This window comes from Streptomyces sp. NRRL S-350 (genome assembly GCF_000719705.1).
Taxonomy (GTDB): Bacteria; Actinomycetota; Actinomycetes; order Streptomycetales; family Streptomycetaceae; genus Kitasatospora.
In genome coordinates, this window is record NZ_JOHO01000002.1 from 1 (window position 1) to 461373 (window position 461373).

382 protein-coding genes and 6 pseudogenes (1 of these 388 only partly in view) are annotated in these 461373 nt (G+C 73.8%); 189 read left to right on the plus strand and 199 right to left on the minus strand.

Translation table 11 applies throughout. From position 1 onward, the window contains the following. Window positions 1-97: pseudogene (locus IF30_RS50720) on the plus strand (epimerase); the annotation flags it as partial. A gap of 109 nt (window positions 98-206) precedes the next feature. After that, window positions 207-503, plus strand: coding sequence for an MTH1187 family thiamine-binding protein (locus IF30_RS0101470; protein ID WP_030230762.1), 297 nt, complete (start codon window positions 207-209; stop codon window positions 501-503). 73 nt (window positions 504-576) lie between these two features. On the opposite strand, the gene IF30_RS0101475 is transcribed toward IF30_RS0101470, so the two are convergent. Further along, window positions 577-1056 carry a DoxX family protein gene (locus IF30_RS0101475; RefSeq protein ID WP_051709008.1) on the minus strand — a complete coding sequence of 160 codons (480 nt, stop codon included), beginning with the start codon at window positions 1054-1056 and terminating at the stop codon, window positions 577-579. A gap of 148 nt (window positions 1057-1204) precedes the next feature. Here IF30_RS0101475 and IF30_RS0101480 point away from each other — a divergent pair, with 148 nt between their 5' ends. From IF30_RS0101480 to IF30_RS0101500, 5 genes are all read left to right on the plus strand, one after another. Then, entirely contained in the window at window positions 1205-1792 is a 588-nt protein-coding gene (locus IF30_RS0101480) for a TetR/AcrR family transcriptional regulator (protein WP_030230769.1), read from the plus strand. Between the two features lie 307 nt (window positions 1793-2099). Next, window positions 2100-2861 (plus strand): SDR family NAD(P)-dependent oxidoreductase, encoded by a 762-nt coding sequence (locus IF30_RS0101485; RefSeq protein ID WP_030230772.1) that lies wholly within the window; start codon window positions 2100-2102, stop codon window positions 2859-2861. Between the two features lie 607 nt (window positions 2862-3468). After that, entirely contained in the window at window positions 3469-4389 is a 921-nt protein-coding gene (locus tag IF30_RS0101490) for a carbohydrate ABC transporter permease (RefSeq protein WP_030230775.1), read from the plus strand. Beyond that, on the plus strand, window positions 4386-5270 hold the full coding sequence (locus IF30_RS0101495) for a carbohydrate ABC transporter permease (RefSeq protein WP_078891053.1): 885 nt from the start codon (window positions 4386-4388) through the stop codon (window positions 5268-5270). Before IF30_RS0101490 ends, IF30_RS0101495 begins: the two co-directional genes overlap by 4 nt. Before the next feature lie 65 nt (window positions 5271-5335). Then, on the plus strand, window positions 5336-6727 hold the full coding sequence (locus IF30_RS0101500; RefSeq protein WP_030230780.1) for an ABC transporter substrate-binding protein: 1392 nt from the start codon (window positions 5336-5338) through the stop codon (window positions 6725-6727). Between the two features lie 133 nt (window positions 6728-6860). Here the strand turns inward: IF30_RS0101500 and IF30_RS0101505 are convergent, their stop codons facing one another. Next, window positions 6861-7139, minus strand: a complete 279-nt coding sequence (locus IF30_RS0101505; RefSeq protein WP_030230783.1) for a helix-turn-helix domain-containing protein — start codon at window positions 7137-7139, stop codon at window positions 6861-6863. A 190-nt stretch (window positions 7140-7329) separates the two neighbouring features. On the opposite strand from IF30_RS0101505, the gene map reads away from it, so the two are divergent. From map to IF30_RS0101530, 5 genes are all read left to right on the plus strand, one after another. Beyond that, window positions 7330-8097, plus strand: a complete 768-nt coding sequence (gene map, locus IF30_RS0101510; protein ID WP_030230784.1) for a type I methionyl aminopeptidase — start codon at window positions 7330-7332, stop codon at window positions 8095-8097. Window positions 8098-8205: 108 nt separating this feature from the next. Beyond that, window positions 8206-8952, plus strand: coding sequence for an HAD-IA family hydrolase (locus IF30_RS0101515; RefSeq protein ID WP_051709009.1), 747 nt, complete (start codon window positions 8206-8208; stop codon window positions 8950-8952). Between the two features lie 10 nt (window positions 8953-8962). Beyond that, the gene (locus IF30_RS0101520; protein ID WP_030230788.1) at window positions 8963-9388 is read left to right on the plus strand and encodes an acyl-CoA thioesterase; all 426 of its coding nucleotides are present in this window, start codon (window positions 8963-8965) and stop codon (window positions 9386-9388) included. 158 nt (window positions 9389-9546) lie between these two features. Further along, window positions 9547-11043 (plus strand): alpha/beta hydrolase, encoded by a 1497-nt coding sequence (locus IF30_RS0101525; RefSeq protein ID WP_030230789.1) that lies wholly within the window; start codon window positions 9547-9549, stop codon window positions 11041-11043. A 244-nt stretch (window positions 11044-11287) separates the two neighbouring features. Continuing rightward, window positions 11288-13600: a transglycosylase domain-containing protein gene (locus tag IF30_RS0101530; RefSeq protein ID WP_051709010.1), complete on the plus strand. Its 2313-nt coding sequence runs from the start codon at window positions 11288-11290 to the stop codon at window positions 13598-13600. A 31-nt stretch (window positions 13601-13631) separates the two neighbouring features. On the opposite strand, the gene IF30_RS0101535 is transcribed toward IF30_RS0101530, so the two are convergent. Both IF30_RS0101535 and IF30_RS0101540 read right to left on the minus strand, forming a co-directional pair. Then, a complete protein-coding gene (locus IF30_RS0101535) occupies window positions 13632-14231 on the minus strand; it encodes a hypothetical protein (protein WP_030230791.1) in 600 nt (199 codons plus the stop codon). A 19-nt stretch (window positions 14232-14250) separates the two neighbouring features. Next, the gene (locus IF30_RS0101540; RefSeq protein ID WP_030230794.1) at window positions 14251-14799 is read right to left on the minus strand and encodes an RBBP9/YdeN family alpha/beta hydrolase; all 549 of its coding nucleotides are present in this window, start codon (window positions 14797-14799) and stop codon (window positions 14251-14253) included. A gap of 466 nt (window positions 14800-15265) precedes the next feature. On the opposite strand from IF30_RS0101540, the gene IF30_RS0101545 reads away from it, so the two are divergent. Then, window positions 15266-16609 carry a serine hydrolase domain-containing protein gene (locus IF30_RS0101545; RefSeq protein ID WP_051709011.1) on the plus strand — a complete coding sequence of 448 codons (1344 nt, stop codon included), beginning with the start codon at window positions 15266-15268 and terminating at the stop codon, window positions 16607-16609. A gap of 58 nt (window positions 16610-16667) precedes the next feature. Beyond that, on the plus strand, window positions 16668-17249 hold the full coding sequence (locus IF30_RS0101550; RefSeq protein WP_051709012.1) for a gamma carbonic anhydrase family protein: 582 nt from the start codon (window positions 16668-16670) through the stop codon (window positions 17247-17249). Here the strand turns inward: IF30_RS0101550 and IF30_RS0101555 are convergent. Beyond that, complete coding sequence (locus IF30_RS0101555) at window positions 17246-18442, minus strand: MFS transporter (RefSeq protein WP_030230801.1); 1197 nt, start codon at window positions 18440-18442, stop codon at window positions 17246-17248. The two genes, IF30_RS0101550 and IF30_RS0101555, sit on opposite strands and share 4 nt — an antisense overlap. A 152-nt stretch (window positions 18443-18594) precedes the next feature. Between IF30_RS0101555 and IF30_RS0101560 the strand changes: the two genes are divergently transcribed. From IF30_RS0101560 to IF30_RS0101575, 4 genes are all read left to right on the plus strand, one after another. Continuing rightward, complete coding sequence (locus IF30_RS0101560; protein ID WP_030230803.1) at window positions 18595-18840, plus strand: DUF2277 domain-containing protein; 246 nt, start codon at window positions 18595-18597, stop codon at window positions 18838-18840. A gap of 13 nt (window positions 18841-18853) precedes the next feature. Beyond that, window positions 18854-19090, plus strand: a complete 237-nt coding sequence (locus IF30_RS0101565; protein ID WP_030230806.1) for a DUF6296 family protein — start codon at window positions 18854-18856, stop codon at window positions 19088-19090. Between the two features lie 78 nt (window positions 19091-19168). Beyond that, complete coding sequence (locus tag IF30_RS0101570) at window positions 19169-19525, plus strand: DUF427 domain-containing protein (protein WP_078891054.1); 357 nt, start codon at window positions 19169-19171, stop codon at window positions 19523-19525. Window positions 19526-19553: 28 nt separating this feature from the next. Beyond that, window positions 19554-20417 carry a hypothetical protein gene (locus IF30_RS0101575; protein WP_063752450.1) on the plus strand — a complete coding sequence of 288 codons (864 nt, stop codon included), beginning with the start codon at window positions 19554-19556 and terminating at the stop codon, window positions 20415-20417. On the opposite strand, the gene IF30_RS0101580 is transcribed toward IF30_RS0101575, so the two are convergent. The 5 genes from IF30_RS0101580 to IF30_RS0101600 all read right to left on the minus strand — a co-directional run bounded on the left by IF30_RS0101580 (window position 20414) and on the right by IF30_RS0101600 (window position 24567). Continuing rightward, a complete protein-coding gene (locus IF30_RS0101580) occupies window positions 20414-20752 on the minus strand; it encodes a hypothetical protein (protein WP_051709013.1) in 339 nt (112 codons plus the stop codon). The genes IF30_RS0101575 and IF30_RS0101580 overlap by 4 nt on opposite strands. Before the next feature lie 104 nt (window positions 20753-20856). Next, entirely contained in the window at window positions 20857-21021 is a 165-nt protein-coding gene (locus tag IF30_RS47465; RefSeq protein ID WP_158834685.1) for a hypothetical protein, read from the minus strand. A gap of 156 nt (window positions 21022-21177) precedes the next feature. Further along, entirely contained in the window at window positions 21178-22392 is a 1215-nt protein-coding gene (locus tag IF30_RS0101590) for a cytochrome P450 (RefSeq protein WP_030230815.1), read from the minus strand. Between the two features lie 83 nt (window positions 22393-22475). Beyond that, the gene (locus IF30_RS0101595; protein ID WP_030230818.1) at window positions 22476-22694 is read right to left on the minus strand and encodes a ferredoxin; all 219 of its coding nucleotides are present in this window, start codon (window positions 22692-22694) and stop codon (window positions 22476-22478) included. A 304-nt stretch (window positions 22695-22998) separates the two neighbouring features. Next, window positions 22999-24567 carry an ATP-dependent DNA ligase gene (locus IF30_RS0101600; RefSeq protein ID WP_051709014.1) on the minus strand — a complete coding sequence of 523 codons (1569 nt, stop codon included), beginning with the start codon at window positions 24565-24567 and terminating at the stop codon, window positions 22999-23001. Window positions 24568-24890: 323 nt separating this feature from the next. Between IF30_RS0101600 and IF30_RS0101605 the strand changes: the two genes are divergently transcribed. The 3 genes from IF30_RS0101605 (at window position 24891) to IF30_RS0101615 (ending at window position 28268) form a co-directional block, all read left to right on the plus strand. Next, the gene (locus tag IF30_RS0101605; protein WP_030230825.1) at window positions 24891-25370 is read left to right on the plus strand and encodes a GNAT family N-acetyltransferase; all 480 of its coding nucleotides are present in this window, start codon (window positions 24891-24893) and stop codon (window positions 25368-25370) included. Window positions 25371-25486: 116 nt separating this feature from the next. Next, window positions 25487-26506, plus strand: coding sequence for a CAP domain-containing protein (locus IF30_RS0101610; protein ID WP_051709015.1), 1020 nt, complete (start codon window positions 25487-25489; stop codon window positions 26504-26506). A 199-nt stretch (window positions 26507-26705) separates the two neighbouring features. Beyond that, window positions 26706-28268: a sigma-70 family RNA polymerase sigma factor gene (locus tag IF30_RS0101615; RefSeq protein WP_030230830.1), complete on the plus strand. Its 1563-nt coding sequence runs from the start codon at window positions 26706-26708 to the stop codon at window positions 28266-28268. 22 nt (window positions 28269-28290) lie between these two features. Here IF30_RS0101615 and IF30_RS0101620 read toward each other — a convergent pair whose 3' ends face one another. After that, window positions 28291-28527: a hypothetical protein gene (locus IF30_RS0101620; protein ID WP_030230832.1), complete on the minus strand. Its 237-nt coding sequence runs from the start codon at window positions 28525-28527 to the stop codon at window positions 28291-28293. 257 nt (window positions 28528-28784) lie between these two features. After that, a complete protein-coding gene (locus IF30_RS0101625) occupies window positions 28785-30374 on the minus strand; it encodes a M1 family metallopeptidase (protein ID WP_051709016.1) in 1590 nt (529 codons plus the stop codon). 333 nt (window positions 30375-30707) lie between these two features. Here IF30_RS0101625 and IF30_RS0101630 point away from each other — a divergent pair, with 333 nt between their 5' ends. Further along, window positions 30708-31625, plus strand: coding sequence for a carbohydrate kinase family protein (locus IF30_RS0101630; RefSeq protein WP_234322546.1), 918 nt, complete (start codon window positions 30708-30710; stop codon window positions 31623-31625). 46 nt (window positions 31626-31671) lie between these two features. Here the strand turns inward: IF30_RS0101630 and IF30_RS0101635 are convergent, their stop codons facing one another. After that, window positions 31672-32211: a GNAT family N-acetyltransferase gene (locus tag IF30_RS0101635; protein ID WP_030230840.1), complete on the minus strand. Its 540-nt coding sequence runs from the start codon at window positions 32209-32211 to the stop codon at window positions 31672-31674. Window positions 32212-32479: 268 nt separating this feature from the next. Between IF30_RS0101635 and IF30_RS0101640 the strand changes: the two genes are divergently transcribed. Next, entirely contained in the window at window positions 32480-33505 is a 1026-nt protein-coding gene (locus IF30_RS0101640) for a polysaccharide deacetylase family protein (RefSeq protein WP_030230842.1), read from the plus strand. A gap of 60 nt (window positions 33506-33565) precedes the next feature. Here the strand turns inward: IF30_RS0101640 and IF30_RS0101645 are convergent, their stop codons facing one another. Continuing rightward, window positions 33566-33997 (minus strand): YchJ family protein, encoded by a 432-nt coding sequence (locus IF30_RS0101645; RefSeq protein ID WP_030230845.1) that lies wholly within the window; start codon window positions 33995-33997, stop codon window positions 33566-33568. 77 nt (window positions 33998-34074) lie between these two features. Then, window positions 34075-34731, minus strand: coding sequence for an NADPH-dependent F420 reductase (locus IF30_RS0101650; protein ID WP_030230847.1), 657 nt, complete (start codon window positions 34729-34731; stop codon window positions 34075-34077). Window positions 34732-35372: 641 nt separating this feature from the next. Between IF30_RS0101650 and IF30_RS0101655 the strand changes: the two genes are divergently transcribed. Beyond that, window positions 35373-35690, plus strand: coding sequence for a cytochrome C oxidase subunit I (locus tag IF30_RS0101655; protein ID WP_158834687.1), 318 nt, complete (start codon window positions 35373-35375; stop codon window positions 35688-35690). 118 nt (window positions 35691-35808) lie between these two features. Here IF30_RS0101655 and IF30_RS0101660 read toward each other — a convergent pair whose 3' ends face one another. Further along, window positions 35809-37431 (minus strand): cytochrome b, encoded by a 1623-nt coding sequence (locus tag IF30_RS0101660; protein ID WP_030230853.1) that lies wholly within the window; start codon window positions 37429-37431, stop codon window positions 35809-35811. A gap of 408 nt (window positions 37432-37839) precedes the next feature. Between IF30_RS0101660 and IF30_RS0101665 the strand changes: the two genes are divergently transcribed. The 3 genes from IF30_RS0101665 (at window position 37840) to efeB (ending at window position 41972) form a co-directional block, all read left to right on the plus strand. Further along, window positions 37840-38160 (plus strand): hypothetical protein, encoded by a 321-nt coding sequence (locus IF30_RS0101665; RefSeq protein WP_030230855.1) that lies wholly within the window; start codon window positions 37840-37842, stop codon window positions 38158-38160. 318 nt (window positions 38161-38478) lie between these two features. After that, a complete protein-coding gene (gene efeU / locus IF30_RS0101670; protein WP_030230858.1) occupies window positions 38479-40539 on the plus strand; it encodes an iron uptake transporter permease EfeU in 2061 nt (686 codons plus the stop codon). Continuing rightward, entirely contained in the window at window positions 40539-41972 is a 1434-nt protein-coding gene (gene efeB, locus IF30_RS0101675; protein ID WP_078891055.1) for an iron uptake transporter deferrochelatase/peroxidase subunit, read from the plus strand. Before efeU ends, efeB begins: the two co-directional genes overlap by 1 nt. A 179-nt stretch (window positions 41973-42151) precedes the next feature. Here the strand turns inward: efeB and IF30_RS0101680 are convergent, their stop codons facing one another. Continuing rightward, window positions 42152-43540 (minus strand): HAMP domain-containing sensor histidine kinase, encoded by a 1389-nt coding sequence (locus IF30_RS0101680; RefSeq protein WP_078891056.1) that lies wholly within the window; start codon window positions 43538-43540, stop codon window positions 42152-42154. Next, window positions 43537-44217, minus strand: coding sequence for a response regulator transcription factor (locus IF30_RS0101685; RefSeq protein ID WP_030230863.1), 681 nt, complete (start codon window positions 44215-44217; stop codon window positions 43537-43539). Before IF30_RS0101685 ends, IF30_RS0101680 begins: the two co-directional genes overlap by 4 nt. A 176-nt stretch (window positions 44218-44393) precedes the next feature. Here IF30_RS0101685 and IF30_RS0101690 point away from each other — a divergent pair, with 176 nt between their 5' ends. From IF30_RS0101690 to IF30_RS0101705, 3 genes are all read left to right on the plus strand, one after another. After that, on the plus strand, window positions 44394-45962 hold the full coding sequence (locus IF30_RS0101690) for a glutamate synthase subunit beta (RefSeq protein ID WP_030230866.1): 1569 nt from the start codon (window positions 44394-44396) through the stop codon (window positions 45960-45962). A gap of 441 nt (window positions 45963-46403) precedes the next feature. Further along, on the plus strand, window positions 46404-46916 hold the full coding sequence (locus tag IF30_RS0101700) for an isochorismatase family protein (protein ID WP_030230871.1): 513 nt from the start codon (window positions 46404-46406) through the stop codon (window positions 46914-46916). Window positions 46917-47221: 305 nt separating this feature from the next. Continuing rightward, window positions 47222-47839, plus strand: a complete 618-nt coding sequence (locus tag IF30_RS0101705) for a hypothetical protein (RefSeq protein WP_030230872.1) — start codon at window positions 47222-47224, stop codon at window positions 47837-47839. 217 nt (window positions 47840-48056) lie between these two features. Here IF30_RS0101705 and IF30_RS0101710 read toward each other — a convergent pair whose 3' ends face one another. Continuing rightward, window positions 48057-48737 carry a DUF6445 family protein gene (locus tag IF30_RS0101710; RefSeq protein ID WP_030230874.1) on the minus strand — a complete coding sequence of 227 codons (681 nt, stop codon included), beginning with the start codon at window positions 48735-48737 and terminating at the stop codon, window positions 48057-48059. Between the two features lie 83 nt (window positions 48738-48820). Next, entirely contained in the window at window positions 48821-49468 is a 648-nt protein-coding gene (locus tag IF30_RS0101715) for a TetR/AcrR family transcriptional regulator (protein ID WP_030230876.1), read from the minus strand. A gap of 151 nt (window positions 49469-49619) precedes the next feature. Here IF30_RS0101715 and IF30_RS0101720 point away from each other — a divergent pair, with 151 nt between their 5' ends. Together IF30_RS0101720 and mca are read left to right on the plus strand one after the other, a co-directional pair. Continuing rightward, window positions 49620-51062: an MDR family MFS transporter gene (locus tag IF30_RS0101720; protein WP_107054291.1), complete on the plus strand. Its 1443-nt coding sequence runs from the start codon at window positions 49620-49622 to the stop codon at window positions 51060-51062. Between the two features lie 218 nt (window positions 51063-51280). After that, window positions 51281-52186, plus strand: coding sequence for a mycothiol conjugate amidase Mca (gene mca, locus IF30_RS0101725; protein WP_037898754.1), 906 nt, complete (start codon window positions 51281-51283; stop codon window positions 52184-52186). A 143-nt stretch (window positions 52187-52329) separates the two neighbouring features. Here the strand turns inward: mca and IF30_RS0101730 are convergent, their stop codons facing one another. From IF30_RS0101730 to IF30_RS0101780, 11 genes are all read right to left on the minus strand, one after another. Further along, window positions 52330-53328 carry a YdcF family protein gene (locus tag IF30_RS0101730; RefSeq protein WP_030230884.1) on the minus strand — a complete coding sequence of 333 codons (999 nt, stop codon included), beginning with the start codon at window positions 53326-53328 and terminating at the stop codon, window positions 52330-52332. 75 nt (window positions 53329-53403) lie between these two features. Continuing rightward, window positions 53404-54357 carry a prolyl aminopeptidase gene (gene pip / locus IF30_RS0101735; RefSeq protein WP_030230887.1) on the minus strand — a complete coding sequence of 318 codons (954 nt, stop codon included), beginning with the start codon at window positions 54355-54357 and terminating at the stop codon, window positions 53404-53406. Between the two features lie 236 nt (window positions 54358-54593). Next, the gene (locus IF30_RS0101740; protein WP_037898678.1) at window positions 54594-55409 is read right to left on the minus strand and encodes a lysophospholipid acyltransferase family protein; all 816 of its coding nucleotides are present in this window, start codon (window positions 55407-55409) and stop codon (window positions 54594-54596) included. Continuing rightward, window positions 55406-56314 (minus strand): GNAT family N-acetyltransferase, encoded by a 909-nt coding sequence (locus IF30_RS0101745; RefSeq protein ID WP_078891058.1) that lies wholly within the window; start codon window positions 56312-56314, stop codon window positions 55406-55408. The genes IF30_RS0101740 and IF30_RS0101745 overlap by 4 nt, the downstream gene beginning before the upstream one ends. 378 nt (window positions 56315-56692) lie before the next feature. After that, the gene (locus IF30_RS0101750; RefSeq protein ID WP_030230894.1) at window positions 56693-58072 is read right to left on the minus strand and encodes a serine hydrolase domain-containing protein; all 1380 of its coding nucleotides are present in this window, start codon (window positions 58070-58072) and stop codon (window positions 56693-56695) included. A 160-nt stretch (window positions 58073-58232) separates the two neighbouring features. Then, window positions 58233-59609, minus strand: a complete 1377-nt coding sequence (locus IF30_RS0101755; RefSeq protein WP_030230895.1) for a M1 family metallopeptidase — start codon at window positions 59607-59609, stop codon at window positions 58233-58235. Continuing rightward, entirely contained in the window at window positions 59606-63520 is a 3915-nt protein-coding gene (locus IF30_RS0101760; protein WP_078891059.1) for a Pls/PosA family non-ribosomal peptide synthetase, read from the minus strand. The genes IF30_RS0101755 and IF30_RS0101760 overlap by 4 nt, the downstream gene beginning before the upstream one ends. A gap of 449 nt (window positions 63521-63969) precedes the next feature. Next, window positions 63970-64836 (minus strand): NmrA family NAD(P)-binding protein, encoded by an 867-nt coding sequence (locus IF30_RS0101765; RefSeq protein WP_030230898.1) that lies wholly within the window; start codon window positions 64834-64836, stop codon window positions 63970-63972. Further along, on the minus strand, window positions 64833-65321 hold the full coding sequence (locus IF30_RS0101770) for a hypothetical protein (protein WP_051709018.1): 489 nt from the start codon (window positions 65319-65321) through the stop codon (window positions 64833-64835). Before IF30_RS0101770 ends, IF30_RS0101765 begins: the two co-directional genes overlap by 4 nt. A gap of 144 nt (window positions 65322-65465) precedes the next feature. After that, complete coding sequence (locus IF30_RS0101775; protein WP_030230901.1) at window positions 65466-66005, minus strand: MarR family winged helix-turn-helix transcriptional regulator; 540 nt, start codon at window positions 66003-66005, stop codon at window positions 65466-65468. A gap of 191 nt (window positions 66006-66196) precedes the next feature. Beyond that, complete coding sequence (locus IF30_RS0101780; protein ID WP_030230902.1) at window positions 66197-66871, minus strand: TetR/AcrR family transcriptional regulator C-terminal domain-containing protein; 675 nt, start codon at window positions 66869-66871, stop codon at window positions 66197-66199. 127 nt (window positions 66872-66998) lie between these two features. Here IF30_RS0101780 and IF30_RS47470 point away from each other — a divergent pair, with 127 nt between their 5' ends. Further along, entirely contained in the window at window positions 66999-67367 is a 369-nt protein-coding gene (locus tag IF30_RS47470; protein ID WP_030230903.1) for a hypothetical protein, read from the plus strand. Window positions 67368-67584: 217 nt separating this feature from the next. Next, window positions 67585-69201 (plus strand): alpha/beta hydrolase, encoded by a 1617-nt coding sequence (locus tag IF30_RS0101790; protein ID WP_063752452.1) that lies wholly within the window; start codon window positions 67585-67587, stop codon window positions 69199-69201. Between the two features lie 358 nt (window positions 69202-69559). On the opposite strand, the gene IF30_RS0101795 is transcribed toward IF30_RS0101790, so the two are convergent. Then, entirely contained in the window at window positions 69560-70297 is a 738-nt protein-coding gene (locus tag IF30_RS0101795; RefSeq protein ID WP_030230907.1) for an ABC transporter ATP-binding protein, read from the minus strand. A gap of 418 nt (window positions 70298-70715) precedes the next feature. Between IF30_RS0101795 and IF30_RS0101800 the strand changes: the two genes are divergently transcribed. The 3 genes from IF30_RS0101800 to IF30_RS0101810 all read left to right on the plus strand — a co-directional run bounded on the left by IF30_RS0101800 (window position 70716) and on the right by IF30_RS0101810 (window position 78059). After that, window positions 70716-74090: an FtsX-like permease family protein gene (locus IF30_RS0101800; RefSeq protein ID WP_030230909.1), complete on the plus strand. Its 3375-nt coding sequence runs from the start codon at window positions 70716-70718 to the stop codon at window positions 74088-74090. Continuing rightward, window positions 74087-76915 carry an FtsX-like permease family protein gene (locus IF30_RS0101805; protein WP_030230910.1) on the plus strand — a complete coding sequence of 943 codons (2829 nt, stop codon included), beginning with the start codon at window positions 74087-74089 and terminating at the stop codon, window positions 76913-76915. The genes IF30_RS0101800 and IF30_RS0101805 overlap by 4 nt, the downstream gene beginning before the upstream one ends. Window positions 76916-77069: 154 nt before the next feature. Then, window positions 77070-78059 (plus strand): ABC transporter ATP-binding protein, encoded by a 990-nt coding sequence (locus IF30_RS0101810; RefSeq protein WP_051709020.1) that lies wholly within the window; start codon window positions 77070-77072, stop codon window positions 78057-78059. Between the two features lie 21 nt (window positions 78060-78080). Here the strand turns inward: IF30_RS0101810 and IF30_RS0101815 are convergent, their stop codons facing one another. Next, entirely contained in the window at window positions 78081-78266 is a 186-nt protein-coding gene (locus IF30_RS0101815) for a hypothetical protein (protein WP_030230913.1), read from the minus strand. Window positions 78267-78639: 373 nt separating this feature from the next. On the opposite strand from IF30_RS0101815, the gene IF30_RS40840 reads away from it, so the two are divergent. The 8 genes from IF30_RS40840 (at window position 78640) to IF30_RS0101855 (ending at window position 86589) form a co-directional block, all read left to right on the plus strand. Beyond that, a complete protein-coding gene (locus IF30_RS40840; RefSeq protein ID WP_051709021.1) occupies window positions 78640-79251 on the plus strand; it encodes an AAA family ATPase in 612 nt (203 codons plus the stop codon). A gap of 150 nt (window positions 79252-79401) precedes the next feature. Continuing rightward, a complete protein-coding gene (locus IF30_RS0101825; protein ID WP_030230916.1) occupies window positions 79402-80154 on the plus strand; it encodes a thioesterase II family protein in 753 nt (250 codons plus the stop codon). Between the two features lie 221 nt (window positions 80155-80375). Continuing rightward, on the plus strand, window positions 80376-81623 hold the full coding sequence (locus IF30_RS0101830; RefSeq protein ID WP_037898680.1) for a styrene monooxygenase/indole monooxygenase family protein: 1248 nt from the start codon (window positions 80376-80378) through the stop codon (window positions 81621-81623). A gap of 208 nt (window positions 81624-81831) precedes the next feature. Beyond that, entirely contained in the window at window positions 81832-82287 is a 456-nt protein-coding gene (locus tag IF30_RS0101835) for an archease (protein WP_037898682.1), read from the plus strand. A 114-nt stretch (window positions 82288-82401) separates the two neighbouring features. Beyond that, window positions 82402-83829: an RtcB family protein gene (locus IF30_RS0101840; RefSeq protein ID WP_030230927.1), complete on the plus strand. Its 1428-nt coding sequence runs from the start codon at window positions 82402-82404 to the stop codon at window positions 83827-83829. Between the two features lie 169 nt (window positions 83830-83998). Continuing rightward, entirely contained in the window at window positions 83999-85042 is a 1044-nt protein-coding gene (locus IF30_RS40845; protein ID WP_051709022.1) for an ABC transporter ATP-binding protein, read from the plus strand. Then, complete coding sequence (locus tag IF30_RS0101850; RefSeq protein WP_030230931.1) at window positions 85039-85875, plus strand: ABC transporter permease subunit; 837 nt, start codon at window positions 85039-85041, stop codon at window positions 85873-85875. The genes IF30_RS40845 and IF30_RS0101850 overlap by 4 nt, the downstream gene beginning before the upstream one ends. 432 nt (window positions 85876-86307) lie before the next feature. After that, complete coding sequence (locus tag IF30_RS0101855; protein WP_051709023.1) at window positions 86308-86589, plus strand: hypothetical protein; 282 nt, start codon at window positions 86308-86310, stop codon at window positions 86587-86589. Between the two features lie 78 nt (window positions 86590-86667). Here the strand turns inward: IF30_RS0101855 and IF30_RS0101860 are convergent, their stop codons facing one another. Then, window positions 86668-87579 carry a LysR family transcriptional regulator gene (locus IF30_RS0101860; RefSeq protein ID WP_030230935.1) on the minus strand — a complete coding sequence of 304 codons (912 nt, stop codon included), beginning with the start codon at window positions 87577-87579 and terminating at the stop codon, window positions 86668-86670. Window positions 87580-87753: 174 nt separating this feature from the next. Here IF30_RS0101860 and IF30_RS0101865 point away from each other — a divergent pair, with 174 nt between their 5' ends. Continuing rightward, a complete protein-coding gene (locus IF30_RS0101865; RefSeq protein WP_030230936.1) occupies window positions 87754-88425 on the plus strand; it encodes a type 1 glutamine amidotransferase domain-containing protein in 672 nt (223 codons plus the stop codon). Window positions 88426-88588: 163 nt separating this feature from the next. Here IF30_RS0101865 and IF30_RS0101870 read toward each other — a convergent pair whose 3' ends face one another. Beyond that, the gene (locus IF30_RS0101870) at window positions 88589-90079 is read right to left on the minus strand and encodes a carboxylesterase/lipase family protein (protein WP_030230937.1); all 1491 of its coding nucleotides are present in this window, start codon (window positions 90077-90079) and stop codon (window positions 88589-88591) included. Window positions 90080-90284: 205 nt separating this feature from the next. Between IF30_RS0101870 and IF30_RS0101875 the strand changes: the two genes are divergently transcribed. Then, the gene (locus tag IF30_RS0101875; protein ID WP_030230938.1) at window positions 90285-90902 is read left to right on the plus strand and encodes a TetR/AcrR family transcriptional regulator; all 618 of its coding nucleotides are present in this window, start codon (window positions 90285-90287) and stop codon (window positions 90900-90902) included. A gap of 155 nt (window positions 90903-91057) precedes the next feature. Then, a complete protein-coding gene (locus tag IF30_RS0101880; protein WP_030230939.1) occupies window positions 91058-92101 on the plus strand; it encodes a TIGR03617 family F420-dependent LLM class oxidoreductase in 1044 nt (347 codons plus the stop codon). A gap of 176 nt (window positions 92102-92277) precedes the next feature. Here IF30_RS0101880 and IF30_RS0101885 read toward each other — a convergent pair whose 3' ends face one another. The 5 genes from IF30_RS0101885 to IF30_RS0101905 all read right to left on the minus strand — a co-directional run bounded on the left by IF30_RS0101885 (window position 92278) and on the right by IF30_RS0101905 (window position 96761). Continuing rightward, window positions 92278-93294 (minus strand): bile acid:sodium symporter family protein, encoded by a 1017-nt coding sequence (locus IF30_RS0101885; protein ID WP_051709024.1) that lies wholly within the window; start codon window positions 93292-93294, stop codon window positions 92278-92280. Between the two features lie 101 nt (window positions 93295-93395). After that, window positions 93396-93710, minus strand: a complete 315-nt coding sequence (locus IF30_RS0101890; RefSeq protein ID WP_107054293.1) for a hypothetical protein — start codon at window positions 93708-93710, stop codon at window positions 93396-93398. Next, window positions 93707-94576 (minus strand): isocitrate lyase/PEP mutase family protein, encoded by an 870-nt coding sequence (locus IF30_RS0101895; RefSeq protein ID WP_030230944.1) that lies wholly within the window; start codon window positions 94574-94576, stop codon window positions 93707-93709. The genes IF30_RS0101890 and IF30_RS0101895 overlap by 4 nt, the downstream gene beginning before the upstream one ends. 484 nt (window positions 94577-95060) lie before the next feature. Beyond that, on the minus strand, window positions 95061-95930 hold the full coding sequence (locus tag IF30_RS0101900) for a class I SAM-dependent methyltransferase (RefSeq protein WP_051709025.1): 870 nt from the start codon (window positions 95928-95930) through the stop codon (window positions 95061-95063). A gap of 195 nt (window positions 95931-96125) precedes the next feature. Then, window positions 96126-96761, minus strand: coding sequence for a PadR family transcriptional regulator (locus IF30_RS0101905; protein ID WP_063752454.1), 636 nt, complete (start codon window positions 96759-96761; stop codon window positions 96126-96128). Window positions 96762-97002: 241 nt separating this feature from the next. Here IF30_RS0101905 and IF30_RS0101910 point away from each other — a divergent pair, with 241 nt between their 5' ends. Beyond that, entirely contained in the window at window positions 97003-98457 is a 1455-nt protein-coding gene (locus tag IF30_RS0101910; protein WP_051709026.1) for an MATE family efflux transporter, read from the plus strand. 192 nt (window positions 98458-98649) lie between these two features. Further along, a complete protein-coding gene (locus IF30_RS0101915; protein ID WP_030230956.1) occupies window positions 98650-99177 on the plus strand; it encodes a DinB family protein in 528 nt (175 codons plus the stop codon). Here the strand turns inward: IF30_RS0101915 and IF30_RS0101920 are convergent. Then, window positions 99164-100579 carry an MFS transporter gene (locus IF30_RS0101920; protein WP_030230958.1) on the minus strand — a complete coding sequence of 472 codons (1416 nt, stop codon included), beginning with the start codon at window positions 100577-100579 and terminating at the stop codon, window positions 99164-99166. The two genes, IF30_RS0101915 and IF30_RS0101920, sit on opposite strands and share 14 nt — an antisense overlap. Continuing rightward, entirely contained in the window at window positions 100576-101166 is a 591-nt protein-coding gene (locus IF30_RS0101925) for a TetR/AcrR family transcriptional regulator (protein ID WP_030230960.1), read from the minus strand. The genes IF30_RS0101920 and IF30_RS0101925 overlap by 4 nt, the downstream gene beginning before the upstream one ends. Window positions 101167-101239: 73 nt before the next feature. Here IF30_RS0101925 and IF30_RS0101930 point away from each other — a divergent pair, with 73 nt between their 5' ends. Further along, window positions 101240-101455 (plus strand): hypothetical protein, encoded by a 216-nt coding sequence (locus tag IF30_RS0101930; protein WP_030230964.1) that lies wholly within the window; start codon window positions 101240-101242, stop codon window positions 101453-101455. A 76-nt stretch (window positions 101456-101531) separates the two neighbouring features. Here the strand turns inward: IF30_RS0101930 and IF30_RS0101935 are convergent, their stop codons facing one another. Next, the gene (locus IF30_RS0101935) at window positions 101532-101714 is read right to left on the minus strand and encodes an antitoxin (RefSeq protein WP_030230966.1); all 183 of its coding nucleotides are present in this window, start codon (window positions 101712-101714) and stop codon (window positions 101532-101534) included. Window positions 101715-102065: 351 nt separating this feature from the next. Here IF30_RS0101935 and IF30_RS0101940 point away from each other — a divergent pair, with 351 nt between their 5' ends. After that, a complete protein-coding gene (locus IF30_RS0101940; protein WP_107054309.1) occupies window positions 102066-103601 on the plus strand; it encodes a M28 family metallopeptidase in 1536 nt (511 codons plus the stop codon). Window positions 103602-103999: 398 nt separating this feature from the next. Then, complete coding sequence (lpdA, locus tag IF30_RS0101945; RefSeq protein WP_030230972.1) at window positions 104000-105406, plus strand: dihydrolipoyl dehydrogenase; 1407 nt, start codon at window positions 104000-104002, stop codon at window positions 105404-105406. 146 nt (window positions 105407-105552) lie between these two features. On the opposite strand, the gene IF30_RS0101950 is transcribed toward lpdA, so the two are convergent. Both IF30_RS0101950 and IF30_RS40850 read right to left on the minus strand, forming a co-directional pair. Continuing rightward, a complete protein-coding gene (locus IF30_RS0101950) occupies window positions 105553-105828 on the minus strand; it encodes a GNAT family N-acetyltransferase (RefSeq protein WP_107054310.1) in 276 nt (91 codons plus the stop codon). A gap of 275 nt (window positions 105829-106103) precedes the next feature. Beyond that, window positions 106104-107327 carry an AI-2E family transporter gene (locus tag IF30_RS40850; RefSeq protein ID WP_063752456.1) on the minus strand — a complete coding sequence of 408 codons (1224 nt, stop codon included), beginning with the start codon at window positions 107325-107327 and terminating at the stop codon, window positions 106104-106106. A gap of 561 nt (window positions 107328-107888) precedes the next feature. Here IF30_RS40850 and IF30_RS0101965 point away from each other — a divergent pair. Beyond that, window positions 107889-108125, plus strand: a complete 237-nt coding sequence (locus IF30_RS0101965; protein WP_030230981.1) for a DUF6296 family protein — start codon at window positions 107889-107891, stop codon at window positions 108123-108125. Between the two features lie 165 nt (window positions 108126-108290). Here the strand turns inward: IF30_RS0101965 and IF30_RS46275 are convergent, their stop codons facing one another. Together IF30_RS46275 and IF30_RS0101975 are read right to left on the minus strand one after the other, a co-directional pair. Continuing rightward, entirely contained in the window at window positions 108291-108515 is a 225-nt protein-coding gene (locus tag IF30_RS46275; RefSeq protein ID WP_030230984.1) for a hypothetical protein, read from the minus strand. A 149-nt stretch (window positions 108516-108664) separates the two neighbouring features. After that, window positions 108665-109162 carry a hypothetical protein gene (locus IF30_RS0101975; protein ID WP_030230987.1) on the minus strand — a complete coding sequence of 166 codons (498 nt, stop codon included), beginning with the start codon at window positions 109160-109162 and terminating at the stop codon, window positions 108665-108667. Between the two features lie 240 nt (window positions 109163-109402). Here IF30_RS0101975 and IF30_RS0101980 point away from each other — a divergent pair, with 240 nt between their 5' ends. Then, the gene (locus IF30_RS0101980) at window positions 109403-111394 is read left to right on the plus strand and encodes a LamG-like jellyroll fold domain-containing protein (protein ID WP_030230989.1); all 1992 of its coding nucleotides are present in this window, start codon (window positions 109403-109405) and stop codon (window positions 111392-111394) included. Between the two features lie 144 nt (window positions 111395-111538). Here IF30_RS0101980 and IF30_RS0101985 read toward each other — a convergent pair whose 3' ends face one another. The 5 genes from IF30_RS0101985 to IF30_RS0102005 all read right to left on the minus strand — a co-directional run bounded on the left by IF30_RS0101985 (window position 111539) and on the right by IF30_RS0102005 (window position 115835). Continuing rightward, window positions 111539-113407 carry a phospholipase C gene (locus IF30_RS0101985; protein ID WP_037898685.1) on the minus strand — a complete coding sequence of 623 codons (1869 nt, stop codon included), beginning with the start codon at window positions 113405-113407 and terminating at the stop codon, window positions 111539-111541. Between the two features lie 290 nt (window positions 113408-113697). Then, window positions 113698-113883, minus strand: coding sequence for a hypothetical protein (locus IF30_RS0101990; RefSeq protein WP_030230991.1), 186 nt, complete (start codon window positions 113881-113883; stop codon window positions 113698-113700). 79 nt (window positions 113884-113962) lie between these two features. Continuing rightward, window positions 113963-114136, minus strand: coding sequence for a CsbD family protein (locus IF30_RS40855; RefSeq protein ID WP_037898688.1), 174 nt, complete (start codon window positions 114134-114136; stop codon window positions 113963-113965). A gap of 88 nt (window positions 114137-114224) precedes the next feature. After that, window positions 114225-114884, minus strand: coding sequence for an SRPBCC family protein (locus IF30_RS0102000; protein ID WP_030230992.1), 660 nt, complete (start codon window positions 114882-114884; stop codon window positions 114225-114227). A 540-nt stretch (window positions 114885-115424) separates the two neighbouring features. Continuing rightward, on the minus strand, window positions 115425-115835 hold the full coding sequence (locus IF30_RS0102005) for a nuclear transport factor 2 family protein (RefSeq protein WP_030230993.1): 411 nt from the start codon (window positions 115833-115835) through the stop codon (window positions 115425-115427). 251 nt (window positions 115836-116086) lie between these two features. Between IF30_RS0102005 and IF30_RS0102010 the strand changes: the two genes are divergently transcribed. Both IF30_RS0102010 and IF30_RS48525 read left to right on the plus strand, forming a co-directional pair. Further along, window positions 116087-117610 carry a threonine/serine ThrE exporter family protein gene (locus tag IF30_RS0102010; RefSeq protein WP_051709028.1) on the plus strand — a complete coding sequence of 508 codons (1524 nt, stop codon included), beginning with the start codon at window positions 116087-116089 and terminating at the stop codon, window positions 117608-117610. 193 nt (window positions 117611-117803) lie between these two features. Continuing rightward, window positions 117804-117959, plus strand: a complete 156-nt coding sequence (locus IF30_RS48525; RefSeq protein ID WP_199807798.1) for a DUF6131 family protein — start codon at window positions 117804-117806, stop codon at window positions 117957-117959. Window positions 117960-118199: 240 nt separating this feature from the next. Here the strand turns inward: IF30_RS48525 and IF30_RS0102020 are convergent, their stop codons facing one another. Both IF30_RS0102020 and IF30_RS0102025 read right to left on the minus strand, forming a co-directional pair. Next, a complete protein-coding gene (locus IF30_RS0102020) occupies window positions 118200-118493 on the minus strand; it encodes a helix-turn-helix transcriptional regulator (protein ID WP_030230999.1) in 294 nt (97 codons plus the stop codon). 83 nt (window positions 118494-118576) lie between these two features. After that, window positions 118577-118918, minus strand: coding sequence for a hypothetical protein (locus IF30_RS0102025; protein ID WP_030231001.1), 342 nt, complete (start codon window positions 118916-118918; stop codon window positions 118577-118579). A 217-nt stretch (window positions 118919-119135) separates the two neighbouring features. Between IF30_RS0102025 and IF30_RS0102030 the strand changes: the two genes are divergently transcribed. From IF30_RS0102030 to IF30_RS0102040, 3 genes are all read left to right on the plus strand, one after another. Then, a complete protein-coding gene (locus IF30_RS0102030; RefSeq protein WP_030231004.1) occupies window positions 119136-119777 on the plus strand; it encodes an L-threonylcarbamoyladenylate synthase in 642 nt (213 codons plus the stop codon). 211 nt (window positions 119778-119988) lie between these two features. Then, the gene (gene ctaD / locus IF30_RS0102035) at window positions 119989-121692 is read left to right on the plus strand and encodes a cytochrome c oxidase subunit I (protein ID WP_078891065.1); all 1704 of its coding nucleotides are present in this window, start codon (window positions 119989-119991) and stop codon (window positions 121690-121692) included. Next, window positions 121689-122084: a cytochrome c oxidase subunit 4 gene (locus IF30_RS0102040; RefSeq protein WP_030231010.1), complete on the plus strand. Its 396-nt coding sequence runs from the start codon at window positions 121689-121691 to the stop codon at window positions 122082-122084. Before ctaD ends, IF30_RS0102040 begins: the two co-directional genes overlap by 4 nt. Here the strand turns inward: IF30_RS0102040 and IF30_RS0102045 are convergent. From IF30_RS0102045 to IF30_RS0102055, 3 genes are all read right to left on the minus strand, one after another. Further along, on the minus strand, window positions 122050-123768 hold the full coding sequence (locus IF30_RS0102045; RefSeq protein ID WP_420791113.1) for a cytochrome b: 1719 nt from the start codon (window positions 123766-123768) through the stop codon (window positions 122050-122052). The two genes, IF30_RS0102040 and IF30_RS0102045, sit on opposite strands and share 35 nt — an antisense overlap. Window positions 123769-123881: 113 nt before the next feature. Further along, the gene (locus IF30_RS0102050) at window positions 123882-124301 is read right to left on the minus strand and encodes an SsgA family sporulation/cell division regulator (RefSeq protein WP_051709029.1); all 420 of its coding nucleotides are present in this window, start codon (window positions 124299-124301) and stop codon (window positions 123882-123884) included. A gap of 207 nt (window positions 124302-124508) precedes the next feature. Further along, the gene (locus tag IF30_RS0102055; protein WP_030231019.1) at window positions 124509-125012 is read right to left on the minus strand and encodes a GNAT family N-acetyltransferase; all 504 of its coding nucleotides are present in this window, start codon (window positions 125010-125012) and stop codon (window positions 124509-124511) included. Between the two features lie 112 nt (window positions 125013-125124). On the opposite strand from IF30_RS0102055, the gene IF30_RS0102060 reads away from it, so the two are divergent. Further along, window positions 125125-125700 carry a hypothetical protein gene (locus IF30_RS0102060; protein WP_234322548.1) on the plus strand — a complete coding sequence of 192 codons (576 nt, stop codon included), beginning with the start codon at window positions 125125-125127 and terminating at the stop codon, window positions 125698-125700. A 66-nt stretch (window positions 125701-125766) separates the two neighbouring features. Here the strand turns inward: IF30_RS0102060 and IF30_RS0102065 are convergent, their stop codons facing one another. After that, window positions 125767-126636: a hypothetical protein gene (locus tag IF30_RS0102065; RefSeq protein ID WP_030231024.1), complete on the minus strand. Its 870-nt coding sequence runs from the start codon at window positions 126634-126636 to the stop codon at window positions 125767-125769. Window positions 126637-126865: 229 nt separating this feature from the next. Here IF30_RS0102065 and IF30_RS0102070 point away from each other — a divergent pair, with 229 nt between their 5' ends. Together IF30_RS0102070 and IF30_RS0102080 are read left to right on the plus strand one after the other, a co-directional pair. Continuing rightward, window positions 126866-127999, plus strand: coding sequence for an FAD-dependent oxidoreductase (locus tag IF30_RS0102070; RefSeq protein WP_030231027.1), 1134 nt, complete (start codon window positions 126866-126868; stop codon window positions 127997-127999). A 339-nt stretch (window positions 128000-128338) separates the two neighbouring features. After that, complete coding sequence (locus IF30_RS0102080; RefSeq protein ID WP_051709030.1) at window positions 128339-129745, plus strand: hypothetical protein; 1407 nt, start codon at window positions 128339-128341, stop codon at window positions 129743-129745. Window positions 129746-129976: 231 nt separating this feature from the next. Here the strand turns inward: IF30_RS0102080 and IF30_RS48530 are convergent, their stop codons facing one another. Then, window positions 129977-130141, minus strand: coding sequence for a hypothetical protein (locus IF30_RS48530; RefSeq protein ID WP_199807799.1), 165 nt, complete (start codon window positions 130139-130141; stop codon window positions 129977-129979). 280 nt (window positions 130142-130421) lie between these two features. Here IF30_RS48530 and IF30_RS0102090 point away from each other — a divergent pair, with 280 nt between their 5' ends. Beyond that, window positions 130422-131144: a hypothetical protein gene (locus IF30_RS0102090; RefSeq protein WP_234322549.1), complete on the plus strand. Its 723-nt coding sequence runs from the start codon at window positions 130422-130424 to the stop codon at window positions 131142-131144. 223 nt (window positions 131145-131367) lie between these two features. Beyond that, window positions 131368-131859: a hypothetical protein gene (locus IF30_RS40860; RefSeq protein ID WP_030231035.1), complete on the plus strand. Its 492-nt coding sequence runs from the start codon at window positions 131368-131370 to the stop codon at window positions 131857-131859. Window positions 131860-131985: 126 nt separating this feature from the next. Here the strand turns inward: IF30_RS40860 and IF30_RS0102100 are convergent, their stop codons facing one another. The 5 genes from IF30_RS0102100 to IF30_RS0102120 form a co-directional block, all read right to left on the minus strand. Further along, the gene (locus IF30_RS0102100) at window positions 131986-135018 is read right to left on the minus strand and encodes a glycoside hydrolase family 2 TIM barrel-domain containing protein (protein WP_030231038.1); all 3033 of its coding nucleotides are present in this window, start codon (window positions 135016-135018) and stop codon (window positions 131986-131988) included. A gap of 165 nt (window positions 135019-135183) precedes the next feature. Then, the gene (locus IF30_RS0102105) at window positions 135184-136206 is read right to left on the minus strand and encodes a LacI family DNA-binding transcriptional regulator (RefSeq protein WP_030231040.1); all 1023 of its coding nucleotides are present in this window, start codon (window positions 136204-136206) and stop codon (window positions 135184-135186) included. 149 nt (window positions 136207-136355) lie between these two features. Next, window positions 136356-137183: an ATP-binding cassette domain-containing protein gene (locus IF30_RS0102110; RefSeq protein WP_030231043.1), complete on the minus strand. Its 828-nt coding sequence runs from the start codon at window positions 137181-137183 to the stop codon at window positions 136356-136358. After that, window positions 137180-138178, minus strand: coding sequence for an ABC transporter permease (locus tag IF30_RS0102115; protein WP_030231046.1), 999 nt, complete (start codon window positions 138176-138178; stop codon window positions 137180-137182). The genes IF30_RS0102110 and IF30_RS0102115 overlap by 4 nt, the downstream gene beginning before the upstream one ends. Window positions 138179-138282: 104 nt before the next feature. After that, complete coding sequence (locus IF30_RS0102120; RefSeq protein WP_030231048.1) at window positions 138283-139302, minus strand: sugar ABC transporter substrate-binding protein; 1020 nt, start codon at window positions 139300-139302, stop codon at window positions 138283-138285. Window positions 139303-139564: 262 nt separating this feature from the next. Here IF30_RS0102120 and IF30_RS0102125 point away from each other — a divergent pair, with 262 nt between their 5' ends. The 3 genes from IF30_RS0102125 to IF30_RS0102135 all read left to right on the plus strand — a co-directional run bounded on the left by IF30_RS0102125 (window position 139565) and on the right by IF30_RS0102135 (window position 141951). Further along, complete coding sequence (locus tag IF30_RS0102125; protein WP_030231051.1) at window positions 139565-140530, plus strand: carbohydrate kinase family protein; 966 nt, start codon at window positions 139565-139567, stop codon at window positions 140528-140530. Window positions 140531-140801: 271 nt separating this feature from the next. Beyond that, window positions 140802-141275 carry a hemerythrin domain-containing protein gene (locus IF30_RS0102130; protein WP_030231054.1) on the plus strand — a complete coding sequence of 158 codons (474 nt, stop codon included), beginning with the start codon at window positions 140802-140804 and terminating at the stop codon, window positions 141273-141275. Between the two features lie 43 nt (window positions 141276-141318). Beyond that, complete coding sequence (locus IF30_RS0102135; protein ID WP_030231057.1) at window positions 141319-141951, plus strand: hypothetical protein; 633 nt, start codon at window positions 141319-141321, stop codon at window positions 141949-141951. A gap of 140 nt (window positions 141952-142091) precedes the next feature. Here the strand turns inward: IF30_RS0102135 and IF30_RS0102140 are convergent, their stop codons facing one another. After that, a complete protein-coding gene (locus tag IF30_RS0102140; RefSeq protein ID WP_030231060.1) occupies window positions 142092-142325 on the minus strand; it encodes a hypothetical protein in 234 nt (77 codons plus the stop codon). Between the two features lie 59 nt (window positions 142326-142384). Beyond that, the gene (locus IF30_RS0102145; protein WP_051709031.1) at window positions 142385-143644 is read right to left on the minus strand and encodes an MFS transporter; all 1260 of its coding nucleotides are present in this window, start codon (window positions 143642-143644) and stop codon (window positions 142385-142387) included. 73 nt (window positions 143645-143717) lie between these two features. On the opposite strand from IF30_RS0102145, the gene IF30_RS0102150 reads away from it, so the two are divergent. Beyond that, window positions 143718-144263, plus strand: coding sequence for a MarR family winged helix-turn-helix transcriptional regulator (locus IF30_RS0102150; protein WP_037898691.1), 546 nt, complete (start codon window positions 143718-143720; stop codon window positions 144261-144263). 119 nt (window positions 144264-144382) lie between these two features. Continuing rightward, window positions 144383-145093, plus strand: coding sequence for a hypothetical protein (locus IF30_RS0102155; protein WP_030231069.1), 711 nt, complete (start codon window positions 144383-144385; stop codon window positions 145091-145093). An 86-nt stretch (window positions 145094-145179) separates the two neighbouring features. Here the strand turns inward: IF30_RS0102155 and IF30_RS0102160 are convergent, their stop codons facing one another. From IF30_RS0102160 to IF30_RS0102200, 8 genes are all read right to left on the minus strand, one after another. Then, window positions 145180-145974, minus strand: coding sequence for an NAD-dependent epimerase/dehydratase family protein (locus tag IF30_RS0102160; protein ID WP_107054311.1), 795 nt, complete (start codon window positions 145972-145974; stop codon window positions 145180-145182). A 270-nt stretch (window positions 145975-146244) separates the two neighbouring features. Beyond that, the gene (locus tag IF30_RS0102165) at window positions 146245-148353 is read right to left on the minus strand and encodes a xanthine dehydrogenase family protein molybdopterin-binding subunit (protein WP_030231073.1); all 2109 of its coding nucleotides are present in this window, start codon (window positions 148351-148353) and stop codon (window positions 146245-146247) included. Then, window positions 148353-149369 (minus strand): FAD binding domain-containing protein, encoded by a 1017-nt coding sequence (locus IF30_RS0102170; protein WP_030231075.1) that lies wholly within the window; start codon window positions 149367-149369, stop codon window positions 148353-148355. The genes IF30_RS0102165 and IF30_RS0102170 overlap by 1 nt, the downstream gene beginning before the upstream one ends. Then, a complete protein-coding gene (locus IF30_RS0102175; RefSeq protein WP_030231078.1) occupies window positions 149366-149923 on the minus strand; it encodes a (2Fe-2S)-binding protein in 558 nt (185 codons plus the stop codon). The genes IF30_RS0102170 and IF30_RS0102175 overlap by 4 nt, the downstream gene beginning before the upstream one ends. A gap of 97 nt (window positions 149924-150020) precedes the next feature. Further along, window positions 150021-152399: an Orn/Lys/Arg decarboxylase N-terminal domain-containing protein gene (locus IF30_RS0102180; RefSeq protein ID WP_030231081.1), complete on the minus strand. Its 2379-nt coding sequence runs from the start codon at window positions 152397-152399 to the stop codon at window positions 150021-150023. 547 nt (window positions 152400-152946) lie between these two features. Beyond that, window positions 152947-153480 (minus strand): EF-hand domain-containing protein, encoded by a 534-nt coding sequence (locus tag IF30_RS0102190; protein ID WP_234322550.1) that lies wholly within the window; start codon window positions 153478-153480, stop codon window positions 152947-152949. 57 nt (window positions 153481-153537) lie between these two features. Further along, complete coding sequence (locus tag IF30_RS0102195) at window positions 153538-154098, minus strand: hypothetical protein (RefSeq protein WP_158834689.1); 561 nt, start codon at window positions 154096-154098, stop codon at window positions 153538-153540. A gap of 226 nt (window positions 154099-154324) precedes the next feature. Further along, window positions 154325-154855 (minus strand): MarR family winged helix-turn-helix transcriptional regulator, encoded by a 531-nt coding sequence (locus IF30_RS0102200; RefSeq protein ID WP_030231094.1) that lies wholly within the window; start codon window positions 154853-154855, stop codon window positions 154325-154327. 97 nt (window positions 154856-154952) lie between these two features. On the opposite strand from IF30_RS0102200, the gene IF30_RS0102205 reads away from it, so the two are divergent. Further along, window positions 154953-156263 carry an SgcJ/EcaC family oxidoreductase gene (locus tag IF30_RS0102205; protein ID WP_030231096.1) on the plus strand — a complete coding sequence of 437 codons (1311 nt, stop codon included), beginning with the start codon at window positions 154953-154955 and terminating at the stop codon, window positions 156261-156263. 69 nt (window positions 156264-156332) lie between these two features. On the opposite strand, the gene IF30_RS0102210 is transcribed toward IF30_RS0102205, so the two are convergent. Then, window positions 156333-157031 carry a hypothetical protein gene (locus tag IF30_RS0102210; RefSeq protein ID WP_030231099.1) on the minus strand — a complete coding sequence of 233 codons (699 nt, stop codon included), beginning with the start codon at window positions 157029-157031 and terminating at the stop codon, window positions 156333-156335. Between the two features lie 193 nt (window positions 157032-157224). Here IF30_RS0102210 and IF30_RS0102215 point away from each other — a divergent pair, with 193 nt between their 5' ends. Next, entirely contained in the window at window positions 157225-159354 is a 2130-nt protein-coding gene (locus tag IF30_RS0102215) for a WD40 repeat domain-containing protein (protein ID WP_158834692.1), read from the plus strand. A gap of 48 nt (window positions 159355-159402) precedes the next feature. On the opposite strand, the gene IF30_RS0102220 is transcribed toward IF30_RS0102215, so the two are convergent. Continuing rightward, complete coding sequence (locus IF30_RS0102220; RefSeq protein WP_030231104.1) at window positions 159403-160323, minus strand: NADP-dependent oxidoreductase; 921 nt, start codon at window positions 160321-160323, stop codon at window positions 159403-159405. Window positions 160324-160531: 208 nt separating this feature from the next. Here IF30_RS0102220 and IF30_RS0102225 point away from each other — a divergent pair, with 208 nt between their 5' ends. From IF30_RS0102225 to aspA, 4 genes are all read left to right on the plus strand, one after another. Then, window positions 160532-161263, plus strand: coding sequence for a FadR/GntR family transcriptional regulator (locus IF30_RS0102225; RefSeq protein ID WP_030231108.1), 732 nt, complete (start codon window positions 160532-160534; stop codon window positions 161261-161263). Continuing rightward, window positions 161260-162708, plus strand: a complete 1449-nt coding sequence (locus IF30_RS0102230; protein WP_030231111.1) for an amino acid permease — start codon at window positions 161260-161262, stop codon at window positions 162706-162708. The genes IF30_RS0102225 and IF30_RS0102230 overlap by 4 nt, the downstream gene beginning before the upstream one ends. Before the next feature lie 97 nt (window positions 162709-162805). Next, window positions 162806-163822 (plus strand): asparaginase, encoded by a 1017-nt coding sequence (locus IF30_RS0102235; RefSeq protein WP_030231115.1) that lies wholly within the window; start codon window positions 162806-162808, stop codon window positions 163820-163822. A 119-nt stretch (window positions 163823-163941) separates the two neighbouring features. Further along, window positions 163942-165351, plus strand: coding sequence for an aspartate ammonia-lyase (aspA, locus tag IF30_RS0102240; protein WP_030231116.1), 1410 nt, complete (start codon window positions 163942-163944; stop codon window positions 165349-165351). Between the two features lie 156 nt (window positions 165352-165507). Here aspA and IF30_RS0102245 read toward each other — a convergent pair whose 3' ends face one another. The 11 genes from IF30_RS0102245 to IF30_RS0102295 all read right to left on the minus strand — a co-directional run bounded on the left by IF30_RS0102245 (window position 165508) and on the right by IF30_RS0102295 (window position 178248). After that, entirely contained in the window at window positions 165508-166989 is a 1482-nt protein-coding gene (locus IF30_RS0102245) for a SulP family inorganic anion transporter (RefSeq protein ID WP_037898692.1), read from the minus strand. A gap of 77 nt (window positions 166990-167066) precedes the next feature. Continuing rightward, entirely contained in the window at window positions 167067-167657 is a 591-nt protein-coding gene (locus tag IF30_RS0102250) for a carbonic anhydrase (protein WP_030231119.1), read from the minus strand. Between the two features lie 284 nt (window positions 167658-167941). After that, window positions 167942-168295, minus strand: a complete 354-nt coding sequence (locus IF30_RS0102255) for a hypothetical protein (protein ID WP_030231121.1) — start codon at window positions 168293-168295, stop codon at window positions 167942-167944. A gap of 425 nt (window positions 168296-168720) precedes the next feature. After that, the gene (locus tag IF30_RS0102260) at window positions 168721-169515 is read right to left on the minus strand and encodes a hypothetical protein (RefSeq protein WP_030231123.1); all 795 of its coding nucleotides are present in this window, start codon (window positions 169513-169515) and stop codon (window positions 168721-168723) included. Continuing rightward, window positions 169512-170042: a SigE family RNA polymerase sigma factor gene (locus IF30_RS0102265; RefSeq protein WP_030231125.1), complete on the minus strand. Its 531-nt coding sequence runs from the start codon at window positions 170040-170042 to the stop codon at window positions 169512-169514. Before IF30_RS0102265 ends, IF30_RS0102260 begins: the two co-directional genes overlap by 4 nt. A 131-nt stretch (window positions 170043-170173) precedes the next feature. Then, window positions 170174-171220, minus strand: a complete 1047-nt coding sequence (locus IF30_RS0102270; RefSeq protein ID WP_030231128.1) for an expansin EXLX1 family cellulose-binding protein — start codon at window positions 171218-171220, stop codon at window positions 170174-170176. Between the two features lie 401 nt (window positions 171221-171621). Then, window positions 171622-173073, minus strand: coding sequence for an RICIN domain-containing protein (locus IF30_RS0102275; RefSeq protein WP_030231131.1), 1452 nt, complete (start codon window positions 173071-173073; stop codon window positions 171622-171624). An 86-nt stretch (window positions 173074-173159) separates the two neighbouring features. Further along, window positions 173160-174911, minus strand: a complete 1752-nt coding sequence (locus IF30_RS0102280; protein ID WP_030231133.1) for a glycoside hydrolase family 35 protein — start codon at window positions 174909-174911, stop codon at window positions 173160-173162. A 125-nt stretch (window positions 174912-175036) separates the two neighbouring features. Continuing rightward, window positions 175037-176386, minus strand: coding sequence for an ABC transporter substrate-binding protein (locus tag IF30_RS0102285; protein ID WP_030231136.1), 1350 nt, complete (start codon window positions 176384-176386; stop codon window positions 175037-175039). Between the two features lie 5 nt (window positions 176387-176391). Then, window positions 176392-177324 carry a carbohydrate ABC transporter permease gene (locus tag IF30_RS0102290; RefSeq protein WP_030231138.1) on the minus strand — a complete coding sequence of 311 codons (933 nt, stop codon included), beginning with the start codon at window positions 177322-177324 and terminating at the stop codon, window positions 176392-176394. Window positions 177325-177327: 3 nt separating this feature from the next. Then, complete coding sequence (locus IF30_RS0102295) at window positions 177328-178248, minus strand: carbohydrate ABC transporter permease (RefSeq protein WP_030231140.1); 921 nt, start codon at window positions 178246-178248, stop codon at window positions 177328-177330. Window positions 178249-178545: 297 nt separating this feature from the next. On the opposite strand from IF30_RS0102295, the gene IF30_RS0102300 reads away from it, so the two are divergent. Then, a complete protein-coding gene (locus IF30_RS0102300) occupies window positions 178546-179550 on the plus strand; it encodes a LacI family DNA-binding transcriptional regulator (RefSeq protein WP_037898794.1) in 1005 nt (334 codons plus the stop codon). 135 nt (window positions 179551-179685) lie between these two features. Here the strand turns inward: IF30_RS0102300 and mmsB are convergent, their stop codons facing one another. The 4 genes from mmsB to IF30_RS0102320 form a co-directional block, all read right to left on the minus strand. After that, window positions 179686-180921 carry a multiple monosaccharide ABC transporter permease gene (mmsB, locus tag IF30_RS0102305; protein ID WP_030231144.1) on the minus strand — a complete coding sequence of 412 codons (1236 nt, stop codon included), beginning with the start codon at window positions 180919-180921 and terminating at the stop codon, window positions 179686-179688. Window positions 180922-180924: 3 nt separating this feature from the next. After that, window positions 180925-182472, minus strand: coding sequence for a multiple monosaccharide ABC transporter ATP-binding protein (mmsA, locus tag IF30_RS0102310; RefSeq protein WP_030231146.1), 1548 nt, complete (start codon window positions 182470-182472; stop codon window positions 180925-180927). Between the two features lie 168 nt (window positions 182473-182640). Beyond that, complete coding sequence (gene chvE / locus IF30_RS0102315; RefSeq protein WP_030231148.1) at window positions 182641-183735, minus strand: multiple monosaccharide ABC transporter substrate-binding protein; 1095 nt, start codon at window positions 183733-183735, stop codon at window positions 182641-182643. Window positions 183736-184008: 273 nt separating this feature from the next. Then, window positions 184009-184272: a hypothetical protein gene (locus tag IF30_RS0102320; protein WP_030231150.1), complete on the minus strand. Its 264-nt coding sequence runs from the start codon at window positions 184270-184272 to the stop codon at window positions 184009-184011. Between the two features lie 160 nt (window positions 184273-184432). On the opposite strand from IF30_RS0102320, the gene IF30_RS47475 reads away from it, so the two are divergent. Further along, window positions 184433-184597 carry a hypothetical protein gene (locus tag IF30_RS47475; RefSeq protein WP_158834695.1) on the plus strand — a complete coding sequence of 55 codons (165 nt, stop codon included), beginning with the start codon at window positions 184433-184435 and terminating at the stop codon, window positions 184595-184597. Between the two features lie 73 nt (window positions 184598-184670). On the opposite strand, the gene IF30_RS0102325 is transcribed toward IF30_RS47475, so the two are convergent. Continuing rightward, window positions 184671-185111: a nuclear transport factor 2 family protein gene (locus IF30_RS0102325; protein ID WP_030231152.1), complete on the minus strand. Its 441-nt coding sequence runs from the start codon at window positions 185109-185111 to the stop codon at window positions 184671-184673. 122 nt (window positions 185112-185233) lie between these two features. On the opposite strand from IF30_RS0102325, the gene IF30_RS0102330 reads away from it, so the two are divergent. The 7 genes from IF30_RS0102330 (at window position 185234) to IF30_RS0102360 (ending at window position 195215) form a co-directional block, all read left to right on the plus strand. Then, a complete protein-coding gene (locus IF30_RS0102330) occupies window positions 185234-185806 on the plus strand; it encodes a TetR/AcrR family transcriptional regulator (RefSeq protein ID WP_030231154.1) in 573 nt (190 codons plus the stop codon). Window positions 185807-186834: 1028 nt separating this feature from the next. Beyond that, window positions 186835-188319 (plus strand): arabinofuranosidase catalytic domain-containing protein, encoded by a 1485-nt coding sequence (locus IF30_RS0102335; protein ID WP_078891067.1) that lies wholly within the window; start codon window positions 186835-186837, stop codon window positions 188317-188319. Window positions 188320-188729: 410 nt separating this feature from the next. After that, window positions 188730-189761 carry a LacI family DNA-binding transcriptional regulator gene (locus IF30_RS0102340; protein WP_030231159.1) on the plus strand — a complete coding sequence of 344 codons (1032 nt, stop codon included), beginning with the start codon at window positions 188730-188732 and terminating at the stop codon, window positions 189759-189761. Between the two features lie 395 nt (window positions 189762-190156). After that, window positions 190157-191854: a ribulokinase gene (locus tag IF30_RS0102345; protein WP_051709036.1), complete on the plus strand. Its 1698-nt coding sequence runs from the start codon at window positions 190157-190159 to the stop codon at window positions 191852-191854. Then, the gene (locus IF30_RS0102350) at window positions 191851-192519 is read left to right on the plus strand and encodes an L-ribulose-5-phosphate 4-epimerase (RefSeq protein ID WP_030231168.1); all 669 of its coding nucleotides are present in this window, start codon (window positions 191851-191853) and stop codon (window positions 192517-192519) included. The genes IF30_RS0102345 and IF30_RS0102350 overlap by 4 nt, the downstream gene beginning before the upstream one ends. An 11-nt stretch (window positions 192520-192530) precedes the next feature. Continuing rightward, entirely contained in the window at window positions 192531-194039 is a 1509-nt protein-coding gene (gene araA / locus IF30_RS0102355) for an L-arabinose isomerase (RefSeq protein ID WP_030231169.1), read from the plus strand. 120 nt (window positions 194040-194159) lie between these two features. Further along, the gene (locus IF30_RS0102360; protein ID WP_051709158.1) at window positions 194160-195215 is read left to right on the plus strand and encodes an aldose epimerase family protein; all 1056 of its coding nucleotides are present in this window, start codon (window positions 194160-194162) and stop codon (window positions 195213-195215) included. A gap of 65 nt (window positions 195216-195280) precedes the next feature. Here IF30_RS0102360 and IF30_RS0102365 read toward each other — a convergent pair whose 3' ends face one another. The 10 genes from IF30_RS0102365 to IF30_RS0102410 form a co-directional block, all read right to left on the minus strand. After that, window positions 195281-197404: a beta-galactosidase gene (locus tag IF30_RS0102365; protein ID WP_107054296.1), complete on the minus strand. Its 2124-nt coding sequence runs from the start codon at window positions 197402-197404 to the stop codon at window positions 195281-195283. Window positions 197405-197474: 70 nt separating this feature from the next. Next, a complete protein-coding gene (locus tag IF30_RS0102370) occupies window positions 197475-199226 on the minus strand; it encodes a cellulase family glycosylhydrolase (RefSeq protein ID WP_030231177.1) in 1752 nt (583 codons plus the stop codon). Window positions 199227-199275: 49 nt separating this feature from the next. Next, a complete protein-coding gene (locus tag IF30_RS0102375; RefSeq protein ID WP_030231178.1) occupies window positions 199276-200787 on the minus strand; it encodes a glycoside hydrolase family 43 protein in 1512 nt (503 codons plus the stop codon). An 81-nt stretch (window positions 200788-200868) separates the two neighbouring features. Beyond that, on the minus strand, window positions 200869-202647 hold the full coding sequence (locus tag IF30_RS0102380; protein ID WP_030231193.1) for a cellulose binding domain-containing protein: 1779 nt from the start codon (window positions 202645-202647) through the stop codon (window positions 200869-200871). A 173-nt stretch (window positions 202648-202820) separates the two neighbouring features. Then, window positions 202821-204962, minus strand: coding sequence for a glycoside hydrolase family 36 protein (locus IF30_RS0102385; protein ID WP_030231194.1), 2142 nt, complete (start codon window positions 204960-204962; stop codon window positions 202821-202823). 35 nt (window positions 204963-204997) lie between these two features. After that, the gene (locus IF30_RS0102390) at window positions 204998-206983 is read right to left on the minus strand and encodes a beta-galactosidase (RefSeq protein WP_030231195.1); all 1986 of its coding nucleotides are present in this window, start codon (window positions 206981-206983) and stop codon (window positions 204998-205000) included. Between the two features lie 22 nt (window positions 206984-207005). Continuing rightward, a complete protein-coding gene (locus IF30_RS0102395) occupies window positions 207006-208043 on the minus strand; it encodes a LacI family DNA-binding transcriptional regulator (RefSeq protein WP_030231196.1) in 1038 nt (345 codons plus the stop codon). Window positions 208044-208158: 115 nt separating this feature from the next. After that, a complete protein-coding gene (locus IF30_RS0102400; protein WP_030231199.1) occupies window positions 208159-209136 on the minus strand; it encodes a carbohydrate ABC transporter permease in 978 nt (325 codons plus the stop codon). Then, the gene (locus IF30_RS0102405; protein WP_051709038.1) at window positions 209133-210080 is read right to left on the minus strand and encodes an ABC transporter permease; all 948 of its coding nucleotides are present in this window, start codon (window positions 210078-210080) and stop codon (window positions 209133-209135) included. Before IF30_RS0102405 ends, IF30_RS0102400 begins: the two co-directional genes overlap by 4 nt. Next, window positions 210077-211759, minus strand: a complete 1683-nt coding sequence (locus IF30_RS0102410) for an ABC transporter substrate-binding protein (protein ID WP_030231204.1) — start codon at window positions 211757-211759, stop codon at window positions 210077-210079. Before IF30_RS0102410 ends, IF30_RS0102405 begins: the two co-directional genes overlap by 4 nt. Window positions 211760-211990: 231 nt before the next feature. On the opposite strand from IF30_RS0102410, the gene IF30_RS0102415 reads away from it, so the two are divergent. From IF30_RS0102415 to IF30_RS0102435, 5 genes are all read left to right on the plus strand, one after another. Beyond that, window positions 211991-214849: a glycoside hydrolase family 3 protein gene (locus IF30_RS0102415; RefSeq protein ID WP_030231207.1), complete on the plus strand. Its 2859-nt coding sequence runs from the start codon at window positions 211991-211993 to the stop codon at window positions 214847-214849. 200 nt (window positions 214850-215049) lie between these two features. After that, entirely contained in the window at window positions 215050-216033 is a 984-nt protein-coding gene (locus tag IF30_RS0102420; protein WP_030231210.1) for an acetylxylan esterase, read from the plus strand. Beyond that, window positions 216030-217427, plus strand: coding sequence for a GH1 family beta-glucosidase (locus IF30_RS0102425; RefSeq protein ID WP_030231213.1), 1398 nt, complete (start codon window positions 216030-216032; stop codon window positions 217425-217427). The genes IF30_RS0102420 and IF30_RS0102425 overlap by 4 nt, the downstream gene beginning before the upstream one ends. After that, window positions 217424-219706, plus strand: coding sequence for an alpha-xylosidase (yicI, locus tag IF30_RS0102430; protein WP_030231214.1), 2283 nt, complete (start codon window positions 217424-217426; stop codon window positions 219704-219706). Before IF30_RS0102425 ends, yicI begins: the two co-directional genes overlap by 4 nt. Window positions 219707-219989: 283 nt before the next feature. Then, window positions 219990-221972: a TIM-barrel domain-containing protein gene (locus tag IF30_RS0102435; RefSeq protein ID WP_030231215.1), complete on the plus strand. Its 1983-nt coding sequence runs from the start codon at window positions 219990-219992 to the stop codon at window positions 221970-221972. A gap of 122 nt (window positions 221973-222094) precedes the next feature. Here the strand turns inward: IF30_RS0102435 and xylA are convergent, their stop codons facing one another. Further along, window positions 222095-223267, minus strand: coding sequence for a xylose isomerase (gene xylA / locus IF30_RS0102440; RefSeq protein ID WP_030231216.1), 1173 nt, complete (start codon window positions 223265-223267; stop codon window positions 222095-222097). 95 nt (window positions 223268-223362) lie between these two features. Here xylA and xylB point away from each other — a divergent pair, with 95 nt between their 5' ends. Together xylB and IF30_RS0102450 are read left to right on the plus strand one after the other, a co-directional pair. After that, window positions 223363-224793, plus strand: coding sequence for a xylulokinase (gene xylB / locus IF30_RS0102445; RefSeq protein ID WP_030231217.1), 1431 nt, complete (start codon window positions 223363-223365; stop codon window positions 224791-224793). A 33-nt stretch (window positions 224794-224826) separates the two neighbouring features. Continuing rightward, window positions 224827-226158, plus strand: coding sequence for an ROK family protein (locus tag IF30_RS0102450; protein WP_030231220.1), 1332 nt, complete (start codon window positions 224827-224829; stop codon window positions 226156-226158). 36 nt (window positions 226159-226194) lie between these two features. Here IF30_RS0102450 and IF30_RS50115 read toward each other — a convergent pair whose 3' ends face one another. Beyond that, complete coding sequence (locus tag IF30_RS50115; protein ID WP_078891069.1) at window positions 226195-228198, minus strand: alpha-amylase family protein; 2004 nt, start codon at window positions 228196-228198, stop codon at window positions 226195-226197. A 166-nt stretch (window positions 228199-228364) separates the two neighbouring features. Between IF30_RS50115 and IF30_RS0102460 the strand changes: the two genes are divergently transcribed. Beyond that, entirely contained in the window at window positions 228365-229516 is a 1152-nt protein-coding gene (locus IF30_RS0102460; RefSeq protein ID WP_037898698.1) for a glycerate kinase, read from the plus strand. Window positions 229517-229661: 145 nt separating this feature from the next. Here IF30_RS0102460 and IF30_RS0102465 read toward each other — a convergent pair whose 3' ends face one another. The 11 genes and pseudogenes from IF30_RS0102465 to IF30_RS0102510 all read right to left on the minus strand — a co-directional run bounded on the left by IF30_RS0102465 (window position 229662) and on the right by IF30_RS0102510 (window position 240165). Continuing rightward, complete coding sequence (locus IF30_RS0102465) at window positions 229662-231722, minus strand: alpha-L-fucosidase (protein WP_051709039.1); 2061 nt, start codon at window positions 231720-231722, stop codon at window positions 229662-229664. A 404-nt stretch (window positions 231723-232126) separates the two neighbouring features. Beyond that, on the minus strand, window positions 232127-232504 hold the full coding sequence (locus tag IF30_RS50725) for a FadR/GntR family transcriptional regulator (protein ID WP_420791117.1): 378 nt from the start codon (window positions 232502-232504) through the stop codon (window positions 232127-232129). Further along, window positions 232495-232822: pseudogene (locus IF30_RS50730) on the minus strand (FadR/GntR family transcriptional regulator); the annotation flags it as partial. The gene IF30_RS50725 and the pseudogene IF30_RS50730, both read right to left, overlap by 10 nt. 96 nt (window positions 232823-232918) lie before the next feature. Continuing rightward, complete coding sequence (locus IF30_RS0102475; RefSeq protein ID WP_030231236.1) at window positions 232919-233230, minus strand: L-rhamnose mutarotase; 312 nt, start codon at window positions 233228-233230, stop codon at window positions 232919-232921. Then, entirely contained in the window at window positions 233227-234018 is a 792-nt protein-coding gene (locus IF30_RS0102480; protein ID WP_063752459.1) for a LutC/YkgG family protein, read from the minus strand. Before IF30_RS0102480 ends, IF30_RS0102475 begins: the two co-directional genes overlap by 4 nt. Beyond that, complete coding sequence (locus tag IF30_RS0102485) at window positions 234015-235472, minus strand: LutB/LldF family L-lactate oxidation iron-sulfur protein (protein ID WP_030231240.1); 1458 nt, start codon at window positions 235470-235472, stop codon at window positions 234015-234017. The genes IF30_RS0102480 and IF30_RS0102485 overlap by 4 nt, the downstream gene beginning before the upstream one ends. Continuing rightward, complete coding sequence (locus tag IF30_RS0102490; protein WP_030231242.1) at window positions 235469-236209, minus strand: (Fe-S)-binding protein; 741 nt, start codon at window positions 236207-236209, stop codon at window positions 235469-235471. Before IF30_RS0102490 ends, IF30_RS0102485 begins: the two co-directional genes overlap by 4 nt. Next, the gene (locus IF30_RS0102495) at window positions 236209-237207 is read right to left on the minus strand and encodes an aldo/keto reductase (RefSeq protein WP_030231244.1); all 999 of its coding nucleotides are present in this window, start codon (window positions 237205-237207) and stop codon (window positions 236209-236211) included. The genes IF30_RS0102490 and IF30_RS0102495 overlap by 1 nt, the downstream gene beginning before the upstream one ends. Beyond that, the gene (locus tag IF30_RS0102500) at window positions 237204-237968 is read right to left on the minus strand and encodes an SDR family NAD(P)-dependent oxidoreductase (RefSeq protein ID WP_030231246.1); all 765 of its coding nucleotides are present in this window, start codon (window positions 237966-237968) and stop codon (window positions 237204-237206) included. Before IF30_RS0102500 ends, IF30_RS0102495 begins: the two co-directional genes overlap by 4 nt. Beyond that, window positions 237965-239302, minus strand: coding sequence for an L-fuconate dehydratase (locus tag IF30_RS0102505; RefSeq protein ID WP_030231248.1), 1338 nt, complete (start codon window positions 239300-239302; stop codon window positions 237965-237967). The genes IF30_RS0102500 and IF30_RS0102505 overlap by 4 nt, the downstream gene beginning before the upstream one ends. Window positions 239303-239313: 11 nt before the next feature. Next, window positions 239314-240165 carry a fumarylacetoacetate hydrolase family protein gene (locus IF30_RS0102510; RefSeq protein WP_030231250.1) on the minus strand — a complete coding sequence of 284 codons (852 nt, stop codon included), beginning with the start codon at window positions 240163-240165 and terminating at the stop codon, window positions 239314-239316. Between the two features lie 347 nt (window positions 240166-240512). On the opposite strand from IF30_RS0102510, the gene IF30_RS0102515 reads away from it, so the two are divergent. From IF30_RS0102515 to IF30_RS0102530, 4 genes are all read left to right on the plus strand, one after another. Next, window positions 240513-241562: a sugar ABC transporter substrate-binding protein gene (locus tag IF30_RS0102515; RefSeq protein WP_030231252.1), complete on the plus strand. Its 1050-nt coding sequence runs from the start codon at window positions 240513-240515 to the stop codon at window positions 241560-241562. A gap of 82 nt (window positions 241563-241644) precedes the next feature. Then, complete coding sequence (locus IF30_RS0102520; RefSeq protein ID WP_037898700.1) at window positions 241645-243246, plus strand: sugar ABC transporter ATP-binding protein; 1602 nt, start codon at window positions 241645-241647, stop codon at window positions 243244-243246. After that, the gene (locus tag IF30_RS0102525) at window positions 243230-244261 is read left to right on the plus strand and encodes an ABC transporter permease (protein ID WP_030231255.1); all 1032 of its coding nucleotides are present in this window, start codon (window positions 243230-243232) and stop codon (window positions 244259-244261) included. Before IF30_RS0102520 ends, IF30_RS0102525 begins: the two co-directional genes overlap by 17 nt. 9 nt (window positions 244262-244270) lie before the next feature. Beyond that, a complete protein-coding gene (locus IF30_RS0102530; protein WP_030231257.1) occupies window positions 244271-244633 on the plus strand; it encodes a DUF1304 domain-containing protein in 363 nt (120 codons plus the stop codon). A gap of 273 nt (window positions 244634-244906) precedes the next feature. Here the strand turns inward: IF30_RS0102530 and IF30_RS0102535 are convergent, their stop codons facing one another. Further along, window positions 244907-245911, minus strand: coding sequence for a LacI family DNA-binding transcriptional regulator (locus IF30_RS0102535; protein ID WP_234322552.1), 1005 nt, complete (start codon window positions 245909-245911; stop codon window positions 244907-244909). Window positions 245912-246097: 186 nt separating this feature from the next. On the opposite strand from IF30_RS0102535, the gene IF30_RS0102540 reads away from it, so the two are divergent. The 12 genes from IF30_RS0102540 (at window position 246098) to IF30_RS0102595 (ending at window position 262873) form a co-directional block, all read left to right on the plus strand. Next, a complete protein-coding gene (locus tag IF30_RS0102540; protein WP_030231261.1) occupies window positions 246098-247390 on the plus strand; it encodes an ABC transporter substrate-binding protein in 1293 nt (430 codons plus the stop codon). Further along, window positions 247387-248283, plus strand: a complete 897-nt coding sequence (locus IF30_RS0102545) for a carbohydrate ABC transporter permease (protein ID WP_030231263.1) — start codon at window positions 247387-247389, stop codon at window positions 248281-248283. Before IF30_RS0102540 ends, IF30_RS0102545 begins: the two co-directional genes overlap by 4 nt. 22 nt (window positions 248284-248305) lie before the next feature. Beyond that, entirely contained in the window at window positions 248306-249124 is an 819-nt protein-coding gene (locus IF30_RS0102550) for a carbohydrate ABC transporter permease (RefSeq protein WP_030231266.1), read from the plus strand. 86 nt (window positions 249125-249210) lie between these two features. Continuing rightward, window positions 249211-251574 carry a beta-glucosidase gene (locus IF30_RS0102555; RefSeq protein WP_078891104.1) on the plus strand — a complete coding sequence of 788 codons (2364 nt, stop codon included), beginning with the start codon at window positions 249211-249213 and terminating at the stop codon, window positions 251572-251574. A 122-nt stretch (window positions 251575-251696) separates the two neighbouring features. Continuing rightward, window positions 251697-254273, plus strand: coding sequence for a SpoIIE family protein phosphatase (locus IF30_RS0102560; protein WP_030231271.1), 2577 nt, complete (start codon window positions 251697-251699; stop codon window positions 254271-254273). 157 nt (window positions 254274-254430) lie between these two features. Continuing rightward, a complete protein-coding gene (locus tag IF30_RS0102565) occupies window positions 254431-255135 on the plus strand; it encodes a FadR/GntR family transcriptional regulator (protein ID WP_030231274.1) in 705 nt (234 codons plus the stop codon). Between the two features lie 127 nt (window positions 255136-255262). After that, the gene (locus IF30_RS0102570) at window positions 255263-256141 is read left to right on the plus strand and encodes an amidohydrolase family protein (RefSeq protein WP_037898702.1); all 879 of its coding nucleotides are present in this window, start codon (window positions 255263-255265) and stop codon (window positions 256139-256141) included. Beyond that, entirely contained in the window at window positions 256138-257427 is a 1290-nt protein-coding gene (gene larA / locus IF30_RS0102575; protein ID WP_030231279.1) for a nickel-dependent lactate racemase, read from the plus strand. Before IF30_RS0102570 ends, larA begins: the two co-directional genes overlap by 4 nt. 98 nt (window positions 257428-257525) lie before the next feature. Then, window positions 257526-258266 carry a nickel pincer cofactor biosynthesis protein LarB gene (gene larB / locus IF30_RS0102580; protein WP_078891072.1) on the plus strand — a complete coding sequence of 247 codons (741 nt, stop codon included), beginning with the start codon at window positions 257526-257528 and terminating at the stop codon, window positions 258264-258266. Beyond that, window positions 258263-259459 (plus strand): nickel pincer cofactor biosynthesis protein LarC, encoded by a 1197-nt coding sequence (gene larC, locus IF30_RS0102585; RefSeq protein WP_037898706.1) that lies wholly within the window; start codon window positions 258263-258265, stop codon window positions 259457-259459. Before larB ends, larC begins: the two co-directional genes overlap by 4 nt. Continuing rightward, window positions 259456-260319, plus strand: coding sequence for an ATP-dependent sacrificial sulfur transferase LarE (gene larE, locus IF30_RS0102590; RefSeq protein ID WP_199807800.1), 864 nt, complete (start codon window positions 259456-259458; stop codon window positions 260317-260319). The genes larC and larE overlap by 4 nt, the downstream gene beginning before the upstream one ends. A 136-nt stretch (window positions 260320-260455) precedes the next feature. Beyond that, window positions 260456-262873, plus strand: coding sequence for a glycosyl hydrolase family 95 catalytic domain-containing protein (locus tag IF30_RS0102595; protein ID WP_051709043.1), 2418 nt, complete (start codon window positions 260456-260458; stop codon window positions 262871-262873). A gap of 28 nt (window positions 262874-262901) precedes the next feature. Here the strand turns inward: IF30_RS0102595 and IF30_RS0102600 are convergent, their stop codons facing one another. The 8 genes from IF30_RS0102600 to IF30_RS49000 form a co-directional block, all read right to left on the minus strand. Next, window positions 262902-263396 carry a universal stress protein gene (locus IF30_RS0102600; protein WP_030231296.1) on the minus strand — a complete coding sequence of 165 codons (495 nt, stop codon included), beginning with the start codon at window positions 263394-263396 and terminating at the stop codon, window positions 262902-262904. Between the two features lie 61 nt (window positions 263397-263457). Next, window positions 263458-264714, minus strand: a complete 1257-nt coding sequence (locus IF30_RS0102605) for an SLC13 family permease (RefSeq protein WP_030231298.1) — start codon at window positions 264712-264714, stop codon at window positions 263458-263460. 163 nt (window positions 264715-264877) lie between these two features. Then, window positions 264878-265981 (minus strand): lactonase family protein, encoded by a 1104-nt coding sequence (locus IF30_RS0102610; RefSeq protein ID WP_051709045.1) that lies wholly within the window; start codon window positions 265979-265981, stop codon window positions 264878-264880. Window positions 265982-266154: 173 nt separating this feature from the next. Further along, window positions 266155-267114 carry a Gfo/Idh/MocA family protein gene (locus tag IF30_RS43160; RefSeq protein ID WP_051709047.1) on the minus strand — a complete coding sequence of 320 codons (960 nt, stop codon included), beginning with the start codon at window positions 267112-267114 and terminating at the stop codon, window positions 266155-266157. Between the two features lies 1 nt (window position 267115). Further along, complete coding sequence (locus tag IF30_RS0102620; RefSeq protein WP_030231302.1) at window positions 267116-268534, minus strand: amylo-alpha-1,6-glucosidase; 1419 nt, start codon at window positions 268532-268534, stop codon at window positions 267116-267118. Then, window positions 268521-269795 carry an MFS transporter gene (locus IF30_RS0102625; protein ID WP_030231303.1) on the minus strand — a complete coding sequence of 425 codons (1275 nt, stop codon included), beginning with the start codon at window positions 269793-269795 and terminating at the stop codon, window positions 268521-268523. Before IF30_RS0102625 ends, IF30_RS0102620 begins: the two co-directional genes overlap by 14 nt. Further along, the gene (locus tag IF30_RS0102630; RefSeq protein ID WP_199807801.1) at window positions 269792-271057 is read right to left on the minus strand and encodes a zinc-dependent alcohol dehydrogenase; all 1266 of its coding nucleotides are present in this window, start codon (window positions 271055-271057) and stop codon (window positions 269792-269794) included. Before IF30_RS0102630 ends, IF30_RS0102625 begins: the two co-directional genes overlap by 4 nt. Before the next feature lie 259 nt (window positions 271058-271316). After that, a complete protein-coding gene (locus tag IF30_RS49000) occupies window positions 271317-272030 on the minus strand; it encodes a GntR family transcriptional regulator (protein ID WP_030231305.1) in 714 nt (237 codons plus the stop codon). 272 nt (window positions 272031-272302) lie between these two features. Between IF30_RS49000 and deoC the strand changes: the two genes are divergently transcribed. Further along, window positions 272303-273073, plus strand: coding sequence for a deoxyribose-phosphate aldolase (deoC, locus tag IF30_RS0102640; protein WP_078891075.1), 771 nt, complete (start codon window positions 272303-272305; stop codon window positions 273071-273073). A 97-nt stretch (window positions 273074-273170) separates the two neighbouring features. Here deoC and IF30_RS0102645 read toward each other — a convergent pair whose 3' ends face one another. The 3 genes from IF30_RS0102645 to IF30_RS0102655 all read right to left on the minus strand — a co-directional run bounded on the left by IF30_RS0102645 (window position 273171) and on the right by IF30_RS0102655 (window position 278329). Next, a complete protein-coding gene (locus IF30_RS0102645; RefSeq protein ID WP_078891076.1) occupies window positions 273171-274673 on the minus strand; it encodes a GH1 family beta-glucosidase in 1503 nt (500 codons plus the stop codon). Between the two features lie 215 nt (window positions 274674-274888). Continuing rightward, entirely contained in the window at window positions 274889-276739 is a 1851-nt protein-coding gene (locus IF30_RS0102650) for a glycoside hydrolase family 6 protein (protein ID WP_051709050.1), read from the minus strand. Between the two features lie 48 nt (window positions 276740-276787). Beyond that, window positions 276788-278329, minus strand: a complete 1542-nt coding sequence (locus tag IF30_RS0102655) for a cellulose binding domain-containing protein (protein WP_030231316.1) — start codon at window positions 278327-278329, stop codon at window positions 276788-276790. Window positions 278330-278912: 583 nt separating this feature from the next. Here IF30_RS0102655 and IF30_RS0102665 point away from each other — a divergent pair. The 3 genes from IF30_RS0102665 to IF30_RS0102675 all read left to right on the plus strand — a co-directional run bounded on the left by IF30_RS0102665 (window position 278913) and on the right by IF30_RS0102675 (window position 280980). Further along, on the plus strand, window positions 278913-279572 hold the full coding sequence (locus IF30_RS0102665; RefSeq protein WP_037898709.1) for a lysophospholipid acyltransferase family protein: 660 nt from the start codon (window positions 278913-278915) through the stop codon (window positions 279570-279572). A 165-nt stretch (window positions 279573-279737) separates the two neighbouring features. After that, window positions 279738-280376, plus strand: a complete 639-nt coding sequence (locus IF30_RS0102670; RefSeq protein ID WP_030231320.1) for an ATP-dependent Clp protease proteolytic subunit — start codon at window positions 279738-279740, stop codon at window positions 280374-280376. Between the two features lies 1 nt (window position 280377). Beyond that, window positions 280378-280980, plus strand: a complete 603-nt coding sequence (locus IF30_RS0102675; protein ID WP_030231321.1) for a ClpP family protease — start codon at window positions 280378-280380, stop codon at window positions 280978-280980. Here IF30_RS0102675 and IF30_RS0102680 read toward each other — a convergent pair. Beyond that, window positions 280932-281429, minus strand: a complete 498-nt coding sequence (locus tag IF30_RS0102680; protein WP_078891077.1) for a helix-turn-helix domain-containing protein — start codon at window positions 281427-281429, stop codon at window positions 280932-280934. The two genes, IF30_RS0102675 and IF30_RS0102680, sit on opposite strands and share 49 nt — an antisense overlap. A 216-nt stretch (window positions 281430-281645) precedes the next feature. On the opposite strand from IF30_RS0102680, the gene IF30_RS0102685 reads away from it, so the two are divergent. Further along, window positions 281646-281906 (plus strand): GlsB/YeaQ/YmgE family stress response membrane protein, encoded by a 261-nt coding sequence (locus IF30_RS0102685; RefSeq protein WP_030231325.1) that lies wholly within the window; start codon window positions 281646-281648, stop codon window positions 281904-281906. A 325-nt stretch (window positions 281907-282231) separates the two neighbouring features. Here the strand turns inward: IF30_RS0102685 and IF30_RS0102690 are convergent, their stop codons facing one another. After that, window positions 282232-283734 (minus strand): FAD-binding oxidoreductase, encoded by a 1503-nt coding sequence (locus IF30_RS0102690; protein ID WP_030231328.1) that lies wholly within the window; start codon window positions 283732-283734, stop codon window positions 282232-282234. A 704-nt stretch (window positions 283735-284438) separates the two neighbouring features. Between IF30_RS0102690 and IF30_RS0102695 the strand changes: the two genes are divergently transcribed. Then, on the plus strand, window positions 284439-285080 hold the full coding sequence (locus IF30_RS0102695; RefSeq protein ID WP_030231330.1) for a DUF4360 domain-containing protein: 642 nt from the start codon (window positions 284439-284441) through the stop codon (window positions 285078-285080). Between the two features lie 333 nt (window positions 285081-285413). On the opposite strand, the gene IF30_RS0102700 is transcribed toward IF30_RS0102695, so the two are convergent. Beyond that, window positions 285414-286853 carry a sensor histidine kinase gene (locus IF30_RS0102700; RefSeq protein WP_234322554.1) on the minus strand — a complete coding sequence of 480 codons (1440 nt, stop codon included), beginning with the start codon at window positions 286851-286853 and terminating at the stop codon, window positions 285414-285416. Continuing rightward, window positions 286846-287523, minus strand: a complete 678-nt coding sequence (locus tag IF30_RS0102705) for a response regulator transcription factor (RefSeq protein ID WP_030231334.1) — start codon at window positions 287521-287523, stop codon at window positions 286846-286848. The genes IF30_RS0102700 and IF30_RS0102705 overlap by 8 nt, the downstream gene beginning before the upstream one ends. 140 nt (window positions 287524-287663) lie before the next feature. On the opposite strand from IF30_RS0102705, the gene IF30_RS0102710 reads away from it, so the two are divergent. From IF30_RS0102710 to IF30_RS0102735, 6 genes are all read left to right on the plus strand, one after another. Beyond that, window positions 287664-288266: a hypothetical protein gene (locus IF30_RS0102710; RefSeq protein WP_030231335.1), complete on the plus strand. Its 603-nt coding sequence runs from the start codon at window positions 287664-287666 to the stop codon at window positions 288264-288266. 71 nt (window positions 288267-288337) lie between these two features. After that, window positions 288338-289114, plus strand: coding sequence for a membrane protein (locus tag IF30_RS0102715; protein ID WP_030231337.1), 777 nt, complete (start codon window positions 288338-288340; stop codon window positions 289112-289114). Between the two features lie 153 nt (window positions 289115-289267). Further along, the gene (locus IF30_RS43165; protein ID WP_051709052.1) at window positions 289268-289975 is read left to right on the plus strand and encodes an STAS domain-containing protein; all 708 of its coding nucleotides are present in this window, start codon (window positions 289268-289270) and stop codon (window positions 289973-289975) included. 192 nt (window positions 289976-290167) lie between these two features. Then, the gene (locus IF30_RS0102725) at window positions 290168-291001 is read left to right on the plus strand and encodes a DUF4389 domain-containing protein (RefSeq protein ID WP_051709057.1); all 834 of its coding nucleotides are present in this window, start codon (window positions 290168-290170) and stop codon (window positions 290999-291001) included. 239 nt (window positions 291002-291240) lie between these two features. After that, the gene (locus tag IF30_RS0102730; protein ID WP_030231342.1) at window positions 291241-291801 is read left to right on the plus strand and encodes a papain-like cysteine protease family protein; all 561 of its coding nucleotides are present in this window, start codon (window positions 291241-291243) and stop codon (window positions 291799-291801) included. A 10-nt stretch (window positions 291802-291811) separates the two neighbouring features. Beyond that, a complete protein-coding gene (locus tag IF30_RS0102735) occupies window positions 291812-292681 on the plus strand; it encodes an LPXTG cell wall anchor domain-containing protein (RefSeq protein WP_030231344.1) in 870 nt (289 codons plus the stop codon). Window positions 292682-292875: 194 nt separating this feature from the next. Here the strand turns inward: IF30_RS0102735 and IF30_RS40875 are convergent, their stop codons facing one another. The 9 genes and pseudogenes from IF30_RS40875 to IF30_RS0102780 all read right to left on the minus strand — a co-directional run bounded on the left by IF30_RS40875 (window position 292876) and on the right by IF30_RS0102780 (window position 302490). Further along, complete coding sequence (locus IF30_RS40875) at window positions 292876-293256, minus strand: CBS domain-containing protein (RefSeq protein ID WP_030231347.1); 381 nt, start codon at window positions 293254-293256, stop codon at window positions 292876-292878. Between the two features lie 400 nt (window positions 293257-293656). Then, window positions 293657-293767: pseudogene (locus IF30_RS44835) on the minus strand (cold shock domain-containing protein); the annotation flags it as partial. 160 nt (window positions 293768-293927) lie between these two features. Then, on the minus strand, window positions 293928-294326 hold the full coding sequence (locus IF30_RS0102750) for a hypothetical protein (RefSeq protein ID WP_030231351.1): 399 nt from the start codon (window positions 294324-294326) through the stop codon (window positions 293928-293930). 239 nt (window positions 294327-294565) lie between these two features. Beyond that, complete coding sequence (locus IF30_RS0102755; protein ID WP_030231353.1) at window positions 294566-295210, minus strand: dihydrofolate reductase family protein; 645 nt, start codon at window positions 295208-295210, stop codon at window positions 294566-294568. A gap of 347 nt (window positions 295211-295557) precedes the next feature. After that, window positions 295558-297408, minus strand: a complete 1851-nt coding sequence (locus IF30_RS50120) for an RICIN domain-containing protein (RefSeq protein WP_030231354.1) — start codon at window positions 297406-297408, stop codon at window positions 295558-295560. A gap of 75 nt (window positions 297409-297483) precedes the next feature. Then, entirely contained in the window at window positions 297484-299250 is a 1767-nt protein-coding gene (locus IF30_RS0102765) for an amylo-alpha-1,6-glucosidase (RefSeq protein WP_030231356.1), read from the minus strand. 121 nt (window positions 299251-299371) lie between these two features. Further along, window positions 299372-300199, minus strand: coding sequence for a carbohydrate ABC transporter permease (locus tag IF30_RS0102770; protein ID WP_030231358.1), 828 nt, complete (start codon window positions 300197-300199; stop codon window positions 299372-299374). Continuing rightward, window positions 300196-301200: a carbohydrate ABC transporter permease gene (locus tag IF30_RS0102775; protein WP_030231359.1), complete on the minus strand. Its 1005-nt coding sequence runs from the start codon at window positions 301198-301200 to the stop codon at window positions 300196-300198. The genes IF30_RS0102770 and IF30_RS0102775 overlap by 4 nt, the downstream gene beginning before the upstream one ends. Before the next feature lie 33 nt (window positions 301201-301233). Beyond that, entirely contained in the window at window positions 301234-302490 is a 1257-nt protein-coding gene (locus IF30_RS0102780; RefSeq protein ID WP_030231362.1) for a sugar ABC transporter substrate-binding protein, read from the minus strand. Between the two features lie 328 nt (window positions 302491-302818). Here IF30_RS0102780 and IF30_RS0102785 point away from each other — a divergent pair, with 328 nt between their 5' ends. Together IF30_RS0102785 and IF30_RS0102790 are read left to right on the plus strand one after the other, a co-directional pair. Continuing rightward, entirely contained in the window at window positions 302819-303832 is a 1014-nt protein-coding gene (locus IF30_RS0102785) for a LacI family DNA-binding transcriptional regulator (RefSeq protein ID WP_030231364.1), read from the plus strand. Between the two features lie 314 nt (window positions 303833-304146). After that, window positions 304147-304866, plus strand: coding sequence for a hypothetical protein (locus tag IF30_RS0102790; RefSeq protein WP_030231366.1), 720 nt, complete (start codon window positions 304147-304149; stop codon window positions 304864-304866). 236 nt (window positions 304867-305102) lie between these two features. Here IF30_RS0102790 and IF30_RS0102795 read toward each other — a convergent pair whose 3' ends face one another. The 3 genes from IF30_RS0102795 to IF30_RS0102805 all read right to left on the minus strand — a co-directional run bounded on the left by IF30_RS0102795 (window position 305103) and on the right by IF30_RS0102805 (window position 308999). Next, a complete protein-coding gene (locus tag IF30_RS0102795) occupies window positions 305103-307283 on the minus strand; it encodes a tetratricopeptide repeat protein (protein ID WP_051709060.1) in 2181 nt (726 codons plus the stop codon). 56 nt (window positions 307284-307339) lie between these two features. Continuing rightward, window positions 307340-307810, minus strand: coding sequence for a hypothetical protein (locus tag IF30_RS43170; protein WP_051709062.1), 471 nt, complete (start codon window positions 307808-307810; stop codon window positions 307340-307342). Between the two features lie 211 nt (window positions 307811-308021). Continuing rightward, window positions 308022-308999 (minus strand): pirin family protein, encoded by a 978-nt coding sequence (locus IF30_RS0102805; protein ID WP_051709064.1) that lies wholly within the window; start codon window positions 308997-308999, stop codon window positions 308022-308024. A gap of 71 nt (window positions 309000-309070) precedes the next feature. Between IF30_RS0102805 and IF30_RS0102810 the strand changes: the two genes are divergently transcribed. Further along, window positions 309071-309559, plus strand: coding sequence for a carboxymuconolactone decarboxylase family protein (locus IF30_RS0102810; RefSeq protein WP_030231374.1), 489 nt, complete (start codon window positions 309071-309073; stop codon window positions 309557-309559). Window positions 309560-309660: 101 nt separating this feature from the next. Here the strand turns inward: IF30_RS0102810 and IF30_RS40885 are convergent. Further along, a pseudogene (locus IF30_RS40885) lies at window positions 309661-310398 on the minus strand (acetoacetate decarboxylase); the annotation flags it as partial. Window positions 310399-310592: 194 nt separating this feature from the next. Here IF30_RS40885 and IF30_RS0102820 point away from each other — a divergent pair. The 5 genes from IF30_RS0102820 (at window position 310593) to IF30_RS0102840 (ending at window position 315328) form a co-directional block, all read left to right on the plus strand. Further along, complete coding sequence (locus tag IF30_RS0102820; RefSeq protein ID WP_078891079.1) at window positions 310593-311705, plus strand: 3-hydroxyacyl-CoA dehydrogenase family protein; 1113 nt, start codon at window positions 310593-310595, stop codon at window positions 311703-311705. Next, window positions 311629-312228, plus strand: coding sequence for a TetR/AcrR family transcriptional regulator (locus IF30_RS0102825; protein ID WP_234322555.1), 600 nt, complete (start codon window positions 311629-311631; stop codon window positions 312226-312228). The genes IF30_RS0102820 and IF30_RS0102825 overlap by 77 nt, the downstream gene beginning before the upstream one ends. Then, complete coding sequence (locus IF30_RS0102830; RefSeq protein ID WP_234322556.1) at window positions 312225-313010, plus strand: leucine-rich repeat domain-containing protein; 786 nt, start codon at window positions 312225-312227, stop codon at window positions 313008-313010. The genes IF30_RS0102825 and IF30_RS0102830 overlap by 4 nt, the downstream gene beginning before the upstream one ends. Window positions 313011-313279: 269 nt before the next feature. Then, a complete protein-coding gene (gene thrS, locus IF30_RS0102835; protein WP_078891080.1) occupies window positions 313280-314569 on the plus strand; it encodes a threonine--tRNA ligase in 1290 nt (429 codons plus the stop codon). 171 nt (window positions 314570-314740) lie between these two features. Further along, window positions 314741-315328 (plus strand): hypothetical protein, encoded by a 588-nt coding sequence (locus tag IF30_RS0102840; protein WP_030231383.1) that lies wholly within the window; start codon window positions 314741-314743, stop codon window positions 315326-315328. A 74-nt stretch (window positions 315329-315402) separates the two neighbouring features. On the opposite strand, the gene IF30_RS0102845 is transcribed toward IF30_RS0102840, so the two are convergent. After that, the gene (locus IF30_RS0102845; protein WP_030231385.1) at window positions 315403-315813 is read right to left on the minus strand and encodes a VOC family protein; all 411 of its coding nucleotides are present in this window, start codon (window positions 315811-315813) and stop codon (window positions 315403-315405) included. Window positions 315814-315904: 91 nt separating this feature from the next. Between IF30_RS0102845 and IF30_RS0102850 the strand changes: the two genes are divergently transcribed. Then, the gene (locus IF30_RS0102850) at window positions 315905-316423 is read left to right on the plus strand and encodes a MarR family winged helix-turn-helix transcriptional regulator (RefSeq protein WP_107054299.1); all 519 of its coding nucleotides are present in this window, start codon (window positions 315905-315907) and stop codon (window positions 316421-316423) included. 44 nt (window positions 316424-316467) lie between these two features. Here IF30_RS0102850 and IF30_RS43175 read toward each other — a convergent pair whose 3' ends face one another. Beyond that, window positions 316468-317082, minus strand: a complete 615-nt coding sequence (locus IF30_RS43175) for a C40 family peptidase (RefSeq protein ID WP_030231389.1) — start codon at window positions 317080-317082, stop codon at window positions 316468-316470. A 200-nt stretch (window positions 317083-317282) separates the two neighbouring features. Between IF30_RS43175 and IF30_RS0102860 the strand changes: the two genes are divergently transcribed. Further along, window positions 317283-317687, plus strand: a complete 405-nt coding sequence (locus IF30_RS0102860) for a RidA family protein (protein ID WP_030231392.1) — start codon at window positions 317283-317285, stop codon at window positions 317685-317687. Window positions 317688-317767: 80 nt separating this feature from the next. Here the strand turns inward: IF30_RS0102860 and IF30_RS0102865 are convergent, their stop codons facing one another. Both IF30_RS0102865 and IF30_RS0102870 read right to left on the minus strand, forming a co-directional pair. Further along, window positions 317768-318256: an SRPBCC family protein gene (locus IF30_RS0102865; protein WP_030231396.1), complete on the minus strand. Its 489-nt coding sequence runs from the start codon at window positions 318254-318256 to the stop codon at window positions 317768-317770. After that, window positions 318253-318621: an ArsR/SmtB family transcription factor gene (locus IF30_RS0102870; RefSeq protein ID WP_030231399.1), complete on the minus strand. Its 369-nt coding sequence runs from the start codon at window positions 318619-318621 to the stop codon at window positions 318253-318255. Before IF30_RS0102870 ends, IF30_RS0102865 begins: the two co-directional genes overlap by 4 nt. Window positions 318622-318900: 279 nt before the next feature. On the opposite strand from IF30_RS0102870, the gene IF30_RS0102875 reads away from it, so the two are divergent. The 5 genes from IF30_RS0102875 to IF30_RS0102895 all read left to right on the plus strand — a co-directional run bounded on the left by IF30_RS0102875 (window position 318901) and on the right by IF30_RS0102895 (window position 323565). Next, window positions 318901-319284, plus strand: a complete 384-nt coding sequence (locus IF30_RS0102875; protein ID WP_037898714.1) for a cupin domain-containing protein — start codon at window positions 318901-318903, stop codon at window positions 319282-319284. Window positions 319285-319535: 251 nt separating this feature from the next. After that, on the plus strand, window positions 319536-320318 hold the full coding sequence (locus tag IF30_RS0102880) for a ScbR family autoregulator-binding transcription factor (protein WP_063752463.1): 783 nt from the start codon (window positions 319536-319538) through the stop codon (window positions 320316-320318). A 316-nt stretch (window positions 320319-320634) separates the two neighbouring features. Next, window positions 320635-321597: an AfsR/SARP family transcriptional regulator gene (locus IF30_RS0102885; protein WP_078891105.1), complete on the plus strand. Its 963-nt coding sequence runs from the start codon at window positions 320635-320637 to the stop codon at window positions 321595-321597. 98 nt (window positions 321598-321695) lie between these two features. After that, window positions 321696-322352 (plus strand): ScbR family autoregulator-binding transcription factor, encoded by a 657-nt coding sequence (locus IF30_RS0102890; RefSeq protein WP_030231409.1) that lies wholly within the window; start codon window positions 321696-321698, stop codon window positions 322350-322352. A gap of 421 nt (window positions 322353-322773) precedes the next feature. After that, complete coding sequence (locus IF30_RS0102895; protein ID WP_030231413.1) at window positions 322774-323565, plus strand: putative protein N(5)-glutamine methyltransferase; 792 nt, start codon at window positions 322774-322776, stop codon at window positions 323563-323565. Window positions 323566-323664: 99 nt separating this feature from the next. On the opposite strand, the gene IF30_RS0102900 is transcribed toward IF30_RS0102895, so the two are convergent. Next, window positions 323665-324093, minus strand: a complete 429-nt coding sequence (locus IF30_RS0102900; RefSeq protein ID WP_030231415.1) for a PPOX class F420-dependent oxidoreductase — start codon at window positions 324091-324093, stop codon at window positions 323665-323667. Between the two features lie 752 nt (window positions 324094-324845). On the opposite strand from IF30_RS0102900, the gene IF30_RS0102905 reads away from it, so the two are divergent. After that, the gene (locus tag IF30_RS0102905; RefSeq protein ID WP_420791114.1) at window positions 324846-327551 is read left to right on the plus strand and encodes a glycosyl hydrolase; all 2706 of its coding nucleotides are present in this window, start codon (window positions 324846-324848) and stop codon (window positions 327549-327551) included. 725 nt (window positions 327552-328276) lie between these two features. On the opposite strand, the gene rpmG is transcribed toward IF30_RS0102905, so the two are convergent. Continuing rightward, window positions 328277-328495, minus strand: a complete 219-nt coding sequence (rpmG, locus tag IF30_RS0102910) for a 50S ribosomal protein L33 (RefSeq protein ID WP_030231420.1) — start codon at window positions 328493-328495, stop codon at window positions 328277-328279. A gap of 93 nt (window positions 328496-328588) precedes the next feature. Between rpmG and rpmB the strand changes: the two genes are divergently transcribed. The 3 genes from rpmB (at window position 328589) to IF30_RS0102925 (ending at window position 331624) form a co-directional block, all read left to right on the plus strand. Next, a complete protein-coding gene (gene rpmB / locus IF30_RS0102915; RefSeq protein ID WP_030231423.1) occupies window positions 328589-328825 on the plus strand; it encodes a 50S ribosomal protein L28 in 237 nt (78 codons plus the stop codon). A 93-nt stretch (window positions 328826-328918) separates the two neighbouring features. Beyond that, window positions 328919-329083, plus strand: coding sequence for a 50S ribosomal protein L32 (rpmF, locus tag IF30_RS0102920; protein ID WP_030231425.1), 165 nt, complete (start codon window positions 328919-328921; stop codon window positions 329081-329083). Window positions 329084-329389: 306 nt separating this feature from the next. Beyond that, entirely contained in the window at window positions 329390-331624 is a 2235-nt protein-coding gene (locus tag IF30_RS0102925; protein WP_051709067.1) for a CRISPR-associated endonuclease Cas3'', read from the plus strand. 51 nt (window positions 331625-331675) lie between these two features. Here the strand turns inward: IF30_RS0102925 and IF30_RS0102930 are convergent, their stop codons facing one another. The 4 genes and pseudogenes from IF30_RS0102930 to IF30_RS40895 form a co-directional block, all read right to left on the minus strand. Continuing rightward, window positions 331676-332962 carry an MFS transporter gene (locus tag IF30_RS0102930; protein ID WP_030231429.1) on the minus strand — a complete coding sequence of 429 codons (1287 nt, stop codon included), beginning with the start codon at window positions 332960-332962 and terminating at the stop codon, window positions 331676-331678. A 65-nt stretch (window positions 332963-333027) separates the two neighbouring features. Beyond that, window positions 333028-333621, minus strand: coding sequence for a winged helix-turn-helix domain-containing protein (locus IF30_RS0102935; protein ID WP_030231431.1), 594 nt, complete (start codon window positions 333619-333621; stop codon window positions 333028-333030). 645 nt (window positions 333622-334266) lie between these two features. After that, window positions 334267-334449 (minus strand): annotated as a pseudogene (locus IF30_RS50735) (DUF504 domain-containing protein); the annotation flags it as partial. Continuing rightward, window positions 334449-336293, minus strand: a complete 1845-nt coding sequence (locus tag IF30_RS40895; RefSeq protein WP_037898717.1) for an RNA ligase family protein — start codon at window positions 336291-336293, stop codon at window positions 334449-334451. The gene IF30_RS40895 and the pseudogene IF30_RS50735, both read right to left, overlap by 1 nt. A gap of 334 nt (window positions 336294-336627) precedes the next feature. Here IF30_RS40895 and IF30_RS43180 point away from each other — a divergent pair, with 334 nt between their 5' ends. Then, window positions 336628-337413 (plus strand): class I SAM-dependent methyltransferase, encoded by a 786-nt coding sequence (locus tag IF30_RS43180; RefSeq protein WP_051709069.1) that lies wholly within the window; start codon window positions 336628-336630, stop codon window positions 337411-337413. 133 nt (window positions 337414-337546) lie between these two features. Then, on the plus strand, window positions 337547-338263 hold the full coding sequence (locus tag IF30_RS0102950; RefSeq protein WP_030231437.1) for a flavodoxin family protein: 717 nt from the start codon (window positions 337547-337549) through the stop codon (window positions 338261-338263). A gap of 387 nt (window positions 338264-338650) precedes the next feature. Here IF30_RS0102950 and IF30_RS47485 read toward each other — a convergent pair whose 3' ends face one another. The 3 genes from IF30_RS47485 to IF30_RS0102970 all read right to left on the minus strand — a co-directional run bounded on the left by IF30_RS47485 (window position 338651) and on the right by IF30_RS0102970 (window position 341345). Next, window positions 338651-338818, minus strand: coding sequence for a hypothetical protein (locus IF30_RS47485; RefSeq protein ID WP_158834701.1), 168 nt, complete (start codon window positions 338816-338818; stop codon window positions 338651-338653). A 42-nt stretch (window positions 338819-338860) separates the two neighbouring features. Further along, window positions 338861-339580 (minus strand): toxin-antitoxin system YwqK family antitoxin, encoded by a 720-nt coding sequence (locus tag IF30_RS48535; protein ID WP_199807802.1) that lies wholly within the window; start codon window positions 339578-339580, stop codon window positions 338861-338863. Between the two features lie 658 nt (window positions 339581-340238). Next, complete coding sequence (locus IF30_RS0102970) at window positions 340239-341345, minus strand: GlxA family transcriptional regulator (RefSeq protein ID WP_078891083.1); 1107 nt, start codon at window positions 341343-341345, stop codon at window positions 340239-340241. Between the two features lie 126 nt (window positions 341346-341471). Between IF30_RS0102970 and IF30_RS0102975 the strand changes: the two genes are divergently transcribed. The 7 genes from IF30_RS0102975 (at window position 341472) to IF30_RS50740 (ending at window position 355178) form a co-directional block, all read left to right on the plus strand. Beyond that, on the plus strand, window positions 341472-342440 hold the full coding sequence (locus tag IF30_RS0102975; RefSeq protein WP_030231444.1) for an NADP-dependent oxidoreductase: 969 nt from the start codon (window positions 341472-341474) through the stop codon (window positions 342438-342440). 332 nt (window positions 342441-342772) lie between these two features. After that, complete coding sequence (locus IF30_RS0102980; RefSeq protein ID WP_030231451.1) at window positions 342773-344422, plus strand: peptidoglycan-binding protein; 1650 nt, start codon at window positions 342773-342775, stop codon at window positions 344420-344422. A 42-nt stretch (window positions 344423-344464) separates the two neighbouring features. Further along, complete coding sequence (locus IF30_RS0102985; RefSeq protein ID WP_030231454.1) at window positions 344465-346669, plus strand: DUF6603 domain-containing protein; 2205 nt, start codon at window positions 344465-344467, stop codon at window positions 346667-346669. A gap of 1 nt (window position 346670) precedes the next feature. Continuing rightward, complete coding sequence (locus tag IF30_RS0102990) at window positions 346671-349232, plus strand: hypothetical protein (RefSeq protein WP_030231457.1); 2562 nt, start codon at window positions 346671-346673, stop codon at window positions 349230-349232. Continuing rightward, window positions 349232-353257 (plus strand): hypothetical protein, encoded by a 4026-nt coding sequence (locus tag IF30_RS0102995; RefSeq protein WP_030231461.1) that lies wholly within the window; start codon window positions 349232-349234, stop codon window positions 353255-353257. Before IF30_RS0102990 ends, IF30_RS0102995 begins: the two co-directional genes overlap by 1 nt. A 19-nt stretch (window positions 353258-353276) precedes the next feature. Next, window positions 353277-354803 carry a hypothetical protein gene (locus IF30_RS0103000; RefSeq protein WP_030231464.1) on the plus strand — a complete coding sequence of 509 codons (1527 nt, stop codon included), beginning with the start codon at window positions 353277-353279 and terminating at the stop codon, window positions 354801-354803. 45 nt (window positions 354804-354848) lie between these two features. Further along, entirely contained in the window at window positions 354849-355178 is a 330-nt protein-coding gene (locus IF30_RS50740; RefSeq protein WP_030231466.1) for an SsgA family sporulation/cell division regulator, read from the plus strand. A gap of 1036 nt (window positions 355179-356214) precedes the next feature. On the opposite strand, the gene IF30_RS0103015 is transcribed toward IF30_RS50740, so the two are convergent. The 3 genes and pseudogenes from IF30_RS0103015 to IF30_RS44850 all read right to left on the minus strand — a co-directional run bounded on the left by IF30_RS0103015 (window position 356215) and on the right by IF30_RS44850 (window position 358825). After that, a complete protein-coding gene (locus tag IF30_RS0103015) occupies window positions 356215-356679 on the minus strand; it encodes an SCO4402 family protein (RefSeq protein ID WP_234322558.1) in 465 nt (154 codons plus the stop codon). 98 nt (window positions 356680-356777) lie between these two features. Further along, window positions 356778-357950: pseudogene (locus IF30_RS40900) on the minus strand (IS3 family transposase). A gap of 269 nt (window positions 357951-358219) precedes the next feature. Beyond that, entirely contained in the window at window positions 358220-358825 is a 606-nt protein-coding gene (locus IF30_RS44850) for a hypothetical protein (protein ID WP_078891084.1), read from the minus strand. A gap of 262 nt (window positions 358826-359087) precedes the next feature. Here IF30_RS44850 and IF30_RS0103040 point away from each other — a divergent pair, with 262 nt between their 5' ends. Further along, complete coding sequence (locus tag IF30_RS0103040; RefSeq protein ID WP_030231480.1) at window positions 359088-360017, plus strand: phosphorothioated DNA-binding restriction endonuclease; 930 nt, start codon at window positions 359088-359090, stop codon at window positions 360015-360017. Between the two features lie 125 nt (window positions 360018-360142). Here the strand turns inward: IF30_RS0103040 and IF30_RS50125 are convergent, their stop codons facing one another. Further along, on the minus strand, window positions 360143-360757 hold the full coding sequence (locus IF30_RS50125) for a DNA/RNA helicase domain-containing protein (RefSeq protein WP_324605599.1): 615 nt from the start codon (window positions 360755-360757) through the stop codon (window positions 360143-360145). 411 nt (window positions 360758-361168) lie between these two features. Between IF30_RS50125 and IF30_RS0103050 the strand changes: the two genes are divergently transcribed. Continuing rightward, on the plus strand, window positions 361169-363898 hold the full coding sequence (locus IF30_RS0103050; protein WP_051709071.1) for a SpoIIE family protein phosphatase/ATP-binding protein: 2730 nt from the start codon (window positions 361169-361171) through the stop codon (window positions 363896-363898). 98 nt (window positions 363899-363996) lie between these two features. On the opposite strand, the gene IF30_RS0103055 is transcribed toward IF30_RS0103050, so the two are convergent. Continuing rightward, entirely contained in the window at window positions 363997-364689 is a 693-nt protein-coding gene (locus IF30_RS0103055; protein ID WP_030231489.1) for an SDR family oxidoreductase, read from the minus strand. A gap of 340 nt (window positions 364690-365029) precedes the next feature. Here IF30_RS0103055 and IF30_RS0103060 point away from each other — a divergent pair, with 340 nt between their 5' ends. The 4 genes from IF30_RS0103060 to IF30_RS0103075 are packed head-to-tail and all read left to right on the plus strand — an operon-like array spanning window position 365030 to window position 367825. After that, complete coding sequence (locus IF30_RS0103060) at window positions 365030-365344, plus strand: type VII secretion target (protein ID WP_030231491.1); 315 nt, start codon at window positions 365030-365032, stop codon at window positions 365342-365344. After that, the gene (locus IF30_RS0103065; RefSeq protein ID WP_030231494.1) at window positions 365341-366936 is read left to right on the plus strand and encodes a hypothetical protein; all 1596 of its coding nucleotides are present in this window, start codon (window positions 365341-365343) and stop codon (window positions 366934-366936) included. The genes IF30_RS0103060 and IF30_RS0103065 overlap by 4 nt, the downstream gene beginning before the upstream one ends. After that, entirely contained in the window at window positions 366933-367322 is a 390-nt protein-coding gene (locus IF30_RS40905; RefSeq protein WP_051709072.1) for a hypothetical protein, read from the plus strand. Before IF30_RS0103065 ends, IF30_RS40905 begins: the two co-directional genes overlap by 4 nt. Continuing rightward, on the plus strand, window positions 367322-367825 hold the full coding sequence (locus tag IF30_RS0103075) for a hypothetical protein (RefSeq protein WP_030231497.1): 504 nt from the start codon (window positions 367322-367324) through the stop codon (window positions 367823-367825). Before IF30_RS40905 ends, IF30_RS0103075 begins: the two co-directional genes overlap by 1 nt. Before the next feature lie 233 nt (window positions 367826-368058). Here IF30_RS0103075 and IF30_RS0103080 read toward each other — a convergent pair whose 3' ends face one another. Then, on the minus strand, window positions 368059-369213 hold the full coding sequence (locus IF30_RS0103080) for a sensor histidine kinase (protein WP_078891085.1): 1155 nt from the start codon (window positions 369211-369213) through the stop codon (window positions 368059-368061). Continuing rightward, entirely contained in the window at window positions 369206-369901 is a 696-nt protein-coding gene (locus tag IF30_RS0103085; protein WP_030231502.1) for a response regulator transcription factor, read from the minus strand. Before IF30_RS0103085 ends, IF30_RS0103080 begins: the two co-directional genes overlap by 8 nt. 87 nt (window positions 369902-369988) lie before the next feature. Between IF30_RS0103085 and IF30_RS0103090 the strand changes: the two genes are divergently transcribed. From IF30_RS0103090 to IF30_RS0103105, 4 genes are all read left to right on the plus strand, one after another. Then, a complete protein-coding gene (locus IF30_RS0103090; protein ID WP_030231504.1) occupies window positions 369989-371080 on the plus strand; it encodes an endonuclease/exonuclease/phosphatase family protein in 1092 nt (363 codons plus the stop codon). A 597-nt stretch (window positions 371081-371677) separates the two neighbouring features. Then, window positions 371678-372772, plus strand: a complete 1095-nt coding sequence (locus IF30_RS0103095; protein ID WP_030231506.1) for a sugar ABC transporter substrate-binding protein — start codon at window positions 371678-371680, stop codon at window positions 372770-372772. A 164-nt stretch (window positions 372773-372936) separates the two neighbouring features. Beyond that, a complete protein-coding gene (locus tag IF30_RS0103100) occupies window positions 372937-373725 on the plus strand; it encodes an ATP-binding cassette domain-containing protein (protein ID WP_199807803.1) in 789 nt (262 codons plus the stop codon). Next, window positions 373722-374987, plus strand: coding sequence for a sugar ABC transporter permease (locus IF30_RS0103105; RefSeq protein WP_030231510.1), 1266 nt, complete (start codon window positions 373722-373724; stop codon window positions 374985-374987). Before IF30_RS0103100 ends, IF30_RS0103105 begins: the two co-directional genes overlap by 4 nt. A gap of 189 nt (window positions 374988-375176) precedes the next feature. Here the strand turns inward: IF30_RS0103105 and IF30_RS40910 are convergent, their stop codons facing one another. The 3 genes from IF30_RS40910 to murQ form a co-directional block, all read right to left on the minus strand. Continuing rightward, complete coding sequence (locus IF30_RS40910) at window positions 375177-375464, minus strand: putative quinol monooxygenase (protein WP_037898721.1); 288 nt, start codon at window positions 375462-375464, stop codon at window positions 375177-375179. A 61-nt stretch (window positions 375465-375525) separates the two neighbouring features. After that, on the minus strand, window positions 375526-376452 hold the full coding sequence (locus IF30_RS0103115; RefSeq protein WP_030231512.1) for an NADP-dependent oxidoreductase: 927 nt from the start codon (window positions 376450-376452) through the stop codon (window positions 375526-375528). 124 nt (window positions 376453-376576) lie between these two features. Next, window positions 376577-377473, minus strand: a complete 897-nt coding sequence (gene murQ / locus IF30_RS0103120) for an N-acetylmuramic acid 6-phosphate etherase (RefSeq protein WP_030231515.1) — start codon at window positions 377471-377473, stop codon at window positions 376577-376579. A gap of 165 nt (window positions 377474-377638) precedes the next feature. Here murQ and IF30_RS0103125 point away from each other — a divergent pair, with 165 nt between their 5' ends. Next, window positions 377639-379210, plus strand: coding sequence for a sodium:solute symporter (locus IF30_RS0103125; protein WP_051709082.1), 1572 nt, complete (start codon window positions 377639-377641; stop codon window positions 379208-379210). A 163-nt stretch (window positions 379211-379373) separates the two neighbouring features. After that, window positions 379374-380441: a polyprenyl synthetase family protein gene (locus IF30_RS0103130; protein ID WP_030231520.1), complete on the plus strand. Its 1068-nt coding sequence runs from the start codon at window positions 379374-379376 to the stop codon at window positions 380439-380441. An 85-nt stretch (window positions 380442-380526) separates the two neighbouring features. Here IF30_RS0103130 and IF30_RS0103135 read toward each other — a convergent pair whose 3' ends face one another. After that, entirely contained in the window at window positions 380527-381276 is a 750-nt protein-coding gene (locus IF30_RS0103135) for a FadR/GntR family transcriptional regulator (RefSeq protein WP_234322559.1), read from the minus strand. A 214-nt stretch (window positions 381277-381490) separates the two neighbouring features. On the opposite strand from IF30_RS0103135, the gene IF30_RS0103140 reads away from it, so the two are divergent. The 5 genes from IF30_RS0103140 to IF30_RS0103160 are packed head-to-tail and all read left to right on the plus strand — an operon-like array spanning window position 381491 to window position 387279. Then, window positions 381491-383056: an amino acid permease gene (locus IF30_RS0103140; RefSeq protein WP_078891086.1), complete on the plus strand. Its 1566-nt coding sequence runs from the start codon at window positions 381491-381493 to the stop codon at window positions 383054-383056. Beyond that, window positions 383053-384411 carry a glutamine synthetase family protein gene (locus tag IF30_RS0103145; protein WP_030231528.1) on the plus strand — a complete coding sequence of 453 codons (1359 nt, stop codon included), beginning with the start codon at window positions 383053-383055 and terminating at the stop codon, window positions 384409-384411. Before IF30_RS0103140 ends, IF30_RS0103145 begins: the two co-directional genes overlap by 4 nt. Further along, window positions 384408-385136 carry a gamma-glutamyl-gamma-aminobutyrate hydrolase family protein gene (locus tag IF30_RS0103150; RefSeq protein ID WP_030231532.1) on the plus strand — a complete coding sequence of 243 codons (729 nt, stop codon included), beginning with the start codon at window positions 384408-384410 and terminating at the stop codon, window positions 385134-385136. Before IF30_RS0103145 ends, IF30_RS0103150 begins: the two co-directional genes overlap by 4 nt. After that, a complete protein-coding gene (locus IF30_RS0103155; protein ID WP_030231535.1) occupies window positions 385133-386506 on the plus strand; it encodes an aldehyde dehydrogenase family protein in 1374 nt (457 codons plus the stop codon). The genes IF30_RS0103150 and IF30_RS0103155 overlap by 4 nt, the downstream gene beginning before the upstream one ends. 5 nt (window positions 386507-386511) lie before the next feature. Further along, on the plus strand, window positions 386512-387279 hold the full coding sequence (locus IF30_RS0103160) for a 3-oxoacyl-ACP reductase (protein ID WP_030231540.1): 768 nt from the start codon (window positions 386512-386514) through the stop codon (window positions 387277-387279). A gap of 132 nt (window positions 387280-387411) precedes the next feature. On the opposite strand, the gene IF30_RS0103165 is transcribed toward IF30_RS0103160, so the two are convergent. From IF30_RS0103165 to IF30_RS0103205, 9 genes are all read right to left on the minus strand, one after another. Beyond that, a complete protein-coding gene (locus IF30_RS0103165) occupies window positions 387412-388626 on the minus strand; it encodes a saccharopine dehydrogenase family protein (protein ID WP_030231543.1) in 1215 nt (404 codons plus the stop codon). Between the two features lie 420 nt (window positions 388627-389046). After that, a complete protein-coding gene (locus tag IF30_RS44855; RefSeq protein ID WP_051709084.1) occupies window positions 389047-390342 on the minus strand; it encodes an MFS transporter in 1296 nt (431 codons plus the stop codon). Beyond that, window positions 390339-391568: a cytochrome P450 gene (locus tag IF30_RS46300; protein ID WP_051709086.1), complete on the minus strand. Its 1230-nt coding sequence runs from the start codon at window positions 391566-391568 to the stop codon at window positions 390339-390341. Before IF30_RS46300 ends, IF30_RS44855 begins: the two co-directional genes overlap by 4 nt. Next, window positions 391565-392365 carry a CatB-related O-acetyltransferase gene (locus IF30_RS0103180; RefSeq protein ID WP_063752467.1) on the minus strand — a complete coding sequence of 267 codons (801 nt, stop codon included), beginning with the start codon at window positions 392363-392365 and terminating at the stop codon, window positions 391565-391567. Before IF30_RS0103180 ends, IF30_RS46300 begins: the two co-directional genes overlap by 4 nt. Then, window positions 392358-399701, minus strand: a complete 7344-nt coding sequence (locus IF30_RS0103185) for a non-ribosomal peptide synthetase (protein WP_051709088.1) — start codon at window positions 399699-399701, stop codon at window positions 392358-392360. Before IF30_RS0103185 ends, IF30_RS0103180 begins: the two co-directional genes overlap by 8 nt. A 36-nt stretch (window positions 399702-399737) precedes the next feature. Beyond that, complete coding sequence (locus IF30_RS0103190; RefSeq protein WP_030231556.1) at window positions 399738-399932, minus strand: MbtH family protein; 195 nt, start codon at window positions 399930-399932, stop codon at window positions 399738-399740. A gap of 67 nt (window positions 399933-399999) precedes the next feature. Continuing rightward, window positions 400000-406299 (minus strand): non-ribosomal peptide synthetase, encoded by a 6300-nt coding sequence (locus tag IF30_RS0103195; RefSeq protein ID WP_158834707.1) that lies wholly within the window; start codon window positions 406297-406299, stop codon window positions 400000-400002. Window positions 406300-406304: 5 nt separating this feature from the next. Next, window positions 406305-409097, minus strand: coding sequence for a condensation domain-containing protein (locus tag IF30_RS0103200; RefSeq protein WP_030231562.1), 2793 nt, complete (start codon window positions 409095-409097; stop codon window positions 406305-406307). Further along, window positions 409087-410868 carry a carbamoyltransferase gene (locus IF30_RS0103205; RefSeq protein ID WP_037898724.1) on the minus strand — a complete coding sequence of 594 codons (1782 nt, stop codon included), beginning with the start codon at window positions 410866-410868 and terminating at the stop codon, window positions 409087-409089. Before IF30_RS0103205 ends, IF30_RS0103200 begins: the two co-directional genes overlap by 11 nt. A gap of 257 nt (window positions 410869-411125) precedes the next feature. On the opposite strand from IF30_RS0103205, the gene asnB reads away from it, so the two are divergent. The 10 genes from asnB to IF30_RS0103255 are packed head-to-tail and all read left to right on the plus strand — an operon-like array spanning window position 411126 to window position 427648. Further along, window positions 411126-413018, plus strand: coding sequence for an asparagine synthase (glutamine-hydrolyzing) (gene asnB, locus IF30_RS0103210; protein WP_030231565.1), 1893 nt, complete (start codon window positions 411126-411128; stop codon window positions 413016-413018). Then, window positions 413015-413800 carry an aspartate/glutamate racemase family protein gene (locus tag IF30_RS0103215; protein WP_051709092.1) on the plus strand — a complete coding sequence of 262 codons (786 nt, stop codon included), beginning with the start codon at window positions 413015-413017 and terminating at the stop codon, window positions 413798-413800. The genes asnB and IF30_RS0103215 overlap by 4 nt, the downstream gene beginning before the upstream one ends. Then, window positions 413797-415533, plus strand: coding sequence for a non-ribosomal peptide synthetase (locus IF30_RS0103220; RefSeq protein ID WP_078891087.1), 1737 nt, complete (start codon window positions 413797-413799; stop codon window positions 415531-415533). Before IF30_RS0103215 ends, IF30_RS0103220 begins: the two co-directional genes overlap by 4 nt. Then, window positions 415530-418145, plus strand: a complete 2616-nt coding sequence (locus IF30_RS43185; RefSeq protein WP_051709094.1) for an amino acid adenylation domain-containing protein — start codon at window positions 415530-415532, stop codon at window positions 418143-418145. Before IF30_RS0103220 ends, IF30_RS43185 begins: the two co-directional genes overlap by 4 nt. After that, a complete protein-coding gene (locus tag IF30_RS0103230; protein ID WP_078891088.1) occupies window positions 418142-420367 on the plus strand; it encodes a non-ribosomal peptide synthetase in 2226 nt (741 codons plus the stop codon). Before IF30_RS43185 ends, IF30_RS0103230 begins: the two co-directional genes overlap by 4 nt. After that, entirely contained in the window at window positions 420364-421329 is a 966-nt protein-coding gene (locus tag IF30_RS0103235) for a TauD/TfdA family dioxygenase (protein WP_030231575.1), read from the plus strand. Before IF30_RS0103230 ends, IF30_RS0103235 begins: the two co-directional genes overlap by 4 nt. Then, window positions 421326-422915, plus strand: a complete 1590-nt coding sequence (locus tag IF30_RS0103240) for a condensation domain-containing protein (RefSeq protein WP_030231578.1) — start codon at window positions 421326-421328, stop codon at window positions 422913-422915. Before IF30_RS0103235 ends, IF30_RS0103240 begins: the two co-directional genes overlap by 4 nt. Beyond that, the gene (locus tag IF30_RS0103245) at window positions 422906-424444 is read left to right on the plus strand and encodes an argininosuccinate lyase (protein ID WP_051709096.1); all 1539 of its coding nucleotides are present in this window, start codon (window positions 422906-422908) and stop codon (window positions 424442-424444) included. Before IF30_RS0103240 ends, IF30_RS0103245 begins: the two co-directional genes overlap by 10 nt. Next, a complete protein-coding gene (locus IF30_RS0103250) occupies window positions 424441-425349 on the plus strand; it encodes a hypothetical protein (RefSeq protein WP_078891089.1) in 909 nt (302 codons plus the stop codon). Before IF30_RS0103245 ends, IF30_RS0103250 begins: the two co-directional genes overlap by 4 nt. Window positions 425350-425383: 34 nt before the next feature. Next, entirely contained in the window at window positions 425384-427648 is a 2265-nt protein-coding gene (locus IF30_RS0103255; protein ID WP_030231586.1) for a pyridoxal-phosphate dependent enzyme, read from the plus strand. Window positions 427649-427664: 16 nt separating this feature from the next. Here IF30_RS0103255 and IF30_RS0103260 read toward each other — a convergent pair whose 3' ends face one another. The 4 genes from IF30_RS0103260 to IF30_RS49020 form a co-directional block, all read right to left on the minus strand. Next, a complete protein-coding gene (locus tag IF30_RS0103260) occupies window positions 427665-428501 on the minus strand; it encodes a thioesterase II family protein (protein ID WP_051709097.1) in 837 nt (278 codons plus the stop codon). Beyond that, window positions 428501-429145, minus strand: coding sequence for a LuxR C-terminal-related transcriptional regulator (locus IF30_RS0103265; protein ID WP_030231591.1), 645 nt, complete (start codon window positions 429143-429145; stop codon window positions 428501-428503). Before IF30_RS0103265 ends, IF30_RS0103260 begins: the two co-directional genes overlap by 1 nt. A 143-nt stretch (window positions 429146-429288) precedes the next feature. Then, window positions 429289-429501, minus strand: coding sequence for a response regulator transcription factor (locus IF30_RS49015; protein WP_051709102.1), 213 nt, complete (start codon window positions 429499-429501; stop codon window positions 429289-429291). A 5-nt stretch (window positions 429502-429506) separates the two neighbouring features. Further along, a complete protein-coding gene (locus IF30_RS49020; RefSeq protein ID WP_051709104.1) occupies window positions 429507-429704 on the minus strand; it encodes a hypothetical protein in 198 nt (65 codons plus the stop codon). A gap of 160 nt (window positions 429705-429864) precedes the next feature. Here IF30_RS49020 and IF30_RS0103275 point away from each other — a divergent pair, with 160 nt between their 5' ends. Next, window positions 429865-430869: a helix-turn-helix transcriptional regulator gene (locus IF30_RS0103275; protein WP_234322561.1), complete on the plus strand. Its 1005-nt coding sequence runs from the start codon at window positions 429865-429867 to the stop codon at window positions 430867-430869. Between the two features lie 88 nt (window positions 430870-430957). Further along, window positions 430958-431419 carry a hypothetical protein gene (locus tag IF30_RS0103280; RefSeq protein ID WP_030231600.1) on the plus strand — a complete coding sequence of 154 codons (462 nt, stop codon included), beginning with the start codon at window positions 430958-430960 and terminating at the stop codon, window positions 431417-431419. Between the two features lie 123 nt (window positions 431420-431542). Here the strand turns inward: IF30_RS0103280 and IF30_RS0103285 are convergent, their stop codons facing one another. The 10 genes from IF30_RS0103285 to IF30_RS0103330 all read right to left on the minus strand — a co-directional run bounded on the left by IF30_RS0103285 (window position 431543) and on the right by IF30_RS0103330 (window position 438183). Next, complete coding sequence (locus IF30_RS0103285; RefSeq protein WP_051709106.1) at window positions 431543-431809, minus strand: hypothetical protein; 267 nt, start codon at window positions 431807-431809, stop codon at window positions 431543-431545. A gap of 109 nt (window positions 431810-431918) precedes the next feature. Beyond that, window positions 431919-432314, minus strand: a complete 396-nt coding sequence (locus IF30_RS0103290; RefSeq protein ID WP_030231609.1) for a hypothetical protein — start codon at window positions 432312-432314, stop codon at window positions 431919-431921. Window positions 432315-432642: 328 nt separating this feature from the next. Next, complete coding sequence (locus tag IF30_RS0103295) at window positions 432643-434499, minus strand: complex I subunit 5 family protein (RefSeq protein ID WP_234322562.1); 1857 nt, start codon at window positions 434497-434499, stop codon at window positions 432643-432645. Next, entirely contained in the window at window positions 434496-434840 is a 345-nt protein-coding gene (locus IF30_RS0103300) for a sodium:proton antiporter (protein ID WP_030231616.1), read from the minus strand. Before IF30_RS0103300 ends, IF30_RS0103295 begins: the two co-directional genes overlap by 4 nt. Continuing rightward, entirely contained in the window at window positions 434837-435577 is a 741-nt protein-coding gene (locus IF30_RS0103305) for an MnhB domain-containing protein (RefSeq protein WP_030231619.1), read from the minus strand. Before IF30_RS0103305 ends, IF30_RS0103300 begins: the two co-directional genes overlap by 4 nt. Further along, window positions 435574-435843, minus strand: coding sequence for a Na(+)/H(+) antiporter subunit B (locus tag IF30_RS0103310; RefSeq protein WP_030231622.1), 270 nt, complete (start codon window positions 435841-435843; stop codon window positions 435574-435576). The genes IF30_RS0103305 and IF30_RS0103310 overlap by 4 nt, the downstream gene beginning before the upstream one ends. After that, entirely contained in the window at window positions 435840-436151 is a 312-nt protein-coding gene (locus IF30_RS46305) for a monovalent cation/H(+) antiporter subunit G (protein WP_051709108.1), read from the minus strand. The genes IF30_RS0103310 and IF30_RS46305 overlap by 4 nt, the downstream gene beginning before the upstream one ends. After that, on the minus strand, window positions 436151-436408 hold the full coding sequence (locus IF30_RS50505) for a monovalent cation/H+ antiporter complex subunit F (protein ID WP_051709110.1): 258 nt from the start codon (window positions 436406-436408) through the stop codon (window positions 436151-436153). The genes IF30_RS46305 and IF30_RS50505 overlap by 1 nt, the downstream gene beginning before the upstream one ends. Beyond that, window positions 436405-436854 (minus strand): Na+/H+ antiporter subunit E, encoded by a 450-nt coding sequence (locus IF30_RS50510; RefSeq protein ID WP_037898728.1) that lies wholly within the window; start codon window positions 436852-436854, stop codon window positions 436405-436407. The genes IF30_RS50505 and IF30_RS50510 overlap by 4 nt, the downstream gene beginning before the upstream one ends. Window positions 436855-437166: 312 nt before the next feature. Next, complete coding sequence (locus tag IF30_RS0103330) at window positions 437167-438183, minus strand: SDR family oxidoreductase (protein ID WP_199807804.1); 1017 nt, start codon at window positions 438181-438183, stop codon at window positions 437167-437169. Between the two features lie 333 nt (window positions 438184-438516). Between IF30_RS0103330 and IF30_RS0103335 the strand changes: the two genes are divergently transcribed. The 3 genes from IF30_RS0103335 to IF30_RS0103345 are packed head-to-tail and all read left to right on the plus strand — an operon-like array spanning window position 438517 to window position 442383. Next, the gene (locus tag IF30_RS0103335) at window positions 438517-438975 is read left to right on the plus strand and encodes a hypothetical protein (RefSeq protein ID WP_030231632.1); all 459 of its coding nucleotides are present in this window, start codon (window positions 438517-438519) and stop codon (window positions 438973-438975) included. Further along, a complete protein-coding gene (locus tag IF30_RS0103340; protein ID WP_078891092.1) occupies window positions 438968-441292 on the plus strand; it encodes a GMC family oxidoreductase in 2325 nt (774 codons plus the stop codon). Before IF30_RS0103335 ends, IF30_RS0103340 begins: the two co-directional genes overlap by 8 nt. Then, on the plus strand, window positions 441289-442383 hold the full coding sequence (locus tag IF30_RS0103345; protein WP_030231637.1) for an enolase C-terminal domain-like protein: 1095 nt from the start codon (window positions 441289-441291) through the stop codon (window positions 442381-442383). Before IF30_RS0103340 ends, IF30_RS0103345 begins: the two co-directional genes overlap by 4 nt. Window positions 442384-442476: 93 nt before the next feature. On the opposite strand, the gene IF30_RS0103350 is transcribed toward IF30_RS0103345, so the two are convergent. The 3 genes from IF30_RS0103350 to IF30_RS0103360 all read right to left on the minus strand — a co-directional run bounded on the left by IF30_RS0103350 (window position 442477) and on the right by IF30_RS0103360 (window position 446251). Then, the gene (locus IF30_RS0103350; RefSeq protein WP_234322563.1) at window positions 442477-444249 is read right to left on the minus strand and encodes a glycoside hydrolase family 15 protein; all 1773 of its coding nucleotides are present in this window, start codon (window positions 444247-444249) and stop codon (window positions 442477-442479) included. Window positions 444250-444266: 17 nt separating this feature from the next. Continuing rightward, window positions 444267-445220, minus strand: coding sequence for a TIGR03557 family F420-dependent LLM class oxidoreductase (locus tag IF30_RS0103355; RefSeq protein WP_030231642.1), 954 nt, complete (start codon window positions 445218-445220; stop codon window positions 444267-444269). Window positions 445221-445417: 197 nt separating this feature from the next. Then, complete coding sequence (locus IF30_RS0103360; RefSeq protein WP_030231644.1) at window positions 445418-446251, minus strand: PIG-L family deacetylase; 834 nt, start codon at window positions 446249-446251, stop codon at window positions 445418-445420. 314 nt (window positions 446252-446565) lie between these two features. Here IF30_RS0103360 and IF30_RS0103365 point away from each other — a divergent pair, with 314 nt between their 5' ends. The 6 genes from IF30_RS0103365 to IF30_RS0103390 all read left to right on the plus strand — a co-directional run bounded on the left by IF30_RS0103365 (window position 446566) and on the right by IF30_RS0103390 (window position 451911). After that, complete coding sequence (locus tag IF30_RS0103365; RefSeq protein WP_158834710.1) at window positions 446566-447294, plus strand: dienelactone hydrolase family protein; 729 nt, start codon at window positions 446566-446568, stop codon at window positions 447292-447294. 206 nt (window positions 447295-447500) lie between these two features. Continuing rightward, window positions 447501-448472 carry an ABC transporter ATP-binding protein gene (locus IF30_RS0103370; protein WP_030231650.1) on the plus strand — a complete coding sequence of 324 codons (972 nt, stop codon included), beginning with the start codon at window positions 447501-447503 and terminating at the stop codon, window positions 448470-448472. A 73-nt stretch (window positions 448473-448545) separates the two neighbouring features. Beyond that, complete coding sequence (locus tag IF30_RS0103375; RefSeq protein WP_030231652.1) at window positions 448546-449394, plus strand: ABC transporter permease; 849 nt, start codon at window positions 448546-448548, stop codon at window positions 449392-449394. A gap of 82 nt (window positions 449395-449476) precedes the next feature. Then, the gene (locus IF30_RS0103380; protein WP_199807805.1) at window positions 449477-450787 is read left to right on the plus strand and encodes a sensor histidine kinase; all 1311 of its coding nucleotides are present in this window, start codon (window positions 449477-449479) and stop codon (window positions 450785-450787) included. Then, a complete protein-coding gene (locus tag IF30_RS0103385) occupies window positions 450784-451461 on the plus strand; it encodes a response regulator (protein ID WP_030231656.1) in 678 nt (225 codons plus the stop codon). Before IF30_RS0103380 ends, IF30_RS0103385 begins: the two co-directional genes overlap by 4 nt. Before the next feature lie 60 nt (window positions 451462-451521). Continuing rightward, window positions 451522-451911 (plus strand): ACT domain-containing protein, encoded by a 390-nt coding sequence (locus IF30_RS0103390; RefSeq protein ID WP_030231657.1) that lies wholly within the window; start codon window positions 451522-451524, stop codon window positions 451909-451911. Between the two features lie 40 nt (window positions 451912-451951). Here the strand turns inward: IF30_RS0103390 and IF30_RS0103395 are convergent, their stop codons facing one another. Together IF30_RS0103395 and IF30_RS0103400 are read right to left on the minus strand one after the other, a co-directional pair. After that, a complete protein-coding gene (locus IF30_RS0103395; protein WP_030231659.1) occupies window positions 451952-453379 on the minus strand; it encodes a phytoene desaturase family protein in 1428 nt (475 codons plus the stop codon). Window positions 453380-453626: 247 nt separating this feature from the next. Beyond that, window positions 453627-454343, minus strand: coding sequence for a hypothetical protein (locus IF30_RS0103400; protein ID WP_030231662.1), 717 nt, complete (start codon window positions 454341-454343; stop codon window positions 453627-453629). A gap of 188 nt (window positions 454344-454531) precedes the next feature. Here IF30_RS0103400 and IF30_RS0103405 point away from each other — a divergent pair, with 188 nt between their 5' ends. Beyond that, window positions 454532-455341 carry an SAM-dependent methyltransferase gene (locus tag IF30_RS0103405; protein ID WP_030231665.1) on the plus strand — a complete coding sequence of 270 codons (810 nt, stop codon included), beginning with the start codon at window positions 454532-454534 and terminating at the stop codon, window positions 455339-455341. Window positions 455342-455625: 284 nt separating this feature from the next. On the opposite strand, the gene IF30_RS0103410 is transcribed toward IF30_RS0103405, so the two are convergent. After that, a complete protein-coding gene (locus IF30_RS0103410; protein WP_051709112.1) occupies window positions 455626-456288 on the minus strand; it encodes a LuxR C-terminal-related transcriptional regulator in 663 nt (220 codons plus the stop codon). Window positions 456289-456458: 170 nt separating this feature from the next. Between IF30_RS0103410 and IF30_RS0103415 the strand changes: the two genes are divergently transcribed. Then, window positions 456459-459722 (plus strand): bifunctional cytochrome P450/NADPH--P450 reductase, encoded by a 3264-nt coding sequence (locus tag IF30_RS0103415; protein ID WP_234322564.1) that lies wholly within the window; start codon window positions 456459-456461, stop codon window positions 459720-459722. A gap of 175 nt (window positions 459723-459897) precedes the next feature. On the opposite strand, the gene IF30_RS0103420 is transcribed toward IF30_RS0103415, so the two are convergent. Together IF30_RS0103420 and IF30_RS0103425 are read right to left on the minus strand one after the other, a co-directional pair. Beyond that, window positions 459898-460785 carry a S1 family peptidase gene (locus IF30_RS0103420; protein ID WP_030231674.1) on the minus strand — a complete coding sequence of 296 codons (888 nt, stop codon included), beginning with the start codon at window positions 460783-460785 and terminating at the stop codon, window positions 459898-459900. A 351-nt stretch (window positions 460786-461136) separates the two neighbouring features. Next, window positions 461137-461373 carry the final stretch of a GNAT family N-acetyltransferase gene (locus tag IF30_RS0103425; protein ID WP_030231677.1) on the minus strand. The gene runs 390 nt beyond the window's last position, so only the last 237 of its 627 coding nucleotides appear in the window; its start codon lies off the right edge, out of view — the gene reads right to left on this strand; its stop codon occupies window positions 461137-461139.

The window sequence follows — 461373 nt, forward strand, 5'->3', positions numbered from 1 at the left end:
CTCCTGGCTGGCCCGCCTCGGCGCCGGCGGGCCGATCGCCGGCGGCGCGCAGTACGTCTCCTGGATCCACCAACGCGACTTCGCCCGCGCCGCCGACCGTCGGCCCGCCGCTGCCCTCGTCGGCCTGACGGCCCGTCTAGCCTGGTCGTCGGTTCGGACCGGTCCGAACCAACGACCGGAGCCGTCGGGACAAGGAGCGCAGAATCGTGATCGCAGCCTTTTCGGTGACCCCCCTGGGGATCGGCGAGGACGTGGGTGAGGCGGTGGCCGCCGCCGTCCGGGTGGTCCGGGCGAGCGGGCTGCCCAACCGCACGGACGCCATGTTCACCAGCATCGAGGGGGAGTGGGACGAGGTGATGCCGGTGATCCGGGAGGCGGTCGACGCGGTGAAGGCCCACAGCAGCCGGGTGAGCACGCTCATCAAGATCGACGACCGGGCCGGGGTCACCGACGGCCTCACCGCCAAGGTCGCCTCGGTCGAGCGGCACCTCGCCGAAGGCTGAGTGCGGGCGGCGGGGCGGGAACCGGGCGGGGGGCTGAGCCGCGGCTTCCCGGGGCTCGACCCGTCGAGGGCAATTACGCGCCCGGTCCGCCCGGTCCGCCCGGTCCGGCAGGTCCGGCCGGGGCCGCCGGTCGGCGGGTGAGCAGTCGGTCCAGCGCGTACGGGCCGGAGCCGAGCACCGCGATGACGAGGAAGGCCCAGCAGAACATGACCGAGGCCTCGCCCCCGTTCTGCAGCGGGAGCACCGCGTGCTCCTGGTGGACGGTGAAGTAGGCGTAGGCCATGGAGCCGGAGCAGAGCAGGGCGGCCGTCCTGGTGCCGGCGCCGAGCAGTACCAGGGCGCCGCCGAGCAGCTGGATCAGCGCGGCCCACCAGCCGGGCCACTGGGCCGGCGGGATGCTGCCGCCGCCCTTGGCGCCGCCCAGGACGCCGAAGAGTGAGGCGGCGCCGTGGCAGGCGAAGAGCAGGCCGACGACGATCCGAAAGGCCGTCAGTACGAGAGGTCGGGCGGCGTCGGCGGCCTGGCGGGGGGTGCGGGGCAGGTGTGCGGGCATGCGGAACGCCTCCTGTGGGGGAAGGAGGGATGGGGCGGTCAGGGTAGCTTTGGTCTAGTCCACTTGGCAATGCTCCGTCAGGTGTCCGTACTGGCCCGGAAGTCTTCTTTCTTGACCGCTCGTTCCCGAAAGGGATAGCGTGTGCCACATGGCGCGAACGAAGGAATTCGACCCGGACACGGCGCTGCAGGCGGCCCTGGAGCTGTTCTGGCAGCGCGGCTACGAGGCCACCTCGATGGCCGACCTGGTCGAGCGGCTCGGCATCGCCCGGGCCAGCATCTACGCCACCTTCGGCAGCAAGCACGAGCTCTACCTGCGCGCGCTGGAGCGGTACGCCGAGCAGACCGATCCGGTGCTGCTGGCGGAACTGTCCCAGCCCGGCCCGGTGCTGCCGGCCGTGCGGGCACTGGTGCGCCGGTACGCGGCGGAGTCGACCGGGGCCGGGCGGGAGCGCGGCTGCTTCGTCGTCAACACCGCCGTCGAGCTCGCCCCCCACGACCCCTCGGCGGCCCGCCGGGTGGGCGCCAGCCTCGGCCACCTGGAGGCGGTGCTGACCGCGGCCCTGGTGCGCGCCGAGGCGCAGGGCGAACTGCCCGCCGGGCGGGAGCCCCGGGCGCTCGCCCGGATGCTGATGGTGCTGATGCAGGGCATCCGGGTGATGGGCAAGACCGCCGACGGCGCGGCCCGGGTGCGGGACGCCGCCGAGCAGGCGCTGGTGCTGCTGGAGGCGGGCTGACGTCCGCTCCGCCCGGGCGGAGCCCCCTGCGGCCCGCATTCTGTACCGAACGGTCGTTAACAAGTGAGGGGCTTCTCCTGGGTACCGCACCACCGGGCCGGTCCGTCCTCACACTGCTCGACGCCACCATCGGCACCACGGCGCCCGCCGCGGCCACCGCCTCACCTCAAGCCACCCCCGTGCCGGAACACACCCCCGTGCCGGAACACACCCCCGTGCCGGAGCACACCCCCGTGCCGGAACACACCCCCGCACCGGGCCGCACCCGCGTACCGGAACACACCACTCGGACCGAGGAGTTCACACCATGACCACGCGTTTCGCCGACCAGTCCGTCCTGGTCACCGGCGGCGGCAGCGGCATCGGTCGGGCCATCGCGCTCGCCTTCGCCCGCGAGGGCGCCAACGTCGCGGTCGCCGGCCGCACCGCCGCCCCGCTCGCCGAGACCGTCGAGCTGATCGAGCAGGCCGGCGGCAAGGCGGTCGCCCTGACCGGCGACGTGACGGACGGTCAGGACGCCGCCCGGCTGGTCCGCGAGGCCGTCGAGCGGTTCGGCGGGCTGGACGTCGCTGTCAACAACGCCGGGGTGATCGGCGCACTCGGGCCCGTCGCCGACATCGCCGAGGCCGACTGGCAGCGGCTGATCGACATCAACGTCACCGGCACGCTGCTCGCGATGAAGCACCAGATCGGCCACATGCGGGCCCACGGCGGCGGCGCGATCGTCAACGTCTCCTCCAACCTGGGTGTCCACCGCCGGGCCGAAGGCGTCGGCGCCTACGCCGTCAGCAAGGCCGCGGTCACCGCGCTCACCCGCGCCGCCGCCCGTGACCACATCGCCGACGGCGTGCGGATCAACGCGGTGAGCCCCGGCGCGGTGGACACCCCCATGTCGGGCCGGCCCGGTGAGAGCGCGGCGGAGAAGGCCGAGCGGATGAGGGCCGACGTCCCGGTCGGCCGGGCGGGCGCGGTGGAGGAGGTGGCCGCCGCGGTGCTGTACCTCGCCTCGGCGGAGGCGGGCTACACCGTCGGCGCCGACCTCGTGCTGGACGGTGGCACCACCGCCTGAGCGGGCGGGGCGGGGCTCCACCCGCCCACCCAAGTCGCCGGGCACCGCCTCGTGCCGCGCCTCCAGCGCCTGCGGGGTGCGTGCCCGGTCCGTCGTTCCGGCCCCTCGACCACCTGGACCGGCACGTCCGGCGCCTGGTACCGGCGGCAGCCCCGGCCGAGCCGCCGTTCGGCCGCGTCGAGGTCGGCGTCGGGGAGGCCGTCCGCCGGCCCCAGCAGCTCACCAGGTACGCGGCGAAGCCCTGGGCGAGTGCCCAGGCGCCCGCGCGGCTGCGCAAGGTTTCGGCCATTGCGGCTCGTGCTTCGAATTCCGTTTCGTCCGCCCGCGCACCGTACGGCACCTCTCCGACGGGGCCGCCGGTCCCGCCGCGGGCCGCTCGGGAGGCCTCCTGACAGTCCGTTCGGCGGCCGGTCCGGCGGCCCGTCCCGGCACGATCGGCTACCCGTCCGGGCACGATCGGCAGGCCGTCCGGGCACGATCGGCCGGATCTGACGCGAACGCGTAATCCCGGTGACACCCGTTGATCACCACGAGGTTCCCGCGGCGTCGTGTGGGCAGGACACGGTTTCGGCCGGAACCGACTTCACGAAAGGCGGACGCGCACCAAATGCCGACCGCACCGCACACCGCGCCCCTGCCGGGCCGTCGAAGCCGCTGGGGTGAGCACGGGCTCGCCTGGGCGTTCCTGCTGCCCTCCCTGGTGGTCTTCGTCCTCTTCATCGGCTATCCGCTGGGCCGGACCGTCTACCTGAGCGGGCACGCCAACGACCTCTTCGGCGCGCCCTCCCGCTACGTCGGGACGAAGCACTACGCGGACCTGCTGACCTCGGCGGACTTCCGCCGGACGCTCGTCACCACGGCGCTGTTCACGGTGCTCACGGTGGTGCCCGGGGTGCTCGGCGCGCTGGTGCTGGTGCTGCTCCTGGAGAACCGGATCCGGGGCGTGCGGCTGCTGCGTTCCGCCTTCGCGCTGCCCTTCGCCTTCTCGGTGGCCAGTGCGTCGGTGGTCTTCGCGGTGTTCTTCAACCCCGCCAGCGGGGTGCTCAACGGCCTGCTCTCGCACGTCGGCCTCGGCCCGGTCGGCTGGCTGACCGACTCCCGTTACGCGCTGGGCTCGGTGGCCGTCACCACGGTCTGGATGAACCTCGGCTACAACGTGCTGGTGCTCTCCGCCGGCATCGGCTCGATCCCGGGGGAGGTGGTGGAAGCCGCCCGGATCGACGGTGCCTCGGGCCTGCGGCTGGCCCGTTCGATCACCGTCCCGATGCTCGGCCCGAACCTGTTCTTCCTGACGGTGATCTCCACCGTCCACGCACTGCAGAGCTTCGGCCAGATCCACATCCTCACCAAGGGCGGGCCGGACGGCTCCACCCGGACCCTCGTCTACTCCGTCTACGAGAAGGCGTTCGCCTACGGCTCCAGCGACTTCGGCACCGCGAGTGCCCAGGCCGTGGTGCTGCTCGTCGTCGTCCTCGCCTGCACGGCCGTCCAGTTCGGCGTCCTGGAGCGGAAGGTGCACTACGCATGAGTTCGATCGCCACCGAGGTCGAGGCGCCCCGCCCGCGCGCCCGGCTGCTCGCCGGACGCTCCCCGCGCGATCTGCTCGGCCGCGCCGCCGTCTACCTGCTGCTCGCCGTCGCCGTCGTCACCGTGGCCTTCCCGGTGTACTACGCGGTCGCCGGCGCCTTCATGGGCCCGTCCGAACTCTCCACGTACCCGCCGGCGTTGCTGCCGCACTCGGTCACCGGGCGGAACTTCTCCGGGGCCGTGGAGGCGATCCCGCTGGCCCGCCAGTACGCCAATTCGGCGATCGTGGCCACCGTCATCACCCTCGCCCAGCTCTTCACCTCGATCCTGGCCGCGTACGCCTTCGTCTTCCTGCCGCTGAAGGCGCGGGCCGCGGTGTTCGGGGTGTTCCTGGCGACGCTGATGGTCCCGTGGGAGGCCATCATCATCCCCAACTACCTGACGCTGTCCGGCTGGGGGCTCGGCAACACCTACTTCGGGCTGGTGCTGCCCTTCCTCGCTTCCGGGTTCGGCACCTTCATGCTGCGCCAGGCCTTCCGCCAGCTGCCCGGCGAACTGCGCGACGCCGCCCGGATCGACGGCGCCGGCCACTGGCGCTTCCTGTGGCGGATCGTCGTCCCGCTCAACAAGCCGGCGCTCGCGGCCCTGTCGATCTACGTCTTCCTGTCCGCGTGGAACCAGTACTTCTGGCCGCTGATCATCACCCGCACGGCGAACATGCAGACCCTGCAGATCGGCCTCACCTCGCTGCGCGACTCCGAGATGGCCGACCCGGGGCTGATCCTGGCCGGCGTCGTGCTCTCCCTGCTGCCCACCCTCGCCCTGGTGGTGTTCGGCCAGCGCTTCATCGTCCGCGGCCTCACCGCGGGCGCGGTGCGCTGACCCGATCCACGTCCGTCCCGGGCGAGTCCGTCCGTGAGTCCATCGCTTTCGAGAGAGAGAACCCCGTGAAGAAGAGTGCACGCGCGCTCGCGGCCCTGCTGGTGGCCGGCCTGTCCCTGACCGCCTGCAGCTCCTCCGGTGACTCCGGCTCCGGCGGATCCACCGACGCCGCCGCACCCGGCGCCCAGGCGCTGGACCAGGCCTCCGGCGTCACCGGCGTCGAGTTCTGGCACTCGATGACCGGCAAGAACGCCGAGGTGCTCACCGGGCTGGTCAACCAGTTCAACGCCGCGCACCAGGGCAAGATCGAGGTCAGGGCGCAGTTCCAGGGCAAGTACGACGAACTGGTCACCAAGTACAAGGCCGCGGTGCAGCAGAAGGGCACCCCCGCCCTGGTGCAGGTCTACGACATCGGCACCCGGTTCATGATCGACTCCAAGCAGACCGTCCCCGCCCAGGCCTTCGCCGACAAGGACGGCTACGCGCTGGACGACCTGGACGCCAACATCCGCAACTACTACTCGGTCGGCGGCAAGCTCCAGTCGATGCCGTTCAACTCCTCGATGCCGCTGCTGTACCTGAACACCGACGCCTTCAAGGAGGCGGGCCTCGACCCGGCGCAGCCGCCCAAGGACCTCGACGAACTGGGCGAGCTGGCGAAGAAGCTGACCAGGAAGGACGCCGACGGCAAGACCGTCCGGTACGGCTTCGGCGCGGCCATCTACGGCTGGTTCGTCGAGGAGCTGCTGGCCGAGTCCGGCACCGTGTACTGCGACAACGACAACGGCCGCAGCAAGAAGGCGAGCAAGGTCGTGTTCGAATCCGCCCAGGGCGCGCAGGTCGTCCAGTGGTGGGCCGACCTGGTCAAGGGCGGCTACGCGGCCAACACCGGCCGCACCACCGACGACGCCCAGGCCGCCTTCAAGGCCGGCACGGTCGCGATGCACCTGGAGTCCACCGGTGTGCTGCGCGGCTACACCGAGGCCGCCAAGTTCGCCGTCGGCACCGCCGCCTTCCCGAAGATCACCGCCGCCGACCAGGGCGGCCCGGCGATCGGCGGTGCCTCGCTGTGGATCAGCGGGCCCGGCCACTCCGACGCGGAGAAGCGCGCCGCCTGGGAGTTCGAGAAGTTCGTGACGGCCCCCGAGCAGCAGGCCGTCTGGCACACCGGCACCGGCTACTTCCCGGTCAACAAGAAGGCGCTGGACGACCCGACGGACAAGGAGTGGGTGGCCAAGTACCCGCAGTTCCAGACCGCCATCGACCAGCTGAAGGCCACCAAGCCCACCCAGGCCACCGCCGGCTGCCTGCTCGGCGTGATGCCGCAGGCCCGCAAGGGCGTGGAGACCGCGATCGAGCAGACCGTCTCGGGCAGCAAGACGGCCCAGCAGGCGCTGACCGACGCGGCCAAGGAGCTGCAGCCGGCGATCGAGAGCTACAACAGCTCGGTCGGCTGAGCCGCCACCGCCACCGTCACTGCCACCGCCACCGCGACCACCACCGCCACTGCCACCGCCGCGACTGCCACTGCCGCGCCCGGAACGACGGCCCGCCCCGCGCACCACGCGCCGGGCGGGCCGTCGTCGTCCGTCAGGCCGAGAGCGCCTCGCCGTGTTCGCCGTCCTCCGGGTCCGCGCAGGCGGAGGCGAGCTCGTCGAGCGACAGGTCGAGGGCGAAGGCCAGCGCCGCGATGGTGAAGAAGGAGGGGGTCGGCGCCCGTCCCGTCTCGATCTTGCGCAGCGTCTCCGCCGAGACACCGGCCACCGCCGCCACCTCGACCATGCTGCGCTCGCCGCGCGCCTCGCGCAGCATCGCCCCGAAGCGCTCCCCGCGTTCGCGCTCCCACGGGGTCAGCGGAGTCCTCACCATGGCCACGAGTCTAGTGCGACCCGGGCGCGCCGGAGGCGGCGGGCCGGTCGGGCGGGTCAGAGAGGCCGGAGAGGCCGGCGGGGCCTCCCGGCCGCGCGGCTCCCTCGCGCCGGGGCCGGGTGATGCTCGTCCACCATCGACCGTGATACAAATACCGGTATAAGAATTGGATTCAGGGGAGTGATGCACCATGGTCGAGCTCAAGTCGGACGCCGCCCTCGACGCGATGCGCGAAGCCGGACGGGTCGTGGCGGACGCCCTCGCCGCCGTACGGGAGACGGCGGCGGTCGGGGTGAGCCTGTCGGAGCTGGACGAGGTGGCACGCGGCGTGCTGACCGCGGCCGGGGCGACCTCGCCGTTCCTCGGCTACCGCCCCTCCTTCGCGCCCGTCCCGTTCCCGGCCGTCATCTGCGCCTCCGTCAACGACGCCGTGGTGCACGGCATCCCGGACGGCTACCGACTGCGTGACAGTGACCTGGTGAGCATCGACTGCGGCGCCGTCCTGGACGGTTGGGCCGGTGACGCGGCCGTCAGCTTCACCGTCGGCACCGCCCGCCCCGAGGACACCGCCCTGATCGACGACACCCGGCGCGCCCTGGAGGCGGGCATCGCCGCCGCCGTGGTCGGCAACCGGATCGGCGACATCGCCCACGCCATCGGCACCGTCGCCCGCGCCAGGCGGTACGGGATGCTGGAGGGCTTCGGCGGCCACGGCATCGGCCGCCGCATGCACGAGGACCCGCACCTGCCCAACGAGGGCCGCCCCGGCCGGGGTTACCCGCTGCGCGCGGGCCTGGTGCTGGCCATCGAGCCGATGCTCATCGCCGGGGGCCGGGACGACTACAGCACCGACCCGGACGGCTGGACCCTGCGCACCAACGACGGCAGCCGCGCCGCGCACGTCGAGCACACCGTCGCCATCACCGAGGACGGCCCGCGCATCCTCACCCTCCCCTGAGTCGAGGACCGGCGCCGCGACCACGCTGTGGCCCTCCCCGCAGCCCTCTCCACAGCCCGCCCCGCAGCGTCCCCACCGGCGGTCGAACGCCCCGCTAGGCTCGGCGCCATGACCAAAGGCGTGATGTTCGACTTCTCCGGCACCCTCTTCCGCGTCGTCTCCACCGCCGAGTGGCTGGCGGCCTTCACCGCCGCCGCCGGCCTCGGCCTGTCCGCCGCCGGGCAGGCCGAACTGGTGCTCAGGCTGGAGGAGTTCGGCGCACTGCCCGGGGGCGTGCCGCCGCGCCGGATCCCGTCCGAGGTGCAGGGCGCCTGGGACACCCGGGACCTGACCCCCGAACTGCACCGTGCCGCCTACACCGCACTGGCCCGGGCCGCCGAGCCGCCCGCCGCCCTCGACGTGGACGCCCTCTACGAGAGCCACATGGCGCCCGCGAGTTGGCGCCCCTACCCGGACGCCGCCCCCGTGCTGCGCGAGCTGCGCCGCCGGGGCGTCCCGGTCGCGGTGGTGAGCAACATCGGCTGGGACCTGCGTCCGGTCTTCCGGGCCCACGGCCTGGACGAGCTGGTCGACGACTACGTCCTGTCCTTCGAGGTCGGCGCCCAAAAGCCCGATCCGCTGATCTTCGAGACCGCCTGCGGCCGGCTCGGCCTCGCCCCGGCCGACGTGCTGATGGTCGGTGACGACCGGATCTGCGACGGCGGCGCGACCGCGCTCGGCTGCGGCTTCCACGCCGTCGAGCACCTGCCCGTCGACCGGCGTCCGGAGGCCCTGGCGCCGCTGCTGGCGGCACTGCCGAACCGACCCGCCCGGGGTGACGGACGACACGAGGTGGTGCCCCGCCGCCCGGAGTAGCGTGCGGGGCATGACCGATCAGGACTTCAGCACGCACGTCACCGTCCGCGGGTACGAGACCGACACCCAGGGCCACCTCAACCAGTCGGTGTACCTCCAGTACGCCGAGCACGCCCGCTGGGAGTACCTGCGGGCGGCCGGCATCCGCCAGGCCGACCTGGTGGCCGGGGGCGTGGGCCCGGTCGTGCTGGAGACCACGGTCAAGTACCTGCGGGAGCTGCGGGCCGGCGACTCGGTGGACGTCAGCTGCTCGTTCGCCTGGCGCGACGGCAAGACCTTCCAGGTCGTGCAGCGGCTGACCCGTGAGGACGGCGTGCTGGCCGCGGAGATCACCGGCGTCGGCGGCATCCTCGACCTGGCCGAGCGCAAGCTGGTCGCCGACCCGCGCGAGCCGCTGCGCTCCCTCGCCACCGACCCGGCGCTGCTCGGACTCTGACGGTATGTCAGGTTTTTTCCCGCCCACCCCCTGAACCCCTCCCGCCGGAGGCCGCAACGGGCAGCGGCCTCCACCCGGCGATGCGGGGGTTTACCCCACCCCCGACCGGCCCGCTGCCCGGATGGGTCCAAGTCGCCTGCCACAGCAGACTCTTGGGCATGCCGAAGAACACGCTCACCATCGCCGCCGCCGCGACCGCGGCCGCCGCCCTCGCCGTCACCGCGCTGACCGCCCTGCCCGCCGCCGCCGACGCCCCGAACGTCCGGAAGGACCGCCTCGTCTGGTCCGGCTGCGGGGACCAGTCCGACCCCCGCCAGCAGTGCGCGACCGTCACCGTTCCGCTGGACTACGGCGACCCGCACGGCGAGCAGATCACGCTCGCGGTCTCCCGCATCCCCGCCGCGAAGCCGGGCCTGCGCCACGGCGTCCTGCTGACCATCCCGGGCGGCCCGGGCGGCTCCGGCCTGGGCATCCCCGGCAAGGCGGCCGGGCGCCTCCCGCAGTCCGTCCTGGACCGGTTCGACCTCATCGGCTTCGACCCGCGCGGCGTCGGCCGCTCCACCCCCGTCAGCTGCGGCCTGGAGCACTCCGACCTCTCGATGGTCAAACTGCGGCCCTGGCCGGCCGCGGACGGCTCGATCGACGACAACCTGGAGACCGAACGCCGAATCGCCGAGGCCTGCGCCCGCAACGGCGGACCAGTGCTGCGCAGCATCTCCACCGTGAACGAGGCCCGCGACATCGACAGCATCCGCCGGGCCCTCAATGAACGCCGGCTCTCCGCCTGGGGCACCTCGTACGGCACCTACGCCGGCGCCGTCTACGCCACCATGTTCCCCCAGCAGACCGACCGGATCGTGCTGGACAGCAACGACGACCCGGACCCGTCGCGGGTCGGGCGCGGCTGGCTCGCGGCCTTCGGGCAGGGCGTGGAGGACCGCTTCCCGGACTTCGCCAAGTGGGCGGCGTCGCCGGACAATCCGGACCGGGTCGCGGACACGGCGGAGGAGGTCCGCCCCCTCTTCCTGAGCCTGGCCGCCGACCTCGACCGGTCTCCGCTGCCCTGGCCCGGGGCCGACCCGGCGGAGCTGAACGGCAACGTGCTGCGCGAGACCATGATGCAGAGCATGTACGCGGACTCCCAGTTCCCGGCCCTCGCGCGGCTGATGCTGGCCGCCCTCGGCCGCCGCCCGCTGCCCACCCCGGTGACGCCGCCCGAGCAGGCCGTGCAGAACACCATCGCGGTCTCGGTCGGCACCCTGTGCAACGACGTCCAGTGGCCCACCGATCCGGCCGGGTACGTCAAGGACGTCGCCGCCGACCGCGCCGCCCGTCCGCTCACGGCCGGCATGCCGGTCAACGTGATGCCCTGCGCCTTCTGGCGGTCCGCCTCCGCCGAGCCGCCGGTGAAGGTCACCGGTCGCGGCCCGGCGAACGTCCTGCTGGCCCAGAACCTGCGCGACCCCGCCACCCCGTACACCGGCGCGCTCAAGCTGCGGGCGGCGTTCGGGCAGCGGGCCCGCATGGTGACGGTGGACTCGGGCGGCCACGACGTGTACGTGGCCAACGGGAACGCCTGCGGCGACGCTGCGGTGACGGACTTCCTGGTGACCGGCCGGCGTCCGGCCGAGGACGTCTTCTGCCCGGCGGAGTGAGCGCGGCGCCGAGGCGCGAGCCGGCGCCGGGTGCGGGCCGGCCGGGTGCCCGCCGGGGAGGTGCCGAGGAGCGCTGAGCAGGGGTGGTGGCACGCAGGGCCAACCGGCTGTGGGCGAACGGCCCTTGTTCCTGCGTGCACGTCCGTTCGGCTCTCGCGATTGAGTCGAATCCGTCGCGATTTTGTGACAATCCTTCGCCAACACCCTTCCCGCAGGGGGTGTTCACGGCCGTAGTGTTCGATCTATGTCACCGAAGAGCCGCATACCTGCCCCGGACCCGGGCGACACCTGGGTACCGCGCCCGAGGCGCCGTGAGACCCCCCTCGGAATCCTGGGCCACGCGGCCAAGTTCCTCGGCGCCAGCGTGCTCGGCGGGGTCCTGCTGGCAGGGCTGATCCTGCCGGGGGCCGGCGCGGTCGGGCTCGGGGCGAAGAGCGGCGCCGAGGGCTTCGAGAACATACCGGACGACTTCAAGGCCCCGCCGCTGACCCAGGCCACCCAGATCTTCGACGCCAAGGGCGGGTTGATCGCCAAGGTCTACGAGCGCGACCGCACCGTCCTCACCGCCGACCAGATGTCGCCGCTGATCCGCCAGGCCCAGGTGGACATCGAGGACGCCCGGTTCTACGAGCACGGCGCCGTCGACCTCAAGGGCGTCCTGCGGGCGATCACCAAGAACGCGGAGAGCGGCGCCACCGTCCAGGGCGCCTCCACCCTGACCCAGCAGTACGTGAAGAACGTCAACGTGGAGAAGGCCGGGGACGACCCGGAGGCGGTGCGCGAGGCGCAGCGCAAGACGCTCGGCCGCAAGATCCAGGAACTCCGGTACGCCATCAAGCTGGAGGAGGACCTGACCAAGGAGCAGATCCTCACCAACTACCTCAACATCACCTTCTACGGCCACCAGGCGTACGGCATCCAGGCCGCCGCGCAGCGCTACTTCAGCAAGGACGCCAAGGACCTCACCCTCCCCGAGGCGGCCATGCTCGCCGGGCTGGTGCAGAACCCGTCCCAGTACGATCCGAAGCTGCACCCGGTGGCCGCGCAGAAGCGCCGCGACACCGTCATCGACAAGATGGTGGAGAACAAGCACATCACCGCGGACCAGGCCAAGGAGGCGAAGGCCGCCCCGCTCGGCCTCAGCTACAAGGACCCGCAGAACGGCTGCATCACCGCCCGGGCCGGCACGGGCTTCTTCTGCGACTACGTGCGCCACGTCGTCAAGCAGGACCCGGCGTTCGGCAAGAGCGCGGCCGAGCGCACGAAGCTGTGGAACACCGGCGGCCTGAACATCTACACCACCCTGGACCCGGACAAGCAGGCCGCCGCCCAGAACGCCGTCTCCACCCAGGTGTACGTCACCGACCCGGTCTCCGCCGCGATGACGATGGTCGCGCCCGGCAGCGGAAACATCCTGGCGATGGCGCAGACCCGTCCGTACGGCCTGGCCAAGGAGAAGAACGAGACCGTCGTCAACTACAACGTGGACGCGGCGATGGGCGGCGGCATCGGCTTCCAGCCCGGCTCCAACTTCAAGCCGATCGTGGCCGCCGCCGCCCTGGAGGCCGGCCTGTCGCCCACCCAGCGGTACGACTCACCGAACCGGATGGACTGGCCGACGATGAAGACCTGCGACGGCACCTGGAAGAACCTCAGCAAGGGCAAGAAGGAGGGGGTCATCCCCAACGAGAGCGCCGGCGAGGTCGGCCCGTACGAGCTCAAGCAGGCCATGGCGCTCTCCGTGAACACCTACTTCGTGCAGATGGAGCAGGAGATCGGCCTCTGCGCGGTCAAGCAGATGGCCGAGAAGCTGGGCGTGGCGGGGAAGGCGGACGGCTCGCCGCTGCAGCAGGTGCCGGCGCTGGGCCTCGGCACCCAGGAGGTCAGCCCGCTGACCATGGCCAACGTGTACGCGACCTTCGCCGCCCGAGGCACGTACTGCGCACCGGTGGCGATCAGCCGGATCAGCACGGTGGACGGCAAGGACGTGCCGGTGCCGCCGGCCCGGTGCAGCCAGGCGATGTCCGAGGACACCGCCGACGTGATCAACACCGTGCTGCTCGGGGTGACCGAGAAGGGCGGCACCGCCCGGGACCTCCACCTGGACGACAACCGCCAGATCGCGGGCAAGACCGGCACCACGGACGAGAAGAAGTCGGCCTGGTTCACCGGCTACACGGGCAACCTGGCGGGCTCGGTCTGGCTCGGCAGCCCGGGTACCAAGGTGCCGATGCGCAACATCCGGATCGGCGGCCACTACCAGGCCGAGGTGTTCGGCGCGACGGGCCCCGGGCCGATCTGGCAGCAGGCGATGAGCGACGCCGTCCGGAGCCTGCCGGAGCAGGACTTCACCACCGTCTACATCCCGGACCCGCCCAAGCGCGACCCGAACTGCGGCACCCCCGGCGGCTCGCCGACTCCGACCGCCTGCACCGGCGCCCCCGCCACGGGCACCCCCGGGAGCAACGGGAACACCGGCAAGCCGCGCGGCACCGGCCCGACCGGTCGATCCGGCCCCGCCACCCCCGCCACCCCCGCGGACCCCGAGGGCCAGTGAGCGGCCCGGCCCGCCGCCGGCGGGCCGGCGCTCACCGCGCCTCGACCGGCTCGCCGCTGTCCTGGTCGAGGTTGAACACCCGCCGGTAGGAGTCGGTCACCACGGTGATCTGCTCCCGCCCGGTCCAACTCGCCTGCACCAGGCGGGTGTCGTCCGGGCCTACGCCGATGTCCGCCAGCGACCAGCGCCGCGCCGACCAGCCCTCGCCGGACTCCAGCAGCACCTGCCACTGCTCGGTCGGCGCGGGCCCGGCGGCGTACGAACGGTGCACGACGACCAGGGCCAGCTCGGCCCCGGCCGGGGCGGTCTCCCGGCTGCGGGTCTCGGCCGCCGAGACCTTGTGCGCGGCCACCACGCCGAGCAGGAACACCACCCCGGCGGTCACCGTGACCGCCCGGGTGGCCGTCCGCAGGGCGGCGGCCCGCAGATCGCTCAGCCAGGCGGCCGCGATCAGGGCGGCCAGCGCCGCCCCGAGCAGCAGCTCCGGCCGGTTGAGCAGGTCGGCGACCAGCATCCGCCCGCCCGAGCGGCTCTCCCACTGCCCTTCGGTGTACAGCAGCACGGCGGCCAGCCCGCCGGTCGCCAGCAGCCGGACCAGGGTGCGCCTGGTCCGTGACGTCCTCTTGTCCATCGTCCCCCCGTTCACGCCGTCACAGTTCGGCAAGCAGCTTGCGGCCCTCCGGCCAGTCGCCCAGCCCGGAGTCGGAGTTGAGGTGCCCGTACGCGCCCGGCTCGACGTACCGGGCGCCCCACGCCTCGGCGAACGCGCGGGCCCGCTCGGGGGAGACCCACGGGTCGTCGGTCGAGGAGACCACCACGGCCGGGAACGGGAACGGCTCCATCGCCACCGGGCGGAAGCCCACCAGCTCCGGCACCTCCGCGGTGTCGACGTCGGCCGGGGCGACCAGCAGCGCGCCCCGGACGGCGGCCGTCCGGTCGGCGTCGGCGGTGGCCGCCCAGCGGGCCGCGGTCACGCAGCCCAGGCTGTGGGCGACCAGCACCACCGGGCCCTCGGCGGCGGCCGCCGCCACCGCCGCGTCCACCCGCGCCACCCAGTCCTCCCGCACCGGGCGGTCCCAGTCCGCCTGCTCCACCCGGCGGAAGGCCGCCGGCTCGGCGGCCTCCCAGCGGCTCTGCCAGTGCCGGGGGCCCGAGTTCTGGTAGCCGGGGAGGACGAGGTAGGTGGTGCGGTCCGGCATGGGCTCCTCCAGGCGGGGCGAGGCGGTCGTGAGCAGCAGGAGTCTAGGCCGCGGACGGCCCGCCGCCGCAGCCGGGCGCCCGCCCGGCGCGCACTCCCCGCAACCGGCGCCCGCGCCTCCGGATGCGCCGCCGTACGCGCGGTGCGTCCCGTTGCCGACGGCACCGGGGTGGGGCGGTCGGACCGCCCACCGAGGCGCCACTCGCCCGACCGGTCCGTCGGCCCTCACCGGTCGCCCGACCGGTCGCCCGACCGGTCGCCCGGCCCGACCGGGCCGGTTTCGGGAGCCGCACCCGGAGTCGTACCCCCACGGTCTCGGGGTACGACTCCGGGTCGTCTCGGGGACACCTCGGGGTCGTTCCCTGCCCCCGAGGGGGAGGACGTGCCGGAATCCTTCTGTCATCCTGCCAAGGACTCTTCCACAGGCGTGAGTTGACCACTCCGACCTCCGGACCAGGGAGGACGGCATGACCGCCGACCCGACCACCCCCACCACCAGGCGAGGCCGGCCGGCCCTGCGCGCCGCGGTCGTCGTCGCCGTGGGCGCGGGCCTGCTCGCCGCCCTCGGCCCCACCGCCGTCGCCGAGCCCGCCGGACGCCCGGGCGCCGCCGGATGCGGCGACCCCCACGGCAGCATCGCCGTCGACCCGGCAGCCGCCGACGGCCCCGAGCGCCACTCCGACTGGAAGGCCGCCGACGCCGCCCTGGCCGGCCTGACCGACCCGGGCTACTCCACCTCAGCCCTCGCCGCGGTCCGCGAGGACGGCCGACTGGTCTGGCGGAACGCCACCGGCGTCGCCGAACTCACCACCGGCGAGCCCGCCGACCCCGAGGGCCGCTTCCGGATCGGCAGCACCACCAAGACCTTCGTCGCCACGGTGCTGCTGCAACTCGTCGGCGAGCACCGCCTGGACCTCGACGACCGCCTGGAGTGCCTGCTGCCCGGCATCGTCCCCAACAGCAGCGACATCACCGTCCGCCAACTGCTCGACCACACCAGCGGCGTCGCCGACTACACCCAGGGCCCGGCCTTCGACTCCCACCGGCCGGAATGGGCCGCCGACGGCCGGTTCCGGCACTTCGGCCTCAAGGACCTGGTGGACCTCGCCAACACCTACCCGCCCGCCTTCCCGCCGGGCCGGGACTGGCAGGACTCCGCCACCGACTACGTCCTGATCGGGATGGTCATCGAGAAGCTCACCGGCCACGGCTGGAACGACGAGGTGACCCGCCGGATCATCCGCCCGCTCGGCCTCACCGGCACCTGGATGCCCGGCGACTCCCCGTTCGTCCCCTGCCCGCACGCCCACGGCTACCTCCGGACCGGCACCGGCCCGGCCGACGTCACCCTGCTCGACCCCTCCGCGGCCGGCCCGGCCGGCGGCGGCATCTCCACCACCGCCGACCTGACCAGGTTCCTCGACGCCCTGCTCGGCGGCCGACTGCTGCACCCCGCCGAACTCGCCGCGATGCAGCAGACCACCGCGAACGGCGAGGGCCGGACGTACGGCCTCGGCCTCCAGCGCCTCGACACCCCGTGCGGCTCCTTCTGGGGCCACGCCGGCGACGTCCCGGGGTACCGGACGATGATGTTCGGCTCCCCCGACGGCAAGCGCCAGTTCGCCGCGAACACCACCGCCTACGCCGCGAACACCACCGTCGACAACACGAGGACCACCGGCCACGACACCCCGGGCGCGGCCTCGGCCACAGCCGCTGCCGACGCCGCCTGGCACGAGGTCGCCACGACCGCCCTCTGCGGCACCGGGACCGCGACGGCCCTGCCGGGCCGCTCCCCGCTGACGCTGTAACCGGACCCCCTACGCTGACGGGCGACACGACCGCCGACCGTCACCAGGAGGACGAGCCATGGCAGAGCCGCTGATCGCCGCAGTCGGGAGCAGGGTGCCCGCCGTCGACCCGAGCGCCTTCGTCGCGCCGAACGCCGTCGTCGTCGGGGACGTCACCGTCGGCGCCGGTGCGAGCGTCTGGTACGGCGCGGTGCTGCGCGGCGACGCCGAGTCCATCCGGGTCGGCGCGGGCAGCAACGTCCAGGACAACTGCACCCTGCACGCCGACCCCGGCTTCCCGCTGGTGGTCGGCGAGCGGATCTCGGTCGGCCACAACGCGGTGCTGCACGGCTGCACCGTCGAGGACGACGTGCTGGTGGGGATGAACGCCACCGTGCTGAACGGGGCCCGGATCGGTGCAGGTTCGCTGGTCGCGGCCGGCGCGGTCGTGCCGCAGGGCATGGTCGTCCCGCCCGGCTCGCTGGTCTCGGGCGTCCCGGCGAAGGTCCGCCGGGAGCTCAGCGAGGAGGAGCGGACGGGCATCAAGGCCAACGGCGAGGGCTACCGGCTGCTCTCCGGCGCCCACCGGGACATCCGGGAGGTCGGGGCGGGCCGGCCGGTCCAGCACGCCCAGGACGTCCGGGAGGCCCCGGCCGGCTAGGCGTTCGTCATCGCCACGGCGGCGGCGGGTTCCGCGACCACGGGCGCCGGACGCCGCCGGTCGGCCGCCCACGCGAGCACCGCGATCAGCGCGCCCGAGACCGCGAGGCCCGCGCCCACCAGCGTGGGCGAGGTCCAGCCGAGCCCCGCGTCCAGGGCCAGCCCGCCGAAGTAGGCGCCCTGGGCGTTGGCCAGGTTGAAGGCGCCCTGCACCGTGGCGGAGGCGAGGGTCGGCGCGCTGCGCGCCTTCTGCAGCACCAGGGTCTGCACCGCCGGCACGATCGCGAAGCCGAACAGCCCGACCAGCACCACCGTGACGGCCGCCGACCACCGGGCGTGCGCGGTCACGGCGAACAGCGCCAGTGTGGCGGAGAGCAGGACGAAGGCCGCGCAGACGGTGGGCCGCAGCGCCCGGTCGGCGGCGAATCCGCCGAGCACGTTGCCGATCGTCATTCCGACCCCGAACAGCGCCAGCACCAGGGTCACCGAGCCGTCGGCGTACCCGGAGACCTCGGTGAGCAGCGGCGCGATGTAGCTGTAGCAGGCGAAGAAGCCGCCGCAGCCGAACACCACGGTGGCCAGCGCCAGCCACAGCTGCCCGCTGCGGAAGGCCCGCAGCTCGTGCCGGAGCCCGGACCGGCCCGAGGAGGGCAGATCGGGCACCAGCTTGGCGATGGCGAGCGTTCCGGCGGCGGCGATCAGCACCACCACCAGCATGGTCGCCCGCCAGCCCAGGTGCTGGCCGAGCAGGGTGGCAGCCGGGACTCCGACGATGTTGGCGACGGTCAGGCCGGAGAACATCACGGCCACCGCCCGAGCCCGCCGGTGCGGTGCGACCAACTCGGCGGCGGCGACCGCGCCCGCCCCGAAGAAGGCCCCGTGCGGCAGCCCGGTGACCAACCGTGCGGCGGCCAGCGTCCAGAAGTCCGGTGCCAGCGCGCACAGCAGGTTGCCGACGGCGAACAGCCCGGCCAGGGCGACCAGCACCGCCTTGCGGGGCCGCCCGGCGGCCAGCGCGGTCAGCAGGGGCGCCCCCACCACCACCCCCACCGCGTACGCCGAGATCAGCCAGCCCGCCTGCGGGATGGAGACGTCGAGACTGTCGGCGACCTGGGGGAGCAGCCCCATGGCGGCGAACTCGGTGGTGCCGATGGCGAACGCGGTGACGGCCAGCGCGAGCAGCGCGAGGGGCAAGGGGTGGCTCCGGGGTGATGCCGGCGACCGGGGAAGCGCACGGCGGACGAATTCGTTCGTTCGAAATCCTAATCCGCCCGGATGACGCCCTCGTGAGGCCCGTGTGACGAGTGGGGGTCGCCAGCACGGCTCCCGCGCGCGAGACTGGTGGCATGTGCCGCAACATCAAGACGCTGCGACCCCCCGTCACGCCCGCCGCCGACGAGGACGACTTCCGCGCCGCCGCGCTGCAGTACGTCCGCAAGGTCTCCGGTTTCCGTGCCCCCGCGGCGCACAACCAGGAGGCCTTCGACCGGGCCGTGGACGCGGTCGCGGAGGCCACCGCCCGGCTGCTCGCCGAGCTGGAGGTCCGCGGCTCGCACGCCCGGGCCGCAGAGCCGGCCGCGGCCGCAGGGTAGGCAGGAGCGAGTGATGAACCCCGCGAACCGATACGCCCTCACCTTCCCCGGGACTCCGGGCACCCAGGCCCCCCAGGACGTCGTGGTGGTCACCCGCACCAGCGGGACCGGCCCGGGCGGCCACCCGGTCTACGAGGACGAGAGCGGCATCGTCCGGGCCGAGATCAGTGATGCCGGCGAGGTCCGGATGCTCGCCAGCGGCGGCCACCAGACCCCGCACCTGCCGGTCCACGCCCACCCGCTGCCCTGACTGACGGGGGCCCACGCGGACCGGGCCCCGAGCTCGGACCGCTGGCCGCCGGGCCCGCCGCTCGGGCACAATCACTGCATGACCACAGCGAGTTGGCAGGGCGTCGTCATCGCCGAGAGCGACGACACCGTCGTCGTCGAGGGCAACCACTACTTCCCGGCGGAGTCGGTCCGGGCGGAGTACCTGCGGCCGTCCGCGACCACCACGGTGTGCGGCTGGAAGGGCACCGCCAACTACTACGCCCTGGAGGTGGACGGCCGCACCAATCCCGACGCCGCCTGGTTCTACGCCGAACCGAAGCCGGAGGCAGTGCACGTGCGCGGCCGGGTGGCGTTCTGGCGCGGAGTGCAGATCACCGAGTCGGCGCCGGCCGCCGGGTCCGTTCCCGCCTCCGAGTCGGTGGAGGCCGGCGCGTCCGGGGAAGCCGCCGAATAGCACCCGCGTTCACGGGTACCCGATCCGCATGGCAGTCTTCCGCAAGCCGGGACGCTCCCGGCCGACCCCCGATCCGGACCTGGCCGATCAGCTCGCCGAACTCGTCGAGGAGGCCGAGCAGCCCGCCGACGAGGCGAGGGCCACCGCGCAGGACCAGCGCCGTCTCGGCCGGGCCGTGGTGGCGCACGTCGCCCGCGTGCTCGGCAGCGGCGGGCGGACCGCCGCCCGTGGAGCGGCCCGGGGCGCCGTGTACGGCGGCAAGGCCCTCACCGAGCAGCTGCTGCGGGCCGCGCCGCGGATCCCGGTGCGCGACCTCGCCACCCTGCGGGCGCAACACCCGGAGGCCGCGTTCCCCGAACAGCTGGCCGACCTGCTGGCCACCGGCGCCGTCCGGGTCTCCGGCACGCTCGGCGCGGGCGTCGGCGCGGCAGCGATGATGCCGGTGCCGCCCGCGATGCCGGTGGAGATCGCGGCCGAGACGCTCGCCGTCGCGGCGGTGGAGATCAAGCTGATCGCCGAGCTGCACGAGGTCTACGGCGCCCCGGCGCAGGGCAGCGTCACCCAGCGGGCCGGCGCCTACCTCGGCGCCTGGGCCAACCGTCGGGGGATCGACGCGTCGCTGCTGGTCCGGCCCGCCGGATTCGCCGCGCTGGCCCTGGGTTCGGAGGTCCGCCAGCAGGTGCGCCGCCGACTGACCCGGAGCTCGCTGCGCCATCTGCCCTCGCTGACCCCGCTGCTGGTCGGTGCGGGCATCGGCGCCACCATGAACCGGCGCGACACCCGACGGCTGGCCGACGAGGTCCGGGCGGACCTGCGCTCCCGCCCGCCGGCGGACCGCGCCTACTGGGCCGTGGCCGCGCCGGTGGTGAAGGGCGGGGAGCCGGCCGGTTAGCGGGTCGGCGGGGGCGGGGCGATCGCGCCCCGGCCCGCCTTGACGCCGTTCACCATGGCCTGGTGGACCGCCCGCGCGCTGGTCTCGTCGGAGGCCGGCACCGGACTGCCGGACACCGTGTACCAGTCCAGCGCGCCGGTGTACTGCACGGTCAGCCGAGCCTCGCCGTCCACCCAGGTGGTGTGCACGGTGAGGTCGCCGGAGATGGGGCCGACCTCGACGGTGGTGACACCGCCGGGGCCGCTGATGATCGACTGGGTGGTCCAGGTCGCCCACGACGCGCGCGGGTCCGCGGGCGGCCGGGCCTGCCTACTGCCTTGGTCGTGTTCGGTCATGCGCCTATCCTCCCCCGCGGGTGAGTCGCCGCCCGGGCAGCGACACCTGCGGTCGCGGCGACCGCCCGGTCCCACCGGGCGGTCGAGTTCGGTACGGCGGACGGTCAGTCGAGGCGCCCGGGTTGGTCCAGCATGGCGTCGCCCTCCGCCTGGGAGGTGTCCTGCGCGTGCAGGTTCTGCATCGACGTGATGCCCTCCTCGGGGTCGGCGGCGCGGACGTCCTCCTCGCGGTCGGTGCTCGGCTGGGACCGTTCGCTCATGTCGGTCATCGCGGGCTCCGTCTTCTCGGCCGGTCCGGGCGCGCCGCCCGACGGCGCGGCAGGACCGGGCATCGCTGTCGCCCTTCCAGCCTGCCCCCGCCCCGGCGGCGGGGCCAGTCGGGTGACCGGCCGCGCCGCGTTCCGGCACCCCGGCCACGGCCGGCGTCACCAGGTGACGGGCAGCGACCGCATGCCGTAGATGAACGACTCCGTCCGGAACGCCCGCTCGTCCGGGGGGCCGGCCGGCCGCAGCCCGGGCAGCCGCCGGAACAGCGTGGCGAGCGCGATCTGCAGCTCGGCGCGGGCCAGCGGCTGGCCGAGGCACTGGTGCACGCCGAAGCCGAAGGCCAGGTGCCGCCGGGCGTCCCGGCCCAGGTCCAGCTCGTCGACGGACCGGTGGCCGGCGTCGCCGAAGACCGCCTCGTCCCGGTTGGCCGTGGAGAGCATCGCGATCACGCCCTCTCCGGCGCGGACCGTCGTACCGCCCAGCTCGACGTCCTCCAGGGCCACCCGGGGCAACCCGGCGTGGACGATGGTGAGCAGGCGCAGCAGCTCCTCCACCGCACCGGGCACCGCGGCCGGGTCGGCCAGCGCGGCGATCTGCTCGGGCTGCTCCAGGAGCAGGGCGGTGGAGAGGGAGATCATGTTCGCGGTGGTCTCGTGCCCGGCGATCAGCAGCAGGATGCCGGTGCCGGCGACCTCTTCGAGGGTCAGGTCGTCGCGCGCGGCGAGTCGACTGAGGATGTCGTCCTCCGGCTGTTCCCGCTTGCGGGCCGCCAGCCGGCTCAGGTACTCGAGCAACTCGTCCTGGGCCTCGGTGAGCTTCTCCAGGGTGCTGTTGTTGGTGAGCAGCGTCTGGCTGATGCTCTGGAAGAACTCCCGGTCCTCGTAAGGGACTCCGAGCAGCAGGCAGATCACCAGGGAGGGGACGGGCAGTGCGAAGTCGGCGACCAGGTCGGCCTCCGTCCGGCCTTCGGTCATGCGGTCCAGCGCCTCGTCCACGATCCGCTGCACGGCCGGACGCAGCGCCTCGACCCGCTTGACCAGGAAGTCCCCGGTGACCATCCGGCGAAGCCGGGCGTGCTCGGGGTCGTCCAGGCGGAGGAAGCTCGGGTTGGCGGTGATCAACTCGCGGCGGCCGGGGCTCAGTAGCGGGAAGTTCGGGTGGCGCACGTCCGCGCTGAAGCGGCGGTCGGACAGGACGGTGCGGACCTCGGCGTAGCCGGTCGCGAGCCAGCAGGACTCGCCCCGGGGCAGGTCGGCGCGGGTGAGGGCGGCGGTCGCGGCGGCCTCGGTGTAGGCGGGCGGCGGGCTGAACGGGCAGCCGGCGGAGTGCGGGGCCGGCAGCGGGACGGCGTGGGCGGTGGGTGTGCTCGTCAAGGTGGGGGTCTCCTTGCTTCGCGGTGGCTCTCCGGTGGGGTTCGGGGACTGCTGTCCCGTCAAGTCTCCTGCGTGCCGGGCCGTCAGTCGTCGATCGCGGCGGTCTCCTCCTCGGCGACGGTGATCGCGCCGCCGGGGCAGAGCTGGGCGGCGAGCCGCAGTTCGGCGAACTGGTCAGGCCGGAAGGAGGTCTGACGCAGCCTCACCAGGCTGTCCCGGTCGTCCTGGTCGAAGACCTCGGGAACGTTCATGACGCACATGCCGGAGCTGCAGCAGCGGTCCCGGTCGACGCTCACCCGCATGGTCGGGCACCTCTCGCCAGTGCGCCGCCGGCTGGTCGGCGGCGGCCTCTCGTTGTCATTGCCAACCTAACCGCCGCTGCTCCGTCCACGAAGGGCGCGAGGGCGGGATCGCCGAGATTGGCTGATTCGGCGCCTGCCCCAACGCGCGTGCCGCGCGGCAGGTTTGAATTGACGTTACTCCGCCAATCGCCAGCCCGACAGTCCAGGACCGCCTGCATCCGGAGCCGCCCCGGCCCCGGTCGCCCCGCCCCGGGCCGCCATCGGTCGCCCCGGCCCGGGCCGCAACCGGTCGACCCGCCCCGGATCACAGCCCCACGGCGGCGGCGATCTCCCGTACGGTCGCGACGGTGTCGGCCTCGGCGGCGCTCTTGTCCGGCCGGTAGCGCACCACCCGGGCGAACCGCAGGGCCAGGCCGGCCGGGTAGCGGGTGCTGCGCTGCAGGCCGTCGAAGGCGATCTCGACGACCAGCTCCGGCCGGACCCGGACCGTCCAGTCGTCCCGCTCGGTCTCCCGGGCCAGCAGTTCCCCGGTCTGCCAGGCGAGTGTCGCGTCGGTGAGGCCCTTGAAGGTCTTGCCGAGCATCACCCACGGTCCCAGCCCCGGCTCGCCCGCCGCCCGGGCACCCAGATGCAGGTTGCTGAGGAACCCGCGCCGCCGCCCGCTGCCCCACTCCGCGGCCAGCACGACCAGGTCGAGGGTGAGGCGGGGCTTCACCTTGATCCAGCCGATGCCGCGCCGCCCCGCCGCGTACCCGGCCGCCGGGTCCTTGACCAGCACGCCCTCGTGGCCGCGGGCCAGCGTGTCGCGGAAGAACGCCAGCGCCTGCTCGCGGTCCCCGGTCTCGGTCCGGGCCACCCGGAGGCCCTGCGGTACGGCGTCGGCCAGCGCCGCCCAGCGCTCCCGGCCGGGACGGTCCACCAGGTCCTCGCCGTCGCGGTGCAACAGGTCGAAGAAGTAGGCGCTGAGCGGGACTTCGGCACGCAGCCGCTCCGGGGCCTGCCGGGAGGCGGTGCGCGCGGCCGTCTCCTGGAACGGGCGCGGCCGCCCGTCCGGTCCGAGCGCGATCGCCTCGCCGTCCAGCACCGCCGAACGCAGCGGCAGCGCCAGCGCCGCCTCGGCCACCTCCGGGACGCGCGCGGTGATGTCGTCCAGGCTGCGGGTGAATACCGCGACCTCGTCACCGTCCCGGTGCACCTGCACCCGGATGCCGTCCAGCTTCCACTCCAGAGCGGCCGGGCCGGTGCGCTCCAGTGCCGAGGACACGTCCGGCGCGGAAGCGGCCAGCATCGGGCGCACCGCCCGCCCCACCTCCAGCCGGAACGCCGCCAGGGCTTGCTCCCCGCCGGTCAGCGCCGCCTCCGCCACCGCCCGGGCCGAACCACGGAACATCAGCGCCCGCCGCACCGCCGCCGCCGGCACGCCGGCCGCCTGCGCCACCGCGTCCCCGACGACCGCGTCCAGCGCCCCCTGCCGGAGGTCCCCGACCAGCACCGCCCGCAGGAACCCCTGCTCCACGTCCGTCGCCCGGGCGAACAGGCCGTGCAACAGCCGCCGCCGCTCCGCCTGCGCCCCCGCTCCGCGCACCCCGGCGATCCGCTCCAGTTCCTGCTCCACCTCCCGCACTCCCAGGGACGCCGCCACCGCAGGTTCCGGCAGATCCCGCAGCGCCGCCGGACCGACCCCCGTCCGCAACCGCTGTGACTCCCCGGACAGCAGCACCACCGCGGCCGACGCCTCCGCCGGCCCCAGCTCCCGCAGGCACCCGGCCAGCATTCCCGTCTTGGCCCGCCGCCCCGGCTCCGCCGCCACTTCCTGCGACACCATCGCCAACCGCCGCAACCCGGCCACCACACCACCTCCTCCCCCCAGCATCAGCGCCCGACCCACCCGCCGCACGCCGCCGGCCCCCGCCACGGCACGCCGGCCCCCGCCACGGCACGCCGGCCCCCGCCACGGCGCGCCGGCACACGGCCGGCTGACTCCGGCCCCGGTGCGAAGGGGTGTGCCCGGCGAGGCGGGTGGCGCCCGGCGGGGTCGCCGGGGCGGTCGTCGGCGCGGTCTCCGGTGCGGTCCGGTGTCGAGGCGCCGTGGTGGAGCGTCGGGTGCGTGATCTTGGACGGGGTGGAGCTCGGGCGAATGCCGCCGGGGCGTCATGCTGGTGGCCCGCACCACGACCTGGCCTTGAGGAGACCGAGATGAGCCGCAACCCGACCACCCGCTGGAGCGTGGGCGCTCCCGAGGCCGGCGACTTCGCCGCCTGGCGTGAACTCTTCCGCGGGTACGCCGAGTTCTACCGGGTACCGTGCCCTGATGGAAAAGCCGAGCTGGTGTGGTCCTGGCTCACCGATCCGGGGCACGAGGTGGAGGGGCTGCTGGTCCGGGACGGGGACGGGCGGCCGGTCGGGCTCGCCCACTACCGGGCGTTCGCCCGGCCGCTGCACGGAGCGGTCGGGTGCTTCCTGGACGACCTCTTCGTCGCGCCGGAGGCGCGTGGCGGCGGGGCGGTCGATCTGCTGTTGGGGGGCTTGCGGGAGATTGCCGCCGAGCGCGGTTGGAACACCGTGCGGTGGATCACCGCCGAGGACAACTACCGGGCGCGCGGCAAGTACGACCAGGTCGCCACCCGGACGCCGTTCCTCACCTATGACATGGCCCCGGATACCCGGCCACACTGAGTCCGTGACCGAGCGGCCGGACATTCGTTCGGACTTTCTGTTATCGGCGCGCCGCCGGGCGGTCTCCGAGGTGTCGGCACCCGACCAGCCGGCCCGGACACAGAAAGCGTGAGTACGTGAACAGCGACGACAGGACGACCATCCTCCCGGCGATCGGCGACGGCGACGAGGGCGGCGCGGGCACGGGCTCGCGCCGATCGGGCGGCCGGGCGGCGCGGCGGGCCGCCGAGCGGCACGGCGGCCGGGGGCGTCGGGCACGGCGGCGCGGCGGGCTCGCGTCGGTCACCGCGGTGGTCGCGGCGGTGGCGGGCACCGGGCTGATCGCCGCGCTGGCCGGCGCCGGGTACGCGGCGTACGGCGGCAAGCAGACCGACCGGGACGTCGTGGGCGAGGCGATGGCCGCCGACGCGCTGATCGCTGCCGAGGTCGGCACGCACGAGGGCATCCAGGTCCCCGGTACGGGCGGAGCGGACCTGGGCGCTGCGGTGGCGCCCGGCAGCCCGGCGGCGACCGATCCGGCGGCGACCCCGGGTGCCGGGGGCGCGCCGACCGCCGACACCCCGGCGTCCCCGGCGGCCACGGGCGCGGCCACCCCGGCTGCCACCGCCCCCAGCGCCCCCAGTGCTTCCGCCACTTCCGGCGCTTCCGCCGCGAAGGCGACCGCGAGTGCGGCTCGGACCACCGCCGCCGCGCCGACCACCGCCCGGCGGACCGCCACCGCGCCGCCCACCCCGGTGGGTGGCGGCGCGGACGCCTCGGACGCGCAGCAGGTGGTGGACCTGGTCAACGCCGAGCGCGCCAAGGCCGGCTGCGGGCCGGTCGCGGCCGAGCCCCGGCTGGCCAGTGCGGCCCAGTCGCACAGTGACGACATGGCCGACCGCAACTACTTCGACCACGCGAGCCCCGAGGGTTACCACGCCGACCACCGGATCGAGGCCACCGGCTACCGCTGGAGCACCTGGGGCGAGAACATCGCCCGCGGCCAGAAGGACCCGGCCGCCGTCATGGACGCCTGGATGAACAGCCCCGGCCACCGCGCGAACATCCTGAACTGCGCGTTCAAGCAGCTCGGTGTCGGCGTGCGGACCGGATCCGGCGGCCCGTGGTGGACCCAGGTGTTCGCCGCCCCGGCCTGACCGCACCCCTCCCGGCCTGACCGCACCCCGCCCCGGGGCCTCCCGGCTCCCTGCCTCCCGGACCCGGCGCCGGCCCCGAGCCGGCCGCCGACCCGGGCCGATTTTCCGATTCCGCGCACATTGTTGTTATCTGATCACTCCCCACAGGTCTCCGAGGAGGCAGCGGCGGACGGAAACACGGCAAGACGGAGTGCGGACCATGAACGCTGATGTGCAGAACAGGGCCGGGACGACCCTGGTAGTCGCGGCGCAGTCAGGCGACCGGCAGGCCCAGGAGGCGCTGGTCGCCGCCTGGCTGCCGCTCGTCTACAACGTGGCCGGCCGCGCCCTCGGCGGCCACGCCGACGTGGACGACGTCGCGCAGGAGACCATGATCCGTGCCCTGGACGGCCTGGACGGGCTCCGCGACCCGGCGTCGTTCCGGTCGTGGCTGGTCGCCATCACCATGAACCAGGTCCGCCGCCGCCACACCGCCGGGCAGCAGCAGCCGACCGTCGGCGGTCTGGACGAGACCTGGGAGGTCCCGGACCCGCGAGCCGACTTCACCGACCTCACCATCCTGCGGCTGGGCCTGTCCGGCCAGCGCCGTGAGGTCGCCGAAGCCACCCGCTGGCTCGATCCCGACGACCGCGAACTGCTCGCCCTGTGGTGGATGGAGGCCGCCGGCGAACTCACCCGGTCCGAACTCGCCGAGGCCCTCGACCTGAACCCGCAGCACACCGCCGTCCGCGTCCAGCGGATGAAGAAGCAGCTCGAAGCGGGCCGCGTCGTCGTGCGCGCCCTCAGCGCCTACCCCCGCTGCCCCGAACTGACCGCGGTCACCGCCGGATTCGACGGCACCCCGAACTCGGTGTGGCGCAAGCGCATCGCCCGCCACATCCGGGGCTGCGCCGACTGCGACGGCCTCGGCCGTGACCTGTTCCCCGCCGAGGGACTACTGGCCGGCCTCGCACTGGTACCGATCCCGTTCGACTCGCCCGCCCTGCTGCACTTCCAGCACACCGCGGCCGCCGCCGCCCAGGCCGCCGCCACCAAGAGCGCTGCCGCCGGCGCCGGCTCCGGGGCCCACGCCGGCGCGGGAGGGCACGGCGGCTGGGCCGGCACGGCCGCCGGCAAGGCCGCCCTGGCGAGCGTGGCCGCCGCCGCGGTGGCCGTGTCCACCCTCGCCCTGGTGTGGCCGCAGCACGTGGAGCCCCCGCACGCCGCGGCACCGGAGCCCAGCGCTCCGGTCGCCGTCCGGGACACCCCGACGATCGCCGCCGCCGCCCCGGTGGCGACCGTCCCGTCGCCCGTGGTGACGCCCGTGGAGACCGTCACGCCGACTCCCACCGCCACACCGACCCCGACCCGGACGGTCACGGCCGCGCCGGTGCCCAGTCCGGAACGCCAGCTCGTGGACCTGGTCAATGCCGAGCGTGCCAAGGCGGGTTGCGGCCCGCTGCGGATCGACCCCCGGCTGCACACCGCCGCCCAGAAGCACACGGACGACATGGCCGGCCGCGGCTTCTTCGACCACGTCAACCCGGACGGCGTCCGCACCGATGCCCGGATCACCGCCGCCGGCTACCGCTGGTCCCAGTGGGGCGAGAACATCGACCGGGGACCGACCACCCCGGCCGCCGTCCTCGCCCGCTGGATGGACGGCGGCATCCACCAGTCCAACCTGCTCGACTGCGGCTTCAAGGACGTGGGCGTCGGCGTCGCGACCAGTCCGGCCGGCACCTGGTACTGGACCCAGGACCTCGGAGCGCCGATGTCCTGACCGGCAGGGGAACGCGCGGGGGCTACGCGGGCGTGACCCCGACCAGCCCGTCCGCCGAGCCGGTCACGAAGCCGGTGGCCTGACCGACGACACCGCCCGCGTCGCCGCCCCGGGCCGGCGCCAGGTCCGGCGCGCTGCTGAGCGGTCCGGGCAGTCCCTCCTGCCCGCCGACGGCACTGGCGTGCGCGCTGGGAGCGGCGAGGGAGGCCACGACACCCACGGCGAGCGAGGCAACGGCGAGCATGCTGCGCTTCTTCATGGCCCGTCCAACGAGGCTGCGCCGGAAGGGTTACGGCGGCGGCTGCCGCGAACCTCCCCACGACCGGCGGACGGGCTCGGCGGTGACCGCGGGAGGGCGTTGGACGGCCCGCGAGCCGGCCGGGACTCAGGCCGGACGGCGGGCGGGCCGTGGGAACCACCATGGCCCCACCCGCCCCTGCCGGTCAGCGGCGCGCAGGGGGCGGCCGGACGCGAACTGGCGCGCCGGGGCGTGCACCGGCAGGTCCAGCGGCGCCGTCAGAGCGTCCCGGAGCCTCTCGTCACCGCCACCCCGCCCGCCCTCGCCGCTCCGGAGCTGCCCGCCGTGCCGTGCGTGCGCGACGTGCCGTGCGGGCCCGAGGCGCCGGACGCCGCAGTGCCGAACGGCGCCGCGCCCACCGGCTCCACCGGCTCCACCGTCCAGTCCGGGTGCCCCGGCATCGGCGGCGTCCGCAGCCCGTACAGCCAGTCGTCGAGGAACCCGCCCAGGTCCTCCCCGGACACCTCGGAGGCCGTGCGCACGTAGTCCTCGGTGGTGGCGTTGCCGTACCGGTGTTCCCCCAGGAAGGTGCGCTCGATCCGGTCGAAGAGGTCCGCGCCGACCTTCTCGCGCAGCGCGAAGAGCACCAGCGCGCCGCCCGTGTACCGCTGGCTGTCGAAGAGGTTCGCGGCGGTGGGGGCGGCGACCGGCCCGGAGTCGTGCCGCCACTGGTCGCCGAGGCCGTAGAGGTGGCGCATCCGGTCGACCAGGGTGGTGTGGCCCCAGCCGTCCGGCCAGCCGCGCTCGTAGCGGTACATCAGACCGTAGAAGTCGGCGTGGCCCTCGTTGATCCACAGGTCGGACCACCGGGCCGGGGTGACGCTGTCGCCGAACCAGGAGTGGACCAGCTCGTGCATCATGTGGGAGCCGATCTCCGCCTCCGGCCGGCGGAGGAAGTCCGGCTTGTAGAGGGTCAGGGTCTGGGTCTCCAGGCCGGTGAAGCCGAACGCGTCCGGGTCGTCGGTGTCGGCGGGCATGATGCCGTAGGTCTCGAACGGGAAGGGCCCCAGGTGCTCTTCGGCCCAGGCGAGTTGGCCGGGGGTGAGGGCGAGCGCGGGCTCCAGCTCGGCGGCCCGGGCGGTCGGGACGACGTCGCGCAGCGGGAGTCCGTGCGGGCCGGTGCGCTCACGGACGGTGTAGTCGCCGACCGACACCTGGACCAGTTCGGTGGCCATCGGCTCCCGGGAGACGTACCGCCGGGTGGTGCGGCCGTCGCCGTGGTGCTCGGTGCCCGCCGAATCGCCGTTGGCGACGCCCAGGAGGCCGTCCGGCGCGGTCACCGCGATGGCGAACCGGGCCTTGTCGCTGGGGTGGTCGTTGCACGGGAACACGGTGTGCGCGCTCGCGGGTTGGCCGGCCACCGCGAAGCCGTTCGGGGTGGGCACCCAGCCGGTGTGCGGCAGCGGTGCGCGCGGGTCGGCCGTGTACTCGACCGTCAACTCGCTGGTGGTGCCGGGGCGCAAGGGCCCGTCCGGGGTCACGGTCAGCTTCTCGTCGTGCGTCGCGAACGCCGCCGGCCGCCCGTCGACCCGGACGGCGCGCACGGTCAGCCCGAGCGCGTCCAGCTCCAGGCGGGCCAGCGTGCGGTCGGGCAGCACGGTGACCACGGCCGTGCCGTCCACGGTGCGGCTCTCGGCCCGGTAGTCGAAGGCCAGGTCGTACGCGAGCGCCCGGTACCCGGTGTTGCCGAGCGCCGGGAAGACCGGATCGCCGAGCCCGTCCGCGGCACCGGCGGACGGGACGCCCGCGAACAGCAGCACCGCACTGAGCGCGAGCGGCAGGACGAGACCGGCACGGGGCCTGGGCAAGGCTGATCACCGCATTTCACGAGGCGGGCCCCGAGCGGGGCTGGAGCGAGTGCGGATGCTACGGGAGCGCCGGAGCGCAGCGGGCCCGCCTGTCCCGCCCGTCCGACGACTCACCGTGATCCCCCGGACGGCCCACGGTGATGGCGCGGCCCCCGGCCGCCGTCTAGTGTCGGGAGTGCTTCGTCCCCTGACGGACGAGCCACGGCCGTCGGAGAACCTGGCCAGGTCCGGCGGCCGTACTTCCATGCCCTGGTGCTCCCGTCCGGACGCCCGGACGCACCCTCTAGGCTGGCAGCCGAGACGACGCCCGCGTACCGGATGCCAGGAGCCGCCGTGACCAGCCCAGTTTCGCCCGTTCTGGTGATCGGCGAGTGCGTCGCCGACATCGTCCGAAAGGATGGCGCCGCGGACCGGGTGCATCCCGGCGGCAGCCCCGCGAACGTCGCGTACGGCCTGGCCCGGCTGGGCCGCCCGGCCACGCTGCTCACCGAGCTCGGGCCGGACGCCAACGGCAGGCTGATCCGGTCGCACCTGGAGTCGGCGGGCGTGCGGGTGCGGGCCGCCGAGGTCGCGCGGACACCCTCCGCGGTGGTGGAGCTGGACGGGCAGGGCAAGGCCCGGTACACCTTCGACATCGGGTGGACGCTCCCGCCGACGGAGCCCGCCGAGCCGCCCGCCGCGATCCACGTCGGGTCGATCGGCGCGGTCACCGAGCCGGGCGCGGCGGCGGTCCTGGCGCTGGTGGAACGGTGGCGTGGGCGGACGCAGGTCAGCTACGACCCCAATGTGCGCGCCGCGCTGATGGGGGAGCGGGCGGAGGCGGTCCGGCGGGTCGAGCGTTGCGTGGCGCTGAGCGACCTGGTCAAGGCGAGTGACGAGGACCTGGCCTGGCTCTACCCGGGCGAGCGGCCGGAGGCGGTCGCCGAGCGCTGGCTGACGCTCGGCCCCTCCGTGGTCGCGGTGACCCTGGGCGCCGACGGCGCGTTCGCCCGCACTGCAGAGGGCGGACGCGTGGCGGCCGCGGCCGTCCCGGTGCGGGTCGCGGACACCGTCGGCGCCGGGGACTCCTTCATGGCCGCCCTCCTGCACGCCCGCGCGAGCGGCGCCGACCTCCCGGCCTGCCTCACCGGTGCCGTGACGGCCGCCGCCCTGACCGTCTCCCGCCCGGGCGCCAACCCGCCCTCGGCGGCCGAGCTCGCGCAAGCCCTGGCGGACGGGCGGGAGCCCCGTGCGGACCCCGGCACGAGGTAGCCCCGGACCCCGTGCGCCGGGCCGGGCCGGCTTACGACCCGCCCGGTCAACGGCGCTGCTGCCCGCGGACGGTGAGCTCCTTGCCGTACCAGACCTCGGCGTACGGGCCGTTGCTGTAGGCGGGTATCTCCTGGTAGCCGTGCCGGAGGTAGAGCGTGCGGGCCTCGATCAGGTCCAGCCGGGTGTCGAGGACGATCCGGTCGGCGCCCAGGGAGCGTGCCGCCCCGTCGACGGCGGCCAGCAGGCGGGCGCCGCCGCCGGTGCCGCGAAGTCCGGGACGGACGTAGACGCGGGTCAGTTCGACGGTGGCGGCGTCGAGCCGCCGCAGGCCGGCGCACGAGTGGGCGACGCCGTCGTACCGGCCGATCAGGAACAGTCCGTCGGGGGCGGCGAGGTCGTCGCTGGGGGAGTCGGCCAGGCCGGCCTCCAACTGCTCCGGGGTGCCTTCCCGGCCGAGGTGCAGGCGGTAGTAGCGGTTGGCCACGTCGTAGTAGTACGCGCGCAGCAGCTCCAGGGCCTCGGGAGTGGTCACGTCGGCCGGGGCGACGGCCCAGAGGTCGCCGGGGCGGGGCGCGGTGTTCGTCATGCGCGCATGATCCACTCCCCGGCTGCACGGTCGCAATCGGTTTTCGGGCCGGCTCCCGGCCGTCCGGCGAGGTGAAGGCGGGGGCGAACCACCGGGCGGACCGCTGGGCGAACCGCTGGGCGAACCGCGGTCGGGCGAACGGCAAAGGAACGGCAAGGAGCGCGGCGCGTCGTTGCCCCGCGCGGGTGAGGAGGGGATTGGCGGGGGTGTGCGACGGGGGAGCAGTGCAGCCATGGACAGACCATCAGATTGTCAGATTAGCGGGGGTTTGAGGGGGGCTCAGCAGCGCCGGAGCCACGTACGGACCGGCCTGCTGGCCGCCGTCTGCCTCACCGCCGTCGTCGCCGGCTGCGCCGGACCGGCCGGCCCCGCCGCGCCGAAGGCCGCCCCGGCCAAGGCGGACTCGGCCCCCGTCGCCGAAGCACCCGCGGCCCCCGCCGTCGAGGCCGGCGCGGCGCCCGGCGCCGCCGAGGCCGTCGACCGGGGCGCGGCCCGACCGCCCGCGGCGCCGCCGCTGCTGCCCGGCCTGGCCCGGAAGGAGGAGGAGACCAGCAGCGAGGCGGTCGCCCGCAAGGAGGCGACCGTCCGGTCCGCCCTGGAGACCGCCCAGCGGTGGGGCCTGGAGCAGCCGCCGCTGAAGGCCCCACCGCGCCCGGCCACCAGGGCCCAGCTCACCCCCGTGCAGGGCGTCAAGCTCGCCGACGGCCGCCCGCCCGTGGTCTACCGGGTGCCGACCGACGACAAGGTGGTCTTCCTGACCGTCGACGACGGTGCCGAGAAGGACCCGGAGTTCTCCCGGATGGCCGAGGAACTCGGGATCCCGCTCAGCGCCTTCGTGTCCGACTACCTGGTGCGCGAGAACTACGGCTACTTCCGCGGCATGCACGCCCAGGGCGTCGAGATCAACAACCACACGATCAACCACCGCAACCTGAAGGTCCTGGACTACGAGACCCAGCGCCAGGAGATCTGCAGCCAGCAGGACCAACTGGAACAGCAGATCGGCGTCCGCCCCCGGCTGTTCCGGCCGCCGTACGGCGAGTACAACGACGACACGCTGCGCGCGGCGGCCTCCTGCGGGGTGCAGGCGGTGCCGCTGTGGAACGAGGAGGCCTTCCCGGACCACATGGAGTGGCGCTACGACGACCGGAAGCTGCACCCGGGCGACATCATCCTCACCCACTTCCGGGGCACCGACATCTGGAAGGCGTCCATGCCCGACCTCCTGCGCAAGGTCGTCAACGACGTCACCGCGGCCGGCTTCTCGCTGGGCCGCCTGGACGACTACCTGTGACGACGACCCGGAGGAACGCGGCCGGCCAGAGGGCGACGGCAGCGGCCTGAGCGGGGACGATCAGCCGAGCGAGAGGGCGTCGAGGTACACCCAGGCGCCCTCGTGCCGCACGAAGCGGCTGTGCTCGGCGAGCACTCCCTCCTCGCCACCCTCGGTCCAGTACGCCCGGAACGCGACCGTGCCCTCCGCGTGGAACGCACCGCCCTCGGTGGTGGAGACCACCTCCAGTCGGGTCCAGCGCAGCGCCGGGTCGAAGTCGACCTCGTCGGGCCTGGTGTCCGGGTGCCAGGTGCGCAGCAGGTACGCCTCGTCCTGCGCGGCGAAGGCGCTGAACCGGGAGCGCATCAGGGACTCGGCGGTGGTGGCCGCCGTCAGTCCGCGGTGCATCCGGCCGCAGCAGTCCCCGTAGGCGGCGGGCAGGCCGCACGGGCACGGGGAGGAGGGCAGCAGTCGGGGCGCGGCGGAGCGGGGCGCGGGGCGAGGTCGGGACATGGGGTCCATTCTCCCTCACCGCCGGGAGGCTCCCGCCCGCCCGGCGGCCAGGCCCGGCCCGCTCCGGCCCGTCCGCGTTACGCCGGGCGCCGGAAGGAGTAGTTGAACTCGGCGTTGCCGAAGTGCCGCATCATCCGGAGCCAGAACGGCATCATCATCTCGGTGGCCCGGGCGGCCGTGATGTCCCCGAGGTCGAGGATCCACTCGGCCGGCCAGCCGAACTCGCCGAGCAGCGCGACGGTCTCGGCCTTGGCCGCCGCGTCGTTCCCGGCGATGAAGAGGTTGTGCTCGCCGGTGAGCCTGCCCGGGTCCGCCATCAGCTCGCAGTTGATGGTGTTGAGCGCCTTGACGACCCGGGCCCCGGGGAACTCGCGCTGGATCCGCTCGCCGACGCTGTCGGTGTTCACCGGGTCAAGGCTCACCTGGCCCGCCGGATCGAACACCAGCGGGTTGGAGACGTCGATCAGCAGCTTCCCGTCGAGGTGCTCCGCCCCGGCGGCCCGCAGCGCCGCGAGGGCGACCGTCCCGCCGGTGGCGTTCAGCACCGCCTCGCCGAAGGCGGCCGCCTCGGCGAAGGTCCCGCAGTGGGCGTCGGGGCCGGCCTGTGCGGCCCAGGCCAGCGCCTTCTCGTTGTCCTTGCTCCGGGAGCCCAGCGTCACCTGGTGGCCGAGCGAGACCAGTTTGCTCCCCAGGGTCTGCCCGACCATGCCCGTGCCGATGATTCCGATCCGCACCGTTTCCCCGTCTCGTCAGGTGGAGGCCCGTCCCGATCGGACGTTCCGGCGACGACCATAGTTGACCCGGCGTCAGTTCGGCCGGAACACCCGGATCACCTCTCCGTCCCGATGGCGGACATGGCGGCGACGCACCCGCTCGGGCCGTGGCGGCGCCGGCGTACCCGGTCCGGCCGGGGGGCGCGTTCTCAGGGGTGAGCGTCGCCCACCGGGTGCGGGCGGGTACGTCGCCCGGGCCTCGCCCGTCGGCGCGGCGGAACCGGACGGCCTGACGCGGGCGCTGTGGGGTCGAGCGGCAACGGGCGCCCGCCGCGGGCGGGTTCGACGGTCCCGGGCGGTCCGGCGGCGATGGTCGGCCGTACGTCGCGTGGCGCGCGAGTGTGCGCGGCGCGCGACTTCTCCGCGCCCCGGGCCATGGCCGGGTTGCCGGGGCTCGGCGAGTCGCCCGACCCGGCTCGGGTTGTCACTGATAGTAGTTGCCTGGTTGCGGAGGGATCCGTCGCGGAGCCGGATCCCGCGCGCCGACCGGGCGGGACGACTCGACATGAGGAGCGGTCATGGATGGCAGGCAGCGTCCGCCGCGAGCGCGGAGCCCGCGCCGGGGCAGGGCCGCCGGAAGCGGCGGCCGGGTGGACTCCCGCGTGGAGTTCGCCCGTATCGAGGGCTTCCTGGCCTGGGAGGCCGAGGTGGCGGCGGCCGAGCGCGACGCCCGCGCCTTCGCCGGGCAGTTCGCCTGGCTGCCGGCCGCGGAGCGGGAGAGCATCGAGCAGGCCTACACCGCCGACCGGCTGCGCTACGCCGAGGAGGTCGTGGACCGCGCCGTCGAACGCTGCCGCCGGCTGGCCGCCCGCTACCGCAGCGAATGCCACCGGATCTGCACCCGCTGGGCGGCGCTCTGCCTCTCCGTCACCCTGGCGGTGGCGCTGTTCGCCGTCGCCCCGGCGGTCCTGCGGAACTGAGCCCGCAGGGCCGCTCGCGCCGGACGTGCGACGAGGGCCCGCTGCGCCGTTGCCGGCGCAGCGGGCCCTCGCCCGGTTCGGGAACCGACGGTGACCGTGGATCGGTGGCGACCGTGGATCAGTGGTGGCCGTGGCCGCTGGTGACCTCCGCGTGCTCCTCCGCGGTCGGCTTGGCGATCTGGCTGTTCCGGCCGTAGAAGCCGCGGGACAGCTTGACCCGGGTGCGCGTCCACAGGCCGGTCCTGCGGACCACCCCGTTCTCGTCCACCTCGGGCGGCAGGTCCGTCGGCTGCGGCTGGTCGTGCGCCGTGAGGGTGTAGAGCCGGCCCTGCGGCAGCGGGGCGTGGACCTCGACGAACTCGCCGTGCTGGAGCCGGTTGATGACGCCGGTCTCCCGGCCGTGCAGCACCTTCTCCTTGTCCCGCCGCTGCAGGCCCAGGCACCACCGCTTGGTGATCACGAAGACCACCACCGGCACGGCGAAGAAGCCGGCCCGCACCGCGTAGGTGATCGCGTTGATCGAGAGGTGGAAGTGGGTGGCCAGCAGGTCGTTGCCGCCACCGGCCAGCAGGATCAGGTAGAGGCTCATCCAGGCCGCGCCGAAGGCCGTACGGACCGGGGCGTTGCGCGGCCGGTCGGCGATGTGGTGCTCGCCGCGGTCCCCGGTGACCCAGGCCTCCAGGAACGGCCAGCACCAGATGACGAGCAGCACGGTCGGGAAGACCATCAGCGGGATGAACACCCCGAGGTTGAGGGTGTGGCCGCCCCAGACGCTGATCTCCCAGCCGGGCATCACCCGGATCAGGCCCTCGGAGAAGCCCATGTACCAGTCCGGCTGGGCGTCCGTGGACACCTGGTCGGGCCGGTAGGGGCCGTACGCCCAGATCGGGTTGATCGTGGCGATCGCCGACATCACCGCGACCACGCCGAAGACCAGGAAGAAGAAGCCGCCCGCCTTGGCCGTGTAGACCGGCAGCAGCGGCATGCCGACCACGTTCTCATTGGTGCGGCCGGCCCCGGCGAACTGCGTGTGCTTGTGGTAGAAGACCAGGATCAGGTGCGCCGCCAGCAGGCCCAGCATGATTCCCGGGATCAGCAGCACGTGGACGGTGAACAGGCGCGGGATGATGTCGTGCCCCGGGAACTCGCCGCCGAACAGGAAGAACTGCAGGTAGGTGCCGACGATCGGGACGGCCAGGATCGCGCCCTCCATGAACCGGATGCCGGTGCCGGAGAGCAGGTCGTCGGGCAGGGAGTAGCCCATGAAGCCGTCGAACATGCCGAGGATCAGCAGCAGCGCGCCGAAGACCCAGTTGATCTCGCGGGGCTTGCGGAAGGCACCGGTGAAGAACACGCGCATCATGTGCGTGAGCATCCCGGCGATGAAGACGACGGCCGCCCAGTGGTGGATCTGGCGCATCAGCAGGCCGCCGCGGACCTCGAAGCTGATGTTGATCGTCGAGGCGTAGGCCTCCGACATCGGGATGCCCTTGAGCGGCACGTACGACCCGTCGTAGACGACCTCGCCCATGCTCGGCGTGAAGAACATGGTGAGCCAGACGCCGGTCAGGATGATGATGACGAAGGTGTAGAGCGCGATCTCGCCCAGCATGAAGGACCAGTGGTCGGGAAAGATCTTGCGCAGGTTGGACTTGGCCAGGGCGTAGATGCCGAGCCGACCGTCGGTCCAGTCGGCCAGCGCCTCCACCTTGTTGGCGGGCTTGGCGCGCGTGCTGGTCACCGGTCCCGGCTGCGACTGCTGGTCGGTGCTCACGACGGGCTCCCCGGCGTTCTCGGCGCGCCCTGCTGGAGACCCGCCGGCGAGAACGCCGGCCGGCGAAGTGTTGTGATCATGGGACCTCTCGATACGGGCCCGCCGGCCGGACCGGCGCGCGGACCCGGGGGCCCGCTGGACTCGTTGCTCAGGGTGATGGACCGCTTACTCTGTCATGCTGTCGGCAGGGGGCCGACTGTGCACGTCCATCGGGCCGTCCGGCCGCTCGTGTCGGGCCGGACGGGGGTTCCTGACGCCCGATCGGCTGGCCGCCGGTCGGCTCAACGGGTGTCGATGCTGCGGTCGGGTGCCGCTGAACCGTTTCGGCGCGCGCCGCGTCCGGGGGTCGCGCGATCCACGGCCTACGCTGCGCCAATGGTGGATCACCGTGAACTGTTCGAGGACGTCACCGACGCCCTGGCCCGCGCCGGGTTCGACACCGCGCCGGGCCCCTCACCGCTTCGGATCGGCCATCACCCCGAGGGAGTGGTGGTCGGCTGGAGCCCGGGCGCGGACCCGGACGGGCCGCCGACCCGGGAGGCGCGCGCGGCCCTGAGCGCCGCCGCCGCGCTCGTCCTGCGCGAGTGCGGCCACCTGGTCGCCGAGACGGAGACGGGCGAGCTGCTCGTGCGCTCCGCCGAACCGGTGACGGTCCTGGCCGAGCCGGAGCCGGTGCCGGAGCAGTGGTGGGGGTGACCCGCGCCTGCCGTACGTGCCGCACCCGTTGTGCGTGCCGCGTCTGCCGTGCGTGCCGTGCCCGCTGTGCGTGCCGCGCCTGGCGTGGGCGCCACGCGGGCGAAACTGCGGGTCCGGCGAGCACCCCGGGCTTCCCATACCGAACCCTTACCTGAAGCTGGGGTGCAGTTGACCAGCTCGGCCCTAAGGTTTGCCTAAGCTAAGCCGAAGCGCCCTGGACCACCACGTCCGGGGCGTTCGGCTGTGCCGCTCCACCGCCACCGCGGCGGGGCGAGGACAGGTGACGGCCCGGGGCGGCCCGGGGGAGGAGCCCGCTGCATGTGGGATGAGGCGTTTCCCAGCTTCCTGATCGGGCTGCGCGAAGGCCTGGAAGCCGGACTGATCGTGTCGATCCTGGTCGCCACACTGGTCCGGGCCGGCCAGAAGAACCGTTTGCCCCAGGTGTGGACGGGCGTCGCGGCGGCCCTCGCACTCAGCCTGAGCTTCGGAGCGGTACTCACCTTCACCGCCGCCAACCTGTCCGGCCACGCCCAGGAGGCGTTCGGCGGGGTGCTCAGCCTGATCGCGGTCTGCTTCGTCACCGCGATGGTGTTCTGGATGCGCCGCTCGGCCCGTACCCTCTCCGCCGAACTGAAGGAGAAGGTCCAGGCCTCGCTGGCGATGGGCGCCGGCGCCCTGGTCCTCACCAGCTTCCTCGCGGTCGCCCGCGAAGGCCTGGAGACCTCCCTCTTCCTGTGGACCAACGTGCGCACCGCCGGGGAGTCCACCGGGCCGCTGATCGGCGCGGCCGCCGGCCTGGTGCTCTCCACCGCGCTCTGCTGGGGCCTGTACCGGCGGGCGCTGAAGATGAACCTCACCCGGTTCTTCACCGTCACCGGCGCCGGCCTCATCGTCGTCGCGGCGGGCGTGCTCGGCTACGGCCTGCGCGACCTGCAGGAGTCCGGCCTGGTCGGCGGCGGCAGCACGTACGCCTTCGACCTGAGCGGCCACCTGGACGCCTCGTCCTGGTACGCCACCCTCGTCCAGGGCACGCTCAACCTGACCGTCACCATGACCGTCCTGCAGGTCGTCGGCTACGTCGCGTACCTGGGCATCGTCATGACGACGTTCATCGACGGCGTCCGGGGCGGCGCGAGCGCTCAGGCCCCCGCGGCGGGCTCCGGGACCGCGTCGGTTCCGACGGCCGCAGCCACCGGGGACGCGGCCGCGCCGGTGCGCCCCGGCCGTCCGCGCTGGGTGCTGCCCACCGCGCTGGTCGCCGTGCCCGTCGTGGTGGCCGGCGCCGTGGTCGCGGTCAGCGACGGCAAGCAGGACGGCTCCGCCACCGTCTCCGTCTCCGAGCGGGAGTGCGGCCGGGGATTCGGCTCCCCGCAGCCCGGCCAGCAGGTGTTCCAGATGCACAACACCGGCGACAAGGTCTCCGAGGTGTACCTGGTCGACCCGGGCACCGGCGCGGTCTACGGCGAGATCGAGGGCCTGGCCCCCGGCACCACCCGGGCCCTGACCGCCACCATCGGCATTGGCGACTACGCCTGGCGCTGCGTGCCCACCGGCGGCACGTCCGTCACCTCCACCGCCGTGCACGTCACCGGCGGCAGCGAGGTGAAGGCCGTCAAGCCGGTCTCCGAGGACGACCTCAAGGCCCCGCTCGACAGCTACAAGGACTACGTCGTCCAGGGCCTCGCCGCGCTCATGACGCAGACCCAGAAGCTCCAGGCCGACGTGCACTCCGGCGACCTCGCCACCGCCGAGGCCGACTGGCTCACCGCCCACCTGCAGTACGCCGCACTCGGTGCGGCCTACGGCACCTTCGCCGACCTCGACGGCAAGATCGACGGGCGCCCGGACGGCCTTGCCGACAAGTACCAGGACCCGGGCTTCACCGGCTTCCTGCGCCTGGAGTACGGCCTCTGGCACGGCCAGTCCGCCGCCGACCTGACGCCCGTCGCCGACGAGCTGGCCCAGAACGTCGCCAAACTGGTGCACGACTTCCCCGGGCAGGACTTCGATCCCGGCGCCCTGCCGCTGCGCGCCCACGAGATCCTGGAGAACACCCTCCAGTTCGAACTGACCGGCGACACCGACATGGGCAGCGGCACCACCCTGGCCACCGCCCAGGCCAACCTGGCGGGCACCCAGGAGCTGCTGACGCTGCTGCAGCCGCTGCTCGACGAGCGCGATCCGCAGGTACTGGTGCGGGTGAACGCCGGGATGAAGCGGGTCGGCGACCTCGTGGCCGCCGCGCACCGGCCCGAGGGCTGGACCCCGGTCGACCGGCTCCCCGCCGACCGCCGCCGTCAGCTCGACGGCGCCACCGGCCAACTGCTCGAAGACCTCGCCCCCATCCCCGCCCTGCTCGAGATCCGGAAGGCCGCCTGATGACCGACCACACCGCAGCCGCCGGCTCCTGCCCGTTCCCGCACGCGGCGGCTGTCGTCAGTGACACCGCCGTGGTCGAAGCGGCTGTCGGCGAGGCCGCCGTGGTGGAAGCCGCTGTCGGGGAAGCCGCCGTGGTGGAAGCCGCTGTCGTCGAGGACGCCGTGGTCGAAGCCGCCGCGCAGGGCGGCTGCCCGGCAGGCCCGGCCCGGCGCAGCTTCGTGCGGGCCGCGCTCGGCGCCGGTGCCGGAGCGGCCGTGCTTGCCGGCGGCGCCCTCACCCTCGGTGCCGATCCGGCCGCCGCAGGGGACAGCCGACCGGCGAAGAGCGGGGCGGTGCCGTTCCACGGCGACCACCAGGCCGGCGTCACCACCCCGGCCCCGGCCCACGCGGCCTTCGTCTCCTGCCAGGTCATCGCCCAGGACCGAAAGGGCCTCGAAGACCTCCTCAGGACCCTGACCGAGCGGATCCGCTTCCTCACCGCCGGCGGCACCCCGCCCGACCTCGGCGTCGGCGCGCCGCCCTCGGACAGCGGAATCCTCGGCCCGACCGTCCCCACCGACAACCTGACCGTCACGGTCGGCGTCGGCGCCTCGCTCTTCGACGACCGCTACGGCCTGGCCAAGGCCAAGCCGGTCAAGCTGGCGCCGATGAAGACGTTCCCCAACGACAACCTCCAAGCCGCCGAACTGCACGGCGACCTCTCGCTGCAGATCTGCGCCGACCGGCAGGACACCGTGCTGCACGCCCTGCGCGACCTCACCCGGCACACCCGGGGCGCGATGCAGATCCTCTGGCGGATCGACGGCTTCCAGAACCAGTCCCGTCCGGACGGTGCGCAGCGCAACCTGCTCGGTTTCAAGGACGGCATCGTCAACCCGGACACCACCTCCTCGCGCGAGATGGACCGGCTGGTCTGGGTCACCGACGGGACGGGCGAACCCGGCTGGGCCACCGGCGGCAGCTACCAGGTGATCCGGATCATCCGGATGCTGATCGAGTTCTGGGACCGCGTCACCCTCACCGAGCAGGAGAAGATGTTCGGCCGCCGCCGCGACACCGGCGCGCCGCTGGACGGCCGCCAGGAGACCGACGCGCCGGACTACGCCAAGGACCCGGACGGCAAGGTGATCCCGCTCGACGCGCACATCCGGCTCGCCAACCCGCGCACCGCCGACACCGACGGCTCGCGGATCCTGCGCCGGGGCTTCAACTACGACCGGGGCATCGACAAGGCGGGCAACCTGGACATGGGCCTGGTGTTCTGCTGCTACCAGCAGGACGTGGTGCGGCAGTTCGAGGCCACCCAGACCCGGCTCATCGGCGAGCCGCTGGTGGACTACATCTCGCCGACCGGCGGCGGGTACTTCTTCGTCCTGCCGGGCGTGAAGGACAACGCCGACTGGCTCGGGCGGGGGCTGCTGGCCGCCGCCTGACGGGCGCGGTCCGGTACGACCCGGGTGCGGGCCGGGTGCGGGCTGGGCGCGGTCCGGTACGACCCGGGTGCGGGCCGGGCGCGGTCCGGTGCGGGCCGGGTGCGGGTCTGGCGTGGGCTGGGCGCGGTCCGGTGCGGGCCGGTACGGGTCTGGCGTGGGCGGGGCGGAGGCGTGGCCGGTCAGGACCCGAGCGTGAAGCCGATGACCGCGCCACCGCCCTCCCGGTTGGCGGCGAAGGCGGTGCCGCCGTGCGAGCGGGCCACCTCGTGCACGATGGCCAGCCCCAGCCCCGAACCCGGCAGGCTGCGGGCGGCCGTGGCCCGGTAGAAGCGGTCGAAGACCCGGTCGAGATCGGCCACCTCGATGCCGGGGCCGCGATCGCGCACCTCGACCCGCGGGCCGCGCACCACGACCTCGATCGGCCCCTCGCCGGCCGGGTCGAACTTGGCGGCGTTGTCGAGCAGATTGCCCACCGCGCGGGCCAGCGCGTCCGGCCGGGCGGTGACGACGGTGTCGTCCGCGTCCACGACGATCTCCCGGTCGCTGCGCCGCCTGGCCTGGGCGGCGGCCTCCCGGACCACCTCGGCCAGCACCACGCCGGTCGGCAGCTCGTCCGCCCTGCGGTCCGCGGCGAGCGCCACCAGCTCCTCCACCAGCAGGGTCAACTCCCGTGCCTCCTCGGTCAGATCGGCCATCAGGGCGGCACGTTCGGCGGCCGGCAGCCGGTCCATCGCGGGGAGCACCGAGAGGTTGGTGCGCAGGCTGGTCAGCGGAGTGCGCAGCTCGTGCCCGGCGTCCTGGACGAGCCGGCGCTGGTTCTCCTTGGCGGTGGCCAGACGGACCAGCATCCGGTCGAAGGCCCGGCCGAGCCGGCCCACCTCGTCCTTCCCGGCGACGGGCACCGACACGTCGAGCCGGCCGCTGGCGGCGACCAGTTCGGCCGCGTCGGTGAGCCGGACCAGCCGGTCGGTGATCCGCCGGGCCAGCAGCCAGCCCGCCCCGCCGGCGAACAGCGCGACGACCGCCACCAGGGCCACCGTACGGACCCGAAGGGCCGCCAGCAGGCGCTCGGTCGGCCCGACCTGCTGGATGATCTGGACCGCGCCGCGGCCACCGCCGAGCGAGACCACGCCCACCCGGAGGGCGTCGCCGTGCAGGCGGCGCAGCCCGGTGGAGGTGCGGCCGGGCTCCGCGGCCCGGGCGAGCTCGCGGTCGACCGGGGTGGGCGGCAGGTCGAGCCGGCCCGTGCCGGGCAGCACCCGGGCGTCGGGGTCGAGCGCCTGGGAGGTCACCCGGATCGGGCGCAGCAGGTCGTCGCTGAGACCGCTCGGGCCGGCGAAGTCCCCCGGGAAGAGGCTCTCGAGTTCGACCTGACGGTGGACGGACTCGACGGCCGCGGAGAAGTCGGCGGTCTCGTCGTCCCGGATCAGCCGGGCGGCGGCGTGGTAGCCGAGCGCGCCGATCAGCACCGCGACCAGCGCGGCGATCGCCGCGAAGGCGAGCGAGAGGGTGGTGCGCAGACCCGGGCGCGGCAGCCGCAGGCGGCGGCGGCGGGCCGGGCCGGTCACGGCTCGCGCAGCGTGTAGCCGACGCCGCGGACGGTGTGGATCAGCGGCGGCAGGCCCGAGTGGTCGAGCTTGCGGCGCAGGTAGCCGATGAACACGGCGAGGTTCTTCGAACCGGGGCCGAAGTCGTAGCCCCAGATCCGCTCGTACAGGGTGGCCTGGTCGAGGACGGCACCGGCGTGCCGGGTCAGCAGCTCCAGCAGGTCGAACTCGGTGCGGGAGAGTTCGAGCTCCTGGCCGGCCCGCCAGGCGCGCCGGGCGGCCGGCTCCATCCGCAGGTCGGCGACGGTCAGGACCTCGGCGGCGGGCGTGGGCGGGTTGCGGCGCAGCAGGGCGCGCAGGCGGGCGAACAGCTCGGCCACGTCGAAGGGCTTGACCAGGTAGTCGTCGGCCCCGGCGTCGAGGCCGGCGATCCGGTCGGGCACCTCGACCCGGGCGGTGAGCATCAGCACCGGGGTGCGGTCTCCGGCGGCACGCAGCCGGCGGCAGACCTCCAGGCCGTCCGGCTCGGGCATCATCACGTCGAGCAGCAGGACGTCCGGGCGCTGCTCGGCGAACACGGCCAGGGTCTGGGTGCCGTTCGCGGCGATCCGCACCCGGTAGCCCTCCAGCATCAGCGCCCGGGCGAGCGAATCGCGGATGGCCCGGTCGTCCTCGGCGATCAGCACCATGTGGGTCATGGCGAGGATTCTCCCTGGCGTGCCCACGACGCTTTCGGGCGGGTCCGGAACCCGGACCGCGGGCCCGCACGGCCGCCGCTTTCGCGCGCCGCTTCGCAGGCGTACGGTTGCCCCACGGTGGCGCGCCGCCGGGTGGGCCGCCTGGTCCGTGTCGGCACGCCCTGCCGGAGGCCGCGATGGCAGACCGGATGGCCTTCCTCACCACCCCGCGCGCGGAGCGGGCCCGCCGGGACGCGCGGGAGCGCCTGGGGGACCGGAACGAGGTGTACCGGCCGGGCGGCCTGCTGCCGGTGATCAGCGGACAGGCCGAGCGGTGCATGGACTGCGGGCTGCCGTTCTGCCACCACGCCTGCCCGCTCGGGAACCTCGTACCGGAGTGGAACCGGCTGGCGGCGGCCGGAGACTGGCAGGCCGCGGCGGCCCGGCTGCTGGCGACCGACAACTTCCCGGAGTTCACCGGGCGGCTCTGCCCGGCGCCCTGCGAGAGCGCCTGCGTGCTGGCCATCGACGGAGCCGCGGTGACCATCAGGAACGTCGAGCTGGCCATCGCCGACCGGGCCCGGGACGAAGGTTGGGACGGGCCGCACCCACCCGAGCGGCGCGGCGGGTACCGGGTCGCCGTGATCGGCTCGGGCCCGGCCGGGCTGGCCGCCGCCCAGCAGCTGACCCGCGCCGGGCACGCCACCACGGTGTACGAGCGGGCCGACCGGCCGGGCGGGCTGCTCCGGTACGGCATCCCCCCGTTCCGGCTGGAGAAGCACCGGCTGGAACGCCGGCTCGACCAACTCCGGGCCGAGGGCACCGCGTTCCGCACCGGCGTGTGGGTCGGCCGGGACGTCACGGGAGAGGAACTGCGGGCCGGATACGACGCCCTGGTGGTCGCGGTGGGCGCGACCGCCCACCGTGAACTGCCGGTACCCGGCCGTGAACTGCCCGGGGTGCACCCGGCCATGGACTACCTGACCTGGGCCAACCGGGTGGACGAAGGTGACTGCGCGGCCTCGCCGGTCTCTGCGGAGGGCCGTCACGTGGTCATCGTCGGCGGCGGGGACACCGCGGCCGACTGCCTGGGGACGGCGCTGCGCCAGCGCGCCGCCTCGGTCATCCAACTGGACATCAACCCGCGCCCGCCGGACGGGCGGGCAGCCGGGCAGCCCTGGCCGGTGCACGCCAAGGTGTACCGGGAGACCACCTCGCACGAGGAGTGCGGCGCCGCCGGGGCCGGATCGCGGGTGTTCGCGGCGGTCACCGTGGGGTTCGAGCCGGGCCCGGACGGCCGGCTCGTCGCCGTCCGCTTCGCCGAAGCCGGGGGCGGGGGCGGGGGTAGGGGTGACGATGGGGGTGGGGCGGGAGCTGGGACGGGAGGCGGCGTGGGCGCCGTCGTCGGATCCGGCGCCGAGGCTGCCGACCGCAGCCCGAGGGCCGGTACCGAGCGGAGCCTGCCCGCACAGCTCGCACTGCTCGCGCTGGGCTTCACCGGCCCGGAACCGGACCAGCGGCTCTTCGCCCAACTGGGCCTCGCCACCGGCCCGCAGGGCACACTGACCCGGGACGACGGCTTCGGCACCGCCACACCGGGCGTGTTCGTCGCCGGCGATGCCGGGCGCGGGCAGTCGCTGATCGTCTGGGCGATCGCCGAGGGGCGGTCGGCGGCCGCGGCGGTGGACCGCTACCTGCGCGGCCGGACCGAACTCCCGGCGCCGATCAGCGCATCGGCGCGGGCGCTCACGCTGGGAGGGGCTTGAGGGGCTTGAGGGGCTTGAGGGGCTTGAGGGGCTTGAGGGGCTTGAGGGGCCTGAGGATCCTGAGGGTCTTGATGGGTCTTGATGGGCCTGGGTGGGCTCCTCAGCGAGGGGCATGAGGGGCCTGAGCGGCCTCCTGGTCGGTGTCGGAAGCCCGGCGTGCTTCGGTGGAGCGGTGTTGAGCCGTGGGAACGGGTGGGGATCCGGCGATGCTCGCCGACGCCCTCCCACCCGACCGCCAGCTGGTCCCGGACGAAGCGCTGCGCGAGCTCCTGCCAGCGCGCGAAGCGGCGGACGTGCTGCGAATGGGCGACCACGACGCCGACTTCGACCACGGGCTCCGCGTAATGATCGAGGCTTCCGGGCGGAGACGGAGACGGAGACGGAGACGGAGCCGGAGACGGCGGGCCCGGCCCCCGCGGAGGATCGGCTAGCGTGAGGCCCATGACCGCTCTTGACCCTCGCAGCACCGCCCTGGTCGTGATCGACCTGATGGACCGGATCGTCGCCAACCCGCTCGCGCCGCGCACCGGTTCGGAGGTGGTCGCCACGTCGCTGGAACTCGCCCGGGCCTTCCGTGCCGCCGGTGCCCCGGTCGTCGCCGTACGGGTCGAGCGGCCGGGCGTGGCCGAGCAGCCGCCCGGAAGCGAACTCGTCGCGGAGGTCGCGGCGGTGGCCGACGAGATCCTGGTCAAGCGCACCATCGGCGCCTTCCACGGCACCGGACTGCACGAACTGCTGCAGTCGCGGGGCGTGCAGACCCTGGTGTTCACCGGGATCGCCACCAACCTCGGGGTGGAGTCGAGCGCCCGCGCGGCCTCCGACCACGGGTACACGCTGGTGTTCGTCGAGGACGCGATGGCCGCACTCACGGCGGACGAGCACCGGGCGTCCGTGGAACTGGACTTTCCGCGCCTCGGCGACATCGTGGCGGCGGCGGACCTGCGGCTGGTCTAGGGGCCGGGTTCAGCTGCTGCCCGCTCGGAGGCGGTACGGCTCCGGTCGCTTGGAGTCGGTGTCTCGGGCGTCGCGGGCTGCCGGTGCCGCCAGCCGGGCGGCCGTCCCCGCACCTGCTGGAGTGGCCGTCCGCCGGGGGCCGTTTGCCACCACCTTGGGGTCCGACACCTCCTCGGTGTCCGCCAAGCCCTCGGTGCCCGACACGTCCTCGGCGTTTCTCAGGCCGGAGCGGCCAGGGGACGGACCGGCGCCCCCGGGTGCGGGCGCCGTGAAACGGGGCAAGCGTGGGGGAGGAGGTGGAGGCCATGGAACTGAGCGTTTCCGAGCTGCTGGACCGGTTCGGCCGCACCTATGCGGAGGAGGCCGGGATCGTGTTGCGCGACAAGCCCTCACCGCTCTATCGCTTGCTCGTCCTGACCGTGCTGTGCTCGGTGCGGATCAGTGCCGGCACCGCGACGGCGGCGGCCCGCGAGTTGTCAGCCGCCGGGCTGCGCACGCCGCGCGCGATGGTCGAGGCCCGGCGCGGCACACTGATCGCCGCATTCGGTCGGGCACACTACGTGCGCTACGACGAGAGCACCGCCACGGCGCTCAGCCAGGGAGCCGAACTGCTGCTCGACCGCTGGCACGGCGATCTGCGGCGGTTGCGGGACGAGGCCGGGGGCGATCCGGAACGGATCGGCGAGCTGCTGCGGGAGTTCCCGCGGATCGGGCCGGTCGGGGCCGGGATCTTCCGGCGTGAGGCGCAGGCGGTCTGGCCCGAGCTGCGGCCGTACTTCGACGAGCGGGTGCTGGAGGAGGCCCGGACGCTCGGGCTGCCGGGAACCCCGGACCGCCTGGCGGGGCTGGTCGCGGCGAACGACCTGGCGCGGTTGGCGGCGGCGTTGACCCGGGCGAGCCTGGCCCACGTCGGGGCGGCCTGAACGGTGGCGGGGCCGAGCCGGGTCCGAGTCGGGTACCCGAGTCGGGTGCGTGGGTCGGGTGTCCGAGCGGCGTGTCCGAGTGGGGTGTCCGGGCGGTGGGGACGGGGTCGATGAGGTGGGTGACCGGGGTGGTGTCGGGTCGGTGAGGTGTCAGGTCGGTGAATCGCCGGGCCGGCGGGTGTGCCGGCGGGTGTGGTGTCGGGTGTGTTGGCGGGTGTCAGGCCATCCAGAAGAACACCGCCGTCATCCGGCGATCCTCCAGGTCGTCACCGTAGTAGGTGGTGGCGCTGTGGATCAGGTTGGCGTGGTAGAGCAGCAGTTGGTTGTAACGGTTGGGGACGCGGACGTCCTCGACGAAGTGGTCGCCTGGCACGCGCCGGGTGCCGAGCGCCTCGACGAGGTTGTTGTGCGGGGCGTTGACCAGATTGCCGCCGAGACGGCCGCCGGGGAACTGCTGGCGGTAGAAGCTGGTGCCGGCGTCCTTGGGTGCTCCCGGGCTGAGGTAGAGCACGGCGGCGTAGCGGCAGAGCGCGCGGGAGTCGGTGTGCGGGCGGGACTCCGACTCCCCGGCGCCGACGACCTGGACGCAGTTGTGGTTGAGCGTTCCGCCGCCCGGGGTGCTCTGCACCCAGAGCCGCGAGGCGCCGGTGGCCTTGCGGACCAGGCCCTCGACACGGGCGAGCTCGTCGGGTTCCAGCCCCGGCATGGTGCGCAGGCCAGGCCACGTCTCGGGGCGGTGCGGGTAGCCCTCGGTCCAGTCACCGCGGGCCAGGCAGCGCTCGCGAACGGCGTCCGGGTCGGGCAGGACGTCGTTGAGGACCCAGTAGTCCCGGCCCCGGGTGGGCTTGCGGTACGGCAGGACCGGCAGGGTGATGGGCCTGATGGGCTGTGAGGACATGCGCCGACCATAGAGGCGGTGATCGTCAACCTTCTGCCGTGAGCAGGTCAACTTTGCGTCAAGAGCCTTCCGGCGGGAGACCGTCAGGCCTCCCGCACGGCGAAGCCCCCCAGGGCGCCCTCCAGTCGGTCGTAGGCGTGGACTGCCGAGGGCCGCACGGCGGCGGCGATCGCGGCGGGCTCTTCGCCGGCCAGTGTCCGGCGGAACACCTCGGCGAACAGCGCCCGGTCGACGGCGGCGAGCAGCGCGGCGGCGACCCGGCTCTCGAAGCCGACGGGTCTCTCGTGCACGGCCTCGGCCAGGGCCTCGGCGAGGGCGGTCTCGCCCTGCTCGTGCAGTTCGCGCAGCCGGGCGGTCAGGGCGGGGCTGTCGACGACCGTGCGGGTGAAGGCCGGGCCGGAGAAGCCGAGCCGGGGATCGTGCCGGTCGATCCCGGCCAGGCAGTCGCGGCGCAGCGCGGCGAGGGCGGACTCGCCCGGCGCCCGCCCGGCGACGGCCCGGGCGAGGCGGTGGACGATCTCCTCGTGCAGGTCGAAGAAGAGGTCCTCCTTGCGCGGGAAGTGGTTGGTGACGGTCATCTTGGCGACGCCCGCCGCAGCCGCGACCTCGGCGATGGTCGTCCGGTCGAAGCCCTGGTCGATGAAGAGCCTGGTCGCGGCGTGCGAGATCGCCTCGCGGGTGCGGCGCTTGTTGAGCTCGCGCAGGTTCGGAGCGGTCCCGGTCTCGGTCATGGCAGGAGCGTAGCGCAGGTATCTGGGTCGAGCACAGTAATTAGGCTTGACCCAAGCAATGGGTCGGACCTAAGTTCTACTCGGGCGGTCGGAACGGCTGCCGGAGGAGCTGCGGCACGGGCGACTCCAGGGACGTCTCAGGGGAGGGCGCATGACCACATCCGTCACTGCGAAGGGTCGGCGGGCGGGAGACCGGGCGACGGCGGAGCCGATTCCGCGGAGCCTGTGGAAGATGGGCGGGGTGCTCGCGCTGGGCCCGGTGCTCGCACTGCTCGACACCACGATCGTCAACGTCGGCATCGACTCGGTCGCCCGGGACCTGCACAGCTCGATCGCGGCCGTGCAGTGGGTGGCCACGGGGTACCTGCTGGCGATCTCGCTGACCATGCCGCTCTCGGGCTGGGCCGCCGGCCGCTTCGGCGCCCGGCGCGCGTGGCTCGCCTCCGTCGTCCTGTTCGTGCTGGGCTCGGTGCTGTGCGGTCTGGCCTGGTCGACGGGCAGTCTGGTCGCCTTCCGGGTGCTGCAGGGGATCGGCGGGGGCATGATCCAGCCGCTCGGCCAGGCGATCATCGTGCAGGCGGCCGGGCCGTCCCGGGTCGGGCGGGTGATGGGCACCCTCATGCTGCCCATCAGCCTCGCGCCGGTGCTCGGGCCGATCCTCGGCGGGCTGGTGCTGGAGCACCTCGACTGGCGCTGGATGTTCCTGCTGAACGTGCCGGTCGGGCTGCTCACGTTGCTGCTGGCCGCCCGCTGGCTGCCGCCCGAGGAGGCCTCGGACGCGCCGAGGCCCCGCCTGGACGTGACCGGCCTGGTCCTGCTCTCACCCGGTCTGACCGGGCTGGTCTACGGGCTCTCGACGATCGGTGACGGCGGGCCGGTCGGCTGGGCCGCCCTCGTGGCCGGCTCGGTGCTGGTGGCGGTGTACGGCTGGTACGCGGTGCGCGTGGGCCGCGCCGGAGTCCGTACGCCGCTGATAGACCTGCGGCTGTTCGCCCGGCGCGGCTTCAGCGTGGCGACCGCCAACAGCTTCCTGCAGGGCGCCGCGCTTTACAGCTCGATGTTCCTGGTACCGCTGTACTACCAGCAGGTCAAGCACGCCGGTGCGGTGGAGGCCGGCCTGCTCCTGGCCCCCCAGGCCCTCGGCACGGCGGTCACCGCGATGCTGGCCGCCCGAATAACCGACCGCGTCGCGCCGCGCCCGCTGATCCTGATCGGCATCGCCTGCTCCCTGGTCGGCACGCTCGCGTTCACCCGGCTCGGCACGGGCTCCGACCCTGCCGACTGGCTGATCGCAAGCTCGCTGACGCTGCGTGGTGCGGGCATGGGAATCATCGCGATCCCCGGCCTGGCGGCGGTGTACGGCAGCGTCGAAAAGGCCCAGGTGCCGACGGCGGCCGGCGCGGTCAACGTGCTGAACCGGGTCGGCGGGGCGCTCGGTACGGCGGTGCTGACGCTGGTCCTCCAGCAGACGCAGCACGGGCACCCCGCCCGGCCCGGGGCGGCCTTCGGGGAGACGTTCTGGTGGGTGCTGGCCCTGTCAGCCCTCGCGATCGGGCCCGCCCTGCTCTACCCGAAGACCCGTCAGAACATCTGACAGGCACCCCTTCGGGCCCGTACCGCACCTCACTGCTCCCTGCTACTCCCCGCTGCTGCTCCGACCGCTACTCCCCGCCGCTACTCCCCGCCGCGCCGTACCGCTGCCTGACGTCTTCCCTGCCGTTCGTCCCGGAGGTAACCATGTTCACCAAGCACCCAGGCTCTGCCGAACACGTCGCCCGTGTCGATTCCGCCCACTCCGGCGGCCTTCGCCTGCTGACCGTGCACGCCCACCCCGACGACGAGTCCAGCAAGGGCGCGGCCACCCTCGCCCGGTACGCGGCCGCGGGTGTGGAGGTCCTGGTCGCCACCTGTACCGGCGGCGAACGGGGCTCGGTGCTCAATCCGGCGATGGACCGGCCGGAGGTCCGGGCCGACATCGCCCGGATCAGGCGCGAGGAGATGGCGTCCGCCCGCAGGATCCTCGGGGTGGAGCAGAGGTTCCTCGGCTTCGTCGACTCCGGGATGCCGGGCCCGGGCGAGCCGCTGCCCGAGGGCTGCTTCGCCGCCCAGCCGGTCGAGGTCGCGGCAGCGCCGCTGGTCGCACTGATCCGGGAGTTCCGCCCGCAGGTGGTGATCACCTACGACGAAACCGGCGGGTACCCGCACCCGGATCATGTGATGACCCACCAGGTCACCGTGGCGGCTTTCGAGGCCGCCGCCGATTCGGCCCGCTTCCCCGAGGCGGGCGAGCCCTGGCAGGCGTCCAAGCTCTACTACCACCTGGCGCTCTCGCGGGCCTGGTTCCAGACGCTGCACGACGCCATGACGGAGCGCGGTGTCCCGTCGGGCATGGGCGAGTTGCTCGCCGACTGGCCGGACACCCCGCCCGCCCTGGCCACGACCACCAGGATCGCGTGCGCCGAGCAGTTCGCCGTGCGGGACGCGGCGATGCTGGCGCACGCCACCCAGGTGCGGCCGGGCGTCGCGTTCATGGCCCACCCCCGGGACATCGAACGCGAGGTCTGGCCGACCGAGGACTACCACCTGGCCCGGAGCTTGGTGCCGCCGGTCGGTGGCGGGGTTGGTGGCGGGGCCGGTGGCCGGCTTGCCGGCGGGGCCGGTGACGTGGTCGAGGACGACCTGTTTGCCGGGATCAGGCCGGGGGAGGGGGTGGGGTGAGCCGCGTGCGGGGCACGGCTGCGCGGGGAGGGCGTCGCTCGGCCCTCCGGCGTGTAACTGCCCGTTGGTCGGCACTGCCGTGCGCGAGCAGCCCGCCGCTCCGGGTGGCGCGACCGGGCCAGGACCCGGTCGCTCCGGGGTGCTCAGAGCGCCGCGAGGATGCCGCAGACGGCCAGGAGGCCACAGATCCCGAAGTTGACGACCTTGTGTGCCAGGAACACCGCCGCGAACTCCCGGATGGTGGCGCTCGGCAGGTAGTACCGGGCGGTCGGCGAGCCGAGGACGTGCCCGTTGACGCCGGTCTTGCGGGCGAGGAGGGCCGCCCGGAAGGCGTGGAAGTTGTTGGTGACCACGACGCAGCGGTAGTCGGGTTCGGCCTGCTCCATGATGGCCTTGCTGAAGAGCAGGTTCTCCTCGGTGGTGCGCGAGCGGTCCTCCCGCTCGATGCGTTCGGCGGGGAAGCCGCGCTCGATCAGGTAGGCGGCCATCGCGTGCGACTCGGGCAGCTTCTCGTCGGGGCCCTGGCCGCCCGAGGTGATCAGCACCGGCGGGTTGCCGCGCGCGACCTGCTTCTCGTACGCCTCGCGCGCCCGGTCCAGTCGGCTGGCCAGCAGCGGCGGGACTCGCTCGCCGCCGATCAGTCCGGAGCCGAGCACGACCACGAAGTGCACGTTCCGGCGCGGTCGGTGGCGGCTGTACAGGAACGCGTAGCCGACGAAGCAGACGAACAGGAAGGAGATGTAGAGGACCACCAGGACAGCGGTGCCCGCCAGGACGGCCAGCAGGCGGGAGCCGGTGACGATGGCGGCGCCCAGCAGCGCGACTACCGCGATGATGCCGATTCCGGCGAGCAGTGACAGGAGGTTGGCCGGCCGCTTGCCCTCCTTCCGGATCATGGTCACGCCGTTGGAGAGGAGGAACCAGACCAGGGCGACCGTGCCGACGGCCGGCAGCAGGATGATGACCCCCGCCACGACCTCCACCACCAGGGTCGGCGCCTTGCGGAGTTCGGCGAGCAGGGCGATGGAGAGGAGCGAGACGGCTATGCCGAGGAGGACGGCGTTGCTGAACTGGCGACGGTCGCGCAGTACCCCGATTCCGAAGAGCAGGAAGAACAGCGCGGCGGGGGCATAGGCGATCATGCATCGTATCGTAGGGGTTCACCGGGATGGGCCACTTGGCCGAGCGGTCCGGCGCCCAGGGAGGCGGGCGGGTGCTCAGGCGAAGCGTTCGATCGCGGCCAGGACGGCCTCCGTCATGCGCGGGCTCCCGGTGTGACCGGCCTCGTCGATGATCGTCAGCCGGGCGTCCGGCCAGGCCTTGGCCAGCTTCCAGGGGGTGTCGAGCGGTGATCCGAGGTCCAGTCGGCCGTGGATCAGCTCGCCCGGGATCCCGGCCAGTCGTCCGGCGTCGCGCAGCAGTTGGGCGTCGGTGAGGAATGCCCGGTGCGAGAAGTAGTGCGCGGTGATCCGGGTGAACGCCATCAGGGCGTCGGACGGGCGGTCGCTGTACGCGTTCGGATTCCCCAGGACCTCGTGCGTGATGACCGCGTCCTCCCAGGTGACCCAGGCGTTGGCGGCAGCCCGGCGGACGGTCTCGTCGGGGCTGTTGAGCAGCCGGCTGTAGGCGGCGAGGAGGTCGCCGTCCCGGTCGGCGGCCGGCAGGAAGTCCCGGAAGTCCTCCCACGGCCCGGGAATCAGCCGGCCGACGCCCCGGTAGAGCCAGTCGAGTTCGTCGGCAGTGGTCATGGTGACGCCGCAGATCACGATCCCGGAGACCCGCTCCGGGTGGGCCTGGGCATAGGCGAGAATCAGTGTGGAGCCCCATGAGCCGCCGTACAGAAGCCACTTGTCGATGCCGAGGTGTTCGCGCAGCTTCTCCATGTCGGCGATCAGGTGCGCGGTGGTGTTGTGCTCCAGCCCGGTCGACGGGTCGGCGGCGTGCGGCAGGCTCCGGCCGCAGCCGCGCTGGTCGAACTGGACGACGCGGTAGCGATCCGGGTCGAAGTACCGTCGCGCGCCCGGGCCGTGACCGGATCCGGGGCCGCCGTGCACCACCGCGGCGGGCGTTCCCGACGGGTTGCCGGAGGTGTTCCAGTGCATCCGCTGCCCGTCGCCGACGTCCAACAGGCCTTGCGCGTAAGGTTCGTAGAGGGGGTAGGTGGCGGCCACCGGGGACTCCTCCGCGGTCGTACGGACGGGGGCTCGGTGAGCCTACCCCCTCTGGGGGCGGCCGGTGGTGCGGCCGGTGGTGCGGCCCGGTGGTGCGGCCCGCAGCCGCCGTGCCCGGCGGAGCCGGCGGAGGCGCGTTCGGCTCGGCAGGCCTGAACCGGCCCACCCGGCCCGACCGTGCCTCCGTCCGCCCGACCGGCCCGACCGGCTCTACCGGCTGCAGTGGTGGCGGGCCGTCAGCGGAGCCCCTCGACCGCCGCCTGCGCGGACCGGGCCAGCTCGCGCCGGGCGCCGGCCCGGGTGGGCTGCGGTCCGGGCGGCGGGATCGGCGGCAGGAAGGTCACCTCGGCGACCAGCCCGCGCGCCGCGACCACCCGGGCGAGCGAGGTGAGCAGTCCGTCGTCCCCGATGAAGGCGGGGATGCTGGTCGGCCGCCCGTCCGCCAGCCGGTAGCGGATCGTCACCGGCTGGACGAGGGCGCCCGCCTCCACCGCGGCCTGGAACAGTGCGGGCCGGAACCGGCCGCTCTCCCGCCCGCACCAGGTCGAGCCCTCCGGGAAGACGATCACCGGGTGCCCGGAGCGCAGTTCCCCGGCCACCGCCGCGACGGTGGCCGGCAGCGTCCGCAGCCGGTCGCGGTCCAGGAAGACGGTGCCGCCCCAGGCCACCAGCCGTCCGAGCACCGGCCACTGCCGGACCTCGGTCTTGGCCAGCGACCGGCCCGGCCGGCCGACCGCCAGCAGCGGGATGTCCAGCCAGGACACGTGGTTGGCCACCACGAGCATCCCGCCCCCGCCGGGCCGGGCGCCCGGCCAGGAGAGGTGGACGGTCACGCCTAGCGCGCGCAGCACGACGCGTGCCCAGAGCCGGATCAGCGCGTCCCGGAGGCCGTACGGGAGCGGTCGGAGCGGCACGCTGAGCGCGACGCCGGCCACGACGGCCGCCAGACAGGCCGTCAGTCGCAGCACCCGCCGGGGGTGGGAGACCTCGGGTGCCGGGTCGGCGAGGCAGGTCTCGGGCCGGCAGGTGGCCGTGGGCAGCCAGACGCTCATGACGCCGTGCCCAGGCCCGGCAGGCCGGAGAGGAAGTGCCGCAGGTAGCGCGGGTCGGTGCGCTCCAGGGACAGCAGCACGTACAGGTCGGCGCAGGCGAAGTCCGGGTCGTACGCGGGCTGGCCGCAGACCCAGGCGCCGAGCCGCAGGTAGCCGCGGAGCAGGGCCGGCAGCGGGCCCCGCTCGGCGCGCGGCACGCCGGTGGCGTCCCAGCGGCGGTGCGGGGTGACCCGGTACTCGGCGGGGGCCAGGTGCTTGGCGCTGATGGTGTCCCAGACCCGGGCGGCGGTGGCGCCGCCGTCCGCCAGGCCGATCGAGCAGCAGCCGCCGACCCAGGTGTTGCCGGTGTCGGCCAGGTAGCGGGCGATGCCGCCCCACATCAGGTTGATGACGGCGCCGTTGCCCCGGTGGTCCGGGCGGATGCAGGAACGCCCGAGTTCGACCAGACCGGGGCGGACCGGTGCCAGGGCGGAGAGGTCGAACTCGCCCTCGGAGTACAGTCCCCCGGCCCGGCGGGCGGCCTCGGGACGCAGCAGCCGGTAGGTGCCGACGACGGGGCCGTGCTCGCTCTCCCGGACCAGGAGGTGGTCGCAGAACTCGTCGAAGGGGTCGACGTCCAGGCCCGGGACCGTGCTGTGCAGCTGGGCGCCGAGCTCGGCTCCGAACACCTGGTGGCGCAGCCGCTGGGCGGCCCGCACGTCGTCCTCGTCCCGGGCGAGGGAGACGGTGTACGCCGCCGGGGTTCGAGAGGGGGTCGCAGCCGCAGCCGCAGCCGCAGCCGCAGTCGGGGCCGCAGCCGCAGTCGGGACCGGCGCCGCGACCGGCCGGAGGCGGGGAGCGGGGATCGCCGGGGTGTCATGGGTGGGGGTGACTGCGGACGGAGCGTACGTGGGGACGGTGGTCATGGCGGACCCTCCAGGGCAGCACGATCGGCGGTGCCGTGGATCGCCAGGGCACCGTCCCGGTCCGCAGGTGGTTGGGCGTGGACGCGAACCGGTCTCGGTATGTCTCTCCGAGTGGGTTGGCATCCACGTTGCGGCGCGGCGGAGCGCAGATGTGCACCTGCTGAATGGGACCACCCGTGGCCTGCCGGTCATCTTCCCGGCACCGGGCGCTCGTTCGCCGTGGGTGGACAACGGGGGCGTGCGGCTGCACCGCACGCCGCTGCGGTCGCGGGCCCGCCAGGGTCACCCGGGTAGCGGAATGGTCCGGCGGATTCCGGTGACCCGGGTGACCCGGGTGACCGGGACAGCCCGGATCACCCGGGTGATCCGGGCCCGGGCTCACATGCCCCGCCAGCCCTCCGGGTCGACGCCGCCCGGGACGGCCGGGGCCGGGCCGTACGGCTCGCGGGTGTAGACGAAGGAGCCGAGGTCGAGGTGGCTGACCGTGCCGTCGGCTCGGCGGACCACCCGCAGGGTCTCGCCCGCGTAGTAGTCGTCCAGGCCGGTCCAGGTGCCGTCCGGCTCGGGGCGGAAGCGGGAGCCGCGGCCGTGGCCCGCGAGCGGGGCGAGTTCCAGGATGCGGCCGGCCCTCAGGCGGAGCGTGTTCGGAGCGGCGCCCCAGTACCAGGGCCCGGTGAGATCCAGCAGGTCGTCGTCCACCTCGGCGAGCGGGCGCCAGGGCTCGGGCAGCCGGGGCTCGTGCTCGGCGGTGAGCGTGATCAACTCGGCTGCCAGTTGCGCTGTGGCGGCGCCGCTGGTGGCGTTGGCGAGGGCGTACGCGGCCAGACCGTCGGCCTCGCTGACCCACAGTCCCGCCGTGAAGCCGGGCATCGAGCCGGTGTGTCCGTACAGCAGTCGGCCCTGGTGGCGCCGCAGTTGCAGGCCGAAGCCGTACGCGGAGTTCCAGCCGGAGTCGTCCGGCGCGGCGGCCGGGCGGCGCATCTCGGCGAGGGTGTCGGCGGACAGCACCTTGTCGTCCCCGGCGGCGAGGAAGGCCGCCCAGCGGGCCAGGTCGGCGCCGGTGGACCAGAGTTGGCCGGCCGGGCCCATCAGTCCGGTGTCGGTGAGCGGTTCGGGCTGCAGAACGTCGGCCCAGGGATGGACGGCGAAGCCACCGGCGTGCGGGTGCTCGGGCAGCAGTGTGGTGCGGTCCATGCCGAGCGGTGCCAGCACCTCGCGGTGCAGCACCTCGCCCCATGGCTTGCCGCGCAGTTCCGCCACCAGGGCGCCGAGCAGCGCGTAGCCGGGGTTGGAGTAGTGGTGGAGCCGCCCGGCCGGGTGCTTGAGCGGGCGTTCGGCCTCCAGGAGGTCGTCGAGGCCGGGCCGGAGGGTGCCCTCGGTCCGCTCCCACCACGGGCCGGGGGTCTCGGCGGCGAGGCCGGAGGTGTGCGAGAGCAGTTGGGCGATGGTCGCGTCGTCGGCCGGGGTGCCGGGCAGGTGGCGCGAGAGCGGGTCGGCGAGGCCGAGCAGTCCTTCGTCGCGCAGCCGCAGGACGAGTACGGCGACGAAGGTCTTGGTGAGCGAGCCGATCCGGTACTGGACGTCCGGGGTCGGCGCGTGCCCGTCGGTCATGCTGCGGGCGCCGCTCCACACCGGTCGGCCGTCGCGCACCACGCCGGCGACCACGGACGGTGCGCGGCCCTCGGACTGGGCGACGGCGAGCCGGTGCAGGAGGGCGCGGCCGGTGGCGGGGAGCAGTTCGTGGGGCAGGTCGGTCATGTGGTCTGCAGAACTCGTCGACATGGGGACGGACAGTAGTCCAGCCCGGCGCCGGCCCCCACCCGGTTTACCCGGCCGGGTTTGCCGCCCGCCCGGTTCGCCGCCCGCCCGGTGGGCGGGTGACTGCCACGACGACCATGGGCGCGCCTCTGACGGAGGTTCAGTCCGGCAGCGGTGGCAGCTGCGGCCGCTCCAGCCAGGCCTCGAAGAGCGGGCCGAGCGGGGTGGTGGTGTACCGGGAGGCGTGGGCCCGCAGGTCGGCGGTGTCGACCACGCCGTGCCGGTTGACGCCCGTCCAGTCCCGCAGCATCGCGAAGAACGCGTCGTCGCCGAGCGCCCGCCGCAGCGCGTGCACGACGAGCCCGCCGCGCTGGTACAGCCGGTCGTCGAACATCAGCTTGCGGCCCGGGTCGGCGAGGCTGAGGTCCTGCGGCAGCCCCGTCAGCAGGCGGTGCGCGGCGGCGGCATGGGTGGCCGCGGCCGGGCCGCCGGCGTGTTCGGACCACAGCCACTCCGCGTACTTGGCGAAGCCCTCGTTGAGCCAGATGTGCTGCCAGTTCGCGATCGTGACGCTGTTGCCGAACCACTGGTGGGCCAGCTCGTGGGCGATCAGCCGCTCGCGTTCCCAGCCGCCGCCGAGGTGGTTGGTGCCGAAGGTGGCGACGCCCTGGGCCTCCACCGGGACGTCCAGTTCCTCGTCCGCGACGACCACCGCGTACTCGCCGAACGGGTACGGCCCGAAGACCTCGCCGAAGTAGGCGGCCATCTCGGGCTGCCGGGCGAAGTCCCGGGCGAAGGCGGTGGCCAGCGGCTCGGGCACGTACCCGGTCTGGGGCACGGCCGGGCGCGCGGCCAGCGGCACCGGCCGGTAGTGCCCGACCGACACCGTCACCAGGTACGTCGGGGTCGGCGCGCTCTGCTCGTACACCCAGGTGGTGCTGGACGCCCGGGTGGTGCGGGTCAGCAGCCGGCCGCTCGCCACCACGGTGAAAGGGGACGGCGTGGTGATCGCCAGCTGGTAGGTCGCCTTGTCGGCGGGCCGGTCGTTGCACGGGAACCAGGACGGCGCGCCGACCGGCTGGCTGGCGACCAGCGCGCCCTCGGTCAGCTCCTCCCAGCCCAGGCCGCCCCACGGGCTGCGCACCGGGCGCGGGTTGCCGGTGTAGTGCACCTCGACGGTGAACGCCGCGCCCGCCGCGAGCGCCTTCGCCGGGCGGATGCGGAGCTTGCCGGCGCGGTGGGTGTAGCGGGCGGCCCGGCCGTCGACCAGGACCCGGCCGATCCGGAACTCGGCCAGGTCGAGCGCGAACTCCGCGAGGGCCGCGTCCGCCACCGCGCTCAGCCGGGCGGAGCCGGCCAGCCGGTTGGGGCCCGGCCGGTAGTCCAGCGTCAGCTCGTAGCGGTGCACCCGGTAGCGGTGGTCGCCGCTGTTCGGGAAGTACGGGTCCGGGGCGCCGGCGACCGCCGGGGCGTGCTTGGGCTTCACGGGGGCGTGCGCTTCCTGCGGGCCGGGACGACTGCTCGTCGGGGTGGTCATGACGTGGTCTGCCACGCCTCGATGGGGTTGCCCAGCCACCGCGTGTCGGCGGGGACGGACTCGGCGCGCATCACCAGTGAGGCCGGGCCCAGGGTGCTGCGCGCGCCCACCGTGCTGCCGGGCAGCACGATGCCGCCCGGGCCCAGGGTGGCGCCCTCGCGGAGGACCACAGTATCCATCCGCATGATCCGGTCGTGGAAGAGGTGCGTCTGCACCACGCAGCCGCGGTTGATGCTGACCCCGTCGCCGAGGGTGACCAGGTCCGCCTCCGGCAGCCAGTAGCTCTCGCACCAGACCCCGCGCCCGACCCGGGCGCCGAGCGCCCGCAGCCACAGGTTCAGCACCGGGGTGCCCGGCACCGCACCGACCAGCCAGGGCACCGCCAGCATTTCCACGAAGGTGTCCGCCAGCTCGTTGCGCCACACGAAGCCGCTCCACAGCGGGTGCTCCACCGCCCGGAAACGGCCGACCAGCAGCCACTTCGCCGCGATCGCGACCACACAGGCCACCGTGCCGGCGCCGATCAGGACGAGGCCCGACAGCAGGGCGGCCGTCAGCGGCGAGCCGGCGGCCAGGCAGGACAGCGCCGCCCCCGTCAACACGCCCAGCGCCCCGGAGGCCAGCACCGGCACCAGCCGGCCCAGCTCGACCAGCCCGCGCGCCCACAGCAGCCGGGCCGGCGGCTCGTACGTCAGGCTCTGGTCGCCCCGGTCCGCCGAGCGCGGCAGCCGCATCGGCGGCATGCCGAGGTACGAGCTGCCCTTCTTCGCCTTCGCCGGCGCCGCCGACAGCACGCCCACCAGGCCGCGCTTGGGCACCGACCGGCCCGGCGCGGTCATCCCCGAGTTGCCCAGGAACGCCCGCTCGCCGACCTTCGCCTCGCCGAGCCGCACCCAGCCGCCGCCCAGCTCGTACGGCGCCACCAGGGTGTCGTCGGCCAGGAACGCGTGGTCCCCGACCGTGGTGAGGCTCGGCAGGGCCAGCACCGTCGACACCTCGGCGCCCCGGCCGACCCGCATCCCGAGCGCCCGCAGCCACAGCGGTGTGACCAGCCCGGAGTAGAGCGGGAACAGCACCTCCCGGGCCCGGTCCATCAGCTGGGTGACCGTCCACGCCTGCCAACCGACCCGGCCGTGCAGCGGGTGCACCCCCGGCTCCAGGCCGAAGCTCAGCAGCCGCACCAGGGCCAGCAGCTGCGCCGCGTACACCGCGCCGAACGCCAGGGTCGCGGGCAGCAGGCCCAGCAGGGCGCCGCCGAGGGCCGCGCCGAGCCCGTCGCCCTGGTGGACGAAGCGGGAGAGTACGGCGAGGGAGGCGAGGGCGGGCAGCACCGGGAGCAGACCGAGCACGCCACCGCTGGCTCCGTACAGCGTCGCCCAGCGGGCCCGGCGCGGCGGGCGCTCCTTGGGCCAGGTGCGCTCGGTGCGGCCCAGCTTGACGGCGGGTGCGCCGCCCCAGCGCTGGCCGGTCGGGACCTGGCCGGTGACGCTGGAGCCGGCCACCACCTGTGCGCGCTTGCCGATCCGGGCGCCGGGCAGCAGCGTCGAGCGGGTGCCGACCACCGCGCCGGAGCCCACCTTGACCTGGCCGATCAGCAGCCGGTCGCCGTCCAGCCAGTAGCCGCACAGGTCCACCTCGGCCTCGACCGCGCAGCCGCGGCCCAGTTTCAGCATTCCGGTGACCGGCGGGAGGGAGTGCAGGTCGACCTCGGGCGCGACCTTGGCGCCCAGCGCGCGGGCGTAGCGCACCAGCCAGGCGCCGGACAGCGAGGCGGCGCCGCTGATCTCGGCGAGCCGCTCGGCGGTCCAGAGCCGCAGGTGGACGGCGCCGCCTCGCGGGTGGCTGCCGGGGCGCACGCCGCGCAGCAGCAGCCGGGCGCCGCCCGCAGCGACCGCCAGCCGGCCCGCCGGGGTGTCCAGCGCGAGCGCGCCCGCGCCGACCCACCACCAGGAGGCGGTGGGCGCCCACGGGTAGTCGCCGAGGTGGGTGAGCAGGTTGCCGGCGGCCAGCAGGGCGACCGTCCAGCGCAGCCCGACCACGGTGAACAGCGGGATCAGCAGGAGCAGTTGCAGGAGCTTGGCCCGGGTGGGCACCAGGGCGACGGTCCGCGCCTCGGAGCGGTCCGCGGCCGTGCCCTCCAGGTGCCGGGCGAGCTTGCGCAGCGTCGGGTGCTGGTAGATGTCGAGCACGGCCGCGCTCGGGTAGCGGGTGCGCAGGAGGGTGGTCAGCCGGGCGGCGGCCAGGCTGCCGCCGCCGATCGCGAAGAAGTCGTCGCGCGGGCCGCTCACCCTGATGCCGAGGATCTCGGCCCACTGCTCGGCCAGCCAGGCCTCGGTGCCGTACAGCTGCTCGCTCGGCCCGGCGGCCTCCAGCTCGGGCAGCGGCCAGGGCAGGGCGTTGCGGTCGACCTTGCCGGACGTCCGGGTGGGCAGCGTCTGGACGGTCGCCAGCAGCGGGACGAGGGCGGCGGGCAGTTCTGCGCGCAGCCGCTCGACGGCCTGCTCGCGGTCGAAGCCCTCCTGGACCGCCAGGTACCCGACCAACAGCTGGTTGCCGCCGCGCGCGGTCCGGACGGCGGCGGCCGCGCCCGACACGCCGGGCAGGGCCTGCAGGGCCGCGTCGACCTCGCCGAGCTCGATCCGGCGGCCGCCCAGCTTGACCTGCTCGTCGGTGCGGCCGAGGAACAGCAGGCCGGCCGGGTCGGCCTGGACCAGGTCGCCGCTGCGGTAGGCACGCTCCCAACCCAGCGAGGGCAGCGGCGCGTACTTCTCGGCGTCCTTCTCCGGGTCGAGGTAGCGGGCCAGGCCGACCCCGCCGATCACCAGCTGGCCGGTGCCGCCCGGGGCTACCGGCTCGCCGGCCTCGTCCACCACGGCGAGGTCCCAGCCGTCCAGCGGCAGGCCGATCCGCACGGGGCCCTCTCCGGTCAGCAGCGCGGCGCAGGCGACCACGGTGGCCTCGGTCGGGCCGTAGGTGTTCCACACCTCCCGGCCCTCGGTGACCAGGCGCTGCACCAGCTCGGGCGGGCAGGCCTCACCGCCGAAGATCAGCAGCCGCACCTCGTTGAGCGCCTCGGCCGGCCACAGCGCGGCCAGGGTCGGGACCGTGGAGACCACGGTGATCTCCTGCTCGGCCAGCCAGGGGCCGAGATCGGCGCCGCTGCGGACCTGGGAACGGGGAACGGGCACCAGGCAGGCGCCGTGCCGCCAGGCCAGCCACATCTCCTCGCAGGAGGCGTCGAACGCCACCGACAGGCCGGCCATCACGCGGTCCCCGGGGGCGATCGGCTCCTCCCGGAGGAACAGCGCGGCCTCGGCGTCCACGAAGGCGGCGGCGTTGCGGTGGGTGACGGCGACGCCCTTGGGCTTGCCGGTGGATCCGGAGGTGAAGATGATCCAGGCGTCGTCGGCCGGGGTGGGACGGCGCCCACCGGCGGGCGCCTGCTCGGCCGTGGCGGCGAGGGCCGCCCCGACCGGGGTGGTGAGGGCGCGCCCGGCGCCGAGCACGGCGGCGACCCCGGCCTCGCCGAAGACCAGTTCGGCGCGTTCGTCCGGGTCCTCCGCGTCCACCGGAACGTAGGCGGCGCCGGCGGCGAGCACCGCCAGGATCGAGACGTACAGGTCGTTGGTGCCCGAGGGCACGCGTACGCCCACCCGGTCGCCCGGCCCGATCCCGGCGGCGGCCAGTCGGCGGCGCAGCTGCTCGACCTCGGCGGCCAGCGCGCGGTAGCTGAGCACGGTGCGGCCGTCGTCCAGGGCCGGCTCGTCGGGGTGGGCGCGCACGGTGGCGTCCAGCAGGTCGACCAGGGTGCGCGGCGCGGCGGCCGGACGGCCCGGGAAGAGGGCGCGCGGCGGCGCGGCGTCCTGGCTCGGCCGGACCGGTTCGTTCAGCTGGCTCGGTTCAGCTGTCATGGCAGCGCCTGCGCTCCTCGTCCTCGCCCCGTCCTGATCGATGCCCGGCCCTTGGGGGCGGTGGGAGCACTCGCCGGAACCGGGTGACCCCACTCCGGGGCCGGAGCGGACAACCTGACCGATGGTAGCCCGGCCTTCCGGCCGGTGCCCGGTGCGTGTTCCGATCCAACTTGGCTCATCCTGAACGGATCTGACGCGCCATCAGTCAACAACTGTGGTGTTCTGTCCTTGATGTGACGGAGAGTCAATCGGATTGACGGTACGTCAGGTCGACTTCCTGATCGTGATCCATGCCACAGCGAATACTGCTCCCTCCGGGTGGTGGGCCCGGCGTTTCGGCCATTTCGCGGAGGCCCGCGACCGGGCGGTCGCGGGCCTCCGCCCGGGTGGGAGCGATCGGTGGACGGCCCGGGGGTGGCGAGGGGGATGCTCCGGGGTGGTGAGGGGAGTCAGCGGAAGCGGTGCAGGTGCTCGCGGAGAAAGGCCTCCAGGGTGCGGGGGCTGCGCCCGGTGGCGTGGGTGAAGGCGTCGTCGGGCTCCTCCCGGCGGACCACCGCCAGCTGCTGGATCTCCACCACATGGGCGGCCAGCCAGCCGGGCATCCCGGCTCGTCCGACCAGGTGGGCGTGCAACTCGGCCGGGGAGAGGTCGAGGTAGCGGACCGGGCGGCCGAGCAGGCGGCCCAGCAGTGCGACGAGCTCCGGGTGGCTGTAGGCCCGGCCGCCGGTGAGCGGGTAGGTGCCGCCCGCCAGCTCCGGGCGGGTGAGGACGTCGGCGCCGAAGTCCCCGATGTCCCGGACGTCCACGTAGTTGCACCGGGCCTGCCCCATTGCCCCGTGCACCACCCCGGCGGCGGCGATGCTCGGCGCCAGGAGCAGCAGTTTCTGCATGAACGCGAATGGGCGCAGGACGGTGGTGGCGACGCCGGAGGAGCGCAGACGCTCCTCGATCAGGTGGTGGCCGCGGGATATCGCGACGGGGGAGTCCGGTTCGGCGGCGGGCGCGGAGACCTTGACGACGTGCTCCACGCCGCAGTCGAGGGCGGCCTCGATGGCGTTCAGCTCGTACTGCACCTGATGGGGAGCGTTGGCCATGGTGAGGAAGAGTTGGGTCGCGCCGCAGAAGGCCGCGCGGAGCGAGTCCGGATCGGCGGCGTCGGCCTGGAAGGGCTCGGTCCGCGCGAGGGTCCGTTCGTCCAGGCCTGCGGCGAGGAGGGCGGGGTCGCGGCTGAGCGCGCGGCTGGGGGTACCGCGGGCGGCGAGGCTGCGCAGGGTGGCGCCTCCGGTGGCGCCGGTGGCGCCCATGATGACGATCACGGCATCTGCCTTTCGGGTCGAGGGGTGGTGGAGTACCGGTGCTGCGATTCGTGGGCCCGTGGGCTGCCGAGCCGGCGCCACGTGGTGATGGTGGCGGCGATCGCCGAGGAGACCGGCAGGTCGATCGGCAATCGGCCCGGCCAGGGACTGTCGGAGAGGGCCGGGACGTGGGGGAGCCAGCGTGCGGCGGCGAGGCCCACGGCGAGCGCGAGGGCCGCGGCCGCCAGGCCGACGGCGGCGGCCGCGAGCGCGCGGGGCGTCCGGGCGGGCTTCGCTCGGGCGGGGCGGCGGTGCAGGGCGGAGCCGAGGGCGGCGGCCACGACGGCGGAGGTGCCGCCGATGGTGGTGGCGGCGGCGACCACGAGCTGCGGCTGGTGGGTGAGGGCTCCGCCGATGCCGGCGGACACGGCTGGCATGGCGTAGGCGACCAGCACCTCACGCCACAGGGCGAGCGGCGGCGGTGCGCCGGGGGCTTTCGTGTCCATCGATGTCTCCTTGGGAAGCGGCTTGGGTTGTTGCAGGGTTACTTAGCTACCTAACTATTGATGCTTAGGCACCTAACTATGGTGGCCGAAGAGAGGCGGGCCGCTTGGTGGGCGGCCCGCCCGTTCGGGCAGGGGTCGGTCCGGTCAGTCCGTCGGTTCGAGGTCGGCCCGGGTGAAGGCGTCGATGCCCGCGACCACCCGGGCCAGCAGGTCGAGGAAGGTCGTGCGCTCGTCGACGGAGAGGCCGCCCACCAGCGCCTGCATTCGGGCGAAGTGTTCGGGCGCGAGGTCACGGAGCTTGTCGGCGCCGCGTGCGGTGAGGATCACCACGTTGCCGCGACCGTCCTCGGTGGAGGGGCGGCGGGCCACCAGGCCCTCCCGTTCCAGGCCGTCGACCAGACCGGTCACGGTCGCTCGGGAGACGCCGAGACTCGCCGCGAGCTGGGACGGCGACTTCTCCCCGCCGTGGTCCTCCAGATCGGCCAGTAGGCGGTAGCGGCCGGTGGAGAGACCGAACCGGCCGAAGTGCACCTCGCCGGCCTGGCCGATCCGGGCGCCCGCCGCCATCAGCCGGGCCGCGACCAGGATCGCCTGCGGATCGGCGGTGAGGCCGTAGCGGGTGATCTGGCGGCGGGCCTGGTCGAGGGTGGGGGCACCGTGGTCGGGCTCGGAGTGCTGCGTCACGAAAGGTAATATGGCGCCTAATCGGATGTCCGGTCAAGTGCGTCCTGCGAGTCCTTGTCCGAGCGCGATCGCCCGAGCGCGATCGGCTGGGTGGCTGATCGGCTGGGCGGCCTCGGGTGGGTGGCACCGGCCGGGCGGCCTCGGCTGGGCGCCATCGGCAGCCGGGCGGGACCGCGCGGGGGGGCGATCGCTCAGGACCGCCGTCCCCGTGGGCGCTCCAACTCGGCGGCGTAGCCGGCGAGCAGGATGCGGAGGGTGCGGTGGAAGCACTTCTCGGAGTCGAGGCCCTCGCCGGTGGCGAAGGCGCGCGCCAGGTGGGGGTAGGTGTCCCGGTCCAGGGCGGTGAACTGTTCGGGCTGCGGCTCGGTGCCCTCGTGGTGGGGCGTCTCGCCGACCTCGCCGAGAGTGTGGCCGATGGTCCACCGGACGACGGAGTTGAGTACGTCGAGCGCGTCGCCGAGTGGGACACCGTCCTCGTGGAGCACGGTGACGCCGCGTTCCAGCAGGCCGAGGGCGCTGGGGGTGGCGGCCGGGCGGGTGGCCAGGACGGTGAGCATGGCGGGGTGGTCGAGCAGTAGCCGGCGCAGTTCGACGGCGAATTCCCGGACGACCTCGGTCCAGGGGCCGCTGGGCTCGGCGAACAGGTCTCCGGCGGACAGTTCCAGTAGGCGCTCCACCATGCCGTCGAGCAGGGCGGCCTTGCTGGGGACGTAGTAGTAGAGCGTCATGCCCTCGACGCCGAGCGCCGCGCCCAGCTTGCGGTTGGAGAGCGCGGCGAGGCCGTGTTCGTCCACGTAGGCGAGGGCGGCGTCGATGACCTTCTCGCGGGTCAGGCCGGTCCTCGGGCGGGGGCGTCGGTTCGGCATCTGCTCCTCCTGGGTTCCGGGTGTCGTCCGGACGGTCTCGCTGGGGCCTTGACAACTCTTGCACTGCAAGAAAACAATACTCGACATCGTCTTCTTGCACTGCAAGAAAACTTCTGAGGAGGATGTCGTGCAGCTCGTCGCGGTCATGGTGCGCAAGCTCAACGAGGGTGTGGAGTACGGCGAGTTCCGCAAGGCGTGGATCCCGGACGAGGTGTTCCCGGACGACCCGCGCACCCGGGTGATCAGCGCCACCGCACTGGAGGACTCGCGGGAGATCCTCACCATCGCGCTGATCGAAGGCGATCACGGGCCGGAGTCCATACAGGCCTGGATGGAGCGACTCGCGCCGATCGAGGAGCGCCGCTTCGAGCGGATCAAGGACCTGGTCGGCCCGCCGACCCTGAACGCGGTGTACCAGGTCGTCGCCGAGGACGACCTGTCGAAGCCGATCGCGGAACAGCGGCGGCCCGCTGCGGGTCGCGAGGGTGACTCCTGACGCGGTCGCGGCACGCCGAGCACGGAGGTGGAACGACAACGAAGACCGGGTTCCGTTGACCCATCGTCAAGTCAACTGGACGTCAAGACTGGTTATTCACAGAATATTCCGCCGTTTCAGGCAAGGCGCGCGGGCGATTTCCGCTGTGCCCGGGTCTTCCCACGGAGATCTCCGGCTGACAGGCTGGGGCAGCCCTTTTCCGTACCGAGGAGGTTCCTTGTCCCGCATATCGACGTTGGCCGGAGCAGTCGCCTGTGCGCTCGCCCTTGTCACCGGCTCCGCCGTCGCCGCCTCGGCGGCGCCGGTCGACCAGGCCCCGGGCCTGGCCGAGGCGAAGGTCGACCCCGTCGCCTGGACCCCGTGCAACCCCGACCCCAGCAAGCCGGACCCGGGCATCTACGACTGCGCCGTCTACCCGGTGCCGATGGACTACGACAACCCGTCGGGTGAGAAGGTCGGCATCGCCATGATGCGGCGGCGGGCGAGCGACCCGTCGAAGCGGATCGGCTCGCTGTTCCTCAACCCGGGCGGCCCGGGCGGCAGCGGCTACCTGTGGGCGACGACCTCCCGCTTCGGCCCCGAGGTGCAGGCCAAGTTCGACCTGATCGGCTTCGACCCGCGCGGTGTGGCGCGGAGCAACCCGCTCAAGTGCTTCAAGACCCAGGAGCAGGCCGACGCGGTCAACAACCGCATGGTCGGCGTGCCGGTCACCAAGGCCGAGGTCGACGGGACGCTGGACGCCGACCAGGACTACACCGACGCCTGCAGCAAGAACGCCGGACCGCTGATCGAGCACATGTCGACCATCAACGTGGTGCGCGACCTGGACCGCATGCGCCGTGCCGTCGGTGACTCCCAGCTCACCTTCGCCGGGTTCTCCTACGGCACCCTGATCGGTTCGACGTACGCGAACATGTACCCGAACAAGGTCCGGGCGATCATCATCGACGGAAACGTCGACCCGAACCTGCGGCTGCACAACGGCCTGGAGTACGACCGCCAGCGGGCGGGCGGCTTCGAGCTGGCCCTGGACGAGTACCTGAAGCGCTGCCAGAGCGCCGGTGCACCGCGCTGCGCCTTCGGCGAGGGGGACACCCGGGCGAAGTTCGACCAGCTCCGCGACCACCTGCGCACCAGCCCGATCACGCTGCCGAACGGCTCGCAGGTCACGTTGAGCAGCTTCACCAGCGAGGTCGCCAGCGCGCTGTACTCGCAGGCCAAGCTGGCTCCGCTGGCCAAGTCGCTGCAGGCGACGTACCAGGTGCTGCAGAAGCCGAACGCCGCGACGCTGCTGGCCCCGAACGCGAACGTCTCGGACGAGGACGCCAACCTGCTCTCGGTGGACGTCCCGCGGGCGCTGCGGGAGGCTCCGGCGGACTCCGAGTACACCGCCGACGACTCCTACATGGGCGTCAACTGCCAGGACAAGCCGTACCCGTCGAACGACCGGGTGTTCGCGAACGCGGCCAGGAGCTGGGAGCAGGAGTCGCCGACCTTCGGCCGCTACCAGGCCTTCGACGCGCCCGCGTGCGCGAGCTGGCCCGCCCCGGCGCGGGACGCCGAGCGCTTCTCCGGCCCGTGGAACAAGAAGACCTCCAACACCGTGATGGTGATCGGCAACCTCTACGACCCGGCGACCCAGTACAAGTTCGCCCAGCGGATGCAGCAGCAGCTGGCCAACGCCGTGCTGGTCAGCGTCGACGCGATCGAGCACTGCGCCGTCGGCCGCAGCACGGCGCTCAACGACCTGGTCACCCGCTACCTCGTCGACGGCACCGCGCCGAAGCCCGGCCAGCTGCTGAAGCCGGACGCGGAGATCTTCCCGGCGGTCTGACGGCGGCCGCACCTCCGGGAGTCGGGCGGACGAACCCCGGGCAGTGGTGGTCGGTGACGTGGCCGGCCACCACGACCGGGTTCTCCGGCCGACTCCCGGATTCCCCGGACAATGCGGAAGAAGATCGCCATCGAACCTCCCGGGTGGTGGATTCCCCTGAGATGTCGGTGACCATAGTCGATGCCACTGACAATGGAGGTCGAAGGGCGAGGAAGTCGGGAATCGGACGGCGCATCGTGAATGGCGCGCCGTCACGGTTCCCGGAATCGTTTCCCCGTGCATCGAATGCCCGTGTCGGCGTGCGGCCCGCCGGCTTCTCGGGCCGCACGACGCCGAACCGACGCCCCCGCCCCGCCCGCTACACGGCCGACTCCGCCTCCTCCGCCACGACCCGCCCGTCGCGGAGTTCGATCACGCGGTCGGCGAGCCCCATCAGCGTCGGGTCGTGGGTGGCGACCAGCACCGTGACGCCCTCGCTGCGCACGACGGCGCGCAGCAGCTCCATGATCGAGCGGCCGGTCTCCGAGTCCAGCTGGCCGGTGGGCTCGTCGGCGATGATCAGACCGGGCTCGTTGGCCAGCGCGCGGGCGATGGCGACGCGCTGCTGCTGGCCGCCGGAGAGTTCGCCGGGCCGCTGGTTGGCGTGGCCGGCGAGGCCGACCAGCGCCAACAGGGTGTGTGCGCGCTCCTCGCGTTCGGCGGCCCGGACCTTGCGCAGCCGCATCGGCACGCCGACGTTCTCGGCGGCGGTGAGCATCGGGATCAGCCCGAAGGACTGGAAGACGAAGCCGATCCGCTCCCGGCGCAGGGCGAGCCGGCCGTCCTCGTCCAGTCCGCCGAGGTCGATGCCGTCGAGGGTGATGCCGCCACCGGTCGGGGCGTCCAGCCCGCCGACGAGGTTGAGCAGGGTGGTCTTGCCGGAGCCGGAGCGGCCTTTGAGCGCGGTGAGTTCGCCGCGGCCGACGGTGAAGGAGACGCCGCGCAGGGCGTGCACGGTCCGTTCGCCGGCGCCGAAGCTGCGTCGGAGGTCGGTCACGGTCACCATCGGTTCGGTGGTCGTGGCCGTGGTGGCGGTTGCGGCCTGATCCTGCGTCATGCGGCGGCCCCCCTTTGGGCGTGGTTCCCCGGCTCCCATGGGTCTCTACGGATGGGACGGCTCCGCCGGTTCACGTTCCCGGAGAGTTCCCGGGCGGGCAATCCGAGAGGGCGGAGTCCGTCGGCCAAAGGAGCGCGCTGGAGCCGGAGTTGTGAAGTGTGCATGGCATTTTGATGGGGCGTCCCCGGTGGGGATGCCGTCAATGGAAAGAATTTGCTCATTGCTTACTTGATTCGCGCAAGTCCCTTCCGTTCCTGGATCGTTTCTGACAGCATCGTCCGCTATCCGGTGACCGAATGCCGGTGGTCAATGCGCCGGTGTGCTCTCGAATGTCCGACTGTGGCCGATTTGTGCTCGGATCGGGTCGATGAGCGGGGTCGGTGCGCTACCGGGGACGTGAATCCGGGGGAGGAATTCGATGCTCGGCTTCGTCGTGCGCCGACTGCGCGGGCGACTGCCGCTGGCTGCCGCCGTCCTGCTGACGGTCCTGATCACCACGGCGGTACTGACCGCCCTGGTGACCTTCAACAGCGGCGTCGGTCAGGCCGGTCTGCGGCAGGCGCTGCAGGGCCCCGACCACACCCGAACCACGGTGGTGGTGACCGCCGAACACGGGGCGGACCAGCGGACCAAGGACGAGGAGGCGCTCGCCTCCTTCCGGCAGAAGCTCTTCGGAGACCTGCCGGTCCGCACCGACAGCCTGCTGCGCAGCCGTTCCTACGGCCTGCAACCCGCCGGCACGCCCGGCACGCCCGGCACGCCCGGCACCCCCGGCCAGGCCGGCCCCCTCGGCGCGCCCGCCGGAGCAGCCCAGGCCGCCGGGGCTCAGACCAGTGGGGCCCAGGCCACCGGGGACCAGGCAGATCTGACGCTCCTCGCCGACGTCGACCGCGGCCGGGCGCACCTGGTCGCCGGTGCCTGGCCTGCCGCCGTCGGCGGTCCGGTCCGGTCCACCGGCCTTCAGGTCGCCGTCCCGCGGAGCATGATGGCCCGGCTCGGCCTGACCGAGCAGTCCCTGCCCGCCGACGTGCCGCTCGTCGACCGTCTCGACGGCAAGCCGCTGACCGTCCGGGTCGTCGGTGCCTACCAGGCCGTCGACCCGTTCGACCCGTACTGGCGGATCGATCCGGTCGGCGGTCACGAGGTCGAGGTGGGCGGCTTCACCACGTTCGGGCCGATGATGGTCGACCAGAGCGCCTTCATGGCCGGTGGCGTGCCCCAGAGCAGCCGCGGCTGGTTGCTCGACGCCGACTTCACCGGCGTCGACCGGGCCACCGCCCAGGCCGTCGGTGACCGCGCCCGGCACCTGCCGGACGACGTGCAGAAGTCCGCTTCGCTCACCGTGAAGACCGAACTCCCCGAGGTGGTCACCGAGCTGGCGGCCAGCCTGATGGTGGCCCGGTCCACACTGCTGATCGGAGCCCTGCAGCTCGCGGTGCTCGCCGCGGCCGCCCTGCTGCTGGTCGTCCGCCTGATCTCGGCCCGCCAGGAGCGGGAGAACGAACTGCTCGCCGCCCGCGGCGCCTCCGGCATCAGGCTCGGTGCCTTCACCGCACTGGAACTGCTGCTGCTGGCGGCCCCCGCCGCGGTGTTCGCGCCGCTGCTCACGCCGTTCCTGGTCCGCGTCCTGGCCGGATTCGGCAGGTCCCACCAGGTGGCCCTGGAGACGGGCACGAGCTGGACGCTGTGGCCCGTCGCGGTGGGCTGCACGCTGGCCTGCACCGTGCTCGCGACCGTGCCCAGCCTGGTCCGCGGCGCCGGAGCGGCCCTGCGCCGCCGGACCGGACGCCGCCAGGCCCTGGTCTCCGGCATCGCGCGCAACGGCGGCGACCTGGCGGTGCTCGCGCTGGCAGCGCTCGCCTACCAGCAGCTCGACCAGTACGGCGGCGGGCTGTCCGTCGATTCCTCCGGTCGGCTCGGCGTCGACCTGCTGCTGGTCGCCACCCCCACCCTGGCGCTGTGCGCCGGCACCCTGGTCGTACTGCGCCTGCTGCCGTTCGCCGCGGTGCTGGGCTCGCGGATGGCGGCCCGGGGCCGCGGTCTCGGCCCGGCCGTGGTCGGCTGGCAGCTGGCCCGTCAGCCCGCCCGCGCCAACGGTCCGGTGCTGCTGCTCGTCCTGGCGGTGGCCACCGGTGTGCTCGCCCTCGGCCAGCACGCCACCTGGACGGCCTCCCAGCGCGACCAGGCCGCCTTCGACACGGCGGGCGGCCTGCGCATCTCCGCAGCGCACGGCTCGCTGATGGGCCAGGGCGGCCGCTACGGCGCCCTGCCCGGCGGTGACCGGCTGGTGCAGGTGGTGCGGGAGCAGCAGTCGCTGCCCCCCGGCTCCGGAGAGTTGCTGGCCGTGGACACCGCCGCGTTCGCCGACCGGGTCCCGGTCCGTGCCGACCTGCTGGACGGGCACACCCGCCAGGAGCTGTTCGCCCCGCTCGCGGAGCCCGCTCCGGCCGGGGCGGCGGTCGGTGTGCCGCTGCCCGGTCACCCGCTGCGGATCGACGCCGACCTCTCCATCCGCCAGGAGTTCGACGGGACGCAGGTCTTCTCCGGCGGCAGGTCGGTGGCCGCGTTCCCCCCGGAAGTGACGCTCCTGCTGCGGGACCGCTTCGGCTACGTCCACAAGGTCCCGTTCTCCGGCCTCCCGCTCAGCGGCGACCTGCGCGCCTCCGCCTCGCTGGGCGCGCTGGTCGACGCCCCGATGGGCTCCGCCGCCGCCCCGCTGACCGTGGTCGGCGCGACCGTGTCCTTCAGCGACCGGGCCGGCGGCGAGGTCACCATCCACCGGCTCGCGGTCTCCGACACCGCCGAGGGGCCGGCCACCGCCGTCCCGCCGCCGACCGGCCTGTCCTGGACGGGCACCTCGCTGCCCGGATCGTCGAAAGGCCGGCCGCTGGCCACCGTCGGGACCGAACCGGCCGACGCGGACCGACTGTTGAGCCTCCGGTACGTCTTCGCCGACGGCCGCGGGGAAGCACTCCGGGCCGTTGTCGGGCCGGCCGGCGCGAGCGCGCCCGCCGGCGTGTCCGGTGTGGCCACCCACGACTACCTCAAGTCCGTCGGCGCCTCGGTCGGCAGTGCCATCCAGGTGCCGTTCGCCGGCACCTCCGTCCCGGTCAGGATCACCGGAGCGGTCGAGGCCCTGCCGGTGGCCGGCCGCAGCGCGCTCGTCATCGACCTGCCCACCACCGCACGGCTGCTGGCCGCGAAGGGCCGGTCGCTGTCCGGCCGGACCGAATGGTGGCTGCCCGCCACGGGCCGCGGCGACCGCGTCCCGGCGGAGGCCGCCGCCGCCCTGCGCGCCGCACCCGGTGCCCAGGACGTCCAGCTGTACGACGCGGTCTCCGAGGACGCCCTCGGCGATCCGGTCGGCGCCGCTCCGCAGAACGCGCTGATGGCGATCGCGGTCGCCACCGCCGTCCTCGCGGCGATCGGTTTCGGGGCCGCCGTGGCCGGCTCCGCGCGCCAACGCGCCCAGGACTCCGCCCTGCTGCTCGCCCTGGGCGCGCCACGGCGAGTGGTCACGCGTGCCACCACCGCCGAGTACGGCCTGCTGATCACGCTCGGGGGCGGCGTCGGTCTGCTCCTCGGAGCCCTACTGGTCCACCTGATCGTGCCGTTCATGGTGCTCACCCCGGCCGCGCGGCGCCCGCTGCCGGAGGCGTTGATCCAGCTGCCGGTGGGTCAGGCGCTCCTGTTCACGGTGGCGATCGCCGTTGTCCCGCTGCTGTCGGCGTTCCTCATCGGACGCCGCGGTCGAAACGTGGCCACCCGGCTGCGCCTCGTGGAGGAGATGTGACCACCAAGGGGCGCACCGCCCTGCCCGATTCCCGCACCGATTCCCGCACCGGTCCCCGCACCGACCACCGTCCCGCGCCCTGGGTGCGCACCCGGTTGCGTGCGAGCCCGCTCGCGGCCGTGCTCATGGCGGCCCTCGCATTCGTCACGGTCTTCCTCGCGGCGTCCTTCCCGCGGTTCGCCGACCGGGGCGCGGACGCGGCGCTGCGGGACTTCGTGAGCCAGCGGGGCCTCGTCGCGACCAGCATGCAGACCAGCTCCAGGACCAGGGACGGCGACACCGCGGCCGACCTCGACACCGTGCAGCGGAAGCTCGTGGAGAGCATCGGCCGGAAGCTGCCGCTGACCGGGGCCGGCCAGGCCCACGGCGCCCGCACCACCGGCTTCGGGCGCATGCTCAACGAGGGGTACGCCCGGCTGTCCGAGACGGCCGCTCCGGGCCTCGCGCTGACGTACCTGGCCGGCCTCGCCGACCACGTGACCCTCGTCGAGGGAACCTGGCCGGGCCCCGCCACCCGCGGCGCGCCACTGCCGGTCGTGGTGAGCCGGCAGGCCGCCGGGACCATCGGCATCAAGCTGGGCGACGTCGTCGACAACGGCACCGACGGGACGGGCAGGCCGCTGAGCAGCGTGGTGACGGGCTTCTACCGCGTCAACGACCCGCTCGACCCGTTCTGGGGCGACCTCGGCTGCCCGGCCCGCGCCTGCCTCGACATGGGAATCCGCGGCGACAGCTTCTGGAAGACCACCGGCTTCATCGACGGCGGAAGCCTGAGCACGCTGGCCGGCTGGGGTTGGAGCGTCGAGAACTTCTGGCGGCTGCCGGTCGACACCTCGACGCTCCGCGCCGACCAGCTCGACCGCACCCGCGGCACCCTCAACTCCTTCGTGACCGGGCCCGACTCCGCGGCCCTGGCGACCGCGACCCGCGCGGACCTGCACACCAGCTCGCTGCTGACCGACCTGCTGACCCGGGCGGACGCCCGCTACCGGGCCGCCGTGCCGCTGAGCGTGATCGGTCCGGCCGGTGTCGCGGGCGTCGCCACGGTGGTGCTCTGCCTGGCCGCCGCGCTGAACACCGACCGGCGCACCGCCGAGATCAGGCTGCTCCAGGCCCGCGGCGGTTCGCGCGGCGGGGTGCTGCGGCGCCTGCTCGGGGAAGGCCTGGTGACCGTCCTTCCCGGCGCGGTGCTCGGGACGCTGCTCGCCCTGGTGCTGCTGCCCACCCCGCGGTGGGGAGCCGCCGTGGCGGCCGGCCTCGCGGCCGCACTGCTCGCTCTGCTGGCCTTCCCGGCCCGGGCCGCCCTGCTGTGGTCGCGCCGGCCGACGGCGGGCGGCCGGCGCCGCCTGGTCGGCGAGCTCGCCGTCCTGGTCGTCACCGTCGCGGCGGTGGCCGAGGTCCGACGCCGCGGCGTCGGGCACGGCAGTGGTGTGGACCCGCTGCTGGTGGCCGCGCCGCTGCTGCTGGCCGTCGCCGGCGGGCTGCTGCTGGCCCGGATCGAGCCGCTGCTCGTCGGCCGGCTGGCGTCGCTCGCCGGCCGCGGCCGGGGCCTGATCGGTTTCCTGGGCCTGGCCCGGGCCGCCCGGGACTCCTCGGGCCGCCGTCGGCCGTCCGCGCTGCCCCTGCTCGCCCTGCTGATCGCCGTCACCACGACCGGCTTCGGTGCCACCGTGCTCGACGCCGTGGACCACAGCCGGTCCCGCGCCGGGCGGATCACCACGGGGGGCGACGTCTCCGTCGTCGTCCCGGAGTACGGCACGCTGCCGGAGGCGTTCACCAAGGCGGCCGGCGGGCTGCCGGGCGTCCGGGCCGCGACCAAGGCCTGGGTGGAGCCGAAGGCCATGTTCATCGGCGGCGACCAGGACTACACCAAGGCCGTCCTGGTGGTGGTCGAGCCGACGGCGTACGCCGAGATCGCCCGTACCCTCGGCGTCGGCGAGTTCGACCCGGCGAAGCTCGCCAACGCCCCCGGCGGAGCGGACACCCCGGTGCCCGCGCTGTTCAGCCGGGACCTGGCCAAGCGCCTGAGCACCGGCGCGCCCAAGGTGCGCACACCCAACGGGAACGAGCTGCGCACCACCGTCGCCGGGATCGTCGGCGCCACCCCCGCACTGCCGGACCCGGGCCTGCCGTTCGTCGTGATGGCCGCCGCCCCCGCGGCGGAACGTCTGCCGGAGCCCGTTCGGGTGAACAGCTGGTTCGCCGTCGGCGACGTCGACCCCGGACAGGTCAGGACGGTCCTGCGGGAGCAGGGCCTGACCCAGCCGACCGGCATCGCCAAGCTGATCTCGGAGGAGGCCGCGGCCGCGGGCCGGACCACCTACGGGCTGCCGCCCGGCTACACGGTGCACAGCAGCCGGGAGACCATCGCCGCCCTCGCCGCCGACCCGCTCCAGCACGCCTCCGGACGGCTGTTCTGGTACGCGGCCGCGGGCGGGGCCGGATTCGCCCTGCTGGCCGTCCTGCTGACGCTGTTCCGGGCCGCGCCCGAGCGCACGGCCGTGCTCGCCCGGCTGCGCACCATGAGCCTGCGACCCCGGCAGGGGCTGGCGCTGATCATCGCCGAAGCCGTGCCGCAGACCCTCGCGGCAGCCGTCGGCGGCGCCCTGGCCGCCACGGCGGCCGTCGCACTGCTCGGGTCAGCCTTCGACATCTCGACCCTGGTCGGTGCCAGGGTCGGGGACGTCCTGGCCCCGGCGCTGATGCCGGTGCTGCTGCCCACGGCGGGCCTGGCCCTGCTCGTCGGCCTCGCCGTGGTCCTGGAGACGCTGATCGCGGGCCGGCGCCAGATCGCCACCGAACTGCGCGCGGGGGAGCGGCCATGACGCCGGAACCGGACCTACCGGCCCTGACCGCGGTGAGGACCGCCGGACCAGCGGCCAGGCCCGCACCGGCAGCGGAGGGCGCCGGACCAGCGGTGGACGGCGGCCCAGTGGTGAGCGCCGGGATGAAGCACACAGTCGAGACAGGAGACGAGCGGTGAACAGCACCCCCCAGGGGCAGACGGTCGCCGAGGCCCCCAGCCTGCAGGAACTCCGGCAGCGGGCGCTCGCCGCCGCCTCGCCCAAGGCCTACGGCGAGGGCGCGGCCATCGTCTGCGACCGGCTGGTCCGGATCTTCAGTGCCGAGGGCGTCGAGGTCCAGGCGCTGCAGGGTCTGGAACTGACCATCCGGCAGGGCGACCTGGTGGCCCTCGTCGGCGCCTCCGGCAGCGGCAAGTCGACCCTGCTCACCATCCTCGCCGGCCTGGACGTGCCGACGGCCGGCACCGCCACCGTGGCCGGCTGCGACCTGCTGGAGATGCCCGTCAAGGAGCGGCTGCGCTATCGGCGCGAGGTGGTCGGTTTCATCTGGCAGCAGACCGCCCGGAACCTGCTGCCGTTCCTCACCGCCGGCGAGAACATCGCCCTGCCCATGCAGCTGCGCGGCCGCCGCTCGGGTGCCGGCGGGTCGAAGCGGCAGGCCGCCCGGGTGGCCGAGTTGATGGAGGCGCTGGAGATCGGCGAGCTCGCGCACCGGCGCCCCGACGAGCTCTCCGGCGGTCAGCAGCAGCGGGTGGCGATCGCGGTGGCGATGGCCAACAACCCTCCGGTGCTGCTCGCCGACGAGCCCACCGGCGAGCTGGACTCCGAGACCGCCGGGGTGATCTTCGAGTCCTTCCGCACCGTCAACCGCGAACTCGGCGCCACCGTCGTCATCGTGACCCACGACCCGATGGTCGCGGGCGAGGTGCGCCGCACGGTCGCCATCCGGGACGGGCGGACCAGCAGCGAGGTGCTGCGCCGCACCGTGACGGACGAGCACGGCGAGGAGTCCGTCAACGAGCGCGAGTACGTGATGCTGGACCGCACCGGGCGCGTGCAGTTGCCGGTCAAGTTCCTGGAGGCGCTGGGCATGGAGCACCGGGTGGCGGTCGACCTCGCGGCCGACCACATCGAGGTCCGGCCGGACGACATCGCCGGGCACTGACCCGGCCCGGTCGGCGGGGTGTCAGCTGTCGCCGCCCATCCGCTGGAAGAGGCCGCTGCCTTCGGCGTCCGTACGGAGGCCGGGTGGCGGCGCCTCCTCCGCGGCGCGCTCGCCGCGGGCGGTGGCGGTGCAGAGGGCGAAGACGAGCAGGGCACTGGCCGCCACGGCGAGAATGCCCAGTGCGGTCAGGACGCGTAGCCAGGTCAAGGTAGTGCCTCCTGGGGACGGTGCGGGGAACGTCGCCCGGGGGATGTATCGGCAGGTTGGCCCGCACGGTCGAGTGCCCACGGACGGTTCTTCCCGCCGGGGGCCGCGCGAGAGGTCGCCCGCGTGGGCGCTCGAAGCACTGGCGGGGCGCGCCGCATACCCTTGCGCGCCCCTGGGGTGGCGGGCGTCCGGCAGGGACGGCCTCGTCCTCGGGGTGATGCTGTGATGCCGGAGGAGGTCGCCTGAGCCCGGCGTGGCGTCCCGGCGTGGCGTCCCGGCCGGCGGTCGGCCTCCGTGGGGTGGGCCGTGGGCGGGTTGTTAGGGTTCCCGGTCGGACGTGAACGGGGGACCGGTGGGCGGCGGAGCGGATGCGGTGGTGGCGCCGCACGGGGTGGTGGACCTGCGGGGAGTCGCCGGGGCGGGGTTCGTCGTGGCGTACCCCGGCGACGCGGTGGTGGTCGTGTCCGGACTACCGGGGGCGGGCAAGAGCACGCTGCTGCGGCGCTGGGGCGGGCACGCGGTCCGGACGGTGGACCCGCGCACGGTGCACGAGGCCTGCGAGGCGGTGATGCCGGCGCGCCTGCCGTACGCGGTGTACCGGCCGTGGGCGCGACTGGAGCACTTCCGGCTGCTCCGCTCCTCGGTGCGACGCGGCGGGCCGCTGCTGGTGCACGACTGCGGGAGCCGCGCCTGGATGCGGCGCTGGCTCGCCCGCGAGGCGGGCCGCCGGGGCCGCGAACTGCACCTGGTGCTGCTGGACGTCGGCGCCGCCACCGCGCTGGACGGCCAGCGGGCGCGCGGTCGGCACGCGTCCGCCCGGGTGTTCGCCCGCCACCACCGGGGCCTGGAAAGGCTGTTGGCCGCCTTCTCCCGGCACGGGCGGTCGGTCGGGCCGATGCCGACGCCCGAGGCCTCGTCCGTCCTGCTGCTGGACGCGGTCTCCCGCTCCCGCGCGGACGCCGTCTGCTTCGGGGCGGCCGACTGAACCCGCCGAACCCGGCTGGACCCGGCGGGCCTCGGCCGGCGGCGGTGGTCCGGCCCGCCGAAAGGTGATCACCACAACACTCCGTGGCGACTCCCGGCACTGCCAGACTGGGAACAGCAGAGTCCGTCACGGAGAGAGGTCACACCCCGCATGCCCAGCAGCGCTGCCGTCGACAACCCGTGGTTCCGCCGGTTCAACCCGTCCGACTCCGCGCCCGCCCGGGTCGTGATCTTCCCGCACGCCGGCGGCTCGGCCAGCTACTACCTGGAGTACGCCAACGCGCTGGCGCCGCACGCGGATGTGCTCGCGGTCCAGTACCCGGGCCGCCAGAACCGGTTCATGGAACCGACCATCGATTCGGTGCCGGAGCTCGCCGAGAAGCTGTACCGGGAGCTGCGGGACTGGACGGACCGTCCGCTGACCTTCTTCGGCCACAGCATGGGCGCGGCCGTCGCCTTCGAGACCGCCCGGTGCTTCGAGCGCGACGGCGTGCCCGGGCCCGAGCGGCTGGTCGTCTCGGCCGGCCGCGCGCCCTCGCTGCCCCGGGACAGCGAGGTGCACAAGCTGCCGGACGACGAACTGCTCGCCACCGTCGTCGCCCTCGGCGGCACCGACGAGCGCATCCTCTCCATCCCCGCGCTGCGCGAGCTGGTCCTGCCGGCCCTGCGCGCCGACTACACCGCCATCGAGACGTACCGCAGCGCCCCGGACGCGACCGTGTCGCTGCCCATCACCGGCCTGGTGGGGGAGACCGACCCGAACGCCACGGTCGAGCAGGTCGGCCGGTGGGACCGGCACACCACCGGCGCCTTCGACCTGCGAGTCTTCCCGGGTGGGCACTTCTACCTGGCGGACCGGACCGAGGACGTCGTCCAGGTGCTCACCGCGCACCTGCGCGACTGAGCCGGCCCGGGCGCGGCTGATCCCGCCCGGCCCGCCACCCGGCCCGCCGTCCGTACTGCCGGCGGCACAACCGTCCACCGACGTCCGGACCGACGTCCGGACCGACGTCCGGACCGACGTCCGGACCGACGTCCGGACCGACGTCCGGACCGGTGACCGCGCCCCGCCCGCTGGGCTACTGTGCGGCGTGACGAACCGTCAACAGATCACCGGGAGGCCGTGTGCGCCGGATCGCCGTCGTCGGAGCAGGCCAGGCCGGCCTGCAGCTCGCGCTCGGGCTGCAGGCGGACGGGTGCGAGGTGACGATGGTCGCCGAGCGCACCCCGGAGCAGGTGCGCGGCGGCCGGGTGCTGTCCACGCAGGCGCTGTTCGGCCCGGCGCTGCGGATCGAGGCGGCCGCCGGGCTGGACCTCTGGGCGGGACGCGCGCCGGCGGTCCCCGCGGTCGAGGCGGTGCTGGTGGCGCCCCCGGCCGTGCGGGCACTGGAGTTCACCATGACGCTCGACGAGCCCGCCCAGTCGGTGGACCAGCGGCTCAAGCTGGCCGGCTGGCTGGAGCTGCTGGTCGAGCGGGGCGGCCGCGTCGAGTACCGGTCGCTGGACCGGGCCGGGCTGTACGAGCTGGCCCGCCGGCACGAACTGACGGTGGTGGCGGCCGGACGCGGCGAGCTGGCCGGGATCTTCGCCCGCGATCCGGCCCGCTCGCCCTTCGACCGGCCCCAGCGGGCGCTGTCCTGCCTGTACACGCACGGCGTCGGCTCGCCCGACCCGAGCGCCGGGCCCCGCGCGCGGATGCACGCCCTGCCCGGTCTCGGCGAGCTGTACCTGCAGCCGGCGCTCACGCTCTCCGGGCCCTGCGAGATCCTGCTGTGGGAGGCGCTGCCCGGCGGCCCGCTGGACGCGTTCGGCGACGCTCCGGCGCCGGACGTCCAACTGGCGCGGATCCGTGCGCTGTTGGGCGAGTACCTGCCGTGGGAGGCGGAGTTCTGGGCGGAGGCGGAACCGACCGATGCCGGGGCGGGGCTGTTCGGAGCGGTCACCCCGACGGTCCGGCGTGCGGTGGCCGAACTGGGTTCCGGGGTGGACGCCGTCCATGTCCTGGGCCTCGGTGACGCGGTGGTGGTGAACGACCCGATCACCGGGCAGGGTGCGAACAGCGCCGCCCGGGCGGCGGAGGCCTGCCGGCGGGCGGTCGTCGAGCACGGCGACGCCCCGTTCACGGCCGACTGGATGTGCCGGACCGCCGAACGCTTCTGGCAGCAACACGCCCGCCACACCGTGGAGTTCACCACGGCGATGCTGACCGTGCCGGACCACCTCCAGGGCGTGTTCGCGGCCGCCGCCGAGCACGAGGAGGTCGCCCGCCGCCTCGCCAACACCTACGCCGAGCCGAGCGACCACGCCGCCTGGCTGGCCACCCCGGAACTGACCGCCGCGTACCTCGCCTCGCTGGGAGCCTCACCACAGTAGTTCCGTGGCGGGGGTTCCGCGGCAGTGGTTCCGTAGGGGCCGTTTCGTGGGAACGGCCCCGGCCACTCGCCCGGCGGGAGCCCGTCCGCAGGGCCCGAAGCAGCGCCCGGTCGGGGCCGCCAGGAGCGGCGGACGGCCGCACTTGCCCCGGGCCCGTCCGCGGGACGACGCTGGGAGGAAGACGGTTAACGGGGCGGGAGGCATCCCCGTGGACGGACACCAGCCCGCGGACCGGTCCGCCAGCGGTCACCGGAGCGTGCCGCACACGGCGGACCTGCGGGTGGAGGCCTGGGCGCCGACGGCCGAAGGCTGCATCGGCGAACTGGTGCACGCCGTCGTCGCCGGCTTCGCCGACCTGGCCGGCGCCCGGATCGTCGGCGAGCGCGACTGCACCGTGCTGGCGGTGAGCGACGCGGACCTGCTCGCGGGCGTCCTCGAGGAGGTCATCTACCGGATGGACGCCGACGGCGAACTGCCCGTCGCCCTCGCCGTCAGCCGGATCGAGGGGCTGGACGGAGCCCGGACGGTGGCGGTTCGCTTCCGGATGGCCGACACCGCCACCGCCGCCCTCGTCGGCGCCGTGCCGAAGGCCGTCTCGCTGTCCGACCTGGACCTGCGCGCCGGGCCGGGCGGCTGGACCTGCCAGGTCACCGTGGACGTCTGAACCCGGGCCGACCCGGGGCTGACCCGGGCAGATCCGGGGCCGACCCGGGCTGACTCGGAGCCGACCCGGGCTTGCGGCGGACACCGCCGAAACCTCGAAAGCGGGGCGAACGACGTGGAGATCGTCCTGGCGGCGGCCGGCCGCCACCGCTGGCGGATCGAGCCGCGCCCGCCGATGCGGGTGCCCGGCGTGGTGTTCGCGTCCGGCGCGCTGCTGCCGCAGGCCGCCGGCGACAAGGCGCTGGAGCAGGTGGCGAACGTGGCGACCCTGCCCGGGATCGTCCGCGCCTCCTACGCGATGCCCGACGTGCACTGGGGCTACGGCTTCCCGATCGGCGGGGTCGCCGCCACCGACACCGAGGAGGGCGGGGTGGTCTCGCCCGGCGGAGTCGGCTTCGACATCTCGTGCGGGGTCAGGCTGCTGGCCGCCGGCGTCCAGCGCGACGAGCTCGACCCCGAGCGGATCCGCCGCCTGATGGACCTGCTGGACCGCACCGTCCCGCGCGGCCTCGGCCGCGGCGGCCTGTGGCAGCTGTCCGGACCGGAGGAACTGGACGAACTCCTGCTCGGCGGCGCCCGCTACGCCGTCGAGCACGGCCACGGCGTGCCGCGCGACCTGGAACGCTGCGAGGACGGCGGGGTACTGGACGGCGCGGCCCCCGGCCAGGTGAGCACCCGGGCCGTCGAACGCGGGCTGGGGCAGGTCGGCAGCCTCGGCTCGGCCAACCACTTCCTGGAGGTGCAGGCCGTCGACCGGGTGCACGACGACCGGACCGCGGCCGCCTTCGGGCTGCGGCCCGGCCAGGTGTGCGTCATGATCCACTGCGGTTCGCGCGGCCTCGGCCACCAGATCTGCACCGACCACGTCCGCGCCATGGACCGCGAACTGCACCGCTACCGGATCGACCTCCCCGACCGCCAACTCGCCTGCACCCCGGTCGACTCGCCCCGCGGCCGCGCCTACCTGGGAGCGATGACCGCCGCCGCCAACTACGGCCGGGCCAACCGCCAACTGCTCTCCGAGGCGGCCCGCCGAGCCTTCGCCACCGCGCTCGGCGTCGGACTCGACCTGGTCTACGACGTCTCGCACAACCTCGCCAAGCTGGAGACCCACGAAGTCGACGGCGTACCCCGGAAGCTGTGCGTCCACCGCAAGGGCGCCACCCGCGCCCTGCCGCCCGGCGACCCGGGCCTGCCCGCCGACCTGGTTGCGGCCGGGCAACCGGTGCTGGTGCCGGGCACCATGGGCACCGCCTCGTACGTCATGGTCGGCCGGCCCGGCAACGAGGCCTTCCACTCCGCCTGCCACGGCGCCGGCCGGGTGCTGAGCCGACACCAGGCGCTGCGCACCGTGCGCGGGGAGCGGCTCCGGAGCGACCTTGAGGCGCGCGGCATCGCGGTGCGGCCGACCTCGTGGCGGGCACTGGCCGAGGAGACACCCGAGGCGTACAAGGACGTCGACGCGGTGGCCGCCGTCACCGAGGCTGCCGGGCTGGCCCGGCCGGTCGCCCGCCTGGTGCCGCTGGGCGTGTGCAAGGGGTGAGCCGCCCGGCCCGCCCCGTTCCGGCCGCGTCCCTCGACATGCCCGGCCGGGCGCGCTTTGATGTCGAGCGCATCCTTCACAGGAGCAGGAGGTGGTCATGCCCGGAAGCGGGAACGCAAGCGGAAGCGGCAGAACCCGCGGCCCGGGGCCGGGGCCGGGCACGGACCCGGTGATCGAACTGCGGTCGCTCACCAAGCGCTACGGCAGCACCGTCGGCGTCGAGCACCTGGACGTGTCGGTCGCGGCCGGCGAGGTGTTCGGCCTGCTCGGCCCCAACGGCGCCGGCAAGACCACGACCCTGCGCTGCCTGGTCGGCCTGCTCAGCCCCAGCGACGGGCAGGTCCGGGTGCTCGGCCTGGACCCGGTCGCCGACCACCGCCGGCTCGCCCCCTCGATCGGCTACCTGCCCGGCGAACTGCGGCTCTACCCCGAGCTCACCGGGCAGCAGACCCTCGACCTGCTCGCCGCCCTGCAGGGCGCCCCGGTGCCGCGCCGACGCGAACTGTGCGAGCGGCTGGCGCTCTCCCGGGCCGACCTGGCACGCCCGGTCGGCGAGTACTCGCGCGGCATGAAGCAGAAGCTCGGGCTCGTCCAGTCTCTCCAACACCGGCCACCCGTGGTCGTGCTGGACGAGCCCAGCGAGGGCCTGGACCCGCTGCTCCAGGAGACCTTCTACGAACTCCTCGCCGAAGAGGCCGCGGCCGGACGGACCGTACTGCTCTCCAGCCACGTGCTGCCCGAGGTGCAGCGGACCTGCCGCCGGGTGGCGATCGTGCGGCACGGCCGGCTGGTGACCGTCCGCTCGGTGGCCGAACTGCGCCAGGCCCGGGCCCGCAGGGTCCGGCTGCACTTCGCCGACGGGCAGGGCGCCCGCCCGCTCGGTGCCGCCGAGCAGTGGTCCCCACGCTGGGAGGGCCCGCGGGTCGAGCTGCTGGTGCCGCCGGACGAGGTCGTCCCGGCCGTCCGCGCCCTGCTGGCAGAGCTGCCGGTGGCCGACCTGACCGTGGAGGAGGCCGGCCTGGACGAGGCCTTCCTCGACCTCTACCGCTCGAACGACGACGCCGGGCAGGAGCACGACCGCGGCCCGGAAGACGGACCACCGGAGCGCGGCCGTCGGTCCGAGCCTGTCGGTCGGCCCGAGCGCGACGGTCGGCCCGAGCACGACCGTCGGCCAGAGCACGACCGCAGCCCCGACACCGAGGAGGGGTCGTGACCCCGGCCACCGTCAGCCGCCGCCTTCCGCTGGTCTGGCTCGCCCTGCACCGGCGGCGTCGGATGCTGCTCTCGCTGCTGCTCGGCATGGTCGTCTTCGAGACCCTGATCGTGGTGATCGCCGGGACCGTCCCGGCCGGCGACCTGTTCGGTGCCGCCCGCCGCAACCCGCCCGGCGCGTTCCGGGCCTTCAGCGGCTCCAACAGCGACATCTCCATCGCCAGCTACCCCGGCCTGCTCGGGGCCGGGCTCACCCATCCCTTCTGGATCGCCCTCCAGCTCACCGTGATCGGTTCGCTCGGCGCCGCCGCCGTCGCGGCCGACGTCGAGTCCGGCACGATCGAGCTGCTGATGACCCGCCCGGTCTCCCGGCGCCGACTGCTCGCCGAACGGACCGGAGCGCTCGTCGCCGCCTCGGTGGCGCTCAACGCAGCCGCCACGCTCACCGTCGCGCTCGGCGTCGCGTTCTCCCCGAAGCTGCGCGCCGCCGTCCCGGAGGGCGCGGTGTTCACCGCCGGACTGCTCGGCTGCGCCCTCACGTTCTGCCTGACCGGCCCGGTCCTGGCGGTCTCCGCGCTCAGCCGGCGCCGGGCGCACGTGATCGGCGCGGCCGTCGTCTTCGGGGCGGTCGGCTTCGCGCTCAACTTCGTCGCGCTCGCCTGGTCCCCGGCGCGGCCACTGCGCTACCTCAGCCCGTTCCACTACTACGCTCCGGGCGACGTGCTCGGCCACGGTGGTGTGCCGTGGGCGGCGCTGGGCCTGCTCACCGGCGTCGGTCTGCTCGGCCTGCTGGCGGCGTTCCGGTTGCTGGAGCGGCGAGACCTCGCGATCTAGCGTCTGCTGCCGACGTGGAGCAAGGTCGGGGATGACCACGGCCCGTGGACGTGGTGACCTGACGAACGGCCGGTGGAGCGGCTGGAGCCGCTAACGCCGGTAGGCAAGAAGTCGGGCAGCCCGCTTACCTGGGGCCGTCGGCAACTGATCGACGGCGTACGGTGGCGGACCCGGACCGGCTCGCCGTGCCGTGGGTCTCCTTCGAGCAGCTTCAGGCCGAGGCCGACGCAAGGGCCTGACCACGGGGGGCGTAAGCGTGGACTCCATCATCGTCCCGGCTCATCAGTACGCCGCCGGGCGCGAAAGAGGGGGCCGGCGCCACCGCGCTGTCGCCACGAGCTGCGGCAGGTCCGCTGTCCGCCATCACGCAACCGTGCCGGTCGCGGCGACAAAGGAGTGGCCGTGTGACACATCCGCTGCAACCATGCGGCCGTGAACCCGAATCTTCCCGACGGATGGACGATCGAGCGGGTCCGCCGCGCATCGGGCGATGCCGAAGCGGATCGGCTCTCGCTCGAACGACTCGTCGTGGTCGCGCGATACGACTCCGCTGACTACGACGTCCTCGAGCCTGACCTCATCCTCTCCGTCGGCGGCCTGTGCCTTGCAAGAGTCGGTGACGAGTGGTTCATGGGAGAGATCGACGTCGACGGGTCCGTGATCTGCTGGGCTTCGTACGGCCCTGACCTGGCCGAAGCCATCCGCGGACTGTGAGCTGAAGGCAGCGGGATCGACCACCTGCACCACACGCCCTGGCGCCGCGAGCCCCACCCGACGGGGTTTCGGGCCTCCCTAGACGCACCCGCGGGCCACGGCGAGCAGGTGTTCGCGGACCAGGGCGACGTGCGGGTCGGCCGAAGCGGCCGGGCGGCGAACCAGGTAGGCGGTGTTGATCGGCGGGTCGGCCGGCTCGTGCAGCAACCGAATCGCCCCGGAGGCGAGTTCGGCCCGGCACAGGTAGGCCGGCAGTACGCTCCAGCCCGCGCCCGCCGTGACCGCCGCCAGGACCGCCCGCAGGTCCGGCACGGTGACCGCGGCCCGGGCGTGCAGTCGCCGGTCGAAGACGTGCCGCCAGTACCGGCGGACGATCGGCAGGTCTTCGGCGTAGCTGAGCAGCGGGACCTCCGCGAGCGCGTCGGGGAGCTCCCGGCCGGCCAGCCGCTCGGCCCACACCGAGGCGGCGACCAGGACGAACTCCTCGTCGGCCAGCGGTTCGGCGAGCAGGGCCCGGCCGCGGGGGCGCCGGGTGGCGACCACCAGGTCGTGCCGTCCGGCCCGCAGTTCCTCCAGCAGCGGGTCGGTCAGCCCGGTGGTCACCCGTAGCTGAACGCCCTCGGCGACCAGCGGTGCGAGCGCCGCCAGCAGGACGGTGCCCAGGAACTCCGCCGGCCCGGCGAGGTGCACGGGCTCCGGCACGCCGCCGCCCCGCCCGTCGGCGAGGCCCGCCAGCCGGTCCAGCGGGACGGCCAGACGGGCGGCGAGGTCGTCGGCGTACGGCAGCGGGCTGACCCCGCGTGCCTGGCGCTCGAACAGCTCCCGGCCGAACCGCTGCTCCAGGGCGCGGATCTGCGCGGTGACCGTGGACTGGGACAGGCCCAGCAGGTGTGCGGCCGCCGTGAAGGAGCCGGCGCGGTGCACGGCCAGGAAGGTCCGCAGGTGGTTGAGGTCCAGCGGGCCGGAGCCCGGCGGCAGCCGATCGCTCATGCCGCGAGCCTACGGGATCCCGATGGCTCGGCCGCCCGTGGAAGGCATCGGGATTCCGATGCCTCGTATCGCGTGGCCCATTGGTTCCCGCGGGCTCGACCGGGCTAGCTTCGACGATGTGAGCGCCGCGGCGGGGCCGTCGCGGCGGGGACCGCACCCTTGGAGGCACCCACCATGGCCGACATCCTGTTCGTCCTTACCGGCGCGGACGTCTGGACTCTGAACGACGGCACCAAGCACCCGACCGGCTTCTGGGCGGAGGAGGCCGTCGTCCCGTACCAGGCCTTCACCGCCGCCGGCCACCGGGTCACCGTCGCCACCCCGGGCGGCGTCGTCCCGGTCGCCGACCGGGCCAGCCTGACCGACCCGGCGACGGTCGAGGCACTGGAGGCGATCGCCGAGTTCCGGCAGCCGCTCGTCCTGGCCGACGTCGACCCGGCCGACTACGACGCCGTGTTCTACCCCGGCGGCCACGGCCCGATGGAGGACCTGGCGGTCGACGCGGACTCGGGCCGGCTGCTCACCGAGGCGCTGGCCTCCGGCCGTCCGCTCGGCGTGGTCTGCCACGGTCCGGCCGCCCTGCTCGCCGCCCGCACCGAGGACGGCGGCTCGCCGTTCGCCGGGTACCGGCTGACCGGCTTCACCAACGCCGAGGAGACCCAGGCCGGCCTGGCGGACCGGGCGCCCTGGCTGCTCCAGGACCGGCTGGTCGGCCTCGGGGCGGACTTCGAGGAGGGCGAGCCCTGGGCGCCGCACGCGGTGGTCGACCGCAACCTCGTGACCGGCCAGAACCCGGCCTCCTCGGCCCTGACGGCCGCCGAACTGCTGAAGCTGCTGGCGGCGTAGCGGCGGGGCCCGCGGTTGCCGCGGGGCTGAGGCCGCCGAGCACTCCGAAGCGCTCGATCGGCCCGACCGGTTCACGCGGACCGGTCGGGCTCTCGGGCTGTCGCGCGCAGGGGCGCGCGACGTTCCGTGGGTGCCGCGCCTCCGTGCAGTGGGGGGCGGGGGGTCAGCGGAGGTCGAAGGCGGTGATGGGGTGCCCCGCCCAGATCCGGCGGGACGCCTGTTCGGGGTAGCGGACGGTCCGTGAGCGGGCGCCCAGGACCCGGGTGAGCTGCTCGTCAGGGTCGAGGGCCAGCCAGCCGGGGTCGCCGGTGGTGGCGAACCGGACCCAGGCCTGCTGGAGCTCCTGCGAGACCCGGACGGCTTCCGGGGCGGGCGGGTCGCCGAGGAAGTGCCGGCCCGTCGGGCTGTCCAGGGTGCCGAACGCCAGCGGGACGTCGAGGCCGTGGCAGGCGCCGAACACGCCGCCGAGCGCGGAGGCGGGAAGGGCCAGTTCGAACAGGTGGGTGGTGCCGCCGGCCGCGGCGTTGGCCTCGGCGAGCCGGAGGGTGGGCATCCGGAACAGGGCGTCGGAGCTGACGGCTTCGAGCAGGTCCGAGGCGGTAGCTCCCGGATGGGCGGCGCGGTAGTCGTGCGGTCCGGACGGCGACGGGGAGAAGAGGTCCAGCGCGAGGCGGGCCTCCCCGTCGGTGAAGGTGCCGTGCCGACCGCTGAGGACGCCGAAGAGCCGGAACTCGTCGCGGGTGTGACCGATGAGCAGGTCGACGCCGTCGGTTCCGCCGGACGCCAATGCGGACCAGGGCGGGCAGGGCAGGACCTCGCCGTCGACCACCGGGATGGTGGCGAGGCCGCTCTGCGCGAGCCGGCCCCAGCGCGCGAGGTGCTGCGGGAGCGCGGCACCGAGGTCCGTGACCGCAGCGGCCAGGCGCCAGGGATCGACCTCGGCCAGCGCGGCGGGCGTGGCAGCCGTGCCGAGCAGCTTCGCGAGCTCGGCGGTGACCTCGGCCGCCAGCGACGGAGTGCACAGGGTGCCCGGGACGGAGTGCGCGATGGCGCGCCGGAACAGTCCTCGCGCCGTGCCCATCGTGAGCAGGGCGGCGACCGACCCGGCGCCCGCGGACTGCCCCGCGACGGTCACCTGGTCCGGGTCTCCGCCGAACCGGCGGATGTTGCGCCTCACCCACTGCAGCGCCGCGACCTGGTCCAGGAAGGCCCGGTTGGCCGGGACACCCTCCAACAGGGCGAAACCTTCCGCGCCCACGCGGTAGTTGACGGTGACCACGACCAGCCCGGCGCGGGCGAGTCCGGTCGGGTCGTAGAGGGCGTCGCCGGAGGCCCCCGAGATGTATCCGCCGCCGTGGATCCAGACCAGCACGGGTAGCCGCGCCCTGCCCGGATCCGGGGTGCAGACGTTGAGCGTGAGCCAGTCGGTGCCCGCGGACGGCTCGGCGGCCATCGGACCGGACTGCGGGGCTACGGGGCCGAACACGAGGGCGTCGCGGACGCCGTCCCAGGGTTCGGGCGGGGCGGGGGCGGCGAACCGGAGCGCTCCGACCGGGGGTTGGGCGTAGGGGACGCCGCGGAAGACTGCGAGCCCCCGGTCCAGGAAGCCTCGGACGGCTCCCTCGCTGGTGTGGGCGACGGGCTGCGTGAGCACGGGACCGCTCCTTCCCTGGGGGAGCTTCCAGCGTTATCGGTCAGATGTATTATGTCAAGCGTATGGGAAAGACGCCCGGAAGGCAGTGGAAAGCCCCCGGTGCCTGCGCCAGGCACCAGGCACCAGGCGCCCGATGGCCGACACCGGAGGCCTTTCGGCTGACGACCGGGCCCGCCTGGGACGGACCTCGGAGGAGCGGCAGACCATGCCCAAGCAGGTGGACCACCAGGAGCGCCGGGAGACGATCGCCCGGGCGCTGTGGCGCGTCGTGGAGCGGCGCGGTGCCAAGCACCTGACCATGCGGGAGGTCGCCCAGGAAGCGGGCATCTCGCTCGGGCAGCTCCAGCACTACTTCGATTCGCGTGCGGCGATGCTCTCCTTCGCCATGGACTTCGCCGGCGAGCAGTCCGCCCAGCGGGTCGCCCGGGCCCTGGGCGGACTCGGTGAACCGCCGCACCCGCGCGACGTGCTGCGCGTGATGCTGGTCGAACTGCTGCCCCTGCACGCCGACGCGCGCGCGACCAGCCGGATGAGCGCCGCCTACGTACTGGAGGCGCTGCACGACGAGGAGATCCGTGCGCGGGCACGCGGCGGGCTGCTGCAGGGCCGGGCGATGGTGGAGCGGGTGGTCCGCCAGGCGATCGCCGACAGGTACATCGCACCGGACCGCGACCCGGCGGTGGAGGCGGACCTGCTGCTCGCACTCACGGGGTTCACCACGCTGCTGGAACTGCGCGTGGTCGAACCCGATGCCGCGCTCGCCGCCGTCGACCGGTACCTGGACCGGCTGTTCGAGACCGCAGGTGGATCGGGCCCGCGCTGACGGCGTGGGAGGCTACCCGGACAGCACCGAAGCACGCGACCAGGAGCACCGCCATGGACCGACCAGCCGCACCCGCCGCCGCGGCCCCCGCAACGGCGCCGGGCTCTCCGGGCTCCCCGGGCTCCCCGGGCTCCCCGGCGTTTCCGGTGTCCCCGATGTCCCCGCCCGCTCTCCGTCTCGATGCCACCGCCTCCGGGCACCCGGCCGGGATCCTGGAGGCCGCCGAGCGGGCCGAACACCGGGGGATGGACCGGCTGGTGGTCGCCGAGACCGCGTACGACCCGTTCCTCCAGCTCGCCCGCGCCGCCGACCGGACCTCGTCGATCGAACTGTCCACCGGTATCGCGGTGGCCTTCGCCCGCACCCCGATGACGCTCGCCTACCAGGCCTGGGGGCTGCACGCGGCCTCCGGCGGACGGGCCGTCATCGGGCTCGGCTCGCAGGTCAAGCCGCACATCGAGAAGCGCTTCGGAATGCCCTGGGACCGCCCGGCCGCCCGGATGCGCGAGTACGTGCACGCGGTGCGGGCGATCTGGGACTGCTGGCAGACCGGTGAACGGCTGCGCTTCCGGGGCGAGTTCTACACCCACACCGTCATGACTCCGGTGTTCTCGCCGGACCCCGTCCCGTCCGGGGTGCCCCGGATCCTGCTCGCGGGCGTCGGGCCGCTGATGACCCGCGCCGCCGGAGCGGTGGCCGACGGCTTCCTGAGCCACCCGTTCACCTCCACCGGGTACCTCACCGAGCAGGTGCTGCCCGGCCTGGCCGAGGAACGGGCACGGGCCGAGGCGGAGGGCGCGGCGTGGACGGCGCGGCCCTTCGAGATCGTCGGCAACGTCCTCACCGCGACCGGCCGCACCGAGCAGGAACTGGCGGCCAACCGTGCCGCGACGCGCGAGCGGCTCGCCTTCTACGCCTCCACGCCCGCCTACCGCCCGGTGCTGGCGCAGCACGGCTGGGAAGGACTGCAGGAGGAGTTGCACACCCACTCGGTGCGCGGGCGCTGGGCGGAGATGGCCGCGTTGATCGACGACGAGGTGTTCGACACCTTCGCCGTGTCCGGCCCGGTGGAGGACGTCGCCCGGGAGATCCACCGCCGTTACACGGGCCTGGTCACCCGGCTGTCCGTCAGCCTGCCCGAGGATGCCGACCCGGAGCTGGGCCTGGACGTGCTGGGCGCGGTGCGCGCCCTGGGCTGACGGGCCGCCCCATTCACCGCCCGTACGCAGTGGTGCCGGAGCTGACCCGGCGCTCGGAGCTACCGGCCGGAGCTACCGGCCGGAGCTGCAGTCCGAAGCCGTCGGCCGAAGTCGTCGGCCGAGCTGCTGGGTGAGCTTGGGCGGCTGCCCGGCGCCTCGACCCGGCTGCGGCGGGATCACCCGGGTGCCGGCGGTGTGCCCGGCCCGGTGAGCGCGGTCAGCGCCGGCCCAGGCGGCGCCTGCCCGCCGGGCCGGGCCGAGGGGCAACCCGGGGCAGGGGCTCGCGCCCAGCGACCGGCGAGAACCGTGCCGACGACCAACTGGAGCTGGTGGTAGAGCATCAGCGGCAGCACCATCACGCCGGCCTCCGGCCCGAACAGGACGGTGGCCATCGGCAGCCCGTTGGCCAGGCTCTTCTGCGAACCGCACAACACCGCCGCGATCCTCGCCGACCGGTCGAGCCCCAGCAGCCGGGCGCCGAGCCCGGTGGCTGCCAGGGTGGCGGCGAGCAGGATGAGCAGCACCCCGAGGAGCCCGAGCAGGGCGACCGGAGTCGCCTGACGCCAGATGCCCCGGGCCACGGCGGCGCTGAACGCCGTGTAGACGACGAGCAGGATCGAACCGCGGTCCATCGGGGTCAGTACCCGTCTGTGCCTGGTCAGGAGCCCGCCGATCCACGGCCGCAACAGTTGCCCGAGCAGGAACGGCGCGAGCAACTGGAGCCCGATTCGCGCCAGTCCGGCGGCGGACAGTTCGGTGTGCGAGCCCAACAGCCAGGCCGCGAGCAGCGGGGTGAGGGCCAGCCCCGCCAGGCTGGAGTACGTACCCGCGCAGATCGCCGCCGGCACGTCGCCCCCGGCGGCGCCGGTGAGCGCCACCGAGGACTGCACGGTCGAAGGCACCAGGCAGAGGAACAGCACCCCGGTCTGCAGCGGCCCGGTCAGGGGGACGGGTGTGAGCAGCCCGGTGGCCAGCCCGAGCAACGGGAAGAGGACGAAGGTGGCGGCCAGCACCAGCCCGTGCACCCGCAAGTGCCGCAGACCGGCCAACGTCTCGCGGGTGGAGAGCCGGGCGCCGTACAGGAAGAACAGCAGCGCCACCGCGAGGTCGCAGGCCGCCTCGGCGACCCGCGCGGACCCGCCCGAGACCGGGAACAGCGCGGCCAGGGCGACCGTCCCGGCCAACGCCGCCATGTACGGATCGAGCCAACGGGGCGGCAACCGGCGCGGGTGCCGCCCGGTCGAGCTTCCCCCGGGCGGTCGTGCAGGCCGCTTCCAGGCCGCCGGAGGGCCGATCACGGGCCGCCTCCCACCACCGGGCGGAGCGCGGGCCCGGCCGCCGGAGCCGGCCCGAGGAGGCCGCCGATCAGCGAGCCCGCGCCGTCGTGGTCGCTGCCCGCCGAGCCGCTGCCGTTCTGGAGATCGGCCGTGCGGTCGATCTCCACCCAGGAATCGGCGTTGGAGTTGTCCACGACCGTGATCAGGCCGCCGCCCGCCGCGACGGCCGACGCACCGCCCGCGAGCAGCGCGCACGCCCCGACCAGCCCCAGCACGGTCGCCCGCAGGGCGGCGGCCGACGGCGGGGCGGGCCCGCGCAGCCCGGGCCTCACGCCGTCACCGCCATCAGCCCGCGGGAGCGGGAGATGTTCCGCTCCAGCAACTCGGTCGACTCCCGGACACCGACCTGCGGGCGCTCCCCGGCCGTGGCGGGCAGCCGGCCGTCGGCCGTCTTCAGCCCGGCCAGCGCCTCCTCGATCGCGCGGTGCGCCGCGAACAGGCACGGCGTGCTGTAGATCGCCACGTCCACGCCCAGGTCCGTCAGCTCCGAGAGGGACAGCCGGGGGGACTTGCCGCCCGCGATCTGGTTGAACAGCAGCGGCTTGTCGCCGACCACCGCGCGGATCCGGCGGATCCACTCCTCGCTGCGCACGCCGTCGACCAGCACCACGTCGGCGTCCGTGGCCGCGAGCGCTCGGGCGCGGCGCAGGATGTCGTCCTCGTCGGTGGCGTCGGTGCGGGCGACCACCACCAGGTCCGTCCGGTTGGCGAGGACGAGCTCCAGCTTCTCCAGGTACTCCTCCAGCGGAAGGACCAGCTTGCCGTCGGCGTGGCCGCAGCGGCGCGGCCGCTTCTGGTCCTCCAGGATGACGCCGGAGGCACCGATGCGTTCGAGTCGGCGCACGACGTGACAGGCCACTTCGGGATCGACGTAACCGTCGTCGATGTCGACCAGCAGGTGGTGCCGGGGGAAGGCGCCGCGCAGCCGTTCGACGAATCCGACCATGTCCGGCCAGGCGATGAAACCGATGTCGGGCAGGCCGTAGTAGGAGGCCGCGAAGCCGAAGCCGGAGACGAACATGCCGTCGTAGTGCTCGGCGGCGATGGAGGCCGAGTACATGTCGTGGACGCCGATCAGGGGCGTGGTGCCGGGGCCCGAGATTTCCGCGCGGAGCCGCTGCCCGGGGCCGTCCGCCATCGTGCTGTCGTGGAACAAGGCCTTCTCCTCACCTGGATGACTTTGCCTGGATTTGGTGCTCGCTAGACCAAACTGAGGCCTCATCACTATGCGCCCTTTAACGTTCCGTGGGCAAATCTTTAAAGGAGAATCCCCCGTTGGAGTGACTGAATTATGACAATATGTCAGACGGGCGGAATCTCATCCGACTATGTGAAATGGCTTGTCCGTCGCCGGAGGAGAGGTGTCGGTGGCAGCAGGTCATGCCGGAGGGCTGCACGGTGCGAGCGCCGGATGCCGTCCGGGCGTCGTCCCGGTACCTGCTCGATGCCGTCTCGATGCCGTCTCGATGGTTCGGACAACCCGGATGCCTGGACGCGGGAAGGCGGGCCCCGGCTCCGGACCCGAGGCGCGGACCTTCAAGGCATGGCCCACCGGGCCCTGAACCCGCGAAGGCCCGGACCCATCGGCGGTTTCCAGGGGTCCGGGCCTCAGCGGCGGTGGATCAGACGCTCGGCACCGGTGGCGCGGCACGGCGCTCGCGCAGGGTCCGGAGCATCCGGCGGGTCGCCCTGGTGGCGACCGGCGGCAGCAGCTCCAGCGCCAGCCGACGCGAGGCCGAACGCTGGACCGGCGGCTTGACCTGGTAGTTGAGGCGCAGCACGGCCGCCCCCGCGATGGTGTCCTCGTCCACGGTGTACCCGCCGGCCCGCCAGTCCCGCTCCAGCAGGACCTCGCGGGCGGCCGCGGCGTCGCCCCAGGTCCCGTAGAACTTCATCGGGGTGAGCAGGACCGGCCGCAGGCCGCCGGTGAAGACGGCCTCCCAGACCGCGGCCGACACTCCCGGGGTGTGCTCGGAGCGGTAGTCGTCCAGGGCGACGAGGCCGTCCTCGGCGAGTGCGGCCCGCGCGACGGCGATGTCCCCGGCGACGTGCTCGTACAGGTGGGAGGCGTCGACGTGGACGAAGCGGCAGCTGCCCGCCGGGATCCGGCCGTCGGCCAGCACCGAGGTGGGCGCCTGCACGATCTCGGGCAGCTCGCGGTGGAAGGCGAGGTAGTTGGCCTCGAAGGCGCTGCGGGTGAGCGTTTTCCGGTAGGACATGGCCATCTCGGCGGCGTTGTCCTCGTCGCCCGCCTCGGAGTCGAACAGGTCGCAGACCGTCAGCCGCTCACCGGGCCGCAGGTGGTCGCCGAGCAGGACGGCGCTGCGGCCCAGGTAGCTGCCGAGCTCCAGGATGTCGCCGGTGAGGCCGGCGGCGCTCTGGGCGGACAGCAGGTGGCCGAAGGCGGCACGGTCGAGACTGAAGAACCAACCGGGGATGTCGTCCCGCCTCAGCCGTGCGGGACGGGCAGCTGCGGTCTCGGCAGTGGGCACGGCGGCCTCCAGGGGGACGGCGGGGCGCGGTGGCGGATCACGCCGCGGAGGGGGCGCCGAGGACGTGAGGCGGATCATCATAGCCACGCCGGAGCCCGGTGGAACCAGGTGTGGAAGGGCCTGATTCCGGACGATCGCTCTGCCGTTCGACAGGGGTTCGGGCCCTCGCATCCGCTTCCGGTGTCCCGGCTCGGCCTAATGCCCGGTGGTGGCCGGTTCGGCGGGCCCGTCCGGCCGGTGCGGCCACCCCGACGGTTCGAACGGTTCGGCCGTTCCGGGCCGTTCCGGCCGTTCCGCCCGGTCCACCTGCTCCAGTTCCTCGATGGTCGCGGTCAGCCAGGCCCGCTCGGCCGACGAAGAGGCCCTGGCGACGAGCAGCATCCCGCGCCGGAAGGGGTTCGGCTCGCGCTCGGCGGTGACCGGACTGCCGTCGCCGTCGTAGAAGAAGCTGCTGGGTGCGGCCAGGAAGGCGAGGCGGCGACGGAGGACGGCGGCCTGCCGGGGCGGGTCGGCGAGGTGGTGCAGGAACGCGGCCAGGGTGAAGAAGCGGATCTGGTCGGTGATCTCCGCCTGCTCCGGGTCGGCCAGCCGCCGGAGCAGTTCGGCCCGTCCGTCGTCGGTGAGTTCCAGGGTCTGGCGCGGCGCGGCGCCGGTCCCCGGCTCGGTGTGGCGGGACAGCAGACCGGCCTTCTCCAGTCTGGCGATGGCCGGGTAGAGCGCGCCGTCGCTGACCGGGCGGACGTGGCCGGTCAGGCCGGTGATCCGGGACTTCAGCTCGTAGCCGTGCAGCGGCTGGTCGTAGAGGAAGCCGAGGATCGCGAGGGTCAGCACGGTCGGAGCCCTTCGGTCGGAGTGCGCCCGGTCGGAAGCTCATGTTACCTCTTGTCGATGTGCCTCTAAACGATGTATCTCTATTCGAGGCTCCATTCGGGGCCGGACCGGGGGACAGGGCCGCGGCCGTGCTCGGAGTCGGGTCCGGGGCCCGGCTCGGGCCCGGCCGAGCCGCCGACGACGACGGCGGCACTACGGGAACCACGGGAACCACCGGAATCACCGGAACAGGGGAGGAACCATGCGCGGGCAGTTGTCCCGGCTCACGGCCTTGGCCGTGCCCGTCTACGCGGAACTGTTGTCGGGGGTGATCGCCTCGGTGATCGGCACGCTCTGGGTGGCCGGCCTGGGCGGGGCGGCGGTCGCGGCCGTCACGCTGGCCGGCACCGTCGAGAACCTGCTGCTCGGGTTGGTCCTCGTAGTCGCCTCCGGCACCAGCGTGAGACTCGCCCGCGCGCTCGGCGCGGGCGACCACGCCGAGGCGGCCCGCACCGCCCGCGCGGCCTGGCGGCTCTGCGCCGTGGGAAGCCTCGCGCTCACGGTGCCCGGCTTCCTGCTGCGCGACCGGCTGGCCGGCGCCTTCCTGGACGGCGAGGCGGCCGCCCGCGCCGCCGAGTACTTCTCCGTCGCCTTCCCTGCCTTCGCGCTGTTCTTCGGGCAGCGCGTCGCCGACGAACTGTTCAAGGGCGCGGGGGACACCCGCACGCCGATGCGGATCGCCCTGCTGTCCAACGGGCTGCTGCTCCTCCTCGACCCCCTGTTCATCCTCGGCCCCGGGCCGCTGCCCGCCCTCGGCGTCCCGGGCGCCGCACTGGCCCTCACGGCCTCGCGGGCGATCGCCTTCGCCGTCACGCTGCGGCTACAGCAACAGCAACAGCAGCAGCAGCACCAGCACCAGCACCAGCAACTGCGACAGCGACAACTGCGGCTACGGCCCTGGCCGCCGCTACGGTGGCGAGGTCCCGGGCGGCCACACCGGTCGACGGGCGATGGGCCCGGGTGCGCGGGCGGTGCCGCGATGCGGATCCTGCGGGCCGGAGGGCCGTTCGGCCTGGACTTCACCGCCCGGATGGCCGTGGGCACGGCCCAACTCGGGCTCGTCGCCGGCTTCGGCGTGGCGGCGGTGGCCGGGTACGGCGTCGGCTACCGGGTCCTGCTCGTCGTCACCATGTCCTTCTACGCGCTGCGCCAGGCCGCCGCGATCGAGGCGGCCCGCCTCACCGGCGCGGGGGAGGCCATCGGGTTGCGCACCCTGCGCCGCGCCACCGGACGCCTCGCCGCCGGCCTCGGCACGGTGGCTGCGCTGCTGTCCGTGGCGCTCGCCGTCCCGCTGACCGCGCTCTTCACCGACGACCGGGCGGTGGCCGCGCAGTCCGTCGGCTTCCTGCGGATGGCGGCGCTCTACCTGCTCCCGTACGGCCTGGTGGTGGCCCTCGGCGGGGTCCACCAGGCTGCCGGTGCGGCCCGCCCAGTGGTGGTATCGGTCGTGTTCGGTCTCGGTGCCCAACTCGCCGTGTCGGCAGCCCTGTCGGGGCCGCTGGGGGTCTCGGGGGTCTGGCTCGGACCGGCTGCGGGAGCGGTGGTCCAACTCGTCCTGCTGTCCGTCCTGGTGCGGCGTCCGAGAGGGTCGGCGCCGGAGCGGGTGGCGGCCGTCGGGCCGGCCGACGGGGCGCGAGCGCTTCGGCCGGTCGAGTAGGGAGCGCGGCGCCGCAACCCAAACGCCTCGACTCGCCGCCCCGACCTGCCACCGCAACCCGCCGCCCCAACCCGCTGCCCCGACCTGCCACCGCAGCCCGCCGCTCCGACCCACCGCCCCAACCCACCCCCGCTGCAGAGGCGGAGGCGCTGCGCGCGGCGCGCCCCCGTCGGCTGTGCCAGAGTGGCGGGCATGGCACTCACTCCGGACGGGCGGCCCATCCCGCCGCCGCACGCCGACGAACGCGCCATGCTGGAAAGCTGGTTGGAGTTCCAGCGGGCCACCTTGGCCAGGAAGGTCGCCGGGCTGGACGACCGGCAGGTGAGACGGGCCGCCGTGCCACCGTCGACGATGACGCTGCTCGGCCTGGTGCAGCACCTGGCCGAGGTCGAACGCAATTGGTGCCAGCGGGTGTTCGCCGGCCGCGACGTTCCGCCGGTGTACGGCGCGGACAACGAGGACGGCTACCGGCTGGACCCGGCGCACGGCCTGGCCGAGGCGCTGGCCCGTTGGCGGGCGGAGGTCGAGCTCGGGAGGGAGTTGACCGCCGGGGCGTCACTGGACGCGGCCGGTCCGCTCTCGGGGCAGGCCTCGGCGCTGGTCGGTTCGGAGACGGTGTCGCTGCGCTGGATCCTGGTGCACCTGATCGAGGAGTACGCCCGGCACAACGGCCACGCCGATCTGCTCCGAGAGTGCACCGACGGCGTCACGGGCGTGTGACGGACTCCCGTCCCGACGCGACGGCACGGCCCGGAAGCCGCACGGCGAGCAGCGTCCCCGTGGCGGCCACGCCGGCCATGGCCAGGGCGGCGGGTGTCAGCGCCGCGCCCGGATCCGTCCGTCCGGCGGCGGTGGTGGCCAGGGCGATGCCCAGGGCGGGGCCGATGTTCATCACCGTCTGCTGCAGTCCGCCGGCGACGCCCGCGTCGGCGGCGGCCGCGCCCCGGACGACCACCGAGGTGGCCGTGGCCATCACCGCGCCGAAGCCGCCGCCGAGCAGGAGGAAGCAGGTCGCGATCGCGGCCGTGCCGGTCTCCGGCCCGAGCCGGGCGGTGAACAGTGCGCCCGAGGTGAGCAGGACCATGCCCGACAGCACCACCGTCCGCTCGCCGTGACGCTTCGTCAGTCGCGCCGAGGACGCCGCCGCGAGGATCATCGCCACCGGGAGCGGGGCCGCTCGCAGGGCGCTCTGCAGGGGGTCGAGCCCCAGCCCGTCCTGGAGGAAGTAGGTGGCCGGGAAGAGCGCGCCCTGGAGTGCCGCCGAAGCCGCGAGCAGGACCCCGAGCGGCGGTGCGACCACCGGTGAGCGCAGCAGTGCGGGTGGCAGCAGTGGACGCGCGGTGCGTCGCTCCTGCCGGGCCAGTGCGAGGAAGAGGAGCCCGGCGGCCGCGAAGCCGGGCACCGTCGTGGTCGACCAACCTGCCTCCGGTAGACCGACGAGGCTGTGCACGACGCAGGCCAGGGCCAGCGCGAGCAGGGCCGCGCCGGGCAGGTCCAGCCCGTCGGCGCGGGCGTTCCCGGCGTGGGCGGGGCTTCCGGCGCGGGCGGGCCGCTCGGGCCGGGCCGCCGCGGGCACGGCGAGGACCGACAGCAGGGCGGCCGCAGCGGGCAGGAGGCCGAGCAGGAACACCGACCGCCAGCCGAGGTGTGCGGTGAGCGCGCCGCCGACCAGCGGGCCGGCGGCCCCGGCGAGTCCGATCCCGGCAGTGCGCACGGCGATGGCGCCGGGCAGCCGGTCGGCGGGCCAGACGGCGCGCAGCATGCCGAGGGTGGCGGGCTGCAACAGGGCGCCCGCCACTCCCTGGACCACGCGCAGGGCGATCACCCACCCGATGCCGGGGGCGAACGCGATCCCGGCTGAGCTCGCGGCGAAGCCCGTCACGCCGAGGGCGAAGACCCGCCGGTGGCCGTACCGGTCGCCGAGGCGGCCGGCGAAGACCAGCAGGGCGGCGACGGTGACGAGGTATCCGGTGCTGGCCCACTGCACGGCCGCGACGGAGGCGCGCAGGTCGTGCTGCAGCACGGGCCGGGCGACGGTCAGGACGGTGCCGTCGAGGGCGACCAGCGCGGCGCCGGTGATGCTCGCGACGAGGGTGAGTCGCTGGTGGCGCTGTGGCGTCACGGGGCGGCCGGGCCGAGGTGGGCGTCCAGCGCGGCGCGCAGCAAGGGTTCGATGTCCTCGCTGCCGGTGACGAGCCCCAGGCTGCCCCAGGCGCGCAGCTGGGCGAGGCCGTGCAGGTTGGACCAGAGGGCGGCGGTCGCGGTGGCCGGATCGTCCGACTGCGGGTGCACCTCGGCGACCAGTCCGGCGAGGGTCAGGAAGAGCGGCAGGGTGGTGCGGCGCAGCTCCGCACCGCTGCCCTCCAGGAGGTCGTGACGGAACATCAGCTCGAACATGCCGGGGTTGGCGGCCGCGAAGCCGAGGTAGGCGCGGGCGAGCGCGTCGAGGCGGGTGCGGGCTTCGGCTCCGGTGGCGGCGGCGAGGGCGTCGGCGCCGGCCAGTGTGTCGGTGAGGCGGCCGAAGCCCTGCTGCGCGATGGCGCCGAGCAGCTCGCGGTGGGTGGGGAAGTAGCGGCGGGGCGCTCCGTGCGAGACCCCGGCGTGGCGGGCGATCTCGCGCAGCCCGAGAGCCTGGACGCCGCCCGTGGCCACCAGTTCCACGCCGGCGGCCACCAGGCGGGCCCGGAGGTCTCTGTCGTGATCGGTCATGGACACTGTCTACCAGCGCTTGGTAGACAGTGTCTACTCGCCTTCCGCGCGGTGCCCGGGCAGAATCGGCGGCATGGACGAAGGCGGCGAGTCGGCCTGCTGGCTGGACCGGGTCTGCCCGGAGTGCGGGCGGTTGCGCGAGCGTCCGGGGCCGCAACCGTGCGAGAACTGCGGTGCCGAGAGCGGCGATGCCCCCGCCGACCCGGCGCCGCCGACCGAGGCTTCGCCGGACACGCCCCCGCACCGCACCGCTCCCGAGGCCTCACACCACGAGCGGCGGGACAGCTGAACCCCGGTCCGGCCGAACGGCCGGACCGGGGCGGGGGACACGGAGCGGGTCGCAGCCCGCCCGCCGGAAGGACCGGCTACTGCGGCGGCGGCTGCTGGTCGCGGAACTGGTTCTTCAGCTGCTCCTGGGCGGTGTCCACCTGACCGCTGTACTTGCTCTGGGTGCGTTCGTCGACGGTGTCGCCCGCTTTGTCGACGGCCTTGTCGGCCTGCTCCTCATGGCCCTTCAGCAGGTTCTTGAGCTTATCCATCATGGACATTCGGTCACACTCCTGGATGAGACGGCCCCACTCCTCCAATATCACCGCGCATCCCCCGACGCGCATCCCGCGGGGCGCGCGGCGGGCTTGGCAACGCCATTCCGGTCCTGTCAAATCGGGGGTCACGGCCCGTCGGAAGGAGTCGCCTTGAAGCTGCGCACCCGTCGATCGACCTCCCCGCTCGACCGTTCCTCCCCGTTAGACCGTTCCGCCCCGCCCGACCGCGCCGCTCCGCCCGACCACGCCGATCCGTCCGATCGCACCGCCCCGCACGACCGCGCCGCTCCGATACCGCTACCGACACGGCGCCCGCGCACCACCGCCACCCGACGCCGCGCGGCAGGCGCCGCGTTGACCGCGGCCGCCCTGGCGGCCCCGCTGCTGCTGGCCGGCGCCGGGAGCGCCGCCGCGGACCCGGACCCGGCGCGCAGGGGCGCCCGGCTGGCCGCCCGGCTGGTCGCGGCCGGCGACGCCGAGGAAGCGCACGACACGCTCGCCGCACTGCAGCGCATCGCCGACCGCAACGGCGGTACCCGGGTGGCCGGTTCGAAGGGGCACGACCAGTCCGCGCAGTACGTCTACGAGCAGGCGCGGCGGGCCGGGCTCAAGGTGTCCAAGCAGGAGTTCGAGTACACCTTCTTCGACGCCCTGTCGCAGCGCCTCGACGTGGTGTCCCCGAAGGCCGAACCGGTGCCGGTGGTCGCCATGACGTACTCGGTGAGCGGCCCGGAGGCGGGCCTGACGGCCGAGTTGGCGGCCGCCCCGGTCGGCGCCGCCACCGGCTGCGCGGCCACCGACTACCCGGCGGGCGCGTTCACCGGCCGGATCGCGCTGATCCGGCGCGGCGGGTGCAGCTTCGCCCAGAAGCAGGCCGCCGCGGGGGCCGCGGGCGCGGCCGGGGCGATCATCTACAACAACACCGACGGCGACCTCAACGGAACCCTGGGGGATCCGACGGCCGGGAAGGTGCCGACCGGTGGGATCACCAAGGCGGCCGGTGAGGCCCTGGCCGCCGAAGCCGCCGCCGGGCCCGTCCGGGTGACCCTCGACATCCGCACCCGCATGGAGCCGCGCAAGACCTGGAACGTCCTCGCCGAGACGCGGGGCGGCGACCCGGCCGACACCGTGATGGTCGGTGCGCACCTCGACTCCGTCCCGGCGGGTCCGGGCATCAACGACAACGGCTCCGGCAGCGCCGGAATCCTCGAGGTCGCGCGGCACCTCGGCACCCATCCGGTGAAGAACAAGGTCCGGTTCGCCTGGTGGTCCGCAGAGGAGTTCGGCCTCAAGGGCTCCGAAGCGTACGTGAACTCACTGTCCGAGACGGACCGGAAGAACATCCGGCTCTACCTCAACTTCGACATGATCGCATCCCCCAACTATGCGCAGTTCGTCTACGACGGCTCCGGCAGCACCGGCGGCGGCGCCGGTCCGGAGGGCTCGGCGCAGATCGAACGGGACATCACCGGCTACCTGGACGGCCGCGGCCTGCCGCACGACCTGTCCGCCTTCAACGGCCGTTCCGACTACGGGCCGTTCATCGACGCGGGCATCCCGGCCGGCGGTACCGACACCGGCGCCGAGGTGATCAAGTCACCGGAGCAGGCCGCCCGTTACGGCGGCACGGCGGGCACCGCCTTCGACGCCTGCTACCACAAGGCCTGTGACGACCTGGGCAACATCGACATGGCGGCCTTCGACGTGAACATCGACGTGATCGCCCACGCCGTCGGCACCTACGCGTGGGACCTGTCCTCGCTGCAGCGGCCCGTACCGGCACAGCCCCCGGCCCGGAAGGCGCCGGCCGCGGCCGGCGCGAGCGGCTCCGGTACCGGCGGTGCGAGCAGCACCGGGGCGGACGGCCACGCCCACGGAGTGACGGCCTGACGCCCGGGTGGGCCCGCTGCCGTCCTCGGGCGGCGGGCCCACCCGACCGCCGCGTCCGGCCTACCCGCCGTGTCCGGCCTACCCGCCGTGTCCGGTCTACTCGCCCTGCCCGCCCTGCGCACCGTTCCCCGCCGTACCTGCCCCGAGCACGCCAGCCGCCGTACCCAAGGTCGCCATGCGCTCCCTCCCCCCGTCATCGCCCCTGGTGGGCGGCGGTGCGGTGACCGTAACGCAGACCACTGACACCGGCACCGACCCTGACCGTGCCAATCGGCCCCGGTGCCTGTACGGTGCCGCGCGGAGCGCATCCGCCGAGACCCGGTGGGTGCGCCGGGCGCGGTCCTGCCACCATGGGACCGAGATCACGAGACCGTGACACCCTCGGAGGAGTCAGCAAGATGAGCACGCACTACGACGTCGTCGTCCTCGGCGCGGGCCCCGGCGGCTACACCGCCGCCGTCCGTTCGACACAGCTGGGCCTGAAGACCGCCGTCATCGAGGCCAAGTACTGGGGCGGCGTCTGCCTCAACGTCGGCTGCATCCCCTCCAAGGCCCTGCTGCGCAACGCCGAGCTGGCCCACATCTTCACCAAGGAGGCCAAGACCTTCGGCATCAAGGTCGAGGGCCAGGTGACCTTCGACTTCGGCGAGGCGTTCCGCCGCAGCCGCGCGGTGGCCGACGGCCGGGTCAAGGGCGTCCACTACCTGATGAAGAAGAACGGCATCACCGAGTACGACGGCTGGGGCACCTTCGTCGACGACCACACCCTGCAGGTCGCGCTCAGTGGCGGAGGCTTCGAGGTCGTCACCTTCGACCACTGCATCATCGCCACCGGCGCCACCACCCGCCTGCTGCCCGGCACCAGCCTGAGCGACCGCGTGGTCACCTACGAGGAGCAGATCCTCACCGAGCAGCTGCCGGAGAGCATCATCATCGCGGGCGCCGGCGCGATCGGCGTCGAGTTCGCGTACGTGCTGCACAACTACGGCGTGAAGGTCACCATCGTCGAGTTCCTGGACCGGATGGTGCCGCTGGAGGACGTCGAGGTCTCCACCGAACTCGCCAAGCAGTACCGCAAGTTGGGCATCGAGGTGCTGACCTCCACCCGGGTGGAGTCGATCGACGACAGCGACCCGAACGCCAAGGTCCGGGTCACCGTCAGCAAGAACGGCGAGCAGAAGGTGCTGGAGGCCGACAAGGTGCTCCAGGCGATCGGCTTCGCACCGCGCGTCAACGGCTACGGCCTGGAGAACGCCGGGGTCAAGCTGACCGACCGCAACGCCATCGCGGTGGACGGCCGCGGCCGCACCAGCGTCGAGCACATCTTCGCGATCGGCGACGTGACCGCCAAGCTGATGCTCGCGCACGCCGCGGAGGCGATGGCCGTGATCGCCGCCGAGACCATCGGGGGGGCGGAGACCATGGAGGTCGACTTCGCCATGATCCCGCGCGCCACCTACTGCCAGCCGCAGATCGCCTCCTTCGGCTACACCGAGGCGCAGGCCCGCGAGCTGGGCTACGACGTCAAGGTCGCCAAGTTCCCGTTCACGGCCAACGGCAAGGCGCACGGTCTCGGCCACCCGATCGGCTTCGTCAAGGTCATCAGCGACGGCAAGCACGGCGAGCTGCTCGGCGCCCACCTGATCGGCCCCGAGGTCACCGAACTGCTTCCGGAGCTCACCCTGGCCCAGCAGTGGGACCTGACCGTCCACGAGGTCGCCCGCAACGTGCACGCCCACCCGACCCTGGGCGAGGCGGTCAAGGAGGCCATCCACGGCCTCGCCGGGCACATGATCAACATGTGACGCACCGGCCCGACACCGGATGGCGGCCCCGCCGAGCAACCCGCTCGGCGGGGCGCCACAGGTCCGGGAGCAGCCCCGGAGCGGCCCCGAGCGGTCGACCGGGGGAGCGATGTAGCCGGGATAGCCGGGGGAGCCGGCGCGGCCGGTCAGGACAGCTGGGTGCGCAGCCAGGCCTTGACCTCGGGAGTCACCGGGTCGGTGAGGTCGCCGAACTCCTCGTGCTTCAGGAGGAACCCGGCCACGTACGAGCAGATCGGCACGATCCGCTTCCCGGTCGCGCGCACGTCGGTCAGCGCCTCCTGGACGAGGTCGGCGGCGAGGCCCTGCCCGGCGAAGGCGTCGTCGATCTCGGTGTGGAAGAAGACGCGCTGCTCGGTGTGGTCCCGGTACTCGGCGAAGCCGGCGAGCTTGCCGTCCACCATGATCTCGTACCGGTTCCGGTCGTCCGCCCGCTCGACGGCGATGCTGTTGGGAGTGGTCACGGTGGGCCCTTCGGTCGTCCGGACGTGTCGCTGAAGTCGATCATCGGCATCCTGCCAGGCCGGCCCCGGCCCGGGCCGTTCCGCCTCCCGGGTGACGGACCGGGGGAGCGGAGGCGGTGCCGACGGACGAGAAGGGGCTCGGGCGACGGAGCGGTCCCTGCGGGCCGACGGGAGCGGTCCCTGCGGGCCGCCGGCCGCTCGGAGCCGACGCGCACTCATCCGCGGCCCCTCCCGTCCTTGCCGTCCTTCCCGTCCTCGGTGCCCCTGGTGCCCCTGGTGCCCCCGGTGCCCCTGGTGCCCCTGCCGTCCTTGCCGCCTTCGGCCTTCTCCGGGCGCCGACGCCGGTCGATCCGGCTGCGCGGCTGATCACCCGGCGCGGGGGTGTGGCCCAGTGGGAGTGCATGCGGTCGGCGGTCCCGCAGGCCGCGGAGCTCGCCGAGCACGGCCCAGGCGACCGACACCACCGGCACCGCCACCACCGCGCCGAGGATGCCCGCCAGGACGGCGCCGCCTGCCACGGACAGGGCGATGACCACCGGGTGGATCCGTACGGACCAGCCCAGGACCAGCGGGTGCAGCAGGTGGCCCTCGATCTGCCCGATGATCACGATCAGCGCGAGCACCAGCAGGGCGATCACCGGGCCGCGGGCGGCCAGCGCGACCACGGAGGCGATGGCCAGCGCGATCGGGGAGCCGACCAGCGGGACCAGGGCGGCCACGAACTCCAGCACCATCAGCGGCAGGACCAGTGGCACCCGGAGGATGGCCAGTGCGATCCCGACCAGCACGGCATTGGTCGCCGCGACGATCAGCACCCCGCGGGTGTAGCCCGCGAAGGTCCGCCAGGCGGCGCGCCCGGCGTGGTCCCAGACCGTCCGGCTGCGGGCCGGGAGCTGCTGTTCCGCCCAGGACCACATCCGGTCGCCGGAGTGCAGGAAGAACACCGAGCAGAACACCGCGAGCGCCAGCCCGGTGATCAGTTCGACGGCCCGGCCGGCGCTGCTGAGCGCGGTGCTGACCAGCGCCGCGCGGTGGGCCGAGACGAACGCGCCGATCTTGGACCGCAGGTCGGTGACGGTGCCCGGCCGCAGGTGGAAGGGGGCGCCGGTCGCCCAGCGGTCGATCCGGCCGAGGCCCCCTCGCAGTTCGTCGCTCAGCCGGCTCCAGTCGGACGCGACGTTGGTGCCGACCAGGGTCAGCACCCCGCCGACGACCGCGACGGTGCAGAGCAGCGCCAGCAGGACGCCGAGCGGGCGGGGCATCACCCGGGCCAGCAGGTCGACCAGCGGGCGCAGGACCGAGGTGATCACCAGCGCCACGAACAGGGCGGTGACCAGCAGCTCGACCCGGGCCAGGACGTCGACCACCAGGTAGGCGCCGATACCGAGCAGCCCCAGCCGCCAGGTGTAGCCGGCGGCTGTGCGCAGCCCGGTGGGCACCCGCTCGACGGACGACGTCCGGCCCGCCGGCCCTGGCCCCTGCGCCGGTCCCGGCCCCTGTCCCGGCCCCGCGCCGGTCCGGCGCGGCACCACCCGGGGGCGACGGCTGCCGAGCGGAACGGCCCGCCGGTCCGGCCTCCCGCCGTTCATGCGGCCGGGTCGGCCGACGCGCCGGCGTGGCCGGCCACGGACCGGCCCGCGTACCCGGCCTCGGGGCCGGCGACGAGCACCGGGCGGTCCGCGACGGTGGCGTTGCTGTCCATGGAAGCCTCCCGGGCGGAAGTCCTGCTCTCAGCGTCTCTCCGGGCCGCGCCCGCGTGAACCTTCATCCTCGGGGCCGGTTCGGAATCCCGCGCCCCGGCGGGTGTGGGCGCGTCCGGCCTGGGCAGACGCAGCCTGGATCCACCTGCCGCACGGTCGCCTGCGGGAGCGTGCGCCGCGCCGGCCGACCCGTCCGGCGGAACCGCCTGGCCGACCGCCGGGGGGTGAGGCCGTCCGTGTACAAGCGAACGGGCGGGGAGGAGAATCGGTCCCCCAGGGTGGGGGGAGAAGGAGGCAGTCATGAAAAGCCTCGTTCACCGCTACGCGGTGACGCTCCCCGGCCCGGTCGGCGGCCACGCGCCCCCGTCCGTCGTGGTCGTGCGCGAGACGCAGGCCGTGGGACCGGGCGGGGGTGTCGTCTGGGAGAGCGCGGACGGCGGACTCCGGGTCGAGATCACCGGCAACGTGGCCACGGTCATCTCGGCCCCCGGCCTCGGCACCATGCACCCGTGCCTGCTCGCCGTGCCACTGCCGTGACGGAACCCCGGCCGCCACGACGGACAAGGCGGTGACGGACAAGGCGGTGTCGGACAAGGCGGTGACGGACACCGTGCGGTCGTGACGACACCTGCTGCCGTGCCGGACACCGCTGCGGCCGTCGACGGGTTCCGCCGACGGCCGCAGCGGATGCCGTGACGGCCGCTACCCGGTGCTGGCCGCCAGGGCGTCGCGGACCGTGACCAGGCAGGGATCGCAGTACCGGTCCGGCCCCGCCGAGCCGGTACTGTCCCCCGCCGGGACGACCCGCTGGGACGGCTCCAGGAACCGCCCGCACAGCGAGGACGTCGCGTCGTCCTTCGCCACCACGTGCCACACCACCGCGGGCGGGGACACCGCCGGATCGTGCTCGGCCCACATCTCGTACACGGCGCTACCTCCGGATCGCTGGGGCTCGGTCAGTCCATGCAACCCCGCGGTCTCCCGAACGGCCACCGGGCCAGACCCGGTGGGATGGTCGTGGCCTCCGGTGCCGTCCGGAGAATCCGTGGCGGCGTCGCGAGCCTCGTCCAGTGCGCCTATCCGTGAGGCCCGAGCCGCAGCCGTACGGCCAGCTGAGGGCCGTGCTCCTCGCGGTGCACCTGGTGAGCGCGGCAGCGGCCGGAGAGCGCGCGCAGTACCCGTTCGACGTCCTCGGGCCTGCCCAGTACCTCCGCGCCGACGTCCGCGGCCAGTGCGACGGGCCGCCCCGGCGCGGCCTCGGAGTGGGCGTCGAAGGTCTGCGAGAGGCTCGCCGACGGGCCGGCACCGGCAGGCGGGCGCGCCGACGGCCCTCGCGACGGCCCTGGGGCGGTGGTGGGCGCGCCGCCGCTCCCGGGCCGTGGTTCGGCCACCACTCGGGTGCCTTCCGAGGTCAGCGTCGGCGGGTCCTCCCACACGTTGCCGATCCGGGTCCGGCCGCGCCCGGTGTGCGTCGGAAAGGCTGCTTCCAACGCGTCGAGCACCGCCTCCGCCGCCTCCTGCGGGTCGGCAGCGACCCGGACGAGCACATGGCCGGCCGCCAGGGGCATGCCCATCGGTCCCACCTCCTGTCGCCGACCGCCGACGGCGGCTCCCTTCCTCCGTTCTACGGCCGCGCCCTCCGGCCGCGCACCCCGGGCGGCGGAGGGGAGGACCCGGCCGTCGAGGGGCCCGCGCCCGGTCGGTGCGGCCGCCCGTCGGGTTCGGCCGTTGTTCAGCGGGGTGTGGCTCCGCCGACGATCTCTGCCAAGAGCCGGTTCGTACCGTCGGGGCCCACACCACTTCCGGGAGCGAACATGCACGACAACGAGGAATCCGGGCCCGACTGCGGTTGCCCGCGGACCGTCGGCCTCGACGGGGAGGGGCCGGCCGCGGCCGGTCGGCGCCGGTTCCTGCGCGGGGCCGGCCTGTTGGGCGTCGGAGTCGGGTCGGCGGGGCTCGGCCTGCTCGGTGCGGCGCCCGCGCAGGCGGCCGGCCCCGAGGCGGCCGGCGGGCCCGGCGCGGCCTCGCCGAAGGAGCGGAAGGACAAGGGGCGGGGGCGCTGGCAGCCCGACCCGGACGCCCGGCGGTTCACCGTCGTCGTCATGCCGGACACGCAGTACCTGTTCGACCAGGACCGGCTGCACCCGGCACCGCTGGAGGCGTCGGTCCGCTACGTGCTCGACGGCGGGGTCAACCGGGAGGACGGGACGGACGACAACATCGTCTTCCTGGCCCACCTCGGCGACGTCACCGAGAACGGGCTGCCCGTCGAGTACGCCGCCGCCACCAAGGTGTTCGGCCTCCTGGACGACGCGGGCGCCGCGTACGGCGTGCTCGCGGGCAACCACGACGTCCGCTCCTCGACCGACGACCGGCGCGGCAGCACCCCGTACCTGGAGACGTTCGGCCCGGCGCGCGCCGCCCGGACCGCCGGGTACCACAGCTCCAGCCCGGACGGCTACAACACCTGCCACGTCATCAGGGCCGGCGGGCGCGACTGGATGCTGCTCTCCCTGGACTGGCGGCTCTCCGACGCGGGCTTCGCCTGGGCCGACGCGGTGATCGCCGCCAATCCGAAGCTCCCGGTGATCCTCACCACCCACGAGCTGGCCTACGCCGACGCCGACGGCCGGGCCGAGCTGTCCGACTACGGCCGGCAGCTCTGGGACCGGCTGATCAGTGGAAACGACCAGATCTTCCTCACCGTCAACGGGCACTACTGGCCGCCCGGCCGGACGGTGCTGAAGAACAAGGCGGGCCACGACGTCCACGTCCACGTCGCCAACTACCAGGACCGCTACTACGGCGGTGCGGCGATGATCCGGGCGTACCGCTTCGACCTCGACCGCAACACGGTCGACGTGTCGACCTTCTCGCCGTGGATCCAGGAGATCGCGGCCGAGGAGCGCAACGCATTGGCGGCCCAGGAGGTCGAGCTGACCTCGGACGTGGACCGCTTCTCGCTCGCCGTCGACTTCGACCGGCGCTTCGCCGGCTTCGCGCCCGTGCCGCAGCGCCCGGCGCGCCGGGCGGACGACCTGCTGGTCCGCGACACGGTGGCGTACTGGCGTTTCGACGACGGCGGCGGCGACGGTTCGGCGGTCTCCCCGCAGCAGGTCGTCAAGGACCTGGCGGGCCGGGGCAACGACCTCCTCTGGCAGAGCGCCCCGGGCACGCCCGACAGCGCGCTCACCTGGTCGTCCGAGCACCACCCGGACCAACCGGGCCGCGGCAGCCTGCTGTTCAGGGGCACCCGGGGGCCGGTCCGCGGCGCGTTCCTGCAGACCGGGCCCACCGCGCCGCTGAACCGGGAGACCTTCGAGCGCGGGTTCACCGTCGAGGCCTTCTTCAAGCTGCCCGCCGACTGGGACTCCGCGCAGAGCCGCTGGTCCGCCCTGCTCAGCCGGTGGGGGACGAGCGGCGAGGCGGGCAAGGCCGGCCCGGGCGCGGACGCGGATGAGCCCGTCGTGACGCTCAGCGTCTCCGAGGCGCCCGCGCTCCAGTGGTGCGTCTACCCGCTCGGCCAGGGCGGCCCGTCGACCTGTTGGGGCCACCAGCTGCCCCTGGACCGGTGGTGGCACGTCGCGGTCGTCAACGACGGGAAGCTCAGCCGGATGTACGTGGAGGGCTGCGAGGTGGCGCGCAACCCGGCGACACCGGCCGTCGGGCTGACCACCCTGGGACGGCCGTGGATGCTGGGCGGCTACTCCTACGCGGGGGTGCTGGACAAGGTCTTCCACGGCTACATCGGCGACGTGCGGATCGTGAAGCGGCCGCTGCCGGTGGGCGAGTTCATGACCGCCTGAAGCACGGCGGCCTCAAGCACGGTCGTCTGAGGCGCGGCCGCCTCAAGCACGGTCGTCTGAGGCGCGGCCGTCCGAAGCCGTGGACACCGCCGGACCCGACCAGGGCCCGGCGGTGTCCACCCGCCCGAGGCGTCCGCCGGAGCGTCAGGCGCGGCGGCCGCGCCTGCGACGGGCGAGGAACACCGCGCCGGCGCCGACGGCGAGCAGGGCCGCGGCCGTGACCGCGATCGGCAGCGTGTCGGAGTTCGCGCCGGTCGCGGCCAGGGCCGGGCCGGTCGCGTTGCTGGTGGGCGCCGCAACGGCGGTGCCGGAGCTGCTGCCGGAACCAGAACCGGAACCGGAACCGGAGCCTGTGCCGGAGCCGGCGGTCGAGCCGCCCGGCGCCGGAGCGGAGGACCCGCCGGTGGGCTGACCGGTCGGGGTGGCTCCGTCTGCGGGCCGGCCGGTGGCCGGGTCGAGCAGGAGCGTGGCCGACTGCGGGTTCTTGAAGTCGAACATGCCCTCGATGGAGCCGGCGTGCTCGTCGAAGGAGGCGTCGCCGATCCGGCCGGTCTTCCAGTTGTCCTCGACGAAGCGCAGGATCGAGGTCTGGTCCGTCCGGGTGTGGTCGACGAAGTTGGTCCTGGCGTAGGGCGAGAGCACCATCAGCGGCAGGCGCGGGCCGTAGCCGCAGCGGTCGGCGTACCCGCCCGAGCCGCCGTCCTTGCCGCACTGCCCGGCTCCGCCGAGGCTGTCGTTGGCGGCGTCCCGGGAGCCGTTGACGGGTTCGGCGAACTTGTGGTCGTACCAGCCGTCCGAATCGTCGTAGGCGAGGACGACGGCGGTGGAGGCCCAGTCCTTGGACTTCTGCAGCTTGTTCAGGGTGTCCGCGACGAAGTGCTGCTCGTCCAGCGGGTCGGAGTAACCAGCGTGGCCGTCCTGGTAGTTGGCGGCCTTGAGGTAGCTGACCGCGGGCAGGTCGCCGTGCTGGAGCGCGGCGTCGAAGTCGGTCAGGTCGTACTGGTGGTTGGCTTGGCCGTCGTGGCCGATCTCGGCCACGTCCTTGGGCGCCAGGTGCTTGGGATTCGCCGTGGACTTGTAGTACTGGAACGGCTCGTGGTGCGGGTTGTAGTCGGTCTGCGACGCGCCGACGATGTTGTCGTGGGCCGACCCGCAGACGGCCTTGCCGTCCTTGCTGTCGGTCGGCTTGAAGCCGCCCTGGAACCAGCCCCAGCTGACGCCCTTGTCGTTCAGCAGGTCGCCGATGTTCCTGCCGGTCATCACCAGCTGGTTGTGCTGGGGGTTGGAGCACTCGTCGTAGCCCGGGTCCGGGTCGTTGATGACGGTGCCGACGCCGTCCGCGCCCGGGGAGGCCACCACGTAGGCGTCGGTGGTCTTCTGGCCGGTCTTCGGGTCGACCGGGTAGCCGCCGTGGGTCTGGCCGGAGACCAGGTTGAGCGCGCCCGGGGTGGAGGGGCCGAAGGTGGTGCCGAAGGAGTTGTCGCTCATCGCGAAGCGCTGGGCGTAGTTCCACAGGGCGGTGACGGTGTTGCCGTCGTAGTAGTCCATCACCAGGCCGGGCTGGGTGAACATCGGGGCCTTGCAGCTCTCGACGTCCGTGTGCTCGACGAACTTGTCCATCTTCCCGCCGTCGAAGGCGAGTTGCTCGTCCTTGTAGGTGTGGTCCTGGTCGCAGGTGACGGCCTGGGCCGGGCTCAGCCGCTTGGGGTTGGTCCCGTTCGGGTTGCGGTGGAGCAGGTCGTCGGAGAGGCCGTCCACCTTGGGCGTGTCGGGCTTGGCGGTGAACTTGACCTTGTCGTCGGCGGTGTTGGCCGCGTTCGGGTAGGTGCCGAAGTAGTGGTCGAAGGAGACGTTCTCCTGGAATATCACCACCAGGTGCTTGATCGGGGTGGCGGTCTGCGGGCCGTCGGCCGCGGAGGCCGGGGGCGCACCGCCGAGGGCGGCCAGCGAGGCCGCGCCGACCAGGCCGGCCCCGTAGCGGAGCCACCGGGAACGGAGGGGTGCTGCGTGCATGGGTGTACCTCGAACGTCGGGTTCTTCATTGTCATGATCTGAGGCCCCGCCGCGTGGATCCGGGGCGGCGGGGCGGCATGAAGCTAGACGTGCGAGGTGAACGTGATTTACATGAACATGTGAACCCAGGGTGAACCGGAGCGGTCCGGGGCGGAGCGTTCGGGCCTCGAACAAGTTCGGGTGCGTCGGGGCGGAGGTCCGGCGCACCGCCCGGCCTGCTCCGGCAGCGGCCCCGGCCCCGCCCGCGAGTCCGGCGGGCCGCGCGTGGGCGCGGCCCGCCGGGCGCCGGGTCAGTCGGGCGGCTCGGCCGGTGACGGCTCGGAGGCCGGTTCGGTGGCCTCGTACTCCGGGCCGTCCTGCGGGCCCTTGTCCTCTTCGGGTTCGGGTGGCGGCGCGCCCTCGCCGGTCATCCGGGACTCGGGGGTCTCGACGGGGGCCGGCGGGTCCTTGGGCACGGGCTCGTGTCGGTCGGTCATGGGGTTTCGCCTCCTCGGCCGGGCGGGGCGGGAGCACGGACGCCCGGTGGCCGCCGGGGTGCGGCCACCGGGCGTCCGGTCAGTCCTTGCCGACGTCCTTGATCTTCTCGCCGGCCTGCTTCAGGTCGCTCTTCGCCTGGTCGGCCTTGCCCTTGGCCTCGATCGTCCGGTCGCCGGTGGCCTTTCCGGCGGCTTCCTTGACCTTGCCGCCGGCCTTCTCGGCCATGTTGCGCATCTTGTCGTCGGTTCCCATGGCAGCCACTCCTCTCGCCGTCGGGGCGCGGGTTCGCCCCGGGCGGCGTCTGCCCGGGGCGCCCGGTTCCATGCCTCGCGGGCCGGGATCAGTTCGGCCGGTGCGGCGTGCGGGCCTCGGCGGCGGTCTTGAGGTCGTGCAGCCAGCCTTCGAGCCCCTGGCGCAGGATCGCGGTCGCGGCGGGCACGTTCGCGTCCACCTGGGGGCCGGTGTGGGTCTCCTCGGTGCGGACCAGCACGCCGCCGTCGACCTCGGTGAAGTTCCACACGTGGACGCCGTCGATGTGCAGCCCTTCGGCGACGGCCGGGCCGGTCCAGCGGATGCAGGAGCCGGGGCGCAGCTGGCGGACGGTCGAGGTGATGTCCAGGCTGGGGGCGGCGGTCGCGGGGTTGGGGGGCAGTGGCGTGGTCCAGTGGAACGCCGAGCCCTTGCGGAGCGGGCCGGGGTCGAGGCGCTCCGCGGTGGCCACGGGTGCCTGCCAGGACGGCCAGTGCGTCACGTCGGTCTGCAGCTTCCAGACGGTCCGCAGTGGCGCGTGGATGACGGCCTCCGTCCGGTAACGGACGCGGGCGTCGGGGTCGACGCCCGCCCCGCGGCAGGTGAGCGAGGTGCCGCGGTGAGCGGGTGCGGCCCCGGCGGCTCCGGCGGCCCCGGCAGGTGCGGCGGCGGCGCCCAGCAGGGCGAGGGCGAGCGGCGTGCTGAGCAGGGCGGCGCGGGCGCGGGCGCGGGTGCTGCGGCTGCGGGACATGGGGCTCCTCGTCGCGGGTCGGCCGTCGGTGACGGCTCGTTCGCCGTGAGATACATGCTCACGTGTTCGTTAGAAGTTCTAACGCCCCAACCTGCCGCGGTCAAGGGTTTTGGTGATAGCTTCTAACGAAAACGTGGGCACGTAACGGAACCCTGGGGGAGTCGTTCACCGCCCACCTGGAGGGCCATCGAGCTGTCCGGCTCGGCCTCGAGGAGCAGGGCGGGCCGGAAGCCGTGGCCCGACCACTGTCCGCCGGTTCGACCGCTGTCCGTCGGCGCTCAGCCCTGCCCGGGGTGCGGCCTCGGGGGCGGTGCCGGATCGGGGTCCGGGAACGGCTCGGGAGACGGGAAGGGCGGGATCGGCGGCGGAGCCGGGTCGGGCCCGCCGGGCCCTGGTGAGGGGTAGGGGTGGGGGATCGGCTGGGTGTCCGGATCCGGGGGCGTCGGGATGGTCATCGCGCACACTCCTCGTCGAGGTCGTCGCGCCGCGCGTGTACCCGGCGGCGGGGCCGCGAATCCCGGGCGAGCCGGGCGGCGCCCGCTACGAAGCCTCGCCCGGGTCGGGGAACGAGTGGTGCTCGTGCGTGACCAGCCAGCGCCCCTGCACCTTGCGCAGCCCGACGGTCAGCCGCAGCCGCTGTGCCGGACGGTCGGCGAAGTCCTGCGGGGTGCCGCAGCGCAGCAGGGCGTGCGCGAAGGCGACGTCACCGCCGGCCGTCACCGCCAGCTCCTCGATCTCGAACGCGGCGCCCTGGGCCTGCCATTCGAAGAACGGCGGCCAGGTCTGCCGGTACGCGTCGAGGCCGCGAACGCCCTCGTACGGCGGCGGCACGTCGAACATCACGATGTCCGCGGCGTGGTCGGCGACGACCCGGTCGAGGTCGCCCGCGTGGACCGCCGCCGCCCAGCTCCGGATCAGGTCGGCGACCTGATCCTCGTCGGTCTTGGCCATGGTCAGGATGGTAGGCGCGATCCCTCGCCCCGGCCGGTCGCGGAGTGACGCCCCGGCCGGTCGCCGAGCGGCGCCCCGGCCGGGTTGCCGCCGTCCGCCCGAGGTCGGCACGCGCGGAGATTTGGGGCGTGTACGGCCTGTCGCACTCCGTTTCGGACAAATGGGCACGGCCGCGGGGTGTTCATTGGTCCATCACTCCGGGTAGTTGATCGACTGCAAAGAGTGGATGGGGGTGGGATCAGGGAGTAGCGATGTCGGAACACGATCAGCTCGGCGTGCCCGCCGGCCCGGAAGGGCGTCCGGCGCGGCCCGAGCGGGTGCCGCCCCAGGCCCCGGCACCCGGACACCGTGCGGACGGCGACCGGCCGCGTCCCGGGGCCACCGACGTCGACGCTCCCTGGCCCGACCGCATGCTGCCGCTGCTGCGCACACCGGCGACCGACCGCCGGCTGGCGCCGGCCCCGGCCGGCGTGGAGCCGCCCGGAGCCGCCGAGCCGACCCGGGTCCTGGAGCTGGCGCTGCTGGTGGGCGAGCTGCTGCTGGCCAGCGGGGAGGCGGCGGAGGACGTGGAGGCCGCCATGCTCGCCGTCGCCAGGGCCTACCGCGTCCACCCGTGCGACCCGCAGGTGACCTTCACCCGGGTGGCGATCTCGTACCAGCCGGGCTCCTCCGAGCCGCCGCTGACGGCCGAGTGCTCGGTTCGCCGCCCGGCCGGCGACTACGCGCGGCTGGCCGCCGTGTTCCGGCTGGTCACCGAGATCACGACGGGCGGGATCGCCGTCCGCGACGCCCACGACCGCCTGATGGCCGTGCACCGGCGCGGCCGCCGCTACCCCGCCCGGGTGGTCCTGCTCTCCTGCGGCCTGCTGTCCGGGGCCGCGACGCTGCTGGTCGGCGGCCGCACCGACGCCCGGGCCTGGCTGGTGTTCGCCAGCGCCGTCGTCGCGGCCCTGGCGGGCGACCGGCTCTCGGCGCTGGTGGGGCGCCACGACTTCCCGGCCTTCTACCAGTTCGTGGTGGCCGCGGCCCCGGCCGCCGTGATCGGCATCCTGCTGTCGTTCAACGGACTGCACCTGCGCGGATCGGTGGTGATCACCGGCGGGCTGTTCGCGCTGTTTCCGGGCTGGCCCATGGTGGCGGCGGCCCAGGACGGCCTGGCGGGCTTCTACCTCACCGCCGCCGCGCGCCTGCTCGAAGCGCTGTACCTGATGACCGGCGTGGTGATCGGGGTGATGGCGGTGCTGTACGTCGGCGTCAACAACGGCGCGGACCTGGCGGCCCAGGTCGCCCCGGCGGGGGCCGTCAACCCGCCGTTGCAGCTCACCGCGGCGGTGCTGCTCACCCTGGGGTTCGCGGTGCTGCTGAACACCGAGCCGAGGACGCTGCCCGCCGTCATGGTGAACAGCGCGGCCGGGTGGGCGACGTACGGGGTGCTGACCAACGCCGGTGCCGAGTCGATCCTGGCCACCGGTCTCGCCGCCGGACTGGTCGGCCTGTCCGGCCAGCTCATGGCGCGCTGCTGGGGGAGTTCCGCGCTGCCGCACGTCACGGCGGCGCTGGGACCGCTGCTGCCCGGCTCGATGCTGTACTTCGGGATGCTCGCCTTCGTCCGGGGCCAACCCGAGATCGGGCTGAGCGGCATCGGACGGGCCGGCGCGATGGCGATGGCCCTGGCCATCGGTGTGAACCTGGGCCGGGAGCTGTCCCGGCTCTTCCTCCCGGCGCCGCGTACCGTCCCGGCGGCCCGTCGACCGGGCGGCCGCCACCGTCGGTGACGGACGGGAGTTCGAACCGATGGCGGCCGAGCGGTTTGCGCGGCCGCCATCGCGGTAGACGCGGAGGCAGGACGGGGCCGCGAAGGACGGCCCCTCCGCCCCCGGGAGCGACCTCCTCGGTCCACCGCAGGTGAACCGCCGGGGCCGCCCGTCGGCATCCGCCCCCATCGGCTCTCAAACCAGGGAGACTCCCGTGATCGTCCTCGGTGTCATCCTGCTCATCATCGGTTTCGTCACCGGCCTCTCGATCCTCTGGACCATCGGGATCGTGCTGCTCGTCATCGGCCTGGTCCTGTGGGTCGCCGGAGCCCTCGGACACGCCATCGGCGGACGCCGCCACTACTACTGAACCGCCTGACCGCTCCGCATCCGCGCAGCTCGCGCACCCGCCGCCGGCCCTCCCGGCGGCCCGGGCACGGCAGGTTCCCGTACCGACGGGGGCGGAGGACGAGGACGCGACCTCGGACGCCTGAACCCGACCCGGACACCCGAGCCCGGGCCCGCACCCCGGGCCCGGGCTCGCCGGCGCGCAACGCTCGGTGGGCTCGACTCGGGAGCAGCAACGCTCGGCGGCCCCGACTCGACGGGCTCAACGCAGGAGCGCGGCGAGCAGCTCGGCGATGGTCGGCCCGGCGTCGGCCGGGTGCCGGAGCTGCTTGCCGGCGATCACGCTGTAGTGGTTGGCGCGGCCCTGCCGCTCGTGCGTCAGGTAACCCTCGGCTTCGAGGTCGGCGATGATGCGCTGGACGGCCCGTTCGGTGAGCAGGCAGCGCGCCGCGATGTCGCGGACCCGGATGCCGGGATCCCGAGCGATCTGGACGAGCACGCGGGCGTGGTTCGTCAGGAAGGTCCACTGCCGCGTCGTCGCCGGGGGGTTCTCCACGCGCCAAGGATAGGCGTGCCGGACCGTGGCTCGGAACCGCGGGACGGCCCGTCCCGGAGGTCCGGGCGGTCGGCACGCCGAGGTCAGGGGCACTCCTCGTGGAGCCCGCACAGCCAGGCGAGTGCCTGGTGCGCGCCGAGGGCGTAGCTGTGGTCGGCGCCCTGGTCCAGTGCCCGGCGCAGGCCCACGGCGGCGGCCTGGCACTCGGCCAGCAGCTGCGCACGGCAGGGCCCGTTCGCGCCGACCGCGGCGACGGCGGTGACGGGCGCGGCGATCTGGGCGCCGGCGGCCCAGCGGTAGGCCCCGAGCACACCGTGCTCGAAGCCGGTCCAGGGGCGGGGCCGCCGGTTGGCCGTGTCGATCGCGGCGAACACCTCGTCCAGCGGGCGCACTCCCACGGCCGGGATCGTCTCGTCACTGGTCATGTCGGAAACCTACGTCCGCCCGATGCGGCCCGCCCGCGGGCGGAGGTCGACCGGGTGGCGCCGCCCCGGTCCACCCGGCCGCGGCCGGGGGCCCCGGTGAGGGCCCGTCGGGGGAGCGGGCCCCGGCCCGGTAGTCTGAGTGGATCGTGCCCGGTCGGTGAGGTGGCCGGGCCGGATGAACGGTGCGGGCCGCTCGCCCGCTTGGTGGAGATCCTTGATGACTCGTCGTTTTGACTGCTCGGACGCGTCCGAGCGTGCAGCGGGCCTGCGTGAGGCCGTGGCGGCGGTGCGCCGCGGTGAACTCGTCGTACTGCCCACGGACACGGTGTACGGGGTGGGCGCGGACGCCTTCTCGTCGGAGGCGGTCGCCCGCCTGCTGGCGGCCAAGGGCCGGGGGCGGAACATGCCCTCGCCGGTGCTGGTCGGCTCCCCGGCGGCACTGGACGGCCTGGTCGAGGTGACGGACCGGGCGCGCGAGCTGGTCGCCGCGTTCTGGCCGGGCGGGCTGACCGTGGTCGCCCGGCACCTGGCGTCGGTCGAGCTGGACCTCGGCGAGACCAACGGGACGGTCGCGGTCCGGATGCCCGCCCACCCGGTCGCCATCGAACTGCTGGACGCCACCGGGCCCTTGGCGGTGTCCAGTGCCAACCTGACCGGACACGACTCCCCGCAGGACTGCGACGCCGCCCAGGGCATGCTGGGCGATTCGGTGGCCGTCTACCTGGACGGGGGTGCGACCGCTGCCGCCGTGCCGTCCTCGATCGTGGACATCACCGGCGAGGTGCCCGTCCTGCTGCGGGCGGGCGCGATCGGCGTCGATCGTCTGCGCGAGGTCGTCCCCGACCTGCGGGAGCGCTGAGCCGCCAGGCCGACGCCACCCGGACCGGCGCCCCTGCGACCGGCGCCGCCCGGACCGGGAGCGCCGGTCGGAGGGCCCGCACCGCGTGGCACCCCGGCGCGCCGGAGCCGCGCGGCTAGGGTCGGCGATGGCGCGCGGGGGCGGGCCCTCCGCGGGCAGGGGGCGGGGCCGCCACCGAGGGGGGCATCGTCGGCTCCGCTGCGGAGGTTCCATGAGCGCTACGTCCACCACGTCGCGTCGCACCCAGGCCCGCGTCCATCAGGGCAGCACGCTGCTTCGCTGGCTGTTCACCACGGACCACAAGGTCATCGGGAACCTCTACCTGGCGACCGCGTTCGGCTTCTTCCTGGCCGGCGGCGTCATGGCGCTGCTGATGCGCGCCCAGCTGATGGGGCCCGACACCGGGATCCTGTCGAACGAGCGCTACAACCAGATGTTCACCATGCACGGCACGATCATGCTGCTGCTGTTCGCGACCCCGACCTTCGCCGGGTTCGCCAACGCGATCATGCCGCTGCAGATCGGCTCCCCCGACGTGGCCTTCCCCCGGCTGAACGCCTTCACCTACTGGGCCTTCCTGCTCGGCGGCCTGATGGTCCTGAGCGGCTTCCTCACCTCCCAGGGGGCGCCCGCCTTCGGCTGGTTCGCGTACGCGCCGCTGAACGGGCCGGTGTTCTCGCCGGGGTCGGGCGGGGACCTGTGGGCCCTCGGCCTGGTCGTGGCCGGCCTCGGCACCATCCTGGGGTCGGTCAACTTCATCACCACCATCACCTGCCTGCGGGCCCCCGGCATGACCCTCTTCCGGATGCCGATCTTCACCTGGAACGTGCTGTTCACCTCGATCATGGTGCTGCTGGCCTTCCCGGTGCTGACGGCCGCGCTGCTCTGCCTGGAGGCGGACCGGAAGTTCGGCGCGCACGCCTTCGACGCGGCGAACGGCGGGGCGCTCCTGTGGCAGCACCTCTTCTGGTTCTTCGGCCACCCGGAGGTCTACATCGTGGCGCTGCCGTTCTTCGGCATCGTCAGCGAGATCATCCCGGTGTTCAGCCGCAAACCGCTGTTCGGCTACTACGGCATGATCGGCGCGACCATCACGATCACCGCCCTGTCCATGTCGGTGTGGGCGCACCACATGTTCGTCACCGGCCAGGTGCTGCTGCCGTTCTTCTCGATGATGTCGTTCCTCATCGCCGTGCCCACCGGGGTGAAGTTCTTCAACTGGATCGGGACGATGTGGAACGGGTCGCTGTCCTTCGAGACCCCGATGCTCTGGTCGATCGGCTTCCTGGTGACCTTCCTGTTCGGCGGCCTGAGCGGGGTGCTGCTGGCCGCACCGCCGATCGACTTCCACGTGACCGACAGCTACTTCGTGGTGGCCCACCTCCACTACGTCCTGTTCGGGACGGTCGTGTTCGCCACCTTCGCGGGCTTCTACTTCTGGTGGCCGAAGCTGACCGGGAAGCTTCTCGACGAGCGGCTGGGGAAGGTGCACTTCTGGATCCTGTTCGTGGGGTTCCAGGCCACCTTCCTGGTGATGCACTGGCTGGGCGCCCAGGGGATGCCGCGCCGCTACGCGACGTACCTGGCGGTGGACGACTTCACGGCGCTGAACGTGTGCGCCTCGGTCGGCGCGTTCCTGCTGGGCGTCTCCAACCTGCCGTTCTTCTACAACGTCTGGGCCACCACCCGGTACGGCACCCGGGTCGAGGAGGACGACCCGTGGGGCTGGGGCCGGTCGCTGGAGTGGGCGACCTCCAGCCCGCCGCCGCACCACAACTTCCACGCCCTGCCCAGGATCCGCTCCGAGTCGCCGGCGTTCGACCTGCACCATCCGGAGGTGCCGGCGGAGGCGTCGTCGAGCGGCGCCTCCGCCGCCCCCTCCGGCCGTTCCGGCGAGCGGGGGAGCGGGCGATGAAGGCGGAGGGCTGGCTGTTCGGCGTCATGGCGGTGTTCTTCGCGGTGACCGGGCTGGTCTACGGGCTCTGGGCGCAGGAGCCCGCCGGCAAGGCGATCCTGACGGTGGCGTTCCTGATGTCGGGCCTGATCGCGCTGTTCTGGTTCGTCCAGCACCAGCGGCGGGGCGGCGGACGGCCGCAGGACCGCAAGGACGCGGAGATCGCCGAGGGCCTGGGCCCGGTGGGGTTCTTCCCGGCCCGCAGCGGCTACCCGGTGCTGACGGCGGCCGGTCTGACGGTCTTCGCGCTCGGCCTGGTCTTCGCCCGGTGGCTGATCGTCACGGGTGCCCTGGTGCTCGCGTTCGCGGTGAGCGGTTTCATCTTCCAGTACCGCGACCACGGCGACGGGTGAGGCCGAGCAGTGCCCGGCGGAGCCGGCGGACCGGGCCGGCCGTCGCGGGCCCGGCCTGCCGGTCCGCCGCGCTGCCGGGGTGCGCCGGGCTGGTCAGGACGCCCGCGAGGTACTCCGACTCCGCTTCGGTGGAGGGGAGTTCGACTCCGTCGCGGTGGAACCAGGCGCTGGCCGCGGCGCGGGCGCGCTCGCGCCGCGGCGCCCCGTCGGCGGCCGGGAGCGGTTCGGGCGCGGTCCGCGCCAGCAGGACGAACCGCTCGTCCTCGGACACGGGCCGGCGGTGGCCGGTGAAGCCGCCGTCGTGGCCCTGGTCGATCCGCCCGGTCTCGTCGCCCTTCAGCAGCCGCTCGCGGTCCCTCGCCTGCAGGGCCAGGCAGAGCCGCCGGGTGAGCAGGAACGACAGGGGCGGCAGCACGATCAGCGCCGCCCGCAGCACGACGGTGAGCGCGTCGACGGAGACGCCGAAGACGTATGCGATCACGTCGTTGCCGCCGGCGACCAGCAGCACCGCGTAGGCGGTGATCCCGGCGACGCCCAGCCCGGTGCGGGTCGGCTTGTTGCGAGGCCGGTCGCACAGGTGCTGCTCGCCGGTGTCGGGGTCGAGCCACCGTTCGACGAAGGGGTAGGCGTACAGCGCGGCGAACAGCAGGCCGGGCACCACCAGGGCGGGGAGGAGGACGTTCCAGGACACCGTGTGCCCGAACAGGTCGGTCTCCGCGGCGGGCATCAGCCGCAGGGCGCCCTCGATGAAGCCGATGTACCAGTCCGGCTGGGCCCCGGCCGCCGCCACGTCGGGCCGGTAGGAGGAGTAGCGCCAGATCGGGTTGATCTCCGCGAGGAACGCCGACAGCGCCATGACGCCGGCCACCGTGAAGGTCAGCCCCACCGTGCGGGTGAGGAACTGCGGGAAGAAGGGCATCCCGACGACGTTCCGGTTGGTGCGGCCCGGGGCGGCCCACTGGGTGTGCTTCAGCACCACCACGAGCGTCAGGTGGGCTCCGACCAGGGCCAGCAGCAGGCCGGGCACGAGGAGGATGTGCAGGGTGAACAGCCGGGGGATGACGTCGTGGCCGGGGAACTCGCCGCCGAAGGCGAAGAACGTGAGGTAGGTGCCGACCAGCGGCACGGAGAGCAGCACGCCCTCGGCGATCCTCAGGCCGGTGCCGGAGAGGGTGTCGTCGGGCAGCGAGTAGCCGGAGAACCCTTCGAGCAGCGCGAGGTTGAACAGGGTCACCCCGATGACCCAGTTGAGCTCCCGGGGGCGTCGGAAGGCTCCGGTGAAGAACACCCGCAGCAGGTGCACGCAGATCGCCGAGGCGAACAACAGGGCCGACCAGTGGTGGATCTGACGGATCATCAGTCCGCCGCGCACTTCGAAGCTGATGCGCAGCGTCGAGGCGTACGCCTCGGACACCCGCACGCCGCGCAGCGGCAGGTAGGCGCCGTCGTAGACGACCTCGCTCATGCTCGGGTCGAAGAAGAACGTCAGGTACACGCCGGTCAGCAGCAGGATGACGAAGGCGTACAGGGCCAGCTCGCCCAGCAGGAACGACCAGTGGTCCGGGAACACCTTGCGCAGCAGTTCCCGGGCCGCCTCGGTCACCGGCAGCCGCCCGTCCAGGCTGGTCACGACGCGTTCGCCGGCGGGCGGCTGGTGCCCGTCCGAAGCTCTGGTTACCTCCACGCAGGCAACCTAGTGGGAGTCGCCGCGACCGGCGCGGCCGAGCACTGCGGTTCCCGTGGCGTACGGCGGCAGAACACTCCAACGGCGGAACGGGTGGGTCCGCCGGCGGCCGGTCAGCCGTCCGAGAGCAGCCAGGCGAGGGTGGTCTCGACATCGAGGTGATCGGCCTCCGATCCGGCGGGCACCAGCGAGAAGGAGTCCGACAGGAAGGCCTCGACGTCGTCCGCGGGGGCGCTGAGGACGGCCTCGCCGGTCGGCCCCCGCAGGGTGATGAGCACGGCGCCCTCCGGCCCGGGGCTCACCCGGACGTCGCCGCTGCCGGCGGGGGCGCGCCGGCCCTCGTTCAGCAACTCGCGGCTGAAGTACCAGCAGACCTGGGCGTCGGCGGTCAGGCAGTCGCACGGCGTGAGGGGGAAGGCCAGGCACGCCGCGTACGGCAGGTCCGGGTCGAACCGCAGCTCCGCGACGACCGGGACGTGGGGCAGCGGGCTCTCGGGGAAGGTGACGGGCATCGGGTGGGCGGGCATCTGCATCGGGTGACCCTCCTGCGGTCATGGCGCGCCGGCCCCGGCCGGGCCGACGCCCCTGTCCGGCGCCTACCCGGTACCCCCTCGGGCAGTCCGTGGTCGCAGAACCTCCACAATTCCCTTGCGTGCCGCGGTCGTTCACCCGGGGGTGGGGCCCGGGTGCGGCGGCTGCCACACGTGGTGCGCCGGGGCCCGTCGGCGCCGCCCCGAAGCTCAGGCGAGGGCGGCCGCCGGTCGGGCCATCCACTCCTGCCAGGAGACGTCGTGGCCGATGAGGCAGGGCCGGCGGAAGGGCCACGCGTCGGCGATCCACGCGGGGACGAGGGCGTCGAGGGCCTGCTCCAGCCCGGTGCCGACCCGGTCGTCCACCACCCACCAGGAGATCTCGGCGTCCGAACCGGCCTTCTGCGGCGGGTCGATGTAGACGCACCCGAGCAGCGCCGTCTCCGCCTCGTCGAACAACGCGTAGTTGAACGTCTCGTGGGCGGCGATCTCCCGCTCGTGCCGGACCAGGTCGTCGTGGTCCTGCTGGTAGGTCATGGTGGCGACGGGCCACCCCCAGGCCTCCCCGTAGATCGCCCACAGCCGGTCCCGGGAGCCCATCACCGCGGGGTAGTCGAGCTCGGTGTCGGCCCCGGAGATCGGGCGCAGGTGGTAGCCGCCACCGGGCAGCGGGACGTGGACGGGGTGGACGAAATCCGCAGGCAACCAAGTCATGGGCCGGAGGCTAGCCGAGAAGGGCTTCGACCTGCCCGGAATATGGCCCGGAGGCCGAGGGCTCCAGTGGCCGGAGATGACGCCGGCCCGGTCGGCGGGGCATCATCACGGGATGGCGATGATCAGGACCGGGTGGGGGCGCCTCGGGATCCCGGCGGTGGCGGCCCTGGCCGTGCTGGCGGCGGGGTGCGGTACGAAGCGGGCGGACGAAGCCGGCGGTGCCGCCGCGCCGTCGCCCTCCGTGACGGTGCGGGGCGCGCCGACGGACTTCCCGTGCCCCGGCGAGACCCCGACCAGGGCGCCGACCCCGAGCGCGAGCGCCGGGGCCCCGTCCGGTCCGCCCCCCGACCACTACGCCGAGAACCACGGCTTCAAGGTGCCCCTCCCGTTGCACGGGCAGCCGCGCTGCGACGGCCTGGACGCCGCCGGGCGGATCAAGGGCGCACTCGAACCCCTCCGCACCCGGGGCGACTTCACCCCGGAGAGCACCCGCGGCCTGCTCACCGGCCTCGGCTACCCGGCCGACAAGGTCAAGGCCTCGGAGAACGGCCCGGCCGGCGTCAGCTTCCTGGTCGACGCCTCCGGGCTGTGCCTGGAAGGCCGGATGAGCAGCGCCGGCACCACGGTGGAGGCCTTCGCGGGGTACCCGGACGGCACCGGCTGCGAAGCGCCTCGCGGCGGCCACTGACGCAGGACCGCCCGGGCCGCCGCGCGGCTCGGGCGAAGGCGCGGCGGCGCTGCTCGCCGGCCGCACTCAACCGCCTTGGTGCTCCTGCCCGTTGTGGAAGCCGGTCTCGGCCGGCAACGGCGGCTGCGGGGCTCCCGCCTCCACCTCCGCCGGATCGGTGCCGCTCTGCTCGATGCGGTGCAGCAGCCGGGCGACGGTGTCGGTGCGTTCGCGCAGCGTCGCGACCCGGGCGGCCCGGTCCGGTTCGGCGCCGGGCTCGGCCGGCCGGACGGGGATGCCTCGTTTGCGGGCGGTCGCGACCAGGCTCTCGCCGGCCTCGGCGGTGACGACGAGCGTCGCGGCGGCGAACGCGCCCGCTTCCAGGACCCGCGGCCGGCCGAGCAGCCCTCGGTGGACGATCCGCGCAGGGACGGTCAGTTCGTCCAGGCGCTGGTCGACCGAGCCGCGTTCGAGTGCCGCGAGCACGACGGTGGCCAGCACCTCACCGGCCTTGGTGACGACCCACTTGCGGCCGGGCACCGGCGGCAGCAGCTCGCGGACCCGGTCCACCTCCTGCTCCAGGGCAGTGGTCGTCAGCACCTCGAAGGCGTTGCGGGTGCGGATCTCGACGACCTTGTCCCACGCGACCACCTCCCCGTCGAAGCCGACCTCCGCCGGCCCCAGGTGGACGGCGCCGAGGCCGTCGAGGAGCCCGAGGAGCTTGTGCACTACGGCCGGGGTCCGCGGATGACGGCCGATCAGGGTGCCCACCGACAGCTTCCACGGCTCGGTCGCGGGCACGGGCGGTGGCGCCACGGAGCCGAGCGCCGTCAGCGCCCACCGCCCGCCCGCCGCGGCCCGCCCGCCCCGCAGCACGGCCTGCCGCCCGGCCTCGCCCAACCCGGCCGCGGCCCCGATCAGCCGCCCCAGACCACCCGCCCGTTCGCCCCCGCGCACCCACCCGCTCCTCTCGCCGCACCCCGGAACTGCCGAGGTCCGCCATGGTACGGGCAGTTCCCGACCGCCTTCGCCGGCCGGTCGGATCCGGGCTCCCCGGGACCGCCGGGAGCGACGGGTGACAGGTGTCATACAGTTCCGGACACAAAGATCACTGACGCCGAGTCGGGTCCGTACGACAGGCTCGACGCACCGGATGGTCAGACACGAAGGACTGGGGGGACGGGACATGAAGGTCTTGGTGGCGGGGGCGGGACTCGGCGGGCTCTGCCTGGCGCACGGACTGCTGCAGGCGGGGGTGGACGTGCGGGTCCACGAGCGGGAGGACGGCCCGCACAGCCGCTACCAGGGCTTCCGGATCGCCCTGAACGCGCACGGCCTCGCCGCGCTGCACGCCTGCCTGCCGGAGCGGCTGCACGCGCTGCTGGCCGCCGTCTCCGGGCCGATGGCGGGCGAGCGGCGGGCCGTGGACGAGCAGCTGCGGGAGATCCGCAGCCTGGGCACCGCGGACGAGGGCACCGCCGCCGACCGGTACGTGCTGCGCCAACTGCTGCTGGCCGGGCTCGACGACCGCGTCGAGTTCGGCAAGCCCGTCGTCGGGTACACCGAGCGGGCGGACGGCACGGTCGAGGCGCACTTCGGCGACGGCGGCAGCGCGGTCGGCGACCTGCTCGTGGGCGCGGACGGCGTCGGCTCGGCCGTGCGCCGCCGGCTGCTGCCCGACGCCGAAGTGGTCACCCTCCCCGGCAACGCAGTCCTCGGCCGCACCCCGCTCACCGAGCGGTTCGCCGCCCTCGTCCCGGGCTTCGGCACCGTCGTGCACGGCCCCGGCGCCAGCCTGCTGCTCGGCCGGATGGACTTCCGCCGGCCGCCGCGGCTCGCAGCGGCCGAGCTGGCACCCGACGTCCGACTGCCCGACACCGACAGCTACCTGCGCTGGGTGGTCATGCCGTCCGACTCGCTGCCCGCCGGCCCGAGGCCCTGGGAGGCCGTCCGCGCCGACCTGCTCACCCTGCTCGACGGCTGGCACCCGGACCTGGTCGACCTGGTCCGCGGGGCCGACGTCGTCAACAGCTCGCCGCTGACCGTCCGCTACGCCAAGCCCGTCCCGCACTGGGGCGGCACCCGCCGGGTCACCCTGCTCGGCGACGCCATCCACACGATGCCGCCGAGCGGCGGCCAGGGCGCCAACACGGCCCTGCGCGACGCCGCGCTGCTCACCCGCTCGCTCGCCGCCGTCCAGCGGGGCGAGACCGAACTCCCGGCCGCCGTCGAGTCCTACGAACAGCGGATGCTGGCGTACGGCTTCGCCGCCGTCGCCGAGAGCCTGGACCGCCTGCCGGAGTTCACGCCGACGCGCTGAGCCGCGCTGCGGGCGGCGTGCGCCGGGCTGCTCGGACGGACCCGAGCGCGGACCTGAGCGGCGGAGGTGAGCGGCGGAGTGAGCGGCGGACGTGACCCGAACGGCCCGGCGGGCTTGCGTCCCGCAGCCGACTCCTCCGGGCCTGCGGACCGGCGGTCGATCCGGAGTGTTGCTATGACTGTTCCGAGCCATTCCGTCCGGTTCCCATCCCCGAGGAGGCATCCTCATGGGTGCTGCAACAACCGACACCGACGTGGGGCGCGCGCGCCGGACCAGCGCCGGCCTCGGCGCGACGACGCGTGAGCTGCTCGTGGCGGCGGCCGTCCGGGAGGCGGCCCGGTGAGCGCCTTCCCGACCGGAATCGAGCGCGGTTTCGAGGCTGCCCGGCGGATCGCCGACGCGGTGCTGCTGGAGGGCTACGTGCTCTACCCGTATCGCGCCTCGGCGCCCAGGAACCGGCTGCGCTGGCAGTTCGGCGTCCTGGTGCCGCCCGAGTACACCGCCCAGGGCGGCGAGCACTCGCACCAGCGCACCGACTGCGTCATGGAGGCGCGCGACGGGGACCGGCTGGCCGTCGAGCTGCGCTTCCTGCGCGTCCAGCGGCGCACCGTCGAACGGGTCACGGAAACCGGCGGGTTCGAGCCGGTGGAGCAGCTGGAACTCGCCGACCAGGTGCTCGTCGAATGGGACGAGGGCGTCGTCGAACACATCGAACTCCTGGTGCCGGTCGAAGAGTTGATCGGCGAGGGAGTGCAGCGGGGATTCCGGCTGCCGGGCGTCGGCGAGACCGAGCTGCTCCGCGAGGACGGCGCCGCCGTCGGACGGGTCGTACGGCGCCGCGAACAGGTCGACGGCCTGGTGCGGCTGACCGTCGAGGAACTGCCGGGCCCGTACCGGGCGCAGCGGCTGACGGCGGTGGTGGAGAACGCCTCCGACTGGGAGCCGCCCCGGCGGGCGAGCCGGGAGGAGGCGCTGCCGCGCTCCCTCGTCTGCGCCCACCTGCTGCTGGGGCTGGAGCACGGCCGGTTCGTGTCGGCCACCGATCCGCCCGGGTGGGCCCGGCCGGCCGTCGACCGCTGCCGCAACCGGCACACCTGGCCCGTACTGGCCGGGCCGGACGGCGACTGCCGGGTGGTGCTGTCCTCGCCGATCATCCTGGAGGACCACCCGAAGGCGCCCCCGGCGAGCCTCGGTACCCCGTACGGCGCCACCGAGATCGACGAGATCCTGGCACCGCGGACAGCCGCCCTCACCGAGCAGGAGAAACCGGAGGAGGCCCGCGGCGCCGACGAGCGCGCCGCGGCCGTGGCCGACCTGGCGGAGTCCGTGCCGCCCGAGCTGCCGGAACGCCTGCACGGCGCCGTCCGCGGGCTGCGCGACGCCACCGGCGGCACGGCCGGCGGGGAGCGGCCCCGGTGGGATCCGGACGGCGACCCGGAGGCCGACCCGGAGGCCGACCCCGAGCGGGACCGGGTGCTGGTCGACGGCCGGTCCGTCGGCGCGGGCAGCCGGGTCCGGCTGCGGCCCGGACACCGGCACACCGGCGCCCATGACCTCTTCCTGGACGGGCGGGCCGCCGTCGTGGAGGCCGTTCTGCACGACGTCGACGGCTCGGTGCGGCTGGCCGTCACGGTGGAGGACGACCCCGGCACCGACCTGTGGCGGGCCCAGGGGCGCTTCCGCTACTTCCAGCCCGACGAGGTCACCCCGCTGGACGGCGCGGAGCCGGGGGAAGGGCCGCGGTGAGCGAGCGGAGCGAGGTGGGCGGATGAGTGCGACGGTTCCGGGCGCACCGGCGTTCTGCGGACCGGCCCTCGCCGGGCTCGGCGACTCCGCCGTCCTGGAGCAACGGTTGCCGCGGATCCGCTGAGGCGCGTGACCACGGCCGCCCCGGGGGCTGCTCCCCGGGCGGTGTCATGCGGGGCGTGATGCGGGGTGTCGTGCGCGGCGCGGCTGGGACGGGTGGGACGCCCGGCCTCAGCGGCGGCCGAACAGCCTGCCGAGCCAGCCGCCGCCCGCCTGCGGCCGGGGGCAGGCACACCGGTCGGCCTTGCGCACCCCCGCCAGGACCTGCTCCACGTGCATCCCGCATCCGGCGTAGCCCGGCTTTCCGCAGCTCCGGCAGTCGACTCGTCGGCACATGGCGCTCTCCTTCTCTCGGTCCTCCTGGGGAGGGATCGCCTCGTACTATACCCCCCGGGGTAATTTCCCGACCCGGCCGCCCCCGCCGAATCCGGATACGCTGAGCGAGGAGGCTCCGGGCCCGTCGGGCGCCGGGGAGGCGAACCGGCGCGGCATGGTGCGGAGGTGCGTGGTGCCGGAGGGAAACAGGCCACAGCGGCGGCGCGATGTCCGGCGAGCCGGAACGCGCGCACCGCTCGGCGCACCGCCATCGCACGGCGGCTGACGGGACACCGCGACCGTGCGCACCGCCGAGGTCGACGTGGTCGTGACCGTGCCCAACCACGGCATCGGCCTGTGGATGCTCGGCGCGTTCGTGCTCACCTTCGTGGGCACCCGCGTGATCACCCGGCTGATCCGGGCCGGCCGCGGGCCCTTCCGCGATGTCGCGGTCGGTGGCACCCACGTGCACCACCAGGTGTACGGCATCCTCGCGATGCTGGTCGCCGGCGCGATGGAGTTCGCCTACCGCCCGGACGCACCGGGGGCGCAGATCCTGGCCGCCCTGTTCGGTGCCGGCGCCGCGCTCACCCTCGACGAGTACGCACTGTGGCTGCACCTGGAGGACGTCTACTGGACGCGCGAGGGCCGCAAGTCCGTCGACGCGGCCTTCCTCGCGGTGGCCGTCGGCCTGCTGCTGGTCGCCGGGTTCAACCCGTTCTCCGACGCCGGGCAGGGCACGGCCGCCCACCTGGCCTTCGCCGCGGTGCTGCTGGTCGACCTGGTGTTCTCGGTCGGGGCGATCCTCAAGGGCAAGACCGCGCTCGGGGTGATCGGGCTGCTGGTGCCGCTGGTCGCCCTGATCGCCTCCCTGCGCCTGGCCAGACCCGACTCGCCGTGGGCCCGCTGGCGCTACCGGCCGGGCTCGCACAGGGCCGAGCGCGCGCTGCGCCGGTACCCGCCCGGCCGGCGGACCCGGATGGACGCCCTGAAGGACTTCGTGGGGGGCGTCCCCCGGCAGTGAGGTCTCCGAATCCGGTCCCCCCGGTGGGGGCGGTGGCGGTGGCCGCTGGGCAGTGCGGGCGGCGCGGCGCCAAGGCTCCCGCCGCCGGGAGCCGCCGGGAGCCGCCGGGGGCCGTCGGCCCGGCGCGGATGCGCGTTGCGCCGTCGGAGTGCAGGGTGGACGGGTAGCGCCCGGCCGCCGGTGGACACCCCGGGGGAGCCGACGACGATCGAAGGAGGCCGCCATGCCGACCACGAAGTTCCTCGGCCGGGCCCTGGCCCTGACCGCCCTCGCCGCACTGCCGGCTGCCGCGTTCACGCTGCCGTCCCCGGCGTCCGCCACCGTGGCCTCCGCCCCGCAGACGGCGGCCGTCGCCGCGCCCGTCTCCTTCGTGGACCTGCCCAGCAGCCCGCTGCCGTCCGACCACCAGGCCCACCGCATCACCGTCACCTACCGCAACGGCACGGGCGCGGACGAGACCGTCGCGCCGCAGATCCTCGTGGAGTCACCGGACAACGGGCCCTTCCTCGCCCCGGGGGACGTGAAGCTCGAGGCGCTGACCGGCGGCCACTGGAAGACGGTGCCGCTGGCCAGCCAGACCGGCACGCTGTACACCGGCCTCGCCTCGGCGAAACTGGTCCTCCACAGTCACCACACCCTCACCCAGCAGTACCGGCTCACCGTGGTGAAGGCGGCCCCGGGGACGGTCCAGCCCCGAGTGGCCCTGTACGGCTGACCCCCGCCCGGCCCCGGCCCCGGCTTCCGCGGTGGCTCCCGCCTCCGCTCCGGCACCGGCTCCGGCCTGACGCTCGTGGTTCCGCCCGCCGCACCCGCTTGCCGGGGCGGCGGGCGGCTCCCGTCGTCACGCCCGGCGGAGCGGGGTGAGGACGAGGGTGAAGTCGGCGGCGCCGAGTTCCAGTCGGTACTGCGGCAGGATGCCGGGGCCGCAGGAGGCGCTGCCCAGGCCCTGGACGGCGTGGTCGGTGTGCAGGTGGACCACCGGGCCGGGGACCAGGTCGGTCGGGTGGCGGGCCGCGGCGAGTTGCCGGTCGGTCCAGCGGCGGGCGGCGAGGTGGAAGTGTCGCTCGCCCTCGACGCGGACGCCCCGGGCCGTGCCGTCGCTGATCTCGGCCCAGCGGACGTCCGCCCGGTTGCCGTTCTCCTGCGGGTGCACGTAGGGGGTCTGCAGCTGGTCGACCGTGGAGCGGAAGCGGCCGACCCGGACCGCGTGCCGCGAATCCGGGTAGGCCTCTCCCGGGCCGGCGCCGAACCACTCGACCAGCGAGCAGTCGGCGGGGAGTTCCCAGTCGAGGCCGATCCGGGCCAGCGAGCGCGAGGTGTGCCGACGGAGCAACTCGCGGCGCTCCTCCGGCGGCAGCTCGGCGTCCACCATGGCGTCGCTGTCGGCGTCCTGCTCCCGCTCGGGCCAGTGGCCGACCGGTTCGGTGTGCACGGCGAGCCGCAGGGCGGCGCCGTCGCTGGTCCAGTGGTAGGTGGTCAGGTAGCCGCAGCCGACCGCGGCGGCGGCGCTCCGGACCACGACGGTCAGGCTCTCGGGCCCGGGGGCGACGGACACCGTGCGCTGCCGCAGGCGGTCCAGGCCGCGGGCCCGCCAGTAGGCGGCCTCGCGCGCGGACCAGCCGTTGTCGTTGTCGATCGGTGCCCGCCACAGGTTCAACCGCGGCCCCTGGAGGGGGAGTTCGCCGATGCCGAGGAGCGCACCGGTGGTGGGGTCGAAGCGGCCCGGGCCGAGCACGAGGTGCCCGTCGATGGTGCGGGGCGCCACCGGCCTGCCGTTCGGGAGGCTGCGATCCGGGGCGTGGAGCGGGAGTTGGCCCCACGCGACCACGTGGCCCTCGGGGGCCCAGTCGGTGGGCTTGGCCAGCGCCGCCTCGACGGTGAGCCACAGTTCGCCGTCGCTGTCCTGCCCGCTGTGCCGGTCCGGTTCGGGGAACGGGAGCGAGCCGCGCTCCCCGGCGGCCAGCTGGGGGGTCGGCAGCACGCCCCGGGTCAGCTCGACGCCCTCGCGCGCGAGGGACCAGGTGAACCGCAGGTGGGAGAGGTCCAGCATTTCGTAGTGGTTCTCGACGGTCAGCGTCCCGGGCTGCGGTCCGGGGCCGATGCGGACGGGCGCGATGACCTTGGCGTACTCCAGCAGGCCCGGAGAAGGGGTCCGGTCGGGGAAGACCAGGCCGTCGCAGATGAAGGTGCCGTCGTGCAGGTCCTCGCCGAAGTCGCCGCCGTAGGCGAAGAATTCGCGCCCTTGGGCGTCCCGCGTGCGCAGTCCCTGGTCCATCCACTCCCACACCCAGCCGCCCTGCACCCGCGGGTACTCGTCGCAGAGCCGCAGGTAGTCGGCCAGGCCGCCCGGCCCGTTGCCCATCGCGTGGGCGAACTCGGTGAGCACGTACGGCATGCGGTTGCGCGGGTCGTCCGCCGGGTCTCCGGAGCCCGCGCGGGCCGGGTAGGAGGTCTCGCCGGGGAGCAGCTGTCCGCGGCCGACGCGGGCGACGGCCGCGGGTGGACGGTACATCTCGCCGTGGACGTCGGTGTACTCGCAGAGTCGGTCGGCCTCGTAGTGGATCGGGCGCGAGGGGTCGCGCCGGCGCACCCAGTCGGCCATGGCGCGCAGGTTCCGGCCGTCGCCGGCCTCGTTGCCCAGCGACCAGAGGATGACGCTCGGGTGGTTCTTGTCCCGCTCCACCGTGCGCTCGATGCGGTCCAGGTAGGCGTCGTGCCAACGGGCGTCGTCGGAGGGGTTGCGCTGCCAGCGCTCCGGGTCCGCGTGTTCGAAGCCGTGGGTCTCCAGGTCGCATTCGAGCATGACCCACAGGCCGAGTTCGTCGCACAGGTCGAGGAAGGCGGGGTGCGGCGGGTAGTGGGCGGTGCGGACGGCGTTGACGTTGTGACGCTTCATCAGTTCCACGTCGCGGCGCATGTCCTCCGGGGAGACGGCCCGGCCGTGGTCGGGATCGAACTCGTGCCGGTTCACCCCGCGCAGCACGATGCGGCGGCCGTTGACCCGGAGCACGCCGTCCTCGCCGACGGCGACGCTGCGGAAGCCGAACCTGACCCGGACGCGCTCGCCGGCGGTCGTCAGGTGGGCCTCGTACAGGTGCGGGTCCTCCGCGCTCCAGGGCCGCACGTCGGCGAACCGGAACTCGTCCCCGACGGGCCGGCCGTCGACCCCGAGGGCGGGGACGCTGATCCGCACCGGCGCGGCGGAGTCCGCCGTCACGCGGAGGCGGCCCTCGCCGGTGGCGGAGTCGTAGTCGGCGTGGACGAACACGTCCCGGATGCCGTCCGCCGGGCGGGCCAGCAGGCTCACGTCGCGGAAGATGCCGGACAGGCGCCAGGTGTCCTGGTCCTCCAGGTAGGTGCCGGCGGAGAACTGGTGCACCCGGACGGCCAGCACGTTGCGGCCGGGCCGCAGCGCCTCGGTCACGTCGAACTCGGTCGGCAGCCGGCTGCCGTAGGTCACGCCCAGCTCCGTGCCGTTGAGCCAGACCCGGGCGCAGGAGTCCACGCCGTCGAAGCGCAGCACGGCCGGCACGCCGTCCCAGGACTCGGGCAGGTCGAAGGCGCGGCGGTAGTCCCCGGTCTCGTTCTCGTCGGGGACGAAGGGCGGGTCGAGGGGGATCGGGTAGGCGATGTTGACGTACACGGGCCGGCCGTGGCCGCGCAGCTGCCAGTGCGAGGGGACGGGCAGGGCGTCCCAGGAGCCGTCGTCGAACTCCGGGTCCTGGAAGCCGTCCGGCTCGGCGCGCAGCACCGGCGAGAACCTGAACGCCCACGACCCGTTGAGATCGATGCGAGGGGCGTCGGAGTCCAGGGCCGCGCGCGGCGCGAGCCTGCCACGGCCGACGGCGAAGTCCTCGAAGTAGCGTGCCGACATGCGGAATCCTCCGTGTGCGGTCTTGGGTGTTGCGCGCGACCGTACTATCGAAGGCTTGTTGCGGGAAGCGCTTCCGCGGCCCGGTGATCGGCCCCGGCGGGGTGGGCGCGCCCTCCGTGGGCGCGCCCTTCGTGCGGGGCCCGTCCGACCGGGCGCAGGACCGCTCTACCGGCGGGGCGGGCGCAGTTCGCCCGAGCCGCGGGCGATGAGGCGGGTCTCCACGACGGTGGTGCGGGCGCGGCCGCGGTCGCCGTCGAGGCGGGCGAGCGCGGTGCGGGCGGCGGCGGCGCCGAGTTCGGCCGGGTCCTGGGCGATGACGGTGAGGGCCGGCTCCAGGATGTCCGCCAGCGGGATGTCGTCGAAGGCGACCAGCGCGATCTCGCGCCGCTCGGCGTGCGCGAGGGCGGAGACCGTCCCCATGGCGGCGAAGTTGTTGGCGGCGAACAGCGCGGTGGGCGGTTCGGGGAGGGCGAGCAGCCGGTCGGTGGCGTCGGCCGCGTCCGGCTGGCCGTGCGCGCCGACGACCAGCGCGCGGTCGTACGGGAGGCCGGCGGCGGCGAGCGCGTCCTTGTAGCCGGCCAGGCGTTCGCGGCGGGTGTACAGGGTGGTCGGCAGGTCGCCGATGAAGCCGATCCGCTGGTGGCCGTGGGCGATGAGGTGGGCGACGCCGACGCGGGCGCCGTCGCGGTTGGAGGAGACCACGCAGTCGGCGGCGAGGCCGGCGCCGGGGCGGTCCAGGAAGACGACCGGCAGGCCGGCGGAGCGGGCGGCCTTGAGGTGGGCGTGGTCCGACCCGTCGGCCGGGACGACCATGAGCGCGCTGACCCGGCGGGCCAGGAAGGTGGCGATCAGGTCGCGTTCGCGGGCCGGGGCGTCGCCGGAGGAGCCGAGGAGCAGGGTGAGCCCGCGCTCCCGGACGGCGGACTCGATTCCGCCGGCGACCGTGCCGAAGAAGGGGTTGCCCATGTCGGGAACGACCAGGCCGATGCTGGTGTCGGGGCCGCCGGTGCGGATGTTGCGGGCCATCAGGTTGGGCTGGAAGCCGATCCGGGCGACGGCGGCGAGGACCTTCTCCCGGGTCGCGGCGGAGGTCGGTCCGTCGTTGTTGAGGACGCGGGAGACGGTCTTGGCGCTCACGCCGACTTCCTGGGCTACGTCGTGCAGCGTCGGACGACGGGTCGCGGCCATGGGTCACCGTTTCTGCCGGGTGGCGTTCGTTGTCGGGGCGTTCGTTGTCGGGATGTGCGGGTCGGGGCGTTCGGGTCGGGGCGTCGCCGAGGGGAGGGGGGTCTCCGGCGGGTGGCGGCCCGGCCCCGGCCCGGGCCGCCCTGGATCGTTCAGCCGGCGCGGACCCCGGCGGCCTGGGCGGCGTCGGCGTCCGCGACGACAGTACCGCTGCCGTCCTCGGCGACGGTGAGCGCACCGGTCATGATGGCGACCACCTCGGACATCGAGTGGTCGCCGGGCCGGATCAGCGCGGCCCGCCGCCCGAGCCGGTGGACGTGGATCCGGTCGGCGATCTCGAAGACGTGCGGCATGTTGTGGCTGATCAGCACGACCGGCAGGCCGCGGTCGCGCACCCGCCGGATCAGGTCGAGCACCTGCCCGGACTCCTTGACCCCGAGTGCCGCGGTCGGCTCGTCCATCACCACCACGCTGCGGGCCCAGGCCACGGCGCGGGCCACCGCGACCGCCTGCCGCTGGCCGCCGGAGAGGGTTTCCACCGGCTGGGTGAGCGAGCGCAGACCGATCTTCAGATCGGCCATGTGGGCGGCCGCCTCCTCGCGCATCCGCGCGCGGTCCAGGCTGCGGAACACCGTGCCGAGGATGCCGGGGCGGCGCAGTTCGCGGCCGAGGAACATGTTGGCGGCGATGTCCATCGAGGGTGCGACGGCGAGGTCCTGGTAGACCGTCTCGATGCCGGCCGCCCGGGCGTCCTGCGGGCCCGAGAACCGCACCGGCTCGCCGTTCAGCCGGATCTCGCCCTCGTCCGGGGCGATCGCGCCGGTGAGCGCCTTGATCAGACTGGACTTGCCCGCGCCGTTGTCGCCGATGACGGCCAGCACCTCGCCGGGCATGAGGTCGAAGTCGGCGCCGTCGATCGCGGTCACGTGGCCGTAGCGCTTGACCAGGCCGCGGGCCTGGAGGACGGGGGTCGTGGTCATCGGCTGGCTCGCTTCCGGGAGATCTGGTCGACGGTCACGGCGAGGATCACCAGCACGCCGGTGATCAGGGTCTGGTAGATCGAGGCGACGCCCATCAGCTGCAGCCCGTTGCGGAAGACGCCCACGATCAGCGCGCCGATCAGCGAGCCGAGCACGCTGCCGCGGCCGCCGAACAGGCTGGTGCCGCCGAGCACCACCGCGGTGATGGAGTCCAGGTTGTCGGTCTGTCCGGCCTGCGGGTCGCCGACACCGGTGCGGGACACCAGGAGCAGGGCGCCGACGCCGTAGACCAGGCCGGCCAGGGCGTAGAGGCCGATGGTGAGGCGGCCGGTGCGGATGCCGTTGAGGCGGGCGGCGTCCCGGCCGTTGCCGAGGGCGTAGACGTGCCGGCCCCAGGCGGTGCGGGAGAGCAGGTAGGCGAAGAGTGCGAATAGCGCCAGCGCGAGCACCGAGCCGTACGTGACGTCGGTGTCACCGAGCGGGAAGGTGCCGCCGAGGAAGGTCAGCGGGCCGGGCAGGTCGGTGACGGTCTGCTCGTTCGAGTAGACGTGGGTGAGCGCGAAGGCGACGTTCAGCATGCCGAGGGTGACGATGAACGGCGGCAGCGGGATCAGCTGCACCAGCAGGCCGTTGGCCAGGCCGAACGCCGCGCAGACCGCCAGGCCGAGGGCGATCGCGACCAGCGGCGGCACGGTGCCCTCGGCGGCCAGTTTGGCCATGGTGATCGAGCCGAAGGCCATCACCGCGCCGCAGGAGAGGTCGATGCCGGCGGTCAGGATGATCAGCGTCTGCCCGATCGCCAGCGCCCCGACCACCATCACCTGCTGGATGATCAGCGAGAAGTTCCCGCCGGAGAGGAAGTTGTCGGTGGTGAGGGTGAAGAAGGCGCAGGCCAGCACCAGCGCGGCCAGCGGGCCGGCGGTGGGCGCGGCGAGCAGGCGGCGGGCGAGGGGTGGTGGCTTGAGTTCCGCGTACGGGGCGGTCGTTGTGGTCATCTGGCGATCCTCGGGGAGGGGGAGCGGGAGTCGGGTGGGGGCGTGGACGGGGCCTGGCCAGGGTGCTCCGGGGCAGGGCGCGGCAGGGCGGCGGGCGGGCCCGGTCAGCCCCAGCAGTTCTCCTGGCCGTAGGCGGTGTCCTTGGCGTCCACGCCGGCCTGCGGCTGGTCGGTGACGAGGGTGACGCCGGTGTCGGTGTAGCCGGTGGGCTTGGCGCCGCCCTTGGCGTAGTCGGTCACCGCCTTGACGCCCCGGGCGGCCATGACCAGCGGGTACTGCTGCGAAGTGGCCGCGATCTTCCCGTCCTTGACGGCCTGGATGCCGGTGCAGCCGCCGTCGACCGAGACGACGAGGACGTCCTTCTCCCGGCCCTTGGCCTTGAGCGCCGTGTACGCGCCGAGGGCGGCGGGCTCGTTGATGGTGTAGACGACGTTGAGGTCGGGCGCCTTCTGCAGGCAGTTCTCCATCGCGGTCTGGGCCTTGGCCTGGTCGCCGCCGGTGTCCTGGGAGCAGGCGACGGCGGGGTCGTCGGCGGCGAGGCCGAAGCCCTGGAGGAAGCCGTCGTGGCGCAGCCGTCCGACGGCGACGCCGGGGGCGAGGTCCAGGGTGGCGATCTTCGGCGTCCGGCCCGCCATGGCGGCCTTGGCGTACTGGCCGATGAGCACGCCGGCCTGCTTGTTGTCGGTGGCGAACAGGGCGTCGGTGCCGTCCTGCGGGTCGGTCGGGCTGTCCAGGGCGATCACCAGGACGCCCTTGTCCCGGGCCTTCTTGATCGCGGGCAGGATCGCCTTGGAGTCGCTGGGGGTGATCAGGACGCCCTTGACGCCGGTGGCGACCATGTTCTCCAGGGCGGCGATCTGGCCGGCGTTGTCGCCGTCGAACTTGCCCGCGGCGGTGACGAGGGTGGCGCCGTTCTCCTTGGCGGACTTCTCGGCGCCCTGCTTCATCTTGACGAAGAACGGGTTGGTGTCGGTCTTGGTGATCAGTCCGACCTTGACGGCGCCGCCCGCGGAGCCGGCGCCGGACCCGGATGAGCCCTTGGAGCCGGAGCCGCAGGCGGTGAGGGCGAGTGCCGCGACGGTGGCGCAGGCGGCGACGCGGGCGAGGGCGGTGGTACGGGGCATGCGTGGGCTCCCTGGGCGGTGTGCGGAGGTCCGAGGCGGTGTCAGGTCTCGCGGGGCGCGCGAGGTGAGGTCGGCGGGTCGGCCGTCCTGACTGTCAACGTTGACATTGCCTTGCCGAGGATGATGAAGTCGGCCCGGCGCGGCGGGCAAGCCCCCACGGTGTAACAAGTGGGTAACGCGGTCGAAACCCCCGGCTCCGGCCCGGGGTTGACGGCCCGCGCCGCGCGCCAGTCCTTCACCGACCCGCGAGAGGCGGTCCTTCGTGTCCCAGCGATTTGTCGCGGTCCTCGGCGAGTGCGTCGCCGACACCTTCGTCGACCCGGCCGCCGGCCGCCCGGGAGAGCTGGCCCTGCGCGTGCTGCCCGGCGGCGGGCCGGCCAACACCGCCGTCGCCCTGGGCCGGCTCGGCACGCCCACGCGCTTCCTCGGCCGGATCTCCGTCGACGCCTTCGGCGGGTTGTTCCGCTCCCACCTGCGCGGCGCCGGCGTCGACCTGGACGCGGTGGTCGCGGCGCCCGAGCCCAGCACGCTGGCCATCGCCACCGTGGACGGCCTCGGCCAGGCGCGCTACGCCTTCCACGCCGACCGCGCCGCCGACTGGCAGTGGAGCGAGAGCGAGCTCTCCGCCCTGCCGCTCGCCGACGCGAGCTGCCTGCACACCGGCTCCCTCGCGCTGGTCCGCGAACCCGGGGGAGCCCTGGTCGAGCGACTCGTCGAGCGGGCCCGGGCCGGCCTCACCGTCTCGATCGACCCCAACGTCCGCCCGCAGCTGGTGGATCCGGCCGTCTACCGGGCCCGGCTCGGCCGGTGGTGCGAGCTGGCGGACATCCTGCGGCTCAGCTCGGACGACCTGGAGCTGTTGCTGCCCGGTGTTCCGCCCGAGCGGGCCTGCGACGACTGGCACGCGGCCGGTGCCCGGCTGGTGGTGATCACCCTCGGCGGCGCGGGGGCACTCGTCTCCCTGGACGGCGAGCGGATCCGGGTGCCGGCACCCGAGGTGGCGGTGGTGGACACCGTCGGTGCGGGCGACTCGTTCACCGCCGGCCTGCTGCACCGCCTCGCGGAGCTCGACCGGCTCGGCGGTCGGCTCGTCGGTCTGAGCCTCGCCGAAGCCGCCGCGGCCTGCCGCTTCGCTGCCGAGGTCGCGGCCCTGACCTGCTCCGTCCCCGGCCCCAATCCGCCGTGGGCGGACCAGCTCGGCATGCCCCACCGGAGCCAGGTCTCCTGACGGGACGTCGGCGGCGGCCCGTCACTCCGGCAGGGCGCGGTGTCATCGATGACACCTGCCGACGACGGTGCTCGGCTCCCGCGCCCGACACTCCTCGCTCCCCGAGCCCGAGCCCTGACCCCCGAGCCCCGACGCACCCTGAGCCCCCGTGGCATCGCGACCCGCCGCTTGGGGCATACGGGTGATCCGGTCGGGGTGCCCGTATGCGATCGGGCTCCACGGGTACCCGTGCGACCGACCACCGGACTGCTCGATGACCGAAGGAGTGCGCATGGACGCGATCGTGTTGCTGAGGGAAGACCACAAGACGGTGGAGAAGCTCTTCAAGGCCTTCGAGAAGGCGGACGACGACGCGTTCGCCGAGAAGCGCCGGATCGCCGACCAGGTGATCGAAGAGCTCACCGTGCACGCGGTCATCGAAGAGGAGATCTTCTACCCGGCCGCGCGCGAGGCCGCACCCGATACCAAGGACCACGTGCTGGAGAGCATCGAGGAGCACCACGCCGTCGTGTGGATGCTCTCCGAACTGGCGGACCTGGACCCGCAGGACGAGCGGTTCGACGCCAAGATGACCGTGCTGATGGAGAACGTGCGCCACCACGTCGAGGAGGAGGAGAAGGACTGGTTCCCGGAGGTCCGCAAGGCCTTGGGCCGCAACCGGCTGCTGGAACTCGGCGACCGCCTGGAGGAGGCGAAGAAGACCGCCACCCGGGCTCCCCTCAAGGTGCCCAGTGCCGCCGAGTGACCAGCCCGGACACCGCCGGGGCCCGAGAAGGAAGGACGAACCCATGCCCGGACGCACACGCCCGTGGCGGCGGTGGCGCGCCGCACCCGAGTTGACCACCGGCCCGGCCGACGACGTCGAGAACGCCAGCCGCCGCTTCCTCCTCTACGGGGTGCTGCCCCTCTGGTTCGCACCCGCCGTCGGCGACTGGGTCATGCACCGCCGCTCCCGCATCGAGGACACCAGCGGACTGCGGGAATCGCTCGTGCACGCGCTGATGATGGCCGAAGCAGGCACACCGGTCGTCCTCGGCCTGGTCGCCGAGGTCAACCCCCTGGTCCTCGCCACGATGGGCGCCGCCGCCCTCGCCCACGGCGCCACCGCCCTGTGGGACGTCACGATCGCCACCGGCCAACGGGAGGTCACCCCGGTCGAGCAGCACATCCACAGCTTCCTGGAGGTGCTCCCGCTCACCGCCGTCGCCTTCACCGCCTGCCTGCACTGGGACCAGGTCCGCTCCCTGACGCGCGGCGGCGACACCCGCCGTGCCTGGCGCCTCAACCCCAAGCCCCACCCCCTGCCCGCCCACTACCTCGGCGGGTTCGCGGCCGCGACCGCCGCCTTCGTCGCGCTGCCGTACGCCGAGGAACTCCTGCGCTGCGCCCGTGCGGCCCGTCGCCGCGCGGTCACGGCCTGAGGGCCCGACGGGCACCCGTTCTCCGCCACCGCCCCCGGCCCCCCCGCCCGGCGGGGGAGACGACGAGGCGCCGACCACCCGATGGTGGTCGGCGCCTCGTCAGGTCCCGGCGACGGCACGCGCGGTGGCGAGCGCCGGGCTCACGGCGCGGCCGGCGGGGGCGGCCGGGTGCCGGGCGGTCCTGCTACGGCTCCGCGTCCCGCGGCGATCCGACGGCCTGCGGCCTCGACGACGGGGCAGGTGTCGGGCGCCGCGATGCGGTCGGAGGCGCCGTGGGCGGTCAGGGCCGGTGTGGCGGGCAGGGCCGTGAGCAGCGGGGCGAGCAGCGGGGTCGGCTGTGTGGTCGGCTGGAGGGCGGGCAGCGGGGTGGGCATGACGCTCCTTGGGTCGGGCGGGGTGCGGGTCTCGGGATGCGGGTGCGGGCCGGCGGTGCTCAGGCCGCGGTGGCCAGGGCGGCCTGCTGCGGTTCGGGGTGGACGGCTCCGGCCGGCAGGCGGCGCTCCAGGCGGAGCAGGAGGCCCGCGCCGGCCAGGACGGCGGCGGCCAGCACCAGCCAGGGGAGTCGGCTGTCGAGGGCGAGCAGACCGGTGAGCAGGGAGGGGGCGACGGCTGCCGACAGCGACCAGGAGAGCTGGTAGGCGGCCATGTACCGGCCGCGGACGGCGGCCGGGGCGGTGGCGGTGACCAGGGCCGAGGCGGCGGGGTTGTGGATGATCTCGCCGAGGGTGATCACGACCACCACGGCCAGCAGTCCGGCGGTGGTGAAGCGTCCGGCGGCGGGCACCAGCAGGGCCTGGGCGAGGAATCCGGCGGCGAACAGCGCGGCGCCGGTCGCGGCGGCCCGGTTGCGGGTGGTGAACCGGCGGACGGCGAGTCCGGCGGGGACGCCGAGGGCGGCGCAGAGCACGGTGTTGACGGCGAAGGCGACGCCGGGCAGCGAGGCGGAGGCGTGCAGGACACCCGTCACGTACACCGGGAGCAGCACCGCGAGCGCGGCGTAGCCGAGGGAGATCAGCAGGTTGGCGGTGGCCAGCCCGAGGAACGGACGGTCGGCGAGGACCGCGCGGTAGCCGACCCGGCCGGTGTCGGGCCGGGCGGGTCCGTCGACGGCCTCGGGGCGGGCGTCCGGGACGCGGCGGACCAGGGCGGCGGCGGCCACGAAGCTGACGGCGTTGAGCAGGGCGGCGACGGTGTAGCCGCCGTCGCCGGCCACGCCGACAAGCAGGGCGGCGAGCATGCTGCCGGCGCCGAGGCCGGCGTTGGCGAGGCTGCGGCTGAGGGCGTTGACGCGCTCCAGGGCGGTGCCGGAGGCGAGTTCGCCGATCCTGGCCTGCTGGACGGCCGGGTAGCCGCGGGTCGCGACGGCGGTGACCAGGGTGACGGCCACGAAGGCGGGGAGCGCCGAGGCGAAGGGGTAGACGGCGAACCCGGCGGCCCGGACCAGGTGGAGGGCGATCTGCATGCGGCGGGCGCCGAACCGGTCCACGGCGGTGCCGACCAGCGGCAGCGAGACCATCGCGAGCAGGCCGGTGGCGGTGAGCACCAGGCCGATGACGGCCAGCGGCAGGCCGGTGACGTGCCGGAAGAAGACGAGGCTGAAGGGCACGTACATGCCGTTGCCGAGGGCGTCGATGGCCAGGGCCGCCATCAGGCTGCGTTCGCCGGGGAAGCCCGGGCTCCTTTTTGAAAGCATGTAAGTAGCTTAACGTTCAGCTACTTACTGTCAAGCGTCTTTTTGGTAAGCGACCTTGTGCGACACTGAACCCATGACGAGCAGCACCGACCCCGCCCCGACCCCGCGCCCCGCCACCGCCGACCAGGTGGACGAGATCCTTGCCCAGTGGCGCCGGGAGCGGCCCGACCTGGTGGACGGCCTGCACGCCATGGAGGCGTTCGGCCGGATCTACCGGCTCGCCCGCGGCATGGGCGAGCGGATGGAGCGCGTGTACGCCCCGTTCGGCATCGGGCGCGGCGAGTTCGACGTGCTGGCCACGCTGCGACGGGCCGGTGAGCCGTTCTCGCTCTCACCGCGCGAGCTGACCGCCACGCTGATGCTGACCAGCGGCGGCATGACCGGCCGCCTGGACAAGCTGGAGCGGGCGGGCCTGGTCACCCGTTCGCCGGATCCGAACGACCGCCGCGGCCTGCGGATCAGCCTCACCTCCGAAGGCCGGTCGACCATCGACGCGGCGGTGACCTCCGGACTCGCCGTCCAGCGCCCCGTCGTGGACGCCCTCGGCCCCGAACGGGCCGCCCAGCTCAACGAGCTGCTGCGGGACCTGCTGGCCTCGGTGGCCGAGGCGGGTGGGTGAGGCTCGGGCACCCGACTGCGGGCGGTCCCACCGCCGGTCACGGCACACGCCGGTCGCGGCAAACCGGTCGCGGCAAAAGCGTTCGACGGCTCAGCGCGGTCAGGGCATGATCCGCGTTCGTGACGACGACGAAGCAGTCCCTGGTCCAGGCCGCCGCCCGCAACAACGCCGAGTGGTGCGCCGTGATGAGCCGGTCGCACGGCGTGGGCGGCGAGTTCGGGCGGCAGGCGTGGACGGCTCCGGCCCGGACGCCGCTGTACTACCCCGACGCGGTGACGCTGCTGTCGGGCGCCGACGCCGCCGGTCTGCTGGCCCGGGTCGACACCGGGGCGCCCGGCGCCGCCGTCAAGGACAGCTTCGCCGACCTCGACCTCACGCGGGCGGGCTTCCGGGTGCTGTTCGACGCGCAGTGGATCCACCGCCCGGCGGGCGCGCCGGCCGAGGCGCCTGACCTCGCCTGGGAGGTGGTCGGCAGCGCCGGGGCGCTGCGGGCCTGGGCGCTCGCCTGGGACGACGGCGACGGCGACGCGGACCTGTTCCGGCCCGAGTTGCTCGACGACCCGGCGACCTTCGTGCTCGCCGGACGGAGCGGTGACGGCCACGTGGTTCGCGGCGCGGTGGCGAGCCGCAGCGACGACGTGGTCGGGATCTCCAACGTCTTCGCCCTGGACGCCGGCTGCGACGCGGCCTGGCCGGGGGTGCTGGACGCGGTGCACCGGCTGTTCCCGGCCCTGCCGGTGGTCGGCTACGAGGACGGCGAGGAGCTGGACGCCGCCGTCCGCCACGGTTTCGAGCCGATCGGCCCACTGCGGGTCTGGCACCACCGCTGACGGGTCGGCGGTCTGCCCGGCCCGCCGGCCCGCCGCAGGCCCGTGCCCGGCCCTGCGGCGGGTGGGTCCGGCGAGAGCGTCGGCCGTCAGCGTCCGGTCTGGGTGAATCGGCCACCGAGGTAGCGGAACTCCGGGTCGTCGGCGGGGAGTTCGCCGAGCTTCGCGATCAGCTCGGCGGCGAAGTCCTCGGCGTCGTCCAGCGGGTGGTAGCCGAGCGCCCGGGCCGACGCGAGGTCCCACCAGGCCCGGGTGTTGGCGGAGATGCCGTAGACCACGGCGTGGCCGGCCACCGGTCCGGTGAGCGCGGCGTGCACCAGCCGGGCGCAGTCGCCCGGGCTGAGCCAGGTGGCGAGCATCCGGATGCTGCGGGGCTCGGTGGCGAAGGAGCCGATCCGCAGCGAGACCGTCTCGATCCCGTGCCGGTCCGCGTACAGCGAGGCGAGGTCCTCGCCGAAGCACTTGGAGAGCCCGTAGTACGTGTCGGGCCGCGGCGGGGTGTCCACCGGCACGGCGCTGCCGTCGGCGGGCCGCTCGGTGAAACCCACCGCGTGGTTGCTGCTGGCGTTGACGATCCGCCGAACGCCCGCCGCCCGGGCGGCGTCGTAGAGGCGGTAGCTGCCTTCGATGTTGGCGGCCAGGATGTCGGCGAACGGCGCCTCCCCGGGGATCCCCGCCAGGTGGATCACGGCGTCGACGCCGTCCAGCGCCGCCGCGAGGGCTTCGGCGTCCCGCAGGTCGGCGGTGATGGCGTCGGGTGCGCCGGGCACCGGGAGCCGGTCGAAGCAGCGCAGTCGGTAGCCGTAGTCGGGCAGTAGCTCCCGCAGGCAGGTGCCGATGCGGCCGGCGGCACCGGTGAGCAGGACGTGGCGGGGCTGGTTCACCATCTGTTGCGTCTCCATGCTTCCTCGATCCCCTGCGGGCCCGTCGAGCCGTCGGGCCGGATCCGGGCGACGTGTGACGGTACCTGACGGGACGGCAGGGGTCGGCATGGTTTTCGGAACAACCCGCTCTTCGTCGCCCGCGTGAGCCCGCTCCGCCCCCCCGCCGGGCACCCGCCCTCCCGCCGGGCCCGGCGCCGTTCCCCCTGTGCCATCGACGAAGCGGAACGCCGTGCGGGCCCGGGGCCTCCACGGCGAGCGGCCGACCGCGGGTCAGCCTCCGGGCCGCTCCGCCAGCGCGGGCAGGACCTTGTCCAGCGTGATGGGCAGGTCCCGCACGCGCACGCCGCAGGCGTGCCACACCGCGTTCGACACCGCGGCCGCCGTGCCGACGATGCCGATCTCCCCGATGCCCTTGGACCCCACGGCGTTGACATGGGGGTCGTGCTCGGGGAGCCAGTGCGCCTCGATCTCGTCGACGTCCGCGTTGGCCGTGATGTGGTAGTCGGCGAAGTCGTGGTTGACGACATGGCCGGTGCGGGGGTCGAGCACGCTGCTCTCGTGCAGCGCCATGGACAGCCCCATGGTCATCCCGCCGACGAGCTGCGACCGTGCCGTGCGCGGATTGATGATCCGGCCCACGGCGAACACGCCCAGCAGGCGCGCCACCCGTACCTCGCCCGTGTCCGCGTGGACGCGCGCCTCGGCGAACTGCGCCCCGAAGGCGTGCATCGCGTAGCGGTCGTCGGCCGGGCCGACGCTGCCGGACGCCTCGGCCCCGTCCGGCGGTTCGGCCCCGTACTTGTCACGGAAGGCGCGCGCGGCCTCGACCACGGCCGAGCCCCACGTCGTCATGCCCGAGGACCCCCCGGCCACCGACGCCACCGGGTAGTCGGTGTCACCGATCCGCACGTCCACGTGGGCCACCGGTACGCCGAGTGCGTCCGCGGCGATCTGCGGCAGCGTGGTCCACGTGCCGGTGCCGAGGTCGGCCGCGCCGATCTCGGCGACGTAGCGGTCACCTTCCCGCCGGATCGTCGCCGTCGACTTCGTCATCCGGCTGACCGGGTAGGTGGAGGCCGCGACGCCCGTGCCGACCAGCCAGTCGCCCTGACGGCGCGTGCCCGGCCGAGGGTCGCGAGCGGACCAGCCGAAACGCTCCGCGCCCTCCCTCAGGCAGCCGACGAGGTTGCGGCTGGAGAAGGGCTTGCCCGAGCCGGGCTCGACGTCGGGCTCGTTGCGGATCCGCAGTTCGATCGGGTCGATGCCCAGGCGCTCGGCCAGCTCGTCCAAGGCCACCTCGGGGCCGAACATCCCGGGGCACTCGCCCGGCGCGCGCATCCAGGACGGCACCGGGACGTCGAGCGCGGCGAGCCGGTGGGTGGTCCGCCGGTTCGCCGAGGCGTACATCATGCGCGCGGGGACACCGGTCTGCTCGGCGAACTCCTTGATGCGCGAGGTCTGTTCGACGACGTCGATCGCGAGTGCGGTGAGCGTGCCACCCCTGTCCGCGCCGAGCCGGCACCGCTGGATCGTCGGAGTGCGGTACCCGGCGAGGGAGAACATCTGCTGTCGGGTCAGGGCCAACCGCACGGGCCGGCCGGGGAGCGCGCGAGCGGCCAACGCGGCGAGCACCACGTTGACGTGCGGTTGCCCCTTGGACCCGAACCCGCCGCCGACGTACGGGCAGACGACCCGCACCCGCGACTCGTCGAGACCGAACACCGAGGCCAGGACGGCACGCGTCGGATGCACGCCCTGCGTCGAGTCCCACAGGGTGAGGAAGCCGTCACCCGCCGGATCCCACCGGGCCGCCGTGGCGTGCGGCTCCATCGGGTTGTTGTGGTACATCGCGGTGGTGTACGTCTCCTCGACGGTCACCTCCGCGGCCGCCATCGCGGCGTCGACGTCGCCCTCGGCGGTGTCGGTGGGGAGGTCCGGGTTCACCGCACCGGGTGCGTACAGGTCGTCGCGGTCGGCCCGCAGCTCGGCGTCGTGCGGCGCCTGCGCGTAGCCGACCCGGACCAGGGCGGCCGCGTGCCGAGCCACCTCGGAGCTGTCGGCGACGACCAGGGCGACGACCTGGCCGCGGAAGGCGACCTCCTCGTCCTGGAGGACCGCCAACTCCCTGTCCTCGGTGGAAGCCAGGCGCTCCGCGGTGCGGGGGGTGAGCACCGCGACCACGCCGTCGAGTGCTTCGGCGGCGGTGGTGTCCAGCTCCGTGACGCGCCCCCGGGCGATCGGGGCCTGGACGGCGTGCAGGTAGGCGGCGTCCGCCAACGGAGTCTCGTAGGCGTAGGTGGCGGCGCCCACGACCTTGACCGCCCCGTCCCGGCGGGGCAGGTCGCGGCCGACGGCGTCCGGTTCGTTCGGGAGCGTCATCAGGCGTCCTCTCCGGCCAGGCCTCGCGGGGCCAGGCCGCGCAGGGTGGCGGCAAGGGTGCGGCGCAGCAGGGGGATCTTGAACGCGTTGCCGCCGTCCAGCCCCTCGGCCGGCCTGGCACCGGCGAGTTCCGCGTCCGCGGCCGCCCGAAAGCGGGCCTCCGATGCCGGGGCGCCGCGCAACGCCTCCTCGGCCCGGTAGGCGCGCCACGGAACGTGCGCGACGCCGCCGAACGCGACACGCGCGTCCACGATCACGCCGTCCTCGACGTCGAGTGCCGCGGCCACGCTGACCAGGGCGAACGCGTACGAGGCGCGGTCGCGCACCTTGCGGTACGCCGATCGGCGGGCGATGGGCTGCGCCGGCAGGTCGATCGCGGTGATCAGCTCGCCGTGCCCGAGCACCGTGTCCCGCTCGGGAGCGTCGCCGGGCAGCCGGTGCAGGTCGACGAAGGGGACGGTGCGCTCGCCGTCCGGACCGAGCACCCGCACCTGCGCCTCCAGCGCGGCCATCGCCACGGCCATGTCGGACGGGTGCACCGCGATGCAGTGCTCGGACGCGCCGAGGATCGCGTGGTGGCGGGTCCAGCCGCCGATCGCGGAACAGCCCGACCCGGGCTCCCGCTTGTTGCACGGGGTCGTGACGTCCTGGAAGTAGACGCAGCGCGTCCGCTGCAGCGGGTTCCCGCCCACGGTGGCCATGTTGCGCAACTGCCCCGACGCGCCCGACAACAGGGCCTGCGACAGCACCGGAAAGCGCTCGCGCACCCGCGGGTCCGCGGCGAGTTCGCTGTTGCTGACGCCCGCGCCGATCCTCAGGGCCCCGCCGCCGAGCTCCTCGACCTCGGTGGGCAGGACACCCGCGAGGCCGACGACGAGCGCGGGTTCGACGACGCCCAGCTTGAGGTGGTCGACCAGATTGGTACCGCCGCCGAGGAACACCGCGCCCGGTTCCCCGGCGACGCTGCGCACGGCCGTGGCGGCGTCCGCGGGGCTGAGGTAGTCGAACGGCTTCACCCCGCCACCCCCGGGCCGGCCGCCCGCTGGGCCGAAGCCGCCCCGGCCGCCCGTGGAGCCGACGCCGCCTGTCGCACGGCGGCCACGATGTTGACGTAGGCCCCGCAGCGGCACAGGTTGCCGCTCATCCGCTCGGCGATCTCGGCGCGGTCCGGCCGCGGCGCTCCCGGTCCCTCGGTGACGGCGCTCGGCCAGCCCTTCGCGAACTCGTCGAGCGCCCCGACCGCGGAGACCACCTGCCCGGGGGTGCAGTAGCCGCACTGGAGCGCGTCGCAGTCGACGAAGGCCTGCTGCACGGGATGCAGCCCACCGTCGGCGAGCCCTTCGGCGGTGACGACCTCGGCACCGTCCTGGGTGACCGCGAGCGTGAGGCAGCTCAGCACGCGCCGCCCGCCGGACAGCACCGTGCACGCGCCGCACTGTCCGTGATCGCAACCCTTCTTGGGGCTCGTCACTCCGAGCCGTTCCCGCAGGGCGTCGAGCAGCGTCGTCCGCGTGTCGACGGTCAGCCGACGCGGGGCCCCGTCGACCTGCACGGTGATTTCCGTTTTCATCGCACCAGAGTCCCCTGCCCCGGCCGCGCTCACACGGCGCACAGCGCCGAGTCACACCCGTGGCGGCAGTCGGCGGGGCACCGGCTTCGGCGGCCGGTCACGGCTCGCGGACGCACTCGATCAGGTAGTCCCCGGTGGCCGCGTCGATCGTGACGCCGTGGGTCTCGCTGCGGAACCCCGGGAACTGCCGGTCGAACTCCTCCAGCGCCCCCAGGTAGCGCAGCAGCGGGCCCTCGGGGCCGCCGACCGCCTCGCCCGGCATCAGCACCGGGATCCCGGGCGGCGTGACGGTGACCATCGCGGCCGCCACCCGGCCGGCGGCCCGCGCCAGCGGCAGCCGCTCGGTGCCGCCCCGGATCAACTGCTGGTAGCAGTGCTGGGGCGGCGCCACCGGCTCGGGCAGCTCGCGGAACGCCGTGTCGAGGGCGTCGATCAGCTCGGCCCCGGTGAGGTGTTCGTGCATCTCCCGGCAGAGCTGTCGGAGCGTCAGGCCGGCGTAGCGGTGCGGGTACTGCTCGACGAGGTCGCGCAGGACGCGGTCGAGCGGGGCGTCACCGTCGTGCAGCGCCTTGAAGTCCATCAGCGCGTCCATCAGGGTGCCCCACTTGCCCTTGGTGATGCCCATGGAGAAGAGGAGGAGAGTGCTGTAGCTGTCGGTCTTCTCCACGACGATGCCGCGGCCGGCCAGGTAGGCGGTCAGGATCCGGGCCGGAACGCCCCAGTCGGCCGTTCGGCCGGTGGCCGTGACACCGGGACAGGTGAGCGTGACCTTGACCGGGTCGAGCAGGCAGTACCCCTCGGTGAGGTCGGGGAAGCCGTGCCAGTCCGCCCCCGGATCCAGGTGCCAGCAGCTCGGCTCCCGGCTCAGCAGCGCGGCCGGGGCGTCGGCGAAGTCGAAGCGCTCACCGGTGGCCGGGTCGGTGACGGCGTCCGGCTGCCAGACGCCGAAGAACCACGCGGGCCGGTCGCCGGCGGCGGCGATCCGCCGGGCCGTCCGTACGACGGCCTGGCGGAACCTGATGGCCTCGGTGACGGCCTCGTCGACCAGCCACTGCCCCTGCGGGCCGTCCATCATGGCGGTGGCGACGTCCAGCGAGGCGATCCCCGGGTAGAACGGCGAGGTGGTGCCGTGCATCATGAAGGCCTCGTTGAACCGGTCGTGTTCGACCGGTGCCCGGGGGGCCGACCGCACGTGGACCATCGCGCTCTGGGACAGGGCGGCGAGCAGCTTGTGCGTCGACTGGGTGGAGAAGACCGTGGGCCGCAGCGGGTCGTCGAAGGTCTCCGGGCCGACCGCCATGCCGTAGCGGCCCTCGTACAGGGGGTGGAAGCGCGCGTAGGCGAACCACGCCTCGTCGAAGTGCAGCCGGGGCGTGCTGGGCGCGAGCGCGCGGGCCGTTCGGACGGTGTCGTAACAGAGGCCGTCGTAGGTCGAGTTGGTGATCACGGCGTACTGCGCCTGCGGGTCGACGGCGCCGGCGGCCAGCGGGTTGGCCGCGATCCGGGCGCGCACCGCCGCGGGATCCGTGCCGGTCGGCGGCAGGGGCCCGGCGAGCCCGTACCCGTTCCGGGTGGGCACCAGGTAGACCGGGCGGGCGCCGGAGATCACCAGCCCGTGCAGCACCGACTTGTGGCAGTTGCGGTCCACCAGCGCGATCTCGTCCCGGGTGACGCTGTAGTGGCCCACCATCCGGTCGGCCGTGGAGTCGCCGTGCAGCACGAAGTAGGTGCGGTCGGCCCCGAAGACCCGGGCCGCGTTGCGCTCGGCCTCGCCGATCGGGCCGTTGTGCTCGAAGAGGGAACCGAGGTCACCCACCGAGATCGACAGGTCGGTGCGGAACAGGCGCTCGCCGTAGTAGTCGAAGAACGCCCGCCCGGCCGGGGATTTGAGGAAGGCGACGCCGCCCGAGTGGGCGGGGGTGTGCCAGGAGTACTCGTGCGCGTCGTCGAAGCCGCGCAGCGCCTTGAAGAACGGCGGCAGGATGTCGCTGTGGTAGGCCCGCGCGGCGGCCTCGACCCGGCCGGCGACGAAGGCCGGGGTGTCCTCCAGGGGCCAGATGTACCCCGTGACGACCTCCGAGACCCAGAGCGGCAGTGCCTCGAACTCCTGCTCCGAGTCGTCCGACATGACCAGGAAGGAGGGGAGGTCCTTGAAGCGCCGCCCGATCATCCGCAGCACGGCGGCGCCACCGTCCCGTGCCAGGCCCGGCGCGGCGTCCGGCCCCGGGTCGGGGTGGGAGTCGGGGCCGGGGTGGGAGTCGGGCCCGGCCCCGGGCGGGAGCCGCCAGGCGACGACGGCCGCGGCGATCCCCGCCTCCGTCTGCAGCACCGCCCGGGCGTCGCGGGCGCTGGCGGCCCAGCGCAGCTCGAAGCCGCGGTTCTCCAACTCCTTCCCCACCCGGCGGAGTTGTTCGCCGGCGGCGCCCGACCGGACCGGCCCCTCGGGCAAAGCCAGCAGGATTTCGCTCTTCCCCATCGGTCAGCACACCTTCCCAGACCACGGACCCGTCGATGCCGGGCCCAGTGTCCGTGCGAGGCGGCGTGTGCCACTGGCCTTTGCCACCGGATTCCCCCGATCGGGGGGCGCACCGCCCGCCCGCACGAGCGCGCGGGCGGGCACGCGACACCCCTGGCCGGGGTCGGGGGCTCCTCGCCCTTCCGGTGCTCGGTGCCGGCGCAGTAGCCTGGACGGTTCATCCGCACACGAAGAGGTGACGTGGTGGTTCATGCGAACTGGGATCCGGCGTCCGTGGGCGAGGTTCTCGAACCGGCGGGCGGGGATGTGCCCGAATCGGTGCGACGCCGGGCGCGCAGGGTGATAGCCGCTCGCGCGCTCGGCCCGGAGGACTGCCGGCTCCTCCTGGAGGCGCTGGGCCTGGTGCAGGAGGAGCCGTCGGGGTCGTCGGCGCACCGGTGAGAGCCGGCCCCGCCCCCGGCTCCTGTCCGGTGCCGGGCGGCGGCGGAGCCGTGCGGAAGGGGAGGCGGGGCGGAGCCGTGCAGAAGGGGAGGCGGGGCGGAGCGGGTCAGTACAGGGCGTCGCCCATGGGGGAGGTGTCGCCGGTGACGTACGCGCGGATCGAGGCCAGGTACTCCTGGCGGCTGACCCGTCCGTCGCCGTCGCCGTCCAGTGCCGCGAAAGCGGCGTCGGCGTTGTCGGCCCGGTTGCCGAGGGCTCGGCGCAGGGTGGTGAACTCCGTCCGGTCCAGGGTGCCGTCCTGGTCGGCGTCGGCGAGGTCGAACAGGGCGCCCAGGGCGTACTGGCAGACGGTGTCGAACTTGTCGGCGTCCACCCAGGCCTCGTACTCCGGGTAGGTCATCACGCCGTCGCCGTTGGCGTCCATCGCGGCCCAGGCGCGTTCGCCCGTGGTGCGTGCGGCGGTGACGAGGGGGTCGTCGTCGTCGCGTCCGGTGGCCTGCCGGGTCCGTTCGATGCGGACGAAGTAGTCGTGGCGGGAGGCGACTCCGTCGCCGTCGGTGTCCAGCATGGCGTAGATGCGGGCCTTCGGGGCGGTGGGGTCGGCCGGGGCCGGGTGCGGCTTGGTGGAGGGGAGCGGCATGCCGGGTCTTCCTTCGTGCGGGCGGGGCGGGTGGCGGTCGCTGGTCGCCGGGCTCGGTCAGTGGGTGAGGCGGAGCACCAGGGTGGAGTCGGCGGCGGTCTCGCCGGCGGGGGTGCCGCAGCCGGTGCCGGTGCTGGTGCCCACGGCGTTGACGGTGTCGCCGGCGAAGCGCGCGCTGTCGGGGGTGACGGCGCCGGTGACGGTCAGTGAGGCGGTGCCGTTCACCTTCACGACGTCGATCCTGTCGAACCGGAAGGTGGAGACGGTCCGGTCGAGCCAGTGGACGGTCGTGGTCGAGGTGTCGCCGTGTTCGTCGCCCGTGCACTCGGCGGCGGGCATGGTGACCGTCCGCTCGAAGGTGCCGGTCGCCGAGGGCGCGCCCGCCGCGTCCACGCACGACACGGTGCCGGTCATGGCCAGCGTGTCCACCACCGGCAGGTCGGTGCCTCCCGGGCCGAGCGCGGTGGCGAAGACACCGTGCGCGTTCAGCACGCAGGTGGCGTCGGTCGTGGGCCCGGCCGCCCCGGCGCGGGCCGGGACCGCGGCGAGCAGCGGCACCACGGCGAACAGGGACACGACAGCCGGCACAGCGGCACGGCCGCGGACAGCGATCCTCATGGGTTGTTCTCCCGTCGTCTTCGGCTGCCGGACGGACCTGCGCGCCCCGCCTGCCGGTCTCTGCGGCTCTGTCTGGCCGCCACGAGCATGATCGGCGGCAGGGCCCCCGGTGTCCGGACGACCCGCCAGGCGCCTGGGCACGTTGGTCACATCGACTGAGGACGGGTGGCCTACCGCCGGCCGGTCACTCGCCGGGAGGCCGGCGGGTGGGCGGTCCGTGCGGCGGTCACCGGCCGGCGGAGCCGTCGGTGCGGTCGCCGAGGGTGAGGAGGACGCGGCGCAGCAGGTGGGTGAGCTGGTCGCGTTCGGCGGTGGTGAGTCCGGCGAGCTGGCGTTCCTCGCCGGCGAGGTGGTGCTCGACGAGGCGGTTGGTCAGTTCCCGGCCGGTGTGGGTCAGGGAGATCAGCACCCGGCGACGGTGCGCGGGGTCGACGGCCCGTTCGACCAGGCCCTTCTCTTCGAGGTGGTCGATGCGGTTGGTGAGCGCCGCGGAGCTGACCATCGCGGCCGAGCTGAGCTCGCCGGCGGTGAGGACGTGCGGCGGGCCGGAGCGCAGCAGGGTGGCCAGGACGTCGAACTCCCAGGGTTCGATGCCGTGGAGGGCCAGGTTGTCCTTGATCCCGCGCTCCAGCAGGCGCGAGGCGCGGGAGAGGCGGCCGATCACGGCCATGGGGGAGGTGTCCAGGTCGGGGCGGACCGCGTGCCACTGTGCGGTGATCCGGTCGACGCCGTCCTGCTGCGATTGCTGAGCCGTCATGGCGCAGAGTCTAACATTTCGACATGGAAATGTTTGACATTGCTGACCGTGGATGCCTATATTTTCGACATCGAAGTTTTCGACGTAGGGGGATGTCATGAAGGTTCTGCTCACCGGTGCCACCGGCTACATCGGCTCGGCCGTCACCGAGCACCTCGCCGCTGCCGGCCACCAGGTCGTCGCGCTCACCCGAAGCGCCGAGCCGCAGCCCGGCCGGGGCTGGCACGCCCAGGTGGTCGGCGACACCGCCGACCCGGCCTCGCTGGCCGGTGCGGTGACCCCGGAGATCGACGCCGTGATCCACCTGGCCCCTCCGAGCGGCGACGCCGACGTCGACATCGCCGTCATCGAGGCGCTCACCACTCCGCTGCGCGGCACCGGTCGCCCCTTCGTCTACACCAGCGGCGTGTGGGTGCTCGGGGCCACCGGTGAGGCCCAGGAGGTCGGCGAGGACGCCCCGACCGACCCGATCGACATCGTCGGCTACCGCCCGCGGATCGAGCGGCGGGTGCTGGCCGAGACGGCCGAGGGCGTGCGCGCGGTCGTCGTCCGGCCCGGCATCGTGTACGGCCGCGGGGGCGGCATCCCCGCGATCCTGGTCGACCGGGCCCGCCTGCAGGGGGCGCCCGAGTACTACGGCGAGGAGGGCGTGCGCTGGCCGACCGTCCACGTGGACGACCTGGCCGAGCTGTTCGTGGCCGCTGTCGAGCGGGCCGAGGCCGGCACCGTCTGGCACGGCGTCGGCGAGTCGGCCGTCCCCGTCCGTGACCTCGCCCGGGCCGCCGGCCGCGCGGCCGGCGTGCTCGCCGCCCCGCGCGCGGTGCCGGTGGAGCAGGCCGCCGAGGCCTTCGGCGCGCTCTTCGCGGACGCGCTCGCCCTCGACCAGAGCGTCAGCGGTGCCGCCGCCGTTACCGCCCTCGGCTGGCGGCCGGTCCGGCCGGGCGCGGTGGCTGAGTTGATGTCGGGCTCGTACCGGCCGGTCGAGGTGTTCGGCGCTCCCGACGGGCCGGAGACCGACGCCGAGGTGGCCGCGATCCGCCGCCTGGTCGCCGAGGTCGAGCACGCCCAGCAGAACGAGCTGGCCGACCGGTTCCTGGGCGTCTTCCGCCAGGAGGACCCGGTGTGGACCACCGGCCACGGCAGGCGGCTCTCGGGCTTCGAGGAGATCGCGACCTTCACCCGGAAGGTGCTGCCCGGTGCGGCAGCCGAGGCCACCGCCGTCTACGACGTCGAACGGGTGCTGTTCCTGCGGCCCGACGTCGCCGCGGTGAACGTCCGCCAGCAGCCGGTCCGCCCCGACGGCACCCGGATCACCGACCGGCCCGAGGGACGCCCGTTCTACGTCCTGGTCAAGGAGGACGGCGCCTGGCGCATCGGCGCCGCCCAGAACACCATCGCGGTCGACTGACCGTCCGGATCCCCCGCACGGGGATCCGGGGGCCTGGGCGGCGCTCCGGCAGGGGCCGGCGGACGAGGGTCAGGCCGTGGGGAGGCCGTCGGCCATCTCCCGGAAGCGGGCGGAGGGCCGCATCATGCCGTTGTCGCCGACGTTCAGGTTCTCCAGCCAGCCGTTCCGGTACCAGAAGATCGAGGACGTCAGCGGGGCCGGATCGTTGGCCTGGAGCTGCTTCGACAGGTCGATCATGAAGCGGATCGCGTTCAGCGACGAGCCGGTGCGGATCGGTGCCGCACAGAACGCGTTGTTCGTCGGCAGGGTGACCAGGGCGCCGTGGGGCAGCTCGGCCACGCCCAGGGCGGTCTCCAGGCGCAGGGCCTGGGCGGCGCCGGGCCACGGCCCCGTCCCGTTGACGGCGTAGAGGACGTCGCCGTTCGTCGCGTTGAAGGACTGCCGGTTGAGCTGCTCGGTGGCGAGGTTGGCGAAGGCCCGTTCCCAGAGCTCGGCCCGGCTGATGCTCCACTGGTCGGCGGCGTGCTCGGCTATCGACAGGGCCTCGGTCGTCCCGCCCCGCTTCCCGCCGTTCACGCACAGGACGACCGACAGCTCGTCGTCGATCTGCCGGGCCATCGGGTCCGGGCCGAGGGCCCGGCTCGGGGTGACGAGGAGTCGCAGCCGGTCCCGGACCTCGAAGAAGGGGATCTTGGCCAGCGCCTTGCACGGGCCGTGCTCGTCGCAGAGCGGCTCCGGAAGTTTCTTGCGGCTGCCGAACAGTGGCACGGGTGGCTCCCTTGGTCGGTGTGGTGGTCGGACCGTCCGACCAAGGGCACAGCATCCCACTGGAGTTCGCCGCCGCTCCATCGGATCACGCCGATTCCCGGACCGTGGTCGGACGGGTGCCGGCGGGCCGCACGCGTCCCCGGTGTGCCCGCCCCGCCCGCCGGCCGGGGCGGGGGTGGCTAGGGTGCCGGTCATGACTGGTGATTTCCCGAGTGACGGTCCGGGGCGTGAAGTCGTGTCGAAGGGCGGGCGGTTGACCGATCCGGAGTGGCTGGTGAACGGCGACCCGGAGCAGGTCGTGGCGGCGCTGGACGGCGCTGTCGGGCAGCAGGAGGCGGTGGCGGCCGCCGTGTACCGGGCGTCGGGGCACGTGCACCGTGCGGCCGGTGCGCAGGTGCGACGGCAGGTGCTGGCGCTGGACGCGGCCCGTCACGGGCAGCGGGAGTTGGCGGAAGGACTCGCCGCGGTGGCGGTCCGTCAGGACGGCGATGACCCGTGGGTCGTGCAGTGGGCGACCGGCACCGGCCTGGATTCCAGGCTGCGGTACGCCCTGCCCGCGTCGGCCGAGGTGCGCGCGGTGGCGACGGTGGTCACGGCGGACCAGGGGCTCGCCGTCGCCGGCTGCGAGGACGGCACCCTGCACTGGTGGGACCTGACCACGGGCCGCGAACTCGGCACGGTCGCGACCGACCGCGACGGCGCGGTGAGGGCCCTGGCGACGGCGGTGCTGGACGGCCGCCCCGTCGCCGCCACCGGTCATTCCGGAGGGACGGTCCGGGTGTGGGACCTCGTGGACGGGGAACTGGTCGTCGCGTACCCGGGCGCCGAGGACTCCTGGGTCGTCGTGCTCGCCACCGCACTGGTCGAGGGCCGGCCGGTCGTGGTCGCCGGCAGCACCGACGGCAGGACGCGGGTGTGGGACCTGGCCGCCCGTACCCCGCGCGGTGCGCTCCTGACCATGCGCACCGGCACGGTCGGTGCCCTGGCGACGGCGGTGCTGGACGGCCGTCCCGTCGCCGTCACCGGCCACGCGGAAGGGGCCGTCCGGCGGTGGGACCTGCTCACCGGACGGGAGTTCGGCGCCGGCAGCGACCGCGCCGAGGAGTCCCGCTCCGCCGCGGATCCGGCGTCCGGCGGCCACGGCGACGGCGGGGGACGGCACTGCGTCACCATGGAACTCAACGCCAGGACGCACGTCCTGGCGACGGACCCGGCGTCCGACTGCCGGCTGGCCGTCAGTGCCAACGCCTACGAGACCCGCATCTGGGACCTGGCGACGGGCGAGCAGGTGGGTGGGCCCGGCCCGGGATTCGTGGAGGGGGCGGCGTTGGGGATGATCCGGGGCCGTCCCGCCGCGATCCTCGGTTACAACGGCCGCGGGCCGGTCGAGGTCGAGGTGTGGGACCTGTCCGCCGGCAGGCCGCTGTGCCCGCCGCTGATCGGCCACGAGGGGACGGTGCGGGCGGCGGCGACGGCGGTGGTGAAGGGGCGCCACCTCGCCGTCACCGGCGGTGAGGACGGGGCGGTTCGGGTCTGGGACCTCGACGGCGAGAAGGAGACGGGTGACCGGCAGGCCGGTCACACGGGGGCCGTGCACAAGCTCACCACGGCCGTCGTGGACGGCCGCTCCGTCGTCGTCAGCGGCGGCGCGGACGCGCGGGTGCGCTTCTGGGACCTCGACGGCGGGGGGCAGCTCGGGGAGCCCCTGGCCGGCCATGCCGCCGCCGTGGAGCTGGTGACGGTGGGGACCGTGGACGGCCGGCCGGCCCTCCTCACGCGCGACCGGCAGGAGGCGGTGCGGATCTGGGACCTCACCACCCGGGAGCAACTGCACGGACGGTCGACGAGTGAGTACACCAGCCCGTCGATCGACTTCTTCGGGGCCGTGGAGGGCCACTTCGTCGCCGTGACCTGGCACGGGCGCGTGTGGGACCTGGCCACGAGCAGATGGATCGGGGTGCAGCCGGAACACGGCGGCGCCCTGGCCCTGGAACCACTCGAAGGCCGCGACGTCGTCCTGACCGGGCGCGGGCTGGAGCCGGGCCCGGTCCAGCTGTGGGACCTGGCCACGGGGGAGCGGATCGGCCGCCCCCTGACGGGGCACAGCGGTGCCGTGCGGGTGGGGGCGGTGGGGACGTCGGACGGGCGCCCCGTCGTCGCAGCCGGAGGACAGGACGGGACGGTGTGGGTCTGGGAGGTCTCCACGGGGCAGCGGATCGGCACGTACGCGTTCCCCGCGGGCATCCGGGGGCTGGCGGTGGCCCCGGACGGGCGGCTGGTGGTGGGCTTCGGCGCGGACCTCGCGGTGCTGGCCCGCCGTTGACGCCCGCGGGGATCCGCCCGTCCGCCGGGCCGGGGCGGGGGTGCCGCGTCAGGGCGTGATGATCAGCTTGCCGCGGGTGTGGCCGGTGCGGCTGGCGTCGAAGGCGTCGCCCACGCGCTCCAGCGGGAAGGTCTCGGCGACCTCGACGGTCAGTGCGCCCCGGTCGACCGCCGCGGCCAGGTCGGCCAGCTCGGCGCCGTCCGGGCGGACCCAGATCCAGTGGCCGCCGTGCTGTTCCACGACCGGGTCGGCGACGGAGACGTGCCGCCCGCCGTCGGCGAGCACGGCCAGCGTCGTCTCCAGCTGGCCGCCGACGAAGTCCGCCACGGCGGACACGCCGTCGGGCGCGAGCGCGCGCACCCGCTCGGTCAGGCCGTCGCCGTAGCTCACCGGCTCGGCGCCCAGTCCGCGGACGAAGTCGTGGTTGGGCTCCGAGGCGGTGCCGATCACCCGGGCCCCGCGGTCGCGGCCGAGTTGGACCGCGAGGCTGCCGACGCCGCCCGCGGCTCCGTGCAACAGCAGGACATCGGCGGGGCCGACCGCGAGCCGGTCCAGGCTGCGCAGCGCGGTGAGGCCGGCCAGCGGCAGCCCGGCCGCCTGCGCCCAGTCGAGCGTGGCGGGTTTGCGTGCCACCGCGGGGGCGGCGACCGCGACGTACTCGGCGAAGGTGCCGGCCTGCACCACGTCCTTGCGGGCGTAGGCGATCACCTCGTCCCCGGGCGCGAACTCGGGGGTGTCGGGTCCGGTCCCGGTGACCACGCCGGCCACGTCCCAGCCGGGGACGACGGGGAAGACGGCGTCCATCATGCCGTCCAGGCCGCCCGCCATGACCTTCCAGTCGACGGGGTTGACGGCCGCCGCGCGGACCCGGATCAGCACCTGGCCGGGGCCCACCTTGGGGTCGGGCACCTCGCCGTACCGCAGTCGGGAGTTGTCCTCGGCGTACGAGTCGTAGGTCACGGCGCGCATGAACGTCCTCCAGGGGCTGCTGGTCTCGTCCCGCGCCCGCCGCCGGGTGGCGGGCGGGCGCCTCCGGTCACGCTATGCCGGGCCCGGGGGCCCGGCACCCACGCGGGACCGTCAGGGCGACGACGGCCCACCCCGGGCGGCGCCCCGCGCGGAAGCCCCGGCGGCGGGCCTCTTGACACGGCGGTCCGCAAGCCCGCAGGATCACCCCGTGAACCTGTCAGACAGCCAGACAGGCGGCCCGATCCCGCGTCGCGTCAGCGCGACGGAAGCGGTCTTCGGCCACCTGCGCAGCGCCATCGAGCGCGGCGACTACGCCGTGGGCGACAAGCTCCCCTCCGAAGCGGAACTCTGCCGGACCATGGAGGTCAGCCGCCCCGTCCTGCGGGAAGCGCTCCGGGCCCTGCAGGCCATGGGCCTGACCGTCGCGAAGACCGGGAAGGGCACCTTCGTCGTCTCGAACGCCGTGGACGACCCGACCTTCGGCGACTACGCGGCCAGCGACCTGCTGGAGGTGCGTCGGCACGTCGAGATCCCGGTCGCGGGGTACGCCGCGCTGCGCCGCACCCCGGAGGACCTGGACCACCTGGCGCACCTGCTCGACCGGATGGAACGGGAGACCGACACCACCGCGTGGGTCGCGTTGGACACCGTGTTCCACCTGGCCGTGGCCGAATCCGCCCGCAACCCGGTGTTCCGCCGGGTCATCGAGGAGATCCGTGACGCACTGGCGCGTCAGTCGGCGTTCCTCAACGAGCTGGGCGGGCGGCGCGACCAGTCCAACTGCGAGCACCGCGCGATCGTCGAGGCGCTGATCGACGGTTCCGAGCACGACGCGGTGGCGGCCATGTCCCACCACCTCCACCGGGTCGAGACGACCCTCATCGACATCGTGCGCCCCGGGCGCGCGGAGTCCCCAACGGAAGGCAGACCCGAGGCGTGAGCGAGCAGTTCCTCAAGGACGAGAAACGCCCCACGACCCGTCACGTCGACGCCGGAGACACCGGCTACAGCAAGTCCCTGAAACCCCGGCACGTCAACATGATCGCCATCGGCGGTGCCATCGGCACCGGCCTGTTCCTCGGCGCCGGAGGGCGCCTGGCGGACGCCGGCCCCTCCCTGTTCGTCGCGTACGCCGTCTGCGGCCTCTTCGCGTTCCTCGTCGTCCGAGCCCTCGGCGAACTCGTGCTGTACCGCCCGTCCTCCGGCGCCTTCGTCTCGTACGCCCGGGAGTTCCTGGGGGAGAAGGGCGCGTACACGGCGGGGTGGATGTACTTCCTCAACTGGGCGACCACCGGCATCGCCGACATCACCGCGGTGGCGACGTACACCCACTACTGGCACCTGTTCTCCAGCGTCCCGCAGTGGGTGATCGCCCTCGTCGCCCTGGCCGTGGTGCTCACCGTGAACCTCATCTCGGTGCGGATCTTCGGCGAACTGGAGTTCTGGTTCGCGATCGTGAAGGTCAGCGCGCTGGTGGTGTTCATGGGCATCGGGATCTTCCTGCTGGTCACCCGGCACCCGGTCGACGGCGTGGTGCCCGGCCCGTCGCTGATCGCCGACAACGGCGGCATCTTCCCCAACGGTCTGCTGCCCATGCTGCTGATCGTCCAGGGCGTCGTCTTCGCCTACGCCTCCGTCGAACTGGTCGGTGTCGCGGCCGGTGAGACGGAGCACCCCGAGAAGGTCATGCCGAAGGCGATCAACTCGATCATGTGGCGGGTCGGCCTGTTCTACGTCGGCTCGGTGCTCCTCCTGTCGATGCTGCTGCCGTGGAACCGGTACACCGCCGGGCAGAGCCCGTTCGTCACCGTGCTGTCCCACGTCGGCGTGCCCGCGGCCGGCAGCGTGATGAACCTGGTCGTGCTCACCGCGGCCCTGTCCTCGCTCAACTCCGGCCTCTACTCCACCGGGCGCATCCTGCGCTCGATGGCGGTCAACGGGTCCGCCCCCCAGTTCACCGCCCGGATGAGCCGCAGCCAGGTGCCGTACGGCGGCATCCTGCTCACCAGCGGCATGTGCGTCCTCGGCGTCGGCCTCAACTTCGTCGTCCCGGCGGAGGCGTTCGAGATCGTGCTCAACTTCGCGGCGATCGGCATCCTCGCCACCTGGGGCATGATCATGGTCTGCCACCTCCTCTTCTGGCGGAAGACCAAGGCCGGCGAACTGGACCGCCCCGACTACCGGCTGCCCGGCTCGCCCTGGACCGAACTCGTGACACTGGCCTTCCTCGCCTCCGTCCTGGTCCTCATGTACGCCGACGGCGGCCCCGGCCGCACCACCGTGCTCTGCCTGCCGCTGATCGGCGGCGTGCTGGTCGCCGGCTGGTACGCCGTCCGCCGCCGCCTCGCCCGCGCCGGGAAGACCACCGGCTCCACCGAGAGATGACGGTCGGTCGGATCGCTTGTCCTGCACGGTGCTTCACCGCGGGACGGCGCAGGCCGCAGCACCGATCAGCAGCAACCCACCACCGAACGAGGCAGTGATGCGCAGCAGTTTCCTCGCGGACGCGCCCGCGATCCGTGAGCCCCTGCACTCACCCGTCGCCCACGTCACCCGTGGCGGCGTGGTCGAGGGGATCCACTACGGCTCCGTCGCCGTCCTCGGCGGCGACGGCGACGTCCGGTTCGCCATCGGCGACATCGAGGCCGCCTGCTACCCGCGGTCCGCCCTCAAGCCCGTCCAGGCCGTCGCCATGGTGCGGGCCGGGCTGCCGCTCGACGGCGAACTGCTCGCCCTCGCGATGGGCAGCCACTCCGGCGAGGAACGCCACCTCGCCGGAGCCCGGCGGATCCTCGCACTGGCCGGCGTCACCGAGGACGACCTGCGCAACGTCCCCGACCTGCCGTACGGCCAGGACACCCGGGACGCCTGGGTGCGGGAGGGCCGCGCGCCCTCCCGGCTCGCCCAGAACTGCTCCGGCAAGCACGCCGCGATGCTGTACCTCTGCACGCTCAACGGCTGGCCGCCGGACACCTACCTCGACCCGGCCCACCCCCTCCAGACTGCGATCGCCGACGTCGTCGAGGAGCTCACCGGCCAGCGCATCGCCAACGTCACCGTCGACGGCTGCGGCTCCCCGCTGTTCGCCGTCTCCCTGCACGGCCTCGCCCGCGCCGCCGCCCGGATCGCCACGGCGGCGCCGGGCACGGCCGAGCACCGGGTGGCGGACGCCCTGCGCGGCCACCCCGAGATGGCCTCCGGCACCGGACGGGACGTGGCCGAACTGATGCGCGTGGTGCCAGGACTCCTCGCCAAGGACGGCTTCGAGGGCGTCCAGATCGCGGCCCTGCCGGACGGCCGCGCCGTCGCCGTGAAGATCGCCGACGGGGCGAACCGGGCGCGCGTCCCGGTGGCGGCCGCCGCCCTGGCACGGGCGGGAGTCGACCCGCGGCTGCTCGCCCGGTTCGCCGGCGAGCCGACGACCGGCGGCGGCCGGCCCGTCGGCGGCATCCGGCCGGTGGCGGCGCTGGACCCGGCCGGCGCGCTCCTCCCCGCCTGAACCCCGTCACGCGACCTCCCCGTCGCACCACGACCCCGGCACACCGCGTGCTCGTCGCACCACGACCCCGCCACGCCACGACCTCGCCCACCCACCTCAGGAAGAGGACCCGTCCACCCATGACCGCCGCCACCCGCAGCGAGCACGACCTGCTCGGAGACCGCGACGTCCCCGCCGACGCCTACTGGGGCGTCCACACCCTGCGCGCCACCGAGAACTTCCCCATCACGGGCACGCCCATCTCCGCCTACCCGCACCTGATCGAGGCCCTGGCCGCCGTGAAGGAGGCCGCCGCCCTCGCCAACGAGGAACTCGGCCTGCTGGCGCCCGGGAAGGCCGCCGCGATCGTCGCCGCCTGCCGTGAGATCCGCGCCGGAAAGCTGCACGACCAGTTCGTCGTCGACGTCATCCAGGGCGGCGCCGGCACCTCGACCAACATGAACGCCAACGAGGTCGTCGCCAACCGGGCGCTGGAACTGCTGGGCCACGCCAAGGGCGAGTACCGGCACCTGCACCCCAACGAGGACGTCAACCTCGGCCAGTCCACCAACGACGTCTACCCGACCGCCGTGCGGATCGCGACCGTCTACGCGGTGCGCGGCCTGCTCGACGCCATGGCCGTCCTCCAGGAGGCCTTCGCGCGCAAGTCCGTCGAGTTCCGCGACGTGCTGAAGATGGGCCGCACCCAGCTCCAGGACGCCGTGCCGATGACGCTCGGCCAGGAGTTCTCCGCCTTCGCCGTCATGCTCGACGAGGACCGCAGCCGGCTCGCCGAGGCCGTCGAGCTGATCCACGAGATCAACCTGGGTGCCACGGCCATCGGCACGGGCCTCAACGCCCCCGCCGGCTACGCCGAATCCGCCCGCCGCCACCTCGCCGGCATCAGCGGACTCCCGCTGGTCACCGCGGCCAACCTGGTCGAGGCCACCCAGGACTGCGGCGCGTTCGTCCAGATGTCGGGCGTGCTCAAGCGCATCGCCGTCAAGCTGTCCAAGACCTGCAACGACCTGCGGCTGCTGTCCTCCGGCCCGCGCGCCGGCCTCGGCGAGATCAACCTGCCGCCGGTGCAGGCCGGTTCGAGCATCATGCCCGGCAAGGTCAACCCGGTGATCCCCGAGGTCGTCAACCAGGTCGCCTTCGAGGTGATCGGCAACGACGTCGCCATCACGATGGCCGCCGAGGCGGGCCAGCTGCAGCTCAACGCCTTCGAGCCGATCATCCTGCACTCGCTGTCGGAGTCCGTCACCCACCTGCGGGCGGCCTGCCTCACCCTCGCCGAGCGCTGCGTGGTGGGCATCACCGCCAACACCGAGATGCTGCGCGCGACCGTCGAGAACTCGATCGGCCTGGTGACCGCCCTGAACCCGCACATCGGGTACACGGCCGCCACCGACATCGCCAAGGAGGCCCTCGCCAGCGGCCGGGGCGTGGCCGAACTCGTCCTGGAGCGGGGCCTGCTCCCGGCCGAGACGCTCACCGCGCTGCTGCGGCCCGAGGTCATCGCCGGCACCGGTGCGGCCCTGGCCTGACGGCGCGCCGCCCGCGACAGCACGACCCTGGACCCGCCGGCGCACCGGAGCCCCCCGCCGCAGCGGGACCCCCGGTGCGGCGGCGGGTTTCGCCGGATCGGCTCAAGCCTCGGGATCGGCTCAGAACTCAGGACCAGCTCAGGCCTCAGGACCGGCTCAGGCCTCAGGACCGGCCAGGGCCGGTATCAGCCGTACGGCCTCCGGGGCGTGCGCGTTGTGCCGCTCGGCCCAGGTGTTCAGCGCCGTCTGGCAGGCATGGTCGAGATGCCGGAGCCCGGTGAGGTCCAGTTCCACGACCCGGTCGGCCGGCTGCGCCTCGAGGGCGTCCAGGATCGTGGGCAGCCGGAGGAAGGTGGCGTTGCCCGTCAGCCGGACCCGGACGGCGCCGCCCGGCTGCTCCTCCGTCTCCACGTGCAGCCGGGACGTCTCCCAGGCGGTCTTGACGACCGACAGGCCCAGGCCGATCAGCACGCCCTCGAACATGTTGACCGTGACGATGGCCACGGCGGTCGCCGCGAGGACCACCGCCTCCGAACGGTGCTCGCGCCACAGCGGGCCGATGTGCTTGAACGGCAGGAGCTTGAACCCGGCGTGCACCAGGACCCCCGCGAGCGCCGCCACGGGGATGACGCCGAGGGCGGCCGGGAGCAGCGCGGCGAAGAGCAGCAGCCACACGCCGTGCAGCACCCGGGACGCCTTGGTCCTGGCACCGGCCTGGACGTTGGTGGCGCTGCGGACGATGACCGCGGTCATCGGCAGGGCGCCGAGGGCGCCGCAGAGCGTGTTGCCCGCCCCCTGGGCCATGAGCTCCTTGTCGTAGTCGGTGCGCGGTCCGTCGTGGAGGCGGTCGACGGCCGCCGCGCTGAAGAGGCTCTCGGCCGACGCGACGAGGGTGAAGGCCACGATCGTGACGATCAGGGCGGGGGTGAACTGGTCGAGCACGCCGGTACCGGGCGGCTGGATGGCGTCCAGGAGGCCCTTGACCTCGACCTTCTTCACCGGCTGGGGGAGCAGCCAGGCGGCGACCGTCGCGAGGAGGACGGCCACCAGTGCGCCCGGCACGACCCGCACCCTGGCCGGCAGCCGCTGCCACAGCACGATCACCGCGATGGTGCCGGCGCCGATCGCGAAGGAGTAGCCGGCGGAGGGCGTGGCGACGAGCCGGGACAGCAGGCCGGGCAGGCCGAGGATCTTGTCGACTCCGCTCGCGGGGGCGGGCCGGTCGGCCAGCGCATAGAGCTGGCCGGCGATGATGACCAGGCCGATGCCGGCCAGCATGCCCTCGACCACGGCGACGGAGATCGCGCGGAACCACCGGCCCCAGCGCAGCGCGCCGAGCAGCAGCTGGAGCAGACCGGTGGCGAGGACGACGACGCCGAGGACGGGCAGGCCGAACCGCTGTACGGTCTCGGCGACCAGGACGGTCAGCCCGGCCGCGGGGCCGCTGACCTGGAGGCTGCTGCCGGGCAGCGCGCCCGTCACCAGGCCGCCGACGATGCCGGTGATCAGGCCGAGTTCGGCCGGTACCCCCGAGGCGACGGCGACGCCGACGCAGAGCGGGAGGGCGACCAGGAACACGACGAGCGAGGCGGTGAGGTCGTACTTGAACAGGCCGAGCCTGAACGTGGGAAGACGCATGGAAGCCCTCATCGTTGGAGGTTCGGGAGTGGTGGTTCGGGAGTGGCGGGCCGCGGGGTCACCGGCGGCCGAGGGGGTCACAGTGGCAGGAAGGCGTCGGTTCCGGGGCGGTGGCTGAGGACGGCGCCGGTGTGCACTTCGTAGAACCAGCCGTGCAGGCCCAGCAGGCCCTGGTCGACCCGGCGGGCGACGCTCGGATGGGTGCGCAGCCGGTCCAGCTGGTCCAGGACGTGGCGTTGCACGGGAACGGCCAGGTCGTGGCCGGGCTCCCCGTCGGGTGTCAGCGAGGTGCCGTCGGAGAGCCAGTCCCGCACCGCGGGCACGGCGGTGAGGTCCTCGCCCCGCACGACGGCGCCCACGGCGCCGCAGTGGGAGTGCCCGCACACCACGATGTGGGCGACCCGCAGGACCTCGACCGCGTACTCGATGGTCGCGGCCTCGGCCGAGGGGACCGGCGGACGGTACGGCGGGACGATGTTGCCGGCCGTGCGCATCTCGAAGAGGTCCCCGGGCCGGGCGCCGGTGACGACGGAGGGGATGATGCGTGAGTCCGAGCAGGTGATGAACAGCGCCTGCGGGCTCTGGCCCGCCGCCAGCCGCCCGAAGGCGTCGGCGTCCCGCGCGGCACGGTGGCGGAAGGTACGGGCGTGGTCGATGAATGCTTGCATGTCGGTGCCTCGGGCCTTTCGGAAGTCGTGTGGGAACGGAGACTTCGGGACCGTGCCCGCTCGGTACGGGGGCAGCATGGAGCGCGGCGGCACGGGCGGTACTGCCGTGGGCCGTCGTGGACTGCCGGGTGCGGGGCGGCGGGCGTCACCGTTCAGGGCGTCGTGCGGGGCGCCGTCGGGCAGGCGTCATCGTGCGGGATGCGGCCGTGCGGGATGACGCTGTTCGGACGTCGCCGGTCGGGTGTCGCCGCCGTCGGTGAGCGTGCGGGCGCGGTCGGCGCCGATCAGCAGCGGAACACCTGGAGGACCGCCGCTCTGCTCCGTCTGCTCGTCCCGTAAGGCGGGTCGGTGACACCGACCGGCGACGGAGCGGCGGTGGCGGGGGCGTCGTCGGCGATGGCCGCGGTCGACTCGGGGCGCCGGTCGGGCACTTCGACGTCCCGCGGCCGTACCCAGCAGAGGCCGGGTGCGGACTTGGGGGCCACCGCCTCCTCGGCGAGCTTCGCCTCCGCGACCACCGCCCGGGGGCAGCGCTCCTGCCGGAGGAACGCGGACGCGGACTGGCACAGGACCAGCAGGCCGAACACGGCCACGAGGGCCACGGCGGCGGGGCCGATCACCCTCCTGACCGTGGACATTGACCACTCCTTTTACTGTGCCTGACCCTTTGTTGGCTTCTCCTTGAGTTTGACGGCTCGGAAAGCGCCCGGGTTCCGGATTTCGGTGAACAGTCCGTGAATCACTTCTGGTGGAAAGTGATGACGCGTCGGTCGCCGCTCCGAATGTGGGCGACCGGTGAATTGATTGCGATGCGACCTTTCGACGACCGGTTCGATTCGGTGTCGGTTCGTATGCGTGCAATATGCGAGGCGATCAGCCCGTACCGGAACTCCGGGACGAGGATTTCACGGGCCTCCGGCCACTGCTGTGAGAATACGGCTCGGCGGCCGGTGCCGGCCCACCCGGGAATGCCCTGGGGTGAGCCGACACCGGCCGCCGGCCTGTCGTCGATCGTTCGCGGGATTCCACCGTCGCCGGTTTGCGACCGGAGCCCCGCCGCCCGTTACCGGGCCGGTACGAATCCTCCCGAGACGCCGGCGGGGCCGCCCGCCGACTGCGCGTCGATGCGGTAGCTGTCACCGGCGGCATTGCGCGCACCGGCCGCGTGGTTGAACTGGCCGGCGAATTCGTGCTGGCCGACCGGTACCGTGCGGCCGGGCTTGAGGACCCAGCGGTAGACCAGCGCGCCGCCGGACTCCTGCACGGTGACGGTGAAGTCGTCGTTCGGCAGGGTCCGCCAGTTGCCGGTGTCCCGTACCTCACCGGTCTGGGCGATCCGCATTTCCACGGTGAGCGCGGTGAGCGGCTGGGTGGTTCTGATGGTGAGGTCGTTCTGGCCCCAGTAGATCGTGCTGTGCTGGTCCACCGAGCCGTCCGACCACAGCGGACCGTTCTGGGCCCGGCTGCTCGCCGAGGGCGTCGGGCGCGGGCTCGTGGGAGCCGGGGCGGGTGGCGCCGCGGTGGGGACGGCCGGCGCCGGAGCGGTGGTGGTCGGGGGGGCGGATCGGGCCGTGGGGGAGTCGGCCGCCGGGGAAGGGGCGGCCGGCGCGGTGGTGACGGTGTCCGACGGCGGCGGCGTCCCGACGATGGCGGCGACCGCGAGCCCGCCGGTCGCCAGGATGCCGGCGGTGGCGAGGCCGGCGAGGACGGCCCTGGGCCACGACCTCGCGAACGGCGGCGTGCGGTGGCGGCCGGGAGGGCCGGCCGCACCGCGTTCGACGCGGGCCAGGATCCGTGCACGGTCGGGCTGGTGGGCGTCGGCGGCCTCGCGCAGCCGCCGGGTGATGTCCTCGTTCACCGGTTCCTCCTTCCTGTCGTCAGTTCGCCGACCGCTCGTGCGCCGAGTGCGCGTTCCAGCTCGGCCATCCCCTTCGAGGTCTGGCTCTTCACCGTACCGACCGATATGCCCAGGGCCGCGGCGGTGTCCTTCTCCGAAAGGTCGAATGCGTGGCGCAGCACCACGCACGCGCGCTTGCGGAACGGCAGCCGGTCGAGTGCGGCACGGACGTCCAGCACGGCGGCCACGTCGGGGCCTTCCGTCTTCTCCGGGTTGCGGGACCAGAACAGCAGCACCCGGCGGCGCTCGCGGACCGCGCTGCGGATGCGGGCCCGGGCCATGTTGGCGACCACCCCGCGGGCGTAGGCGAGGGGGTGGTCGGCCGCGCGGAGCCGGTCCCAGCGCTGCCACAGGGCGATGAGGGCGTCCGCCGCGAGGTCGTCGGCGGCGTCCGCCTCGCCGGTCAGGAGATGGGCGAGGCGGGCGAGTTCGGCGTAGTGGCGTTCGAAGAAGTCGTGGAACTCCGCGGACGCGTCATCGAGGAGCATCTCCCTCGGTCGCCCTCTCCCTGCAATGTGAGCGTTAACAAGCGGCTTGAGCCTAGCAGTGCCCGTCATCGCCCTCGGAAGGTGGTCGCCCCGGGGGCGGAGCCCGGACGGCGGACGGGCCAGCGGCGCGGTCAATGCCGGGCGAACTGGGCGCGGGCCGACTGCGCGACCGCCGGTCGCAACGCGATCCCGTCGACGGTCAGTTGCTCCCCGTAGATGTCGGTGACCCTGATCTGGCCGCCGCATCCGGTGCCGTCGGCGGAGAGGAAGTAGTTGTAGTCGCTGCGGGGGAGCTGCCGCCAGCCGCCGGCCGCCCGGACCTCCAGCGTCGCGACCGGGTTCCGGTGGCCGATCGCCTGGATGCCGCACCACCACTGGCTGGACCCGGTCTGGTACCGGATCGACATGGTGTCCGGCGCCGTGGCGGGGCTCAGCAGCGTCCAGGTGACCGGGAGGCGGCCCACCGAGAGCTCGGCGAGCTTGGCGAAGGCCTCGTGGCTGAGGTCGAGCTGCCCGGGAGCACAGGGCAGGGGGCACTCGTTGACGATCCGCACGGTGATGCTCGCCCCGTTGGCGGCGCGGACGAGTACGGAGGCCCCGCACGCCTTGGACGACTCGTAGTCGGTGTGGTTCATCGCCGCGACCATGAGGTCGCCGGACGGGCCGAACGAGCAGGCGCCGTTGCCGTCGGCCGCGTCGTAGGAGGTGGCGACGCCCTGGTAGGCCGTCCCGGGCTTGATCCGCCCGGCCAGGGAGGCCGTGGAAGCGGCGGCGCCCGCGTTCCCGCCGGTGGGGGGTGCGGAAGCGGCGGGGGCCGACGGCGTGGCGGCGGTCGACGACTGCCGGGTGGGGGTGGCCGGGCGCGAGGGGGTGCCGGGAGCCGACGGCGGGGCGCTGTCGGCCGACGGGGCCGCCGTGGTGGGCGTGGCCCCCGCCGGGGCACCGGTGTCCGGGGGCGTGGCCGGTTCGGTGGCCGGCTGGGTGGCCGGCGCGGTCGTCGCGACGGACGCGGCGGCCGGTTGCCCGGCGGCCGCGTCCCCGGAACCCGCACCGCCGCCGCTGCCCGGGAGGAGCGCGAACGCCAGGCACGCCAGTACGGCGGCCGCCACCAGCGCCAACGGAATGCCCATGACCAGCCCGCGCTTCGGCTGCGGGGCGGCGTGCTTCGTTGCCCTCATTCCCATCCATTCGGTAGATCGACTCGACGTTGCACTGCCCAGTGGGCGCCGGGGCCGGAAAGGTTGCCGCTCCGCGCGGATTTTTTTCCGCGTGGCCGCGTGGCCGCGTGGCCGCGGGGGCGACCCGACGAGGACCGGAGGCGGGCAGGACGGGCAGGGCGGGCAGGACGGGCAGGACGGGTCGCCGGGGACGACGTGGGCGACGGTGCCGGCGTACCGGTGCCGGTCGCCGTTGGTCCGCATCCTCCGGTCATCTGTCGGTTGCCGCCGTCGCCGAGGAGGTTGCCGCCGGTGCGAGGAAATCTCCGAGGAGGTGGGCGACGGTTGAAGGGCGGGGCCGGCCGCCTCCCGGCTGCCGGCCCCGCCCCGGTCGTGGTCGCCGCGTGGGCGACCTCAGTGCGTCAGGAGAGCGTCCACTGCTGGGCGGTGGTGCCGGTGCCGGTCTCCTGGTCGACGGCGGCGCCGGCCGTGGTGGAGGCGCCGGTCACGCCGATGACGAGGCCGCTGTGGACGTTGACCAGGACGAAGGTGGTGCCGGTGAGGCTGCCCACCAGGTCGGCGGCCCACTGCTGGTTGGCGCCGCCGTTGCAGGTCCACTGCTGGAGCTGCAGCCCGCCGGCGGTGGACCAATCCGGCACGTCCAGGCACAGGCCGCTGCGGACGCTGGTGAGCGTGAAGAGGTTGTCCGCCACGCGGTGCAGCGTCCACTGCTGGTTGCCACCGCCGTTGGACTGCCACTGCACGATCTTCGCGCCGGTGTCGGTGGACGCTCCGGTGACGTCCGCGAGCAGGCCGCTGCCGGCGTTCCTCAGGGTGTGGACGGCGTCGGTGGGGACGCCGGACCCGGGGGTCCAGGTACCGGCGGCGGTGTCGAGCGACCAGGAGGGGTACTGGCCGAGGTTGACCGTGGTGCCGCGGATGGTGAGGGGGAGCCAGATCAGCGGGGAGTTGCCGAGGTCGCCGGTGTTCCAACGGTCTCCGGCGTACAGGTACGTGGTGCCGGCGCTGCCCTGGACGGGGATGATGTTCGCGGTCTGGCTGTTGTACGTGTGGGTGCCGGGGGCGGCCAGGTCCCGGAACGGGGACCAGGGGCCGCTCAGGGAGGCGGCGGTGGCGTAGACGTTGTCGTTGCTGCTCCAGCCGCTCAGGTGGGAGCCGAGGAGGTAGTACGTGCCGTCGATCTTCGCCATCGCGGGTGCCTCGTAGTCCGGCAGGACGGTGACCTCGCCGGCCACCGACAGGTAGTCGGCGGAGAGCCGGTCGATCCGCAGGCCGTTCTGACGGTCCTCGCTGAGCAGGTAGGCGGAGCCGTCGGACTCCTGGAACAGGCCGATGTCGCGACTCTGGTGGCCGAGTGGCCGGAAGCTGCCCCGGTAGGTGTAGGGACCGCACGGGGTGGCGCTGGTGGCGACGCCGACCTTGGCCTCGGCGTAGTTCGTGTCGTCGATGTGCACGTACATCACGTACGTGCCGGTCGAGGCGTTGCGGAGGACCTTGGGGCGTTCGACGATCCGGTGGGGGCCGAGGTCGCCGTCGGCCTGCCCGGCGAGGGCGACGCCCTGGTAGGTCCAGGTGCCGAGGTCGGTGGAGGTGTAGCAGGGGATGTCCTGGAACGACGTGTCGGCGCCGGTCCTCCCGGTCTTGTCCTCGCCGAAGCCGTACCAGGTGCTGCCGACCTTGACGATGCCCAGGCCGTGCAGTTGGAGGGTGTGGCCGTTCTGGTCGGTCCGGGTGGCGCCGAGGGTGAACGAGACGGTGGCGGCGTGCGCGGGCGCGGCCGCCACGGACGGGCCGGCCAACCCGAGGACGGTCGCCAGGGTGATCGAGGCCACCCTGCGCAGGTTCGCGGTCACACGGTGAAGAAGGGTCCTGACCATGGTGTCCCTTGTCTGTCGTGGTGGACGGGTGTCGGCCCGGCGGCGGCGCGGCGCGGACGCGATCAGTCCTCGGTGGGGCCGAGGTCGGGTGCCGCGCGCAGGTCGACGGTGCGGGCCGTAGGGGCTGCGTGCAGTTCCAGCACGGTGATCTCGTTGCGGCCCGGCCGCAGCACCGGGCCGGGCAGGTACAGCGAGCGCTGCGGGCCGCGGGACCAGTAACGGCCGAGGTGGAACGCGTTGACCCAGACGTTGCCCTTGGTCCAGCCGGGCAGGTGGACGAAGGTGTCGGCCGGGGTGTCGACCTCGAAGGTGCCGCGGTGGAAGGCCGGGCCCACGACGGGCCCGGCGCCGCCGGTGAAGGCGAGCCCGCTGAGCGAGGCGAGGGGGAGCGGCTGGTTGGTCCAGCCGGTGAGTTCGGCGCCGTTGAGGCGGACCCCGCCGAGCAGCCCCTTGCGGTCGTGGATGCCGGGCCCGTAGTTGACCCGGCCCTGGTTCTCCACCAGCAGGCGCAGGACGCTGCCCGCGCGGGGGACGGCGAGCGCGAGGGCGTGCTCGTGCCGCTCACGCTCCAGGACGCCCACGGGCTGGCCGTCGACGAAGACCTGGGCCCGGTCGCGCACGTCCTCGACCTCCAACAGGGCCGGGCCCGCGGCGGGCAGGACGGTCTCGTAGCGGACGAACCCGAAGTCCTGGCCGAGCTGTTCCATCGTGAGCGGCCGCTCCGAGGGCACCGGTGCGTCCGGAAGGGGCAGGCTCCCGAAGAGCGGAGCCGTCTCGGTCAGGGCGATCCCGGGTGCGGTGAGCTTCGGGCCGCGGGCGGGTGTCGGCTCGGGCGGGACGGGGGCGTACTTGGCCAGGACCGTGCGGAAGGCCTCGTACTTCTCGGTGGGGTCGCCGCTCTCGTCGAGCGGGGCGTCGTAGTCGTAGGAGGTGACGGTGGGACGGTAGGTGTGCTTGTCGTTGGCGCCGTTGGTGAAGCCGAAACTGGTGCCGCCGTGGAACATGTACAGGTTGACCGACGCGCCCGTCGACAGCAGCTCGTCCAACTCCTGGGCGGCCTGGGCGGGATCGCGGACCACGTGGTGGGCGCCCCAGCGGTCGAACCAGCCGTTCCAGAACTCGCTGCACATCAGGGGGCCGGTGGGCCGGTGGGCGCGCAGGGCGGCGAGCCCCCGCCCGGACTGGCTGCCGAAGTTGGCCGTGGCGAGCGTGCCGGGGAGTGATCCCCGGCCCAGGTCGGCGGGCTGGTCGCAGGTGAAGAGGGGCACGTCGACGCCGAGCCGGCGCAGGAGGGCGGCGAGGTGGGCGAGGTGGGCGGTGTCGTCGGCGTAGGCGCCGTACTCGTTCTCCACCTGTACCGCGAGGACGGGGCCGCCGCGGGTGGCCAGGCGGTCCAGCACCGGGGGGAGCAGGTGGCCGAAGTAGCCGTCCACGGCGGCCAGGTACGTCGGGTCCTGGCTGCGCAGCCGGACGTCGGGGTCGGCGAGGAGCCAGGACGGCAGGCCGCCGCCTTCCCACTCGGCGCAGATGTACGGCCCGGGGCGCAGCAGGACGTGGAGCCCTTCGGCGGCGGCGAGGTCGAGGAACGCCGGGAGGTCGAGCCCGGCGTCGAGGCGGAAGGTGTCGGGCCGGGGCTGGTGGAGGTTCCAGGGGACGTACGTCTCCACGGTGTTGAGGCCCATCAGGCGGGCCTTGCGCAGCCGGTCGGCCCAGTGGTCGGGGTGGACGCGGAAGTAGTGCAGTCCGCCGGAGATGATCCGGAACGGCTCGCCGTCGAGAATGAAGTCGTCGCCTTCGATCTGCAGGACGGGCATGGGGCAGGGTGCTCCGTAGGTCGTCGGGCGGCCCCGAGGGGCGCGGGTCGCATCGGGCGTCGGGCGGGAGTCGGCGGCGCCGGGGCGGCGTCGGGCGGGAGTCGCCGGCGGGTGGCCGGGTGCGGTCACCGGCCGGTGCTGAAGCCCTGGTCGGCGCCGTACTTGACGGACGCGTCCTGCCACGCCTTCAGGCCGGAGGCCAGCGTGGTGGAGGAGACGTAGGCCTTGCCGACGGTGTCGTTGAAGACCGAGTTGGCGTAGACCTGGTAGGGCAGGTACTGCCAGCCGGTCGCCACGTTCCTGGCCGAGTCCGAGAAGACCTTGTTGGCCTGCTGGCCGCCGAAGTACGGGAAGGCGGTGTCCAGGAAGGCCTGGGAGTCGAGGTCGGCCGTGGTGGCGGGGAAGGCGCCGCCCTTGAGGCGGGTCTGCACGCCGTCCCCGGCATTCGCGAACTTCAGGAAGGCGTAGCCGAGGTCCTGGTTGGGGCTGGACTTCATGACGGCGAGGGAGCTGCCGCCGTTCTCGGCGCCGGCCGTCCGGCCCTGCTGCCACTGCGGCAGCGGGGCGACCCGCCAGTCACCGGAGGCCGAGGGGACGCCGGAGACGAGGTTGGCGGGCATCCAGGCGCCGGTGGCGAGGGTGGCGATGGTGCCGTCGCCCAGGCCCTTGTACCACTGGTCGCTCCAGGAGGTGACGGGTGCGACGAGGTGGTCGGAGAGCAGCTTCTGCCAGGTGTCGGCGAACTTCGTGCTCCCCGCGTCGGTGAAGTCGACGGAGACCTTGGTGCCGTCCACCTTGTAGGGGTGGCCCCCGGCCTGCCAGATCATGCTGGTGGTGAAGCCGGCGTCGCCCGCGTCATTGGTGATGTAGGCGTTGGGGTTCGCGGCGTGGAGCTTCCGGGCGTCGTCGACGTACTCGTCCCAGGTGGTGGGTACCGTGAGCTGGTACTGGTCGAAGACCTTCTTGTTGTAGAAGAGCGCCATCGGCCCGGAGTCCATCGGGAGCGCGTAGATGCCTCCGTTGACGCTGACGGAGTTCCACGGCCCGGGCGAGTACTGCTTCGAGAGGTCGGACGCCCCGTACTTGTCGAGGTTCAGCAGCGACTTGCCGAGCGCGAACTGGCCGAGCGCGTAGTACTCGACCTGGGCGACGTCGGGGCCGCCGCTGCCGGCCTGGACCGCGTTCTGCAGGGCCGTGTACTGCTTGTCGCCCGTGCCGACGTTGACCAGGTTGACGTGCACCTTGGGGTACTTGGCCTCGAACTCGGTGACGACCTGCTTGAGGGTGGGCTCCCACGCCCACACCGTGATCGTGCCGCCCTTGTCGAGGGCCGCGTCGAGGCTCGCCGCGGACACCGGGCCGGAGCCGGAGCCGGAGCCGGAGGTGGAGCCGCTGCTGCAGGCGGTGAGGGCGAGCGTGGCGGCGCACAGCAGGCCGAGGCCACGCAGCGGCCGGCGAACTGCCTTGGTTCTCATGTCGGTCACTCCTTGACGCTTCCCGCGGCCAGGCCGGACTGCCAGTACCGCTGGAGCAGCAGGAACGCCGCGATCAGGGGGAGGATGGTGAGCAGGGATCCGGTGATCACCAGGTTGAACACGGGCTGTCCGCCGGCGGTGGCCGCCTGGTCGTTCCAGGCGCTGAGGCCGAGCGTGAGCGGGTACCAGTTCGGGTCCTTGATCATGATCAGCGGGAGGAAGTAGTTGTTCCACGTCGTGACCACGGTGAACAGCAGCACGGTGACGATGCCGGGGGCCAGCAGCGGGAGGCTGATCCGGAAGAAGGTGCGCAGCTCGCCCGAGCCGTCGACGCGCGCGGCCTCCAGCAGTTCGGTGGGGACGGCCTCGGTGGCGAACACCCACATCAGGTAGAGCCCGAACGGGGAGACCAGCGAGGGGATGATGACGGCCCAGGGCGTGTTGGTCAGCCCCATCCTGCTGAACATCAGGAAGGTGGGGACGGCCAGGGCGGTCGTGGGCACCGCCACCGCGCCGATGACGAGGGCGAACACGGTCCGCTTGCCGCGGAAGTCGAACTTCGCCAGGCCGTAACCGCCGAGGACGGCGAGGAGGGTGGCGCCGCCGGCGCCGAGCGCCACGTAGAGCAGGGTGTTGAGCAGCCACCGGCCGAAGATGCCGTCGCCGTAGGTGAGCGTCTGGCGGATGTTGTCCCACAGGGCGAAGCGGCCGCTGAACCAGGCGCCGGGGGATCCGAGCAGGTCCTCCTGGGACTTCGTCGCGCTGATGACCAGCCAGGCGAGCGGTACCAGGGTGTAGAGCACGACCAGGCCGGCGAGGACGGTGACCGCGGTGCTCCGGCGGGGCCGGTCGACGGAGTGGACCCGCCGGCGCCTCCGGGTGACGGTGCCGGCGGAGGGCGTGCGGAGCCGGGCCGGGGCGTCCGTTGCGGTGGGCATCGGTCAGCTCTCCTTTCGCATGCCGCGCAGCTGGAAGGCGTACGCGATGACCACGGTGATGAGGCCCATGACGATCGCGACGGTGGCGGCGTAGTTCTGCTGCCGGCCCGAGAAGGACAGCGTGTAGGTGTAGTAGTTGGGCGTGTAGTACGACGTGATGGCGTTGGGCGCCGGGGTCTTGAGGATGGCGGGCTCGTTGAAGAGCTGGAAGCTGCCGATGATCGAGAAGACGGTCGCGATGACCAGGGCCCCGCGGATGGCGGGGAGTTTGATCGCCGTGACGACCCGCCACTGCCCGGCGCCGTCGATCTCGGCCGCCTCGTAGAGGGAGTGCGGGACGACGCGCAGGGCCGAGTAGAAGATCAGCATGTTGTAGCCGACGAACTCCCAGGTCACGATGTTGCCGATGCCCGCGAGCACGAGGTCGGGGGAGAGCGGGTCGGGCAGCGTGACGCCGAACGTCCGGTTGACGTCCCCGACCAGGCCGAAGCGCGATCCGTAGAGGAACCCCCACATGAGCGTGGCGACGACCGCCGGCACGGCGTAGGGGAGGAAGACGGTGATGCGGAAGAAGTTCCTGCCGTACAGCCGTCCGCTGTCCAGCGCCAGGGCGGCCAGCAGGGCGATCCCGAGCATGACGGGCACCTGGACGGCCAGGAAGAGCGCCACCCGCCAGAAGCCGGACCAGAACTTCGGGTCCTGGAAGACCTGTTGGTAGTGGTCGAGGCCGACGAAGGAGTTGCCGCCGATCAGGCGGTCCTGGAACAGGCTGAGGTAGGCCGAGTAGCCGATGGGTGCCAGGAAGACCAGGCCGAACACCGCCAGGAACGGCCCGGTGAAGCCCCAGCCGACCAGTCCGCGCCGACTGCGCCGGCGCGGTGGGGCTCCGCGACCCGCCGCGGCGGGTGGTGAGGTGATCGTCATGACCGTCCCGAGGTGGAGGTGGGATGGGCCTCGGCTTCCGGCGTCCCGTCCTGGCCGAGACCGCATGTTTACGTAAACACCCCGCTGACGCATCGCTGGACGTTTACGTAAACATTGGATTAGCGTGATGTTGACACCACCGCCGACGAGCGTCAAGAGGGAACGTTCCCGCGTCGAGGCCCCGGCGGACGGGCCCGACCAGGAAGGCAACACGTGGGCAGTGCAAGGACCTTGGCGGAGTCCGCAGGAGCCGAGGACGCCCCGGCAGGCGGGCGCGGGCGCCGCCGCGGCCCGTCGATGGCGGACGTCGCCCGGCTGGCGGGGGTCTCCTCGCAGACCGTCTCCCGGGTGTCGAACGGCAGCAAGGGCGTGGTCGAGGAGACCCGCCGGCGCGTGCTCGACGCCATGAAGGAACTCGGCTACCGGCCCAACAGCGCGGCCCGCGCCCTGAAGGCCGGAGAGTTCCGCACCCTCGGCGTCATCCTGTTCACGCTCTCGACCACCGGCAACGTTCGCACCCTCGAGGCGATCACCGAGTCCGCCGCCAGGGAGGGCTACGCGATCACGCTCATGCCGGTGGCCGTCCCGACGCAGACGGGCGTGCACGGCGCGTTCACCCGGCTCAGCGAACTCGCCGTGGACGGCATCATCGCGATCATGGAGGTCCACCTCCTCGACACCGCCACCATCTCGCTGCCCCCGCACATCCAGGTCGTCGTCGCCGACTCGGACGCGGGCGAGCGCTACAGCGTGGTCGACACCGACCAGAGCGAGGGCGCCCGCGCCGCCGTCCGGCACCTCGTCGACCTCGGCCACGACACCGTCTGGCACCTCGCCGGACCGGAGGAATCGTTCGCGGCCCAACGCCGCGCGGACGCCTGGCGGGCCGTCCTGGAGGGCGCCGGCCGCGCCGTGCCCCCCGTCGTCCGGGGCGACTGGTCGGCCGAGTCCGGCTACCGCGCCGGCCTCCTCCTGGCAGAGCGGCCGGACTGCACCGCGGTCTTCGCGGCCAACGACCAGATGGCCCTCGGCCTGCTGCGCGCGCTCCACGAGCGCGGCAGACGCGTTCCGCAGGACGTCAGCGTCGTGGGCTTCGACGACATCGCGGAGGCGTCCTCCTTCATCCCGCCGCTGACCACCGTCCACCAGGACTTCGGCGAGGTCGGCCGGCTGTGCGTCGAAGGCGTGCTGGACCAGATCCGCAACCGGACGGCTGAACAGGGCACCACCCTCGTCCCCACCCGGCTCGTCGTGCGGGCCAGCACCGCTGCCCCGCCGGCCCCGGGGCGGCGCGCCACCTGAGCGCGCCACCTGAGCGCGGCGCCCGGCGGCCGGTGGGAGGGACGGACGAAACGGTGGGGGAGGGACGGGAAAACGGGAGGGCGGGCTGCGGTGCCTCGGCACCGCAGCCCGCCCTCCCGTGGTCGGGTGGTCCGGTCAGGACCCTGCCCGGCGCTTGTTGTAGACGTCGAAGCCGACGGCCGCGAGCAGGACCAGGCCCTTGATGACCTGCTGGTAGTCGGTGCCGACGCCGACCAGTGACATGCCGTTGTTGAGGACGCCCAGCACCAGGCCGCCGATGATGGCGCCGAGGACGGTGCCCACACCGCCGCTCGCGGAGGCGCCGCCGATGAACGCGGCGGCGATGGCCTCCAGTTCGAAGTTGATGCCGGCCTGCGGCGTGCCGGCGTTGAGGCGGGCCGCGAAGACCAGTCCGGCGAGCGCCGCGAGGACGCCCATGTTGGTGAAGGCGAGGAAGACGACCCGCTTGCTCTTCACCCCGGACAGCTTGGCCGCCGCCTCGTTGCCGCCGATGGCGTAGGTGTGCCGGCCGATGATCGAGTTGCGCATCAGGTAGCCGAAGCCGACCAGCAGCGCGCCGAGGATCAGCAGCACGATCGGCACGCCGTGGTAGCTGGCGAGCAGGAGGGTGAAGGTCGCCACGGCGGCGGTGATCACGGCGAGCTTGACCAGGAACAGCCCGAACGGGAGCAGTTCGAGCCCGTACGAGGCGGTCTGGCGCCGGCCGCGCACCTCCTGCAGGATCGCGACGGCCAGCACCGCGAGGCCCAGCAGCAGGGTGAGGTTGTGGTAGTTGGTGTGCGGGCCGACCTCGGGGAGGAAGCCGCTGCTGATGCTCTGGAAGCCCTTGGGGAACGGCGCCACCGACTGGCCCTGCAGGAGGATCTGGGTGCCGCCGCGGAACAGCAGCATGCCCGCCAGGGTGACGATGAACGACGGGATGCCCAGGTAGGCGATCCAGAAGCCCTGCCAGGCGCCGGCCAGGGCGCCGACCAGCAGCGCGGCCACCATCGCGACGGGCCACGGCACGTGGTGCTTGACCATCATCACCGCGGCGGCGGCCCCGACGAAGGCCGCCAGGGAGCCGACCGAGAGGTCGATGTGCCCGGCGATGATGACGATCATCATCCCGATCGCCAGGATGAGGATGTAACCGTTCTGCTGGATCAGGTTGGTGATGTTGAGCGGCTGGAGGAGGATGCCGTCCGTCCAGATCTGGAAGAGCAGCACGATCAGCGCCAGCGCGACCAGCATGCCGTACTGGCGCACGTTGCCCCGCAGTGCGCGGGTCAGCACGGCACCGACGGAGGGGCTGGGGTCGCCCTGCGGTGCCTTGGGGGACGAATCCGTGATGATCTCGGTCGGGGCCATGCCTCACACCTGCTCGTTGCTGAATGCGGCGCTCATGGTCATGAGCCGCATGAGGGATTCCTGGGTGGCGTCGGCGCGGGCCACTTCACCGGTGATCCGGCCTTCGGCCATGGTGTAGATCCGGTCGCACAGGCCCAGGAGTTCGGGGAGTTCGGACGATATGACGAGCACGGCCTTGCCCTGGGCCGCGAGTTCGGCGATGACGGTGTAGATCTCCGCCTTCGCTCCGATGTCGATGCCGCGGGTGGGCTCGTCGAGGATCAGCACCTCGGGCTCGGCGAAGATCCACTTGCTGAGGACGACCTTCTGCTGGTTGCCGCCGCTGAGCGTGCCGGTCCGGGTGAACACCGTCGGGGCCTTGATGTTCATGGTCCGCCGGAAGGACTCGGCGACCCGGGTCTCCTCGTGCCGGTTGACCCGGCCGTACTTCGCGACCTTGCCGAGGGCGCTCAGGGAGATGTTCCGGCTGATGTCGTCGATGAGGTTGAGGCCGAACTGCTTGCGGTCCTCGGTGACGTACGCGATGCCGTGCCCGATCGCCTCGGGCACCGTGCGGGTGTGGATCTCCCGGCCGTGCAGCCGCACCCGGCCGTCGGCCCACCGCCCGTACGAGCGGCCGAAGACGCTCATGGCCAGCTCGGTGCGGCCGGCGCCCATCAGGCCGGCGATGCCGACGATCTCGCCGCACCGCACGTTCAGCGAGGCGCCGTCGACCACCATGCGCTGCTGGTCGATCGGGTGCCGGACGCTCCAGTCCTCGACCTCGAAGGCGACCTCGCCGATGTCCGGCGTGCGCTCGGGGTAGCGGTGCTCCAGGTCGCGGCCGACCATGCCGCGGATGATCCGCTCCTCGGAGATTCCCTCGGAGCCGATCGCGATGGTCTCGATGGTCTGCCCGTCGCGCAGGATGGTCACGGAGTCGGCGACCCGGGCGATCTCGTTCAGCTTGTGCGAGATGATGATGCAGGAGATGCCCTGCGCCTTGAGCTCCAGGATCAGGTCGAGCAGCTTGCGGCTGTCCTCGTCGTTCAGCGCGGCGGTCGGCTCGTCCAGGATGAGCAGCTTGACCTTCTTGGCGAGCGCCTTGGCGATCTCGACCAACTGCTGCTTGCCCACGCCGAGGTCGGCGATCCGGGTGTGCGGGCTCTCGTCGAGGCCGACCTGGCGGAGCAGCTCGGCGGCGTGGGTGAGTGTCCGGTGCCAGCTGATGATGCCCCGGGAGGCGTGCTCGTTGCCGAGGAAGACGTTCTCGGCGATGGACAGGTACGGCACCAGCGCCAGTTCCTGGTGGATGATGACGATGCCGCGCTGCTCGCTGGCCCGGATGTCCTTGAAGCGGCAGGGCTCGCCCTCGAAGAGGATCTCGCCCTCGTAGCTGCCGTGCGGGTAGACGCCGCTGAGCACCTTCATCAGGGTGGACTTGCCGGCGCCGTTCTCGCCGCAGATGGCGTGCACCTCACCGGCGCCGACGCTCAGGTTGACCTCGGAGAGCGCCTTGACGCCCGGGAACGACTTGCTGATCGACCGCATTTCGAGAACGGGTCCAGCCATGGTTGTGCGTCCGTATCGTTCGGGGGCGGTGCGGTGGGGGAAGCATCCGGGATCTCGGGGAAGCGTCGCGGGCTCCGGGCCGCTCGTCGGAGCGACCCGGACTCCCGCGGATGCTCTCGGACTCCGCACCGCCGGTTCGGAAGGGGCCCGCCGAACGGGCCCCGCAGGCTACTTGAGCTGGTCCGCGGTGTACTGGCCGCTGTCGACCAGGACCTTCTGGTAGTTGTCCTTGTCGACGCTGACCGGCTGCAGCAGCTGCGCCGGGACGGTCTTGACGCCGTTGTTGTACTGGCTGGTGTCGTTGACCTCGGGCTTGCCGCCGGTCAGCAGCGCGTCGCCCATCTGGACGGCGACCTTGGCCAGCTCGCGGGTGTCCTTGTAGACGGTCTGGGTCTGCTCGCCCGCGATGATCGACTTCACCGAGGCCAGCTCGCCGTCCTGACCCGTGACGATGGGCAGCGACTTGGCGCTGCCGTAACCGACGCCCTTCAGGGAGGAGATGATGCCGATCGAGATGCCGTCGTACGGCGAGAGCACGGCGTCGACGTGGGCGTTGGTGTACGACTTGCTCAGCAGGTTGTCCATCCGGGACTGGGCGACGCCGCCGTCCCAGCGCAGCGTGGCGACCTGGTTGAAGTCGGTCTGGCCGCTCTGCACGACCAGCTTCTTCTGGTCGAGGTACGGCTTGAGGACGCTCATCGCGCCGTTGAAGAAGAAGGTCGCGTTGTTGTCGTCCGGCGAGCCGGCGAACAGCTCGATGTTGAACGGGCCCTTGCCGTCCGCGAGGCCGAGCTTGTCGACGATGTAGCTGCCCTGGAGGACGCCGACCTTGTAGTTGTCGAAGGTCGCGTAGTAGTCGACGTTGGCCGTGCCGCGGATCAGCCGGTCGTAGGAGATCACCGGGATGTGCGCGTCGGCGGCCTTCTGCAGCACGTTGGTGAGGGAGGAGCCGTCGATGGCGGCGATCACCAGCAGCTTGGCGCCCTTGGTGATCATGTTCTCGACCTGGGAGACCTGGTTCTCCACCACGTTGTCGCCGTACTGCAGGTCGGTCTTGTAGCCCTTGGCCTGGAACTGCTTGACCATGTTGCTGCCGTCGTTGATCCAGCGTTCCGACGACTTCGTCGGCATGGCGATGCCGACCAGGCCGCCCTTGGCGTCCCCCTTGGCCGGGCCGTCGCCGGCGCCGTTGCTGCTTTGGCCGCAGGCCGCCAACGAGAGCGCCAGGCCCGCGGCGACGAGGCTCGCCGAAATCTTCCGCACAGTTCCTCCAGTGGTGTTCCGCGACCGACACAGAGCGTCCGTTACTGGGCGACTGGGAGCGGTCGGGCGGGGCCGGCCGGCGGGCGGTCCCTCGTGCTGTGGAACGTCGGGGTTTCGACTGCCCTGGCCTGGCGTGACATGAGTGTTAACGCTCACATCGGTGGAGTCAAGAGCTGTCGGAGCATCGTTGGAACCCTGAAATCAAGCGACCGCCCCGCAGGGCGGCCGTTACCGTGGGTGAGACGTTGCCGACATCGGCCGGTTGGTCTATGTTCAACTCTCGTTCACCGAAAGGGCGAGCGACCGCGCGTTCGGCGGTGGTCGGTCGGCGCCCTGCCGGACCACCGCCGCGGACACCGGATTCCGGGCCCCCGCGTCCGCGTGGACGGCCCGGCCGTAGCCGACCACTTCGTCCGCGGGCCCCCGGGCCACCGCGTGCGGTCGCCGGCCGACCAGTTGCTGCCAGTGCCGTCGCGTCGGCGCCAGGGGCATCGCCACGACACCGGCGCCGACCGGCTCGACCACGTCCGTGTCCACGCCACCGGCACCGCCCAGGGCGACTCGGCCGAACCGGCCTCCAGCACCGCGGTCGCCGCCGAACTCGGCACCTCCCGGTGCCCGCCGCCTCCTACAAGGGTGCGCTCGGCCACCTGCTGCACGTCTCCGCCGTGCCCGCCCTGGCCGCCGCCCTGGCCCTGTGCGCCGGCCTCGTTTCCCCGACGCCAGGCCTCGCCACCCCGAACCCGCCGAACGCGTCCACCACCCGCGGGAGGCGGCACCGCTGCCCGACCCGGGGGTGGCGGCGGTCCACGGCTTCGGCTTCGGCGGCAGCAACGCCACGGTGGTGCCGCGCCGTGACTGACGGGGTGCCCGGCGGCCGTCGGTGGCACCCGGGGTGGCCGACGTCGCCGCGCCGGGTGCCGCCGTGGCGGCCGCTACTCGCCGTCCAGGGCTGCCACGAGCTGGGGCAGGCCGCCGCCGACCACGGCGAGGGCCAGGTGGTCGTGGTAGTCCCGGCTGTGCACGATCAGGCCGTCGCGGACCCGCAGCACCTGGACGTTCGAGGCCTCGATGGTCCGCCCGGTGCCCCGGTGGCGCACGTGGTAGTCGAACTCGGCGACGACGACTTCGGGGTCGTCGGTCTCCCGGACCACCACGTTCCGCGGCTGCAGCTCCAGCGGCGAGTGCGCGCCGACCTCCTCGAACCGCTCGGCGAGGACGGCCCGTCCCTCGAAGCGGCGCGGGCCGACGGGCTGGAGCACCGTCTCCACCACGGCGTCCTCGGCGTAGAGCCGGGCCAGTTCCGAGAACCGCCCCTCGCTGACGCCCGTCAGCAGCTCGTGGAAGACCTCGCGCGGTGACAGCGTTTCGGACATGATCAACCCCCAGGATCGTGTCGCCGGAACCGGACCAGCGACTCCGTTTCAACGATACGGACTGACCACTCCGGTTGTCCACGGATTCGTCCGCCCTGGCCGCGGACGGGAGGGAGAAGGGGATGGACGAGGCTTCGGAACGGCCGCTGCGGGCGGACGCCGCCCGCAACCGGGCCCGGCTGCTCGACGTCGCCACCGAGGTGTTCACCGTGCGGGGCGTGGGCGTGCCGACGGAGGAGATCGCCCGCGCCGCCGGCGTCGGCGTCGGCACCCTGTTCCGGCACTTCCCCACCAAGGAGGCGCTGCTGGAGGCGGTCATGGTCCGCAGACTGGAGACGATCGCCGCCCGGACGGCAGAGCTGGCCGCCGGGACCGAACCCGGACAGGCGTTCTTCGACTGCTTCCGGATGGTCGTCGAACAGTCCGCGGGCAAGCAGGAGTTCACCCGCGCCCTCGCGGAGGCGGGCGTGGACGTGCACGCCTCGCTGCACCGCTCCGGCGAACTGATGCGGAGCCGGCTCTCGACACTCCTCGCCGCCGCGCAACGGGTCGGAGCGGTCCGCCCCGAACTGGGCCTGCCCGAGCTGATCGCCCTGCTCGTCGGTGTCGGCACGGCGACCGAGCAGCTCACCGCCGACCCGCAGGCCAGGGAGCGGATCTTCGACGTCGTCTTCGCGGGGCTGAGGCCGCACTGAGCCCCGGGACTCAGCACAGGGCCGGGGCGGGCGGCGCCCGATCAGGGTGCGCAGCGCGTGCGGGTCGACCTTGTCGTTGGGGGTGAGGGGGAAGCGGTCGACCACGTGGACGGCGGTTGGCTGTTCGTACTCGGCGAGGTGGCCGGTCAGGCGCCGACGCCAGGCGGCGGGGGTGATGCGGGGAAGTCCACGAGAGCAGAGGTCGTGAATCGTCGAGACTGGTCACGGCCGGAAAGGGCGCCGGAGCCCGTCCGACTGCGCTCGGCTGGTGTGAGCGCTGACAGGTCACCGTCGGTCCGGGTGCGCGGTACTTCCTGAAGGCTCAGGGCCACCGTCGTGTCCCGCGCCGGCGCCGCCGTGAGCCGGCCGCCGTCGAAGCGGACCGCCAACCCCGGCGACCAGCCGTCCGGTCGCGGCCGGCCAGTAGGTCCCGGCCCAACGGCACGTCCTCGTCCGGCAATCCGAGCATCCGGCCCACCGTCCTGCGCACTGCCTGCAGAGCCTCGGGTGAACGGTGATCCACCGTCATCCGCCCGGCCCACGCCACCTGCAGCCACCGGTGGGCCGGTGTTCCCATGTGTGCGGCTCCTGCCATTCGTCGGAGGCAAGGGCGCCTGTGGATCGTTGTCAACCGGCTCCGATCTCGAGGTACACCCGCCAGCCGGAGGGGGTGCACCCCCATCGACCAGGGCCACAAGGGCGTGCGATGGGGGTGGTGCGGGCGAGGTGAACCACCGTTCTGCCGCGTGGAGATGACGGGGCGACAGGCCTCCGGTGCCCGCCTTCGGACCGCCTCCCGGGTGGCGGCCCTCCGGGTGGACGGCGGGAGTCGGAGGGCGGGCCCTCGGGTCGATCGGCGGCGTCCTTGGCGCAGATGTGTCAAAAGTCTTGACGGGGCGCGGTGGGTGCGGGCACTGTCACCGGTCCAGGAAACCCTCCACCCCCGCGAAGGCGAAGTCCGCCGTCGCGGGCCGGATTGTTAGCGCTCACATCCCCTAGCCGCGCTCACCGATGAGCAGGGAGACACCATGAGTGACACCGGAAGGACGAACCACCGGGGCGGCGTGGTGCGCCGCCTCACCCGAGCCGGGGCGGCCCTCGCCGTCCTGGTCGGCGCCCTGGCCGGCGCCACCGCGACGAGCGGCGTGGCGCAGGCGGCCACGCAGGGCCCGTGCGACATCTACGCCGCCGGCGGCACGCCCTGCGTGGCCGCCCACAGCACCACCCGCGCGCTCTACGCGGGGTACGGCGGCCCGCTGTACCAGGTCACGCGGTCGTCGGACAAGGCGGTCCGGGACATCGGCGCCCTAACCGCGGGCGGCTACGCCGACGCCGCCGCGCAGGACGCGTTCTGCGCCGGCACCACGTGCGTCATCAGCGTGATCTACGACCAGAGCGGTCGGCACAACGACCTCACCCAGGCCCCCGGGGGCGGGGCCGCGCCCGGCCCGGACAACCTCGCCGACGCCACCCTCGCGCCCACCACGCTCAACGGCCACAAGGCGTACGGCGTGTACGTGGCCCCCGGCACCGGCTACCGCAACAACCACACCTCGGGCGTGGCGACCGGCGACCAGCCCGAGGGGATGTACGCGATCCTCGACGGCACGCACTACAACGGCGGCTGCTGCTTCGACTACGGCAACGCCGAGACCAGCAGCAACGACACCGGCAACGGCCACATGGAGGCGATCTACTTCGGCAACATCAAGGTCTGGGGCTACGGCAGCGGCCCCGGCCCCTGGGTGATGGCCGACCTGGAGAACGGCCTGTTCTCCGGGGCCGACCCGCACTACAACGCCAACGACCCGACGGTCGACCACCGCTTCCTGACCGCCATGGTCAAGGGCGCGCCGAACCAGTGGGCGATCCGCGCCGGCGACGCCACCGCCGGCGGCCTGTCGACGTTCTACTCCGGGCCGCGCCCGAACGCCTCCGGCTACAACCCGATGCACAAGGAGGGCGCGATCATCCTCGGCATCGGCGGCGACAACAGCAAGGGCGCCCGCGGCACCTTCTACGAGGGCGTGATGACCAGCGGCTACCCGTCGGACGCCACCGAGAACGCCGTCCAGGCCAACGTGGTGGCCGCCGGGTACACCCAGTCCGCCGCCCCCGCCGCGGGGGCGCTGCGCGGCACCGGTTCGGGCAAGTGCCTGGACGTCCCGAACGCCTCCACCACCCCCGGGGTGCAGTCGCAGATCTACAGCTGCTCCGGAGCGGCCAACCAGGCCTGGACCCGCACCGCTGACGGCCGGCTCACCGTGAACGTCTCCGGCACCACGATGTGCCTGGACGCGGCCGGGGGCGGGACGGCGGACGGCACCAAGGTGGTGACCTGGCCCTGCAACGGCGGCGCCAACCAGCAGTGGCGGTTCAACGGCGACGGCAGCGTCGTCGGCGTCCAGTCCGGCCGCTGCCTGGACGTGACCGGCGCCGCGGTGGCGAACGGCACGCCCGTCGAGCTGTGGACATGCTGGGGCGGCACCAACCAGAAGTGGACCCTCGGCTGACCTCCCGGCCGGGCCCCGGCTCCGCACCCGAGCGGAGCCGGGGCCCGGCCACCACCGTGCACGGTCCGCCGGCTGCCCGCCGTCCGGGCCCTTCTTCGTCCGGGCCCCTCTTCGTCCGGGGCGGCGCTCTCCGGCTGCGGCCCGGGACGAGTCGGTCCCCCGGGTTCCGGGGGTGTGGCCCGACGCGGAGCGGAAAGGCGCGGGGGTGCAGCGGTCATGCGGGTGCTCGCGCCGCCCGCCGGGCCCCTGTTTCGTCACCCGGGTGAAACCCGTGGGCGTGAACCGGCCGCAACGGCCACATCCGACCGAGCCCGACGCTGGTAAGAAGGGAACGCCCGTTGAACCGAGAGTGACGGATTCGGCCCGGACCCGGTCGCGTACTGTGGTCCCAGCCTAGGAGGGGACGACGCGTGGGAACAGAGAGCGCCGGGACGGAACAGCGCCAGCCGGTGATGGCGGACGTGGCCAAACTGGCCGGAGTGTCCCATCAGACGGTGTCCCGGGTGCTCAACGGTGCCCCGCACGTCCGGCCGGACACCCGTGACCGGGTGCTGGCCGCCATACGGGAGCTGGACTACCGGCCCAACTCCGCCGCCCGCGCGCTGGTGACCCGCCGTTCGCAGACCCTCGGCGTGGTGAGCTTCGACTCCACCCTCTACGGGCCCGCCTCGATGCTGGACGGCATAGAGCGGGCGGCGCGCAGTGCCGGGTACTTCGTCAGCGTGACCAGTCTCCGCTCCCTGGACGGCCGCTCGGTCCAGGAGGCCGTCGACCGGCTGCGCGACCAGGGGGTGGAGGGCGTCGTGGTGATCGCGCCGCAGACCTCCACCGTCAGCGCGGTCGCCCGGCTCTCCAGCTCGGTGCCGCTCGTCGCGGTCGGATCGGGGAACCAGACCCGGGTGCCCATGGTGTCGGTCGGCAACCGCTTCGGCGCCGGCGAGGCGACCGGGCACCTGCTCGACCTGGGCCACCGCACCGTGCACCACCTGGCGGGGCCCGCCAACTGGCTGGAGAGCCAGGACCGCGAGGAGGGGTGGCGCCTCACCCTGGAGGCGGCCGGAGCTCCGGTGCCGGAGGTGGAGCGTGGCGACTGGAGCGCCCGCTCGGGCTACCAGGCCGGGCTGCGGATCGCCCGACTGCCGGACGTCACGGCCGTCTTCTGCGCCAACGACCACATGGCGCTCGGGCTGCTGCGCGCCCTGCACGAGGCCGGTCGCTCGGTCCCCGAGGAGATCAGCGTGGTCGGGTTCGACGACATCCCCGAGGCCGCCTACTTCACCCCGCCGCTGACCACCGTGCGGCAGGACTTCGGTGAACTCGGCAGGCGGGCGCTGGAACTGCTCGTGGCGGAGCTGGAGGGCGCCTCGCTCTCCCGGACCCACGTGCGGATCTCCCCGGAGCTGGTGCTGCGCCGCAGCGTGGGCCCGGCCGCCCGGCGCTGAGCCGCTGCTCGGGCGGGTCGAACCGTCGGCGGGGCCCGCCCGTCGAGCCGCAGGCCGGAGCGGTCGAACCGCAGGCAGGGCCCGATCGGACCGCCGACGGGGCCCGCTCCGCCCGGCCACCAGGATCTCGTCGGCGTCGGCCTGGCAGAATCCCTTGACACGGCGAATGTTAGCGCTAACAATTCCCGTGAGCGTTAACAAGAACGCCCTTCCCGCTCCACCGGCCAGGCGCCGTCATCCCGCTTCTGTGCGCCCGGCCGGTGGCCAATCGTTCCGCCCTTCTGAGGGAGAGGTCGCGGAACGGAGCCTGTCGCCGGTGCGCTCCCCCCTGCCCCGGTCGTGGACCGCACCGGCGACAGGTGAGAACGCCGGGATCCCGTACGAAGGATGAGGACGTGACCGTGATTCCTGCCGCCCCTGACCTGGAGAGATACGCCGTCGGGATCGACTTCGGCACCCTCTCCGGCCGCGCCGTGGTGGTCCGCGTACGGGACGGCGAGGAGGTCGGCACCGCCGTCCACCACTACCCGCACGCCGTCATCGAACGCGAGCTGCCCGGCACCGGCCGGCCGCTCCCGCCCGACTGGGCGCTCCAGCACCCCGCCGACTGGCGCGAGGTCCTGCGCACCGCAGTCCCCGCCGCGCTCGCCGCCGCCGGCATCGACCCGGCCCAAGTGATCGGCATCGCCACCGACTTCACCGCCTGCACCGTCCTGCCGGTGCTCGCCGACGGCACCCCGCTCGCCGAGACCGAGCGCTGGTCCGACCGCCCGCACGCCTGGCCCAAGCTCTGGAAGCACCACGCCGCCCAGGGGCAGGCCGACCGGATCAACGCCCTGGCCCACGCCCGCGGCGAGAAGTGGATCCACCGCTACGGCGGGAAGATCTCCGCCGAGTGGCAGTACGCCAAGGCCCTCCAGGTCCTGGAGGAGGACCCGGCCGTCTACGCCGCCTGCGAACGCTGGATCGAGGCCGCCGACTGGATCGTCTGGCAGCTCACCGGCACCGAGAGCCGCAACACCTGCACCGCCGGCTACAAGGGCATCCACCAGGACGGCAGCTACCCGAGCGAGGACTACCTCGCCGCCCTCCACCCGGACTTCGCGGACTTCGCCCGCACCCGGCTGGAGCACCCGCTCTCCGCGCTCGGCTCCCGGGTCGGCTCGCTGACCGCGCAGGCCGCCGGGTGGACCGGCCTGCCCGAGGGCATCGCGGTCGCCGCCGGCAACGTCGACGCGCACGTCGCCGCACCCGCCGCCCGGGCCGTCGACAACGGCCGGCTCCTCGCCATCATGGGCACCTCCACGTGCCACGTCGTCAACGGCGCCACACTCGCCGACGTCCCCGGCATCTGCGGCGTGGTCGAGGACGGCATCGTCACCGGCTCCTACGGCTACGAGGCCGGCCAGAGCGCCGTCGGCGACATCTTCGCCTGGTGGCTGCGCCAGGGCGTGCCCGCCGACTACCTCGCCGAGGCCGAGGCGACCGGCGAGGACCTGCACCAGCTGCTCAGCCGGAAGATCGCCGACCAGCCGGTCGGCGGCCACGGCCTGGTCGCGCTCGACTGGATGAACGGCAACCGCTCCACCCTGGTCGACCACCACCTGTCCGGCGTGATCGTCGGCCTCACCCTCGCCACCCGCCCCGAGGAGGTCTACCGGGCCCTCCTGGAGGCCACCGCCTTCGGCACCCGCGTCATCGTCGAAGCCCTGGAACAGGGCGGTGTGCCCGTCACCGAGTTCATCGTCACCGGCGGCCTCAAGAAGAACGAACTGCTGATGCGGATCTACGCCGACGTGCTGCGCCGCCCGGTCTCCGTCGCCGAGTCCGAGCAGGGCCCGGCGCTCGGCTCGGCGATCCACGCGGCCGTCGCCGCCGGCGCGTACCCGGACGTGCGCACCGCGGCCGCCGCCATGGGCCGGGTGCACCAGGGCGCGTACCAGCCGGACCCGGCCGCCGCCGACGCCTACGACCTGCTCTTCGCCGAATACCGCGCCCTGCACGACCACTTCGGCCTCGGCGCCGACAAGCTCCTGCACCGCCTGCGCGACCTCCGGAACGCCGCCCTCACCACCCCGAGCGAGGCAATGTGAACGCGACCCTCGACGCCGTCCGCCGCCAGGTCAGCGACCTCCACCAGGAACTGGTCCGCTACAACCTGGTCGTCTGGACCGCCGGCAACGTCTCCGCCCGCGTGCCCGGCGAGGACCTGCTCGTCATCAAGCCCAGCGGCGTCTCCTACGACGAACTGACGCCCCACAACATGATCGTCTGCGACCTGGACGGCAACGTCGTCGAAGGCGACCACTCGCCGTCCTCCGACACCGCCGCGCACGCCTACGTCTACCGGCACATGCCCGAGGTCGGCGGGGTGGTCCACACCCACTCCACCTTCGCCTGCGCCTGGGCGGCCCGCGGCGAGGCCGTCCCCTGCGTCCTCACCGCGATGGCCGACGAGTTCGGCGCCGAGATCCCGATCGGCCCGTTCGCCCTGATCGGCGACGACTCGATCGGCCGCGGCATCGTGGACACCCTCAAGGGCCACCGCTCGCCCGCCGTCCTGATGCAGAACCACGGCGTGTTCACCATCGGCAAGGACGCCAAGGCCGCCGTGAAGGCCGCCGTGATGTGCGAGGACGTGGCCCGCACCGTCCACCTCTCCCGCCAGCTCGGCGAGCCCCTGCCCATCGCGCAGGCCGACATCGACAGTCTCAACTTCCGCTACCAGAACGTCTACGGCCAGCCCCAGGCCCGTTGAGGAGACACCCCATGAAGAAGCCGTTGGAGGGCCGCCAGGTCTGGTTCCTGACGGGCAGCCAGGGACTGTACGGCGAGGACACGCTGCGTCAGGTGGCCGAGCAGTCCCAGCGCATCGCCGAAGCCCTGGACGGCGACGCCGCCGTGCCGGTCGAGATCGTCTGGAAGCCGGTCCTCACGGACGCCGCCGCGATCCGCCGGATCTGCCTGGAGGCCAACTCCGCCGACGACTGCATCGGTCTGATCGCGTGGATGCACACCTTCTCCCCGGCGAAGATGTGGATCGCCGGACTGGACGCCCTGCAGAAGCCGCTGCTCCACCTGCACACCCAGGCCAACGTCGAACTGCCCTGGCACTCCATCGACATGGACTTCATGAACCTGAACCAGGCCGCCCACGGCGACCGCGAGTTCGGCTACATCCAGTCCCGCCTCGGCGTGCCGCGCAAGACCGTCGCCGGACACGTCACCGACCCGGCCGTCTCCGCCCGGATCGCCACCTGGGCCCGCGCCGCCTCCGGCCGGGCCGAACTGCGCAGCCTCAAGCTCGCCCGCTTCGGCGACAACATGCGCGACGTCGCCGTCACCGAGGGCGACAAGGTCGAGGCCCAGCGCCGCTTCGGGGTCTCCGTCAACACCTACGGCGTCAACGACCTCGTCGCCGCCGTGGACGCCGCGACCGACGCCGACGTCACCGAGCTGGTCAAGGAGTACGACGACGGCTACCGCCTCGCCCCCGAGCTGCGGGCCGGCGGGGAGCGCCACGAATCGCTGCGGTACGCGGCGCGGATCGAGCTCGGCCTGCGCGGCTTCCTGGAGCAGGGCGGCTTCAAGGCCTTCACCACCAACTTCGAGGACCTCGGCGGGCTGCGCCAGCTGCCCGGCCTCGCGGTGCAGCGGCTGATGGCCGACGGCTACGGCTTCGGCGGCGAGGGCGACTGGAAGACCTCCACCCTGCTGCGCACCCTCAAGGTGGCCGCCACCGGACTGTCCGGCGGCACCTCCTTCATGGAGGACTACACCTACCACCTGGAGTTCGGCCACGAGCTGATCCTCGGCGCGCACATGCTGGAGGTCTGCCCGAGCATCGCGGCGGCCACCCCCTCCTGCGAGATCCACCCGCTCTCCATCGGCGGCCGCGAGGACCCGGTCCGCCTGGTCTTCGACGCCGAGCCCGGCCCGGCGGTGGTGGTCGGCCTCGCCGACCTGGGCGACCGCTTCCGGCTGGTCGCCAACGAGGTCGACGTGGTCGAGGCGCCGGCCCCGCTGCCCCACCTGCCCGTCGCCCGCGCCGTCTGGAAGCCGCGACCGGACCTGCACACCTCCACCGAGGCCTGGCTGACGGCCGGCGGACCGCACCACACCGTGCTGTCCGGGGCGCTCGGCGCCGAGGAGCTGGAGGACCTCGCCGAGATGATCGGCGTGGAACTCCTGGTGATCGACGACGACACCAACATCCGCCGGTTCACCAAGGAGCTGCGCTGGAACCAGGCCTACCACCGCCTGGCCCAGGGGTTCTGACCCCGCCCGGTCCCGCACCGGCGACGCCCGCCCGCCCGGGCGGGCGTCGCCGTTCCCCCGCAGTCCCGCAAGGAACGGAGTGACCCCGTGCCGAGAGACGCACTCGTGTCGAAGGGCGAACTGACGGTGTCCCAGGAGGTCGCCGCGACGCTGCCGGACGGACAGCCCGTCACCCGCTGGACCATCGGCGTCCCGGGGGGCGTCACGGCGGAGGTGCTCAGCCTCGGCGCCCGCCTCCAGGCCCTGTACGCCCCGGACCGGGACGGCCGGCGGGAGAACGTGGTGCTCGGCTGCGACCGCGTCGAGGACCTGCTCGGCGAAGCGGCCTACCTCGGCGCGACGGTCGGCCGCTACGCCAACCGGATCGCCGGCGGCACCCTGCCCCTCGACGGCACCACGCACCGGCTGCGGACCCAGACCACCGGCCACACCCTGCACGGCGGCCCGGACGGCTTCGCCACCCGGCTCTGGGACGGCGTGCCTGTCCGCGAGGGCCGGCGGGCCGGGGTGCGGCTGCGGCTGCACAGCCCCGACGGCGACCAGGGGTTCCCGGGAGCGCTCACCGCCGAGGTGACGTACCTGCTCGACCCCGCCGGCCGACTCTGGATCGGCTACCGGGCGACCGCGGACGCCCCGACGGTCGTCAACCTCACCAACCACGCGTACGTCAACCTGGCGGGCGAGGGCAGCGGAACGGTCCTCGACCACCTGCTCCGGGTGGATGCCGCCGGGTACCTGCCGGTGGACGGCGGACTGATCCCGCTCGGCCCGGTCGAGCCCGTCGCCGGCACGCCCTTCGACCTGCGCGAGGCGACGCCGATCGGCGAGCGCGTCACCGCCGACGACCCGCAGGTCCGCCTGGCCGGCGCGGGCTTCGACCACAACTGGGTGCTCGACGGGACCGGGTTCCGCCGGGCCGCCGTGCTGAGCCACCCCGCCAGCGGCCGGCGCCTCGAATGCCTGACGACGGAACCGGGGATCCAGGTCTACACCGGGAACCACTTCGACGGCTCGCTGACCGGCCGCTCCGGCCGCCCGTACCGGGCGTACGCCGGCATCGCGTTGGAGACGCAGCACTTCCCGGACTCGCCCAACCGCCCCGAGTACCCCTCCACCGTCCTGCGCCCGGAGGAGGAGTTCCGCTCGACGACGGTGTACCGCTTCTCGGTCGAGTAGCGACCGCCGCCGGGTGGTGAGCGGGGGGCGGCGGGCCGGACGGGGCCCGCCGCCCCCTTCGGTGTTCAGTCGGCGACGAAGACCCGTACGTCCCAGGCACCGAGGGCGACCGGCCCGCCGGCGGGCACCGCGGCGCCGTCCAGCACGTCGGTCAGGTCCACCGGGGCCTGTGCCTCGGCCGGCTGCCAGCTCCAGTTGTGGATCACGTGGACGCGCCGCCCGTCCGGGGCCGTCCCGGTGGTCGCGGTGACGGACGCCGGCAGGCCCCGCCAGCCGGCGGCCGGGGCGGGCGCGAGCCAGGCGGCGAGCACCCGGGCCAGGTCGCGGCCGGGCACCGTGCCGACGCAGGTCACCCGGCCGGCGCCGTGGGCCCGGGTGGTGACGGCGGCCCAGCGGCCGAAGTGCGGGTGGTCGTACCCGGCGAGGACGGTGGCGTCGGTGGCGGTGAGGCCCTCCACCCAGCGGGTGGCGGTCGCGCCGGCCGGCAGCTCCAGCGGGCTGTCGGGCGCGGCCCGGAGCGGGAGGCTCCCGGAGAGGTTGCTGAACTCGTCGTACCAGGCGCCGGCGGCGGCCGTGAGGCGACCGGGGGCGGTCTCGTGGCGCGCCCGGGCCTCCTGGTCGGCGTAGCCGGTGCGGGGGCCGAGGACGAGGTGGCCGCCCGCCTCGGCGTACGCCGTGAGCCAGTCGAGCAGCGAGTCCTCGGCGAGGTAGAGCGCGGGGACCACCAGCACGGGGTGGCGCCGCGCGGCCACGTCCGGGGCCAGGCCGTCCCGCTCGCCCCGGCCGTCGTGCAGCTGCCGGGCGTGGAGGATCCGCACCTGGCGGCCGGCCTCGACCGCGCCGCGGTAGAACGAGTCGAAGATGCGGTGGTAGGAACCCGAGTCCGGGGTGCCGTCCGGATTCGCCAGCGGCGGGTACTTCTGCATCAGCCACTTGCTGGGCACCGAGTAGACCACCGCGAGGTCGGCGTCGGGGTCGATCCCGGCGACCAGCGGCCCCGCCGTCTCGAACTCCGCACCCAGGCGCGCCAGTTCGGCGTACACCCGGCCGGGCTTGCCGCTGTGCGGCAGGATGCCGCCCCAGTACGTCTCGGCGCCGAAGTGCAGGGTGTGCCAGTGCCAGTACTCGATCATCCGTGCGCCGCGCGAGACGAGTGCCCAGGCGGCCTGGCGCCACTGGCCGTCGAAGGCCGGCCGGTTCTCCGAGGTGCCGCCGATCGCCTGGGCGTTGGTCTCGGTGACCAGGAACGGCTCCTGCCGCGAGGAGAAGATCCGGTCGGCGCTCTGGTACAGGGCCCAGACGCCGCAGGCGCTCCAGTGCTGGTCCTGCTCCTGGTCCTCGGGCGCGGGGCCGGGCAGCGCGAGGGCGTCCTGCATCTCGTAGTACGGGTTGCCGGCGGTGACGTCCACGCCGTCGGTCAGCTCGTCGTCCTCCAGCGCGGGGTGGCCGTAGGCGAGGCAGGTGGTGACGAACTGGTCGGGGCGGGCGTACTCGCGCGCGATGTCGCTCTGCCAGGCGACGAACTCGGTGGTCTGGCGCGCCTGGAACGCCCGCCAGGCGACGTCGTACTGGGGCTGCTGGTTGCCGTCCGGGCGCCACAGGTCGGCCCAGGTGGAGAGGCGGTGCGACCAGTAGACCAGGCCCCACTCGCGGTTGAGGGTCTCCACGTCGCCGTAGGTGTGCCGCAGGTGGTCGGTGAACCGCTGGAAGACGCCGTGGTTGTGCGGCAGGCGCAGGCCGGGTTCGTTGTCCACCTGGAAGCCGATGACGGCGGGGTGGGTGGCGTGGCGGGCGAGGATCGCGCGGGTGACGCGTTCGGCGTGGTGGCGGAACGCGGGGTGGGTGAAGTCGGCCTCCTGGCGGGCGCCCCAGCCCATCCGGCGGCCCGTCGCGTGGTCGGTGACGATCTCCGGGTACTGGCGGGCCAGCCACGGCGGCACCGCGTAGGTGGGGGTGCCGAGGACGACCGCGATGCCGCGCTCGTGGGCGCCGTCGAGGACGGGGGTCAGCCAGTCGAGGTCGAACCGGCCGTTCTCGGGCTCCCAGGTGGACCAGACGGACTCGCCGACCCTGATGACGGTGAACTTCGCCTGCGCCATCAGGTCGAGGTCTTCCTTCAGCCGCTCGTACGGCTGGTACTCGTGGTAGTAGGCGGCGCCGAACAGGACGCGCGGGGGCAGCGGGAACACGGGTGCACCTCGGGACGTGTGGGAGCCCCGGCTGCCGGGGGGAGGCAGCCGGGGCGGGGATGGGTGTGGGTCAGGAGGCGGTGCCGGTCACGGTGTTGCCGGACCTGGTGACGGTGTAGGTGACGGTGTCGCCGGTCCAGAAGCGGAAGGTGAACGTCGCCGGCACGCCGTCCTTGAGGGACTTGACGTAGTCGGGCTTGAGGGTGGTGGTGTCGGCGCCGTAGTCGGCGCGGAGGTTGTCGAACGACTGGTAGGTGGTCCAGGAGGCCGGGCCGGCGGCGGTGCCGTCGGCGTAGGTGGACTGGACGTTGGCCATCAGGGCGCCGTTGAACCGGGTGGGGATGGTGAGCCCGTCGAGCGTCCCGGTGGCGTCGGCCATGGTCGGCTTGTCGTAGGAGCGCACGAAGAGCTTCCACGGGACGCCGTCGGAGTACCGGACCTCAAGGGTGGCGTTGACGCCGGCGGCGCGGTCGCCGGCGAGCCGGGTGAGGGCGCCGGCGGTCAGGGTGAGCCGGTCGCCGTCGAGGGTGTAGTCGAGGTAGGGGATCAGCGGGCGGTCGCCCTGCCACAGGCCGGTGAACCACTGGCCGTTGCGGTTGAGGGTGATGGTCTGCGCGGCGATCGGACCGGACTTCGGCACGAACACGTTGTCGGTGGAGGCGGTGCCCGAGCGGGTCCGCCAGGAGCTCTGGATCAGGTCCTTCATCTCGGGGACCATCCACTGCATGGTGGAACGGTTCAGGAAGTCGTTGGCGGCGTCCCAGACGGCGGAGGTCATGCCGTTGCGCCGCGCCTCGTAGTTGACGTGCTCGAAGTACTTGAGCATCTCGCCGCGCTCGACCACGCCGGAGTACGGGGAGGTGAGCAGGCCGTATTCGCCGAGGTAGACGGGGATGCCCTTCTTGACGAAGGTGTCGTGCACCCGGGCGAAGCCCTCGGTCAGGTCCGACTGGGCCTTGGCGTCGTAGGTGGGCCCGTTGGCGATGTTCACGCTGAACGGGTACCAGCTGTAGTAGTGCACGGTGGCGACCAGGTTGCGGTCGTTCAGCGAGCTCATGGTGGTGGACAGGTCGTCCAGCCAGTGCTGGGCGTTGTTGGTCTCCTCCGATGGCAGGACGAGCAGGCGGTCCTTGTTCCTGCCGCCGGTGTTGCGGACGATGCTGTGGAATGAGTTGTTGAGTTCCCGCAGGTACTGGGTCTTCTGGGCGTCGGTGGCGTCGTCGAACTGCGGTTCGTTGATGCTCTCCATGAGCAGCGTGCGCGGCTCGTCCTTGAAGGTGGCGGCGATCTGCTGCCAGGTGGAGTCGAACCGGGCCATGATGTTGTCGTGGTCGGTGGACATGTACTTGATCCACTGCCACGAGTCGTGGTGGACGTTGATCTCGACGTAGAGGCCGTCCTCCAGCGCGAAGTCGACCACCTGCTTCACTCGCTTCATCCACACCGGGTCGATGGTGTAGGGCGCGGTGGCGGACTGGTGCGGGTACCAGGTGACGGGGATCCGGACGCTGCGGAAGCCCTGCGCCTTGAGGCCGTCGAAGGTGGCCTTGGTGGTGAGCGGGTTGCCCCAGGACGTCTCGTCGGGGATGGCGTCGAGGGTGTTGCCGAGGTTCCAGCTGGGCTGCATCTGGGCCACGGCGGCCATCGGGTCCTGCGGGACCCGGGCCGCTGCCGCCTCGGCGGCCGACCGGGGCTGGTCGGCCGGTGCGGCGATGGCGGTGCCGCAGCTGAGGCTGCCGGTGGTGACCAGGGCCACCAGGAGCCCGGCCGTGCGGTGGAGGCGGCGGTTGCGGGTGGGGGCGGTGCGCGGTGCGTCGTTCACGGGTTGTCGTCCTTTCGCGTGAACAGGTGGGGGAGCCCCTGACGGAGGGTCAGGGAAACGGGAGGGGCTCGTAGTCGAACCGGTCGAAGTGGACGGTGCCTTCGGCGGCGTACATGCCGATGACCCGGCCGGTGAAGCCGCCGGCCGCCTCGGTGGAGAGGTAGCGGCCGTCGAGGCTCGCGAGCACGGTGAAGGTGCCGTCGGGCTCCTCGACGCCGAGGACGACGTCGTCGGGGCCGGTGCGCGGGCCGCGCGTCGGCCGCGGGACGATGTCGACACCGAGCACCACGGCTCCGGCGGCCACCGGGCGGGAGGCGACCTCGGTGCGGATCGAGCCGATCCGGGCGAAGACCTTCACCTCGCCGTCGGCCGCCTCGATCTCGTAGTGGTGGTCCTCGTCCATGCGGACGGCGAGGCCGCCGCAGCCCTCGGCGGGGTCGATCAGGGTGCGGGCCCGGCAGGCGAGGTGCTCCTGGCGCCGGCCGACGAAGACGGCGTCGTTCTCGTCCAGGGAGGAGCCGACGGCGCGCAGGGTCAGCCAGCCGGAACGTTCCTTCGTGGTGCACAGGTGCTCCGGGCGCTCGCGCAGCGAGATCCACTGGGGGTGCAGCTCGGCCTGGTCGAAGTCGTCCCGGGCCGGTACGGCGGGGGCGGGGTGCAGCGGCCAGGCCGGGGTGGGCAGTTCGGGGGTGACCGGGCCGACCACCGGCCAGCCGTCCACCCACTCGACCGGGGCGAGGAAGGTCTCCCGGCCGAGGACGTACCAGGCGGGGGTGCCGCCGCGCGGCCGGACGGCGAGCAGCACCATCCACCAGGAGCCGTCGGGCGCCTGCACGAGGTCGGCGTGTCCGGTGTTCTGGATGGGGCTGTCGGTGCCGCGGTGGGTCAGCACCGGGTTGGCCGGGCACGGCTCGAACGGTCCGGAGGGCGACGGCCCGCGGGCGATGGAGACGGCGTGGCCGCGCTCGGTGCCGCCCTCGGCGATCATCAGGTACCAGTACTCGCCGATCCGGTACAGGTGCGGGGCCTCGGGGGCCATGGCGCCCGGCGCGCCGGACCAGATCCGCTGCGGCTCGCCGAGGGTCTCGCCGGTCGTCGGGTCGAGGCGGACCTGGGAGACGCCGGCGACGGTGCACCAGCAGGTGCCGTCCTCGTCCCAGGCGAGGTCCGGGTCGATGCCGTGGACGCCGGGCAGCCGGACCGGGTCCGACCAGGGGCCGGCCGGGTCGGTGGCGGTGAAGAGCAGGTTGCCGTCGCCGCTGACGTTGGTGACGATCAGCCAGAAGCGGCCGTCGTGGTGGCGCAGCGTCGGTGCGTAGATCCCGCCGGAGGACGGCGACTCGCGCGGCAGGCGCAGCTGGCTCGGCCGGTCGAGGGCGTTGCCGATCTGTGTCCAGTTGAACAGGTCGCGGCTGTGGAAGACGGGGATGCCGGGGAAGTACTCGAAGCTGGAGCAGACGAGGTAGTAGTCGTCGCCCACGCGGCAGACGCTGGGGTCGGGGTGGAAGCCGGGGATCACCGGGTTGGGGAGGAGGCCGGCGGGCTGGGGCTGGTCTGACACGTGGTCGGTTCCTTTCGGGTGCTGGTGTGCGGGGTGGTGCCCCGGACCCCGGGGAGTCCGGGGCACCACCGGCTCAGGGGTTCAGCCGATCGCGCAGGAGGCGCCGTTGAACCAGAAGGCGGACGGGTTGGCGTCGCTGGTGGACCAGGTGGCCTTGAAGCCCCACTGGACGCTGCCGCCCTGCGGGACGGAGGCGTCGTAGGACACGTTCCCGGCGTTGACGTTCGGGCCGCTCTGCGACACCGAGGCGTTCCAGCTGTTGGTGATGGTGGTGTCGCCGGGGAAGGTGAAGCCGAGGTTCCAGCCGTTGACCTGGCCGAGGCCGTTGTTGACGACGGTGAGGTTGCCGACCATGACGCCGGACCACTCGTTCTTGTTGTAGACGACCCGGCAGGCCGCGCCGGTCGGGTGCATCTGCACGACGGTGATGCCGTAGGCGGGCACGGTCTGGCCGGTCGGGCTGCCGGACTGGGCCGTGCCGATCCCGTGGGCGTTCTTGAGGTAGGAGTGGACGGTCGGGGTGGCGGAGGAGGGGGTGAACCCGGTGTAGGAGAGGTTCACCGTGGCGTCGTTGTTCGGGTCCTTGTTGATCAGCATGACGTCCACGTCGCCGTCGGCGCGGCGGACGGCGTGCGCGGAGAGCAGCGCGGACGAGCTGGCGGCCTTGACCAGGGTGTCCCCGGGCGTGCCCAGCCTGCTGATCATCTGGATGCCGTAGTAGGCGGGGAAGGGTGTGTTGACGGCCGGCTCGCAGGGGGAGCCGCTGGAGACCATGCCGCCGTCGTTGTAGTCGGTGGCGCCCTCGACGGTGGTCACCTTGGTGCAGTCGGTGCCGTTGCGCAGGTCCCACCAGTCGACGTTGAACGCGCCGTTCTCCAGCCAGGTGAGGTAGTTGTCCGGCGCGAACAGCCCGTTGGGGGAGGTGTCCAGGTAGGCCTGGGCGTTCGCCTCGGTCACCGCGATGCCGACGTTGGGGGCGTTGGTCCCGGCGTACTGGTTGATCAGCGAGCGCACGGCGCCGGTGATGCCGGCGTTCTGGGCCTGCGGCTTGGTGAGCAGGTCGGCCGGGCTGGTGCTGGTGGGGTAGGCGTGCACGATGGCGAAGTCGATCTTCGAGCCGGCGATCGACATCACGGTGTGGTTCCAGTCCGTGGTGTCTCCCGGGCCGACCATGCCGTCCGGCCAGTAGCCGGGGGTGACCAGCACGGCGCCGATCTTGACGCTCGGATCGGCCGCCTTCATCGCCGCGATGTACTGGAGCAGGTTGTTCGCGTAGGTCGTGGCGCTCTTGCTGCTGTGGGTGTCGTGCTCCCACTTGGCGCCGTACTCGCCGTTGCCGTAGACCTCGTTGCCGATCTCCCAGTACCTGATGCCGTAGCCCTTGGTGACGTTGGCGTACCGGACCCAGTCGGCGGCCTCCTGGGGGGTGCCCGAGCCGTAGTTGGCGGTGATGATCGGCTGCGCTCCGGCGGCGCGCACGGTGCCCATGAAGGCGTCGAAGCCGGTGTTCGGAGCGACGTACGAACCGTCGTCGGTGGTGCCGGACTGCCAGTGGTAGGCGTCGGAGTGGCTGCCGCCGGGGTAGCGGACGGTGTTGATGCCGGCCGTGCCGAGCAGGCCGGGGGTGGCGGCGGCGTTCATGTTGGCGTCGTAGACCGGGATGTTCACGCCGACGCCGGTGGCGGGAACGGTGGCGAGCTGCAGGGCGGCGTCGACCGACACCGACACGGTGCTCGTGGTGGCGGACGGCGTGGCGGTGGCGGGCGGTGCGACGGCGGCGATCGCGCCGGTGACGGCGAGCGACAGTGCCGCAACAACTGCTATGACGTGTTCACGACAGGTCTGGGCTGACGTTCTCACTGCGTCCCTCCAGGGGGTGGGGGTGCGTGGGGTCCGGTGTGGGGGTCGAACTCCCGCGTTTCTGGACGGTAGGGCCCGGCGCGGCTGCTTTGGGGTCGGGCCCGGACGCGAAGCGTGTTCCGTACGGGATGCGGGCCGGCGCGGTGGAGCGCGCGCGGTCGCAGGTCGCATCGTCAACTCCTTTCGGCAGACCTCCTGGTGAGGCGCAACACGACGGCGGAGGGGGCGGTCGGCAGGGTGAGGGCGAGTCGGGCGGTCTTCGGGTGCCAGGCGGCGGAGGCCTCGCTGGAGGCCGGGTAGAGCACCTCGGTGCGGACCTCGGCGCCGGCCAGGTGGGGCAGGTCGAGGTCCCGGACGGCCTCCTCGCCGGAGCGCCGCCAGGCGGTGACGTAGGTGGTGGCCGGGGTGTGCAGGGCCAGCGCGATCCACGGGTCCTCCCAGCCGGGCAGCCCGAGTGGCCAGGCGGGCAGCGCCTGCGGCAGGTCGGCCCGGACCGCCTTGTGCGCGGCCACCGCCTCGTGGACCAACCCCCTTGCCTCTGCGGAGAGTTCGGTGAGACGGCCGGACAGGTGGATGCGGCCCAGCAGCGCGTTGGCCATGGTGAGGGCGACCTCGTCGAGGGAGTCCTCGGGCAGCGGGTACGCCCAGACGGCGCCCTGCTCGGGTGTGACGGCGGTGGGGGCCGCCGCCGCGATGGGCGGGTAGCGCAGCAGGTCCTGCTGGTCGCTGGTGGACTGCAGCTGCAGCCGGGAGAGCAGGGCGTGGTCCATCCGCATGCCGCCGGAGGCGCAGTTCTCGATCACCAGCTCCGGGTACCGGTCCAGGAGGCCGTCGAGCCAGTCGAGTTGGGCCCGGTTGTGGCCGAGCAGGCCGGCCGCCGGGGCCTCGCCCGGGTGGCCGCTGGTACCGGAGCCCGGGTCGGTGTTGTGGTCGAGCTTGAGGTAGCCGACGCCCCACTCGCGGACCAGGCGGTCCACCACGGCGTCCAGGTGGGCCCGGGCGGCCGGGTGGCGCAGGTCCAGGTGGTGGCGGCCGCCGCCCTCCTCCACGCGCCGGCCGTCGCGGCGGAAGAACGCCTCCTCCGGCAGGGCCTCGGCGACCGGGCTGGACACCCCGACCGACTCCGGCTCCAGCCACAGGCCGGGGACCATGCCCCGCTCCCGGATCCGGTCCAGGACCTCGTGGATGCCCTTCGGCCCGGGGAAGCGGGAGGCCGACGGCTCCCAGGCCCCGACGGAGCTCCACCAGTTGTCGCCGTCGTCGTACCAGCCGGCGTCGATGACGAAGTACTCCGCGCCGGCCTCGGCGGCGGCGTCGACCAGCGGCAGCAGCTTGGCCGTGGTCGGGTCGCCCATCAGGCAGTTCATGTAGTCGTTGAAGACGACCGGCAGCCGGCGGTGGTCGGGGTGCGGCCGTCGGGTGGCGCGGCGGTAGCGGGTGAGCGCGGCGAAGGCGCCGTCGAGGCCGCCGTCCGCGGCGAGCGCGAGGGACACCGGTACGGTGCGGAACTCGGCGCCGGGCTCCAGCGGGTGGCGCCAGCCGTGGTCGGCGTCGTCGGGGCCGTACAGCGCCGCGTACGCGGTGTCGTCGCGCACGCCGCACTCCCAGCGCCAGCCGCCGCCGTTGTGCTCGATCTGCCACAGCCAGGTGCGGCCGGACTCCCGGTCGGTCAGACCGCCCATCGGCAGCCGCCCGCAGCTGGACCACACGCCCTGGCCGGCAACGACGCGGGTGCTGCGGCCGGAGGTGGTGTGGAAGCGGCCGCTGCGTTCGGGCGAGGACACCCGCAGCGGCTGGCGCTGCCAGCGGCATTCGGCGAACCACTCGTTCTCCGCCCACAGCAGGTCGGCGGCGTCCAGGGCCGCCGGGTCGCCACCGGTGAGGCAGCCCGCCACGAGCGAGGAGACCGACTCCAGGTGCAGCGTCCGCGTCCCTTCGTTGCGCAGCACCACCTCGCTGCGCAGCACCGGCAGGCCGTCCATCGACCGGTAGACCGCCTCGGCGGTCAGGCCGGTCTCCGGCTCGTGCAGACCGACGGTGAGGACGTGCCAGTCGCCGTCCCGGGCGGTGCGGTGCGAGCGGTGGCGCAGCCGCGCGCCGAGGACGCTGTTGACGAGGTGCCGCCCCGACCAGTGGCGGCCGAGGCCGGCGGTCGTCACCTCCACCAGCGGCAGCGGGGCGGCGGGGCGCGCGGTGGTGGGCTTCTCGCCGGGCGCGCCGATGCGGACCAGTCGGGGAGGGCCGTCCACGCCCAGGGTGATCTCCAGCTCCAGGGCGTCGTGGCCCCAGCGGATCGTCTCGTGCGGGTCGGTCATGGTGCCTTCCTCGGTGGGGGAGACGCGGCGGGAGGTCAGTGGGTGCGCAGGACCGCGCAGCCCCCGGGCGGCAGTTCGCCCAGCGGCCCGCCGGTGAGCAGGTCGTGGCCCGGTTGCGGCAGCGGGACGGCGTCGGCGAGGTGGTTGATCAGCACGTGCCAGCTCCGGCCGTCCGGGGCGTGGCGGGTCACGGCCTCGACCCCCGGTGGCAGGCCCGGCAGCTCCGGGGCGGCGCCGGCCTCCGCGAGCAGCCGGCCGACCAGGGCGGCGTAGCCGGGGTCGTCCAGGCGGGTGGAGAGGTACCAGCCGTGGCCGGTCCCGAAGCCGTGGCGGGTGAGCGCCGGGCGGCCGGCGAGCATGCCGTGGGTGTACGCCGCGAGCGTTTCGGCGCCCTCGGTGCGCAGGCACTCGCTCCAGGCGGTGGCCGTGGAGCCGTCGGAGAGCATGACCTCCTCGTCGCGTCCCAGCGGGCGGTGCTCCTCGACCCGGATGCCCAGCGCCTCGCGCAGCGGAGCGGCGGGGAAGCCGCCGAGGCGGGCGTGCAGGCGCTCGTCGACGGCGCCGCCGGCGTGCTGGACGAGCAGCGTTCCGCCGTCGGCGACGTAGCGGCGCAGGTTCTCGGCGCCCGCGTCGGAGAGCAGGAACAGGGCCGGGGCGACGACGAGCCGGTAGCGGTCCAGGTCGTGCTCGGGGTGGGCGAAGTCGACCGTCAGGCCGGCGTCCCACAGTGCCCGGTGGGCGCGGCGCAGCGCGGCGTGGTAGTCGAGTTCGGGCGAGGGCAGGCCGTCGACCTGCATCGCCCACCAGGCGTCGGAGTCGTGCAGGACGGCGACCTCGGCCCGAACGGTGGAGCCGGCGAGTTCACCGAGCCGGGCGACGGCCTCTCCGGTCGCGGTGACCTCCCGGAAGACGCGGCTGTCGGGCCCGGCGTGCGGGACCATCGCCGAGTGCCACTGCTCGGCCCCGGCCCGGGACTGGCGCCACTGGAAGAAGAGCGCGCCCTCCGAGCCGCGGGCGATGTGGCCGAGCGAGTGGCGCAGGATGTCTCCCGGCTCCTTGCCGAGGATGCGGCCGGCTTCGTAGACGGTGTTGGCGCCCTGCTCCATCAGCAGCCAGGGGGCGCCGCCGCCGAAGGAGCGGGCGCGGTCGGCGCCGAAGGCGGTGTCGGCGGCGGCGCCGATGCCGGGCGCGGAGGGGTAGTGGTCGACGGCGACCAGGTCGACCTCGCGGCCGAAGGCCCACAGGTCCAGGTTCTGGTACGAGGGCAGCATCAGGTTGGTGGTCACCGGGCGGTCGCTGTGGGCGCGGATGGCGTCGCGCTGCTCGCGGTAGGCGGTGAGCGCCTCGTCGGACCAGAACCGGCTGAAGTCCAGGCACTGGCCGGGGTTGCGGTGCCACTGGCTGGCGCGCGGCGGCAGGATCTGCTCCCACGAGGTGTACCGCTGGCTCCAGAACGCCGTCCCCCAGGCCTCGTTGAGGGCGTCGAGGGAGCCGTGGCGGGCGCGCAGCCAGACCCGGAACGCGGCCGCGGTGTGGTCGCACCAGCAGAGGGTCACGTACTCGTTGTGCACGTGCCACAGGGCGAGCGCCGGGTGGTCGCCGTAGCGTTCGGCGAGGGCGGCGGCGATGCGGCGGGCGGCCCGGCGGTAGGCGGGGGCGGTGAGGCAGTAGGTGTCCCGGCTGCCGTGGGTGAGGCGGCTGCCGTCGGGGCCGACCGGCATGGCGTCGGGGTGGGCCAGGGTGAACCAGGGCGGCGGGGAGGCGGTGGGGGTGGCCAGGTCGACGGCGACGCCGTCGGCGTGCAGCCGGTCGAGGTGGTCGTCGAGCCAGCCGAAGTCGTAGCGGCCCTCCTCGGGCTCCATCAGGGCCCAGGAGAAGACGCCGACGGTGGCCAGGTTGACGCGCGCCCGGCGCATCAGCTCGTCGTCCTCCTTCCACACCTGCGCGTCCCACTGTTCGGGGTTGTAGTCCCCGCCGAACGCGAGGCCGCCGAGGCGGTCGGTGAGCCGGCGTACGTCCATCTGAAGTCCGTCCCTCTGGGAGTCAGTGCTGGGAGCTGCGGCCGGGCGCCGGGGCGGTGCTCTCGCGGATCACCAGTTCCGGTTGCATCAGGACCAGTTCGTCCTGGGGCTCGCGGTCCGCGGCCGCGGCGGCGATCCTCGCCATGACCTGCTCGACGGCGGCCTGCCCGAGTTCCTTCTTCGGGCCGCTCACCGAGGTGAGCTGGGGCGCGTGCTGTTCCGCCATGGCGGCGGGGCAGATCGCGACCACGGAGGCGTCCTCGGGGACGGTCCGCCCGCTGGCGCGCAGCAGGTTGAGCAGTGGGCCGATCGCGCCCTCGTTCTGCACGACGAATCCGGTGGTGTCCGGTCGGTCCGCGAGGACGCGGGCGAGGGTGCCGGCCGTGCTCTCGTACGTCCCCTCGCACGGCCGGTGGAGGAAGCGCAGGCCGCGTCGTTCGGCGCGGGCGCGGAAGCCGTTCAGGGTGCGCTCCGCGTAGCCGGCGTGCCGGCGGTAGACGGCGCTGCTGTAGCCGATGAAGGCGATGTCGCGGTGGCCGAGGTCGGCCAGGTGGTCGGCGCAGAGGGCTCCCGCGGTGGCGAAGTCGTGGTCGACGCAGGAGAGTCCGTCGGGGTCGTCGGGCAGGCCGATGAGCGCGGCCGGGATGCCCTGGGCCCGCAGGACGGGGACGCGGTCGTCGTCCAGCCGGACGTCCATGAGGATGACCCCGTCGGCGAGCCCGGTGGCGGCGACCCGCCGTACCCCTTCGGGGCCTTCGTCGTTGGTGAGCAGCAGGACGTCGTAGCCGAACTCGCGGGCCGCCACGGTGACGGCGATGGCGATCTCCATCATCGTCGGCACGTACACCTCCGGGTGGAGCGGGACGACCAGGGCGATGATGTGCGAGCGCTTGCCGGCCAGGGCCCGGGCGCCCGCGTTGGGGTGGTAGCCGAGGTCCGTGATGGCCCGTTCGACGCGGACCCTGGTCTCGTCGGAGATCGGACGCTTGCCGCTGAGGGCGTAGCTGACCGTGCTGGACGAGACGCCGGCGTGCCTGGCCACATCGGCGAGTGTCACCATCGCTGTCGCTTCCTTCGTGTCGTTCCGGTGGGGAGCGGTCCCGTTCGTGCGACGGGGAGGTCCGCGGGGACCGCTCCCGGTCCATGGGGGGCCCGTCGGGCCTCGCGCGGACGGCTCAGCCCTTGATCGCTCCGGTGAGGACGCCGGTGCGCAGGTGCTTCTGCACGAACGGGTACACGATCACCAGTGGTACCAGGGTGAGGACCACGACCGCCATCTGCAGGGACAGCGGCGCGGTCTGGGCCTGGCCGTTGCCGAAGCCGGAGTTGACGACGCCCGGCATGCCGTTGGCCCGGTTGACATAGGTGAGCAACACGTACTGCAACGGCCATTTCTGACCGTCCGTCGGCATGTAGAGCATGACGTTGAAGAAGGAGTTCCAGTACCCGACGGCGTAGAACAGCGCGGTGACGGCGGTGACGGCGCGTGAGGTGGGCAGGACGACGGACCACAGGATCCGCCAGTCCCCGGCGCCGTCCATCCGGGCCGCGTCGATCAGTTCGGAGGAGGTGTCCTGGTAGAAGGCGCGCAGCACCAGGATGTTGAAGACGGAGACCGCGCTCGGCAGGATCAGCGACCACCACTGGCCGTAGCCGCCGAGGCCCGTGACGACCAGGAAGCTCGGGATCAGGCCGCCGCTGATGAACATCGTGATGATCAGCAGGAGCAGGACGAAGCGGTGTCCGAGGGAGCGCGGCCGGGAGAGGCCGTAGGCGCACAGGACGGAGACGATCATGGAGATCGCGGTGCCGACCACGGTGATGCCCAGGCTCACCCCCAGTGCGGTGACGATCGTCTCGTCGCTGAGCATCTGGCGGTACGTCTCGGTGGTCAGGCCGTCCGGCCAGATCACCAGTCCGCCGGCCCGGTTGATGGCGCCGGGGGTGGAGAAGCTGGTCAGGACGATGATGTAGAGCGGTACCAGGATGACGGCGAGCGTTCCGCCGAGCGTGAGCCCCTTGGCGGCCTGGCCGACGGCGGTGGGCGGTTCCTCCCAGGGCGGGCGGGCGGAGTGGGCCCGGCGGCGGGTGGCCGCCGCCGTCGTGCGGTGTTTGCGGCCCCGCGAGCTCAGGGCGGTGAGTGCGTTGGTCATTTGCGATACAGCCCGTCCTCGCCGAAGGCGTGCGCCAGCTTGTTGGCGCCCCAGATCAGCAGCAGGGAGACCACGCTCTTGAAGAGCCCGGCCGCCGCGCCGTAGCTGTAGCCGCCGGTGGCGATGCCGTAGTAGAAGGAGAAGGTGTCCAGGACGTCCGCCGCCTCGTGGCCGACCGCGTCGCGCTGCACCAGGAACTGCTCGAAGCCGACGGACAGCGCGTTGCCGAGCCGCAGGACGAGCATCAGCACGATCACCCCGCGCAGGCCCGGCAGCGTGATGTGCCACATCCGCCGGAACCGGCCGGCGCCGTCCGCGGCCGCCGCCTCGTACAGCTCGCTGTTGATCGCGCTCAGCGCCGCGAGGAAGACGATGATCCCCCAGCCCGCCTCCTTCCAGATCACCTGGGAGCTGACCAGCAGCGCGAAGGTGTGCGGGTTGGTCATGATGTCCCAGGTGCCGATGTCGTGCTGGCGCAGGAACTGGTTGAGCACGCCGGCGCCGCCCAGCATCTGCTGGAAGATCGTGACCGCCAGCACCCATGAGAAGAAGTGCGGCAGGTAGACCACGGACTGGAAGAAGTTGCGGATCCGCTCGCTCACCACCGAGTTGAGCAGCAAGGCCAGGGCTATGGGGACCGGGAAGAAGAGGACCAGCTGGACGAAGCTCAGGTACAGCGTGTTCTTCATCGCGGCCCAGAAGCCCGGGTCGCCGAACAGCTGCTGGAACTGGTCGAAGCCGACCCATTCGCTGTGCCAGACCCCGACCAGCGGGTCGTACTCCTGGAAGGCGGTCACGACGCCGAACAGCGGCACGTAGTTGAACACCAGGAGCAGGACGACCGCGGGGATCGTCATCAGCAGGAGCGACTTGTCGCGCTTCAGCCTGATCCGCCAGCCGAGGCGCGCCGGTGCGGTGGGGCGCTTCGGTGTCGCCGTGCTCACTGGCCGGAGCCGTACTTGTTGAGGACGTTGTCGGTCATCCACTGCTTGAGCCGCTCCCCGGGGCCGGAGCGCCAGCTGGCGATGGCGTCCTGCAACTCGGAGACCTTCTTCTTGCCGTGGTAGCAGTCCTTGAGGGTGTCGTTGACGCCGGTCGCGGCCGAGGCCGTGGCGATGGCCGGCGGCATGCTGAGGTTCATGCCCCAGAAGGGCGGCTTGCGCAGGTACTGGACGTTGGCGGCCGACCAGCTCGCGTAGTCCTTGGTGATCTGTTCGCCGCCCGGGTTGCTGAGGACGGAGGGGGCGGCGGCCAGGAACGGGTACGTCGTCGCCTGGACGTTCTTCTGGCCCTCCTCCGTGAGGGTCGGTACGCCGTTCATCCGGGTGTGGTGGACGCCCTCGACTCCGAAGTTGACCAGGGTGTACTCGGCCGTGCCGTAGGGGGCGGCGAGGTAGTTCGCGACGGCGAGCAGCTCCTCGACCTGCGCCGGCTTCAGATCGGCGTTGAGGTAGCTGATCATGCTCGCGGCGGCACCCGTGTAGATCACCGGAGTGCCCGTGCCGTCGGCGGTGATGGCGTTGAACGCGCCGCGCCGGTAGTTGGGGTCCGCGGCGGTGCCGGACTGGTGGTCGGCCAGGTTCCAGGCGCCGAGTCCACCGCCTCCGATGAGCGTCTTGCCGCTGTAGAAGCGGGTGGACCCGTTGGAGACGTCACCGGCGAGCGCGTCCGGGTGCATGTAGCCGGAGGTGGCCAGGCGGTAGTGCCAGTCGACGGCCTCCAGGAACTCCTGGGTCTCGAACGGGTGGACCAGCTTGCCGTTGTCGATCCTCCACCTCATGGGGACGTTCCAGGTGAACTGGAGGTAGGTCCACACGTCGTCGAAGGCCCACACGCCCCGTTTGGCGTCGGTCAGCTCCTTGCCGAGGTTCATCAGGTCGGCGGCGGACTTGACCTGGTCGGCGGTGATGCCCCGGGCTTCGAGGATGTCCCGGCGGTAGAAGGTGGCGCCGGGGATGCCGAAACCGGTGGAGAAGCAGGGGATGCCGTAGAGCTTGTCGGCCCAGACGCCGTGCTGCCAGGCGCCGGTGGGGATGGAGGCGAGGTTGGGGTACTTCTTGATGTTGTCGCCGGACAGGTAGGGGGTCAGGTCCGCGAGCTGGGTGCCGGTCAGGCCACCGGTGTTGAACTGGTCGTTCATCCAGGACGGCAGGTTGATCCAGTCCGGCAGCTTCCTGGCGGCCGTCATCGTCGGGATGATGGTGCCGTAGTTGATCCCGTCCGCCGGCTTCATGGCCAGCTCGACCCCGAGCGCCTTGTTCATCGCCTGGTAGAAGGAGTTGCCGGCCTGCGGGGCGGTGCCCCACATCGGGGTGACCGCCGTGTAGCTGCCGCCCTTGCCCGGCACACCGGAGACGCTGGTGGGCGGGGCGGCCGGGTAGGAGAGGTAGGCGGGGTCTGTCACGGCGCCGTCGCCGCCCTGCACGGGGGCGATGTCCGGCTTGACCGCGTTGGGGTTCGGGACGAAGGCGGGCAGGGCCGCCTTGAGGCCCTCCTTGGTGTTGGCCCCGGCCTTCTTGGTCGAGCCGCCGCCGCAGGCGGACAGCAGGGGCGCCATCGCGGCGGCTCCGGCGACCGTGGCAGCAGTGGTCAGAAAGCTCCTGCGGTTCAACCCGGTTCTCATGGTGGGGAGCCCTTCTCCGTCGAAGCGCGGATCTCCGCCGAAGCGTCGAAGCGCTTGGATGTTTCGGCGAGACTAACGACGCGTTTCCGGTTGAGCAAGAGGGTGAACAAATCCAAAATCCTTTGCGTCCTGGGGAGTTGACAGGCCCTTCGGAGCGTGTCAGCGTCGAAGCGCTTCGATGCCAATCCATCGGAGAACCACCGAGCCGAACCCGCCCGAGGGGTATTCCACGTGAGTTCCGTGCCCGAGTCCGCAGCCGACCTCCCCGCATTCCGTGACCCCGCGCTGCCCTTGCGCAAGCGTGTCGACGACCTGGTCGAACGGCTCACGCTCGACGAACGCCTCGCGATGCTGCACCAGTACTCGCCCGCCGTCCCGAGGCTCGGCATCGCCCCCTTCCGCACCGGCACCGAGGGCCTGCACGGCGTCTCCTGGCTCGGCGTGGCCACCGTCTTCCCGCAGGCCGTCGGACTCGGCGCCACCTGGGACGAGGACCTGGTGCGCCGGGTCGCCGCCGCCGTCTCGACCGAACTGCGCGCCTTCCACTACCACCGCCCGCCGGCCGTCGGCACGGCGGCCGAGCGGGGAGCGAACTCCCTGCAGGCCTGGGCCCCCGTGCTCAACCTGCTGCGCGACCCGCGCTGGGGGCGCAACGAAGAGGGCTACTCCGAGGACCCGGTGCACACCGCCCGGCTCGGCGAGGCGTTCTGCCGGGGCCTCACCGGCGACCACCCGACCTACCTGCGGACCGCCCCGGTGCTCAAGCACTTCCTCGCCTACAACAACGAGGACGACCGCTGCACCACCTCCTCCGGGCTGCGCCCGCGCGTGCTGCAGGAGTACGACCTGGCCGCGTTCCGGCCCGTCGTCGCCGCCGGCGTCGCGAGCGGCGCGATGGCCGCCTACAACCTGGTCAACGGCCGCCCGTGCCACGTCAGTCCGCTGATCGAGGCGGAACTGCGCCGCTGGGCCGGGCCGACCGGCCACGAGCTGTTCGTGGTCAGCGACGCCGAGGCGCCGTCCAACCTGGTCGACCCGGAGCACTACTTCGACGACCACGCCGAATCCCACGCGGCGGCGCTCAAGGCCGGCATCGACAGCTTCACCGACCACAACGACGACAGCGCGGTCCCGGTCGGCCGACTGCGCGAGGCCCTGGAGCGCGGCCTCATCGACGAGGAGGACGTCAACCGCGCGGTCCGCCGGCAGTTCGAGGTGCGCTTCCGGGTCGGCGAGTTCGACCCCGAGCTCGACCCGTACGCCGGCACCGGCCCCGAGGTGATCGACAGCCCCGAGCACCGCGCCCTGGCCCGGCAGGCCGCGACCGAGTCGGCGGTCCTGCTCAAGAACGACGGCCTGCTGCCGTTCGACCCGGCCCGCACCCCGCGGATCGCCGTCATCGGCCCGCTCGCCGACTCCCTCTTCGAGGACTGGTACAGCGGCACCATGCCGTACCAGGTCAGCGTCGCCGCGGGCCTCGCCGCGGCGCTCGGCGCCCACGGCGGCGAGGTGGTCCGCGTGGAGGGCTCCGACCGGATCACCCTGCGCTCGGCCACCACCGGCGAACTGCTCGGCAAGTCCGCGTTCGACGTGGTCGACTGGGGCGGCGGCGCCCTCACCCTGAGCGACGCCGACACCGGCCGCTACCTGAGTCTCAAGGACGACGCCACCCTGGTCGCCGACCAGGAACTGCTCAAGAGCTGGTTCGTCCAGGAGACCTTCCACCTCGAACCGGCCGGTGCGGACACCGTGCTGCTGCGCTCCGTGTTCACCGGACGCTACGCCGCCGTGGACCCGGCCGACGGCCGGGTCACCGTCACCGCCGAGACCCCGGACGACGCCGAACGCTGGCAGCGCGAACTGGTGCGCGACGGCGCGGCCGAGGCCCGGGCGGCCGCCGAGAACGCGGACGTCGCGGTCGTCGTCCTCGGCAACCACCCGATGATCAACGGCCGGGAGACCGAGGACCGCGCGGACATCGACCTGCCCGAGGGGCAGGAGGACCTGCTGCGCGCCGTCGCGGCCGTCCGCCCCGAGACGGCGCTGGTCGTGATGAGCAGCTACCCCTACGCCCTCGACTGGGCCGACGAGCACCTGCCCGCCGTGGTGTGGACCTCCCACGGCGGGCAGGAGACAGGCCACGCGCTGGCCGACGTGCTGCTCGGCGAGGCCGAGCCGGCCGGCCGCCTGCAGCAGACCTGGTACCGGGGCGACGACCCGCTGCCCGCCCCGCTCGACTACGACATCATCAAGGCGGGCTGGACCTACCAGTACCACCGGGCCACCCCGCTCTACCCGTTCGGGCACGGCCTGTCGTACACCGAGTTCGCCTACCGCGACCTGCGGCTTTCCCAGCCGGAGATCGGCCAGGACGGCTCGGTCGACGCCACGGTGACGCTGGCCAACACCGGCCCGCGGTCCGGCAGCGAGGTCGTCCAGGTCTACGTCCGGGCCGTGGCGGCGCGCTACGAGGCACCCCGGCAGCGGCTCGCCGACTTCCGCAAGGTACGGCTGGAGCCGGGGGAGAGCCGCGAGTTGACGTTCCGGCTGCCAGCCGAGCGGTTCGCCCACTGGGACGTCGCCACCGGGGCCTTCGCCGTCGACCCCGGCGGCTACGAGGTGATCGTCGCCCGGTCCGCCGGCCACCCGGAACTCACCGCGCCCCTCACCGTGACCGGCCCGGCCGCCGCACCCCGCGCGGTCGTCCGCCGCCGCACCCAGGCCGTCGACTTCGACGACCACACGGACGTCACCATCGTCGACGCCACCCGCACCGACGGCGACGCCGTCACGCCCACCGATCCCGCGCAGCCCGCGACGCTCCTCTTCCGCGACGCCGACCTCTCCGGCGCCGCCCGGATCGCGGTCGAGACCGCCCGCGAGGACGCCGGCACCGGCGGGGCGCGGCTCGAAGTCCGGGCGGACGAGCGGCTGCTGGCCGAGGTCGAGGTGCCCGTCACCGGCGACCGCCACACCTGGACGACCGTCACCGCCGACCTCGCCGAAGCGCTCGAAGGCGTCCACGACCTGAGCGTGACCCTGCACGGCGACTTCCGGCTCGCGGCCTTCCGCTTCGACCCGGCCGACTGAGGCCTGCCGCCCCACGGACCGGCGGCCCGCCCATGGGGTGGGCGGGCCGCCACCCCTCCTGCCCGGCCCGCGAGCGGGGAGACGTCGCCCACTGCCGCACCCGCTCACACCCCGACGTGACGCGCCGCCCGGAGGCGGCCCGCACCCCCGCCCACGCCCCACCACCCCACCTCGGCACCGCCCCACCCGGAGGAACCCGCATGCCGCTCACCGACTTCGGACTCGACGAACTCGGCAGCTACCGGCCCGACTCGACCATGCCGCAGGACTTCGACGAGTTCTGGCAGCGCACCCTCGCCGAAGCCCGCGCCCACGGCGGGGCCGTCAAGGCCGAACGCGTCACCGCGCAGTACGGACTGCGCACCGTCGAGGTCGACGACGTCCGGTTCCCCGGCTGGAACGGCGAGCCGGTGGCCGCCTGGCTGCTGCGCCCGCGCGGCGTGACGGGCCCGCTGCCGGTCGTCGTCACCTACATCGGCTACTCCGGCGGCCGAGGCCTGCCCACCGAGCACCTGTTCTGGCCCGCCGCCGGTTACGCCCAACTCGTCATGGACAGCCGGGGACAGGGCCACGACACCCCCGACCGGGGCGTGGGCGACGGCACCCAGTTCGTCGGCGGCTTCATGACCCGCGGCATCGACTCCCCGGAGAACCACTACTACCGGCGGCTGATGACCGACTGCGTGCGCGCCGTGGACGCCGTCGCGGAACTGCCCGGCCTCGATCCCGACCGGATCGTCCTGGCCGGCGGCAGCCAGGGCGGCGGCCTGGCCCTCGCCGCCGCCGGGCTCACCGGGGACCGGGTGGCCGCGGTGATGCCCGACGTCCCGTTCCTGTGCCACTACCGCGAGGCCGCGCAGATCGCCCTGGACGGTCCGTACCAGGAGATCGTCAGCTACCTGCGCTGGCACAGCCGGCACCGCGTGCAGCCGACCTTCGACACCCTCGACTACTTCGACGGCGTCAACTTCGCCCAGCGGGCCACCGCACCGGCCCTGTTCAGCGTCGGCCTGATGGACCCGGTCTGCCCGCCCCGGACGGTGTACGCCGCCTTCAACCACTACGCGGGAGAGGACCGCACCATGACCGTCTGGCCCTTCGCGGACCACTCCGGCGGCTGCGGCTCCAACCCGCCCGTCCAACTGTCCTGGCTGCTCGACCGCGGCCTGGAGCCGGAGCTGTGACCCCCGCCTTCCCGGAGCTGCCCGCCGGGTTCCGCTTCGGCGCCGCCACCGCCGCCTACCAGATCGAAGGCGCCCACGACGAGGACGGCCGGGGCCCGTCCATCTGGGACACCTACAGCCGCACCCCCGGCCGCACCCTCGACGGCGCCACCGGCGACACCGCCTGCGACCACTACCACCGCTACCCCGAGGACGTCGCCCTGCTCCGGGAGCTCGGCGTCGACGGCTACCGGTTCTCGATCGCCTGGCCCCGCGTCGTGCCGCAGGGCACCGGCCCGGTCAACCCCAAGGGCCTGGACTTCTACGACCGGCTGATCGACGAACTGCTGGCCGCCGGGATCCGGCCCGCCGCCACCCTGTACCACTGGGACCTGCCGCAGCCCCTGGAGGACCGGGGCGGCTGGCGCGTCCGCGAGACCGCCGAGGCGTTCGCCGAGTACACGGCCGTCGTCGCCGAGCGCTACGGGGACCGGGTCGAACGCTGGATCACCCTCAACGAGCCGTTCTGCTCCGCCTTCGTGGGCTACGCCGTGGGCCGGCACGCGCCCGGCGCCCAGGAGGGCCGGGGCGCGCTGGCGGCCGCGCACCACCTGCTGGTCGGCCACGGCCTCGCCGTCCGGGAACTGCGCGCCGCGGGCGCCCGGGAAGTCGGGATCACCCTCAACCTCGACCGCCTGCACGCCGCCTCCGACCGCCCCGAGGACCTGGCCGCGCTGCGCCGCGCCGAGGTCCTGCACAACGAGGTCTGGACGGAGCCGCTGTTCTCCGGACGCTACCCCGAGCACGAGGCCGAGACCTGGGCGGGCCTCGCCGACGGCCCCTGGCGCGAACCCGGGGACCTGGCGGTGATCGGCGCCCCGCTGGACTTCCTCGGCATCAACTTCTACCGGCCGATCACCATCGCCGACGCCCCGCACCACACCGCCGACCCCGAACTGCGCACCGCCGTGGACATCGGCGCCGCCGAGACCGACCCGTACGGCGCCCGGCACACCACCATGGGCTGGCCGGTCGTCCCGGGCGCCCTCACCGAGCTGCTGTGCGACCTCCACGACCGCTACCCGCGGCTCCCGCCCGTGTGGATCACCGAGAACGGCTCCGCCGAGACGGACAGCGTCACCCCCGACGGCCGCGTCCACGACGCGGAACGCATCGACTACCTGGCCGGCCACCTCGCCGCCGTCGCCGACGCCGTCGCGGCCGGGGTGGACGTGCGCGGCTACTACGTGTGGTCGCTGCTCGACAACTTCGAATGGGCCTACGGCTACGACCGGCGCTTCGGCCTGGTCCGCGTCGACTACGAGACCCAGACCCGCACGCCCAAGGACAGTTACCACTGGTACCGGGGCCTGATCACCGCGCACCGCGCGCGGACGGAGGAACCCACCCGATGAAGTTCACCGACGGCTACTGGCTGATGCGCCCGGGTGTCACCGCGCGCTACGCCGCCGAGGTCGCCGACGTCCGGGCCGACGACCAGCGGATGACCCTCTACGCGCCGGTGAAGCACGTACGGGGCCGCGGCGACACGCTGAACAGCCCCCTGCTGACCGTCGAGTGCTGGTCCCCCGCCGAGGGCGTGATCGGCGTGCGCACCACCCACCACGCCGGCTCGGTGCGGCAGCGGCCGGCGTTCGCGCTGCCCGGCGCCGAACAGGGCGTGGGGAAGGTGCGCCGGGACGGCGACGCGGTCGAGCTCTGCAGCGGCGAGCTGACCCTGCGGGTCGACACCTCCGGCCCGTGGCGGATGGAGTTCACGGCCGGCGGCCGGGTCCTGACCTCGGTGGGCGAACGCGGCACCGGCTTCGTGACCGACGCCGACGGCGGCCACCACATGCTCGGACAGCTCTCCCTGGGCGTCGGCGAACTGGTCTACGGCCTCGGCGAGCGGTTCACCCCGTTCATCCGCAACGGCCAGGTGGTCGACATCTGGCAGGCCGACGGCGGCACCAGCAGCGAACAGGCGTACAAGAACATCCCGTTCCACCTGACCAACCGGGGCTACGGCGTCTTCGTCAACCACCCGGGCAAGGTCAGCTACGAGATCGGCTCCGAGTCCGTCGGGCAGGTGCAGTTCAGCGTCGAGGACCAGTCGGTCGAGTACTTCGTCGTGTACGGCCCCACGCCCAAGCAGGTCCTGGAGCGGTACACGGCGTTGACGGGTCGTCCGGCGTTGCCGCCGGCGTGGTCGCTGGGCCTGTGGCTGACGACGTCGTTCACCACCGACTACGACGAGGCCACCGTCAACCGCTTCGTCGGCGGCATGGCCGAGCGCGGCATCCCGCTCAGCGTCTTCCACTTCGACTGCTTCTGGATGCGGGGGTACCAGTGGAGCGACTTCCGCTGGGACGCGGACACCTTCCCGGACCCGGCGGGCATGCTCGCCCGGCTCAAGGAGCAGGGGCTGCGCATCTGCCTGTGGATCAACCCGTACATCGCGCAGAAGTCGGAGCTGTTCGCCGAGGGCATGCGCGAGGGGTACCTGGTGCGGCGCGCGGACGGCAGCGTCTGGCAGTGGGACCTGTGGCAGCCGGGCATGGCCCTGGTGGACTTCACCAACCCGGCCGCCACCGCCTGGTACCTCGACAAGCTGCGCGGCCTGCTGGACGTCGGCGTGGACTGCTTCAAGACCGACTTCGGCGAGCGCATCCCCACCGACGTGGTCTGGCACGACGGCTCCGACCCCGAGCGGATGCACAACTACTACACCCAGCTGTACAACGAGGCGGTGTTCGAGCTGCTGCGCGAGGTGCGCGGCGAGGGCGAGGCGATGCTGTTCGCCCGCTCCGCCACCGTCGGCGGCCAGCAGTACCCGGTGCACTGGGGCGGCGACTGCGAGTCCCACTTCAACGCGATGGCGGAGTCCCTGCGCGGCGGGCTGTCGCTGGGCCTGTCCGGGTTCGGCTTCTGGAGCCACGACATCGGCGGCTTCGAGGGCACCCCGACCCCGGCGGTCTTCAAGCGCTGGACCCAGTTCGGACTGCTCTCCTCCCACAGCCGCCTGCACGGCAGTAAGTCCTACCGGGTGCCGTGGGACTTCGGCGAGGAGGCAGTGGCCGTCACCCGCGAGTTCACCCTGCTCAAGCACCGGCTCGCGCCCTACCTCCAGCGCGCGGCGCAGCAGGCCCACGCCACCGGCCTCCCGGTGATGCGGGCGATGGTGCTGGAGTTCCCGGACGACCCGGCCGCCGCCACGCTCGACCGGCAGTACCTGCTCGGCGACGACCTCCTGGTCGCCCCCGTCTTCACCGAGGACGGCACGGTCGAGTACTACGTGCCCGAGGGGACGTGGACCAACGTCCTGACGGGCGATGAGGTCACCGGCCCGCGCTGGGCGCGCGAGCAGCACGGCTTCCACACGCTGCCGGTGCTCGCCCGCCCGGACTCCGTCATCCCGTTCGGGGCGGACGACCAGCGTCCGGTGTCCGCCTGGGCGGAGGGCGTCGAACTGCGCGTCCACGCCTTCACCGACGGCGCCGAGCGCACCGTCGTGATCCCGCGCAGCGACGGCCCCGGCGAGGCCGCCCGCTTCCACCTGCGCCGCACCGGCGACCGCCTCCGGGTGACCACCGACAGCCCCCACTCCTGGCAGCTGCGCATCGGCGGCCCGGACGGCGCCCTGCACGTCCGCCCGGCCGGCACCGGTGAGGCGGAGCTGCCCTTCCCGGCCTGAGGCCGACCCCGGACGGCGGGGCCCCGCGCGCCACCCCAGGGCCAGCGGGGCCCCGCCCCTCGCACCCGCCCGCGCGCTACCGGCTCTACCTGGGCCTGCTGCTCGTCGTGGAGTGCGCCCCGCGCGGCTACGGCGGGGACCACCTCGCGTTCTGCCGCCGGGTGCTCGGCGAAGCCGTCGCCGGGCTCCGGGCGCTGGGGTAGGTACGCCGCCCGCGAGCACGGCGCCCGGGTGTCGGCCTGCCCGCTTCCGTCATCCGAGAGAAGAACAAGAGGAGCGACCGTTGCCCTACACCCTCCGCGCGGGCGGTCTGGAACGGCACACCGCCGGCGAGGTCCTCCGCATCGAGCCCTGGGGGCCGGACGCCGTCCGGGTGCGGGCCTCGTCCGGGACGGTCGACCCCGCGGCCCCCGGCGCACTGGGAACCCCGCCGCCCGCTCCGCACGCCGAGGTCTCCGCATCGGACGACGGCTGCGCCCGGCTGGTCAACGGCCGCATCGCGGTCGAGGCCTCGGCGGACGGCCGGCTGACGTTCCGCGACGCCGCATCGGGCCGCGAACTCCTCGCCGAGCGGAATCCGTCCGCGTACCACGCCGGCCCCCGCGTCCACGCCCCGGGCGGCCGGACCGAGCAGTTCTTCGAGGCCTACGACGGTGAACGGCTGCACGGCCTGGGTCAGCACCTGCACGGACGCCTGGACCAGAAGGGCTGCGTGATCGACCTCGTCCAGCGCAACACCGTCGTGGCCGTCCCCTTCCTGCACTCCTCGCGCGGCTACGGACTGCTGTGGAACAACCCCGCCACGGGCCGGGTCGAACTGGGCGCCGACACCACCCGGTGGACCGCCGACGCCGGCGGGCGCATCGACTACTGGATCACTGTCGGCGACACCCCGGCCCGGATCCTGGACTCCTACACCGGGGCCACCGGGCGCCCGCCCCTGCTGCCCGAGTGGGCGTCCGGCTTCTGGCAGTCGAAGCTGCGTTACCGCACCCAGGACGAACTCCTGGCGGTGGCACGGCAGTACAAGCAACGCGGACTGCCGCTGTCCGTCATCGTCTGCGACTTCTTCCACTGGCCGCGGATGGGCGACTGGCGCTTCGAGGAGAGCGAGTGGCCCGACCCCGCCGCCATGGTCAAGGAGTTGACGGACCTCGGGGTGAGGCTCGCCGTCTCGGTGTGGCCCACCGTCGAGCCCGGCAGCGACACGTACGAGGAACTGCGCACGGCCGGACACCTCGTACGGGACGCGGACGGCGGCCTGCTCACCTTCCCGTGGCCGTCCCGGTACGCCGGGGACGCGCTGATCCGCCCGATGGCGTACTACGACGCCACCCACCCCGGAGCCCGCGCCGCACTGTGGCAGCGGCTGGACGACAACTACCGTTCGCTGGGCGTGTCCTGCTTCTGGCTGGACGCCTGCGAGCCCGACGTGCCCCCGGGCGTCGCCGAGCGCGCCGTCTACGCGGCCGGGCCGGCCGCCGGGGCCGCGAACCTCTACCCGCTGGAGCACGCCCGCGCGGTGGCCGACGGCCTGCGCGCGGCGGGCGAGGACCGGCCGCTGTCGCTGGTCCGCTCCGCGTGGGCGGGCAGCCAGGCCCACGGAGCCCTGCTGTGGTCCGGGGACATCCCCACCACCTTCGACTCCCTGGGGCGCCAGATCAGGGCCGGGCTGAACGTGGCGATGAGCGGCATCCCCTGGTGGAACACCGACATCGGCGGCTTCTTCGGCGGGGACCCGGACGATCCCGCGTACCGCGAGCTGCTGATCCGGTGGTTCCAGTACGGCACCTTCAGCCCCGTCATGCGGCTGCACGGGGACCGCGAGCCCAACTTCCCCGCCTTCTCCGCGGACATGACCGGCGGGCCGAACGAGGTCTGGTCGTACGGTCAGGAGGCGTACGGCATCCTCTGCGACCACCTGGTGCTGCGCGAGCGGCTGCGCCCGTACCTGGGGAGGCTGTCCGAGGACGCCCACCGCGCCGGCGCCCCGCCGATGCGCCCGCTGTTCTTCGACTTCCCCGGGGACGAGCGCGCCTGGGACGTGGACGACCAGTTCCTGCTGGGCCCGGATGTGCTGGTGGCACCCGTGTACGAGGCGGGCGCCCGGGCCCGCCGGGTGTACCTGCCGTCCGGTGCCCGCTGGCTCGACCCGCTCACCGGGCGCGTGCTGGAGGGCGGGACGACGCTCGACGCGGACGCCCCGCTGGCACGCATCCCCGTGTTCGTGCGGGAAGGAGCCGAGGTCGCGGCCTGGCTGACCTGACGTTCCCGGGCGGTGCGGGCCGACCCGGCCGGGAACGTCAGGTCGGCCAGGCCGAATGGCGGGGGGCCCGCACCGGGCGTGCGCACGGTGCGGGCCCCCCGCCGGGAGGTGCCGTGTCCTGCTCAGCGGGCGCCGAGGAGGTGTTCGAGGGCGAGCTGGTCGAGTTGCTCGAAGGCCATGCCGCGCTCGGCGGCGGCGTCGACGGCGAACTCCTCGAAGGCGGAGCGGTCTGCCAGCAGGCCGGCCAGGCCGTCGGCCGCCGTGGGGAGGGCGAGTTCGGGCAGCCGGGAGGCGGCGAGCGCGGCCTGGACCTCCGGGTCGGCCCGGAAGGCCCGGGAGCGCTCGGCCAGCAGCAGGTAGTTGCGCATGCAGCCGGCCGCCGAGGCCCAGACGCCGTCGAAGTCCTCGGTGCGCGGCGGCTTGAAGTCGAAGTGCCGGGGGCCGTCGTAGCCCGCCGACTCCAGCAGGTCGACCAGCCAGAAGGCCTGGCGGAGGTCGCCCGCGCCGAAGCGCAGGTCCTGGTCGTACTTGATGCCGGACTGGCCGTTGAGGTCGATGTGGAACAGCTTGCCGTGCCACAGGGCCTGGGCGATGCCGTGCGGGAAGTTCAGCCCGGCCATCTGCTCGTGCCCGACCTCCGGGTTGACGCCGACCCGCTCGGGCCGCTCCAACTCGTTGATGAAGGCGAGGGCGTGGCCGACCGTGGGCAGCAGGATGTCGCCGCGCGGCTCGTTGGGCTTGGGCTCGATCGCGAACCGCAGGTCGTAGCCCTGCTGGTCGACGTACTCGCCGAGCAGGTCGAAGGCCTCCTTGAGCCGGTCGAGCGCGGTGCGCACGTCCTTGGCGGCGCCGGACTCCGCGCCCTCGCGCCCGCCCCAGGCGACGTAGACCGAGGCGCCGAGCTCGGCGGCCAGGTCGATGTTGCGGATCGTCTTGCGCAGCGCGTAGCGCCGCACGTCGCGGTCGTTGGCGGTGAACGCGCCGTCCTTGAAGACGGGGTGGGTGAAGAGGTTGGTGGTCGCCATGGGCACCTTCAGCCCGGCGGCGTCCAGCGCGGAGCGGAAGCGCTTGACGGCCTCCTCGCGGCCGCTGTCGCTGGAGCCGAAGGGGATCAGGTCGTCGTCGTGGAAGGTGACGCCGTAGGCGCCGAGCCCGGCCAGTCGCCGGACGGTCTCGACCGGGTCGAGGGCGGGGCGGGTGGCGTCGCCGAAGGGGTCGCGCCCCTGCCAGCCGACGGTCCACAGGCCGAAGGTGAACTTGTGGGCGGGAGTGGGGGCGAGCGCGTCGCTGGACATGGAGCGGCTCCGGATCAGTGCCGAGGGGTGTTTGTCAGGGCTCTCAACAAATTAGTATGCCGGGACGTCAGAAGGAACCCCCACCGGAGGAACGCATGGCTGAGCAGCGTGTCGTGATCGGCGTCGACAGTTCGACCCAGTCCACCAAGGCCCTCGCCGTCGACATCGACACGGGAACCGTCCTGGGCGAGGGCCGCGCCGCGCACACCGTCAGCGAGGGAGCCGGCCGCGAGAGCGACCCCGAGCAGTGGTGGGCAGCCCTCGAGGAGGCCGCCGCCCGGACGGGCTGGGCCGAGCGCGCGGACGCCGTCTCCGTCGCCGGCCAGCAGCACGGCCTGGTCACCCTCGACGCGGCCGGCGCGCCCGTCCGCCCGGCCCTGCTGTGGAACGACGTCCGATCGGCCCCCCAGGCCGCCGAGTTGCGGGCCGCGATCGGCCCGGCGGAGATCGTCCGCCGCACCGGCAGCCTGCCGACCGCCGCCTTCACCGCCGCCAAGTGGGCCTGGCTGCGCGCCCACGAGCCCGCCGCCGTCGACCGCGTCGTGGGCGTCCGCCTCCCGCACGACTTCCTCACCGAGCGGCTGACCGGCGAGGCGGTGACCGACCGCGGCGACGCGTCCGGCACCGGCTGGTGGGGGCCGGACGGCTACGACAAGGACCTTCTCGGCCGCATCGGCCTCGACCTGGCGCTGCTGCCGCAGGTCCTCCCGCCGGGCGCGCGGGCCGGCGTGGTCCGCGCGGGGACGGCCCTGCGCGAGGGCGCCCTGGTGGCCACCGGCACCGGCGACAACATGGCGGCGGCCCTCGGGCTCGGCCTGCGGCCCGGGCAGCCGGTGCTCAGCCTCGGCACCTCCGGAACCGTCTACGCCGTCGGCCGGCGGAGGCCCGTCGACCCGAGCGGGACCGTCGCCGGCTTCGCCGACGCGCTCGGCGGCTGGCTGCCGCTCGCCTGCACGCTCAACTGCACCCTCGCCGTCGACCGCTTCGCCGCCCTCCTCGGGCGCGGGCGCGAGGAGGTCGAGGACGGCGGCTCCGTCGTCGTGCTGCCCTACCTGGACGGCGAGCGCACACCGGACCTCCCGGGCGCCTCCGGGCTCGTCCACGGCCTCCGGCACGACACCACCCCGGGCCGGCTCCTCCAGGCCGCCTACGACGGCGCCGCCCACGCCCTGCTCACCGCGCTGGACGACGTGCTGCGCGAAGGCGGCGACGACCTCCCGGGCGACGAGCCGCTGCTGCTGATCGGCGGCGGCGCCCGGGGCCGCGCCTGGCAGCGGACCGTCCGGCGGCTCTCCGGCCGGGCCGTCCGGATCCCCGACGCGCAGGAGCTGGTCGCGCTCGGCGCCGCCGCCCAGGCCGCCGCGCTGCTCACCGGCGAGCCGGCCGACGCCGTGGCGCGCCGCTGGCGGACCGCCGAGGGCCCGCTGCTGGAGCCGGTGGCGAAGGACGAGGACGCTCTCGAACGGATCGGCGATACCCTGCGTCGGGCCGGGGCCTTGCAGGGAGCCCCGGCGCAGGACCGGTAGGAGGGGCGGCGCGTGACGGTGGTCGGCAAGGCGATGGGCGGTACGGGGAGCGGGCCCGCGTCGCAACAGGACATGCGCCGGCGGAACCTCTCGGTGGTCCTCGGCGCCGTCGCCGCGCACGGCCGGCGCTCCGACCCGCTGGCCGACCCGCTGCCCGGCCCGTCGTCCGAACCTTCGCCCGAACGTTCGCCCGGGCCGCCGTCCGACGGGTACCGCCCGCTGTCCCGGGCGGACGTCGCCGGACGCGTCGGCCTGACCCGGGCCGCCGTCTCCTCGCTGGTCGACGAGCTGATCGGGCGGGGCGCCCTGACCGAGGCGGAGACCGCGTCCGGCGGCCGGGTCGGCCGCCCCGGCCGCGCCCTGGCGGTGAGCGACGAGGGCCCGGCCGGCCTGGGCCTGGAGATCGGCGTCACGCACCTCGGCGCCTGCGTCGCGGACCTGCGCGGCGTGCCCAGGGTGTGGCGCCGGGTGGAACGGTCCAACGCGGGCCGGCCCGCCGGGCAGGTGCTGGCCGAGGTCGCCGCCCTCGCCGCCGAGGCCGAGGCGGAGGCCGCCGGACTCGGGCTGACCGTCGCGGGCCGGGTCCTGGCCGTCCCCGGGGTGGTGCCCAACGGACCGGGCGGGCGGGTCGAGCGCGCGCCCAACCTGGGCTGGCACGCCGTCCGCCTCGCCGACCACTGGCCCGACCCGGCAACGGTGCCCGAGCCGGAGAACGAGGCCAACCTCGGGGCGCTGGCCGAGTACTGGAACGCCGGCCAGCCGGCGGAGACCTTCGTCCACGTGTCCGCCGAGGCCGGGATCGGCGCCGCCCTCGTCATCGACGGGCAGCTGTTCCGCGGCGCCCGCGGCTTCGCGGGCGAACTCGGGCACGTCCCCGTCCACCCCGAGGGCCTCGCCTGCGCCTGCGGCGCGCGCGGCTGCCTGGAGCAGTACGCGGGCCAGGCGGCCGTGCTGCGCGAGGCCGGGCTCCGCCCGCGCGACCCCGCGCGGCACGGCCCCGCGCCGTCCGGGGCGGCCGCCCTGCCGGGCGACCCCGTCGCCCTGCTGGCCGAGTGGGCCGGCGCCGGACACCGGCCGACCCTGGACGCGCTGGACCGCGCGGGGCGCGCCCTGGGCCTCGCCCTCGCCTCCGCCGTGGACCTGATGGACCCGGACGGCCTCGTCCTCGGCGGCACCTACGCCGAACTCGCCGCATGGCTGCTGCCGTCGGTGCGCGCCGAGCTGGCCGACCGGGTCACCGTCCGGCCGTGGGATCCGGAGGCGCTTCGCCCGTCCGCCCTGGGGCGGCGCGGCCCCGTACTGGGCGCGGCACAGACGACCATCCGCCGGATCATGGCGGACCCCACCCTGCTGCCGGCGGGATGAACCGGCGCCGCCCCCGCCCGGACGCTCCGCCGGCTGTCAGTCGTGCTCGACCACGACCATCGCGTGCCCGTCCGCGGTGGTGACGCTCACGTGGACGTACGCGCCGTCGTGCTCCCAGGCGAGTTCCCGCCCGGCGGGCTGCAGCCGCACCGAGCGCGGCGCGGCGGCGCTCCGGACGGCGACGGGCACGTCGACCAGCGGGAACGGGTCGTGCACCAGGTCCAGCTCGGGGGTCTCCCGGGACGGGACGAAGCTGGTCAGGTGCACCACGGTGCCCGTGGCGGTCCGCACGACGGTGGTCTCCAGGTGGACCGGCCCGCCGGCGCGGACGAGCGGATCCGGCAGCAGCCGGTCCAGGGCGGCGCCGAGCAGCCGGCGGTACGCCTCCAGGCCGTGCTCGTGGAAGGCCGTCAGCAGCGGGACGGCCACCACGGCCACCCCGTCGCCGACGACGACGGCCGCCTCGTCGGTCGGGTCGGCCGGGGGAGTGTAGGAGTGGCCGCAGAAGCGGTCCCAGGAGCGCGGGAAGTAGGGCGCCACGACCCGGGCCAGGACCTCGGCTCCCGGCAGCGCCCGGGCGGTCAGCCGGGAGCCGTGGCTGATGATCGGGAAGTCCTCCGGGACACCGGGGACGCCCTGGCAGGCGAGGAACACCTCGCCGGCCGGAGCCGGGGCCAGCCCCTCGACCGGGAGGCCGGGGAGAGCGGGCTCCGTCCCGTTCCTGAGCAGGGCGGCCCCGACCAGCAGCACGGCACCGCCGGCCCGGCGGTACGCGCCCAGGCGCTCGGCCAGGTCGTCGTCGACGGGGGTGCTCTCCGGCACCACGACGGCCCGGTACCCGCCCAGGTCGGCCCTCGGCGGGACCACGTCGAACTGGACGCGGAGCTGCTGCAGCGCCCGCACGGCGCCGATGTTGCTCGCGCCGGGGTGGTCGCCGAGGCCGGGGTCGACGACCACGGCGACCTCGCTGACGATCCGTCCGCCGTCGACGAACGGCTCGCACTCCTCGATGTGCCGGTAGACCGAGCCGATCAGGTCGTACACCGCCGGAGCGGGGACGCCCCGAGGGTGCAGCACGTCGCCCACGCCGCTGGTCAGGCCGTGGCTCAGCATCTGGCTGTTCTCGTAGAGCAGTGCCGCCCGGGGCTTGAGGGCGGCGTTGTCCCCCCAGCTCTCGTGGAACCGCCCGGTGTGGCTGAGGGTCGGCAGCCCCAGCGGCCGGACGAAGCGGGCCACGTACGGGAGGAAGGCGTAGCCCCAGCCGCCGGTGGGCAGCCCCTCGATCTCGACGTGCCGCACGAACTGCCGCTCCGTCGCCAGCCCGGTCTTCGGGCGGCCGTTGAAGTGGACGCCCTGGACGGCGTCCGGCGGCAGGGCCTTCTCCACCATCGCCGAGTAGCGGGCCATGTAGCGCTGGGCCACCAGGTTCGCGTAGCGGGCCCGGTGGTCGGCGTCGGCCGGGTCCAGCCCCTCGCGGCGCATCCCGTCGACCGCCCAGCGGCTCACGCTCGGCTGGTTCCAGCACATGTCGATGAAGATCCCGTCGACCGGGGCGAAGCGGCGCAACACCTCGTCCAACTGGTCGGCGAAGTGGTCGGCGTAGGGGCTGGACATGTCGAGGATGTTCCAGGCCGCCTCGAAGGCCGAGTCGGTCCAGCGGGCGATCTTCAGGTTCTCGTCGTGCGCGACCCACTCGGGGTGCTCCCGGGCGGCGTACTCGTCGACCTGGAGGGACAGGTAGATCGGCGCGCGGATGCCCACCGAGTGGAGGGCGTCGACCTGCTCGGCGAGCAGGTCGAGGCCGGGGGCGAGGCCGGGGTGGCGTTCCGGCCGGTCGGTGCCGTAGTAGAGGCGACCGTGGTGGCACTTGGCGAAGACGGTGACGCTGTCGACGTGGGCGTCCCGGAAGGTCCGGGCGAAGGCCGCCGGGTCGAAGTCCCGGCCGACGTCGGGGATGTCGGGGCTGGTGTGGAAGTCCAGGTGGACGGTGCGCCGCGGGAAGCGGCGCAGATCGGGTGCGCTCACATTACCTTGCGTCATGGGATGGATTTATAGAAGGTGCGGGCCGGGGAGTCCAGGGGGCAACGGGCCCCGAATCACTGATTCCCAGGTCAGGAAGGTGAATTCGAGGAGCGCCGGGCTCCTCCCGGAGGCGGCCGGCACCTCTCTCCTTCCAGGACATGGGATCTCCTGCTACGTTGGCGCCGTGTCACCCATCGACGAGTCCGCGCCCCGACGGATCCTGCTCTGCCTGGACAAGTTCCGCGGCTCGGCCACCGCGGTGCAGGCCTGCCGCTGGCTCGCCGAGGGGATCCGGCGGGCCGCGCCCGAACTGCCCGTCCGCGAGGTGCCGGTAGCCGACGGCGGGGAGGGGACGGCGGAGGCGTTCCTCGCGGCCGGCTTCCGGGCCGTGCCCGTGCGGGTGAGCGGCCCCACCGGTGAACCGGTCGACGCCAGGCTGGCCGTGCGCGGCGACCGGGCCGTCGTCGAGCTGGCCCAGGCATCCGGGCTGCACCTGCTGCCGGAAGGCCGGCCCGCGCCACTGACCGCGTCCACCTACGGCACCGGTGAACTGCTGCGCGCCGCACTGGACCTGGGCTGCCGGGAGGTCGTCCTGGCCGTCGGCGGCAGCGCCACCACCGACGGCGGGGCCGGCCTGCTGCGGGCGCTCGGCGCGCGCGTGCCCGACGCCGCCGGTGCCGAACTCCCGCCCGGCGGCGCCGCCCTGGCCGACGCGGAGACGGTCGACCTGACCGGTCTGGACCGGCGCCTGCGCGACACCCGCCTGGTCCTGGCCTCCGACGTCGACAACCCCCTCCTCGGACCGGACGGCGCGGCGGCCGTCTTCGCCCCGCAGAAGGGCGCGGACGCCGACCAGGTCGCGCTGCTGGAAGCGGGGCTCGACCGGTTCGCCCGGCTGCTGGCGGTCCGCACCGGAGTGGACCTGGCCGACCGGCCCGGTGCCGGAGCGGCCGGCGGCGCCGGCTTCGCGGCGCTGGTGCTGGGAGCCCGGCGGGAGCCGGGGGTCGACGTGCTGCTCTCCGAACTCGGCCTGGACGCCGCGCTGACGGGGGCGGGCCTCGTGGTGGTCGGCGAGGGCTGCCTCGACGCCCAGAGCCTGCGCGGCAAGGCGCCGATCGGGGTGGCCGCGCGGGCCCGCCGCGCGGGCGTCCCGGTCGCCGCCGTCGCCGGCCGGGTGGAGGTCTCGCCCGCCGACCTGGCGGCCCACGGCATCACCTCGGTCCACTCGCTCGCCGGCCGGGCCGGAGGCCCCGCGACCGCGATGGCCGAGACCCGGCGACTGCTCGGGGAGGTCGGCGCCGATCTCGCCCGCCGGGCCGTTTGCCGCCTTCCCTGACCGTCTCGCCGGAGCCCGGCCCGTGCCCGCCGTGCCCGCCCGTGCCCGCCGTGCCCGCCCGTGCGGCCCGCGCCCGAACGGTCGAGGACGGGGCGCGGCGAGCCGGCACGGACCTGGACGGCCAGGGCCGGGGCACTGCCTCCCGCTAGCTGCCGAGCCCCCGCTGGCCGTCGAGCGGCCGCGCCGAGCCGGCGCCGGAGACGGACGGGTCCAGGAACGCGCGGTCGTACACCTCCAGGGAGCGGATCGACGCCCAGGCGCCGGTGTCCAGACCGGTGACGGTCACCCGGACGTAGCGGGTCCGGGCCGTGAACGTCGTGGTCTGCACCTGTGCGGCGGCGGTGTTCCCGGTCAGGTCGGCGAGCGTCGACCAGGTCGACCCGTCGGCGGATCCGTCGATCCGGCAGCGGTAGGCCTTCCCGGGCAGTTCCCAGGCGATCCGGACGCCCGTGACCGGCCGGACCCGGCCGAGGTCCGCCTGCAGCCAGTGGCCGGTGCCGCCGTCGGCCGCGCACCAGCGGGTGGAGGTGTCCCCGTCCACCGCGTTGCCCGCCAGGTTCCCGTGGGCGGTCTCCACGCTGTCGCTCCTGGCGGGGCAGCCGCGGGCGATGTCCGTCGGCACCACCGGCCGGTCGAGCACGATCGCCACGATCGTGTCGTCGGGGAAGCGGGTGCGGTCGATGCCGGTGACGGTGACTCTGTTCCCGTCGGCCGGGCGGTGGGGGAGCGGGTTCCTGGAGACCACGTCGTAGACCGAGGTGACCTGGGCGTCGCCCAGCGAGGGGGTGGTGAAGCTGCCGCCGCCGCTGTAGCCGGAGAACAGGTGCGCGTAGACGGTCCGGTCGGTGAAGGTGAAGCCGTACTGGCCGTCCACCGGGTTCCACGGGCCGCCACGGGTGCTGTAGAGGGCTTCCCGGTTGGCGCTCATGAACCCGCCGAGTTGGCGGAGCAGCGCCGCCTGCTTGCCGGGGACCGTACCGGTCGCGTCCGGGCCGACGTTGACGATCACGCACATGTCGCGGACGAAGGAGTTGACGAGCAGGGCCATCGCCGAGGAGAGGGGCATGGCGTTGTCGCCGCTGTACCCCCAGCTGCCGCCGACGCTGAACGCCTTCTGGACCAGGCGGCCGAAGCGGATCGGCCCGCTCGGCACGCCGGTGCCCTCGTCGATGTCGTAGTCGCCCACCCACCCGGAGCGCGACGTGGCGACCGCGTTCGGCTGGTGCCGGCGCACCAGGCCGGTGAGCCCCAGCGGCGTGCCGGTGCCCGGCTCGTTCTCGCCGTACGCCGGGTCCACCGGCCAGCCGTTGGCCTGGTCCCGGTACTGGCCGGGCTCCCAGAAGAACGACCCCTGGGCGTCGGTGCCCTGCTGCGCCACCCAGCCGCCGTCCCACCAGATGTCGTCGACGGCGCCGTAGTCGGTGACCAGCTCCTTGACGGACTGGTAGACCTCGTTCTTGAGGGTCCGGGCGTTCTCGTGGTAGTCGAAGCCGGCCGGGTCGGTGCCCTCGTGGTTCCACGGGTACGGGCTGCCCGGCAGCACGCAGTCGGCGGTGAGGGCGGGGTTCGGCGGCTTCGCCCCGCTCACGTCGTAGTAGCCGGGGTAGCGCCAGTCGATCGGCGAGTAGTAGAGCCCGACCCGCAGCCCGGCCGCGCGGACGGCGTCCACGTACTTCCTGACGAAGTCGGTGCCGGCCGGGAACGGTGCGGAGCCGGTGGTCCAGGCGTTGGGGTGGCGGCTCGGCCACAGCGCGAGGCCGTCGTGGTGGCGGGTCGTCAGGACGACGTGGCCGGCGCCGAGGTCCGTGGCCAGTCGGGCCCAGGCGGCCGGGTCGACGGACTGCGACCGGGCGGCGAAGGGAGCGGCGTACTGCGACCGGTAGGCGCTGGGCTTGGTCTTGGAGTAGAACATGTACCACTCGCCCTGGGCGGGTACCGCGTAGGCGCCCCAGTGGATGAACATGGCCAGCTTGTTGTCGCGCATCCATTGGATCCTGCTGTCGGGCTGCTGCCAGGCCCCCTGGTCAAGCTTCGGGATGCGTAACGGGACGAGGGGCAGCGGATCGCCTCCGGTCGCGGCGCCTCGGGCCGTGGCGCCTTCGGCCGGGGCGGCTTCGGCCAGGGTTCCGACGGGGCCGACGACGGTGGCGGCGGTCGCAACTGCCAGACCGGTGAGGACGTTTCGCCGACTGATGGGTCGTGTCACGGGAGCTCCGTTCGTCCTGGATCGCTCGCTACGGGTGGACTCCGCGAGCCAGGTACATGTATCGCGGCCGTGCCGGTGCGCTGTCAAGACGTCGGACGGCGATATGTCCGATGATTGTCGGCGGTCGACACCGCCCGTCGATCCCGGTCCAGGCCCCGTCGAAGCGCAGTGGATTCCCGTACGGCTCGGCCAACCCCCAGTTCAGAAAGGCCTTTTGCTGTCAAATCGCCGATCGTGAGGGCTGTTCCGCGTCTCGACCGGGCCGATCCCCGTGCGGCCGCCTTGGCGATGAGGGGGGATATTCATCGGATCGATCCGCGTCGGGCTCTTCGGCCTGCCCGGGTCGGCTGGGCCGGGCAGGCCGACCGGCGGCGCCCCGTCGCCGGGCGTCGCCTGCCCCGCCGTCAGCCGAGCGCCGAGCCCGCTTCGCCGAGGGTCTCGCGGAGCCACTGCTCGACCCCGGCGACGTGCACGGTCGCCCAGGCGTGGGCGACCTCCGGGCGGCGGTCGGCGATGGCGTCGAAGATCGCGCGGTGCTGCTGCCGGGTGCGGGCCACCGCGCCCTCCTCGGTCAGCCCGCGCCAGATCCGGGCCCGGGTGGTCGGACCGGACAGGCCGTCGATCAGCGAGCAGAGCACGGTGTTGCCCGACCCGGCCGCGATCCTGCGGTGGAACTCCAGGTCGTTCGCGATGATCTCCTCCAGCGGCGCGGTGCCGTCCAGGTCCTCCAGCACGTCCCGCAGGGCGGTTATGTCCTCCTCGGACATCACCCGGGCGGCCATCGCCGCGGCGGCGGGCTCCAGGATGCGGCGGACCTCCAGGAACTCCAGCACCGTGTTGTCCTGGTGGAAGTCGACGACGAACGCCAGCGCGTCCAGCAGGAGTTCGGGCTCCAGGCTGGTCACGTACGTGCCGTCGCCCTGGCGCACGTCGAGCACCCTGATGAGGGACAGGGCCTTCACCGCCTCCCGCAGCGAATTGCGGGAGAGGCCGAGCCGCTCCGCGAGGTCGGCCTCCTTCGGAAGCTTCGCGCCGGGGCGCAGCTCGCCGCTCACGATCATGGCCTTGATCTTCTCGATCGCCTCGTCGGTGACTGGCACGGCCTCGCCTTTCCTGGTCATCTGATCTTTGCAGCATAGAGGTGGCGCCCGGCCCGGCCCCCGTGCTTGCGGAAAGGCGGCCGGGCCGGGCGCCGGTCAGAGCTCCCACACGACGGGCAGACCGGCCGCGGCGCCGGCGTCCGAGTAGTCGTGGACGACGTCCAGCAGCTCCGCCATGCGGCTCTGCCAGGCGATGTTGACGGGCAGCTTCTCCAACCGGGCCAGCAGCCGGGCGTAGTCCTCGCACTCCAGCAGGTGGAACAACTCGGCACCGCTGCGCCAGATGGTCCAGGAGGTCACGCCGGCGGCGCTGATGGCGGCGGTGAGTTCGGCGGGCACCTGGCGGTGCGCGGCCTCGTACTCCTCGATCCGGTCCTCGCGGACGCGGGTGTGCAGGGCGATCCTCATGGCTGCTCCGGGGTCTTGGGGCCGGGGGCGGCATCAGTGGCGGCGGAAGGGGCGGGGGTGCTGGTGGAGGCGGTGGCGCGGTCGGCGGCGGCAGCGGGGGCGCCGACGACGATGACGTCCAGCGTCCGGGGCCCGTGCACGCCCTCGACCCGGTCGAGTTCGATGTCGCTGGTCGCCGAGGGGCCGGAGACGAAGGTCAGCGGCAGGCGCGGGTCCAGGCGCGCGAGCGCCTCGGGGACGTCGTCGACGATCTGTTCGGCGCGCACGACGCACAGGTGGTAGTCGGGGACGAGGGTGAGGGCCCGCCTGCCCTGGCCCGGGCCGGTGTCCAGGACGACGGTGCCGGTGACGGCGATGCCCACGGCGGCGAGGGTGAGGGCGCCGTCGACGGCGTCCAGGGCGGGGACGTCGAGCGGCTCCCGCTGCCATTGCCAGTCGCCGGGCGGCAGGAGCCCGGGCGGGAAGCCGTCGGGCAGCGCCAGCCGGGTGGCGCCGCGCGCGGTGAGGGCGGCGGCGATGGCTCCGGGCAGGCCGGCCGGGTCGGTCCGGGTGACCGTGGCGCGGTAGTCGGCGACCCGTTCGGCGAACAGGGCCACGAGGTCCTGACCGGGTTCGGCGTGGCCGCGGCGGTAGCCCCGGTGGGCGGTCGCGGCCCGGCTCGTCCCGCTGTCCGTTCCGGCGCTCGTCCCGTGGCTCGTCCCGTTGCTCGTCCCGTCGGGCGTCTCCTCGGCGGGGACGTCGGCGAGTGCGGCCCGGATGCGGCCGAGGACGACCTCCCGGCTGTTCATCGCTCACCTCCTCGGTTCTTGCGCCACCAGGCGCGGAAGGACTCGGCGGGCGGCGCGGGGGTGTCCCGCTCGGCGGACCAGCCGCGCAGCGGGCCGGGCAGCGGGCCGATCCGCCCGCGCCGGGCGAGGGCCCGGCCACCGAGCGAGGCCGCCTTCTGGGCGGCGGCGAGCAGAGCGGGGGAGTCGAGGACGGTGGCGGCGGCCTTCATCGCCACCGACTCGGCGGTCGGCAGGCGCCCGGCGGCCCGTTTCGCCTCGACGACCTCGGAGCGCAGGTGGACCAGCAGCTTCGGAATGTCGATCTTCACCGGGCAGGCGTCGTAGCAGGCCCCGCACAGGGTGGAGGCGAACGGCAGGGACGCGGCCTGCTCGACCCCGACCAGTTGCGGGGTCAGCACGGCGCCGATCGGGCCGGGGTAGACCGAGCCGTAGGCGTGGCCGCCGGTGCGTTCGAAGACCGGGCAGACGTTGAGGCAGGCGGAGCAGCGGATGCAGGCGAGGGCCTGCCGGCCGACGGTGTCGGCGAGGGTGCCGGTGCGGCCGTTGTCGAGGAGGACGAGGTGGAACTCCGACGGGCCGTCGGACTCGGTGGTGCCGGCCCAGGTGGAGGTGTAGGGGTTCATCCGCTCGCCGGTGGAGGAGCGGGGCAGGAGCTGCAGGAACACCTCCAGGTCGGACCAGGTGGGCACGACCTTCTCGATGCCCATCACGGTGATCAGGGTTTCGGGCAGGGTCAGGCACATCCGGCCGTTGCCCTCGGACTCCACGACGACGACGGTGCCGGTGTCGGCGACGGCGAAGTTGGCCCCGGAGACGGCGACCTTCGCGGTGAGGAACTTCTCCCGCAGGTGCCGCCGGGCGGCCTCGGCGAGTTCGGCGGGGTCGTCGCCCAGCCCTTCGGGCGCGGGCCGGCCCCAGCGGCCCATCTCGGCGGCGAACAGGTCGCGGATCTCGGTCCGGTTGCGGTGGATCGCCGGGACGAGGATGTGGGAGGGGCGGTCGTCGCCGAGCTGCACGATGAGTTCGGCGAGGTCGGTCTCGTACGCGGTGATGCCGGCCTCGGCGAGGGCTTCGTTGAGGCCGATCTCCTGGGTGGCCATGGACTTGACCTTCACCACCTCCCGCTCGCCGGTGGCCCGCACCAGTTCGGTGACGATGCGGTTGGCGTCGGCGGCGTCGGCGGCCCAGTGCACGGTGCCGCCGGCCGCGGTGACGGACTCCTCCAACCGCACCAGGTGGTGGTCGAGGTGGCGCAGCGTCCTGGTCTTGATGGCGTCGGCGGCGGTGCGCAGCGCCTCCCAGTCGTCCAGCTCGGAGGTGACGGCCAGGCGCTTGTCGCGGATCGTGGAGGTGGCGCGTCGGAGGTTGGCGCGCAGCTGGTCGTCCCGGAGTGCTTCGCGTGCCGCCTCCGGGAAGGACGGCGAGCCGAGCCAGACCACGCCTCGGGTGCTCACCTGCCGGCTCCTTCCGGACCGGCCAGGATCTCGGCCAGGTGCATGGTCCGGACGGGTGCGCCGCGCCGGGAGAGGCCGCCGCCGATGTGCAGCAGGCAGGAGTTGTCGGCCGCGCACAGGACCTCGGCGCCCGTCTCCAGGACCGCCGCGGCCTTGTCGGCGAGCATCGCGCCGGACGTCTCGGCGTTCTTGACGGCGAAGGTGCCGCCGAACCCGCAGCACGAGTCGGCGGCCGGGATGTCGACCAGGTCGAGGTCCCGGACCGCGCGCAGCAGCCGCTGCGGCCGGTCGCCGAGGCGCAGTCCGCGCAGCGAGTGGCAGGTGGGGTGGTAGGCGACGCGGTGCGGGAAGCGGGCGCCGACGTCCGTGACGCCGAGGACGTCGGTCAGGAACTCGGTGAACTCGTGGACCCGGGGCGCCAGTTCGGCGACCTGCCGGTGCAGCCCCGGCGGGCCGTACCGTTCGGCGAGGGCGGGGTGGTGTTCCCGGACGGTGCCGGCGCAGGAGGCGGACGGGGTGACGACGGCGTCGTACTCGCCGAAGGCGCGTGCGAACCGGGCCACCAGCGGGACGGCGTCCGTGCGGTAGCCGGTGTTGATGTGCATCTGCCCGCAGCAGGTCTGCTCCTGCGGGAACGCGACGGTGTGGCCGAGGCGTTCGAGGACGGTCACCACGGCCCGGCCGGTGGCGGGGAACACGGTGTCGTTGAAGCACGTGATGAAGAGGGCGATGCGCATCAGTGCGCCTCCTCCGGGGTCGGGACGCCCGGCGGGAGCAGTTCGCGGTCCTTGAGTTCGGTCCACAGGGCGGCGGGCACCGGGTGGTCGAGCATGGTGGCGGCGTCCCGGGCCTCGGCGGCGTTGCGGGTGCCGACCAGGACGCTCGCCACCGCGGGGTGGCCGAACGGGAAGCGCAGCGCCGCGGCGCGCAGCGGCACGCCGTGCCGCTCGCAGACGGCCTTCAGCTCCAGGGCGCGCGCCAGCAGGTCGGCGGGCGCGGCGGCGTAGTCGAAGGTGGCACCGGGGCGCGGGTCGGCGAGCAGGCCGGAGTTGAAGACGCCGCCGATGACGACGCCGACGCCGCGTGCGGCGGCGAGGGGCAGCAGTTCGGTGAGTCCGCGCTGGTCGAGCAGGCTGTAGCGCCCGGCCAGGAGGACGGCGTCGAGGTCGGTCTCGCGGATGAAGCGGGCGAGGAGCCCGGCCTGGTTCATCCCGACGCCGATCGCGCCGAGCAGTCCTTCGGCGCGGAGCTGGGCCAGCGCCGGGTAGGCCTCGGTGAGCGCCTGCTCGGCGTGGTCGTCGGGGTCGTGGAGGTAGGCGATGTCGATCCGGTCCAGGCCGAGCCGTTCCAGGCTGTCCTCGATCGAGCGGCGGACGCCCGCGGCGCTGAAGTCCCAGACCCGGCGGTGGGTGGCGGGGACGGCGAAGCCGTCGGCGAGGTCGTCGCCGCCCCGGCCGGGGGCCGGCCGCAGCAGTCGGCCGACTTTGGTGGAGAGCGTGTAGGCGTCGCGGGGGCGGCCGCGCAGGGCCTGCCCGAGCCGCCGCTCGGACAGGCCCAGCCCGTAGTGCGGGGCGGTGTCGAAGTACCGGACGCCGGACTCCCAGGCGGCGGCGACGGCCTCTTCGGCTTCGGCGTCGGTCACCGGGGTGAACAGGTTGCCGATGCCCGCGGCGCCGAAGGCGAGTTCGGTGACCGGCACTGTGCTCCGCCCCAGGGCGCTGCGGCGCGGGGTCACGGCCGGGCCTGTGGCCGCAGGCGCAGGCCCGCCATGCCGCCGTCGACCTGCAGTGCCGTGCCGGTGGTGCTCCCGGCGGCGGGGGAGGCGAGGTACGCGACGGCGGCGGCCACCTCCCCGGCGGTGACCAGGCGTCCGTGCGGCTGGCGGCCGTCGAGTTGGGCGCGTTCGCCGGCCGGGTCGTCGGCGGCGTCCAGCAGTCGGGCGACCCAGGGGGTGTCGACGGTGCCGGGGTTGACGCAGTTGACCCGGATGCCCTCGCGGACGTGGTCGGCGGCCATGGCCAGGGTGAGGGACAGGACGGCGCCCTTGGTGGCCGAGTACAGCGCTCGCTGCGGCAGGCCGGCGGTGGCGGCGATGGAGCAGGTGTTGACCACCGAGGCGGCGGCGGAGCGGCGCAGGTGCGGCAGGGCGGCGCGGGTGACCCGGACCACTCCGAGCAGGTTGACGTCGAGGACGCGGTGCCACTGCTCGTCCGGGTTGTCCTCCACGGTGCCGATCGCACCGATGCCCGCGTTGTTGACCAGGATGTCGATTCCGCCGAGGGCGTCGGCCGCCGCCTGCACGGAGGTGCGGACGGAGGCGTCGTCGGCGACGTCGGCGGCGAAGCCGAGCAGTGGTTCGGGCACCGTTTCGGGGTGGAGGTCGAGGACGGCCACCCGGGCGCCGCGCTCGGCGAGCAGGGACGCGGTGGCGAGGCCGATGCCGGACGCGCCTCCGGTGACGAGGGCCGTCAGTCCGTCGAGTTCCGCCGTGCTCATGCGCCCGCCTCCTGGTGCCGCGCCGACTCGTCGGCCCAGAAGGAGCCGTGGGGGTAGTGGTAGGTGTCGAGTGAGGCCGGGTGCATGGCTGCCGAGAATCCCGGTGCGGAGGGGGTGCGGTAGCGGCCGTCCGTGATGACCGCAGGGTCGAGGAAGTGCTCGTGCAGGTGGTCGACGAACTCGATGACGCGGTCCTCGGTGGTGCCGCTGAGCGCCACGTAGTCGAACATCGACAGGTGCTGGACGAGTTCGCACAGGCCCACGCCGCCGGCGTGCGGGCACACCGGGACGCCGAACCTGGCGGCGAGCAGCAGGATGGCGAGGTTCTCGTTGACGCCGCCGACCCTCGCCGAGTCCAGCTGGAGGACGTCGATGGCGCCGGCCTGGAGCAGTTGCTTGAAGACGATGCGGTTCTGCACGTGTTCGCCGGTGGCGACCTTCACGGGGCTGACCCCGCGCCGGATCGTCGCGTGGCCCAGCACGTCGTCGGGGCTGGTGGGCTCCTCGATCCAGTACGGGTCGAACTCGGCGAGCGCCTTGGTCCAGTCGACGGCCTCGGCCACGTTCCAGCGCTGGTTGGCGTCGATCGCCATCCGGATGCCGGGCCCGATGGCGGCGCGGGCGGCGCGGCAGCGGCGGATGTCGTCGGCCAGGTCGGCGCCGACCTTGAGCTTGATCTGGGTGAAACCGTCCGCGACGGCCTCCTTGGCGAGGCGGGTGAGCTTCTCGTCCGAGTATCCCAGCCAGCCGGGGGAGGTAGTGTAGGCGGGGTAGCCCCGGCGCCGGAGTTCGGCGGCGCGTTCGGCGGCCCCTTCCTTGCCGCGGCGCAGCAGTTCCAGGGCCTGCGCGGGGTCGAGGGCGTCGGCGATGTAGCGGAAGTCGATCTGGGAGACGAGCCACTCGGGTTCGGCGTCGGCGAGTAGCTGCCAGAGCGGCTTGCCCTCCTTCTTCGCCGCGAGGTCCCAGACGGCGTTGACGACGGCCCCGATGGCCATGTGCATCACGCCCTTCTCCGGTCCGAGCCACCGCAGTTGGCTGTCGCCGATCAGGTCGCGGTAGAGGGTGCCGGGGTCGGCGCAGAGCTCGGCGACGGAGCGGCCGAGGACGTGCGGGCGGAGCGCGTCGATGGCGGCCACCTGGACGTCGTTGCCGCGTCCGATGGTGAAGGTGAAGCCGTGGCCCTCGTCGCCGCCGTCGGAGGTGCGCAGGACGACGTAGGCGGCGGAGTAGTCGGGGTCGGGGTTCATCGCGTCGGACCCGTCCAGCTCCCGCGAGGTGGGGAAGCGGATGTCGTAGGTGTCGACGGCGCTGATCCGCGCTGTGGTTGCGGACAACTGGGTGCCTTTCACGCGTTGCGGAAGGTCTGGCGCTGGGTGCCGAGGCCGTCGATGGTCAGCTCGACGGTGTCGCCCTCGCGCAGGTACGGGGTGCCCGGCAGGCCGAGGGCCACGCCGGCGGGGGTGCCGGTGTTGATGACGTCGCCGGGGCGCAGCACCATGTACCGGCTCAGGTACCAGACCAGGTAGGCGACGTCGAAGACCATGTTCTTGGTGCTGCCGTCCTGGCGGGACTCGCCGTTGACGGTCAGGCGCAGCCCGAGGGACTGGGGATCGCGGACCTCGTCGGGGGTCACCAGCCAGGGGCCGAGCGGGTTGAAGGTCTCGCAGGACTTGCCGAGGTCCCACTGGGCGGAGTACTCGATCTGGAACTCCCGCTCCGAGACGTCGTTGCTGATCGCGTAGCCCGCGATGCAGGCGCGCGCGGCGCCGGGGTCTTCGAGGTAGCGGGCCTCGCGGCCGATAACGACGGCGAGTTCCACCTCCCAGTCGGTCTTGGTGGAGCCGCGCGGGATCAGGACCGGGTCGAAGGGCCCGACGACGGTGGAGGGGTCCTTGAGGAAGACGACGGGCCGTTCGGGGACGGCCGCCCCGGTCTCCTCGGCGTGGTCGCGGTAGTTGAGGCCGATGCAGACCACCTTGCCGGGGCGGGCGACGGGTGCGCCGATCCGCAGGCCGGCCGGGTCCACGGCGGGCAGCGAGCCCGCGGCCAGGGCCGCCCGGACGCGGTCGATGCCGCCCGAGGCGAGGAACGCCCCGTCGATGTCGTCGGTCAGGCCGGACAGGGCGAAGGTCGTTCCGTCCTGGTCGCGGACGATCGGTGTCTCCGCTCCCGGTTCGCCGACTCGAAGCAGCTTCATAGGTGGCTCCCATCAACACATCGGATGAATCCGTGGTGCGATGACCATACGAGCAGAGGGTGACGGCCGCAAGAAGTCCTCCGATGTTTCCTGGCCCGCGCGGCTGTACACGCTCCAATTCCCTTGTGGGGGCGATCGATGGCGACCCGTCACGGCGTGTTCCGAAGCGTGGAATCACGGATCGGAATCACCCGAGGTTTCCTCTTGTCAGCCGGATTTCCGGCTCGTAAAGTCCTCGGCACCGCCAGCCATCCGATGTCTGTACCGGATGTCCGGTCGCTCTGCGATCCGCCTCCCACCCGCCCCCCACCCGGGGCGCCGGCCTCCCAGCCAAGGAGATCAGCACCATGAAGCCTCGCACTTCCAGAATCGCGGCCGCGGCCGCCGCGGCGGTCGTCCTGGCGGGCTTCGCCACGGCCTGCAACCGCGGCAGCGACTCGAACTCGTCGGCCTCCGGCGGCAAGCCGGCGATCGGCATCGACCTGCCCCGCGCGGACTCCGACTTCTGGAACTCCTACGCGCAGTACATCAGGCAGGACGCCGCCTCCCAGGGGCTGAACACCCTGCCGGTCAGCAACTCGCAGAACGACGTGACCAAGCTGGTCGCCAACGTCCAGGTCTTCCAGAACACCGGCGCCAAGGCCGTCGTCATGGCCCCGCAGGACACCGGCGCGATCGCCTCCAGCCTCGACCAGCTCGCCGCCAGGAAGATCCCGGTGGTCAGCGTCGACACCCGCCCCGACAAGGGCAACGTCTACATGGTCGTCCGCGCCGACAACAAGGCCTACGGCACCAAGGCCTGCGAGCTCCTGGGCAAGCAGCTCGGCGGCAAGGGCAAGGTCGCCGAACTGCAGGGCGCGCTGAGCTCCATCAACGGCCGCGACCGCTCGGAGGCGTTCGCCGCCTGCATGAAGGAGAAGTTCCCCGACATCCAGGTGATCGAGCTGGCCACGGACTGGAAGGGGGACGTCGCCTCCGCGAAGCTGCAGTCCACGCTCGTCGCCAACCCGGACCTCGGCGGCGTCTACCTCCAGGCCGGCGGCGCCTTCCTGCAGCCGACCCTCGCCCTGCTCCAGCAGAAGGGCCTGCTCCAGCCCGTCGGCCGGCCCGGGCACATCGCGATCGTCTCCAACGACGGCATCCCGCAGGAGTTCGACGCGATCCGCAAGGGCGACATCGACGCGACCGTCTCCCAGCCCGCCGACCTCTACGCCAAGTACGCGCTGTTCTACGCGCAGGCCGCCGCCGAGGGCAAGACCTTCCAGGCCGGGCCGACCGACCACCAGTCCACCATCATCGCGCTGCCCAACGGCCTGGAGGACCAGCTCCCCGCGCCGCTGGTGACCAAGGAGAACGTCGACGACAAGGCCCTGTGGGGCAACAACGTCGGCAACTGACCCCCACCCCGCGAACGGACGGAGCCGGCGCCCACCGCCGGGGCCGCCCGCTCACGGGGATCCCTGGAGAGGACACCCCGCCATGGCGGACCCAAGCCCCGCCCGGGGCCCCGTCGTCGAGGCCGACGGGATCAGCAAGCGCTTCGGCGCCACCGTCGCCCTCCGCGACGCCCGCATCGCCGTCGCCCCCGGAGAATCACACGCCCTGGTCGGCCGGAACGGGGCGGGAAAGTCCACCCTCGTCTCGATCCTCACCGGGCTGCAGCAGCCCGACACCGGCACCCTGCGGTTCGACGGCGGCCCGGCTCCCGCCCCCGGCGACACCGATGCCTGGCGCTCCCGGGTCGCCTGCGTCTACCAGCGCTCCACCGTCATCCCCGCGCTGACCGTCGCCGAGAACCTCTTCCTGAACAGGCAGAGCCCGAACAGGCGGAGCGCGGACCCGCACGGCCCCGACCGGCCCGGCTGTGGCGCGCTGCGCCCGATCAGCTGGAAGCGGCTGCGCCTGCGCGCCACCGAACTGCTCGCCGAGTACGGCGTGGACGTCGACCCGACGGCACGGGCCGAGCACCTCACCGTCGAGCAGCGCCAGTTCGTGGAGATCGCCCGGGCGCTGTCGTTCGGCGCCCGGTTCATCATCCTGGACGAGCCCACCGCCAAGCTCGACGCCCGCGGCATCGAACGGCTCTTCACCAAGCTGCGGGGCCTCCAGGAGCAGGGCGTCGCCTTCCTGTTCATCTCGCACCACCTGCAGGAGGTCTACGAACTCTGCGGGACCGTCACGGTCTACCGCGACGCCCGGCACGTCGTCACCGCCCCGGTCGCCGAACTGGACCAGCGGGCCCTGGTGGAGGCGATGACCGGCGAGAGCGCCCGGGGCGCCGAGCCCGGCCGGCCGGCGAACGGCCGGGCCCGCCCGGCGGGCGCCCCGCTGCTCGACGTCGCGGGCCTGAGCCTGGCCGGCTGCTACCGGGACGTCGACCTGACCGCGCGGCCCGGCGAGGTGGTCGGCCTGGCCGGCGCCGCGACCAGCGGCAACATCCAGCTCGGCGAGACCCTGGCCGGCCTGCACCGGCCCCAGGCCGGGACGGTGACCGTCGCGGCACGCCCGGTGCGCACCGGCAGGGTGCCCGCGGCGCTCGCCGCCGGGATCGGGTTCGTCCCCGAGGACCGGCACCTCCAGGGCCTCATCCCCCAGCGCAGCGTCGCCGAGAACGCCACCCTCACCGTCACCGACCAGCTCGGCCCGTACGGCACGGTCCTGCCCTCGCGCACCCGAGCCTTCGCCGAACGCATGATCGGTGACCTCGACATCAAGACCCCCGGGCCGTCCACCCCGGTGTCGGCGCTGTCCGGCGGCAACCAGCAGAAGGTCGTCATCGCCCGCGCCCTCGCCACCCGGCCGCACGTCCTGGTCGCCATCCGGCCGACCAACGGCGTCGACATCAAGTCCAAGGAAGCCCTGCTCGGCACCATCCGGCAGGTCGCCGACGACGGGAGCACCGCCCTGATCGTCTCCGACGAACTCGACGACCTCCGGGTCTGCGACCGCGTGGTGACGATGTTCCACGGCCGCGTCGTCGCCGAGTTCGAGCCCGGCTGGAGCGACGAACAGCTGGTCGCAGCGATGGAGGGCATGGCCGGCCCGACCGACACGAAGGAACGCCATGACCCCCACCACTGAGCTCCCCCAGCGCCCCCCGACGGCGGTCGGCGCCCCCGCCGGCCGGCGCTTCGACCTCGTCCGCTACCGCGATCTGTCGCTCGTCCCGGTCCTGTTCGTGCTGGGTGTCATCGGCTTCGTGGTCTCGCCCGCCTTCCTCACCGCGGACAACCTCCTCGGCGTCGGCCAGCAGGCCACGGAGCTGAGCCTGCTGGTCCTCGCCGAGGCCCTGATCCTGATCGCCGGGCGGATGGACCTCTCCCTGGAGTCCACCATCGGCGTGGCCCCGGTCATCGCCGTCTGGCTCGTCCTGCCCGACCACGGTGCCCGGTTCAACGGCCTCGGCCTCTTCCCGACCTGGGCGGCCATCCCGCTGTGCCTGCTGGTCGGCGCGCTCGTCGGCGCGATCAACGGCTTCCTCATCCTCAAACTGCGCCTCAACGGGTTCATCGTCACCCTCGGCGGGCTCACCCTGCTGCGCGGCCTCCAAGTGGCCATCTCTCAGGGCCAGTCCATCGTCAACGTGCCCGACTCGTTCCGCTACCTCGGCCGCGCGGACTGGCTGGGCGCCCCGGCCGCGATCTGGATCTGCGCGCTGCTGTTCCTGGCCGGCGGCAGCGCCCTGGCGTGGCTGCGGCACGGCCGCGCGCTGTACGCGATCGGCGGCAACGCGGAGGCGGCCAGGGCGGCGGGCATCCGGGTCGACCGGATCGTGTGGGCGGTGCTGGTGCTGGGCAGCCTGCTCGCGGCCTTCGCGGGCGTCCTCTACACCGGCCACTACGGCTCGATCTCCGCGGACCAGGGCAACGGCTGGATCTTCCAGGTCTTCGCCGCCACCGTCATCGGCGGCGTCAGCCTCAACGGCGGCCGCGGCACGCTGTTCGGTGCCCTGACCGGTGTGCTGACGCTTCAGCTCGTGGTCAACGTCATGACCCTGGCGGGCGTCCCGCCGCTGTGGAACCAGTTCCTCAACGGCGCGATCATCATCATCGCGCTGGTCATCTCCCGCTTCGCCTCCGGCGAGAAGCAGGAGTAGCCTCCGCACATGTCGATCATCGCTACCGTCGCGGTGCTGCTCATCGCCGCCCTGCACGTCTACATCCTGGTGCTGGAGATGTTCCTGTGGACGGGGCCGAAGGCCCGGGCCTCGTTCGGGACGACCGCCGAGTTCGCGTCCGCGACGAAGGCGCTCGCCGCCAACCAGGGGCTGTACAACGGCTTCCTCGCCGCGGGCCTGGTGTGGGGCGCGGTGTCCTCCGATCCGGTGGGATTCCAGGCGAAGCTGTTCTTCCTGGCCTGCGTGGCCGTGGCGGGCGCGTACGGCGCGGCCACGGCCAGCCGGAAGATCCTCTTCGTGCAGACCGTGCCGGCGGTGATCGCACTGGCGTTGGTGCTCGCAGCCCACTGAAACGGTGCCGGCAGCCGGGGCGACGGGCTGCCGGACCGCGACCGGGCCCGCCCCGCAGTCCGGGGGCGGGCCCGGTCGGCTTCTGCGGGTCGGTGTGGTTCCCGGCCGGACGGCGGGGCGCAGGACGCGCGCCGAGCCGAACCCCGGATCCGCGGAGCAGCCCGCCCCCTCGAAACTTTCGGGCTGCTCCGCCGATTCTTCGGGGGACCATAGGGCCGGTCGGCCGCTCCGTCAACCTCCTCCGGCCCGGGGGCGACCGTTCCGGGGGTGCGGTCAACCGTTCCGCGGCGGGGCGGTACTGCTGCGTTCGACCAGACTGGTGGCCAGGTCCACCCGCAGCGTGCCGGGCCGCACCCCCCGGGCCAGGTCGATCACCAGGCGGGTCGCCGTCTCGGCCATCTCGGTCAGCGGCTGGCGCACGGTGGTCAGCGGCGGCCCGACCCAGCGGGCCAGCGGCAGGTCGTCGAAGCCGACCACGCTGAGGTCCTCCGGGATGCGCAGCCCCAGCTCGCGGGCGGCCTCGTACAGGCCGAGCGCCTGCAGGTCGTTCCCGGCGAACACGGCGGTCGGCCGGTCGGGCAGGGCCAGCAGCTCCAGGCCGACCCGGCGTCCGGACTCGTGGTGGAAGTCCCCCGCCCGGACCAGCTCGGGGTCGTACGGGATGCCCGCGATGTCGAGCGCCGCCCGGTAGCCGTCGGTCCGCGCCCGGCTGCACATCATCCGGGCCGGGCCGCCGATCAGGCCGATCCGGCGATGGCCGAGGTCGAGCAGGTGCCGGGTGGCGGCGAGGCCGCCGTCCCAGTTGGTGGTGCCGACGGCGGGCACGTCCTGGCCGGGGTCGCCGGCCGGGTCCACCACGACGAACGGGATGCCCCGGCCGGCCAGTTGCTCGCGCTGGGAGCGGTCGAGGTCGGACAGCACCAGCACCACGCCGGTCGGGCGGCGGGCGAGCACGCCGTCCACCCAGGACTGGCCGGGGCTGAGCCGCCCGGCGGACTCGGAGAGCACGATGCTCAGGCCCTCGCCGCGCACCGCGTTCTCGACGCCGCGGATCACCTCCACCGCCCACGCGCTCTCCAACTCGTGGAAGACGAGTTCCAGCAGCGGGCTGGCCTGGCGGCCGCCGCGCCGCCGGTAGCCGTGCCGGTGCAGCAGTTCCTCCACCCGCTCCCGGGTGGCGGGCGCGACGTCGGCGCGCCCGTTCAGGACTTTCGAAACTGTCGGCGCGGAGACTCCGGCCTCCTGCGCGATCTCGGCGAGCGTTGCCGCTCTGGTCACGGGTTCCTCCTGCACTGCCCCTGCTGGGCGAACTCCGTCATGGGTGACCGTACGGCAGGGATGCTAGCCCGCCGCCGGGCCGGAACAGATCCCGCCGGAACCCTTGACGGGAGGCAGGGACGGTCCTAGGTTTCCCACAACATTCGGTAATTTGCTCGAAACTTTCGCTATCGAGGGTGGCAGGGTATGCGATTGAGATTCGCCGCGATCACCGCGGCCAGCGCGCTCCTCCTGGGTACGACCGCCGCCTGCGGATCCGGCGACACGTCCTCCGACTCCGGCTCCGGGACGATCCACGTGCTGGTCTACGGTGACGCAGCCAACAAGGTCGAAAAGCAGATCGTCGAGACCTTCAACAAGACCTCCAAGGTCAAGGCGGTGCTCGACACCGTCCCCGGCGCGGACTACCAGCAGAAGCTGCAGACCGTGATCAACACCCCGCGGGCCCCCGACGTCTTCTTCAACTGGGGCGGCGGCTCCATCCAGCCGTTCGTCAAGGCGGACCTGCTGCTCCCGCTGGACGACTTCATCGCCAAGGACCCGGGCCTGAAGGACAACTTCCTGCCCTCGGTGTTCAACTCCGCGGTGGTGGACGGCAAACCGTACGGCGTGCCGATGCGCGGCACCCAGCCGGTGCTGCTGTTCCACAACAAGAAGGTGCTCGCGGACGCCGGCCTCACCCCGCCCAGGACCTGGGACGAACTCCTCGACGCCACCAAGGCGTTGAAGGCCAAGGGCATCACCCCGATCGCGCTCGGCGGCGGCGACCAGTGGCCCACCCTGATGTGGTTCGAGTACCTGTACGACCGGATCGCCGGCCCCGGCCTGTTCCAGCGGGCGCTGGGCGGCGACCGCGAGGCCTGGGCGGGCGAGGACAGCCGCAAGGCGCTGGCCGCCCTCAAGCAGCTGGTCGACGCCGGGGCCTTCGGGACCAACGCCGACTCCGTGAAGTTCACCGACGGCGGCTCCCCGGCCCTGGTCGCCAAGGGCAAGGCAGCCTTCGAGCTGATGGGCTCCTGGTACTACTCCACCCAGCAGGACGCCAACCCCGACTTCGCCGCCTCCGGCCTCGGCTACACCGGCTTCCCCGCCCTGAGCGGCGGCAAGGGCGACCCGGCCGCCGTGGTCGGCAACACCAACAACTTCTACTCGGTGCTGAAGAAGACCAAGCACCCGGAGGCCGCCGCGGCCTTCCTCAAGCTGATGTACTCCGACGACTTCGTGAAGGCCCAGCTCGCCATCGGGAACCTGCCGACCACCACCAGCACGGCCGGCTTCCTCGACCTCTCGGCCAGTCCCGCGTACTCCAAGGCCCAGTACGAACTGGTCAAGGCCGCGCCCTCGTTCCAGCTCTCCTGGGACCAGGCCTACCCGCCGAGCGCCATGACCCCGATGCACACGGCCGTCCAGCAGTTCTTCGACGGCCGGATCGACGCCGACGGCTTCGTCAAGGCCATGCAGGCCTTGCCCACCTCATGACGCGCCGCACGGGGCCCGGCACGGGGGTGACCCGCCCGGGCTTCGTCTGGGCGGCACCCGCGGCGGTGTTCTTCGCGCTGTTCGCCGTCCTGCCGCTGCTGCTGGTCGTCGTGCTCTCCTTCACCAGCTGGGACGGCATCGGCGAGCCGCGCTTCAACGGCCTGGCCAACTGGACCGCCCTGATCCACGACCCGGTGATGGTCCAGTCCGTCTGGACCACCCTGCTGCTCACCGGGCTCGGCGTGGCGGCCCAGACGCCGATCAGCATCCTGCTCGGCGTCTGGGCCGCCGGGAAGCAGCGCAACCGGGCCGTGCTCTCGGCGATCTACTTCGTGCCGCTGCTGCTCTCGGCGACCGCCGTGTCGGTGGTGTGGCGGGCCGTCCTCGACCCCAACTTCGGCGTGCCCGCCCAGCTCACCTGGCTGTTCGGCGACGGCAACCTGCTCGGCAGCAGGAGCGGCGCGATCGGGGTGCTGACCTTCGTCGGCGTGTGGCAGTTCACCCCGCTGCACGCGCTGATCTACCAGGGCGGCGCCCGGGCCATCCCGCAGGTGCTCTACCAGGCGGCGGCCGTCGACGGGGCGGGCACCGTCCGCCAGTTCTTCCACATCACCCTGCCGCAGCTGCGCAACACCATCATCACCTCGGTGATCCTGATGGTGGTCGGCGGCCTGACCACCTTCGACACGGTCCTGATCCTCACCCAGGGCGGCCCCGGCACGGACACCACCGTCACCGCCTACTACATGTACCAGAAGGCCTTCAAGGGCTTCGACTTCGGCACCGGATCGGCCATCGCGCTGGTCCTGGTGGTGGTCGCCACCCTGATCTCGCTCGCGGTCGTCCGGATCTCCGGCTACGACCGGATGCGCGGCACGGCGGAGGGCCTGTGACACGAGAGACGGAGGGCCCGTGATGCGCCGGCGCCCCAACCACCTGGCCGGGATCGGCTCCCTGGTGTGGCTGCTGCTGGTCGGCCTGCCGCTGTACGTGCTGCTGATCGCGACCTTCCGCACCCGCTCCGACTACTCCACCGAGGGCCCGCTGGCGCTGCCCGCCCAGTGGACCCTGCAGAACTACCTGACCGACCTCTCCAACGGCTTCGGCCGGGACTTCCTCAACACCCTGACCGTCACCGTCGGCGTCGTCGCCATCGTGCTGCTGGTCGTCCCACCGCTGGCCTACGCCATCGTGCGCGCCCGCGGCCGGGCCACCGGCTGGGTGTTCCGGCTGTTCCTGCTGGGCCTGGCTATCCCCGCCCAGGCGGTGATCGTGCCGATGTTCTACGTCATCAGCAAGACCGGCCTGTACGACCACCTGATCGGCGTCATCCTCCCGACCGCCGCCTTCTGCCTGCCGGTCTGCACCCTCGTCCTGACCGGCGCGATGCGCGACATCAGCCCCGAGCTGTACGAGGCCATGGCGGTGGACGGCGCCTCCCCGGCACGGGTGTTCCGCCGGCTGGTGCTGCCGCTGTCCAAGGGCGGACTGTCCTCGATCGTGGTCTTCGCCGCCCTCCAGGCCTGGAACGGCTTCCTCTTCCCGCTGATCCTCACCCAGTCCGACTCCACCAAGGTCGTGACCCTCGGCCTGTACGAGTTCCAGACCGAACACGGCGTGGACGTGCCCGGACTGCTCAGCGCCGTGGTGCTCTCCATGCTCCCCGTCTTCGTCGTCTACCTGTTCGCCCGCCGGGCCCTGGTCCAGGGCCTGATGGGAGTGGGAGGAAAGTGAACGACCGCCGCAAACCCGAGCCCGTGCCCGCCTGGCGGGACACCGCCCTGACCCCGGAGGCCAGGGCGGACGCCCTGATCGCGGAGATGACCCTGCGCGAGAAGACCGCGCAGCTGGTCGGCGTCTGGGTGGGCGCCAGCGACGAGGGCGGCGAAGTCGCCCCGCACCAGCACGAGATGGAACAGCCGCCCGACCTCGACACCCTCCTCCCGCACGGGCTCGGCCAGTTGACCCGGCCGTTCGGCACCGCCCCGGTCGACCCGGCGCTCGGCGCGCTCTCCCTGCTGCGCACCCAGCGGCGGATCGCCGCCGCCAACCGCTTCGGCATCCCCGCCCTGGCCCACGAGGAGTGCCTGGCCGGCTTCGCCGCCTGGGGTGCCACCGCCTACCCGGTGCCGCTGTCCTGGGGCGCCACCTTCAACCCGGAGCTGGTCCGGACGATGGCCGCCGCCATCGGGCGCGACCTGCGGTCCGTCGGCGTGCACCAGGGCCTCGCCCCGGTCCTCGACGTGGTCCGCGACGCCCGCTGGGGGCGGGTCGAGGAGACCATCGGCGAGGACCCGTACCTGGTCGGCACCGTCGCCACCGCCTACGTGCGGGGCCTGGAGTCGGCCGGGATCGTCGCCACCCTCAAGCACTTCGCCGGGTACTCGGCCTCCCGCGCCGGCCGCAACCTCGCCCCCGTCTCGATGGGCCCGCGCGAGCGCGCCGACGTCATCCTGCCGCCCTTCGAGATGGCCGTCCGCGAGGGCCGCCCCGGCTCGGTCATGCACGCCTACACCGACACCGACGGCCTGCCCTCCGCCGCCGACGGGGCCCTGCTCACCGGACTGCTCCGGGACACGTGGGGATTCACCGGAACGGTCGTCGCCGACTACTTCGGCATCGCCTTCCTCAAGGCCCTGCACGGTGTGGCGGAGGACTGGTCCGCCGCCGCGGCCCTGGCCCTGGACAGCGGAGTCGACGTCGAGCTGCCGACCGTGAAGACCTTCGGGCAGCCGCTGCTCGACGCCGTCGCGGCGGGCACCGTGCCGGAGGAGCTGATCGACCGGGCGCTGCGCCGCGTCCTCGCGCAGAAGGCCCGGCTGGGGCTGCTGGACCCGGACTGGAGCCCGGTGCCGGCCGCCCTCGCCGACGTTCTCACGGCCGCCGACGCCGACGCCGACGCCGGTGCCGCTGCTGCCCCCGGTGCCGATGCCGCCGACCCGGGCGACCCCGAGGCACTGCGCGGCCTGGTCGACCTCGACCGGCCCGCCAACCGCGCCATCGCCGCCGAACTCGCCGAGCAGGCCGTGGTCCTGCTGCACAACGACGGCCTGCTGCCGCTGCGCAGCCCCGCCCGGATCGCGCTGATCGGCCCGAACGCCGACGAACCCACCGCCGTGCTCGGCTGCTACTCCTTCCCCGTGCACGTCGGCTCCCAGCACCCGAAGACGCCGCTCGGCATCGAACTCCCCACCCTGCGCGAGGCGTTGGCCGCCGAGTTCCCCGGCAGCGAACTGCGGACGGCGCGCGGCGTGACGGTCGACGGCGACGACACCGACGGCATCGCGGAGGCGGTCCTGGCCGCCCGGCAGGCCGACGTCGTGGTACTCGCCCTCGGCGACCGGGCCGGACTCTTCGGGCGCGGCACCAGCGGCGAGGGCTGCGACGCCGCCTCACTCGAACTCCCGGGCAGACAGGCACAATTGCTGGACGCCCTACTGGACACCGGCACACCGGTGGCGGTCACCCTGCTGGCCGGCCGGCCGTACGCGCTCGGGCGCGCCACCACCGAGGCGGCGGGGATCGTCCAGTGCTTCTTCCCCGGCGAGGAGGGCACCCGGGCACTCGCCGGTGTGCTCAGCGGGCGGATCAACCCGTCCGGACGGCTGCCGGTCTCCATCCCCGCGCACCCCGCCGTCCAGCCGTCCACCTACCTGGCCGCGCGGCTGGCCCAGGCCGGCGACGTCTCCAGCACCGACCCGACACCCGCCTTCGGCTTCGGGCACGGGCTCGGCTACAGCGAGTTCGCCTGGTCGGGCCTCGCGGCGGACGTGACCGAGACCGGCACCGACGGCGAGTTCCACCTCGCCTTCGAGGTGCGCAACACCGGCGCGCGGCCGGGCACGGACGTCGTGCAGCTCTACCTGCACGACCCGGTGGCCAGTGTGGTGCAGCCGGTGCAGCGGCTGATCGGCTACCGGCGGATCCCGCTGGACCCCGGAGCCCGCTGCCGGGTCGAGCTGACCCTCCCCGCCGACCTGGCCTCCTTCACCGGCCGCGACGGCCGGCGGATCGTCGAACCCGGCGCGCTCGAACTGCGGATCTCCGCCTCCAGCACCGACGCCCGCCTCACCGTGCCGCTGCGCCTCACCGGCCCGGCCCGCCCGCTCGACCACACCCGCCGACTCCACCCGACCGTGCGTCTGCGGGACCTCCCACCAGAGCCCCGGCCCGTGGACCGCTGAGCGGACGGCCCCCGCCACCCCCGCTCGACCGGGGCGCGGGGGGTGGGGGCCGGATCTACGCTGGAACCAGGCGCCGGAATCCCGTTCCGGCGCGGACGGCTGCCCGGACGGAGGCGTGGCACGTGGATTCGGCCGGCAATCAGGACGCACCCACGGCCGTCGTCGTGATCGACCAGGACGGCAGGGTGAGCGGCTGGAGCGAAGGCGGGCGGCTGCTGCTGGGCTGGACGGCCGAGGAGACCGTCGGACGACCGGTGACCGACCTGCTGATCGACCCCCCGCCCGGGTTCCCCGACGGCGGCCTCCCCACGAGCAGCATCGCCCCGAGCGGCCTCCCCGCGAGCAGCATTCCCCCGAGTGGCCTCCCCGAGGGCGGCATTCCCGACGGCAGCCCCCCGCCGGGCGGCCTCCCCGAGGGCGGTCCGCCGGAGGGCACCGGCACCGACCCCCTGGGCCTGATCACCCTGCGTCACCGGGACGGCTCCACGGTGGACGCCGTGGTCACGGCACACGCCCTGCACGGCGCCGGCGGCCGGGTGCTGGGCCGCGTCGTCACCGTCCAGCGCTGGGGGCGCCGCCCGGTGATCGCCGACCGCGCCTTCGAGCAGTGCCCCTTCGCGCTCGGCGTCTACGACCCCGAGCTGCGGTTCCTCTGGGTGAACGCCGCCGCCTGCCGGGTGATGGCGCACTCGGAGGGCCAGGTGCTCGGCGAGAAGTACCGCGAGCTGTTCCCGGAGCTGGACGACAAGGCGTACACCAACCAGTTGTCCGAGGTGGCCCGGACGGGCGAACCCGCCCGCCTGATCACCATCTTCCGGCCGCTGGGCAGCGCCTACGCCAACGCCTGGGCCACCAGCATGTGGCCCGTCCGGGACGCGGAGGGCACCGTCCGCGCGGTCGCCAACTGGGGATTCGACATGAGCGCCGAGTACTGGGCCCGGCAGCGCCTGCTCATCCTCAACGAGGCCAGCAGCGGCATCGGCCGGACGCTCGACGTGGTCAGCACCGCCCAGGAACTCGCCGCGACCCCGGTGCCGGGCTTCGCCGACCTCGTCACCGTCGACCTCTTCGACGAGGTGCTGCGCGGCGAGGAGCCGCCGCTGGCCGCCGCGTTCGCCGTCGCCGGGACGATCGTGCTCGGCCGGGCCGCCCGGCACGACGCGAAGGCGCCCGCCGAGCGGCGGTCCGGGCCCCCGACACCGGTCCACTACGCCTCCGGATCCATCGCCGCCCGCTGCATGGTCACCGGCCGGTCCATGGTGCAGCTCGCCGCCGCACCCGACCAGGGCGGCGAATGGGCCTTCGGCCCCGGGCTCGCCGCCGACCCCGCCCACTGGCCGCCGGGCACCCCGCTGATCGACCAGTCCATCGCCGCCCAGGGCCTGACCGGCCGGATCACCGTGCCGCTGCTGGCCCGCGGCGCCCTGCTCGGCGTCGTCGTCTTCGCCCGCCGGGACCGCCCCGAGGCCTTCACCGCCGACGACCTGATCCTCGCCGAGGAACTGGCCGCCAAGGCCGCCGTCGCCATCGACAACGCCCGCCGCTACACGCTCGAACACACGACCGCACTGACCCTGCAGCGCAGCCTGCTCCCGCAGCGGCTCCCCAGCCACGAGGCGGTCGAGGCGGCCTCCGGCTACCTGCCCGCCGGGGCCGGCGCGGGCGTCGGCGGCGACTGGTTCGACGTCATCCCGCTGTCCGGCGCCCGCGTCGCCCTGGTCGTCGGCGACGTCGTCGGCCACGGCCTGCACGCCTCGGCCAGCATGGGCAGGCTGCGCACGGCCGTCCGCACCCTGGCCGACGTGGACCTGCCGCCGGACGAACTGCTGACCCACCTGGACGACCTGGTCCTCCACCTCCCCGGCGACCACCGGCTCGAAAACGGCTACGAGACGACCGGCGAAGCCGGAGCCACCTGCCTGTACGCCGTGTACGACCCGGTGTCCCGGCGCTGCGCACTGGCGAGCGCGGGCCACCCGCTGCCGCTGGTCATCCTGCCGGACGGCACCAGCACCCCGGTCCTCGCGCAGCCGGGGCCGCCGCTCGGCATCGGCGGACTGCCGTTCGAGGCAGCCGAGTTCGAGCTGCCCGAGGGCAGCCTGCTCGCCCTCTACACCGACGGGCTGGTGGGGAACCGGGGCCACGACGCCGAGCAGGGGACCGCCGAACTGCTCAAGATCCTGACCAGGCCGGACACTTCGGCCGGCGCCTCGCCGGCCGCCTCCCTGCAGGCGCTCTGTGACGCGGTGATGGACACCATGCTCCCCGACCACCGCACCGACGACGCCGCCCTGCTGCTCGCCCGCACCCGCGCGCTGGACCCCGACCACGTCGCCGACTGGGACATCGAGCCGGACTTCGCCCAGGTGGCGCGCGCCCGGCAGCTGGTCGCCGACCAACTGGTCGCCTGGGGCCTGGAGGCGGCGGCGTTCGTCACCGAGCTGGTCGTCAGCGAGCTGGTCACCAACGCCATCAAGTACGGGGAGCCGCCGATCAGGCTGCGGCTGATCCGCAACGCCTCGCTGATCTGCGAGGTGTCCGACGCCAGCGACACCACCCCGCACCTGCGCCGGGCCCGGGCCTTCGACGAGGGCGGCCGGGGCCTGATGCTCGTCGCCCAGCTCACCCAGGGCTGGGGCACCCGGCACGGCACCAACGGCAAGACGATCTGGTGCGCGCAGACCATCGGTCTGATGTAGCCGGCGTCCTCCGCCCGCCGTTCGACCGCATACATGGGATGGATCGGCAGGGGTGGGCGGGGTCGGTCCGGCCGAAGTGCCAGTTCACGCCGGGTTCCTGACGGGCAAAACCATCGGACGCCTTCCCGGACATGGGATCACCTGCTACCTTGGCGCCGTGTCGTTGACTGACAAGGCCATCGCCCGAATCCGCCGGATGATCCGGGACGGTGAGCTTCCCCCGGGATCGAAACTGCCCCCCGAGCAGCAGCTCGCGGCCGACCTCGGCCTGTCCCGGAACCTGATGCGCGAGGCGGTCAAGACGCTCGTCGTCGCCCGGGTCCTGGAGATCCGGCGCGGCGACGGCACCTATGTGACCAGCCTGGCGCCCGGCCTGCTGCTGGAAGGACTGGGCGGCGCCGTCGAACTGCTGCAGGGCGACACCGTCCTGGAGCTCACCGAGGTGCGCAGGCTCTTCGAGCCGGCCGCCACCGGGCTCGCCGCCGCCCGCATCACCGACGAGGACCTCGCCGAGGTGGGGCGGCAACTGTCGGCCATGCGGGACGCCCGCGACGACGTGGAACGCCTCACCCACCACGACGCGGCCTTCCACCGGGCGGTGATCCGCGCCACCGGCAACGAGACCCTGGCCACGCTGCTGGAGCACATCTCCGGCCGCACCCTGAGCGCCCGGATCCGGCGCGGACAGGTCGACGCCGAGGCCGCCGAGCGCACCATCGCCGAGCACGAGGCGATCCACGACGCCCTCGCGGCCCGCGACAGCACCCTCGCCCAGGCCGCCGCCCTGATGCACGTCCACACCACCGAGCGATGGCTCCGCGACCAGCTGGCCAGGGGAGAGCGGATCCCCGTCGGGCCGTAGGGCCGGCCCGCAGCCCGTCAGCCCCGCACCGCCCCGGCCCGCAGCCCGCCCGGGGCGGAGCCGGTCCGGGGCGGAGCCGTCTCCGTACCCGACGCACCGTCAACCCCCGAGTGAGGAGCGATCCCGCGTGAGAGTCGACGCGCACCACCACGTGTGGGAGCTGGGCCGTCGCCCGCAGACCTGGCTGGACACGCCGGAGACGGCCGCCATCCGGCGTGACTTCGGCCCGGCGGACCTCGCCCCCCACACCCGGGCGGCGGGCATCGAACGCACGGTACTGGTACAGGTCCTGCCGGACCTCGCGGAGACCCGGGAGTTCCTCGCCCTGGCCGCCGCCGAACCGTCGGTCGCCGGCGTCGTCGGCTGGGCCGACCTCACCTCGCCCGGGATCGCCGACACCCTCGCCGAGCTGCGGCAGGGGCCGGGCGGCGACCGGCTCGTCGGCATCCGCCACCTGGTCCAGGGCGAGGCCGACCCGGCCTGGCTCACCCGTGCCGACGTGCGGCGCGCCCTGCGCGCGGTCGGCGACGCCGGGCTCTGCTACGACCTGCTCGTCGTGCCCCACCAACTCCCCGCCGCCATCGAGGCCGTGCGCGGTCTGCCGGGCCTGCAGTTCGTGCTGGACCACCTCGCCAAGCCGCCGGTCGCGAGCGGCGAACTGGAACCGTGGGCCGGACGGCTGCGCGAACTGGCCCGCGAGCCCAACGTCTCCTGCAAGCTCTCCGGCCTGGTCACGGAAGCCCCCCGCGACGGCTGGACCGTCGCCGGTCTGCGCCCCTACACCGAGACCGCCCTCGACGCCTTCGGGCCCGACCGCGTCATGTTCGGCTCCGACTGGCCGGTCTGCCTGTTGGCCGCCACGTACGAACAAGTCGTCGACGCCGCCGAGGAGTTGACGAGCGGCCTGGCAGCGCACGAGCGCGCCCGGGTCTTCGGCGGGACGGCGGCCCGGGTCTACGGGCTGTCCGACCCCGCGCCGACCGGCCCGGGGGAGGAGCCGATATGAAGGTCCGCCTCGCCTACGGTGAGACCGGGCTCGACATCGACGTCGACCCGGCCGTCACCACCGTCGTGGAGCCGCTGCACCACCCCGGCGCCGCCGACGAGAGTGCCGCCCTCAGGGACGCGCTGCGCCGCCCGGTCGCCGGCCCCCCGCTGCGCGAGCGGGTCAGGCCGGGGCAGACGGTGGCCATCTCCGCCTGCGACGGCACCCGGCCGCAGCCGCGCCGACTGATGATCCCGGCCGTCCTGGCCGAACTCGACGGGATCGTCCGGCCGGAGGACGTGGTGATCCTGGTGGCCACCGGCACGCACCGGGGCAACGACCCGGACGAGCTGCGGCGGATGTTCGGCGACGAGGTGGTCGACCGGATCCGGATCGTCAACCACGACGCGCGCGACGAGTCGCAGCTGGTGTGGATGGGCCACTGGGGCGACGGCGTGCCGGTCCGGCTCAACCGGGCCTGGGTCGAGGCGGACGTCAGGATCACCACCGGCTTCGTCGAACCGCACTTCTTCGCGGGCTTCTCCGGCGGCCCCAAGCTGGTGGCGCCGGGCCTGGCGGGGCTGGAGACGGTGCTCGTCCTGCACGACGCGAAGCGCATCGGCGACCCCCGGGCGACCTGGGGCACCACCCACGGCAACCCCGTCCACGACGACGTCCGCGCGATCGCGGAGGGCACCGGCGTCGACTTCGCACTCGACGTCGTCCTCAACCGCGACCACCGCATCGTGGAGGCCTTCGGCGGCGACCTGCCGGCGATGCACGCGGCGGCCACCGCGGCCGCCCGCCGCCTCGCGATGCGGCCCGTCGACCACCGCTTCGACGTGGTGGTCACCACCAACGCCGGCCACCCCCTCGACCAGAACCTCTACCAGGCGGTCAAGGGCATGTCGGCCGCCCACACGGTGGTCCGGCCCGGCGGACTCGTGGTCTGCGCGGCCGAGTGCCGCGACGGCTTCCCCGACCACGGCTCCTACCGCGAGGTCCTGGCCTCCGCCGCCTCCCCGCAGGCCCTGCTCGCGGACATCGCGGCCAGGCCGGTGACGGTGCCCGACCAGTGGCAGGTGCAGGTCCAGGCGCGGATCCAGTCCTCCTGCCGGGTGGTGATGCACACCTCCCACCTCAGCGACGCCGAACTGGCGACCGCCCACCTGGAGCAGACCGCCGACATCTCGGCGACGGTGGCCGAGGCGGTCGCCGCCGCCGGGCCGGACGCCCGGGTGTGCGTCCTGCCCGAGGGGCCCATGACGATCCCCTACCTGCGGGCCGGCCGGGAGACCGCGACCTGACCCGCGCCCCTGACCGGCACCCGACCCGCGCCCGGCGCCCGGCCGCCCACCGCCGCCCCCGGCCCCGCCCGGCAGCCCCCCGTGAGGAGCAGAGCCGCATGGATCCCACCCGCCCGGACCCCTCGCCCAGGGATCCCGTCCCCCCGGAACCCGTCCCCGCGGACCCGACCCGCGTCCACGACCTCGGCTTCGCCCAGGTGGACATCGGCCGCGAACAGCGGCAGGGCCTGCCCGAGGCCGTGTACGGGCCCGGCAAGACGCCCGACCAGATCCGCACCATCGCCGCCGAACTGCTGCGCGCCAACTCCGGTCCCGTCCTGGTCACCCGGGTGGGCGCCGAGACCGCCGCCGACGTGCTCGGCCACCTGCCCGGAGGCTCCTACGACGCCACGGCCGGCCTGCTGGTCTGGCGCCCCGCCGAGCCGAACGGCTTCGCCCTGACCGTGGTCTCCGCCGGGACCTCCGACTGGCCGGTGGCCGCGGAGGCCGCCGCCGTGGCCGGGGCCGTCGGGCTGGAGGTCACCACCGTGCACGACGTCGGCGTGGCCGGGCTGCAGCGGGTCCTCCGCGTCCGGGACCAGCTCCGGGAGAGCGACGCGGTCGTCGTGGTGGCGGGCATGGAGGGCGCCCTGGCCAGCGTCGTCGGCGGCCTGGTCGGCTGCCCGGTGATCGCCGTGCCGGTCTCGACGGGGTACGGCGCGTCCTTCGCCGGCGTGACCGCCCTGCTGGCCATGCACGCCTCCTGCGCGGCCGGCATCACCGTGGTCAACATCGACTCGGGCTTCGGCGCGGCGATGGCCGCGTACCGCCTCTCCCGGGTGGGGAGCCGACGCCCGTGATCTGCTGGATCAACCCGTTCACCGGCATCGCGGGCGACATGCTCCTCGGCGCCCTGCTCGACGCCGGGGCACCGCTGGACGAGGTGCGCGCCTCGATCACCGCGACCGGCCTCACCGGCTGGGAACTCGACGCCGAGCGGGTGAGCGCGCACGGCCTGGCCGCGACCGCCGCCCGGGTACGGGTCACCGACACCGCCACCGAGCGCAAGGCCGCCGAACTCCTGGAACTGGCCGCCGCGGCCCGCCCCGAGCCCGTGGCCGCGCTCGGCACCGCGGCGCTCACCGCGATCGCCCGCGCCGAAGGCCGCCTGCACGGCACCGACCCCGCCGACGTGCACCTGCACGAACTCGGCGGCCACGACGCCCTGGTGGACATCGTCGGCGTCGCCGCCGCCCTGCACGCCCTCGGCGTCACGGACGTGGTCTGCGCACCCCTGCCGCTCGGCACCGGCCGGGTCCGGGCCGGGCACGGACTGCTGCCCTGCCCGGCCCCCGCGACCCTGGCACTCCTCGAAGGCGCCGCGGTGACCGGCACCGACCTGCGCGGGGAGACCGTCACACCGACCGGTGCGGCACTGCTCCGGGCCGCCGGCACCCGCTACGGCCCGCCGCCGCCCATGACCCCCGTGGCGACGGGCTACGGCGCCGGCACGCGCACGCTCGCCGACCGGCCGAACGTCGTGGCCGTCACCCTGGGCCGCCCGCTGCCCCCGCCGCCGGACGCGGACCCGGCGGTCGAGACCGTCGTCACCCTGGAGACCAACCTCGACGACGTCACGGGCGAGACCATCGCCCACACCATCGTGCGGGCCCTCGCGGAAGGCGCGCTCGACGCCTGGACGACGGCGGCCGTGATGAAGAAGGGCCGGCCCGCGCAGGTGCTGCACGTCCTGGCCCGACCGGAGGCCGTCGACCGGCTCCGCGCCGTGGTGCTCACCGAGACGGGGACGCTCGGCGTCCGCCAGACCGTCCAGACCCGCGTCGCCGTGCCCCGGCGGATCCACACCGTCGAGGTCGGGGGCCTGGCCGTCCGGGTCAAGCAGGGCCCCTTCGGCTCCAAGACCGAGCACGACGACGCCGCGGCCGTGGCCGGCCGCACCGGCCTGCCCCTGCGCGTCGTCGCCGAGCGGGCGCGGCGGCTGGCCGAGGCGGAGCACCCCGACGCTTCGACGCAGGAAGGCGGCACACCGTGAACGGCGGACCGGGGACGGACGACCGGAGCCCGGAGCAGGCCGACGCCCTGCTGGCGGCCGTACGCGCGCTCGGCCCCCTCGCCGTCGCCTACTCCGGCGGCGTGGACTCCGCCCTCGTGCTGGCGGCCGGCGTGCGCGCGCTGGGGCCCGACGGCGTGCTCGCCGTGACGGCGGTCTCGGCGAGCCTCGCCTCCGGTGAACTCGACGCGGCCCGCGCCCTCGCCGACTCCCTCGGCGTGGCGCACCTGGCGCCCCGCACCGACGAGTTGAACCGCCCCGGCTACCGGGCCAACGGCCGGGACCGCTGCTACTTCTGCAAGTCCGAGGTCCTCGACACCATCGCCGCCGTCGCCCGCGAGCACGGCTTCCACCGGCTCGCCACCGGCACCAACGCCGACGACGCGGCCGACCCCTTCCGGCCGGGCATCCGGGCCGGGCACGAGCGGGACGTCCGCACGCCGCTGCGGGACACCGGCCTCGGCAAGGCGGACGTACGGGCCGTCAGCCGGCTGTGGGCGCTGCCGACCTGGGACAAGCCGGCCACGCCCTGCCTGGCCAGCCGGATCCGTTACGGCATCCCCGTCACCGGCCACCGGCTGGCCCGCGTCGACCGGGCCGAGACGGCGGTGCGCCGGGCGCTCGACCGGGCCGGACTGCGGTCCGGGCAGCTGCGGGTGCGCGACCTCGGCGACCGCGTCCGCATCGAACTCGACGCCGAACTGGTGGCCGCGGCGGCCCGGCTCACCTCCCTGGCGGACGCCGTGGCCGAGGCCGGTTTCGCCGCGACGCCCGTCGTGATCGACGGCTTCGCCTCCGGCCGGCTCAACCACGAGCCGCGCCCCGCCACCGGGGAGGGCTGACATGCCGCCCGCCCCTCCCGGACGACGCCCGCCCGGGCACCGACCGGACGACCGCCCGTACCGCCCGCTGACCGCCTTCTTCCGGCCCCCGCCCCCCGGAGCCGGGCCCCGCGACCCCCGCGATCGGAGCGACGCCATGCCGAGGCAGACCCACCGGCCCGCCGAGGAAACGCTCTGGTACCGGCGCCCCGCCGACGGCTTCCTGGAGGCGCTGCCGCTCGGCAACGGGCGGTTCGGCGCCATGGCGTACGGCGGTGTCCGCACCGAGCGGATCGAGCTCAACGCCGACACGCTGTGGTCCGGCGGGCCCGGCCCGCACGACCGCGCGGGCGCCGCCGAGCACCTGCCCGCCCTGCGAACGGCGGTGCTGCGCGACCGCGACCACGCCCGGGCCCACGCGATCGCCGCCACCCACTTCTCCGGCCCCGACGCCGAGGCGTACCAGCCGCTTGCCACCCTGCTGCTCACCTTCCCCCCGGGCGCGGCGGACGACCCCGCCGACTACCGGCGCGCGCTGGACCTCGACGAGGCCGTGCACACCGTGGAGTTCACGGCCGGCGCAGTGCGCCACCGGCGCGAGAGCTTCGTCTCCGCCCCGGCGGGCGTGCTGGTCGTCCGCCTCCGTACGGACACCCCCGGCGCCCTCTCCTTCCGCGCGAGCCTGACGACCCCCCACCCCGCCGCACGCCCCGAACTCGACCCCGCGACCGGCACCCTGTCGGTCCGCGGCCGCGCCCCCGCCCGCCTCCCGCGCCGGGCGGGCGAGCCCGTGACGTACCGGACGGACCAGGGCACGGGCTTCGCGGCCGCGCTGCGCGTGCGCACCGCCGACGGACGCGTCGGCGGCGACGACGGCGCGATCGACGTCACCGCCGCCGACGAGGCGGTCCTGCTGATCGCCGTCGGCACCGGCTACCGGGACTGGCGACAGCGGCCCGACGGCCCCGAGGCGGCACTCGCCGAGGCGCACCGGTGGCTGGACGGAGCCGACGGGCAGGACTTCGACACCCTGCGGGCCGCCCACACGGCCGACCACCGGCGGCTCTTCGGCGCGGCCGCCCTCCGGCTCCACGGACCGGCGGAGGCGGCCCGGCGGCCGACCGGCGAACGCCTCGCCGCCGCGAACGCGGGCGCCGAGGACCCGGGCCTCGCCGCCCTGCTCTTCGCCTACGGCCGCTACCTGCTGATCGCCTCCTCGCGGCCCGGCACCCAGCCCGCGAACCTCCAGGGGATCTGGAACAACGACGTCACCCCGCCCTGGAACTCCGACTGGACGTCGAACATCAACCTCCAGATGAACTACTGGCCCGCCGAGACCACCGGCCTGGCCGAGTGCCACCAGCCCCTGCTCGACCTCGTCGCCGACCTCGCCGAGGCGGGGCGATCCACCGCACGGGCCCACTACGGCGCCCCGGGCTGGTGCTGCCACCACAACGTCGACATCTGGCGAGCCACCGGCCCCGTCTCGGGCGACCCGGTCTGGGCGCACTGGCCGATGGCGGGCCCGTGGCTGGCCGCCCACCTGTGGGACCACCACCTCTTCCACGGCGACCGCGCCCACCTCGCCGACCGCGTCTACCCGGTCATGCGCGAGGCCGCCCGGTTCCTCACCCACCTCCTGGCCGAGGCCCCCGACGGCACCCTGGTGACCTGCCCGTCCACCTCCCCCGAGCACCACTTCCGGCTCCCCGACGGCACCCTGGCCGCCGTCGACGCCGGCTGCACCCTGGACCACTGGCTCGCCGCCGAACTCCTCGACAACACCGTCGCCGCCGCCCGGGAACTCGGGGTCGACCACGAGTGGGCCGCCGAACTCACGGCCGTCCGCGCCCGGCTCCGGCGCCCGTCCCTCGCCGCCGACGGGCGCCTGCTGGAATGGCGGGACGACCTCCCCGAGGAGGACCCGGGCCACCGCCACCTCTCCCACCTCTACGGCCTCTACCCGGGCAGCGCCGTCGACCCGCTCGGCGACGACACCCTGCTGGACCCGGCCCGCCGCGCCCTGGACCGCCGGCTGGCACACGGCGGCGGAGGCACCGGCTGGAGCCTCGCCTGGGTCGCCGCGCTCGCCGCGCGCCTCGGCGACGGAGCCCTCGCCGGACAGGCCGTGCAGCGCCTGCTCGAAACCTCGATCGCGCCCAACCTGCTCGACCTGCACCCGCCGCAGCTCTTCCAGATCGACGGCAACTTCGGCATCACCGCCGCCATCGCCGAAACGCTGCTGCAGAGCCACAACGGCGTCCTGCGGCTGCTGCCCGCACTGCCGCCGTCCTGGCCGGGTGGCGACGTGCGCGGCCTGCGCGCGCGGGGCGGCCTCACCGTCGGCCTCAGCTGGCGCCGGGGCGTGCTGACCGGAGCCGAACTGCGGGCCGCCCGGGACACCCTGATCGACCTCCACCTGCCCGAGCGCGGGGGCCACCCCGTCCTCACCGACCAGGCGGGCAGGCTGGTCGCGGCCGCCCTGGCGCCCGGGGACGGGCGGCGGCTCCGCGCGCGGCTCCGGGCGGGCAGCCGGTACCGGCTCTCCTACCCGGAGCCGGACGTCGGGCACTGAACGCGACGCCGGGCCGCCAGGCGCCGCGCTACGGCCTGCCTGGCGGCGGCGGGGGAGGCAGCGTCGCGGTGTCGGGCGCCGGTTCCGGCCAGACCAGCAGCACCGGGCAGGGTGCGTGGTCGACGACGAAACGGGTCGCCGGGCCGAGGCTGTGCGGTCCGAGCCGGGTGCGGTCGCCGTCGCGGGCGAGGACGAGGAGTTCGGCGCCGTCGGCCGCCGCGACGACCTCGCGTTCGACGCGGCCGGCGCGCTCCACGTGGGTGCAGGGCCGCCCGAGGCGCTCGGCCGCGGCCCGGAGGAGGTCCCGGGCCGAGGTCGCCGCCAGGGCCTCCACCCGCGTGCCGGGATCGCGCTCGCGGTGGCCGCGTCCGAGCAGTCCGGCGAACGCGCCGTGCGCGGCGCCGGGCACGTCCTGGCCGCTGACGTGGAGCAGGACGATCTCCGCCCCCTGCGGTGCGTGCGCGCGGGCGGCGTCGACACAGGCGGGCCAGGTGCCTTCGGTGATCCAGACGACGACGGTCACGGCCTCGTCCTCCTCGCCGGCGTGCCCGTCGGCCTGCTCCGCTTCGTCCGCTTCATCCGCTTCATCCTCCGATGATCTGCAGTGATCCCCACAGCGCCACCACCGCCACGGCCAGGGCGGCCGGTACGACGAGCAGACCGAGGCGGGTGAACTCGCCCAGCCCGATGTCGGTGTCGTGCTCCCGGACGATGCGCCGCCACAGCAGCGTGGCCAGGGAGCCGGCGTAGGTGAGGTTGGGGCCGATGTTCACCCCGAGCAGCACCGCCAGCACCGCGCCCGCGCCGGACGGCACGGCCAGTGGCAGCAGGACCAGGGTGGCGGGCAGGTTGTTGATGACGTTCGCCAGGACCGCCGCCACCGCCGCCGCGCCGAGCAGCGCCGGCAGCGACGTGCCGTGCGGGACGAGGTGCCCGAGCGCGGAGGACAGGCCGTTGTCGACGACGGCCCGGACCACGATGCCCAGCGCCAGCACGAACGCCAGGAACGGCACGGCGGCCGCGCGCACGATCGCCACCGGCGTGGTGCTGCGCCGCACCAGGGCCCGGACGGCGAGCACCAGCGCGCCGGCCAGGGCCGCCCACGCCGGATCGATCCCGACGATCGACGTCAGGACGAACCCGGCGAGCGTGCAGCCCACGGTGACGAGGGCGAAGAGCGGCATCTGCGGCGCCGCGGTGTCGGCCGCGGGCGGGGCACCGGCCACCAGGTCGGCGGCGAAGAAGCGGCGCAGCACCACGTACTCGACGGCGATGGCCGCCAGCCACGGCAGCGCCATCAGCGCGGCGAACCGGGTGAAGCTCAGCCCGCTGGCGGCGAAGGCCAGCAGGTTGGTGAGGTTCGAGACCGGCAGCAGCAGCGACGCCGTGTTCGACAGGTGCGTGCAGGCGTAGACGTGCGGCTTGGGCCGGGCCCCGAGGCGGGCCGCGGTGACGAACACCACCGGGGTGAGCAGCACCACGGTCGCGTCCAGGCTGAGCACGGCCGTCACCACCGAGGCGACCACGAACACCTGCACCAGCAGCCGCCGGGGGCTGCCCGCGGACGTACGGGCCATCCACGCCCCGCAGGCGCGGAACAGGCCCTCGTCGTCGCACAGCTGCGCCAGCACCAGGACGGCGGCGAGGAACCCGATCACCGGCCCCAGCCGCTCCGCCTCGGCCAGCGCGTGCGACGGCGGGATCGCGCCGACACCCACCACCAACGCGGCCGCCGGGACCGCGACCACGGCCTCCGGCCAGCCCCACGGCCGCACCACCGCGCAGACCAGCACGAGGACGAGCAGCCCGATGGACAGTGCTTCCGCGAACGACGTACTCAGGGTCTGCTCCTTGCAGGCGACGGTTTCAGCACACCCGACCGGACCGGAACCGCCTGGTCACGGTGCATCGGTGCAGCCCAACGGTACGCGCTGCGACCGAAGACCTCCTCCCCGGCGCTGACGCCGTGCAAGTTCCCCGGGTCCGGGGCCCGCATTCCTCCGCTCAGGGGCCGACCGGCAGGACGGACGTGGGTTCGGTCGTCACGAGGGGTGCTGCGGCGGGGGTCAGGTGCCCGGTGGCCGGGTCGCGGTGAAAGGCAGTGAGCGTGCCGGAGCGCTGGTTGGCGCAGAACAGGAGGAGCCCGTCGGGGGTGAGGGCGATGTCCCGGGGCCAGACTCCGCCGCACGCGACGGTGGCGATCAGCTCGGCGGACGCGCCGTCACCGCGGACGGCGTGCACGGCGATCGCGTCGTCACCGCGGTTGGTCGTGTAGAGGAAACGGCCGTCGGCGGACAGCCGGACGGCGGCCGCGGAGTTGGCGTGGGGCGCGCTCGGGTCCTGCCGCGTCGCCAGCTCCACGGTGGGTTCGAGGCGGCCGGTCGGCGCGTCCCAGGTGCAGACGGTGAGCGTCGAGGAGAGTTCGTTGAGGACGTGGACGTACCGGCCGGAGGGGTGGAACACGAGGTGCCGGGGGCCCCTGCCGGGCGGGAGTTCGGCCGTCTGGTGCGCGCTGAGCAGGCCGGTGGCCGGAGCGAAGGCGTAGACGTGGATCCGGTCCGTGCCGAGGTCGGTGCAGAGGAGGAAGCGTCCGTCCGGCGAGGGCGCGGCCATGTGGGCGTGGGGGGAGGTCAGCAGCTTCCCGGCGGGCTGCCGGCCGGGGTGGCGGATGGTCTGGACCGGCGGGGAGGTGACCAGGCCGTCGGCGCCGGTGGGGATGACCGACAGGACGCCGTCGCCGTAGTGGGCCGCGAAGACGTGGGAACCGCTGGGGTGGACCGCGAGGTGGCAGGGGCCCGCGCCGCCGCTGGCCGTGGCGGCGGCGGTGGCGCTGGTGGCGGTGCCGGGAAGGCCGAGGACCCCGGTGGCGGGGTCGACCCGGAGGGAGAGGATCCGCCCGGGGGCCTCCTCCAGGACGGCGTGCAGGACGGGGCGCGTCGGGTCGAGGGCCGCGTAGGAGGGGTGGCCGACCGGCAGGGTCCGGACGAGGGTCATGGCGCCGGTGCCGTCGTAGCGGACGGTGGAGAGACCGGCTCCGGGGGTGTCGGCCGGGGCGGCGCTGCCGATGACCAGCGAGCCGCCGGAGGGCGTCGTCGGGAGGGGGTTCAAGGATGCCTGCTCTCTGCTCACCGTGCGGTGAACGGTCCGTCAGGGGCGCCACCCGGGTGGCGGTGTCCGAGATCGGCATCCTACGGACGGCGGACGCGCCGAGTCGACGCCGGACCGGGGGACGGTCGGGCGTCGGCGTCGGCGTCGGACCGACCAGCGCGTGCGGTCGACGGTCAGACGCCCCCCGGGACGAGGCGGTCCCGGACGGCGTCCAGGGTGGCGGCGATGCGGAGCGATTCCGCGAGCGGGACGAGGTGGGCGGAGGTGTCGCCCTCGGCCGCGGAGTCCACCGCCTCCACCATGAGGCGGTACGGGTTCTGGGGCGGGTAGTGGCGACGGCCCTCGCCGGTGGCGGTGAGCGTGCTGGGCGCCACGCCGGCGCAGAAGGCCGGCGGGGCGAGCGTGATGGAGCCGCCGGTGCCGGTGGTGGTGAAGGTCTCGGCCGTGTCGCCCACGAGCGAGCAGCCGACCTCGGCCGTCCCCTGGCCGGGGAACTCCAACCGGAAGCGGGTGGCCGCGTCGGCGGAGCCGGGCCGCCAGAGGTCCTGCTCGGCGCTGACGACCCTCGGCGTCCGCCAGCCGAAGGCGGCGAGCGCGGCGGAGACGGCGTAGTAGCCGACGTCGTAGAGGGCGCCGCCGCCGAGGGCGGCGTCGAGGCGGTAGTTGCCGGGGGCGGGGGCCAGGCCGTCGAACCTGGCGGTGACGGTGCGGACGGTGCCGATGGCGCCGCGGGTGATCATGGACTCCAGGTCCCGGGTGCGCGGGTGCCAGCGGTTCCAGGCCGCCTCGACGAGCAGCCGCCCGGTGGCGCGGGCGGTGGCCGCCATGGCGGCGACCTCGGCGGCGGTCAGGCCGAGCGGTTTCTCGCACAGGACGTGCTTGCCCGCGCGCAGGGCGCGCTCCACCCACGGGCGGTGGGCGCTGTTGTGGAGCGAGATGTAGACGATGTCCACGGCGGGGTCGTCCAGCAGGTCCTCGTAGCGGGTGTACACCCGCGCCGGGTCGAGGGCACGGGCCCGCCGGGCGTCGGTCGCGGCGACGGCGTGCAGGCGCGGCCGGTCGGCCGCGTGGACGGCGGGTGCCAGGCTGGACGCGGCTATCGAACCGGCGCCCAGGAAACCCCAGTCGGCCATGTCAGTCCTCCTCCGCCGGGGCGGTCGCGCCGGTCGGGCCGGCTGTGCCGGTCGCGTCCGTCGGGTCCGTCGGGTGCGTCGTGTCGGTCGTGGTGGCGGCCAGGTCCAGGACGAGGGAGCTCCAGCCGAAGGACCGCGCGCCGTGCCCCTCGGCGTCCTCCGGGCCGTAGCACTCCCGGGTGCCCGAGGCCGCGACGAGCGCGCAGGTGCGCGCGGCGAGCGTGTCGGCTTCCGCGTGGTAGCCGCGGTGGCGCAGGCCCCCGTACAGGTACCAGTTGAGGTTGACCCAGCTGGAGCCGCGGAAGATCGCCCCGGTGCGGAACGAGGCGTCGTAGGACGGTTCGGTGGCGGCGACGCTGGGGACGGGATGGGGCCGCCAGAACTCCCTCTCGTTCAACAGGTGTTCTTCGATGACCCGGCGCGCCGCGGCGTCCGGCACCGAGTCGAGGAGGACGGGCACGAGCGAACTCGCGGTGAGGACCCCGCTGCGCTTCCCGGCGACGAGGTCGAGGTCCTGGAAGGCTCCGGCGGTCTCGTCCCAGCAGTGCCGCATCAGTGCGGCGCCGATCGCCCGGGACTCCTCGGCCAGCCGGTCCGCCGTCCGCCCGTTCGGTTCGACCCTCCGGACGAGGCGCGCCAGGCAGGCCAGACCGTCGGCGTAGACGGTGTTGAGGAGCACGTCGTTCCAGACGAACAGCCGCCGGTCGCGGAGCGGGGTCTCCGGCGTGCGGGACGGAGAGGCGTAGGCCGTGATCAGCGACCGCATCGCACTGTGCCAGGCGGTGCCCACGGCGTCCTCCGCGGCCGACTCGATGCCGAGCGCGGCATCGTACTTGGGGCTGCTGTCCAGCCCGGACTCGTCCGGCTGGTAGATCTCCAGCAGGCCGGTGCCGGGGCTCGTGCGGTGGTCCCTGAGCCAGCCGAAGAAGGCGAGCGCGGGCGGCAGGACGCGGCGCAGCCAGAGGTCGTCCCCGGTGGCCCGGTACACCCGCTCGACGGCTCGGGCGACCACGGGCGGCGCGATGGTGACGGACCGCCAGCCCTCCCAGAGGTCGATCCGGAAGTCCGCCGTGGCGCGCGGCCTCAGGTCGTCCTGCCAGAGGACCATGTGCGGCAGGAACCCGGTGGGTGTGATCGCGCCGAGCAGGGAGCGCAGCTCGTCCCGGGCCCGGCGGGTGTCGACGTGGGTGAGGGCGATGGCGTGGAAGCTGCTGTCCCAGGCCCACTGGAAGGGGTAGCTGTCGGGGGAGGGGCAGGTGAAGTCGAAGTGACGCTGGGCCGCCCGGGAGAACCCGGTGCGGTGGTTGCGGGCCAGGGTGTCGCGGGCCCGGGCGGCGCTCTCGGCGCCGATCGCCGTGCGCTCCGCGCGCTTCGTACCCTCCGTGCGCTCCGGGCTCGCTGTGCTTTCAGTGACGGACATGTGGGGTGACTCCCGAGGAGGACGAGTCGGCGGGCGCCGGCCGCTGACGCCCGGCGGCGAGCAGCAGCGCGGCGAAGGGCAGCAGGCAGCCGGCGAGGCCGAAGGCCGAGCGGACGCCGAGGTGGTCGGACAGCGTGCCGAGGAGCAGGGGCGCGAGCATGATGCAGGCGCTGACGGTGAGTTGGACCCGGGCCGTGGCCTGGTCGGTGCGGCCGGGTGCCGCGCTCACCGCCAGCGACAGGGTCAACGGGAAAAGGTTGGCGATGCCCAGCCCGCCGAGGGCCAGGCCCACCAGGGCGAGCCAGGTGGCGGAGGCGAGCCAGAGGGCGAGGAAGCCTGCGGCGGCGACCGTCAGGGATCCGGCCACCAGCGCGGCCGAGCGGGCGGAGCGGGCACCGCTCGCCAGCCGGCTCCCTGCCAGCCGGCCCGCCAGCTCGCTTCCGTAGAACAGGGCCAGTGCCGCCGACGCCTGACTGGCCGTCAGATGGAGGTGGCTGGTGAGCAGCGGGGCGGCGTAGTAGGCGAGGCAGAACTCGAAGCCGACGACGAGACCGCACAGGGCGGCGCGGAGCGGGAACACGCCCGCCGACCGGTCGGCCCGCGCCGCCGGGGCGGCGGCCTGCGCGGCGACGGGTGCGGTGCGCGGGCGCAACTGCTCGGCCCGCAGGGCCGGGTACATGAGGGCGAGCGCGAGGGCGGGAAGCACCAGGCACCAGTTCCACGATGCCCCGGCGCTCTGCAGACCACTGATGACCACGGGCGCGGCGAGTGCGCTGACGCTCGCGGCCGCGTTGGCCTCGACCAGCGCGCGTGCCCGTAGGGACTCGTCCGCGCCGTGGTGCTCGGCGAGCACCGCCAGCGCCGTGGTCTGCAGCAGCGCCCCGCCGATGCCGCCCAGGAGCGCCGCGCCGAGGGTGACGGCGGCCGACAGCTCGGTCGCCAGGAGCAGCGACCCCAGGGCCAGGAGGGCGAGTGCCGTCCAGAAGAGCGCCCGGTGGCCCACCCGCGTCCGCAGACGGCGGAACAGCAGGTTGGTGAGGATCGCACCGGCCGCGAAGGCCGCGGAGTGCAGGCTCATCAGCAGGTAGCTCAGCTGCAGGTCCTGACGCAGGAGCGGCAGCAGCGGGCCGAGCGCGTACAGGAGGTAGGCGTACACGGCCAGTCCGCCGTAGGCCGTGACGGTCAGGCGGTCGCGGGCGAAGGCCGGCGTCCGGTGGTCGGGGGAGAGGGGTGGTGCGGTGCCGGTGTCGGTGCCGCTCACCCCGGTATTCCGGCCTGCTCGACGAACGCTCCGCCGGCGGGGGCGATGCCGACGGGGGAGGCGTTGGCGGGGGAGGTCCTGAGGGGGGAGACGCCGATGGGGGCGGTGCCGTTGGGCGTCGTGCCGCCGGGGGCGGTGGTGGCCGCGGCGGCCGTGCGCCGCACGTGGTCGAGGAGGACGGAGGGGGCGAGCAGCGAGGTCTTCATCGACGCACCCCGCCCGTACCCGGTGAACGCCTCGCGGACGGCCTCCTCGTCGTCGAGACAGGCCCGGGTGGTGATCAGCGGGGCCGGGTCGACCAGGCCCGACTCGACGAGCCGCAGGGCCACGGCGGTGACGTGCGCGGAGCGGGCCATCGGGAACGACCGGACGTCGAAGGGAGTGGAGAGCAGCCGCAGGCCCTTGGCGAGGATCATCCAGGTGTTGAGCCGCTGCGGGACGGCGGTCGCGCCGTAGATGACGTACGAGCCGCCGGGGCGCAGCAGGCCCATCGCGAGTTCGCGGATGTCCTTGCCCGGGGCGTCCTCGCGTCCGGCCGGGCGGCCCGGCGCCGAGATGTGGGGCAGCGCGTCGAACACGTAGTCCGCGTACTGGTCGTGGTGGTCGCGCACGAACGCTTCCAGCTCCGCCGCCTGGGTGTCCGGGTTGAAGGCGTGGGAGGCCCCGTGCCGCAGCGCGACGTCCATCCGCTCGCCGTTGCGGTCGAGCACGGTGATCGGGCCGGCGCCGAGGTGGCGGTGGAGCACCTGGACGGCCAGCTGGGCGCTTGGGCCGCAGCCGAGGACGACACAGGTGTCACCCGGCTTCGGGGGGTTGAGCAGTAACGACCGCAGGACCGAGGTCAGCGGTTCGATCACGGAGGCCAGGTCCGAGGGCACGTGCGGGGGCAGGACGACGGCCGCGGCCTGGTCGGCGTCGTAGAAGTTGCGCCCGGTGTACCAGGCCGTCTCCACCCCGAGCCGGCCGGGGAAGAGCGGCCGGAGGGCCCGGTACTCGGCCATGCCGCCGAAGTCGGTCTGCCCCCAGTAGGTCACCCGGTCGCCCGGCCGCACGTCGTCCCGGAGCCGTTTGCCGACCTCGACGACCCTTCCCACGTATTCGTGGCCGGGAATGATCGGCCAGTCCTCCGCGAAGAGGTGACCGCGGAAGTAGGAGACGTCGGTCGAGCAGATGGAAACCGCCTCGGTCTGCAGCAGGATTTCGTCCTCGTGGCATTCCGGATCGGGCACCAGGGTTCGGGTGATTTCCCCGGGAGAGGTCATCAGGTATGCGTACACGGCTTTCCCTCCATGCTGCATGTCATTCCACTACCGGATTCGGATCGGGCCGCACCGCCCGCCGATCGTGCAGTTCCCCGTCGGAAGTGCTGACCGCGTGGTGCCGTCGGCGTCATTGCGCGACTCGCGGGTCGTACGGATGAGCGGATGGCCGGATTGCCTGATGAGCGGTTGACCGGTTGACCGGTTTACCGAATGGCCTGATGACCTGGCGCCCTGGCGCCCTGGTGACCTCGGGACCGCCTCAGGAATCGACCTCGAAGGCGACGTCGAGGGCGTACCGGTCGCCCACGTAGCGGGATTCGGTGAGCTCCAGGGGCTGCTCGTCCTGGTCCACGATGAGTCGCTCCTCGACCAGCAGGGCGGTGCCCGGGGCCACGGCCAGCAGCTCCGCCTCCTGTTCGCCGGCCACGGCAGCCCTGATGGACGAATGCCCCCGGGTCGGGGTCCGGCCCAGCCGGGCCAGCGCCTCGTGCATCGACGCCGTCCGGAAGTCGACCTCCAGCAGGGCGGCGAGGGCCTCGGGGAACACCGCCCGCTCCAGCGCGGTCGGGATCCCGTCGGCCAGCCGTACCCGATCGACCTCCACGACCCGGGCCGGCTTCCGCAGCCGGAGCCGGTGGACCTCTTCCGGCAGAGCGGCCCGGAGTCTCGCCGAAACCAGCCGCGACGAAGGCCTCCGGCCCTGTCTGCGCATTTCCTCGCTGAACCTGACCAGGTTTTCCGCGCGGCGTCGGGTCGGAGGTTCCGCGACGAACGTCCCGCGTCCGGAGATCCGGTACACCAGGCCTTCTGCGACGAGCCGTTGAACGGCCGCCCGAGCGGTCATGCGGCTCACCCCGAATTCCTCGCACAATTCCGCCTCGGAGGGGAGGGGATCGTGCGGCCGATGCTTGGCGATCCGATTTCGGAGGGCCAGTTCGATCTGGTGGTACCTGGGCGCGAAATCCGTTTCCAAAAGAGGTCCTCCGAAATTGAGGCTACGCCGTCCAGCTGTCTAGTCAACCAGCGTAGACCAGTGCAGATCGGGGCATCTCGCAGCGAATTGCATCAAGAGCAAGAGGCGTGCAGCGTGATATGCCTCACATTGGCGGGGAGGTGCCCCGCTCTCGGCCGTCCATGGCGTGCCTGTATAGACAGCTAGACAGCGCGGGGCTATCGTCGGAGCCGTCCGCGCTGTCGCACCGGCCCCCGGTGGGACGCGAAACGCCTCACTCCCGGGAGTGGCTCATGGACTCCGCCCACCTCGACACCGACACCGCCCTCCACACCGACACCGGCACCGGCCTCGACACCGACATCGGCACCGGCCTCGACACCGACATCGGCGTCCGGCAGCTCGCCAAGATGATCGACCACTCGCTCCTGCGGCCCGAACTGACCACCACCGAGGTCCTGCTGGGCTGCGAACTCGCCGGGGCGTACGACGTCGCCTCGGTCTGCGTGCGCCCCGCCGACGTCGCCCTGGCGGTCAAGGCGCTCGCCGGCACCGCGGTCGCCGTCGGCACCGTCATCGGCTTCCCGCACGGCGGGTCCACCGCGACGGCCAAGGCGGGCGAAGCCGTCGACGCCCTGGCGGAGGGCGCGACCGAACTCGACATGGTGCTCAACATCGGTCTGCTGCGCAGCGGCGAGGACGACGCGGTCCGGGAGGACATCGCGGCGGTCGTCGATGCCGCGGCGGGTGCCGGCCTGATCAAGGTGATCTTCGAGAACGCCTACCTCGACGACGAGGAGAAGGTCCGCGCCTGCCGCCTCAGTACGCTGGCGGGCGCGGACTTCGTCAAGACCTCGACCGGTTTCGCACCCGGCGGCGCGACCCTGGAGGACGTCCGGCTGATGCGTGCGAACGTCCCGGCGCACATGAGGGTGAAGGCGGCGGGCGGGGTCCGCACGCTCGACCGCATGCTGGAGTTCGTCGCCGCCGGCGCGGAACGGTTCGGGGCGACCGCCACCGCCACCATCCTGGACGACCTGGCCGCCCGTCGCGCCGCCGCCTGATCCCGCGCCCGGCCCGCACCCGCGGCTCCTGGCCCGCACCCGCGGCGCCCGCCCCGCCCGCACCCGCCGCGCCTCACCCGTACCTCAGCCGGACGCCCTACGGGCCGACCGGCGGGCGGAGTTCGCCGGTCCGGGCCACCCGGGCGTACCAGCGGGCGCTGGACTTCGGAGTGCGGGCCTGGGTGGCGAAGTCGACGTGGACCAGGCCGAACCGCTTCGCGTAGCCGTACGCCCACTCGAAGTTGTCCAGCAGGGACCAGGCGAAGTAGCCGCGCAGGTCCGCACCGTCGGCCGCGGCCCGGCGGACGGCCGCGAGGTGGGCGTGGAGGTAGGCGGTGCGTTCCGGGTCGTCGACCGTGCCGTCCTCGCCGACCTCGTCCTCGTAGGACGCGCCGTTCTCGGTGACCATCAGCGGCAGGTCCGGGTGGCGCCGGGCCAGTCCGGTCAGCAGCTGGTGCAGGCCGGTGGGGTCGACGGCCCAGCCCATCGCGGTCCGCTCGCCCGGCGCCGGGTGGAAGCCGACCCGGTCCGCGCCCGGCCAGGGCGAGTCCGTCCCGCCGCCGTGCCCGTCCTCGCGCGCGGGGACGGCGCCCTCGGCGGTCGCGGAGACGACGGTGGGCGTGTAGTAGTTGACGCCCAGCCAGTCCAACGGCTGCTGGATCTCCTTCGGGTCGCCGGCGCGGACGAACGCCCAGTCGGTGAGGTGGGCCGTGTCGGCCAGCAGGTCCTCCGGGTAGGCGCCCTCCAGCATCGGGCCGAGGAACACCCGGTTGCCGACGGCGTCGATGCGGCGCACCGCGTCCCGGTCGGCGGCGGACGGGCTCAGCGGGCGCAGGGCGTGCAGGTTGAGCGAGACCGACAGCTGGGCGGCGGGCACCAGGCCCCGCAGCGCGGTGACGGCCAGGCCGTGGCCGAGGTTGAGGTGGTGGGCGGCGCGCAGGGCCGCCACCGGGTCGGTCCGGCCGGGGGCGTGGACTCCGGAGCCGTAGCCGAGGAAGGCGCTGCACCAGGGTTCGTTGAGGGTGGTCCAGTGGTGGAGCCGGTCGCCGAGTGCCTCGCCCACCAGCGCGGCGTAGTCGGCGAACCGCTCGGCGGTCGTGCGCTCGGGCCAGCCGCCGGCGGACTCCAGCTCCTGCGGCAGGTCCCAGTGGTAGAGCGTGGCGACGGGGGTGATCCCGGCCGTGAGGAGTTCGTCGGTGAGCCGGCGGTAGAAGTCGAGGCCCTGCCGGGCGGCGGGGCCGCGGCCGGTGGGCTGGACGCGCGGCCAGGAGACGGAGAAGCGGTAGGCGGTGAGCCCGAGTTCGGCCATCAACCGGACGTCCTCGCGGAAGCGGTGGTAGTGGTCGACCGCGACCGTGCCGGTGTGGCCCCCGAAGACCTTGCCCGGGGTGTCGCAGAAGGTGTCCCAGATCGAGGCGGTGCGGCCGCCCTCGGCGGCGGCGCCTTCCACCTGGTAGGCGGAGGTGGCCGCGCCCCAGAGGAAGCCGGCCGGGAACCGGGGCGGGGGAGTGGCGCCGGGGAGTGCGGTGGAAGGGGTGGCTGGGCCGGAAGGGCTGGCTGGGGTGGAAGGGCTGGAAGGGGTGACAGGGGGGAGGGGCATGGGCTGCTCCGAGGGGCGAGGGATTCGGTACGTGGCGCTGTGCGGATCCTGACGGCGGTTCGGATCTGGCGGCACCGGGGGTGACACCGCCCACGATGTGCTTGCCCAGCCACGCGAAGGCCCATAGCTGCGAGGGCCGACAGCGGCGGCGCCGTGGTGCCCGCTGACCGTCCGGAAGCCCGCCGGCTTCCGGACGGTCAGCGGAGTCCGCTGCGCTACAGCGCCGGGTAGGCGTTCTTCAGCAGCTCCTGGAACTGGGCGGAGAACCACTCCCCGGCCAGCGGTGCGTCCGGCAGCGCACCGGACATGTTGTTGTTGTTCCGCGGGTTGCCGGTGTACGTCGGGTCGCACATCCGGTCGAAGCCCTTGCCGTCGTTGTTCGGGATCACCTTGCTGGCCCCGTCCGACTCACCCGGCGGCTTCATCCAGACGTACGCGTCGATGCCCGGCGCCGGGGCGGCCTGCGGCCGTTCGCCGAGGCCCGCGCCGGCCTGGTTGCACCAGTTGCCGGTCTGGAACCGCCGGTCGTAGCGCCCGCCGTCCACGTACGCGTCGACGCTGGTCTTCGGCCCGGGCCCGGCGGGTCGGGCGGCGCCGCCCCAGCCGTTGCGGGAGGTGTCGATCAGCATGCCGAGGTTGGGGTCGAAGCCCAGGGCGACGAGCTTGGCCCGCATCGCCTGCGCGTAGGAGAGCTCGTCGACGTAGCGGTTCCAGTCCACCCACTTCGACTGGCGGACGGAGGTGCCGTTGACGCTGTCGTCGATGGTGAAGTTGTTCTCCTTGAGCGCGCTGTAGTTGGCGGTGTTGACGATGAAGCCGTGCACGTTGGAGAGGGTGGAGCCCTCGGCGGTCGCCGCCTGCTTGAACAGGTCGGCGGAGGCGCCCATGTTGTCGTCCCAGCCGAGCCAGCCGTGGTGGCCGGCGTCGACGTAGTTGTACACGTTGGGGACGGCGCCCAGCTTCTTCAGCGCGTAGCCGACGCCCTTGATGTAGTTGCCGTTGGCCTTCATCACGTCGCAGGCGGGGGTCGCCGTGACGCGCGGCGTGGTGTTGGTGGCCAGGTTCGGCAGCGAGTCGATCTCGACGGCCGTGACGATCCGCAGCCCCGCGTACTTCGGGTCCGCCAGGATCGCCGCGATCGGGTCGATGAACTCCGTCTTGTACCGGTCGATCTCCGTCGGGCCGAGTTCGCCGTTGGAGGCGAGCGCGGAGCAGTCCCGGCCGGGCAGGTCGTAGATCACCAGCTGGACGACGAGCTCGCCGCCGCCCTTCTGCCGCAGCGCCTCGTCGAGGTGGGCGCGCAGGCCCATCTTGCCGTTGGCGCCGGCGATGGCGGCGATCCGGTCCACCCAGATGCCGGTCGGCTGGCTGGAGACCTTGGAGCCGCCGGGCTCGGCGGCGGCGTGCGCCGACCACTCGGGGTTCACGTAGACCTTCGCGCCGGCGTACGGGTTGTCGACGCGGGTGCCGGGCGGGGTGCCGGTCGGGGTGCCCGTGGGCGTGCTCGTGGGCGTGCCGGTCGGGGTGCTCGTCGGCGTGCCCGTGGGTGTGGGAGTCGGGGTGGGGGTGGCCGTGGGGCTGGGCGTCGTGGTGCCTCCGTTGCACAGCACGCCGTTGAGCTTGAAGGTGGTGGGCACGGGGTTGGCGCCGCTGTAGGAGGCGTTGAAGCCGAAGGAGGTGGAACCGCCGGTCGCCAGAGTGCCGTTGTAGGAGACGTTCTGGGCGGTGACGGCGGCCCCGGACTGGGTGATGGTCGCGTTCCAGCCCTGGGTCACCTGCTGGTTGCCGCCGTAGCTCCACTCCAGGGTCCAGGCGCTCAGCGGGTCACCGGTGTTGGTGACGGTGACGTTGGCGCCGAAGCCGGTGTCCCACTGGTTGGAGACCTGGTAGGAGACCTGGCAGCCGGCCGTGGCGGCGCCTGCCGAGGTGGACAGCACGGTGGCGCTGGCGCCGGTCGCGGCGAGCAGGCCGAGGGCGGTGAACAGGGCGGTCCGGTTGTTGCGCAGCCGGTTGACGCCGGGGCGGGCGGGGCGCTCGGGGCGCTCGGGGTGGGCGGTGCGGCTCATGGTGTGGGGGTCCCTTTCGGTGTGCGTCGGGGTGCGTTCGGCGGTCGTTCAGCGGGTGGTCAGGGCACGCAGGTGGTCTCGGAGCCCGATGCCGAACGCGGTGGGGGTGCCGTCGTAACTGCTGATCAGGGCAGGACCGGAGGAGCAGTCCCAGGTGTTCCAGGTCCAGCCCAGGTAGGAGAGCCCGCGGTCGTCGGACCACTTCATGACGCGGTCGACGAACGCGTGCCCGCAGGTGTTCTCGCCGATCTCGCCCGCCACGAGCGGGACGCGGGCGGCGACCGGGTCCAGGGTGGAGGTCCAGCAGGCTTCGCTGGCACATGAGTTGAAGTTGTAGACGTGCCAGGCGGCGGCCAGATCGCCGGTCGGGTCCGAAGGGGCGTGGGCGAGCCAGCCGCTCAGGTCGTTCGAGTAGGCGATCCCGGCGACGAGGGCGACGTTGCGCGAACCGGTGGCCCGGACGGCGTCCAGGAGGTCCTGCATGCCGGCCACCTGGTAGCCGATGCCCGGGCAGGTGCCGCCGTCGCGCCAGCACGCCCAGGCCTGCTCGGTGGTGGCGGTTGCCCGGTCCGGGTAGGGCTCGTTGAACAGGTCGAAGACCACCCGGCGGTCGTCCTTGAAGGTGTTCGCCACCGAGGTCCAGAAGGCCGGGGCGTAGCGGGCGTCCGGCATCGGCTTCTGGCAGGTGGCGTGCTCGTCCGGGCAGCCCGCCGAGTTGCCGGTGTACTGGCCGTACGTCCAGTGGAGCTCGACCACGGGGGTCATCCCGTGCGCGAGGACGCGGGCCACCAGCTCCTTGACGGCGCTGATGTACGCGGGGCCCCGGTACTCGGGCCGGATGTTGTCCAGGCCGAGCCAGCACTCCTCGTTGAGCGTGATCCGGACGGTGTTGGCCTTCCAGTCCGCGATGGCCTGGACGGCGGCGTCGTCGACCGGGCCGTCGAAGATGCCGTGGCCCTGGACGCACAGGTACTCGCCGCCGGAGCGGTTGACGCCGAGCAGGCGGCGGGTGGCGCCGCTCGGGTCGGTGAGCCGGTTGCCGCTGACGCTCAGTTCGGGCGCGCCCGGGGTCGGGGTGGCGGTGGGCGTGGCCGTGGGTGTGGGTGTTGGTGTGGCTGTGGGCGTGGGTGTGGCCGTCGGGGTGGGGGCCGAACCGTCCGAGCAGGGAAGCCCGTTGAGGGTGAAGCCGGTCGGCGGGGGGTTGCCGCCGGACCAGGAGGCGAGGAGCCCGAGGGTGACGCTCGCGCCCGTCCCGAGTGAACCGTTCCAACTCTCGTTCGCGGCAGTGACCTTGCTGCCGGACTGGGTCCAGGTGGCGCCCCAGCCCTGAGCGAGGTGCTGATCGCCGGTGAAGTCGAAGCCGAGGCTCCAACCATTGGCAGGCGCACCGTTGTTGGTGACGACGAGGGAGGCCTGGAAGCCGTCGGCCCACTGGTTGACCGTGGAGTAGGCCACGGAACAGCCGAGCGGGGCCGCGGCACCGGAGCCCGTACCTGCCGCGGCGGACACGGCGGACACGGCGGACACCGCGCTCACCAGGGTGAGGGCCGTTCCGCACAGCAGTACTGCCGCACGAGGAGGGTGACGCATGAGCGACTCCTTGCAGCGAGGACGCGCCGCTTCGGCGCGTCGACTGACGGAATCGCTCCCACTGGTGGCCACTGACCGTAGCGCCAACTACCGCCAAGGAAAAGAGGAGTTGCCGGGTTTTGTCGGCGGATGCGTTCGAGTGTTCACGCCTCTTGACCGGCACGCGGCAATCCCTCACAGTGGGAGCGCTCCCACTGGTTCGGGCGCTGTTCTTGCACGCCCCGCAGGGCTCGGGCCCGGCGGTGGTTCACCCCCTGGGCTGTCAGGTGCTCAGGGCCGCACCGACGATCCTTCCTTCCAGGCCCCCAGCGGCTTGCTCGACATCGCTGGTGGTGAAGTGCGCACGGTGGAGCACGACCGGTTCGCCGACCTCGATGCCCCGCCGACCTCGGTGCCCCGCCGAGTACGGCGACGTCGTCGTGGCGGACGACGCCGTACCCGACGACGCCCTACCCGACCCGGTCTGAGTACGGCTACTCAGGCGGTCGGCGGTGGTGCTCCGCGAGGATGGCCGTACCACTTCGCCGAAGGCCGCCAAGGCCCCCACGGCCGTCACGGCCGCCAAGGCCACGAAGGAACAGCCATGCTCAGCCGGATCGCCAGTGCTCTGGTCCCCGTCCTCGGTCGTCTCTCCGTCAGCTGCGAGGTGGCCGGCCCGGTCGCCCCGGGCAGCATCGTCGCGGCCAACCACAGCTCGCTCGCCGACCCCGGCGTGGTGCTGGCCGCGCTGCGCCGACTCGGCACCGAACCGGTGGTGATGGCGACCGCCGGACTGTGGCGGGTGCCCGTGCTCGGCGGCGTGCTGCGGGCCGGCGGCCACATCCCGGTGCACCGCGGGACGGACCGGGCCGCCGCGGCTCTCGACTCGGCCGCGAAGGCGCTCGCCGCGGGCCGGGTCGTGCTGATCTACGGCGAGGGCGGCCTGCCGAAGCGCCGGGACTCCCGGGACGCGGAACCCGGCGCCTTCCGCACCGGCGTGGCGCGGCTCGCGGCGGCGAGCGGCGCACCGGTGGTGCCGCTCGGCCAGTGCGGTGCCCGCCGCCTCAGCTCGGGCGGCACCGTCAAACAGCTCGCCGGCTTCGCGACGGCCCCGCTGCGACGCCCCGCCCTGTACGTCCACCTCGGCGCCCCGCTCCACCTGGTGGACGACATCACCGAGGCAACGGCCACCGCTCAGCGCGCCGTCACCGCGGCGTGGCGCACCGCGGAGCAGCGACGGTGCCAGGGAGAGCGACGGGAGTGAGGCGAGGTCGAGCCGGTCGAGCGGGCCGGCCCGCTCGACGCGGACCGGCGTGCTTCCGCCCGCTCTGCCCGTGGCGAATCTGCGGCGGGCAGAGGGACCACGGTCGAGGACTCCCCGGGGGCAAGAGTGGAGTCGACGGCTTCCCCACCTCGACAAGGAGTCCCGATGGCCCCGCTCACCGCCCTGCCGCCCCGTGCGGGCGAGGGCGACACCCCGCCCAGCCCCTTCGACGACCACCTCGCCGCACAGCTGCTCGCCCAGCGCATCGTCCTCCTCGGCACCCAGGTCGACGACGTTTCGGCCAACCGGGTGTGCGCGCAACTGCTGCTGCTGTCGGCGGAGGACCCGCGCACCGACATCTGCCTGTACATCAACAGCCCGGGCGGGTCCGTCACCGCGGGCCTCGCCGTCTACGACACCATGCGGCTCATCCCGAACGACGTCTCGACGCTGGCGATGGGGTTCGCCGCCAGCATGGGGCAGTTCCTGCTCACCGTGGGGGCACCCGGCAAGCGGTTCGCGCTGCCGAACGCGCGGATCATGATGCACCAGCCCTCGGCGGGCATCGGCGGCACGGCCGCGGACATCGAGATCCAGGCGGAGAACCTCCAGTTCACCAAGAAGGCCATCGAGCGGATCACCGCCGAGCACACCGGGCAGAGCGAGGAGGCGATCGCGCGGGACGGCGACCGGGACCGCTGGTTCACGGCCGAACAGGCCCGGGAGTACGGAATCGTGGACCGGGTGGTGGAGTCGGTCGCCGACATCCGCCCGGCCGCGTCGCGTCGACGGATGGGGCTGTGACATGGGCTCGTACACGGTTCCGTACGTCATCGAGCGGACGGCGAAGGGCGAGCGCTCCTACGACGTCTTCAGCCGGCTGCTGAACGAGCGGATCATCTTCCTCGGCACCGAGATCGACGACGGGGTCGCCAACGTCGTCATCGCGCAACTCCTGCACCTGGAGTCGGAGAACCCGGACCGCGAGATCTCGATCTACCTCAACTCGCCCGGCGGATCGTTCACTTCGCTGATGGCGATCTACGACACGATGACCTTCGTCCAGGCACCGGTATCCACGTTCTGCGTCGGACAGGCGGCGTCGACGGCGGCGGTGCTGCTGGCCGGCGGAGATCCCGGACGGCGGTTCGTGCTCCAGCACGCGCGGGTGCTGCTCGGCCAGCCCGCCAGCGGCGGCCGGCAGGGGACGGTCTCCGACCTCAGCCTCGCGGCCAAGGAGATGGTCCGCATCCGCTCGCAGGTGGAGGACGTCCTGTCCCGGCACACCGGGCACGACGTGGCGACGCTGCGCGCCGACATGGACCGGGACAAGGTGCTCAGCGCCGAGGAGGCCGTCTCCTACGGGATCGCCGACCAGGTGCTGAGCCGACGGCACGCGTTCGCCTGACCGGCCCGCCCGGGGCCCGGGGCCGGGGCCGAAAGCCGGAGAGCCGGTCGGTACGGCGGGCGGCCCCGCCGTACCGACCGGCTTCGGGCGTACTCGGCAAGTTCGTCCTGGGCGAGCGAGAGCACGTCGGAGAGCCCGAGCCCGAGGGCCCGGGCGGCGGCCGCGAGCACCTCGGAGGAGGCCTCCTTGCGTCCGCGCTCCAGCTCCGACAGGTACGGCATCGAGATCCGGGCCTCCTCCGCGACGTCCTTCAACGTGCGCTCCTGGGCGAGGCGTTCGCGCCGCAGCACATCGCCGACGAGGTCGCGCCACAGGGGCTCCCTCGGCGCGGGCGCCGGCGGGGCTGCCGCCGGCCGCTGCCGGGTGCGGTCCGCCCCACCGGAGGCGGTAGGCGAGGCCTGGGGGCGCAGGGGGATGACGCGGGCTTCGTTCGGCGCATGAGTGCTCACCCCTTCAGCCTAGGCATCGGGGGCGCCGGCGGAAGGGAGCGGCGTTCTGCCCTGGGTGAAGCGGCGGCCCGTGAATCCGAGCGTGGAGCCGGGCCGTGGAGCCGGGCCGTGAAGCCGGCCGTGAAGTCCGGCCGTGGAGCCCGGGCATGAAAGCCGTGGGCGGGGGCACACGGTGGGCGTCCCAGTCAGACCGGAACCGAATGAGGGGAGAAGGCTGTGACGATTCTCTGGGCCCTGGTCGCAGGGTTGGTGGTAGGCCTGTTGGCGAAGCTCGTGCTGCCGGGCCGTCAGCCCGTTCCGCTGTGGCTGACCGTCATCGTCGGCATTGTCGGTGCGGTGCTCGGCAATGCCGCGGCGTCCTACTTCGGAGTGCGGCACACCGGTGGCATCGACTGGATCCGGCATGTGCTGCAGGTCGGCGTGGCAGCGGTGCTGATCGCACTGGTGTCGCCCGTCTACGCCAGTCGGCGGCACTGACCACCGACTCGAAGCCCAAGCCTCGACGGGCAGCTACCGCCGGGTGTGTCACCGTGGTCCGGGCCACTGCCCGGACCGCGGTGACACACCCGGCGGACTGGTTCGGCGGGCGGCTTCAGGTCCTCAAGTCCTCGGTCACCAAGCCCGGCGGGGCGCCTGCGGTGAGGAAGGCAGGACGCCTGGTGGCGCTTCGTCAGGCGGTGCCATGGGCCTGCCCGCTGTCCTTCGCCCCCTGTCCTCCGCCCGCTGCCCGGGGGCGGATCTCCCGGCGCTGTGACCAGAGCAGCGATCCGATGGTCAGTCACAGGAGCCGTCGGGCCGGACCCTAGGCGGCCGTCACGGACTGGGGGAAGGCGAAGACGCCGTCCGGGTCGTAGTGGCGGGCGGCGTCCTTCAGCCGGGGCAGGTTCCCGCCGTAGTAGGCGGTGCCCCAGTCCGGCAGCGTGCCGTCGATGTAGTTGACGTACGCGCCGTGGGCGCCGAGCCCGGCCAGGCCGTCACGGATCGTGTCGACGGTGGTGCGCACCCGGTCCTCGCTCAGCGCCGTGGCGGCGGCGTACACCTGGGCGCTGGCGAGCGAGTCGCGGTGCGGGAAGGCGGTGGCGCCGGGGGCGAGGTCGCCGACGGCGCCGCCGAGGGAGTCGAGCAGCAGGTCGACGCCGGAGCGGCCGGCCATCAGCTCCGTGACCTTCGCCGGGTCCAGGGGCGCCGGGCCCAGCATCCGGGAGACCGCGACGAAGCCGGCCCGCGGCAGGACGCCGCCCTCCCAGGTGGGGTGGCACTGGGCGATGGTGTCGTTGGAGCAGCCCGCCATGAACTTCATGGCGCCCAGGTAGTCCTCGGGGGCGACGGTGCGCGAGCTCGGTGTGGTGCCGGCCGCCCTGACCAGATCGTCCAGAAGGACGCCAACGCCGTTGGGATCGCCCACGTAGCAGCCGACGATCCGACAGCTGGGCGGGGCTCCACCCGAGATCTGGCAGCTGGCCCAGAGTTCGAACGGGGCTCCGGCCACCCAGTGCTGCCAGGCCCCGAGCACCTCGGTGACCGAGCCGGCGGGGAATCCGAGCACGAAGACGGTCAGGCCGGGTGCGGGGGCGGTGGTGAACCCGAACCGGGTGACCACGCCGAAGTTGCCGCCACCGCCGCCGCGCAGCGCCCAGTACAGCTCGGGCTCGTCGGCGGGCGAGGCGGTGAGCAGGCGTGAGTCGGCGGTGACGACCTCGGCGGTGGCCAGCCGGTCGCAGGTGAGCCCGTACTTGCGGGTCAGCACGCCGATGCCGCCGCCGAGGGCCAGGCCGCTGACGCCGACGGTCGGGCAGCTGCCGCCGGGGAGCAGCCGGCCCGCCTGCGCGAGCGCCGCGTACACCTCGATCAGGCGGGCACCGGCGCCGACCTCGGCGGTGCCGTCGGCCCGCACCCGGACGTCGGCCATCCCGCGCAGGTCGATCACCAGGCCCTGGGCGGGGATGCCGTAGCCCAGATAGCCGTGGCCGCCGCTGCGGGCGGCGATCGGGATGCCGTGTCCGCGCGCCACGTCCAGGCAGGCCCGCACGTCGTCGGCCGACACGCACTGCGCCACGGCGGCCGGGAGCCGGCTGTCGTTCAGCTTGTTGTAGCCGAGGCGGGCAGTCCCGTAGCCGGGGTCGGAGGGGCGCACCAGCCGGGTTCCCAGGCGGGCCCGCAGCGTTCGCCAGTCCGGCGGCGCGGCCGCCCAGCCACGGGCGCGTGCCGGGAAGGCGGTCAGCGCGTGGGCCGGGTTGCCGCGGGCGGCGACGAGGGTGGCGGCGGCGCCGAGCGTGGTGAGGAAGCGACGTCGGTCGACGGTCATGGAGTGCCCTTCTCCGGGGCGGCGGGCGCACGGGGGTGCTGTCCAGCCGATCGTCACGCGGGCGCGCCGCGGGCGCCACGCGGCCGTGCGGCTTGCGGGGCTGGGGCTGCGGGGCCGTGCGGCTTGCGGGGCGGCGGGGCTGCGCGGGGAAGTGGCCCGGACGGGCAGCGGCTGGGGGCGAACCGAATCAGGGCGAGAAGATCGACCGCCCGAGGTAGCGCTCGGTAGAGATGACATGTACGCTGCGTATCGCTGGTTGAACAGGATACGGGCCCGGCCGCTGCTCCGTGGGGGGAGTCGCGCCCAGGCCCGGTGGCCGGTTGGGGCCCGGTTGAACTCGTGGGGGAGTTTCAGCCGGGCCCGTCGCCGAATGGTGAGGATATGCCCGCCCGAACGCCTCCCCAGACCTGACAATCGTCCAGTGGGCGAGCGGTTTCGGACGCGTCCGTCCAGGGAGGGCTCGATCGGGGCGGTGTGACGACACCGGCGCCGCGATCGCCGCGGATCTCCCATCCGCCCGTCGCCGGGCGGTCAACTCACCTTGCTGGGAGCAGAGTTCATTCGCGTGGCCAGGGTGGTCGGATTGCCGGGAATCCCGGCGTCGCCCGTCTGGGCATCACCTCGGGACTGTGCTGACATGTCTATGTCAAGTCGGGAGCCGGGGCTCCGGCTCCCGACTCCGCGCACCATCGAAGGGGAAGCCCATGCTGCTCCGCGCCCTGGCCGCCGCGACCGCCGTCGCCGCATCGCTGTCCGGCCCGTCGGCCTTCGGCGGCGACTCGCTCCCGACCCCGCCCGACCGGATCGTCATCGACGTCGCGACGGTGAACGGCTCCGGCTGTCCCGCCGGAACGGCAGCCGTGGCCGTCTCCCCGGACAACACCGCCTTCACCGTCACCTACAGCGACTACCTCGCCCAGGTGGGGGTGGGATCGAAACCGACCGACTTCCGGAAGAACTGCCAGCTCAACCTGCGGGTGCACGTCCCCCAGGGCTTCACCTACGCGATCGCCTCGGCCGACTACCGCGGCTTCGCCCACCTGGAGAAGGGGTCGACCGGTACCCAGCGGGCGAGCTACTACTTCCAGGGCCAGTCCGACACGGCCTCCAAGAGCCATCGGTTCGACGGCCCGAGGGACGACAACTGGCAGGCGACCGACACCGTCGACGTCGCGGCCCTGGTCTTCGCGCCCTGCGGCGAGGAACGGAACTTCAACATCAACACCGAGCTGCGGGTCGCCGCCGGCAGTTCGGACCCGAGCCGCACCACCAGCTTCATGACCATGGACTCGACGGACGGCGACATCAACACCGTCTACCACCTCGCCTGGAAGCAGTGCCCCTGACCCCCGGGCCCTGCCTCGATCCGGCGGTGGCCGCCGGCCACCGCCGCGTTCTCCCCTCCCGCCGGTGATCCCCCCGCCGGCCGGGGTGCCGGTCCGGCGCCCCGGCACCGCCGCCATCCCGGCACCGTGCGACCCCGGCACCGCCGCCGCCCTGACCGGTGGGCCACGGGCCACCCGGCCTCCGTCCGGCTGCCCCCGGAGCGCGCCGGCCGCGCAGGCCGTCACCCCCGGCACGGCGATGCGGATCCCCGGCCCGGGTGATCCCGGCCCTGGTGACCCGGCCCTGGTGGCGGCGTTCGCCGGGGACGGGCGCACGGTCGGCCGCCGGGCCGCTCACCCGCCGCCGGGCAGGCGGGTGCGGAAGGTGGTGCCGTCGGGGGTGTCCTCGACGGTGAGGGTGCCGCCGTGGATGGTGGCGATGTCGCGGGCGATGGGCAGGCCGAGGCCGGTGCCGCCGTCGTCACGGCTGCGGGCGTCGTCGAGGCGGGTGAACCGTTCGAAGATCCGCTCGCGATCGGCAGGGGGGACGGGCGGGCCGTCGTTCGCGATGTCGAGGACGGTCTCGCCGGTGGCGCGGTCGGTGGACAGCCGAACGGTGACGCGGCTTCTGGCGTGGCGCCGGGCGTTGTCGAGGAGGTTGGTCAGGAGCCGCCCGAACCACAGCGGGTTGCCGGTGGCGGTGACCCCCTCCGCCGCGTGGAGCTCCAGCGTCGGGGGCGCGGGTCGGCCGGCGTCGACGGCGGTCCGGACGAGTGCGGTGAAGTCCACTGGTTCGCCGGACTGTTGATGGCCGGTCGTGTCGAGCCGGGCGAGCAGCAGCAGGTCGGTGGTGAGTGCCTGGAGGCGTTCGGTGTCCTCCAGCGCCCCGGCCACCAGCTCGGTGCCGACTTCGGGGTCGGGGTGGGACAGGGCGACTTCGAGCTGGGTGCGCAGGACGGCGAGGGGGCTGCGCAGTTCGTGGGAGGCGTCGGCGATGAAGCGGCGCTGGCGGGCGCCGGCGGCTTCGAGGCGGTCGAGCATGGCGTTCATGGTGTGGGCGAGGCGGGCGATCTCGTCGTCGCTGCGCGGCTCGGGGACACGGCGGTCGAGTTCGCGGTCCCCGATGGCGGCGACTTCGGCGCGGATGGCTTCGACGGGCCGCAGGGCGCGGCCGGTGGCGCGCCAGGTGAGGGCGCCGACGGTGAGCAGCAGGAGGGCGCTGAGTGCGGCGAGGGCGGCGGTGGTGAGGTCCTCCGCGGTGTCGGCGGTGCGCAGGGAGGCGCCGACGTGGATGGTGACGGGCCCGCTCGGGGTGTCGGCGGTCAGGGTGGTGACGCGTTGGTGGTGTTCGTCGCCGAGGGGGCCGAGGTCGTAGGTGTGGTGGCCGTTCCGGGCGGGGGTGAGGGCGGGGTGTCCGGTGAGGTTCTGGCTGGCGGCGACGACCTTGCCGGTGGCGTCGCTGACCTGGATGTAGTCGGTGCCGTGGTCCAGGGGCAGCTGTGGGGGCAGGCGGCCGTCGGCGGCGAGTCGGGCGACGACCTGGGCCTGCTCGCGGGCGCCCGCCTCCACGGTGCGTTCCAGGTTGGCGTGCAGCAGGAGGACCACGGCAGCGGAGGCGGCGGCGAGGACGACGGCGACGCTGGCGCAGGCGGCGAGGGTGGTGCGGGCGCGGACGGAGCGCGGCGTCAGCCGGGCGGCGAGGCCGCTGCGGGCGGTGAGCCCGCGACGGCCGCCGACGGCGGTGCCGGGGCGGTGGGCGGTGGGGGCCGGGCCGGCTGCCGTCGGGTCAGCCACCGTCGGCCGCCAGCCGGTAGCCGGCGCCGCGGACGGTCTGCACCGCGGCCCGCCCGTACGGGGTGTCGATCTTGCGGCGCAGGGCGCTGATGTGGACCTCGACGGTGTTCGGGTCGCTGTCGGGGCCGCTGTCCCAGACCTGTTCGAGGATCTCGCGCTTGGAGACGGCCTCGCCGGCCCGGCGGGCGAGGTGGTCGAGGACGGCGAACTCGCGCGGGGTGAGCGCGACGGCGGTGCCCGCGCGGGTGCAGGTGCGGGCGGCGGAGTCGACGACGAGGTCGCCGAGGACGGTGCGCCGCGGCGCGCGGCTGCCGATGCGGCGGGCGAGGGCCCTGAGGCGGGCGACGAGGACGACGAAGGAGAAGGGCTTGGACAGGTAGTCGTCGGCGCCGGTGTCCAGCGCCTCGGCCTCGTCCCACTCGCCGTCCTTGGCGGTGAGCATGAGGATGCCGGCGTCGCTGCCGGCGGCGCGCAGGCGGGCGCAGACCCGGTAGCCGTTGAGGCCGGGGAGCATGATGTCCAGCACGATCACGTCGTAGGCGTGGTCCATGGCGCGGGCGAGGCCGGTGTGGCCGTCGTGGGCGAGGTCGACGGTGAACCCCTCGGCGGTGAGCCCGTGCTGCAGCGCCAGCGCCAGGCGGCGTTCGTCCTCGACAACCAGTACACGCATCCCTCCAGGGTGGCAGGTCCGCCGGCCGGGGGACGGAAGGGGTCTGGGGTCTTCAGCTGATCTTCAGCATCGTCTCGCCATGCTGGCCTCGCCGTCCGGGCGCTGGGCCCGGACCGGGCCACACGATTGGGGTGGGTTCAGTGGACGAGTCCATGGCGGGCGCGGAGCCGCAGGAGCCGCAGGCAGCGCACGGACTGCCGGTGGGCGTGGCGGAGGCGGCCGGGAGTCCCGGTCCGGGAGGCGGTGGGCGGGCGCGCGGCGGGCTGCGGTGGCTGCGCGGCCGTCCGGTGCGCTGGGTGGCCGCCGGTGCGGCGGCCGTCGTGGTGGTCGGCGGGGCGGCCGCGGTGGCGCTCCACCACGAGGGCGAGGGGCACCGCGGGCGTGCGGCGGCTGCCGAGGACGACCGGGGGAGCCACGGCGGCCGTGACGACCAGCGGTCCCATGACGGCGGCCGTTCCCACGGCGGCGGCCAGGACCGCGCGGGTCGCGAGGCCGGACCGTGGAAGGGCGGTGCGGTGCAGGCCGCGCCGGCGCCGCTGCCGTCCGTGGACGCGGCGGAGGCGGTGGTCAAGGCGTCCTCCGGCGTGCCGGGCGGCAAGGTCGAGTCGCTGCGGGCGGTCGCCGAGCAGGGCGGCGGCCGGGCCTGGCAGGCCGTGGTGGTCGGGCCCGACGGGGTCCGGCACCTGGTGACCGTCGACGGTGCGAACGACACGGTCACCGGCAACACGGTCCTGGGCCGCTGAACCATCGGAGGGGCGCGGTGCGGCCGCGTCGTAGGGAAGGGAGTGCCGCCGCTGTGGGCGCCACGACGACGATGACACGCGGGGACGGCCGGCGGGCCGGGGTCTCCGGCTCCGCCTGGAGCAAGGTCCCCGAGGTGACGGCGGTGTTCTGGGCCGTCAAGGTCCTCACCACCGGTATGGGCGAGACCACGTCGGACTACCTGGCCCGGGTCCTGGGGCCGGTGCCGGCGGTCGGCTCGGCCGGTCTGCTGCTGGCGGCCGCGCTGTTCGCGCAGGCCCGTGCCCGCCGGTACGTCCCGGTCGTCTACTGGGCGGCGGTGGTCATGGTGAGCGTGTTCGGCACCATGGCCGCCGATGTCGCGCACGTCGCCCTCGGCGTGCCGTACGCGGTCTCCGCGACCGCGTTCGCCGCCGCCCTGGCCCTGGTGTTCGGGCTCTGGCGCCGGACGGAGGGGACGCTCGCCGTCGAGGCCGTCGCGGGCGGGCGCCGCGAGGTCTTCTACTGGTGCGCGGTGATGGCCACCTTCGCGCTCGGCACGGCCCTCGGCGATCTGACCGCGGCCACCCTGGGCTGGGGCTACCTGCCCTCGGGGCTGCTGTTCGCCGCCCTGATCGCGCTGCCCGCGTCGGCCCACCGCTTCTCCCGGCTGTCGCCGGTCCTGACCTTCTGGTGGGCCTACGTCCTGACCCGCCCGCTCGGCGCCTGCTTCGCGGACTGGGCGGGCGTCAGCCACGAGCGCGGCGGGCTGGACCTCGGTACCGGGCCGGTCAGCCTGGTCCTCGCCGTGCTCATCGTGGCAGCAGTGCTGTGGCTGCAGGGCACCGAGCGGGCGGCGTCGCGCGCGTGAACCATTGTTGCACGACTGACGAAACACGACAATAAATTCGTGCAATGGTTGACATGTCTGCCGAATGGGCGAACAGTGGAGGGACATCCGCGCCACGCCACCGCGACGGCCTGGCGCGGGCGCCGTCCGACTGGAGGTGGTCTCGTGAGCCCGATGAGCCGGGAGGGGTTGGAGCAGCTCGCGTCCGCGCTGGCCGAACGGGTGGGCGCGTCCTGCGACGAGGCCGACCACGCCGTCCAGGTCGATCCGCTGCGCCGCCAGGTCCGGCGCGCCGTCACCGGCATCGACGCCTACCTGACGGCCGTCGAAACCGGCAGCTGCACGGCGAGCGGCCTCCACGAGCAGGCCCTCGGCCTCTGGCAGGGACTCGAACGCCTCGCAGCGGCGTGGTCCGGCGCCCCCGCCGCCCACGGCACCCCCCGCAGTGAGGCGCGGGTGCCCGCGCAGAAGGAACACCGATCCGGGGGTGGAGAGGGGGGAGGAGAGGTCGTCACCGTGCTCCCCTGCCTGACGTCGGAAACCCGCCGGGTCGGCGACGTCCTCGTCTGCTCCTTCGCCGGAGACCTGACCATGGACAGCGAGGCCGCCGCCAGGCACGCCCTGCAGGCGGCGCTCGACCGGCGCCCGGCCGTCCTGGCCGTCGACCTGGAGGCGGTGGAACTGTTCACCTCCAGCGGCCTCAACCTGCTCCTGGCCATGCGCGGTGCGGCCCGGGAGGAGCAGGTCCCCCTCGTGCTGATCGCCCCTTCCCCGATGACCCGCAGGGTCCTGGAGCTCACCGAGACCGCCGAGCTGTTCCCCGTCCACGCGACCGCCGAGGACGCCGCCCGGGGGCCGCTGCCGCAGGCCCCGCTCGCCTGAGCGCCGGGCGGCGCGCCCGCCGCCCGGACCTCCCGCCCCGGCGCGAGCACCGACGTGATCCGTCCGGCGGCCTCGAGCTGACCCGTCCGGCGCAGCGCGGCGCGCGGGCCGGGCGGCGTGCTGCGATCTTCGGAGGGCACCCGGCCGTGCCCGACCGTCGGGTCCCGTCGTCGCGAGACCGTGGAGGCCCGGATGTGGCAGGCACCCCCCGCCCCCGTCAGCCGTGAGTGGCTTCCCGTGCTGGACATGCCGGCCCCCGGACCGCAGAACCGCTGGACGGTGCTGCTGCGCGCGCTGCTGCTGATCCCCCAGTTCGTGGTGGTCTGGGCCTTGACGGTGGTGGCGTTCCTCGTCACCGTCATCGGCTGGTTCGGCGCGCTGGTGCTGGGCAGGCTGCCCGGTTTCGCGGCGGACTACCTCGCCGCCTTCGTCCCGTACGACACCCGGGTCACCGCCTACCTGATGCTCACCGTGGACCGCTACCCGCCGTTCCGGTTCCGGGCCCCCGACCACCCGGTGCAGGTCGGGCTGCGGCCGGGTGCGCTGAACCGGCTCGCGGTCCTGTTCCGCATCATCCTGGTGATCCCCGCGTCGATCGTGCAGGGCCTGGCGTCCGCGGGGTGGTGGGCGGTGTCGTTCGTCAGCTGGCTGGTGGTGCTGGTCCTCGGCCGGATGCCGCAGCCGCTGTACGAGGCGACGGCGGCGATCCTGCGCTACCGGATGCGCTACACCGCCTACCTGGTGATGCTCACCTCCGCCTATCCCAAGCGCCTGTTCGGCGAGGAGCCGGGCAGCGAGCCGGACGGCCCGGTGTCGGCCACCCGCCCGCTGGTGCTGAGCGGCGCCGGGCGCGGCCTGCTCGTCGTCTTCCTGCTCCTTGGCCTGGTCTCCTGGGCGACGAGTTCGGTCACCGCCTCGGTCGACTCGGACGACGACGACTCCACCAACCCGACCCGGCACGTCATCGCGCCCCTCGTGCCGGGCCCCGCCGACCGCGTGCCCGGCGGTCCGCTGGGCCGGTGGTGACCGCCCGGAGCGCTGACGCCGTGACCGGGGGCCGTCGGGCCGCCGCCCGGGAGGACGCGCAGGTGGCGCGCGGTCCGTCGCTCCCTGCGGCGCTCAAGTCCGAGAAATGATGCCTATCTGACGAATCACCCTCACGGGCATGGTTCCTGCACTTACCATGTGCGGCCCGGACATTTCGTGCTGTCCTGGGCCTGCCAGATTTCCCGGCACGCAACGCAGTTACGCGGGAAGGCAGGAAGATGGGCAGATCCACGTTCGCGACCACGGCGGCGGCCGTACTGGCGGCCACGGGGTTGCTCGCCGCCGCAGGCGGCCCGGCCCACGCCGAGGCGGGGCAGGACAACATCGGCATGTACAAGCAGGAGAAGACCCAGTGGTGCTGGGCCGCCTCCGGCCTGACGATCGCCAAGTTCCAGGGCTACGGCAGCACGCAGACGGACTTCTGCAACCGCGCCCAGCCCTACTACGGCTGCAACAACCAGCCCGCCACGCTCGACGACATGGCCAGGGGCTGGAGCAGCCTCGGCCTGACCCACCCCGGCTCGGGCCTGAACGCGGCAGCCACGTTCAACCAGGTCTACACCGACGTCAAGGCGGCCCGGCCGGTCGCCGCCCGCATCGGCTGGACCTCCGGGGGCGGCCACATGAACGTCGTCTACGGCTTCGACACGTCGAAGAACACCATCGGCGTCGCCGACCCGTGGCCGGACACCGCCACCTACACGTGGTGGAACTACGACGACTACGTCAGCAACAGCTCGTTCAAGTGGACCCATTCCCGGATCGGCATCTCCCGTTGAGGCAGGCAGCATGCACGGAAAAAGCACGTCCGGCGCGCGGGCGGACCTCCGCCGTTCCCGTCGGGCCACCGTCCTGGTACTGGGCGCGGCCGCGCTGCTGTCCCTCGCCGGCCCCGTCCACGCGGCCCCGGCGAAGGATCCCCTCCCGGCCGACATCCCGGACTACCAGGTCGCCCTGGACCTGGTGAAGTCGACCGCCGTCCGCGACGCCGTCTGCCGCTTCCTCAGCGTCCCGGTGCCCCAGGGCGACGCGAGCGGGGCGCCGCAGCCGATTCCCGACACCGCCGACCCGTGCGAAGGCATGCCGGCGTTCACCGTCAAGGACCCGTTGGCCCTGAACGAGATCACCCCCGGCTTCGTCGCGGGCACCGCCCTGCCGATCCCCACCGAGGCGGTCAAGCTGAGCCACCTGGTCGCCGCGCTGAACGCCCCCGTCAACGGACGGAACGCCACTGTCATGCTGGCCCCCACCCAGGGCGGCGGCTGGCACCTGGCGGCCGTGCGTGACGGCGACAGCGACGCCGCGTACGCCGGGAAGGCCACGACCGGCACGCTGGTCTTCACCGAGCCGCAGATCCGCGGCTGGTACCAGCTGAAGCTCACCACGGTCCAACCGCTCAACGACCAGGCCCGGGAGGGCCTGGCCGGCCGGTCGTCGGTCTCCCTGAGCGAATACCAGAAGCTGGTCAAGGCGAGGTACGCCGACAAGCTGCCCGGCTCGGAGTACGACACCGCAGGCATGTCCAGCGGCTACGGCACCGCGAAGAACACCGGCGACGCCCCGTCCGCGATGCCGATGCTCGTCGGCGGGTCGAGCGTTGCGCTGGCACTCGCGGGCGGCGCCTTCGTCGTCCGCCGCCGACGCGGGAACGCCGGCTGAACCACCCACCCGTGCCCCAACTCTCGCCTGTCGGGCAGGGGTTGGGGCGCAGGCGGAGGGGGAGGGAAGGGGCAGAAGGGGGGAGCGGGCCGCGGGATCCGTCCGGGTTCACTCGACGGCATCCAGGCCGACGCGCCCGGATCATCGCCGGGCGCGTCGCGGGTGCCGGCCCCGTCCGTGCCCGTAGCCGGGGCCTAGAGGCTCAGCAGGCCGATGACGTGGCCGTCGTGGTCCACCACCGGCCAGGCGTCCAGGCCGCGCGAGTGCATGGCGGCGGCCGCGGTGGTGGCGGACATGTCGGTGGTGGCGAACGGGGCGCGGTCGTGGACGATGTCGCGGACCGGGGTGCGTTCGGTGTACCAGGACCGGGCCTGGAACGGCGCCAGGTGCAGGCGGGTCAGCAGCCCGGCGCAGCGGCCGTCCTCGTCGCGGACCAGGAGGTGGTCGGCGCCGGAGCTGTGCAGGATGTCCATCGCCGTGTCGACCATGACGTCGTCGCTGATCTGCAGCTCCGGGTGCTGCATGAGGTCGCCGACCGTTGTGGTGGTCGCGGGGTGTTCGAGGGTGGTGGTCATGGGCGGACTCCTTCGTGTCTCTTCCGCCGGGGCCGGCGGCGATCAGGGCACTGGGGTGGAGCGGCGGGTGCCCGCCGGTGCGGGCCGCGGTGCTGCCGACGGACCGGGTGCGGCCGTCGCGGGAAGTCGGTGGGGCGTGGACGGTGAAACCGTGCGGCACGTCATCCGCGGTCGGCGCTCACAGCGAAGGGGGAGCGAAGAACCTCGAACCGCGGGGTGTGGCAGCGGGGCGCCGATCCGGACGCGGCGCTGTGCGTCTCGCGTGGGATGGCCACGGCCGGCGGAGCCAGGGGCCCGGCCGGCCCGGGGTGCGCCGTGGCGCAATGCCGAGGGGCCCGCACCGGGCATCGTGTACGCGGTGCGGGCCCCTCGCTGCCAGGCGGGTGCCGAGGCAGTAGAACTACAGCGGGCGGATGTTCTCGGCCTGCGGGCCCTTCTGGCCCTGCGTGACGTCGAACTCGACCTTCTGGCCCTCGAGCAGCTCACGGAAGCCGTTGGCGTTGATGTTCGAGGGCTTGCTGCGGGTGGACATTTCACCCCGAGATTCCGGGGAGTCTCCCCGGGGCCTCGGGCGGCGAAGCTCCGGCGCTCCCAACGTGCCCGGGGGAGCGGCTGGTTGGGAGCGCGGCCGTACCCTGTCGGCGTCGACGGGGCCCACCGGCGGAGCCCGGTCACAGGTCGGGGCGCCCCGGATAGGTGGGCACGTCGTAGCCCTGTTCACGGAGCCATTGGCAGGTCACCGCGGCCCGGTAACCGCTGTCGAAGGAGGGAAAGGACTCGTCCGACTCCTCCGGGAGCGGGGTGCTCTTCTCGTCGTTCTCCATTTTCCGGACCACGGCGTCGGCGATCCGGGCCGCCGTGTCGCCGCCGAGGTCGCCCTTCTCCTGCCAGCGGGTCAGCTTGTCCCTGGCCTGCCGGGCCAGGCGGGCGCTCTCGGCTGCGTGTTCCGAGCCGACCGCGGCGACCGCCGCCTCATTGGCCGATCGCAGCCATTGGCCCAGGCAGTCGGTGATGACCTGCTGGGCGAAGGCGGCCCGCCACTCTTCGCGTTGCTGGAAGCCATCCGTCATGCCTGCAGCCTACCGAGAAAGGGAAACCGGTCGGGGCTCCTCTCCGATATCGGTTTTCGAGCTGGTTCGGGAATCACGCGCCACCGGCAGGGCCCGGGGGGACCAGCGGCGCACCCGCACCCGCCCGGCGCCTCGCCCGGCCGGCCCGGGCCGTGCAGTGCCGCCTTCCGCAGGTGCCGGGCGCCGTACGTACGGGGCGCCGGCACCTGCGGACACGGCCCGCCGGGTGCGGGGTGGTTTCAGGCCTCGCGCCCGGTGCCGCGGTCGGGTGCGCTCATGTCGCCGGTCCCGGGTGTGCCGTCGGCGAGCCCGTAGCGCAGGTGCACGGCGCCCTTGCCGCCGGCGGCCGGGGGCTGGAGGAGGGTGAGGTTGGTGGGCACCGTGCCGGCGTCGAACACCTTCTTCCCGACGCCGAGCATGATCGGGTGCACCCACAGGTCGAGGCGGTCGAAGAGCTTCTCGCGCAGGAGGGTCTGCACGAGGTCGAGGCTTCCGACGACCTTCACGTTCTCGTGCCGGTCACGGACCTCGCGCACCGCGGCGGGCAGGTCCGGGCCGAGCTGCGTGGAGCCGGCCCAGGCGAGGTCGGGCTCGCCCCGGGAGGCCACGTACTTCGGGACGCGGTTGAACAGCGTGGCGATCCGGTTGTCCTGCCCGCCCTCCTGGTGCGGCCAGTAGGCGGCGAACAAGTCGTACGTCCGCCGGCCGAGCAGCAGGGCGTCCGTGCCCTCGTACGCGGCGAGGATCTGCGCCCCGGTGTCCTCGTCCATCAGGGGTGCCTGCCAGCCGCCGAACGGGAACCCCACCGGGTCCTCGTCGGGGCCGCCGGGCGCCTGCCCGACGAGGTCGAGGGTGGTGAACAGCTCGATGTGGATCAGTCCCATGGCCAACTCCCGTGCGTGTGTCGGATGTGTCCGTCAAGAGTCAGACCCGCCACGGCCCGAAAACTCATCGCCACGACGGAATCGGGTTCCACGACCCCGGACGGACGACCGCGGCGCGCCGGCGCGCCCGTGTCCGGACCGTCCCGGGTCGGCTCGGGCGACCTCCGCTCCACGGCTCGCACCCGGGTCACGGCCGGTACCTGCCGTGACCACCCGGAAACGCGCCCGATCCGGCGTACGTTCTCCCGGCCGCAGGTCGCGCAGACGATCCACTCTCCGGCCGCGTCGGTCCGTCCGGCCCGGGCGGGGGCTCCCTGCCGTGCCGGGAGCCCCCGCCCGGGGGCGGGTCAGCCCATGCCCTGGAGGCGCCAGATCTGGTTCTTCTTCCGGGGCAGGTCGCTCGCCGGGTCGCAGGTCCACTGGTGGACGAGGGCGCCGGGTGCGGTGGAGATCCCGCTGACGTCGACGCACTTGCCGCTGTGCACCGCGACCAGCTGGTAGTCCTTGCCGTTGCCGAGCGCGGTGACGGGGCGGAGGGTGAACATCTGGTTCGTGCCGCCGCTGCACGTCCACTGGATGACGGCCGCACCGTCGGCCGCGGCAGCGCCCGAGACGTCCAGGCACTTGCCGCTGTGCTCGTCCACGACGGTGTAGGTGTTCGCCCGGCCGGCGACCGGCCTGAAGTCCAGCATCTGCTGGTAGCCGCCCTCGCAGGGGTACTGCTGGTACTGCGTGGCGTCGGCGGTGCTGAGGCCGGTGTCGTCCAGGCACTGACCGCTGTGCTGCACCACCGCGACGGTGGAGACGGTCGTGTTCGACGGCGGCAGCAGCGTGACGGTGTAGCCGTCCGCGGCGTCCGTCCACGGCACGGTCACCGAGGCCGAGTCGCCGCTGACGGCCAGGATGCGGTCGGAGACCGTCACCGGCCCCGTCACCGCGCCGCCGCCGTCGTTCGGTATGCGCTGGACGACCGCGCGCACCCGGCCGTTCTCCGTCACCGACGTGGTGTCGAGACGGTTGAGGCTGACGGTGACGTTGCCGGTGTTGCCGTTGCTGCCCAGCAGGATCTTCGCGTTGCGCGCCGCGTTGTCCTTCGTCGCCACCCCGTCGGTGTTCGTGCCCGGCGTGAGGTTCACGGTGTTCCCGGTCTGGGAGCCGTAGTACCGGTACAGGAACCACTCTCCCAGCGGGAGGTACTGGCTGCCGCTCCTGGTGAGGAGGTTGGCCTCGAAGTCGTGCAGGTCGGATCCCCACGCCCAGTTGGCGCGAAGGCCGTCCGCTCCGGCGCGCTCCAGCCGGGAGACGTACCAGCCGCCGCGGCCGGGGTTCTGCTCCTTGCCGGCGGCGTACTCGTTGACCTGGAAGGGGCGGCCGGTCGTCATCGACCGGGCCGACAGCAGGGACCTGAGGGAACTGCTGTGGGCGACCGGGTCGCCGGGGAGGTCGTGCCAGCTGTAGGTGTCCGGCTCGACGGCGTTCGCCTTGACGTAGTCGAGGTACGCGGTCCACCAGCCGTTGTCCACCGTGGGGTGGCCGCAGGTGCTTGCGCCGACGACGACGGCACCGGGGATGGCGGCCCGGATCTTCCGGTAGGCGCGCTTCCACATCTCCAGGTACTGGGGCATGCCGGAACCCCAGAACCCGGGGCAGTCGGGCTCGTTCCAGATGTCCCACTCGATGTCGGTCATGCCGGCCGCGCGCACGTCGGAGAGCAGGCGGTCGTAGAAGGCGTCGAAGCGGGACCAGTCGCCGTTGTCACCGGGGAAGGTGGGGGTGGTGGTGCCGTCGGCGCCCCAGATGTCGTGCGGCAGGATGACGAAGGTGCCGCCCAGCGCCTTGGTGCGCCGGTACTGGGCGAGGGTGGCGTTCCACCGGCGGTCGTACTTTCCGGCGACCCAGCCTCCAGGGCTGTCCAGCTGGGCGCCGCCGGCCCGCTCCAGCTTCCACTTGATGTCCCGGTAGAAGTGGTCCTGGGGCAGCGAGCCGTCCTCCGTCATCCCGTAGAGGGTGCCCGAGGCGTGGTAGGCGGGGGCGCCCCCGGCGGCGGAGAAGTCGACGGCGACGGAGGTGTCGGCGGCCCGGGAGGGGGTGGCGGGCCCAAGGGTCGTGGCCAGCGCGGCGAGGAGGACGGCGACGGTCGAGGCCGCCCGTCGTCGGATGCGGGTCGTCGGCCTGGGACGCGGGGTGGGTGACCTCATGGTGCGGCTCCTCTGGGGGAGTGCGGTGAAGGTGCCGGGGCCTGGTCGGTCCCGGGGCTCGGGGGAGGCGGCCGGTCAGCGACCGCCGCGGTGCGTGTGTGCCTCGGCGAGGAGGAGGTAGCTGCTGGCGGTCCAGGTGTAGGCGCGGTCGCGCAGCCCTTCGCCGGTCAGGGCGTCGAAGTTCTCGGCGAATCCGGAGGTCTCGCACAGGGCCCGGAAGCGGGCGCTGATCGCGTCGGCGAGGCGGTGGTGGCCGGCGCGGCGCAGGCCGTCCTCGATGAGGACGGTGGCGGGCGCCCAGATCGGTCCGCGCCAGTAGCCGTCGGACTGGTAGTGGGGTGAGTCGGGCCGTTCGGTGGCCAGTCCGTGGGCGGTGAGGTGGGTTTCGACGTGGGCGGCCAGGCGGGCGGCGATGTCGCTGGGCAGGTGCTCGCCGAGGACGACGGGCATCAGGTCCAGCAGGCTCAGGCTGGTGGCGCCCGCGCCCGTGCGGGGCGACCGTGCCTCGAAGCGTTCGCCCGTCCACAGCTCGTCGATCACGGCGGACTGGAGGGTGTCGGCCGAGTGCGCCCAGGCGGCGGCTTCCTCGGCGCGGTCGAGTTCGGTGGCCAGGTCGGCGAGTTCGCGCAGTTGCAGGACCAGGAAGGCCGAGAGGTCGGCGGTGGTCCGCAGGCGCCCGGGGTCGAAGGTGGTGGCGTTGTCCCAGCCGCTGTCGTTGCCGTGCTGGTAGTGCGGCAGGGTCTGGCCGGGGGCGCGCCGGGAGTCGAGCCAGAACCCGGTCCACCGTGCGAGGCGGTGGTAGACGTCGGTGAGTTGGCCGCTGCTCAGGGGGTGCGGCAGGCGCCGTCGCAGGTGGCGCAGCGCCCAGCCGTGGATGGGGGGCTTGACGAAGTTGTAGAGGACTTCGGAGTGGGTGACGGAGTCGGGCAGCGCGCCGCTCTCGTCCTGGTGGTCGAACATGATCCGGAACTGGTCCCAGGCCAGCTCCGGGGTGCCGGGGGCCAGGGCGAGAGCGTTGAAGCAGTGGTCCCAGCTCCAGACCTTGTCCATCCAGTGCTTGGACATCAGTACGGCAGGGCGCTTGAGGAACCCGGCCGGAGCCACCGTCGCGGACCACACCACGTAGGCGGCCAGTTCGGCGGCCGGGGTGTCCGGGGTGCGCCAGGGGGCGACCGCGTCGGCGAACTCGGTGAACGCCCGGTCGGCCCTGGCCGCCGCCTGCTCGTGGGTGACGGACGGGGTGTACGGCGGCCGGGCGCTGTCGAGCTCCTCGACGGCTGCCTCCCAGGAGCCGTCGCCGTCGGCGCTGCCGTCGCCTTCGCCCCCGCCTGTGCCGGTCAGGGTCAACCCGCGGTCGGCGCCGCCGAGCGACTCGACCCCGAGGACGTCCACCGCCCGCCCGGTCAGCACGCTGATGCGGTAGCGCCTGCCGGTCTCGTAGGAGGTGAACACGTAGGAGCCGTCGAGCGGGTCGTGGAGGAAGTACGTGCCGCTGAACGGCGTGAGCCGTTCGGCCGAGGCGCGGATCCGCAGGCCCAGACCGCAGCCGCGCAGCCGCAGGGTGTCGGGGCTCTGGTAGGTCAGTTCGACGTGTCCGCCCTGCCCGGCCCACGTCAGCCGTCCCGGTGTGGCCTGCCACTGCGTCTCGACCCGCTCGCCGCGCGCCCCGCCGACCGGGACCAGCCGCAGCACCGGGTGCATGCCGGTCTGGTGGGAGACCAGGTGCAGGTCCCGGGCGCGGACGTGCTCGGAGGTCACCGGTGAGATGTCGAACCAGGAGCCGTGGCTGCTGAAGGGGATGTCGTGGATGTTGAAGGCCGGGCCAGGGAGGGCGTCGGTCATCGCGGGGCGCTCGTTTCTGGTTCGGGGCGTGCTCCGCCCGACCGCGCGGCAGCCGCGGTGCGCGGTCGGGCCGTCGGGCCGTCGGGCAGGGGCTTCCGGGGGCGGGAGGGGCCGGCGGGTGTCAGTCCTTGACGGCGCCGGCGGTGACGCCGGCGGCGACGTGGCGCTGGGCCAGGACCAGGATCAGCGCGGTGGGAATCGAGGCGACCACGGCGGTGGCCATGATGGCGTTCCACTGCTGGTTGTTGTTGCCGATGTAGTGGTAGATCCCCAGCGTGATCGGCTGGTGGGCGCCGCCGCCGTCCAAGGTGCCGGCGAAGACGAAGTCGGACCAGGACCAGAGGAACGCGAACAGCGAGACGGTGACGATCGCGTTGCGGCTCATCGGCAGGACGATCGACCAGAAGGTCCGCAGGTCGCCCGCGCCGTCGGTCCTGGCGGCCTGCAGCAGTTCGCTGGGGATGCCGCTCATGAACGCGGTGAAGATCAGCACGGCGAACGGGACGGCGATCGTCGAGTCGGCGATGATCAGGCCCGGTACCGACCGCAGCAGCCCGAACCTGAGGTAGATGGTGTAGAACCCCATCGCCATGATGATGCCGGGGATCATCTGCGCGACCAGCAGCACGAAGCCGAGGGCGCTGCCGCCTCGCGGGCGCAGCTTCGCCAGGGCGTAGCCGGCGGGGGCGGCGAGGGCCACGGTGAGCCCGACGGTGCCGAGGGCGATGACCAGGCTGGTGCCCAGGTAGGGGAGTTGCTGGTCCAGGACGGCCCGGTAGCCCTCGAGGGTGCCGTGGACGGGGAACCAGTCCGGTGGGGACTTGCGCATGTCCTGGTCGCGGGTGAAGGACACGTTCAGCATCCAGTAGACCGGGAAGAGCATCAGCGCGGTGAGCAGGACGCCGGTCGCGGTCTTCCGCCGGGAGGTGGAGCTGTGCCGTGCGGTCATGAGGCCTGCTGCTTTCGCTGGACGCGGATGTACACCATGCCGAAGAACAGGGCGATCAGGACCAGCAGGTTTCCGACGGCGGCACCGTGCCCGAAGGCCGGCAGCGCGTTCCCGAAGCCGAGGCGGTAGGACCAGGTCGCCAGAGTGGTGGAGGAGCCGACCGGGCCGCCCCTGGTCATGATCCAGATGATGTCGAAGACCTTGAGGGTGTAGACCAGGCCGAGCAGCAGGGTGACCGCCGACACGGGCCGCAGCAGCGGGAAGGTGACGTGGCGGAAGCGTTGCCAGGCGTTCGCGCCGTCCAGGGCGGCGGCCTCGTGGAGGGAGGCCGGAATGCTCTGCAGACCGCTGTACAGGACCACCAGGTTGAACGGGATCCCGATCCAGATGTTCGCGATCACCACCGATGCCAGGGCCCAGCTCGGGGAGGTCAGCCAGTCGACCGGGCCGATGCCCACCGCGTGCAGGACGGCGTTGACGACGCCGGAGTCGCTGTTGAGCATCCACGACCAGGTGGAGGCGGACACGATCAGCGGCAGCAGCCAGGGCACCAGGAACAGGGCGCGGAGCGTGGCAGCGAGACGGAAGTGCCGGGTGAAGAAGACCGCGAGGGCCAGGCCGATCCCGTACTGCAGGAGCAGGCTGGCGGCGGTGAACACCACGGTGTGCACCAGCGCGGGCACGAACGTCGGGTCGTCCAGGACCACGCGGTAGTTCGTCAGTCCGGTGAAGGCGGCGTTGCCGTCCACGAACGAGCGCACCGTGTAGTCGCGCAGGCTCAGGTCGAGGTTGCGGTAGAGGGGGTAGGCGTAGAACACGCCGAGGTAGACCACCACCGGTGTGAGGAATCCCCAGGCGGCCCACTGCCGGGACCGGGGGCGGGACCTGGCGGGTGCGCGGCCGGCGCGGCCGCGGGACGGGACGGCGGTGACTGCCCCGTCCGGGTCTCCGTCCCCGTCGCGCCCGGAGCGGTTCTCCGGGGTCTGCGCTGTGTCGTTCATCGGCGGGTCCTGTCGTCCTCGCGGCGGGTGGTGCTACTTGGCGGCGGCCGACTGCGCTGCGGACAGCGCGGCCTGCGGCGACTCGGAACCGGTCAGCGCGGCCTGGACCGCGGTCCACAACTGCTCGGAGATCGTGGGGTACCTGGTGCCCAGGTCGTCGCTGGTGCGGCCCTTGGCGGCCTTGACCGCGTCGATCCACGCCGTGAGGCCGGGGTCGGCGGCGGCCTGTTTGTCCTGCCCTGCGGGGGTGGGGGCGACGTAGGACAGCGTGGTGTCGGTGGCGTCGGAGTTGTCCGCGCTGGTCAGGCAGGACACCAGCCTGGTCGAGACGCCGTAGCGGGCCGTCTTCTTCTGGACCGGGACGGTGACGAACTCGCCGCCGGTCGGGGCGGGGGCGGTGCCACCGGTCATGCCGGGGACCGGGAGGACCCCGTACTCGAAGCCGGCCTTCTTCGCGTTGGCCAGCTGCCAGGTGCCGTTCTCCGCGAAGGCGAACTCCCCGGTGGCGAACTCCTGCCAGCTGGTGGTCTGCGTGTTGTTGATGACCGAGTGGGGGGCCAGGCCCTGCTTGACCCAGCCGGTCCACAGTGACAGCGCGGAAGCGGCCTGGGCGGAGTCCAGGTGCGTGAGCTGCGCACCGGATCCCCAGAACCACGGGAGGAACTGGAAGCTCCCCTCCTCGGTGCCGATGCCGGAGAAGGTGATGCCCTTCCTGCCCGCGGCCTTGACCTTCGTCAGCGCCGCGGTCAGCGACGCCCAGTCCCTGATCGAGGCGACGTCCACGCCGGCGGCCGTCAGGACGGCCTTGTTGTAGTACAGCGCCAGGGTGTTCGCGCCGATCGGGGTGCCGAACGTCTCGCCGCCGCTCTGACCGGCCGCGAGCAGGTTGGGAGACACCGCCGAGGTGTCGACCTTGTTCTCCTTGGTCGAGGTGAGCACACCGGCCTGGGCGAGCGTGGAGACCACCGGGTTGTCGACGATCAGCACGTCCGGCGAGTTGCCCTGCTGCGCGGCGAGGAGTTCCTTGTTGGTCAGGTCGCTGGTGTCGAAGGCCGTCCGCTGGATCCGCACGCCGGCCTGGCTGCCGCAGGTGTCCAGCAGCTTGGCCCAGGCCGAGGCGCCGTCGAACTGGGGGTACGGATCCCAGACGGTGTAGGTCCCGCCGGCGGAGGCGCCTGCCCCGTCGGAATCGGCCGTCCCGGCCGAGGACGAGCAGGCGGTGCCGGCGGTGGCGAGGACGGCGGCGGCGAGCGAGGCGGCGGCGAGCCGCCGACCGGTGGAGCTGTTCATGGCACCGAACCCTTCGGTCTTGCGGAAGGCACTGAGGGGGAGGCGGGGCGGTCAGGACGCCGTGCCTGCGTTACGGCCCGGTGTCGAATCGATTGCGCGAATCGGTTCGACAGGAACATAGGACTGGCACCTGAGGCCGTCAATAGCTCGGTGAAACCCCGTCACCATGCAGCCGGAGGCTGGAGTGCACGCCGGTCGCGGCAAGGCATGCGGCACGGCTTGCGACACGTGGCGAAGCGCACTACCGTCTACCGAATCGGTTCGACTGTCAGCGCGACGGAAGTGCGCCACCAGCGAAACAGGCCACCCCATCTCCATGAGGACAGCGATGAACATCGGGGAGATCGCCAGCCGCGCGGGCGTCTCGCGGAGCACCGTCTCCTACGCGCTCAGCGGCAAGCGCTCGGTCTCGGACGCCACCCGCAGGCGCATCCAGGACGTCATCGACGAACTCGGCTACCGGCCCAATGCCGCCGCCCGCGCCCTCAAGGAGGGCCGGACCCGGACCATCGGCCTGGTGATCCCGCCCGCCAGCAGGCGCCTGACCCACATGCAGCTGGGTTTCGTGGCCAGCGTCGTCGAGGCCGCAGCCCGCGCCGACCTGGACGTCCTGCTGTCCCCCTCCGGAGGCGACCACGACCGGTCGTTCGAACGCCTTCTCTCCGGAGGGCGCGTCGACGGGGTGATCCTCATGGAGATCCGCCTGGAGGACTCCCGGGTCCGCAGGCTGCAGAACGCCACCTTGCCGTTCGTCGGCATCGGGCACACGGCCCGCGCCCACGAGATGTGCTGGATCGACGTCGACTACGCCACCGTGATCAACCAGTGCGTGCACCACCTCGCGGACCTGGGCCACACCCGGATCGCGCTGGTCAACCGCTCCGTCGAACTCATGGCGGCCGGCTACGGGCCGGGGCACCGGGCCCGTGACGGGTTCACCGCGGCGATCGCCCGGCGCGGCATCCACGGCATCGAACTGGAGTGCGGGGACGATGCGGCCGCCGGCCTGGAGTGCGCCACCCGGCTCCTGCGCGACCACCCCGACGTCACCGCGGTCGCGACCATCAACGAAGCCGCGCTCCCCGGCATCCAGCGGGGCCTGGAGGAGGCCGGCCTCGCGGTGCCCGGGGACTTCTCCATCACCGGCGTCGTCGGCCGCACCTGGGCCGAGGAGTTCCGCCCCCCGCTGACCGCCGCGGACGTGCCGGCCCAGGACATCGGCACCCAGGCGATGGACCTGCTGCTCGAACGCATGGCCGACCCGACGACCCCCTTCCGCAACATCCTGCTGACCCCGCCGGTCTCCCTGCGCGGCAGCACCGGCCCGGTGCGCTCCGCATAGGGCGAGCGGCCCCGCGGCGGTGCCGATCCGCGCGGACCGGGGCCGCGTCCCCGCCCGTCGCGGGCGGTCACGAACCCCCGGAAGAGCCGTCCCCGATCGTCCCGTCGCCTGCCGGGCGACGGAGCCGTGGCGGCCCGGCAGGGACGAAGCCGCGGGGTCGGCCCTCGGCCGGGAACGCCGCCCGCGACACCCTGGCGCCGTCGGACGATCTCTGACACCATCTCAGCCGACGTGAACAAGCCGTGTGTCAACCGTTCACTCCGCCTGCACAAAAACCAGTCGTAGAGCGTCGTCGAGAAGATCTGAGGCCTGCCATGAAGACCTTACGGAACCACACCTCGCACCTGCTCACCGTCGTGCTGCTGCTCCTGGGCATGATGACCGCCGCGAGCGCGCAGGCGCAGGCGGCCCCGCAGCGGCTCACCGGCAGCACGACCATCTGCTCCAACTCGCCCATCCCGGCCGGGTGGGTCGTCACCAGCTCGTACAGCAGCTGGGGCTGCCCCGGCACCGGCGTCTCGTACACGATCACCGACACGACCGGGCAGACCAACCTCACCATCTGCTCGTTCTCCCCCAAGCCGGCCGGGTGGGTGGTCACCAGCTCGTACAGCAGCAGCAACTGCGCGGGCAGTGGCATCGCCTACGGGTTCCACAACGTCGCCAACGACACCAACGTCGGTGCGTGCTCCATGACCCCGATCCCCGCCGGATGGGTGATCACCAGCTCGTACAGCAGCAGCAACTGCGCCGGCACCGGCGTCGCCTACACGCTCCACAACGTCGCCAACGACACCAACGTCGGTGCGTGCTCCATGACCCCGATCCCCGCCGGATGGGTCGTCACCAGCTCGTACAGCAGCAGCAACTGCGCCGGCACCGGCGTCGCCTACACCCTCTTCAAGATCACCACGCAGACCTCCGCCGTCGTGTGCTCCTTCTCGCCCCTCCCGGCGGGCTGGGTGGTCAGCAGCTACTACCAGAGCAGCAACTGCTACGGCAGCGGCGTCGCCTACTCCATCCGCAAGGCCTGACCGGAACGCCTGCCGCCTCCGGGCGGCCCAGGCCCGCGAGGCGCCGGGGAGCATGAACGCAGGGCCTCTTGGCGGCCCGGGAGGGGAAGCCCTCCCGGGCCGCCGGGAGGTCCTGTTGCGAGGATCATCCGGGTCCATGTCCCCGATGACGTAGTCGGTGCAGAGCCGCTTCGCGCCGCCGAAGGGCGGCTGATCGGAGCGGAGCGAGGCTGTCGCGGGGTGGGCCGGCTACACCGTCATGGCCGCACGTCCTTCGCCCGGCCCTGCACGTATGCGAGGTTGTGCCGGGTGCTGACGGTATAGGGGTGGTCGGGGCCGAGCACCCGCACCAGGTCCGGCATCAGTTCGGTGAGCGCGGACGTGGCCCCGGCCACATCCCCCGTCTCGAGAAGCGAGAGGGCGAGGTTCTTCCGACTGATGAGGGTGTCGGGGTGGTCGGGGCCGAGCACCCGCAGCCGATCCCGCAACAGTTCGCCCATGGCGGCCACGGCCCCGGCCGCATCCCCCGCCTTCCCTTGCAGGTAGGCGAGGTTGCTCCGGGTGGTGAGGGTGTGGGGGTGGTCGGGGCCGAGCACCCGCAGCCGATCCCGCAACAGCTCGCCCATGGCGGCCGCGGCCCCCGCGGCGTCTCCCGCCGAGCTTTGCAGGTGGCCGAGCTCGTGTCGGCTGGTGAGGGTGTCGGGATGGTCCGGGCCGAACACCCGCAGACGATCCCGGTACACCTCGGCCATGGCGCTCGCAGCCCCAGCCGTATCCCCCGCCGCCCCCCGGAAGTGGGCGAGGTCGTGCCGGGCGAGGAGGGTGAGCGGGTTGGCCGCGCCACGCACCCGCACCAGGTCCGGCACCACTGCGGCGAGCCCGGTCACGGCCCCGGCCGCGTCCCCGGCATGGCCCGTCCACACGGCGAGGAGGTACCGGGCGGCGAGCGTGTCGGAGTGGTTCCGGCCCATGTGGTGGCGGATCGCTCGCGTGAGGTGGTCAAGGTAGTCGCGGGCGGCGGCGACTTGTCCGGCGTCGCCGAGGGAGCGTCCCAACCGGTAGAGCACGTGGTGGGTGGTGGGCCGGTGCAGGGCGGCCCCTGCGTGGCCGGTGAGAGCGGCCGTGTTGGCGCGCAGCGCCTGGGCGAGGGCCGTATCGGACTCGACCTCGGGCCAGCCGGCGAGCAGGGCGTCGCCAGCGGTGCGGGCGAGGCGGTAGCTCTGTCTGGGGTTGAGGGTGTCACGGACGGCGCGCTGGACGAGCTGGTGGACGCGCACTGCTTGGTGGGGGGCGTCGGGGTCGTGGGCGATGAGGCTGAGCCGGTGTAGCGCTCGCAGGGCGCCCACGGCTTGCTCGGCGGTCACGTTGGCGGAGCGGCGGCTCAACCAGCGCAGCGGGCGCGGCAGTCGCCCGCCGACGAGGTGGGTTCGGGCGGACGGGCCGGTCAGGACGGTGTCCGGGATGCCGTTCGGGTCCAGGAACGCGGCGAGCTGGAGCATGCGGCCGGCCAGGCCGGCGGGCTGCAGAGTGTCGGCGCGGTCGATGGAGAGGGTCCAGGCGGCTGCCGCGGTGTGGGTCTGGCCGTCGGGAAGGCGCTCGGGGCTCGCCGCGGCGAGGGTGCGGGTCCGGTCGGCCAACATCGTGCGGTAGGCGGCGCAGGACGTGCCGGCGTCGATCAGGTAGGCGGCGGCCTGGGACAGGGCCAGCGGCAGGTGCCCGAGGTCCCGGGCGAGGGCGGCGAGCTGCCCACCGTCCTCGCGGCGGCCGTGGACGGCCAGCGCCGCGGTGAGGTAGGCCAGCGATTCGGCCTCGGTGAACAGGCCGACCTCGATCAGCAGGCGCTCGTCGCCGGCGAGGGCGGCGTCCTTGCGGCGGGTGGTGACCAGGGTGCGGCCGTGCGGGCTGGCCGGCGGCCACCAGCCGCGCAGGTCGTCGGGGTCGGCGACGTCGTCCAGGACCACCAGCCACCGGCAGGGGCGCTCCTGCCGCTTGGGTTCCAGCCAGGCCAGGAACGCCCGTGCCGCCTCCGAGGGGTCTGCGCCCAGCACCTCGGCGCCGGCCTGCGCGTAGGCGGCGGCGACGGCGGCGGTGTCGGCTGCGGTGATCCACACCAGGACGTCCACGTCGCCGCCGAGCCAGGCGGTGCGGGCGTAGTCGGCGGCCAGTTGGGTCTTGCCGACCCCGCCCATCCCGGTCAGCACCCCGCCCGCCAGCGCCGCGCCGGCCGGCCTGACCACCGCGGTGCCGCCGTGGGCGAGCGCCTGCGCCAGGCGGGTCGCTTCGGCCCGGTCCTGGAAACTGCCCGCCTGCGGCGGGATCTGCCCGACCTGGTGCGGCCACGTTGCGGGCGTGCGCGCAGCGACGTGCTCGTGGTGGTGCTGGTGGAGTTCACGGATGGTTCCGGCGGCGACCGCGCCGTCGGTTGCGATGACGACCATCGGGCCGGGGTTCGGCGCACGGCCGGGGGGCGGCCCGGTAGGGGTGCCGGGTCCGCTCAGCTCTGGTGCGGGCCCGGCAGCGGAGGGTTTGGCGGCACCCCGATCGTCACCTCGCCCATCTGCAGCGCGGCTGCCGATCCGCCCTCGGCGCGGATCTCCACGTTCCCGCCCACGGCCACGCCCTGACCGGACGCCGAGACCCCGCTGCCCGCAGCCTGCAACTGCCCGACCAGCTCCGTCAACGCACGCGCGAAGTCTCCGTCCCGCTCGGCCGCGTCCTCCAGGGAATCCACCAGTCGGCGCCGGGTGCGCTCGGAGAGTTCTCCCCGACCGGCTTCAGCCTCTTCCCCGGCTCGTTGCAGCGCCGGGTCCTGCCCCAGCTTCGTCGCGACCAGGTCGTGCAACCGGTCCATCCCGACGTCCAGGGCCCGGTCCACCTCGCCGTCCGCCCGCCCCGCTGCCCGCTTTGCCTTGCGCACCAGCCAGGCGAACACGTACCCGACCGCGACCTCCACGCCCGGCACCATGACAACCCCTCCGAAATACCCGACCAACCCCCTGACCGTACGCGCTCACTGCCCGTCAACCGCCGCCGACGGCAGAACTGTTACCGACCAGTGCAACGCGTGGAAGGCTCGAAAGGGCGGGCGCGAGTCGTGTCGGCGACCAGGTCGGCCTCCTGGGTCGGGGAGCCGGGCGGGTGCGAACGCCGGCTCCCCGCCGGGGGAGGATCGCTGGTCAGCGCACGCGGCCGCGCGGCTTGAGGGGGGTGCCGGGGAGCTCCGGGGCGGGCAGGCGGTCGCCGGGGTAGCCCTCGACGGCGCCGAAGCGGTCGGCGGCGGCCTGCCATTCGGCGCGGGCCTGGGCGATGTCCTCGTGGGTGCGCCCGATGAAGTTCCACCACATGACGATCTGTTCCTCGAAGGGCGTGCCGCCCAGTAGGACGGCTCGTGCGTCGCTGTCGGTGGTGTTGGTGAGGGTGATCGTGGCGGGGCCGGGGGCGAGGTAGCCGAGTTCGGCGGCGTGGAGCGGGGTGTCGGCGAAGCGGATCTCGCCGTGGTCGACCAGGAGGCCGTGTTCGAAGGCGGGGTCGACGTCGAGGGTGACGGTGGCGTGCGGGCGCAGGACGAGTTCGGCGCCGAGCAGCGGGGTGAAGGTGGGGACGGGGGCGGTGTCGCCGGCGAGGGAGCCGAGGAAGACGCGGGCCTCGCCGCCGTCGAGGGCGACCGGGGCCGGTGCGTGGTGGTGGAAGTCGCGGGCGGTGTGCCGGTGTTCCTCGGGCAGGGCGACCCACAGCTGGACGCCGTGCAGGACCGTGGTGGCCGGGGTGGAGACCTCGGAGTGGGCGATGCCGTGGCCGGAGGTCATCAGGTTCACTTCGCCCGGTCGCACGTACGCGTGGACGCCGAGGCTGTCCCGGTGCTCGATTTCGCCGGTGAACAGCCAGCTGACCGTCTGGAGCCCGGTGTGCGGGTGCGGGGCGACGTCCATGCCGCCGGTACCGGCGACGTCGTCGGGCCCGTAGTGGTCGACGAAGCACCATGCGCCGATGAGGGTGCGGGAGCGCTGCGGCAGGGTCCGGCGTACCGTCATCGCGCGCGGCCCGCCGAGCGGGACGTCCCGGGCGGGCAGGACCTCCACGTGCGGATCGGCGGCGTTCGGCTCGACGAGGCTGGTCTCGGCGGTGCTCACGGTGGTGTTTCCTCCCGGACGCATAGGTAGTTCTATATTCAACTATCATCCCATGGCAGAGTGACGGGCGACAGTGATCAGCCTAAGGAGTTCAGGTGAGTGACGTGACGGTGGTCCCGGCGGACCGGCGGGTGTTCATCGACAAGCAGAGCCCCCAGGCGTACAAGGCGCTGGTCGCGGCCGCCGAGGCCGCGCGGGAAGCGGCGGCCGACGCCGGGCTGGACCGTCGACTGGTGGAACTCGTGAACCTCCGGGTGTCGCAGATCAACGGCTGCGCCTTCTGCCTGAACGTGCACACCAGGGCCGCCCTCCGCGAGGGCGAGACCACCCAGCGGCTGGGCGTGCTCCCGGCCTGGCGCGACACCGAGGTGTTCACCGCGCGGGAGCGCGCCGTCCTGGCGCTGGCCGAGGCGACGACCCACCCGGCGGACGCGGCCGTGCAGGCGGCCGCGTACGGCGCCGCGCGCGAGGTGCTGACCGACGCGGAGATCTCCGCCTCGGTGTGGGTGGCGATCACCATCAACTCCTTCAACCGGGTCTCCATCATGAGCAAGCACCCGGTCCGGCCGGCCTCTGGCCGGTGACGGGGCCGGCCTCGGGTCGGCAGTCGGTGGGATGAGGGTCTCCGCCTTTCGAGCGGAGGCCCTCTTCCGGTGCCGGGGCGGCCGGTTCCGGGCGCGAGCCGTCACGCCGGCCGTCGCCGCTCGGCGAGGTAGTCGTGGACCGGCGCGGCGGGTGCGAGGGTGAGGTCGGTGACGATGTGGCTGGCCGAGACGACCTCCAGCACCGGCAGGTCCGCGAGCGGCGCCATGACGTGCGCGGAGAGTTGGAGGCGGGCGGGGCCGGTCCAGGCCTCCTTCACCGTGAGGTCGGTGATCCGGGTGCGGACCAGGTCGCAGACCCGCAGGCCGCCGGTGTGGTCGCGGACGATCTTGACCCCGTACGTCGGCACGGTGATCTGGTCGCGGGCCTCGGCCGGGTCCAGGGGCTGCCACTTGTAGGCCATCGTCGCGGTTGCGACGCGCTGGCTGCCGTGGTCCAGCGTGCCGACGAGGGCGCCGGCCTCGGTGAAGAGCCTCGGGCTGCCCATCACCTTGGGGTAGGCGCTGAGTTCCCGGCCGGCGGCGGTGGCGGCGAAGTTGTCGAGGTACATGGCGTGCAGGTACTCGCCCTCCTCGTCGCCGTACCGGACGGGGATGACCTGCCCGGCCTCGACGTAGGGGCCGAAGCCGTCGACGTCGCCCATCTTCATGACCTCGAAGCGGACCAGTGGTTCCTCGATCCGCAGCGGCTCGGGGACGACGGCGCGCAGGGCCACGGGGTCGGTGCGGTAGACGACGTTCAGGTACTCCCGATCGGTGAAGCGGGTGGCGCGGGGCGGGTAGACGGGGGCGGTCAGCGGGGTGGTGGCGTGGCGGACGACCTAGTCGGGGCGCATCGGGGGCCTCCTCGGGGGTGCCGGTTGCTTGGTCTCCTGAAACGGATACGATGTGTATCGGATACACCATGCATCCGATAGGAACCGTGACGCAACCGCGTCGCCCGCGGCGCAACCCGCGTCGCCCGCGCGGCCCCGCAGGCCCGTCGGACCGCCGCACAGCCAAGGAAGTGATCTCGATGCCGTTCACCGTTCCCGACCCCACCGGTCGCCCCGTCGCCGTCGTCGGAGCCGGCACCCTCGGGCGCCGCATCGCCCTGATGTTCGCCACCGGCGGCGGGGAGGTGCGGATCTACGACCCCTCGGCCGAACAGCGCGCGGCCGCCCGCGCCTACGTCGAGGAGCAGCTGCCCGCCGTCGCCGCCGGGATCGACGCGGGCCGGCCGGGCACCGTCACCACCGGCGGGGACCTCGCAGAGGTGCTGCCCGGCGCCTGGCTGGTGATCGAGGCGGTGCCCGAACGCCCCGAACTCAAGCAGCGCGTGTTCGCCGACCTCGACCGGATCGCCGACGAGGACGCGATCCTGGGCAGCAACTCCTCGTCCTACCCGACCAGTCGCTTCGTCGACTCCGTTCGGGAGCCCCAGCGGCTGGTCAACATCCACTTCTACATGCCGCCGACCCAGAACGCGGTGGACGTGATGTCCTGCGGCCTCACCGACCGGGGCGTCATCGACCTGCTGCTGGCCGAACTGCCGCGCCACGGCGTCTTCCCGTTCGAGGCGCGCAAGGAGAGCACCGGCTTCATCTTCAACCGCATCTGGGCGGCCATCAAGCGCGAATCGCTCGCCGTGGTCGCCGAGGGCGTCGCCACCGCCGAGGAGGTGGACGCCATGTGGGCCGTCAACACCGGCCTGCGCGGCGGGCCGTTCCGGGCGATGGACCAGGTCGGCCTGGACGTCGTGCTCGACATCGAGGAGCACTATGCCGCCGAGCGCCCCGGCCTGCCCACCGGGCCACGGGCCCTGCTGGAGCAGTACGTGGGGGAGGGGCGGCTCGGGGTCAAGGCCGGGCGCGGCTTCTACGACTACCGCCCCGGGGCCGGAGCGGCCTCGGGAGCCGCCGACCGCATGCGGCGGCGCCGCAGCCTGACGGCGGTTCCGCGGCCCCGGCCCGCCCGTAGACTGGCCCGGGGCCGCCGGGCGGCACCGCCGAGCGAAGAACGAGAGCCGAGGACCGCAGGCCGTGCCCAAGTCACCCACGAAGCGCCGCCCGTTGACCGTCGCCGCACTGAACGACAGTGCCCTGGCCCTGTTCACCGAGCACGGCTTCCACGCCACCTCGATCCGTGACATCGTCGCCCGCGCCGGACTCACCAGGGGCGCCTTCTACTCCAACTACCAGGACAAGGAAGAGCTGTTCCTCGCCCTCTACGACCAGCAGATCGACCGGCTGCTCGCCGACCTTCGGGCCGCCCTCCTCGGCGGCGGCCCCGGCCCGGACCTGCCCTCCCGGCTGCTGCGCGAACTCGCCGGCCGACGGCAGGAGGACGAGGGCTGGTTCCTGCTCTCCATGGAGTTCACGCTCCACGCCGCCCGTCACCCCGACGTCGCCCGCAGCCTCGCCGAGCACGAGGCGCGGCTGATCGACGGGCTGGTCGAGCTGATCGAGTCCAGTCCGGCGACGGCCGGGCACGTCCCCGAAGTCGGCCCGCGCGACCTCGCCCGGCTGCTGGTCATCCTGCACGAGGGCGCCACCGCGATGCGCCTGACCGAGGAGGCGCGAGGCTCGCTCGCCGAGTTCCCCGAGGAACTCCTCCACCGCGTCGTGGACGGGCTGTTCCAGCCCGCGACCGCCCGAGGAGAGCAGCCGTGACGGACGTGACGCTGAACCTCTGGCGGCAGCCGCTCGCCGCGGTGCCCGCCGAGGTGTGGGACCGCACCGACCTGACCGTACTCATCCTCGCCGATACCGGCATCTCCGAACTCTCCGCCGACGTACGGCGCCTGACCGCGCTGCGCACCCTCGACCTCGGCCACAACCGGCTCGCCGCGCTGCCCGCCGAGCTGGGCGACCTCACCGGGCTCGACGACTTCCTCTACCTCCACGACAACGCACTGACCGCGCTGCCGGACTCACTCGGCCGACTCACCGCGCTGCGCTACCTCAACATCGGCGAGAACCGACTCACCGAACTCCCCCCTGCCATCGGCGACATGACCTCCCTGGTCGAACTGCGCGCACAGGGGAACCGGATCGGCTCGCTGCCCGAAGCGATCGGCGACCTCGGCTCGCTCCGAGAACTCTGGCTTCGCGGCAACGAGTTGACCGGCCTGCCGGACTCCGTCGCCCGGCTCACCGAGCTTCGCGAGCTGGAGCTGAGGGAGAACGCCCTCACCGGGATCCCGGCCGCGCTCGCCGGCCTGCCCCGGCTGCGCCGTCTCGACCTGCGCGGCAACCGGATCACCGAACTGCCGCACTGGCTGGCCGAACCCGCCGCGCTGCCCGGGCCGCCCGCGTATCCCGCGTATCCCGCGTATCCCGCGTATCCCGCGTTTCCCGCGTTGGAGAAGCTGGACCTGCGGTGGAACGAGGTGCGGCCGTCCGCGCGCATGCTGGACGTGCTCGGTGCGCGCGGATGCGTCGTCCTGTACTGAGGCCGTCCGTCGAGGACTTCGGAGGAAGCCCTTCGGGCGAAGGCTCCCGGAGTGAGGCCCTCGGGCGAAGGCTCCCGGAAAAGATCTTGCGCGCGTCCGTCGAGCTGCTACGGTTGACCGCATGAAGCGCGCTGCACTCGTCACCACGACGCCGGAGAGAGTCCCGGCGCGCTGACTGCTGACCTAGTCCGAAGCCCCGGGGCGAGTGCCCCGGGGCTTCGTCGTTCCCGGCTCCACTCGCCTGCGGCCCCAGAGTGGAGACCACCGCCATGAACGACCACCGCAAGCACGACCACCGCAAGCACGACCACCGCAAGCACGACCACCCGCAGCGCGACCACCGCAGGCTCGGCCGCGAGCTCGACCTCTTCGACACCGACCCGCTGATGGGCTCCGGCCTGCCGTACTGGCTGCCCGACGGCGCCGCCATCCGGCACTCGCTGGAGGAGTTCATCCGCGGCCGTGAGCGCCGGGCCGGCTACCGCCACGTCTACTCGCCGGTGCTCGGCAAACGCGAGCTGTACGAGATCTCCGGTCACTGGGCGCACTACCGCGAGGACATGTTCCCGCCCATGGAACTGGGCTCGGAGGAGATGGTGCTGCGGCCCAGCCTCTGTCCGCACCATGCGCTGATCTTCCGGTCCCGCTCCCACAGCTACCGGGAACTTCCGCTGCGCATGGCCGAGTTGGGCGGCATGTACCGTTCCGAGCGGTCCGGGGTGCTGGGCGGGCTGACCAGGGTCCGGGCGATCCAGCTGAACGACGCGCACGTGTTCTGCACCCCGGAGCAGGCCGCCGACGAAGCGGTCGCCGCACTGGAGCTGATCCGCGAGGCGCACCGGGCGCTCGGCATCGTGCCGGTTCGTCACCGGCTCTCGCTGCCCGGTGAGGGCGGCAAGTACGTGGCGGATCCGGCGCTGTGGGAGCGTGCCACCGCACTGCTCACCGACGTGCTGGAGCGGTCCGGGGTGCCGTTCGAGGCAGCGGAGGGCGAGGCCGCGTTCTACGGGCCGAAGATCGACGTGCAGATCGCCGACGGGACCGGGCGCGAGTTCACCCTCTCGACCGTGCAGATCGACTTCCACCAGCCCGAGCGTTTCGACCTGCACTACATCGGCCCGGACGGCGCCAAGCACCGCCCGGTGATGGTCCACCGGAGCGTGATCGGAAGCGTCGAGCGGGTGGTTGCCCACCTGATCGAGCTGTACGGCGGCGCGTTCCCGGCCTGGCTGGCGCCCGTCCAGGTCGTCCTGCTGCCGATCTCCGAGGCCGAACTGCCGCAGGCCGAACGGCTCCGGCAGCGCTGCCTGGACCTCGGCCTGCGCGCCGAGGTCGCCGGGCCCGAGCACGGCACCCTCGGCGCCCGGATCCGGGCGGCCCGGCTGGTGCCGTACCAGGCGGTGATCGGCGCCAAGGAGGCCGTGGACGACCGGGTGGCGCTGCGCCTGCGGGACGGCCGACGGCTGGAACCGCTGGCGGCGGAGGAGGTGTGGGCGCGGATCGGCGGGCTGGTGGCCGCGTGCAGCGCCGAGCTGTGGGAGGACAGCGCCGGGGAGTGACCCGGCCTCGTGCGCCGGACGCGCCGTCAATCCGGTGGCATGCGTACGACTAGTGCGGTGCGCGGTGTGTCGGCGGCGCCGGGGGCAGCGGCCGCCCGTCGAATGGGCGCGGCGGCCGCCGCCCCCCGGCGCCGCTGCTGTCCCCACCCGTACCTGTACCGGAGGTATCCCATGCGCATCCCGCGCATCCCGCGCATCCCGCGCAGACTCGCCGCTCCCGCACTCGCCGGCTGTCTCGCCCTCGCCGGGGCGGTCGCCGCCGCCCCGGCCGCCCCGGCCGCCCCGACGGCCCCGGTCGGATCGGTAAGGCTCCGCCCGCTGCCCGTACCCGACGTCCAGTACTGCGCCGCCGTGCTCGGGCACGTGCCGGGCGCGGACGGCGCCTCGCCCCTCCTCGGCCGGGCCTGCTCGCCGGACTCCCGGGCCGACGCGCTCGCCCGGGCCGACGGCCGGACCCGCACGGCGGCGCAACCGGCCGACCGCACGCTGCTGCTGGAGGAGTACAAGGACGTCAACTACGGCGGTGGCGTCATCTACACCTTCTACGGCGACGCGGGCGGCTGTGACTCGACGGGGTACCACCTGGTCAACTACATCGACGTGGCGCTGAGCGTGTCCTCGATGCAGGGGTACAACAACTGCAACACCGTCCACCTCTGGTCGCCGCTCGGTGACGAGGAGGTCCTGGGCCTGCCGGCCGGCTACCTCGGAGCGAAGTTCAACGACGCCGTGCGCGAGCTGCAGGTGTACCACGGCTGACGGGTCGCCCGCCATCCCGCCCGCCGCCCACCCACGGGCGGGCGGCGGGCGGAGTCGGGTGTGGGCGCGCCGGGTCAGTAGGACTGCAGCTCGACCAAGTGGCCGTCCGGGTCGCGCAGGTGGGCGGTGCGCAGGTTCGGCCCCCACTCCGGGCGGTCGGCAGCAGGGACGGCCGGGGTGCCGCCGTGGCGCAGGCAGAGGTCGAGGGCGGCGTCCACGTCGTCCACCCGGAACACCAGCATCGAGGTGTCCTGCGCGGGTGCGGTGGGGCGGGCGGGCAGGTCGGCGGTGCCGAGGGTGGCGGCCATCGCGGAGCGGTCGTAGAGCACCAGGACGGCCTGGTCGGCGACGTCCCAGTTGGCGTACGGGCCCTCGGGTGCGCCCTTGACCAGGGTGGCGCCGGTGAGGGGCGGGAGTATCGCGCGGTAGAAGGCGAAGCAGTCGGCGAAGCGGGTGACGAGCAGGCGGGGATACGGGGCGTCCATGGTCGAACTCCTGGGCTCGGTGGGCTGGAATCCATCATCGGGAAATTAGTGGGTCGCTACCCACTATAGGGAGAGACCCTAGAATGCCGCCATGACTTCCCAGCCTCCGCCGCCCGCCCCGGCCGCCCCTGCCGGGGCCGCCCCCACCGAGGCAGCCCCTGCGGACCTCCCGCCGACGCTGCTGGACCTGAGCACCTACCTGCTCTCCCGGGTCGGCAAGACCGCACGGGGCCGACTCGCCGAACGGCTCGGCACACGCGGACTGCGGCTCTGGGACATGGCGGTCCTGGCATCGCTCGCCGACTTCGGCCCCCAGGCTCAGCGGGACCTGGTGCGGCGGCTGGGCATCGACCCGAGCGATCTGGCCAAGGTCGCCGACCAGCTCGCGGCCGCCGGGTACGTCGAGCGCGCCCGGGACCGGGCCGACCGGCGCCGGGTCTCGGTCTCGATCACCGACACCGGGCGGGCGCTGCTCGCCGAACTCGACGCGCAGGCCCGGGCGGTGCAGGACGAGGTGCTCGCGCCGTTGGACCCGCGGGAGCGGCAGGTGCTTCAGGGGCTGCTGCTGCGGGTCCACCACGGGTTGGGGGAGCGCGGCGGCGGGCTGTGAACGGCGGGCTGTGAGGGGGGTGAACGGGGCGTCCGCGCGGGGCGTCAGGCGGTGGGCGGCCCGGGGCGGCGGGCACCGGCGAACTCGCCCGCCCAGCGCGGGACGTCCAGCACGTGCTCGACCCGGGCGACCAGCGTCCCGGTGCGCTCGGCGTGGATCATCGCGCCGTCCCCGACGTGGATTCCGACGTGGTGCAGAGGTGCGTCGGGGCGGGAGAAGAACAACAGGTCGCCGGGGGCGAGCGCGTCGCGGCCCACCGGGGCACTGCGGTTGAACTGGGCGACCGTGTAGTGCCCCAGCTCGACCGTGCCGTTGCTGGCCCGGTACCAGCAGTAGAGCGACAGGCCGCTGCAGTCGAAGCCGACCGTCTTCTCGCCCAGGCACTGGCCGTCGAGGTAGCCGTTCTGGTCGTCGCAGAAGCCCAGCCCCGGACCGAGGCGGTCGCCACCGCCCCAGGCGTACGGCACGCCGAGCTGCGCTGTGGCCACGTCGGCGACCCGCCGACCCAGCTCGGCGGCGGACGACGGACTCGCGTGGGCTTCCGGGGAGAGAGCCGGGACCAGGCCGGCCCCGAGCGCGAGGCCGAGCACGCGGCGCCGTCCGACGCCGGAGGATCCGGCCTCGCCGGCGTGGTCGAGGTCGGGCGGTCGGGGTTCCATGAGGCGGCTCCCAGGGCGGTCGTGGTGCGGGTGCGCACCAGGATCCCGTTCCGGTGGGGCCGTCCGCCATCACCCGGAACGGTGAATCGTGCGCGTGCGGACCCTGAAGCGGAGCGACCGTTGCCCGTAAATGGTTTGACGGTCGTTCAGGAGAGGCCAACGATGGGCTCGAACGTTCGGTCGAACCGTCGGAGGACCCCATGAGCAGCGCCGTCAAGCTGATCCGCGCCACGCGGCTCACCCCGGCCGTCGACTACGCCTACGGGGCGCTGGTCGATGCCCCGGCCCGCTCGCTCTGGCTCGCCGGGGCCTGCCCGCTCGACGAGCAGGGCCGGACGGTCGCCGTCGGGGACTACGAGGGGCAGACCCATCAGGTGATGCGCAACCTGATGACCGTGCTGGAGGAGGCGGGCGCCGGGCTCACCGACATCGTCCGGACCACCGTGTACGTGGCCTCCGCCGACCAGGCCGACCTGGTGAAGGCGTGGAACGTGTACCGCTCCTACATGGGCGAGCACGACGCGCCCAGCACCCTGCTCGGCGTCACGGTGCTGGGCTACGCCGACCAGCTGGTGGAGGTGGAGGCCGTGGCCGTCCTGCCCTGAGCAGCCGGGCGTGCGGCCCGGCTGCGGGGGTGGCGTGGAGGTGCGGGGGTGCGGGGTTGCGGTAGGCCGGGTGTCGCGGGTCAGAGGGCGGCGAGCAGGGCGTCCAGCTGCCGGTATCCCTCGACCACGCCGTGTTCCATGCCGCTGGCCAGGATGGCGTCCCGCGCCGCGAGGCTGTCGACTACCGACAGCACGGTGACGCGGGTGCGGCCTTCCCCGGCCGGTTCGAAGGTCGCGGTGTCGAGCGAGACGCCGTCCGGCACGCCCTCGAACGTGAAGGTCTGGACGAGCCGCGTGGCCGGCCGGACTTCGTGGAAGGAACCGTAGAAGGCGGCGACTTCCTGGCCCTCGCGGTGCATCGAGTAGCGGTAGCGCCCGCCGGTGCGCCCCTCCCAGGTGTCGATCTTCATGTCGAGGTCCTTCGGTCCGAGCCATCGGGCGACGAGTTCGGGCTCGATCCAGGCCCGGAACACCCGGTCCTGCGGGGCGTCGAACTCGCGGACGATCCGAATGGTGGGCAGCTGCGGGTCCGCCTCGATCCGGGTCTCACGGTCGGTGCTGGAAGTCATGACGGGGCTCCTTCGGTGTGCTCGACTCGGTGGTCGCCTTCGTCGTCGGCCAGGTCGGTGAGGAGGACGTCCAGGCGGCGGAACCGCTCCTCGGCGTGGAGCCGGTACCGCTCGATCCAGCTCGTCATCAGGTCGAACACCTGCGGTTCCAAGTGGCACGGTCGCCGCTGTCCGTCCCGGCTGCGACTCACCAGCCCGGCCTCCTCGAGCACCTTCAGGTGCTTGGAGACGGCCTGCATGGACATCGCGTAGGACTCCGCCAGCTCACCCACGGACGCGTCCCGGACCGCCAGCCGCGCCACGATGTCGCGCCGCGTCGGATCCGCGAGAGCCACGAACGCTCGGGACAGCTGGTCGACAGCCACTACGCACTCCCACTCATCCTCAACCGATTGGTTGTGAACAACGCTACGCCCCTCGCTCGGGATACTCAACCGGTTGGTTGTGGAAGCCGTCGGGGCGGAGAAAGCTCACCCACCAGCCGTCGCGGGGCAGCCCGGCGGCGGATCGCGCTGCCCTGCTCCTCGCGGTCGGGCTGCCCCGGTGGGGCGGTGTCCAGGCCCGGATGCGCCCTGCCGGACGGGGTGATGGACTCGAAACGACGGGAAGTCTCGGGGGTCATCGCGGAGAGGAGGGCCGAACCGATGCCGAAGGTATCCAAGCAGTCGGCGACGCAGATCCAGGAGTTCGGGCCGGTGACCGACCGCCGTGAGGAGATGGACGGCTACACGGTCGAATTCGTCTCCTTCGCGGCCGATGCCGACCTCGACGGGCCGCTTCAGGCACTGCCCGACGGTGCATGCCAGTGTCCGCACTGGGGCTACGTCATCGCGGGTCGCATGCGCTTCGTCTTCGGCGACCAGGAGGAGGTGTACGAGGCCGGCGACGCCTTCTATCAGCCGCCGGGACATCGGCCGTACGTCGACGCCGGGACCGAGGTCCTGCAGTTCAGTCCGACCGACAAGCTCGCCAGTACCGAGCAGGCCATCGCGGACTGGATGAGTCGCGGGCAGGGCGGTACACCGTAAGCCGCTCCTCCCCAGGTCGATAGGAAACCTATCGTTCGGTTTTTTGTGTCAGCAGGGCGAACGGTGGCCGATTCGGCGGAGGGTAGGTGCAGGCCGGGCTGCGCGAGGCTGGTGCGCCAGGCGCATTCGAGGGTGGGCGAGGGGCTCCGGGGGGATTGACCGGCCCGCGTCTTGTCGGTTGCGGGTGGGGCGTAGCTAAGATACGGGGTGTTTGGTTTTGTTTTCCGGCAGCTCAGGGTGGGGTGGTTGCGGTGGTACGGCAGGAGCGGGCGCTCCGGACGCGTCGGCTGATCCTGGAGGCGGCGGCGTCGGTGTTCGACGAGTTCGGGTACGAGGGGGCGACCATCGGCGAGGTGGTCTCGCGGGCCGGTGTGACGCGGGGTGCGGTGTATTTCCACTTCGCGTCGAAGCGTGATCTCGCGCAGGGCGTGGTGGAGGAGCAGTTCGTCCAGGACGCAGTGCCCGAACGGAGCTGCAAGCTCCAGGAGTTCGTCGACACCGGGATGGTGGTGGCGCACCTGATGCCGCGTGACCCCCTGCTGAGTGCCGGGGCCCGGCTGTCGCTGGGCCAGGACGTGTTCGACGATCTCGGGGGCGGCGCGATCCCCGGGTGGATCGGTCGGATGGAGGCGTTGCTCGTCGCGGCCGGCGAGCGTGGCGAGCTGCTGCCGCACGTCGTCCCCGCGGACACCGCGTGGCTGATCGTCGCGGCGTGGACCGGAGTCCAGATCCAGTCTCAGAAACTCTGCGGGCGTGCGGACTTGGAGCTGCGGGCGTCGGGTCTGTTCCAGCACCTGATGCCGAGCATCGCGGTGCCGGGAGTGCTCGTTTCGCTGCAGATGGGGCCGGAGCGCGGTGCCCAGGTGGTCGCGGAGGCTGCGGCGACCCGTGCGGCAGGAGCGGGCGGCGAGGACGGCGGCGAGCGGAGCGAGGGCGGGGAGGCATCGGTCGAGGTCGAGGCATCGGTCGAGGCGCCGGCCGGGCTGCAGGTCGGTGCACCGGTCGGGGCACGGGCGGGGGTCGGCGTGGGCTGAGTCGACTGACGACGGCTCAGTCGACTGCCTGGCCCCGGGAAGGCGGGTTCGGGGGCGGCGGGCTCCCTGGCGGCGGCGGGATCCGAGGGGTCCGGCGCCGCCTTTGGTTTGCCTCGGGCCGGATGCGATTCGTGTTGGCATGGTTTCGCACGGTAGTCGGAGGTGTCAGCGAGGAAAACAAACAGCACGTTCGGTTTTGTATTGACAAACCGTGCGTCCTGTTTTTCACTGGTGACAGTTGCCCCCAGGGGTGTCGACCCGGGTGCCGGCCGCGGCGGAGAAGCTTGCGGCGTTCCGTGTGATTGGGGTGGTCATCGTGGAAATTCGGGTGCTCGGGGCGTTGGACGTCCGAGTGTGCGGGGTGTCGGTGGTGCCGTCGGCGCCGAAGCCGCGCCAGGTGTTGGGGGTGTTGGCGCTCCGGGCGGACCAGGTGGTGCCGGCGGGGGTGCTGGCCGACGAGCTGTGGTCCGGCCGTCCGCCGCGCAGCGCGCGCACCACCGTGCAGACATACGTCCTGCAACTGCGCGACCTGATCGACCGGGCGCTCACCCGGGCCGCTTCGACAGCCGGCGCGACGGCCGGTTCGACAGCAGGTTCGACGGCCGGGGTGTCCTGCGCCAAGGACATCCTGGTGACGTCGCCTGGCGGCTACATGCTGAACAGCGGTGGCGGGGTGACGGACGTCCGGGAGTTCGAGCGGTTGGCCGGCATGGGATACCGGGCGATGGATGCCGAGGACCACCCGCTGGCCGCCCGGCAGTTGGGCGAGGCACTGGCGTTGTGGCGCGGTCCGGCCTTCGCTGACGTCCCGGTCGGCGGCCAACTCGCCGTCGAGGCCAAGCGGTTGGAGGAGACCAGACTCTGCGCGCTGGACCAGCGGATCGATGTCGATCTGCGGCTGGGCCGGCACCGGGTGCTGCTGGCCGAACTCACCGTCCTGGTCGACCGCTACCGCACCCACGAAAGCCTGCACGGCCAGTACATGGTCGCCCTGCACCGCTCCGGGCGCCGAGGCGAGGCACTGGAGGCCTACCAGCGGCTGCGCAACACCCTGGTACGGGAGTTGGGCATGGAGCCCTCGGTCGGACTGCGCCGCCTGCAGCGTTCCATCCTGCTCGCCGCTCCGGAGCGGGCGGAGCGCGAACCGGCAGCCGTCACCTCGACCGCGACCGCCGGTACCACGGTCGCTGCGGCTGCGGCTGCGGCAGCGGGCGTGACAGCGGGGCCGGAGGTCGCGGCGGCCCGGCTCGGCATGGCCGGACTGAGCCGCGTCGGCTGAGAAGGCCGGCTGGGCAGGGCGGTCGGAGGACCGGCGCCGACCGGGGGCCGCCGGCTCCGGTCGTAACGTGCTTGTCGTCGTGAGGGGTTGTGGGACGAGTGGTCCAGGAGAGGTCGGAACGGACGCGCGGGCGGCTGGTGGAGGCGGGGGCGGCACTGTTCGACCGTCGAGGTTACGCCGGTGCCACCCTCGGGGAGATCGCCGCCGCGGCAGGGGTGACGAAGGGGGCGCTCTACTTCCACTTCGCCTCCAAGGAGGAGCTGGCCAGGGCCGTGTTCGACCAGGCCGCGTGCTCGCTGCGGTCGGCCTGGGGCGGCCCGAGCGCCCCGTCGTCACCGCTCCAGGGGCTGATCGACGCCGGGTACTGGCTGGTCGACGCGTTGGGGGCGGACCCGGTGGTCCGGGCGGCGTTCCGCCTCGGCCGTGAGGACGGCGGCTGGCAGACGGATCCCCCGTACGCCTTCGCGGGGGTGCGGGGCTTCCACAGCGTCTGGGCGGCCGTCGTCCGGGATCTGCTGGCCGGGGCCCGCCGTGCTGGTGAACTGCGCGGCCGCTCGGGTGGGCCCGGCCCCGAGACCCTGGTGGTGACCGCCGCCTGCGGCCTGGAGGTGGTGTTCGCCGACGGCTGCCCGGTCGAGGAGCGCGCCCGCCGGGTCGGCGCCCTGTGGGAGTGGCTGCTGCCGTGCCTCGTCCCGCCGGGCACCGTCGGCGCCTACCGCACCAGGCCGCCGGCCCCGCAGCCCCAGCCCGCCTGACCGGCCTCGGCCCGGTCCAGGCGGCTCGCCCCGCACGGCGGGGCACGGAGCCGGCCAACCCGACGGAGCCGACGGCAGGTTGGCGGGCGGCGCGGAGTCCCGATGGTGTGCGGGCACGCCGGCAAGGACCGGCCCGGCCGGCGGTCGGGGCTCCCCCCGGGTGCCGTCGCGGCCCCGAGCACTGCCCTCGGGACCTTCCGGCCGTGCGGTAGGGTGGCCGACGCCGAGTATGACCGCGATTCAGGGAGGTGAGACCCATTACCGGAATGTCCGAGCGGGTGCTCCCGGAGTGCGGCCGCGCGGGCGCCTCACGCGCGTAGCGCGGATGGCGCGCCGACGCGGTGTCGGCCTTGCGGGAGCCCTGACGGAGTCGTTCGTCCTTCTTCGTCCGCCTTCCTCCCGTCTCCCCGAGGGGTTTCTCTTGCCGGTCTTCTCCTCCGCCGCCCTCCGTTCCTCGGTGATCTCCCGGCTGCGCGCCGCCGGTTGCGTGTTCGCCGAGGACGAGGCGCGCATCCTGCTCGCCGCCGCCGCCTCACCCGCCGACCTGGCCGCCAAGGTCCGGGCCCGCGCCGACGGGCACCCGCTCGAACACGTCGTCGGCTGGGCCGAGTTCGCCGGTCTGCGGATCGCCGTCGACCCGGGCGTTTTCGTCCCCCGGCGGCGCAGCGAGTTCCTGGCCGCCGCCGCCACCGCGCTGGCCGGCCCGGGCTCGGTCGTCCTCGACCTGTGCTGCGGCAGCGGCGCGCTGGGCGCCGCCGTGGCGGCCGGGGTCGCGCACCCCGTCGAACTGCACGCGGCCGACATCGATCCGACCGCCGTCCGCTGCGCCCGTCGCAACCTGGCCGGGACCGGGGCGCGGGTCCACGAGGGCGACCTGTTCGCCGCCCTGCCCGACGCGCTTCGCGGCCGGGTGGACGTGCTGATCGCCAACGTCCCGTACGTCCCGACCGGCGACCTCGCCCTGCTGCCGCCCGAGGCGCGGCTGCACGAGGCCCGGCCGGCGTTGGACGGCGGCGCGGACGGGCTGGACGTGCTGCGCAGGATGGTCGAGGAGGCACCGCGGTGGCTCGCGCCCGGCGGGTCGCTGCTGTTCGAGACCAGCGAGCGGCAGGCGCCTGCCGCCCTCGCGGTGACCCGGGCGGCCGGGCTGGCGGCGGTGGAGAGCCGGCACGAGGACCTGGACGCGACGGTGGTCACCGCGACGCTGCGCTGACCGGCGCCGGTCGGCGGCGCCGACCCGGCCGTGCCGGTCGGCACAACGGCCCGGGCCGCCGCTCCCACAGCGCGACGGCCCGGGCCGACCCTGTGTTGTTCAGAGGTGGGTGCCGTACACGTGGTCGACCGGGATGGTGAGGAGTACGCGGCGGTCGGCGACCATCGCCGCGCGGTACTCCGCCCAGTCGGGGTGCTCCCCGGCGGCGCGGCGGTAGTAGTCGACCAGCGCCTCGGCCTCGGGGCCGTCGGGGTCGGTGCCCGGGCCGGTGAGCGTGGCGACGCCCTCGGCGGTGGCCCAGGAGCGCCCGTCCGGCCCGGTCACCTCCAGGCTCGCCCGGGGATCCCGGCGCAGGTTGGCCGTCTTGGCCAGTCCGTCCCGGGTGGAGATCAGGATGGCGTTCGCCTCCCGGTCGTAGAACGGCAGGACGGGGGAGAGTTGGGGCCGGCCGTCCGCCTTGATGGTGGCGAGGACGCCGAGGCGGCTCTGCGCGAGCAGTGCGTAGGGGTCGAAAGACGTAGTGGTCATGGAGCCATCATCTGCCCTCGCGCCGGTGTGAACGTCGATGAACGTCGATGCGCGCCAGGCGTGTTGCCGACTCGGGGGGCGATGCGCGCCAGGCGTGTTGCCGACTCGGGGGTGCCAAGGGCGGCGCGCACGACGACGGCCGGGGGAGGGCCTGCGGGGAAGCTCGGGACTGTGTCGCGACGCCCGTGCCCGACGGCCGGGCCCGGGGCGCGAACTGACGCCACGGAGTGTCCGGTCGACCTGACGGTGGGCCGGCGTGCGTCCGTCCGAGTCGAGGGGATGCCGCACGCCGAGCTGCCGCGAAGGGGCTGTCAGTGCCGGGTGGTACGTTCCGCGCATGGAGAGAAGAACACCCGTCACACCGCTCGGGCCGGCCGACCTCGGGACGGTTCGGCCGGGCGACCGCGCCCCGCCGCGCCGGCTGCTCATCCACCTGCCTCCACATGGCGGAGGAGACGGCGCGGCCCGGGCACCCGGACACCGCGCGGGAGTTGACCGACGGGGGCGCGGGAGACCATCAGTGGACCTGACCTCGCGCCGCCGGCGTCGGGGCGGCGCCCGGACCGCCCTCCCGGTTGTTTCGCAGGGAGGGAGAGGCATTCGGTTTTCCTGAACTGTCTTAACTGATTTGGTTTTAGGCATTCGTTATGTGCAATCCCTTCCGGCCGCCCGGTACGACCCGCGAAGCTTCGGTCGGATTCCGCCGGAGCCGCGCGACCGCGCGGCCCGCCGCAAGGGGAGGACCCTTCATCGTGTCCAACAGGCAACGCCGACGGCTGCTGCTGCCCGCCGTCACGCTCACCGCGCTCGGACTGACCACCACCCAGGCCCTCGCCGCGCCCGCCGAAGCGCCCGACCAGCGCCCGCACCAGGCCCAACACCAGGCGGAGATCGGGAAGAAGCACGCGAAGAAGGTCCAGGGCGCGGCCGCGACCGCCGGCCCGGCCTTCAGCGCCAAGGCCGACGCCCCCGGTGAGGACGAGGGCGACGAGGCGGAGAACTCCGCCGAGGGCACCGCCCAGTACACCGAGGCGCGCACCGCCCCCGGCGTGGTCGCGCCGGGGGCCTACAGTGCGGCCTGGGCGCAGCTGCAGTCGATGCCGCGCACCGGCGGCAGCTGGGACCACGTCACCAACAAGCCGTACAACTCCGACGACGCCCGCTACCGCGACGTCAACTCCAACTCCAGCGGCGGGTCCGGCTACGTGACCGGCCGGATCACCGGCATCGCCGCCGACGACGACGGCTACGTGTACGCGGGCGGCGCCAACGGCGGCGTCTTCCGCTCCCGCACCGGCGGCGGGCAGTGGCAGTCCATCTCGGACAAGCTGCCGTCGCTCTCCACCGGCACGCTGAACCTCGACGGGGGCGGCCGGCTCTGGTACGCCACCGGCGAGTCCAACACCGGCGCCACCTCCTACGTCGGCACCGGCGTGTACGTGCTGGCCGATCCCAAGCACGGCGAGTTCCGGCCGGGCAACCGGGTGGGCGGAGCCGAGCTGGAGTCGACGATCATCCACGCGCTGCGCTTCGGCGGCGGCAAGGTGTGGGCGGCCACCAGCCGTGGCGTCTGGAGCCACTCGGAGACGGACCTCTCGGGCCCGTGGACGCTCGAATTCGCGCCCAACCCGGAGTACCTGCCCGGTGGTTCGAAGGCGGGTGACCCGGCCGCGCCGTACAAGAACATCGCCAACGACATCGCGATCGACCCCAAGGATCCGAGCAAGGTCGTCCTGGCGGTCGGGTGGCGCGGGGGCGACACCTACAACGGCTTCTACAGCAAGGCCGCGGACGGCACCTGGCAGCGCGTCGCCTCGCTGGGCGACCTGCCGACCGACGCCGCGAACGTCGGCAACGTGACCTTCGCCGCCTCCGCGGACGGCTCGCGCTACTACGCGATCGACCAGTCCCCGGCGGTCATGGCGAGCGACCCGGACACCGGCCTCAAGGGCATCTACGTCTCCAAGTCCGGCTCGCCGCTCGGGCCGTGGACCCAGATCGCGGACAAGGACAAGCTGAAGAACTCCGGCTCGGCCCTTCAGGACCCGGGCTACCAGCCGGGCATCCAGGCCTGGTACAACCAGTTCCTCCAGGTCGACCCGGCCGACCCGGACCACGTCTACGCGGGCCTCGAAGAGGTCCTGGAGACGAAGAACGGCGGCTCCACCTGGACCGTCCCGGGCCCGTACTGGAACTTCGGCTTCCCGTGCTGGAGCATCGACCCGGCCAAGCAGACCGGGGACTGCTCACCGACCACCCACTCCGACCAGCACGCCGTCGCCTTCGGCAGCTACCAGGGCAAGACCAGCGTGTACGTCGGCAACGACGGCGGCATCTACCGCCGCCCGGTCAACGGCGCGGCCGACGCCTCCGGCCACGCCACCGACTGGAAGTCGCTGGCCGACGGCACCATGGACACCCTGCAGTACTACTCGGTCGGCGTCGGCACGGACCCGGCGGACCGCTCGGGCCGGGGCGTCATCGTCAGCGGCGGCCTCCAGGACAACGGCGAGTCCATCCTGCGCGCCCACGACAAGGTGATGGGCTCGAACTTCGGCGGCGACGGCGCCGACACGCTCGTCGACCCGAACAACGGCTGCAACATCGCCGAGGAGTACGTCTACCTCGACATGTGGGTCACCCAGAACTGCGCCGTCAACAACGGCGTCTGGAAGACCGATCCGACCAAGGCCACCTCCTACGAGGTCGCCCCGCCCGACAAGGACACCAGCGCCGCGCGCTTCATCGCGCCGATCACCAGCGATCCGAAGGACGTCAACACCTGGATCGCCGGCGGCCAGCACGTCTGGGTCCAGCACAAGGGCTACGCGATCCGCAGCGGCAGCGAATGGACCTCCGCCTACGACCTGGGCGCCGGCCACGTCGCCACCGCCGTCGCCACCGTGGACGGCACCGTGTACGCGGGCTGGTGCGGTCCGTGCAACAACGTCGGCTTCAGCCGCGGCATCGCGGTCGGCAAGACCGACGGCACCGGCTGGCACCAGCTCAACCTGCCCGTCGACGGCACCCTGCCGAACCGCTACGTCTCCTCCTTCGCGGTGGACGAGACCGACGCCCAGCACGTCGTCGTCGCCTTCAACGGCTTCTCTCGCACCTGGACGGAGGGCCCCGGCGCGGGCATCGGCCACGTCTTCGAGACCCGCGACGGCGGCGCCACCTGGACCGACATCTCGGCCGACCTGCCCGACGTCCCCGCCACCACGGTGAAGATCCTGCCGAACGGCGGCCTCGCCCTCGGCACCGACCTCGCCGCCTTCTACCGCGCGCCCGGCACGACCGACTGGCGCATCCTCGGCCGCAACCTGCCCACCACCGCGGTCCAGCAGCTGAAGACCGGCCCGGACGGCAAGCTCTACGCCGCCACCTTCGGGCGCGGCATCTGGTCCTTCGACCTGCGCCGCCTCGGGCACGGCCGCTACGACGAGACCGAGGACTGATCACACCCGCATCGACCGCCGGTGCCCGGCCCGCTCGTCCCGAGCCGGCCGGGCACCGGCCTGACCCTCGATCGCCGACCTCACCCTGACCAGCCGGCACCGGCGATCCGGAACCCACCCGCCGCCTCGGCCGTCCAAGCGCGACAGCACGAGACCGGAGGCAGTCACCCGTGAACAGACCCGTCGCGCTCCCGGCAGCCGCCCTGATCCTCGTTCTCACGGCCAGTGCCTGCGCGTCCGGCGCCGGCGCCTCGCCCACCCCGGCGATCTCGCCCGGCACTGCTCCCGGCACCTCTCCCGGCACCTCTCCCGCACGGAGCACGGGCCCGGCACCCCTCCCGGCAGGCACCCCGGGCCGGACGACCACCGCCCAACACACCGCGCCGACGCCCACCTCCGGCACCACGCCCTCGGCCGACGCCGGACCGGCCGCCACGCCGTCCGCTGCGTACCGCACCCCGACTCCGGGAAGGATGCCGCCCCAGGCACCCGCACCCGGGTTGAGCGACGCACCCACCAGCGCGGCGAGCAGCGTCGCCGGCCGTCCCCCGGCCGATGGGGAGAACCCGGTCGACCTCCAGCACCGCCCCACCCCCGCGGCCTCCCGCCCGACAGGCTGAGCAAGGGCGCCAGGCGCACCTCGCTGCCGACCAGGGGTCTGGCGGCTGCCCGACGGACGCCATGGCCGGCCGGACCTGGATTCAACTCATGTCGGGTCGGTCGGGTCAGCGCTCTTCGCGGAAGTCGACGTGTTGCCCGGCGACCGGCCCGTACTTGCGCAAGGCCAGGCGATTCGGGTCGTGTCGGCGGTTCCTGCGGGTCATGCGGTTCCTGCGGTTCCTGCGGTTCCTGCGGGTCATGCGGTTCCCGCGGGTCGCGTAGGTGTAGCCGGTGCCGGCGGTGGAGCGGAGTTCGATGACCGGGCGCAGTTCGTCGCGTGCCATGCGGGGGCTCCGTCGGGCGGTCAGGACCGTAGCGAAATGAAATCCATGTTCATGTAGAGTCTCCGTGTCGACCCCGACAGAACGGAGCCCCCGATGCCCGCCCACTGCCAACTGACCGGCCGCAAGCCGTCCTTCGGCAACGCGATCTCGCACTCGCACCGCCGCACCCCGCGCCGGTTCGACCCGAACATCCAGCGCAAGCGCTACTGGCTGCCCAGCGAGGGCCGCCACGTCCGCCTCACGCTCAGCGCCAAGGGCCTCAAGACCGTCGACACCATCGGGATCGAGGCCGCAGTGGCCCGGATCCGCGCCCGGGGGGAGAAGGTCTGATGGCCAAGCAGAGCAAGATCGCCAAGAACGATTCCCTGCTGCCCTCCGCCCCCACCGCCCGCTGAACCCCAACCCACCCACGGGAGCCCTGACATGGCCGTTCCGAAGCGCAAGATGTCCCGGAGCAGCACCCGCCACCGCCGGTCGCAGTGGAAGGCCGCCGCCCCGCAGCTCGTACCGATCACCGTCGAAGGCCGTGCGCACCTCGTGCCGCGCAACCTGGTGAAGGCCTACGAGCGGGGCCTGCTCGCGCCGTGAGGCAGCGGGCAGCACACCGACGGGTCGCAGCCCGGACGGGCGGCTGGTGGTGGTCGGCCGGCCCGCGGCGCGGACTCGGCGCGGCGACCGGCACGACCACGGCACTCCGCGCCCGGCGAACCCGACGGGAAACGCCTCGACGCCCGAGCCCGGCCGCTGCCACCAGCGACAACGGTCCTCGGCTCAAGTCGCCGGGCGTCGCCTCGTCGATCAACTCCAGGGCCGGGCGTCGCCTCGTCGGTCAACTCCCGGGTCGGACGTCACTTCTGCGGGCGCCGCAGGCCCGTTTGGCCGTAGGTTGGGCCGATGACGGCCGAGTTCGAGACTTTCGCGCGCACCGCCACCGACTTCACGCCCCACGCCTACCAGTCGGCGCTGGCCGCCGAGGGCCTGCCCACGCTGCTCGAGGCACCCACCGGGGCCGGCAAGACCGTTGCGGCCGTGCTTCCGTGGCTGTACCGGCGGCTGGTCGCCGCTCCCGGAGCCACGCCGCGCCGCCTGGTGCTGGTGCTGCCCCGGCACAGCCTCGCCGACCAGGCCGCCGGCCGGATCGGGGAGTGGCTGGAGCGCCTGGACCTGGCGGGCGAGGTGGGGCTGCACCTGATCGCTGGCGCGGCGGCGCAGGAGGGCGCATGGCGGCGGCACCCCGAGCGCACCGCGGTCCTGGTCGGCACCCACGACATGCTGCTCAGCCGGGCGTTGATGCGCGGCTACGCGGACGCGCGGACGATGGCGCCGGTCTCGTACGCGCTGCTCCACACCGATGCCCAGTGGGTGTTCGACGAGGCGCACCTGCTCGGGCCTGGCCTGTCCACCGGCATCCGACTCCAGCGGTTGCGGGACGAGTCGGGGACGGCGGCCGCGACCCGGACGATGTGGATGTCCTCGGTGCGGGGGCCGGCCGGTCTCGGCGGTAGGACGGTGCGCGCGCCGGACACGACCGGGACGCTGCGGCGCATCGGCCGTCTCGACGTCCCGCCCGGGCGCTACGTCGCCGCCCTCGCCGAGGCCGTGACCGCCGCGCACGTGCCGGGCACCCGGACCGTCGTGGTGCTCAACTCCCCCGAGCGGGCGCGGGCCGTGCACGCCGGCCTGGCCGCCCGGGGGTGCGAGGCCCTGCTGCTGCACCCGCACTTCCGGGCCGCCGACCTCCACCGGGTCCTGGCCGCCGCCGAGGGCGCGCACGGCCTCGTCCTCGTCGCCACCCCCGCCCTGGAAGCCGGACTCGACCTCTCCAGCCGCACCCTGGTCACCGAACTCGCGCCCTGGGCCTCGCTCGTGCAGCGCGCCGGACGCTGCAACCGCCACGGCGAGCACCCCGACGGCGGCGACCTGCTGTGGTGCACGCCCCCCGAGGGCGGCGATGCGGGCACCGCACGCTGGCTGACCGCCCACGAGGGCCGGGCCGTCACACCCGGCGACCTGCTGGCGGCCCGCGTCGACGCGCCGCCCGTGCCGCCCGGGCCGGGGTGCGAGGACGTCCTGGCCCTCTTCGACACCCCTGTCCTCGACACCCCTGCCGACGGGACTGCCCGCGTGGACCACTGGATCTGCGACCCGTCGCAGGTCGGCTCCCTCCCGGGGCTGGCCGCCTGGCGCGCCTGGGAGGGCGGTGCGCCCGGCGAGGACGAGCCGGACCCGGCCGGCGCCGAACTGTGCCCGGTGCCGCTCGGCGACCTGCGGCAGCTGCCCGCCGGGCGGGCCTGGCTGCGCGACACCCTGGACCGCACGTGGCGCCCCGTCCGCCCGGAGGACCTGCGGCCCGGTGTCCGGCTGCTCCTGGACGCCCGCACCGGCGGCTACCTCCCGGACCGCGGCTGGACCCCGGCGAGTCCGGCCCCCGTGGCGTGCGAGGCCGCCGCCCCCGCGCGGCCGGCCTACGGCTGCACCGCCTGGATCGGCCTCGACCAGCACCTCCAGGAGACCGCGCAGGAGGCGCAGTCGCTGCTCGCCGCGCTGCCCGCACTCCCCGCCGACCTGCGAGAAGCCGTCGTCCAGGCGGCCCGCTTCCACGACCTCGGCAAGTGCCACGACGCCTTCCAGGAGAAACTGCGGGCCGGCCGCACCGACCCGCCCGACGGCCTGCTCGCCAAGTCCAGGAACGGCGCCGACCCGCTGCCGCCCCACCGATCGGCGCGCCCACACCTGCGGCACGAACTCGTCAGCGCCCTCCTGCTCCGGCAGGGCGGCCACCGTCCGCTCGTGACCTACCTCGCCGCCGCCCACCACGGCCACGTCCGGCTCACCGTCCGCCCATGGGGCGACGAGGCCCCGCTGCTGCTCGGCGTCGCGGACGGGGACCGCACCCCGCCGATCCGGCTGTCCACCGGCGAGCACTTCCCCGCCCGCACCCTGCACACCGCGGGCTTCCCGGCGGCCTGGACCGAACTGGCCCTGTCCCTGCGCGACGACCCCGGGCTCGGCCCGTTCCGCCTGGCCTTCCTCGAAACCCTGGTCCGCGTCGCCGACTGGCGCGCCAGCGCCCGCCACGACGGGCCCTTGACCCCGGCGGGACCCCCGGCGCCATCCCCGGCGGGGTAGGAGGAGCCCGGCCCGGTCGATCGTGTCCCGCCAACCCCCGCGGGTGGGTCCTTATGCGGCGGAGTGGTCGCCGTGGTCCTGTCGCCGCGGCAGTTCGGCCCGCCGGACCGCGCCGGAGCCGAGGGCGGCGACCGCGCCGAGGCAGGAGAAGGCACCGCAGGCGACGAACACCGGGGCCGCTCCCGAGACGCCGATGGCGGCGCCGCCGAGCGGGTAGCTCAGCGGCGCGAGGCCGAGCATGGCGAGCATCACGACGGAGGTGACCCGGCCGAGGTAGGCGGGCTCCGTCGAGCTCTGGACCAGGGCGTGCATCAGGCCGCCGGAGACGCCCGCGCTCAGGCCGACGAGCGCGGCGAGCACGGCGGCGGTCCCCAGACGCGGGACCAGGCCCAGGGCCGCCGCGCCCGTACTGGCCACGAACAGGGAGCCCGCCATGGTCAGGCCCGCCCGGGGGAGCCGGCCGACGACGGTGAGCAGTACGGCGCCGGCCGTGGCCCCGCCGCCGAAGCAGGCGACGATCCAGCCGTACCCGGACGGGCCCCAGCCGCGTTCGGCGTTGAGGAGCACCATGCCGACGTTGAGGGTGCCGGTGAGGCCGAGTTCGCAGACGGCGCAGACGGCGACCAGCGGACCGATCAGCCGGTGGCGGGAGAGGTAGCGCAAGCCGTCGAGGAGGTCCGCGCCAGCGGTGTCGGAGCGCGGCGACGTCGGCCGGGCCGGTGCTTCGAGGGGCCGGACCCGGATGCTCAGCAGGAGCGGCAGGGAGAGCGCGAAGAGCAGCCCCGCGACTCCGAACGCGGCGGCGGGGCCGCCCAGGCCCATGGCCAGGCCGCCGAGCGGCGGGCCCGCGATCTGCCCGAGGCGCATGGACAGCGACCGCATGCCGGTGACCCGCGCCAGCTGGTCCGGCCCGGTGATCCGGGGCGGAAGGGCGCCGACGGCGGGGACGAACAGCGCGTCGACGGCGCCGAAGACGACCGCCACCGCCACCAGCAGCCAGAGCCCGGGCGTGGTCACGGCGATGGCGGCTGCCACGGAGAGGATCAGCAGACAGCGCAGGGCGTCGCTGCCGAGGATCACCCGACGAGGGTCCAGCCGGTCGGCCAGCACGCCGCCGCCGAGCATCAGCACCGCCCGCGGGAGCGCCCCGGCGGCCATGACCAGGCCGACTTCGGTGGGGCCGGTGGCTCGCTGGGCGGACCAGGCCAGGGCGACGAAGTAGACGCTGTCGCCGATCAGGGAAGCGGTGTAGGCGGCGAGCCAGCGCAGCACGTTGCCGTCGCGGTGGGCGGGCGGCGTGGCGGCCTGGACGGGGCGGGTCGCTTCCGCGACGGCCATGGTGGACTCCGGGTTCGTCTGAGCGGGCGTGCGGGGCGGGCTGAGCGATGTCCGGGGGCGTGGTCTCAGGGGCGGAACGGGAACCCGTACAGGTGGACGGACACGTGCTCGCGGTCAGCGGTGTCACCGGTCGCCCTGGCGGCCTTGCCCCGCTCCCGCCAGCGCCGGGACAGCTCCTGCAACTCGTCGCGCATCTCCGCGAGTTCGGCCGGGTTGAGGTCGAGCAGCCACTCGGCGCTGAAGGCCGCGTCGGTCCACTCCGCGCCCCAGGCGGCGCCCTGGTCCAGGTACGCGCGGTACTGGGCGGTGCGGGAGTCGATGATGGCGCTCGTCACCGCGCCGACGGCGGCGGCGCCCTCGGGCGTGCCCGAGAGGTCGGACTCCCGGAAGCCCCAGCCCTCCTCGGAGGTGACCTGCCACCACCGCTCCCGACCGTCGGTGCTCCGGCCGCTCGCCTCGGCGACGAAGCCGTGTTCGGCGAGCTTGCGCAGGTGGTAGCTGACCAGCGACGGCGCCTGGCCGACCTGCTCGGCGAGGTGCGAGGCGGTGGCGCTGCCCGCCGCGTAGAGGAGCCGGTAGAGCTGCATCCGCAGGGGGTTGGTGAACGCCTTCAGGCGGGACAGGTCGGTGATCTGCTCGGGTTCGGGCTTCTGCGGCATGCCACGACGGCAGGTCCGAAGGATAAATTGCGCAATAAACTTTTCGGATCTGGTCGGGTTGGTCACGGAGGTTGGCGGGTCCGCAGGCCGGCGGGTCCGCAGGCCGAGGGGTCGGCGCGGGCGGGTCAGCGGGTCAGGGTGGGGACGGCGCCGCCCTCGACGTGCCGGACGCGGACCCCGGGGAGGTGGCGGCACCAGCAGGAGGGCCATCAGGGCGGGCTCGACCTCCTGCAGGGCGATGACGTCCGCGTCGCAGGCCTCCAGTGCGGCGAGTAGCAGCGGGCGGCGGCGGGCGGTGGCGATCAGGTCGGCGTCGTAGCGGTCCCACAGGGTGTTCCAGGTGACCACGCGCAGGCTCGTGCCGGTCGGCGCGGGGGAGAGCGCCGAGACCGCCGGGGCCGGGGAGAGCGCCGAGGTCGCCGGGGCCGGGGAGAGCGCCGAGGTCGCCGGGGCCGGGGAGAGCGCCGAGGCCGCCGGGGCGGCGTGCTGGCCGGGCTCCGCTGCGGCGGCCTGCCAGCCGCCGTCCGGGAGGCAGGCGTGCGGGGTCGTCGCCGTGAAGAAGGGCGACGGGAGGCGGCGCGGGTCGGTGCGGCGGCCTGCTTCGGTGGTGTCGAGCAGGTCCACGCCGGCGTCGCGGTCCCAGACCACGACACCGTCGGCCTCGACCCGGCGCACCCGGTGCCAGGGGATGTCGCCGGAAGCGGCGAAGGCCTCCAGCGGGACGCGCTTGGTGCGGTCGTCGCGCTGGCGCACGCCCAGGGTGAACCGGGACGGGTCGAAGCGGGCGTCCCAGCGGATGCGCTGGCAGATCTGTTCGATGGGGCGCATCAGTACTCCTCCGCATCGAGCGTGCCCGCCGTGTCCTCCACCGTGCCACCGGGGCCGACGTACCAGGTGCGGTGCGCCTGGCCGGGGTAGGGCGGGCTGAAGCGCTGGAACTGCGCGGCGAGCACCTCGGCCGGCACCGGGTGGGTCCGTACGGCGTTGCGTCGCACCAGTTCGTCCTCGCCGACCACCAGCACCACCTGGGTGACCAGGGCGTCGCGGCGCTGCGCGACGGCGTGGACGTGGGAGCGCTGCCGGTGGTTGAGGGAGGTGGCGTCCCAGAGCACGGTGCCCACGGCGCTGCTCCCCGCTCGAGCGGCGTCGGCACCCGTGTGATCGGCACCGGCACCCGTGTGATCGGCGCCGGTACCCGCTCGATCGGCCTGCGGGCCCGCGCGGTCGGCGGTCGCCCCCGCGAGGGCGGCGTCCAGCCGGGCCAGGCCCTCGCGCAGCACCGCGGCATTGTCGCGTTGGTCGGCGCGCGAGCCCCGGGCGGTGCGCAGGTCGTCCAGGCTGATCCGGGCGCCGACGCCGGTGAGGCCGGCGGCGAAGGTGCTCTTGCCGCTGCCGGACGGCCCGCACAGGTGGAGGAGCCGGGGAAAGCGGCCGTCCCGCCGGGGCCAGGCGACCGCGACCGCCTCCTCGACGGTGGAGATCCGGCCGAGCGCGTACGCCTCCCGGGCCTGTGCCCAGCAACGGTCCGCGGCGTCGCGGTCGAGGTCGGCCAGCGCCTCGCGCAGGCCGGAGCGCAGCCGGCCGAGCGGCGTCCGCGGCGCCTCGTCGAGCAGCCCGGCGTCCTCGGCGTGCAGCGCGGACCAGGCGACCTGCTCGCGTTCCGCCTCCCCGGCGGCGGCGGTGGCGGCGACGGCATGCAGGACCCCGAGGTCGGCGGCGCAGGAGAGCCGGACCAGCCCGGCGCGGCGCTCCCCGTCCGGGTACGGCTGCTGCAGCCCGGAATGCAGCCCGACCAGGTCGGCCGTCCGGCGGGCCAGCGGCAGGCCCAGCGGGCCGGCCAGCCGCGGCGCCAGGGACTGTCGGCGTTCGGCCCGCAGCGCGGTGGCGAGCACCCCGGCCAGCCGGGCGTCCCCGCCGCTGCCGAGCTCGTCCAGCCGGGCCGAGACCTCCGCCAACTCATCTGGTGGGCAGTCGAGTTCGGGAATTCCCAAGGCGGTCGCCAGGGCGGTCGGCTCGGGCAGCGCACCGGACCGTACGGACCAGAGCGCGGCAGCCGGGCTGAGCCCGTTCTCCACCACGGCGGCGTGCATCCAGTGGGTGTCGGTGCGCACGTGGTGCGGCCGGACCCACTTGGCGACCCGCTCGCCGAACTCCGCCCGGCGGAAGCCCCGGACGCTCCGCACGACGTAGCCCTCCTGCCGGTCCGGGTCCGTCCTCAGGGCGCGCACCGTCCGTTCGTCGAAACGGCCGCGCCACAGCACCCGGGGCGTCGGGACGCCGAGGCGGCGCAGGAAGCGGACGGTGTCGTCCCAGTCCAGGCAGTGGTCGCGGTCGGTCCAGACGGAGAAGCCGTAGAACCAGCTCTCCAGGTCGGTGTACGGGATCGAGTGCCGGGCGAACAGGTTCTCCCCGCAGATCCGCCAGCCGTCCGGGATCCGGCCGCCGATCCGGCCCTGCAGGGATTTCACCCAGGCGCGGGAGGGGTGGTGGGCGGAGTCCAGCGAACGGGCGTGCAGGCCGTCGCGGTAGAGGGTGGTGTTCTCGCCGTCGAGCTTCTCGGTGACGACGACCTCCGTACCGGCCAGCGCGCTGAGGTCACCGGCCCGTACGTCGTCCGCGGCCGCGCCGGGTGACCAGGGCAGATGCGGAGTCCGGGGGTAGTGCACGCGCATGTCCGGCTCCCGTGAACGTCAGTGATCCGCGGACACTGTAGGAGCGGCCGCGGAGGGCGGGCCACCGAATTAGCGCGGGGTTTGTCGCCGCCGTTCCCCGCCCCGGGACTTCCACCCGGCGACGGGGGCTTTCCGGCGCGCCGCCCGCACATCCGGCGGGTGCCCGGACCACCGCCGCCGCCGCCCGGACGACACGCGGGCAGGAACGTCCCTGCGCGCAGCCGCCTCGACGCCGGGGTGCACTGGGCCCGGAGCGCACTGGGCCCGGGGTGCCCTGCCTTCGAAGTGCACCGAGTTCGCCCGACAAGTCGTCAGAGTCAGAGGGAGACCACAGGTGGAGACGGAGACGAGGGACGCGGACCCGGTCCGCGTCCTGGACGTGGCGAGCGCCGAGTACCGCCGGGTGTTCGAGCTCTTCCTCGCCGGGACGGACGAGAAGCCCCTCACCCACGCCCGGTTGAGCGAACTCGTCGCCGCCCTGCCGCACCGCCGGGTCCTGCTGGACCTCGGCGCCGGAGACGGCCGCACCACCGCGCACCTGGCCCGATCGTTCGACCGCACGGTGGCCGTCGAGCCCAGCGCCGCGATGCGGGAGAAGCTCGCCACCGCCTGCCCCGACGCCCTAGTCCTCCCGGACCGGCTCGACCGGGTGCAGCCGCCCGAGCCGGCCGACCTCGTCCACCTCTCGCACGTGCTGTACTACGTGCCGGCGGCGGACTGGTTCGACACCGTCACCCGCGCCCTCGACTGGACCGCCCCGGGCGGCACCCTCCTGGTCGTCCTGCAGAACCCGGAGAGCGCCTGCATGCGGATGGCCGCCCACTTCACCGGCGTCCGCTACGACCTGGGGCCGATCGTCGCCCGGCTGCGCGCCCAGCACCCGCAGGACGACATCGCCGTGGAGACCCTGGACCTCCACTACCGCGCGCCGAACCTCGCCGAGACCATGGACGTCGCCGAGTTCATGGTCAACGTCGCCGACCTCGCCACGCTCGACCCCCGCCCCTCCCGCGCGGCTCTCGCCGCCTACGTCCAGGACCACTTCGCCCGCCCCGACGGCAGCTACTCCATCGGCCACACCCAGGACATGCTCTTCGTCCGCCGCGCCGAGTCCGCCTGACCGGCCGCGGGGCGACCTGGCACCGGAAGTCAGGCGACCGGCCCAACTCCGTGTGCGCCCAGGGAGCCGGGCTGATGAGCTGTCCGGGTAGCCCGTCACTCGATCGGCCCCCGACGGCCCGAGGGAGGAAACCGTGCCGGACCCGACGACGTCGTACACCGACCTGCGCGCCCTGGTGATCAACTGCACGCTGAAGCGATCCCCGGAGCGCAGCCACACCCAGGGCCTCATCGACGTCTCCACCGGCATCCTGCGACGCCAGGGCGTCCAGGTCGACGTCCTGCGCGCCGTCGACCTCGACATCGCCACCGGCGTCTGGCCGGACATGACCGAACACGGCTGGGAGACCGACGAATGGCCGGTCATCTACTCCCAGGTGATGAACGCCGACATCCTCACCCTGGCCGGTCCGGTCTGGCTGGGAGACAACTCGTCCGTGATGAAGAAGGTCATCGAGCGGCTGTACGCCTGTTCGTCGATCCTCAACGGAGAGGGCCAGTACGCCTACTACGGCCGGGTCGGCGGCTGCCTGATCACCGGGAACGAGGACGGCGCGAAGCACTGCGCGATGAACGTCCTGTACAGCCTCCAGCACCTCGGTTACACCATCCCGCCGCAGGCCGACGCCGGCTGGGTGGGCGAGGCCGGCCCCGGCCCGTCCTACCTGGACGAGGGCTCCGGTGGCCCGGACAACGACTTCACCAACCGCAACACCACCTTCATGACCTGGAACCAGCTCCACCTCGCCCGCATGCTCAAGGACGCCGGCGGCATCCCCGCCCACGGCAACCAGCGCTCCGAATGGGACGCCGGCTGTCGCTTCGACTTCGAGAACCCCGAGCACCGCTGAATTGAAAGTGCCGACCGACCCGTCGGTAGCTGTCTCCACGGATCGGTCAACGCTCGGTGTTCCCGGAGCAGAGCTTCGGCCCGCCGCCTGATCTCCCTGCTCATCGGCTCCCAGGAGTGCGTGTGGCTCAGATCCCAGCGATCCGCGACCGGTCTCCAGCTGCGGGCCGGTACCGGGAAGGCTTTCCGCGCGAGTGCTCGGTGTCCAACCCCGCTGGCGGAAGCGGCGGTTCGCCATGCGATCAATGGTGCGCTTGTGGCAGGGTCTGACGGGTGTTCTTGGACTACGCGGTTGTCCGTGACAACCCCCAACGGCTCTATCCGCGCCCACTGCGCGTCAGTCAACGGCACGACCAGACCAACGATCCGATGATCGGAAAGAAACGCCCTAGCCCGCCACGACGGTCCCGCCGATCCGGGCCTCGACGGGACCACCGGCGGACTGTCTGACGTACTGGTCGTCGCCGTTCTCCGATGCGCCCCAGTCCGCCGCGAGCCAGGAGTGCGAGGCGGCGTCGACGCCGACGGCCACGGAGCCACGACGGGCGTCACTCACGCCGACTCGCCGAGCGAGCGCTCCATTGATCCTGCCTAAGGGTCAGGCCCGGCGCGTCACGTGATCCATGATCAGCTCACCTACGGCATTCCAGCGCTTTCTCGACATCTCCCGACCGTTCTCATCGAAAACGACCACTTCCGACGGCCGGCCGTTGGCGTGCCAGTACCGCCACTCACCTACCGCGGCACCCATGATGGCCACGCCCTCGGCCCGCTTGGTCCCGTCCGGCCACCACTCCTGCTGCCGCCCGTGCTCGATGCCCGAGCAGTAGGTGCCGAGCAGCTCGGTGTGCCCGTTGTCCGCGACTTCCTCTACTTCCCCGTTGAACAGTTCCCCTGCGTGACAGGTGCGTCCGTACTCGTCCAAGTAGGTCTGATCGCCTTTGATACGCATCGCCCGTACTGAAGTCGGCGTCGCCCCGAGCGGTTTCGCCGGCGGCTCGGCACCACCACGAGCCTCGGTGGTGGGACCTGACTCGCGCTCGGCGGCGCGCTGCCCGCGCGCTGCCAACTTGCGCCTGAGCTCTGCGCGCCAGCGCGCGGCGTTGCTGCCGTCCAGTTGCCCGGCGAAGGCAGCACGGGCGGCGTCGACAAGTTCGGCAGGGGCCCCCGGACCATACTTGGCGATCTCCCACAGCGCGTCATCCGTTGCCATGTCGAGCCCAGTGCAGGTCCGCAAACCCTGACCACTGAGCACCTCTTCCAGCACGGCGCCGAAAGTCCTCGTCAACTGGTCCTCGGTCAGCCGATCACCGCGCATGGACCCACCCCTCCCTGAAGCGAACGAACTGTCCCGTCCCGGTACGACGCCCGGCGCGATCGGGCGGGTTCCCGCCGCCGTCACCGCTCGCATCCTGCCGAACGATCCACCCGGCGACAACAACGCCGTCGAGCCGAAGCTCGGTAGTCGTCACATATTCGATCTGAAACGGTTTGGGTTCTGGGGCGTTGGTGGGGAGTGAGTAATCTGGTGGGGGACGCCGGCATCTGTCGCCGTCGGCACAGGAGGCCCTGCGACTGCGGGCGGTGGCTGCGTTGGTGGCGGGGCGGGACCGTGAGGACGTGGCAGCGGTCTTCGGGGTGTCGCTGAAGGCGGTCGACACGTGGTGGGCGAAGTGGCAGGCCGGCGGCCGGGAGGCGCCGGCCATGCGGCCGCGGGGCAAGCCGGTCGGGGACCAGGTGCTCGGGGAGGCCGAGCAGGCCGTGGTGCGGCAGGCCGTTCTCGACCACCGGTCCTGTGACGTGGGACTTTCCGGGCAGTTGTGGACGCGGCGGGGCCAGGTCACGGCTGGGGCGAGTGTTGTGCCGGCCTCGCTTGAGGGGCATGCTCGACGTCCTTCCGTCGACTCGCCAGGGGGCCGCCGCGCGTGTCGGGCCGCCCCTCCGCGACTTCGCGAGGGCCCGATGCGTGGCGCCGGCTACACCCTGCTGCCCCAACTCCCGGTGCCGCCGGACGCAGTCCCGAGGCTGCTGCGGCAGCCGTCGCCCGGGCTGAGTTCGACGTTGCCGGGCCGCCGAGCCGGCCGCCCGATCCTGCCGCTCGTCGTTTGCACCGGGATGGCCGTGGGGGCGGGGCGGAAGGTGCGTCGGTATGCCTGGGGGGTGACGCCGACAGCGGCGCGGAGGTGACGGCGCAAGGAGGCGCCGGTGCCGAGCCCGGTACGGTCGGCGATGAGGTCGACGGGCCAGTCGGTGGTCTCCAGGTAATGGCGTGCCAGGTCGACGCGCTGGCGGACCAGCCACTGGGCCGGAGTGGTACCGGTCTCGTCGCGGAAGCGACGCGTGAAGGTGCGCACGCTCATGTTCGCGTGGGCGGCCAGGTCGGTCAGGGCGAGGGATTCGGCGAGGCGTTCCACGGCCCATGCCTGGGTCGGGGCGGTGCCGGGGGCCGTCGGGTCGGGGACGGGGCGCTGGATGTACTGGGCCTGCCCGCCGTCCCGCCATGGCGGGACCACGCAGGAACGGGCGACGTCATTGGCGATCCGGCTGCCGTGGTCGCGGCGGACGAGGTGCAGGCACAGGTCGATCCCGGCGGCGACACCGGCGGAGGTGAGGACGTCGCCGTCGTCGACGAACAGCACCTCGGGGTCGATGCGGATGGTGGTGAACATCCGTTGCAGGCGTTCCGCTTCGCGCCAGTGCGTGGTGGCGGGACGGTGGTCGAGCAGCCCTGCGGCGGCCAGGACGTACGTGGCGGTGCAGATGCCCACGATCCGGGTGCCGGGGCGGATGGCGGCCAGGGCTTCGCGCAGTGCGGCGGGTAGGCGGCCCTCCTCGCGGATGGGGCCGAGGGCGTGGGAAGGCGGGATGACGACGGTGCCGACGTCCGCCAGCAAGGAGGCGTCACGGCTGACGGTGAGGCCGTAGTCGGCTTCGGCCCGCACCGGCCCGCCGTCGAGGCTGCACGTGGTCACGGTGTAGAGCCGGTTGCCGGCCTCGTCGCGGGCGGCGCCGAAGATGCGGGCGGGGATGCCGAGCTCGAAGGGGACGACGCCGTCCAGTGCCAGAACGCCCACGTGGTGCATGGCCAGATCTTTTCAGGTCATGGCCATCACGCCACTACCGGGGCCCCTCGGGGCCCGGCAGTCTGATGGCGCGTCGGGGAGAACCGGCGCAACCGCGAGAAGCGCACCCGGAAAGAGAACGCCGTCATGTCCCGAACCACTACTGCCCCCACCATGCGCGCCGTCTCCCAGGACACGGCTGGAACCCCGGACGTCCTCAAGGTCGTCGATACCCGGCGCCCGGAGCCGGGCCGCGGCGAGATCCTGGTCCGGGTGCACGCGGCGGGTGTGAACCCGGCCGACTGGAAAACCCGACAGCGGGGAGTGTTCGCCGACGGGACGCCGCTCCCCTTCACCCTGGGGTTCGACGTCTCCGGGGTGGTCGAGGAGGCCGGCGACGGTGTGACCCTGTTCCAGCCGGGCGACGAGGTGTTCGGGATGCCGCGCTTCCCGCACCCGGCCGGCGCCTACGCCGAGTACGTCACCGCCCCGGCACGCCACTTCGCCCCTCGCCCCCAGAGCCTCACCCACGTCGAGTCGGGCGCCCTGCCGCTGGCCTCGCTCACCGCCTGGCAGGCCCTCGTCGACACCGCCGACGTCCGGCCCGGGCAGCGCGTCCTCATCCACGCAGCCGCGGGCGGCGTCGGCCACCTGGCCGTCCAGATCGCCAAGGCCCGCGGCGCCCATGTGATCGGCACCGCCAGCGCCGCCAAGCACGACCTGCTGCGCTCCCTGGGCGCGGACGAACTCGTCGACTACCGCACCCAGGACTTCGCCGAGACCGTCCGCGACGTCGACATCGTCCTGGACACCCTCGGTGGCGCTGACCGGGCCCGCTCCCTGCGAACCCTGCGCCGCGGCGGAAGGTTGGTCTCGATACTGCCACTGGACGACGCCTTCCCCCACGAGGAGGCCGAAGCAGCCGGGGTCCGGGCGGAGTTCATGCTCGTCGAGCCCGACCGGCAGGGCCTGCACGAGATCACCGCACTGGTCGAGGACGGACACCTGCGAGTGATCACCGACGCCGTCTTCCCGCTGGAGGACGCCGCAGCCGCCCACACGCTGGGCGAAACCGGCCGTACCATCGGAAAGATCGTCCTTTCCGTCACGTCGTGACCGGCCGTCCTCGCCTCGCCTGCGCGGGCAGCCGACCTCGTGGAATCACCCCGCCGGCGGGCCATGTGTGCGTTCCGCTCGTCCGGGAGGCTCCGGAATCCTGGCCCGCGCCCGGCACCGGCCTCGGGTCGCACCCCACGCGGAGCCCCACCGGCGGGAGATGCCGGGCTTTCCGGCGCGCAGTACGGTGAGAGCACGGGACAGTGGCCGGACGAGCGAGGCCCAGGCGCCCTGGACATCGGTTCCAGCCGATCGCCTGTCGGAGGGAGAGTTGCGCCCGGGGGCGCATGGAGGGACGACGTCCGGCCCACTTCAGGGAGTGGGGTTCGGACGTGATCGGTGCATTTCGGTTCAAGGGCGAGCCGGCTCTGGAGGGTTGCCTGGCCGGCACGGTGGTCCTGGAGGTGAATGCCACGGGCACGGCCGTCCGGAAGATCCAGGCTTCTCTGATCTCGCTCGGCTTCGACATCCCGGACGGTGCCACCGGGTTCTTCGGAGCGCAGACGCAGGCGGCCGTGGAGAACTATCAGGCGGCGCGGTCCCTGGCGGTGGACGGCCAGATCGGCCACGACACGATGACGGCGCTGGACAACGACTTCGTCAACGAGTTGCGGCCGTTCCCGCCTTGGCTCACCGCCTCGGTCGGGCTCGGTGCCCGGGCGGACGGCAACGCGGTCACGGTGTACGTCGGGGGTGACGAGGCGTTCCCCGACATCGCGGCGGCCTTCTCGCTGGTCGGCGCTGCCGGCGACTTCATCTACATCGCCGGCTGGTTCCTCGACCTGGACTGCCCGCTCGACGTGCTGGCCGATGGTACCGGCGATCCCACGACGACCCCTCGGGTCCTGCTCCAGGCGGCCAGCGACAACGGTGCCGACGTTCGGGCGCTGCTGGCCAAGAACCCCGTCGGCGGCAGCGGGGGCCCGTTCGGCTTCTACAACAACGCCGCCACGGTGAAGTTCATCAACGGCCTCGCCAACGGAGCGGCCGTCGAGGACGACCGGGTCCTCGAGGCGGGGACGCACCACCAGAAGGTGATCGTCGTGCGCACGGCCCAGGGGCTCCTCACGTTCGCCGGCGGAATGGACCTGAACAAGGACCGCGTGTCGTGGGGCAACCCCCCTGCGCGGCCGCTCCACGACGTCCACTGCCGGTTCACCGGCCCCGTGGCCGACAACCTCTACCGCAACTTCGTTCGACGGTGGACGGATTCGCCGACGGCGAACGCCCTGGCCACGGTCAACTCGTCGGTGGGCGCTTCCGGGCCGGTGGGTGACATCCAGTGCCGCTCCGCCTGGACCTTCGGGAACGGCAAGGCCCACTCGGGGAACTTCGGCAGCAGTTCGGGATACACCTTCGCCACCACCGGGGAACGCTCCGTCAAGTCCCTGGTGCTGAACGCGATCGCCTCCGCCGTCCAGTTCATCTACCTGGAGGACCAGTACCTCGTCGACATGGACATCAGCGCCGCCCTGCTGGCGGCACTGCCGTCCATCACGTCCCTGATCATCGTGACCGAGGACACGAGCACGATCAACAACGAGACCCCCGGCATCGGCCAGTACTGGGCGAGGCGCAAGAAGTTCCTCGACCCCCTCCTGGCGGCGGGCCCGGGCAAGGTCATCGCCTGCACCCACGACCTCAACTACGTCCACTCCAAGACGTGGATCTTCGACGACGAGTTCGCCGTCATCGGATCGGCCAACGTGAACCGCCGCGGCATGACCCACGACAGCGAACAGGCGGTCGGCCTCTTCGAGCCCGCCTACGGGTTCCTGGTCAAGGACCTGAGGATCCGGCTCTGGGCCCTGCACCTCAACGTTCCCGCCAACACGCTCACGAACGCGTTCCCCGCCTCGCAGCTGTGGTTCGGCAGCCTCGGCGCCGCGAACGTGACGGAGCTCGATCCCAGCTCCGGAGCGGATCCGAACCCACCCAGTGATTCCGCCTGGAACGCCATCCTCGATCCGGACGGCACCTGACACCACCCCGGCCCCGCCCAGGACGCAGAATCCGAGTCCGTCATGGCCGATCAACTCATCCGGAACCTCGATGCGGTGGTCGCCCACGCCCAAGTCATGCCGCCGGGGCACCTGGCAAGCCTGGCGGACGCGGTCGCCGCCGGGTCGACGCAGGCCCGGAGCGAGCTGCTCGCGGCCCTGCCGGCGATCCGCCAGGCCGCGTTCGACGCGCTGCTCCAGGCCGTGCCGGACGTGCCCGTGCTGCGCGAGGCGCTGCAGCCCCTCCGCGGCGAACTCCCCTCCCCGAGCGGGGCGGTGCGGACGGCGGCCCTCGGCCCGGGGCTGATCGGTCTGACCGTCCCCGCTGCCGTCGTCAAGGCCCCCGGCTTGCCGGACCCGGACGTGATCTCGCTGGTGCCCTCCCTCTCCGGGAGCCTGGACCTGGACGTGCCGGGACTGTCCGGCGGCGGGGCGCTGTCGGTGTCCGCGGAGCGCCTGGCGGGCGCGCTCGGGGTGGCGCTGGGGCCGCTGGAGGTGCTCGGGGCGGCGCTCGTACGGGCGCCGCAGGGCGGAGCGGCCTCGCTGCTGGTCCTCCTGTCGGCCCGGTTCGCCCCGGCCGTCCAACTCGGCTTCGGCTTCGGCCTGAACGCGGTGGGCGGCATCGTCGGGGCCAACCGCCGGGTGGACACCGACCGGCTGCGCGGGCGGCTCGCGGACGGGAGCGCGGCGGCGGCGCTGTTCCCCGAGGACCCGGTGCGGGACGCCGGGGCGCTCTTCGACGCGCTGGAGGAGTTCTTCCCCGCGAGCCCGGGCACCCAGGTGCTCGGGCCGACATTCACGCTCGGCTGGCTGGACCTGGGCGGCACCCGTTCACTGGTCACGGCGGACGCGGCCCTGCTGCTCCAACTCCCGGACGCGAAGGTTGTGTTGGCCGGTCGGGCGGCGATCAACCTGCCCCCGGTGCTGGCCGTCCACCTGGACGTGCTCGGCGAACTGGACGTCGCCAAGCACCTGGTGGCGGTCGACGCGGTGCTGGTGGACTCGCGCGCGCTGACCGTCTTCCAGGTCACCGGCTCGGGTGCGGCCCGGGTCTGCTGGGGCAGCCCGCCGTACGTCGTGGTGACGGCGGGCGGGTTCTACCCGGGCTTCGACCCGGCGCCGGCCGTCGTGCCGCGGCAGCAACGGCTGGGCCTGGCCCTGGACGTACCGTCGATCCCGTTCGTGTCGCTGAGGGCCGACGGCTACCTCGCGATCACCGCGAACAGCTTCCAGGTGGGCGGCAGTTTCGAGGTCGGCGCCGATCTCGCGGTGATCTCCGCCCACGGCTCGATCGCGGTGGACGCGATCGTCACCTTCGACCCGTTCCACCTGCACGTCGACTTCCAGGCCGGCTGGGAGGTGCGGGTCGCGTTCTTCTCCGGCGGCGTCTCCGCCGCCGGCTCGCTGGACGGGCCCGGGCCGTGGACGCTGCACGTCTCGGTGTCCAAGGAACTGCTGTTCCACGACATCAGCTGGTCCGGCACCTTCCGGATCGGCCCGGACGGACCGCCGCCCGCGCCCGCTGTCGAGGACGCGGCCGCGCTCCTCGACGCGGAGTTCCGGCGGCTCTCGAACCTGCACGCTGACGGTGCGGCCGACCCGAGCGCGGCGCCCGCCCCACCGGCCGGGCGACTGCCCGACGGCACGGCGGTGGTCTCCCCGCTCGGCCGGCTGCGCTGGACCCAGACCCTGGTGCCGCTGGGCCTGCCGGTCGTACGGGTCGGCGGCCGGCGCCTGGCCGGGCAGCAGAGCGTCGACGTCTCCGCGACGTCCGACGGCCTCACCCAGGGCGGGCCGGCCGACGACTGGTTCGCGCCCGGCACCTACCTCGACCTGACCGCCGCTGAGGCCTGCCACCTGCCGCCGTTCCAGCGGCTGCGGGCCGGATACTACCTCGACCTCCAGGACGACCGGGGAGCCGCACAGCTCAGGACGCTCCCCTTCACCGCGTTCTGGCGCCGTCCGATGGAGGCCTTGCAGAAGGCCCTGGGCCTCACCTCGGTGCACCCCCGCAGCCCCGGCTTCGACCGGCTGGTCGCCGCACCGGACTCGGCCCCGATCGTGACCGACCGCTCGGCGCTGGTCTCGGTCAGCCAGGAGGCGTGGAGCACCGTCGCAGGCGGTGTCCGCACCGCGGCCTCCAGCGCCGCGCACGCCTTCCTCGTCGCCCGCCAGGACGGCATCGCCGTGGCCGCCGAGGACCGGCCGGTGGACGCGAAAGGCCTGTGAGATGACCACACCGCCGTACACCTTCCACGCCTGGCAGCGCCGGGGCGGCGCGACCCTCACCACCACCGGGGGCGGCCGGGCCAGGGGCGAGGTCAAGCTCAGCGCCACCGCTTCGGGCGGCCCTCCGACCACCGGGTCCGTCCGGTTCGCGCTGTACGGCCCGGCGGACGTCCAGGGCCTGCTGCCCGGCGCGGTCACCGCTCGCTACCCCCGGCCGGGCGAGTCGCAGGCCGAGGTCGTGTACTGCCCGTACGCCGAGTTCGCCGAACCGGACCTGCCCTGGCGCTACAGCCCGGCCGGGGCCGGACCGGACGGGCAGATGCGGCCCTGGCTGGCCCTGCTGGCCGTGACCGCCGACGAGTTCGTCCCGCTCGGCGACGGCACCGTCGAACTCGGCGTGCCGCTCCAACAGGCTCACCCCCTGGCCGAGTCGGCCTGGAGCGCCCACCTCCAGCAGGCCCCGGGCTCGGACCGGCCGATCGGCCGGGTGCTCTGCCTGCGCCGCCTCGAACAGCACGGCACGTCCCTGGCCTGCCTGACCCCGGACACCACCTACCACGCCCTGCTGGTACCGGCGTTCGCCCCGGACGGCGCCGACCGCTGGGCCGGCACGGCGAGCGTACGGGTGCCCGTGTTCCACCACTGGGTGTTCCGGACGGTCGACAGCACGACCGACTTCCAGGCCGTCGCCGAGCAGTTGCACGCCGCCCCCGGTCACCGCCAGTTCGGCCGGATCACCGTCCGGATCGGCCCCGAACTCGCGGGCACCACCACCGGCGTCGAGGTCCGCGGCGCCCTCACCGGCATCGACGACCCGGACGGGCCCCGCCCCGACCAGGCCGCCGCGCGGCTGGCCGAGCTGCTGCGCTTCGACCCCGACGGCAGCTGCACCGGCAGCACCGACCCGAACTGCCGGGGCAGGGACCTCGTCGGCCGGCCCTACCTGCGCCCGCCCGTGTACGGCGAGGCCTGGCGCGGCCGCCCGCTGGACGGTGCGGCGCCCGGCGGCTGGACGCGGGAGCTCAACGAGGACCCCCGCCACCGCGCCGTGGCCGGCCTCGGCCTGAGCGCCGCCGTCGCCCTCCAGGACGAGATCACGGCCGCCGCCGCCGATCGGGCCGGCGCCACCGCCGCCGCCAACCAGCGCGTCTCTGCCCTGGTGGCTGGCCTCGCCGCGGCCCGGTCGCTCTGGCAGATCCGAGGCCCGGTGAGCCAGGCCGACCAGCTCCGGACGCTCGGCCTCTCCCTGGGCCGGATCGCCGCCACCGGGGACGACCCGACGCGCCAGGACCCGCTGCTCGACCTCGTCGCCGGCGGTGACCGGATCCTGCCCCGCGCACTGTTCACCAGCGCCGCCCGGCGCGTCCTGCGCCCCGGCGCGGCCCGCTACCGCCACTGCGCCACGGGCGCGCTCGACGGCACCGCGCTCTTCGCCGCGGCCGGTGCCGAACGCCCCGCCGTCCACCGCCCCGCCGAGGCCGCCGATGACCCGCACCTCACCACCGGCGTGGCCCACGCCGACCTGCTCGCCGAGGCGCTGGGCGGGGTCGGCGGCGAACCGGTGCGCACCAGCGACGACCTGATGACCGTACTCGCCCGCGCCGACCGCCCCCCTGGGGTGACCGGCGCCACCGCACGGCTCGGCGGGAAGCAGCGCCCCCGGCCCCGGCCCACCGACCAGGCGGCGCTGGCCGCCACGCTCGTCCGGGCCTTCGACCCCACCACCGACCCGGTGGCCGTCCCCCGGGTGCTGAGCACCATCGACCCGCCCGACCCGCAGCCGCTCGCCCCGCGCGAGCCCTGCCTGCCGCTGGACGTCGCGGTCTGGAGCTGGCTGCGCGACACCGGCCGGGAGTGGCTGCTGCCCGGCGCCGAGACCCTCGAGGACGGCGACGTCGTCGGGCTGGCCGCCAACCCCGTCTTCGTCGACGCCTTCCTGACCGGCGCCAACACCCAGGCCCTCGGCGAACTGCGCTGGCACAACCTGCGCCTGCCGACCGGCTGCACCCCGCTGCGCCGGTTCTGGGACCGCTACGCCCCCTCCGGGACCGACCCGGCGGCGCTGCTCACGGACACCGACATCACCGGGATCGACGCCTGGACCGGCCCGCCCGGCAGCACCGACCCGGCCACCGACCCGCGCCGCCTGCCGCTCGGCGACGACAGCCACGGCCCCGGCGGGACCGCCCGCCGCCGGCTGGTCATCGCCTTCCGCACCGACCTGTTCCGCCGCTACCCCGGCACCCTCGTCTACCTGGCCGCGCAGCACGACGACTGGAAGAAGGCGGACATCGAACCGGGCCTGCGCAAGGAGCCCGCGTTCGCCGCCCGGATCACCCCGGACCTCGTTCTGTACGCCTTCGACATCGACCCGGGCACCCTCGCCGACACGTACTTCGTGGTCGTCGAACAGGCCCCGCCCGGCTTCCGCTTCCGCAGCACGGCGATGACGCCCCTCGTCAACGGAACCCCCTCCGGGCCGTCCCAGACGATCGCCGCCCAGAGCCTGGACCCGCCCGTCCGGGTCCTGCTCAACGGCCGCGACCTGGCAGGGGGTGCGTGATGCGGGCCCCGAGCGCCGTCCTGCTGCCCGCCGGGCTGGAGACCCGCTTCTACGGCCCCGGTGAACCGATCCCCACCCGCCCCGGTGACCCGGCGACCACCCACCGGCTCCAGGTCCTGGTCATCCCCGACGTCTGCTGGTACGACCGGCACGCCCCGAACCCCACCCCGGACGAACTCGCCCTCCTCCTGCTCGCCGTCCAGGCCGCGGGCGGCCCGCTGCTCGGCACCCCCGGCGCACCCGCCACCCCCACCGCGGCAGCCGCCTTCGACCGGCTCGCCGGCCAGCTCGGCTCCGGCCGGGCCCGCTGGCTCGCCCAGACCTTCCCGCCCGTCCCCGGCCCGAACGGCCCCGAACTCCCCGGCGGCATCACGCCCGTGCCCGGGCCGCGCCGTACCGAGCTCTTCGGGCTGCCCGAACTCATCACGCTGTACGCCGACACCGGGACGCCTCCGCCGGTCAGACTCGCCGACAGCACCGTCGGCACCCTCGACCTCGACCCGAAACCCGACGGCACCTGGCTGACCTGGCAGACCCTCGCAGCCGCCGGACTCACCTTCACCGTCGACCTCGACGCCCACGGCATCGCCCCCGAGGCGATCCACTGCCTGTACGTCACCGGGCTCGGCGCCACCCCGGCCGCCGACCTCTTCGAACGCCACCTCGCCGCCGGCCGGTTGGGCCTGGCCGCCACCGGCACCCCGGTGCACACCGTGGCCGGAGCCCCGGCCGCCGACCTCGCCGCCGACCCCCGAATCTGGCGTGAGCTCGCCGAACACCCCCGCAGCGACCAGGACGCCGCCCTCTCCCTCGCCCTCACCGGCGACCCCAACCGCCTCGGCCGCCTCCCCGGCACCGACACCCCCGGCACCTGGCCGCACGACGACCTGCTCACCCTGCTGTTCCCGGCCCTGTTCGGACACGCCCTGCACCACCTCTGGGAGGTCGTCGGCCCGGACGGCCACGCGGCGGCCCACCTCGGCGAATGGGCCGAGCAGTGGCTCCGGCCACAGGGCCCCTGGCCACCGGTCCGGATCGGCACCCAGCCGTACGGCCTGTGGCCGGTCACCACCCTGACGGGGTGGCAGAGCGCCCCGGAGCCCGTCCCCGTCGAGGCCGCCCTCGCGGCGCACCTGCCGGCCGTCCGCCAGGCCGTCGCCGATGCCGCCGCCTCCCCTGCCGGCCCGCCCGGCACCCCCGCCCCGCCGCCGACGGTCATCGGCGCCACCACCGCGCAGCTGTGGGACCTGCTGGCCCGTACACCCCTGTCCGCCGACCACGACCTGCGCCTCGTCTTCCTGCTCGACACCCTCGGACCCCCTGTCCTCTCTCCTGCCGAGTTCGACCGGGCCGTCCGCTGGTGGAAGCACACCGCGAAGCAGGGCGTCGTCCCGCTGCTCGGCGCCCGCCCCGGCACCATGCCGGTCGGCAGCGGGGTCAGCATCCCGCTGGATCTCGGGCTGGTCCTGCCCGCACCGACCGGCTCGCCGCGGGCCGACCCCCGGATGCCCATCGGCACGGCCCGGGCCATGCTCGCCGAGGCCCCCGCCCGGTGGCTGGCCGAGATGCACCGCTACCTGGCCGGGGTGTTCACCCCCGGCCGACCGACGGCCACCGAACTGCGTCAACTCCTTGCCCCCGAACCGTCGATCGACTGGTGGCCCTCCTCGCTGCTGTTCCGGCTGCTCGTCGTCACCGGCCTCGAAGCCGTCACCGGCCGGACCACCGGCCCGACCACCCCCGAACCCGTCACCCGCCCCGGCGACGACGCCCTCGGCGTGCGCGCCATGGCAGCCCTCGGCACGCCCGCTTCCGGCCCCGGACAGGACGCCTACGACCGGTTCGCCACGTCCCTCGACGGGCTGCGCCGCTGGTCGGAGAAGTTCAGCGGCCGGGAACCCGCCGAGCAGCGCGCCGAGATCGCCGCCCTGGAACGTTCCCTCGCCGCCCTGCTCGACACCGCCGGCCACCGGATCGACCCCTGGACCACCGGCCTCGCCCACCACCGGCTCGCCGACACCCCCGCCGGCGCGCCCCGACCGCTCGGCCTCTACGCCTGGGTCGACCAGCCGTTCACCGGCAAACCCGGGCCGTACCCCGACATCGGCTTCCTGCTCGCGCCCTCCGACGTCCAGGCCCGCACCGCCGTCCTGCTGCGCGACCAGGCGCTGCGCCACCCCGGCCCCACCTGGCAGCTCGCCGTCGACTCCGCCAAGGTGCGCGCCGCCGCCCGGCTCGCCGAGGAGATCCGCATCGGGGCGCACCCCGGCGAGGCGGTCGGACGGCTCGTGGAGCAGGCCCTCGCCGCCCGCGACGTGATCGACCGGGTCCGCGCCGCCTACCCCCAGCGCACCGAACACGCCGGGCGGCGCACCTGCGACGGGCTGGCCGTGCTGCGGGCGGCGCTCGGGCGGAAGGGCACCCTTGCGCCCGGCTCCGGGGAGTCGGGGTCGCCCGGTGGTGAGCTGACCGGCCCGCCGGTCAACCTGACCCAGGCCCAGCTGCGGGCCGTCCAGGAACTCGGAACCGTCGTCGACACCTACGCCGACCTGCTGGTCACCGAAGCCGTCCACGAGATCGTCCGGGGCCGCCCGGAGGCCGCCGGGCGCACCATGGACGCCGCCGCCGGGCTGGCCACCCCGCCCGATCTGGAGGTGCTGCGCACCCGCCGCCCCGGACGCACCGTCCACACCACCGTGCTCGCCGTCCTGCCCGACCGCGCGCCGCCCGGCGGCTCGCCCGTCGTCCTGGCCAGCCCGGCGCTCGCCGACTGGCTCGACGGCGCCGCGAGCTCCCCGGCCGGACCGCCGTGGACCTGGACCGCAGACACCGCCGCCGGCCCCGTCAAGGTCACCCTCCAGGACCTGGGGCTCACCCCGGCTGACACCCTCGCGTTCAGCCCCGCCGACCTCGACCGGCTGGCCGCCGAAGCCGCCGGCCCCGGCCCTGGGACCGGCCCCGGGACCGGCCCCGGGACCGGGACCGGTAAGCCCTCCGCCGTACACCCTCCGGACGGACCGGAGCTGGTCCGCCGCCTGGCCGCCACCCTCGCCGCCCGGCCGCCCGCCGCCTCCGACCTCGGGCAGGACGACCCCGCGCTCGACACCCACGTGGCCGCGACCCTGACCATCCGGCTCGACTCCCTCACCGCCCTCGCCCGCCGGCTCTCCCAGGACCTGGGGAACCGGACCCCCGACAGCCTGACCCGCGCCCGTGCCTTCGGCATCGCCCCCACCGCCGACGGCACGCCCGAGGACCGCCAGGACCGGGCCCGGCAGACCCTTGACAGCCGCCTCGCCGCGCTCGGAGCGGCCGGACCGGACCGGCCCGTCCCGCACCTGGCCGCCGACCTCGGCCGACTGGCCGTCGGCCACGACCGGCTGCCGATCCTCTCCGGCCTCGACCTTGCGAAGCTCGGTCCGATCGCACCGGACCCCGGGACGCTCGAACAGCAGTGGCTGGAGCTGATCGCTGCCGTCCGCCCGGTGCTCGCCCGGATCGAGGCCCACCAGGCGCGCTGCGACCTCGACCAGGTGCCCCGGCTCGCGATCTCCGGCACCCACCCCGAAGACCCGTGGCTGCGGAAGCCGCTGGCCTCCCGCCCCGCCGGCGGCCCGGCGGGAGGCGACCCGCGCCTGCTGGTGGCCTTCGGCCCGCGCCCGCTGCCCGCCGCCGGCCAAGTGGCGGTCGGCGTGCTCGACACCTGGGCCGAGACCGTCCCCTCGTACGTGCCTGGGCAGATGGGTCAGTCCCCCGAAACTGCCGACGCCGCCTTCGCGTTCACCGCCCCGGCCGCCCGCCCGCCCCAGGCCGTCCTGCTCGCCGTGCCCCCCGTGCCCGACGGCACCCTCGACGCGGACCAACTGCCCGCGATCGTCGCCGAGGCCCGGCTGAGCGCCCACGCCCGAATGGCCCGCAGCGAGGACCTCGGCCTGCTGGACCTGCTGCTGCCCACCGGCCTGCTGCCCGCCTTCGAGGAGGGCGGCTTCCAGTACCGCCCTGACGCCGACCTCGGAGACTGGTGACGAACGGAGGAAACCGGCGATGAACAAGCTCACGGACTGCCTTCACCTGCGGCTGGAACCGGCCCGACCGGTCGGCGACCCGGAACGCGGATTCGCCGCCGAACTCGCCGACCCCGCCTGGCTGGTGGGCCGGCAGTGGCAGCTCGGCGAGCACCAGGGCGAGAACGCGACCAGCCCCGTCCGCGTGACCGCCGACCTCCGGCACGTGCCGATCGGCCCGATCGCCGACCGGCCCTCCTTCGACCCGCGCACCGTCCCCGCCGAGGCCGCCATCGAGACCGGCCCCGAGGACTGGTGGACCGTCGGCCGACGGATCCGGCTGGGCCGCGCCGCCTCGCGGGCAGCCCGCTCGCCGCTGCCCGCCGCGCACCTGTTCACCGGCCTCACCGAGCCGTACGCCGCACTCAACGGACGTGGCTACGACGGGCATTCGATCGTCCACGATGGTGTCCTGCTGGCCGACCCGGCGATCGCCGCCGTATTCGCTGAGGTACCCGCCCCACTGCCGGACACCTGGCAGGCCGACGAACTCGACCACACCACCGCCTTCCCCACGGCCGAGGGCACGCTGAACGTCCCCGCCCACGACGGCGGCGAGACCGACTGGTGGACCGTCGACGCCCTCGCGGCCACCCCCGGAACCGGCGGCGAGGCGCAGCACGCGTCCGCCTGGCCGGAACGCTTCCGGCTGCCCGGCTCGCCCGCACCCCGCTGGTGGCAGATCGAGGACCACCTCAGCGACCTGGGCGCCCTCCCGCCCGACCGCGCCCACTTCGCCGCGGCCCTCGTCCTGGACATCGTCCTCGGCCACGGCGACGACTGGTTCCTCGCCCCGATCCCGGCCCGCGCGGGCCACCTTCTCGTGGTCGAGAACCTGACCGTCCTCGACAGCTTCGGCCAGACCTGGACGGTGCCCGCCCCGAACCCCGACTGGTCCCTGTTTCGGGTCCACGGCCTCGACGGCCGCCGGCTGCCGATCTGGCCGGTCGCCGAGAACCCGCTGACCGGCGACCCGCTGGACGTCGTCACCATCGGCGCCGACGAGGACGCCGAACTGGTCTGGGCGGTCGAGGAGATCGTGGACGGACGAGCCGTCGACCACGGGCAGCGGACCACCGGCGACGGCCCCGTCCCCGAGGACCAGCCGCTCGGCCAGCCGCCCACCCTGCGCTACGTCACCGCGACCGACGTGCCGCAGGCCTGGTACCCGTACACCCTCGAAGAGCGGCGGGACGGCCAAGGGCCCGGTCGGATCCGCTACCTCCAGGGTCGCCTCGTCGCGGTGGCCTCCGACGGGACACCCACCCGCTGCGACCCACCCCGGTCCGGCTTCCTGCTCGACCCGGCGGATCCCGCCGGCCGCGCCCACGAACTCGCGCCGCACCGCATCCCGCCCGGCGGCATCCGGCTGGAACGGCGCATCCTGCTCGCCCGCACCACCACCGGCGCCCCCGTCCTGTGGAACCGCCGCACCCGAACCCCCCTGGTCTCCGGCCCCTCCGCCGGCCTTCGCTTCGACGCCGTCGAACCCGCCCCGCAACCGTGACGCCCTGGCCGTGGGCTGTCGGGAACGCGGAGCACACGCGATGCGGTGACGTCCGGTCAGGTCGCTGAGTTCGGCGCTTTCCTCGCCGACGGACTCACCAGCCCAACCGGTGCCGGCGACGTTCGGATCTGGAGCGATCCGCTCGCGTTCGCCTCTCACGCCGACCGCAGGATGCGTCTGAGCCTGGACTCACCCCAAGGCCGCGCCCATCTCACGACACCATGGAGCGATATCGAGAAGTTCGTCACCGCCAGCCGGAAGGTCGTGGCGCCAGGCCGGGAGCCCCCCCACGTGGCCGCCGCATTCGACGACTTCGCCGCGTCCATCCACCTCAACCCTGCGGCACCGGCGACCCGCCCAGCCCACCGTCCGTAGGATCGTGCGCAGGTGCCGACCGGCCTGCTGCCCTATCAGGGCGGTAGCTGCGCGTGGCCTTGGTTGCGGCACCGGGACCTGCCGGCTGTCGGCGGGCGGGGGAGGGCGGCGGCGGGTCGCGCTCCGGGAGGTTGTGGTCCTCACGCTCGGGGGCGACGCCGCAGTGTCGGCGCTGGGCAGGGCACGGACGGTCGCCCGGTCCATCGCGATCCGGGGCCGCACCGCTCTGTTCGTCACGTGCTCAGCCTTCGCCGATGGTCAGCTGGTTCTCGTGAAGAGACGCATGCGGAGCGGGTGCCCGGACGGCGCTGCGTCCGATCTACCGGGGGAGCCCCGCTCCCTGCCGGCGAGTTGAAGTGGCTCCATCAGGGCAGCCACGCGCCCCGGGCTCGGAGTGGCTGCTGCTCGTGATCGTGGGCTGATCGCCCTGGTGCGTGATGACGCCCTACCCGTTTGGTGACCAGCAGCCGCAGGGCGAGCGGGGGTCCGGGCGCGTCCGGTCTCGCATCCCACTTCGAGTGCACCGACGAGATACCGTGGCGGACCGAGGTCGACGAGGACCAGACCGTCATCGACTGGCTGGACTGCGGGTTGAGCCACTCGTCGGGGGCGAGGCCGCGGCCAACGGGGCGCATGCGGGAGGCGTCTTCTGCGTGGGCGGCGTCGCGCACGTGGCGGAACCCCGGGGCGCCAGCGCCGCAACCAGATCCCCCGCCGTCAGCCGCTCCAGCTCTTCCGGCGCCGCGCCCACCGGCGCTGGACAGAGCCGGTGTAGCGCCTCGGACAGCTTCTCCGACGCCGGCACATCCCCGTCCACTAGTGCGACGAAAGGCCCTGCGCCGTAGGGCAGTTCGGCCTCCCCGGTGCCGCCGTCGTCCCGCAGCGTCCGCAACCGGGCCACGAACGCCCCGACGTTTTCGCCACCCCGGCGGCACCACCGCCGTACGACCCCACTGCTGCTGCGCACGTGCACCTCGTCCGCGCCCGCCGCCGCCCTTGAGCACCACTCACCGCTGCCCTGGTCATCTGGCTCCGCTCATGAATCGACGTGCTGGTCTCCCGTCTCGGACGAATCTGGCTCGGTGTCGAGCGGCCAGCGATACCCGGCGTCATGCAGCTTGCTCAACGCCGAGTGATCATTGGACACCAGCACCTGGGCCAACCGGGCTGCCGCGGCGACTACGGCCGACCAGCCTGGTGAGTCCAGATAGACCTCGTCGCGGGCAGCGGCGCCGACCGAGTCCTGTACCACGCTGTAGGCAGCACCGAGACGCACCATCAGCTCGACTTCCTCCTCGCTGCGAAGGCACTGTCCCAGCCAGGGCAGAGGATTGCCCGCATCGCAGAAGTCGTCGAAGAGCACGTGCACGGTGTAGTCGAGGTCCTCGAACTGATCCGGATCGAGCCAAACCTCCCGCTGCCATGTCGGGCTGGCCAGCGCCACGACCGCAGGCACGACATGGAGGCGGTAGTAGGGCAGAGCAATACCGTGATCAATCACGAGGCAAGAGTACGCACCTCATGATCGGCCGGGCAGGGCCTGGCTAGATGATCGATTCCAAGGGGTGGGGCTTCCCCCAGGAACGTGGACACCGGGTGCTATGCGGCCGTGGCCAGCGTAACTGATCTCTGCTCGTAGGCGATCGGGGTCATGTGGTCGAGGGCGGAGTGCCTTCTCCAGGTGTTGTAGCGGTTGATCCACCGAAACACGGCGAGCCGGGCGGCGCGGGCGCCGGGCCAGCGCTTGGCGCCCCGCAGCCTCTCGCGTTTCAGCGTTGCGTTGAACGCCTCCGGCGGCGTTGTCCGCCGAGTGCCCACGGCCCCACGGCTTCTGGTGACGCCGAGCTCGCGGCAGACCTTCGCGAAGTCCTTCGAACAGTATTGGGCGCCGTTGTCGCTGTGGAAGACCGCGCCGCGCAGGTCACCGCCCCTGGTCGCGGCGGCCGCCTTCAGGGCGTCGGAGACGAGCCCGGTTCGCATGTGGTCGGCGATCGACCAGCCCGCCAACCGTTTCGAGTGCAGGTCCATGACCGTCGCCAGGTAGAGAAATTGGCCGCTGCCTATCGGAAGATAGGTGATGTCGCCGACGTACTTGGTGTTCGGCGCCTCGGCGGTGAAATCCCGCTGGAGCAGGTCCGGGACTGGGACCGCCTCGAGTTCCGGGACGGTGGTGCGGACCTTTCTTGCGCAGGTGGATGCCGACGATGCCGTGTTCGCGCATCAGGCGCTCGACCCGCTTGTGATTGACCGTCCGGCCGGCGTCCCCCAGCTCGGCGGTGACCCTCGGGCTGCCGTAAGTGCCGTCCGATTCCGAGTGGATCTCCCTGATCCGCTCCGCGAGCACCCGGTCGGCCCGCTCGCGCTCAGCCCGCGCAGGCGCGGCCCCGCGCCACCGATAGAACCCGGACCGGGAGACCTCCAGGACCCGGCACAGCCGCTTCACGCCGAAGACGCGGTGGTGATCCTGGACGAACTGGAAGCGACTCACCAGTTCGTCTCGCCCGCGAAATACTTGGCCGCCCGACGCAGGATCTCGCGCTCCTGCTCGAGCTCTCGGACCTGCTTGCGCAGCCGGGCGATCTCGGCATCCTTCGCCGAATCCGCGACCGCCTCGGGCGTCTCCGCCTTCTCGGCGGCCATGATCCACTGGCGCAGCGTCTCGTGGTTCACGCCCAGATCCTTGGCCACCGAGGCGACGGTCCGCCCGGGGCTGCAGCGGTACAGCGCGACGGCGTCGGCCCGGAACTCAGCCGAGTACTTGTAGGTCCCCAACGGGAACTCCTGCTCTCTGGATCATCACAGATCCAGTGTCCAGGGTGTCCACGTTCAAGGGGAAACCCCCTGACCCCACGATGGCTGCCAGCGTTCGGAGAGGGCAGCTGGCAGAGCGCGGCGTTTGAGTTGCCATCACTTCGCCATCACCCGCCGCCGTGCGCTGGCGTGAACAGCGCGCGCCCCTTGGCGGTGCGGCAAGTGAGCTTCACCAGATCGACTTGTGACAAGATCGAACTTCCAGCGGCCACCTGCGAGAAGGTCTCACGTCAGCGCTGCCGCGGGATAGGCAAGGGCTCATGGCGGTGCCAGATCAGCGATCGATCTTCGCGGCGAAGCTCCGCAGATCCCCATTCCAGGCGGACCACGCCGTCAGCCAGCGAGCAGGCGTAGGCGACGAGAACAAGCTTGGTGTCCGGCGAGAGGCGCGCGAGATCCGCATGAGGCTCGTCCTCATCCGGCATGTCGATACCGAGATCCAGCTCTCCCTGACGCGGGGCAGGACCGTGCCTGCGGATGAGGTCAGCGCGAAGCCCTGACGCGCTGCGGAGTCTGGCAGCAGTCACGGGCACGTCCTTCTTCGCGTACCGGTAGGGGTAGACGACATGGCCGGCGACAACAGCGACGGTACGCGCCTGGAGACGGACCAGCTCAACACCTGGAAGCTGCGAGAGACCGGCCGATAGCTCCTCGTACTGTGCGGCGTAGAGCCCGTGTCCGTACGCTTCGAGCGTCTGCGTGTGAACGCTTTCGTGGCCGCCTTGGGCGCGCTTGTGAGCTCGGACAAGGCATGCGGGCACAATTGCTGTGACCTCGGTGGCGAGAGGGCCGAAGGTGGTGCGTGCCCACGGACTGGCGGAGTTTGCGCCGGACATGAGAATCCCCCGATCGATCGTTCTATGACCAACCTCAGGGTCTGACAGTCCGCTGATCGGCGCGGTGGATCAAGGGCGCATTGGGGGATCTCGGGGTGCACGGAGCAGGGAGTGCTACGTGGTGAGGCTGGGGGATGGGATGGTGGAACTGCGCGATTGGTCCGGGACCGCATCTCGTGTACGACGCTGACGCCAGGACGACGTCCTTGTCGGAGGCTTGAGACTGATGTGGTGTCGGTGTCCCGGCATACGCTAGGCAGCCATGGACTGGCTGGAACGGGTGGCGAAGCTGAGACGGTGGACGAACAACGAGGTTCGGGCGCCGCATAAACCACTGTTGCTGCTGTACGCGCTGGGCAGCTTCCAGCGCGATGCTGACGGCGAGTTGAGGTACAGCGCTGTTGAGCAGGAGCTGAAGCGGCTGCTCGAAGAGTACGGGCCGTCCCATCCGACGACCCCTGCGTACCCGTTCCATCATCTGGTCAGTGACGGCGTCTGGGAGGTCAGGACCGACCAGGGGCTCGGGAGCCCGGGAAGTGGAGTGCGGGTTCTCCGCTCGAGCGGCGCGACCGGCAGGCTCGCGCCCGAGTTGCGGACGGCTCTGCGGAAGGAGCCGGCGCTCCTGGGCCGGCTGGCGCGGGTGCTCCTGGACTTCCACTTCCCGCCGTCACTGCACGCCGAGCTGTGCGAAGCCGTCGGCCTCGACCTGGACCCGGTCGAGGCCGCAGGTGCGACCGGCGGCCCGGGCGGGAGGGAGCGGGCGGCGCGACGGCAACGGGACCGGCGCATGCGTGAACTTGTCCTGACTGCCTACGAGTTCCAGTGCGCCTTCTGCGGCTACGACGGCATGCTGGGCGCGAGTACGGTCGGCCTGGAGGCGGCGCACGTGCGCTGGTGGTCGTACGACGGGCCGGATGAGGTCGACAACGGCCTGTGCCTGTGCTCGTTGCACCACAAGCTCTTCGACAAGGGCGTTCTGGGCTTGGGGGAGGGGCGCCGCATACTCGTTTCGCAGCGCTTCGTCGGGCGTAGCGAGGCCAGCAGGCAGCATGTGCTCGCCTTGGCCGGCCGGCCGGTCATCGGCCCGCAAGCGGGGGTTCCTCAGGTCGCGGGCCGGCACCGGCAGTGGCACGCCGAACAGGTCTTCCGGGGCGAGGCCAGGGAGCCCCTGACCCCGGCGTATCCGGGCTGACAGCGGCGCACGGTCGCCGACCCGTCGGCGACCTCGCGCCGTCCGACTCCGTTCCGGGTGGCCCGTGACCGACCGTGCAGACTGGACGGCACCCGTGTGCCTCGCCTGGAATCAGCGAGTGGTCATCAGCCGTGACGGCTCTGCCCCACCGCGATCTGTCCTGCCTGCTGCCCGGTGACCAGCTCCCGCAACTTGGTGCGCGTCTCCGGGTCCGTCGAGTACACGACCGTTCCGATCATTCCTCGCGTCAGCAGCACCTTGTAGGTGTTGCGGATCAGACGGTCGATGTCGGCGTCGGTGGTGGACTTGCGGAAGACGGGGTCCTTGGACGCCGTCCGGTCGGTGACCCAGCGGTCGGTGCGCCAAACGAGGCCCGGCCCGAGGATGACGCCGCTCCAGTCGTACTCGAAGCCCTGGGCGGTGTACACACAGCCGACTTGGCCGAAGCCGTTCACCAGCCCCGAGCTGACCGAGCCCGGCGACCAGACGATCCACGTCGCTCCGCACCGTCCCGGTGCGGCACCGTCGCAGCGCGGATTGAGTGCCGTCGATGAGGTGTTGGACCGTCGTCGCTCCAAACCGTCCCTGGTGCGACACCATCGCAGTCGCAGGGCCCGGCCGGACTGGGTGAGCGGCCCGAACGTCACCTCGCGCCATTTCGGCGGCACCATCGCAGCGCGCGAGCCTAATCGTAGTCGGCGCCGGTCCAGGTAGTCGTTCCGCACCATGGTGTGACACATCGCAGTGGGTTGTCCGGGCCCGCTACCAGCTCCACGACGCCGTCTTCCTCCGTACCTTCCTCGTGTAGCACCATCGCAGCGAGTCGATCGACATGCGGCCAGAGGCCCAGATCGCCGTTCCTCCGCACGTCACCGGTGCAGCACCATCGCAGCACCCACGCGCCCATGCCGGGCTACTCGCTTCACTGGCTCCTCCGCTTCGAGAACCCCGAGCACCGGTGAACCCGGCACGCCTTGCCTGATCTGCCTGATCTGCCTGGCATGGCGGGCATGGCGGGCGCGGCGGGCATGGCCGAGCGATCACGGAGCGTGAGTGGCCAGGTTCGACAATGCGGACGGTAGGAATCCAAGGAATGAGACGGCGAATGCGACCTGCCGGAAAACAGCCGCCGTGGTGCTAAAAATGACAACATGGTCGAACATAACGACCGATTGCGGATCGTATCCAGAAAGCCACTGATCGCGAGAAACCGACGGAGCGTGGCCGCCCAGGTCTTCGCCCTGGAGCTCGTGGTCGTGGTCCTGCTCGTGCTCGGGGCGATCCTGGCGCAGGTCCTGGAGTCGCGGCGGAGCAGTGATTCCGAGGCGAGGAACAGGTCGATCGCGGTCGCGGAAACCTTCGCGCATTCCCCCGGTCTGCTCCCCGCCCTCAAGTCGCCCGATCCCACGGCGATTCTCCAGCCGATCACCGAGGCGACCCGCGAAGAAGCCGGCGTCGACTTCATCGTCGTCATGAACGACCAGGGAATCCGCTACACGCACCCGATGCCGGACCGGATCGGCCAGCGGTTCGTCGGCACCATCGGCCCCGCCCTGGCCGGCCAGGTCTACACCGAGAGCGTGCACGGTCCGCTCGGCCACGAGGTCCAGGCGGTCGTGCCGGTGACCGCTCCGGACGGGTCGGTCGCCGGGCTGGTGTCGGCCGGGCTCAAGGTCCAGAAGGTGACCGCCGCCGACAACCGGCAACTGCCGCTGATCCTCGGCACCGGCGCCGCCGGCGTCGCGGTCGCCACCGTCGGCACCGCTCTGATCGCCCGCCGGGTGAGGCGCCAGACCCGGGGCATGGATCCGGGGGAACTGGCCCGGATGTACGAGCACCACAACGCCGTCCTGCACGCGGTCCGCGAGGGCGTGGTCATCGTCGGGCAGGGTGGGCAACTGCTGCTGGCCAACGACGAGGCGCGCGACCTGCTGGGCCTGCCCGCCCACGCCGAGGGTCTGCACCTGGGCGACATCGAGGGCCTCACCCCCGAGACCGCCGACCTGCTGTTGTCCGGCCAGGCGGTCACCGACGAACTGCTCCAGGTCGGGGGCCGGCTCATCGTGGTCAACCAGCGGCCCACCGACCCGCACAGTCGCGCCATGGGGACGGTCGCGACCATCCGCGACTCCACGGAGCTGCTGGCCCTCTCCGGCAAGGCCGAGACGGCCGGCCGGCGCCTGGCCCTGCTGTACGAGGCCGGCGTCGGCATCGGGACCACGCTCGACGTGGAGCGCACCGCCGAGGAGCTGGCCCGGGTCGCGGTGCCCGGCTTCGCGGACTTCGTCACCGTCGACCTCGCCGACCCGGTGCTTCAGGGCGACGAGCCGACCGGTGGCGCCGTCAACCTGCGCCGGACCGCCGTCCACGGCATCCGCGACGACCACCCGTTCTACCCGCGCGGCCGGCTGACCGCCTTCATCCCGTCCTCCCCGATGGCCCGCGGCTTCGACAGCGGCCGCTCGCAGGTCGTCCCCGATCTGGCGGTCGCGCACGGCTGGCAGGCCCAGGACCCGGAGTGGACCGGGCACATCCTGGACTACGGCGTGCACACGCTGATCACCACCCCGCTGAGGGCCCGCGGCATCGTCCTGGGTGTCGTCAACTTCTGGCGGTCGCAGAAGCCGGAGCCGTTCGACGACGACGACCGCTCGCTGGCCGAGGAACTGGTCGCGCGGGCCGCCGTCAGCATCGACAACGCCCGCCGTTACACCCGTGAGCACGCCATGGCCGTGACCCTGCAGCGCAGTCTGCTGCCGCGGGCCCTGCCCGACCAGAGCGCGCTGGAGGTCGCCCACCGTTACCTGCCCGCACAGTCCGGCGTGAGCGGCGACTGGTTCGACGTGATCCCGCTGCCCGGCAGCCGGGTGGCCATGGTGGTGGGCGACGTGGTCGGCCACGGGCTCCACGCCGCGGCCACCATGGGCCGCCTGCGCACCGCCGTGCACAACTTCTCCGCCCTCGACCTGGCGCCCAACGAGCTGCTCGGCTACCTCGACGAGCTGGTCAACCGGATCGACCAGGAGGAGGCCGACAGCGGTACCGGCACCGGTGTCACCGGTGCCACCTGCCTGTACGCGATCTACGACCCGACCTCCCGGCTCTGCACCGTCGCGACCGCCGGCCACCCGCCGCCCGCCCTGGTCGACCCCGACGGCAGGGTCGTCTTTCCGGACCTGCCGACCGGACCGCCGCTCGGCGCGGGCGGGATGCCGTACGAGACCGCCCAGATGCAGCTGGCCGAGGGCACTCAGATCGTGCTCTACACCGACGGCCTGATCGAGGAGCGCACCCGGGACCTCGACGTCGGCATGGACCTGCTGCGCGCGGCACTGTCGCAGCGCGACCGGGATCCGGAGGAGAACTGCCGGGCGGTGCTGGAAGCGCTGCTGCCGGAGCACCCGCAGGACGACGTGGCACTGCTGATCGCCAGGACGGAGGTGCTCGGCCCGGAGCGGGTGGTCGAGCGTGCCGTGCCGTCCGACCCGGCCGCCGTCGCCGACGTCCGGGCGTGGAGCACGGCGACGCTGGACGGATGGGGCCTGGGCGAGCTGTCCTTCGCCACCGAGCTCGCCCTGAGCGAGCTGGTCACCAACGCCATCCGCTACGGCTCGGAGCCGGTGCGGGTCCGGTTGCTGCGCGACCGCAGCCTGATCCTGGAGGTCTCCGACGGCAGCAACACCTCTCCGCACCTGACGTACGCGGCGAGCACCGACGAGGGCGGCCGAGGCCTGTTCCTGGTGGCCCAGCTCACCGAGCGCTGGGGTACCCGCTACACGCCGCACGGCAAGATCATCTGGGCCGAACAGGCCTTCCCCGCCGCCGTCCATGCCGTGCCCCCGCAACACCACGAGACCCCGCACGTCGTCTCCGGAGTCTGACGGCCCGGCGGCCGCACCCCGATGAAGCCCAGAATTCCGGGACGTCGGCCGCCGCCTCGATAGAGGCTGGTCGGGTGCCGACTGCTCGGTGACTCCCGTCAGCCGAGCTGCCCGGTCGGCCGCACGGTGATCTGGTTGATGTCCACGCCCGCGGGCTGGTTGAGCGCGAAGACGATCGTGGCCGCGATCTGCTCCGGGGTCATCGCCTCCTCGGGGGTGCCGCCGCGCTCGGCCCAGAACGGGGTGTCCACCACGCCGGGGGCCACGACGGTCACGCCGACCCGGTCCTTGGCAACCAGCAGTCGGGTGTTCTCGGCCAGCGCGTGCGCAGCCCACTTGGTGACGGAGTACAGGTTGCCGGGCGTGTGGCGAATCCCGGCGACGGAACCGATGAACACGATCCGGCCCCGGGACGCCCTCAGGTGCGGCAGGGTCTCGCGCACCAGCAGGGCCGGGCCCAGAACGTTGGTGAGGACCATGGCGCGCATGTCCTCTGGGGCGGCGCTCTCCAGGTTGCCGGGCAGCGAGAAGCCGGCGTTGGCAATGACGTTGTCCAGTCGGCCCCACGCCTGGACGACGCGGCGCACAACGGCGGCGACGTCCTCCGCCTCGGCGGCGTCGCCGGTGATCGTCAGCAACTGCTCACCCGCTCCGGCCGAAGCGGCGAAGGCGGCCAGCTTGCCCGCGTCACGCCCGGTGACCGCCACCCGGTGGCCCTGCTTGAGGAGGGTGCGGGCGGTGGCGGCGCCGATTCCGGTCGATCCACCAGTGATCAGCGTGACGGGCTCCATGTGACGGCCTCCTCGGCGACGTGGTCCTTCGGTTCCCAAAACGCCTGCACTATACGGGGGGTGAGCTGCTGCCGGCGCGGTCACGCCGTACCGGCTCCGCCCGGGTCGGCCCGACCAGGCCGTCGGCTCGCTCAGCGGCCGGGAGGGTGCTGCGCCGAGGCTGACTCCGCCTGCGTCGCACGGGTCGCCGTGGTTCCCGGGCTCCGACCGCGGTCTCCGCGCACCCGACGCGACCGGCCGGACCGACCCCGCAACCGACACACCTCCCGCAGCGTCTATGCTCATCGACCGTGCTCGTTCGATCACGGCTAGCCATGGAGCTTCTTGGGGGGAGCAGCCGATGCCCGACTCGGTGGGGTACACCGTCCAGCCCGTCGCGCTGGACCACGTGACCACGGCACTCGACAACGTCGCAACCGACCTGGCCTCGGCCAACCAGGCCTACACCGCGCAGAAGCTCTACCAGTCCGCCGACTTCGGCGAGTTCGGTGTCGACCAGGCGTGGGCGGGCTTCGACACCGACTGGAGCCAGGAACTGCACGTCACCCAGCGCGCATTGGCGGAACTGGCCCAGAAGATGTCGGCCACCAGCGCCAACTACCGGGCCGCGGAAACGAAGATCGCCGCATCGCTGACCCCGGCGCAGTCCCGGTGAGCAAGGTCGCCGACCTGCAGAAGGCGCAGCAGGACATCACGCACCTCGGCTCCGGCTTCTTCGCCGGCATCGCGCTGCTCAGCGCGATCGACAGGGCTCTGGCCGTGCCCGGCCCGGCCGGAAACCCGGGCGTGATCCGGGAGCGGGCCAAGGCGTACGCGGAAACCGCCAAGGCCTATGCCAAGGCGTCCACCGATCTCGGGGAGGTCGCCGACAACCGGTTGCCGAACGCCTGGACCGGCTCGGTCGCCGAGAACGCCACCCAGTCCGTCCGGGCGCTGGCGAACGAACTGGCCGTCTCCCAGAAGTCGTTGGAGCAGGCCGCGACCGAGCTGAACGCCTGGGCGGACAATCTGGAAGGAGCGCAGAGCACCGACGCGCAGGGCGTGACCGCTCTGGAGAACGTGCAGAAGTCCCTCGCCGAGGACGCCTTCGACATCGGCAAGGCCATCGCCGCCGTCGAACCCGCCGGCACTGCCGTGGGCACCAGGATCTCGGCCGCCCAGCGGGCGGAGAGCAGCGGCACCCACGCCGCGAGCATGCTCAACCAGCTCGCCGCGAGGGCCCGCACCGAGCGCGCCGGACAGGGGCCGATCGATCCTCTCGCGGCGCTGGTGCTGGCGAACGAGAAGGGCCCCGGCGGCGGGGTGGACGGCGACTACATCCTGACGGACGGTCAGCTCGACCGCGCCGAGCAGTTCATGTCCGTGATGAACGGCGCCGACCAGCTCGCGTTCCAGAAGCTGCTGTCCGGCGCGAAGTCACCGGAGGAGGCCGCCTACCTCTGGAAGGCCCTGGCGGCCGGCCACTCGGTGGCCGACGTCCAGCAGTTCGCCGCGCTGATCCACCCCCACGGCGACGACCCGCGCTGGCTGTCCGAGCACCTGGTCCCCGCGCTCGGGACGGATCCCCTGCAGGAGGAGTCCACCACCCACGCGATACGGCTGGACTACAAGGGCGCCCAGATCCTCGACGGCTACGACGTCTACAGCCAGCGCAACGTCGGCGACTGCGTCGCCGCCTCCACGGTGGTCGCGAGTCTCAAACTCGACCCGGTGACGATGCTCCAGCTCACCACCGGCAACATGACCGACGTGCCGGGAGCCGACTCGCCCGACTACTTCAAGCAGCGCCTCCAGCAGCTCTTCATCGGTCAGTACCAGCAGGGCCAGCTGGCCGACGGCAGCCAGAAGGTCTACCCGGAGAACGGCGGTGGGATCGGCCCGAAGGGCGGCACCTTCCTCGCCGACCAGAACCTCGGGAAGGCCACGGGCTCGACCTACGAGTACGTCAACCTGGACACCGACGACGACCGGCGCGCGGCCGTCACCCGGATCGAGAAGGCCCTGGACGAGGGCAAACCGGTGCCGTTCTGTGCCTTCGACGAGGCCAGCAAGGCGGCCGGCAAGGACGGCGAATACCACCAGATGGTGATCGTGGGCCGGGACGGCGACCGGCTGCAGGTCTACAACCCGTGGGGCCAGTCGGTGTGGGTGACCGAGGACCAGTTCGTCCACAACCACCTCAACGACGGTGGCCTCACCGACACGGCGAACATCAACCGGCCCTACGGCGTGGAGCTGCCGAAATGACCGACATCCTCCCGGACGCCGAACTGATGACCGGCTACGACGTCGAGGCCGCCATTACCCGCGGCCTGCTGATCGACGGCGTCCCGCGCCGGGTTCTCTTCGGCGAGGCGGCGATCGCCGCTTCCTACCAGGCCGAGGCCCTGCACATCGGCCCCGACCCGCTGGGTGTCCTGGCCCAGTACGTCCGCGCCGGCGGCTTCGCCGGCGCGCTCGACCTGCCCGAGCCGGTGATCGGCCGGGAGCCGGTCGAGCTGGTCCGCGGCTGGCTGCGCGCGGCTGCGGCCGGCGGGGCGGACCTCGGGCGCGAGGTCCTGTTCGCCCGCTGGCTGGCCGAGGTCGCGCTACTGGTCGCCATGCGTCGCCGGGTCCGGGAAGAGGGCAACTGATGCGCCGAACCGTCGTCACCGCCGTGGCGGCACTCCTGGGCGTCGCCCTGCTGCTCGTCTCCTACCTCGACGGCTGGTGGTCCGACTCCGGCCCGGTCGTCACCGCGGCCGCGACCGCCACCCGGCCGCAGGTGGAGGTGCCCCTCCCCACCGAGGCGTGGAACGCCACCTCCCCGTACCCGCCCAGCGCGGTGACGCTGGCGGTCGGACAGCAGCTCGGCGTCAGAACGACCGGTGGGGCCCGGCCGAAGAACTGGTACCTCTACTCGGCGGGCGACGGCAGCGTGCTGCGGCCCGGCCCGGACTTCGTCATCGACCCCTGCCCCACGGATCCGCCCGCAGCGGGCTGCGGCTCCGAGTTCGACCTGACCTTCAGCGCCCTGGCGCCCGGCACCACCACACTGACGTGGTTGTTCGGCTCGGGGGGCTGCAGCGCCGGCGTGCCGAAGTACGAGGGGGACAGGTGCGACATCGCCAAGAGCGTCCAGGTCACCGTCCGCTGAACGGCACCAGGACCTCGATGGCCCCGGGGCGCCCGCCCTTGCCGCGTGCCTGCGGGTGAAGCACGCGGGTGAAGTGGGACGCCGCGGGTCGTGGACGTCCGCGAAACCTGGCCGCCGGTCCGGGCGCGGGGTCTGGGCGCGGGGGTCTGGTCGCGGGGCCTGGGCGCGGGCCTGGCCGCCGGGCGCGGTGGCCGGGTCGGGCGGTGGGCGGCGCTCCGGCCGGCGCGCCGCGGTCACTGCCGCGGGGCGGCTTGGTCCGGACCGACCGGCTGGTCGCCGACACCGCCGTGCGGGGCGGCCGCGGGCAGTTCCACGGTGATCCGCAGCCCGCCGGCGGGGCGTGGGGCGAGGGTGAGTGTTCCCCCGTGCGCCTCGGTGATGGTCCTGACGATCGCCAGGCCGAGGCCGACGCCTGCGTGGTCGGTGCGGATGCGTTCGGCGCCGCGCCGGAACGGTTCGGTGAGGGTGGAGACCAGCTGCGGGGTGAGCGGTTCGCCGGTGTTCTCGACGGTGAGCACTGCACGGTCGGGGCGCACGCCGGTGCCGACCCACACGGCGCCTCCCCGCGTGAGGTTGTGGACGATCGCGTTGTGCACGAGGTTCATGGTCAGCTGCAGCAGGAGCGCCCGCGAGCCGATCGCGGGGGCGATGTCGCCGGACGTCCCGATGGTGACGCCGTGCCGTTCCGCGAGGGGGAGGAGGGTCTCGGTGGCCTCCTCCGCCAGGAGGGACAGGTCGACGCGTTCCCGGGTGAAGGACCGCTGCTCGGCGCGGCTGAGCAGGAGCAGCGCCTCGGTGAGGTCGATCGCCCGGGCGTTGACGGCGTGGAGGCGCTCGATGACCTCGCCGGGGTCGTGGTTCGGATCGGAGCGGGCCACATCGATAAGCGCCTTGGAGATCGCCAGCGGGGTGCGCAACTCGTGCGAGGCGTCGGCCGCGAACCTCTGCTGTTCGGCGACGTGGGCTTCGAGCCGCACCAGCATGCTGTCGAAGGCGTCGGCGAGTTCGCGGAACTCGTCCCTGCGGCCGGGGAGCCGGATCCGGTGGGACAGCGAGCCTGCCGAGGCTCGACGGGTGGCTTCGGTGATGCGGGTCAGCGGGGCGAGCATCCGGCCGGCGAGGATCCACCCTCCCACGAGGCCGAACACCAGGAGGAACCCCGACACCGCGGCTGCCCTCGGAGCGAACACGCGCAGGAGGTTGGACCGGATGGGGAACACACCGTTGGCGGGGGTACCGGTGGGGACGATGAGCATCGCCCGGTCGGGGACGTAGCGCAGGAGGAACACCCACACCGCCGCGAGCAGCAGGACACCGGCCAGCGTGAGGAACCCGGCGTAGCTGAGGGTGAGTTTGAGCCGGACGCTCAACCCGGGTGCCCTATCCACGTTCGTCCCCCTCCGGCCCGGCCTCCGGTTGCGCGTCGATGCGGTAGCCGACCCCCGGTACGGTGGCGATGATCCAGGGGTCACCGAGCCGCTTGCGCAGTGACGAGACGGTGATGCGCACGGCGTTGGTGAACGGGTCGGCGTTCGCGTCCCACGCGCGTTCGAGGAGTTCCTCGGCGCTGACGACACCGCCCCCGGCAGCGACGAGGACTTCGAGCACCGCGAACTGCTTGCGGGTGAGGGCGACGTAGCGGCCGTCCCGGTAGACCTCGCGGCGGAACGCGTCCACCCGCAGGCCCGCGATCTCCTGCACGGGTGGCCTGTTGTGGGCGCGCCGGCGGTCGAGTGCCCTGATCCTGAGCACGAGCTCCTGCATCTCGAACGGCTTGGTGAGGTAGTCGTCGGCGCCGAGTTCGAACCCGGAGACCTTGTCGTCGAGACGGTCGGCAGCGGTGAGCATGAGGATGGGCATGCCGCTGCCGGAGGAGACGATGCGTCGGGCGATCTCGTCCCCGGACGGCCCGGGGACGTCGCGATCGAGGACGGCGATGTCGTAGGCGTTGACACCCAGCAGTTCCAGCGCGGTGTCGCCGTCACCCGCGAGGTCGGCGGCGATCGCCTCCAGACGCAGGCCGTCGCGGATGGCTTCTGCGAGAAAGGGTTCGTCCTCGACGATCAGCACGCGCATGCCCCGATGCTACGAGCCCGGCGCATATCGTCGTCGTATCGAGAATCCCATACGCGTCGACGACACCGGGCCGCGTTGACTGGCGGCATGAACCACACGACGACGCAGGCGGACAGGGCCGGGACCGGACCGGACGGCGCCGGCCGCCGGGAGACCGGCACCGGTGCCCGGCGGGCGCGGATCCGCCGGGTGGTGCGCGCCGCCTCCCGGCCGGGGCCCTGGAAGCGCGGCCGGGTGCTCGCGGCGCCGGCGGTGCTGCTCGGGCTGGTCATGCTGCTGCACGCGGAGATCCCGAACCGGGGGCTCGGGAACCTCGGCAGCCTGGTGGAGAGCTTCCTGCCGTGGTTCGGCGTGTTCGTCCCGCTGCTGCTGGCCGGGGCGCTGTGGCGCCGCTCCGCCGCCGCGGTCCTGGCACTCGTGCTGCCGGTCGCGGTGTGGCTGAACCTCTTCGGCGGGCTGCTCGCGGACAAGTCGCACGCGGGCGGCGACCTCACCGTGGCCAGTGAGAACGTCTACGCGGACAACCCCGACCCGGCCCGCACCGCACGGGACCTGGCCGCCTCCGGGGCGGACGTGCTCGCCGTGGTGGCGCTGACCGAGCAGGCGACGGGCACGTACGAGGAGGAGCTGGCCAAGGCGTACCCGTACCACACGGTGCAGGGCACCGTGGGGCTGTTCAGCAAGCTGCCGCTGTCCGACACCCGGACGATCGACATCACGGACTACGGGCCGCTGGCCGACACCAAACCGGCCGCCGACAAGCTGGCCTCCAACCGGGCGCTGCGCACCACGGTGGCCACGGACCGCGGGCCGCTGACGGTGTACGTGGCCCACCTGGGCTCCGTCCGGGTGCTCCCCAGCAGCGGCTTCTGGACGGCCTCGCGGAACATCGGCGTGCAGGCGCTCGGCAAGGCCGTCGCCGCCGACCCCAGCCGGCGGGTGGTGCTGCTCGGCGACCTGAACGGCACCGTGGACGACCGCGCGTTCGACGGCCTCACCTCGCAGCTGCGCTCGGCCCAGGAGACGGCCGGGGACGGCTTCGGCTTCACCTGGCCGGCCGGGTTCCCGGTGGTACGGATCGACCAGATCCTGGTCCGCGGCGTGGAGGCGAGGAGCTCGTGGGTGCTCCCGGCGAACGGCAGCGACCACCGGCCGGTGGCGGCCGGAATCGGCTGGTGACCACCGTGCGAGGACTGCACCGCCCTGCCCGGGAGCGCTGCGGGGGCGTGCGGGCGGCGCGCGGCGGTCTCCGCACCCGGCGGCCCGGATCGGGTCCGTTCCGCAAGACTGACGGATAGTCAGGATCCCGAGTGGGCGGGCGGGTTGGGTCGGTGGAGCGGCCGGCGCCGGGGTGCCCCGTCGGGGGGTGCGTCACCGCGCGGTCCGGGTCCGGTTCGGGGAGGCCGGCTCAGTCGACATCTCTTGGACGCATCGGTCCCGCAGGCGTCCTGTCGGCATTCATGGGGGCCGGCCCGTCGTTCCCGTCGGCCCGGTGCCGGCTCCGCGCCCGGCTTGCCGTCGGTGGTTGCCCAACCTGCGTGGACGTGTTTTCCGAGCGCCAGCCGGCCCGTGCGGAGGCCTGCGGGGCGGGCCGCCGGGGCCGGCGGACGGTCGTTCCGCCGGGCGGGCCTTTGCAACCGGATGCGTTCAGGAAGATAACGATAAGGTCCAGTCCGGTCTCGTACTGGATTTACTTCTTGACTCCAGCTGGCCCGGGCGGGTTGACTCCCCTCACTCCGCCGCGCCGTCGCGGCGACGTCAGGGAGGCACCCCCACATGAACGCAATGATGCGTCGCGCCGTCATCGCCACTGCAGCCGTCTCGATGGCCCTGTCCATGGCCGCGTGCGGCAAGGCCGGCGGCGACAAGAAGGACTCCGCCGCCTCCGGCGACAACAAGTCCATCGGCCTGCTGCTGCCCGAGAACGCGTCCTCGACGCGCTACGAGTCGTTCGACCGGCCCTTCATCGAGGCCAAGGTCAAGGCCCTGTGCGCGGACTGCAAGGTGCTCTACAACAACGCCGAGGGCAGCGCCGCCAAGCAGAAGCAGCAGTTCGACACCCTGATAGCCCAGGGCGTGAAGGTGATCGTCCTCGACGCCTTCGACGCCACCTCCACCCAGGGCTGGGTGAAGGAAGCCGCTGCCAAGGGCGTCAAGGTCGTCGCCTACGACCGTCTGGCCACCGGACCGGTCGCCGCCTACGTCTCGTTCGACAACGAGAAGGTCGGCGAACTCCAGGGCCAGGCCCTGGTCGACGCCCTCGGTGACAAGGCCGCCGACGCCAACATCGTCATGATCAACGGCGACGACGCGGACCCGAACGCCGGCCAGTTCAAGGCCGGCGCCCACAAGGTGCTCGACGGCAAGGTCAAGAAGGTCGTCTACGAGCAGTCGGGCGAGTGGAAGCCCACCGTGGCCGGCCAGAAGATCGGCGCCGCGATCACCCAGTTCGGCAAGGACGGCTTCCAGGCCGTCTACTCCGCCAACGACGGCATGGCCGGCGCGATCATCACCCAGCTCCAGGGCGCGGGCATCAAGGTCCCCGTCGGCGGCCAGGACGCCGGCCTCGACGCCGTCCAGCGCATCGTCAACGGCGACCAGGCCTACACCATCTACAAGGCCTACAAGCCGCTCGCCGACAACGCCGCCGAGCTGGCCGTCGACCTCCTGCAGGGCAAGGACGTCAAGTCCGTCGCCACCGCGAGCATCGACAGCGCCACCGACAAGGGCATCCCGGCCAAGCTGCTCGACCCCAAGATCGTCACCAAGGCCAACATCACGGACACCGTGATCGCCGACGGCCTCTACAAGGCCGCCGACATCTGCACCGCCGACTACGCGGCCGCCTGCGCCTCCGCCGGCCTGAAGTAGTACCGCCCAGGGCGGTGCCCCCCGCCTCCCCGGGGGGCACCGCCCCACCGCGCGGCGGGCCCCGCCCGCCCCGGCTCCCCTTTCGACGCTCACCCGCCCGCACCGCACGGGGTGCGGGCCAGCCCGGCCGCCGACCCACCATCACGGCGCACGGGAAGAAGGAGATGGTTCACGTGACAGGCGCACCCGTACTGGCGTTGCGCGGGGTCTCCAAGCGCTTCGGCGCCGTCCAGGCACTGACCGACGTGCACCTCGAGGTGCACGCAGGCGAGGTGGTGGCCCTGGTGGGCGACAACGGCGCCGGCAAGTCCACGCTGGTGAAGACCATCGCCGGCGTCCACCCCATCGACGAGGGAACGATCGAGTGGGAGGGCAAGGCGGTGTCCATCGGACGCCCGCAGGACGCCCAGACCCTCGGCGTCGCCACCGTGTACCAGGACCTCGCGCTCTGCGACAACCTCGACGTGGTCGGCAACCTCTTCCTCGGCCGCGAGCTGAAGAGCTTCGGCACGCTCGACGAGGTCGCCATGGAGAAGCGGGCCCGCGAACTGCTCGACACGCTCTCCATCCGCATCCCGAGCGTGCGCATCCCCATCGCCGCCCTGTCGGGCGGTCAGCGCCAGGTGGTCGCCATCGCCCGAGCCCTGGTCGGCGACCCCAAGATCGTCATCCTGGACGAGCCCACCGCCGCCCTCGGCGTCGAGCAGACCGCCCAGGTCCTCGACCTCGTCGAGCGGCTGCGCGACCGCGGCCTCGGCGTCATCCTGATCAGCCACAACATGGCCGACGTCAAGGCCGTCGCCGACACCGTCGCCGTCCTTCGCCTGGGCCGCAACAACGGTGTCTTCGAGGTGGCCGGCACCTCGCACGAGGAGATCATCTCCGCCATCACCGGCGCCACCGAGAACGCCGTCACCCGACGCCAGGCCCGACTCGCGGAGGAAACGAAGTGACCACCGAACAGACCACCCCGGCCGGGCCGGCCCCGGCCACCCCCGCGGTCGACCCCCGCCTGCTCGTCCGCGAGTCCGGCCTCGCCGGCTACCTCGCCGAGTTCAAGCGGAAGATGAAGAACGGAGACCTCGGCTCCGTACCCGTCGTCCTCGGCCTGATCCTCATCGGCGTCATCTTCCAGAGCGTCACCGGCGACTTCCTCAACGCCGACAACCTCACCAACATCACCAAGTGGATCGCCGGCCCCGGGCTGATCGCCGTCGGCATCGTCTTCGTGCTCCTCCTCGGCGAGATCGACCTCTCCCTCGGCTCCGTCTCCGGCGTCTCCGCCGCGATCGCCGCCGTCCTGTCCGTGCGCTCCGGCTACAACGAGTGGGTCGCCTGCCTCATCGCCATCGCCGCCGCCGTCGCCATCGGCGCCCTGCACGGCTTCTTCTTCGCCAAGATCGGCGTCCCGGCCTTCGTCGTCACCCTCGCCGGCCTGCTCGCCTGGAGCGGCCTGCAGCAGTACGTCCTGGGTGACAAGGGGACCGTCAACGTCGTCAACGACGGCGTCCTGGCCAACCTGGACACCTACTTCCTCGGCGACGGCGACGTCGCCTTCACGTGGGGCCTCGCCGTCCTCGGCATCGCGCTGTTCGCCCTCGGGCAGGTCCTCGACGCCCGCCGCCGCACCGCCGCCGGCCTCACCGCGCGTCCCATGAGCGAGATCGCCCTGCGCACCGGCGTCCTCGCCGTGATCGCGCTGACCGTCGCCTACATGCTCAACCAGGACCGCGGCCTGCCGCTGCCCCTGCTCGTCTTCCTGTCCGTCGTCGTCGTCACGGACTTCGTCCTGCGCCGCACGAGCTACGGCCGGCAGATCTTCGCGGTCGGCGGCGGCGTGGAGGCCGCCCGCCGCGCGGGCATCAACGTCGCCTGGGTCCGGATCTCGGTCTTCATGATCTCGGCCGGCCTGGCCGCCCTCGGCGGCCTGTTCATCGCCTCGCAGCAGGGCTCCGCCGACAAGATGCTCGGCGGCGGCAACGTCCTGATGAACTCCATCGCGGCGGCCGTCATCGGCGGCACCAGCCTCTTCGGCGGACGCGGCAAGACCTGGTCCGCCCTGCTGGGCATCCTGGTCATCCAGTCGATCATCACCGGTCTCGACCTGGTCCACGTCAACCAGGCCATCCAGTACATGATCACCGGCGCGGTCCTGCTCGCCGCCGTCGTCCTGGACTCCGTCTCCCGCCGCACGCGCAAGACGGCCGCTCGCTGATCCACCGTCACGTCCGGCACGGGCCGGCCCGGTATCCACCCTCAGGGGTCACCGGGCCGGCCCCTCCCGTCTCACCGGGCACTGTGGCGCCCGACCCCGATCGCGGCATCGCCGTGCCGGCCCGACCCGTCGCCGGCGGCGGCCGGCGCGCACCGGTGATCGACCGGACGGTCCCCGGTCGGCGGCTCGTCACACGACGGCGTAGGCCTCGGCCTGGCGGTCGATGAGGTGGGGGGTGATGCCGGCGAGGACCAGTCGCTGGTAGGGAACGCTCTCGCGGTGGGCGGTCAGTGCCTCTTCGTCCTCGTACTCGGCGAAGACCACGAAGGCGCCCCGGTCGCGCAGGGAGCGGACGACCCGGAAGGAGAGCACGCCGGGCTCGGTGAGCGCGGCCTCGGTGACGGCGGGGAGCAGGTCGGCGACGCGTTGCTCGGCGCCCGTGTCGGCGAGCCAGTCGGTGATGACGACGAGGGACACGGTGGGTCCTTCCGGGTGGTGCGGGGCGGTCCCGGGGCGGGGACGGCCGGGGTGGCAGAGGTCAGGGGACGGTGACGACGATCTTGCCGCGGGTGTGGCCGGCGGCGTTGAGGCGCTGGGCGTCGGCGGCCCGCTCCAGCGGGAACGTCGCCGCGACCTCGACGGTGAGCCGGCCGCTCTCGGCGAGCTCGGTCAGGGCGGTGAGGTCGGCGACGTCGGGGCGCACGAAGACGTAGCGGCCGCCGAGAGCGAGGACGGTGCCGTCGGCGACGGAGGCGAGGCGGCCGCCGTCGGCGAGGAGGGCCGGCGAGATCCGGAGGGCGTCGCCACCGACCAGGTCGAGGACGGCGTCGACGCCGTCCGGCGCCAGTGCGCGGACGCGGTCGGCCAGGCCCTCGCCGTAGGCCACCGGCTCGGCGCCGAGGGTGCGCAGGTAGTCGTGGTTGCGCTCGCCGGCGGTGCCGATGACGCGGGCGCCGAGGGTGACGGCGATCTGGACGGCGAGTGAGCCGACGCCGCCTGCGGCCGCGTGGATCAGCACGGTCTCGCCCGGCTTGAGCTCCAGGGCGCCGGTCAGCGCCTGGTAGGCGGTGAGGCCGGCCAGGGGGAGGCCGGCGGCCTGGGTGAAGTCGAGGTTGGCGGGCTTGCGGGCGAGGGTCCGTACGGGCGCGGCGACGAGCTCGGCGAAGGTGCCGCGGCGCACCAGGTCCTCGCGGACGTAGCCGATCACCTCATCGCCCGGGGCGAACTCGGTGACTCCGGCGCCCACCTGCTCCACGACGCCGGCGACGTCCCAGCCGGGGATCACGGGGAAGACCACGTCCATGGCGCCGTCGAGGTAGCCGGCCTGGATCTTCCAGTCGACCGGGTTGACCGACGCCGCCGCCACCCGGACCAGGACGGAGTCGGGGCCGAGCTTGGGCTCCGGCACGTCGCCGTACTCCAGGACGTCCGGTCCGCCGTAGCTGCGGTAGGTGATGGCCTTCATGGTGGTGCTCCTCGCCGGAAGTGTTGAGTCACTCGATGGTTCAGGTCCTCAAGTAACGAATAGACGGTAAGTCTCGATAGTTGAGGATGTCAAGTAACTCCGCCGGGTCCGACGGCCGGCGCGGTCAGCGGCGGCCCAACGCGCGGCGCGTGTCGCCGTCGCTCTCCCTCAGGCGGAGCTCGGCCTGCTCCCTCGTGCACGGCACGGCGAGCATGACGATGGCGGTCTTCACGTGGCCGTCCGCCTGCCGCAGGGCGTCGGCGGCGGTGCCCGGATCGGCGCCGGTGGCCTGGCCCACCATGCGGCGGGCCCGGTCGAGGAGCTTCTCGTTGCCGGCCCGGACATCGACCATGAGGTTGCCGTAGGCCTTGCCCAGTCGCACCATCGAGGCGGTCGAGAGCATGTTGCAGACCATCTTCTGGGCGGTGGCGGCCTTGAGCCGGGTGGAGCCGGTGAGGACCTCGGGGCCGGTGGGGACCTCGATGGCGACATCGGCGTGGCGGCTGACCGCCGCGCCCCGGTTGCAGGCGACCGACACCGTGGCGGCGCCCCTGCCGCGGGCGTGCTGCAGGCCTGCGACGACGTACGGGGTGCGGCCGCTGGCGGCGAGGCCGACGACCGTGTCCCGGCCGTCCACGCCGATCCCGTCGAGGTCGGCGACCGCCCGCGCGGGCTCGTCCTCGGCGCCCTCGACCGCTCGGGCGAACGCGCCCGGGCCGCCGCAGAGCACGCCCACGACCTGCCGGTCGGCGGTGCCGAAGGTCGGCGGGCACTCGACGGCGTCGAGCAGGCCGATGCGGCCGCTGGTGCCGGCGCCGAGGTAGACCAGCCGGCCGCCCCGCCGCAGGGACGCGGTGACCGCTTCGACGGCCGCTGCGATCTGCGGCAGCGCCTCGCGTACGGCGAGGGCGACGCCCTGGTCCTCGTCGTTCATGGCGGAGAGGATCTCCGGCACCGGCATGCGGTCGAGATCGGCGGTCCGCTCGTTGCGGGACTCGGTGTCGAGCGTGCTGAGGTCCACGGTGTGGTCGTCCTTTCGGCGGGTGGGCGGTGCAGCGGAAGGAGGTTGCGGCGACTGGCGGCCGGACGGGTCTGTCGGAGCCGCGTTCCGGGCGTCAGTCATTGACGTGTCGAGGTGGGCGTTCTGATACTCGCTGCACCGCGGTCCGGAAGCTAGGAGAGCGCGATGCGTCAACTCGACCTGCTCGTGGTCGTCGTCTACCTGGTCGCCGTCGCGGTGATCGGGCTGCGGCTGGCCGGCCGTCAGAAGACCTCCAAGGACTACTTCGTCGGCGAGGGCCACCTGCCCTGGTGGACGGTCTCGTTCTCCGTCGTGGCCACCGAGACCAGTGTGCTGACCGTCATCAGCGTGCCCGGCGGCGCCTACGGCGGACAGGGCTTCGGCAACGTCGAACTCGGCCTGGGCTACGTCATCGGCCGCATCGTCGTGGCCACCGCGCTCGTCCCGCTCTACAAGCGCGGCGGCTTCGTCAGCGCCTACCAGTACCTGGGCAGCCGGTTCGGCCTCCGACTCCAGGGGCTCGCCTCGGTGACGTTCGTCCTCACCCGGCTCCTCGCCGAGGGCGTGCGCCTGTTCGCCTCGGCGATCCCGATCAAGCTGCTGCTCGGCGAACTCGGCGTCCACACCGGCTACCGCGCCGTCATCATCGTGCTCACGCTGATCACCGTCGTCTACACCTACCTCGGCGGCATCAAGGCCGTCATCTGGACCGACGCCATCCAGATGGGCCTCTACCTCGGCGGCGCGGCCCTCACCGTCGCGGTGCTGTCCGGCCACGTGGGCACCGCCGGCTACGCGCGCGCCCTCGACGCCGGGCGGTTCCGCCTCTTCGACACCGACTTCGACCCCGCCCACGTCCTCACCAGTCCGTTCGCCCTGCCGACCGCGATCATCGGCGGCGCGATCTTCGCGATGGCCAGCCACGGCTCCGACCAGCTCATTGTCCAGCGCATCCTCGCCACCAGGACCCTGCGCGACGGCCAGAAGGCGATGATCGCCTCCGGGGTGTTCGTCACCCTCCAGTTCGCCGCCTTCTCCCTCGTCGGCGCCCTGCTGTGGGCCCGCAACCAGGGCAAGACCTTCAAGGAGCTCGGACTGGCCGGCTCCGACGACCTCTACCCCCACTTCATCCTGCACGGGCTCCCGGTGGTGGTCTCCGGATTGCTCGTCGCCGGCATCCTCGGCGCCGCCATGGGGTCACTGTCCTCGGCCCTGAACTCCATGGCGAACTCGACGGTGGCGGACATCGTCCACAGCTTCTTCCGCAGCACCCCCTCCGAGGAGTCCCTCCTCGGACTCGCCCGCGTCATGACACTCGTGTGGGCCGCGCTGATGGCCGTCTTCGCCTGCGCCTTCAGCGCCGGCACGGGCAACGTCTACCTCACCGGCCTCACCATCGCCGGCTACACCTACGGCGCGCTGCTCGGTGCCTTCCTGCTCGGCCGCCTGGTGCGGCGCGCCGACGAGAAGGACTCCCTGCTGGCCTTCGTGGTCACCGTCGCCGTGATGACCTACGTCGTGCGCGAGGTGAAGATCGACGCCACCACGGCGGCCGGGACCGTCCCCACCGCCATCGCGGCCCAGTGGCTGGTCCCGATCGGCGTGCTGGTCACCCTGGCCGTCGGCGGCCTGCTCAGCCTGCTCCACCGCGCACCCGAGACCCCGCGCATCCCCACGGGCGACGCGCGGCGCAGCGCCGAGGCCGGCCACGCCGAGCCCGCCGCCGCCCAGGACTGAACGCGCACGACCGCACGCGAGGGGCTGGGCTCGGGCCCGGAGCGGCGGGCCCCGGGCCACGCGTGGCGGATCGCGGCCACTTCGCAGGGGAGCCGAGGCGGCGGACGGCTTTTGGCGCCGTCGGCCGTCCGGATGCGAGGGTGGGCCCGTGAACGAGACGATCATGGCGGCCGCCCGCGAGCGGGCCGCCGCACACCGGCGCCGGTTCGACCTCCGCTTCAAGGCCTACTTCGCCGCCCTGCCGCAGCGCCTTGACACGCCGCCGCTCAGCCGCTTCACCCCGCGCTGCCTGGAGCTGCTGCGGGACCTCTCCCTGCGCGGCGGCAAGCGGCTGAGGGTCGCCCTGCTGTACGAGGCCGCCCGGCTGGTGACCACCGACCCGGTGCCCGGCCTGGAGGAGGCCGCGCTGAGCATCGAACTGCTCCAGACGCACGGGCTCGTCCACGACGACATCATCGACGACGCGCCGCTGCGCCGAGGCGGCCCCTCCACCTACTACGCCTACCGCCGGGAGTTCCCGGAGGCGGACCGCACCGCGCTCGGCCTGGCCGTCCTGGCCGGTGACCTCGCCGCCTTCCTCTCGACGCGGGTCCTGCTGGAGGCGGACGTCCCCGCCGAGCTGCGCCAGTCGATGCTGGAGGTGCAGCTGGACGCCGCCGCCGAGACGGTCACCGGCCAGATCGTCGACCTCGAACGCGACTTCCGGCCGCTCCCGGACGAGGAGTTCCTGCACACCGTCTGCGAGTACAAGTCCACCCGGTACTCCGTGCTCGCCCCGCTGCGGCTGGGGCTGCTGGCCGCCGGCGCGGACCTGGCGGCCCACGACGCACGGCTGCGCCGGTACGCGACCCTGGTCGGCATCGGCGGCCAGCTGCGCGACGACTACCTCGACCTGTTCGGCGACGACGACGCCACCGGCAAGTCCACCGGCGCCGACCTGCGCGCGGGACGCCGCAGCTACGCCCTGACCACCCTGCTCTCCCGCGCGGACGAGGCGCAGCGGGCCGAGGTGGAGTCCGCGCTCGGTGACCCGCACTGCCCCGCTGACACGGTCGCGCGCGTCCGCGAGCTGGCCCGGCTGCTGGGCGTGGACGGGAAGCTCCGCTCCGACATGCGCCACTGCGCCGAGGCGGCCCGGGCCGAGGCGGCGGGTTGGCGCCCGTACTGGCGTGCGGAGGCGGTGGCCTTCTTCGAGGGCCTGCCCCTGGCGAACTCGGTACCGGCCGGGTGACCGGGCGGGTCGTTCCGCGCGGCCCCGGGGGCTGCGGGACTGCGGGGCGAGGACTGAGCGCTGAGGGCTGAGGGCTGAGGGAGCCTCAGGCCAGGAAGCCCCGCAGCAGGGCGGCCGTCGCGGCGAGGTGTTCCTCGGTGGCGCGGCGGGCGGCGTCGCCGTCGCCGGAGAGGATCGCCCGGACCATCGCCCGGTGCTGCTCGGCGGCGTGCTCGATGTTCCGGGCCAGCATGGGGATGGCGTTGAGCAGGTCGTTGAGGCGCATCCTGGCCTCGGCGATGGCCGTGGCGAGGGTGGGGGAGCCGGTGAGTTCGCCGATGGCCAGGTGGAAGCGCGAGTCCAGCTGGCGGTACTGCTCGGGCGGGGCTCCTTCCAGGTCGGTCAGCCGGCTCTCCAGGTGGGCCCGCTGGTCGGGGGAGAGGGGCCGGCGGGCGGCCGCCTCGGCGGCGCCGACTTCCAGCACCTGGCGGTAGGTCAGCGCGTCCTCCAGCGCGCCGCCGAGGTCGCGGGCGGCGCGGCGCAGGTCGGCGACGTCCGGCGCGGGCATCCGGTAGGTGACGAAGGTGCCGCCGTACCGGCCGCGCCGGGGTTCGACGCAGCCGGCCTGTTGCAGGGTGCGGAGCGCCTCGCGCAGGGTCTCCCGGCTGACGCCGAGCCGGGTGGCGAGGTCCCGTTCGGCGGGCAGCCGGTCGCCGAGGCCGAAGACGCCGAGCTTGATCGCCTGGAGCAGCTTCTCGACGGTCTCCTCGAAGGCGTTGCCGTTCCGGACCGGGCGGAAGATCGCTCCGGCCTGCCAGTCGAGCCGTGCTCGCTCACGTGTTTCGTCCACGTCCACGCCGGAATCGTACCTACGAACGGGTTTCCGGGACTCGTTCCCTTCTCGCCCTTGACGTGACCCAGGCCCAGCCGGAACGATGCTGCTCACCCACCCCAATGGACTGATTCCAGACCATTGAAGAGCCGTCCGACCGTCGAACCCGTCGGGGCGACCGTGCCACGCCGCCGTGGCCGCGTGCTCCCCGGCACACCCTCAACCCCCAGGGGTGCCCATGACCGACGCACGCTCACCCGACCACCCTGCCCCCGAAAAGCCCCCGGCGAACACCGCCCCCGTCTCCGCCGACGAACAGCGGCTCCGCGAGCTGGGCTACACCCAGGAACTGGCCCGCTCGATGTCGGGCTTCTCCAACTTCGCCGTCTCCTTCTCCATCGTCTCGATCCTCTCCGGCTGCCTGACCCTGTACGGAACGGGGATGAAGACCGGAGGCCCGGCCCTGATCGTCTGGGGCTGGCCGGTGGTCGGCCTGCTCACCCTCTGCGTCGGGCTGGCGATGGCCGAGATCTGCTCCAGCTACCCGACGGCCGGAGGCCTGTACTACTGGTCCGCCAAGCTGACCCGCAGCCGCGGCCCGGCCTGGAGCTGGTTCACCGGCTGGTTCAACTTCCTCGGCCAGGTCGCCGTCACCGCCAGCGTCGACTACGGCGCGGCCTTCTTCACCAACGCGTTCCTCACCCTCCGCTTCGGCGTCGAGGCCAGCCCCGCGCACACCATGGAGATCTTCGCCGTCATCCTGCTGGTGCACGGCCTGCTCAACACCTTCGGGGTGCGCCTGGTCGCGGTCCTCAACAGCGTGTCCGTGTGGTGGCACCTGGTCGGCGTCGCGATCATCGTCGGCGCACTGGCCGTACTGCCCGACCGGCACGCCTCCGTCTCCTTCGTCCTCACCGAGTTCGTCAACCAGACCGGCTTCCACAACCAGTTCTACGTCGCCCTGCTCGGCCTGCTGATGGCCCAGTACACCCTGACCGGCTACGACGCCTCCGCGCACATGACCGAGGAGACCCGCGATGCCGCCCGCTCCGGACCGCGCGGCATCGTCAACGCCATCACCGTCTCCCTGGTGGCGGGCTGGATCCTGCTGCTCGGCATCACCTTCGCGATCCGCGACTACGACGGCGCGCTCAACAGCGACACCGACGTCCCGCCCGCGCAGATCTTCATCGACGCGATCGGCGCCGGCGGCGCCCAACTGCTGCTGCTCATCGTCATCGGCGCCCAGTTCTTCTGCGGAATGGCCTCCGTGACCGCCAACTCCCGGATGATCTACGCCTTCTCCCGGGACGGCGCGCTGCCCGGCTCCCGGCTGTGGCACCGCATCGACCCGCGCACCCAGACCCCCACCAACGCCGTCTGGCTGGCGACCGGCGGTGCGCTGCTGCTCGGGCTGCCCGCGCTCTGGAACACCACCGCCTACACCGCCGTGACCTCGATCTCCGTCATCGGCCTCTACATCTCCTACGTCATCCCGGTGTACCTGAGGCTGCGCCAGGGCGGGGACTTCGTCCGCGGCCCCTGGCACCTGGGCCGGTGGAGCCGGCCGATCGGCGTGATCGCGGTCGCCTGGACCGCCGTCATCACCGTCCTGTTCATGCTCCCCACCGCGAGCCCGATCACCGCCGAGAGCTTCAACTACACCCCCGTCGCCGTGGCCGTCGTGGTCGGCTTCGCCGGCCTCTGGTGGCTGCTCTCCGCCCGGCACTGGTTCACCGGGCCGCACGTCCACGGCACGCCGCCCGAAACCGACGCCCGGGACACCGAACTGGAGGCCCGATGACCACCCCCCGGCTCACCCTCGACGAAGTGCGCACCCGCGTCGCCGACGGGTCCGTCGACACCGTCGTACTCGCCATGACCGACATGCAGGGGCGCCTCCAGGGCAAACGCGTCGCCGCCGAGTACTTCCTCGACGACGTCGTGCCCGGCGCCGCGGAGGGCTGCGGCTACCTGCTGGCCGTCGACGTCGACATGAACACCGTCGACGGGTACGAGATCTCCTCCTGGGAGAACGGCTACGGCGACCTGACGCTGCGCCCCGACCTCGCCACCCTGCGGTCCGTCCCCTGGCACCCCGCCACCGTCATGGTCCAGTGCGACGTCGTCCACCACGACGGCAGCCCGGTCGCCGTCTCCCCGCGGCAGATCCTGCGACGGCAGCTGGACCGGCTGGCCGGATACGGCTGGCAGGCCCAGGCCGCCACGGAGCTGGAGTTCATCGTCTTCCGGGACAGCTACGAACAGGCCTGGGACAAGGACTACACCCGGCTCACCCCGGCCAACCAGTACAACGTGGACTACTCCGTCCTCGGCACCGGCCGGATCGAACCCCTGCTGCGCCGGCTGCGCAACGGCATGGCCGGCGCCGGCCTCACCGTCGAGTCCGCCAAGGGCGAGTGCAACCTCGGCCAGCACGAGATCGCCTTCAAGTACGCGGACGCCCTCACCACCTGCGACAACCACGCCGTCTACAAGACCGGCGCCAAGGAGATCGCCGCCCAGGAGGGCTGCAGCCTCACGTTCATGGCGAAGTACGACGAACGCGAGGGCAACTCCTGCCACATCCACCTGAGCCTGCGCGACGACCAGGGCACCCCGGTGTTCGCCGGCGACCGGCCGCACGGCTTCTCCCGCACCATGGAGCACTTCCTCGCCGGCCAGCTCGCCTGCCTGGCCGAACTCGCCCTGCTGTTCGCCCCCACCGTCAACTCCTACAAGCGCTACGTGCCGGGCAGCTTCGCCCCCACCGCCATCGCCTGGGGCCGCGACAACCGCACCTGCGCGCTGCGCGTGGTCGGCCACGGCCCGTCGCTGCGCTTCGAGAACCGCGTCCCCGGCGGCGACGTCAACCCGTACCTCGCGGTCGCCGCCCTGATCGCGGCCGGACTGCACGGCGTCGAGCAACAGCTCGAACTCGAACCGGAGTTCACCGGAAACGCGTACGCCTCCGCCGCTCCCCGGGTGCCCGCCACCCTGCGCGACGCGGTCGACGCCTTCGAACGGAGCGCCGTCGCCACCGAGGCCTTCGGCAAGGACGTCGTCCGCCACTACACCCACGCCGGACGCACCGAACTCGCCTCCTACGAGCGGGCGGTGACCGACTGGGAGCGGCGCCGCGGATTCGAGCGGCTGTGAACGGCGACGGCCGCCGACGACCACTGGTCGGCATCACCAGCTACCAGGACGACGCCGCCTGGTCCGTCTGGAACCAGCGGGCCTCCCTCGTGCCCCAGACGTACGTCGACGCCATCGCACGCGCAGGCGGCACCCCCGTGCTGCTGCCACCGCAACCCGGCGGCACCGACCACCTCGTCGACGTCCTGGACGCCCTCGTCCTCGCCGGCGGACCGGACATCGACCCGGCCCGGTACGCGGCGACCGCCGATCCGCGCACCGGCCCGCCCCACCCCGCCCGCGACGACTGGGAGAGCCGGCTGCTCCGAGCCGCCCTGGCCCGCGACCTGCCGGTGCTCGGCGTCTGCCGCGGCATGCAGATGCTCAACGTCGAACTCGGCGGAACCCTCCGCCAGCACCTGCCCGACGGGAGCCACCAGACCGCCCCCGCCCGCTTCGTCCGCCACCGGGTCGGCCTGGTGGACGGCAGCCGGCTCGCCGCCGTCCTCGGGCCGAGCACCGAAGTCTCCTGCTACCACCACCAGGCCGTCGACCGGCTCGGCACCGGTCTGCGGGCCACCGCCTGGGGCGCGGACGGCACCGTCGAGGCACTCGAACTGGCCGGCCGGAGCTTCGCGGTGGGCGTCCAGTGGCACCCCGAGACCGACCCCGACGACCCGCGCCTGTTCCAAGCCCTGCTCACCGCGAGCCGGACCACCTCCACGCACAGGGAGACAGCTCCATGACCGAACCGGACCTCTACGAGGTCGTCAACCCCGCCACCGAGGAGGTGATCACCACCGTCGAACTCGCCGGCGCCGCCGAGACCGACGCCGCCGTCGCCCGCGCCCGCGCCGCCTTCGACACCTGGCGCCGGGTGGCCCCCGCCGACCGGGCCCGGCTGCTGCGCGCCTTCGCCGCCGCCGTCGACGCCGACCGCGAACACCTCGCCGCACTGGAGGTCGCCAACGCCGGCCACACCATCGGCAACGCGCGCTGGGAAGCGGGCAACGCGCGCGACGTCATCGAGTACTACGCCGCCGCCCCCGAGCGCCTGTTCGGCCGGCAGATCCCCGTCGCCGGGGGCATCGACGTCACCTTCCAGGAACCGATCGGCGTGGTCGGCGTCATCGTGCCCTGGAACTTCCCGATGCCGATCGCCGCCTGGGCGCTGGCCCCGGCGCTCGCCGCCGGCAACACCGTCATCGTCAAACCGGCCGAACTCACCCCGCTCACCGCCCTGCGCCTGGCCGAACTCGCCCTGCGAGCCGGGATCCCCGAAGGCGTACTGCAGGTCCTGCCCGGCCGCGGCCCGGTCGTCGGACAGCGCTTCGTCACCCACCCGGACGTGCGCAAGGTCGTGTTCACCGGCTCCACCCGGGTCGGCAAGGCCGTCATGGCCGGCTGCGCCGACCAGGTGAAGCCCGTCACCCTCGAACTCGGCGGCAAGAGCGCCAACATCGTCTTCGCCGACGCGGACCTCGCCAAGGCCGCCGCGACCGCGCCCTACGCCGTCTTCGACAACGCCGGCCAGGACTGCTGCGCCCGCTCCCGGATCCTGGTCGAAGCATCCGCCTACGAGGAGTTCCTGGCGCTCCTGGAGCCGGCCGTGCACGGCGTGCGGGTCGGCGACCCGACCGACGAGAAGACCGAGATGGGCCCGCTGATCTCCGCCGCCCACCGGGCGCGGGTCTCCTCCTACGTCCCGGACGGGGCGGCCGTCGCCATCCGCGGCAGCGCCCCCGACGGGCCCGGCTTCTGGTACCCGCCGACCGTGCTCGCGCCCGTGCGCCACGACGACCGCGCCTTCACCGAGGAGATCTTCGGCCCCGTCGTCACGGTCGTCCCGTTCCGCGACGAGGAGGACGCCCTGCGCATCGCCAACGCGACCGAGTACGGGCTGTCCGGCTCCATCTGGACCAGGGACCTCGGGCGGGCCCTGCGGGTCTCACGCGGCGTCGAGGCCGGCAACCTCTCCGTCAACTCCCACTCCTCGGTGCGTTACACCACGCCCTTCGGCGGATTCAAGCAGTCCGGCCTCGGCCGCGAGCTCGGCCCGGACGCCCTCGACGCCTTCACCCAGACCAAGAACGTCTTCATCTCCACGGAGGAATGATCAGCATGACCCAGCGACTCGACGGCCGCGTGGCCGTCATCACCGGCGCGGGCAGCGGCATCGGCCTGGCGACCGCCCGCCGCTTCGCCGCCGAGGGCGCGAAGGTCGTCTGCGTCGACCTCGACGCCGAGACCGGCGCCAAGGCCGCGGCCGAGGTCGGCGGCCTGTTCATCCAGGCCGACGTCACCGACGAGGACGCGGTGCGCGACCTCTTCCAGCGGGCCGTCGACGAGTACGGGCGGCTCGACATCACGTTCAACAACGCGGGCATCTCCCCGCCGGACGACGACTCCATCCTCACCACCGGACTGGACGCCTGGAAGCGGGTCCAGGAGGTCAACCTGACCAGCGTGTACCTGTGCTGCAAGTACGCGATCCCGCACATGCAGCGCCAGGGCAAGGGCTCGATCATCAACACCGCGTCGTTCGTGGCCGTGATGGGGGCCGCCACCTCGCAGATCTCCTACAGCGCCTCGAAGGGCGGCGTGCTGGCCATGTCCCGCGAACTGGGCGTGCAGTTCGCCCGCGAGGGCATCCGGGTCAACGCGCTCTGCCCCGGCCCGGTGAACACCCCGCTGCTGCAGGAACTGTTCGCCAAGGACCCGGAGCGGGCCGCCCGCCGCCTGGTGCACATCCCGCTCGGCCGCTTCGCCGAGCCCGAGGAGATCGCCGCGGCGGTGGCCTTCCTCGCCTCCGACGACTCGTCCTTCATGACCGCCAACACCTTTCTCGTCGACGGCGGCATCTCCGGCGCCTACGTGACGCCGCAGTAGCGGCGGCCACCCCGGCGGCCGACCCGGCGGCCATCCCGGCGGCCACCTCCGCCGGACGCCGACGGCTCGCCCGCTCGCCCGCCCGCCCGGCCGCCCTGCACCGGGGCGGGCGGGCGCGCGCCGCGGCGGCCGCTACCGGCCGGGGGCGGCCGTCGGCGGGGCGTCCAGCACCCGGAAGGAGATGCCCGCCGCGACCAGCCGGTCGATCAGCGGCCGGCCCATCGCCACCGCCGTGGTCAACTGCCCCGCCACCGGCGGCAGATCGTCGTAGGCCAGGCAGAGCGCCGACTCGGCCAGCATCTTCGCGGTCTCCTGGTAGCCGGGATCACCCCCGGACACCTCGGTGAGCACCCTCCGCCCGTCCTGCGCCCGCGCCACGAACCGGACGGCGAACCAGGACCGCGCCCGCCGCTCCGCACTCGGCCCGTCGCCGGGCCTGCGCAGCCGCCCCAAGGCCCGGCGCAGCAGCGGCAGCTGCGCGGCGAGGGCGATCGCCGCCACCGCGGCGACACCGCCGAGGGCGATCGGCAGCCGCCGCACCGCCGCGTAGTGCGCGTAGCCGAAGTCCGGGCCGTACTCGTCCAGTGCGGCGGCCGAGCGGGCGACCACCTGCGGGTCGATCGAGGGCATCGGCACCGCCCAGGCCCGGGCCGCCCGCGAGCGGTGCGGCCGGCCGGCCGGGGTGCGGACCAGCCGGCCCTTCGGCCGTGGCTCCGCCGCGCGGCGCGCCCGGGCGGCGCGGGCCATCGCCCGCGGCCGGGAGAAGGCCGTCATCGCCGAGGCGAGGGTGCCGCCGGAGACGGTGCCGCCGACGCGGACGAAGCCCTCGACCGCGACCCCGGCCACCGGGCCGCCGCGGCGCACCAACTCCTCGACGGTGAACAGCACGCCGAGATCGTGCGGCACCGAGTCGAAGCCGCAGGCGTGCACCAGCCGGGCGCCGGTGGCCACCGCCCGGTCGTGGTGCCGCAGGTACATCCGGTCGACGAACTCCGGCTCGCCGGTGAGGTCCACGTAGTCGGTGCCGCTGTCCGCGCAGGCGGCCACCAGCGGCTCGCCGTGCCGCAGGTACGGGCCGACGGTGGAGACCACCACCCGGGCCCCGGCGGCCACGGCGCGCAGCCCTTCGCGGTCCGCGGCGTCCGCGACCAGCAGGGGGAGGTCGGCGCAGCGCGGGTCGATCCGCGCCAGCTTCGTCCGGACGGCGGCGAGCCTGCCCTCGTCGCGTCCGGCGAGCGCCCAGCGGCAGTCCTCGGGCACGGTTCGGGCCAGGTACTCGGCGGTGAGCCCGCCGGTGAACCCGGTGGCACCGAACAGGACGAGGTCGTACGGGCGCGGCTCGGCCATCAACAGTCCCTACTCGCGGGTAAATCGACTGCGCCACGGTAGGAGCCGGTCGGGGCACTGTCAACGGCCCGGCCCGCGGCCCGCGGCGCCCGCGCGGGCGTCCGGAACGGCCGGTTCGCGCGGGTGGAGTGAGTGGCCGGAAACGGGGCAGTAGCGTTACGTCGATATGACAAGTACGCTGCGTGTCGTTGGTTGGACAACATGCGGGCCTGGTCGTCACTCCGTGGGGGGAGTCGCGCCCAGGCCCGGTCGCCGACCGTGGTCCCGGTTGGGCTCGTGGGGGAGCTTCAGCCGGGACCCTCGGTGGGGTGAAGGCGTTATGCCCGGTCGAACGGCGTTTCAGTCATGACTGGCCGTCAGTATTTTCGCCGTGCCTGCTCCTTCGTGCCCATCCGCAGGCGGCGGGGCCGTTGACCGGCCTCAACGCTGCGCCGCTGGGCGGGAGTCGGCGGTGTTCCGATCGGCCGGTTCGGCCGCTCCCGGCGCTCCCGCCGGTTCGGCCGGTTCGGCCGGCGCCGGGGTCACGAACGTCCGCTCGGTGAGCGCGACGACGGGCCGCAGCACCGGCACGGCGGCGCAGACCGCCGTGACCGCCGCCATCACGACCAGCAGCGTCCGGTAGTCGAACCGGTCGATGAGGACCGTCCCGGCGGCGAGCGACAACGACTGCGGGACCAGCACCAGCATCGTGCACATGGCGTTGACGCGACCCTGGAGCCGGGACGGCGTGTGGAGCTGCGCCGCGGACGACAGCACCACCATGATCCAGGTGATGGCGATCCCGTCCGCGACCTCGCCCGCGACGACGCACGCCAGGTTCGGCACGCAGTAGGCGAGCGCCGCCACCGTGAACGCGCCGATCCCGAGGCCTGCGGTGCGCGCCATGCCCGCCCGCCGGATCAGCGCGGAGACGGTGAGGCCGCCGATCACCGCGCCGACGCCCTGGACGGCGTTGAGCGCGCCGAGCGCCGACGGCGGCCGGCCCAGCCCCTCGTCCACGACCGCGAACATGACCGTCTGGCTCAGGCCGATGACGCAGAACGCGCAGGCCGCGGCGTAGCCGATCTGGGCCAGCACCGGGGTGGCGGCGATGTGCCGGATGCCCGCGAGGGCGCTGCGCAGGAACGGCTCGCGGGACGGCTCCGGGGCGACCGACTCCTCGACCCGCAGGCCGGCGAGCGCCAGGATCGCGGCCAGGAAGGTCAGGGAGTTGAGCACGGCGAGCGTTCCGCCGCCGGCGACGGCGTAGATCGCCACACCGGCCAGCGGGGCGATGATGCGCAGCCCCTGACTGGTGGTCTGGAGGATCGCGTTGGCACCGGTCAGCTGGTCGTCGGGGAGGAGGTCCCGCCGGATTCCGGCCGAGGCGGCGCCGAGGACGCCGAAGGCCACGCCGTAGCAGACCGCCACCAGGTAGATGAGCCACAGCTGTCCGCCGTCGTGCACCGCGAGCAGGGACAGCACGGCAAGCGCCATGAGGGCGTTGGTGGCCATGAGCAGCGGGCGCCGCCGCACCCGGTCGGCCAGGTGGCCGAAGAGCGGCGACAGCAGCATGGGCGCGCCGAGGGCCGCCTCCACCCCACCGGCGGCGGCGTTGCTGCCGGTGAGGTCCTTGGCCCAGATGCCCAGGGTCAGGTAGAGGGCGCTGCTGCCGAAGCCCGAGAGCGCCTGGCCGATGAGCAGGCGGCGGAACCGGGGGTCCGCGAGGGGCTTCACCGCCGCTCCCGGCCGTCGCGGCGGTGCAGCAGGACCGGCGCGGACTCGTAGCCCCAGATCAGGTTGGAGTGCAGTCTGCGGGCCGGGCCGGCCGGTTCGGCGCCTGCGGCCTGGGCGAGCAACTCGGTGAACAGGACGCGCAGTTCGGTGCGGGCGAGGGCCCCGCCCAGGCAGAAGTGCGGGCCCACGCCGAAGGCGACGTGCGGGTTGGGTGCCCGCCGGACGTCGAAGCGCCGGGGCGCCTCGAAGACCGTCTCGTCCCGGTTCGCCGACGGCATCCAGACCGTCACCCGGTCGCCGGCCCGGATCGGCCGGCCGGCGATCTCGACGTCCCGGGCGGCCGTGCGCAGCACGTGCATCGCGGGGCTGCTGAACCGCAGGACCTCGTCGACGACGGCGTCCATCCGGTCCGGGGAGCCGGCTGCCAGGTGCCACTGGTCGGGGTGGGCGGCGAGGGCGAGGAGCCCGCCGACGGTGGCGTGCCGGGTGGTCTCGTTGCCGCCCGAGATGAGGCCGTCGCAGTTGAGGAAGATCTCCTCGTCGGTGAGCGGCACGCCGTCGACGAGGCCGTTCACCATGGCGCTGATGACGTCCTCGCCCGGTTCCTCGCGGCGGAAGTCGACGAGGTCGGCGTAGTAGGCGAGCATGCCGGCGTGTGCCTCGAGCCGGGTGATCGGGTCGACGTCGGAGGCGCCGAACGCGGCCCGGGTGGAGTTCAGCATGAACTTCCAGTCGCTCTTCGGCACGCCCAGCAGGTCGCAGATCACCGAGACCGGCAGGACGGCGGCGAAGTCGGTGAACTCGCAGGGCTCGCCCGCGAGTACCGGCTCCAGCTCCTCGCGCACGATCGTCCGCATGTTCTGTTCCAGGCGGGCGACCATGCGCGGGGTGAACGCGGAGCTGATGACCCGCCGGATCTTCGCGTGCCGGGGCGCGTCCGTGACGATGAGCATCTTCCCGGCGGCCTCGGCGGTGGCGGTCGGGTTGTGGCCGATCCGCATGCCCTGGGAGGAGGTGAAGGCGGCGGTGTCCTTGAGCACCCGTTGCACGTCGGCGTGCCGGGAGACGGCCCAGAACCCGCCGCCGTCGGGGGAGTCGTTCCAGTGGACGGGGTGGTCGCGACGGAGCGCGGCCCACACCGCCTCCGGGTCGCCGGCCCCGTACAGCGCCGGGTCCGCGAGGTCGACCGCGGGCGGGGCGCCGGGGCTTGCGGTTGCTGTCGTCATGATGCGCTCCCCTGGGTGGTGGCCGGTGCCTGGGTGGTGGCCGGTGCCTGGGCGGGGGCAGGCACCTGGGTGGGGGCCGGCGCGGGGCCGAGCAGCCGCTCGGCCCGCGCGATGGCCAGGATCTCTTCGGGCCGGCCGAGGACCAGCTCCGGGAGGTGCCGGGAGACGGCCGCGACCGGCCAGTCCCACCAGCGGGCCGTGAGCAGCCGCTCGACGTCCTCGGGGCCGTAGCGGGCGCGGATCACCCGGGCCGGGTTGCCGCCCACGATCCGGTAGGGCGCCACGTCGGAGGCGACCAGGGCGCCGGCGCCGATGATGGCGCCGTCGCCGATGGTGACCCCGGGCATGACGGTGGCGCCGCGCCCGATCCAGACGTCGTTGCCGATCCGGGTGTCGCCCTTGCGGGCCGGCCCGTGGGCGATCAGGTCGTCGATCAGGCCGTCGCGCCAGTCGCCTTCGAAGCTGAGGAACGGGTAGCCCGTCGGCCCGTCGAAGACGTGGTTCGCGCCCGCCATCACGAAGGTCACGCCCGCGGCGATGGAGCAGTAGCGGCCGATGAACAGCCGTTCGGTGCCGAACGCGTAGCGGACCCTGGCCTCCTCGAATCCGGCGGTGTCCTCGGAGGCGTCGTAGTAGGAGAAGTTCCCGGCGACGACCTTCCCGCCCGGTTCGAGCACCGGACGGATGAAGACGAGGCGGTCGTCGCCGAGCGGGCGCGGATCGCGGGGGTCCGGGACGTCCAGGTCGGGGGCGAGATCCGGGTCGGGGCCCGGGCCGGGGTCGCGGTGGTCAGCCACGGCGGGCCTCCGTTCCCGGCGCTGCCGGGGCGTCCGGCAGCGCCTTCAGGGCGGCCGTCACCAGCGGCCCGGACTGCTCCATGACCTGCGCCGTCATCATCGAGTCGTGGTCGGAGTCCACCACGTGGTGTTCGGCCGCGGTGAGGTACGGCCGCCAGGCCTCCTGCGCGGAGCCCCGCTCGGCGACGGTCTTGGCGGCGGCGATGCTCAGGACCCGCCCGTGGTAGCCGTCCCGGTGCGGCGGCCCGAGGAGGGCTGCGACGCTCTTGGCCGCGCGGACCAGGGCCCGGCTCTGGCGGGCGTCGAGGGCGCCGTCGGCGGACGGCCCGGCGATGACCTCGCCGGTCACCCACGCGGCGAAGTCGCCTTCCGACTCCTCGGGCGTCACCGGCCGTTCGTACGGCCAGGCGTCGTAGAGGACGACCAGGTCGACCGCCCGCCCGGAGGACTCCAGCAGCCGGGCGACCTCGTAGGACAGGACCCCGCCCAGCGACCAGCCCATGACGACGTACGGGCCGTCGGGGTGCGTCGCGGTGATCAGGTCGGCGTAGCGCCGGGCCAGCGCGTCGAGCGAGTCGAGCGCCCTGAAGCGGCCGTGGCTCTCCGTCACCTGGATCCCGTAGACCGGCTGGTCCCGCTCCAGGTGGGGCAGGACGGAGCTGTAGCACCAGCTGAGGCCGCCGATGGGGTGGATGCAGAAGACCGGGCGGCTGCTCGCCCGGCCGCGCCTGAGCTCGATGACGTTGGCGTACGGGTCGGCCGGGGCCTCGTCCAGCCGGGCGGCGAGGCCGGCCGCGGTGGGCGCCTCGAACAGCGTCGCGATGCCGATCTCGGCGCCGAGCAGGGCGCGGATCCGGCCGATCAGCCGGGTCGCCAGCAGGGAGTGGCCGCCCAGCTCGAAGAACGAGTCGTCCGGGCCGACCCGGTCCAGCCCGAGTTCCTGCGCGAAGAGCCGGACCAGGACGGCCACGCGCGGGTCGCCGGGGGCGTCCCCGCCGGCCTGGTCCTCCGCGCCGGTGCCGGCCGCGCCGGAGCCGGGCGCCGAGGGCGCGGGCAGGGCCTTGCGGTCCAGCTTCCCGCTCGGCGTCAGCGGCAGGCGGTCGAGGACCACCACGTCGCCGGGGACCAGGTACTCCGGCAGGTGCTCGGCCGCGTAGCGCCGCAGTGCCGCGGCGAGGTCCCGGCCCTGCGTCCCCTGAGCGGCCGCCAGGACGGCGTAGGCCACCAGCCGGACGTCCCCCGGGCGGTCCTCGCGGGCGATGACCGCGGCGTGGGCGACCTCCGGGTGCGCGGCGAGCACCGCCTCGACCTCGCCGGGCTCGACGCGGAAGCCCCTGATCTTGATCTGCTCGTCCGTCCGGCCGAGGAAGACCAGCTCGCCGTCGGCCGTCCGGCGCACCAGGTCGCCGGTGCGGTACATGCGCTCCCCGGGCGCGCCGAACGGGTCCGGCAGGAAGCGTTCCGCCGTCAGCGCGGGCCGGTTCAGGTAGCCGGTGGCCAGCCCGGCGCCCGCGAGGTACAGCTCCCCGGGCACGCCGGGCGGGACGGGGCGCTGCAGCGCGTCGAGCACGAAGGCCCGGGTGTTCGCCACCGGCCGGCCGATCGGGACGGCCTCCGGCACCCCGTCGACGGTGCGCATGGTCGCGCACACCGTGGACTCGGTGGGGCCGTAGGCGTTGACCACCTTCGTGAAGTGGCGGGCCGCGTGGAGGACGGCGGGCGTGCAGGCCTCGCCCGCGGTGACCAGCGTGACCCCGGCGACGTCCTCGTCGAACTCGGTGGCGAGGACCACGGCGGGCGGCAGGGTGGCGTGGGTGATGCCGTGGACCCGCAGGAAGTCCGCCAGGGCGGGGCCCGGGATCCGCTCGGACTCCGGGACGAGGACCAGGCATCCGCCGGTCAGCAACGCCATCCAGGTGTCCCAGACGGAGGCGTCGAAGCTGATCGAGGCGAACTGCAGCACCCGGCTGCCGCCGTCGACGCCCAGCGTCGCCGCCTGGGCGCGCACCATGCTCGGGATGCCCCGGTGGGAGACCACCACGCCCTTGGGGCGGCCGGTCGAACCCGAGGTGTAGATGACGTACGCCGGGTGGGCGGGGAGCAGCGGCGCCGTCCGGTCCCGGTCGGCGGGCGCGGTGGCCGGCCGGTCCGCGACCGAGCGCCGCAGGTGTTCGTCGTCCAGCACCAGGACCGGCAGGCCGGGGCCGCCGGGCAGACCGGCGGCGACCGCGCCGGTGGTGAGCACGCAGGCCGGGGCCGCGTCCTGGAGCATGAAGGCGACGCGGTCGGCGGGGTAGGACGGGTCGACCGGGAGGTAGGCCGCGCCGGCCTTCAGGACCGCGAGCAGGGCCACCACGATCTGCTCCGAGCGGGGCAGGGCGAGTGCCACCAGGTGGGCGGGCCCGATGCCTCGGGCGATCAGCTCGTGTGCCAGCCGGTTGGCGCGGGCGTCGAGTTCGGCGTAGCTCAGTTCGGTGCCGAGGTACCGGACCGCCGGGGCCGAGGGGGTCTGCGCGGCCCGGGCGGCGAAGAGCTCGGGCACCGTCCGCTCCGGCACGTCGGCGGCGGTGTCGTTCCAGTCCCGCAGGACCTGCTGACGCTCCCGGGCGGAGAGCAGGTCCACCTCGCCGATCCGGCGGCCCGGATCGGCGGCCATCGCCTCCAGCACCAGCACCAGGCGGTCGGCGATGCCCTCGACGGTGGCGCGGTCGAACAGGTCGGCGTCGTACCCGATCGCGGCGACCAGGCCGGCGGCCGGCCCGGCCGTGCCGTCGGCACCGGGGCGTTCGCCGTCGGGGCGTTCGCCGTCGGGGCGTTCGCCGCCGGGGTGTTCCCCGCCGGGGCGTTCACCGAACACGAAGGACAGGTCGAAGGCCGAGATCCCCATGCTCAGGTCGTGGGAGGCGACCGCCAGCCCCGGGAGGGCGAGTTCGGCGCTGATGCTGTTCAGCATGGAGACGCTCACCTGGAACAGCGGGTTGGCGCCGGGTACGCGGGCCGGGTTGAGCGCCTCGACCAGGGTCTCGAACGGGACGTCCTGGTGGGCGTAGGCGCCGAGGTCCGCCTCCCGGACCCGGCCGAGGAGTTCGGCGAAGGTCGGGTCGCCCGAGACGTCGGTGCGCAGCACCAGGGTGCCGGCGAAGAAGCCCACCAGGCCGTCCAGCGCGGCGTCGGCGCGCCCCGAGGTGGCGGTGCCCAGCGGGATGTCCGTCCCGGCGCCGGAGCGGGACAGCACCACGGCCACCGCGGCCTGCAGCGCCATGAACACGGTGCAGTCGTGGGCCCGGGCGGCGGCTGCCAGTGCGGCGTGCAGCGCCGGGCCGACCTCGACGGCGACCTCCCCGCCGCGCAGGCTGACGGTGCCCGAGCGCGGCCGGTCGAAGGGCAGCGCGAGCTGGTCGGGGATGCCGGCCAGGGCCTGGCGCCAGTACGCGGTCTGCCGGGAGAGCAGGCTCGCCGGGTCGTCCTCGGCGCCGAGCAGGTCCCGCTGCCACAGCGTGAAGTCGGCGTACTGGACGGGCAGCGGCGGCCAGGCCGGGGCCGTGCCGGTGCGGCGCGCCCCGTACGCCTCGGCGAGGTCGTCGAGCAGCGGCTCCAGCGACCAGCCGTCGCAGGCCACGTGGTGGACGACCAGCAGGAGGACGTGCTCGTCCGGGGCGAGGCGGTAGAGGCGGGCGCGCAGGGCGGGTTCGGTGGTGAGGCGGAAGACCCGCCCGCTCTCCTCGGCGAGTTCGGCGTCCAGCGCGTCCGGCGAGGTGTCGGTGACGGTCAGGGCCGTCCGGGCCTCCCGGGCGGGCAGGATCCGCTGCCAGGGCCGGCCGTCCTCGTTCGGCAGGACGGTGCGCAGCGCCTCGTGCCGGTCGACGACGTCGGTCAGGGCGGCGTCCAGCGCCTCGACGTCCAGCGGGCCGGAGAGGCGGGCCGCGTACGGGATGTTGTAGGCGGCCCCGCCGTCGAGCTCGTTGAGGAACCACAGCCGGCGCTGGGCGAAGGACAGCGGCAGGCGCTCCGGGCGCTCGGCGGGGCGCACGGCGGGGCGGGCCTGCTGTCCGAGGGCGACGGTCGCGGCCAGGCCGGCCGGGGTCGGGGTCTCGAACACGGCCCGGATGGGCAGTTCCACGCCGAGGGCGGAGCGGATCCGGTCCACCAGGCGGATGACCAGCAGCGAGTGCCCGCCGAGGTCGAAGAACGCGTCCTCGACGCCGGCCCGCTCCAGGCCGAGGACTTCGGCGAACAGCCCGCACAGGGCCGCTTCGGTGGGGTTCGCGGGCTCGCGGCCGGGGGCGCGGCCGGCGGTGGTCTCCGGCGCGGGCAGGGCGGCGCGGTCGACCTTCCCGTTCCGGGTCAGCGGCAGGGCCTCCAGGACGACGACCGCGGCGGGGACCATGTGGACGGGGAGGTGGCCGGCGGTGAAGTCGCGCAGCTCGCGCGGGTCCGCCCCGTCGGGGCAGGCCGCGTAGGCGACGAGTCGGGGGTCGCCGGGGGTGTCCTCGCGGACCACCACGGTGACGCCCTGGACGGACGGGTGCCGGCCGATCGCGGCCTCGACCTCGCCGAGTTCGATCCGGAAGCCGCGGATCTTGACCTGGTCGTCGGTGCGGCCGCAGAACTCCAGTTCGCCGGCGGCGGTCCAGCGGCCCAGGTCGCCGGTCCGGTAGAGCCGGCCGCCGGGTGCGGCGGCGAAGGGGTCCGGGAGGTAGCGCTCGGCGGTCAGCGTGGGGCGGGCGAGGTAGCCGCGGGCCACGCCGGGGCCGCCGATGTGGATCTCGCCGACGACGCCGGTGGGCACCGGCTCGCCGCGGGCGTCCAGGACGACGAGCCGCCAGCCCGGGATGGTCCCGTCGATGGGGGAGACGTTCGCCGCGGGTGCGGGCCCGGTCCCGGCCGGGGCCATCACCCGCCAGGTCGCGTACACCGTGGTCTCGGTGGCGCCGTAGACGTTCACCAGCCGGGTGGTGTCCGCGGGGTACCGGCGCTGCCACTTGCCGACGGTCGCGAGGTCGAGCGCCTCGCCGCCGAGCACAACCAGCCGCAGCCGCAGCGCGCCCGGCGGGTGCCGCTCCTCCCGGGCCACGAACTGCCGGAAGGCGGACGGCGTCTGGTTCAGGACGGTGACCTCCTCGCGGGCCAGGACCCCGTGCAGCGCGTCCGGGTCCATCGCCGCCTCGCGGGGGACGACGACCAGGCGGCCGCCGAAGGCCAGCGCACCCCAGATCTCCCAGACCGAGAAGTCGAAGGCCGGCGAGTGGAACAGTGCCCACACGTCGGTGTCCGACGGCTCGGCGAGGCCCTGCGCGGAGGCCAGGAACACGGCGAGGTTGCCGTGGGTGACCTCGACGCCCTTGGGGCGGCCGGTGGAGCCGGAGGTGTAGATGACGTAGGCGAGTTCGGCCGGTTCGGGCCGCACGGGCGCAGGGCCGGCGGCGGCCGTCCGGGCGGGGTCGGTCGCCCGGGCGGGGTCGGTCGCCCGGGTGGTGTCGAGGGTGCGCCACGGCCCGTCCGGGACGCGGGCGGCGGTGGCGGGGTCGGTGACGACGAGCGGCACCCCGGCGTCTTCGAGGATGAACTCCAGGCGGGCCGGCGGGTAGTCGGGGTCGACGGGGACGTAGGCGGCGCCGAGCCGCAGGACGGCGAGGACGGCGGCGACCAGGTCGACGGAGCGGCCGAGGCAGAGCCCGACGCGGTCGCCCCGCCGGACGCCCTCGTCGGCCAGCAGCGCGGCGATCCGGGCGGCGCGGTCGTCGAGTTGACGGTACGTCAGTGTGGCGCCGGTGCCGTCGGTGACGGCGGTTCGGTCGCCGGCGGCCGCGACCTGGGCCGCGAACCGCTCGACCGCCGACGACCGCACCTCGGGCAGCCCGCCCTCGGGGCCGTTGCCCAGGTCGAGCAGCCACTGCCGCTCGGCCCCGTCCATCACCGGGAGTTCGCCGATCGGCCGCTCGGGCTCGGCCAGCGCCCCGGCGAGCAGCAGCTGCCAGCGGTGGGCCAGGGCCTGCGCCGTGGCCCGGTCGAACAGGTCCTCGGCGTACTCCAGGACCCCGCTCAGGCCGGCCGGCTGCCCGTTCTCGCGGCGCTCGGTCAGGCCGAGGCTGAGGTCGAACTTGGCCGATCCGGCGCCGAACGGCTCGTCGGTGACCGTCAGGCCGGGCAGGGCCAGGCCGCCGTCCCCGGCCGTCTCCAGGGAGAAGCTGACCTGGAAGAGGGGGTTGCCGGTCGCCGTGCGGACGGGTTTGACGGCTTCGACCACCCGGTCGAACGGGGCGTCCTGGTGGGCGAAGGCCGTCAGGGCCGTGCGCCTTGCCCGCTTGAGGAGGTCGCCGAAGGTCGGGTCGCCCGAGCAGTCGATCCGGAACACCAGGGTGTTGACGAAGAATCCGACGAGTTCCTGCAGGTCCTCGTCCGTCCGGCCGTCCACCGGCGAGCCGATCGGGATGTCGGTGCCCGCCCCGAGCCGGCTCAGCAGTGCCGCGAACGCCGCCTGCAGGGCCACGAACGGTGTGACCCGGTGCTCGCGGGCCAGCCGCGCCAGCGCCCGGTGGGTGTCCGGGTCGACCTCGAACCGTACCGTCCCGGCCGGCGAGGGGCCCGCAGTCGGCTGCCTCGGGCGGTCCCGGGGGAGGTGCAGCTCCTGCGGGGCGCCGCTCAACTCCTCGCGCCAGTGGTCGAGTTGCCGGGCGATGAGGCTCTGCGGATCGTCCTCCGCGCCGAGCGCCGCGCGTTGGCGCACCGTGTGGTCCGGGTACTCCAGCGGCAGGGCGGCCCAGGCCGGTTCGGCACCGGCCAGGCGTGCGGCGTAGGCCGCCCCGAGGTCGCGCTCCACGATCCCGAGCGACCAGCCGTCGGCGGCGATGTGGTGGAGCACCAGCACCAGCACGTGCTCTGTCGGGCCGGTCGCGAACAGCCAGGCCCGCGCCGGGAGTTCGGAGGTCAGGTCGAACTCGTGCCGGCAGGCCAGGCCGACCGGGCCCGCCACCTCCTCGGCGGCGCACTCGGCGAACTCCACCGTGAACCGCGCGGCGACGTCGCCGGGGGCCACCACCTGCTGCCACGGCTCCCCGGCGACCTCCGGGAACACCGTGCGCAGCGAGGCGTGGCGGCGTACGACGTCGGCCAGCGCCGTCGTGAGCGCCGCCCGGTCGAGGGGGCCGGAGATCCGGACCACCCGGGGCATGTTGTACCCGGCCGGGAACTCCCCGAGCCTGGAAAGGAACCACAGCCGCTGCTGCGCCGGGGACAGCGGCAGCCGACCGGTGCCCGCCGCGGCGGGCACCTCCGGCGACCAGGGTGCCGGGACGGGAGCCGACCCGTCCTCCCGGGCGTCCAGACCGTGTGACATCAGATGTACCTCCAACTCCGTCCCGAACGACCGTGACTAGGCGCTGCGCAGGCTCTTGGGCCGCATGTCGGTCCAGTTCCGCTCGATCCACTCCAGGCAGTCCGGCTTCTTGCCCCGGGCGCCGGCGTCCCGCCAGCCGGGCGGGACCTCCCGGTCCTCGGGCCAGATCGAGTACTGCTCCTCGTCGTTCACCACGACCTTGTAGTCCAGGTCGAGTTCGTCGTTGGACATGGCAACCTCCACAGGGAGACGAATTGGGATGGAAAGTCGTGCTGTCTGCAGCGGATCCGAGCGGTCGTCAGACCGACAGGTGGCGCGCGAGGTCCGCGACGGTGGGGTGCAGCTGGACGTCGACCGGCCGGAGCGGGACGCCGAGTTCGCGCTTGATCCGGAAGGCGATCTGCACGGCCCGGATGGAGTCGCCGCCGAGGTCGAAGAAGTCGTCCTCCGCGCCGACCCGCTCCACCTGGAGGATCTCCGCCCACACCCGGGCCAGGGACTCCTCCAGCGGGGTCTTCGGCGCCACGTGCCCGGCCGGGTCGGCGGCGGCGCGGACGGGCACGGGCAGCGCGGCGCGGTCCACCTTGCCGCTCGGCGACAGCGGCAGCGCGTCCAGCACCACCACGGCCGAGGGCACCAGGTGCGCCGGCAGCCGGCGGCCGAGCCAGGCGCGCACCTCGTCGGCCGACACCGGCACCGACGCCGAGCCGGCCTGGCCGGCGGCGGCGGAAGGTCCGGCGGCGGCCGGGACGACGTAGCCCACCAGCCGGCGCTCCGCGCCCTCGCCGAGCGCGGTGGCGGCCCCGGCGGCGACCCCGGGGTGCGCCCGCAGGTGGGACTCGACCTCGCCGAGTTCGATCCGCAGGCCGCGGATCTTCACCTGGTCGTCCGTGCGCCCCAGGTACTCCAGTTCGCCGTCGGCCGTCCACCGGGCCACGTCGCCGGTCCGGTACAGGCGTGCGCCGGGCACGTCGCCGGACGGGTCGGGGACGAAGCGTTCGGCGGTCAGGCCCGGCCGCCCCAGGTACCCGCGGGCCACGCCGGCGCCGCCGATGCACAGCTCCCCGCGGGCCCCGGGCGGCACCGGCCGGCCCGTCCCGTCCAGGACGTGGGCGACGGCGCCCGGGACGGCCCGGCCGATCAGGACGTCGCCGTCGGCGGCGCAGCGGTGGGCGGTCGCGTAGACGGTGGCCTCGGTCGGGCCGTAGGCGTTGACCAGTTCGGCCGCCGCGGCCCAGCGCGCGGCCAGGGGCGCCGGTAGCGCTTCGCCTGCGACGACGACGCGGCGAAGTGCGGGCAGGTCGCCGGGATCCAGGCCGGCCAGGACGCTCGGGGGCATCGAGATGACGGTCGGCCGGTGTGCGCGGATGGCCGCGACCAGTCCCTCGCCGACGCGGTCGGCCCCGCCGGGCGAGACGACGAAGGCGGCGCCGGTGGTGAGTGCGGACACGAGGTCCGCGACGGACACGTCGAAGCTCAGCGAGGCGAACTGGAGCAGCCGGTCGTCGGGGCGCAGGGCCATGACCTCGTCCGTGACGGCCACCAGGTTGTCCAGCGACCGCCACTCGACCTCGACGCCCTTGGGCGTGCCCGTGGAGCCGGAGGTGTAGATGACGTAGGCGAGTTCGGCGGCCTCCGGGCGGACGGGCCCGGTGTGGACGGCGTCCGTGGCCCGGCCGGTGTCGATGGTGCGCCAGGGGCCGTCCGGGATGCGGTCGGCGGTGCCGGGGTCGGTGAGGACGAGCGGGACGTCCGCGTCCCGCAGGACGAACTCGATCCGGCTCGCCGGGTAGTCGGGGTCGACCGGCACGTAGGCGGCGCCGAGGCGCCACACGGCGAGGACGGCGGCGACCAGGTCGACGGTGCGCCCGAGGCAGATCGCGGCGCGGTCGCCGCGGCCCACTCCGGCCCCGGCGAGCAGGGCGGCGAGCCGGGCCGCGCGCTCGTCCAGGCCGCGGTAGGTCAGCCGGCCGCCCACCGAGTCGGCGACGGCGACGGCGTCACCGTCGGCCGCCACCTGCGCGGCGAACCGCTCCAGGACGCCCTGCGGTGCGACGGCTCTGCTGCGCGGCCCGGCCGGGGCCGCGACCGCTCCGGCGAGCTCGCCGTCCGGGTCGGCGACCAGGGCCTCGACGGCCCGGACGTGCTGTTCGGCGATCTCGTCGACCTGGGCCGGGGTCAGCCGCTCGGCGTCGTAGTCGATGCACAGCTGCAGGCCGTCGGTCAGCGGGTTGCGGAAGAACGTGACGGTGAGGGGGACGTCGGCCGGTTCCACCCGGCGGCTGGCGGTCAGTTCGCCCAGGCCGCTGAGCAGTTCCGCGTGTTCGCCGTCGCCCATGGTGTCGCGCATGACGTGGAAGTTGTTGAAGGTGAAGTTCGTGGTGAACAGGTCCCGCCCGCCGGCGAGCTGCCGGATCCGGGCCAGCGGCAGCCGGCGGTGGGGCAGGATCCGGGCCTCCGTCTCGAAGACCCGGCGGACCAGGTCGGAGCGGCGCCCACCGCCCACCGCGAGCCGGAACGGGACGGTGTTGAGGAACAGCCCGCGGGCCTCCGTGCCGCCGCTCTCCTCCAGCCGCCCGTTGAGCGTGACCCCGCAGCAGACGTCGTCGCGTCCGGTCAGTGCCGCGATCACCTGGAGGTGCGCCGCGAGGAGGACGGTCTTCTCCGGCACGCCGAGGCGCTTGGCGAGCGCTCCGACCCGCGGGCCGAGGCCCTCCGGGAGGTGCGCGTCGCGCCAGCCGTACCCGTCGACCACGCCGCCGGTGCCGTCGCCGCGCAGGGCCCGCCCGGCGGTCCGGGGTGCCGGTCCGGCGAGCGCCGGGAGCTCCGGCAGGGTGTGCCCGGCGAGCGCCTCGGACCAGAACCGCCGCGCCTCGGGCGAGGCCGACGCCTGCTGCTCCAGGGCGACGAAGTCGCGGTACGCCGAGGCGGGGGGCGGCAGTTGGGCGAGGCCGGCGCCGTCCAGGAGCCGGGTGTAGTGCAGGAGGATCTCGGTGATCGTCGACCACAGGCTCCAGCCGTCGAGGATGGAGTGGTGCTCGACCAGCGTCCACTGGAAGCTGTCGTCGGTGAGCACCTGGACGGCGAAGCGCAGCAACGGCGGCCGCTCCATGTCGAACGGTCGGCGTTCGCGCTCCATCAGCTCGTCGACGGCCCGGTCCTGCTCGGCGGGCGAGAGCGTTCGAAGATCCTCGACGACGACCGGCACGTCGGCCTCGCGGTGCACGAGTTGCAGGGGTTCGGTGTAGCCCGCCAGGTCGAAGCCGGTCCGCAGGACGGGGTGCCGGGCGACCACGGTGCGGACGGCGAGGCCGAACGCCTCCTCGTCGAACCGGTACGGCAGGCGGTAGCTCGCCGCGTTGACGTACGGGAGCACCCGCGGGTCGGACGCCATGTGGTAGACCATCCCGACCTGGAGCGCCGTCATGGGGTAGGCGTCGTCGAGGCCGGCTTCCGTGCCGTCGCCGATCCGGGCCCGGTCGGCCGCGGACAGCAGCTGGAACGGCTCGGTGCGCGCGCGGGCGCCGGCCGGGTCGGCGGCGGCGGCGAGGTCGGCGAGGGTGCGGTGCTCGTAGATCTGGGCGACGGCGATGCCGAGCCCGCGCCCGCGGGCGAGTGCGGCCACCTGCACGGCGCGGATGGAGTCGCCGCCGAGGTCGAAGAAGCCGTCGTCCGCGCCGACCTTCTCGACGTGGAGGATCTCGGCCCAGATCTCGGCCAGGGCCTCCTCGGCGGGGGTGCGCGGCGCCACGTAGGCGGCGGCGTCGCCGGGGGACTCGGGCACGGGCAGGGCGGCGTGGTCGATCTTCCCGTTCCGGGTCAGCGGAAGGGCCGGCAGGGCCACGACCGCGGCGGGGACCATGTGGGCGGGCAGGTGGCCGGCGGCGAAGTCGCGCAGCTCGCGGGAGTCCGTCCCGTCGGGGCAGGCCGCGTAGGCGACGAGCCGGCGGTCGCCCGGGGTGTCCTCGCGGACGAGCGCGGTGACGCCCTGGACGGCCGGGTGGCGGCCGATCGCGGCCGCCACCTCGCCGAGTTCGATCCGGAAGCCGCGGAGCTTGACCTGGTCGTCGTTGCGCCCCAGGTACTCCAGTTCGCCGGTGGCGCTCCAGCGGGCGAGGTCGCCGCTGCGGTACAGGCGGGCGCCGGGCACGTCGGTGAACGGGTCGGGGACGAACCGCTGGGCGGTGAGGTCCGGGCGTCCGAGGTAGCCCCGGGCCACGGTGTCGCCGCCGACGTACAGTTCGCCCGGCACGCCGACCGGCACCGGCTCGCCGTGGGCGTCCAGGACGAGCGTCCGGTAGCCCGGCAGGGCCCGGCCGATCGGGCTGCTGCTGGCCTCGATCCGCTCCTCGTCCAGGACCTGCCAGGTGACGTGGACGGTGGTCTCGGTGATGCCGTACATGTTGACGAGGACCGGCCGGTCGGGCGCGTGGCGGCGCCACCAGGTGCGGACCGCGGCCAGGTCCAGCGCCTCGCCGCCGAAGACGACCAGCCGCAGGCTCAGTGCGTCCAGCGGGCGGCGCTCCTCCTCGGCCACGAGCTGGCGGAACGCGGAGGGCGTCTGGTTGAGGACGGTGACGCGCTCGCGGACCAGCAGGTCGAGGAAGGCCGCGGGGTCGCGCGCCACGTCGCGCGGGACGACCACCACGCGCCCGCCGTGGGCGAGGGCGCCCCAGATCTCCCAGACCGAGAAGTCGAAGGCGAAGGAGTGGAACAGCGACCAGACGTCGGTGTCGCGCAGGCCGACGGTCTCCTGTCCGGCGTCCAGCAGCGCGGCGAGGTTGCCGTGGGTGACCTCGACGCCCTTGGGCCGGCCGGTGGAGCCGGAGGTGTAGATGACGTACGCGGGGTCGCCGGCCTGCGGGCGGACGGATCCGGTGTGCGCGGCGTCCGTCGCCTCGGCGGTGACGAGGGTGCGCCAGGGCCCGGCGGGCACCCGCCCGGTGGTGTCGGGGTCGGTGAGGACGAGGTGGACGCCGGCGTCGCCGAGGACGTACTCGATCCGGCTCGTCGGGTTGTCGGGGTCGACGGGGACGTACGCGGCGCCGAGGCGCCAGGCGGCGAGGACGGCGGCGACCAGGTCGACGCTGCGCCCGAGGCACAGCCCGACGCGGTCGCCCCGGCCGACACCGGCCCCGGCGAGCAGGGCGGCGAGCCGGGCCGCGCGCTCGTCGAGCCGGCGGTACGTCAGCCGGGCGCCGGTGCCGTCGGTGACCGCGACGCGCTTCCCGGCCGCCGCCACCTGCGCGGCGAACCGCTCCACGGCCGACGGGCGCGGCCGGGGTGCCGCCGCGGTGCCGACGAGCTGGGCCCGCTCGGCGGCCGACAGCAGCTCCGCCCGCGCCACGAGGGTGTCCGGCGCGGCCAGGAGAGCCCCGAGCAGCCGGTTCCAGTGCGCGGCCAGGCGCCCGACCAGCTCGGTGTCGATCAGGTCGGTGCGGTGCTCGACCTCGACCTCGATCCGCTCGCCGTCGTCGTTGACGTTCCAGGTGAGGTCGAACTTGGCGGTCGCGGTGTTGACCGGCACGTGGGCGGTCTCCAGCCCCGCCATCCGCGGCGCCGCGTGCCCGCGGGCGTAGCCGAACACGATCCGGAACAGCGGCGAGCCGTCCCGGTCGGCGCCGAGCCGCCGCGCGAGGTCCTCCAAGGCGACGTCCTGGTGCTCCAGGGCGTCGATGAACGCGTCCCGGGTGGTGCCGAGCAGCCCGGCGAAGTCGGTGCCGGGGCCGGCGGTGATCCGTAGCGGCACCACCTTGACCAGGCAGTCCACCAGCCGGTCCGTCAGCGGATCGTCCCGGCCCGCCAGCGACGTCCCGATGACGAGGTCCTGCTGCCCGCAGTAGCGGGTGAGCAGCGCGGCGAACCCGGCGAGGAGCGTCGTCGCGGGGCTCACCCGGTGGGTCCGGCCGAACGCGCGGACGGCGGCGGACAGCGAGTCGGGCAGGGTGAACCGGGACGTCGTGCCCCGGTTGGTGCGGGCCGGGGCCCGGCGTCCCGAGCCGAACAGTTCCGTCGCCGCGGGGGCGTCGCGCAGCGTCCGCTCCCAGAAGGCCAGGTTCTCCTCGGCCGTGGCCGGGTCCAGCGGCGGGAGCCCGGGCTCCTGCGGCGCCTCGGCGGGCGCCGGCGCGGAGCCCGGATCGGCCCGGTAGTGGGCGGCCAGGTCCTCCAGCAGGACGTCCACCGACCAGCCGTCGCTCACGAGGTGGTGGGAGACCAGCAGCAGGAAGCACTCGTCCTCGGCGTAGCGGATGACGGTCACCCGCAGCAGCGCCTCGGCGGTGACGGCGAAGGGACGCGCGATCTCCGCGGCCATGGCCTGCCGGGCCGCCGCCTCGTCGGGCAGCCGGAGTTCGCGGACGGGGACGTCGGCGTGGTCGAGGACGGTCCGGCGGGGGAGGCCGGCGACGCTCGAGAACCTCGTGCGCAGCGCGCGGTGGCGGCGGACGAGCGCCCCGACGGCGTCCCGCAGTCCGTCCGGGGACAGCTCGCCCCGCAGGCGCAGGGCGACCGGCACGTTGTAGACCGGCTGTCCCGGGTTGACCTGCTCGGCCAGCCAGATGCTCTGCTGCGTCGGTGACACGGGTAGCGAGTGGGCCACGGTGCTCAACTCCTTTCCTGGTCGGCGGTCTGCCGCTGCCGGTGCTCGTCCGCCCGTGCCAGCCGGATGACCCGGACGGTCCTGTGCAGGCCCGGAAGGTCGGGCTCGTGCTCCTCGATGTAGGCCGCCAGCGCGGCGACCGTCCCGTCGACCAGCAGCAGGCGCAGCGGCACCGTGACGGACAGCTCGCGCCGCAGCCGGGCCACGATGCGCGTCGCGGTCAGCGAGTAGCCGCCGAGGGTGAAGAAGTCCTGGTCGGCGGCGACGGCGTCGACGCCGATCTCGTCGGCCCAGATGTCGGCCAGGACGATTTCGAGGGCCTCGCGCCGACGGGAGGCCGGGGCCGGTCCGGCGTCCGGCTGCTCCGGGCGGCGAACGGCGCCGTGATCCCCGGCGGCTCCGGCCACGTCGGCCCGGTCGACGCCGGCCTGCTCCACGCCGGCCCGGTCCACGCCGGCCCCGGCCCCGGCCCCGGCCACGGCCGTCGGACCCGGCGCGGCCGGTGCCCCGGCGGGCAGCCACTGCTCGGCCCGCAGCTGCGGATCCCGCACCACGGCCGCGAGGAGCGACAGGTAGTCCTCGACGAACCGGGCGATGCGCCCGGCGTCGTAACGGTCGGCCTGGTACTCGACGTTGCCGATGGTCCCCGACGCGGTGGCTTCCAGAGTCACCATCAGCCCGAACTTCGCCGAGCGGACCCGGACGGGCACCTCCTCGGCCGCGGCCCCCGGCAGCACCAGCCGCACCGGGTCGACGTTCAGCAGTTCGAAGATGACCGAGGTCAGCGGCGAGCCCTGGGCGCCGTGGAGGCGCCGCTCCCGCAGGGCGGTCTCCAGCGGGTAGTCCTGGTGCGTGTAGGCGTCGATGACGGTGGTCCGGGCGCGCTCCAGGACCTCGCCGAACGACAGACCGGCGGCCAGCCCGGTGCGCAGCTGCACGAGGTTGACGAACGAGCCCACCAGGGCTTCGAGTTGCGGGTGGCTGCGGCCGGCGACGGAGGTGCCGACGGTGAGGTCGAGCCGGCCCGAGTAGCGGTGGAGCAGCCCGAGGAACGCGGCGTAGAGCACCATGAACGGGGTGGTGCCGCTGCGCCGGCCCAGGGCCTCGACCTCGCCGAGCAGCCCGGCGGGGATCTCGAAGCGGTGGCAGCCGCTGCGCAGGCCGGGGCCGGCGTCGGAGCGCTGCAGTGCCGCCAGGTCCACCTCGGGGGCGGAGACGACGCTCTCCCGCCAGTGCTCCTGCAGCGCGGGCAGCCGCTCGGCCAGCAGGCCCCGGTGCCACGCCGCGTAGTCCAGGTAGCCGGTGCGCGGCCCGTCGTCCGGCCCGTCGTCCGAGGCGGTCGCCCCGCCGGCGTACAGCGTGCCGAGTTCGTCGACGAGGTGGGCCAGCGACCACTGGTCGCAGACGATGTGGTGGACGACGAGGACGAAGGCCCAGTCGTCGGCGCCGAGGCGGACGAGCACCGCGCGCAGCGCGTTCGCGGCCAGGTCGAAGGGCGCGTTGACGGTGCGCTCGACCAGCGCGGCGAGGGCCGCCTCGTCGGCTCCGGGCAGCTCGACGGTCTCGAAGGCGGCCGCCGCGACCGGGGCGACGGTCTGGACGGGGCCGGCGTCCGACTCCGTGATCCGCAGCCGCAGCGCCTCGTGACGCCGCACCAGCCCGTCCAGGGCGCGCCGCAGCGCCCCCGGGTCCACCGTGCCGCGCAGCCGCCAGTACAGCGGGAAGTTGTACTGCGCGGCACCCGGGTTGAGCTGTTCGGCGAGCCAGATCCCGGTCTGCGCGGAGCTGAGCGGGTGGGCGCCGCCGGCCGGTGCCGCCGGGATCGGCCGCACCGTCGTGGGCGCGGCCCGGTCGATCCGGTCGGCGAGCCCGGACAGCGTGGGGTGGTGGAAGAGGTCCTCCACGGCGAGTTCGACGCCGAAGACGGTGCCCACCCGCATGGCGACCCTGGCGGCCAGCAGCGAGTGCCCGCCCAGGGCGAAGAAGTCGGAGCCGGCCTCGATCTCGGCGCGGGAGACGTCCAGCACCTCGGCCCAGATGCCCGCCAGGAGGTCTTCGGCGGCGGTCGGTTCGGGTGCGCCGGGCGCGGCGGGGGCGGCCGGTGCCGCGTCCGGGGCGGCGCTCTCCTCGACGTCGAGCACGGGCAGGTCCGGCGAGTCCAGGAGGGCGGCCAGCACCTGGCGGACGTCCTCGCAGAAGGCCGTCACACCGGCGGGGTCGTAGAGGTCGCGGTCGAACTCGCAGCCGGCCTCCTTGCGGTCCGGGTCGAGGCTGAGCACCAGGTCCCGGTCGGCGAGCCGGGGCTCGATGTCCCGCCACTGCTCGGCCGGGCGCCCGAACAGGACCGCGACGCCGGAGCGCCCGGCGGGTGCCTGCCCGGCTCCGCGGCCGTTGCCGGGAGCGGCCGCGGAGCCGGCTGCGGGCCCGGTGGCGAGTGCGTCGTCGAGCGCGGTCTCGAGTTCGGCGTCCAGCCGGCCGAGGGCCACCGCCGCGGCGGCCCGGCCGCCCAGGTCGACCTCGACGTCGAGGAGTCGGGCCGGTCCGGAGGCCGGGCCGACCGCGAGCGTGGTGCGGCCGCGGCGGTGGCGGCCGGCCAGGGCGGCGGCGACCGCGGCGACCGCCACCGTCTGCGCCTCGACCCCGTACCGGGCCGCGACCTCGGCGATGCCCTCGGCGAAGGCGGCGCCGTCGACGCCCACCGTCGCGCGCCGGAACTGCGGGACCGGGGGCCGCGGCCGGTCGGGCGGCAGGGTCGCGTGGGCGGCCGGCTGCCCGGACTGGAAGGGGCTAGCCGACATCGGAGATCGACTCCTTGGCGTCCTTGAGGATGACGGTGCGGCCGAGGACGAGGGCGTCCAGCTTCGAGCGCAGGAAGGTGCGCAGGGCCTCCTGCGGCGTCGCGATGACCGGCTGGCCGCGCAGGTTGAAGGAGGTGTTCAGCACCACCGGGGTGCCGGTGCGGCGGCCGAAGGCGCCGATCAGCTCGAAGAAGCGCGGGTTGCTCTCGGGGTGGAGCACCTGGACGCGGGCACTGCCGTCGACGTGGGTCACCGCGCCGAGGCCGTCGCGGTGTTCGGCGCGGGTCTGCGTCACGAACAGCATGTGGGCGTACCGGGCTTCGGTGCCGGGCGTGATCTCGAAGTACTCGGCGGCGTCCTGGACGCGGACGACCGGTGCGAACGGCCGGAAGCTCTCGCGCTCCTTGACCACCTCGTTCAGGCGGTCGCGCATGGCCTCGGTCCGCGGGTCGGCGATGATGCTGCGGTTGCCGAGCGCGCGGGGGCCGAACTCCATCCGGCCCTGGACCCACGCGGTGATGAGGCCGTCGGCCAGGAGTCCGGAGACGCGTTCGGCGAGGTCGGCGTCGGTGGCGTACTCCTCGACGGTGCAGCCCTCCGGTTCGCCGACCGTCGCCGCCATCTCCTCGTCCGAGAAGCCCGGCCCCCAGTACGGCATGGACATCCGGCCCGCCCGGGAGGCCGCGGCGGCGTCCGCCGCGAGCGCCGCGCCGACCGCGGTGCCGTCGTCGCTGGCGGCGGGCTGGACGAAGACGTCGTCGAACAGCCGGCTGCGCGACACCAGGCCGTTGAGCGTGCAGTTCAGCGCGACCCCGCCGGCCAGGCAGAGCCGGCTCAGGCCGGTGCGCTCGCGAGCCGCGCGCAGGACGTGCAGCATCGCCTGCTCGGTGATCGCCTGCAGGCCCGCGGCGATGTCGGCGTGGTCCTGGGTCGAGGGCTGCCCCGGGAGGCGGGCGGGGCCGAGCAGGGCCGCCAGCTCGCGCAGGACGCCCTCGTGGGTCTCGTGCTCGAAGGCCGTGCGGTCCCGGGCCAGCACCGGGACGGTGTACGTGCCGTCCTCGCGCAGCCGCACCATGGTGGCGAAGCGGTCGTAGAAGCGCTGCGGGTCGCCGTAGGGGGCGAGGCCCATCACCTTGTACTCGTCCATGAAGGGGACGAAGCCGAGGTGGTGGGTGACGAGGCTGTAGAGGATCCCCACCGAGTGCATGGCCGGGATGGTGTGGAGCACCTCGATGTCCTCGCCGCGGCCGACCGCGACGGTCAGGCTCTCCGACTCGCCCATCCCGTCGCTCACCACGATCAGCGACTCCTCGAAGCCGCTGGGGTAGAAGGTGCTGGCGGCGTGGGCCAGGTGGTGCGGGACGGGCCGGAAGCGGTCGTCCCAGGGCCGGCCGGGCAGGAACTTCTCGGCCAGCGCGAGCTGCGACCGCGTCGAGTACACCTCGCGGAACCTGGCCGCCGAGTAGGGGCTCCCGAAGCTGCCGGCCGGCTCGCCGTAGGCGAAGCCGTGCGCCAGGACGTCGATGTCGTCGGGCCCCAGACCGGCCTGGGCCAGGCAGAACTCGATCGCGTTGACGGGGAACGACCCGGTGGTCTTCTCCCCGGTGAACCGCTCCTCCGCGGCGGCGGCCACCACCTCGCCGTCGATCACCAGGGCCGCGGCCGAGTCGTAGCCCTGGGCGAACCTGTGCAGCCTGGGGTCGAGCTTGGGGAAGGCCTCCCGCTTGAATTCCAGTCCGCCGTTCAGCCCGCTGTAGCCGAGGACGCGCATAGTCTCCTACCTCACCGTCGATGCCACGCGAAATCGTTCGGCCTTCACGCTAGGCCGGGAAAGGGCCGCCCGTCGCCGCCCGCAGGTCGTGACCCGACCTGTACTCCGGTACGGCCGGGATTCTGGCCGAAAGGACGGGCGGCGGATCGTTGACCTGTGCGCGGCGCCGCTCCTAGTGTGACCGGCGGACATATCGAAGGAGCAGCGGATTCCGTCAGGATTCGCGTGAGCGACCGGGTGATAGGAGCCTGAGCTCGATGTGCGGAATAGCCGGGGTTTACGGACTCGACGACCCGGCCGGCCTGGACCCCGAAGTCCTGACGGCCATGACCGACGCGCTGGTGCACCGGGGCCCAGACGCGCACACCACCTGCGAGACCGGCGCTTTCACCGCCGGATTCCGCCGCCTGTCGCTGGTCGACCTGGCCGGCGGCGGGCAGCCCCACGCCACCCCGGATTCCTCGGTCGTCTCGGTGTGCAACGGCGAGATATTCAACCACCGGAGCCTGCGCGAGGAACTCCGGAGAAAAGGCCACAGATTCCGGTCCGGATCGGACACGGAAGTTCTCGTCCACCTTTACGAGGAATACGGAACCGAACTCACCGACCACCTCGACGGGCAGTTCGCTTTCGCCCTCTACGACCGGCGCGCGGACCGCCTGGTGCTCGCCCGCGACCATTGCGGAATCATTCCGCTGTTCTACACGGTGGTGGCCGGGCGGATCGTCTTCGCCTCGGAGATCAAGAGCATTCTCCGGCACCCGCTGGTGGAACGCCGGGTCGACCTCCGCGGACTCGACCAGGTGCTCTCGCTGCCCGGGCTGGTGAGCCCCCGGACGATGTTCGAGGGCATCCGGTCGCTGCGCCCCGGCGAGCGGCTCGTCGCCGACCGCTCGGGACACCGCACCGAGCGCTACTGGGACCTCGACTACCCGGTGTGGGACGACGAGGCGCGCCGCCGGGACACCGCCGCGCTCGCCGATCCGCGCGTGTTCGACGGGTACGCCGACCGGACCAGGGACCTGCTCCGAGCCGCCGTCCGCTCCCGGTCGGTCGCGGACGTCCCCGTCGGCATGTACCTCAGCGGCGGCCTGGACTCCAGCCTGATCGGCGGACTCATGGCCGCCGAGCGCCCCGACCACGCGTGGCCCAGCTACGCGGTCACCTTCCCCGGCAGCAGCATCGACGAGGCGCGCTACCAGCGGCTGGTGGCCGGCAAGATCGGCACCCGGCACCACGAGGTGCCGGTCGACTCCGCGGACACCGCCGGCCTGCTCGCCGGCATGGTCCGGCACGCCGAGACCCCGGTGAAGGAGTCCTACAACGTCTGCTCGATGCTGCTGGCCCGGAAGGTCCGCGCCACCGGCACGGTCGCGGTGCTCAGCGGCGAAGGCGCCGACGAACTGTTCGGCGGCTACCCGGGCTACCTGTTCGACACGGGCGGCCCCGGCCGGGGGCCGGGCGACCTCCTGGAGGAGCAGCTCGAACGCGAGGCCGCCCACCGGATGTGGGGCCTGGACCTGCGGTACGAGACCGACCAGCTCCCCGCCCACGACCTGCGCCGCCAGCTCTACAGCGGCCCGCTGGCCGAGGAGTTCGACGGCTTCTCGGTGACCTCCCAGCGCCTCGTCGAACCGGACCGCCTGGTCGGGCGCCACCCCCTGCACCAGCGCTCCTACCTCGACTTCCACCTGCGGCTCGCCGACCACCTGCTCGGCGACCACGGCGACCGGATGGCCATGGCCGGCTCCGTCGAGATGCGCTTCCCGTTCCTGGCCAGGGACGTCGTCCGGCACGCGACCGCGATCCCGCCGTCCCTGATGACGGCCCACGGCCGGGAGAAGGCCGTGCTGCGCCGCGCGGCCGAGGGCCTCGTCCCGCACGAGGTGCTGAACCGCCGCAAGTTCGGCTTCCGCAGCCAGACCAGCACCGAACTCCTGCTGGCCGGCGACGAGTGGTTCAACGACCTGCTCTCCCCCGCGACCGTGCGCCGGCAGGGCTACTTCGACCCGGCCGTCGTCGCCGAACTGGTCCGCCGGCAGACGTCGGGGGCCCGCACCGTGCACCCGCACCTGGACACGGACTACCTGCTCGTCATCGCGACCTTCGCGATCTTCCTGGAGGAGTTCGACCTGCCGTGCCTGGGATGACCCGAGAACGCGTCAGCACGCCCCCGCCCGCCGCCGCGCGGCCCCTCCCGGCGGACGGACCCGCGCCCGCCGGGCAGCCCGGCACCCGCAGGCCGCTGATCGGCGTGATCGGCGGCATGGGACCGCTGGCCTCCACCGAACTGCTCAACACGGTGTACGGACTCGACCCGCCGGAGCACGAACAGCTCGCCGCCCGGATCCTGCTCTGGTCCGACCCGGCCGTCGCCGACCGGACCACGGCGATCCAGTCCGGGACGGTCGACCTCGTGCGCGAAGCACTGGAGGACTCGGTCGACCGCCTGCTCACCGCCGGCGCCGACGTCGTCGTGGTCGCGTGCATCACCGCGCACCCCGCCATCCGGCTGCTGCCGGAGCGGCTGCGCTCCCGGTGCGTCTCCCTGGTGGACCTGGTCTTCGAGCGGCTCGCCGAACGCCCCGGCCGCCACCTGGTGCTGTGCACCCGGGGCAGCGTCCTCGCCGGGGTCTTCACCGGCCACGAGCGCTGGCCCGAGTTCGCGCACCGCCTGGTCCTGCCCGACGAGGCCGACCAGGAACAGCTGCACCACCACATCTACCGGCTCAAGCGCAACGCCGACCGGCTCCCGACGATCGACTTCGTCCGCGGGCTGCTGCCCAGGTACCGGGCCGCGGCGTTCGTCGCCGGCTGCACCGAACTGCACCTGGTGACCCGGGCGATCGAGGCCCGCGGGCTGACCGGGCAGCTGCCCAGCATCGACCCGATGACCGTCATCGCCCAGCGAATCAAGGATGGAGCACTATGACAACGCCGACGGTTCTGTGGCGATGGGCGGACAGCCTGGCCCGTGACGGCGCCCGCTGTGCCGTCAAGTCAGGTGAGCGGGAGGTGAGTTACCGGGAGCTCGCGGGCCGGGTGGCCGGCTACCAGGGCGCGTTCGAGCGGATCGGCAGGCCCGCCGACCCGGTCCTGCTCTCCTGTGCCGACCCGGTCGAGGTGATCGCGGCCGTCCTCGGCTGCGCGGCCGCCGGCCGCACCTTCGCACCGGTCGACCCCCGGCTGCCCGCCGCCGTGCTGGACGGCGTGCTCACCGCCCTCCGGCCGGGCGCGGTCGTCGCCGACGCCGCGGGCCGCGAGGCGCTCGCCGGCCGCCGACTGCCCGACGGCGTCGCGCTCGTGCGCCCCGAGACGGTGGAGCCCCGCGCCTGGTCCGCCGAGGCCTGGCAGCAGGCCGCACCGGAGGACCGCGGGTACGTCTACTTCACGTCCGGGACGACCGGCCGCCCGAAGGGCATCCGCGGCAGCCTGCGGGCCGTCCACCACTTCGTCGACTGGGAGATCGCCGAGTTCGGGATCGGCGAGGGCACCAAGGTCTCCCAGCTGACCTCCCCGGGCTTCGACGCGTTCCTGCGCGACGCCTTCACCCCGCTGTGCGCGGGCGGCACCGTCTGCGTGAACCCCGCCGCCGAGACGCCGGTCGGCGAAGGCCTGGCACGCTGGCTCACCGAGAACGAGGTCGAGGTCCTGCACTGCGTGCCGACCCTCTTCCGCACCCTGCGCTCCGCCGCCCTGACCCCCGCCTCCTTCCCGGCCCTGCGCGCCGTGCTGCTCGCGGGCGAACCGCTCCACCCCTCCGACGTCTCGTGGTGGCGCGGACTGTTCGGCGACGGCAAGGACCTGGTCAACCTGTACGGGCCGTCGGAGACGACCATGACGAAGCTCTTCCACCGGACGACGGCGGAGGACGCCCACGCCCGGCTGGTGCCGGTCGGCCGACCGCTGCCGGGCGTGACGGCCCGGGTCCTCACCGGGCCCGGCGATCCGCAGGACGCGCTCGGCGAGGTGGAGCTGGAGGTCCCGTTCCCGCTGCTCGGCTACCTCGGCGAGGACGAGTGGCGCGGCACGGCCACCAGCTACCGCACCGGCGACCTCGGCAGGTTCCGGCCCGACGGCGCGCTGGAGCTGTACGGCCGCCGCGACCAGCAGGTCAAGGTCCACGGCGTGCGCATCGACCTCGGCGAGGTCGAGAACGCCCTGCGCGGCCACCCGGGGGTGCAGGACGCCTGCGCGGCGGCGGTCACGGAGGACGTGTCGACCGCCCTGGCCGCCTACGTGGTGGCCCCGGACGTCACCGACGCCGAACTGCGCGCGCACGCCGCGCAGCGGCTCGCCCCCGGCCTGCGGCCCTCGGTGTTCGTCCGCATGGCGGCGATCCCCCGCACGCTCAACGGCAAGGTGGAGCGCCGCTCCCTGCCGCGCATCCCGCTGCAGCGGGCGGCGGAGAGCGCACAGCCGCCGCAGGGGCCGGCGGAGACCCGGATCGCCGCGATCTGGAGCGAGATCCTCGGCCTGGCCGGTGTCAACCGCGACGACGACTTCACCCTGCTCGGCGGCGACTCCCTGGCGATCGCGCGGCTGATGGACCGGGTCCGCTACGAGTACCAGGTGGACCTGCCGCTGCGCGCGTTCCTCCAGGACCCCACCGTCGCCGGGCTCGCCTCGGCCGTGTCCGACCGCATGGCGCGGAGCGGGTCGTGAGCGCCCCCGCGGCGGCCCGGCCCGCGAACGCCGTGCTCCGCGCCCGCCTGACGGGGGAACTGGACGTCCCCGCGCTGTCGGCCGCCGTCGACGACCTGGTGGCCGCGCGCCCGGAGCTGAAGGCGGCGGGGGAGCGGGCCGCCCGGGTCCGGCTGAGGACCGTCGACCTGTCGCGGTCCGCCGCGGAGCAGCAGCGGCACGTCCTCGCCGACCTGGCCGCCGACGAGGCCGCCCGGCCGGTCGGCGCCGCGGGCCGCCCCCGGCTGCGGGCCTGCCTCGCCGCGCTGGGCGCCGGGGCGTACGAACTGCTGCTCGCGGTGGACGGGCGGCGGGCCGACGCGTGGTCGGTCGCGGAGCTGACCCGGGACCTCGGCGCCGCCTACCGCGCGCGGACCGCCGACGCACCGCCGCCCCCGACCCGGCCCCTGCCGGGCACCTGGTTCCCCGGCGAGCGGGCGTCCCGCGCCCTGCCCGGAGAGCCCGGAGAGCCCGGAGAGCCCGGAGAGCCCGCGGGGTCCGGGGAGCCCGGCGCCGCGGCCGAGCGGCTGATCGCCGCCTTCGCCGCGGTGCTCGGCCGGTACGCCGGGACGGACGAAGCCGTGCTGACCGTGCCGGACGGCCCGGCGCAGCGGGCGATCCGGCTGGACCTCTCCGGCGCCCTGACGCCCGCTCGGCTGGGCGCCCTGGTGCGTACGGCACCCGAGGCCGGCCCGGACGGACCGGACTTCCCGATCCGCGCCGTGTTCGCGGGCCACGACCTCCCGGCCGCGGCCCTGGACCTGCCGGGCGTCGCGGCCGAGGTGACGGTCGACTGCCCGCCCGATCCGGAGGGCCGGCTGACCCTGGCCCTGACCGGTCCGCACGAGTTCACCGTCGCCCTCACCGGCGCGCTGCCGGGCCTGGTGACGGCCGAGGGCTTCGCCGACCACCTCGTCCTGGCGCTGCGGTTCGGCCTCGACACCCCCGGCCGCCCGCTGGCCGAACTCGACCTCTCCGGCCGCCCCGCGCCCCACCCGGCACCCGCCCCCGCCACCACCCGGCCGCACCGCGACTACCTGGCCTTCCTGGACGAGGAGTTCGCGGCGCGGGTGAAGGAGGCCCCCGAGGCGGTCGCGGTGCGCTCCGCGGAGGGCACGCTCGACTACGGCGGGCTCGACCGGTGGAGCTGCCGGACGGCCCACCTGCTGGCGGCCCACGGCGCGGGCCCCGGCCAGGTGGTGGCGCTGCTGCTGAGCGGCGGCGCCGGGCAGATCGCGGCCGTCGTCGGCGCGATGCGCACCGGCGCGACCTTCACCTGCCTGAACCCGGCCGACCCGGACGCCCGCCTCCGCGACATCCTGGCCGGCTCCGGGGCGGTCTGCGTGCTGGCCGACGAAGCCGCCGCCGCGGCGCACCCCGCGCTGCTCGGACCGGACGGCCGGTTCGCGGGCCTGCCGGTGCTCCCGCCGGTACCCGCGCCGGGCGATGACCCGCCGGGGGAGCGGGACCGCTTCCCGGCCGCGCCGGTCGGCGACCACCCGCTGTGCATCGTGCACACCTCGGGGACCACCGGGACGCCGAAGGGGATCGCGCTGTCGCGGGCCGCGTTCGCGCAGTTCGCCGAGTGGCAGCGGGAGCGGTTCGGGATCGGGCCGCGGAGCCGGGTCGCCCAGTGGGCACCGCTCACCTACGACGCCGCGTACACCGAGGTCTTCGCGGCGCTCACCGCCGGCGCCGCGCTCTGCCTGCCGCCCGCCGCGGCCCGGCGCGATCCGGTCGCGGTGGTGCGCTGGCTGCGCCAGGAGCGGATCGGGCAGATCCAGACCGTGCCGTCGTTCTTCCGGCTGCTCACCGAGGCGCTGGACGCGCAGGGCGGCGAACTGCCGGACCTGCGGCACGTCCTGATCGCCGGTGAGGTGTTCCCGGCGGACCTGGCCGCGGCGTGGGCGCGCCGGGCGGTGCGGCCGGGGCTGCACAACCTGTACGGGCCCACCGAGTGCATCCTCGCCACCCACCACGAACTGCCCCCGGGCGGGGCGTTCCCGGCCGGGGTGCCGATCGGCGCGGCGATCCCGGGCCGGGAGGCCGTCGTCCTGGACCCCCTCGGCCGGCCGTGCCCCGCCGGGGTGCCCGGCGAGATCCACCTGCGGAGCGACTTCCTGGCGGGCTCCTACCACCGCCGGCCCGCCGAGACGGCCTCGGCGTACCTGCCGGACCCCTGGCGGCCGGGCCGGACGCTGTACCGCACCGGGGACCGCGGGTACTGGCGGGCGGACGGCACGCTGGCGTTCACCGGCCGGACCGGCAACCAGGTGAAGATCCGCGGCAACCGGGTCGAACTGGACGAGGTCGAGGCGGTGCTGGAGCAGCAGCCCGGGGTGCGGGAGGCCGCCGCGGCCGTCCGCACCACCGCCGCCGGCGACCCCTGCCTGGTGGGCTACGTGGTGGCCGACACCGGGGTCTCCGGCGAGGAGCTGCGGCGGCTCGTCGCGGCGCGGCTGCCGGCCCCCGCGGTGCCCGACCTGATCGCGGTGCTGGCCGACCTGCCGCGCACCACCACCAACAAACGTGATCGCGCACGGCTGCCCTGGCCCCTGCCGGCACGCCGGAACGAACTGGAGGGTGAATCATGAGGAACGCCGAAGCGGCGATCGAGGCCCTGGCGGCCGGGACCGGGGCCGACCCGGACACCGTGCGACTTGCCGCGTCGTTCAAGGTGGCGGCGGTGCTCACCGGCTCCGACGCGCTCACCGGCTCCGACGCGCTCACCGGCTCCGACGCCCCCACCGGCTCCGACGCGCACGGCGACGGCGGCCCGAGCTGGCGCGAGCTGATCGCCCGGGTCGCCACCCCGCAGGGGCGGGCCGAGGCGGAGCGGGTCCGGGCGGAGGCCGCCGAGCAGGAGCACGTCGGCCCCGAGCGGGCCGAGGGCTACGTCCGGGCGGTCCTGGAGCGGATGGCCGCCTCCCCGGACGAGGCGCACGACGCCCACGGCCTGGTGGCGGGCGAGGAGTTGGCGGCCACGCTCGCGGGCTCGGGCGGGCCGGTCCGGCCGCTGCCGGACCGCCGGTTCCACGAGCTGTTCGAGGAGCGGGTGCGCCGGCACCCCGACGCGGTCGCCGCCGTGCAGGCCGGGCGGAGCTGGACGTACGCGGAGCTGAACGGCCGCGCCAACCGGATCGCCCGCGCGCTGCGGCAGCAGGGGCTGGCGGACGAGGACGTGGTGGCCGTGGTGGCCGAGCGTTCGCTGGAGTGGATGGCCGCGGTGGTCGCGATCTTCAAGGCGGGCGGCTGCTACCTCCCGCTGGATCCGGCCTTCCCGGCCGAGCGGATCTCCGTCGTGCTGGAGCGCAGCGGCTGCCGCCGGGTCCTGGCGGACCCGGGACTGGCCCAGCTCGACGAAGCGGTCCGGGGGCGCGGGGTGACCGTCTCGCTGCTGACCGACATACCGGGAGACGTGGGCCCCGCCTCCGAGGAGGACCTCGGACTGCCCGTCCGCGCCGACCAGTTGGCGTACATCTACTTCACCTCGGGCTCGACCGGTGAGCCCAAGGGCGCGATGTGCGAGCACGCCGGCTTCCTCAACCACCTCTACGCCAAGATCGAGGACCTGGACGTCCGGGAGGGCGACGTCATCGCCCAGACCGCCCCGCAGTGCTTCGACATCTCGCTGTGGCAGCTGGTCTGCGCGCTGCTGGTCGGCGGCCGGACGGAGATCATCGGGCAGGACACCGTCACCGACGTCCGCCGGTTCGTCGACACCGTCACCCGGGCCGGCGTCCAGGTGGCCCAACTGGTGCCCTCCTACCTGGACCTGGTGCTGGAGACGCTGCAGGGCGACAGCCGCGGCCTGCCGTCGCTGCGCTGCCTCGCGGTGACGGGCGAGGCGCTCAAGGCAGAGCTGGTGCACCGCTGGTTCGCCGCCTTCCCCGGCATCCCGCTGGTCAACTGCTACGGCACGACGGAGGTTTCGGACGACACCAACCACGGCGTGCTGCACCGCCCGCCGGCCGGCCGGTCGGTGCCGCTCGGTCCGCCGACCTGCAACGTCCGCGTGTACGTGATGGACGAGCGGCTGCGCATGGTCCCCGACGGGGCGCCGGGGGAGATCGTCTTCGCCGGGGTGTGCGTCGGCCGGGGGTACGTCAACGACGCCGCCCGGACGGAGGCCGCCTACCGGGCGGACCCGTACGTGCCGGGTGAACGGCTGTACCGCTCGGGCGACTTCGGCCGCCGGCTGCCCTCCGGCGAGTTCGAGTACCTCGGCCGCCGGGACTCGCAGGTGAAGGTGAGCGGGTTCCGGATCGAGATCGGCGAGATCGAGAACCGCCTGCTGCAGGTGCCCGGCGTCCGGGACGGCGCCGTGGTGATCGCCGGATCGACCGAGGACCCGCAGCTGGTCGGCTTCTACAGCGGCGCCGCCGCCCCCGAGCCGGCGGCCGTGGACCGGGCCCTGGCCGCCGTCCTGCCGCACTACATGGTGCCGGGCCGGCTGCACCGCCTCGACCGGCTGCCGCTGTCCGCGAACGGCAAGATCGACCGGAAGGCGCTGACCGCCCGGGCCAAGGAGCAGGGCCGGCCGACCGCCGACGGCGGCGTGGCGCTCCCGGAGACCGACACCGAGCGCAGGGTGGCCCGGCTCTGGGCCGACCTGCTCGACGTGCCGCTCGACCAGGTCGGCCGGGGCTCCCGCTTCGTCGAGCTCGGCGGCACCTCGCTGGCCGCGATCCGGCTGGCGATCGCCCTGGACCGCGCGGTGACGGTGGGCGAGCTGAAGACCACCCCCACCGTCGCCGAGGTGGCCGGACTCCTCGACCGCAAGGCGGCCGGCCGGAGCGCGGAGGCCCGGCGATGACCCCCGCCGCCCGCACCGCCCCGCGCCTGCGCGTGCTGGCGGCCGCCAACGGCCCGCGGTGGGCCGCCGAGCACCGCGGGGAGGTCCTCGGCGAGGTCGAGGCGTCCGGGGCCGTCCTCCTGCGCGGCCTCGGCGTCGCCTCGGCCGCGGACCTCTCCGCCGTCACCGCCGCCCTCGGCGTCGAGCCGATGGCCGATCGGGAGGGGTTCGCGCCCCGGGACCGCCACGGCGAGTCGGTCTACTCCGCCTCGCACTGGCCCGCGGACGCCCCGATGTGCATGCACCACGAGCAGAGTTACGCCGCCGAGGTCCCCGGCCTGCTGCTGTTCGGCTGCCTGACCGCCCCCGACCACGGCGGCCGGACGATGCTCGCCGACTCCCAGCAGGTGCTGCGGGGCCTGCCCCCGGACCTGGTCGAGCCGTTCCGCCGGCACGGCTGGCTGCTGCTGCGCAGCTACCAGGACGTCGGCGTGCCCTGGACCGACGCCTTCGGCACCGACGACCCGGCCCTGGTCGACGCCTACTGCGCGGCCGAGGGCATCCGGCACGAGTGGTTCGACGACGGCCGGCTGCGCACCGTGCAGCGCCGGGCCGCCGTCGTCGCCCACCCCCGCACCGGCGTGCCCGGCTGGTTCAACCAGATCGCCTTCCTCAACGAACTGACCATGGACCCGGCGATCCGCGAGTACCTGATCGACCAGTACGGGCCGGCCGGCCTGCCCTTCACCACGGCCCGCGGCGACACCGCCCCGATCGGCGCCGACACCGTCGAGACGGTCAACGCGGTCTACGACGCGGCCGCCTTCGGCGAGCCCTGGCGGGACGGCGACGTCCTGGTCGTCGACAACATCCGGATGGCCCACAGCCGGGAGCCGTACCAGGGCCCCCGCGAGGTCGCCGTCGTCCTCGGCGACCCGGTCCGGCTCGCCGGCCACGTCCTGCCCGGCGGTGAGGCCGGATGACCACCGCCTCCTTCGCCCAGGAACGCGCCTGGCTGGCCAGCCGGTTCGCCGCCGACACCGCGCTGTACCACGTCGCGGACCGGTGGCCGCTGCACGGGGACGTCTCCGAGGCGCAGATCCGGGCGGCCCTGGCCGCCGTGGCGGACCGGCACGAGACGCTGCGCACCGGGTTCCGCGTGGTGGACGGCGTGCTCACCGCGGTCGTCCACGAGCACGTCGACCTCGACCTGGAGGTCGTCGACCTGTCCGCCCGCACCGAGGAGGAGCAGCGGGAGGAGCGCGAGGCCTTCGCCGACCGGCTGAAGCACACCGCCTTCGACCTGTCCCGCGCGCCGCTGTGGCGCGCCGGCCTGGTCAGGCTCGGCGCCGGGCGCTGGCGGCTGCTGTTCGTCGCCCACCACGCCGTCTGCGACACCCCGTCACTGTTCAACCTCCACGCCGAGGTCACCGAGTTCTGCGCGGCGTTCGAACAGGACCGGCCGCCGCGCGTCCCCCGGCTCCCGCTCTCCTACGGCGACTACGCCCGCCGGCAGCGCGAGCGGCTCGGCGGCGGCGAACTCGCCGCACTGGCCGACTACTGGCGGACGCAGCTCGCCGGCCTGCCGGCCGCGCACGGCCTACCGCTGGACCGGCCGCGACCGGCCCGCCGTTCCTTCGCCGGCGCGGAGCTGCGGGCCGAACTCCCGGCCGGCCCGGCGTCCGCGCTGACGGACGCGGCCGGCCGCTTCGGCGCCACGCCGTTCGAACTCCTGCTCGCCGGGTACGCGGCCCTGGTCCACCGGCGCTCCGGCCGCGACGACATCGCCGTCGGAGTGCCGCTCACCGGCCGGGACCGCCCCGAACTGCTGCCCCTGGTGGGCACCTTCGTGAACATGGTGGTCCTCCGGCTGGACACCTCGGGCGACCCCTCGTACGCCGGGCTCGTCGAACGCGTCCGGGCGGTGTGGCGGGCGGCCCGCGACCACCAGGAGATGCCGTTCCAGACCGTGGTCGAGCAGGTCGCACCGCAGCGCGGCCCCGGCCTGCCCCCGCTCTACCAGCTGGCGTTCAACGTCACGGCGGGGGAGGGCTTCGGGCCGCCGTCCACGGGTGCCGAGGACGACCTGCTGCTGGAGGTGTCCGGGACGACGGCCCGCCTCGAGTACAACACCGCCCTGTTCGGGCGGAAGACCGCCGAAGGCCTGCTCGCCGACTACGCGGCGGTGCTCACGGCGGCCCTCGCCGACCCGGCGACACCGCTGTCCCGGCTCCCGGCCGGCCCGGGGCCCGCAGGAGGCGCCGCCCCGGACCCCCGACCCGGCCACGTCCCGCCGCGCACCCCCGCCGAGGAACTGGTGGCCCGCGCCTGGGCGGACGTCCTCGGCGTCGACCGGGTGGGCGTCGACGACGACTTCTTCGCCGCCGGCGGCCACTCGCTGCAGGCACTGCGCCTGCTCGCCCGGCTGTCGTCCGACCACCGCGTCGAGACCACCGTCGACGCCTTCTTCTCGAACCCGACCGTCGCGGGGCTGGCCGCCGAACTGGAGCGGCACACCGCGACGCGCCGGGAGCACCGGACCGACCCCGAGGGAGAGACATGGCAGTGACCGGCCGGATCGACGGCGTGCCCAGCGAGGTCTGGGACGAGGAGGTGCTGGCCCCGCAGTTCGGCTACGAGGCCGAAGCCCTGCTGCCGCACTACGTGTCCATCGAGAAGGTGCTGCTGCTGGAGTACCGCAGGATGGGCCTGGTCGACCCGGCGGGGGCGGCCGCGATCGCCGGACGGCTCGACGAGCTGACCCCCGGGCTGATCCGGGCGGACCCGCGGGACAACATGTCGGACATCTTCTTCGCCATGGAACGCCACGTGGCCCGCGGCGCCGCCGCCCCGTTCGCGGCCTGGCACGTCGACCGCAGCCGCAACGACTTCCAGGCCTGCGGCCAGCTGCTGGCCTGCCGGGAGAACGTCCGCGCCCTCGCCGGCGGCCTCCTCGACCTGGGACGCACGGCGGCGGCGCGCGCCGCCGAACTGCCGGACAGCCCGATGCCCGGCTACACCCACGCACAGGCCGCGCAGACCGTCACCCCCGCCTTCTACCTTTCGGCGCTCTCCGACGAGACCCTCGGCGCGGCCCGGCGCCTGCTGAGCACCTACGACGAGATCGACCGCTCGCCCCTCGGCGCCGGCAGCATGGCCGGCCAGGAACTGCCCTGGGACCGCGAGCGGATGGCGGCCCTGCTCGGCTTCCGGGAGCCGCAGCCGCACGCCCTGGTGTCGGTGGCCTCCCGGTCCTGGGCCCTCGCGGTCGCGTCGGAGCTGGCGAACTTCGCCGTGGTGCTCAGCCGGTTCACCACGGACCTGATGACGTGGAGCGGCGCCGGGTTCGGGTTCGTCGACTTCCCCGACGCACTGGCCGGGATCTCGGCCGCGATGCCGCAGAAGCGCAACTTCCCCCTGCTGGAGCGGATCCGCGGCCGCTGCTCGCACGTCGTCGGCTGCGCGACCCAGCTCGCCTTCGCCCAGCACGGCACCCCGTACGCCAACAGCGTCGAGGTCTCCAAGGAGGCCGGTCGGCACCTCCAGGCCCAGTTCGCCGCGCTGCGCTCGGCCCTGCGGCTGGCCCACACCGCCCTCGCCACCGCCACCTTCCGGACCGACCGCATGCGCGAGGCCTGTGAGGGGGACTTCCTCGGCGCCTTCACCCTCGCGAACCTGCTCACCCTGGAGGCCGGCGTCCCCTGGCGGACGGCGCAGGTGATCGCCGGAGCCTACGTCAGGGCCGCCATCGCCGGGGACCTGACCGCGGCCACCCCCGACGGCCCGCTGCTCGCGGCGATCGCCGAGGAGCACGGCCACCGGGTGCCCGAGCCCGCCGGACTGCTGTCCGCCGCCTTCGACACCGACAAGGCCGTCCGGGTCAAGCACTCCGCCGGGTCGACGCACCCCGACGCCGTCCGCACCATGCTCGCCGCGCAGGACCGCGGCTTCCGGGAGGTGGCCGGGCAGTGGCGGCTGCGCGACGACGTGGCGGGTGTCGCCGCGGCGCGCGTCGACGCCCTGCTGGCCGTCGGGGCCGTCGACGGCGGCGAGCGCCCCGGGGGCACCGCCGAGCGCACCCCGGCGGGCACCCCGTGACCGGCCCCGGCCTGATCACCCGCCGCCCCGGCGCGGACCTGCGCAGCGGCCGGGCGGACGCCTGCGGCACCTTCGGCGAACTGCTCCAGGGCCGGCTGCCCGACGGCACGGACTTCCTCGTCACCCTGCCGATCACACTCCGCTCCCGGGCCTGGTTCCGCTTCGACCCGGCCGGCCCGCTGCGGGTCTTCCCCGCCCACAAGACGAAGTCCCTGCGGCTGGCGGAGACCATGCTGACGGCCCACCAGTCCGGCGCCGGCGGCACGTTGATCCTGGACAGCGACCTGCTCATCGGCAAGGGCCTGGCCAGCTCCTCGGCCGACCTGGTCGCCACCGCGCGCGCGGTCGGCGGCGCGCTGGGGCTGGACACCGGCCCGGCGGCGGTGGAGCACTGGCTGCGCCCGATCGAGCCGACCGACGGGGTGATGCACCCGGGTGTCGTCGTCTTCGAGCACCGCGCGGTGCGGCTGCGCGAAGCGCTCGGCGGGCCGGCGGCGGCCACCGTGGTGGCGGTGGACGAGGGCGGCCACCTGGACACCGTCGCCTTCAACAAGCGTCCCAAGCACTACTCGCCCGCCGAGACCGCCGAGTTCACCGGACTGCTGGACGCCCTGACGGCGGCCGTGCGCGCCGGGGACCTCGCCGCCGTGGGCCGGGTGGCCACCCGCAGCGCCGTCCTCAACCAGCGGTTCGCACCCAAGCGGCACCTGGACGCGCTGCTGGCCATCGCGGCGCGGACCGGCGCGCTCGGCGTGGTGTGCGCGCACAGCGGCACCATGCTGGGCCTGCTGTTCGACGACGCGGACCCGGACCGCGCCCGCAAGGTGGCCGAGGCGCACGCGGCCTGCGAGGCCCTGGGCGCCGACACGCTGCTGTTCCGGACCCATACCCAGCCCTCCCAGTAGGGGCAGTTCCCACACCTCCCAAGGACGTGCACACATGCGGCAGGAATCGGTCATCGACGGCATCGGCCACACCCCGGTGGTGCGGCTGCGGGTGGACGCCCCCGAAGGCGTCGAGGTCTTCGCCAAACTGGAGATGCAGAACCTCTTCGCGATGAAGGACCGGGTGGCCCGGCAGGTCATCCTCGAAGCCCGGCGCACCGGCGCGCTGGCCGAGGGCGGGCCCATCGTGGAGAGCTCGTCGGGCACGATGGCGCTGGGGGTGGCCCTGGTCGGCACGTACCTGGGCCACCCGGTGCACATCGTCACCGACCCGCGCATCGACCCCGTCACCCTGGCCAAGCTGCGCACCCTGGGCTGCGAGGTCCACGTCGTGCCGGCGATGACGGGGCAGGGGTGGCAGAGCGCCCGGCTGGAGCGCCTGGCCGAGCTGATGGCGGACCTGCCCGGCGCGTTCTGGCCGCGCCAGTACAGCAACCCGCAGAACCCCGCCGCGTACCGCGGCCTGGCCGGCGAACTGGTCTCCGACCTGGGCTCGGTGGACGTCGTGGTCGGGGCGGTGGGCAGCGGAGGCTCGCTCTGCGGGACGTCGAAGGCGCTGCTGGAACGCCTGCCCGACGTCTCGGTGGTGGGCGTGGACTGCGTGGGCAGCGTGCTCTTCGCCCAGCCGGACCGCCCGACCCGCAAGCAGAGCGGGCTCGGCAACAGCCTCGTCCCGGACAACCTGGACCACCGCGTCCTCGACGAGGTGCACTGGCTGTCCGACGACGAGGCCTTCGACGCCACCCGCCGGCTCGCCCGGGAGCAGAAGATCTTCGGCGGGAACACCTCCGGGTCGGTCTACCGGGTCCTCACCCACCTCGCGGCCCGCGCCGAGCCGGGCACCCGGCTGGTCGGGATCATGCCGGACCGCGGCGACCGCTACGTGGACACCGTCTACGCCGACGCCCCCGACTCCGGCCCGGGCACCCGCACCGGCGCGCCGGCGGGCACCGTCGCCGAGGCCCCGGAGGAGGTGGAGTACGGTGCCACGGTGTCCGGTTGGTCGTTCGCCCGGATACCCCGCCGGGACCGGCGGCTGCTGCTCTTCGTCGAGTCCAACACGACCGGCACCGGGATGATCGCCCTGCGGACCGCCGTCCGCCTGGCCCTGGAGCCGGTGCTGTTCACCAAGGACCCCGCACGCTACCCGGACCTGCCCGACACCGGCTGCCGGGTCGTGGTCTGCGACACCGACGACGAGACCGCACTGACCGCCGCCATCGCCGAGACGAGCGCCGGCCGCCGGGTGGCGGGCGTCACGACGACCAGCGAGTTCTACCTGGAGCACACCGCGCGGGCGGCCGCCGCCCTGGGCACGCCCGGCAACCCGCCCGAGGCGATGGCCCGCTGCCGCGACAAGTCGCTGACCCGCACCGCGCTGCGCGAGGCCGGGGTGTCCCAGCCCGCCTTCGCGATCGTGACGGATCCGGGCGAGGTCGCGGCCGCCGTCGCCGCGGTGGGGCTGCCCTGCGTGGTCAAGCCGGTCGGGGAGTCCGGCTCGCAGTCCGTGCTGTGGTGCGAGGACGCAGGGACGGCCGCCGCGCACGCCACCGAACTGCTCGCCGTCACCCACAACGTGCGCGGCCAGCGGACCCCGGGCGCGGTGCTGGTCGAGCAGTACCTGGACGGGCCCGAGTTCAGCGCCGAGATGTTCGGCGTGGACGGCGAGGCCCGGTGCGTCGGCGTCACCCAGCGCACCGTCAGCCCGCTGCCGCACTTCGTCGAGACCGGTCACCTCTTCCCCGCCGACGTCGACGACGCGCTGGCCGAGCGGATCGGCGACACGGCCCGGCAGGCGTTGAAGGCCGTCGGCTTCGAGCGCGGCCCGGCGCACGTCGAGCTCAGGCTGACCGCCGACGGCCCGGCCGTCATCGAGATCAACGGACGACTGGCCGGCGGCATGATCCCGGAGCTGATCCGCCCGGCCACCGGGATCGACCTGCTGGAGCAGCAGATCCGCGCCGCCGCCGGCCTGCCGCTGAACCTGTCGGCCGACCACGCCCGCCGGGCCGGCCTGCGGTTCCTGACCGCGCCGAGGCCGGGCCGGCTGACCGGCGTGGACGGCGTCGGGCGGGCCGAGCGGGTGCCGGGGGTGGAACGCGTCGTGGTGAGCGGGACGCCGGGGCGCGAGGTCCGGCCGCCGCGGAGCGCCTACGACCGGCTGGGCCACGTCATCGCGGTGGGGTCGTCGCCGCAGGAGGTGGGGCGGGCGCTGGCCGCGGCGACCGGACTGATCGAGGTCGGGGTCGACGGGATGTGAAGCGCACGACGTGCCGTCACATGCCTCCGCGCTCGGGCCCGTCGCCGGGGCGCCCGTGGAGGTCGGCCGCGATCCGGCCGAGCATCCCGTCCATCTCCTGCCGGAGGAAGAAGTGGTCTCCGGGGTGGACGTGGAGGGCGAAGGACGCCGAGGTGTGGTCGGCCCAGCCCGCGGTCAGCTCCGCCGGGACGACCCGGTCGTCCCGGCCGGCGAACGCCGTGATGGGACAGGAGACCCGGCTGCGGGCCGGGGCGCGCCACTGTTCGAGCAGGGTCAGGTCGGCCCGGATCACCGGCAGCATGATCTCCATCAGTTCGGCGTTGGCGAGGATCTCCGGCGGGGTGCCGCCCATCGCGGACAGCTCCGCCACGAGTGCGGCGTCCGGCAGGCCGTGCAGCGGCCTCGGCTCGGCGGCCGCGGCCGGCTGGGCCCCGGACACGAAGAGCCGGACCGGTGGCGTGGCCCCGGGCCGCCGCTCCAGCTCCTCGGCCACCGCGTACGCGATCCTGGCACCCATGCTGTGCCCGAGGATCGCGAAGGGCCCGCTCTCTCGCCGGAGGACCTCCTCGCACAGCGCGTCCACCATGGCGGCCATGTCGGTCAGCAGGGGATCGCGCAACCGGGTGCCGTGGCCCGGCAGTTCGACCGGTACGACCTCGACGGAGCGGCGCCGGGCCGGCTCCGTCCACGCGCGGAAGAAGTGCGAGGAGCCGCCGGCGAAGGGGATGCAGTACACGCGGGGCAGCCCGGTCGCGCAGGTCGTGCCGGTCGTCCCGGTCTTCCCGGTCGTCCCGGTGGTCCGTTCGGTCCACGGCAGCCAACGGGCGCCGTGGTCCTGGTTCTGTCGCGACATCAGGTGACACCGTTCTGGTGGGCGAACACGGCGGCCTGCAGCCGGTCCCTGAGTCCGAGTTTCCTGAGCAGCTGGGAAACGTGGAACTTGACCGTCGACTGCACGATGCAGAGCCGCTTGGAGATCTCGGCGTTGGACATCCCGTTCGCCAGCAGCGCCAGGATCTCGCGTTCGCGGAAGGTGAGGAGGTTGAGGCCGAGCGCCGGGAACAGCGCGGGCTGTTTGTCGCGGACCCAGCCGAGGAGCAGGGCCGCGATGTCGGGGGAGAGGAAGGAGTGGCCGGTGGCCGTGGCTCTTATCGCCTGGGGGAAGTCCTCCACGAGGGTGTTCCGGGTGACGATCCCGGTGGCCCCGGCCAGGATGGACTCCAGGACGGCGTCGTCCTCGGCCGGTGCCATCAGCAGTGTGCGGGGGGCCTCCCGGTTCGGCTCCCGGAGTTCGCGGACGAGGTCGATCCCCGTCATGTCCGCGAGTTCGTGGTCGGCCACGACGACGGCGGGGTTCAGCTCCCGGGCCAGCTCGGCGGCGGTGCTTCCGTCCGCGGTCTCGCCGACCACCCGGATGTCCGGCTCGGCCACGAGGGCCGAGGAGAGTCCGCTGCGCATCAGCGGCTGGCTCGCACATATCAGAATCGGTATTTCCATCGGTCTGTGACATCCCCCTTCTCCGGAGTGGTCCGCCCGGCACCCCCGGTTCCCGCCGGTCCGGGCGTCGCCGCAGGCGAGCCGTCGACCGGCCGGACGTGTCCGACCCCCGTCGGGTTGTGCTGCTCGGGCTCGGACGTGGATCAGCCCCTGCCCGGCCCGGCGGGCCCGGCGGCGTCGAGCCCGAGGGCGATGGCCAGCAACTGGGTGCGGCTGCTGGCACCGCTCTTGGCCCGCATGTTGCGGACGTGGGTCTCGACGGTGTGGTGGCTCAGGTACAGCAGGCGGGCGATCGCCCGGGAGGTGCGGCCCTGCGCGAGGTGGTCGAGGATCTCCCTCTCCCGCGTCGTGAACAAAGGGTTCAGCCTCCCCAGGAGGTGTCGTTGCAGCGGGTGCTGCCCGGGCAGACGGAGGTGGGGGTCGGGTCGGTGCCGTCGAGGTGGACGGCGGCGGTGGGACCGGCGTGGTCGGAGGTCGTGGCGGAGGCCGAGGCGGCCGGCGTCAGCCAGACGGCGGCAGCGCCGAGGAGCGCCACGGTGGTGAGGATGACGCGCTTCATGGGATCTCCCGTGCGTTTGTCGGTATTCGCCCCGGTGGGTGATGGGGCGATGACTCCACTCTGGCGGGCATCGAAGATCGCCGACATGCTTGGAACCGTTCATCAACTTGCCTGGCAACAAAGGGGTGTGGGGGTAAATATGGACAAAAACGATCGCGATGTGACAGAGCGTCGGACCGAGGTAGCTCACGGGCGCGAATCCGACCTGTCCGTCTACGCATGGTTCGCGGAGAACCGGTACTCCGGCGCCCACGATCCGGCGGTCGTCGCGCAGGCGACGGGGCTCTCCCCGGCCGGTGTGACGGCGGCGGTCGGGCGGCTGGTCGACGCGGGACTGCTGGCACCGGCCGGCGCCAGGCAGGAAGCACTGCGGGTGGTCTCCCCCGACTCGGCCTTCTTCCGGCGCGCCGCCCCCGTCGAGGCGGAGATCCGTCAGCGCCAGGACCACATCGCCCGGATGCGCAGCCGGTTCGACGAGTTCGCCCCGCTGTTCCCGGACACCCGGGAGTCCGGCGCGGGCATCGAGGTGATCCCCACCCTGGCGGAGGTGCGCTTCCTGCTCAACCGGCTGGGCGAGCAGTGCGCCACCGAGGTGGTCTCCTGCCAGCCCGGCGGGGGCGCCCGCGTCCCCGAGGCGATGTCCGAGGCCCTGGGGCGCGACCGGGCGATGCTGGAGCGCGGCGTGCGCATCCGCACCCTCTACCACCACACCGCCCGATTCAACGGTCCCAGTCAGGCCTACGTCGCGGCGGCCTCCGCCCTGGGCGCCGAGTACCGCACCACGCACGAACTGGCCGGGCGGATCATCATCATGGACCGGGAGACCGCGTTCCTCCCCGCCGCGGGCCCGGAACTGGGGGCGGTGGTCATCCGCGAACCCTCGACCGTCGCCTACCTGTACGAGATGTTCGAACTCAGCTGGGGCCAGGCCACCCCGTTCCGGGAGTCGACCGGACGCGACATGGAGGCCGTCGCCCGGGAGTTGCACCGCACGATCCTGCGCCTGCTCGCCGACGGGCTGAAGGACGAGGCCATCGCCCGCCGACTGGGCATGTCGCTGCGCACCGCACGCCGTCACATCGCCGAGATCCTGGAGCAGCTCGGCGCCGACAGCCGCTTCCAGGCGGGCGTCGCCGCGAGCCGGGCGGGCCTGCTGGATACCTGAAAATCGTGATGCCGTCCGACACGCCGATGCACCATGCTTGACACCCCGACATCGCTGTGGTGAACGGCACCGCCGAAGGAGGCAACACGTGGACTGGGAACGGCTGAGCCAGCGCCCCGGACTGGATCCCTACCTCCAGGAGCTGGCGCTCTTCCTGGACGCCCACTTCGCCCGCACCTTCGGGCTGCTCTGGCCCGAGAACGACCCGGTCATCCCCCGGGGCACGGGCGGGTCGCCGGACACGGCACTGGCCGGGTACGTCGCCGCGGGCCTCACGGCCCTGCTGGGCTGGAAGGTCGAGCACGCCGCCGGCATCCGGCCGCCCTCCGGACACGTCCTGGTGATCCAGTCCGCCGGATCGAGCCGCTGGACACTCCGCGCACCGGGCGACCCCGCCTCCGAGCTCTCCACCCTGAGCGGCGAGGCCCTGTACCTCCCGCCCGGCTGCCGGTCCACCGCCGTCCACAGCGACGACGCGCGGCACGTCGTCCTCGTCGTCACCGAGCCCGAGGAGGGGCCGCCGGCGCCACCCCCCGCGCCGGCGGCCTGAGCCGTCAGGGCGGCCGTCGAACCGGCGCCCCGCGCTCCCGCCGCCCCCGGCCCGGTCCCCTGCCCGGCCCGGCCCTGCCTGGTCCCCTGCCCGGCCCCGGCCCGATCACCTGCCGGAGTGGGCTCAGGAGGTGGCCAGGGCCCGCTCGCACTCGCGGCACCGCCGGTCGGCCAGGTCGGGCGGGTACCAGGGTTCGCCGGGGCGCGAGGGGGCGTAGTGGCTGTGCTCCATGGAACGGGTGTCGCGCCGGCACAGCGTGGTGGGCTGGGGGTCTTCGGGGACGTCGGGATCGGCGCCGGCGGCGTGGACGGCCAGCACCCCCGGTCCCACGCCCTCGGCGCCGAGGACCTGCTCGGGCTCCAGCTCGAACAGCACGATGATCGAGGCCATGTCTTCGACGGTGCGCCGGGACGGGCCGCTCCGCACGTCGGGCCGGTCATGCGTGCGAGGTCGTGCGCGGGAGGGGCGGGTGCGGGGGCGGGGCCGCTGGAGTGGGGCGTCAGCCGGTGATCGGCGCGAGTGCGGCGGTCATCGCCGCCGCCGTTCCCGAGGCGCCGTTGTAGGAGCCGACGGTGGCGTCGCCCAGGGCGTTGACGATGTCGTCCCCGGCGACCTGGTTGCCGTCGCCGACGATCACGGTGCCGTAGTTGCCGCCGGTGGCCTGGGCGGCGTCCATCGCACCGCCGGCCACCCCGGTGGAGCCGCCGTTGTGCGAGCCGACGGTGGCGTCGTGGCCCGCGTTGATGATGTCGTAGCCGGCGACCTGGTTGCCGTCGCCGACGATGACCGTGCCGTGGTTGCCGCCGGAGACGACCTCGGCGCTCGCGGCGGTCGGTACCGCGGCGATTCCGGTGGCGGCGAGGAGGGCGAGCGTGCGGGTGATGCGACGGTTCATGGGGGATTCTCCGCTTCTGTCAGTGATCGCCCTGTCCGGGCGAAGGCGACAGTAGGCGCGGCCCGCGGCGGCGGCGGCCCATGCTCCGCCGCCCGTGGCGTGTCGGCCGGGGCCGGCGGGGGCCGGTCGGGTCAACCGCCGCAGCGGGGCGCGGCCCGCGCGCTCCTCGCCCGGCGGCCGCCCACGAGTGCGAAGGCGACGGTGCGGCGCCGATCGTCGGCCTCGGCATGCACCTGGGGCCCGCCGTCCCCGCCGACTGCGCCCCGGCGGGAGGGGCGGCCACCCCGGCGCACGCCGGACCCGGACCCCGGGCACCGCCGCGCGCCGGTCACAGCTGGGCGGCGAGGGCGACCAGCAGGGCCGCGAGGCCGACGGTCAGCCAGGCCACGTAGTCCCCGAGGAGGCCGGAGTGCAGGCGTCGCAGCGGGAGGGTGACCGCGCGGTGGAGGCCGCCGGCGCCGCGCCGGGCGTCGCGGCGGACGGCGGCGGTGGCGAAGGCGACGGCGAGCAGGGCGGAGAGCAGGCCCAGGCCGACGCCCGGGGCGGTCCACCAGGCGTCGGGAGCGGCGGCGGTGCCGCCGGCCGTACCCCGGAGGGTTTCGGCGAGGTAGGCGTCGCGGTCGGTGAAGGCGGCGGCTCCGGCGGCGAGGGCGCGTCCGACGCCCGGCAGGACGCCGACGGCCAGGCAGCCGGCCAGCAGCAGCCCGGGCACCAGGACCATCGGCGGTGGCGGTCGGCGGCCGGGGCCGCGGATCTCGGGTTCCTCGCCCTCGCCGGTGGTGGCGGCCACCTCGGGGTGCTCCTGCGGGGGCGCGCCCACGCCGCCGAAGACCCGCAGCGCGGCCCGCAGGACCGCGCCGCCGGTCAGCGCCGAGACCAGGACGAACACGGCGGGCAGCAAGGCCAGTCGCTGCCCGGCGGCGTCTTCGGCGACGGCCTTGCCGAGCCCGGTGCCGAACGGCGGCAGCCCGGCCAGGGCGAGCGCGGCGAGCGCGAACAGCGACCCGGTGGAGCGCAGGTCCCGGGCCCGGCCGTGCAGGCCGTGCTCGTCCACCGAGCCGTACCGGTCGAGGAGGACGCCGGTGAGCCCGAACAGGGCGGCCTTGGCGCCGGCGTGGCCGGCCACGTACACGGCCGTGCCGGCGAGCCCGGCCGGGGTGAGCAGGGCCGCGCCGATCAGGAACAGTCCGGTGTGCCCGACGGTGGAGAACGCCAGCATCCGCTTCAGGTGCCGTTGCTGCCAGCACATCACGGCGCCGACCAGGGCGGTCAGCACGCCGACGGCCAGCAGGGTGTCCCGGACGACGGCGTCGGGCAGGCCGCCGGGGCCCGCGAAGACCACCCGGTGGATCCGGGCCACGCCGTACACGCCGAGTTCGACCATCACCCCGGACAGCAGCATGCACATCGGGCTGGGGGCGACGGCGTGCGCGTCCGGCAGCCAGAAGTGGAAGGGCGCCGCCGCGGCCTTGACCAGCGGCCCGGCGAGGACGAGCACGAAGGCGAGCACCAGCAGGGCGTCCGGGCCGTGGCCGGGGGCGGCGAGCCGGTCGAGTGCGGCGCCGATCTGGGCGAGGCCGAGCTCGCCCGTCCTGGCGTAGAGTAGGCCGATGCCGAGCAGGGAGAGGTAGGCGGCGGCCGAGTTGACGAGCCCGAAGGCGAGCGCGCCCTGCAGCGGGCGCGGGTCCTCGATCCGGTAGCCGGTCAGCGCGTAGGCGACGGCGCCCATCAGTTCGAAGAAGACGAAGGCGTCGAAGAGGTCGCCGGTGAGGGCGAATCCGCACATCCCGGCTTCGAAGAGCAGCAGCAGTGCGGGGAACATGCCGCCGTGCTCCCCGGAGGGTTCGTCGAAGTACCGCCAGGCGTAGCAGAGCACGGCCAGCACCAGGACGGCGGCGAGCAGTGCCAGGCCGCTGCCGAGGCGGTCGGCGACCAGGACGATGCCGACGCTGTGCCCGTCGTGCGGACCCCAGCCGCCGAGCCAGGACACCGCCCGGCCGTCCGGGGCCGTCCGCGCCCACAGCAGGGCGAGGCAGGCGACGTCGGCGGCGGCCAGGGCGGTGGCGAGCGCGTCGCGGGCGGGGCGGGGCAGCCGGCGGCCGGCGACGGCGAGGACGGCCGCGCCGAGCAGGGGGACGGCGACGGCCAGGGGCAGCAGGTCGGCGGTGTCCACGGCGGTCGTCACCCCCGCAGCCCGGTCAGTTCCTCCGGGTCCACCGTGCCGTGCCGTTTGCGCAGTTGGACGACCAGGGAGAGGAGCAGCGCGGTGACGGTCGCGCCGACGACGATGTCGGTGAGCGTGAGGGCCTGGACCACCGGGTCCACGACCGGGGCGTCGGTCGGCAGGTCGGAGTAGACGGGCGCGGTCGCGCCGCGGCGGTAGCCGACGGCGAGCAGCAGCACGTACGTCGAGGACTGCGCGACGGCCAGGCAGCCGACCGCCTGCACCAGGTTGCGGCTGGTGACCAGGCCGTACAGTCCGGCGAGCAGGATCCACCCGGCGACCAGGTAGGGCAGCAGGCTCATCGGGTCCTCCCGCCGGGCACGACCTCGACCGCCTGGCCCAGGAAGTGCGCGAGCAGCACCACCACGCCGGAGGCGACCTCCACCCCGACGGCGGCGTTGACCACTGCCACCAGCCCGCCGGAGGAGAGCTGGTCGAAGGTGCCGAGCGGCAGGGTGTTGGCCAGGTAGCCGGCGCCCTCGGCGAGTCCGATCAGGCCGAGTGCGGCGAAGGCCCCGGCGGCCAGGGCGTCCGCGACGTCGAGGACGGCCAGCGGCCGGATCCGCTTGAGCACCAGGTAGTCCGCGGCGACGTACGCGAGGTGCAGCGCGGTCGCCAGGGCCACGCCGCCCTGGAAGCCGCCGCCGGGGCTCAACGCGCCGTGCGCGACGAGGTATCCGCCGGTCAGCACGGTGACGGGCAGCAGCGTGGCGCCGAACAGCCGGGTGGTGGGCAGCACGGGCTCGGCGGCGGGTCGGCGCTTGTGCTCGTCCCGGGCCAGGCGCAGCAGCATGCCCGCGCCGAGCACGGAGGCGAACAGGATCGACTCCTCGCCGAGCGTGTCGAAGGCCCGCTGGTCGAAGTTGACGGACGAGACGATGTTGGCGGTGCGCCTGGCCAGCCCGGCGGCCACCGCCCGCTCGCCGTACGGGTGCCGGTCGCCGCCGAAGCCGGGCAGCCGGTCGGCTGCGGCGATCAGGGCGGCGGCGAGGACGGCGGCGGCGGTGAGGAAGAGGCCGAGGCGGGTGGTCCGGCTCACTCGGGGCGGTCCGGGCGGTCGTCGGAGTGCTCCTCGCGGCGCACCCGGCGGACGGTCAGCAGGATCAGCAGCGGGGTGATCGCGCTGCCGACGCCGAGCTGGGAGAGCGCGACGTCGGGGGCCTGGAGCACGGTGAAGAGCACGGCGAGGCAGAGCCCGAGCACGGCGAGGACGGCGGCCTGCCGGACGGGGTCGCGGGTGAGCGCGGCGGTGGTCGCGGTGATTCCGGTGAGCAGCAGGGCGATGACGATCAGGGCGTCGGTCACCGGTCGGCCCCCGGTGCGGTCCCCCGCGTGGTTTCGACGCGGACGGTGGCGCGGGCCACGGCCATCGTGGTGACGGTGCCGCCGGCCGCCAGCAGCAGGCCGATCACCAGCAGTTTGACGGCGGCCCGGCCGGGCCCGGTGTCCACGGCGAGGGCCAGGGCGACCAGTGGCGCGCCGAGCGCGGCAGCGGGGGACAGGGCGTGCAGCCGCAGGTAGGGGCCGGGCAGAACGCTGAGTGCGACGGCGGCGAGCAGCAGGGCGGCCGTTCCCGCGACCAGCAGGACCAAGGCCAGGGTGTGGCGCCCCATCAGTGTTCCTCTCCGGCGAGGAAGCGGGTGAACACGAGCGTCCCGGCGGGCGCGAGGACGGCGAGGTCGAGCGCCAGGTCGGTGTACGAGGTGCGGCTGAACCCCTGGGCGAGCAGCAGCAGGACGACGGACGTCACGGTCGCGGCGAGGTTCAACCCGGCCAGGCGGTACTGCGGTTCGCCGCGCAGGGCGAGCAGCAGGCAGGGGGAGAGCGCTCCGGCGGCGAGCAGCGCGGCGGCCAGCAGCCAGGCGTTCACTGCTGGTCTCCGGTCAACGCCCTTTGCAGTCCGGAGACTTCGGGGCCCAGCGTGTGCACGGTCAGTGAGCCGTCGGCGTTCTCCACAGCGTACGCGCCGGGAGTCGCGGACAGCAGTGCCGCGGCCCAGGCGGGGCCGGTGCCGGGGGCCAGGCGGACGGTGCGGAAGCCTCCGGCCCGGCGGCGCCGGGGCGAGCACAGGACGAGCAGCAGCCGGCCGGTGTCGGCGAGCAGCGTCCACGGGAACGCCCACAGCGCCCGCGCCAGTCGGGCCGGGCCGCCGAACGCGGCGCCGGAGGCGTGCCGTGCGGTGACGGCGCCCACCGCGCCGAGGATCGCGACGCCGGCGCCGACCGCCACCTCCAGCGGCGTCACCGAGCTGATCAGTACGGTGTTCAGGAGGAGCAACAGCCCCCACCAGAGCAGGAGTTCGCCCGCCGTTCGCATCGCACCACTCCCGGGTCGGCCGCATCGGCGCCCTCCGCTGCGAAGGGCGGCCCCAGGTGTACCGCCCGGGCGGCGGGGGCGTCGCGTGCGCAACGCCGGTGCGGGCGCGATCGGTTCGGGGGATCACCCGTTCGCGTGAGCGCGGGGCGGAACCCTCAGATCATCGGCCCGGTCCTCTCAACGGCGGTCGTGCGCAGGCCCGGTCGTCTCCTCGGCCCGGCCTTCCGCCGCCCCGGCCCTCGACCGGCCCGGCCTCCCTCGGGCCGGACGTCGCGCCGGGCCGCCGCCCCCGGCAGCGCCCGCCGCCGGACGTCACCGCCGCCGCAGCAGCGCCCCGGCGGCGGCGCCGAGCAGCACCGCCCCGCCCGCGGCGAGCAGGCCGTGGTGCTGGGAGGCCCACAGCTGGGCGCTGTGCTCGCGGGACTCCGCGTCGAAGCGGCCGTGGGCGCCGTGGTCCTCGGTCTCGTCGAGCGGGGCCCAGAGGTTGGACCGGCCCTCGGGCGACTCCTGTCCGCCCTCCTGCTGGGCGGAGATGCCGTTGCGGGCGAGATAGCGGTCGAGCAGGCCGGGCGCGATCGCGTTGGCGACCAGGGTGGCGGCGGTGCTGCTGCCCACCCAGTACTCGCGGCGCCCGGGGTGGTCGGCGGCGTAGCGGACGGCGCGGGCGGCCAGTTCGGGCTGGTGGACGGGCGGGACGGGCCGGGCGCGGCCGCGCAGCCGGTTGAGCACCCAGTCGAACTGCGGGGTGTTGACCGCCGGGAGCTGCACCATCGTCACCCGGACGCCCGATCCGGAGGCGAGCAGTTCACAGCGCAGGGCCTCGTGCCAACCCTGGATGGCGTGCTTGGCACCGCTGTAGGCGGTCTGCAGCGGGATGCCCCGGTAGGCGATGGCCGAGCCGACCTGGACGATGGTGCCCCGGTCACGCGGCAGCATCCGGCGCAGTGCGGCCCGGGTGGCGTTGACGTACCCCAGGTAGGTGACCTCGGTGACCCGCCGGAACTCCTCCGGGTCGATCTCGGTGAAGGGCGCGAACACCGAGGCGAAGGCGTCGTTGACCCAGACGTCGATGGGCCCGAACTCGGCCTCGGCGCGGGCGGCGGCCGCCTCGCAGGCCGCCGGGTCGGACACGTCCGCCTGGATCGTGCGGACGGGCGAGCCCGCGGCCTCCGCCTCGGCCGCGGCGGCTCGCAGCCCGGCGGTGCCGCGGGCGATCAGGACGAGCCGGTCGCCGCCGGTGGCGAAGGCGCGGACGCAGGCCCGGCCGACGCCGGCGGTGGCGCCGGTGATGACCACGGTGCGGGGCTTCGATCGGGTGCGGATCGTCATGGCAGGCGTCATGGCGGACGTCTTGCCGGACGGCGGGCGGTGAAACGTCACCGCCGCGATCGCCCCGGTGACCGGTCCGGCGCCGCCGGGGCCGGGCGAACATATTCCACCGCCCGGTGTTTCCGGAGCCCCGTTGCGGTTAGCCGCGCTGCCGGGGGTCCGTGGCGTGAAGGAGGAGCACCGTGGCACGGATGGTTTCCGACCGACCACATCCCGGAACGGGTGCGTGCCCGCCCGGCACGCGGCCGGGAGGCCGAGCCCGTCCCCGGGTCGAGGCCCGCAGGGGAGCGCGGGCCGCGCTCCACGAGCCGCTGCCGTCGTCCGGAGGCCGCGATGGCCGTCACTGACCTGCCGCGGCGCGGCCTCGACCTGGCGCTGCGCAACCTGCGCACCGGCCGCTTCCAGCGCTCGCTCGCGCTGGCGACCGCGGCCGGCTCGGTGATCACCGCCGCCGAGATCTACCTGGAGCACGACCGGGCCGGCTTCGGCAACCGCGTCATGTGGTGGCCGGTGTGGCTGGGCCCGGTCGGTGCGGCCGCCGGGATCGCCGGGGCGCTCAGCCCGCGCGCGGCGCACACCATGCTGCCCGTGGCCTCCACGGCGATCATCGCCAACGGCCTCCAGGGCACCTACCTGCACGTCCGGGGCATCGCGGAGAAGCCCGGAGGCTGGGCGATGGCCCGCTACAACCTGGAGATGGGGCCGCCGCTGTTCGCGCCGCTGCTGATGAGCATGGTCGGAGGGATGGGCCTGGTCGCCGCCGTCCTGCGCAGGGAGTCCCGGGATGCCTGAGCCCCGCTTCCCCGGCTACGACGTGCTCGGCCAGGCCCGGCACTGGGACCGGGAGACAACCGCGGTCGTGTACTCCCGCACCGGCCCGCAGCCGGCACTGCGCTTCTTCACCCCCGCCGAGGAGGCCACCGCCCGCGCCCTGCTGGACCTGCTGCTCGACCACCCCGCGCCGGACCTGCTCCCGATGATCGACGCCCGGCTCGCCGAACGGCAGACCGACGGCTGGCGCTTCGCCGACATGCCGGAGGACGACGAGGCCTGGCGGCGCACCCTGCGCGCCCTGGACGAGGACGCGGACGGCCCGTTCTCCTCCCTCACCGAGGTCCAGCAGCGGGCGCTGGTCGGCCGGGTCCAGGAACTGCACGGCGAGCAGTGGCACGGCCTGCCCGCCCAGCACGTCTGGAGCCTGTGGACCCGCTACGCGTGCACCGCCTACTACTCCACCCCCACCGCCTGGAACGAGATCGGCTTCGGCGGCCCCGCCCACCCCCGCGGCTACCTGCGCCTGGGCGTCGGCCTGCGCGAACCGTGGGAGGTCGCCGACGCCCACTCCCGGCCGCCGCGCCCGCCCGACCACCAACCGCCCGGCCCCGTCCCGCCCGCCACCGACCCCGGCCGTCACTCCCGGCTGCGCGCCGCCGCCGAGACGGTACGGGCCAACGCCGCCGCCGAACGCGAGACCCGCCGGAGCAACGAGTCCGCCTGGCTGCTGCCCCGCGACGGCCAGGGCTTCGACCACACCCTGCTGCGCGACATGCGCCGCTACCAGGACTCCGACGAGGTCGACCTGCTGATCGTCGGCTGCGGCGCCGGCGGCGCCACCCTCGCCCAGCGGATGGCCCGCCGGGGCTGGAGCGTCGTCGTCCTGGAGGCCGGCCCGTTCTGGGATCCGCTCGCCGACTGGGTCAGCGACGAGGCCGCCTCCCACCACCTGTACTGGACCGAGCCTCGGGTCGTCTCCGGCACCGACCCGGTGCCGCTCGGCTCCAACAACTCCGGCCGCGGCGTGGGCGGTTCGATGATCCACTTCGCCGGCTACACGCCGCGCTTCCACCCCTCCGACTTCCGCACCCACAGCCTCGACGGCGTCGGCGCCGACTGGCCGCTCGACTACGGCGACCTGCGTGACTCCTACCGGCGGGTGGAGTACGAACTCCCCGTCGCCGGCCAGTACTGGCCCTGGGGCGAGCCGCACGCCTACCCGTACCCGCCCCACCCCGTCGGCGGCAACGGCGAAGTCTTCCTGCGCGGCGCCGCCGCCCTCGGCATCGAGGCCCGGGTGGGCCCGGTCGCCATCACCAACGGCCGCTTCGGGCGCCGCCCGCACTGCGTCTACCGGGGCTTCTGCCTCCAGGGCTGCAAGGTCAACGCCAAGGCGTCCCCGCTGATCACCCACGTCCCCGACGCCCTCGCGCACGGCGCGGAGATCCGCGCCGACTGCATGGCCGCCGCCGTGGAACTCGACCGCGACGGACTCGCCCGCGGCGTCCGCTACTTCCACCACGGCCGCGAACACCTCCAACGCGCCCGCACCGTCGCCATCGCCGGGTACGCCATCGAGACCCCGCGGCTGCTGCTCAACTCCGCCAACTCCCGGTTCCCCGAGGGCCTGTGCAACGACCACGACCTGGTCGGCCGGTACGTGATGGTCCAGGGCGCCCCCCAGACCTCCGGCCGCTTCGACGAGGAGGTCCGCGCCTACAAGGCGCCGCCGCCCGAGGTCTCCACCGAGCAGTACTACGAGACCGACCCCGGCAAGCCCTACAAACGCGGCTTCACCATCCAGAACATCTCGCCGCTGCCCATCACCTGGGCCGAGCACGTCGTCGCCCAGGGCCACTGGGGCGCCGACCTGCGCTCCTACCTCTCCGACTACGTCCACTGGGCGACCCTCGGGGCGATGGCCGAACTGCTGCCCCAGCCGGACAACCGGATCACCCTGGCCGCGGAGACGGACCGGCACGGGCTGCCCGTCGCCGAGTTCGCCTACTCCCAGTGCGAGAACGACCGGATGCTGATCCGCGCCGCCCGCGAGGTGATGGAGTCCATCCTGCGCGCCGCCGGCGCCGGCGAGGTGATCACCATCGACCGCTACGCCCACCTGGTCGGCGGCTGCCGGATGGGAGCCGACCACCTGAGCGGCGTGGTCGACCACCGGCTGCGCACCTTCGCCGTGCCGAACCTGCTGATCACCGACGGCAGCGTGCTGCCCACCCAGGGCAGCGCCAACCCGGCGCTGACCATCATGGCCCTGGTCGACCGGGCCGCCGGCCTGCTCGCGGCGGGCGAACGCAGCGGACTGCGAGCACCGGCATGAGCGAGGTCGAGCGGATCGGAGTCCGCGTCTACACCGTCGCCACCGACGCCCCGGAAGCGGACGGCACCCTCGCCTGGGACCACACCACACTCGTCCTCGCCGAAGCCGTCAGCGGCCCGCACTCCGGCCTGGGCTGGACGTACGGCTCGCCCGCGACCGCCGCCGTGATCACCGGGGACCTCGGCCCGCTCGTCACCGGCCGCGACGCGCACGACACCAGCGGCGCGTACGAGGCGATGAACCGGGCGGTGCGCAACACCGGCCGCCCCGGCCTGGTCGCGGGCGCGATCTCGGCCGTCGACCTCGCCCTGTGGGACCTGCGCGGGCACCTGCTCGGCCTGCCGCTCGCCCGGCTGCTCGGCGGTGCCGCCCGGCCCGTCGCGGTGTACGGCAGCGGCGGCTTCACCACCTACTCCGCCGGGCAGCAGGAACGCCAACTGCGCCACTGGGCCGTGGAGCAGGGCATCCCGCGGGTCAAGATCAAGATCGGCGAGTCCCGGGGCACCTGCGAGCGGCGTGACCTCGAACGGGTCCGCGCCGCCCGCGCCACCGTCGGCGACCGGGTCGAGCTGTACACCGACGCCAACGGCGGTTACCAGCGCAAACAGGCCGTCCGGATCGGCGCCGCGCTCGCCGACGAGGGCGTCACCTGGTTCGAGGAACCCGTCTCCTCCGACGACCTCACCGGACTGCGCACGGTCCGCGACGCCGTCACCCCCGACGTCACGGCCGGGGAGTACGGCTACGACCTCGCCTACTTCGCCCGCATGGTCCCCGTCGTGGACTGCCTCCAGGCCGACGCCACCCGCTGCGGCGGCCTCACCGGCTGGCTGCGCACCGCCGCCCTCGCCGAGGCGCACGGCCTCGACATCTCCGCGCACTGCGCCCCCCACCTGCACGCCCACGCCGCCGCCGCCGTCCCCAACTGCCGCCACCTGGAGTGGTTCCACGACCACGTCCGGATCGAGGGGCTGCTCTTCGACGGCGCCCTCGACCCCGCCGGCGGGACCGTCACGCCCGGCGCCGACGGTGCGCCGGGCCACGGGCTGCGGCTGGCGGCCGACCGGGCGGCGCGGTACGAGGTCGGCTGAGGACCGGCCGCACCGGCCCACCCCGAGCCGGGTCCAGGCGGCGCCGACCGCCTGGACCCGGCTCGCGAATGCCCGGTCAGTCCCGTCGGTCGGTCAGTCCCGTCGGTCGGCGGGCGGCCGGGCCAGGCGCGCCGCGCACTCCAGCATCAACGCGTGCACGAACGCCTGCGGCAGGTTGCCCCGTTGCTGGCGCTGCGCGATGTCGTACTCCTCCGCGAACAGGCCCGCCGAGCCGCACAGCCCCCGGGTGGTCTCGAACCAGCGCGCCGCCTCCACGTGGTCGCCGTGCCCGTGCTCGGCGAGCGCCATCACGAAACCGCACAGCACGAACGCGCCCTCGGCCTCGGCCAGCGGCCGCTCGTCGTGCCGGAACCGGTAGGCGTAGTGCCCGTCGGTGAGTTCGCGGCGGCAGGCGCGCAGGGTGGCGACCGCGCGCGGGTCGTCCGGCGCGGGGGTGCCGCGCACCGACGGGAGCAGCAGCGCGAGGTCGGGCGAGGGGTCGCCGGGGGAGCGCTGCCACCGGCCGGAGGGGTGCAGGGCGTGGCGGGAGGTGTGCGCGAGCAGCCGGTCCGCCAGCGCGCTCCACCGGGCGGCGAGCCCGTCCGGCACGCCGGCCGGCCCGGCGGCCTCCGGGTGGGCGATCGCGCGCAGTCCCGCCGCGCAGATCAGCCGGCTGTGCGTCCACGCGCGCTCCTCCAACTCCCAGACGCCGGCGTCCGGCCGGTGCCACCTGTCGGCGATCGCGCGGGCGGCGGTGCGCACCGCCGCTCGCGCCTCCGGGGCCAGCCGCCCGTGCCGGGCGGCGGCCGCGTAGAGCAGCAGGGCCTCGCCGAAGACGTCGAGCTGGAACTGGTGGGTGATGCGGTTGCCCACCCGGTCGTGGCCGCCGGGGTAGCCGGGCAGGTCGACGCTCCGCTCGTCCGGCACCCGGCCGCCGGTCACCGTGTAGGCCGGGGAGAGCTCCGGGCCGTCCTCGTCGAGCCGTGCGGTGGTGAACCGCACCGCGTCGTCCAGGAGCGGGTACGGCCCGCAGGCGGCCACGGCCTGGCCGGCCAGGCACTGGTCGCGGATCCAGACGTAGCGGTAGTCGTAGTTGCGGCCGGCCTCGGCGCGCTCGGGCAGGCTGGTCGTCGCCGCGGCGACCATGCCCCCGCTGCCGGGGGAGGTGAGCCCGTGCAGGACGGCGTACGAGAACCGGGCGTCGCGGTCGTCCAGGGTGTGGCCGAGGTCGGGGACGGCGGCGCGCCAGGCGCGCTCGGTGGCGCGCCAGCAGCGGTCCGGTTCGGGCGCCGGCCCGCCGAGGGGGTGGTCGGCGACCTCCAGGACGAGGTCCAGCCGCTCGCCCGGGCGGAGCACGAGTTCGGCGGTGAGCGCCCCGTCCGGCTCGGGGCGGGCCGCCGCGGCGCCCGTCCAGCGCAGCCGCAGCCCGCCGGTGCGCAGTGACCAGCCGTCCGCGGTGCGCCGGGGTTCCCGGCTGCGGCGGGTGCCGAAGCCCGTCCCCGGTTGCAGGACGACCCGGACCCTGGCCGGCGCGAACTCGGCCGTCACGCGGCGCAACAGCACCAGCCGGTGCGGATCCGCGGGCAGGGCCAGCGCCTCCCGGCACTCCACCACGCCGTCCTCGGTGATCCACCGGCTGCGGCGGATCAGCCCGCCCTCCTCGTAGTGGCCGCCGGGCACGAACCGGCCCACCGGCGTGACCGCGTACACGCCGGTGCCGCCGATCAGGCCCGCGAACAGCGGCTCGGAGTCCCAACGCGGCGCGCAGAGCCAGGCGATCTCGCCGAACGGGCCCACCAGCGCGCCGCGTTCGCGGTCGGCGAGGAGGGCGTACTCGCGCAGGCTGCAGGGCGGGAAGGGCTTCACGGGGCGCCTCCCTGCGCTCAGGCCACCTGCGGGAGGACCCGGTCGCGGTAGAAGTCGAAGAACCCTTCCTGTTCCTCGCCGATCTGGCCGACGTACACCTCGTCGAAGCCTGCTCCGACGTAGGAGCGCAGCCGGTCGGCGTGCGCCTGCGGGTCGTCACCGCAGGTGACCGCGTCGGCCACCATGTCCTCGGTGACGAGTTCGGTGGCCTGTTCGAAGTGGCGGGGCGTGGGCAGCACCTGGGCGAGTTCACCCGGCAGCAGCTCGCTCGGCCAGAGCCGGTGGACGGTCTTGACGGCCCGGTCCCGGTCCTGCGCCCAGCACACCTTGACCCCGCCGATCACCGGGCCGGTGCCGCCGGCCGCGCGGTAGCGGTCGATCAGCTCGGTGTCCGGGGTCATCGTCACCAGCCCGTCCGCGTACTGCGCCGCCCGCTCCGCCGCCTTGGGCCCGAAGGCGGAGGCGTACACCGGCAGTCGGCCTTCCTTCGGCGGGGTGTACAGCCGGGCGTTCTCGACGGTGTAGTGCGTGCCGCGGTGGGAGACCTGGTCGCCGGTGAACAGCTTGCGCATCACCTCGACGGCCTCCTCCAGCATGTCCGCGCGCACGTCGAACGGCGGCCAGGCATCGCCCAGGACGTGCTCGTTCAGCGCCTCACCGGTCCCCACACCGAGCCGCAGGCCGCCGGCCAGCTGCACGTCCGCCGTGGCCGCGGCCTGCGCGGTCACGGCGGGGTGCAGCCGGACGGTCGGGCAGGTGACCAGGGTGGTCACCGGGAGCCGGGTGACCTGCGACAGCGCGCCGATCACGCCCCAGACGAAGGGGCTGTTGCCCTGGGCGTCGTTCCACGGGTGGAAGTGGTCGGAGATCGCGAGCCTGGTGAAGCCCGCCTGCTCCGCCCGGCGGGCCTGCTCGACCAGCTGGGCGGGGGTGAACTCCTCGCAGGACAGGAAGTAGCCGAACGCGGTCATGGCAGCCTCTCGTTTCGTCGGGTGACCCTCCCGACAGCGGCTATCCGCACCGGCCGTCGCGAAACCTCGGCGTCACCCCCTCCGACGGCTCGCGCCGCAGGCCCGCACGACCGACTGCCCGCACCGACTTCCTGGCCCGACTTCCTGGCCCGACGGCCCGGGAGTACCGGAGGTCCGGCCCCGGGCCGTGCCGGGGGTCAGCGCAGACCGGCGAACAGGTCGTCCTCCGGCAGGGCCGCGCCGGTGCCGTCCTTGACCCGGACGAAGGTCTCCACGCCCATCAGCTCGGTGAACCTCGGCTTGCCCATCTTCAGGAAGAAGATGTTCTCGCCCTGGCTGGCGTGCGCGGCCAGCGCGTCGAACTTCTGCCCGCCGAACTCGGTGGTGTCCACCCAGGTGGTGATCTCCTCGTCGGGCAGTCCGATCTCGGGCAGCTCGACGGCCTCCGCCGGATCCGGCTCCTCCTGGTCACCGCCGAACTCCCGCATGACCTCGCCGAACCGCTGCATCATGGAGCGCGGCGCCGTCGTCCAGTACACCTTCGGCGTCATCCCGGTCAGCTCCAGGGCCGCCATGGTGATGCGGTTCGCCTGGATGTGGTCGGGGTGGCCGTAGAACCCGTTCTCGTCGTAGGTCACCACCACGTCGGGCTCGTAGCGGCGGAGCAGTTCGGCGAGGCGGGCGGCGCCCTCCTCCACCGGCGTGCGCCAGAACGACCCGGGTGCGTCGTTGGCCTCCCAGCCCATCATCCCGGAGTCGGCGTAGTCCAGCAGTTCCAGGTGGGAGACGTTCAGGACCTCGCAGCTCGCCTCCAGTTCCCGCCGGCGCATCGCGGCGACGGCCGCCGGGTCGTGCCCGGCGTCGCCCGGCTTGACGCCCCCCGGTCCGTCACCGCAACCGCCGTCGGTACACGTGACCAGGACCGTACGGATGCCCTCCGCCGCGTACCGGGCGAGGACGCCTCCCGTTCCGGTGGCCTCGTCGTCGGGGTGGGCGTGCACTGCCATCATCGTCAGGGGCCGGTCGGCCATGGAAACCATCCTCGGGTCTGAAAAGTGCTCGGGTTCGAGTCTGCGTCACGAAAGCGCGCGGCGGCCCGCAATATTCCGCGCACCGCGTCGACGGCGCCCAGGACTGCCGGCGGTGCCGCCCAACTGCGCTGTGCCGCCGGGGGGTTCACGCGTCGAACGGTGCCACCCGGCTCTGTCGCCCGGCCCGTCGCCGTCGTCGTTGCGGCGCATCCGGTGCCCGGGTTCCGGGGTCCGGCTCCGCCGTGGCCGGGCCCGCGGCGGTCGGTACTACGATGCGCAGCGACAACTATCCGGTCGATCAACGGGGGGACCTGATGACGGGTCAGTGGCAGGAACTGGGCACGCCGGGCGGGCTCGAGGCGTACGTGCACCGCCCGCAGGGAGCGGTGCGCGGCGCGGTGGTGGTCTGTTCCGAGCTGTACGGGGTCAACGCGTACCTCCGGGGCGTCTGCGCCGAGCTGGCGGACCTCGGGTACGTGGCGGTGGCGCCGGACTTCTACTGGCGCCACGCCCGCCGCACCGAGCTCGGCTACAGCGCCGAGGAGCGCGAGGCGGGCCTGGTGCTGATGAACGCCCTGGACCGCGACGAACTGGTCGCCGACGCCGCCGAGGCGCTGGCCGCGGCCCGGAGCCTGGCCGACGGGCACGGCGTGGCGTTCGTCGGGACGAGCATGGGCGGGCACATCGCCGTGCGGGCGGCCACCGAGCTGCGCTTCGAGCTGGCCGCGGTGTTCTACCCGGGGTGGCTGCTGAACCCGGGCTTCCCGCTGGTCGGCCCGGTGCCGCCGCTGGAGACGGCCGAGCGGATCGCCGCCAACGGGGTGTACCTGCTGGGCTTCTGCGGCGAGCTGGACCACATCCTCCCGCAGGAGGAGTGGCAGGAGGCCGGGCACCGGCTGGCGGAGGCGAAGGTCGGGCACGAACTCGTCACCTATCCGGGTGCCCGCCACGGCTTCGCGGCCGACCGCCCGGCGGAGCACGACGCCGCCGCGACGGCCGACGCCTGGCGGCGCGTGCACGAGGCCCTGGCCGAGCGGCTGTAGGCGGCGCCCCAGCGGGCGGACCCGGCGGCTTCCGCCACCGGCACCCGGTGGCGGAAGCCGCCGTGCGTCGTAGCGCCCCGTGGTACCGCGGTACTACGGCCAGGACGATGATCGGCCCGGGGTACCACGGTTCGGCCCGCGCCCGCCCGTAGCGTGGAGCGCGAGGGTGGCCGGGACGGTCCGGCCCCGGAGCACAGGGGTGACCGATGATCGAGGCGCACCAGCTGACCAAGCGGTACGGCGAGAAGACCGCCGTCGACCGGCTGGACTTCACCGTCCGCCCGGGGACGGTGACGGGCTTCCTGGGGCCCAACGGCGCCGGCAAGTCCACCACCATGCGGATGATCGTGGGCCTCGACGCCCCCACCGGCGGAACGGTGCGGGTCAACGGCCGCCGGTACGCCGAGCACGCGGCGCCGCTGCAGGAGGTCGGCGCGCTGCTGGAGGCCAAGTCGATCCACCCGGGCCGCTCGGCCTTCAACCACCTGATGGCGCAGGCCCACACCCACGGCATCCCGCGCCGACGGGTCGAGGAGGTCATCGAGCTGACCGGGCTGCAGTCGGTGGCCCGCAAGCGCGCCGGGGCGTTCTCGCTCGGCATGGGCCAGCGCCTCGGCATCGCCTCGGCCCTGCTGGGCGACCCGGCCACGGTGATGCTGGACGAACCGGTCAACGGCCTCGACCCCGAGGGCGTCCTGTGGATCCGCAACCTGCTGACCTCGCTCGCCGCAGAGGGCCGCACCGTCTTCGTGTCCTCGCACCTGATGAGCGAGATGGCCCTGGTCGCCGACCACCTGATCGTCGTCGGACGGGGCCGGCTGCTGGCCGACACCACCGTGCAGGACCTGGTCCACCAGGCCGGCGGCGACGTGGTCAAGGTCGTCAGCGCCGACCCGGCCGCACTGCGGTCCGCACTGGCCGGCCCGGACGTGGAGATCACCGGCCGCGCCGGCACCGAGGAACTGCTCGTCACCGGCCGCACGGCCCGCGAGATCGGCCTCGCCGCCGCCGAGCACGGCATCGCCCTCTTCGAGCTCACCCCCCGGACGGTCTCCCTGGAGGAGGCGTTCATGGAGCTGACCCGCGACGCCGTCGAGTACCACGGCATCACCACGCCCACCGCCGGCACCGCGGCCGGCACCGCTGCCGACACCGAGAACCCGAGGAGCGCGGCATGAGCGAGCGAAGCGAACGAACCATCGAAAGGCGCGCCTCCGGCGAAGCGGCCGCCGAGCGCAACGAGGTGGACGCATGAGCACCATCGCACCGAGCCCGACGTCCACGTCCGCCGGACCCCGGCCCGCCCGCCCCGCCTACAAGGTCACGGCGGCCCGGGTGCTGCGCTCCGAATGGGCCAAGCTGTGGTCGCTGCGCTCCACCTGGATCACCCTGGGCCTGGCCCTGCTCTTCCTGGTGGCCTTCGGACTGATCGCCGCGTTCCAGTTCAGGTCCCGGATCAGCGAGGGCCGCCCGATGGACCGCGACTTCGCGGAGTCGAGCGCGCTGAGCCTGTCCCTGTTCGGCACCAACTTCGCCCAGCTGGCGCTCGGTGTCCTCGGTGTCCTGGTCGCCGCCGGCGAGTACTCGACCGGCATGATCCGGTCCACGCTGGCCGCCGTCCCGCGCCGCCTGCCGGTGCTCTGGTCCAAGGCCGCGGTGTTCGGGCTGATCGCGCTGGTGCTCGGCACCGCCGGGGTGTTCGCCACGTTCCTCGCCGACAGCCGGATCCTCTCCGACACCCGCGCGGCGATGACCCTCTCGGACGCCGGGGTGATTCGCGGCCTGCTCGGCGGCGGGCTGTACCTGGCCCTGGTCGGGGTGGTCGGCGTCGCGCTGGGCGCGCTGCTGCGCTCGGTGGCCGGCGGCATCGCCGTCCTGGTGGCCTCGCTGATGCTGATCCCCGGGCTGACGGCACTGCTGCCCAGCTCCTGGCAGGGCCACATCAGCCCCTACCTGCCCAGCCACGCGGGGGAGGCGATGTTCGCCCTGCACCACGACGCGACGACGCTCTCGCCGACGGCCGGTCTGGCCGTCTTCCTCGGCTGGACGGTGCTCGCCCTGGCCGGTGCCGCCGTACGACTGGTGCGCACCGACGCCTGAGACACTCGGAGTGCGGCGCCGGGGCAGCCCGGCGCCGCAGCCACGACCGCGACCAGCCCGGCCGACCCAGGAGGTGCCACCGGTGAGCGACCACGCCTCCACCGGCCCGTTCACGGGAGCCGAGACCCTGTCCGGCCATCCGCTGTTCGCGCGCCTGGCCCGGATCGGCCAGCGGGTGCGGCAGGCGGACCGCGACCACCCCTGGCTGTTCGACGCCGCCGTGGTCGCCGCCGCCTTCCTGGTGTTCTGCCTGCCCGACCTCGTCCCCGGACACGGCGACGGCGGGCCGCGCGAGCACCGGATCGTCCTCGCCCGGCTGCCTCTCGTGCCCACCCTGGCCCTGCAGGCCGGGCTGCTGATCCCGCTGCTGTGGCGGCGGCGCCGGCCCACGGCGGCCTTCGCCGCGATCATGGCCGTCTTCGTGCTGCAGTGGTCGCTGGGCGTCGGGCTGCGCGCCGACGCCGCCCTGCTGGTGGCCCTCTACAGCCTCGCGCTGAACGGTCGGCTGCGGCACCTGGCCTGGTCCTGCGCGGCCATGGCCGGCGCCGTCTCCCTGGTCGCGGTGGCGGTCTCCGGCGGCGGGCTGCCGGTCGGCGACGCGCTGTTCTTCCTCTTCAGCGCGGCCACGGCGGCCGTCGCCCTGGGCATCGCGGTGCGCATCCGCCGCGCCCAGCTCGCCGGGCTGCGCGAACGCGCGGCGCGGCTGGAGATCGAGCGGGACCAGCGCAGCCGGCTGGCCGCCGTCACCGAGCGCACCCGGGTGGCCCGCGAGATGCACGACATCATCGGCCACAACCTGTCCGTCATCGTCACCCTCGCCGACGGCGGCGCGTACGCGGCGCAGACCTCGCCCGAGCGCGGCCGGGAGGCCCTGCTGCTGATCGGCGAGACGAGCCGCCAGGCGCTCGGCGAGCTGCGCCGCATGCTCGGCGTGCTGCGCGACCGGGTCAACGAGGACGCCGAGCTCACCCCGCAGCCCGGCGTCGCCGACCTGGACGGCCTGTGCACCCGGATCCGCGCCGCCGGGCCCCAGGTGGTGTACACGGCCTCCGGCGACCTCGACCGGCTGGACCGCGGCGTGCAGCTGATGGCCTACCGCATCGTCCAGGAGTCGCTGACCAACGCCCTGAAGCACGCCGGCCCCGACACCCGCGCCCACGTCACCGTGAGCGCCGACGTCGACCGGCTGCGGGTGCGCGTCCAGGACAGCGGCCCGCCCGTCGGCGCCGGTACGCCCGCGCAGCCGGCCGGGGAGGGGCACGGCCTCGCCGGGATCCGCGAGCGCGCGGCGCTGTTCGGCGGCTCCGTCACGGCGGGCCCCGGCCCCGGTGCAGGATGGACCGTGGAGGCGGTACTCGACCTCACCCCCGAACCGACAGGCGGCCCGACGTGACCACCGTCCTCATCGTGGACGACCAGCCACTGCAGCGCTACGGCTTCCGCATGCTGCTGGAGAGCCAGCCCGACACCGAGGTCGTCGGCGAGGCGGCGCACGGCGGCGAGGCGGTCCGGCTCACCGCCGACCTGCGGCCCGACGTCGTCCTGATGGACATCCGGATGCCCGGCATGGACGGCATCGAGGCCACCCGGCAGATCGCCGCGAGCGGCGGCCGCTCCCGCGTCCTCGTCCTGACCACCTTCGACCTCGACGAGTACGCCCACGCCGCGCTGCGCGCCGGGGCCAGCGGCTTCCTGCTCAAGGACGCCCGCCCCGAGGAACTGCTGTCCGGGATCCGCTCGGTCGCCGAGGGTGACGCCGTGGTGGCCCCCGCCGTCACCCGGCGCCTCCTCGACGCGTACGCCCACCGCCTGCCCCTCCGCCCGCCGGGCGCGGCGCCGGCCGCCGACGCTCGGCTGGACGCCCTGACCGAACGCGAGCGGGAGATCCTGCTCGCGATCGCCCACGGCTGGAGCAACGGCGAGATCGCCCAGCGGCTGGTGCTCGCGGAGTCGACCGTCAAGACGCACGTCAGCCGGGTGCTGGCGAAGGTCGGCGCCCGGGACCGCGTCCAGGCGGTGATCTTCGCCTACGACCGCGGCCTGACCCGCCCGCACCCGCCGGTCTGATTGGGCCCCGCCGCCGGGCCGCACCTTGATCGCCGGCGGGGGCGGCCCTACGCTGGCCCGATGACAGCCTTCCCCGCCGCCCAGCGACTGCGGCTGCTCCCCGGCCGGTTCGCCGTCGAGCACCTGGCGGGTGATGCGGCCCGGGTGCCGGGCGGCGACTGGCTCGCCGTGGTCCGGGCGCCGGAGGGGCTCACCGTGGTCCGTCCGCTCGGGCCGGGGGAGGAGACGGCCCCGGAGCAGTGGGCCGCGCTGTACGGCGGCGACACCGCCCACGCCGTCGACGTGCCGGGCATGCTCGCCGCGCTGCTCGTGCCGCTGGCGGCGGTCGGCATCCCGGTCTTCGTGGCCTCCGCCTTCCACGCCGACGTGGTGCTGGTGCCGGTGGAACGGCTCCCGCAGGCCGAAGCCGCGCTCCGGGCGGCCGGCCACGAGGTCGGCTCACCGCACTGACCTCCCGGCCTGGACCGGCCGGCGGGGCCGGGCGGCCCGGTCAGTCGACCGGCGCGATCCCCAGGTGGCGCAGCGCCGAGCGGGCGGCGTGCAGACCGCAAAGGCCGTGGACGCCGGCGCCGGGCGGGGTGGCCGCCGAGCAGAGGTAGACACCGGGGATGCCGGTGGCGTACGGGTCGAGGGCGGCGCGCGGGCGCAGGACGGTCTGGAGCGGGGTGTTGGCACCGGTGCCGATGTCGCCGCCGACGAGGTTGGCGTTGCGGCGCGGCAGGTCGGGCGTCGGGACGGTGGCGGTGGCGAGCACCCGCTCCCGGAAGCCGGGTGCGAAGCGTTCGAGCTGGCCGAGGACCGGCCCGGAGGCGTCCCCGTCGTAGCCGTGCGGCACGTGCGCGTAGGCGTACACGGGGTGGACGTCGCCGCGCGAGCGGCCGGGATCGGCGAGGTACTGCTGGGCCACCAGCACGAAGGGGCGTTCGGGCATCCGGCCCCGGGCGGTCTCCCGTTCCGCGTGGGCGATCTCCTCCAGGGTGCCCCCGACGTGGACGGTGCCCGCCCGGCGGCAGTCCTCGTGACGCCAGGGCACGCCGCCCTGGACGGCGAAGTCGATCCGGAACGCCGCCGGACCGTACCGCCAGCGCCGGTAGGCGCGCCGCACCCGCGGCGGCAGGTCCTCGCCGCAGAGGTCCGCCGCCGCGCCGGGGGCGACGTCCAGCAGGACCAGCGGGCACGGCCGGAGCTCGGCCAGCGAGCGCACCGCGCGCCCCGTCTCGACACGGCCGCCGAGTTCGGCGAGCCGCGCCGCGAGGGCGTCCGTGATCCGGCCGGAGCCGCCCCGGGCGACCGGCCAGCCGCGGTGGTGCGCGGCGGCGAGCAGCAGCAGGCCGACGGCCGAGGTGAGCGGTCGTTCCAGCGGCTGGAAGGCGTGCGCGGCCGCCCCGGCGAACAGGGCCCGGGCCCGGTCGGTGCGCCAGCGGCGGGCGAGCAGCGTGGCGGGCCGGACGGCGTCGAAGCCGAAACGGGCGAGCCGCAGCGGGTGCCGGGGCACCCGCAGGAGCGGGCGCAGCGCGTCCGCCGCCAGGGCGTCGAAGTGCCCGCTCGGCCCGGCGAACACCCGCAGCCAGGCGTCGGCGTCCGGCCCGAGGGCGCGGGCGCTCTCCCGGACCGAGCGCACCGCGACGGCCGCGTCCCCGCCGTCCAGCGGATGGGCGAGGTCCACCTCCGGCCATGCCCACGCCAGACCGTGCCGGGCGAGGTCCGGGGAGCGCAGCAGCGGCGAGGCCACGCCGAAGGGGTGCACCGCCGAGCAGTGGTCGTGCAGGAGGCCCGGCAGGGTGGCCTCGCCGCTGCGGGCGCCGCCGCCGGGTTCCGCGGCGGCCTCCAGCACGGTGACCGCGAGGCCGTGCCGGGCGAGGGTGACCGCCGCGGCCAGGCCGTTGGGCCCGGAGCCCACGACGACGGCATCGGTCATGTGCTGCCTCCAGCTGCCTCCAGAGCGCGCGGCCTCCGCGAAGCGCGGCCGCCGCCTGGCGCGGCCTCCCGTGCGGGGCCGCCCCGGCGGTGCCGCGGCCCGGGGCGGGCGGCGGCGTCGTACCCCGCGTGGTCGCGGGACGGGACAAGTCTCCTCCGCCACCGGACCGGCCACCCGCGGGAGGAGGCGGAAGGCACCGCCGTCCGGCGGGAGGGACGGCCCGCCGGCGGGCGCCCGTGCACAGGCGTCAGCCGTCCCAGGCGATGGCCGTGACGGCGGCGGTCATGAGCACCCAGGCGAGGACGGGAACGCCCAGCGTGACGGCGAACGGCCACTGCGTCGACAGGAAGAGGAGGGAGCCGAAGAACGCGAAGACGACGACGAAGGCGGCGCCCATGGCGGGGGAGCCCACCGCGCCCCCGCGCGGCAGGGTCACCCCGTACGCGGTCAGGGCCGATCCCAGGCCGACCAGGAGGGCCACCTTGAGGGAGGTCAGCCAGTACGTGCTCGGGTTGTCCGCGCGGTGGCCGTGGTACGACACCACGACCACCCGGCCCCGCCAGACCGCCAGTTCCACGTCCGTGCCGATCTCCACGTCGTCGTAGAAGGCCTTGCCGACGGTGTACGTGCCGGAGGGCGCCGACTCGCGGGACACCGTCAGCTCGTAGCTGGGGGAGTCGCCGCTGTTGTCGACCCGCCCCGCCCGCACCTTGCCGGCCTCATGCCGCAGGCAGTCCGCGCCGGGCACGGCCTCCGCCGTGCCGCACGACGGGGCGGTGAGATAGGCGCCGGACTCGTGGTAGGCGTCGACGAACCAGCTGAAGCCGAGGGCGGCGGTGGCCGCCCCCGCGACCAGGAGCAGGAGGCAGGCCAGCCAGCGGGCGACCCGCCCGGCAGCCCGCCGGAGCCTGCGGGGCGGCCTTGCGTCCTCGATCCGCGCGTTCATCGCACCCCCGTCGGTCACGTTCCCGGCACCTCCCCGGTGCCCAGCGGGGATGATGCCAGGCCGCGGCCGCCTGCGGGAGCAACCCGGCTGCCTTGTAACGCACTTGTGCAATTCGGCTGTTGGGGGGCGGCGCCAGCCCGCGCCGTGCGACGAGCCGTCGGGGCGGCCGGACGGCCCGCAGGCGGGGGGGGCGTAGATTGCCGGTCGTGACGACTTCCGATCCGCTGAGCCCCGTGTCCCGCACCGCCGTGTCCGTCGCCCGGGTGCGGGCCTACGAGAGCGCCCGTCCCGATCCGCTCTTCGTCGACCCGTACGCCGCCGCGTTCGTCACGGCCGCCGACGTGCCGGCGCCCGGCGACGGCCCCCGCAGCAGCCTCGCCAAGGCCCTGGTCGCGCACGGCATCCTGCGCACCCGCTTCTACGACGACCGCCTCCTCGCGGCCGGCGCCGACCAGGTCGTGCTGCTCGCGGCGGGCCTCGACACCCGCGCCTACCGGCTGGACTGGCCGGCCGGCACCCGGGTGTTCGAACTCGACCTGGCCCCGGTGCTGGCCTTCAAGGACCGGGTCCTCGACGGGATCGGTGCCGAACCGAGGAGCGGGCGCACCACCCTGCCCGGCGACCTGTCGGACCCGCAGTGGCCCGGCCGCCTGGTCGAGGCCGGGTTCGACCCGTCGCGGCGCTCGGTCTGGCTGGCGGAGGGGCTGCTGGTCTACCTCACGGCGGAGGAGGCGGCCGCACTGCTCACGGCCGTCGCCGGCCTGGCCGCCCCGGGCAGCCGTCTGCTGCTGGAGCAGGGCGGGGACGTGGCCGCCACCCCGAACGACCCCTCGCTCGCCCACGTCACCGAGCTGTGGCGCGGCGGCCTCGGCCCCGAGACCCACACCTGGCTCGACCGGCACGGCTGGACCACCGAGCTCACCGCCCTGGACATGGTCGGCGAGGCGTACGGCCGACCGCTGCCGGGCCCCACCACCAGGGGCTTCATCGAAGCGGTCCGGCGCACGGACGGCTGAGCCCGCCCCCTGGCGGCTGAGCGCGCACCGGCGGCTGAGCCCGCCCCCGGCGGCACCCGCCGCTCCCGGACCGTCACCACGCCGGGCACGGCGGCACCGACCGTACCCACCTCAGGCCCGTGCGCTGGTCGATCGCCCCGTCCCGGCGTCGGAGCCGGTGCGCGCGACCACGCGCACCGCCCGGTGCCGCGTTGCGTCAGCCGCAGCCTGCTGGGCCGGCGGACCGGTCCGACCCGTGGGCGGCGCCGCGCTGCGCCCCGCTGACGCCCGCAGGCACGAGGGCGTCAGCGGCCGGCCGGCACCGGGGGCCAGGTGTCGGCGGCCAGCACGCCGGTGGCGTAGGCGCGGGCGACCAGGGCGGTGCGGTTGGGCACCCGCCAGCGCCGGGAGAGCCGGGCGAGGTGGTAGTTGACCCCGTCGGGGGTGAGGCCGATCTCCCGGGCGATCTGCGCGGTGGTGGCACCCCGGGCCGCCGCGGCGAGGATCCGCCCCTCGACCGGGCTGACCTCGGCCCGCGGGCCCGGCGGCTCGTCCCCGGGCTCCACGGCCCGCAGCGAGAGCAGCAGGTTCGGGGTCTGCTCCGGGGCGTCGCTGACCAGGTCGACGGTCATCTCGCCGCACCGCTCACGGCCGGCCGCGGACGTCCAGCGGACCCGGGCCGGGTACTGCGAGCGGCGGTGCATCCGGACGGCCTCGGCGAGCGCCTGCAAGGTGTCGGTGTCCTGGAGGGTGAAGAACTCCAGGATCCTGCGGTCGCGCAACTGCCCCGGCAGCATGCCGAACTCGGCCGCCATCGCCCGGTTGACGATCAGCACCCGGCCGCCGAACTCGACCACCGCGATGGGCAGCGGCACGTGGTCCAGCAGCCGCAGCGCCCGGTTGCGCCAGATCACCGCGGCGTCCTGCCCGTTCTCCGGCACCGGGCCGCAGCCCACGGTCGGTCGCATCTCGGGTCCTCCTTCCCGTGGCGGCCGCGCGCACCAGTGCTGACGGTTCGTGGGCAAGTCCGCGGCCGCCCCGGGTACTACACAATCATGTAGTGATCAGGGTCGGGCCTCCCGCCCGGTGGGCTCAGAGTGGAGCAAGCCGAGTTTTCCGCCGCGGGAGGGACCAACGCATGACCGAGACCATGACCGAGACCGGGACCGGGACCGACACCAGGGCCGAGGACGAGACCGGCGCGGGGGCCGGGGCCGAGATCGGCGCCGCCACCGAGACCCGGGCCGGGGCCGTGACCGGGGCCCTGACGCTCCCCCTGGCGGACATCTCGGCGGCGCCGCCGGTCGCCGCCCCGGTGCTGCGGACCATGGAGCTGGCCAGAGAGCACGGTCCGGCCTTCGTCCAGCGGTTGCACGGCCGGGACACCCTGATCGTCAGCAGCCTGGAACTGGTGGAGGAGCTGGCCGACGAGACCCGCTTCACCAAGTCCGTCGGCCCGGCGCTGGAGAACGTCCGCCGGTTCACCGGCGACGGCCTGTTCACCGCCTACAACGAGGAGCCCAACTGGGCCCGGGCGCACGACATCCTGATGCCCGCCTTCGCGCTCGGCTCGATGCGCACCTACCACCCGGTGATGCTTCGGGTGGCCCGTCGGCTGATCGGCTCCTGGGACCGCCGGTCGGCCGCCGGGCTGCCGGTGGACGTGCCCGGCGACATGACCCGGATGACCCTGGACACCATCGGGCTGGCCGGCTTCGGCTTCGACTTCGGCTCCTTCGAACGGGACGAGCCGCACCCGTTCGTGGAGGCGATGGTCCGCTGCCTGGAGTGGGCGATGACCAAGCTCATCCGCGACCCGGAGCTCGACCACGGCGAGCGCGACGCGGCCTTCCGGGCCGACGCCGACTACCTGGCCGGCGTGGTCGACGAGGTGATCGCCGCCCGGGCCGGCGAGGACGCCCAGGGACCGGCCGAGGACCTGCTCGGCCTGATGCTCGGCGCCCAGCGCCCCAGCGACGGCACCCGGCTGGACGCCGAGAACATCCGCAACCAGGTGATCACGTTCCTGATCGCCGGCCACGAGACCACCTCGGGCGCGCTCTCCTTCGCGATGTACTACCTGGTCAAGCACCCAGCCGTGCTGCGGGAGGTCCAGCGGGAGGTGGACGCGCTCTGGGGCGACCAGCCCGACCCGGAGCCCTCGTACGAGGACGTCGGACGGCTGCGGTACACCCGGCAGGTGCTCAACGAGGCCCTGCGGCTGTGGCCGACCGCGCCCGCCTTCAGCCGCGAGGCGCGGGAGGACACCCTGCTCGGCGGCCGGATCCCGGTGCGCGCCGGAGAGACGGTCCTCGTGGCGACCCCGGTGCTGCACCGCGACCCCGCGTGGGGCGACAACCCCGAGCTGTTCGACCCCGCCCGGTTCGACGCCGAACCCGAGGCGGCCCGCTCCCCGCACGCCTTCAAGCCCTTCGGCACCGGCGAACGCGCCTGCATCGGACGGCAGTTCGCGCTGCACGAGGCCGTCATGCTGCTCGGCATGCTGGTCCACCGCTACCGCCTGATCGACCACGCCGACTACCGGCTGACCATCAGGCAGACGCTCACCATCAAGCCCGACGAGTTCACCCTCACCCTCGCCCGGCGCACCCCCGTGCCCGTGTCCGTCGGGCCCGCGGCCGCCTCGGACGCACCGGCCGGCACCGGCGCCCGACGGCCCGGCCGGGTCCGCCAGGGCACCGGCCTGCTGCTCCTGCACGGCTCCAACTACGGCGCCTGCCGCGAGTTCAGCCGCCGGCTCGCGGAGGCCGCCGCCGACCTGGGCTGCGACACCGTGACCGCCCCGCTGGACGCGTACGCGGACGGGCTGCCCACCGACCGGCCGGTGGTGATCACCGCCGCCTCGTACAACGGCCAACCCACGGACGACGCCGCGCAGTTCGTCCGCCGACTGCAGGAGGCGGACGCGGGGCAGGGCGCCGCAGCCGGCTCGGCGGACGGCGTCGAGTACGCCGTCCTCGGCGTCGGCGACCGCACCTACGCCGCCACCTACCAGCGCATCCCCGCCCTGATCGACGACCGGCTCGCCGCCCTCGGCGGCACCCGGCTGATCGCCCGCGCCGAGGCCGACGCCTCCGGCGACCTGTCCGGCACCGTGGGGCAGTTCACCGAGGCGCTGCGCACCGCCCTGCTGGAGCGGTACGGGGACGCCGACGCCCCGGCCGCGACGCAGCCGGAGGCCGCGTACACGGTGACCGAGGTGGTCGGCGGCCCGCTGGACGCGCTGGCCGCCCGGCACGGCATGACCGCGCTGACCGTCACCGCCGTCGGCAGCCTGACCGCCCCGGGGTACCCCCGGGTGAAGCGCCTGGTCCGCCTCGCCCTGCCCGAGGGCACCGGCTACCGGACGGCCGACCACCTCACCGTCCTCCCGGCCAACGACCCGGCCCTGGTCGAGCGGGCGGCCGGGCTGCTCGGCGCCGATCCGGAGACGGTGCTCGACATCGTGTCCCACCGGCGCTCCGGCCTGGCCGTCGACCGCCCGCTGACCGTCAGGGAACTGCTCACCCACCACGTCGAGTTGCAGGACCGCCCCAGCGCCGGCCAGCGGGCCGTGCTGGCCGCGCACAACCCCTGCCCGCCCGAGCAGGCGGCGCTGCGCGCGCTCCCCGAGGACGACCCGCGCACCCTGCTGGAGCTGATCGAGGACCACCCGGCCCTGCGGGGCGCCCTGAGCTGGCCGGTGCTGCTGGAGCTGCTGCCGCCGATCCGCCCCCGGCACTACTCCATCTCCTCCTCGCCCACCGGCGGGTCGGGCGAGGTGGACCTGATGGTCTCCGTGCTCAGCGCCCCGGCCCGCTCCGGCCGCGGCACGTTCCGGGGCACCGGCTCCGGCCACCTGGCCCGGCTGGCCGTCGGAGACACCGTCCTGGCCCGGGTCCAGCCCTGCCGGGAGGCGTTCCGGATCGGGCACCGCACCCCGGTGGTCATGATCGCGGCCGGTACCGGCGTCGCGCCCTTCCGCGGCGCCGTCGCCGACCGCCGCGCACTGCTCGCGCAGGGCGCCGAACCGGCCCCGGCGCTGCTCTACTTCGGCTGCGACGACCCGGAGGCGGACTACCTGCACCGGGCCGAACTGGAGGAGGCCGACCGGGCCGGCGCGGTCTCGATGCGGCCCGCCTTCAGCGAGCGTCCGCAGGACGGGCGGCGCTTCGTGCAGGACCGCCTCGCGGCCGAGGGGGCGGAGGTCTGGGACCTGCTCGCGGCGGGCGCCGAGGTGTACGTGTGCGGCGACGGCGCGCGGATGGCGCCGGGCGTGCGCGCCGCGTTCCGGGAGCTGTACCGGCAGCGAACGCCCGGGGCCGACGAGCAGCGGGCCCAGGCCTGGCTGCAGGGGCTGATCGAGGCCGGGCGGTACGTCGAGGACGTGTACGCGGGCTGACGCCGGCCCGGCTCCGGGACGCCGGGGCGCCGGGACGGCCGCCGGCCCCGCTGCTTCGCGCAGCGGGGCCGGCGGTCCGACGGTTCCAGGGCCCGGGGCTCGGAAGACCGGGCTCAGGAGCCGGGGCTCAGCGGTCGGGCTCGGCGGTCGAGCCCGGCAGCTCGGGGTTCACGGCTCAGTAGACGCTCACCCCGTACGCGGCGAGCGCCGCGTTCACCGGCTGGAAGAACGTCGTCCCGCCCGAGGTGCAGTCGCCGCTGCCGCCGGAGGTGAGGCCGAGCGCCTTGGTGCCGTCGTAGAGAGGGCCGCCGGAGTCGCCGGGCTCGGCGCAGACGTTGGTCTGGATCAGACCGCGCACGGTGCCGCCGTCGGTGTAGCGCACCGTGGCGTTGAGCCCGGTGACCTGGCCGCCGTGCGTGCCGCTGGTGGAGCCGGTGCGCTTGACGGACTCGCCGACGACGGCGTTCGGGGCGGAGGTGAAGCCGCCGGGGTGGGCCAGGGCGCTGTTGTCGTAGCGGACCAGCGCGTAGTCGTGGCCGGGGAAGGTGGAGCTGACGGTGGGGCCGATCCGGGTGCCGTGGGCGGCGTCCGTGTACCAGTCGGGGGCGACGTTGCCGCAGTGCCCGGCGGTGAGGAAGTAGTGGGTCGAGCCGCCCACCACGTTGAAGCCGAGCGAGCAGCGGTACTTGCCGCCGTAGATGGCGTCGCCGGCGGCGAGCAGCGGGGTGAACACCCCGGGGACGCGGTGGACGGTGAGGGTGGCCGCGCCGGTGCCGGCGGTCCGCATGATCTTGGCGAGTCCGGCCGGGGAGACGGTGCTGTCGGCGGTCACCACGACGCGTCCGGCGGCCTCGTCGACGTACCAGGCGGTGCCGTTGACCTCGGCCTTCAGGACGGCGTCGCTGATGGCCGCGAGCTGTTCGGGTTCGGCGGTGTGGGCGGGGGCGGCCGCGGCGCCGGGCACGCCGACCGCGGTGGCGGTCAGCAGGCCGAGGGCGACGGCGAGCAGGCGGGTGCGGCGTCGGGTGGTGCCGGTGCGGGGGGTCCTGCGCTTGGTCCTCACCGATCTCCTCCTGGGAGTGAGAGGCCCCTTGGGGGTCGGGGGCCGTGAGGCGCGGTCAGGCGGCGGGCGGACTCCGATCGGTGCTGTCCGGAAGCACGACGGATGATCTGCCCCTGACAGGCGCTGAGCGGAAGTATGAGGAAACGGACCCTTCGGTACAAGCCTCCTGACCGGGTGTCGCCGGCCCTTGCGCCGTCGGGGCGAGCGCACGGAGCACCGCGGGGGCGCACGGCGTCGACCGGGGGAGTGGGGCAGGGCTCCGGACATCGGTCCGTCCCTCCCCTGCGGTGGGGCCCCCGAGGTGACCGCTCGTCAGACCACCCGGTCGGACGCGCGCGTGAGGAGAACGTGTTACCGGCGTGGCCGGGTGGGGCCCCCGACGGGTGGCACCGGACGCGCGACGCCGCCCTGCGGACGGGTGAGCCGCCACACCAGTTCCTCGCCCGTCTCCGCCGGGGCCAGCGCCTCGGCGGGGCGGCGCAGGTGCTCGGTGAAGCCCAGTCGGGCCGGGACGGCGCCACTGGCGCGGTTGGCGGGGTCGTGGACGATCTCGACGTGGCGCACCCGGGGGAGCCGGAAGGCCTGGTC

Coding starts and splice junctions, on each gene's coding strand:
- IF30_RS0103370 (WP_030231650.1), top strand. CDS start 447,501: ATGATCGAGGCGCACCAGCTGACCAAGCGGTACGGCGAGAAGACCGCC.
- IF30_RS0103040 (WP_030231480.1), top strand. CDS start 359,088: ATGGACTGGCTGGAACGGGTGGCGAAGCTGAGACGGTGGACGAACAAC.
- IF30_RS0101685 (WP_030230863.1), bottom strand. CDS start 44,217: ATGACCCACATGGTGCTGATCGCCGAGGACGACCGGGCCATCCGCGAT.
- IF30_RS0102510 (WP_030231250.1), bottom strand. CDS start 240,165: ATGAAGCTGCTTCGAGTCGGCGAACCGGGAGCGGAGACACCGATCGTC.
- IF30_RS0102245 (WP_037898692.1), bottom strand. CDS start 166,989: ATGCGTCTTCCCACGTTCAGGCTCGGCCTGTTCAAGTACGACCTCACC.
- IF30_RS0102145 (WP_051709031.1), bottom strand. CDS start 143,644: ATGCTTTCAAAAAGGAGCCCGGGCTTCCCCGGCGAACGCAGCCTGATG.
- IF30_RS0102990 (WP_030231457.1), top strand. CDS start 346,671: ATGACCACACCGCCGTACACCTTCCACGCCTGGCAGCGCCGGGGCGGC.
- larB (WP_078891072.1), top strand. CDS start 257,526: ATGGATCCCACCCGCCCGGACCCCTCGCCCAGGGATCCCGTCCCCCCG.
- IF30_RS0101800 (WP_030230909.1), top strand. CDS start 70,716: ATGCTCGGCTTCGTCGTGCGCCGACTGCGCGGGCGACTGCCGCTGGCT.
- IF30_RS0101605 (WP_030230825.1), top strand. CDS start 24,891: ATGAGCCGCAACCCGACCACCCGCTGGAGCGTGGGCGCTCCCGAGGCC.
- IF30_RS0101720 (WP_107054291.1), top strand. CDS start 49,620: ATGACCACATCCGTCACTGCGAAGGGTCGGCGGGCGGGAGACCGGGCG.
- IF30_RS0102150 (WP_037898691.1), top strand. CDS start 143,718: ATGACGAGCAGCACCGACCCCGCCCCGACCCCGCGCCCCGCCACCGCC.
- IF30_RS0102100 (WP_030231038.1), bottom strand. CDS start 135,018: ATGTCGGCACGCTACTTCGAGGACTTCGCCGTCGGCCGTGGCAGGCTC.
- IF30_RS0103375 (WP_030231652.1), top strand. CDS start 448,546: ATGAGCACCATCGCACCGAGCCCGACGTCCACGTCCGCCGGACCCCGG.
- IF30_RS43165 (WP_051709052.1), top strand. CDS start 289,268: ATGAGCCGGGAGGGGTTGGAGCAGCTCGCGTCCGCGCTGGCCGAACGG.
- IF30_RS0101525 (WP_030230789.1), top strand. CDS start 9,547: ATGCCGAAGAACACGCTCACCATCGCCGCCGCCGCGACCGCGGCCGCC.
- IF30_RS0103240 (WP_030231578.1), top strand. CDS start 421,326: ATGACCACCGCCTCCTTCGCCCAGGAACGCGCCTGGCTGGCCAGCCGG.
- IF30_RS0102115 (WP_030231046.1), bottom strand. CDS start 138,178: ATGACCACAACGACCGCCCCGTACGCGGAACTCAAGCCACCACCCCTC.
- rpmG (WP_030231420.1), bottom strand. CDS start 328,495: ATGGCACGCGACGAACTGCGCCCGGTCATCGAACTCCGCTCCACCGCC.
- IF30_RS0103290 (WP_030231609.1), bottom strand. CDS start 432,314: ATGAACCGTCGCATCACCCGCACGCTCGCCCTCCTCGCCGCCACCGGA.
- IF30_RS50115 (WP_078891069.1), bottom strand. CDS start 228,198: ATGACGCAAGGTAATGTGAGCGCACCCGATCTGCGCCGCTTCCCGCGG.
- IF30_RS0103300 (WP_030231616.1), bottom strand. CDS start 434,840: ATGAGCCTGCTGCCCTACCTGGTCGCCGGGTGGATCCTGCTCGCCGGA.
- IF30_RS40905 (WP_051709072.1), top strand. CDS start 366,933: ATGACCGACATCCTCCCGGACGCCGAACTGATGACCGGCTACGACGTC.
- IF30_RS0103000 (WP_030231464.1), top strand. CDS start 353,277: ATGAACAAGCTCACGGACTGCCTTCACCTGCGGCTGGAACCGGCCCGA.
- IF30_RS0102330 (WP_030231154.1), top strand. CDS start 185,234: ATGGACGAGGCTTCGGAACGGCCGCTGCGGGCGGACGCCGCCCGCAAC.
- IF30_RS0102060 (WP_234322548.1), top strand. CDS start 125,125: ATGGCGATGATCAGGACCGGGTGGGGGCGCCTCGGGATCCCGGCGGTG.
- IF30_RS0102690 (WP_030231328.1), bottom strand. CDS start 283,734: ATGACCGTCGACCGACGTCGCTTCCTCACCACGCTCGGCGCCGCCGCC.
- IF30_RS0102475 (WP_030231236.1), bottom strand. CDS start 233,230: ATGAGGATCGCCCTGCACACCCGCGTCCGCGAGGACCGGATCGAGGAG.
- araA (WP_030231169.1), top strand. CDS start 192,531: ATGAAGAAGCCGTTGGAGGGCCGCCAGGTCTGGTTCCTGACGGGCAGC.
- IF30_RS0102975 (WP_030231444.1), top strand. CDS start 341,472: ATGTCCCGAACCACTACTGCCCCCACCATGCGCGCCGTCTCCCAGGAC.
- IF30_RS0101965 (WP_030230981.1), top strand. CDS start 107,889: ATGAAAAGCCTCGTTCACCGCTACGCGGTGACGCTCCCCGGCCCGGTC.
- IF30_RS0102840 (WP_030231383.1), top strand. CDS start 314,741: ATGCGCATCCCGCGCATCCCGCGCATCCCGCGCAGACTCGCCGCTCCC.
- IF30_RS50510 (WP_037898728.1), bottom strand. CDS start 436,854: ATGCGAACGGCGGGCGAACTCCTGCTCTGGTGGGGGCTGTTGCTCCTC.
- IF30_RS0101925 (WP_030230960.1), bottom strand. CDS start 101,166: ATGACCGATCACGACAGAGACCTCCGGGCCCGCCTGGTGGCCGCCGGC.
- IF30_RS0102500 (WP_030231246.1), bottom strand. CDS start 237,968: ATGAGCACGGCGGAACTCGACGGACTGACGGCCCTCGTCACCGGAGGC.
- IF30_RS0101515 (WP_051709009.1), top strand. CDS start 8,206: ATGACCAAAGGCGTGATGTTCGACTTCTCCGGCACCCTCTTCCGCGTC.
- IF30_RS0102845 (WP_030231385.1), bottom strand. CDS start 315,813: ATGGACGCCCCGTATCCCCGCCTGCTCGTCACCCGCTTCGCCGACTGC.
- IF30_RS0103355 (WP_030231642.1), bottom strand. CDS start 445,220: ATGACCGCGTTCGGCTACTTCCTGTCCTGCGAGGAGTTCACCCCCGCC.
- IF30_RS0102175 (WP_030231078.1), bottom strand. CDS start 149,923: ATGAAAACGGAAATCACCGTGCAGGTCGACGGGGCCCCGCGTCGGCTG.
- IF30_RS0102650 (WP_051709050.1), bottom strand. CDS start 276,739: ATGAGCCGCACCGCCCACCCCGAGCGCCCCGAGCGCCCCGCCCGCCCC.
- IF30_RS0102180 (WP_030231081.1), bottom strand. CDS start 152,399: ATGGGGAAGAGCGAAATCCTGCTGGCTTTGCCCGAGGGGCCGGTCCGG.
- IF30_RS0101635 (WP_030230840.1), bottom strand. CDS start 32,211: ATGACGAACACCGCGCCCCGCCCCGGCGACCTCTGGGCCGTCGCCCCG.
- IF30_RS0102130 (WP_030231054.1), top strand. CDS start 140,802: ATGGACGCGATCGTGTTGCTGAGGGAAGACCACAAGACGGTGGAGAAG.
- thrS (WP_078891080.1), top strand. CDS start 313,280: ATGAACGACCACCGCAAGCACGACCACCGCAAGCACGACCACCGCAAG.
- IF30_RS0103165 (WP_030231543.1), bottom strand. CDS start 388,626: ATGGCCGAGCCGCGCCCGTACGACCTCGTCCTGTTCGGTGCCACCGGG.
- IF30_RS0103260 (WP_051709097.1), bottom strand. CDS start 428,501: ATGTCGCGACAGAACCAGGACCACGGCGCCCGTTGGCTGCCGTGGACC.
- efeU (WP_030230858.1), top strand. CDS start 38,479: ATGTGGGATGAGGCGTTTCCCAGCTTCCTGATCGGGCTGCGCGAAGGC.
- IF30_RS0102545 (WP_030231263.1), top strand. CDS start 247,387: ATGACGCGCCGCACGGGGCCCGGCACGGGGGTGACCCGCCCGGGCTTC.
- IF30_RS0102790 (WP_030231366.1), top strand. CDS start 304,147: ATGAAGACCTTACGGAACCACACCTCGCACCTGCTCACCGTCGTGCTG.
- IF30_RS0101615 (WP_030230830.1), top strand. CDS start 26,706: ATGAACGCTGATGTGCAGAACAGGGCCGGGACGACCCTGGTAGTCGCG.
- IF30_RS0101550 (WP_051709012.1), top strand. CDS start 16,668: ATGGCAGAGCCGCTGATCGCCGCAGTCGGGAGCAGGGTGCCCGCCGTC.
- IF30_RS0102525 (WP_030231255.1), top strand. CDS start 243,230: ATGACCCCCACCACTGAGCTCCCCCAGCGCCCCCCGACGGCGGTCGGC.
- IF30_RS0101645 (WP_030230845.1), bottom strand. CDS start 33,997: ATGTCCCGACCTCGCCCCGCGCCCCGCTCCGCCGCGCCCCGACTGCTG.
- IF30_RS0101705 (WP_030230872.1), top strand. CDS start 47,222: ATGGAACTGAGCGTTTCCGAGCTGCTGGACCGGTTCGGCCGCACCTAT.
- IF30_RS0102055 (WP_030231019.1), bottom strand. CDS start 125,012: ATGACTTGGTTGCCTGCGGATTTCGTCCACCCCGTCCACGTCCCGCTG.
- efeB (WP_078891055.1), top strand. CDS start 40,539: ATGACCGACCACACCGCAGCCGCCGGCTCCTGCCCGTTCCCGCACGCG.
- IF30_RS49020 (WP_051709104.1), bottom strand. CDS start 429,704: ATGAAGCGCGTCATCCTCACCACCGTGGCGCTCCTCGGCGCTGCCGCC.
- ctaD (WP_078891065.1), top strand. CDS start 119,989: ATGAGCGCTACGTCCACCACGTCGCGTCGCACCCAGGCCCGCGTCCAT.
- asnB (WP_030231565.1), top strand. CDS start 411,126: ATGTGCGGAATAGCCGGGGTTTACGGACTCGACGACCCGGCCGGCCTG.
- IF30_RS0102795 (WP_051709060.1), bottom strand. CDS start 307,283: ATGGTCGTCATCGCAACCGACGGCGCGGTCGCCGCCGGAACCATCCGT.
- IF30_RS0102735 (WP_030231344.1), top strand. CDS start 291,812: ATGCACGGAAAAAGCACGTCCGGCGCGCGGGCGGACCTCCGCCGTTCC.
- IF30_RS0102665 (WP_037898709.1), top strand. CDS start 278,913: ATGCTCAGCCGGATCGCCAGTGCTCTGGTCCCCGTCCTCGGTCGTCTC.
- yicI (WP_030231214.1), top strand. CDS start 217,424: ATGAAGTTCACCGACGGCTACTGGCTGATGCGCCCGGGTGTCACCGCG.
- IF30_RS0103140 (WP_078891086.1), top strand. CDS start 381,491: ATGACCGACGCACGCTCACCCGACCACCCTGCCCCCGAAAAGCCCCCG.
- IF30_RS0103220 (WP_078891087.1), top strand. CDS start 413,797: ATGACAACGCCGACGGTTCTGTGGCGATGGGCGGACAGCCTGGCCCGT.
- IF30_RS0102515 (WP_030231252.1), top strand. CDS start 240,513: ATGAAGCCTCGCACTTCCAGAATCGCGGCCGCGGCCGCCGCGGCGGTC.
- IF30_RS0103335 (WP_030231632.1), top strand. CDS start 438,517: ATGGCCGTCACTGACCTGCCGCGGCGCGGCCTCGACCTGGCGCTGCGC.
- IF30_RS0102655 (WP_030231316.1), bottom strand. CDS start 278,329: ATGCGTCACCCTCCTCGTGCGGCAGTACTGCTGTGCGGAACGGCCCTC.
- IF30_RS0103230 (WP_078891088.1), top strand. CDS start 418,142: ATGAGGAACGCCGAAGCGGCGATCGAGGCCCTGGCGGCCGGGACCGGG.
- IF30_RS0101760 (WP_078891059.1), bottom strand. CDS start 63,520: ATGACAGCTGAACCGAGCCAGCTGAACGAACCGGTCCGGCCGAGCCAG.
- IF30_RS0102630 (WP_199807801.1), bottom strand. CDS start 271,057: ATGACCTCTCCCGGGGAAATCACCCGAACCCTGGTGCCCGATCCGGAA.
- IF30_RS0102285 (WP_030231136.1), bottom strand. CDS start 176,386: ATGAGAACCAAGGCAGTTCGCCGGCCGCTGCGTGGCCTCGGCCTGCTG.
- IF30_RS43175 (WP_030231389.1), bottom strand. CDS start 317,082: ATGGAACCCCGACCGCCCGACCTCGACCACGCCGGCGAGGCCGGATCC.
- IF30_RS0101475 (WP_051709008.1), bottom strand. CDS start 1,056: ATGCCCGCACACCTGCCCCGCACCCCCCGCCAGGCCGCCGACGCCGCC.
- IF30_RS0102335 (WP_078891067.1), top strand. CDS start 186,835: ATGAGTGACACCGGAAGGACGAACCACCGGGGCGGCGTGGTGCGCCGC.
- IF30_RS0101860 (WP_030230935.1), bottom strand. CDS start 87,579: ATGAGCGATCGGCTGCCGCCGGGCTCCGGCCCGCTGGACCTCAACCAC.
- IF30_RS0102300 (WP_037898794.1), top strand. CDS start 178,546: ATGGCGGACGTCGCCCGGCTGGCGGGGGTCTCCTCGCAGACCGTCTCC.
- IF30_RS0101950 (WP_107054310.1), bottom strand. CDS start 105,828: ATGGTGGACGGCAAGCTCGCCGGCTTCGCCGAGTACCGGGACCACACC.
- IF30_RS0103090 (WP_030231504.1), top strand. CDS start 369,989: ATGAACCACACGACGACGCAGGCGGACAGGGCCGGGACCGGACCGGAC.
- IF30_RS50125 (WP_324605599.1), bottom strand. CDS start 360,757: ATGTGTCACACCATGGTGCGGAACGACTACCTGGACCGGCGCCGACTA.
- IF30_RS0101540 (WP_030230794.1), bottom strand. CDS start 14,799: ATGCCGGACCGCACCACCTACCTCGTCCTCCCCGGCTACCAGAACTCG.
- IF30_RS0101490 (WP_030230775.1), top strand. CDS start 3,469: ATGCCGACCGCACCGCACACCGCGCCCCTGCCGGGCCGTCGAAGCCGC.
- IF30_RS0102105 (WP_030231040.1), bottom strand. CDS start 136,206: ATGGCCGCGACCCGTCGTCCGACGCTGCACGACGTAGCCCAGGAAGTC.
- IF30_RS0102200 (WP_030231094.1), bottom strand. CDS start 154,855: ATGACGGCTCAGCAATCGCAGCAGGACGGCGTCGACCGGATCACCGCA.
- IF30_RS0102390 (WP_030231195.1), bottom strand. CDS start 206,983: ATGGACGTACGCCGGCTCACCGACCGCCTCGGCGGCCTCGCGTTCGGC.
- xylB (WP_030231217.1), top strand. CDS start 223,363: ATGGCTGAGCAGCGTGTCGTGATCGGCGTCGACAGTTCGACCCAGTCC.
- IF30_RS0102695 (WP_030231330.1), top strand. CDS start 284,439: ATGCTGCTCCGCGCCCTGGCCGCCGCGACCGCCGTCGCCGCATCGCTG.
- IF30_RS0102730 (WP_030231342.1), top strand. CDS start 291,241: ATGGGCAGATCCACGTTCGCGACCACGGCGGCGGCCGTACTGGCGGCC.
- IF30_RS50120 (WP_030231354.1), bottom strand. CDS start 297,408: ATGAGGTCACCCACCCCGCGTCCCAGGCCGACGACCCGCATCCGACGA.
- IF30_RS0102250 (WP_030231119.1), bottom strand. CDS start 167,657: ATGCAAGCATTCATCGACCACGCCCGTACCTTCCGCCACCGTGCCGCG.
- IF30_RS0103265 (WP_030231591.1), bottom strand. CDS start 429,145: ATGGAAATACCGATTCTGATATGTGCGAGCCAGCCGCTGATGCGCAGC.
- IF30_RS0103365 (WP_158834710.1), top strand. CDS start 446,566: ATGACGGGTCAGTGGCAGGAACTGGGCACGCCGGGCGGGCTCGAGGCG.
- IF30_RS0101485 (WP_030230772.1), top strand. CDS start 2,100: ATGACCACGCGTTTCGCCGACCAGTCCGTCCTGGTCACCGGCGGCGGC.
- IF30_RS0103155 (WP_030231535.1), top strand. CDS start 385,133: ATGACCGAACCGGACCTCTACGAGGTCGTCAACCCCGCCACCGAGGAG.
- IF30_RS0102820 (WP_078891079.1), top strand. CDS start 310,593: ATGCCGTTCACCGTTCCCGACCCCACCGGTCGCCCCGTCGCCGTCGTC.
- IF30_RS0103345 (WP_030231637.1), top strand. CDS start 441,289: ATGAGCGAGGTCGAGCGGATCGGAGTCCGCGTCTACACCGTCGCCACC.
- xylA (WP_030231216.1), bottom strand. CDS start 223,267: ATGTCCAGCGACGCGCTCGCCCCCACTCCCGCCCACAAGTTCACCTTC.
- IF30_RS0101580 (WP_051709013.1), bottom strand. CDS start 20,752: ATGACCGAACACGACCAAGGCAGTAGGCAGGCCCGGCCGCCCGCGGAC.
- IF30_RS0103285 (WP_051709106.1), bottom strand. CDS start 431,809: ATGGCCTCGATCATCGTGCTGTTCGAGCTGGAGCCCGAGCAGGTCCTC.
- IF30_RS0102140 (WP_030231060.1), bottom strand. CDS start 142,325: ATGCCCACCCCGCTGCCCGCCCTCCAGCCGACCACACAGCCGACCCCG.
- IF30_RS0102780 (WP_030231362.1), bottom strand. CDS start 302,490: ATGAACAGCTCCACCGGTCGGCGGCTCGCCGCCGCCTCGCTCGCCGCC.
- IF30_RS0103200 (WP_030231562.1), bottom strand. CDS start 409,097: ATGTCGGCTAGCCCCTTCCAGTCCGGGCAGCCGGCCGCCCACGCGACC.
- IF30_RS0101690 (WP_030230866.1), top strand. CDS start 44,394: ATGGCAGACCGGATGGCCTTCCTCACCACCCCGCGCGCGGAGCGGGCC.
- IF30_RS0102670 (WP_030231320.1), top strand. CDS start 279,738: ATGGCCCCGCTCACCGCCCTGCCGCCCCGTGCGGGCGAGGGCGACACC.
- IF30_RS0102235 (WP_030231115.1), top strand. CDS start 162,806: ATGCGCAGCAGTTTCCTCGCGGACGCGCCCGCGATCCGTGAGCCCCTG.
- IF30_RS0102715 (WP_030231337.1), top strand. CDS start 288,338: ATGACACGCGGGGACGGCCGGCGGGCCGGGGTCTCCGGCTCCGCCTGG.
- IF30_RS0103330 (WP_199807804.1), bottom strand. CDS start 438,183: ATGACGATCCGCACCCGATCGAAGCCCCGCACCGTGGTCATCACCGGC.
- IF30_RS0102195 (WP_158834689.1), bottom strand. CDS start 154,098: ATGAGGATCGCTGTCCGCGGCCGTGCCGCTGTGCCGGCTGTCGTGTCC.
- IF30_RS40855 (WP_037898688.1), bottom strand. CDS start 114,136: ATGGGAACCGACGACAAGATGCGCAACATGGCCGAGAAGGCCGGCGGC.
- IF30_RS0103245 (WP_051709096.1), top strand. CDS start 422,906: ATGGCAGTGACCGGCCGGATCGACGGCGTGCCCAGCGAGGTCTGGGAC.
- IF30_RS0101570 (WP_078891054.1), top strand. CDS start 19,169: ATGACCACAGCGAGTTGGCAGGGCGTCGTCATCGCCGAGAGCGACGAC.
- IF30_RS0102705 (WP_030231334.1), bottom strand. CDS start 287,523: ATGCGTGTACTGGTTGTCGAGGACGAACGCCGCCTGGCGCTGGCGCTG.
- IF30_RS50725 (WP_420791117.1), bottom strand. CDS start 232,504: ATGGCCGCCCGGGTGATGTCCGAGGAGGACATAACCGCCCTGCGGGAC.
- IF30_RS0102010 (WP_051709028.1), top strand. CDS start 116,087: ATGTCGGAACACGATCAGCTCGGCGTGCCCGCCGGCCCGGAAGGGCGT.
- IF30_RS0102265 (WP_030231125.1), bottom strand. CDS start 170,042: ATGCTCCTCGATGACGCGTCCGCGGAGTTCCACGACTTCTTCGAACGC.
- IF30_RS0101770 (WP_051709018.1), bottom strand. CDS start 65,321: ATGGACACGAAAGCCCCCGGCGCACCGCCGCCGCTCGCCCTGTGGCGT.
- IF30_RS46305 (WP_051709108.1), bottom strand. CDS start 436,151: ATGGGGCGCCACACCCTGGCCTTGGTCCTGCTGGTCGCGGGAACGGCC.
- IF30_RS0102005 (WP_030230993.1), bottom strand. CDS start 115,835: ATGGCCAAGACCGACGAGGATCAGGTCGCCGACCTGATCCGGAGCTGG.
- IF30_RS0102520 (WP_037898700.1), top strand. CDS start 241,645: ATGGCGGACCCAAGCCCCGCCCGGGGCCCCGTCGTCGAGGCCGACGGG.
- IF30_RS0102410 (WP_030231204.1), bottom strand. CDS start 211,759: ATGAGAACCGGGTTGAACCGCAGGAGCTTTCTGACCACTGCTGCCACG.
- IF30_RS0101545 (WP_051709011.1), top strand. CDS start 15,266: ATGACCGCCGACCCGACCACCCCCACCACCAGGCGAGGCCGGCCGGCC.
- IF30_RS0102490 (WP_030231242.1), bottom strand. CDS start 236,209: ATGCGCATCGCCCTCTTCATCACGTGCTTCAACGACACCGTGTTCCCC.
- IF30_RS0101975 (WP_030230987.1), bottom strand. CDS start 109,162: ATGGGCATGCCCCTGGCGGCCGGCCATGTGCTCGTCCGGGTCGCTGCC.
- IF30_RS0102930 (WP_030231429.1), bottom strand. CDS start 332,962: ATGGCCGTCGCGGAAGCGACCCGCCCCGTCCAGGCCGCCACGCCGCCC.
- IF30_RS0101565 (WP_030230806.1), top strand. CDS start 18,854: ATGAACCCCGCGAACCGATACGCCCTCACCTTCCCCGGGACTCCGGGC.
- IF30_RS0101710 (WP_030230874.1), bottom strand. CDS start 48,737: ATGTCCTCACAGCCCATCAGGCCCATCACCCTGCCGGTCCTGCCGTAC.
- IF30_RS40860 (WP_030231035.1), top strand. CDS start 131,368: ATGCCGACCACGAAGTTCCTCGGCCGGGCCCTGGCCCTGACCGCCCTC.
- IF30_RS0102645 (WP_078891076.1), bottom strand. CDS start 274,673: ATGCCCCTCCCCCCTGTCACCCCTTCCAGCCCTTCCACCCCAGCCAGC.
- IF30_RS0103215 (WP_051709092.1), top strand. CDS start 413,015: ATGACCCGAGAACGCGTCAGCACGCCCCCGCCCGCCGCCGCGCGGCCC.
- IF30_RS0103360 (WP_030231644.1), bottom strand. CDS start 446,251: ATGGCCGACCGGCCCCTGACGATGATGGCAGTGCACGCCCACCCCGAC.
- IF30_RS0102755 (WP_030231353.1), bottom strand. CDS start 295,210: ATGGGACTGATCCACATCGAGCTGTTCACCACCCTCGACCTCGTCGGG.
- IF30_RS0101910 (WP_051709026.1), top strand. CDS start 97,003: ATGCGCGGGCAGTTGTCCCGGCTCACGGCCTTGGCCGTGCCCGTCTAC.
- IF30_RS0102295 (WP_030231140.1), bottom strand. CDS start 178,248: ATGACGATCACCTCACCACCCGCCGCGGCGGGTCGCGGAGCCCCACCG.
- IF30_RS0101875 (WP_030230938.1), top strand. CDS start 90,285: ATGCCCAAGCAGGTGGACCACCAGGAGCGCCGGGAGACGATCGCCCGG.
- IF30_RS0101780 (WP_030230902.1), bottom strand. CDS start 66,871: ATGCCGAACCGACGCCCCCGCCCGAGGACCGGCCTGACCCGCGAGAAG.
- IF30_RS0102400 (WP_030231199.1), bottom strand. CDS start 209,136: ATGACCAACGCACTCACCGCCCTGAGCTCGCGGGGCCGCAAACACCGC.
- IF30_RS0102860 (WP_030231392.1), top strand. CDS start 317,283: ATGAGCAGCGCCGTCAAGCTGATCCGCGCCACGCGGCTCACCCCGGCC.
- IF30_RS0103235 (WP_030231575.1), top strand. CDS start 420,364: ATGACCCCCGCCGCCCGCACCGCCCCGCGCCTGCGCGTGCTGGCGGCC.
- IF30_RS40875 (WP_030231347.1), bottom strand. CDS start 293,256: ATGACCACCACCCTCGAACACCCCGCGACCACCACAACGGTCGGCGAC.
- deoC (WP_078891075.1), top strand. CDS start 272,303: ATGGACTCCGCCCACCTCGACACCGACACCGCCCTCCACACCGACACC.
- IF30_RS0101980 (WP_030230989.1), top strand. CDS start 109,403: ATGCACGACAACGAGGAATCCGGGCCCGACTGCGGTTGCCCGCGGACC.
- IF30_RS0102675 (WP_030231321.1), top strand. CDS start 280,378: ATGGGCTCGTACACGGTTCCGTACGTCATCGAGCGGACGGCGAAGGGC.
- IF30_RS0103205 (WP_037898724.1), bottom strand. CDS start 410,868: ATGCGCGTCCTCGGCTACAGCGGGCTGAACGGCGGACTGGAATTCAAG.
- IF30_RS47465 (WP_158834685.1), bottom strand. CDS start 21,021: ATGACCGACATGAGCGAACGGTCCCAGCCGAGCACCGACCGCGAGGAG.
- IF30_RS0102420 (WP_030231210.1), top strand. CDS start 215,050: ATGCCGCTCACCGACTTCGGACTCGACGAACTCGGCAGCTACCGGCCC.
- IF30_RS0102215 (WP_158834692.1), top strand. CDS start 157,225: ATGACTGGTGATTTCCCGAGTGACGGTCCGGGGCGTGAAGTCGTGTCG.
- IF30_RS0102765 (WP_030231356.1), bottom strand. CDS start 299,250: ATGACCGACGCCCTCCCTGGCCCGGCCTTCAACATCCACGACATCCCC.
- IF30_RS0103185 (WP_051709088.1), bottom strand. CDS start 399,701: ATGTCACACGGTCTGGACGCCCGGGAGGACGGGTCGGCTCCCGTCCCG.
- IF30_RS0102190 (WP_234322550.1), bottom strand. CDS start 153,480: ATGCCGCTCCCCTCCACCAAGCCGCACCCGGCCCCGGCCGACCCCACC.
- IF30_RS0102970 (WP_078891083.1), bottom strand. CDS start 341,345: ATGCACCACGTGGGCGTTCTGGCACTGGACGGCGTCGTCCCCTTCGAG.
- larA (WP_030231279.1), top strand. CDS start 256,138: ATGAAGGTCCGCCTCGCCTACGGTGAGACCGGGCTCGACATCGACGTC.
- IF30_RS0103190 (WP_030231556.1), bottom strand. CDS start 399,932: ATGTCCAACGACGAACTCGACCTGGACTACAAGGTCGTGGTGAACGAC.
- IF30_RS0103100 (WP_199807803.1), top strand. CDS start 372,937: ATGGTTCACGTGACAGGCGCACCCGTACTGGCGTTGCGCGGGGTCTCC.
- aspA (WP_030231116.1), top strand. CDS start 163,942: ATGACCGCCGCCACCCGCAGCGAGCACGACCTGCTCGGAGACCGCGAC.
- IF30_RS0102165 (WP_030231073.1), bottom strand. CDS start 148,353: ATGACGCTCCCGAACGAACCGGACGCCGTCGGCCGCGACCTGCCCCGC.
- IF30_RS0101505 (WP_030230783.1), bottom strand. CDS start 7,139: ATGGTGAGGACTCCGCTGACCCCGTGGGAGCGCGAACGCGGGGAGCGC.
- IF30_RS0101480 (WP_030230769.1), top strand. CDS start 1,205: ATGGCGCGAACGAAGGAATTCGACCCGGACACGGCGCTGCAGGCGGCC.
- IF30_RS0103415 (WP_234322564.1), top strand. CDS start 456,459: ATGACCGAGACCATGACCGAGACCGGGACCGGGACCGACACCAGGGCC.
- IF30_RS0101520 (WP_030230788.1), top strand. CDS start 8,963: ATGACCGATCAGGACTTCAGCACGCACGTCACCGTCCGCGGGTACGAG.
- IF30_RS0101700 (WP_030230871.1), top strand. CDS start 46,404: ATGACCGCTCTTGACCCTCGCAGCACCGCCCTGGTCGTGATCGACCTG.
- IF30_RS0102550 (WP_030231266.1), top strand. CDS start 248,306: ATGCGCCGGCGCCCCAACCACCTGGCCGGGATCGGCTCCCTGGTGTGG.
- IF30_RS0101755 (WP_030230895.1), bottom strand. CDS start 59,609: ATGACCACCCCGACGAGCAGTCGTCCCGGCCCGCAGGAAGCGCACGCC.
- IF30_RS0103145 (WP_030231528.1), top strand. CDS start 383,053: ATGACCACCCCCCGGCTCACCCTCGACGAAGTGCGCACCCGCGTCGCC.
- IF30_RS0102725 (WP_051709057.1), top strand. CDS start 290,168: ATGTGGCAGGCACCCCCCGCCCCCGTCAGCCGTGAGTGGCTTCCCGTG.
- IF30_RS0102120 (WP_030231048.1), bottom strand. CDS start 139,302: ATGCCCCGTACCACCGCCCTCGCCCGCGTCGCCGCCTGCGCCACCGTC.
- IF30_RS0102450 (WP_030231220.1), top strand. CDS start 224,827: ATGGGCGGTACGGGGAGCGGGCCCGCGTCGCAACAGGACATGCGCCGG.
- IF30_RS0103075 (WP_030231497.1), top strand. CDS start 367,322: ATGCGCCGAACCGTCGTCACCGCCGTGGCGGCACTCCTGGGCGTCGCC.
- IF30_RS48530 (WP_199807799.1), bottom strand. CDS start 130,141: ATGTGCCGACGAGTCGACTGCCGGAGCTGCGGAAAGCCGGGCTACGCC.
- IF30_RS0103390 (WP_030231657.1), top strand. CDS start 451,522: ATGACAGCCTTCCCCGCCGCCCAGCGACTGCGGCTGCTCCCCGGCCGG.
- IF30_RS0103255 (WP_030231586.1), top strand. CDS start 425,384: ATGCGGCAGGAATCGGTCATCGACGGCATCGGCCACACCCCGGTGGTG.
- rpmB (WP_030231423.1), top strand. CDS start 328,589: ATGCCCGCCCACTGCCAACTGACCGGCCGCAAGCCGTCCTTCGGCAAC.
- IF30_RS0101985 (WP_037898685.1), bottom strand. CDS start 113,407: ATGCACGCAGCACCCCTCCGTTCCCGGTGGCTCCGCTACGGGGCCGGC.
- IF30_RS0102595 (WP_051709043.1), top strand. CDS start 260,456: ATGCCGAGGCAGACCCACCGGCCCGCCGAGGAAACGCTCTGGTACCGG.
- IF30_RS0102900 (WP_030231415.1), bottom strand. CDS start 324,093: ATGACCACTACGTCTTTCGACCCCTACGCACTGCTCGCGCAGAGCCGC.
- IF30_RS0103340 (WP_078891092.1), top strand. CDS start 438,968: ATGCCTGAGCCCCGCTTCCCCGGCTACGACGTGCTCGGCCAGGCCCGG.
- IF30_RS0102000 (WP_030230992.1), bottom strand. CDS start 114,884: ATGTCCCGCAGCCGCAGCACCCGCGCCCGCGCCCGCGCCGCCCTGCTC.
- IF30_RS44850 (WP_078891084.1), bottom strand. CDS start 358,825: ATGTCCGGCGCAAACTCCGCCAGTCCGTGGGCACGCACCACCTTCGGC.
- IF30_RS43170 (WP_051709062.1), bottom strand. CDS start 307,810: ATGGTGCCGGGCGTGGAGGTCGCGGTCGGGTACGTGTTCGCCTGGCTG.
- IF30_RS0101915 (WP_030230956.1), top strand. CDS start 98,650: ATGGCACTCACTCCGGACGGGCGGCCCATCCCGCCGCCGCACGCCGAC.
- IF30_RS0102540 (WP_030231261.1), top strand. CDS start 246,098: ATGCGATTGAGATTCGCCGCGATCACCGCGGCCAGCGCGCTCCTCCTG.
- IF30_RS0103160 (WP_030231540.1), top strand. CDS start 386,512: ATGACCCAGCGACTCGACGGCCGCGTGGCCGTCATCACCGGCGCGGGC.
- IF30_RS0103085 (WP_030231502.1), bottom strand. CDS start 369,901: ATGCGCGTGCTGATCGTCGAGGACGAACCCTTTCTCGCAGAAGCCATC.
- IF30_RS0101930 (WP_030230964.1), top strand. CDS start 101,240: ATGGACGAAGGCGGCGAGTCGGCCTGCTGGCTGGACCGGGTCTGCCCG.
- IF30_RS0102280 (WP_030231133.1), bottom strand. CDS start 174,911: ATGCCCGTCCTGCAGATCGAAGGCGACGACTTCATTCTCGACGGCGAG.
- IF30_RS0101795 (WP_030230907.1), bottom strand. CDS start 70,297: ATGACGCAGGATCAGGCCGCAACCGCCACCACGGCCACGACCACCGAA.
- IF30_RS0102850 (WP_107054299.1), top strand. CDS start 315,905: ATGACTTCCCAGCCTCCGCCGCCCGCCCCGGCCGCCCCTGCCGGGGCC.
- IF30_RS0101595 (WP_030230818.1), bottom strand. CDS start 22,694: ATGCGGGTGAGCGTCGACCGGGACCGCTGCTGCAGCTCCGGCATGTGC.
- IF30_RS0101575 (WP_063752450.1), top strand. CDS start 19,554: ATGGCAGTCTTCCGCAAGCCGGGACGCTCCCGGCCGACCCCCGATCCG.
- mmsA (WP_030231146.1), bottom strand. CDS start 182,472: ATGGCTGGACCCGTTCTCGAAATGCGGTCGATCAGCAAGTCGTTCCCG.
- IF30_RS0103055 (WP_030231489.1), bottom strand. CDS start 364,689: ATGGAGCCCGTCACGCTGATCACTGGTGGATCGACCGGAATCGGCGCC.
- IF30_RS0101750 (WP_030230894.1), bottom strand. CDS start 58,072: ATGACCGACCTGCCCCACGAACTGCTCCCCGCCACCGGCCGCGCCCTC.
- IF30_RS0102325 (WP_030231152.1), bottom strand. CDS start 185,111: ATGTCCGAAACGCTGTCACCGCGCGAGGTCTTCCACGAGCTGCTGACG.
- IF30_RS0102530 (WP_030231257.1), top strand. CDS start 244,271: ATGTCGATCATCGCTACCGTCGCGGTGCTGCTCATCGCCGCCCTGCAC.
- IF30_RS0102050 (WP_051709029.1), bottom strand. CDS start 124,301: ATGCAGATGCCCGCCCACCCGATGCCCGTCACCTTCCCCGAGAGCCCG.
- lpdA (WP_030230972.1), top strand. CDS start 104,000: ATGAGCACGCACTACGACGTCGTCGTCCTCGGCGCGGGCCCCGGCGGC.
- IF30_RS0101825 (WP_030230916.1), top strand. CDS start 79,402: ATGCCCAGCAGCGCTGCCGTCGACAACCCGTGGTTCCGCCGGTTCAAC.
- IF30_RS46300 (WP_051709086.1), bottom strand. CDS start 391,568: ATGACGACAGCAACCGCAAGCCCCGGCGCCCCGCCCGCGGTCGACCTC.
- IF30_RS0102135 (WP_030231057.1), top strand. CDS start 141,319: ATGCCCGGACGCACACGCCCGTGGCGGCGGTGGCGCGCCGCACCCGAG.
- IF30_RS0102220 (WP_030231104.1), bottom strand. CDS start 160,323: ATGCGCGCCGTGACCTACGACTCGTACGCCGAGGACAACTCCCGACTG.
- IF30_RS0103095 (WP_030231506.1), top strand. CDS start 371,678: ATGAACGCAATGATGCGTCGCGCCGTCATCGCCACTGCAGCCGTCTCG.
- IF30_RS0101935 (WP_030230966.1), bottom strand. CDS start 101,714: ATGTCCATGATGGATAAGCTCAAGAACCTGCTGAAGGGCCATGAGGAG.
- IF30_RS0102995 (WP_030231461.1), top strand. CDS start 349,232: ATGCGGGCCCCGAGCGCCGTCCTGCTGCCCGCCGGGCTGGAGACCCGC.
- IF30_RS0102030 (WP_030231004.1), top strand. CDS start 119,136: ATGACTCGTCGTTTTGACTGCTCGGACGCGTCCGAGCGTGCAGCGGGC.
- IF30_RS0103410 (WP_051709112.1), bottom strand. CDS start 456,288: ATGCGACCGACCGTGGGCTGCGGCCCGGTGCCGGAGAACGGGCAGGAC.
- IF30_RS0101865 (WP_030230936.1), top strand. CDS start 87,754: ATGGCCGACATCCTGTTCGTCCTTACCGGCGCGGACGTCTGGACTCTG.
- IF30_RS48535 (WP_199807802.1), bottom strand. CDS start 339,580: ATGCGCGGTGATCGGCTGACCGAGGACCAGTTGACGAGGACTTTCGGC.
- IF30_RS0102865 (WP_030231396.1), bottom strand. CDS start 318,256: ATGACTTCCAGCACCGACCGTGAGACCCGGATCGAGGCGGACCCGCAG.
- IF30_RS0103060 (WP_030231491.1), top strand. CDS start 365,030: ATGCCCGACTCGGTGGGGTACACCGTCCAGCCCGTCGCGCTGGACCAC.
- IF30_RS0103395 (WP_030231659.1), bottom strand. CDS start 453,379: ATGACCGATGCCGTCGTCGTGGGCTCCGGGCCCAACGGCCTGGCCGCG.
- IF30_RS0103115 (WP_030231512.1), bottom strand. CDS start 376,452: ATGAAGGCCATCACCTACCGCAGCTACGGCGGACCGGACGTCCTGGAG.
- IF30_RS0102290 (WP_030231138.1), bottom strand. CDS start 177,324: ATGCCCACCGCAACGGACGCCCCGGCCCGGCTCCGCACGCCCTCCGCC.
- IF30_RS0102935 (WP_030231431.1), bottom strand. CDS start 333,621: ATGCCGCAGAAGCCCGAACCCGAGCAGATCACCGACCTGTCCCGCCTG.
- IF30_RS43160 (WP_051709047.1), bottom strand. CDS start 267,114: ATGGCCGACTGGGGTTTCCTGGGCGCCGGTTCGATAGCCGCGTCCAGC.
- IF30_RS0101740 (WP_037898678.1), bottom strand. CDS start 55,409: ATGAGCGTCTGGCTGCCCACGGCCACCTGCCGGCCCGAGACCTGCCTC.
- IF30_RS0102925 (WP_051709067.1), top strand. CDS start 329,390: ATGACGGCCGAGTTCGAGACTTTCGCGCGCACCGCCACCGACTTCACG.
- IF30_RS0101620 (WP_030230832.1), bottom strand. CDS start 28,527: ATGAAGAAGCGCAGCATGCTCGCCGTTGCCTCGCTCGCCGTGGGTGTC.
- IF30_RS0101880 (WP_030230939.1), top strand. CDS start 91,058: ATGTCCCCGCCCGCTCTCCGTCTCGATGCCACCGCCTCCGGGCACCCG.
- IF30_RS0101530 (WP_051709010.1), top strand. CDS start 11,288: ATGTCACCGAAGAGCCGCATACCTGCCCCGGACCCGGGCGACACCTGG.
- IF30_RS0102480 (WP_063752459.1), bottom strand. CDS start 234,018: ATGAACAGCCGGGAGGTCGTCCTCGGCCGCATCCGGGCCGCACTCGCC.
- IF30_RS0101600 (WP_051709014.1), bottom strand. CDS start 24,567: ATGCTGGGGGGAGGAGGTGGTGTGGTGGCCGGGTTGCGGCGGTTGGCG.
- IF30_RS0101560 (WP_030230803.1), top strand. CDS start 18,595: ATGTGCCGCAACATCAAGACGCTGCGACCCCCCGTCACGCCCGCCGCC.
- IF30_RS0102775 (WP_030231359.1), bottom strand. CDS start 301,200: ATGAACGACACAGCGCAGACCCCGGAGAACCGCTCCGGGCGCGACGGG.
- IF30_RS0102205 (WP_030231096.1), top strand. CDS start 154,953: ATGAAGGTTCTGCTCACCGGTGCCACCGGCTACATCGGCTCGGCCGTC.
- IF30_RS0101495 (WP_078891053.1), top strand. CDS start 4,386: ATGAGTTCGATCGCCACCGAGGTCGAGGCGCCCCGCCCGCGCGCCCGG.
- IF30_RS0102805 (WP_051709064.1), bottom strand. CDS start 308,999: ATGCGTCCGGGAGGAAACACCACCGTGAGCACCGCCGAGACCAGCCTC.
- IF30_RS0103050 (WP_051709071.1), top strand. CDS start 361,169: ATGGTCGAACATAACGACCGATTGCGGATCGTATCCAGAAAGCCACTG.
- IF30_RS0101715 (WP_030230876.1), bottom strand. CDS start 49,468: ATGACCGAGACCGGGACCGCTCCGAACCTGCGCGAGCTCAACAAGCGC.
- IF30_RS0103130 (WP_030231520.1), top strand. CDS start 379,374: ATGGCGGCCGCCCGCGAGCGGGCCGCCGCACACCGGCGCCGGTTCGAC.
- IF30_RS0101665 (WP_030230855.1), top strand. CDS start 37,840: ATGGTGGATCACCGTGAACTGTTCGAGGACGTCACCGACGCCCTGGCC.
- mmsB (WP_030231144.1), bottom strand. CDS start 180,921: ATGGCCCCGACCGAGATCATCACGGATTCGTCCCCCAAGGCACCGCAG.
- IF30_RS0101535 (WP_030230791.1), bottom strand. CDS start 14,231: ATGGACAAGAGGACGTCACGGACCAGGCGCACCCTGGTCCGGCTGCTG.
- IF30_RS0102040 (WP_030231010.1), top strand. CDS start 121,689: ATGAAGGCGGAGGGCTGGCTGTTCGGCGTCATGGCGGTGTTCTTCGCG.
- IF30_RS0102985 (WP_030231454.1), top strand. CDS start 344,465: ATGGCCGATCAACTCATCCGGAACCTCGATGCGGTGGTCGCCCACGCC.
- IF30_RS0101745 (WP_078891058.1), bottom strand. CDS start 56,314: ATGACCACCGTCCCCACGTACGCTCCGTCCGCAGTCACCCCCACCCAT.
- IF30_RS0102255 (WP_030231121.1), bottom strand. CDS start 168,295: ATGTCCACGGTCAGGAGGGTGATCGGCCCCGCCGCCGTGGCCCTCGTG.
- rpmF (WP_030231425.1), top strand. CDS start 328,919: ATGGCCGTTCCGAAGCGCAAGATGTCCCGGAGCAGCACCCGCCACCGC.
- IF30_RS0102750 (WP_030231351.1), bottom strand. CDS start 294,326: ATGACGGATGGCTTCCAGCAACGCGAAGAGTGGCGGGCCGCCTTCGCC.
- IF30_RS0102785 (WP_030231364.1), top strand. CDS start 302,819: ATGAACATCGGGGAGATCGCCAGCCGCGCGGGCGTCTCGCGGAGCACC.
- IF30_RS0102110 (WP_030231043.1), bottom strand. CDS start 137,183: ATGACCACGACCCCCGTCCTCCAGGCCCGCGGCCTGGTCAAGCGCTAC.
- IF30_RS0102620 (WP_030231302.1), bottom strand. CDS start 268,534: ATGTCCGTCACTGAAAGCACAGCGAGCCCGGAGCGCACGGAGGGTACG.
- IF30_RS0101730 (WP_030230884.1), bottom strand. CDS start 53,328: ATGATCGCCTATGCCCCCGCCGCGCTGTTCTTCCTGCTCTTCGGAATC.
- map (WP_030230784.1), top strand. CDS start 7,330: ATGGTCGAGCTCAAGTCGGACGCCGCCCTCGACGCGATGCGCGAAGCC.
- IF30_RS0102875 (WP_037898714.1), top strand. CDS start 318,901: ATGCCGAAGGTATCCAAGCAGTCGGCGACGCAGATCCAGGAGTTCGGG.
- IF30_RS0103125 (WP_051709082.1), top strand. CDS start 377,639: ATGCGTCAACTCGACCTGCTCGTGGTCGTCGTCTACCTGGTCGCCGTC.
- IF30_RS0102025 (WP_030231001.1), bottom strand. CDS start 118,918: ATGACCAGTGACGAGACGATCCCGGCCGTGGGAGTGCGCCCGCTGGAC.
- IF30_RS0102270 (WP_030231128.1), bottom strand. CDS start 171,220: ATGAGGGCAACGAAGCACGCCGCCCCGCAGCCGAAGCGCGGGCTGGTC.
- IF30_RS0102770 (WP_030231358.1), bottom strand. CDS start 300,199: ATGACCGCACGGCACAGCTCCACCTCCCGGCGGAAGACCGCGACCGGC.
- IF30_RS0101885 (WP_051709024.1), bottom strand. CDS start 93,294: ATGGCGGCGTTGGCCGGGACGGTCGCCCTGGCCGCGCTGTTCCCGGTC.
- IF30_RS0102385 (WP_030231194.1), bottom strand. CDS start 204,962: ATGACCGACCCGCACGAGACGATCCGCTGGGGCCACGACGCCCTGGAG.
- IF30_RS0102555 (WP_078891104.1), top strand. CDS start 249,211: ATGACCCTGCGCGAGAAGACCGCGCAGCTGGTCGGCGTCTGGGTGGGC.
- IF30_RS0102395 (WP_030231196.1), bottom strand. CDS start 208,043: ATGGTGACACTCGCCGATGTGGCCAGGCACGCCGGCGTCTCGTCCAGC.
- IF30_RS0101990 (WP_030230991.1), bottom strand. CDS start 113,883: ATGACCGACCGACACGAGCCCGTGCCCAAGGACCCGCCGGCCCCCGTC.
- IF30_RS40895 (WP_037898717.1), bottom strand. CDS start 336,293: ATGCGCGTGCACTACCCCCGGACTCCGCATCTGCCCTGGTCACCCGGC.
- IF30_RS0101895 (WP_030230944.1), bottom strand. CDS start 94,576: ATGGCGGACGGCCCCGGGCAGCGGCTCCGCGCGGAAATCTCGGGCCCC.
- IF30_RS0102070 (WP_030231027.1), top strand. CDS start 126,866: ATGAAGGTCTTGGTGGCGGGGGCGGGACTCGGCGGGCTCTGCCTGGCG.